This is a genomic window from Leptospiraceae bacterium, assembly GCA_024233835.1.
Taxonomy (GTDB): domain Bacteria; phylum Spirochaetota; class Leptospiria; order Leptospirales; family Leptospiraceae; genus JACKPC01.
Genome location: JACKPC010000002.1, coordinates 431,028 through 892,400 on the forward strand (window position 1 = coordinate 431,028; position 461,373 = coordinate 892,400).

The 461,373-nt window shown below is 36.2% G+C and carries 397 protein-coding genes, 3 tRNA genes, 1 rRNA gene and 1 pseudogene (2 of these 402 running past the window's edge); 167 read left to right on the top strand and 235 right to left on the bottom strand.

Annotated elements, in window-relative coordinates; translation table 11 throughout:
• The 13 genes from H7A25_11210 to H7A25_11270 all read right to left on the bottom strand — a co-directional run.
• Positions 1-933, bottom strand: partial view of an ATP-binding protein gene (locus tag H7A25_11210; GenBank protein ID MCP5500464.1) — the 5' portion only. Its footprint begins 201 nt before the window's first position; only the first 933 of its 1,134 coding nucleotides appear in the window; its start codon is at positions 931-933; its stop codon lies off the left edge, out of view.
• Between the two features lie 142 nt (positions 934-1,075).
• Positions 1,076-2,620, bottom strand: coding sequence for an ATP-binding protein (locus H7A25_11215; GenBank protein ID MCP5500465.1), 1,545 nt, complete (start codon positions 2,618-2,620; stop codon positions 1,076-1,078).
• Positions 2,621-3,167: 547 nt separating this feature from the next.
• Positions 3,168-4,298 (bottom strand): hypothetical protein, encoded by a 1,131-nt coding sequence (locus H7A25_11220; protein MCP5500466.1) that lies wholly within the window; start codon positions 4,296-4,298, stop codon positions 3,168-3,170.
• A gap of 37 nt (positions 4,299-4,335) precedes the next feature.
• Entirely contained in the window at positions 4,336-4,590 is a 255-nt protein-coding gene (locus tag H7A25_11225; protein MCP5500467.1) for a hypothetical protein, read from the bottom strand.
• The gene (locus H7A25_11230) at positions 4,590-6,023 is read right to left on the bottom strand and encodes an RHS repeat-associated core domain-containing protein (GenBank protein ID MCP5500468.1); all 1,434 of its coding nucleotides are present in this window, start codon (positions 6,021-6,023) and stop codon (positions 4,590-4,592) included. Before H7A25_11230 ends, H7A25_11225 begins: the two co-directional genes overlap by 1 nt.
• The gene (locus H7A25_11235) at positions 6,020-6,652 is read right to left on the bottom strand and encodes a hypothetical protein (GenBank protein ID MCP5500469.1); all 633 of its coding nucleotides are present in this window, start codon (positions 6,650-6,652) and stop codon (positions 6,020-6,022) included. Before H7A25_11235 ends, H7A25_11230 begins: the two co-directional genes overlap by 4 nt.
• Positions 6,642-6,998, bottom strand: coding sequence for a hypothetical protein (locus tag H7A25_11240; GenBank protein MCP5500470.1), 357 nt, complete (start codon positions 6,996-6,998; stop codon positions 6,642-6,644). Before H7A25_11240 ends, H7A25_11235 begins: the two co-directional genes overlap by 11 nt.
• A gap of 129 nt (positions 6,999-7,127) precedes the next feature.
• Positions 7,128-8,275 (bottom strand): IS3 family transposase gene (locus H7A25_11245; protein ID MCP5500471.1). Its coding sequence is split into 2 segments (ribosomal slippage): positions 7,128-8,023 and positions 8,023-8,275, totalling 1,149 coding nucleotides; the frame shifts between segments, so codons are not numbered across the junction.
• Positions 8,276-8,435: 160 nt separating this feature from the next.
• Positions 8,436-8,717 (bottom strand): hypothetical protein, encoded by a 282-nt coding sequence (locus tag H7A25_11250; GenBank protein ID MCP5500472.1) that lies wholly within the window; start codon positions 8,715-8,717, stop codon positions 8,436-8,438.
• The gene (locus tag H7A25_11255; protein ID MCP5500473.1) at positions 8,714-10,165 is read right to left on the bottom strand and encodes an RHS repeat-associated core domain-containing protein; all 1,452 of its coding nucleotides are present in this window, start codon (positions 10,163-10,165) and stop codon (positions 8,714-8,716) included. The genes H7A25_11250 and H7A25_11255 overlap by 4 nt, the downstream gene beginning before the upstream one ends.
• Before the next feature lie 7 nt (positions 10,166-10,172).
• Positions 10,173-10,730, bottom strand: a complete 558-nt coding sequence (locus H7A25_11260) for a hypothetical protein (protein ID MCP5500474.1) — start codon at positions 10,728-10,730, stop codon at positions 10,173-10,175.
• Positions 10,731-10,733: 3 nt separating this feature from the next.
• Positions 10,734-12,194, bottom strand: a complete 1,461-nt coding sequence (locus tag H7A25_11265; GenBank protein MCP5500475.1) for a hypothetical protein — start codon at positions 12,192-12,194, stop codon at positions 10,734-10,736.
• 8 nt (positions 12,195-12,202) lie between these two features.
• The gene (locus H7A25_11270) at positions 12,203-13,090 is read right to left on the bottom strand and encodes a hypothetical protein (protein ID MCP5500476.1); all 888 of its coding nucleotides are present in this window, start codon (positions 13,088-13,090) and stop codon (positions 12,203-12,205) included.
• 189 nt (positions 13,091-13,279) lie between these two features.
• On the opposite strand from H7A25_11270, the gene H7A25_11275 reads away from it, so the two are divergent.
• Together H7A25_11275 and H7A25_11280 are read left to right on the top strand one after the other, a co-directional pair.
• Positions 13,280-13,738 carry a hypothetical protein gene (locus H7A25_11275; protein MCP5500477.1) on the top strand — a complete coding sequence of 153 codons (459 nt, stop codon included), beginning with the start codon at positions 13,280-13,282 and terminating at the stop codon, positions 13,736-13,738.
• A gap of 1,070 nt (positions 13,739-14,808) precedes the next feature.
• On the top strand, positions 14,809-15,606 hold the full coding sequence (locus H7A25_11280; protein ID MCP5500478.1) for a KilA-N domain-containing protein: 798 nt from the start codon (positions 14,809-14,811) through the stop codon (positions 15,604-15,606).
• A gap of 334 nt (positions 15,607-15,940) precedes the next feature.
• Here the strand turns inward: H7A25_11280 and H7A25_11285 are convergent, their stop codons facing one another.
• Positions 15,941-16,948: a virulence RhuM family protein gene (locus H7A25_11285; GenBank protein MCP5500479.1), complete on the bottom strand. Its 1,008-nt coding sequence runs from the start codon at positions 16,946-16,948 to the stop codon at positions 15,941-15,943.
• A 377-nt stretch (positions 16,949-17,325) separates the two neighbouring features.
• Between H7A25_11285 and H7A25_11290 the strand changes: the two genes are divergently transcribed.
• Positions 17,326-17,964 (top strand): hypothetical protein, encoded by a 639-nt coding sequence (locus H7A25_11290; GenBank protein MCP5500480.1) that lies wholly within the window; start codon positions 17,326-17,328, stop codon positions 17,962-17,964.
• A gap of 12 nt (positions 17,965-17,976) precedes the next feature.
• Positions 17,977-18,186, top strand: a complete 210-nt coding sequence (locus tag H7A25_11295; protein MCP5500481.1) for a hypothetical protein — start codon at positions 17,977-17,979, stop codon at positions 18,184-18,186.
• Positions 18,187-18,336: 150 nt separating this feature from the next.
• Here the strand turns inward: H7A25_11295 and H7A25_11300 are convergent, their stop codons facing one another.
• Complete coding sequence (locus tag H7A25_11300) at positions 18,337-18,633, bottom strand: hypothetical protein (protein ID MCP5500482.1); 297 nt, start codon at positions 18,631-18,633, stop codon at positions 18,337-18,339.
• 67 nt (positions 18,634-18,700) lie between these two features.
• Complete coding sequence (locus H7A25_11305; GenBank protein MCP5500483.1) at positions 18,701-18,925, bottom strand: hypothetical protein; 225 nt, start codon at positions 18,923-18,925, stop codon at positions 18,701-18,703.
• 317 nt (positions 18,926-19,242) lie between these two features.
• Between H7A25_11305 and H7A25_11310 the strand changes: the two genes are divergently transcribed.
• From H7A25_11310 to H7A25_11360, 11 genes are all read left to right on the top strand, one after another.
• A complete protein-coding gene (locus H7A25_11310; protein MCP5500484.1) occupies positions 19,243-19,578 on the top strand; it encodes a hypothetical protein in 336 nt (111 codons plus the stop codon).
• 57 nt (positions 19,579-19,635) lie between these two features.
• Positions 19,636-20,154 (top strand): type II secretion system protein GspG, encoded by a 519-nt coding sequence (locus H7A25_11315; GenBank protein MCP5500485.1) that lies wholly within the window; start codon positions 19,636-19,638, stop codon positions 20,152-20,154.
• 705 nt (positions 20,155-20,859) lie between these two features.
• A complete protein-coding gene (locus tag H7A25_11320) occupies positions 20,860-22,524 on the top strand; it encodes a hypothetical protein (protein ID MCP5500486.1) in 1,665 nt (554 codons plus the stop codon).
• 122 nt (positions 22,525-22,646) lie between these two features.
• Complete coding sequence (locus H7A25_11325; protein MCP5500487.1) at positions 22,647-24,197, top strand: TolC family protein; 1,551 nt, start codon at positions 22,647-22,649, stop codon at positions 24,195-24,197.
• A complete protein-coding gene (locus tag H7A25_11330) occupies positions 24,194-27,859 on the top strand; it encodes an Ig-like domain-containing protein (GenBank protein ID MCP5500488.1) in 3,666 nt (1,221 codons plus the stop codon). Before H7A25_11325 ends, H7A25_11330 begins: the two co-directional genes overlap by 4 nt.
• Position 27,860: 1 nt before the next feature.
• Entirely contained in the window at positions 27,861-28,367 is a 507-nt protein-coding gene (locus H7A25_11335) for a hypothetical protein (protein MCP5500489.1), read from the top strand.
• Complete coding sequence (locus H7A25_11340; protein MCP5500490.1) at positions 28,364-28,987, top strand: tetratricopeptide repeat protein; 624 nt, start codon at positions 28,364-28,366, stop codon at positions 28,985-28,987. The genes H7A25_11335 and H7A25_11340 overlap by 4 nt, the downstream gene beginning before the upstream one ends.
• The gene (locus H7A25_11345) at positions 28,984-30,453 is read left to right on the top strand and encodes an efflux RND transporter periplasmic adaptor subunit (protein ID MCP5500491.1); all 1,470 of its coding nucleotides are present in this window, start codon (positions 28,984-28,986) and stop codon (positions 30,451-30,453) included. Before H7A25_11340 ends, H7A25_11345 begins: the two co-directional genes overlap by 4 nt.
• A gap of 1 nt (position 30,454) precedes the next feature.
• On the top strand, positions 30,455-33,472 hold the full coding sequence (locus H7A25_11350; protein ID MCP5500492.1) for an efflux RND transporter permease subunit: 3,018 nt from the start codon (positions 30,455-30,457) through the stop codon (positions 33,470-33,472).
• On the top strand, positions 33,469-35,997 hold the full coding sequence (locus H7A25_11355) for an efflux RND transporter permease subunit (protein ID MCP5500493.1): 2,529 nt from the start codon (positions 33,469-33,471) through the stop codon (positions 35,995-35,997). The genes H7A25_11350 and H7A25_11355 overlap by 4 nt, the downstream gene beginning before the upstream one ends.
• An 11-nt stretch (positions 35,998-36,008) precedes the next feature.
• Complete coding sequence (locus tag H7A25_11360; protein ID MCP5500494.1) at positions 36,009-36,332, top strand: hypothetical protein; 324 nt, start codon at positions 36,009-36,011, stop codon at positions 36,330-36,332.
• A gap of 26 nt (positions 36,333-36,358) precedes the next feature.
• Here the strand turns inward: H7A25_11360 and H7A25_11365 are convergent, their stop codons facing one another.
• From H7A25_11365 to H7A25_11405, 9 genes are all read right to left on the bottom strand, one after another.
• Positions 36,359-37,408, bottom strand: coding sequence for a hypothetical protein (locus tag H7A25_11365; protein MCP5500495.1), 1,050 nt, complete (start codon positions 37,406-37,408; stop codon positions 36,359-36,361).
• Positions 37,409-37,441: 33 nt separating this feature from the next.
• The gene (locus H7A25_11370; GenBank protein ID MCP5500496.1) at positions 37,442-37,891 is read right to left on the bottom strand and encodes a hypothetical protein; all 450 of its coding nucleotides are present in this window, start codon (positions 37,889-37,891) and stop codon (positions 37,442-37,444) included.
• Positions 37,892-37,964: 73 nt separating this feature from the next.
• Positions 37,965-38,489, bottom strand: a complete 525-nt coding sequence (locus tag H7A25_11375) for a TIR domain-containing protein (protein ID MCP5500497.1) — start codon at positions 38,487-38,489, stop codon at positions 37,965-37,967.
• A 164-nt stretch (positions 38,490-38,653) separates the two neighbouring features.
• Complete coding sequence (locus H7A25_11380; protein ID MCP5500498.1) at positions 38,654-40,801, bottom strand: hypothetical protein; 2,148 nt, start codon at positions 40,799-40,801, stop codon at positions 38,654-38,656.
• A 53-nt stretch (positions 40,802-40,854) separates the two neighbouring features.
• Entirely contained in the window at positions 40,855-44,589 is a 3,735-nt protein-coding gene (locus H7A25_11385) for a DUF1566 domain-containing protein (protein MCP5500499.1), read from the bottom strand.
• Positions 44,590-44,642: 53 nt separating this feature from the next.
• Positions 44,643-46,856 (bottom strand): DUF1566 domain-containing protein, encoded by a 2,214-nt coding sequence (locus H7A25_11390; protein MCP5500500.1) that lies wholly within the window; start codon positions 46,854-46,856, stop codon positions 44,643-44,645.
• A 130-nt stretch (positions 46,857-46,986) separates the two neighbouring features.
• The gene (locus H7A25_11395; GenBank protein ID MCP5500501.1) at positions 46,987-48,705 is read right to left on the bottom strand and encodes a caspase family protein; all 1,719 of its coding nucleotides are present in this window, start codon (positions 48,703-48,705) and stop codon (positions 46,987-46,989) included.
• Between the two features lie 43 nt (positions 48,706-48,748).
• On the bottom strand, positions 48,749-53,905 hold the full coding sequence (locus H7A25_11400; protein ID MCP5500502.1) for a TIR domain-containing protein: 5,157 nt from the start codon (positions 53,903-53,905) through the stop codon (positions 48,749-48,751).
• Positions 53,906-54,073: 168 nt separating this feature from the next.
• Entirely contained in the window at positions 54,074-55,579 is a 1,506-nt protein-coding gene (locus H7A25_11405; protein ID MCP5500503.1) for a hypothetical protein, read from the bottom strand.
• A gap of 261 nt (positions 55,580-55,840) precedes the next feature.
• Between H7A25_11405 and H7A25_11410 the strand changes: the two genes are divergently transcribed.
• From H7A25_11410 to H7A25_11420, 3 genes are all read left to right on the top strand, one after another.
• Positions 55,841-56,413 (top strand): hypothetical protein, encoded by a 573-nt coding sequence (locus H7A25_11410; protein ID MCP5500504.1) that lies wholly within the window; start codon positions 55,841-55,843, stop codon positions 56,411-56,413.
• Positions 56,414-56,491: 78 nt separating this feature from the next.
• A complete protein-coding gene (locus tag H7A25_11415) occupies positions 56,492-57,523 on the top strand; it encodes a D-alanine--D-alanine ligase (GenBank protein ID MCP5500505.1) in 1,032 nt (343 codons plus the stop codon).
• A gap of 71 nt (positions 57,524-57,594) precedes the next feature.
• Positions 57,595-59,202 carry an FAD-dependent oxidoreductase gene (locus H7A25_11420; protein ID MCP5500506.1) on the top strand — a complete coding sequence of 536 codons (1,608 nt, stop codon included), beginning with the start codon at positions 57,595-57,597 and terminating at the stop codon, positions 59,200-59,202.
• Between the two features lie 56 nt (positions 59,203-59,258).
• On the opposite strand, the gene gmk is transcribed toward H7A25_11420, so the two are convergent.
• The 5 genes from gmk to H7A25_11445 form a co-directional block, all read right to left on the bottom strand.
• Entirely contained in the window at positions 59,259-59,837 is a 579-nt protein-coding gene (gene gmk, locus H7A25_11425) for a guanylate kinase (GenBank protein MCP5500507.1), read from the bottom strand.
• The gene (locus H7A25_11430; GenBank protein MCP5500508.1) at positions 59,830-60,114 is read right to left on the bottom strand and encodes a DUF370 domain-containing protein; all 285 of its coding nucleotides are present in this window, start codon (positions 60,112-60,114) and stop codon (positions 59,830-59,832) included. The genes gmk and H7A25_11430 overlap by 8 nt, the downstream gene beginning before the upstream one ends.
• A gap of 5 nt (positions 60,115-60,119) precedes the next feature.
• Complete coding sequence (locus tag H7A25_11435) at positions 60,120-60,998, bottom strand: hypothetical protein (protein MCP5500509.1); 879 nt, start codon at positions 60,996-60,998, stop codon at positions 60,120-60,122.
• 15 nt (positions 60,999-61,013) lie between these two features.
• Positions 61,014-63,023, bottom strand: a complete 2,010-nt coding sequence (locus H7A25_11440) for a FapA family protein (GenBank protein ID MCP5500510.1) — start codon at positions 63,021-63,023, stop codon at positions 61,014-61,016.
• A gap of 121 nt (positions 63,024-63,144) precedes the next feature.
• A tRNA-Arg gene (locus H7A25_11445) sits at positions 63,145-63,217 on the bottom strand.
• 243 nt (positions 63,218-63,460) lie between these two features.
• Here H7A25_11445 and H7A25_11450 point away from each other — a divergent pair.
• Complete coding sequence (locus tag H7A25_11450; protein MCP5500511.1) at positions 63,461-64,756, top strand: HDOD domain-containing protein; 1,296 nt, start codon at positions 63,461-63,463, stop codon at positions 64,754-64,756.
• Here H7A25_11450 and H7A25_11455 read toward each other — a convergent pair.
• From H7A25_11455 to H7A25_11490, 8 genes are all read right to left on the bottom strand, one after another.
• Positions 64,743-68,357, bottom strand: coding sequence for a hydantoinase B/oxoprolinase family protein (locus H7A25_11455; protein ID MCP5500512.1), 3,615 nt, complete (start codon positions 68,355-68,357; stop codon positions 64,743-64,745). The genes H7A25_11450 and H7A25_11455 overlap by 14 nt on opposite strands.
• Positions 68,358-68,366: 9 nt before the next feature.
• Complete coding sequence (locus H7A25_11460; GenBank protein ID MCP5500513.1) at positions 68,367-68,666, bottom strand: thioredoxin family protein; 300 nt, start codon at positions 68,664-68,666, stop codon at positions 68,367-68,369.
• A gap of 30 nt (positions 68,667-68,696) precedes the next feature.
• Positions 68,697-71,030 (bottom strand): CHASE3 domain-containing protein, encoded by a 2,334-nt coding sequence (locus H7A25_11465; protein ID MCP5500514.1) that lies wholly within the window; start codon positions 71,028-71,030, stop codon positions 68,697-68,699.
• A 95-nt stretch (positions 71,031-71,125) separates the two neighbouring features.
• Positions 71,126-71,521: a YccF domain-containing protein gene (locus H7A25_11470; protein MCP5500515.1), complete on the bottom strand. Its 396-nt coding sequence runs from the start codon at positions 71,519-71,521 to the stop codon at positions 71,126-71,128.
• A gap of 120 nt (positions 71,522-71,641) precedes the next feature.
• The gene (locus tag H7A25_11475) at positions 71,642-72,022 is read right to left on the bottom strand and encodes a cupin domain-containing protein (GenBank protein ID MCP5500516.1); all 381 of its coding nucleotides are present in this window, start codon (positions 72,020-72,022) and stop codon (positions 71,642-71,644) included.
• 6 nt (positions 72,023-72,028) lie between these two features.
• On the bottom strand, positions 72,029-72,229 hold the full coding sequence (locus tag H7A25_11480) for a hypothetical protein (GenBank protein MCP5500517.1): 201 nt from the start codon (positions 72,227-72,229) through the stop codon (positions 72,029-72,031).
• Between the two features lie 33 nt (positions 72,230-72,262).
• Positions 72,263-72,463: a hypothetical protein gene (locus tag H7A25_11485; GenBank protein ID MCP5500518.1), complete on the bottom strand. Its 201-nt coding sequence runs from the start codon at positions 72,461-72,463 to the stop codon at positions 72,263-72,265.
• Between the two features lie 232 nt (positions 72,464-72,695).
• Positions 72,696-73,349: a TetR/AcrR family transcriptional regulator gene (locus tag H7A25_11490; protein MCP5500519.1), complete on the bottom strand. Its 654-nt coding sequence runs from the start codon at positions 73,347-73,349 to the stop codon at positions 72,696-72,698.
• 117 nt (positions 73,350-73,466) lie between these two features.
• On the opposite strand from H7A25_11490, the gene H7A25_11495 reads away from it, so the two are divergent.
• A complete protein-coding gene (locus H7A25_11495; protein ID MCP5500520.1) occupies positions 73,467-75,470 on the top strand; it encodes an FAD-dependent oxidoreductase in 2,004 nt (667 codons plus the stop codon).
• A gap of 248 nt (positions 75,471-75,718) precedes the next feature.
• Here H7A25_11495 and H7A25_11500 read toward each other — a convergent pair whose 3' ends face one another.
• Positions 75,719-77,101, bottom strand: coding sequence for a dihydrolipoyl dehydrogenase (locus H7A25_11500; GenBank protein MCP5500521.1), 1,383 nt, complete (start codon positions 77,099-77,101; stop codon positions 75,719-75,721).
• Positions 77,102-77,137: 36 nt separating this feature from the next.
• Positions 77,138-78,724, bottom strand: a complete 1,587-nt coding sequence (locus H7A25_11505) for an NAD(P)/FAD-dependent oxidoreductase (protein ID MCP5500522.1) — start codon at positions 78,722-78,724, stop codon at positions 77,138-77,140.
• 129 nt (positions 78,725-78,853) lie between these two features.
• Between H7A25_11505 and H7A25_11510 the strand changes: the two genes are divergently transcribed.
• Complete coding sequence (locus H7A25_11510; GenBank protein ID MCP5500523.1) at positions 78,854-79,501, top strand: TetR/AcrR family transcriptional regulator; 648 nt, start codon at positions 78,854-78,856, stop codon at positions 79,499-79,501.
• Here H7A25_11510 and H7A25_11515 read toward each other — a convergent pair.
• The 3 genes from H7A25_11515 to H7A25_11525 are packed head-to-tail and all read right to left on the bottom strand — an operon-like array spanning position 79,498 to position 82,217.
• Positions 79,498-80,250: a sulfite exporter TauE/SafE family protein gene (locus tag H7A25_11515; protein ID MCP5500524.1), complete on the bottom strand. Its 753-nt coding sequence runs from the start codon at positions 80,248-80,250 to the stop codon at positions 79,498-79,500. The genes H7A25_11510 and H7A25_11515 overlap by 4 nt on opposite strands.
• Positions 80,243-81,055 carry an SDR family oxidoreductase gene (locus H7A25_11520; protein MCP5500525.1) on the bottom strand — a complete coding sequence of 271 codons (813 nt, stop codon included), beginning with the start codon at positions 81,053-81,055 and terminating at the stop codon, positions 80,243-80,245. The genes H7A25_11515 and H7A25_11520 overlap by 8 nt, the downstream gene beginning before the upstream one ends.
• Positions 81,045-82,217: an iron-containing alcohol dehydrogenase gene (locus tag H7A25_11525; protein ID MCP5500526.1), complete on the bottom strand. Its 1,173-nt coding sequence runs from the start codon at positions 82,215-82,217 to the stop codon at positions 81,045-81,047. Before H7A25_11525 ends, H7A25_11520 begins: the two co-directional genes overlap by 11 nt.
• Before the next feature lie 174 nt (positions 82,218-82,391).
• Here H7A25_11525 and H7A25_11530 point away from each other — a divergent pair, with 174 nt between their 5' ends.
• The 4 genes from H7A25_11530 to H7A25_11545 are packed head-to-tail and all read left to right on the top strand — an operon-like array spanning position 82,392 to position 86,753.
• Positions 82,392-84,143 carry a thiamine pyrophosphate-binding protein gene (locus tag H7A25_11530; GenBank protein MCP5500527.1) on the top strand — a complete coding sequence of 584 codons (1,752 nt, stop codon included), beginning with the start codon at positions 82,392-82,394 and terminating at the stop codon, positions 84,141-84,143.
• A 2-nt stretch (positions 84,144-84,145) separates the two neighbouring features.
• Positions 84,146-85,051 (top strand): bile acid:sodium symporter family protein, encoded by a 906-nt coding sequence (locus tag H7A25_11535; protein ID MCP5500528.1) that lies wholly within the window; start codon positions 84,146-84,148, stop codon positions 85,049-85,051.
• A gap of 2 nt (positions 85,052-85,053) precedes the next feature.
• Entirely contained in the window at positions 85,054-86,022 is a 969-nt protein-coding gene (locus H7A25_11540) for an NAD-dependent epimerase/dehydratase family protein (protein MCP5500529.1), read from the top strand.
• 41 nt (positions 86,023-86,063) lie between these two features.
• Positions 86,064-86,753, top strand: a complete 690-nt coding sequence (locus H7A25_11545; protein MCP5500530.1) for an esterase — start codon at positions 86,064-86,066, stop codon at positions 86,751-86,753.
• 80 nt (positions 86,754-86,833) lie between these two features.
• On the opposite strand, the gene H7A25_11550 is transcribed toward H7A25_11545, so the two are convergent.
• Positions 86,834-87,139, bottom strand: coding sequence for a hypothetical protein (locus H7A25_11550; GenBank protein ID MCP5500531.1), 306 nt, complete (start codon positions 87,137-87,139; stop codon positions 86,834-86,836).
• Positions 87,140-87,246: 107 nt separating this feature from the next.
• Between H7A25_11550 and H7A25_11555 the strand changes: the two genes are divergently transcribed.
• The 3 genes from H7A25_11555 to H7A25_11565 are packed head-to-tail and all read left to right on the top strand — an operon-like array spanning position 87,247 to position 89,989.
• A complete protein-coding gene (locus H7A25_11555) occupies positions 87,247-88,035 on the top strand; it encodes an enoyl-CoA hydratase/isomerase family protein (protein ID MCP5500532.1) in 789 nt (262 codons plus the stop codon).
• A gap of 1 nt (position 88,036) precedes the next feature.
• Entirely contained in the window at positions 88,037-88,507 is a 471-nt protein-coding gene (gene bcp, locus H7A25_11560) for a thioredoxin-dependent thiol peroxidase (protein MCP5500533.1), read from the top strand.
• Between the two features lie 3 nt (positions 88,508-88,510).
• Positions 88,511-89,989, top strand: a complete 1,479-nt coding sequence (locus tag H7A25_11565; protein ID MCP5500534.1) for a leucyl aminopeptidase — start codon at positions 88,511-88,513, stop codon at positions 89,987-89,989.
• Between the two features lie 46 nt (positions 89,990-90,035).
• Here H7A25_11565 and H7A25_11570 read toward each other — a convergent pair whose 3' ends face one another.
• Both H7A25_11570 and H7A25_11575 read right to left on the bottom strand, forming a co-directional pair.
• Complete coding sequence (locus tag H7A25_11570) at positions 90,036-91,592, bottom strand: Ppx/GppA family phosphatase (protein ID MCP5500535.1); 1,557 nt, start codon at positions 91,590-91,592, stop codon at positions 90,036-90,038.
• 48 nt (positions 91,593-91,640) lie between these two features.
• Positions 91,641-92,255, bottom strand: a complete 615-nt coding sequence (locus H7A25_11575) for a TetR/AcrR family transcriptional regulator (protein MCP5500536.1) — start codon at positions 92,253-92,255, stop codon at positions 91,641-91,643.
• Between the two features lie 126 nt (positions 92,256-92,381).
• Here H7A25_11575 and H7A25_11580 point away from each other — a divergent pair, with 126 nt between their 5' ends.
• The gene (locus tag H7A25_11580) at positions 92,382-93,218 is read left to right on the top strand and encodes an alpha/beta hydrolase (GenBank protein MCP5500537.1); all 837 of its coding nucleotides are present in this window, start codon (positions 92,382-92,384) and stop codon (positions 93,216-93,218) included.
• A gap of 97 nt (positions 93,219-93,315) precedes the next feature.
• Positions 93,316-95,340, top strand: a complete 2,025-nt coding sequence (locus H7A25_11585) for a cache domain-containing protein (GenBank protein MCP5500538.1) — start codon at positions 93,316-93,318, stop codon at positions 95,338-95,340.
• A gap of 14 nt (positions 95,341-95,354) precedes the next feature.
• Here the strand turns inward: H7A25_11585 and H7A25_11590 are convergent, their stop codons facing one another.
• Positions 95,355-96,116 (bottom strand): indole-3-glycerol-phosphate synthase, encoded by a 762-nt coding sequence (locus tag H7A25_11590; protein MCP5500539.1) that lies wholly within the window; start codon positions 96,114-96,116, stop codon positions 95,355-95,357.
• The gene (locus tag H7A25_11595) at positions 96,106-96,438 is read right to left on the bottom strand and encodes an STAS domain-containing protein (GenBank protein ID MCP5500540.1); all 333 of its coding nucleotides are present in this window, start codon (positions 96,436-96,438) and stop codon (positions 96,106-96,108) included. The genes H7A25_11590 and H7A25_11595 overlap by 11 nt, the downstream gene beginning before the upstream one ends.
• A 111-nt stretch (positions 96,439-96,549) precedes the next feature.
• Here H7A25_11595 and murD point away from each other — a divergent pair, with 111 nt between their 5' ends.
• A complete protein-coding gene (gene murD / locus H7A25_11600) occupies positions 96,550-97,899 on the top strand; it encodes a UDP-N-acetylmuramoyl-L-alanine--D-glutamate ligase (GenBank protein MCP5500541.1) in 1,350 nt (449 codons plus the stop codon).
• A gap of 32 nt (positions 97,900-97,931) precedes the next feature.
• Entirely contained in the window at positions 97,932-98,513 is a 582-nt protein-coding gene (locus H7A25_11605; protein ID MCP5500542.1) for an LON peptidase substrate-binding domain-containing protein, read from the top strand.
• A 64-nt stretch (positions 98,514-98,577) separates the two neighbouring features.
• On the opposite strand, the gene rssA is transcribed toward H7A25_11605, so the two are convergent.
• Positions 98,578-99,504 carry a patatin-like phospholipase RssA gene (gene rssA / locus H7A25_11610; protein MCP5500543.1) on the bottom strand — a complete coding sequence of 309 codons (927 nt, stop codon included), beginning with the start codon at positions 99,502-99,504 and terminating at the stop codon, positions 98,578-98,580.
• A 171-nt stretch (positions 99,505-99,675) separates the two neighbouring features.
• On the opposite strand from rssA, the gene H7A25_11615 reads away from it, so the two are divergent.
• Together H7A25_11615 and H7A25_11620 are read left to right on the top strand one after the other, a co-directional pair.
• Positions 99,676-100,791 carry a GAF domain-containing sensor histidine kinase gene (locus H7A25_11615; protein MCP5500544.1) on the top strand — a complete coding sequence of 372 codons (1,116 nt, stop codon included), beginning with the start codon at positions 99,676-99,678 and terminating at the stop codon, positions 100,789-100,791.
• Entirely contained in the window at positions 100,788-101,183 is a 396-nt protein-coding gene (locus H7A25_11620; protein MCP5500545.1) for a response regulator, read from the top strand. Before H7A25_11615 ends, H7A25_11620 begins: the two co-directional genes overlap by 4 nt.
• Here H7A25_11620 and H7A25_11625 read toward each other — a convergent pair.
• The gene (locus H7A25_11625) at positions 101,180-102,043 is read right to left on the bottom strand and encodes an alpha/beta hydrolase (protein ID MCP5500546.1); all 864 of its coding nucleotides are present in this window, start codon (positions 102,041-102,043) and stop codon (positions 101,180-101,182) included. The two genes, H7A25_11620 and H7A25_11625, sit on opposite strands and share 4 nt — an antisense overlap.
• Before the next feature lie 289 nt (positions 102,044-102,332).
• On the opposite strand from H7A25_11625, the gene ispG reads away from it, so the two are divergent.
• Together ispG and H7A25_11635 are read left to right on the top strand one after the other, a co-directional pair.
• Positions 102,333-104,303, top strand: coding sequence for a (E)-4-hydroxy-3-methylbut-2-enyl-diphosphate synthase (gene ispG / locus H7A25_11630; GenBank protein ID MCP5500547.1), 1,971 nt, complete (start codon positions 102,333-102,335; stop codon positions 104,301-104,303).
• Positions 104,300-105,550, top strand: a complete 1,251-nt coding sequence (locus H7A25_11635; protein MCP5500548.1) for a hypothetical protein — start codon at positions 104,300-104,302, stop codon at positions 105,548-105,550. The genes ispG and H7A25_11635 overlap by 4 nt, the downstream gene beginning before the upstream one ends.
• Here H7A25_11635 and H7A25_11640 read toward each other — a convergent pair.
• Both H7A25_11640 and H7A25_11645 read right to left on the bottom strand, forming a co-directional pair.
• Positions 105,547-106,317 carry a Uma2 family endonuclease gene (locus H7A25_11640; protein ID MCP5500549.1) on the bottom strand — a complete coding sequence of 257 codons (771 nt, stop codon included), beginning with the start codon at positions 106,315-106,317 and terminating at the stop codon, positions 105,547-105,549. The genes H7A25_11635 and H7A25_11640 overlap by 4 nt on opposite strands.
• Before the next feature lie 45 nt (positions 106,318-106,362).
• Entirely contained in the window at positions 106,363-106,938 is a 576-nt protein-coding gene (locus H7A25_11645; GenBank protein MCP5500550.1) for a hypothetical protein, read from the bottom strand.
• Between the two features lie 144 nt (positions 106,939-107,082).
• On the opposite strand from H7A25_11645, the gene H7A25_11650 reads away from it, so the two are divergent.
• Positions 107,083-107,982, top strand: a complete 900-nt coding sequence (locus tag H7A25_11650) for a hypothetical protein (protein ID MCP5500551.1) — start codon at positions 107,083-107,085, stop codon at positions 107,980-107,982.
• Between the two features lies 1 nt (position 107,983).
• Here H7A25_11650 and H7A25_11655 read toward each other — a convergent pair whose 3' ends face one another.
• The 5 genes from H7A25_11655 to H7A25_11675 form a co-directional block, all read right to left on the bottom strand.
• The gene (locus tag H7A25_11655; protein ID MCP5500552.1) at positions 107,984-109,018 is read right to left on the bottom strand and encodes a DUF1574 family protein; all 1,035 of its coding nucleotides are present in this window, start codon (positions 109,016-109,018) and stop codon (positions 107,984-107,986) included.
• Between the two features lie 9 nt (positions 109,019-109,027).
• Positions 109,028-110,446, bottom strand: a complete 1,419-nt coding sequence (locus H7A25_11660) for an MBOAT family protein (GenBank protein MCP5500553.1) — start codon at positions 110,444-110,446, stop codon at positions 109,028-109,030.
• Between the two features lie 59 nt (positions 110,447-110,505).
• Positions 110,506-111,204: an rRNA pseudouridine synthase gene (locus tag H7A25_11665; protein ID MCP5500554.1), complete on the bottom strand. Its 699-nt coding sequence runs from the start codon at positions 111,202-111,204 to the stop codon at positions 110,506-110,508.
• A 131-nt stretch (positions 111,205-111,335) separates the two neighbouring features.
• On the bottom strand, positions 111,336-112,214 hold the full coding sequence (locus H7A25_11670) for a hypothetical protein (GenBank protein ID MCP5500555.1): 879 nt from the start codon (positions 112,212-112,214) through the stop codon (positions 111,336-111,338).
• Positions 112,215-112,382: 168 nt separating this feature from the next.
• A complete protein-coding gene (locus H7A25_11675; GenBank protein ID MCP5500556.1) occupies positions 112,383-113,030 on the bottom strand; it encodes a metallophosphoesterase family protein in 648 nt (215 codons plus the stop codon).
• Between the two features lie 75 nt (positions 113,031-113,105).
• Between H7A25_11675 and H7A25_11680 the strand changes: the two genes are divergently transcribed.
• Together H7A25_11680 and H7A25_11685 are read left to right on the top strand one after the other, a co-directional pair.
• Positions 113,106-113,585 (top strand): flavin reductase family protein, encoded by a 480-nt coding sequence (locus H7A25_11680; protein ID MCP5500557.1) that lies wholly within the window; start codon positions 113,106-113,108, stop codon positions 113,583-113,585.
• A gap of 44 nt (positions 113,586-113,629) precedes the next feature.
• Positions 113,630-114,145: a hypothetical protein gene (locus tag H7A25_11685; protein MCP5500558.1), complete on the top strand. Its 516-nt coding sequence runs from the start codon at positions 113,630-113,632 to the stop codon at positions 114,143-114,145.
• Between the two features lie 59 nt (positions 114,146-114,204).
• On the opposite strand, the gene H7A25_11690 is transcribed toward H7A25_11685, so the two are convergent.
• Genes H7A25_11690 through H7A25_11705 form a run of 4 tightly spaced genes read right to left on the bottom strand, consistent with a single transcriptional unit; the run spans position 114,205 to position 118,568 of the window.
• Positions 114,205-115,185 carry a DUF4340 domain-containing protein gene (locus H7A25_11690; GenBank protein MCP5500559.1) on the bottom strand — a complete coding sequence of 327 codons (981 nt, stop codon included), beginning with the start codon at positions 115,183-115,185 and terminating at the stop codon, positions 114,205-114,207.
• An 11-nt stretch (positions 115,186-115,196) separates the two neighbouring features.
• Positions 115,197-116,879: a GldG family protein gene (locus H7A25_11695; GenBank protein ID MCP5500560.1), complete on the bottom strand. Its 1,683-nt coding sequence runs from the start codon at positions 116,877-116,879 to the stop codon at positions 115,197-115,199.
• On the bottom strand, positions 116,880-117,614 hold the full coding sequence (locus H7A25_11700) for an ABC transporter permease subunit (protein MCP5500561.1): 735 nt from the start codon (positions 117,612-117,614) through the stop codon (positions 116,880-116,882).
• 21 nt (positions 117,615-117,635) lie between these two features.
• Positions 117,636-118,568, bottom strand: coding sequence for an ATP-binding cassette domain-containing protein (locus H7A25_11705; protein MCP5500562.1), 933 nt, complete (start codon positions 118,566-118,568; stop codon positions 117,636-117,638).
• A gap of 199 nt (positions 118,569-118,767) precedes the next feature.
• Between H7A25_11705 and H7A25_11710 the strand changes: the two genes are divergently transcribed.
• From H7A25_11710 to H7A25_11725, 4 genes are all read left to right on the top strand, one after another.
• Positions 118,768-120,294, top strand: coding sequence for a hypothetical protein (locus tag H7A25_11710; protein MCP5500563.1), 1,527 nt, complete (start codon positions 118,768-118,770; stop codon positions 120,292-120,294).
• Positions 120,295-120,360: 66 nt separating this feature from the next.
• Entirely contained in the window at positions 120,361-121,365 is a 1,005-nt protein-coding gene (locus H7A25_11715; GenBank protein MCP5500564.1) for an NAD(P)-dependent alcohol dehydrogenase, read from the top strand.
• Between the two features lie 29 nt (positions 121,366-121,394).
• Positions 121,395-122,165, top strand: a complete 771-nt coding sequence (locus tag H7A25_11720; GenBank protein MCP5500565.1) for a slipin family protein — start codon at positions 121,395-121,397, stop codon at positions 122,163-122,165.
• 62 nt (positions 122,166-122,227) lie between these two features.
• A complete protein-coding gene (locus H7A25_11725; protein MCP5500566.1) occupies positions 122,228-123,007 on the top strand; it encodes a glycosyltransferase family 2 protein in 780 nt (259 codons plus the stop codon).
• A 27-nt stretch (positions 123,008-123,034) separates the two neighbouring features.
• On the opposite strand, the gene H7A25_11730 is transcribed toward H7A25_11725, so the two are convergent.
• Positions 123,035-124,384 (bottom strand): O-antigen ligase family protein, encoded by a 1,350-nt coding sequence (locus H7A25_11730; GenBank protein MCP5500567.1) that lies wholly within the window; start codon positions 124,382-124,384, stop codon positions 123,035-123,037.
• Positions 124,385-124,393: 9 nt separating this feature from the next.
• Positions 124,394-125,614, bottom strand: coding sequence for a phosphoglycerate dehydrogenase (gene serA / locus H7A25_11735; GenBank protein ID MCP5500568.1), 1,221 nt, complete (start codon positions 125,612-125,614; stop codon positions 124,394-124,396).
• Between the two features lie 134 nt (positions 125,615-125,748).
• Between serA and H7A25_11740 the strand changes: the two genes are divergently transcribed.
• From H7A25_11740 to H7A25_11760, 5 genes are all read left to right on the top strand, one after another.
• Positions 125,749-127,116 (top strand): TrpB-like pyridoxal phosphate-dependent enzyme, encoded by a 1,368-nt coding sequence (locus tag H7A25_11740; GenBank protein MCP5500569.1) that lies wholly within the window; start codon positions 125,749-125,751, stop codon positions 127,114-127,116.
• 98 nt (positions 127,117-127,214) lie between these two features.
• Positions 127,215-128,474 (top strand): inner membrane CreD family protein, encoded by a 1,260-nt coding sequence (locus H7A25_11745; protein ID MCP5500570.1) that lies wholly within the window; start codon positions 127,215-127,217, stop codon positions 128,472-128,474.
• The gene (locus H7A25_11750) at positions 128,475-129,584 is read left to right on the top strand and encodes a hypothetical protein (protein MCP5500571.1); all 1,110 of its coding nucleotides are present in this window, start codon (positions 128,475-128,477) and stop codon (positions 129,582-129,584) included.
• A complete protein-coding gene (locus H7A25_11755; GenBank protein ID MCP5500572.1) occupies positions 129,575-131,065 on the top strand; it encodes an NAD(P)H-hydrate epimerase in 1,491 nt (496 codons plus the stop codon). Before H7A25_11750 ends, H7A25_11755 begins: the two co-directional genes overlap by 10 nt.
• Positions 131,058-131,672: a hypothetical protein gene (locus H7A25_11760; GenBank protein ID MCP5500573.1), complete on the top strand. Its 615-nt coding sequence runs from the start codon at positions 131,058-131,060 to the stop codon at positions 131,670-131,672. Before H7A25_11755 ends, H7A25_11760 begins: the two co-directional genes overlap by 8 nt.
• Before the next feature lie 16 nt (positions 131,673-131,688).
• On the opposite strand, the gene H7A25_11765 is transcribed toward H7A25_11760, so the two are convergent.
• The 3 genes from H7A25_11765 to H7A25_11775 form a co-directional block, all read right to left on the bottom strand.
• Positions 131,689-132,516 (bottom strand): sulfotransferase, encoded by an 828-nt coding sequence (locus H7A25_11765; protein ID MCP5500574.1) that lies wholly within the window; start codon positions 132,514-132,516, stop codon positions 131,689-131,691.
• A gap of 150 nt (positions 132,517-132,666) precedes the next feature.
• Positions 132,667-133,182 carry a DUF3828 domain-containing protein gene (locus H7A25_11770; GenBank protein ID MCP5500575.1) on the bottom strand — a complete coding sequence of 172 codons (516 nt, stop codon included), beginning with the start codon at positions 133,180-133,182 and terminating at the stop codon, positions 132,667-132,669.
• Positions 133,179-134,039, bottom strand: a complete 861-nt coding sequence (locus H7A25_11775) for a cation transporter (GenBank protein ID MCP5500576.1) — start codon at positions 134,037-134,039, stop codon at positions 133,179-133,181. Before H7A25_11775 ends, H7A25_11770 begins: the two co-directional genes overlap by 4 nt.
• Positions 134,040-134,141: 102 nt before the next feature.
• Between H7A25_11775 and serC the strand changes: the two genes are divergently transcribed.
• The 3 genes from serC (at position 134,142) to H7A25_11790 (ending at position 138,838) form a co-directional block, all read left to right on the top strand.
• Positions 134,142-135,224 carry a 3-phosphoserine/phosphohydroxythreonine transaminase gene (serC, locus tag H7A25_11780; GenBank protein MCP5500577.1) on the top strand — a complete coding sequence of 361 codons (1,083 nt, stop codon included), beginning with the start codon at positions 134,142-134,144 and terminating at the stop codon, positions 135,222-135,224.
• 3 nt (positions 135,225-135,227) lie between these two features.
• A complete protein-coding gene (locus H7A25_11785) occupies positions 135,228-136,388 on the top strand; it encodes a phosphoglycerate dehydrogenase (protein ID MCP5500578.1) in 1,161 nt (386 codons plus the stop codon).
• 95 nt (positions 136,389-136,483) lie between these two features.
• Positions 136,484-138,838 carry a GAF domain-containing protein gene (locus H7A25_11790; GenBank protein ID MCP5500579.1) on the top strand — a complete coding sequence of 785 codons (2,355 nt, stop codon included), beginning with the start codon at positions 136,484-136,486 and terminating at the stop codon, positions 138,836-138,838.
• 52 nt (positions 138,839-138,890) lie between these two features.
• On the opposite strand, the gene H7A25_11795 is transcribed toward H7A25_11790, so the two are convergent.
• From H7A25_11795 to H7A25_11820, 6 genes are all read right to left on the bottom strand, one after another.
• Positions 138,891-139,328, bottom strand: coding sequence for an OsmC family protein (locus H7A25_11795; GenBank protein ID MCP5500580.1), 438 nt, complete (start codon positions 139,326-139,328; stop codon positions 138,891-138,893).
• Between the two features lie 55 nt (positions 139,329-139,383).
• Entirely contained in the window at positions 139,384-140,067 is a 684-nt protein-coding gene (locus H7A25_11800) for a hypothetical protein (GenBank protein ID MCP5500581.1), read from the bottom strand.
• A gap of 99 nt (positions 140,068-140,166) precedes the next feature.
• On the bottom strand, positions 140,167-140,388 hold the full coding sequence (locus H7A25_11805; protein MCP5500582.1) for a hypothetical protein: 222 nt from the start codon (positions 140,386-140,388) through the stop codon (positions 140,167-140,169).
• Positions 140,389-140,436: 48 nt separating this feature from the next.
• Entirely contained in the window at positions 140,437-141,468 is a 1,032-nt protein-coding gene (locus H7A25_11810; GenBank protein MCP5500583.1) for a hypothetical protein, read from the bottom strand.
• 60 nt (positions 141,469-141,528) lie between these two features.
• Positions 141,529-141,690: a hypothetical protein gene (locus H7A25_11815; protein ID MCP5500584.1), complete on the bottom strand. Its 162-nt coding sequence runs from the start codon at positions 141,688-141,690 to the stop codon at positions 141,529-141,531.
• On the bottom strand, positions 141,674-143,284 hold the full coding sequence (locus H7A25_11820; protein ID MCP5500585.1) for a sodium-dependent transporter: 1,611 nt from the start codon (positions 143,282-143,284) through the stop codon (positions 141,674-141,676). Before H7A25_11820 ends, H7A25_11815 begins: the two co-directional genes overlap by 17 nt.
• A 156-nt stretch (positions 143,285-143,440) precedes the next feature.
• Between H7A25_11820 and H7A25_11825 the strand changes: the two genes are divergently transcribed.
• Complete coding sequence (locus tag H7A25_11825; protein ID MCP5500586.1) at positions 143,441-143,803, top strand: hypothetical protein; 363 nt, start codon at positions 143,441-143,443, stop codon at positions 143,801-143,803.
• An 11-nt stretch (positions 143,804-143,814) separates the two neighbouring features.
• Here H7A25_11825 and murF read toward each other — a convergent pair whose 3' ends face one another.
• The 17 genes from murF to H7A25_11910 all read right to left on the bottom strand — a co-directional run bounded on the left by murF (position 143,815) and on the right by H7A25_11910 (position 161,170).
• Positions 143,815-145,224: a UDP-N-acetylmuramoyl-tripeptide--D-alanyl-D-alanine ligase gene (murF, locus tag H7A25_11830; protein ID MCP5500587.1), complete on the bottom strand. Its 1,410-nt coding sequence runs from the start codon at positions 145,222-145,224 to the stop codon at positions 143,815-143,817.
• 2 nt (positions 145,225-145,226) lie between these two features.
• Complete coding sequence (locus tag H7A25_11835; GenBank protein MCP5500588.1) at positions 145,227-146,057, bottom strand: M28 family peptidase; 831 nt, start codon at positions 146,055-146,057, stop codon at positions 145,227-145,229.
• Between the two features lie 104 nt (positions 146,058-146,161).
• Positions 146,162-146,611, bottom strand: coding sequence for a thioredoxin family protein (locus H7A25_11840; protein ID MCP5500589.1), 450 nt, complete (start codon positions 146,609-146,611; stop codon positions 146,162-146,164).
• A 17-nt stretch (positions 146,612-146,628) separates the two neighbouring features.
• Positions 146,629-148,068 carry an adenylate/guanylate cyclase domain-containing protein gene (locus H7A25_11845; GenBank protein MCP5500590.1) on the bottom strand — a complete coding sequence of 480 codons (1,440 nt, stop codon included), beginning with the start codon at positions 148,066-148,068 and terminating at the stop codon, positions 146,629-146,631.
• An 18-nt stretch (positions 148,069-148,086) separates the two neighbouring features.
• The gene (locus H7A25_11850) at positions 148,087-149,271 is read right to left on the bottom strand and encodes a hypothetical protein (GenBank protein ID MCP5500591.1); all 1,185 of its coding nucleotides are present in this window, start codon (positions 149,269-149,271) and stop codon (positions 148,087-148,089) included.
• Complete coding sequence (locus H7A25_11855) at positions 149,271-150,116, bottom strand: MoxR family ATPase (protein ID MCP5500592.1); 846 nt, start codon at positions 150,114-150,116, stop codon at positions 149,271-149,273. Before H7A25_11855 ends, H7A25_11850 begins: the two co-directional genes overlap by 1 nt.
• Before the next feature lie 122 nt (positions 150,117-150,238).
• Complete coding sequence (locus H7A25_11860) at positions 150,239-150,679, bottom strand: hypothetical protein (GenBank protein ID MCP5500593.1); 441 nt, start codon at positions 150,677-150,679, stop codon at positions 150,239-150,241.
• Between the two features lie 10 nt (positions 150,680-150,689).
• A complete protein-coding gene (locus H7A25_11865; GenBank protein MCP5500594.1) occupies positions 150,690-151,913 on the bottom strand; it encodes a hypothetical protein in 1,224 nt (407 codons plus the stop codon).
• A 6-nt stretch (positions 151,914-151,919) separates the two neighbouring features.
• Positions 151,920-152,513 (bottom strand): cytochrome c, encoded by a 594-nt coding sequence (locus H7A25_11870; GenBank protein ID MCP5500595.1) that lies wholly within the window; start codon positions 152,511-152,513, stop codon positions 151,920-151,922.
• A 15-nt stretch (positions 152,514-152,528) separates the two neighbouring features.
• Positions 152,529-153,089: a DUF3341 domain-containing protein gene (locus H7A25_11875; GenBank protein ID MCP5500596.1), complete on the bottom strand. Its 561-nt coding sequence runs from the start codon at positions 153,087-153,089 to the stop codon at positions 152,529-152,531.
• Entirely contained in the window at positions 153,089-154,453 is a 1,365-nt protein-coding gene (gene nrfD, locus H7A25_11880) for a polysulfide reductase NrfD (GenBank protein ID MCP5500597.1), read from the bottom strand. The genes H7A25_11875 and nrfD overlap by 1 nt, the downstream gene beginning before the upstream one ends.
• A 21-nt stretch (positions 154,454-154,474) precedes the next feature.
• Positions 154,475-157,567 carry a 4Fe-4S dicluster domain-containing protein gene (locus H7A25_11885; protein ID MCP5500598.1) on the bottom strand — a complete coding sequence of 1,031 codons (3,093 nt, stop codon included), beginning with the start codon at positions 157,565-157,567 and terminating at the stop codon, positions 154,475-154,477.
• A 20-nt stretch (positions 157,568-157,587) separates the two neighbouring features.
• Positions 157,588-158,094 (bottom strand): cytochrome c3 family protein, encoded by a 507-nt coding sequence (locus H7A25_11890; protein ID MCP5500599.1) that lies wholly within the window; start codon positions 158,092-158,094, stop codon positions 157,588-157,590.
• 413 nt (positions 158,095-158,507) lie between these two features.
• Positions 158,508-159,473, bottom strand: a complete 966-nt coding sequence (locus H7A25_11895) for an Rpn family recombination-promoting nuclease/putative transposase (GenBank protein ID MCP5500600.1) — start codon at positions 159,471-159,473, stop codon at positions 158,508-158,510.
• Between the two features lie 172 nt (positions 159,474-159,645).
• Entirely contained in the window at positions 159,646-160,593 is a 948-nt protein-coding gene (locus H7A25_11900; GenBank protein MCP5500601.1) for an Rpn family recombination-promoting nuclease/putative transposase, read from the bottom strand.
• A gap of 124 nt (positions 160,594-160,717) precedes the next feature.
• A complete protein-coding gene (locus H7A25_11905) occupies positions 160,718-160,924 on the bottom strand; it encodes a hypothetical protein (protein ID MCP5500602.1) in 207 nt (68 codons plus the stop codon).
• A 39-nt stretch (positions 160,925-160,963) separates the two neighbouring features.
• Positions 160,964-161,170 (bottom strand): transposase, encoded by a 207-nt coding sequence (locus H7A25_11910; protein ID MCP5500603.1) that lies wholly within the window; start codon positions 161,168-161,170, stop codon positions 160,964-160,966.
• A gap of 104 nt (positions 161,171-161,274) precedes the next feature.
• Here H7A25_11910 and H7A25_11915 point away from each other — a divergent pair, with 104 nt between their 5' ends.
• Both H7A25_11915 and H7A25_11920 read left to right on the top strand, forming a co-directional pair.
• Positions 161,275-163,977 carry a putative Ig domain-containing protein gene (locus H7A25_11915; protein ID MCP5500604.1) on the top strand — a complete coding sequence of 901 codons (2,703 nt, stop codon included), beginning with the start codon at positions 161,275-161,277 and terminating at the stop codon, positions 163,975-163,977.
• A gap of 10 nt (positions 163,978-163,987) precedes the next feature.
• Positions 163,988-164,428 (top strand): AgmX/PglI C-terminal domain-containing protein, encoded by a 441-nt coding sequence (locus H7A25_11920; GenBank protein ID MCP5500605.1) that lies wholly within the window; start codon positions 163,988-163,990, stop codon positions 164,426-164,428.
• A gap of 211 nt (positions 164,429-164,639) precedes the next feature.
• On the opposite strand, the gene H7A25_11925 is transcribed toward H7A25_11920, so the two are convergent.
• Positions 164,640-164,870, bottom strand: a complete 231-nt coding sequence (locus H7A25_11925; GenBank protein MCP5500606.1) for a hypothetical protein — start codon at positions 164,868-164,870, stop codon at positions 164,640-164,642.
• 500 nt (positions 164,871-165,370) lie between these two features.
• On the opposite strand from H7A25_11925, the gene H7A25_11930 reads away from it, so the two are divergent.
• Both H7A25_11930 and H7A25_11935 read left to right on the top strand, forming a co-directional pair.
• Complete coding sequence (locus H7A25_11930; GenBank protein MCP5500607.1) at positions 165,371-165,592, top strand: hypothetical protein; 222 nt, start codon at positions 165,371-165,373, stop codon at positions 165,590-165,592.
• A gap of 334 nt (positions 165,593-165,926) precedes the next feature.
• Positions 165,927-167,525 carry a hypothetical protein gene (locus H7A25_11935; GenBank protein MCP5500608.1) on the top strand — a complete coding sequence of 533 codons (1,599 nt, stop codon included), beginning with the start codon at positions 165,927-165,929 and terminating at the stop codon, positions 167,523-167,525.
• A gap of 200 nt (positions 167,526-167,725) precedes the next feature.
• Here H7A25_11935 and H7A25_11940 read toward each other — a convergent pair whose 3' ends face one another.
• Entirely contained in the window at positions 167,726-167,896 is a 171-nt protein-coding gene (locus H7A25_11940) for a hypothetical protein (GenBank protein ID MCP5500609.1), read from the bottom strand.
• A gap of 185 nt (positions 167,897-168,081) precedes the next feature.
• Positions 168,082-170,334 (bottom strand): PAS domain S-box protein, encoded by a 2,253-nt coding sequence (locus tag H7A25_11945; GenBank protein ID MCP5500610.1) that lies wholly within the window; start codon positions 170,332-170,334, stop codon positions 168,082-168,084.
• A 167-nt stretch (positions 170,335-170,501) separates the two neighbouring features.
• On the opposite strand from H7A25_11945, the gene H7A25_11950 reads away from it, so the two are divergent.
• Complete coding sequence (locus tag H7A25_11950; protein MCP5500611.1) at positions 170,502-172,136, top strand: GNAT family N-acetyltransferase; 1,635 nt, start codon at positions 170,502-170,504, stop codon at positions 172,134-172,136.
• Between the two features lie 105 nt (positions 172,137-172,241).
• Here H7A25_11950 and H7A25_11955 read toward each other — a convergent pair whose 3' ends face one another.
• From H7A25_11955 to H7A25_11965, 3 genes are all read right to left on the bottom strand, one after another.
• Positions 172,242-173,381, bottom strand: coding sequence for a fused response regulator/phosphatase (locus tag H7A25_11955; protein MCP5500612.1), 1,140 nt, complete (start codon positions 173,379-173,381; stop codon positions 172,242-172,244).
• Between the two features lie 92 nt (positions 173,382-173,473).
• Positions 173,474-175,033 carry an NAD(P)/FAD-dependent oxidoreductase gene (locus H7A25_11960; protein ID MCP5500613.1) on the bottom strand — a complete coding sequence of 520 codons (1,560 nt, stop codon included), beginning with the start codon at positions 175,031-175,033 and terminating at the stop codon, positions 173,474-173,476.
• Positions 175,034-175,046: 13 nt separating this feature from the next.
• Positions 175,047-175,910 (bottom strand): metal-dependent hydrolase, encoded by an 864-nt coding sequence (locus tag H7A25_11965; GenBank protein MCP5500614.1) that lies wholly within the window; start codon positions 175,908-175,910, stop codon positions 175,047-175,049.
• A gap of 124 nt (positions 175,911-176,034) precedes the next feature.
• On the opposite strand from H7A25_11965, the gene H7A25_11970 reads away from it, so the two are divergent.
• From H7A25_11970 to H7A25_11985, 4 genes are all read left to right on the top strand, one after another.
• Positions 176,035-176,553, top strand: coding sequence for a PAS domain S-box protein (locus H7A25_11970; protein ID MCP5500615.1), 519 nt, complete (start codon positions 176,035-176,037; stop codon positions 176,551-176,553).
• An 81-nt stretch (positions 176,554-176,634) separates the two neighbouring features.
• Positions 176,635-177,870, top strand: coding sequence for an IS256 family transposase (locus H7A25_11975; GenBank protein MCP5500616.1), 1,236 nt, complete (start codon positions 176,635-176,637; stop codon positions 177,868-177,870).
• Between the two features lie 10 nt (positions 177,871-177,880).
• Positions 177,881-178,939, top strand: a complete 1,059-nt coding sequence (locus H7A25_11980) for a hypothetical protein (GenBank protein MCP5500617.1) — start codon at positions 177,881-177,883, stop codon at positions 178,937-178,939.
• Between the two features lie 12 nt (positions 178,940-178,951).
• On the top strand, positions 178,952-180,082 hold the full coding sequence (locus tag H7A25_11985; GenBank protein MCP5500618.1) for a hybrid sensor histidine kinase/response regulator: 1,131 nt from the start codon (positions 178,952-178,954) through the stop codon (positions 180,080-180,082).
• Here the strand turns inward: H7A25_11985 and H7A25_11990 are convergent.
• Positions 180,064-180,969, bottom strand: a complete 906-nt coding sequence (locus tag H7A25_11990; protein ID MCP5500619.1) for an alpha/beta hydrolase — start codon at positions 180,967-180,969, stop codon at positions 180,064-180,066. The two genes, H7A25_11985 and H7A25_11990, sit on opposite strands and share 19 nt — an antisense overlap.
• Before the next feature lie 163 nt (positions 180,970-181,132).
• Between H7A25_11990 and H7A25_11995 the strand changes: the two genes are divergently transcribed.
• Complete coding sequence (locus H7A25_11995; protein ID MCP5500620.1) at positions 181,133-181,507, top strand: zf-TFIIB domain-containing protein; 375 nt, start codon at positions 181,133-181,135, stop codon at positions 181,505-181,507.
• A gap of 75 nt (positions 181,508-181,582) precedes the next feature.
• Positions 181,583-182,848 carry a PAS domain-containing sensor histidine kinase gene (locus tag H7A25_12000; protein MCP5500621.1) on the top strand — a complete coding sequence of 422 codons (1,266 nt, stop codon included), beginning with the start codon at positions 181,583-181,585 and terminating at the stop codon, positions 182,846-182,848.
• A gap of 1 nt (position 182,849) precedes the next feature.
• Here the strand turns inward: H7A25_12000 and H7A25_12005 are convergent, their stop codons facing one another.
• The 3 genes from H7A25_12005 to H7A25_12015 are packed head-to-tail and all read right to left on the bottom strand — an operon-like array spanning position 182,850 to position 186,391.
• Positions 182,850-183,179, bottom strand: a complete 330-nt coding sequence (locus H7A25_12005; protein MCP5500622.1) for a hypothetical protein — start codon at positions 183,177-183,179, stop codon at positions 182,850-182,852.
• 12 nt (positions 183,180-183,191) lie between these two features.
• Positions 183,192-184,763 (bottom strand): tetratricopeptide repeat protein, encoded by a 1,572-nt coding sequence (locus H7A25_12010; GenBank protein ID MCP5500623.1) that lies wholly within the window; start codon positions 184,761-184,763, stop codon positions 183,192-183,194.
• Positions 184,760-186,391, bottom strand: a complete 1,632-nt coding sequence (locus H7A25_12015) for a S49 family peptidase (protein MCP5500624.1) — start codon at positions 186,389-186,391, stop codon at positions 184,760-184,762. Before H7A25_12015 ends, H7A25_12010 begins: the two co-directional genes overlap by 4 nt.
• Before the next feature lie 213 nt (positions 186,392-186,604).
• Here H7A25_12015 and H7A25_12020 point away from each other — a divergent pair, with 213 nt between their 5' ends.
• A complete protein-coding gene (locus tag H7A25_12020; protein MCP5500625.1) occupies positions 186,605-187,399 on the top strand; it encodes a hypothetical protein in 795 nt (264 codons plus the stop codon).
• Here H7A25_12020 and H7A25_12025 read toward each other — a convergent pair.
• Positions 187,362-188,135 carry a hypothetical protein gene (locus tag H7A25_12025; GenBank protein ID MCP5500626.1) on the bottom strand — a complete coding sequence of 258 codons (774 nt, stop codon included), beginning with the start codon at positions 188,133-188,135 and terminating at the stop codon, positions 187,362-187,364. The two genes, H7A25_12020 and H7A25_12025, sit on opposite strands and share 38 nt — an antisense overlap.
• A complete protein-coding gene (locus tag H7A25_12030) occupies positions 188,068-188,682 on the bottom strand; it encodes a hypothetical protein (GenBank protein MCP5500627.1) in 615 nt (204 codons plus the stop codon). Before H7A25_12030 ends, H7A25_12025 begins: the two co-directional genes overlap by 68 nt.
• A gap of 339 nt (positions 188,683-189,021) precedes the next feature.
• Here H7A25_12030 and maf point away from each other — a divergent pair, with 339 nt between their 5' ends.
• Together maf and H7A25_12040 are read left to right on the top strand one after the other, a co-directional pair.
• Positions 189,022-189,582, top strand: coding sequence for a septum formation protein Maf (maf, locus tag H7A25_12035; protein MCP5500628.1), 561 nt, complete (start codon positions 189,022-189,024; stop codon positions 189,580-189,582).
• Between the two features lie 167 nt (positions 189,583-189,749).
• Positions 189,750-190,835, top strand: a complete 1,086-nt coding sequence (locus H7A25_12040; protein ID MCP5500629.1) for a DNA polymerase III subunit delta — start codon at positions 189,750-189,752, stop codon at positions 190,833-190,835.
• A gap of 37 nt (positions 190,836-190,872) precedes the next feature.
• Here the strand turns inward: H7A25_12040 and H7A25_12045 are convergent, their stop codons facing one another.
• The 4 genes from H7A25_12045 to H7A25_12060 all read right to left on the bottom strand — a co-directional run bounded on the left by H7A25_12045 (position 190,873) and on the right by H7A25_12060 (position 198,683).
• A complete protein-coding gene (locus H7A25_12045; protein MCP5500630.1) occupies positions 190,873-192,732 on the bottom strand; it encodes a glycoside hydrolase family 15 protein in 1,860 nt (619 codons plus the stop codon).
• The gene (locus tag H7A25_12050) at positions 192,732-194,954 is read right to left on the bottom strand and encodes a bifunctional alpha,alpha-trehalose-phosphate synthase (UDP-forming)/trehalose-phosphatase (GenBank protein ID MCP5500631.1); all 2,223 of its coding nucleotides are present in this window, start codon (positions 194,952-194,954) and stop codon (positions 192,732-192,734) included. Before H7A25_12050 ends, H7A25_12045 begins: the two co-directional genes overlap by 1 nt.
• A gap of 152 nt (positions 194,955-195,106) precedes the next feature.
• Positions 195,107-195,607: a peptide-methionine (R)-S-oxide reductase MsrB gene (gene msrB / locus H7A25_12055; protein ID MCP5500632.1), complete on the bottom strand. Its 501-nt coding sequence runs from the start codon at positions 195,605-195,607 to the stop codon at positions 195,107-195,109.
• Between the two features lie 13 nt (positions 195,608-195,620).
• Positions 195,621-198,683, bottom strand: coding sequence for a SpoIIE family protein phosphatase (locus H7A25_12060; protein ID MCP5500633.1), 3,063 nt, complete (start codon positions 198,681-198,683; stop codon positions 195,621-195,623).
• Between the two features lie 222 nt (positions 198,684-198,905).
• On the opposite strand from H7A25_12060, the gene H7A25_12065 reads away from it, so the two are divergent.
• The 3 genes from H7A25_12065 to H7A25_12075 all read left to right on the top strand — a co-directional run bounded on the left by H7A25_12065 (position 198,906) and on the right by H7A25_12075 (position 200,936).
• The gene (locus tag H7A25_12065; GenBank protein MCP5500634.1) at positions 198,906-199,172 is read left to right on the top strand and encodes a hypothetical protein; all 267 of its coding nucleotides are present in this window, start codon (positions 198,906-198,908) and stop codon (positions 199,170-199,172) included.
• A gap of 76 nt (positions 199,173-199,248) precedes the next feature.
• Positions 199,249-199,599, top strand: a complete 351-nt coding sequence (locus tag H7A25_12070) for an STAS domain-containing protein (protein MCP5500635.1) — start codon at positions 199,249-199,251, stop codon at positions 199,597-199,599.
• Positions 199,596-200,936, top strand: a complete 1,341-nt coding sequence (locus H7A25_12075; GenBank protein MCP5500636.1) for a hypothetical protein — start codon at positions 199,596-199,598, stop codon at positions 200,934-200,936. The genes H7A25_12070 and H7A25_12075 overlap by 4 nt, the downstream gene beginning before the upstream one ends.
• 46 nt (positions 200,937-200,982) lie before the next feature.
• Here H7A25_12075 and H7A25_12080 read toward each other — a convergent pair whose 3' ends face one another.
• Complete coding sequence (locus H7A25_12080; GenBank protein ID MCP5500637.1) at positions 200,983-202,278, bottom strand: HDOD domain-containing protein; 1,296 nt, start codon at positions 202,276-202,278, stop codon at positions 200,983-200,985.
• A gap of 140 nt (positions 202,279-202,418) precedes the next feature.
• On the opposite strand from H7A25_12080, the gene H7A25_12085 reads away from it, so the two are divergent.
• The 3 genes from H7A25_12085 (at position 202,419) to H7A25_12095 (ending at position 206,589) form a co-directional block, all read left to right on the top strand.
• Positions 202,419-203,261, top strand: a complete 843-nt coding sequence (locus H7A25_12085; GenBank protein ID MCP5500638.1) for a serine/threonine-protein phosphatase — start codon at positions 202,419-202,421, stop codon at positions 203,259-203,261.
• 819 nt (positions 203,262-204,080) lie between these two features.
• A complete protein-coding gene (locus H7A25_12090; GenBank protein MCP5500639.1) occupies positions 204,081-206,039 on the top strand; it encodes a hypothetical protein in 1,959 nt (652 codons plus the stop codon).
• Positions 206,040-206,145: 106 nt separating this feature from the next.
• Entirely contained in the window at positions 206,146-206,589 is a 444-nt protein-coding gene (locus tag H7A25_12095; GenBank protein ID MCP5500640.1) for an AgmX/PglI C-terminal domain-containing protein, read from the top strand.
• Positions 206,590-206,602: 13 nt separating this feature from the next.
• Here the strand turns inward: H7A25_12095 and H7A25_12100 are convergent, their stop codons facing one another.
• Both H7A25_12100 and H7A25_12105 read right to left on the bottom strand, forming a co-directional pair.
• Positions 206,603-207,007, bottom strand: coding sequence for a transposase (locus H7A25_12100; protein MCP5500641.1), 405 nt, complete (start codon positions 207,005-207,007; stop codon positions 206,603-206,605).
• Positions 206,955-207,332, bottom strand: coding sequence for a transposase (locus tag H7A25_12105; protein ID MCP5500642.1), 378 nt, complete (start codon positions 207,330-207,332; stop codon positions 206,955-206,957). Before H7A25_12105 ends, H7A25_12100 begins: the two co-directional genes overlap by 53 nt.
• Before the next feature lie 818 nt (positions 207,333-208,150).
• Between H7A25_12105 and H7A25_12110 the strand changes: the two genes are divergently transcribed.
• The 3 genes from H7A25_12110 to H7A25_12120 all read left to right on the top strand — a co-directional run bounded on the left by H7A25_12110 (position 208,151) and on the right by H7A25_12120 (position 212,722).
• Positions 208,151-210,061 (top strand): hypothetical protein, encoded by a 1,911-nt coding sequence (locus tag H7A25_12110; GenBank protein MCP5500643.1) that lies wholly within the window; start codon positions 208,151-208,153, stop codon positions 210,059-210,061.
• A gap of 95 nt (positions 210,062-210,156) precedes the next feature.
• A complete protein-coding gene (locus H7A25_12115) occupies positions 210,157-210,627 on the top strand; it encodes an AgmX/PglI C-terminal domain-containing protein (GenBank protein ID MCP5500644.1) in 471 nt (156 codons plus the stop codon).
• Complete coding sequence (locus H7A25_12120) at positions 210,614-212,722, top strand: DUF2723 domain-containing protein (GenBank protein ID MCP5500645.1); 2,109 nt, start codon at positions 210,614-210,616, stop codon at positions 212,720-212,722. The genes H7A25_12115 and H7A25_12120 overlap by 14 nt, the downstream gene beginning before the upstream one ends.
• 62 nt (positions 212,723-212,784) lie before the next feature.
• Here H7A25_12120 and H7A25_12125 read toward each other — a convergent pair whose 3' ends face one another.
• Positions 212,785-213,486 carry a hemolysin III family protein gene (locus H7A25_12125; protein MCP5500646.1) on the bottom strand — a complete coding sequence of 234 codons (702 nt, stop codon included), beginning with the start codon at positions 213,484-213,486 and terminating at the stop codon, positions 212,785-212,787.
• Between the two features lie 258 nt (positions 213,487-213,744).
• On the opposite strand from H7A25_12125, the gene H7A25_12130 reads away from it, so the two are divergent.
• From H7A25_12130 to H7A25_12190, 13 genes are all read left to right on the top strand, one after another.
• Complete coding sequence (locus H7A25_12130) at positions 213,745-214,791, top strand: hypothetical protein (protein MCP5500647.1); 1,047 nt, start codon at positions 213,745-213,747, stop codon at positions 214,789-214,791.
• A 76-nt stretch (positions 214,792-214,867) separates the two neighbouring features.
• Positions 214,868-215,899, top strand: a complete 1,032-nt coding sequence (locus H7A25_12135) for a putative peptidyl-prolyl cis-trans isomerase (GenBank protein MCP5500648.1) — start codon at positions 214,868-214,870, stop codon at positions 215,897-215,899.
• On the top strand, positions 215,892-217,424 hold the full coding sequence (locus tag H7A25_12140) for a spiro-SPASM protein (GenBank protein MCP5500649.1): 1,533 nt from the start codon (positions 215,892-215,894) through the stop codon (positions 217,422-217,424). Before H7A25_12135 ends, H7A25_12140 begins: the two co-directional genes overlap by 8 nt.
• The gene (locus tag H7A25_12145) at positions 217,417-218,967 is read left to right on the top strand and encodes a spore coat biosynthesis protein F (protein ID MCP5500650.1); all 1,551 of its coding nucleotides are present in this window, start codon (positions 217,417-217,419) and stop codon (positions 218,965-218,967) included. Before H7A25_12140 ends, H7A25_12145 begins: the two co-directional genes overlap by 8 nt.
• Entirely contained in the window at positions 218,940-220,013 is a 1,074-nt protein-coding gene (locus H7A25_12150; protein ID MCP5500651.1) for a hypothetical protein, read from the top strand. The genes H7A25_12145 and H7A25_12150 overlap by 28 nt, the downstream gene beginning before the upstream one ends.
• 54 nt (positions 220,014-220,067) lie before the next feature.
• Positions 220,068-221,012 carry a 4-hydroxy-3-methylbut-2-enyl diphosphate reductase gene (gene ispH / locus H7A25_12155; protein ID MCP5500652.1) on the top strand — a complete coding sequence of 315 codons (945 nt, stop codon included), beginning with the start codon at positions 220,068-220,070 and terminating at the stop codon, positions 221,010-221,012.
• A gap of 2 nt (positions 221,013-221,014) precedes the next feature.
• Complete coding sequence (locus tag H7A25_12160) at positions 221,015-222,730, top strand: radical SAM protein (protein ID MCP5500653.1); 1,716 nt, start codon at positions 221,015-221,017, stop codon at positions 222,728-222,730.
• Positions 222,730-223,470, top strand: coding sequence for an EI24 domain-containing protein (locus H7A25_12165; GenBank protein MCP5500654.1), 741 nt, complete (start codon positions 222,730-222,732; stop codon positions 223,468-223,470). The genes H7A25_12160 and H7A25_12165 overlap by 1 nt, the downstream gene beginning before the upstream one ends.
• Positions 223,460-224,350, top strand: coding sequence for an alpha/beta hydrolase (locus H7A25_12170; protein MCP5500655.1), 891 nt, complete (start codon positions 223,460-223,462; stop codon positions 224,348-224,350). Before H7A25_12165 ends, H7A25_12170 begins: the two co-directional genes overlap by 11 nt.
• Before the next feature lie 5 nt (positions 224,351-224,355).
• Positions 224,356-225,264, top strand: a complete 909-nt coding sequence (locus H7A25_12175; protein MCP5500656.1) for a hypothetical protein — start codon at positions 224,356-224,358, stop codon at positions 225,262-225,264.
• 7 nt (positions 225,265-225,271) lie between these two features.
• Entirely contained in the window at positions 225,272-226,519 is a 1,248-nt protein-coding gene (tilS, locus tag H7A25_12180) for a tRNA lysidine(34) synthetase TilS (GenBank protein ID MCP5500657.1), read from the top strand.
• A gap of 60 nt (positions 226,520-226,579) precedes the next feature.
• Positions 226,580-227,206: an ABC transporter ATP-binding protein gene (locus H7A25_12185; GenBank protein ID MCP5500658.1), complete on the top strand. Its 627-nt coding sequence runs from the start codon at positions 226,580-226,582 to the stop codon at positions 227,204-227,206.
• On the top strand, positions 227,196-227,858 hold the full coding sequence (locus tag H7A25_12190; protein MCP5500659.1) for a heme exporter protein CcmB: 663 nt from the start codon (positions 227,196-227,198) through the stop codon (positions 227,856-227,858). The genes H7A25_12185 and H7A25_12190 overlap by 11 nt, the downstream gene beginning before the upstream one ends.
• A 1-nt stretch (position 227,859) precedes the next feature.
• Here H7A25_12190 and H7A25_12195 read toward each other — a convergent pair whose 3' ends face one another.
• The 8 genes from H7A25_12195 to H7A25_12230 all read right to left on the bottom strand — a co-directional run bounded on the left by H7A25_12195 (position 227,860) and on the right by H7A25_12230 (position 237,457).
• Entirely contained in the window at positions 227,860-229,131 is a 1,272-nt protein-coding gene (locus tag H7A25_12195; protein ID MCP5500660.1) for a hypothetical protein, read from the bottom strand.
• Between the two features lie 21 nt (positions 229,132-229,152).
• A complete protein-coding gene (locus H7A25_12200) occupies positions 229,153-231,237 on the bottom strand; it encodes a thioredoxin domain-containing protein (protein ID MCP5500661.1) in 2,085 nt (694 codons plus the stop codon).
• 98 nt (positions 231,238-231,335) lie between these two features.
• Positions 231,336-232,775 (bottom strand): ATP-dependent protease ATPase subunit HslU, encoded by a 1,440-nt coding sequence (gene hslU, locus H7A25_12205; GenBank protein MCP5500662.1) that lies wholly within the window; start codon positions 232,773-232,775, stop codon positions 231,336-231,338.
• Positions 232,772-233,332: an ATP-dependent protease subunit HslV gene (gene hslV, locus H7A25_12210; protein ID MCP5500663.1), complete on the bottom strand. Its 561-nt coding sequence runs from the start codon at positions 233,330-233,332 to the stop codon at positions 232,772-232,774. Before hslV ends, hslU begins: the two co-directional genes overlap by 4 nt.
• Positions 233,319-234,227, bottom strand: coding sequence for a tyrosine-type recombinase/integrase (locus H7A25_12215; GenBank protein MCP5500664.1), 909 nt, complete (start codon positions 234,225-234,227; stop codon positions 233,319-233,321). Before H7A25_12215 ends, hslV begins: the two co-directional genes overlap by 14 nt.
• 65 nt (positions 234,228-234,292) lie before the next feature.
• The gene (locus H7A25_12220; protein ID MCP5500665.1) at positions 234,293-235,804 is read right to left on the bottom strand and encodes a BCCT family transporter; all 1,512 of its coding nucleotides are present in this window, start codon (positions 235,802-235,804) and stop codon (positions 234,293-234,295) included.
• Entirely contained in the window at positions 235,801-236,640 is an 840-nt protein-coding gene (locus H7A25_12225; GenBank protein MCP5500666.1) for a methyltransferase domain-containing protein, read from the bottom strand. Before H7A25_12225 ends, H7A25_12220 begins: the two co-directional genes overlap by 4 nt.
• Before the next feature lie 4 nt (positions 236,641-236,644).
• Positions 236,645-237,457 (bottom strand): class I SAM-dependent methyltransferase, encoded by an 813-nt coding sequence (locus H7A25_12230; GenBank protein MCP5500667.1) that lies wholly within the window; start codon positions 237,455-237,457, stop codon positions 236,645-236,647.
• A gap of 485 nt (positions 237,458-237,942) precedes the next feature.
• Between H7A25_12230 and H7A25_12235 the strand changes: the two genes are divergently transcribed.
• From H7A25_12235 to H7A25_12245, 3 genes are all read left to right on the top strand, one after another.
• Entirely contained in the window at positions 237,943-238,767 is an 825-nt protein-coding gene (locus tag H7A25_12235) for a sterol desaturase family protein (protein MCP5500668.1), read from the top strand.
• A 156-nt stretch (positions 238,768-238,923) separates the two neighbouring features.
• On the top strand, positions 238,924-241,044 hold the full coding sequence (locus tag H7A25_12240) for an adenylate cyclase (GenBank protein ID MCP5500669.1): 2,121 nt from the start codon (positions 238,924-238,926) through the stop codon (positions 241,042-241,044).
• A gap of 91 nt (positions 241,045-241,135) precedes the next feature.
• On the top strand, positions 241,136-241,582 hold the full coding sequence (locus H7A25_12245; GenBank protein ID MCP5500670.1) for a hypothetical protein: 447 nt from the start codon (positions 241,136-241,138) through the stop codon (positions 241,580-241,582).
• Between the two features lie 17 nt (positions 241,583-241,599).
• Here H7A25_12245 and H7A25_12250 read toward each other — a convergent pair whose 3' ends face one another.
• The 6 genes from H7A25_12250 to H7A25_12275 all read right to left on the bottom strand — a co-directional run bounded on the left by H7A25_12250 (position 241,600) and on the right by H7A25_12275 (position 244,196).
• A complete protein-coding gene (locus tag H7A25_12250) occupies positions 241,600-241,758 on the bottom strand; it encodes a DUF29 family protein (protein ID MCP5500671.1) in 159 nt (52 codons plus the stop codon).
• A 147-nt stretch (positions 241,759-241,905) separates the two neighbouring features.
• Complete coding sequence (locus H7A25_12255) at positions 241,906-242,214, bottom strand: barstar family protein (GenBank protein ID MCP5500672.1); 309 nt, start codon at positions 242,212-242,214, stop codon at positions 241,906-241,908.
• Between the two features lie 150 nt (positions 242,215-242,364).
• On the bottom strand, positions 242,365-242,865 hold the full coding sequence (locus H7A25_12260; protein MCP5500673.1) for an alpha/beta hydrolase: 501 nt from the start codon (positions 242,863-242,865) through the stop codon (positions 242,365-242,367).
• 38 nt (positions 242,866-242,903) lie between these two features.
• A complete protein-coding gene (locus H7A25_12265) occupies positions 242,904-243,101 on the bottom strand; it encodes a hypothetical protein (GenBank protein ID MCP5500674.1) in 198 nt (65 codons plus the stop codon).
• A 15-nt stretch (positions 243,102-243,116) separates the two neighbouring features.
• A complete protein-coding gene (locus H7A25_12270; GenBank protein ID MCP5500675.1) occupies positions 243,117-243,509 on the bottom strand; it encodes a hypothetical protein in 393 nt (130 codons plus the stop codon).
• 78 nt (positions 243,510-243,587) lie between these two features.
• Entirely contained in the window at positions 243,588-244,196 is a 609-nt protein-coding gene (locus tag H7A25_12275) for a hypothetical protein (GenBank protein ID MCP5500676.1), read from the bottom strand.
• A 98-nt stretch (positions 244,197-244,294) separates the two neighbouring features.
• Between H7A25_12275 and H7A25_12280 the strand changes: the two genes are divergently transcribed.
• The 3 genes from H7A25_12280 (at position 244,295) to H7A25_12290 (ending at position 246,583) form a co-directional block, all read left to right on the top strand.
• Positions 244,295-245,023, top strand: coding sequence for a ParA family protein (locus H7A25_12280; protein ID MCP5500677.1), 729 nt, complete (start codon positions 244,295-244,297; stop codon positions 245,021-245,023).
• Positions 245,010-245,489, top strand: a complete 480-nt coding sequence (locus H7A25_12285; protein ID MCP5500678.1) for a hypothetical protein — start codon at positions 245,010-245,012, stop codon at positions 245,487-245,489. Before H7A25_12280 ends, H7A25_12285 begins: the two co-directional genes overlap by 14 nt.
• 86 nt (positions 245,490-245,575) lie before the next feature.
• Positions 245,576-246,583: a hypothetical protein gene (locus tag H7A25_12290; protein MCP5500679.1), complete on the top strand. Its 1,008-nt coding sequence runs from the start codon at positions 245,576-245,578 to the stop codon at positions 246,581-246,583.
• Here the strand turns inward: H7A25_12290 and H7A25_12295 are convergent.
• A complete protein-coding gene (locus H7A25_12295; GenBank protein ID MCP5500680.1) occupies positions 246,575-247,117 on the bottom strand; it encodes a hypothetical protein in 543 nt (180 codons plus the stop codon). The genes H7A25_12290 and H7A25_12295 overlap by 9 nt on opposite strands.
• Positions 247,118-247,152: 35 nt before the next feature.
• Between H7A25_12295 and H7A25_12300 the strand changes: the two genes are divergently transcribed.
• Both H7A25_12300 and H7A25_12305 read left to right on the top strand, forming a co-directional pair.
• The gene (locus H7A25_12300) at positions 247,153-247,962 is read left to right on the top strand and encodes a tetratricopeptide repeat protein (GenBank protein ID MCP5500681.1); all 810 of its coding nucleotides are present in this window, start codon (positions 247,153-247,155) and stop codon (positions 247,960-247,962) included.
• A 180-nt stretch (positions 247,963-248,142) separates the two neighbouring features.
• Positions 248,143-249,108, top strand: coding sequence for a hypothetical protein (locus H7A25_12305; GenBank protein MCP5500682.1), 966 nt, complete (start codon positions 248,143-248,145; stop codon positions 249,106-249,108).
• 3 nt (positions 249,109-249,111) lie between these two features.
• Here the strand turns inward: H7A25_12305 and H7A25_12310 are convergent, their stop codons facing one another.
• On the bottom strand, positions 249,112-249,291 hold the full coding sequence (locus H7A25_12310; GenBank protein MCP5500683.1) for a hypothetical protein: 180 nt from the start codon (positions 249,289-249,291) through the stop codon (positions 249,112-249,114).
• 413 nt (positions 249,292-249,704) lie between these two features.
• On the opposite strand from H7A25_12310, the gene H7A25_12315 reads away from it, so the two are divergent.
• The 3 genes from H7A25_12315 to H7A25_12325 are packed head-to-tail and all read left to right on the top strand — an operon-like array spanning position 249,705 to position 254,910.
• On the top strand, positions 249,705-251,597 hold the full coding sequence (locus tag H7A25_12315) for an adenylate/guanylate cyclase domain-containing protein (GenBank protein ID MCP5500684.1): 1,893 nt from the start codon (positions 249,705-249,707) through the stop codon (positions 251,595-251,597).
• Positions 251,598-251,619: 22 nt separating this feature from the next.
• A complete protein-coding gene (locus tag H7A25_12320) occupies positions 251,620-253,776 on the top strand; it encodes a FecR domain-containing protein (GenBank protein ID MCP5500685.1) in 2,157 nt (718 codons plus the stop codon).
• A 9-nt stretch (positions 253,777-253,785) separates the two neighbouring features.
• The gene (locus H7A25_12325) at positions 253,786-254,910 is read left to right on the top strand and encodes a hypothetical protein (protein ID MCP5500686.1); all 1,125 of its coding nucleotides are present in this window, start codon (positions 253,786-253,788) and stop codon (positions 254,908-254,910) included.
• Here H7A25_12325 and H7A25_12330 read toward each other — a convergent pair.
• Positions 254,900-255,850 (bottom strand): SH3 domain-containing protein, encoded by a 951-nt coding sequence (locus H7A25_12330; GenBank protein MCP5500687.1) that lies wholly within the window; start codon positions 255,848-255,850, stop codon positions 254,900-254,902. The two genes, H7A25_12325 and H7A25_12330, sit on opposite strands and share 11 nt — an antisense overlap.
• A 135-nt stretch (positions 255,851-255,985) precedes the next feature.
• Here H7A25_12330 and H7A25_12335 point away from each other — a divergent pair, with 135 nt between their 5' ends.
• On the top strand, positions 255,986-258,376 hold the full coding sequence (locus tag H7A25_12335) for a SpoIIE family protein phosphatase (GenBank protein MCP5500688.1): 2,391 nt from the start codon (positions 255,986-255,988) through the stop codon (positions 258,374-258,376).
• Positions 258,377-258,500: 124 nt separating this feature from the next.
• Here the strand turns inward: H7A25_12335 and H7A25_12340 are convergent, their stop codons facing one another.
• The gene (locus tag H7A25_12340) at positions 258,501-259,640 is read right to left on the bottom strand and encodes a thioredoxin family protein (protein ID MCP5500689.1); all 1,140 of its coding nucleotides are present in this window, start codon (positions 259,638-259,640) and stop codon (positions 258,501-258,503) included.
• Between the two features lie 257 nt (positions 259,641-259,897).
• On the opposite strand from H7A25_12340, the gene H7A25_12345 reads away from it, so the two are divergent.
• The 5 genes and pseudogenes from H7A25_12345 (at position 259,898) to H7A25_12365 (ending at position 265,274) form a co-directional block, all read left to right on the top strand.
• Entirely contained in the window at positions 259,898-260,869 is a 972-nt protein-coding gene (locus tag H7A25_12345) for an ABC transporter substrate-binding protein (GenBank protein ID MCP5500690.1), read from the top strand.
• Positions 260,866-262,941 (top strand): GGDEF domain-containing protein, encoded by a 2,076-nt coding sequence (locus tag H7A25_12350; GenBank protein ID MCP5500691.1) that lies wholly within the window; start codon positions 260,866-260,868, stop codon positions 262,939-262,941. The genes H7A25_12345 and H7A25_12350 overlap by 4 nt, the downstream gene beginning before the upstream one ends.
• 51 nt (positions 262,942-262,992) lie before the next feature.
• Positions 262,993-263,199, top strand: coding sequence for a hypothetical protein (locus H7A25_12355; protein ID MCP5500692.1), 207 nt, complete (start codon positions 262,993-262,995; stop codon positions 263,197-263,199).
• Between the two features lie 5 nt (positions 263,200-263,204).
• A pseudogene (locus H7A25_12360) lies at positions 263,205-264,462 on the top strand (valine--pyruvate transaminase).
• A 2-nt stretch (positions 264,463-264,464) separates the two neighbouring features.
• Positions 264,465-265,274, top strand: coding sequence for an ADP-ribosylglycohydrolase family protein (locus tag H7A25_12365; protein MCP5500693.1), 810 nt, complete (start codon positions 264,465-264,467; stop codon positions 265,272-265,274).
• A gap of 2 nt (positions 265,275-265,276) precedes the next feature.
• Here H7A25_12365 and H7A25_12370 read toward each other — a convergent pair whose 3' ends face one another.
• The 3 genes from H7A25_12370 to H7A25_12380 are packed head-to-tail and all read right to left on the bottom strand — an operon-like array spanning position 265,277 to position 268,093.
• On the bottom strand, positions 265,277-265,885 hold the full coding sequence (locus H7A25_12370) for a hypothetical protein (protein ID MCP5500694.1): 609 nt from the start codon (positions 265,883-265,885) through the stop codon (positions 265,277-265,279).
• 11 nt (positions 265,886-265,896) lie between these two features.
• Positions 265,897-267,291, bottom strand: a complete 1,395-nt coding sequence (mgtE, locus tag H7A25_12375) for a magnesium transporter (protein MCP5500695.1) — start codon at positions 267,289-267,291, stop codon at positions 265,897-265,899.
• A gap of 13 nt (positions 267,292-267,304) precedes the next feature.
• Positions 267,305-268,093 carry a hypothetical protein gene (locus H7A25_12380; GenBank protein ID MCP5500696.1) on the bottom strand — a complete coding sequence of 263 codons (789 nt, stop codon included), beginning with the start codon at positions 268,091-268,093 and terminating at the stop codon, positions 267,305-267,307.
• 129 nt (positions 268,094-268,222) lie between these two features.
• Between H7A25_12380 and H7A25_12385 the strand changes: the two genes are divergently transcribed.
• On the top strand, positions 268,223-268,915 hold the full coding sequence (locus H7A25_12385; GenBank protein ID MCP5500697.1) for a hypothetical protein: 693 nt from the start codon (positions 268,223-268,225) through the stop codon (positions 268,913-268,915).
• A 69-nt stretch (positions 268,916-268,984) separates the two neighbouring features.
• Here the strand turns inward: H7A25_12385 and H7A25_12390 are convergent, their stop codons facing one another.
• Positions 268,985-270,721 (bottom strand): methyl-accepting chemotaxis protein, encoded by a 1,737-nt coding sequence (locus tag H7A25_12390; GenBank protein ID MCP5500698.1) that lies wholly within the window; start codon positions 270,719-270,721, stop codon positions 268,985-268,987.
• A gap of 174 nt (positions 270,722-270,895) precedes the next feature.
• Here H7A25_12390 and H7A25_12395 point away from each other — a divergent pair, with 174 nt between their 5' ends.
• The 6 genes from H7A25_12395 (at position 270,896) to pyk (ending at position 282,044) form a co-directional block, all read left to right on the top strand.
• Complete coding sequence (locus H7A25_12395; GenBank protein ID MCP5500699.1) at positions 270,896-272,935, top strand: formylglycine-generating enzyme family protein; 2,040 nt, start codon at positions 270,896-270,898, stop codon at positions 272,933-272,935.
• Positions 272,936-273,077: 142 nt separating this feature from the next.
• On the top strand, positions 273,078-273,677 hold the full coding sequence (locus tag H7A25_12400) for a TetR/AcrR family transcriptional regulator (protein MCP5500700.1): 600 nt from the start codon (positions 273,078-273,080) through the stop codon (positions 273,675-273,677).
• 102 nt (positions 273,678-273,779) lie between these two features.
• The gene (locus H7A25_12405) at positions 273,780-276,998 is read left to right on the top strand and encodes an efflux RND transporter permease subunit (protein MCP5500701.1); all 3,219 of its coding nucleotides are present in this window, start codon (positions 273,780-273,782) and stop codon (positions 276,996-276,998) included.
• Between the two features lie 241 nt (positions 276,999-277,239).
• The gene (locus H7A25_12410) at positions 277,240-279,030 is read left to right on the top strand and encodes a phosphoenolpyruvate carboxykinase (GTP) (protein MCP5500702.1); all 1,791 of its coding nucleotides are present in this window, start codon (positions 277,240-277,242) and stop codon (positions 279,028-279,030) included.
• 130 nt (positions 279,031-279,160) lie between these two features.
• Complete coding sequence (locus H7A25_12415) at positions 279,161-280,552, top strand: PAS domain-containing protein (GenBank protein MCP5500703.1); 1,392 nt, start codon at positions 279,161-279,163, stop codon at positions 280,550-280,552.
• A 70-nt stretch (positions 280,553-280,622) separates the two neighbouring features.
• Entirely contained in the window at positions 280,623-282,044 is a 1,422-nt protein-coding gene (pyk, locus tag H7A25_12420; GenBank protein MCP5500704.1) for a pyruvate kinase, read from the top strand.
• Here the strand turns inward: pyk and H7A25_12425 are convergent.
• Positions 282,034-282,915, bottom strand: a complete 882-nt coding sequence (locus tag H7A25_12425) for a mechanosensitive ion channel (protein ID MCP5500705.1) — start codon at positions 282,913-282,915, stop codon at positions 282,034-282,036. The genes pyk and H7A25_12425 overlap by 11 nt on opposite strands.
• Positions 282,916-283,162: 247 nt before the next feature.
• Here H7A25_12425 and H7A25_12430 point away from each other — a divergent pair, with 247 nt between their 5' ends.
• On the top strand, positions 283,163-284,881 hold the full coding sequence (locus H7A25_12430) for a response regulator (GenBank protein MCP5500706.1): 1,719 nt from the start codon (positions 283,163-283,165) through the stop codon (positions 284,879-284,881).
• A 204-nt stretch (positions 284,882-285,085) separates the two neighbouring features.
• Positions 285,086-285,934, top strand: coding sequence for a hypothetical protein (locus H7A25_12435; protein MCP5500707.1), 849 nt, complete (start codon positions 285,086-285,088; stop codon positions 285,932-285,934).
• Positions 285,935-286,007: 73 nt separating this feature from the next.
• On the opposite strand, the gene H7A25_12440 is transcribed toward H7A25_12435, so the two are convergent.
• The 7 genes from H7A25_12440 to rplM all read right to left on the bottom strand — a co-directional run bounded on the left by H7A25_12440 (position 286,008) and on the right by rplM (position 295,980).
• Positions 286,008-287,891 (bottom strand): long-chain fatty acid--CoA ligase, encoded by a 1,884-nt coding sequence (locus H7A25_12440; GenBank protein ID MCP5500708.1) that lies wholly within the window; start codon positions 287,889-287,891, stop codon positions 286,008-286,010.
• 176 nt (positions 287,892-288,067) lie between these two features.
• A 23S ribosomal RNA gene (locus H7A25_12445) occupies positions 288,068-291,036 on the bottom strand.
• A 327-nt stretch (positions 291,037-291,363) separates the two neighbouring features.
• Positions 291,364-291,855: a YajQ family cyclic di-GMP-binding protein gene (locus H7A25_12450; GenBank protein ID MCP5500709.1), complete on the bottom strand. Its 492-nt coding sequence runs from the start codon at positions 291,853-291,855 to the stop codon at positions 291,364-291,366.
• A 9-nt stretch (positions 291,856-291,864) separates the two neighbouring features.
• Positions 291,865-294,612 (bottom strand): alanine--tRNA ligase, encoded by a 2,748-nt coding sequence (alaS, locus tag H7A25_12455; protein MCP5500710.1) that lies wholly within the window; start codon positions 294,610-294,612, stop codon positions 291,865-291,867.
• A gap of 4 nt (positions 294,613-294,616) precedes the next feature.
• Complete coding sequence (locus H7A25_12460; GenBank protein MCP5500711.1) at positions 294,617-295,093, bottom strand: regulatory protein RecX; 477 nt, start codon at positions 295,091-295,093, stop codon at positions 294,617-294,619.
• A gap of 29 nt (positions 295,094-295,122) precedes the next feature.
• Positions 295,123-295,521 (bottom strand): 30S ribosomal protein S9, encoded by a 399-nt coding sequence (rpsI, locus tag H7A25_12465; GenBank protein ID MCP5500712.1) that lies wholly within the window; start codon positions 295,519-295,521, stop codon positions 295,123-295,125.
• A gap of 9 nt (positions 295,522-295,530) precedes the next feature.
• On the bottom strand, positions 295,531-295,980 hold the full coding sequence (rplM, locus tag H7A25_12470) for a 50S ribosomal protein L13 (protein MCP5500713.1): 450 nt from the start codon (positions 295,978-295,980) through the stop codon (positions 295,531-295,533).
• 66 nt (positions 295,981-296,046) lie between these two features.
• Here rplM and thiL point away from each other — a divergent pair, with 66 nt between their 5' ends.
• Positions 296,047-296,961 carry a thiamine-phosphate kinase gene (gene thiL, locus H7A25_12475; GenBank protein MCP5500714.1) on the top strand — a complete coding sequence of 305 codons (915 nt, stop codon included), beginning with the start codon at positions 296,047-296,049 and terminating at the stop codon, positions 296,959-296,961.
• A 10-nt stretch (positions 296,962-296,971) separates the two neighbouring features.
• Positions 296,972-298,051, top strand: coding sequence for an alpha/beta hydrolase (locus tag H7A25_12480; GenBank protein MCP5500715.1), 1,080 nt, complete (start codon positions 296,972-296,974; stop codon positions 298,049-298,051).
• Positions 298,052-298,785: 734 nt separating this feature from the next.
• On the opposite strand, the gene H7A25_12485 is transcribed toward H7A25_12480, so the two are convergent.
• From H7A25_12485 to H7A25_12510, 6 genes are all read right to left on the bottom strand, one after another.
• Complete coding sequence (locus H7A25_12485; protein MCP5500716.1) at positions 298,786-299,829, bottom strand: hypothetical protein; 1,044 nt, start codon at positions 299,827-299,829, stop codon at positions 298,786-298,788.
• A complete protein-coding gene (locus H7A25_12490; protein ID MCP5500717.1) occupies positions 299,826-301,532 on the bottom strand; it encodes a DEAD/DEAH box helicase family protein in 1,707 nt (568 codons plus the stop codon). Before H7A25_12490 ends, H7A25_12485 begins: the two co-directional genes overlap by 4 nt.
• A gap of 784 nt (positions 301,533-302,316) precedes the next feature.
• On the bottom strand, positions 302,317-303,333 hold the full coding sequence (locus H7A25_12495) for a hypothetical protein (protein ID MCP5500718.1): 1,017 nt from the start codon (positions 303,331-303,333) through the stop codon (positions 302,317-302,319).
• Between the two features lie 3 nt (positions 303,334-303,336).
• Entirely contained in the window at positions 303,337-304,848 is a 1,512-nt protein-coding gene (locus tag H7A25_12500; GenBank protein ID MCP5500719.1) for a DUF1501 domain-containing protein, read from the bottom strand.
• Between the two features lies 1 nt (position 304,849).
• The gene (locus H7A25_12505) at positions 304,850-306,913 is read right to left on the bottom strand and encodes a hypothetical protein (GenBank protein ID MCP5500720.1); all 2,064 of its coding nucleotides are present in this window, start codon (positions 306,911-306,913) and stop codon (positions 304,850-304,852) included.
• Between the two features lie 324 nt (positions 306,914-307,237).
• Positions 307,238-307,375 (bottom strand): hypothetical protein, encoded by a 138-nt coding sequence (locus tag H7A25_12510; protein ID MCP5500721.1) that lies wholly within the window; start codon positions 307,373-307,375, stop codon positions 307,238-307,240.
• 241 nt (positions 307,376-307,616) lie between these two features.
• Here H7A25_12510 and lenA point away from each other — a divergent pair, with 241 nt between their 5' ends.
• From lenA to ilvN, 3 genes are read left to right on the top strand one after another with little or no spacing between them, the layout of a single operon-like run.
• Positions 307,617-308,453 (top strand): lipoprotein LenA, encoded by an 837-nt coding sequence (gene lenA / locus H7A25_12515; GenBank protein MCP5500722.1) that lies wholly within the window; start codon positions 307,617-307,619, stop codon positions 308,451-308,453.
• 9 nt (positions 308,454-308,462) lie between these two features.
• Entirely contained in the window at positions 308,463-310,175 is a 1,713-nt protein-coding gene (ilvB, locus tag H7A25_12520) for a biosynthetic-type acetolactate synthase large subunit (protein ID MCP5500723.1), read from the top strand.
• Entirely contained in the window at positions 310,172-310,657 is a 486-nt protein-coding gene (gene ilvN / locus H7A25_12525) for an acetolactate synthase small subunit (GenBank protein ID MCP5500724.1), read from the top strand. The genes ilvB and ilvN overlap by 4 nt, the downstream gene beginning before the upstream one ends.
• 13 nt (positions 310,658-310,670) lie before the next feature.
• On the opposite strand, the gene H7A25_12530 is transcribed toward ilvN, so the two are convergent.
• The gene (locus tag H7A25_12530; protein ID MCP5500725.1) at positions 310,671-310,820 is read right to left on the bottom strand and encodes a hypothetical protein; all 150 of its coding nucleotides are present in this window, start codon (positions 310,818-310,820) and stop codon (positions 310,671-310,673) included.
• Positions 310,821-310,887: 67 nt separating this feature from the next.
• On the opposite strand from H7A25_12530, the gene H7A25_12535 reads away from it, so the two are divergent.
• Positions 310,888-311,475 (top strand): DnaJ domain-containing protein, encoded by a 588-nt coding sequence (locus tag H7A25_12535; protein ID MCP5500726.1) that lies wholly within the window; start codon positions 310,888-310,890, stop codon positions 311,473-311,475.
• A 74-nt stretch (positions 311,476-311,549) separates the two neighbouring features.
• Here H7A25_12535 and H7A25_12540 read toward each other — a convergent pair whose 3' ends face one another.
• From H7A25_12540 to H7A25_12555, 4 genes are all read right to left on the bottom strand, one after another.
• Entirely contained in the window at positions 311,550-313,121 is a 1,572-nt protein-coding gene (locus tag H7A25_12540; protein ID MCP5500727.1) for an FAD-dependent thymidylate synthase, read from the bottom strand.
• 1 nt (position 313,122) lies between these two features.
• Complete coding sequence (locus H7A25_12545; protein ID MCP5500728.1) at positions 313,123-314,070, bottom strand: NAD(P)H-binding protein; 948 nt, start codon at positions 314,068-314,070, stop codon at positions 313,123-313,125.
• An 82-nt stretch (positions 314,071-314,152) separates the two neighbouring features.
• Entirely contained in the window at positions 314,153-314,902 is a 750-nt protein-coding gene (locus H7A25_12550; GenBank protein MCP5500729.1) for a radical SAM protein, read from the bottom strand.
• An 8-nt stretch (positions 314,903-314,910) separates the two neighbouring features.
• The gene (locus tag H7A25_12555; GenBank protein ID MCP5500730.1) at positions 314,911-316,314 is read right to left on the bottom strand and encodes a radical SAM protein; all 1,404 of its coding nucleotides are present in this window, start codon (positions 316,312-316,314) and stop codon (positions 314,911-314,913) included.
• A gap of 114 nt (positions 316,315-316,428) precedes the next feature.
• On the opposite strand from H7A25_12555, the gene H7A25_12560 reads away from it, so the two are divergent.
• Together H7A25_12560 and H7A25_12565 are read left to right on the top strand one after the other, a co-directional pair.
• Positions 316,429-317,130: an NUDIX hydrolase gene (locus H7A25_12560; protein MCP5500731.1), complete on the top strand. Its 702-nt coding sequence runs from the start codon at positions 316,429-316,431 to the stop codon at positions 317,128-317,130.
• Between the two features lie 202 nt (positions 317,131-317,332).
• On the top strand, positions 317,333-318,775 hold the full coding sequence (locus tag H7A25_12565; GenBank protein MCP5500732.1) for a hypothetical protein: 1,443 nt from the start codon (positions 317,333-317,335) through the stop codon (positions 318,773-318,775).
• Positions 318,776-318,847: 72 nt separating this feature from the next.
• Here H7A25_12565 and H7A25_12570 read toward each other — a convergent pair whose 3' ends face one another.
• On the bottom strand, positions 318,848-321,253 hold the full coding sequence (locus H7A25_12570) for a response regulator (GenBank protein ID MCP5500733.1): 2,406 nt from the start codon (positions 321,251-321,253) through the stop codon (positions 318,848-318,850).
• A gap of 294 nt (positions 321,254-321,547) precedes the next feature.
• On the opposite strand from H7A25_12570, the gene H7A25_12575 reads away from it, so the two are divergent.
• The 4 genes from H7A25_12575 (at position 321,548) to H7A25_12590 (ending at position 325,224) form a co-directional block, all read left to right on the top strand.
• A complete protein-coding gene (locus H7A25_12575) occupies positions 321,548-322,453 on the top strand; it encodes an alpha/beta hydrolase (protein MCP5500734.1) in 906 nt (301 codons plus the stop codon).
• Positions 322,450-323,097 carry a hypothetical protein gene (locus H7A25_12580; GenBank protein ID MCP5500735.1) on the top strand — a complete coding sequence of 216 codons (648 nt, stop codon included), beginning with the start codon at positions 322,450-322,452 and terminating at the stop codon, positions 323,095-323,097. The genes H7A25_12575 and H7A25_12580 overlap by 4 nt, the downstream gene beginning before the upstream one ends.
• Before the next feature lie 64 nt (positions 323,098-323,161).
• Positions 323,162-323,590 carry a ribose 5-phosphate isomerase B gene (gene rpiB / locus H7A25_12585; GenBank protein MCP5500736.1) on the top strand — a complete coding sequence of 143 codons (429 nt, stop codon included), beginning with the start codon at positions 323,162-323,164 and terminating at the stop codon, positions 323,588-323,590.
• Positions 323,590-325,224 carry a hypothetical protein gene (locus H7A25_12590; GenBank protein ID MCP5500737.1) on the top strand — a complete coding sequence of 545 codons (1,635 nt, stop codon included), beginning with the start codon at positions 323,590-323,592 and terminating at the stop codon, positions 325,222-325,224. Before rpiB ends, H7A25_12590 begins: the two co-directional genes overlap by 1 nt.
• Here the strand turns inward: H7A25_12590 and H7A25_12595 are convergent.
• From H7A25_12595 to H7A25_12615, 5 genes are all read right to left on the bottom strand, one after another.
• Positions 325,206-325,610 carry a hypothetical protein gene (locus tag H7A25_12595; GenBank protein ID MCP5500738.1) on the bottom strand — a complete coding sequence of 135 codons (405 nt, stop codon included), beginning with the start codon at positions 325,608-325,610 and terminating at the stop codon, positions 325,206-325,208. The two genes, H7A25_12590 and H7A25_12595, sit on opposite strands and share 19 nt — an antisense overlap.
• A complete protein-coding gene (locus H7A25_12600) occupies positions 325,607-325,801 on the bottom strand; it encodes a CopG family transcriptional regulator (protein MCP5500739.1) in 195 nt (64 codons plus the stop codon). Before H7A25_12600 ends, H7A25_12595 begins: the two co-directional genes overlap by 4 nt.
• Positions 325,798-326,409, bottom strand: coding sequence for a tetratricopeptide repeat protein (locus H7A25_12605; protein MCP5500740.1), 612 nt, complete (start codon positions 326,407-326,409; stop codon positions 325,798-325,800). Before H7A25_12605 ends, H7A25_12600 begins: the two co-directional genes overlap by 4 nt.
• 1 nt (position 326,410) lies before the next feature.
• Positions 326,411-327,604, bottom strand: coding sequence for a hypothetical protein (locus H7A25_12610; GenBank protein MCP5500741.1), 1,194 nt, complete (start codon positions 327,602-327,604; stop codon positions 326,411-326,413).
• 62 nt (positions 327,605-327,666) lie between these two features.
• Positions 327,667-330,942, bottom strand: coding sequence for a tetratricopeptide repeat protein (locus H7A25_12615; GenBank protein ID MCP5500742.1), 3,276 nt, complete (start codon positions 330,940-330,942; stop codon positions 327,667-327,669).
• A gap of 679 nt (positions 330,943-331,621) precedes the next feature.
• Between H7A25_12615 and H7A25_12620 the strand changes: the two genes are divergently transcribed.
• The 3 genes from H7A25_12620 to H7A25_12630 are packed head-to-tail and all read left to right on the top strand — an operon-like array spanning position 331,622 to position 334,333.
• Positions 331,622-332,401 (top strand): hypothetical protein, encoded by a 780-nt coding sequence (locus H7A25_12620; GenBank protein MCP5500743.1) that lies wholly within the window; start codon positions 331,622-331,624, stop codon positions 332,399-332,401.
• Positions 332,373-332,825 carry a hypothetical protein gene (locus H7A25_12625; GenBank protein MCP5500744.1) on the top strand — a complete coding sequence of 151 codons (453 nt, stop codon included), beginning with the start codon at positions 332,373-332,375 and terminating at the stop codon, positions 332,823-332,825. Before H7A25_12620 ends, H7A25_12625 begins: the two co-directional genes overlap by 29 nt.
• Complete coding sequence (locus H7A25_12630; protein MCP5500745.1) at positions 332,825-334,333, top strand: hypothetical protein; 1,509 nt, start codon at positions 332,825-332,827, stop codon at positions 334,331-334,333. Before H7A25_12625 ends, H7A25_12630 begins: the two co-directional genes overlap by 1 nt.
• 120 nt (positions 334,334-334,453) lie before the next feature.
• Here the strand turns inward: H7A25_12630 and H7A25_12635 are convergent, their stop codons facing one another.
• The 7 genes from H7A25_12635 to H7A25_12665 form a co-directional block, all read right to left on the bottom strand.
• Complete coding sequence (locus H7A25_12635; protein MCP5500746.1) at positions 334,454-336,193, bottom strand: AAA family ATPase; 1,740 nt, start codon at positions 336,191-336,193, stop codon at positions 334,454-334,456.
• 212 nt (positions 336,194-336,405) lie between these two features.
• Positions 336,406-337,485 (bottom strand): histidinol-phosphate transaminase, encoded by a 1,080-nt coding sequence (gene hisC / locus H7A25_12640; GenBank protein ID MCP5500747.1) that lies wholly within the window; start codon positions 337,483-337,485, stop codon positions 336,406-336,408.
• Positions 337,482-339,005: a 2-isopropylmalate synthase gene (locus tag H7A25_12645; GenBank protein MCP5500748.1), complete on the bottom strand. Its 1,524-nt coding sequence runs from the start codon at positions 339,003-339,005 to the stop codon at positions 337,482-337,484. Before H7A25_12645 ends, hisC begins: the two co-directional genes overlap by 4 nt.
• 107 nt (positions 339,006-339,112) lie before the next feature.
• Positions 339,113-339,838 carry a hypothetical protein gene (locus H7A25_12650; GenBank protein ID MCP5500749.1) on the bottom strand — a complete coding sequence of 242 codons (726 nt, stop codon included), beginning with the start codon at positions 339,836-339,838 and terminating at the stop codon, positions 339,113-339,115.
• Positions 339,825-340,760: an HNH endonuclease gene (locus H7A25_12655; GenBank protein ID MCP5500750.1), complete on the bottom strand. Its 936-nt coding sequence runs from the start codon at positions 340,758-340,760 to the stop codon at positions 339,825-339,827. The genes H7A25_12650 and H7A25_12655 overlap by 14 nt, the downstream gene beginning before the upstream one ends.
• Positions 340,761-340,766: 6 nt before the next feature.
• Positions 340,767-342,527 (bottom strand): AAA family ATPase, encoded by a 1,761-nt coding sequence (locus H7A25_12660; protein ID MCP5500751.1) that lies wholly within the window; start codon positions 342,525-342,527, stop codon positions 340,767-340,769.
• 118 nt (positions 342,528-342,645) lie between these two features.
• On the bottom strand, positions 342,646-343,065 hold the full coding sequence (locus H7A25_12665; GenBank protein ID MCP5500752.1) for a hypothetical protein: 420 nt from the start codon (positions 343,063-343,065) through the stop codon (positions 342,646-342,648).
• A gap of 146 nt (positions 343,066-343,211) precedes the next feature.
• Here H7A25_12665 and H7A25_12670 point away from each other — a divergent pair, with 146 nt between their 5' ends.
• The 4 genes from H7A25_12670 (at position 343,212) to H7A25_12685 (ending at position 347,102) form a co-directional block, all read left to right on the top strand.
• Positions 343,212-344,132: a VOC family protein gene (locus tag H7A25_12670; GenBank protein ID MCP5500753.1), complete on the top strand. Its 921-nt coding sequence runs from the start codon at positions 343,212-343,214 to the stop codon at positions 344,130-344,132.
• 90 nt (positions 344,133-344,222) lie between these two features.
• Positions 344,223-345,476, top strand: coding sequence for a hypothetical protein (locus tag H7A25_12675; protein MCP5500754.1), 1,254 nt, complete (start codon positions 344,223-344,225; stop codon positions 345,474-345,476).
• Between the two features lie 2 nt (positions 345,477-345,478).
• Complete coding sequence (locus H7A25_12680) at positions 345,479-346,597, top strand: aminotransferase class V-fold PLP-dependent enzyme (GenBank protein ID MCP5500755.1); 1,119 nt, start codon at positions 345,479-345,481, stop codon at positions 346,595-346,597.
• 61 nt (positions 346,598-346,658) lie between these two features.
• Entirely contained in the window at positions 346,659-347,102 is a 444-nt protein-coding gene (locus H7A25_12685) for a hypothetical protein (GenBank protein ID MCP5500756.1), read from the top strand.
• A 3-nt stretch (positions 347,103-347,105) separates the two neighbouring features.
• Here the strand turns inward: H7A25_12685 and H7A25_12690 are convergent.
• Both H7A25_12690 and H7A25_12695 read right to left on the bottom strand, forming a co-directional pair.
• Positions 347,106-347,187 (bottom strand) — tRNA-Leu (locus tag H7A25_12690).
• A 48-nt stretch (positions 347,188-347,235) separates the two neighbouring features.
• The gene (locus tag H7A25_12695; GenBank protein MCP5500757.1) at positions 347,236-348,351 is read right to left on the bottom strand and encodes a septal ring lytic transglycosylase RlpA family protein; all 1,116 of its coding nucleotides are present in this window, start codon (positions 348,349-348,351) and stop codon (positions 347,236-347,238) included.
• 227 nt (positions 348,352-348,578) lie between these two features.
• On the opposite strand from H7A25_12695, the gene H7A25_12700 reads away from it, so the two are divergent.
• Positions 348,579-350,699, top strand: coding sequence for a diguanylate cyclase (locus tag H7A25_12700; GenBank protein ID MCP5500758.1), 2,121 nt, complete (start codon positions 348,579-348,581; stop codon positions 350,697-350,699).
• Between the two features lie 34 nt (positions 350,700-350,733).
• Here H7A25_12700 and H7A25_12705 read toward each other — a convergent pair whose 3' ends face one another.
• A complete protein-coding gene (locus H7A25_12705) occupies positions 350,734-352,461 on the bottom strand; it encodes a VWA domain-containing protein (protein ID MCP5500759.1) in 1,728 nt (575 codons plus the stop codon).
• A gap of 128 nt (positions 352,462-352,589) precedes the next feature.
• Between H7A25_12705 and H7A25_12710 the strand changes: the two genes are divergently transcribed.
• Entirely contained in the window at positions 352,590-353,348 is a 759-nt protein-coding gene (locus H7A25_12710; protein ID MCP5500760.1) for a hypothetical protein, read from the top strand.
• Positions 353,349-354,164 carry a mechanosensitive ion channel family protein gene (locus H7A25_12715; GenBank protein MCP5500761.1) on the top strand — a complete coding sequence of 272 codons (816 nt, stop codon included), beginning with the start codon at positions 353,349-353,351 and terminating at the stop codon, positions 354,162-354,164.
• A 75-nt stretch (positions 354,165-354,239) separates the two neighbouring features.
• On the opposite strand, the gene H7A25_12720 is transcribed toward H7A25_12715, so the two are convergent.
• Positions 354,240-355,694 carry a hypothetical protein gene (locus tag H7A25_12720; GenBank protein ID MCP5500762.1) on the bottom strand — a complete coding sequence of 485 codons (1,455 nt, stop codon included), beginning with the start codon at positions 355,692-355,694 and terminating at the stop codon, positions 354,240-354,242.
• A gap of 140 nt (positions 355,695-355,834) precedes the next feature.
• Between H7A25_12720 and tpx the strand changes: the two genes are divergently transcribed.
• Together tpx and H7A25_12730 are read left to right on the top strand one after the other, a co-directional pair.
• Positions 355,835-356,332, top strand: coding sequence for a thiol peroxidase (tpx, locus tag H7A25_12725; protein MCP5500763.1), 498 nt, complete (start codon positions 355,835-355,837; stop codon positions 356,330-356,332).
• A 238-nt stretch (positions 356,333-356,570) separates the two neighbouring features.
• The gene (locus H7A25_12730; protein MCP5500764.1) at positions 356,571-365,981 is read left to right on the top strand and encodes a putative Ig domain-containing protein; all 9,411 of its coding nucleotides are present in this window, start codon (positions 356,571-356,573) and stop codon (positions 365,979-365,981) included.
• A 203-nt stretch (positions 365,982-366,184) separates the two neighbouring features.
• Here the strand turns inward: H7A25_12730 and H7A25_12735 are convergent, their stop codons facing one another.
• The 3 genes from H7A25_12735 to H7A25_12745 all read right to left on the bottom strand — a co-directional run bounded on the left by H7A25_12735 (position 366,185) and on the right by H7A25_12745 (position 367,453).
• Entirely contained in the window at positions 366,185-366,493 is a 309-nt protein-coding gene (locus tag H7A25_12735; GenBank protein ID MCP5500765.1) for a hypothetical protein, read from the bottom strand.
• Position 366,494: 1 nt separating this feature from the next.
• The gene (locus H7A25_12740; GenBank protein ID MCP5500766.1) at positions 366,495-367,091 is read right to left on the bottom strand and encodes a DUF4240 domain-containing protein; all 597 of its coding nucleotides are present in this window, start codon (positions 367,089-367,091) and stop codon (positions 366,495-366,497) included.
• Positions 367,092-367,210: 119 nt separating this feature from the next.
• Entirely contained in the window at positions 367,211-367,453 is a 243-nt protein-coding gene (locus H7A25_12745; GenBank protein MCP5500767.1) for a hypothetical protein, read from the bottom strand.
• 528 nt (positions 367,454-367,981) lie between these two features.
• Between H7A25_12745 and H7A25_12750 the strand changes: the two genes are divergently transcribed.
• Genes H7A25_12750 through H7A25_12770 form a run of 5 tightly spaced genes read left to right on the top strand, consistent with a single transcriptional unit; the run spans position 367,982 to position 371,851 of the window.
• Positions 367,982-368,923 (top strand): DUF1566 domain-containing protein, encoded by a 942-nt coding sequence (locus H7A25_12750; GenBank protein ID MCP5500768.1) that lies wholly within the window; start codon positions 367,982-367,984, stop codon positions 368,921-368,923.
• The gene (locus tag H7A25_12755; GenBank protein ID MCP5500769.1) at positions 368,920-369,618 is read left to right on the top strand and encodes a 2-C-methyl-D-erythritol 4-phosphate cytidylyltransferase; all 699 of its coding nucleotides are present in this window, start codon (positions 368,920-368,922) and stop codon (positions 369,616-369,618) included. The genes H7A25_12750 and H7A25_12755 overlap by 4 nt, the downstream gene beginning before the upstream one ends.
• Before the next feature lie 3 nt (positions 369,619-369,621).
• A complete protein-coding gene (locus H7A25_12760; protein MCP5500770.1) occupies positions 369,622-370,077 on the top strand; it encodes a heme-binding domain-containing protein in 456 nt (151 codons plus the stop codon).
• Positions 370,074-371,063, top strand: coding sequence for an ATP-binding cassette domain-containing protein (locus H7A25_12765; GenBank protein MCP5500771.1), 990 nt, complete (start codon positions 370,074-370,076; stop codon positions 371,061-371,063). The genes H7A25_12760 and H7A25_12765 overlap by 4 nt, the downstream gene beginning before the upstream one ends.
• Complete coding sequence (locus tag H7A25_12770) at positions 371,060-371,851, top strand: ABC-2 family transporter protein (protein ID MCP5500772.1); 792 nt, start codon at positions 371,060-371,062, stop codon at positions 371,849-371,851. Before H7A25_12765 ends, H7A25_12770 begins: the two co-directional genes overlap by 4 nt.
• Before the next feature lie 63 nt (positions 371,852-371,914).
• Here H7A25_12770 and H7A25_12775 read toward each other — a convergent pair whose 3' ends face one another.
• The 5 genes from H7A25_12775 to H7A25_12795 all read right to left on the bottom strand — a co-directional run bounded on the left by H7A25_12775 (position 371,915) and on the right by H7A25_12795 (position 374,674).
• The gene (locus tag H7A25_12775) at positions 371,915-372,319 is read right to left on the bottom strand and encodes a hypothetical protein (protein MCP5500773.1); all 405 of its coding nucleotides are present in this window, start codon (positions 372,317-372,319) and stop codon (positions 371,915-371,917) included.
• A 115-nt stretch (positions 372,320-372,434) separates the two neighbouring features.
• Positions 372,435-373,613 (bottom strand): amidohydrolase, encoded by a 1,179-nt coding sequence (locus H7A25_12780; protein ID MCP5500774.1) that lies wholly within the window; start codon positions 373,611-373,613, stop codon positions 372,435-372,437.
• A gap of 3 nt (positions 373,614-373,616) precedes the next feature.
• Entirely contained in the window at positions 373,617-373,997 is a 381-nt protein-coding gene (gene crcB / locus H7A25_12785; GenBank protein MCP5500775.1) for a fluoride efflux transporter CrcB, read from the bottom strand.
• Positions 373,998-374,321: a hypothetical protein gene (locus H7A25_12790; protein ID MCP5500776.1), complete on the bottom strand. Its 324-nt coding sequence runs from the start codon at positions 374,319-374,321 to the stop codon at positions 373,998-374,000.
• A 2-nt stretch (positions 374,322-374,323) separates the two neighbouring features.
• Positions 374,324-374,674, bottom strand: a complete 351-nt coding sequence (locus tag H7A25_12795) for a hypothetical protein (protein ID MCP5500777.1) — start codon at positions 374,672-374,674, stop codon at positions 374,324-374,326.
• A gap of 155 nt (positions 374,675-374,829) precedes the next feature.
• Here H7A25_12795 and H7A25_12800 point away from each other — a divergent pair, with 155 nt between their 5' ends.
• The 4 genes from H7A25_12800 (at position 374,830) to lpxB (ending at position 378,131) form a co-directional block, all read left to right on the top strand.
• A complete protein-coding gene (locus tag H7A25_12800; GenBank protein ID MCP5500778.1) occupies positions 374,830-375,738 on the top strand; it encodes a cation transporter in 909 nt (302 codons plus the stop codon).
• 111 nt (positions 375,739-375,849) lie between these two features.
• Positions 375,850-376,116 (top strand): zinc ribbon domain-containing protein, encoded by a 267-nt coding sequence (locus H7A25_12805; protein MCP5500779.1) that lies wholly within the window; start codon positions 375,850-375,852, stop codon positions 376,114-376,116.
• A 3-nt stretch (positions 376,117-376,119) separates the two neighbouring features.
• Positions 376,120-376,968, top strand: a complete 849-nt coding sequence (lpxI, locus tag H7A25_12810; protein ID MCP5500780.1) for a UDP-2,3-diacylglucosamine diphosphatase LpxI — start codon at positions 376,120-376,122, stop codon at positions 376,966-376,968.
• Positions 376,965-378,131 carry a lipid-A-disaccharide synthase gene (gene lpxB / locus H7A25_12815; GenBank protein ID MCP5500781.1) on the top strand — a complete coding sequence of 389 codons (1,167 nt, stop codon included), beginning with the start codon at positions 376,965-376,967 and terminating at the stop codon, positions 378,129-378,131. Before lpxI ends, lpxB begins: the two co-directional genes overlap by 4 nt.
• On the opposite strand, the gene H7A25_12820 is transcribed toward lpxB, so the two are convergent.
• The 10 genes from H7A25_12820 to H7A25_12865 form a co-directional block, all read right to left on the bottom strand.
• Positions 378,103-378,513 carry a hypothetical protein gene (locus H7A25_12820; GenBank protein MCP5500782.1) on the bottom strand — a complete coding sequence of 137 codons (411 nt, stop codon included), beginning with the start codon at positions 378,511-378,513 and terminating at the stop codon, positions 378,103-378,105. The two genes, lpxB and H7A25_12820, sit on opposite strands and share 29 nt — an antisense overlap.
• A 14-nt stretch (positions 378,514-378,527) precedes the next feature.
• Positions 378,528-380,756, bottom strand: a complete 2,229-nt coding sequence (locus H7A25_12825) for a hypothetical protein (protein MCP5500783.1) — start codon at positions 380,754-380,756, stop codon at positions 378,528-378,530.
• 2 nt (positions 380,757-380,758) lie between these two features.
• Positions 380,759-381,421 (bottom strand): hypothetical protein, encoded by a 663-nt coding sequence (locus H7A25_12830; protein ID MCP5500784.1) that lies wholly within the window; start codon positions 381,419-381,421, stop codon positions 380,759-380,761.
• A gap of 1 nt (position 381,422) precedes the next feature.
• Entirely contained in the window at positions 381,423-383,441 is a 2,019-nt protein-coding gene (locus H7A25_12835) for a UvrD-helicase domain-containing protein (protein ID MCP5500785.1), read from the bottom strand.
• Between the two features lie 258 nt (positions 383,442-383,699).
• Positions 383,700-385,622 carry an AMP-binding protein gene (locus H7A25_12840; protein ID MCP5500786.1) on the bottom strand — a complete coding sequence of 641 codons (1,923 nt, stop codon included), beginning with the start codon at positions 385,620-385,622 and terminating at the stop codon, positions 383,700-383,702.
• A gap of 158 nt (positions 385,623-385,780) precedes the next feature.
• On the bottom strand, positions 385,781-387,160 hold the full coding sequence (locus H7A25_12845) for a hypothetical protein (protein MCP5500787.1): 1,380 nt from the start codon (positions 387,158-387,160) through the stop codon (positions 385,781-385,783).
• Positions 387,161-387,164: 4 nt separating this feature from the next.
• On the bottom strand, positions 387,165-388,094 hold the full coding sequence (locus tag H7A25_12850; GenBank protein MCP5500788.1) for a fibronectin type III domain-containing protein: 930 nt from the start codon (positions 388,092-388,094) through the stop codon (positions 387,165-387,167).
• Positions 388,095-388,098: 4 nt separating this feature from the next.
• Positions 388,099-390,000, bottom strand: a complete 1,902-nt coding sequence (locus tag H7A25_12855) for a FecR domain-containing protein (protein ID MCP5500789.1) — start codon at positions 389,998-390,000, stop codon at positions 388,099-388,101.
• Positions 389,984-391,876, bottom strand: a complete 1,893-nt coding sequence (locus H7A25_12860; GenBank protein ID MCP5500790.1) for a HAMP domain-containing protein — start codon at positions 391,874-391,876, stop codon at positions 389,984-389,986. The genes H7A25_12855 and H7A25_12860 overlap by 17 nt, the downstream gene beginning before the upstream one ends.
• Before the next feature lie 56 nt (positions 391,877-391,932).
• Positions 391,933-393,540, bottom strand: a complete 1,608-nt coding sequence (locus tag H7A25_12865) for a TolC family protein (GenBank protein ID MCP5500791.1) — start codon at positions 393,538-393,540, stop codon at positions 391,933-391,935.
• 174 nt (positions 393,541-393,714) lie between these two features.
• On the opposite strand from H7A25_12865, the gene H7A25_12870 reads away from it, so the two are divergent.
• On the top strand, positions 393,715-395,256 hold the full coding sequence (locus H7A25_12870) for a PP2C family protein-serine/threonine phosphatase (protein MCP5500792.1): 1,542 nt from the start codon (positions 393,715-393,717) through the stop codon (positions 395,254-395,256).
• A gap of 69 nt (positions 395,257-395,325) precedes the next feature.
• Here the strand turns inward: H7A25_12870 and H7A25_12875 are convergent, their stop codons facing one another.
• The 15 genes from H7A25_12875 to H7A25_12945 form a co-directional block, all read right to left on the bottom strand.
• Positions 395,326-396,252 carry a M48 family metalloprotease gene (locus H7A25_12875; GenBank protein ID MCP5500793.1) on the bottom strand — a complete coding sequence of 309 codons (927 nt, stop codon included), beginning with the start codon at positions 396,250-396,252 and terminating at the stop codon, positions 395,326-395,328.
• A 492-nt stretch (positions 396,253-396,744) separates the two neighbouring features.
• On the bottom strand, positions 396,745-397,140 hold the full coding sequence (locus H7A25_12880; GenBank protein MCP5500794.1) for a hypothetical protein: 396 nt from the start codon (positions 397,138-397,140) through the stop codon (positions 396,745-396,747).
• 10 nt (positions 397,141-397,150) lie between these two features.
• On the bottom strand, positions 397,151-398,950 hold the full coding sequence (locus H7A25_12885; GenBank protein MCP5500795.1) for a hypothetical protein: 1,800 nt from the start codon (positions 398,948-398,950) through the stop codon (positions 397,151-397,153).
• Positions 398,951-399,053: 103 nt separating this feature from the next.
• Positions 399,054-401,192, bottom strand: coding sequence for a guanylate cyclase (locus H7A25_12890; protein ID MCP5500796.1), 2,139 nt, complete (start codon positions 401,190-401,192; stop codon positions 399,054-399,056).
• A gap of 79 nt (positions 401,193-401,271) precedes the next feature.
• Positions 401,272-402,855: a hypothetical protein gene (locus tag H7A25_12895; protein ID MCP5500797.1), complete on the bottom strand. Its 1,584-nt coding sequence runs from the start codon at positions 402,853-402,855 to the stop codon at positions 401,272-401,274.
• 735 nt (positions 402,856-403,590) lie between these two features.
• Positions 403,591-404,094: a hypothetical protein gene (locus H7A25_12900; protein ID MCP5500798.1), complete on the bottom strand. Its 504-nt coding sequence runs from the start codon at positions 404,092-404,094 to the stop codon at positions 403,591-403,593.
• Positions 404,095-404,503: 409 nt separating this feature from the next.
• Positions 404,504-404,890: a hypothetical protein gene (locus H7A25_12905; protein MCP5500799.1), complete on the bottom strand. Its 387-nt coding sequence runs from the start codon at positions 404,888-404,890 to the stop codon at positions 404,504-404,506.
• Between the two features lies 1 nt (position 404,891).
• On the bottom strand, positions 404,892-405,092 hold the full coding sequence (locus tag H7A25_12910; protein ID MCP5500800.1) for a hypothetical protein: 201 nt from the start codon (positions 405,090-405,092) through the stop codon (positions 404,892-404,894).
• 1 nt (position 405,093) lies between these two features.
• Positions 405,094-405,315, bottom strand: coding sequence for a hypothetical protein (locus H7A25_12915; protein MCP5500801.1), 222 nt, complete (start codon positions 405,313-405,315; stop codon positions 405,094-405,096).
• Positions 405,316-405,689: 374 nt separating this feature from the next.
• A complete protein-coding gene (locus H7A25_12920) occupies positions 405,690-406,121 on the bottom strand; it encodes a hypothetical protein (GenBank protein MCP5500802.1) in 432 nt (143 codons plus the stop codon).
• Position 406,122: 1 nt separating this feature from the next.
• Positions 406,123-406,509, bottom strand: a complete 387-nt coding sequence (locus tag H7A25_12925; GenBank protein MCP5500803.1) for a hypothetical protein — start codon at positions 406,507-406,509, stop codon at positions 406,123-406,125.
• 218 nt (positions 406,510-406,727) lie between these two features.
• Positions 406,728-407,924 (bottom strand): caspase family protein, encoded by a 1,197-nt coding sequence (locus H7A25_12930; protein MCP5500804.1) that lies wholly within the window; start codon positions 407,922-407,924, stop codon positions 406,728-406,730.
• A 21-nt stretch (positions 407,925-407,945) separates the two neighbouring features.
• On the bottom strand, positions 407,946-408,269 hold the full coding sequence (locus H7A25_12935; GenBank protein MCP5500805.1) for a nucleotidyltransferase domain-containing protein: 324 nt from the start codon (positions 408,267-408,269) through the stop codon (positions 407,946-407,948).
• Positions 408,262-408,708: a PIN domain-containing protein gene (locus H7A25_12940; GenBank protein ID MCP5500806.1), complete on the bottom strand. Its 447-nt coding sequence runs from the start codon at positions 408,706-408,708 to the stop codon at positions 408,262-408,264. The genes H7A25_12935 and H7A25_12940 overlap by 8 nt, the downstream gene beginning before the upstream one ends.
• Positions 408,686-408,919, bottom strand: a complete 234-nt coding sequence (locus tag H7A25_12945; GenBank protein MCP5500807.1) for a hypothetical protein — start codon at positions 408,917-408,919, stop codon at positions 408,686-408,688. Before H7A25_12945 ends, H7A25_12940 begins: the two co-directional genes overlap by 23 nt.
• Positions 408,920-409,192: 273 nt before the next feature.
• Here H7A25_12945 and H7A25_12950 point away from each other — a divergent pair, with 273 nt between their 5' ends.
• The gene (locus H7A25_12950; GenBank protein MCP5500808.1) at positions 409,193-409,723 is read left to right on the top strand and encodes a hypothetical protein; all 531 of its coding nucleotides are present in this window, start codon (positions 409,193-409,195) and stop codon (positions 409,721-409,723) included.
• A 522-nt stretch (positions 409,724-410,245) separates the two neighbouring features.
• Here H7A25_12950 and H7A25_12955 read toward each other — a convergent pair.
• From H7A25_12955 to H7A25_13040, 18 genes are all read right to left on the bottom strand, one after another.
• Positions 410,246-411,097 (bottom strand): serine/threonine-protein phosphatase, encoded by an 852-nt coding sequence (locus tag H7A25_12955; protein ID MCP5500809.1) that lies wholly within the window; start codon positions 411,095-411,097, stop codon positions 410,246-410,248.
• 170 nt (positions 411,098-411,267) lie between these two features.
• Complete coding sequence (locus H7A25_12960; protein MCP5500810.1) at positions 411,268-412,581, bottom strand: transposase; 1,314 nt, start codon at positions 412,579-412,581, stop codon at positions 411,268-411,270.
• Between the two features lie 93 nt (positions 412,582-412,674).
• A complete protein-coding gene (locus H7A25_12965) occupies positions 412,675-413,556 on the bottom strand; it encodes a hypothetical protein (protein MCP5500811.1) in 882 nt (293 codons plus the stop codon).
• Positions 413,557-413,627: 71 nt separating this feature from the next.
• Complete coding sequence (locus H7A25_12970) at positions 413,628-413,948, bottom strand: hypothetical protein (protein MCP5500812.1); 321 nt, start codon at positions 413,946-413,948, stop codon at positions 413,628-413,630.
• A gap of 74 nt (positions 413,949-414,022) precedes the next feature.
• The gene (locus tag H7A25_12975; protein ID MCP5500813.1) at positions 414,023-415,717 is read right to left on the bottom strand and encodes a site-2 protease family protein; all 1,695 of its coding nucleotides are present in this window, start codon (positions 415,715-415,717) and stop codon (positions 414,023-414,025) included.
• Positions 415,717-416,871: a 1-deoxy-D-xylulose-5-phosphate reductoisomerase gene (locus H7A25_12980; GenBank protein MCP5500814.1), complete on the bottom strand. Its 1,155-nt coding sequence runs from the start codon at positions 416,869-416,871 to the stop codon at positions 415,717-415,719. Before H7A25_12980 ends, H7A25_12975 begins: the two co-directional genes overlap by 1 nt.
• A 1-nt stretch (position 416,872) precedes the next feature.
• Positions 416,873-417,373, bottom strand: coding sequence for a hypothetical protein (locus H7A25_12985; GenBank protein MCP5500815.1), 501 nt, complete (start codon positions 417,371-417,373; stop codon positions 416,873-416,875).
• Positions 417,374-417,386: 13 nt separating this feature from the next.
• Positions 417,387-418,301: a phosphatidate cytidylyltransferase gene (locus H7A25_12990; protein ID MCP5500816.1), complete on the bottom strand. Its 915-nt coding sequence runs from the start codon at positions 418,299-418,301 to the stop codon at positions 417,387-417,389.
• Positions 418,298-419,017: an isoprenyl transferase gene (locus H7A25_12995; protein MCP5500817.1), complete on the bottom strand. Its 720-nt coding sequence runs from the start codon at positions 419,015-419,017 to the stop codon at positions 418,298-418,300. The genes H7A25_12990 and H7A25_12995 overlap by 4 nt, the downstream gene beginning before the upstream one ends.
• Before the next feature lie 4 nt (positions 419,018-419,021).
• Complete coding sequence (frr, locus tag H7A25_13000) at positions 419,022-419,570, bottom strand: ribosome recycling factor (GenBank protein ID MCP5500818.1); 549 nt, start codon at positions 419,568-419,570, stop codon at positions 419,022-419,024.
• Entirely contained in the window at positions 419,563-420,312 is a 750-nt protein-coding gene (locus H7A25_13005) for a UMP kinase (GenBank protein MCP5500819.1), read from the bottom strand. The genes frr and H7A25_13005 overlap by 8 nt, the downstream gene beginning before the upstream one ends.
• A 3-nt stretch (positions 420,313-420,315) precedes the next feature.
• Positions 420,316-420,906 (bottom strand): translation elongation factor Ts, encoded by a 591-nt coding sequence (gene tsf, locus H7A25_13010; protein ID MCP5500820.1) that lies wholly within the window; start codon positions 420,904-420,906, stop codon positions 420,316-420,318.
• A 17-nt stretch (positions 420,907-420,923) separates the two neighbouring features.
• Entirely contained in the window at positions 420,924-421,880 is a 957-nt protein-coding gene (gene rpsB / locus H7A25_13015) for a 30S ribosomal protein S2 (GenBank protein ID MCP5500821.1), read from the bottom strand.
• Positions 421,881-422,114 (bottom strand): hypothetical protein, encoded by a 234-nt coding sequence (locus H7A25_13020; protein MCP5500822.1) that lies wholly within the window; start codon positions 422,112-422,114, stop codon positions 421,881-421,883.
• 67 nt (positions 422,115-422,181) lie between these two features.
• Positions 422,182-422,538: a polymer-forming cytoskeletal protein gene (locus H7A25_13025; GenBank protein MCP5500823.1), complete on the bottom strand. Its 357-nt coding sequence runs from the start codon at positions 422,536-422,538 to the stop codon at positions 422,182-422,184.
• Between the two features lie 2 nt (positions 422,539-422,540).
• Positions 422,541-422,762: a tetratricopeptide repeat protein gene (locus tag H7A25_13030; protein MCP5500824.1), complete on the bottom strand. Its 222-nt coding sequence runs from the start codon at positions 422,760-422,762 to the stop codon at positions 422,541-422,543.
• 144 nt (positions 422,763-422,906) lie between these two features.
• A complete protein-coding gene (locus tag H7A25_13035; protein MCP5500825.1) occupies positions 422,907-424,073 on the bottom strand; it encodes a DUF445 family protein in 1,167 nt (388 codons plus the stop codon).
• A gap of 3 nt (positions 424,074-424,076) precedes the next feature.
• Positions 424,077-424,649, bottom strand: a complete 573-nt coding sequence (locus tag H7A25_13040) for a hypothetical protein (GenBank protein MCP5500826.1) — start codon at positions 424,647-424,649, stop codon at positions 424,077-424,079.
• Positions 424,650-424,750: 101 nt separating this feature from the next.
• On the opposite strand from H7A25_13040, the gene H7A25_13045 reads away from it, so the two are divergent.
• The 3 genes from H7A25_13045 to H7A25_13055 are packed head-to-tail and all read left to right on the top strand — an operon-like array spanning position 424,751 to position 430,757.
• On the top strand, positions 424,751-427,702 hold the full coding sequence (locus H7A25_13045) for a hypothetical protein (protein ID MCP5500827.1): 2,952 nt from the start codon (positions 424,751-424,753) through the stop codon (positions 427,700-427,702).
• On the top strand, positions 427,699-429,024 hold the full coding sequence (locus tag H7A25_13050; protein MCP5500828.1) for a hypothetical protein: 1,326 nt from the start codon (positions 427,699-427,701) through the stop codon (positions 429,022-429,024). Before H7A25_13045 ends, H7A25_13050 begins: the two co-directional genes overlap by 4 nt.
• Positions 429,024-430,757 (top strand): hypothetical protein, encoded by a 1,734-nt coding sequence (locus H7A25_13055; GenBank protein MCP5500829.1) that lies wholly within the window; start codon positions 429,024-429,026, stop codon positions 430,755-430,757. Before H7A25_13050 ends, H7A25_13055 begins: the two co-directional genes overlap by 1 nt.
• Positions 430,758-431,075: 318 nt before the next feature.
• Here H7A25_13055 and H7A25_13060 read toward each other — a convergent pair whose 3' ends face one another.
• The 7 genes from H7A25_13060 to H7A25_13090 form a co-directional block, all read right to left on the bottom strand.
• Entirely contained in the window at positions 431,076-432,155 is a 1,080-nt protein-coding gene (locus tag H7A25_13060; GenBank protein ID MCP5500830.1) for an FAD-dependent oxidoreductase, read from the bottom strand.
• A 24-nt stretch (positions 432,156-432,179) separates the two neighbouring features.
• On the bottom strand, positions 432,180-433,094 hold the full coding sequence (locus H7A25_13065; GenBank protein MCP5500831.1) for a PD-(D/E)XK nuclease family transposase: 915 nt from the start codon (positions 433,092-433,094) through the stop codon (positions 432,180-432,182).
• Between the two features lie 160 nt (positions 433,095-433,254).
• Positions 433,255-435,036, bottom strand: a complete 1,782-nt coding sequence (gene rpoD, locus H7A25_13070) for an RNA polymerase sigma factor RpoD (protein MCP5500832.1) — start codon at positions 435,034-435,036, stop codon at positions 433,255-433,257.
• A 7-nt stretch (positions 435,037-435,043) separates the two neighbouring features.
• On the bottom strand, positions 435,044-436,864 hold the full coding sequence (gene dnaG, locus H7A25_13075; protein ID MCP5500833.1) for a DNA primase: 1,821 nt from the start codon (positions 436,862-436,864) through the stop codon (positions 435,044-435,046).
• A gap of 6 nt (positions 436,865-436,870) precedes the next feature.
• Complete coding sequence (locus tag H7A25_13080; GenBank protein MCP5500834.1) at positions 436,871-437,329, bottom strand: GatB/YqeY domain-containing protein; 459 nt, start codon at positions 437,327-437,329, stop codon at positions 436,871-436,873.
• 25 nt (positions 437,330-437,354) lie between these two features.
• On the bottom strand, positions 437,355-437,585 hold the full coding sequence (locus H7A25_13085) for a 30S ribosomal protein S21 (GenBank protein MCP5500835.1): 231 nt from the start codon (positions 437,583-437,585) through the stop codon (positions 437,355-437,357).
• 83 nt (positions 437,586-437,668) lie between these two features.
• Complete coding sequence (locus H7A25_13090) at positions 437,669-437,893, bottom strand: hypothetical protein (GenBank protein MCP5500836.1); 225 nt, start codon at positions 437,891-437,893, stop codon at positions 437,669-437,671.
• A gap of 197 nt (positions 437,894-438,090) precedes the next feature.
• Between H7A25_13090 and H7A25_13095 the strand changes: the two genes are divergently transcribed.
• Positions 438,091-438,558: a CYTH domain-containing protein gene (locus H7A25_13095; protein ID MCP5500837.1), complete on the top strand. Its 468-nt coding sequence runs from the start codon at positions 438,091-438,093 to the stop codon at positions 438,556-438,558.
• Between the two features lie 5 nt (positions 438,559-438,563).
• On the opposite strand, the gene H7A25_13100 is transcribed toward H7A25_13095, so the two are convergent.
• The 6 genes from H7A25_13100 to pyrB all read right to left on the bottom strand — a co-directional run bounded on the left by H7A25_13100 (position 438,564) and on the right by pyrB (position 444,859).
• A complete protein-coding gene (locus tag H7A25_13100) occupies positions 438,564-439,346 on the bottom strand; it encodes an enoyl-CoA hydratase/isomerase family protein (protein ID MCP5500838.1) in 783 nt (260 codons plus the stop codon).
• A 71-nt stretch (positions 439,347-439,417) separates the two neighbouring features.
• Complete coding sequence (locus tag H7A25_13105) at positions 439,418-440,527, bottom strand: PilZ domain-containing protein (GenBank protein ID MCP5500839.1); 1,110 nt, start codon at positions 440,525-440,527, stop codon at positions 439,418-439,420.
• A 70-nt stretch (positions 440,528-440,597) separates the two neighbouring features.
• Entirely contained in the window at positions 440,598-441,551 is a 954-nt protein-coding gene (locus H7A25_13110) for a hypothetical protein (GenBank protein ID MCP5500840.1), read from the bottom strand.
• Between the two features lie 84 nt (positions 441,552-441,635).
• Positions 441,636-442,502 (bottom strand): class I SAM-dependent methyltransferase, encoded by an 867-nt coding sequence (locus H7A25_13115; protein MCP5500841.1) that lies wholly within the window; start codon positions 442,500-442,502, stop codon positions 441,636-441,638.
• A 98-nt stretch (positions 442,503-442,600) separates the two neighbouring features.
• On the bottom strand, positions 442,601-443,833 hold the full coding sequence (locus tag H7A25_13120) for an LL-diaminopimelate aminotransferase (protein MCP5500842.1): 1,233 nt from the start codon (positions 443,831-443,833) through the stop codon (positions 442,601-442,603).
• Positions 443,834-443,914: 81 nt separating this feature from the next.
• Positions 443,915-444,859, bottom strand: a complete 945-nt coding sequence (pyrB, locus tag H7A25_13125; GenBank protein MCP5500843.1) for an aspartate carbamoyltransferase — start codon at positions 444,857-444,859, stop codon at positions 443,915-443,917.
• Here pyrB and H7A25_13130 point away from each other — a divergent pair.
• Positions 444,842-445,075 carry a hypothetical protein gene (locus H7A25_13130; GenBank protein ID MCP5500844.1) on the top strand — a complete coding sequence of 78 codons (234 nt, stop codon included), beginning with the start codon at positions 444,842-444,844 and terminating at the stop codon, positions 445,073-445,075. The genes pyrB and H7A25_13130 overlap by 18 nt on opposite strands.
• Before the next feature lie 72 nt (positions 445,076-445,147).
• Here the strand turns inward: H7A25_13130 and H7A25_13135 are convergent, their stop codons facing one another.
• Positions 445,148-446,224: a FecR domain-containing protein gene (locus H7A25_13135; GenBank protein ID MCP5500845.1), complete on the bottom strand. Its 1,077-nt coding sequence runs from the start codon at positions 446,222-446,224 to the stop codon at positions 445,148-445,150.
• 121 nt (positions 446,225-446,345) lie between these two features.
• On the opposite strand from H7A25_13135, the gene H7A25_13140 reads away from it, so the two are divergent.
• The 4 genes from H7A25_13140 to H7A25_13155 are packed head-to-tail and all read left to right on the top strand — an operon-like array spanning position 446,346 to position 450,285.
• Complete coding sequence (locus H7A25_13140) at positions 446,346-447,677, top strand: ankyrin repeat domain-containing protein (GenBank protein ID MCP5500846.1); 1,332 nt, start codon at positions 446,346-446,348, stop codon at positions 447,675-447,677.
• Positions 447,678-447,695: 18 nt separating this feature from the next.
• Positions 447,696-448,130 carry a hypothetical protein gene (locus H7A25_13145; GenBank protein MCP5500847.1) on the top strand — a complete coding sequence of 145 codons (435 nt, stop codon included), beginning with the start codon at positions 447,696-447,698 and terminating at the stop codon, positions 448,128-448,130.
• A gap of 59 nt (positions 448,131-448,189) precedes the next feature.
• Positions 448,190-449,125, top strand: coding sequence for a methionyl-tRNA formyltransferase (locus H7A25_13150; GenBank protein MCP5500848.1), 936 nt, complete (start codon positions 448,190-448,192; stop codon positions 449,123-449,125).
• Positions 449,122-450,285, top strand: a complete 1,164-nt coding sequence (locus H7A25_13155; protein MCP5500849.1) for a PASTA domain-containing protein — start codon at positions 449,122-449,124, stop codon at positions 450,283-450,285. The genes H7A25_13150 and H7A25_13155 overlap by 4 nt, the downstream gene beginning before the upstream one ends.
• Before the next feature lie 3 nt (positions 450,286-450,288).
• On the opposite strand, the gene H7A25_13160 is transcribed toward H7A25_13155, so the two are convergent.
• Positions 450,289-450,375, bottom strand: a tRNA-Leu gene (locus H7A25_13160).
• 226 nt (positions 450,376-450,601) lie between these two features.
• On the opposite strand from H7A25_13160, the gene H7A25_13165 reads away from it, so the two are divergent.
• Genes H7A25_13165 through lysS form a run of 3 tightly spaced genes read left to right on the top strand, consistent with a single transcriptional unit; the run spans position 450,602 to position 455,147 of the window.
• Positions 450,602-452,899, top strand: a complete 2,298-nt coding sequence (locus H7A25_13165) for a response regulator (GenBank protein MCP5500850.1) — start codon at positions 450,602-450,604, stop codon at positions 452,897-452,899.
• Between the two features lie 10 nt (positions 452,900-452,909).
• Positions 452,910-453,587, top strand: coding sequence for a hypothetical protein (locus H7A25_13170; GenBank protein ID MCP5500851.1), 678 nt, complete (start codon positions 452,910-452,912; stop codon positions 453,585-453,587).
• Positions 453,588-453,608: 21 nt separating this feature from the next.
• Entirely contained in the window at positions 453,609-455,147 is a 1,539-nt protein-coding gene (gene lysS, locus H7A25_13175; GenBank protein MCP5500852.1) for a lysine--tRNA ligase, read from the top strand.
• A gap of 98 nt (positions 455,148-455,245) precedes the next feature.
• Here the strand turns inward: lysS and H7A25_13180 are convergent, their stop codons facing one another.
• On the bottom strand, positions 455,246-455,812 hold the full coding sequence (locus H7A25_13180; GenBank protein MCP5500853.1) for a hypothetical protein: 567 nt from the start codon (positions 455,810-455,812) through the stop codon (positions 455,246-455,248).
• A 121-nt stretch (positions 455,813-455,933) separates the two neighbouring features.
• Between H7A25_13180 and H7A25_13185 the strand changes: the two genes are divergently transcribed.
• Together H7A25_13185 and lepB are read left to right on the top strand one after the other, a co-directional pair.
• Entirely contained in the window at positions 455,934-456,374 is a 441-nt protein-coding gene (locus H7A25_13185) for a tetratricopeptide repeat protein (GenBank protein ID MCP5500854.1), read from the top strand.
• A gap of 143 nt (positions 456,375-456,517) precedes the next feature.
• Positions 456,518-457,069 (top strand): signal peptidase I, encoded by a 552-nt coding sequence (gene lepB, locus H7A25_13190; protein MCP5500855.1) that lies wholly within the window; start codon positions 456,518-456,520, stop codon positions 457,067-457,069.
• Here lepB and H7A25_13195 read toward each other — a convergent pair.
• Positions 457,022-458,191, bottom strand: coding sequence for a response regulator (locus H7A25_13195; protein ID MCP5500856.1), 1,170 nt, complete (start codon positions 458,189-458,191; stop codon positions 457,022-457,024). The two genes, lepB and H7A25_13195, sit on opposite strands and share 48 nt — an antisense overlap.
• 95 nt (positions 458,192-458,286) lie before the next feature.
• Here H7A25_13195 and H7A25_13200 point away from each other — a divergent pair, with 95 nt between their 5' ends.
• The 4 genes from H7A25_13200 to H7A25_13215 form a co-directional block, all read left to right on the top strand.
• Positions 458,287-458,892 (top strand): DUF4254 domain-containing protein, encoded by a 606-nt coding sequence (locus H7A25_13200; protein ID MCP5500857.1) that lies wholly within the window; start codon positions 458,287-458,289, stop codon positions 458,890-458,892.
• Entirely contained in the window at positions 458,889-459,974 is a 1,086-nt protein-coding gene (locus tag H7A25_13205) for a glycosyltransferase family 9 protein (GenBank protein MCP5500858.1), read from the top strand. The genes H7A25_13200 and H7A25_13205 overlap by 4 nt, the downstream gene beginning before the upstream one ends.
• A complete protein-coding gene (locus tag H7A25_13210; GenBank protein ID MCP5500859.1) occupies positions 459,975-460,859 on the top strand; it encodes a hypothetical protein in 885 nt (294 codons plus the stop codon).
• 485 nt (positions 460,860-461,344) lie between these two features.
• Positions 461,345-461,373: the beginning of a hydrolase gene (locus tag H7A25_13215; protein ID MCP5500860.1), read on the top strand. It continues 1,171 nt past the right edge of the window; only the first 29 of its 1,200 coding nucleotides appear in the window; the start codon lies at positions 461,345-461,347; the stop codon falls past the right edge of the window.

The following is a 461,373-nucleotide window of genomic DNA, read 5'->3' on the forward strand; positions in this document are numbered from 1 at the left end:
TTTTGTATACTCCAATTTTTTCATTCTCTCTGTAAATAAAAAATTTTCCCAGAGCATTCCGATATCGTCCCGATTTTCTAATGAATTAAAATTCGAAATAATGGAATTGCGAATTCCATTATCTAAAAAATAATACCGACAGGTTTTGGTTATTTCATTTCTTAAATTTCTGGAGAATCCCCTGACCTTTTTAATCACAAAAGATTTTTCAAGTAAATCTAAATACTTTTCGACTGTTTGTTTCGAAATCCCTATCATCGAACCTAATTCGCTTAATGAAACTTCTTTTCCTATTTGAAATGCAAGCAGTCTTAAAAGGTCAGACAACTTGTCTGCATTTTTCAAATTTTCCATTTCTAATATGTCTTTGAATAAATAGGAGTTCCTCAGAGAAAAAAGATATTCCCTTTTATCCTGGATGTTTTCCATCTTCAAACATTCAGGATAAGAACCGTAAATCAATAAATTTTCTAAATTTTGAATCACATACATTCCACCAAATTGCTCCTTTAATTCCAAAACAGAAATAGGATACAGTAGTAATTTCGTATGACGTCCTGTAAGTGGTTCTCCTACTTGAGATGATAACTCAAAGGAAGAGGAACCGCTGGCAATAATTTTTGTAGAAGGAAAATGATCAGCAAGAATTTTTAAAACAATACCCACGTTCGGAAGTCTCTGAGCTTCATCGAAGAAAAGCAAATCGTAACCGCTAAATGCTGACTTTAATCCGGCGACTGTCTGCTTTGAAAAAATCAGAGATAAGTCCGCATCTTCTCCAACTCCAGAAAAAAACTTTCCTGAAAACTTTTTTAATGAATTTGCTACCAACGAAGTCTTTCCGGTTCGCCTTGCTCCGTAGATTAATAGCACCTTACCCGGCGGGAGTTTTTCTAAAAAATCTTTCTCATAATACCGTTCTAACCAGTTCATATCGTATATTTTTCCATATAATATAGAATTTGGCAACTAATATTTCTATATTATATAGAATTTGAGAACTAAGAAATGAGTATCTTTTATAATTTGGTAATTTTAGCCTAAAGGGAAAATTACACGTTCCGAGAGGAAATCATCATTTTCCCCATATATCCCCGAACTCTTTCTCTTCGTCATAACGTACAAGAAAAACTTTGATTGCCACTCCGTCAATGGTCTCCACGCCTTCCTTCGCCCTTTCCGGATAGAGAATATTGTTCGGAACAAAAACCAGATACACTCCTTCGCTGAGACCGAGTGACTTGCAGTAGTAAGGTAATTGTTTCTTACCATCCTGAAATTGCTTATCGTAGCGATAGACTTTCACTTCAATCAAATATTCTTTGCCGTAGAGGTTGATAAGTATATCCGTATTTCCTAAAGAAGCCTGAGCCTCCCTGTAGCTTTTGGCGTGGATCATCTGTAAGAAAGATTGAATATACGTTTCAAAACTATAGACCATCACCGCTTCGGGGATAGACTTGTATTCTTTGGTAATTTCGTCTTTTTCTCGAAAGGGTCGAAAGCTTCTGCGGGCAATGTATTCTTTGTAATTCTCAATCAACTTATCGAGATGGAACTCCCGCTTTTCATCCAATACAATGTCGTATAACGGAATATTACCTGCAATGCGGTCTCCTTCTCCGTTAGAATAGGGAAAGAATGCATTATATAATCGTTTCTTATATAAAGGAACCCAGAACTCAATGTTACCCTTAGAATCTTTTTTTATAAGTCCATTGATATGAAGGTCACGAATGGCCGGCCTATCTATGGAAAACGGAATGCTTTTTTCAACAAACAGTAACTCTTCTATAAACTTACGATGTTTACCCGCCTTGTTTATAATATTGGCTACATTTTTATCAATCGCTTCGGTAAGATACCAGTCTTCAACTTTTAGATAATCGCTTAATGTTATCTCTTTCTTGTCAGAACAAATTTCCACTAGCTTACGGGCAAAGCCATTGACAAGACCCGGCTGGTTGGCTGTGATTTCAATTATCTTTCGCTTAACGTCGGATGCAAAGAGTTGTCCGGTTTCCTTTTCGTGTTGCTCTAATAGCTCAACAGTTTCTTCATCGGTAAAGTAAGGAACGTCTAATTCATCGGCTATGTTGAATGGACTTGCGTTATCCTGAATGATACCCGTTATATTAGCAACTCCGACAAGGATAACGGATTTCAATGAATGGCTGGTTCGGGAATGGTAGATGTTGCGGATTGTATGTAAAAATTGATTGAGAAAGTCGGAATTCAAACCTTCAATTTCATCACAGATAAAGACAAGTTTCTTATCTTTCTTTAACAAAATTTTATTTGTGAAGTCTACAAAAGATGTAATCTCAAGATTCTCCTGCCAGAATTCAACAAAATGAATATTTAAAAATTCAAAAAACTCATCTTGACGGGAACCTTTAAAATTCTCCAGATTGACATAACAAACTCTGTATCCATCCTTTTTTAGTTCGTCAGCCAGCAAGCGAAAATAGGTGCTTTTGCCGGTCTGTCTCGGTGCCCAAATTGTAAAATACCGGCTTTTATAAACAAGGTCTTTTCCTTTGGCAATCAAGTCAGGACGCATCAGGGTATAATGCTCCCAGGGGTGGTTTGGACCGGATGTATTAAAATAGCGATTCATGACTTTCAGTTTCAGGATAATTTTTGAAAGGAATCTGTAAATCAGAAATTGTAGTTGTTTTTTCCTGAATGAAGGTTTTTTCAGCTAAATATTCTTTCCAAAAAGATATACAATTTTTTTATAACCCAAAGAATCTCTTGCTTTCATTATTTCCAAGACCATCCTAAGTTTTATGAGTAATAAAAATGAGTGTCTATTTCCTTACAGCGTGTCTTAAAACAGGCTTATCTATTAAAGAAAAGCAAGCTGCAATAGCCTGTAGCTTCATTTTCAGACAGGCTCTTATAAGATCAACTATAGTCCTTACCACTGGATATACCGACATGACTTTGTGACATTTAATATTGCAGTCCCTATGCCATTTACAACAGTACTGATTCAGCTTTAGTGGATTTTTAAATCGCTTACGCCTTTCTTCAGTGAGTATCATATTGTTCCTGTATTGTTCTTTTATTAATATTTAATACTTCAAGTTAACTTTAAAAAACATATAATCCAAGTTTTCAATGGAACTCATAGACTTATTCCTATCTAACAGAGCTGCTATTTAATACCCTTCCGAGTATGGAACATATAACTCCTTTGATTTTGAAAAATTGAACTTTAATCGAGAATAGTCATATTCCATTTCCAAATTTATCCATTTGTAGATATTAAATAAAAATCTAATCTTTGCTTTTACCCCATAAATAGTTGTTTTCCTGTTTTCTTCTGCAAAAGAACGTTCAGTAGAATTTCGAAATCCCGCTGTTATTATACGTTTATATAGAGAATTCGCACTACTTGAGGACTTCATATTTCCCTGAATATACACAGGGTATATTTCAAAAATACTATTAAACCAGGATGTCATAAGGTATGAATACCTGAATAAAAATTCAGGACCTACTCGATTAAATTCCTCCGTTTTCCTTGCATCGTAAGAAAGAGTAATCCCCAACAATGAGCTAAAATCCATATATGGTAGATAGCTATAATAACCATCCCATGAGTAATATAACTTATAAGCTCCTATTCCAAAATCATAATAGGACTTTTGGTTCAAAACCTTTCTTTTATAAATATCAAAATGGGATTCTCTTCGTAAAAAATATGTAGCCTCATAAAAATGAAAGAATCGAGGTGGATCAAAGGTTCCACTCGTTCTTTCATTCGCACCTCTAATACCAACGTATTCAAACTGGACTCCTATTTGCGGCTTAATCAGAAACAAGTTCAGGTAAAGTCCGGATACACTTGGCCCATCGCCTGCACGTCGGTTGGCTTCGTTCTCGTAGCGCAGGGTATTCTGGTTCCCAATACCCATATTCGCAAGTGGACTTCGACCGAGATAGGCAAGGTAGTTATTTGTTCCCATCTCGTTATACTGCTGAATATGCGCTGACTCGTGACGGAATGTTTCGCTATCATGCCCACCAGCTACAGCGAAGTTTCCAAGTGCAATTCCATTGCCTTTTGGAACTAAGCCTCCTCCACGCACAACCACACCACCTCTGACAAAGTTCAAAGATGGTTTCTTTCTGCCTATCTGCCCGGTAATATAGTTCAGTCCGGCAAAACTATATCCTATCACACTGCTAAATGGATTTATCATATTTACCCCTCTTTCTAAATCATTCCTGATTCCCTTATGTTTTACTTTCATGCGTGATAAATGTTTCTGTTCCCAGGTATTCAAAAGAAACGCACCAACCGTGCTTGTTTATATTCGAAATTTATGGAAAAAGAAATCCACCTTTGTTCATTTTATTTTCATAATCCTTAACTCTCTCCAAGCATCTTATATATAAAAGTAAATTAACTAAATCAGTTTGTTCTCCAAAAATATAATCTTTTTTATCCTCATGAACTGAATTTGTAAAGTTAAACTCAAGGACACCTTTTCTGCATTTACTTCTTGTTGGTCTTGGTTGCATGCAACACATGAGGAAAAATAGAAAGAAATATGCGATTATAAGAAGTTGCTTCATTATAGTTCTCCATATAAATAGTTAAAAAATAAATATAACAATGCCGGCTCGATAGTTTTCCCTTTACTATTACTATAATCAATAAAAGATTTATACATATAATAATTTCTTACGTGATTATAATTAGCAGACATGCTTCTATAATCTGCATTATTTTCAGCCCAGTAGTTTGATTTACTCGGATACATTACATCTTCAAAGGGTCGTTTTGCATGAGCAGCAAAATACTTATGATCTCCCCAATCCCTGTACTGGTCGAGATGACCGTATTCATGCAATCTTGTTGCTTGAGTAATTCCGTTTGGGAGCATTGCAAATGGTCCCCAAACAGATGCTCTGTGTGGTAAGTTCATATTTTCCATACCATATCCTCCGTTGTGATAGGTTATATAAGGCATTTTTTTTCCTCGCAGTCCGTTTGTGGCAGCAGACTGAATAAACATTCCAGAGGAGTAATAAAACCCCGCAGTAAACATTGGTTGAACCAATAGCGATAAGCCGGGATTCATAACTGCTAGTGCAAATTGAGCACCCCTGCCTGCACTCTTTATAAAAGCATTGCCATGTGTGAGTGCTTTTGCATTATGATGTCTTCCGAATATAAATCTGTTTATGGGTCGTGATATATTTCTTGCCCATTTTCCTTTTGTTATGTGACTTAGCTTCCAATGCCCCGTCGGGTCGGTATACATGACCGGGTTGCCTTCGACATACATGTAGAGGTTCATGCCGAAGGTAGATTCGGGGTTGATGACTGTGTCCGGCTGGATGAAGCGACCGATAGCGGGGTCGTAATAGCGAGACTTATAGTAGTAGAGTCCTGTTTCCGGGTCTTCTTCCTGTCCTGTGTATTTGTAACGGAAGATATCCGGGCCGCTGGAGTTTGTGCGATTGACTTCACCGTAGGGCTTGTAGGTGATATAGCTTTTCCCGGTGTCTATGTCCACACCACTCACCATGTTTCCACTGGCATCTGTTACCATGCTCACAGAACCGAGATGGTCGGGATGGAAAAAATACATCCCCATTGCCGGTGTACCGGGAGCTGGACCACTATTTCCTCCTCCACCGGTATTTGTCGGCGGGTTTGTTTGATTCCCTGTTGGAGGCAGAGGAGAAGTTGTGTTTGTATTTGTGGAAGTTCCGGAGGGTTTCTGTCCACAGCCCTCAAAAGTTATCTGGTATAGGGTGCAATCTTCTTTGGTTTCTCCTGTATTACCATTCACTGGAGTCGATGGACTTGATGGGCTTGCCGGGTTATTGTTATTCGGTTCCGAGACAGAAGGAGTATCTTCTGAGATTACATTATCCTGCTTATTGGTATAAGATGCAAGTAACCAGAAGGGAGGAGCTTTCTTTCCCGTCAATGCCTGCGGAAGGCAATTGGCGAATACAAGGAAAAAGATACAACATATAAAACGATAACTATTCATGGGTTTTCTACTTTTATACTATCGCAAAACTCATTTTTTGTTTTTAAAAAAAAGCAATCATATAAAATCCGTTTTACGATATCCTCACGAATCAGTTCTCCAAAAAACTGGAACAGCACATACTGATGTGTCCTGTATGTTAGATTATCTAAATACAAGTAAAAATCGAATATTGAAGTTTTATAATAACTCACATATTTTATATATTTTTTTGATAACAATACTTTACCTTTATTTAAAAGTATATATTCAAACTCTATTTTATTTTGTATGTGCAAGGAATGTAATCCTAAAGTTAAACCTGAAAATATTGCATCCAATATCCCTCTCCCAATGTTCGTATCTACTATATTTGCATTTATTTTAATGGAAAGGTTTTGTAGCACAATACGTTTGCCTTTTTTATCCTCATTCTTTTTTAAACCCTTTTCTGTGAAAAATGACAACCATTTTCTATGTTCATCATTTATGAAAATTGTAATATCATTCTTTACTTGCATTGTTAATGGGATATCAATATACAGGTTATCTACTTTGGTTGGATATTTGGTTTCTTCTACAGATACTAATTGACAAGAAAATAAAATTATGCTAAAAATAAAAATCGATAATTTAATTTTAAGGTCCACCGAATACTCCCATCATACAGGCACCGTCGATAAGCTTATCTTCTTCTTTATAATTCGAGATAGTATGTTGATAAAATGATAATGCACAAATCTGTCTTGTAAAACCATAACCAAAGATCGGTGGTTTCAGACTTTCATTTACTTGATTTACCGCATAGGAAACTCCCAAATCAACTATTGCGTCCATTAAGTTACCAGCGGTGCCAAGTGCAAATATTGTTCCAAACGCAGCAATACCTGTTCCCACATCCTTAACCCTATTTATTTTCCTATCGTAAAATTTCTTTTTATCCGCCAAGAAACCATAGATAAAACCATATCTTGCACCTTCTTCTCCATTGGCCATGTAACCAATGATTGTGCTCTTTATTGTGCTATCTAATTTGTTTCTATCATTTGTTCCCCTTAGATACTTTGAACCACTATCCCAGACTTTTGCACCAGGCTAGCCTAGTTACGTTTTAGTGGACACATACTACGCAGCCATTTCCTCATATTCTGTGGGAGTTTTATATCCTAAAAAAGAATGCGTTCTTTGTCGATTATAAAATATTTCAATATAATCAAAAAACTCTTTTTTTGCATCTTCCAGATCGTAAAACACATTTACTTCCATTTCTCTTTTTAAGGTACTGAAGTATGATTCAGCCACTGCATTATCCCAGCAGTTTCCTTTTCTACTATTACTTCTTATTATTTTATTTTCAATTAACTTGATTCTTGTCTTTCGCGAGCAATAATTAGATCCACGATCCGTATGGAAAATAAGCCCACGTCCTGGTCGACGAGACCGTATTGCCTTATCAAGAGTTGTTGTTATCAGTTCCGAATCATTCTTCTCTGATAGACTCCAACCCACTACCTTTCTCGAATACAAATCTATGATCACACAGAGATATAACCAACTTTCCTTTTGCTTTATATAAGTTACATCTGATACCCAGATTTTATCCTTCTTCTCTGGGGAAAAATTCCTTTTAACAAGGTCTCTTGCTATACGTTCGTTGTGTTGTGAATCAGTTGTTGAAATCTTGAACTTTTTCTCCTGTTTGCCCCTTATCCCCAATAATTTCATCATTTTACGCACTCTACGAGCACCATAAGATTCATCTTTTTTCTTTACTGCTTCTAACAAACGAATAAGCCCATATGTCTTTCTGCTTTTCTTCCATATTTCCTTTAAATGCTCTATCATTTCTGGACAATATTTCAATAGCTCGTCTTTACACACTTTAAGATAATTGTAATATCCTGATTTAGATACATCTAATACTATTGCCATTCTCACAATGGAAAACTCTCTATTGTGAGTCTCCATAAATTTGTATCTGTCTACTGGTCTTTTGAGAGAATGGCTGCAAACTTTTTTAAAATCGCAACCTCTTCCTTTAACTTCATATTTTCCTTGCGAAGGTTCTTCAATTCTTCTCGATCTTTTATCTGCTTATCCGTCATCGGTATCTCACTTTCCTGATTTTGAAGATAGTCTTTTCTCCAGGTCTGTAAAGTATGATAATTTATACCCAGTGATTCCGCTACTTCTTTTATTGTAAATGAACCACTCAATGTCCTTTTTACCGCCTGTTCCTTGAACTCTTCAGAGTATTTTCCTTTCTTTTTCATCTTTTTATTACCTCGTTTTTTGTTAAAAAAGGTGTCTACTATACCGTAACTAGCTCAGCATAAGGGTGTGTTTCTTTTTCTTTTCTTCTTTCACACAGCATGAAAGAAGAGTTGTTATTAGTATTATAATATATATCTGTATTCTCATTAAGATATCCGTTCAGTCCTTATTATTTACATAACCCCTATAGTATCGAGTTAGAATATCATCGCTTGGTGCAAAATAACAGTCGTAATGTTGGAATAATACAAACATTAGCAATAATCTTTCTGCTTCCATTTTTTCTTTTGCATCCATAAATACCATTTTTTCATAATCGTTATAACTCAATACAATTTGTAATTTACCATCTCCACAAATTCGTTTCTTCCTATCTTCAGCAGGTCCTCTGGTACAAAAACTCAAAATGCAGACAATAATGAATAATATTGTATTTTTCATCTACAACCTCCAAATGCACTTCTTAATGTTGATATGGGCGCGTCGATTCCCCCTAAAAGAAAGCTACCTCCCAAACCTACCAGGCTATCGATAGGTTGCTGAAACGCCTTTCCGGTAGAAACCCCATTTAAAAATCCAACGGCATAGTTCATGTCTGCTCGAAAATGTTGACACGAACTTCCGGAAAACATTTTTGCAGGTACTTCTCTATCATGCCCGATAGCCAAACTATCTGAAAATGACTTTGCTCTTGGAGCCAACAATTTAGTAATAGAAATAAAACCTAAAAATTGTTCATCTGTTATAGGATCATCTTTGAAGATGGATTGATTTAATAATTTAATTCCAAAATAAAATGGTATAATGTTCTTAATTCTTTTTGCGTTATTCCTTATATTAAATTTTGCAAAGTTATCTCTGTTTCCATCACCAGTATAATTGTGACCAAATAATACCCCTTTTGGACCTTGACCCATGTATTTCCCAAGAAAATACATGGCTAAGAACTTCTGAGCCGTTATATTCGAATTAGATAGGAGGTAAAGACCGGTATATGCTTCCATTTGCTCAAAGCGTTTTCTATTCCTCTCTGCTTTTCTATAACCAAAAATCGCTTTTGTTCCTAAGCCAATTGGAATCAAAAATCTATTCAAATTACCTAATGTTTTAATAGACAACTTCCAATGCCCATCCGGATCCGTATACATAACCGGGTTTCCTTCTACATACATGTAGAGGTTCATGCCAAAGGTTGATTCGGGTTGCATTACGGTATCCGGTTGGATGAAGCGACCGATGGCGGGGTCGTAGTAACGGGACTTATAATAGTAGAGTCCTGTTTCCGGGTCTTCTTCCTGTCCCGTGTATTTGTAGCGGAAAATGTCCGGGCCGCTGGAGTTTGTGCGATTGACTTCACCGTAGGGCTTGTAGGTGATATAGCTTTTCCCGGTGTCTATGTCCACACCGCTCACCATGTTCCCACTGGCATCTGTTACCATGCTCACAGAACCAAGGTGGTCGGGGTGGAAAAAATACATCCCCATTGCCGGTGTGCCGGGAGCTGAACCACTATTTCCTCCTCCACCGGTATTTGTCGGCGGGTTTGTTTGATTCCCTGTTGGAGGCAGAGGAGAAGTTGTGTTTGTATTTGTGGAAGTTCCGGAGGGTTTCTGTCCACAGCCCTCAAAAGTTATCTGGTATAGGGTGCAATCTTCTTTGGTTTCTCCTGTATTACCATTCACTGGAGTCGATGGACTTGATGGGCTTGCCGGGTTATTGTTATTCGGTTCCGAGACAGAAGGAGTATCTTCTGAGATTACATTATCCTGCTTATTGGTATAAGATGCAAGTAACCAGAAGGGAGGAGCTTTCTTTCCTGTCAAAGCCTGCGGCAAGCAGTTTATAAAACCAACGCAAAAAACTAAGCAGATAATGTGTATTCTATTCATGGATTCTCTACTTTATCTTCTTGTAAATCAGGCCTAAAAGAACGACCATACTCAATTGCAAAAAAACAAGAGCACTTAAAAGGCTCATAGTAATCTTACTGTTTTTATATGAAGACTCACTTTTTTTAAGTTCATCCTCTGTTTTGTTTAAGGTTAAATTTTCTTCAGGGAGCTTTAAATCATCAGGATTATTGACATTCAATGCAACTGGTTTACTACTACCCTTCCCCTGAAGTTTTTTTTTAATTTCAATATATTTTGCCTGCACAATACTATTTTGTGGGAAGCTCTTTATAATTTTCTCGTAAAGAGATAGAGCCTTTTCATATTTTCCTTCCTGGTAATATTTTTCAGCTTCAGCTACATTCAATTCCGTCTGGTAATAAATCAAAGTAGGATTAGTTTTATCTACCTTTAAAGCTAAATCTAATTCCTGTTTTGCCTTACCAATCTGTCCCGAGTTAAGCAAGTCCTTGATGTATCTGTATTTACTCGTATCCTGTGCATATAAGAACAAAGTGCTAAAAACAAAAAATATACTGAATTCTTGTATTATCTTTTTCATAAATTATCTATCTATAATCACAGCCTTATGTCCAAACCTGGGAGCTGGCATTGTCCCCACTAAAACCCAGCTTGTATTGGAAGGGTCTGATAAACTAAGTGAGTAAACTTCCGAATTCGGGACATTAACCGGGTTTGCCCCACCGAAAAAATACAGATTTCTTTGTAGATATGAAATTTCCATTGCGGAAGCAAATCTTGCGACAGGCAAGGATTGACCGGAGTTCACCACATTTGTAGAAGGTGGAGTATAATAAAACTCAAAACTATTAGAAGCAAGAATACTGCCGGGAGGCTGAGCTGTATTACCCAGAGTGCTTCCACCCGCAACAAACATAGCCGGCAAATCAGAAGGATATGGGTCTGTTTTATAGGGCCTGTAACAGGCAGAAGCTGCACCAAATCTGGGCTGATTGAAATTTGCTTCTGAAACCTGACTTGTAGAATTGGATGCAGGATTATATGCCTCGCTTGTAAATTGCGGATTTCCACTTGCATCTCTTCCAAGGTTAAAGAATAGGCTTCCATTAGAAGAACAGCCGGAAAGATCAATTCTTGAAGGAATTGTATTCTGAGAAGTCAGACTAAACCAGGTTCCACTACTTCCTATATCTGGATCTAATTTATATACAACATTGGGAATTGCGGAAGCACTCGATGCGGTTACGCTCCCACCTAAAACATAAATGCCGCTATCAGAAGCAAAAGCCAAAGCTCCCTGAATAGCGGAAGGCATAGATGCAAGGGTTCTCCATGTTCCATTCACAGGGTCATATTCTTCACTAAGGCCGGTAGTATTTCCCCCAACAAGACCTCCCAGAACATATATTTTTCCATTATAAGATGTAATAGCCGAGTGTGTTCTTGCTGTTGGAATACTGGTTATATTCGAATACCAGGTATTGGAATTTGGATCAAATACATCAACCTGAGACATTGGAACTAAGCCATTTCCAATACCACCTAATATCCAGATAGAACGCTTTAAGGTGCTTTCAGAAATTAGGGTTGATATTGTATCAATTGAAAAAACAGGAATTTTTATTGTAGGTACAGGTAAAATTGCAGAAGATAAAATACTACCAATACTCGGTATACCTGGCATAGATGGTGGAGGACTATTTTCTGTTTTCAAGGTAACAAAACTTTGTTTATAAGAGGTTTGCAGGGATATATTTCTACAAAAAGCAATAAAGCTATATCTCTGCCCTGAATCGAGATTGCTTAGTATCAACTCATGGTGTTTTGATTTAACAGGAAGATAATGGATTTCGTTACAATCATCTCCTTTTCCATATAATAAAATTCCTTCTGATTCAGAACTACATCCCCAAATTATTTTAGAACTATTATAACCAATATTATCCGTGTAAACATAGGTCATTTCCAATTGACTGGCTGCATTTCCCTTTTGTAGCGGAGACTTGCTACAATATAGAATAGAAATAATATGTATAAAAAACATCAGTCTTTTCATATCCGATAAGCTATCAAAAACTCAAGGCCTCCATTTGCGAAATGAAGTGAGTTTTCATGGATATAAGTTACTTTCAATCCAAGTCGGAGTAATACATTATCAAAAAATGTTGACTGTAAACCGGATGATGCATATACAAGAGGGTTTAAGCCTTCAATATCATTATTTTCCTTTTTATACTTAACATAAGAGCCTCCCCCTCCAAGATTTATATACACATTATAATCTTTATAGAGGTTAAATAGTTTATTCACATATAAAACTGTTTCAAAAAATTGAAAACCTTTCGGTGCACTTGTGTTATATACCAAAAAAAATCCGGGTCTTAAAGAGTAGAACGCAAAAGCCGGCTCAAATAAAATTCCTGCTCCATAACGAATTGGAAATTTTTTACTTACGGGAGATGTGTTGTAACCGGATTCTGAAAAAAAACCAAGGTTGTTTTTTAGATTTTCACCAGGGTTATCAAGATATTCATCAGGTAATTCAGGTTTGTCTGTTGAGTTTAATAATTCTTTTATTTTTTTCTTTTCAATAGAAAGGTATCCAAGGCTCGAAAGAATAGTAACTTTATCGGGTGCGTTCTCTACTATAGTCCCTTGTATTTCAGAGCCATCATCTAATAAAAGTTTAGAAAGTTTTCTCGAATCATGAATTCCTGACTTAGCCCTATCAATAGTCAGAATATGTTTTTTGGGAATACTATAAAGTTTTCCCTTCCATCTGATGTGTATTTCTTCAGCTTCTTCTGAAATGACATCTACAACATACATTTCACCCTGCTTCAGTAGTATTTCAGCAGGATACAGGGTTGAAATACAAAGGAAGAACAATAATAAAATATAATATCTGTATTTATCTACATATAGTTCAATTCCAAGCATTATAACCCCAGTGATAATGAATATAAAAAGGATATAATCTTAATGGATAAAGACCTAATACCCTGCTACAATGAAGTACAAATATTAAGTGACACAAATAGTGCAAGTTATTTATTTTTTTTGAATAAAGTATAAATAAGTAGACATCTTTTGTATACATTTTCAGTTATTGAGATTAAGGAGATTACAATGAAGAAAATATTAAATTTCTTACTGCTAATAGTTTTGTTCATTTCATTAATGGGCAATTGTAAAAAGGATGATAACAAAGACGATGAAAACATGGTTCTATTACTTCTTTTACTGGCTCAACAGCAGTCTGCTGCCGCTGCTGCTACAAATTCTTTAGTAGCCACACAGCCTGCTGCCGGTTCTACCGCATATGGAACCTGTGAGATTACAAGTGGTGGTACACCTGCATGTGTTTATAACTACCTGGAAGGCTCATGTTACCTTCTAAAATCAAATGCAGGTTATTCTGTAAACTGGTATGCTGGTAAAACTGATTCAAGTGCCTGTACTACATTAGGTTATACAAACACTTGTAAATCCACTACTCTTAGCGGAATTACTTATACGCAGTGCTTTAAAAATGTGAAAGAATCCAAGCAAGAAGAAGTTTCTCGTGCTATTCGGAGTGTAAATTGATCTTAGAAACTTTCGCATTTTTATAGAGATGTTAGCGAACCAACGTTGGTTCGCTAAAAAAAAACTATTTTCACCACATATTTGTAAACAGTTTACATACAAACCCAGTAAACTTTCAACTTCATTCAAACTGTTTTTTCAATTCGTTAAAAATCGCAAACATCTAATATTGTTTTTTGCAAGAATCGCAAAACTAAAAGTTAGATTTTACCGAAAATCGCAAAGTTCTAATGTTTTTTTTTGCAAAAATCGCAAATTAATTTATCCGTTTTCGCAAAATTCGCAAAATTTTAAATCCATATCGCAAACATCTAATATTCTGTTGTTAAGTGAAAACTTTTAAAATTCATGTTCCAAAGCGGCATTAGGAGAAAATTTTTTCATCTCCAAAAAGGAAACTTTGCATGAATTTTACATCGAAACAGGCTATAGGAGCATTTTAACTGTTTTTGTTCCCAAATACTTTCATTCGCAAATTATTCGCAAAAGTTTTAGGTGAAAAAAAGGGGTGTTTTACCCTTCACCGGACATTTGCACGCAAATATTTCGCAAATTATTCGTAAAATGGATGCAAAATCTTCGCAAATTTGCGTGTAAACTTGCAAAATTTTTGCATCCTGCGATTGCTGAAGTTTTTTCTTCTTTAACTTCCGGACCTCAGCTTATGGATTTTTATCCTTCAGCTCGGTCTATATCACTTTTAAAATATTTCAATTCCCGGATAAATCCCATTCAATAGACTTCAAACATCTACAAACCCCGAAAAAATGCCTCTCAAAACCGACAGGAAGCCCGTAGAGGCAATGTATAATTGAATTAATGCACCACAATCAATTTCAAACGCAATACAGATGATTTTTAAATTCATGGATGCTCTTATTACGGATTACTCAAAAAAACAGATTAGCGGTTTCACGGAGGAAGAAAAAACTCAATTTTACTCATGGGTGCTGAATTTTACTCCCGTTTACTGGAATCAGGAAAGTTCTTATCCCGAAAACAAGCTATCATAAAATCTCATTTATAGAAATCCGCAAGTTCCAAGTATTGTATCCAGGAGAGGTTAAAGAATGCCAAAAGTAAATGTCCAGGGAAACCAGATTTCAATCATATCCATCGACAAGCAGGATTATATTTCAATCACAGACATGCTGAAAGCCAAGGATGGTGATTTCTTCATCTCCGATTGGCTTAGAAATAGAAATACTGTAGAATTCTTAGGAATATGGGAGAAGGTTTTTAACCCGAACTTTAATTACGGCGAATACGCCATAATTAGAAGTCAGGCTGGTTTGAATAATTATAAAATCAGCGTGAAAGAATGGACAAAGAAAACAAATGCAATAGGACTCGTCGCCAAAACGGGTAGATATGGTGGAACTTATGCTCATAAAGACATTGCTTTTGAATTTGGAATGTGGATAAGTCCTGAATTCAAAATTTATCTTATCAAAGAATTTCAAAGGCTTAAAGAAGCAGAAAAAGAAAAGCTGGGATGGGACATTAAAAGAAACCTTGCTGCTATCAATTACCATATACATACCGATGCTATTAAAAATAACCTGATACCCAAAAAACTTTCCGGAAAGGAAATTAGCTTTGTATACGCAAACGAAGCGGACCTTCTAAATATGGCTCTTTTCGGAACCACTGCAAAAGAATGGAGGGAAAGAAACCCGGATAAAACCGGGAATATCAGAGACTTTGCAAATGCCTCACAGCTCGTCTGTTTATCTAACCTCGAAAACCTGAATGCTCTCTTTATTAAAGATGGAATCTCTCAGAATGAACGGCTGAAGAAATTAAATGACATTGCTATTGAACAAATGCGAATCCTGATGAATGTGAAGTTCAAAGAACTGGAATAATTTATCTCACCTATTTTCCAATTTTACTGATTCCTTGCTGAATTTTACTCCCGTTTACTGGAATCTTACTGCCACTTTACCAGTATCTTACCAGTAAAATGCCAGTAAGATACTACCCTTTTACTCGGTAAATCCCGGTTTTACTGGTAAATTTACCGAAATTTTACCGGTGAGTTTACCAAAATTTTACCGGTAAAATGGAAAGCAAAGGAGAATTCTTATCCCGAAAACAAGATTATATATCAATTACGGATATTGCAAAAGTTAAGATAGAAATAGAACCCTAACTTTAATTCCATCGAATTCGATGGGTTGCGAACATTTTTCATGACCTTTATTTTCCATTCTCCAACTTCTTTATCTTTTCTACAGATTTTTCAAAATCGATTTCAACCCTGGACTTGTAAGATATCTCTTTCTTTCTATATTTCTCATACTCAGAAAACGCTTTTTTAAGAGCCATATCATGAGACACTTTTCCTGCATGAGTCAAAATTTCTCTGTCGCTAATCTTTAAGAAATCATCTAACTTTTGTAGCCAGTCTTTCATATACATTACTCTTCTATTCTTCGCCTGCAATTCAGCAAAATCTAAGAACAGAGACACAATCAAATTTAGGGCTTCGATTTCTTCTTTTTTTAAATAGTTCTTGGCTACTCCCACGTCAGACTTTCTAATTTTTTTCCCTTCCCAGGAAGTTAGTCCCATGAATGCTTTATCTGAATCTGCTCTTGATTCTATTATTTCTGCTGCTGTGTGCTGGTGACTTGCCCAATGCATTTTGTTCTGTATCGTAGAAAAGAACTTTTGTGAAATTTCTTCACTTGAACTATAGTCTACGCTCGTAGCATAAATATCTAAAACCTTTCTCCAAAAAACTTTTTCGGAAGAACGAATATCCCGAATCCGAGAAATTAGCTCGTCGAAATAATTTCCTCCTCCACCACGTTTAAGCCTTTCATCATCCATTGCAAAACCTTTGATGATATACTCTTTTAAACGATTAGTAGCCCAAATTCGGAATTGAGTTCCCCTATGAGATTTTACCCGATAGCCTACAGAAATAATTACATCAAGATTGTAATAATCAATAGTTCTCTCAACATCACGCTCGCCTTCTTTTTGAACTGTTGCTAAATTTGCAACAGTTGCACTTTTTTCAAGCTCACCTTCTGTAAATATATTTTTTATATGCCTTGAGATTACAGACTTGTCTCTTCCAAAAAGCTCAACCATCTGAGCAATAGATAGCCAGGCTGTTTCTTCAGAAAATTGAACTTCTACTTTTGTTTCTCCGTCTTCAGTCTGATATATAATTATCTCGGAATTATTTGCTTCCATTCAACCCTACTCTTTTCTTTCATTTTTAAAAGTCAATCGGGAGTTTTTCTTAAATTGAAAGCACATAAGCGTTTTTTACTTATATTTTATACTCACGGCATAGTGGTTTTCGGATTGAGTAATAATAGAAGCTCACTATAGGTTATATAAATGAAGAATTCAGACCTTTTACCATATATTCATCCGAAATGCACTTTTCCTTTAGTATAGAAATAAGGATAGTCTACGAAAAAAAAGCAATATTTTTTAAAAAAATAACTTGACATATTCGTTATTTATGTCTATTGTATCTATAACTCATTTGAATACATCTATTTAGATATTTATGCGTAATTTCAAAGCATAATATAAAACCTAACAATGTATTTAATTGAAATATGAAAAATTTAATTTCAAAAAAGGAAAACAAGACCATGTTAAAAAAAAATATATCAATATTAATCTTTGTGCTTCTTTCTATAGGTTTATCGTTTTGTAGCAACATAGAAAAAGAAAAGAATGATAAAATGTTAGCTATTGAAAGCATTATAGCAGTGGAAAATGTCAACACAGAAGATAACACTGAGTTCCAGAAACAAGCCTCTTTATCTGCTTCTGAAGAACTAAAGTTAGTTATCAAGAAAAGTCAGGATCGACTTACTTCTAACGAACTATACAGAGATCAAAATATCACCTTAACCGATACAGACATTAATAATGTAACTAATATTATGGTGGATATGAACCAATTAAATGATATTTCTGTAAATACTAACGACATTGTTCAGCCATTTGAATTAACAAAAGATGACCTCAGTGCTTTGAAAATTGCTTCGACAATGAGCTTAAAGCAGATAAATACTTTAGCGACAACAGCTTGTGTTGTTTCTGAAAATACTCAAACTAGGAGCACTATATCTATGTATTCAGATTGCTATAATCACTACCAAAATGCTGTAGCAGCTGCAAATAGAGGTGATGTATGGAGTTGGTTATATAATGTTATTTATTTGATAACACACTGTGCAGGTTTATGATAGGATTACTATATGAAAATATTAAAATATACAATTCCTTTCATACTTTTGTTTCTGATGCAGTGTTATAATGGTAAGCAAGTTGATGATACTCTGAAGTATTTTTGTTCAGCTAATTTTTTGAATGCACAGACACAGAAAGACAAAGATTTTATACTTCTTTCATGTGTAAACTATTTTTTGGACAGGCAAAGATTAAATGATTCAAAAAAAATAAAGTAAAAAGCACTGGTATTCCCAAGATCTTGTGATTCCACTTCCAAACAAGCTCTTGGGTAGTAATTTAACCATTACATCGTAGCTGGTACCTAAAGACACAGCTCACCCGCAGTTTTTTTCGTTCTGTTCTTGTTGTAAGAAAAACCCCGGTTTCTATTCTCTGTAAGGGTAGAAAAGATTCTCCTGTTCTGGAATTTCTTCCTTTATTTCTTCAGAATGTAAAAAACTGTCACCGTGAACGTTTTCTTTATAAGGATTTTTCTTGTACTCACGGTTACACATATTTACAATGCTTACCGGAAGAAGATTTTTAATTCTTGAAAAATCAATCCTATAGAGTTTTCCGCTACTTCTTGTCTGCCCTACCCTTTCCAGTTTAATCCCGTATCTTGCGAGAAAATCAGAAAGCAGTGTAGTCCATGCCGGTGTAAAGGACTGCTTGATTTTCATTACCCATGAGTGAATGAGTGTTTTAATTTCAGTTTCTAATTTCCTGTAAGAACGCAGGGCGATTTCTTCAGGAGATGTAGATAGGATTTGTAATTTCAGTTTCTCTGCATAGAGCAGGAGTTTCTCCTGGTATTCGCATTTTTAAGTCCTCACATTTTTTCTTTGCCTTTTCCCAACCCATTGCACCCTGATAGTCGCTTAAACTAACTTTCTTAGTATCTTTGCGGTTATCGCTACTACACCCGACAATAGTAAATATAATTGTCAATAAGATAAAATTCAGTATTTTCATAACATCCTCTATTGCTAATAATATAAAATACAAGCTATCTTGTCAATAAAAATTGAATAAATACATTTAGAATTCCGGATGAATTGACATGCTAAAGTTTTGAGTATAACTAAAAGATAGTTTAAGAAATAGTTATAAAACAAGCAGGATTACTCCGGTAAAAATGAAACCTATACCTGCTTAAATCGGTTATAGGAAAACTCAGGAGCTATCTTTATTCAATATATAAATAAGAACCGGTGGGGTATATTAAGTTCTGTTTATTCTTTACCAAAAGGGGTTTTATATAGAAGATGTATTTGAGGAGATGATCGAGAATGTCTATTCCAAAGAAAGGTTCCAGAAAAATTATAGTAAACAATATAGAGTTCAGGTGGCGAGTTAGACATAAACCTACTTACCTTCAAGGAGCTTTTGGGCATATTGCGACCGCTGCTATTGAGTTATTTGAACATCCGGTTTCAGTATTGTTAGTAAAATTTCCATTCGCTCGCTGTGACAATTGGCTGGGAATAAGTTCTTTGGCAATTACTCCTGCTCTGCTTGAAAGGGTAATCAATAAAGCTATAGAAGAAGGATGGAAATCTACTTCCTCGGAAAAATATTTCTTGAATATTATGGATGATTTTATTGAAAATAAAGATAAGCATTAGTATCATTTTTCATATTGATGGAGATATGGAATTTTAAAATAATGCTGGATAATGAATATGAAAGATATATTTTTACTTTTTATAAAGTTGTATATATTCATTAATATATTTCTTATTTTATCTGATGAAATCTTACTAAAAGACTATGTTCCTCCTTGCAACTTGGATACTGTAGCTTTAAAACTCAAAAAAGACTCTTTAGAGTTATCTATGCATTTAGAAAGATATCATGCTGCTTATGGACATTACCCTTCTGAAAAGCAGGGCTTAAGAGCCCTCATCGAAATACCAAAATTCGACAAAATTCCTGAGAATTATAAACCCATGATTAAAAATCGATCTGCTATCCTTGATCCCTGGGGAACACCTTACATTCTAAAATTTAAAACTAATTCAGATGATTTTATGATAGTAACATTAGGAAAAAATAAAATTCCAGGAGGAAAAGGGAAAAATATGGATTTTAATATTTTAAAAGGTATTCCAAAAGCCTACTATACTCTTGAGAGGTCAAAACAGTTTTTTAATATTGTATTTTTTCCTTTTCTATTACTTTCCAAGATACAGGATGATTAATTAAATTATTACTCATCCATACATTATCGTTCTTTAAAATACTAATCAGTGGTTTGATTTCGACTATCAAATCCAGAACCTTTGAGGCTATACTGGAAGAAATTTTTCCAAGTTCAAAAAGTTTCACTATAGCTACTTTCCGTATTTCATATTCAAATTATTCCTCGCTTAATTTCAGATTCTCAGCAAGGGAAAAAGGAAAACTTACTTATAGGGTTTGCATATCCACAATCCTCAGGTAAATTATCTGACCCTTTTACTAAAATTACAAGCACTTTTCTTCCGGGAATTGCCCTCTCCTTTACCGGCTTAATTGCCACCGGTAAAATTGAAACCTATATCCGCTTAAACCGGTTACAGGAAAACTCAGGAGCTATCTTTATTCATTATATAGGGCTTAACATATATTTTCGCTGCATTATTCCAAACTTTAGTTTATATTTTTTCCAGAAAAATTTATTACATTAAGTGTATATTACTTTTATGGAGCATTAGGTTTTCAGTATAATGAATTTGGAAAAGAAGTTAAGGCTTTCTTATTTAGTATTATAGAGACAAAATAAACAAAGCTATTGAGATTACCAGGGCAATCAAGACTATAACTGTTTTTTTTGTTTTAGATAATTTGGCCATAATTCTATCCATCCTATATTTCTTCTTTCCTGCTTGACAGAAAAGTATAAGTGCAAGAATATTTTTCTTGAGATGAGCTACCAGACAATCGCAATAGAAATCACAGCTAAATGTAGGAATTGTAATAATCCGATTGCTTTAAATGCCTGTGTGAATGAGTTTCACTGTTCTCATTGCAGAGGGGTTTTTACCATTACTGAAAAACAATGGATGCTTATCATAGACGAAATGAAAGATGCAGGGTTTAAACTTGTGCCAAATGCAGAGTTACGAACTACAGTTCATAATGATTCAACAGGCACTTTACGAATTATCATTAAAAAAATAAACCCTATTTGCCCCGGATGTAAAAAACCTATTCGCATAAACAATATAGATACTGAAATTCCAAAGATTCGCTGTACAAATTGTTCAGAAGAAATTTCACAGAGAAAGGCAGATGCCTATTTTCAGAAAGCAGAACTCGTAAACTTTATTGCTGAAGACAATCTCCAGATAAGGGAATCTATAAACTCCTATTTTTCAGAAACTCCAAACTTATCCTGTGTGAATTGCGGAGTTAATATAAAAGTAGATGGTAAGGAAAGACTTTGTATCTGCCAATATTGTAATACACAAAATATTATCCCGGATACTATTTGGTACAAGCTACATCCCTCAGAAAAAGTCAATACCTGGTATGCAAGTTTTACTACAAATTTCAACAGGGAAAAAAGAGAGTTCACCTTTGGTGGCACCTATGCCCTTACAGTTGATGAGGAGGACATACTCTATTGTGTGGGCTCTCCTCCTGATAACGATATTGCACTATGGGCGATGACACCCAAATGTGAACTTAAATGGATGAAACTCTTACCTGATAATTACGATTGCAAGGGTGTAGAATTAACTTCAGAAGGAAATCTTCTCGTGTGGAGTGACAATGAGCATTCAGCTATGCTATTTAATAAAAATACAGGAGAGTTTATAAAGCATTTAGGAGGTAAAGAACCGGAGGGAAGCAAAATTCATATGCTCGATCTGGAAAGATGCGAATCCCTGGCAACAGATCCGGCAGGCTCTATTGTGGCATTTTTATACGGAAGAATTTTACGTTTTTCTAATTATGGAAAAGGAATTGCTACCTGGCCACCTCATGGCTTTTTTTTCCGAAAAGAAAGACTTAGCTCCATCTATAAAGAGGGAGAAGATAAAAATAAGTCTAATCTGGTTTATTATGCACGCCAGGCCTCTTTTGTATATCCACAGAAATTATCTAATTACTCCAGGGTATATTCCAGCTTTGTACAACACACTTCCATTCACATTTCCCGTGACAGTTCTTTAATTGTATATGCACCTCATCTTTTAGATTCCAGGAGATGTTTTATCGGTGGAGCCCATATTACAAAGTTTAACAAAGAAGGCCGAATCGTTTTTAAGTTAGAATTGAAAGCTAAAACTTTAGAAACCTTTGCTCCCCGTACAGATGCAGAAGAAAATATTTATATAGCTATTGATGATATTGATGAAACAGAAAATAGACGCCATAAACTTTTTAGAATAAAAGCCGATGGCAGCGAAATCCAAATGATAAAATCCGGAAGAATGGGAATTTCTTCTATTGGAAAAATGGCAGTTAATGCTATGGGAACTATATATATGCTTTCCGAAGACGGAGGCCTTAGAATTTTCTCTAAAAGTGGTGATTTAATATGGAGAAATAAACAGGCCCAATATGAAGATAATCTCGAATAACATTCTTATACATGGATATTTCACCTAATAATCATTAAAAAACTTTTCTGATTCAAATAAAATCCCGTAAATACTGACACTTTCTCTTATTTCATTTACCTTTATATACAGAGGTAATTGAAATGAGAAAGCTCCTTTTACTTCTCTTTCTCTTCTCGTTTATTTGGGCTGAAGAAAAATTTCATAATGTCCTTATTTTAGAGCCGGATAATGCTTTAGAGTTGGCATTGAGAAGACAAATGTATTTGAAATTCATTCGGGAAAAGAAAGAGATTAACCAACAATATATCAAAGAAAAATGGATGGACTATCTTCCCAGTCTGGGTATTTCCTATAGCCGACAGAAGTATATCCTGAAAGAAAATGAAGACATTATTTATAATGAATTGCGTTTGAATGCAGAACAACTTATTTACGATGGTGGAAGAAGAAATACTGAACTTGAACTGGCCAAATTAAATTTATCCTTAAGTAAAGAAGAATATAGAAATGAGCTGAATAGGAGCACCTATGAATTTAAAAATGCTTATCAAACTGTACTGGCTTCTCAAATTAAAACAAGACTCTACTATAAATCTTATATTCGATCTCTAAAAGAACTCAAATGGATTGAAAAAGAACTTGGGGAGGGATTTCTAACCGAAAGTGACAAACTCTATTCAGAAAGCCGTTTAAAAGAAGTAGAGCTTTACCTCCAAAAGGCAAAAAACGAATACAGCTCATCCCTGAGGGAATTAAAAAGACAACTTGGTATAATTGCAAAAGAAAAAGTATTACTGTCTGATAACTTACTAATAGACTATATCCTTCGAAAACCTCCTTTAAGCTATCAGGATTTTAAATCTACAATTACTCAAAATGCCGGCTTAAAAGCAAAAAAAGAATTACTCCAGGCCCGCATCGCTCAAAGGGAGAAGTCAATGCAGGATAAATTTTATCTTCCCAATATAAGTTTAGGAGCTTACCTCGGAAAAACTTCTGAAACTTTTCCCTTAAACAAAACAAACTGGGGTGTTTACTTCAAACTGGCCTTTCCATTCGGAGGTAATCCCGGATTTAGTTCTAATTCTTCACTGAATAGTCGTTCTAATAATAGCCCTGATACAGGAGTGAATGTAAAGAGTCGGAATATCAATTCTTTACAGCAATCAGATCTACAAGTACCCAATCATTACTCGATTAGAAGAAAACAAATGGAGAGCCATTTGAATTTTAGAAAAAGCGTTTATTCTTACAATTCTAAACTTTTGAATATTGAACAGGGGATAGAAGAAAACCTTGGCCTTTTAAATGAACACTGGAATTCAATCCGACTATCTATGAAAACTATTGAAGTAAAACATAAACTCTTAGGAATACAGCAATTAGCCTTGCAGGTAGGTTCCGGTAAGCGTCTCGATGTTTTAAATTCAGAGCTTGATCTGATAAAAGCAGAAGACTTTCTTTTTGAAAGTTTACTTTCTTACTTCCGTGTTGCCAATCATTTAATTTTTATTACAGGTGATAATACTTTATCGACTACATTTTACTCTTATGAAAAAGGAAAAGGAAGCATGAAAGATTTTTTATCAGGACTTGAAGATACAAGGACTAATCACTCTGAAAAAGAAGAAAGGAATACTATTTTAGATAATACAGACAAACTAATATTGGATGAGGTTACAATCGAATGAAAAATAGGTTAATTCTTTTCTTAGTTTTCTTATCTTCCTGTAATATTCTGGAAAATAAGTTAAAAGATTTAAGTGGAAATATGTTGAATCTTCTGGGCTACGGAGACAAAGAGAAGTTTCAGGTTCTTACAAGTTATCCTTCAGAATCGGGTTATGTAAATAGACAGGATACTATAAGTTTACAATTTAACAGGGAAATTAGTCCCCGTTCCTGCATGTCTGCATTTAACCTGCAACCGGCACTACCAGGCAACTTCACAGTGCAGCTAAATTCTCTTACTTTTAAGCCTTTTACTGAATTTGTTCCCGGACTTACTTATGTTTTAAGCCTTGGAAAATCCTGCGAAGATAAATCAGGGAATGATCTAAACGAAACATTTGTTCTAACTTTTCAGGTTGCAGGAGATACGAGTCTTCCGGAATTACTCACCATATCCACAAAAAGAGAACCTGAGTGCAATGATAATTCAGTTTATACACAGGTTTATCCAACAGAGGATAATAACATTCGAAAAGGACTCTGTAAAAATACTTCGTTTCGTTTTGCATTTAGCAAGAGCATGAATCCGGATAGTGTAGAACTCAGCTTGCAATTCCAACCGGCACTTACAGGTTCCTACGCCTGGTCAGAAAACAACCGAATGCTTGAATTTCAACCAGCTTTCGAATTACGAAATGCTATGAACTATTTCTTAGCTATTTCTAAAGAAGCGATGGACTCTATTAAAAATCCTTTAAAAGATAATATTCGATTTTCATTTCAGGTGGGAAGAGATATAAATCCTCCCGAAATTATCCTTCTTGATGGATACAAGAAAGATGGGCAATCCTGTAAGCCGGGCAAGTTATACTCGGAAACCGAAGCCCTCGGTCTATCTGATAAAATCGGTTTATGTTCTTCTCTTTATCCGAACTCAGATAATTCTCCAATCTATATTCACTTCAGCGAAAATATAGACAGCTCTTCTCTTGAATCTGCTTTTCAGATCCAACCCTTCATCAACGGAATCAAGCACTGGAAGAATTCACATCATCCTTCCTGTGGGAAAAGTGGAGACTGTTCGGAGAAAAGTTTACTCGTTTTTACTCCCTCCGTTCCCTGGGAACACGGCAAAACCTATGTCATTAGCCTGGATACTTCCTTGCAAGATACGGTCGGTAACTTTCTAAAAGATTCTTATACTACCCATTTCACTATAGGAACTGATTTTAAAAAGCCCAGGCTTCTAAGATGGGGAATGAGACTTAATTTGGGAAGCGGAGACTGTGAAAACTCGGATATAACATTTTTTGAACCCGATACAGAAGGAAAGATAATTCGCTTTATTCCCTGCAAAGGAAAATCAGCGCTTATCTTAGAATTTTCTGAAGATATAAATCCTTTACACTTCATTAAAAACTTAAAAATAAGTCCTGCTTTTTCCTTTCAGCATGAGTGGGGAAAAGCTTCACATTCAGACTGTGGCAGCACAGGTCATTGCGGAAACTATAGTCGAATACAAATAACTCCTCATGAAAATTATAGTAATGAAGAAATACAGATCCAGCTTTCAAATGCTTTATTAGACCCCGAAACAAACCCTGCCGAAACCGATTATAGTATTTATTTTGCTACAAGTCCGGACACGGAATCTCCCTTCCTTGATCTTGACAGAGGAGCCGTTTTTGCTGACTACGATACGGAATGTAAAGGATTAGCATTTACGAATATTTCAAACAACGAAAAAGGAATTTGTTCGCTTGCCGGAGGAATCAAATTTAAGTTCGTATTTACAGAAGCGATGGAAGAAAGCTCTGTCCTCAGAAGTTTTTCCATCCAACCGGCTGTTAAAGGAATTTTCAAAAAAGAAAGTGCCGATACTTTTAGCTTTTTTCCTACGGAATCTCTAGTTACATTTCAACAGTATAAATTGCAATTTTCTACAGAAGCAAAGGATTTATCCGGTAAAAATTTACGAGAGAATTTCAGCTTCAGTTTCATTACAGGAGATGGTACAGGCTCTATGGACGTTACAAATCCGAGTTTGATTTCTGTCAGAGCTGATGCAGAAAGAGACCCCGGAAGCTGTGATGGTAAAGCAGAAATGGACTTGCTATCTAATGATGCAGCAGATGATATATGCAGTTTTAATTTAAATGAGGTATTAAAAGGACCTATAATTACATTTCAATTCAGTGAAGAGATGAATAAAGACTCGGTTTTACAGGCTCTACACATTTCTCCTTCTGTATCCGGAAATATAAACTGGTTAAGTTCGAGTTCATTGGAGTATAGAATAGATAAACCTTTGCAACAGGGAATTGGCTATGAAATCGAACTTACGAAAGATGCAAAAGATATAAAAGGGAATCCGTTAAATCAGGATTTTTATAAACTTTTTCGAGTTTCTGAATACAAACTTTCTCCAAAAGTTATTTCTATTACCGGCAAAACCGCTTCTCTTTCTGACTGCAATAAGGATCTGTATACTTTAAAAACCCTTAATACTACTACACCTGTTTCCGGTTTCTGCACAAAGGAGAATCGTTCTTTTCTTTTTGACTTTTCTGAAGATATGGATAAGCTTTCTCTGGAATCCTATTTAAAACTTTCTCCATTCATTCCATTGAATTTTACCTGGATTTCAGCCCAAGAACTTGAAATAAAACCCGCAACGGAATTACAATACGGACAAATTTATTCCTTTCGTCTCTCTTCTGAAATTAAAGATATTCAGGGACAGTACATGAATCCTGCTGAATATTCTTTCATTGCGGGAGAATTAGACAGTACAAAACCCAATTTATCTTGTTCTAATTGCGGCTTATTTCTGGAACTGAATGAAGATGCAGACGGATGCTCCAACAGTGAAGCAGATGACATACAGGTAAAGGATAGTGCAATTGTAAATAAAGTATGCAGGACTCAAACCCTAAAACTGAATTTTAGCGAAGAAATTGATTTAAATTCCTTTACTTCTTCTTTCAGTGTTTCTCCCTATTTCTCCTTTTCAACTTATCAGGAAGGTACTTCTGTGTACATACGAGCCTTAAACCCTCTTGAAGAAAATACACAATTTGAGATACAGTTACAAAACTCTCTCAGGGATCTAAGCGGAAATACCCTGGATAAAGCCTACAGGTTTACATTTCAGACAGAACAAACTTCACCGGAAGTAATCGGTATCGGACTGGAAAGTCAAAGTAACTGCTCTGATATAAACTCTGAAGGAAGTCCTATCGGTGGAGACTGGTTTATGACAAATTGTTTTTGGAAAAGACCTTCCCCTATTCTCTCAGGTTCAAGCTATCTTTTTCACGGGGGAAATGCGGTATGTGGCACAGATAGTAAAAGTGATAATATTCGAATAATTTTTTCTAAGCCTATGAATATCCACAGCAGTATTAGTTCTATCAGCCTGAAACGTATTTCACCTCCTCAATCTTTTATCCAAAAAGCCAGTTGGAAATGGACAGATTCCAATCGTGTATTAACACTCAAATTTTCGGAAGATCTTGCAAGCTGTTCCGGAAATCAACCGGGTTCTTTTGATCTTTCTTTTAATCCTCAGGATAGTTTAACCGAATATCCATTTTATCTCCTTGAGATTGATAAAAGTGCTGAAGATGAAGAAGGAAACCGTCTCTATAAAACATTTTATTTTACAATGGAAGGAAATTAACATGAAGTTAGTATTTTCTACTATTCTTATTATCTTAAGTAATTGCAATTCTATAAATCCGTTTTATTCACCAGGAACTTTAAAGTCAAGTTATACCGGATCTAAAAAACCTCTACTTTTCATTTCTGAGTTTGAAAAAAGAAAAGAAGAAATTATATCAGGAGCAAGTCGCGATTTTCGAGACGGATTAGAATATCATCTGATTGAGAAGGGCTACCCTCTTTCTGAATATAAGGAAAGAAAAATACTCTTTCGGGAAGATGAAGTGAAAACTCCTCCTTACGAATACCTTCTAAGGGGTTCAATTTCTGAAAATAAGGAAGATTTACTCCTCGAAACAGAAGGAAGTGTAATCGTTTATTTAAAACTATATAATAAGAAAAATATGTTGGTAGGAGCCTTTCACTTCCATGCTTCTGAAGAAAGTCTTTTGGATGCAAGGTTCTTAAATACCGTTTGTGAACGCTTTGCTATAGAAATTGATGAATATATAGAAGGTCTAAAATGAAAATATTATATATCGTATTACTGTTTCTCTTATCGTTTTGTGGTACAGCTACTGTTGATTTGCATTCTAAAATGGAATTAGCAAAATCCTATATTACTGAGCATAAGTTAGAAGAAGCTATAAAAGTCTACAATTCCATTTTAATAGTGAATTCCCAATTTCGTCCGGCTTTAATTCATAAAGGTAAAGCTTTATTTTATCTGGGTAAATACGAAGAATCTAAAAGCACATTCTCTAAAGCCTACAAGTTAAATATTGCAGATTTATATGCTGCTTTTTGGATGTATAAAGCTGAATTTGCAGATGGTAAAGGAGATAAGGATCTCAAGAAGCATTTATATGCTTTAAGTGAATTAAATATATCTAATCTTGAACTACTTTATCAAAGAGCCAAGCTATCTGAAGAAGATGGTGGTGTTCAAGAAGCACTGGAAATGTATCAGAAAGCCCTTGATGAAGAACCACAATTAATCTTAATCTATCTTCGATTATATTCCCACTACAAGAAAGCAGGAATGAATATGAAAGCTTTAGAATTTTATGAGAAAGCAGTTCTTCTTTCAAAGAATTATCCATCTCTTTATAATAAAATAGTAGAGGTTAAAAATAAATTAAAATGAAGCTAATTGAACTAAGCATAAATAAATTGAATGAACTTCCTCTTCGAAAAAGAAGAATGGCTAAAGTATTTTATCTAAAAAGTCTTAAAAAGATAAAAAGAATAAATGTGAAAAGTATAATCCTTCTTGGAATTATATATATTCTATATACTAGCACTAGTAGTATGCCCTTTTATAAGAAGTATATCAACTCTTTTTTTTATAAAAATACAAGTACAAAAGATATAAGAAAAGTCAAGGTGAAGACTGAAGAAATAAATGCCAAAGAGCTTCGATATGAAGTTCAAACATACGGTAAAATACTACCCACAGAGAAAGTTGATATAAGTTCAAGGATCAGATCGTATATTACAAAAATATATGTAAAGGAAGGGGATGTTGTAAAAAAAGGACAAATCCTTGTAAGCCTCAATCCGAGTAGTCTTCAACTCGATTTAAAGAAAATGCAGGCCAAAAAAGAAAGCATGAAAGCCTCTCTGGCCTTATCTACAGCAAAATACGAAAAAGCTAAAAAACTGGCAGAAATCAAGTTATTGGAAATTGATAACAAGCTTGTTCACTTAAAAGAAGTTAAAGTCGAGTTGGATAAAACGAAAGGTACCTACCTGGCTAAAACAAGATTATTAAATGCCGGAGGAGTAAGCCGGGAAGAACATGCTACAGTGAAACTCCTCTTAGCTTCAATCGAAGCCAAATATATTCTTGCTAAGAACGATTTGGAAATGGCAAAAATTGGATACAGAAAGAAAGATCTACAGACAGAGAATAAAAATATAGAGGACTTTATCAGACTCAACACAGAAAGCGAAAAAGCTGAAGTTGAGTTAGCAAAAGCAAATCTTAAAATGACAGAAATTGAATGTCTGGCAATTATAGATTTACTGAAGGATGCGGAAATTTTATCTCCAATAGAAGCTGTAGTGGAGTCTATAAATAAAAATGTGGGTGAATTGCATGAGGGTTCCGGTAATGCCGGTAGGTCTGCTATTTTAAATCTTCTGGGTATACAGGAAGTTTATGCCTCAGTACCGGTAAGGGAAGCTGATCTCAAAGAATTCGGAAAGGAAGCTGAGCTGGTATTTAGTTTAGATGCTTATCCCGGTAAAACTTTCTCTTCGGATTTATCGATTATTAATCCGGTTGTAGATCCAAAAAATCATAGCTATGAAGTCAAGGCTCTAATTAAAAACTCAAAGCTTGAACTTCGCCCGGGGATGTTTCTCAGGGCCAGGCTCATTAGCAAACAAAAGTCAGCAAAAATTCTAATTCCTCAATCTGCATTAATTCCTTCTTCAGACAAAAGATTTTATGTTTATCTTATAAAGCATAAAACCGCATATAAACAATTTGTAACTAAAGGTAAGGAATATGGAAATTCTATTGAAATCATAGAGGGCTTAAAACCTAAAGATCTAATCGCTATAGATAATCTTAGCGAATTATCAGAAGGAATAGAAATAGAATAAAATGAGATTATTCCAGAAGTTTTTAATAAAGAGACCGATCAGTACCTCCGCATTATTTTTAAGTTTTGTAATACTCGGATTGATTTCTCTTACAAAGCTTGAAATTAGATTATTACCTGCATTAGATTTACCTTCTATAACGGTTGTAACAGGTATGCCGGGATATGCAGCAGATGAAGTAGAAAGCCTTGTGAGTAAACCTATTATTGAAACCTTAAGCTCTGTTCCAGGAATAAAAAATATATATTCAGAAACTATCGAAGGTTTATCCCTGATCCGAATTCAACTCAACTGGGGACAAAAACCTGAAATTGTATCCTTAGACCTCAGAGAAAGATTGGATAAACTTAGATCTTTTTTACCTGAGAATAGTCTCCGCTCTATTATTTCTCGATTGAGTTCTAATGATAGACCAGTTCTGGAGCTAATCATAGTTCCAAATCAAGAATTCAAGGAACTACGTTACTTGATAGAAAGCAACTGGAAGCCCGGCTTAGAACGCATTGATGGAGTAGCTCTTGTGGATATTAAAGGAGGACATAAAAAAGAAATTCAAATTAAAATAGATCCAAGGCTGATGTCGTCTTATGGTTTAAACCCGGAGGATATACAGGAATCTATACTTAAAGAAAACCAATCTGTTCCGGCAGGCTATCTGGAACAGGGCGAAAGAAGTATCTTAGTTCGAACGGGTTCTTCTTTTACAAAAATAGATGATCTGGAAAATGTACTTATATCGAGAAGAAATGAAGAAAGGGGAGTAAGTTTAAAAGAGTTTTCTGCAATAACAGATTCCTATAAAAAAAACGATTTGGCTATATTATACTCAAAGAAAAATGTAATTTCTCTTTCTATCTATAAAGAAGCTGAAAGCAATACAATAGAAACTGTTACTCATGTTTTAGATTATATCAACTCGCTGAAGCAAAAGAATAATGAGTATAAAATAATATATTTATATAATGAAGCCGAAGAAATACAAAATAGCTTCATAAACCTGAGCCTTGAACTGGGTATTGGTTCCTGTTTAGCTTTTATATCTCTGCTTTTTTTCTTAAAAAACATCAGAGCCTCCTTTCTACTCATTTCGATGATTCCTTTAAGTATCTTCTCTACATTCTTTTTCATGAAAGTGTTTGGCCTCAGCCTTAATGTAATGAGTCTCGGAGGATTATCCTTAGGGATAGGTATGTTAATCGATTCCGGAAATGTAGTATTAAATTCTATGGAAACATTTAAGAAAGAAGGAAAAAGCTATTTACAGTCTGCCTTTCTTGGCACAGAAGCAGTCAATTCTTCTGTTATTTCCGCAGTATCCAGTACCCTGATAGTATTCATCCCTATTTTATTTTTAGATGGAATCACAGGAATCGTATTCAAAGAAACAGCAATTACGGTTAGCATTTCACTTACATTTAGTCTGTTTATTGCCTTAAGTCTTTTACCGGCCCTTTATGGTATCCTGAAAGAAAAAGATTTAGAAGTTCAAATCCAGAGAAATCCGAAATATGAAATTATATATTTAAGAATATATGAATATTTCTATCAGCATAAAACTCTATTTTTCATAGGAAATCTATTAATTCTCTTTATAAGCTTCCTATTACTCTTTCGAATTCCTCTTTCATTATTACCGGAAAGTTCAAGCGGAAGAATCATTATTGAAGTAAGCAATTTTAAAGGAAAAAGCTTAGAATCAAGCATAAACTTATCACTTAAAATTAGCAAAGAACTTGAAAAGATTGAAGGTCTCAAACATATCGTTGCATTCGTTGGTAAAGAAGAAAGTCTCATTTCAAATATCAGGGGAGAAGTAAACAGAGGTCCCGAAAATATTCAGTTTCTAATTTTGCCGGAAAATAATATGAATCTCCTTAATAAAATAAAGGAGATTAAAGAAAAATTAAAATTTTTCCCGGAAATAGCAGTAAAAGTAAAAAAGGAAGTAGATACATTTTCCCGTCTCTTAAGTTCAGATGATAAGCGTATTTGCCTTGAACTTTATGGTGAAAATCGTAATAGACTTATTGAATATTCTAATACTTTACATATAGCTCTATTAGAATTACAATCTATTGAAAATATTGAAATTCCCTCACTTGAAAAAAAAGAGGAACATCATATCATTTTTGATTTAGAAAAGATGTCATCTTACGGACTGAGTGCAGATAAATTGGCTTCTTTTTTTAAAACCGGAGTTGAAGGTATTTTAGCAGGTAAAATGAAACAGGAAGAAGAAAGTAGAGATATTCGCCTTATCATAAATAACCATAATCTGGAGGATCTCCTTTCACGATCTATAATCAATACAGAGGGAAAGTTGATTCCTATCTCCGGATTTACTAAAATACAAAATTCAGATTCTTTTAAATCTTTGGAAAGAAAAGGAAATCGTCCACTTTTGAAAATATTTATTGAGATACATAAAAGTTCATTAGATGAGCTAAAAAGTTTAATTAAAAACTTTCCTTTAGAAAATACTTATTCACTTAAAATTTCAGGTGAAAAAGAAAGTATGGATGAATCATTTCAGGAATTGAGTATTGCCCTGATCCTTTCCTGCATTTTTATTCTCTTTCTTCTAAGTTCACAATTTGAATCCCTACGTCTCGGAATATTATTGTTTTCATTAATACCTTTTGTCTTACCCGGAATAGTCTTTGCTCTTCTAATGAGCGGTAAAAGTTTAAATATATCTTCTTTTACAGGTATTATTCTTTTACTTGGTATAGTTGTGGATAATTCTGTTTTATTTTATGAATACTATTCTCATGAATTAAAAGCAAGTAATACTACTCATGCTGAAGGAGCAAGAAAAGCAGGGATCAATATTCTTCGACCCATTCTTATGAATTATTCAAGCACAATTGCAGCTTTACTTCCCCTTGCCTTAGAATTGGGAAAGGGAACGGAATTTCAATCTCCCCTGGCTATTACCGTAATAGGAGGATTGTTTGCCTGCGGAAGTCTATCTCTATTATTTTTACCTTTGCTCTTCAGTTCAAAGAGAATACAATGAAGAATAAACTTGGTTTTAAGTTACTATGTCTTTCCTGTATACTCTGCGGATTATTCGTCTTACCCAGGATAAGATTTAAACTCGAACACGGAAAAGAAAATAGAAATATTGAAATAGAAACCAGGTATAGATCAGCAGGACCCGAACGTGTAGAGGAAGAAATTAGTATCCCCTTAGAGAGAGAATTATCGAAACTTGCGGGTATTCAAGAAATATATAGTATTTCAGAAGGAGACAAATCGAGAATCTATATAAATTTGAATCCGAATATAAACCTTCAAACTTTCAAAATTCAAGCCGGAGATGCGATTGAAAAAGTTTCCGCTTTTTTTCCTAAAGAGATATCCAGGCCTTCTATCAATGGTGGAAAAAAGGATCGTGAACCTTTTTTGATATTTACTCTTCCGGAACAGGAAAAAGAAAGAGCACAGAAACTAAAGAAGAAGCTTGAAGAACTAGATGGAATTACAGAAATCATTCTTGCTGGAAATGAAAAAGAAGAATTTCGTATAGAATGTGATGTTTCCCTTATGCATTCTTATGGATATTCCTACTCTGATATATTTCAACAATTCCAAAAAGAACACAGTCGCAGTATAGCCGGAAAGCTTAAAGTAGGAGATACAATAAAAACAGTTTTATTGAATAATCGTTTTGAAAATATAAAGGATTTGCAGAACATATTTTTATTACCCAAAAACAGTACGGCCATAAATAGCATAAATAATATTTCTAATATTTTAAAAGTAGAGCGACGTGCTGAAAGCTATGCTAAAACAAATGGAAAAGAAAGCCTTTCTTTTTATATTTATTCAACAGAAGAAGAGAATCCTTATTTCTTGTCTCAAAAGATTTTTAATATATTGCATTACCATTCCATCAAATATCATGTATTTTATGACAAAGGAGAATTATATTATGTATCTTATATACGCATCATATCCCTAATAACTCTCTGCTATTTTATACAATTCTTTTATTCGATTAAAAATAATAATTTTAAAAGATTTTTAAGCAGAACTTTTTATGAAAGCACAGCTTTAAGTCTTATTGTTATATTCTTATATTTATTTAAAATAGCATTCGAATTATACACTATAATTAATATTTCTTGTAGTTTAATTATATTCCAATTCATATCTTTTTCTATAGACAGGAAATCTCGTATACTTTTTATATCACAGGCCTTAAATCTATTTATTTTTTTATATATGGATTGTGGAGATAATTCTGCCTATACTTTCTTAGTTCCTTCATTTCTTTTTAATCTGTTATTGTATTCTTTCTCTCAGTCAAAGGAAAAAAAAATAGGAATATTAAAGAAACATAATTATTTTTATTCTTTCAAAACACTCTCTTTAGTTTTTAGTATACTTTTTCTTTTTTCCTACTCTAATAGAACTGCTTTTACTCTTCCGGAAATGGAAGAGGACAAAATATACTTTACTTTTGAATTTCCTTCAGGTACTTCCCTTCTGGAAACTCGCAAGAAAGCAGAAATATTAGAGAATCGAATCATGACTATGTATCATAGCTCCAACATAACACTTCGTATAGAAAAAGGAAAAGCTCATTTTTATATAGATATACTTAATATTTCGAATAGATCAACTTTTGAAACGACTGTTCATGAACTATCAAAAGATCTACAACCAGCATTTGCTTATTTTCCGGGTAAAGATGGTGCACAAAGAGAGAATGAAATATATCTGGATCTATACGGTCAGAATATACAAATCTTGAGAAAACTTTCAAAAAATATTAGCCTTCTTTTAAAAGCTGATTCTAATATTACTAATATTTTATTTCATTTTGGAAAACCGGCTCCGGAATATAAGGTTGAAAAGGAAATAGAAAAATTAAAGTATTCTTCAAACGCTTTAGACATCGGAAATTTCCTGCGTTTCGCAAAAGAGGGAATTATTATAGGTAAAATAATTTCGAATGAAGAAGAACACGATCTTCGGCTGGTTTCTTCGAGGCAATCCCTTCCTGAGAAAAAAGATTTGTTAGAAGAAAATCTTCTATTAAACGAAAAGGAAATAAATCTTGCAGATATAGCCAGTATAGAAGAGTTGTATACAGAAACAAGCATTAGCCGGAGAAATAAAAAAAGAAGTCTAAGAATGAGTCTCTATTTAAAAAACAGGAACGATAATACAGTGAACTTAAAAAATAAATTACAGGCTTATATAAAACTTCCCCATGATTATGAGATAAAAATAAAATCTAAGAACTCGGTAAATTTGGACAATAGATACCTTTTTGTTTTATATCCCTTATTTACATTTATCTTATTTCTCATATATACCAATAATCTAAAGAGAGCCTTAAGTTATAGTCTATTTAGTTTATGTATTTTTTATTTACTTTTTAATTTACTTATTTTATTAAAATTGAACTTCCATCCGGGATATTACCCTATCTTCAGCTTCTTTTGCAATCCGGGTGCTTTTATTATTTTTTTAGGAATAAAATCTCTAAAAGAGTTGATTTTTTTTGGAAGTAAATATATGAGAATATAAGGAGATATTTTATGAAGAAATTTAAACTACTTTTACTTATAGCCTCAATATCCTTATTCATTTCCTGTGCAATGACAGGCGTTCAATCAAAAACCTCACCAGGTTCCTTGTTTACTATGGTTACTGAGCCGGTTTCAAATAGTGGAGCTGTTGCCGGTCCTAAAAGAGGAGAGGCATGCACTACCAATATTTTAGGTATTGCTGCAATTGGTGACGCTTCCATTTCTACAGCAAGGCAATCTGGTGGTATAACTAAAGTAGCAACAGTAGACAATAAATACTTCAATGTACTTTTTCTTTTCGGTCAGTACTGCACAATAGTAACCGGAGAATAATTTTTCAAGACTCAAATGAAGAATTTCTACAATTCTTTATTTGAGTTTTTTATTATATACTTAAGAAACTTTGAAATTTTCTCAGCCGGAATAGGAACTCTAAAGTAATGATCATTTCTCCATAACGGGAAGTTAATTGAATTTTTAATTATAGTATCACCAAGAAGATTCATTCCCTCATTAGGTCCGTATTTACTTAATAAATTATAATAAGGTCGAGCCCTTGAGCTTATCATTGTATTAGTTGGAACTCCAATAATATTGATTACTTTTATTTTCTTGGGGATTACAATACTATTAAAGTACTCAGGATTGTATTTTATAGATAAAAGTCCATTCCAATTGTATGCATTCATTAAGAAATATAACTTTGCTTTAAAATTTGCTAAATAATTATTAGATAATTCATCCACTATCAAAGTTCCCTTATTTATTCCTCCGATATTTATCCATCCAATAATTTTTTGCATATTTTCCTTACACATATTAATAGATTCTAAAAAATCAGTACTTCCTTTACTTGCGGATACTATTATTAATTTAGAATATTCATTGGGTCTCTTTAAGAAATTACAAAGTATAGAAGCATTTTCATATATTGTTCCGGTTTGCTGTGTATTCAACACATTGCTATCTATACCCAGTTTTAAAGCTATATTTCTGATACCTTTCGCCGTGCTATCGACAGAATCATGATCCTGATAAAACATTCCGGGAAGGACCAATAGTAATACTTTCTGAGTTTTAATATTTTCAGCTTCATGATTGCTCTGCTTTTCTTTTAAATATTCAAACAAAAATTTAGTTTCAAGGACAGCTCGGTGATAAAACACAGCACTTGCTTTATCAATCCCCTCTTCGCGCATAATTCTAAATAGGGCTTTATTATCTAAACTATTTAAATTAGTAAAAGATTTATACTTCTCCGCCCATTGTAATAAATTCCTCTCATCATCACAAATGGACTCTATATAAAACTCTTCACCCGAACATTTTATTTTCTGATGAGTTTCTGAAATAACACTTGTTTTACAATTAATAAAAATTAAGAAAAATATAAAAAGTATAAATTTCAAATGAAATATCATTTTACTCCATCAAAATAATATTTAAATTTTTACTTTTAATAGTAATAACAAAGCATAGATTATAATTAGCAAAAATGTAATTCCGTAAAAAACAAAAAGAGTTTCCGAAAACATAATCCGAATCACACCCGGAACATCTTTTATAAATCTGCCGACGTTCATATCAAACATGAGCTTATTCGATCTGGGCCTTTCATCTATAACCCAGTTATAAAGTTTTCTAAATAACCTTTCCTGCTTCAAAAAATATGCATCTAATATCCAAAATATTAATAGAGGTATAATACTTAATACAAGCTTAGGAATATCCATTTCTCCGCCTCTGCCGAGAACTACAGTTCCCATAACCAGGGTAATCATCCAACCCTTTACCAGAAAAGAATTCGCTGCCATCCTTTTTATTATATCCTGAATTAGATCAATTTCTTTCTTGAACAAATCATTGTCCATTTTATATTCAGAATCTTCCATCCTAAAACCCCCCTTTATTAACTTTGCGCCTTCCCATACCCATAAATAAAGGAAGGCACAATAAAGCCATAGATCATTTTTTCTTTGGTAGGATAACTTTTTTGCCAAGTTGCTTCTTTTCAACTTCCGGCTGTTGGGTAATATGTCGGTAGCATCTTTCAAACCCGGTACCACCAAACTCAAATTTATCCAGAACGTAGAAAGTATTGGAACCTAAAAATATAGGGATATATTTTTGATCATCCGGATTAAAAAGCACGGGGATAAATTTATTGTTCCTGGTATTGCTGTTGTAGATAATATTTGTTATTACCGCTCCTTCCCAGGTAACACCTTTTCCCTTTCCGGCTTCTTCGTGTCCCATGGCTCTTCTGTGGTAGGTTTCGGTACAAACCATAAGAACATAGTCAGCCTGCTCTACCTGATTGATCATCCACTTCGCCCAACCTTCTTCCGGAGAAGTTTCAAACTGATCCAGAGCACAATCCACACCCGAATCCCTGAGTGTCTGGGCTAATTCCAGCATCTTCTCCTTGTGTTCTTCACTGTCCCAGCTATAGCTGATAAACGTCTTGGGTATTTTTTCTTCTTCTGCCATTCTTCAGATTCCTTTATGAGACTTCGATTAAAAGTCCGTATTCATAGTATTGCCTATTGACATTAGCAATTTAATTCTAGAAAATGTCAAGAGCTAAATTTTCACCTATTTTTTGATTTCAGGAGTCTTTTGAAAAAATGAATCAAAACTCCAGCAATATAAATTTATTGTATTTTTCGAATTGTGTGATTTGCTCTATCGGCTATATAGATAATTCCTCCATTGATTACAATTCCAGACGGAGAATTAAAAGTGGCATCTGTGTTGATTCCATCACCACTTCCGGGAGTACCGGCACTTCCAGCAAGGGTAGTAACCTCTTCTGTGGATAAATCAATTACTCGTATTAAATGGTTATCCGTATCAGCCACATAAAGATTGGTTCCATCTGTTGTTATTCCAAATGGAAAATTAAAAGTGGCAGCGGTGCCGGTTCCATCATCAATTCCGGGAGTACCAGCACTTCCGGCAAAAGTTGTAACTTCTCCTGTGGATAAAACTATTTTTCTTATTGTATGGTTACTCGTATCGGCCACATAAAGATTGGTTCCATCTGTCGTTATTCCAGATGGAGAATTAAAAGTGGCAGCTGTGCCGATTCCATCATCAATTCCGGGAGTGTTAATAGATCCCAAAATACTCTGGTTTGATCCAAATTTATCAATTACAAGTATTATATGATTACCCGCAATTGCTACATAAAGATTGGTTCCATCTGTTGTTATCCCTCGAGGATCGTTTAGGCCTGTGAATATTGTACTTACTTCCATATTGGAGAGCTTAATTTTTCTTATATTACCAGAACCTGCATCGGTTACATAAAGATTACTTCCATCTGTTGTTATCCCAAAAGGATAAACAAATTTTGCAGCTGTGCCGATTCCATCATCAATTCCGGGATTACCAGCACTTCCGGCAATAGTGGTAACTTCTCCTGTAGATAAAACCATTTTTCTTATTATATTGTTATCCGTATCGGCCACATAAAGATTGGTTCCATCTGTTGTTATTCCAAATGGAAAATTAAAAGTGGCAGCGGTGCCGGTTCCATCATCAATTCCGGGATTACCAGCACTTCCAGCTACTGTGCTTACCATAGGGTAAGTCTCAGTAGGAGGAATATCTGTGGGAGGAATATCTGCGGGAAGAGTATCTGAAACACAATAAAGTACAGCGATATTTTCTTTTAAATAGTTTTCAATTCCCTTTGCTGGATTTTTTATTTTCACACTATATTTATCATTTACACTGGTAGTACTTGACCAATACTCATTATCTGCATCAGCTTCAGAAATCGCATCTTGAGCATATAATATTCCAACTATATAATTTATTTCTTCAATCGTTGGTATTCTCCATTTTCTATCATTTAAAGTCATTTTGTTACAGTGCTGAATTCCTTCCATCCAGGAGATAAATTGTATTTTAGTACAATTAGGTCCACCGGTATCAGCATTATAAGGACACAAATGAAGCACTATCCCATTAGTATAATCTGTAATAATCTTATCATCGTCATTCCTAGTATACAGGACATTAGGAGGTTGTTTTAATTCAGGTCGACCAAGATCTGCATATACCGTTTTATCTACAGCCCTTGTGGACGTTTTAAGACTTAGAATAATCTTTGATGTATCTTCAAGATGGTAAAGATTTACATCATATAGAATTTGGCTATCTATTACCGCTCCTATTTGCTCCTGGTTATAATTTTCGCGCGTAAAAGTCAGAGGGCCTTTTAAGCTTAGTCCGCTAGTAATCGTGCTACTTAAGGTAACCTGCATATCTTCTACCGGTTTCATATTTAGCTTAACCATAATATTACCGGGAAAATTTTTACGATATATAGTTGCAGGTGTAATGCTAATCCAGTCTCCTTGAGCTTCCTTATGAGTAATTTTTAGAGTTTTAGAAACATAACCATAATCTGCACTAATAGTAATATTCCCTGTTTCATCTTCCGCATTATCGTCAATCAAAGCCGCTATGGTAAAAGTCTGGTCGGAAGAATAGTTTCCGGGAGTAAAGGTTAAGGTAAGCGAATTACTACCGTTCAGTTCGAGGTAGGGAGTATCACTAGTAATAGTTATAACTGCATCCGTCTCGGGAGCTTTGGCCAGATGGATTTTTATTTCTTTTGTGGTTCCCTCATCGATACTCGTAGGTTCCTCGCTCAAAGTATAGCTGGAATCAGAAGGTTTCGCTCCAAGGAAGATACCCAGCAATTTATCAGTACCTGTAGACCCCAGCTTCTGAGGTATACAGGAAGTGACAATAAGAATAGCCATTACAAGTAAAATTATTTTTTTCATATTTCTCTCCTAAAGATAAATCCTATTCGGCCCTATAGTAAAAGCTATTCTTCTCATAAATCTTTTACACAATAAAAGGTGCCGGCTAATGTTTTAGAATTATAAGTATAAGTATAAGATCCATTAGAATTTACAATATAATAATATGCTTTATTTTTTTCATCCCAATTTGAATTAAGTGTCCATATTCCATTATCATAAATAGGAGCAGGAAGTACTGGCTCATTCAGTAATGAGTATATATGGGTTCCCAATTCTTGTATAGTCGGTAATCGCCATTTATTTCCTGCTGTAGTTATATTAGTGCAAGTATTAATTGCAGCTTGCCATGTAGCCGTTTGCCCTGAGATACAGGTATTATTTACATCATTGTAAGTACTACCATAGATACATCTCATCCACTCTAATTTATTATTTATGTCCCTGTAAGTATCATTATATTGGCCACCGGTTAAATTTGTAGATTCCAGAGAATTATCTGTAGAAAGATATATTTTTTCAGTTTTTGAAAATGCACCTGCCTGTGCTGTAATAGAAACATTTTGAAAATCATCGAGATGATATAATTCAGGATTCGATAAAACGAGTTTACTTATCGCTAATGCTGTTTGAGGTTGATTATAGTTAGAAGGCGTAAAAATTATTGTACCCGGAATTGTTATTCCCGTAGTAAAGGGGATCTGCATAGTAATCTCGATGTTCTCTAGCGGTTTCTTGTTTAAACTTACTTGCAAATTAACAGGAGTTAAATCGTCTAGTTGCAAGCTCGTCGGAGTTATTGCTATCCAATCTCCTGTTGCTTCCCCGTGAGTAATATTAATTGTTTTTGATGGATAACCATTGTCGGAAGTTATGGATAAGCTAATATTTGTTTCATCTGCTGAATTATTATCTAATAATCCACTTATAGAAATACTCTGGGTTTCATTATAATTATTCGAAGTAAATACCAGACTTGCAGAACTCGATCCATTTACTTCTATGGCAGGATTGTTGCTATAAATGGTTAAAGTGGTATCAGAACCTGGCTTATGAAGAAATTGAAAACCTACTAATTTCTCAGATCCCTCATCTATAATTAAAGGACTTGCTAAAGAATTTCCATCCTGGTCAAATATAATGTAGGGTGCAAGTTTATCCTTATGGGTAACGCTCAATGTTTTATCAGGAAGACCATTATCTGCACTGATGGTAATCGTACTAATTTTATCAACTTCATCTTCATCTATACCAGCCCAAACAGAAAAACCCTGTTCTATGCTAAAATTTGCCTGAGTAAAGGTAAGAGACAATGAATTTACCCAACCTGTTGCTGAAGATCCAAAAAAAATATTTTCATTATCACTGGTAATCGTAATTACAACATCTGAAGATGGCTCAGTTCTTAACTTTATAAATCCAGATTTTTGAATTCCACCTTCATCAACAATTGAGTCTATACTTATTTCATAATCAGAAGTATATATGATACTTCCAGAATCATTCACACAATAATAAGCACCGGTAGCTATTTTAGGATTGTTTATGTTCTTCATATTTAGGCTATCATATCCATTTGCATCTTGCAGATTATTATTAACTGTCGTTGAAGACCAGATTACCGGCTTTTGTTGAAGTCTGTCCTTAAAGCGTAAATGAATAATATGATTCATTAATTCGGAGTAGGTTGGTAACCTGGCTCCAATGTTATAGCACTGTGTTATAGCATCCTGCCAGGAAACAACATCTATTGTTCCCAGCTCACAATTTGAGCCATAGGAGCCATGAAGACAATACGGCCAATAGAGTTTATTGGCATCATCTGTGTATGCATCCCCACTATCCTGTATATCAGGAATAGAAAGATTCTGCTCATGATCTATATATATTTTCTTTTCTAATGCACCACTTATAGTAAATAAACGAAAGGTCATATATGATTTATCATTGCTATGATAGATTTCTTTATTTTTTAAGATATCTTTATTTACAATAAAAGCCTTTTGGTATATAGGATAATTCTCTGATATAAAATTTATATATTTTCCATTATAATTATCGCCGGAGCCTAATATTTCAATACCCTGTAAATTTTGTTGTGGTAATTTTTCTACTCCGTAAAATTGGGCAAATTCACCCTGTGCTAATATTACCATACCTTTATCCCTTGGATCAAAATTCATTTTGACATATAAATACTCTGGAAGATCTTTCAAAAAAACTGTATTGGGATAAAGAACCACTGAATCTATACCATTGTCTTTAAACGTAACATTAAAAATTTTAGTTGCATAACCATTATTTGCACTAATAGTTATTTGTCCTGTTTCATTTATATAATCTGCATCAGAATAAAGCATCATGATGTCCTGTGGTTTATCATAATTATCAGGAGTAAAAATTAGCTCTTGATCAAAAATAATAAGACCTTCATTCTCACTGGAAATGCTAAGCTCTACATCTGATTCCGGTTTGGTCGCAAGGTTTATTTGTAAAGTTAAAGGCATACCTTCCTCTATTACGGAAAGCTCCTGACTCAGTATATATCCCGGTTCTTTTGTGATAAGTTGATTACTATCTATATCAGCTACACAATAAAATGTTGCATTATTTTCTTTTAAATAGTTGATGGAATTATAATTTTTAGTATCATAGACTTTCGCACTTAATGGATCGCTCGTATCAGTTGTTGAAGACCATACGAGTGCACCGGGTAAAAATTCCTTATTAACTATATAATACATTGTAGTTATATGGTTTTTTAACTCAATATTAGTAGGTAGTCTCCAGCGAAATCCATTACGACTCAGGCTATTACAATAAGAAATTGCATTCTTCCATGAAAGGGAGCTTAATCGTCCATCTTTACAATCATCGCTACTCTGGTCGTAGGCACATTTCTGCCAGATTAAATTGTTTTTCTTATCTATGTAGTCTTCCTGATATGTATCAGAATCGATCAATTCATTTACATAGATTTCATAGGTATCTAGATCAATTATATCATCATAATAATCTTTTTCAATAGCAATAAATAAACCATATATATCAATAAGGGTTTTATCATCATTAATATATACTTTTTTATCAGTTGAAAAAGTATGACTTATCGAGTTGATTGAAATATAAGCTTTATCATCTATATGATAAAGCTCTGTATCAAATAATATATCCTTACTTACAGAAAAAGCAATCTGTTCTTGAGAATAATTTGATGGTGTAAATGTTAAAGAACCTTTATTTTCTATTCCCAGAGTTAATTTGGATGTCAATGCTAAAGTTATATCCTCTAATGGTTTTACATTAAGTTTTACTGTAATATTTCCGGGTAGATTTTTCAAAAAAAGGTTATCAGGAGAGACAGTAATCCATGCACCATCGCCCTCTTTATGAAGGATACTCAAATTTTTTGTACCATATCCATAGTCAGCATTGATAGTGATGCTACCCAATTCATCAACACTATTATTATCTATGAGTGAGGTAATCGTAAAACTTTGATCCGATGAATAATTATCAGGAGTAAATTTGAGAGAAATAACATTGGAATTGTTTAGTTCAAAATATTTGGAGTTACTGCTTATTGTAACTAAAGTATCTGATTCCGGTTGTCTTATAAGATGAATTTTAATTTCTTTAATAGAACCTTCATCAATAAAAGAAGGTTCCTCACTCAGACTATAATTTGAATCGGAGGGCTTCAAACCAATCAGAAAAGCAAGAAGTTTATCAGCTTGAGTAGAACCAAGATCTTTTAAACCAACACAGGAAACGGGAATAAAAGTAAATAGGATAATTAAAAGCTTCATAATATTCCTTTTCAACCCCATTTGTATTGTATTTATTTCCAGCTTCTTCACTTTTATAAGTCCCTTACACAATAAAAAATTCCTTTTTCAGTTTTGGGATGTGATACAATTCCGGTAGGTGGTAAAAACCCTTTGATATTTCCCGTATTATCTAAGTCCGTTGTTGAAGACCAAACCTTTACATTATTTAATAATAAATTTAATGTATCTAAATAGAGAAGGTGTTGTGTTAATTCCTGGTAAGTAGGTAATCGTGTATTTTGACTGTTACAAACGTTTAATGCATCTTTCCATGGAATATATTGAACTGTTGGTTCTACACAAGGTTGATTATTGTTATAGATAGGACAACTAAAAAACCACTCTAAGTTATTTGCACTATCTCTAATTATCCTATTGCTGTCATGGCCATCAATTGAACCACTATAAGTTATATTCGGAGTTAAAAAAGTTTGTTCATCATTTACATATATGTTTTTATTAATTGTAACAGAAGAACTAGTATCAGAAACTACAACAGAAATGGAAAGATAAGGCCTATCATTATCCTGATAAATATTAGTATTATTTAATACCTTTTTATTTACTGTAAATGCAGCCTGATATGTTCCATAATTAGAAGGAAGAAAGGTTAAAGGACCTTTGTTTTCAATTCCCTGTGATTGACCGGAGCTTAAAACCATTAACATTAAAGTTTCCGGTTTTATATTTGATTTAATATAAATGTTTGCCGGTAATTCTTTTAATGAAATAGTATTAGAATAAATGCTTATTATGTCCTTACCGGTATCTTGATTTGTTATACTAAAAGTTTCATTCGCATAACCATTATTTGTACTAATCATAATATTTGCTGTTTCATTTACTGTATTCGCATCCATTAATGCTGAAAAAGTAATTTCTTTTTGATAGTAATAATTATTAGGTGTAAATGTAAGGGTTGTAGGATTTACTTTTATAGCATCATTATCACTGGTAATTGTAACTACAGTATCCGATTCCGGTTTCGTGAATAAAGATATCTCAATTGTTTTAGAAGAACCTTCGTTTATTATAGAAGGCTCTTCGCTTAGCTTGAGACCCGGAGAAGTTGTTGCTAAAACTTGCTCATCTTCTGTATCTGCAACACAAAAAAAGGTTGAAGCATTATCCTTTATAAAATTAATAGCTCCACTGGAACTGTTATATAGCTTTACACTGAAAGGATCATTATCACTGGTTGTTGATGTAAAAATTTCTACACCAAGATCTATTACAACATTATAACCTATAGCCTTTAAATAAGGATACATTGAATACATAAGTTCTTCATAAGTAGCCAATCGCCAGTTATAGCCTTTTAGAGTTAAACTATGACAATAAGATATCGCGTCTTTCCAAAATAAATAGCTGATTTTCCCTGAAGCACAATTTACTCCACTAAGCTTGTGAGGACAATAATTCCAGATTAATTGATTTGCTTTATCGGTAAAAGTTCCATCATAATGAAAAACAGGATTCACGGTAGCAAATGTCTTTACCTGGTTAACATAAATTTTTTTTCCAACAGATATTGATTGAGTTGAGGCTGTAACTAAAAAATTTGAATAATCATCTACATGATAAAGATTTATATTGTTTAAAATCTTTTTATTAACCGTAAAAGCAATTTGCTCTATATTATAGTTTTCTGTAGTAAAAGTCAAAGTCTCTTTACCAACAACTCCTGTCGAAATATTAGATAATATAGTTATACTAATATCCTCAACAGGTTTTGTATTTAATTTTACTTTAATATCACTTGCTATATTTGTTAAATAGACTGTATCAGGTGTAATGCTAATCCAATCTCCTTGAGCTTCCTTATGAGTAATTTTTAGAGTTTTAGAAACATAACCATAATCTGCACTAATTTTAATATTCCCGGTTTCATCTTCCGCATTATCGTCAATCAAAGCCGCTATGGTAAAAGTCTGGTCGGAAGAATAGTTTTCGGGGGTAAAGGTTAAGGTAAGCGAATTACTACCGTTCACTTCGAGGTAGGGAGTATCACTAGTAATAGTTATAACTGCATCTGTCTCCGGGATCTTAGCAAGGTGAAATTTTATCTCTTTTTTGGTTCCCTCATCGATACTCGTAGGTTCTTCGCTCAAAGTATAGGCGGAATCAGAAGGTTTGGTTCCAAGGAGAATACCCAGTAATTTATCAGTACCTGTAGATCCCAGCTTCTGAGGGATACAGGAAGTGACAATAAGAATCAGTATTACAAATAAAATTGCTTTTTTCATAACTCTCTCCTGAAAACAAATCTCATTAGCAAATATAACAATTCAAAACTTAAAATTTATCATTAAAAGTATCCGCTCATCCTACTGACTACCGGTTTAAATCGGTAGTCAGTAGGATGAGCGGATATCATTAAAATCGATAAGTTAATTGAAACCCTCCGTATGATTCCAATTGGAAATTTTGTTTTCGAGTTCCATAATCCATTCCAACAGAAATCTCATCTATTTTTTTATATTTAAAAAAGTAATAAGAATCAAATACATTCCAGGCCCAGAAGCCAACAAGTGCTCCCAGAATAATATTAGTTTTTTTGAATTGAGAATTATACGAAGACTCCGCAGATTGTTTCATAAAAAAATTGAATGCTGATGTCTCTCCCACATTTCTAGAATAAGGAATTAGAGGAACACTGCTATAGGCAGCTCTCAGATTTTGAAGCTGATGATAATTCGAATAATAGTATCCCAGACCCAGAAGGCCTATCGCAAAATAAGGGTAACCAACCGACATTCCAAGTTTTTTTCTTTGATTCACATGCTGGCCCCAACCCGGAACAAGAGCAGAACGCAGGGCGATTTCGTACTCAGTATAAATCTTTGGAAGAGGAATATCGGCGAGACTATGCTCGGGATCTCCGGCAGCTGCCGTAAGGGCGAGATCTCCAAATTGTTCACCATAAATTTTAGTAAAAGGTAATTGCTCATTCGGATAGTTTTTAATCGACCATTGCCTCATCTGGTCTTCAAGATAGCGTTTTATCTCAGAAAATGTAACCACTCCATCCCGATTGCCATATTTTCCTTTATCTGCTTCCCCTTCCATTCCCCTGATAAGAAACTCAGTAAATATTCCGTTGTTTTTCCCTTCGAAACTGGGCTTTCCGGCTTTTGTGGAAAAAACAGTAGCACCTACTTCCGATGCAGCAAATTCCTGGTTTTTTAAACGATTACTCACAGTTGATTTTGTTTTACTTTTCACAAGACGGCAGGCATCAAGCATGAGTAAGGATTTTTTTACTTTATATTCTTTTAATTTATCAACAATGTCCTGGATTTTTACTCCGGAAGAAATCTGGTCACTCTCCCTGGCATCTGTTGGCAGGAGATATCCATTTTCAAAATTATCCGAAACTCCGTGACCGGAAAAGAAGAATAGGAAAAAATCTTCCTTCTTTAAGCTTTTTATGATACCGTTTAATTTGGTCTCAATTTTATTTTTTGTTGGATAATGAAGGTCTGTATGGTCAATTGCATCTGTCATCAGATAGACTTCGAAATCACCATAGGTTTTTAAAATATCTCTAATCCGGATGGCATCGTTCCGAGCTTTCTCAAGATTAGCTATATTAGCATCTTCATATCTATTTACACCCACAATAACCGCTATTCGACGACCGGCATTCCCATCCAGATTCGAAAGTCCGTATCCTTCTCCTTCCTTTCCACTTCCTTTCGTAGCGAGTGTATATTTGGGTTCTTCCGTCATCTTCGATTCAGTGGTTTCTATTTCACTTCCAGTTCCTACCGGCACATCTACTTTCTTTTCTTCTCCAGTATTTTTTTCAGGAACTGTAGCTTCTGTTCCTTCCGGATCCCCTGATTTGTCTGTACCATCAGTTTTCTTTCCATTTTCTAAAGGTGAATTATTTTTACTGGATGCCTGAGCTCGGTTTTTCATATTTTGTTTATTCGAGTTTTGGGTTTTTTGTTTTGCCTTTCCTTCATTTTCTATAAATTCATAAAGAGTCGTTTTCTTCTCGGAATATAGAACAAACGGAAATAAAAATAAAACAATAGCCCAATAGATTACCAGAAAAGTACTTCCGTTTTTTAGTTTCAAATCTTTCATCTTATATGCCTGATACATTTAATTAGAGACCTGCATATTTTTCCTAATTAAATTTCCTTTCTTTAATCTGTTGTATCAATTTTCTATCTCCTCTTTCTTCTGCCAGCCTTTCTGCTTTTATGTTGATAGTTTTTGCTTTTAGTAAATTTCTATTTCTCAGATATACCTCTGCCAGCAGGTTAAGAATATATGGATCTTCCTTAGAAATTTCTAAACCTTTAAGACAGGCCTGTAGAGCTAATTGTAAATCGATCCTACCCCCCCCACCCCTGTTTAATTCATTGTATGCGATTGCATAGTAATATAGTGCAGTATTGGGAGTGGGATTCTCATCAGGCTTAATTTCTGAAATTTCTTTTCTTTCCAGTATATCAAATAACTCGGTGACCTGCCTTTTTCTTTCTGTGAACTGGTTTTTCTTTCCAAAGAATAACAAATCCTCCCTGCTGAGAATATTTTTCATATAAGAGGATACTCTTTTTTCATGAAAAGAATCAACAAATTTATTCTCTTCTCGACTCTTCTTGTTTGCTTTCTCTTCTTTTAAAACCAGTTCCTTTAATTCATTATTATACTTAATTGCATTTAACTTATCATTCATAAGAATATAAATCCAACTAAGAGTTTCCAAATTTTCCCAAAACTTTGGTTGAAGCTCATAACTTCTTAAAGAGAATTTTAAAGCTAGTTGTAGATCGTTTTCATCGGGATTATCCCTGAAAGCAAGATATCTGGCTGCCGAATGACAGAGGGTATAATTGTCTTCTATCAGGGGAAAGGCTTTTTGATAGTCCCTGTTTTTTAAGTAGAGCATCCCCAGTTCAATTTTCGCCGGTTGTAGTTTCGGGTTTATCTCCAGTGCTTTTTTATAATCTGAAATTGCTTCTTCTAATTTTTCTTTACTTAATTCGGTATCATTCGTATTTTTTTCAAAATAGTGTCTGGCCTGGTTCAAGTATAAATATTCTTTCTGTTTTTCAAAAGTAAGAACCGGGTTTTCCGGTTTATCATTTATCTCCGGTTTATGATTCATTGCTACTTTACAATTTTCTTGTATTTCTGAAAGCTCATTTGCCGGATATAAATTTTTCTGATTACTTGACCAGTGCTGCATCTGCAAATTCAACTGTTCACAGGCATAAGGAAGTAAAAAAGGAATGCTGAAATCCCAGAGCTTTACAGTACTGTCATCTGATGAGGAAATCAGCTTTTTTCCATCCGGGTTAAAATGCACAGCAGTAACAGCGTATTGATGCCCTGTAAGACTACGAATTTCCTTTCCGATTTCAAGATCCCAGATCCTTATGGTTCTGTCTCCCGAACCGGTAACCAGAAGTTCTCCATTCGGACTAAAATCCAAAGAATAAATATAACTACTATGCCCTATAAGGGTATTTAATTCTTTACCTGTATTTGAATTCCATAATTTTATAGACATATCTTTTGAAACAGACGCCAAAATTTTTCCATCAGGACTGAATAAGACGCCCATCACGTAATCCTTGTGACCGAACAGAGTCTGTTTTTCTTTTCCGGATTTCACATCCCAGAGTTTGATAGTTTTATCATCAGAAGCTGAAGCAAGAGTTTGTCCATCCGGACTAAAAGCTATACTCCAAACATCTCCTGCATGTCCTTTTAAAGTTTTTATTTCTTTACCGGAACTTACATCCCATAATTTTATAGTATTGTCCAGGGAAGCAGAAGCAATGATTTCATCGTTCGGACTGAAGCTTACACTTTTTATATAACTCCTGTGACCGATGAGTGTTCGTATTTCTATGCCGGAAGCCAGATCCCAGAGCTTAATACTTTTATCAGCGGAACCGGAAGCCAGGATTTTTCCATCTTTGCTAATACTAATACTCATCACTGCATGGGTATGACCTTTTAAAGTGAGGTATTCTTTATTAGAATTAGTTTTCCATATTTTTATGGTTCTATCCGCAGAAGCTGTCGCAAATGTCTTTCCATCAGGGCTAAATTTCACAGCGAATACACTGTCATAATGGGAAGAAAACGAACGCTCTTTCTGTTTTGGCTGAATATCCCAAATCTTCACTGTTTCATCATCGGATGCTGATACTATCAGTTTAGCATCTGTGGTAAAAAATAAGCTATTCACAAAACTACTGTGTCCGATTAAGGAATGCAGCTCATCCCCGGTATTACTATTCCAGAGTTTTATACTCAGATCAGCGGAACCGGAAGCTATATTCTTTCCATCGGGGCTATAAGCTACTGTAAAAACACCTTCCTTATGACCTTTCAGAGTCCGAAGATTTCGAGCAGTTTTAATATCCCATATCTTCACTGTCATATCCCAGGAAGAAGAAACCAGGCTTTTTCCATCCGGGCTAAGATCAATATCACTGATAGCGGCTGAATGCCCTTTTAAAATTACAGGTTTAACTCTAGAATTTAATTTCCATATTCTTATAGTCTTATCATAAGAAGAAGATATTACTGTATTTGGTTCATTCGGAATGAGTAATATATCACTTATCCCTCCTTCATGTCCTGTAAGAATTTTAGTTTCAAGTCCCGTTTTTAAATCCCAGAATCGAATAGTTTTATCGAGAGAGCCACTAACAAGAGAAGCATCCGGATTAAGGTTTAAAACGGTAACTGCCTCTGTATGGCCTTTGATCGTTTTCAGTTCTTTTCCGGTTTTCAAGTCCCAAATCTTTATTGTTTTATCATAAGAACCACTTATTAAAATATCTTCACTCGGGCTAAAAACAAGTGCTACTACAGGCTTTGTATGGCCCTCTAAAATAAACAGTTCTTTAGCTGATTTTATATCCCAGAGAATGATGCGGTTATCATCAGAGGCGGAAGCGAAACGTTTTCCATCCGGAGAAAGGAGGACTTTTTTAACTCCTTTTTTATGAGTACTCAAACTTAAAATCTCAAGTGCTGTTCCAAAGGGATACATTTCAGGTTTTGAATATACTTCCGGTTTTTGCATGTTATAGACGTAACTATATAAAGTAGAAAGAATATTCACTTTTATTTTAGCATATTTATCTGAAATATTAACTCCCTTAAAACCGGCCTTTAATAATTCATAATAATTATGCATATAGTCTTTTTTGGTTTTATAAGAAGACTCTAAAAATAATGCATCTGAATTTAATTTATTGGCCTGGGCATCTTTCATTTTATTCCAGGAAAACCAGCTCAAACCTGATGCGATGATTAAACCGATAAGAGAAGCAAGCATGATACGAAATTGTAGCCTTCGTTTTCTTTCACTTTCCTCACGTTCTCTCTGAATTTCTCGATTCCTCGCTTCTTCTTTTTCCCGGATTTCCCTTTCTCGATTTTCTACAGATGTATGAATAAAATCTTTTTGTTCAGGGCTGATGTCGTCGGATTTTTTAGATAACCATTCTTCTGCTTCTAAAAGCTTATTCCCCTTCATCAGGTTCCCATCGATTTTCTCTTCCTTCCAGACTTTTAAAATCCCATTGAGACTTTCCTGCCAGAGACGGAAGGCTCTATTACTATCCATCCAGGTCCTTAACAGACCCCATTCTCGTATCAGGGCTTCGTGAACAACTTCTGCGGTAATCTCTCCGGTAGTAGTTCTATTTGTAACGATTAACCTTTCATCAGCTAATTTCTTAATAAGTTTGAAGTTTTCCTCACCGATTTCGGCCATAGTAGCAATTTTCCGGGTATCACCGGTACCTGAACCCGGTTGCACTAATTGAACAAAAATCTTCTTTACTTTTTCCTTATCTGAAGGATTTAATTCTTCATACACATCATCTGCATGTTTTACAAGAGCTCCTTTCACTCCACCAAGTTTTTCATAATCGGAGATAGTCATAATCCCCCGATCTTCGATTTCCTGTTTCTTCCAGAGTTCTAAAAGACAGAACTCTAATAGTGGTAAATTACCCGGCTCTTCTCCGATAGCCTGTATAATCAACTCAGATAGGCCGTTTTCTAGATTAAGTCCGGTTTCAATTGCAGGCTTTTCAATCGAAGCTGTCAATTCTTCTGAATTCATCGGTCCGATAATCAGTTTTTTTATATAGGCCTCAGTGTCTGCATTGTCGGTGAATATCGGAGCTGTATTTGGATTTCCCAGGGCTCGACCCAAAAAGTCAATCCGCATGGTTAATAAAAGTTTGCAACCCGGATCCTTTTCCTCATGTAATAATTTGGCTAAATCTAAAAAATTATTCAAAAATAATTTAGTTTTATCCTCTTCGTAAGAGAGAGTCAAAAGTTCCTCAAACTGGTCGACAAAGATTAATACATTTTTCTTGGTTTTGATTCTAAATTGTTTTATAAGACCGGTAAGGCTCACTTTCTCAGCCAGGAAACTACCGATAACTTCTGATGCTTTTGCATCTCTATCTTCGTTAGATATTTTTTTTCCCTTGACTGTAAAGAATGAATCTACAATCGAGTAAGCCATAGAGTTAATAGGGTTTAAACCCGGTCTCATTTTTAAAACAATAGTATTATCATTTTTTTTATAATGAGGTATTAAGCCCGCATAAATGACCGAAGACTTTCCACTTCCTGAAGGACCGATGACAGCTACCAGGGATTTGCTTTCTACTTCCTGGATTAACTTTTCAGTAAAACTTTCCCTGCCATAAAAATACTGGGAATCTTCCTCTCTAAAAGGAGCCAGACCTCGATAAGGACAAATTTTCGTATACGCTTTTTTAGTTTTAAGTTTTACCTGAGGTTTATCAGATTCCTGAAGGATATGCCTGTATAGTTTTTCAAAACCCTCCGGATTTTCCTTCTCATTCATATTATAAGAAGTATACTGCTTGAGTTGGACCGGAATACATTCCTTGTCCTTCTCCATATAAACGATGGGAATGAATTTTCCTCCTTCGTTTCTATTGCCCAGTTGGTAGAGAATATTTGTAACCAGATCAGCCTGCCAGATAAAATCTCGATTGGCAATAGAACTTATTTTTTTATCAGCCAGATTCTTATAATTTTCTGTATAAACAACTAAAACATAATCAGACTCTTCTACTTGATTTATTGCCCAATGTGTCCAGCCCTCAGGGGGAGAAATTTCATACTGATCAATATTACAATCTATACCATATTCTCTTAATAAATCCGAGAAATTTCGTATCCGTTCCTTATGTTCCTCACTGTCCCAGGTGTAACTAATAAAGGCCCGGGGGGGTAATTCTTCGATCTCTTCTGCCATTGTATTCCTTAAAAGAGCATAGGCTAAATTTTTATATAAATGTAAAATAAGGGGATTGTAAGAGATAGTTTCCAATTCTTACAACACATTTTTTCAGTTATTAAAAGAATTAAGAAAAGAGCAGTACCCACCTGTACTACTCTTTTTTATTGCAAACTTTTTTATTTATTACGCTTCTTTTTCTTCATTCTCTCCGTCTTTTTCTGCCACTTTTTCTTCAGTTACATTCTCTTTCTCTTCTTTTTTCTTGTTCTTCTCTTTTTTCTTCAAAGGAGAGTTATTGGGGTTACTAATTGCCTTTCCACCAATATAACCACCCTGACTGGTTAAAAGCAGAGTATGGAGAGTACTGGGAAGATCAGGAAGACCACCCAGAACGTTACTTTGAAGCAGGTTAAAAATGTAAATAAGGATGGCAATTGCCGTAAAGCCTAGGAGTTGCAATTTGGGTAATTCAATTTCCCCTTCCGGGTTTCGGATAAGGTCAATCAACATAGGCTTTTCATTACGTTTTATCTCTTCATCTTTATTATCCAGGTAGTTAGAAGTAAGTAAACCTCCAACCGAAATTCCCATCAAACCGATAAGGGAATAGTTAAAATCCGGTATTTTACCATTTTGCAGGATAATCCCCGAACAAATCGCCACATAGAAATAACTTCCGAGTAAAACTACGAGCCATGCAAAAGCCTGTGCCTTGGATAAACTGTACATATTCGTCTTTGTGTCCAGAACTATCAAAGCATAAAATTGTTTTTGATGAATAATTAAAGCCAGAGTTCCAATAAATACAATCGTAATCAAAAGACTCATAAAAATGATAATAGCTCTCCAATTATCATTTAAGATTGTAAATTTCTCCAGGGTAGCAGGTCTATTATTCACTAACACTCGAATATAAACCCTTTTACCAAATAGCCATTCCATTATACTAAAGGTATTTAATTTTGGATGACCGGGAATAGAAAAGCGGACAACCTCAGTAATTTTTTTATCATTTTTTGGATCTTCTTCCTTACTTAAAGTGTAAGGAACCGAATCAGCAAGTATTTCTTCCTTCCAGTAATTTAGATTTTCACCTTTTTTTGTTAAAAATTCGATTCTGATTTTATCGATACTTTTACCGAAGTATTCTCCGTAAACCATAATCGTATCCCCGGCAACTCCACCGGAGGGATGTAACTTTTTAATAATAGGTTGATTTGACGGTGCCTCCATTCGTTCAGGAGAATAGAAAGGAAGCTCCGCAAGAACTGTCTTTTTATCATGAGAAGTAATCCTTGCACAGTGCCAGCCTTCCGATACCTGATTTAAAGAAAAAATATTAAGTTTTAACCGTATTTTATCATGTATAGCCTGGGAACTGGCAATTCTTGTACTAACCCCATCAATTTCAATATTCACTTTAGCATCCTGAATATTGTAACCTTCCCCAACTACATATTTACTGCGTTCCTGAGGATCATGAAAATTAATCATAACCTCATATTGCTCTCGAGAAAGGTTTATTAACTGAAATACTTCAATAAATGCAAGTGGCTTACCCTGTATGCTGTGGCAGGCAGAAGATTTCTGGGTCGGATTTTCCCTGACTTCCTTTTTTTCTTCAACTACCTGCGAATATACCAAAAAAGATGGTAACAACAACAGAATAGATAGTATAAGTTTATGCATATATATTCCTATTTATTTTATTAATGAAAATGTGCTTTTACAGTCCCAAATCTCTTTTTTGAAGAAAAGGATAGTGAATATGAAATCAGCATTTCAAAACTGATATTTGGAATCGTGAATAAATTTGTCCACTAAAAATTCATAGTGCTTAAAAATAAACCGTTTCTCTTGTCGCAAAACAACCAAAGCGTCAAAAAATAATCTATTAGCCTATAATAAAAAACTTGACAATTTTTATTTCAGCATTGAATATTCGAGCGTATGACTACAATCGATGAAATGAAATCTTTTTTTTCAAAACGCATGGGTTTACATATAAGCCTGATTCAAAAGTACCTGGATCGCTTGCAGAAACATTCGGATGAGCTCGGACTCGATAAGACTATTATCCAGGAAAATTACAATAATCACGACGCTTCTAAATATCAGGAGCCGGAATACACTCCCTATCTCTACATTACCTGGGGATACAAATGTAAGGCTGAGGGGGTGCTTTTCGAAATTCCTAAGGAAATACAGGAACAAATGAATACTGCAACTATCCATCATATACTGAGCAATAACCATCACCCCGAATACTGGCTGCCAAATAAAGAAAATTTGCAGAATATAATAAACACCGGGAATAGGGACGGCATTCCTGATGAAATGATCGATGGAACCCATATGCCTCTCAACTATATCGCCTTGATGTGCGTGGACTGGTGTGCCATTTCCGAAGAAAGAAAGACAAGCCCTTTCGATTGGGCTAAAAAAACAGTAAACATTCGTTGGAAATTTACAAAAGAGCAGGAAGAGTTTTTATATCGGACACTGAATACAATTTGGCCATAATAGCTATAATCTGTAACACAATAAAGTTCTAAAATTATCATTTTCTTCCAGAACTACCTGCAAAAGATTGTATTTACTATGGAAATCAATCTCTTATTTGGTGGCAGTTCCACCGAACATGAAATTTCAATTTTATCGGCTAATTATATCTATTCTGTTCTTCAAAAAAAATATCATGTAAAACTGGTATATATAGATAAAAATGGCAACTGGCTGGTTGCTGAAGGTCTTAACCCGGGTTTTCCCGAAATCGAAAGAGAAGGAAACTTTTACGAAACCTTTCAGCAAAAGTTTCAGCAAAAAAAACTGGCATCAAACAAAGGTATTGGTATCCAGCATCTGGCAAAAGCACCGGTTTTTTTAGGCTTACACGGAGGTCAGGGAGAAGATGGAACCCTACAGGGACTCCTGACTTCCTATGGCTTTTCCTACACAGGTTCAAAAGTACTGGGCTCAGCTCTCGCTATGGACAAAGAAAAGTCGAATCACATTTTTTCTGCCCTCGGTATCCCGGTTCCCGCTTTCACTACCTGTTTCTCCCGTGCTTATCGTAAGAATCCATCTCTTGACCTTTCAGGTTTACATTTTCCACTTTTCGTGAAACCCTTAAACGGGGGTTCTAGTGTCGGAACCGGTATTGTTCATACTGAGGCAGAGCTTCATAACAGTCTTCTTTCTCTCAGTATTTCCTGTGAGGCAATTATGATCCAGACTCTGATTCAGGGAACCGAGGTATCCTGCGGAGTACTCGAAAAACCCGGAGAAGAGCTTTTTGCCCTGCCTCCTACCGAAATAGTTCCTAAGAATACCTTTTTTGATTATGAAGCAAAATACACACCGGGTAGCACAGAAGAAATCACACCGGCCAGAATTAGTCCCGAACTTACTCGGAAAGTTCAGGATTTTGCCCTTCTCGCCCATAAGGGTCTCGGATGCAGTGCCTATTCCAGAACAGATTTTATAATTCGGGATAAAACCCCCTATATACTCGAAACCAACACCCTTCCCGGTATGACAGGAACAAGTCTAATCCCCCAGCAGGCCAGGGCTGCCGGTATTCAAATGGAAGATGTTTTTGACTGGCTCGTTGAACTGGCAAAAGAGGGATAGATACTTATTTTTTAAGTTTTTGATAGATTAATTTACTTATCTTCTAAAGACTGTCTTTCATAGGAATAGATATGTTAGAAACAGGCATTAAAAGAGAAAGACAGATAGAAAAGTTAAAGAAGACAAATTTTGACTGTCTCATTATAGGAGGGGGAGCTACCGGAGCCGGTGCAGCTCATGATGCTGCCCTGAGAGGTCTAACCGTTGCCATTATCGAGATGAATGATTTTTCCGCCGGAACCTCAAGCCGTTCCACAAAGCTTATCCATGGCGGAATACGATACCTCGGTCAATTCCGGTTTAAACTGATTCGAGAAGCCCTGAGGGAAAGAAAGAAACTTCTAAATAATGCCCCTCATCTCGTTAAGCCTTTAAAATTTGTACTCCCTACCTATAAGTGTTATGAAAAACCTTATTATTCGATAGGGCTTACTCTGTATGATTATCTTTCTGGAGATAGTGGTTTACCTTACCATAAGAGAATCAGTAAAGACGAGGCAATAAAAAATATCCCATCAATAGAACAGGAGAAATTAAGAGGGGGGATTGTCTACTACGACGGACAATTCAATGATTCCCGCTTAAATGTTTACCTGGCCCGTGCCGCCGAACAGGCCGGGGCTACTGTTTGTAACCGCGTCAGCTTTGAGAGCTTTGTAAAGGAAAATGGTAAAATAACCAGGGCAGTTGTAAAGGATCTTTTAAGCGGAGAAACTTTCGAGGTGAAAGCCAATGTATTCGTAAATACAGCCGGTGTGTTCATCGATGAAGTCAGGAAAAAAGATGATCCTTCAGTTGGTAAGGTTTTGGCTCCGAGTCAGGGTATACATCTTACTTTTTCCAAAGAAAGAATAAAATGTAATACGGCTATGATTATTCCAAAGACTTCTGATGGTAGGGTCGTATTTATGATTCCCTGGGAAGACCACGTCATTATGGGAACTACCGATACACCACTCAATTCTGTTTCGGCGGAACCTTTGCCGGTGGGTAATGAAATTGACTTCCTGTTAGAAACCGGTAACCGATTTTTAAACTCTAAATTAAATAAAGAAGATATTCTCTCAGTCTTTATCGGGATTCGCCCTCTTATTGCAGCAGGTGGAGAAGGAGAAACCAAAAAGATTTCAAGAGAAGAAGCTATTCTTGTTTCAGATTCCGGTTTGATTACTATGGGAGGAGGTAAATGGTCTACTTACAGACAAATGGCTGAAGACCTGGTAGATAGAATCATTAAAGAAGGAAATCTACCCCAGATAAAGCCCTGCTCTACACATGACTTTAAGTTCCATGGTACCAAAGACTACAGTGAAAATATATATCTTAAGATTATGGATATATATGGCGTTTCTATAGAAACAGCTCAAAGGCTCAGAAATTTCTACGGAGGAGAGGTTTTTGATATTCTCGGTTCTAAACCGGAAGAACTACTTCCCGATTCAGGTTATTTCAAAGAAGAAGTAATTCATTTTATAAAGAATGAATTTGCCCTGTCCCTTATGGATGTAGTAGCCAGACGTTTCAGAATTTTATTCTTAAACTTGAAAACAACTGAAGCACTTCTGGAACCTATAGCTAAAATTATGAAACAGGAATTAAATTGGACAAAAGAGCAAAACGAAGCTGCAATCAAGGAAGTAAAGACTTTATTGGAAGCTTTAACTAAATCAATTAGTTAACCAAAGGATAAAATACCATCGGGACTTCGGTATACTTTAGCCGGTTTCCGATGGTGCTAACTTTTTAGCTCCTCTTTTCGAAGACCCATAATACGCTTTAAATCAGAGTAAGCCTTTTCTAAGGAATCATTAATAATAGTATAATCAAATTCTCCGGCATATTCTAATTCTTTTTTTCCATTAGCAAGACGAATTTGTAGAGACTCTGCGCTTTCCGTTCCTCTCTTAACCAATCTGTCTCTCCAGATCTCTTCACTTGGTGGTAATATAAATACAGAACAGGAGTCAGCCACTTTAGACCGCACCGTTCTTGCTCCTTTAATGTCAATGTCCAGGATGATTTTTTGTCCGGAAGAGATGGCGTCCAAAATAGGAGAGCTGGGAGTTCCATAATAATTATTATGAACCAGGGCCCATTCAAAAAAGAAATCCTCCTGAATTAGTCGAAAAAACTCCTCTCTGTCTACAAAAAAATAATCTTTGCTATGTACTTCGGCATTTCGTTTCGGTCTTGAGGTATAGGAGATAGAATATTGCAAATCAGGGAATTCATTTAATAACTTATTGATTAAAGTAGTCTTACCTCCCCCTGCAACCGAAGAAATAATGTATAATTTCCCTTTCCTGTTATTCACCACTATCCCTTACTTCCTCCTCTTCTGAGGCAAATGTATTATCTTCACTTTCGATTCTTTTATAGATAGACTCTAATCTAAGACTTGATAATACGACATGACCGGAATCCATAAGAATTATGGATCGATTTTTTCTACCCATGGTTGCATCAACTAATTTCCCGGCTGTTTTCGCTTCCTGTTTCAGCCTTTTTCCACCGGCAGATTCTGAATGTATTATAGAAATAATCCTGGATAGCATCACTATATTAGAAAAACCTATATTTAGAATTTTCATATATTTTACTTTCTTCGACTTTTTTCCATCTTAATGGTTTCAATCAGATTTATTTCAGATAGAGATAATTCCAACTCACGAGAAATTTCTTCCCGGCTATATCCCTTTTTTAATAAATAAATCACTCTGTCAACCTTACCCATATCCTCATTCATCTCTTCAAGAGCAGCTTTAATAGAAATATTTGCCCTATCCTGCTGTCCTGTTTTTTTATGATAATCATTTTTTGAAGAATGGAAGGTAGTGGCAAAACTCTTATCTTCTTTTGTGTTATCTTTTACTTTCGGTTTCTCCTCCTCCTGAAAGGGGTTACCTCCAACTGTAAAATCTAATGAATTTGTTTTGATAGGATTCTCTGTTACCTTATTACTAAATTCTTTTTTTTCTTCAATCCCCATCACCGATTTGAAAGCTTTCCCGGTTCCGGAAAATAAGTTTCCTAAAATTGATTCGGAAGTTTCTGAAGAAGAAGATCGATTTTCCTTCGGAAAGGGTTTTGTTTCTTTCTTTGGAGGCGAATCCGGCACACTTTCTACCAATTGAATATCTTCTTCTGGTTTATCTTCTACAGTTTTTTCTATTAATTTCTGAATTACATTTTTCTTTCTCTGGAGTTCATTTTCTTTTGTGTTCTCCAATTTATCAAAATCTATTCCCATAGACTCAGCTTTGGTAATTAGATTTTTTAAAATTGCTATTTTAGAATCCATTAGAGCGAGATAATTCTCTGACTCCCTGTAAAAGTCCAGAGTATGAGCCTGAATTTCCTTTTTTAACTTCTGGTTCTGGTAATCTCTGACACTGTGAGTAACCCGTATGGACACAAGGAAATATAAAATCACCCCGAAAACTATATTAAAAAGAACCAGGGCCAATAAATCCACTTTCTCCCCCTTATTTTAACCAGATATAGAAACCTTAGTTTTTTGTCTCTGTTTCTTTTCTATATCTTCTTTATGATCTCCTTCCGGATCAATATATTTGGTAGACCGAATTCGTTCTCCATCCAGATAAAGTGTACAGGCGGATAGATCCTGTAGAGAAAGTTCATTATCTTCCACATGTTTAATGCGAATACTAACTCCCCTAAACTTGGCTTTTTCAATATAAACCCTGCCCTGCCCTCCGGTTTTTTCCATATAGGCCTGTAAAGTTGCAATCTCCTTATCATAATCCACCATACGACGCTCCAACTTTTTTATACCGGCTTCAAGCCTTGCATTATAGGCCTGGTTTTCTTCGGAAAACTGAAGTGGATCGGCTTCTTTTCTTGCCTTCAGGGTATTTAAACGCTTTTGAAGCTCATCCATTTTTTCACGGGTTTCCCGCTTTTTTACCTGGTAATCTTCAATTTGCTTGAGAACTTTCGGATTAACCCCTACTATGATGTTCGTAGTCGGGTTGGCTGAAGAACCCAGAACTTTTGCAGCAACGTATTGATTCGCAATCAAATGTCCACCTACTATCTGAGCTCTTCTTCCCTTGCAAATAATCCTTCCACCTGCCTGTACATTGGAGTGCATTAAGCCCTCCTGTACAATTACGTCTTTCTCTGTAATGACATTTGCATTCTGAATAAACCGTGCTACTACGTTTCCACCTGTAGTCTCCACTCTCGCTTCGTCTCTTCCCGTAATTCCCTGACGAATCACAATATCACCATCGGCTTCAATAATAGCTTTTTGAACGGTTCCGTAGACTTCCACGTTTCCGGAAGCCTTAATCTGATAATTGTCTTCTACGTTCCCGGTAACAATCACAGAACCGAGGAAAGTTACATTTCCGGTTTTAATTCCAACATCCCCGCTTATCTTATAAACGGTTTCAACCGAGATTCGTCCTTCCACGAAAAGAACCTGTCCGTTGACTTCAGCTGTTAAACGCTTCTTATCTTCGGAGAGTATAGTTCCCTTACCCTGATTTAGTTGTATATCCACTCCATCCCTGGCCTCAATAATTTCATTAATCAGGTTTCTTCCATATTTACCTTTTTCAGCCGGAACTTTCTCTGCTAAAAGTTGACCGACAACAACATTCTCTATCAGATCCAGATCTCGATAATCTACCCGTCCAAAATTATCTTCTTTAAGCTTGATTTGTTTTTCCGTACGAACGTGATAAACTACATGAGCATTTTTTCCATGAGCCGGAGGATCTCCTTCCGCAGCTATAAACGGCTCATTATATCGATCTTCATCAATATACTTCTTTATAACATCTTCTTTTATTCCATATTCGACTTTCTCTTTCTTTAATTCATAAATCACATCGGAGGCTTCAACATCACGACCGCCGGGTTTAGGTGGAATCAGGGTACAATGGGCCTTCATCCAATCTGTGCCAATGTCTACTTTTATCTGGGCTTCCATAAAAGCTTTTAGTCTGGAATTACCAAGGCGAATCAATTCTCCTCTTTCTTCGGAAACTATTTCTTGAACTTTTTTCTTATCCGGAGCGGTAACTCCTTTGATAACAAATTTTTTCATCACATCTTCCACATTAACATGTTTGCCATGTCCGACAGGTGGATGAGCGGATAAATAAACACCTGAACGATAATTTTTAATGACAAAAAAACCATCCTTATCTTTAGCTTCCAGATGCTCTTTTAAGGTACTATCAATTAGTCTTCCCCCGGTTCCAAGTGCTTCATCTACACCTTTCAGGATATCAAGATCCTCATCTAATTCCGCAGGAAAAACCCGAATTCGAAATGGTTCGCTAAAGAGTAGAGATTTTTTCCCTCTTTGCAGCACTTCATAATCTAACTCATGTATATCTTTCCCGAGATGTTTGGCTGCCAGTAAAAGGCATTCGTTCACAGAATCCCCTAAAACTTCGACCTGCTCCCTTTCAACTTTATCCAGTTCGATTTCCTGCTCGAGAAGAAAAGCTTTGACTCTATTCATAAATTAATCCCAGTAAGTGCTTAATGTAGTACTATATAATCGTTAAAAAGTCTACTATTCTTTCTTTTCGGCAGAATTAATTAAATGCAAAAGATGGATTTCTTTTTAGAAGGGAATTTCATGGGTAGAGGGGGACTTGAACCCCCGACCTACAGTTCCGGAGACTGTCGCTCTATCCACTGAGCTACCTACCCTGAAAGTAAAACCAGAATGCAAAAAGAAACCAATTCGTCAATTGAAAAACGCCTCTTCCGATCCTTACTTTAACATTCCCTTTAAATAGTATCCGAATTTCACCTAAATTTCTCCTGTTTTTACGATTCCCATTACCTGTAAGTTAAAAAAAAATCTTTATAAAATAAAATTCACTTGATTTTATTTGCAAACTCAATAATTTATTGACTGTTTTGTAGACAGACTTAGTATCTTAGAGCAATATGATCCTCGAAAAAACAATACCTCTCGGCATAAACCTAAAAAATTCTGAACCCTATAGAGTCATGCTGGCAGACAATTCAAGATTGGAACGTTTACTTCTTAGAAAGTTTTTACTGCACGAGAAATTTAAAATTGTAGCGGAAACAGAGGGTGGTCAGGAAACCGTAGATGTATTTCAAAAACTAACAATGAAACCTGATATTCTTTGTCTGGATTTTGAATTTCCGGATAAAAACGGTGTAAAAGTCATAGAAGAAATCAGAAGAACCCATCCTCACCTGGTAATTATCATGGTAACTAAAAATACCCACAGGGTGCTAATTCAGAAAATATCTGAGTTAAGGATTAATGCATTTTTAGTAAAACCGGTGAGTCGCCTTCAAATCCTTGAAAAACTCAGTTATATTCTTGGTCGTTCCGAACTTTCTAAAACTAAAAAAGTAATGGAGAACAAGGGGAATTTAAACTTAAATGAAATTGTCATTCCTCCTTTAAAAACTGTAGCTGCAAAAGTTCTTCTTTTTGATTCTCAAGCAACAGCCGGAAGTGCTGAATTAGATAAAATCATTGCACCGGATAAGGGACTCAGTTCTGATATTTTAAGAATTGCTAATTCATCTTTTTATGGAAGGAAAGGGAATATAAACACACTTAAAGATGCCATTACCTTAATGGGAGTTAAAATGGTAAAAAGTCTGGTTTTTCTACGCACGAGAAACGGTTTACATTCCAATCTTAAGAATGAAGTCTATCAAAAACATCTACAGGAACTTCCTGTTTTAACCGCATTAATCTCATACGACCTCGCAACTCCCCTGGGTTATAAAAAACTCAGGGATGAACTTTTTTTAGCCTCCCTACTATATAAAATAGGTATGACCATCCTTGCAATCAATAATGAAAAAAAATATGCAGAAGTTCTAAAACTTTCTCAAATCGGAGTTAAAGATCTTTATGAAATAGAAAAAGAGGAGCTAAATCTTTCTTCTCTTGAAATTAGTATAAAAGCTTTTCGTCTCTGGTCTATGCCAAAACTATATCAGGATGTAACCACAAATCAGAATTTTAAAATATCTGATATTCCTTATGTTACAGATACCGATAAAATTATCCGTCTATCTGATATTCTTTCCAAGAAAATGATACAACTCTATGTGAGTGAAAATGAAGAGAACATTCTAAATCGACTATACAGCCATTATAAAATGGGGGAAGAAACTCAAAAACTATTCGGAGAAGACTATTATATAATGATAAAAGAACACCCCTTTTACGAGATGGCTATGTCGGTTTAATATTATTTTTGCCGTATCCGCCTCCACCGGGGGTTTCAATTCTTAATCTTTCATTGGGTTTTGCCTTTACCGAGTTCTTAGGTCCGAGATTTAAGCAATCTTTCCTTTGATTAATAAATAGATTTATTCCGCGTTTTCCTTCTCCTCCTCCTTTTAATCCCTTTGGGGAATGACTTCTACGTTCGGTCAATACATTCAATTCCACTTCTTCCAAAAACTCATATTCTCGAATTAAACCATCACCTCCCCTCCACTTTCCTTCTGCCCCGGATCCTTTTCGTATAGAAAATTCATGCAAGATTACAGGGTATCTTGTTTCTATGATTTCCGGATCCGTAATCCTAGTATTCGTCATATGGGTATGAACTCCGCTGGCTCCGGAAAAGCCCTTCCCTGCCCCGGAACCAACTCCTATTGTTTCATAATAACCAAATTTATCATTACCAAAACTTACATTATTCATACAACCACCACTACAGGCAAGTAAACCAAAAGCCTGCAAAACTACATCTACAATACGTTGAGAGGTACTTACATTTCCTCCGACTATAGCTCGATTTTTAGACGGAGAAAGAATCGTATTACTAGCGGTAATTACACGAATAGGTTTTATAAATCCTTCATTCAGGGGAAGTTCTTCGTTAATAATACAGCGTAACACATAAACCAGTGCTGAATAGGTTACGGCAAGAGGAGTATTTTGATTTCCAAATTGCTCAGGACCGGAATTAGAAAAATCGAATACAGCTTCTCCTATAACTCTGTCAATCTTAATGTTTAAATCAATCAAAGTTCCATCATCGAGAAAATCACTTGCTGCATATTCATTTTTATCAAGATGCTTAAAAAATTCTCTTAACTTATTTTCACTAATATTTTGAATATGTAAAGCATAAGCTCTTAAAACAGCCGGGCCATACTTATGAATCATTTCTTTTAGCAGACTCTCTCCTGCTTTTATAGATGCCACCTGTGCTTTGACATCGGCAATGTTTTCCTTAATTTTTCTTGCCCCTGCCTGCTGTAAAATACTGATAAGAATACCTTCATGATAATTACCTTTTTCTAATATTTTAAAAGCTCGAATCCTTGCTCCTTCCTCTTTTAGCTTTTTGGAAAATGGAGGCATGGAACCGGGATAAATTCCACCAATATCCGCATGATGCCCTCTGCTTGCCAGGAAAAATGCAACCTTTCCACTTGAAAAATAAGGGCTAATCAGGGTAATATCCGGAAGATGCGAACCTCCCTCATCCGGTACATTTGTTATAAATACATCTCCCTCGCTTATATCCGAAAATTTTTGAATAATACTTTTCACACAAAAACTCATAGATCCCAGATGAACAGGAACGTGGGGAGCATTTGCAACAAGGTTTCCTTCCGAGTCAAATAAAGCACAGGAATAATCCAGTCGCTCTTTTATATTAGTTGATACAGCGGTTTTCTGTAAAACTTTTCCCATCTGTGAAGCAATAGAAGAAAATAGATTATGAAAGATGGTCAGATGAACAGGATGGTAGGCTTCTGTAATTTCAAGTTCTTCTTCTCTATCAAGCACTATGTGTATATCTCCATATTCATTTACAGAAGCTGTAGACCCGGGCTCTATAAGTACGGTAGTATTTTTATCTACAAGTAATACCGGGCCACTTATCACGGAACCTACAGAAAGTTCTTGAACCATATAAATGGAGGTTTGTATGTAGGAATTCTTAAAATATATCAGGCTATTTCCTTTGGGCTCGAGTTCCCTATAGGGCATCTGTAATTTTTCCCTTTCCGGCTTATCCAGTTTTATACGAAGAATTAAGCGAATTTCATTAATAAATAAATTTTTCTCTTCCGATCTATAACCATAAGTTCTTTCATGTTCTTTATGATAATTTTCTATAAGAGTTTCATAATTCATATAGGGAAGTAGAAAAGCAGATTCGGTTCCTTCATACTGCAAAGATACATAGCGTTCTCTTAATATTCTAATATTTCCATACATTCTGAGTTCTTTTTCTTCTCTTTTTTCTAATAGTTCAAATTCCTTATTCAATACCGGATAAATACAGGGGCCGAACAGTCTATATTTTGGCCTGGAAGATGTTTTAACAATATCAGCCTGACTCAAACCGATAGCTGAAAGAATACCGGCGTAGCGATGAATAAAAATTTCTTTCATGCCAAGATTTCTGGCAATAGCTACCGCATGTTGGGAAGCCGCACCTCCAAAACAACAAAGAACATGTTCTTTAATATTATAACCTCTAAGAGTTGATATCTCCTGTATAGGTTTTATCATATTATAATTTGCTACATTAATAAATCCGAGAGCAATCTCCTCTATACTCAAGTCCGGATTTCCCTGCTTTCTTTGTTCAAGGTTTATTTCTTTTGCCAACTCTTCGAATGCTTTATAGCTAAGTTCATACGAAAGAGCCTCTTTACCGGATGGTCCAAATATTTTCGGAAAAAACTCAGGGATAATGCGTCTGAGAATTAAATTTGCATCTGTAACACTCAGATAACCTCCTTTTCCGTAGCAAACAGGCCCGGGATTTGCACCCGAACTTTCCGGACCAACTAAAAACATGGAATTTTTATAAAATAGCCTGGAACCTCCACCGGCTGCTACCGTCTGTATATCTACAGAAGGAAAATTCACCCGAACACCGGATATATTAATTTCATCGCTCAACTCAATTTGTCCAGCATAGCGAGATACATCTGTGCTCGTTCCTCCCATATCAAAACCTATCAGGGCTTTATTTTGAAAAATGTGGCTATATCCTATGTAACCTCCGGCAGGTCCGGATAAAATACTATTGTAGCCCCGGAAAAATCGCTCGTCAATTAAACCTCCGTTAGATTGCATAAAAAGTAAAGGAATATGCTTTAAACCATTAGAAAATCCTTTTTTAAAATTCTCAATATATGTTTTTATAATCGGACTTAAATATACATCTATACAGGTAATGTCCGCTCTTTCCACAATCTTAATATTAGGAGAAATTTCTGAAGATAAAGAAATCTGCTCAAACCCTAAACTTTCGGCCAGTCTATAAACCAGTTTTTCGTGTTCATTGTATTCATAAGAATGCATAAAACTTACTGCTAATTTATGAATTCCTTCCTTTTTTAAAGAAATTAATTCGGTCTTTAATGGTTCTAACTGCAAGGGAATCAGGACTTCCGCTTTTCCATTTTTTATAAGGACTCTTTCTTCTACTTCTATAACTCTTTTGTAGAGTACAGGTATTTTTTCAATATGGAGCTTGAATAAATTTTTTCGGTTTTGATAACGAATTTCTAATAAATCCCGAAAACCTCCGGTAACTAAAAAAGCAAAATTAGAACCCTTCTTTTCCAGAAAAGCATTTGTGGCAACGGTTGTTCCCATTCGAATAGAAGAGATATATGTTTCAGGAATGTTTTTTCGATCGATTTGTGTTTCGGTATATTGTTCAATAATACGACAAATACCTTCTCTTGGTGCATCTTCATACTGCTCCGGGTTTTCTGATAAGAGTTTTAAAGTGTAGTAGCGTTTTCCATCCTCTGCGTAAATATCTGTGAAAGTTCCGCCCCTATCTATAGAAAAATTTAACATTTCGATATATTAACTATCTAAGATATTCAAAAGTCTTTGAAGAGTATTTTCAACTTCCTGCATCGAGAATATTCTAACAAACCTTGCAGCTTCCTTATCATCTACAAATACGATAAGAGCGGGAATTGTAAATATTGATAATTCAGCGGAAAATGCCGGATCATCCTTGATATTCACCTCTTTCAGAGGAATTTGAGAAAACTTCTCTATAAAGAGGTGGTTTAGTTTGGGTTTAATTGCCGTACAAACAGAGCAATTTTCACCTGTGAAAAAATAAGCTTTCAGTATAAACTGTTTTGTAGCAGTCATTCCTTAATTTTTTTTTCACCTGTCCACAAGTCAAGCTGTTTGAATCGTAAAATAAGAGATTATCTTGCTCAAATCTACCGATTGTTTCTTTAAAAGCTCCGAAGTAGCTGCTAAATTCTCAGCTTCTTCAGAATTCGTCTGGGTAACACTACTGAGTTGACTCATAGCAGAATTAATTTGTTCTATGCCGGCTTTTTGCTCTTCTGAGGCAGCAGATATTTCTTGAACCAGATCCGCTGTTTTTTTAATATCAGGAATAATATCCTGAATAAGCGTTCCGGCCTCTTCTGCTACCGATAAACTTTCGGCTGCTAATTCAGAGATCTCTTTAGCAGCAAGTTTACTTCCTTCCGCTAACTTACGAACTTCTGTTGCCACTACCGAAAAGCCGAGTCCGTGTTCTCCTGCCCTGGCGGCTTCTATAGAAGCATTTACAGCAAGTAAATTTGTTTGAGAAGCTATTTCTTCTATAATGTGGATTTTCTTTACAATCGATTTCATAGCTTCGAGTGTATTTAAAACCGCTTTTCCCCCGTCTTCCGCTTTCATCGAAGCTTTTGTGGAGATTGTATTTGTAATTTTTGCATTATCATTATTCTGAGCAATTGTAGCGGTTATTTCTTCCATGGAAGCAGAAGATTCTTCTACACTCGCAGCCTGTTCGGTTGAACCCGAACTCAGTTTATGTGCCACTTCATTTAGCTTCATCGAGTTATGGTTCAGCTCTTTAGAAGCTGTATTTAAATTAAGGACTATTTCGCTCATCTTGTTTATTGTACTGTTTACAGAATCTTTTAACTTGAGATAATCCCCTTTGTATTTTCCGTTTATTTTCTTACTGAGATTCCCGGCAGCCATTGAGTTCACTACCGTTACAGTTTCATTAATAGGGATAAGTACTGAATCAAGAAGGACATTCACACTATTTATCATATTGCTATAAAATTCATAATCGAAAATTTTCGTATTTCCTCTAAAGTCAAGTTGCCCTTCGGAAGCTGCCCGGTAGATCTTTTGCATTTCTTCATGCAGAGTTTTCATATTATTCCTGAGAGCATCAAGAGCATTGTTGATAAATATTTTCTTACCCGGAAGCTTCTCCATTACATTAGAAAAATCACCTTTAGAATAAGTAGATACATATTCCACGATCTTTCGTTTTAAAATTATATGAGAAAAAGCGAGTTGATTTACCCTTTGCACCATATCTTTATAAAAACCACTATATTTTTCTTCCGGAACTCCATAATCAATATCACCGGAATCATGGATTTCTTGCATCTTCTGGATATCATCAATGAAATTGTTCAGATTCTCGATCATATTATTTAAGTTATTCTTAATTTTATTAAAATCTCCATTATAAGTGCCCGTAATCTTTGGAGGCATAGTTCCGATAGACATTTTATCTACGTAATCAGCTGCAACATTTAAAGGATTGATAACAGCATCAAGGGTTTGATTCACCCCTTCTACAATTTTACGGAAATCGCCCGGATATTTATCAGCATTAGCCCGAACCGAAAGCTCACCATTCACACCGCTTTTAACCAGTACTGAAACCTCAGACAACATTTCCCTGAATAGGTTCATCATAGACATGATAGCTTCGCTTACCTTACCGACCTCATCTTTACTATCTACCTCAATTTTAGTAGAAAAATCTCCTTTTTTTTCAATATTTGTAACAGCTAATACTATAGTGGATAAGGGTTTGGTGATTTGTCTGGTATTATATACTGCAATAAAAACTCCCAGAAGAATAGCAATTATCGTAACCAGGATGGTAATAAACTCCGTATTAGATATTACCGAAGCAGTATCCTTTTCTCTTTGAGACATCAATTGAACTTCCATTTCTGAGAACTCATCAAATTGCTTCCTTATCGTATCCATTAAAGCTTTTCCATTTGTATTCTGACTTAAAATAACAGTAAACTCTTTCCAATCCATTTTACCATCTATAACTTTTCGGCGTACAAGGATTAAAGGTTCGATGATAGTGTCTTTCCATATATTAAAATTTTTCTCTATTTCATCTAAGCGTTTTACCTGTACCGGATTATCAGAAACCAGTTTTTTTTGGGCTACCAGTAGCATTTGAAATTCCTGGTAACCCTTTACATAAGGTTCAAGGTAAGCTTCCTTTCCCATCAGTAAGAAGCCTCTTTCTCCGGTTTCCATGTCTATGATAGATTTTTTTAACTTCTCTGTATTTCTGAGAACCTCATCTGTATGAATGACCCATTTAAAACTTCCCTGTATGGTTCTTAAATTATAAATAACCAAAGAACCTGTGAAAAACATGACCCCAAGAACAACAGCATAACCGATAAGCAGTCTGGTACCAATTTTAAGCTTCATAATTTACTATTCCCCAATCAATTCTTTAAGGACTGAGAATATTTAAAAATACTAATTTTGTAAAGCTTTTTCAAAAAAACTTTGCTTCTTCTTCTTTATTTTGTAATAACGGTTTTTCCGATAGGAGCAAGAGAAAGTTTAGCCAGTTTAAAATGCTGAATTCCAAAAGGAATCCCAATTATGCTAATAAAGTAAGCCAGCATTAAACTAATATGGCCTATACCCATCCAGATACCGCCAAAAATAAACCAGATGATATTGCCGAGTAAACCTAAAAAACCGGTGCCTATATCATCTTTTCCGGAGATATCCCTTCTGGAGACAACTTCTTTACCAAAGGGCCAGAGACAGAGCAGGCCGATAACAAAACAGGAACGTCCCCAGGGAATACCTACTATTGAGATAAACATAATCAAACCGGCTATCCACCAGGCAACAGCCATTTCAAAGCCACCTAAGACTACCCAGATAATATTTGCTATAAACTTCATATACCGAGTCTAAAACAGGACAGTACAAATACAATTCTTTTCGGCTACATTCGGCAAATGAGCCAGCACTAGCTCATGGAACATTCCCTGGCGGAACATATCCGGAAAATAGTAAATGTCTCATCTTGCTTCATGGATCAATAAAAGTGCGGAAGAAGTAGTGGTTTGCAATTGGAAGCTGGCACCGGAGGGTACATATACGATTTCCCCTTCCTTCAGCTCAAGGCTATTGTTATCATTTTGCCAGAAACGAACATTTCCGGAAATCACATAGTAACTGGTATCTGAACTCTGAGATATTGGATAGGATTCTTCCCCGATTCTGAGTAGTTTGGTTGTAAAACCAGAGGCTCGGAAAAGGGAAAGTGTTCCTCTGCCGTTTTCGGGATAAAAACTCTTCGGTTGCCGAATTGTCTTTATAGCCTTATCCCCCTCTTCTGTATATTTACAGTTTTGAGAAGCTAAAAGAAAAAAGAATGCGAAGGCAGAGAAACGACTCAAGAAAACCTAGGGGTTATCGGGCATGGCTACACAGTTCATAGAAGAACCATCGGGAGTGCATTCATATACATTTTTAAAAAGTCCGGAGGGGCAATTTCCGGTCATGTATATTTTTCCATTTTTGGTATTATACGTAGCACTATTAGTAGCGCAATTCATAGCTATCAAACTGAAAAGAACGGTCAATAGGATGCTTATTTTCTTCATATTATCTCCTTTTTTCAAAATCAAGCAATCATTTTACTTAGAAAACGATAATGGCTTACAATTAAGTTTACCACCTTCCGGGGTACACTCGTAAGATTGGGTTACAATTCCCATCATTATGTTTTTAGTAATATAAACCTTTCCTTCCGGTGTTGAAGTTATAGTGGAATAACGACAGGCTCCGGAAAAGGAACCCAGTATCAATAAAGAGATTAAAATTAAAAGCTTCTTCACTTAGAAAACTCCTTAATTCATTTTTCCTTCAAATAAATGCAAGCTTCTGAGTCTGTCAAGTGGAAAAGATACGGGCATTCGTGCTTGCCACAAGGATTGGATTATTTTATCCGAGAATCATTAAATTTGACTTTATAAAAACTCGGGTTATAATAGTATTATTTGTTTAGGTTTTTACCCACCTTATTTCGGGATTAAAAAAAGGCCGATTTTAACTGAACCAAGACAATATCTACAACTTCATTCCGAGGTAAACATATTTCGTTATAGAACGCACAAACTCCTTTACCTCTTTTCGGTTTCTGCCGGGCTTTATGCGACCTTCGAGAAATAGCATAGCTACACCGTGAATAACAGACCAGGCAGCCAGAGTTTTTTCCCTCGATTCTCCCCTGGTTATTCTTGATAGATCCTGACCGAGATGAATCAACTGTCGAAGCTGCCGATACGTTCTTCTGGATACAACTCTTAGTTCCGGATATTTTTCAAAGTTCAGGGAACTTCCTCCAAACATGATACGGGCATACTGTGGATTTTTAAGCGTAAATTGGATATAGGTCCAGCCGAGTGAAAAAAACCTTCCCTCGAAATCATCTCCTGTAAGCTCCAATTCTTTTTCGTAGCTCAAGAAAAATTCTTCGAACCCCTTTTCCGCAATCGCAGCTAAAAGTGCATTCTTACTTTCAAAATGGTGATAAGTAGCCACATGGCTTACCCCGGCCAGAGAAGCAACTTTTCGCAAAGACAGGGTTTCTAAAGACTGCTTCTTTAAAAGCTCGGCCCCGGCAAAAATCAGGTTTTCCCTTACAGAAACCCCCTCTTCTTTTTTCGGTCTACCTATTTTCGGCTTTGCCTTTGTAGCTATCTTTTTCTTCTTTACTGCCATGTTTCTCTTTTAAAGTTTATCGAACTTCTGTCACTCATTTTATTTACCACTGGTAATTTTTTACTTGCTCTCTTTCTTTTAGATATTACCATTGGTAAATTATGGAGGCATTTTAATATGATAGACGCATTTCAACCTATTCCTCTTGGAAACATTTCTCTGCCCAACCGTTTTATTATGGGTTCTATGCACCTTGGCATGGAAGGTTCCGAAAACTCAGGCAATAAAATGGCAAGCTTTTATGCCAAGCGATTCGAAGGTGGAGTCGGACTCATTGTCACCGGTGGAATTGGTGTGAACGAAGAAGGTAGGGGTTCTAATGGCTTCTTTAACATACAGAAAGAAGAGCATTTTCAGGAACTAAAAGCTATGAACGATAGTCTGAAAGGAAAAGGGGTCATGTGTGCCCAACTTTTCCATGCCGGTCGCTATGCCTATTTCAGAGAATGCGTTGCACCTTCCGCGATTCGTGCTCCGATAAATCGTTTTGTTCCAAGAGCCCTAACAGAAGAAGAATGTTGGTCTACTATCAAAGATTTCGGTAAGTCAGCCATCCTCGCTAAAGAGTGCGGATTTGGAGCCGTAGAAATAATGGGAAGCGAAGGTTATCTACTGAACCAGTTCTTCTCACCCGTTACAAATAAACGAGAGGACTTCTTCGGTGGAAATCATGAAAAGCGTATGAACTTTTCAATAGAAACTCTCAAAGAAGTAAAACGCAACCTGCCGGAAGGTTTTCCTATTATTTTCAGAATGTCGGGTATCGATTTAATTCCGGGAAATCCAAATTTCGAAGAAGTCTGTCAACTGGCCGAAGCTCTGAGAGACAATGGGGTGACTGCCCTAAACATTGGTATAGGCTGGCATGAATCCAGAATTCCAACTATCAGTCAATTAGTCCCGAGAGGAGCCTGGGCGAAGATTGCAGCGAAAATTAAAAATAAAGTGAAAGGTGTTCCCATTATAGCTTCAAACAGGGTCAATAGCCCCGAGACAATCGAAGCTATCTTTCAAAACGAAGAAGCGGATATTATATCCATGGCGAGGCCTTTCTTAGCCGACGCTTCTATTATTAATAAAATAAAAGAAGGTAAGCAAAATAGAGTCAATACCTGCATTGCCTGTAATCAAGCCTGCCTGGATCATGCCTTCATCGATGAAACCGTATCCTGTATTGTAAACCCAGAAGCCGGTCATGAGCTTAGTTACGCGAAGTTTTTTGAAGAAAAAACTCCTATAAGAAATGTGGTGGTAGTTGGTTCCGGTCCCGGAGGCTTAGAAGCTGCCAGAGCTGCTTCCAAAAAAGGTCATAAAGTTACCCTCATAGAAAAAGACTCCCGTCTGGGTGGTCAGTTAAATATGGCGGCGAATATTCCGGGCAAATCGGAGTTTTACGAAACAATACGCTACTTTGAAAACGAACTACCGGCTATAGGAGTAGAAATTCGTCTCAACACAAACTGCACGGAAGAACTTTTAAATTCCCTCAACCCGGATGCGGTTATCTTTGCTACAGGAGTAAAACCCAGAGACTTCACACTTCCCGGAATAGAACAGCTTAAATGTGGAACCTATGTGGATTACTTAAAAGGAAACTTTACACCCGGAGAAAAGGTGGCTGTTATTGGTGGTGGAGGAATCGGAGTCGATGTAGCCCATAAACTTACCGAAGAAAAAGAAGCGAGTATCGATAACTATTTTCACAGATACAATGTTCTCTCTTATACAGAAGCCGGAATCCAGAAGGAAACTCCTAAGAAGAAAGTAGCCGTTTTTAAACGTTCCGGTAAACCGGGAGCCGGTCTGGGTCCAACAACCTTCTGGGCATTACGACAGGAATTGGAATCAAATGGAGTAGAATTTCATTTCGGTTTACAATACAAAGACGTTCAAAAAGACGGCTTACGTGTAGTCACGAATAAAAAAGATGAATACACTTTCGAGTGTGATTCTATCATTTTATGTGTAGGACAGGAAAAAGAATGCAGTCTTGCAGAAAGCTACCAGGCAAAATATCCCGAAAAGCAAATCTTTATTGTTGGAGGAGCGAAAGATGCGAAAGGTATCGACGCAAAACGCGCGTTTCGAGAAGGTTCTCTTGCTGCGATGAACATAAAATAGATTTTACAACCAATTGCTGCCCAATTTTGCGGCTGTGTTATCCCCTATTTTTGCCGGAAGTAGCTATAGAACTCCAAATCGTCCCCCTTTAGAGGGGGATTATTCTTGAAATACAGTTCTTCAACTTCTGAAAAAAAGGGGTTTGGGTTACTTAGCAGGCTGAGATAAATTGATCGGTTCTTTGCATTTTGAATATTTTAAAAAGACTATACAACGTGCACCTTTTCCCGATCACTATGTTTGAATTCCTAATTCTTGGATAACTTTTCTCTCAGTTTACGAAGAGCGTTTCGGGCAATTTCATTTATCGCAGGATGTATGTAAATCATTCTTAATAAATCATCTAAACTCGCTCCTATTGTCATCGCTAAAATAAATTGATGCAACATATTCGCTGCTTCTTCACCAAGGATGTGAACACCTAGAAGCTTTTGGCTGTCTTTATCTATAATGACTTTCACCATACCCTCGGAAGGAAGTCTTGCCATTCCGGTGGCACTTGAAGAATACGAATGAGTTGCCGCCAAATAGTTTAAACCTTTTTCTTTACAAGCCTCCTCTGTTAAACCAACAGAAGCAACCTGTGGATTTGTAAATACTGCGTGAGGCATAGGTGGATATTGTATTGGATCTTTTTTCTTTCTTATATAAAGAGTATCAAACAGGTATTCCCCTTCAAAGTTTGTCGAGTGTCGAAAATAATAGTTTCCTACTACATCTCCAAAAGCATAAACACCCGGTACAGTAGTTTCCAAATATTCATTCACATGAATCGAACCATCTTCTTTTCTTTGTATATCCGTATTTTCCAGGCCGAGGGAATCTGAATTATGCATAACTCCGGTTGCTACTAACAGAGCTTCTGAACGAACAAGGAATTCACCTTTTTCAAGAGAAGCACAACGCAGGATAAACTCTTTATCTTTATATTCTATAGAGCGTATCGTTGTATGCTCATACACATTATTATGTTTCATAATACTCTTACGAAATTCAGCCTGAATTTCGTAATCTTCCTTACGCAAAATTTCCGAGCGAGCAATCAAGTTAAGATTCGTACCAAAGGCAGAATAAGCAAGTCCCAATTCTAAAGCAATGTAGCCACCCCCAATGACAGTCAAAGATGAAGGTAGATGTGTATTACGCAAAGCTTCCCGGCTTGTCCAAAACGGAGTTTGTTCAAGACCCGGTATATGCGGAATAAAAGGTCTTGCTCCCGTAACAATAAATATTCTATCTGCTGTAAGTTTTTGTCCATTTACTTCTACAACTTGATTAGAAACAAATCGTCCTTCATAAGGATATAGATCTACATTTGGATTTTTTTCATAAATAGGAACAATACTATCTGATTCTTCATCCACTGTATTCGAAATTCTTTTGATTAAATTAGAAAAAAGAACTTCCGGTTTTTGTTGCAAGTGAATCTGCACTCTTTCAACTTCTTTTAAAGAGTGCATAATATCAGCAGGATATACCAGCATCTTCGAAGGAATACAACCCCGGTTTAAACAGGTCCCCCCCGGTTTTTCTTTTTCCAGAACAGCCACCTTATAACCTATATTAGAAGGAGGAGTTACAAGCTTGGTCCCTCCTCCGGCTCCGATAACCAGAATGTCATAATGTTTCACCGAATCCATGTTCTTAATATCTTCCTTGTATCTACCTTAATTCTTTTCTCTTAAACGTGAAGCCTCTTTCACTATTCCCATCACTCCCGAAAAACCCATCAGACTACCGGCTGTAGCATACCCTCCCATCATGGAACCAACTATCCCTGGTGAACAGGCATCCGCTCCAGTAAGATATAAATTTTGAACCGGAGTGCGAATTCCAAGCCAGTCCATTTTAAAACGTTCCGGAGTACAAGGAATGCCATATATTGTACCGTTCTTATGGGCTGTAAAATACTCATTACTCAAAGGAGTAGAAAGTTCTTTATATTCAATTAGTTCTTTAAAACCTGGGAACTTCTCTTCTATGAAATTTAAAAGACCTTCTGTAATTTTTTCTTTCAAAGCCATATAATCTTCCCCCCGATTTTTCCATTCACCTGCTTTCCACTTATTAAAAGGCTCATAATCTACAAAGGCTATAATTTCAGCCGTATGTGCTTCTGCTTTAGGATCCTTCAAAGAAGGAAATGAAAGATAGCAACCGGGAGGATTTCCTTCGAGAGTCATATTACGATTTTCATATATCTTATCATGGTCGTAGGAATTATAAATCCAGTAGTTTTCTCCTTTAAAACCAAGTTTAGTTGGATTTTCTTTAAATCCGATATAGAGTGTAACATTGCTGACTCCAGGATCTATTGCATTTAGTTCATTCCTAAAGGATATTGGGTATGAATTTGGAATAAGTTTATTATAAGTTGTAAAGGCACCGGCATCCGATACAATTTCCGGAGCATAATACTCGGATTCAATCTTTTCATTTCCTTTTGCTTCAAAAACCTTTACTCCTATAGCTTTTCCATCCTGAATAATAATTTCCTGTACTTCAGTTGAAAGTTTAATTTCTCCTCCTGCCTTTTCCAAAATGGGTTTTATTGTAGAAGCAACGGAAATCGAACTTCCTTTCGGGTAATAACCTCCTTTTAGATAATGATTAGCAATTAGAGAATGAATTACAAAAGAACTTTTAGAGGGTGGAAGTCCGTAATCTCCCCATTGAGAAACAAGCAGAGCTTTAAGCTTTTCATCCTTGAAGTTTTTATCCAAATAATCTTTTGTTTTAATTAAAGCATTATCAGCACCTAACAAATTTAGAAAAGAAGTTACCTTTTCAAAAACCGGAGGTAATGCTTTTAGAGTAAAACGTCTGCTGAACCAAAAAGCCATAGCTTCTATATCATGAAAGTATTTTTCAATGCCGGATTTTTCCCCAGGAAAACGTTCAATTAGATCTTCCTTATATAATTCTTTATTCCCGTAGAGGTCGAAAGTAAAATCAGGGTAAATAAACTTTTCAAATGGTTCGGACATCTTAATCCACTCCAATTTTCCCTCGGTGATAATATGAAAAAGTCTATCGGACATGGAACCATTCCCCACATCTCCGATATAGTGTACGCCTACATCCCATAAGAATTTACCTTCTCTTTTGAAAACATGGGTGAAACCCCCGGCTTTAAAATGCCTTTCGAGAATTAAAACCCGCTTATTTTTTAGTTTAGATAAAAGACTACCGCAGGTTAAGCCTCCAATTCCGGAACCTATAATAATAACATCATAACTGTTTTCTGCACTCATAAGTGCAATTATCAAAAAAACTAAAATCCAGTAAACTAAAAGATTTTTCCTTCTTTTAATAGATATAAAATTATTGACAACAAGTAGATAAAACATATATATGAATATAATTCATTTAGGATTTTTAATATGAAAAACACAACAAAAAAAAGAGCCTTCACAGAAGACGATAAAAGACTAAAACAAGAAAGAATTTTAAATTCATCCCGAAGTCTCTTCTTTCAAAATGGGTATCAGAATACCACAATCAGTATGATAATGAAAGATGTTCAAATGAGTATAGGCACATTTTATATTTATTTTAACAATAAAATAGAAATCTATAAATTTTTGATGGATGAGGGAATTCAAATTTTACAGCAGAAGTTTGAAGATGCTGTCTCCTGGCCCGATATGACAGCCAAAGAGAAGCTGGAACAAATTACCCGGGCGTACTACCAGTTTTACTCAGAACATCCAAAATATTTTGAAATTATTGCTTTTGTAACCCTTACAGAAGAAGAATTACGGGAAAGAGAAAGTCCTATCAGCCACACTATTGACGAGCGAAACTTAAAAATACTCACCATCGTCCGTGACATACTGGAAGAAGGCAATCAAAGCGGTGAATTTCAGGTGAAAGATCCCTGGATAACAGCCAATATACTCTGGGGTTGGTTAGACGGAATGTTTGCACTCGAAAGAAGAAACAACCTGCATACTACTAAATTATCTCTTAGAGACCTTATTCAACAGTCCCTTCATCTGATTCTCTCAGGTATAGAAAATAAATCTTAAAGGATTATCATAAAACCTACTACAATCAATAAAACATAAATTACTAAATAAAATATTTTTTCTGAAATTACTTGATGAAATCGATTGCCGAAATAGTAGGCCAGAGGTATAATGAAAAGTAAAATACCTATCTTATAGAGATGTTCCAGGTGTATCATATTTCTACTGATATAATAAACTGTCATAAGAATATTCAAACTCAACCAGACCATAGAAAGAGTAGCTCTAAACTCACTCTTTTTTAAACCAAATGCTCCTAACACATAAACTAAAAGCGGACCGCCCGAGGCAAATAATCCATGTATCACTCCGGCCAGAATAATTCCTATATTACTCAAATAAGTTTTCATAGGTTTTTTATTTTCGTATAAACCCATTACCTCAGGAAGTTTTAAAGAACTCAGGATGATAATAAAAATAGCAAACTGCATCTTTAGCACATCAGCGGAAATAAAATAAAAGCAAAGCATCCCGATTAATAGGCCGATAAAGAGTAAAGGTAATAGTTTTCTCTTTAAAAGTTTTATCTGAATATCCCTCCGATTCTTATAAGAGATACCTGTACTCAAAACCAGGCTCATAGGAACAATCACAGGAAGAATTTCCTGTAAGGAATAAACTGTAGATAAAAGACTTACAGCAATCACCGTACTTCCAAATCCTGTTATCGCTTCAATGGTATAAGAAAAAAAAAGTATCAAAGCATAAAACAATAACTCTGGATCTAAAGTGAGAAGGATTTCATTCATTTTCTAATTCACTATGCAAAGATCTGTACATCATAATGTCGTAAAGTCCGGGGAATATCTTTCGCAAAAAGAGACTCAGTTTTCCGACAGAGGTTAGAACCGTAAATTTCTTCCCCTTTTCGACAGCAGAAAGGATTTGTCCGGCTACATTTTCAGGAGTATCATATTTCCCTACACTGGTTCTTTCTCGCTTTAATAGATTTCCATCTGTTCCGAGGGCTGCTTTTTCAAAACCGGTCTTTGTAAAACCTGGACTCACGATACATACATCCACCCCGTAATCTTTTAATTCGCTTCGAATGCTTTCAAAAGCCCCGTGTAAGGCAAATTTACTCGCACAATAAAAGCTGCGACCATAAAGGGGAGCAAAGCCGGCTACACTCGAGGTAATCGCAATAGCTCCCTTAGTCTGAATCAAATCCGGAAGAAAAATCTGGCTCATATATACAGAACCCCATAAATTTACGTTCATAACCCTGTGAAAAACCGAGACATCTGTTTTTAAAAAAGAACTTCTGTGTACAGCACCGGCATTATTAAACAAAAAATCGATAGTCCTGTGTTCTTCTTTTATTTTCTCATACGTTTTCTTTACATCTTCATAAGAAGTAATATCCAGCTTATAGGTAAAAATCTTTTCTTTAGAAGTTCCTGCTCCTTCTTTTAAAACTTTTAAACCCTCTTCATCTCTATCGAGAGCAAGTACGGTTCCTTCTCTTTTGGTAATACCATAGCAAAGTTCTTTACCGATTCCACCGGCAGCTCCTGTTACTACAGCTACTCTTTTTTTATAACTATGCTTCATTTAATTTGCTCCTTAAAAGTTTCTGTAATTTTCCATCATCAAAAGATATTGGGTTATTAGACATTTTAGGATCAGTTAATACAGCCTGAAATAAAGGAAAATCCTCTTTTTCATTGTAAGCAATTTTCAAATCCTCAAAATAAAAAGGAAGTTTCATCTGTTTTTTTATCTCAATAATATAAGAATATAAGTTCTCAACACTCCTGTCTTCTTTTTCTTTGTCTACGAACACACTTTCTGCCAGTTCTTTCAATTTAAGATATACTTCTTTACTCTTTACATTTTCATTCCATACATCTTCAAAGAAAAAAGAACAGGCGACTCCATGCGGAACATGCCACTTCTCAGACAGGGGAAAAGAAAGAGCGTGTATAGCCGCTGTTCCGGTTATATTAAAAGCAATCCCGGCTTTTGTTGCTGCCTGCATCATACCTTCCCTATACTCAGTTTGATTTAAAATCGAAGATTCATAAGCTCCTTTCATGTTTTGTAATATCTCTTTTGCAGCATTTAAAGCAATTTTATCAGAGTAAGGATTTGCATTCTTATTCCATAAGGTTTCTAAAGCATGACTTAGTGCATCAAAGGAAGTAGCTGCTGTCTGAACCGGAGGTAAGGAATATGTAAGTTCCGGAATTAAAATAGCTAAATCCGGCTGTAATAATTCAGATACTAAAGTTATCTTACGATTACCCAATGTAGTATAAACTCCAAACCTTGTTACTTCTGCTCCGGTACCGGCTGTAGTCGGAATACAGACAAGACTGAGTCCTTTTTCTATTATTTTTCTTTTATTCACCAAATAGTCTTCTAAAGAACCTCCATTTTTCATCACTACAGATACAGCCTTTGCAGTATCCATTACACTTCCCCCACCAATGCCTAAAATTAAATCAAGAGATTCTCCTTTCATGATATGAACAATTCTATCCACTGTTTTCACATCAGGATTCGGCTGAATTTCCCTGTATACTTTACAGGGAAATTTTTCACATAATTGCATTTCCAGTAAATCCACACCGGGTATAGAAAACGGATCTCGTAATATGAGAATTCCTGATTTTTCTTTTCCTGAAAGAAAGTATAAAGTGTCCTGAATATCTTTCATTTTTCTGAGATTCATTTGTATAATTCTGGTTTTACTGGCAATTTCTTTTATCATTTTCTTCTCCAAATATATATAATTGAATTATATTCATTTTGTCAATCAGTTTTTATATTCGTTTAATATCAATATAAAACAATATTTAACTTTTTTTAAGTTCAAAGTAAAAAAGTAATTTACAATTGAACATCATTCATTTACTGTGTATTTCATACTTATCATAGGGAGAAACTGGCAATGATACACGGTGGAGAAGTTGTAGCTAAAATGTTAAAAGAAGAGGGAGTAGAAAAAGTTTTCGGAATTATCGATGGAACTTATTTTGGATTCTACTCAAATTTAAGGAAATACGGAATAGAAATTATCACTCCGAGACATGAAACTTCAGCCGTTCACATGGCAGGCACTTATGCCAGGATGACCGGAAAGTTAGGAGTTTGCATGGCCTCAAACGGTCCGGGTGTTGCCAATGCCTTACCGGGTGTTGCCGTAGAAAATGCTGAGGGTAACCGAGTTTTACTAATTACCAGTAAAAGAAGATTACAAATTTCTCAACCCGATAGAGGAGGCACTTATCAGTGGTTTGACCAGGTAGGTGTAATTCAAAAAATGTCCAAGTGGAGTGAAGCGGTTACAAGTCCCGACAGAATCAGTGAATTAATAAGAATGGCTTTACGAGAAAGCTACAAGGGTCGTCCCGGAGTTGTCCACATCGACATTCCTGAAAATATCATGAATACAAAAATAGAACCTCCCGCTCTCTGGAAAAAAAATCAGTATCGCAGACAACACGATATTTATCCGGATCCGGACTTAGTGAAGGAAGCAGCAGAAATTTTAGTTCAGGCTCGGATGCCTATGATTCACGCCGGAAGCGGCATAATCCATGCCTTAGCTTTTAATGAATTAGAAAAACTAGCAGAAGTTCTTTCTGCACCGGTCACAACCAGCTGGGCAGCCAGAAGTGTTCTAAGAGAGTCCAGTGAATACTCCTTCCCTATGCCCTATGTAAAAATTAATAATAAAATCAGGAATGATGCGGATGTAGTTTTAGTCTTGGGTTCAAGAATCGGTGAAACTGACTGGTGGGGAAAAGCTCCATACTGGAAAAATGCAGCAGAGCAAAAAATGATACAGGTAGATATTGATGACTCTATCCTGGGTATGAATAAACCGGCTGATTTAGCGATATTAGCTGATCTTAAAAAGTTCATCCCGGCTCTAATTAAGGAACTGGAAAATCAAAAAAGCAAAATGAACCTTGATGTTCGTAAAAGTAATCTCCGCTTTTATCAGGATCTAAAACGAAGCCTCCGAAAAGACTATGACAAAAAACTTCAGGATAAAGAGGAACCTATGATCACCGCTCATGTTCCCCATATTTGCAGAGAGGTATTTCCTGATGATGCTATCTGTGTAATGGATGGTGGAAACACAGCAGTCTGGGCCAACTTTTACCAGGAATTTCCGGTTCCGAATACAGTTGTCTCCACATTTAAGTTTGGGATGTTAGGTGCCGGCATTTCCCAGGCTCTGGGTGCAGCTGTAGCTTTTCCTGAAAGACAGGTTTACTGCATCATCGGTGATGGAGCAATGGGTTTCCATCCGCAGGAAATTGAAACAGCTATCCGAAATAATTTAAAACCCATTTATATTGTCATCTCTGACAGACAATGGGGAATGGTGAAATTGACCCAGGAAATTGCATTGAAACCCATACAAACCATGGTATTTAAAAAGTTACCGGAGACTGAGGTAATCAATACTGATTTAGGGGAAATTGAATTCCATACACTTGCAGAAAGTATGGGGGCTTTTGGTGCAAGGGTAAAAAAACCGGAAGATTTTAGAACCGCCTTAAAGGCAGCCATTGCGAATAATAAATGTGCTGTAATACATGTAGATGTAGACCCGGTAAAACATAAGTGGGTACCCGGTTTAATGGATTTCAAAGATATGCATAACGAACCTAAAGGTAAATAGAAGTGAAAGAAGTTGACCAAATTCTTTTAAACTTTAATCCTGAGAGTTTATTCCTGCTCAATATTATTCTGAGTATAGTGATGTATGGAGTAGCTCTCGATATAAAATTAGCTGATTTTAAAGAAGTTCTAAAATCACCAAAAGGTCCCATAGTAGGTCTTGTCGCCCAGTTTCTACTCCTACCGGCTGCCACCTATTTACTGACTATGTGGATAAAACCCATGCCAAGTATTGCACTCGGTATGATGCTTGTAGCAGCCTGTCCGGGAGGCAATGTATCAAACTTCATTACCCATCTCGCAAAAGGAAACACAGCTTTATCTATCACCATGACCGCCATATCAACTTCAGTTGCCATTATCATGACACCTTTTAATATATGGTTTTGGAGTTCTTTGAATCCTTCCGTCGCACCTATCTACAAAAAGGTTCAGTTAGATCCCGGAGAAATGTTTTTAACCATATTTATCCTTCTGGGCATTCCTCTTGTGCTGGGTCTTTTAACACAGAAGTTTTTACCTAATCTAGCTTCTAAGATGGCGAAGTATTTCAAGTTCTTCTCCATTATCATCTTTGCATTCTTTGTTATAGCGGCATTATACGCTAATTTTGATTACTTTATCAAATACATCGGTATCGTTGCTGTAGTTGTTATGATTCACAACGCAACAGCTATAGGTCTCGGATATGTATCAGGTAAACTCATGCGTTTAAATTTTAAAGATACCAGGGCAATTGCAATTGAAGTAGGTATACAAAATTCAGCCCTCGCCTTAATCCTTATATTCAATTTTTTTAATGGCTTGGGCGGAATGGCACTTATCGCTGCCTGGTGGGGAGTCTGGCACCTTATTGTAGGTTTAAGTCTGGCTACTATCTGGTCACGATACGATAATAAAAAGGAGTGAAAATGGAAACAGCAAACTCAGTACTTATCACCGGTGGAGGAGGCTTCATCGGTTCTAAAACAATAGAAGTTCTTTTAAAGTCAGAAAAGAAACCACAAAAGATCATATCTGTAGATGTAAGAGAAGTACCTATTGAAAAGAAATTTCCGGGTGTTGAATACTTAATCGGAGATATACGTTCCCAAACATTCTTTGATATATTAAAAGAGCATTCTGTGGATACAATAGTGCATCTTGCTTCTATAGTTACGCCGGGAAAAAATAGTAATCGAGAATTTGAATATTCAGTAGATGTAAAAGGAACCGAAAATGTTTTACAGGCTTCCGTGAAAGCCGGTGTGGAGCAATTTATTGTTACAAGCAGTGGTGCAGCTTATGGTTACTACGAAGATAATCCCCACTGGATAAAGGAAACAGATGAAATTCGAGGTAATGAAGAGTTTGCTTACTCACATCACAAACGACTCGTAGAAGAAATATTGAAAGATTACCGAGAAAAATATCCTCAACTCAAACAACTCATCTTTCGTCCCGGGACTATTTTAGGAAAAGGTGTAAAAAATCAGATTACCGATCTATTTGAAATGCCTTTCATTTTAGATATAAAAGATTCCGATTCGCGCTTTGTAATTATATGGGATGAAGATGTAGCCAATTGCATCTTAAAAGGAATACAGGAAAGAAAATCCGGAATTTATAATCTGGCCGGTTCCGGAACCCTGAACATGAAACAAATTGCAGATATATTAAATAAACCATATATTGTCATTCCGGCAGACTTTTTGCGAGGAATACTATACTGGCTAAAACTATTTAACCTTTCTCAATACGGACCGGAGCAGGTAAAATTTCTGCAATATAGACCGGTATTAGCAAACAATAAACTTATAGAAGAATTTGGGTATACACCTCAAAAAACAACAGAGGAAGTGTTCAATTTTTATCTCAAGGAAAAAGGTATACATAAATAAAAAATAAATGAATTTTTAGCTTCTCTTTTAAAATTGGTTATATGAAGTTCCTTTCCAAGAAAATTGGAAATCTAAATTGTCGATTATTCGAAGGAGATCCCAAAGCTCCTCTTCTTGTATTTTTCCATGGTTATGGTGCCAATATGGATGATTTAGCACCTATAGCCCGAGAAATGATAAACCTCCCCTCCTCTTTAAACTGGATTTTCCCGGATGGAATTCATAAATTAGATTTCATGCCGGGTTTTGAAGGAAGAGCCTGGTTCCCCTTAAGTCTTTCCGGGAATATCAATACCTTTGATTTATCTGAAATGTCAGAAGCCTATCCAGACGGAATGGAAGAAGCCAGAAATGAATTACAAATTTTTTTTGACTCTATAGACAGACCCTTTTCAAAAATTATCATTGCCGGTTTTAGTCAGGGAGCCATGATGAGTCTGGATTATATTCTACATAGAGAGGATAATCCGCTTTCCCTTATGATGTTTTCCGGAACACTCATAAAAAGAAAAGAATGGGAATTGTTAAGCCAAACAAAGAAACTCGATTACTTTCAAAGTCATGGTATATACGATGAACTTCTGAGCCATAATATAGCATTAGAATTACACAACATTCTGAAACACTCAGGTTGGAATGGAGACTTTGTTAATTTTCCGGGCGGTCATACGATTCCCCCTATAGTCATCCGTCTCGCAGAAAAATTTATTCAAAAGAAGATAAAATATTAGGATGTCTTTAATTTTCCCGAGGAGAAAGTAAGCCAGTGGCCTGTATAGGAGTATAGGAAAAAGGGATACAAACACCAGGCCTAAAACGGCAAATAAAAGGCAAGTATGGCAGATAGGAGACTCAAACTTCCCAGCCAGCGATGAGCTTTACCTCCCGGTTTAAATCGTGTAAGTAAAAACATAAGGATAAGTAAAAATACATAGTTCCAAAAAACAAAAGATCTCAAGCTGAAAAAAAAATATATAGCAAAAAGATTGGATAATACCAGAATAAAAAAAAGAATGTGATGAAGGATTTTAATTTTTCGAATCCATTCCGGTTTATAAAGAGCCAAAAAACCAAATGAATTTGCAGTTAAAACTGCCAGGAATACAATGAATTTCATACTTTTAGTAAGCTCAATCAAACCGGGATTTTTTAAAAGATTTTTTAGTTGATCCTTACTTGAAATAAACAAAATAGTAAAGAATGAATAGTAAAGGTGGTTTTTAAATGGCTCTTGTAGATATAGAAACAGTTGAGGTATATAACGATAAAATCCTTATCTTAAGGTTAAATAATCCCGGAACCCGGAACTCAATGACCTGGGAGATGGGAGAAGCCTTTCATGAAGCAATCGAAAATATACGAAATGCAGAACTTCCTCGTTGCCTGATTATAACCGGAGCCAATAATGTTTTTTCCTCCGGAGGGGATATGAAGTTATTACGTTCCTTTCAGGAAAAGACCCTGGAAGAAAATAGAGAAACCATGTTCAAGTTTTACAATTTCTTTTTAGGAATCAGAAACCTTCCCTGCCCTGTCATCGGAGCTATCAACGGTCATGCCATTGGAGCTGCATTTTCTCTGGCACTTGCCTGTGATTTTAGAATCTTTGCAGAAGATGCAAAATATGCCTTTAACTTTGTAAAATTAGGAATTCATCCCGGTATGGGTGCTTCTTATTTTACAAAAGAATTATTCGGTTCAAGCCGTGCAGCATACCTCTTAATGCTCGGAGAAATGATCTCCGGTAAAGAAGCTTTCAAGCATTCTATTTGTCTCGATGCAGTACCTTCAAATGAAGTTTTAAAAAGATCGATGGAGTTAGCCATAGAGATTTCCGAAAATGCCCCTCTTGCTATGCAAGAGCTTAAAAAAAACCTGTATGATTGGGATACACTTCAAAATGCTTTAAAAAAGGAAGCAGAATCACAGGCCAAAAACTATCTTTCTCTGGACTTCGCAGAAGCTTTAAAATCTATAGAAGAAAAAAGAAAAGCTGTATTTAAAGGAAAGTAGTATGAAAGAACTAAAAGAAGGTCAAAAAGCTCCTGATTTCAGCGGAGTCGAAACCACCGGCAAAAAACTCAAACTCAAAGATCTTCTAGGAGAAAAAGGCCTTGTTTTATACTTTTATCCACGAGATAGTACTCCGGGTTGTACCACAGAAGCCTGTGATTTTAGGGACAATCTCCAGAGCCTGGAAAACACAGGCTATAAAGTTGTAGGTGTTTCCAGAGATAGCTTAAAATCCCATGATAAATTTGTTCAGAAGCAAAACCTAAATTTCCCTCTTTTATCCGATGAGGATGGAAAAATAACCGAAAAATACGGAGTATTCGGTGAAAAAAAATTCATGGGTAAGCTTACTATGGGAATACACAGGACAACTTTTCTTATCGGGGCTGATCTTAAAATTCAGAAGATCTACCGCAGCGTAAAAGTAAAAGGTCATGTCGACCAAATTTTAGAAGATATAAAAGGTTTATAAAAGATGAAACTTGAGAAGTTAAAATTCACCTACTCTATCGGGAAAAGCAATTCAGAAAAAGTCTATAAGATTTTTCATGTATTTAAAGAAGGCATAAAAGAATTAGAAAAATCTTACAGAGATGAAGTTACACATTCTATTTTTAATGCAGAAGCCGGACAACAGTTTTTAGATCATAAAAAAAAGACTCTTTATATAGGTCTCGGCTCCAAAGAGGGTTTTACAATAAGAAAACTGGCTAAGATCTATATCAAATTAGGAAACCAACTTTCAAAATGGACAAAACCTGTTATCGAGATCAATGCCGATAAAGAATTAAGTAAATTAGTTTCCAATGTTGATTTCCTTTATCATCTTTGCACTTCTCTTGAAATTGGAGCAACCGAAATTGATTCTCTTAGCAAGGCCTACAAAGACAGAAAAGCTTCCGGGGCTAAAATATTCTTCAACCTTAAATCGAAAAAACCGGAAACTCTCGAAGAAGCCTTAGAAAAAGCTAAAGTAGCTTCTATCTATACTAATACTACAAGATATATCCAACACCTACCGGCTAACCATTTCTCACCGGAAGAATTCGTAGCTATATCCAAAGAAATAGCTAAAGAAAACAAACTTAAAATCACAGTTTTCGATGAAGACAGACTTAAAAAAGAAAACTTCAATGGAATTTTATCTGTATGTCAGGGCTCCGACAAGAAAGCTAAAATGATTATATTAGAATATAATCCGGCAGGAACAAAATCTAAAGAAAAGATAGCCCTGGTGGGAAAGGGACTAACCTTTGATGCAGGTGGAATCAGCTTAAAACCTTCCGGCGAAATGCATGAGATGAAATATGATATGAGTGGTGCAGCTACTGTAATTAATGCTATAGGTGCTATTGCGAGTCTGGGTTTAAAAGTTCCTGTAATAGCCGCTATAGGAGTAGCTGAAAATATGCCGGATGCTTCTGCCATTAAGCCGGGAGATGTTTACACTGCCTATAATGGTGTTACCGTAGAAGTTCAAAATACCGATGCGGAAGGAAGGCTGGTTTTAGGAGATGTACTGGCCTATGTCTGTGAAAAATATAAGCCCGATTATCTTTTGGATTTTGCCACTCTGACCGGAGCTGTAATTATTGCTTTAGGTCATGAAGCTGCCGGTGTTATGTGTAATGATGAAATTCTAATGGACAAACTCGAAAAAGCTTCTGCCAAGTCCGAAGATAGAATCTGGAGATTGCCCCTCTGGGAAGAATATGGAGAAGATTTAAAAAGTGATATAGCCGATGTTCGGAATATTACCGGAGGTCGTGCAGCAGGAACTATTTCGGCAGCTCGCTTTTTAGCCAAATTTGTATCAAAAGATGTAAAATGGGCTCATGTAGACATTGCCGGAACCGCATGGAGAAGCAAAGCTTCCGGAACCCAGTGCTCAGGTCCTACAGGTTATGGAATCAGGTTACTACTGGAGCTGGTATCAGAATTCGAAAAGAAATGATTTACTAGAAAGCGACCCTCAGGAGGGTCGCCTATGTCGCTTACTTTTATTTTGAATCCATAATCTCAAACTCAACTTTCAAATTAAAAACATTCGCAAACAAATCCTTTTTCTGATTAGCCGACCAGGTTTCTATAGACACATCATAGTCCGGCTTAACATCCAACTGAAATATTAGATTATCCTTTTCAAACTTACACTTAAGATCTTGAACGGAACCCTGCCTACCCCTATCCAGACCATCTGCAATTCGAAGAATACCGGCTAATTTGCGAACTAAAACCTGTTGCTGAAAATTTAATTTATTAAATTCCTGATGTTTGGGTTTGGGCATACTTTTACGGTGATATCGAGCAATAAGAGCAATTATCTCAATTTCTTCATAGTTAAACCCGACCATTAATTCTGAGTTCTTGATAATATAATAGCTGTGTTTATGATGAGAAGTGTGGGAGATACCAAAACCTACTTCATGAAGCATGGCCGCTGCTTGCAAATACTCTCTGGCTGAGTAATTACACTTATGTAAACTCTGCAATTCATCAAACATGATTGTGCATAATTTCGTAGTATGATATACATGTTCTTTCTCATAAGGAAAAGCATCAAAAAGATTATTCACAGCCTGTAATCGAATATTAGAAAGATCATGAATAACTTCATCCCCTTTCCACTTTTGAATACTATCAAAGATTATCCCTTCTCTCAGTGCGTATTCAGAAACGATCATTTCTTTTATAGAAAACTTATTAAATATTTCCTCTAAAATTATACTTCCAGCAACAATAATATCGGCACGTTTGGCTTCTAAACCGGGAATCCTGGTTCTTTTCTTTAAAGTGTTGGCTTCATTAAGAAGGTTTCTTATCTTTTTTAATTCAGAATTTGTAAAAGAATAATTATTTAACGAACGTGGTGGTTCGTCTTTCTTATTCGCAATTACCATCTGGGCTATCGATTGAATCGTTCCCGAAGAACCAATAATTATGTCCGGCTTCAAAGATTCGATTGCTTTTTTAAGAGGGGAAAGCATACTCTGTACATACATCTTGCACTGGGATATATCAGAAGGTTCATCCGGATCTCCGTTAAAAAACTTATCAGTCAGACGAATAGCACCCATTTTCAGACTGTGAGCAAAAAGCACTTTTCCTTTCTCTCCAATTAAGATTTCGGTACTCCCCCCGCCAATATCAACCATCATTACCCGTCTATCAAAAACCTGCAAACCCTGCAAGATTCCAAAATAGATTAACCTTGCTTCCTCATAGCCACTGATTATCTCAACATGGATACCGAGTTCATCCTCTACTCTTTTTAAAAAATCCTCTTTATTCCTGGCTTCTCTAACCGCACTGGTCGCAACTGCCCGAATTTCAGCTTTGTCCATATCAGCCAATTTCTTGAAACGATCAAGACAAACCATTCCTCTCTCCATGGCATCGGGAGTAATAATTTCGGCAGGCCCGGAACCACTTCCCAGCCTTACGGACTCCTTTTCTTTTCCGAGAGATTCAAAGGAACCATTTTCTTTAACTTTTACGATAATAATATGGAAAGAATTGGTTCCCATATCAATAGCTGCGAGGTTTCTTTCATGCATATAGATAGCTTAAATAGGAGATTAGATTATGTCAATGAATATGGAGAATCAGGCTTCACCCTGTTTGAGCAATTTTAAAAAAAAATAGACTCCTTCTTCAACAGGATCGCTATTTTTATTTCTCCTCTGTAACAATCCTGTAAGCTCAAGGACAAGAAGACCGTAAATCCAGGCCCACATAGTACGGGCGATAGCATGGTAACCGGCCTTTGAAAACTTAATCTTCCCGGTCTGAGTACCATGCTTTAAAGTTTCCAAAAAGAGTTTATAGCTTTTCGGGTAATAACGAAAAACCTTCCCGGTAGAAGGGCCGAGAGTATTAAACATCAATTTATGGAGTTCCCTATTCGCGACAGCAAAATTCCAATACGTGTGGGCAATAGCAGTTAACTGTTCAAATACATCCTGAGAAGATTTTTGTGCTTTTTTCAAATCACGGGTTAAAATCTCTTCACCATTTGATATAAGTTCTTTGATGATATCATCACGATTTTGAAAATATGCATAAGGACTTGCCACACTACAATTCAGTTTTCTGGCAATTGTCCTCATACTGAGACTTTCAATACCAGATTCCTGTATAATGCTTAGGGCAGCCTGCAAGATTTCAGCACGACTTAAACTATTTCTGCTTCTACGTTTTTTAGGCTTTGACTCTGCCAACTCAATTCCTTTTTCTTATCTTAGGTTCGGTGTATAGAGTCTATTTTTAAGATCAAGAATAAAAAAATATTTACCTTTCATATAATCATCTGTGATTTGACAGTAAAGCTAAGAGGTAAATTAACGGTGTTTAAAATAAATTTAGAATTCCCTGAAAAGATAGAAAAAATAATCCAAATCCCCACTGTATTCATTCACGGAATAGTCGGAACTCATCGCGATTGGAGTCCTTTTATTTTACAAACCTGCGGAAATCAATTCCACAAAGTTTCTCTTGATTATGAATTTAAGAGTAATTTAAAAATTATTCATAAAAAACCGAATCTTTCTTCTTCTGTATGGATAGTAAGTTACTATGTGAACAATAGAATCCGTGAATTAGTAGAGGGAAATTTGCGAAACTATGCCATACGTCTTAGACAATTAATACAGTATATTATTATTTTCTCAAATACTCAAAAGATCAATCTGGTAGGTCATAGTATGGGAGGTATACTCGCCAGATATTATATGTGTATGGGTGAACAGGAATGGAATTCTGTTCATAAGATTTTATGCCTCGGAAGCCCCCATGAAGGAATCCCCATTCCTCATCCAACCTTTATGCCGCAGGTAGAAGATCTAAAGAAGGGAAGCCACTTTTTAATGAAAATGAATCGAAAATGGAATTACTATAACTCAATACAAAAATCCAGATGGGGAGTTATTGGTTCTATAAACCCTTATTCCATCACCAATTTATTTCGATCCATGGCATACAAAACCGATTCAGGGGGAATGGGTTCTGTAGTTCTTTCTTCCTGCATACCTTTTGGAGAGTGGAAAGAAGCCATCCAAATGCCCGGCCTTCCGGCCTACAATACTAAAAATTTTTCTTATCGTTTATTTTTGGAAGAACATCATAATCACTTATTAAATTCAAAGGCAACCCATCTAGGTATAAATTGGTTAGTAGAGGAATAAAAAGTTTTTTTTATTGCAATGCAAAGAAGAACAGTTTAAGATAAAAACTGTTTTAGTTGTATTGTGTCTTTTTGTTTATATCAATCGAGGGTGTCAAATGAAAATCAAGCATAAACTTATACTGGCTAATGCAATCTTTATCTTTGTAATTATCATGGGAGGTTTAGTTCTTGACTTTCTCGTCAAAAGATCTATAGAAAAAAATATAGAAGAGCATCTTCAAAAAATCAGTATGGGTTCTATGATTGCTGTAAAAACCGCAATGAATGCTTCTATAAAAAACCACCTCCAAACCATTGCAATAAAAAGTAAAGACATTGTAAAATATCACTATGAACTTTATAAATCAGGAAAACTAAGTGAAAAAGAAGCTTTCCAAAGAGTAAAAAGTATTTTTTTAGATAAGGCTCACGGTAAAGTTGGAACAACCGGTTACCTCGCCGGAGTTAATGGAAAAGGAGTTATTGTTATTCACCCCAAAGCAGAAGGCGTCGATGTCAGCAGTAAAGCTTTCATGCAAAAAGCTATGTCCATGAAAGTTGGCTACCTTGAATATCCCTGGAAAAATCCGGGTGAAACGAAAGAAAGACTAAAAGCAGCCGGTCTGGAATATTTTGAACCCTGGGATCTGATTATATGGGTATCTTCCTATAAGGATGAGTTTAATACCCTTGTAAACCCGGATAACTTTAGAGACGAGATTCTCTCAATTCGGATAGGTAAAAATGGTTATGTATATGTAATTGATGGAACCGGAAATTTAATTATACATCCAAAACTTAGCAATATAAACCTCTCAAATTCAGGAGATTCCAATAGTACTTTATTTATAAAGAATATTCTAAAATTAAAAAATGGTAGCATTACTTATGAATGGAAAAATCCGGATGAAATCAAAACCCAAAAAAAAATAGCCTACTTTCGACATGTTCCTGAGTTAGACTGGTATATCATAGCCAACTCCTATTATAGTGAAGCTTATAGCGGCTTAAAAGTTATACGCAGTACCATCCTGCTTATTATTTTAACTGTAGTTAGCCTTCTAATCCTCGTGTCTTTAAAAGCTATTTCTCTTATTATGCAACCCATTTCTCTTTTAAAAAGTGGTTCAACCGAAATAGCAAATGGAAATCTTGAATATAGAATTCGCATAAATGGAAAAGATGAAATAGCAGAACTGGCTAAAAATTTCAATCTGATGACCCGAAAACTTCGATACTCTTTTAAAAAAATAAAAAATCAAAACGAACAATTAGAAGAAAAAGTAATCCTAAGAACGAGAGAACTCAGTGATACCCTGGATAAGGTTCAGAAATTAAAATATCAACAGGATGGTGACTACTTCCTAACAGCCTTACTCACTACTCCTCTGATGCAAAACAATAATTCATCTAAAACCATACAAACAGAATTCATTATCGACCAGAAGAAAAAATTTGCTTTCAAAAATAGAGAATATAGTCTCGGTGGAGATGTGTGCATGGCCGACAACCTCAGCATAGGAAACAAGAACTATGTAGTATTTTTCAATGCTGATGCAATGGGGAAATCTATGCAGGGAGCCGGAGGTGCTCTGGTTATTGCTTCTGTAATCAAAGCAATAGTAGATAGAACTAAAAATGAAGAAGAAGTTCATAAAATACAAGCCGAAATATGGCTGGAAGAAACTTATGAAGAGATACAAAAAATTATGCTATCCTTTGATGGTTCCATGATGGCTTCCTGTATTTTAGGTTTAATAGAGGAAGAAACAGGTTTTACCCAATATTTTAATGCAGAACATCCATTCTGTATTCTTTATAGAGATGGAAAAGCCAGCTTTTTAGAAAAAGAAATTAATACCTTCAAAATAGGTATGCCAATTGAATTAAATTTTTCTATCAATAAGGTTCTACTCGAAGACGGAGATATACTCATTTGCGGTTCAGATGGCAGGGATGATATTATCCTGAATGAAAATGGGATCTTGAATGAAAATGAATTCCAAATCTTAAGATTTATCGAAGAATGCAATGCAAACCTCATTAAAATCAGAGAAAAACTTGTAACATCAGGAACTCTAACTGATGATCTATCCTTATTAAAAATTAGCTTTCATAAAGATAAAAACAACAATAGATGAGTCTGAAATAGGTTTTAAGAAAAAAGAACCCGAAAAGATTCTGTGATATTTTTAGACTTCATAAAATAAGTCCCGATAAGAGCACTATTTACATGCTTCATCATTTCATCAAAACTTTCTTTTCCGGTAACACCGGACTCTGCCACAGCATGGATATGAGAAGGAAGAACTCTGACAACCCTTTCAATTAATTCAGGATGAATAGTAAAGGTATCCAGATCTCTCGTATTAATTCCAATAATTTCCGCTCCTGCTTCAAGAGCAAGCCCTGCTTCTTCCTCTGAATGAACTTCCACCAGTGATTCCATACCAAACTCTTTAGCAAAAGCCAGTAAGTCTTGAAGCTGAGTCAGACTTAATATACGAACAATCAATAAAATAGCAGAGGCACCAAAATGCCTGGCCTCAGAAATCTGCTTATCAGAAAGTATAAAATCCTTTCGAAGCACAGGAAGCGGGACACGATTCGATATAGATTCCAAATCCTCCAGAGACCCTTGAAAATACTGAGTATCTGTCAAAACCGAAATGGCAGCAGCCCCTACCCGGTAATATTCTTCAGCGATTATAACCGGGTTATACTCCTCCCGAATTACGCCCATAGAAGGGCTGGCTTTTTTACATTCTGCTATAATGCTCTTTTCTTTTTTTTCTAATGAAGCTTTTAAAGAAAAGGGTGCCGGTTCCATAAGCCCGTATTCCGGAATTCTGGAAATCTCCTCTTTTTTTGTTTCTATTATTCGTCTGAGTATTGGTGCAATAGGTTTAGAATGCATTTAGAGCACTTTCTTCAGATTCAAAAATATCAAAAAGAGAAGTTAATTCAATTACATCAAATATCCTTTTCACAGCAGGTTTTATATTACAAATTTTTAAAACCCCTTCCCTCGCATTCAGTTTACGCAGGGTAGAAATACAAGCACGAAAACCGGAAGATGACATATACTCAATTCCTTCCATATTTAATAGAACTTTATCATGGTTTCCACTATCAATTAACTCGGCTAATTTCTCTTCTACTTCATTTGCAACGGAAACATCCAGACGTCCTTCAAGGTATACCACCAGAACATCGCCTTTTACTGTATGATTTAACAAAGCTTTCCCCTTAGTCTGTAAATTAGATTAACTTATAATAATCAGATTTCTACCTGTCAATAAATACTTTTTATCCTATGAAGTTTTTACCCCTACTTTTTTTGTATCTTTATGAAACGGGATGAAAAAAACGAATACCTCAAGAACCTCAAAGGAAGAAAATTTCTCATTTTAGGGGGAGGCCTAAGTGGTAGAGCAGCGACAAAGCTCTTAGAAAATCTTTCCCAAAAGCTGCTACTCTGTGATAAAACTCCCCAGATGGGTCTGAATTGCCCGCAGGAAACCGATGAATTAAAGAATTTCCGATATTTTAAACCCGATCTCATTATCAAAAGTCCCGGAATTTCACCAGACCACCCGATTCTTCAATCAGCAAAACAAACCCAAACCCCGATTTGGAGTGAGATTGATCTTGCTTATCTCTTTTTTAAGGGAAAAATCATCGCCATCACCGGTACCGATGGTAAATCCACCAGTACAGCTCTAACAGGTCATTTATTACAGGCAAGTGGTTTCAAAACAAAAACTGGTGGGAATATAGGGCTTCCCTTCTCTGAGATCTGTCTCGATGATATCGATCTGGCAGTTTTAGAGTTAAGTAGTTACCAGTTGGATGACAGCCAATTTTTTCGAGCTGAAACCGGCTGTATTTTAAATATAGCCCCGGACCATTTAGAAAGACACAAAACCATGGAAAATTATGCCGAAGCAAAAAAGAAAATATTTCTTGAAAATACAAACTCTATTTTAAACGAAAAATTGAAAAATCTCTACGAGCTCAATAAAGAAACTTTCCCAAACTTAATTTTTTTCGGAAGGAAAAAGGAAGCCGAGGCAAAAATCTGGAGCGAAAAAAAACAAATTTCAAGCTCCCAAAAAAGCTATGATTACTCCCAATTTCCTTTACAGGGAGCCCATAACGAAGAAAACCTGGCCGCAAGTCTTCTTATTTCTGAACCTTATTTTACTGATTTGCAGGCTTTGGAAAAAGCTATCGGAAGTTTTAAGGGCCTCGAACACCGCTTTGAAGACCTCGGCTTTTATAAAAATTGTCGATTTATCAATGATTCAAAAGCTACAAACCTTCACAGTCTCCTCTCCGGACTAAAAGGAATTTCCCAAAAAACAGAAACCATTTTAATTCTTGGTGGAGAGCCCAAGAATGAAAGTTTAACACCTCTTTTTTCAGAGCTACAGGGACGAAATATTAACCTTTTTTTATTTGGAAAAGCTGCTGAAATATGGGAAAAAGAATTTTTTCATCTTTCAACAGTTCACACCCTGCGTTTTAAAAAAAATTTAAAAGAAGTAATGGCAGAAATTCCGGAACTCATTTTAGAAAAAGAAGTAAAAATCTGCCTTTTTTCACCCGCCTGTGCCAGCTTCGATCAATATAAAAACTTCGAAGAAAGAGGAAAGCATTTCAAAAGCCTGTTTGAGAATTTCAGCAAAAGCTATTGACATGCCTCTTCCTGCTATAAAACTGAAATCAGATGCTGAGTATTCTTGCCATATTTCCACTTCCAGGTCTGATATTATTTCCGGGAACCTATCTACCTCTCCATATCTTTGAGCCAAGATACAGGTTAATGCTTGATTACTGCACCGAATCAGACTATGAAATTGGCATCACAGCTCTACACCCCGGTGGTGATATAGAAACCATATTTGGTTGGGGAAAGATTATTGATATTGAAACTCTTCCTGATGGACGATCAAATATTCTCGTAGAGGGTCTGGGTATTGCAAATATAGAAAATTATGATTCCAAAGATCCTTTTATTATTGCGAATGTAAAAAAACAGGAAAATGAACTCTCCCACTTAAACTCAGAAGATTTCCAAATCCTCTTAAATAAACTTATAAATCAATGCCGGCAGTATCTTCATAAAGTTGGTATAGAAACTATTTTTATTGATGAATTATTAAAATTAAAACTTCACTCTTTCCCTATAGAGTTTATGACTTCCATTTTAAATATTAATTTTGATGTAAAAAATGATATTTTTCTTACTAAAGATGGTATGGAAAAAGCCTATAAATTGGAAAAAGTGATAGAAACACTTCTAAAATAATATTTCTTTACCGGTTAATTAGGACATTCTCATCCTATTTACCAACCTCTTTCTGCTAATAGTCCTAATCCTCTATGATTGATAATAACGATTCCTTTGCTAATTCAACAACTCTCCGTCCCTCCATAAAACATTCTTTAAACCGATGAAATTCCATCATTCCAATATCCGTTAATTTGGGTGTAAGTAATATATCAGGAGGATCTCCGGCCATGCGACTACGAGTAATTCGAACTTCCATAATATTAATGCTGGTATTAATAACTTCCATTAAGGAAGGCCTTCCATCAGGATTTTCGTCTTCATCCTGTTGAACTTTTAATTTATTATAAAATTCTTTAGGACTTCTCCACCAGGATTTTTTTTCCGGATCTGTTTCTGACTCGGAAGATTGTTCCTTGTTTTTCTTCTTTGTAAAAGTATTCTTGGCCATTAGATGTGCGTTTAAATCGACAGCAATAATATATTCAGCTCCTAAAGCACGGCAAACAGAAACCGGAACAGGGTTTACAACTCCCCCATCAATTAACCATTTTCCCTTGTAGTAAACCGGTGTAATCACTCCGGGAAGTGCAATAGAAGATCGAACCGCTGGTAAAACCTCTCCCGAACGAAGCCATATTTCCTGTCCTGTCTCCAGTTCACAGGCTACAGCGGCAAAAGGTAGATTTAAGTCCTCAATTTTCTTTTCTCCAAAATAATTCTTAAAATAATTGAACAATTTATTTCCTTTAATCAAACCTCCGCTAAGGGTAAAATCAAAAAAACTCACCACATCTTTCCATTCCAGGCCTTTTAACCAATCTTCGAGTTCATTTAAGCGACCGGCAGAATAAGCAGCTCCAACCAGGGAACCGGAAGAAGTTCCGGCGACAACTTCCGGATAGATTCCCAGATCCTCCAGAGCTCTCAAGACACCTATATGAGAAAGTCCTCTTGCGGCTCCACTTCCTAGAGCTACACCCACTTTATATTTTGTTTTCTTTTTCATATCTTTCTCCAATTTGCTCTCTATACATCATTTCTACTATACCAGAAAAAACCCGATAAATAAAAGAAAGATTTTTTAAACTCTTCCCTTTATGTTCATCTTTATAAATTATTCAATAAATCTTGACTTTTTAAGAATTAATTAAAAAGATACTTTTAAGGAACATCAAGGATGATCTCAAAAGAGCAATACCTCTGGCAGGTTTTTTCGAATGTCAAAAACTCCTCTCCTGAACATTTAATATCCTCCATAACCCAATCCATCGGGCTCATTACAGGCCTCGATTACGTATTTATCGGAAAATTAGATTCCATTGATTCCAGTCTTGTTCGAACACATGGTCTATGGGCCAGGGGAAATTATGCTGACAATTTCTGTTATGCGCTTACCGGAACTCCCTGTGCGCAGGTATGGGAAGGAGAAACCTGCTTCTTTGGAGAAGACGTCTCGAATCTTTTCCCTGATGATATTCTTCTTGATGAAATGAAAATAAAATCCTATATAGGAGTTCCTTTAAAAACCAGGAATCATGCTGTATATGGTCTTCTGGTTGTTCTCCATTCCAGTTTAATTGAAAATGCAAGTACGATACAGGAGTTTTTGGATTTATTCGGGCAGTGGGTTTCAAGTGAGCTGGAGTATATTGATACAAGTTTTCAAAATAAGAAACAGCTTCAAGAGTTAAATGAATTTAACCACATTATTAGCCATAGCTTAAGAGCTCCTCTTGCCAATCTATTAGGATTTATTGAACTTGCTGGAGAAATGAAAACTATAGGTGAAGATAGCATTCATTTCTTAGAATCAAATCTTAGTATTTTGCATAAGGTTTCCCTGAATCTGAATAAAATAACGGAATTGCACAAACGAACCAGAGAACATTTTTCAGAAGTAGAATTAATTGAAATCTTTAAGCAAATTTCCGTAAAGTATATAAACACAATTCTTAATAAATTTACCGAATCCATTTTTATAAAAACAGATAAAGAAGTGTTCGAATCCATGCTGGATAATCTTTTATTACTTATAAGCAATAAAAATCCTTTAACCAAAATCTCTATCCGATGTGAAAAGAAACATGAATTGAATATAAATTTCCAATCTCCATGCGAACTGGATAAGCTTGAAAAACCCGATATCAATGGTCTTTATCGATTAAAAGGAAATAGTCCGGATAACGAAAATATTATTATCTGTTTATTACAATTTCAATTAGAATATCTAAATATTCATTTTTCCTTAAAAACCAATCCTGGATCCGGAACATTGGCGAGGTTAACTATATGATTTTTTTATTAATTGATGACGACCATCTAACCCGAAACCTTTTAAAACAACAAATCTATTACATTTTTCCGGATTGCGAAATTATTGAAGCTGAAAATGGAAAAGATGGAATAGAGGAATTAAATCATTTAATTATTAGAGAAAAAAATAAAGAAAAAGTTGTATTTTTAGATCTAAATATGCCTGTTATAAATGGTTTTGAATTTTTAGATTTGATACAAAATAAGGGTTTTATTAATATTCCAAAATTAAACTATTTTATTTTAACTTCCAGCAATAGTAATATAGATATGGAGAAAGCAAAAGAATATATATTTGTACAAAAATATCTGGTAAAACCCTTAAATCTTAATTTTCTAAGAGAACTGAAAGCCTCAATTAGATCTACTTAAAGAGAATTAAAATAGTTTACGATTTTTTCCGCTATATATTCATTTGTTTCCGGGGAAATAATGTTTCCTGCAAGAATATGGTTTTTGCAGGGTTTACATTCAAATAACTCTTTCTTCTTGCCACCATATCGTTTGTACGCAGTTTTTACTTCCTCTACATCAATTACTTCATCCTTTTCTGTGTATATAAAAATGGCAGGGGTCGATTGCTCTTCGTATTTATAGTTTTTAAGTGATTCAACCAGTACAACCATAGGACGAATTCCTTCAAGAGCATAATCATAAGTCCAATACTTTTTCATCATCTCATTATAAGGTTTCCAGGTACGTCTTTTTCCTGACACAAGCTTTGCAAACTCCAGGCCTGCCGGGTATAATAGCAATTTGACTGTTTTATTTTTTGGATAAATATTTGGTGAAAGTAAAGCCATACCGGCAATCTTCCTTTCAGGCTGAAGCCTATCATGCTCAGCCAACCATAAGCTCAAAGGAACCCCGGTGGAAACAGCGATAATAAAAATCTTATTCCCAATTTTCTTTCCAATCTCGTATGCTTCCATAGCATCATAGATCCACTCAGAAGCATCAGTTTTGCCAAAAGCTTCTCCACCTCTTCCATGACCTCTCAAACGAGTATAGAACACATTTGCATTGATTTTCTGAGAGATAAGTTCTGTGACAGGACTGGTTTCCTGTCGCGATGCAGAAAAACCATGGATATAAACAATGGCATATTCGGTTTTTTTTCCTTTTTCTCGCATTACAAGTTTTTTTTCAGCACCGGGAGTTATATCCAAAAATTTTGCTTCTTTTTCATTTATATAGGATTCATAATCATCCGGAATCTTAATAGTTGGCATTTTGGTATCAACCGAATATCCTGTAAATGGAATATATAAGAAAAAAACGATACACATGAATAGAAAGAAAAGAAAAGAATATTTAATCCCTTGTTTCATAACAAACCTCAGAAAAGTTATCTAAAAGAGTATATTTTTCAGAAAACTATAGTCAAGAAAAAATTATCTGAGATTTTCAATCATCCATTTCTAAAAAACTGAATTTTTAATATTTTTAAACGATTTATACTTCCCCTAATTTCTTTTTTTTTCTTTACAGCTTATTGGAATCTTAGGCCTATGTAAAGCTATGGAACTGAAATATAACCTTTCTCCCTTTTACTATAATCGTTTAAAAACAAAGGAGGTAAAGGTGGGTGACCTGGGTATCGGCGGGGAAAATCCGATTCGAATTCAGTCTATGGTAAACACCGATACCACAGATATCAAATCAAGCTGCAATCAGATAATAGCCTTAGAAGAAGCAGGCTGTGAAATTGTCCGACTTACCGTTCCCTCAATAAAGGATGCAGAGGCCCTTCCCTTAATTCGTAAAGAACTAAAGAATCAGAATTGCAAAATTCCACTCGTTGCAGATATACATTTTACACCCAGTGTAGCTATGAAAGTAGTAGAACATGTAGAAAAGGTACGAATTAACCCCGGAAACTTTGCCGATAAAAAGAAATTCCTCGTTCAAGAATACAATGACAAAGATTACATGTTGGAATTAGAACGTATAGCAGATGTTTTCTTGCCTCTGGTAAAACGTTGCAAAGAGCTGGGTGTAGCAATGAGAATAGGTACCAATCACGGCTCTCTTTCTGATAGAATCATGAATCGTTACGGAGATACTCCACTCGGTATGTGTGAATCAGCTTTAGAATTTATTCGTATCGCAGAGAGTGAGGCTTATTACGACATTATAGTTTCCATGAAATCTTCCAACCCAACCATTATGATTCAAGCATACCGTCTATTATCAGCAAAATTTTTAGAAGAAAATAGAAACTATCCATTCCACCTCGGAGTAACAGAAGCCGGAGATGGCACTGATGGAAGAATCAAATCAGCCCTGGGAATAGGTTCTCTTCTGGCAGAAGGTATTGGTGATACAATACGAGTTTCATTAACGGAAGATCCGGTATTAGAAATACCGGCTGCAAAAAAAATATTAGCACCTTTATTAGAAAAAATAACAGAAGAAGTAAAGGAAGATTTTAAAGAGTTTCGCGATCCATTCAATAGTCATAAAATAGAAACCCAACTTTTTACTGTTAGAAATTTTCAAATGGGTGGAAGAAACATTCCGCGAATAGAAACCACTATTGACTCATCTCTATATCGAGATGGAAATCATTTCCATCAGTTTATTGTAGAAAATTCAGAACGGAGTGATGATAGAAATTTAGAAATAATGCACTTCCTCATTTCAGAAGAAAAGGATCTGCAATTAGTACAGTGGTATAAAAAGAAATACAACTTTCCTTTTTCTGTTGAACTTTCCGGTAAATTGGAAAATAAAGTAAATGACTATCTACCTCTATTATTCTTTGCTGATAAAGTAAAAGTCACAATTACTAACCGTGATAATCTTCCATATATTTTAGGAATGCTTTCGGGTAAACATCTTCCATTTGAATTATCCTTTATTGATTTCACATATTACTTAATCAAAGATTCCCTACAACTTTTAAATGTATATGGAATGAAAAACTGTATTCTTTCATTAAATTCATCTGATCCCTTAATGGATTATCGAAAATTAGGTTCTTTAAATGGAGCTTATGGATATCCAATACTTCTAAATGCAACTTATAATACTTACGATGACGCTTTATTCTATGCTTCATCTTCCCTTGGCTCAATGTTCATTGATGGACTGGGAGATAGTCTACGCTTAATGGTTCCAAAAGAATCTCCTCATAAACTCCTTTCTCTTTCCTACGATCTTTTGCAGGCAGTAAGGTTAAGAACCACAAAAACGGAATACATTTCCTGTCCTTCCTGCGGTCGAACCCTGTTTGATTTACAAAATACAACTGCCAGAATAAAAGCCAAAACGTCTCATCTGAAGGGAGTAAAAATTGCTGTTATGGGTTGTATAGTAAATGGACCGGGAGAAATGGCAGATGCAGATTTTGGTTATGTTGGTGCAGGACCAGGTAAAGTCCATCTGTATAGAAATAAAACTATAGTAAAAAAATCTATTCCTTCAGAAATAGCAGATGACGAGTTAATTAAATTAATACAGTCAGAAGGGATGTGGATTGATTTATGATCCCTTTCTTTCTTGTCGGATGTATTCTTGGTTTATCATATTTACTCACAGAAAAAATTCCTTTTATAAAAAAATATAAGATTCCCCCTGCCCTTTCATCCTCCTTGCTTCTTCTTTTCTTATTTTCAATATTTCCCTTTTTTAAAGAAGCTCACTTTTATCAAGAATGGAAAAAATGGCCATCCGATTTTATTGCTCTTGTATTTGCAGCTTTATTTCTTCAAAGAGCGCCCGGAAAAGTAAACTCAGATATTTATGAAGTAACCTCACAAACACTTGTTGTCTGGATAACTATATTAGGCCAAATTTTGATCGGAATACTTCTTACTTATTTCTATTTTCAACCCTACTTCAATCTACCTATAGCTTTTTCTTCCGTTCTAGAAGCTGGCTTTGCAGGTGGACACGGAACAGCAGTTGCCATGAAATCAATTTTCTTATCTCATGGATTAAAAAATGGCTCAGAATACAGTCTATTTAGTGCAACAATAGGAATTATTTTAGGAATCATCGGTGGGGTATTTCTTGTTAATGCAGACAAAAAAAATAAAATAATTGAAAAAGTCACTTTCAGTTATGTAGAATTAAACCCATTACTATTCCTATTAAGTCTCGGATTGATTTTTGCATCTTATATATTAGGAAATATATTTAAACTATCCCTGGAAAATATTTTCCCCACTCTTCCCTCTTTTCCCCTATTTGTATATGCTATTTTTGCAAGTATCCTAATGCGCCTTTTCATTAAGTTGAATCGTTTAACAATTTTCTTAAATAATAATATATTAGTATTTTATTCAAATCTATTTATGGATATTTTAATATTCACAGGAATCGCGACTATAGACATTCAACTTATTGCAGATACAATATTTCCACTTTTTATTCTTTTCACATCCGGCTTTCTCTGGAATCTTTTCAGCTATTATTATATTAACCAGAAATTACTTAAAGATGAATACTACAAAGAAATGGCTATATTAAATTTCGGAATGTTCAATGGTACAACAGCAATCGGACTCATGCTTTTAAGAATGATTAATCCGGAACTCAAAACTAAAGCCGTCAGAATCTACGCAGAAAGTACTCCTTTCACCTCAGCTTTTTTAGGAGGAGGAATCATCACCTTATCAATGCCTTATCTTTTGAATAAAATCTCTCCCCTTTTTATCATGCTTATCTTAATTATAGGAATGTCTATTTTATTTTTAATAGGAAGGAAAATAAAACAAACAAAGTTAATTTAAGAAGAAGCCATTTTCGTTTTTAGCTCTTCTAATTCTTTTTCCAAACGATCAGCTCTTGCTTTCTCTGCTTCAGCTCTTGCTTTCTCTGCTTCAGCTCTTGCTTTCTCTTCTTCGGCTTGTGTAAAAACAATTTCTCCACTTGGATAAAAAAAACGAAGATACAAATCTTCATCAAGATAAGTTCCTCTCCAGGAACCTAACTTGTAGCCAAGTACCTTACTTTCCATTCTTCCATCTTCATCCGGAGATATCTCTTCATAACCAGATCCGGTTAATTTCCATCCATATAACTTATTCTCATCGTGATCAAAACAGAAGTATTCTCCTGTTTTAAAAATCTTTTCGTAAATCTTCTTTTTTCTACCCAGATCCTCTTTTTTTGTACTCGGAGATAAAAGTTCTATGATAACATCAGGGTATTTTCCATCTTCCACCCATGCTACCCATTTACCACGATTAGGATCAATCCTCGCACCCTCAACATAAAAGAAATCCGGACCCTTATAGTCCCTATTCTTTACCTGCTGTAGACTATAGTAGACGAACATATTCCCACCTACAAAATAGTCCTCCTTCTTTCCCTTCTCGGTTTTCACCATATCAATTAAAAAATTAATCTGGACTCGATGCCATACATCTTCCAAGGGTTCTCCATCCTCCTCAGGTAAATCCAGGCTCAAAAGCTCTTCCACCAACTCTTCATCAGTCTTTTCCCAATATTCGCGGGAATCAAAAGCCTCAGATTTCTTTGCAGCAGCAGTTGACATAATAATGTAGTGTAAAAGAGAAAAAAAGACCTGTCAATCTATTTATTAAAGGTAATAGGGATTAATGAACTTGTTTACAATTAAATCCAGTTCTTCTTCGAGTCTAAATATATCCAATTCATTTTTTTTAAGGGATGTTTTGACATTTTCAATATCTTTTTTATCGGTACGATCGGAATTTTCCAGAGCATGGAGCTTTTTTCGTTTTCCAATTTTCGCATGAAGCAAATGCTTTAATTCATCCCACTTCTTATTCAACTGTTCGATAAATTCTTCTGTAGGTTTGTATAAAGCGGGAGACATCCTTTCACCATATTTTGAAATAATTACCGGATCAATTTTTTCTTGAAAAAACTCAGTCTGGGCAAAGCGCTCGATTTGAAGAGTATGAACGATAGCTACCTGAAAGCCAGCTTTATAGATATTATTTGCAATAACAGCACTATAAATCCCTTTATTCTCCAGAATACATATCCAATTATTAGAAAGAGATTTTACGAATTGTTTAATCTCGACTTCATTATGATTATATCTTTTAATATCATATTTCTGGCTGTAGTCTCTTGGAAACGCAGCTACAAAATGTTCTTTAGACAGTTCTATACCAATAAACTTTTTCATACCTTCCGTTATAAGCAGTTTTAAAATTAGAAGTATTGACAATACTACAGAGTCGATTATTTTTTGCTATGCCTTTTTTATTTAGAAGGTAAGATAGTATAAAATAAATGAAATTAATTAACCAATAAATCCGAGAATAGAACTATGAAACTGAAACTATTACCTGCACTAAGTATCCTATTTGCCATCAGCCTCTACGCTCAGGACAACTCAAAGGGCGTTCTCACCGGTGTGGGAGATGCCAATTGGGGCATGAGTTACGAGAAGCTTCGGGAACAAATCATATCCATCGCTACCGATCCTAAAAGTACAGAAAATGTTAGCATCGTTTTCGAAGAAAAGGATAAGCTCTTACATGTTAAACGTAACGGGATCGACTATTTTTATCGATTTTATGAAACTCCCCAATTGGTGAAAGATCTCAATAAAAAAGAAGAAGGGAAACCGGAAGAAGCCTCCCTTAAAGAAAGTATTGAGGGGGCCAGCCTGTATTCCGTTGGAGTTCTGTTTTATCCGGTAGAAAGTGACCTGATGAAATATAGACTGGAACAAAAGTTTGGAAAATCAACGAAAGAGCTTAAAGATGAAAAATCGAACCCGGTTGCTACAGTCTGGGATTTAAGTTCCGGAAGCACAAACGAAGATGAAGAGCTTAAAAATCGTATCAAAGAGCGCTACGGAAAGACAACTAAAGCAGATTTAGACCTGAGTAAGGTTTCCGGGGCTAAAGAATACGATCTAAAAGATGGAAAGTCACTCGGAAAATCCAATCTTGATGGTGGATTCCTTCTACAATGGAATGAACCCTATCAACAAAAGACTTTTACCCGTAGGCTGGATTATATGAGTGCAAAACTCATCAATTCAATCAGCCGCGATCATAAATACTATTATTCAGCAAAAGAAATCGATACACTTCTGAAATTACAGGATCTGTTCGGAAGAACAGGATTGGGAGCAAGTAGTTCCGGAACCAGTTCAAACCCGGGAACTACGACTACGAATCCAGCAGAACCTGAACCAACCGGACCAACAAATCCCTAAGCTAAGGTTTTCTTTTATTTTCATATTTCTCGAGCAGGTAAGAAGCCTGTTCGGGGAAACACAGGCTGGATTGATGGGAAGCATCATAAAATATGTCGCAGTTAGATTCCCGGTTTAAATTCACATAAACCATTTTATATTTCTCCGTCAGGGCAATTAAACGTTTTTCCCAGGTATCTACTGTTTTGCGATTATTATATTCCTTTCTGTATTCCATGTGTACTCTTGGCCAGACTAACACAACCTTCACTTCATTTTCTCTGGCTAACTTTAAAATTTCTTCAGTAAAGAAGAACTGAGTATCGTGGACCTGGAAATTATAAAAATATATTCCGGCCATTCTTCTGGCATCCTGTTTTAACTTCTTTTCATCATTTTTTATGTTTGTATAAGCTACCTGTTCTCCCCTATGTAAATTCAATATGGTAATATTAGGATTTTTATCAGAATCATACTGATATAAGGTTTTTCCTCGAAAACGTTCAAGCAACAATTTGTAATCCAGATCTAATTTACGTATAGCAAAAAATTTATCCAGTAAAAATTCATATCTATCCTCTAAGGGAATCTGTTTCCAGTATTTTATTATGAAATCATCATCGGCCACCATCCTTAAAAAAGGATTATGTATAAGCCTTTTATTATCATCAAAACCTTCCGGACTAACAATGAAGATAAGAAGCTCCGGTTTCAATTTGGCTTGAATTATCTTCTCAAACCAGAACAGGGTATAAGCCGGAACAGACTGAGGTCCGGAAAAGTTATAGAATATCCAGTCTGTTTTATAAGGTTCTTTCAACAACTGGTCTGAGTACGCATAAGCTCTTGAATCTCCTGAAATAATCGCGAGTCTTTTATTAATATGCTCATATTCCTTCTGCAATTTAGGAAACAGGTATTGTCTTCTATGTATAAAATATACGATATTTCCTTCCTGAACAAATTCTTTAAAAAAAGGAAGTGTAAATACTTTATCGAAAGCGAAAAAGAGTAAAAGAATCAGGATTGGATAATAAATATAGATCTTATTCTTCATGATGAAACCTTAAAACTTGGAGTAAAAAAAATCCATATTTCCACTCTGATTGGAAATTAGAATTAAAATGATAATGAGTGATAAAATAGGTAATACAAAGATTTCTTTCTTTCTAAATTTCTGAAACCAGGCCGGCCATTCCTGAATAGCATGAAAGAAAAATGTAAAAAGCATTATGTATAAAATAGTTTCTACGTTAAGTAGATTCCGACCCTGAGAAAAAGTAAATATATTTCGAAGAACTGCAAAAGCTGTTTTCAGATCCCGGGTAAAAAACATAACCCAGGTCACCATATAGGCATTCAAAAAAAATAGATAAGAAACTATAGGTTTTACATACGGAATAGATGGAAATAAACGAAATCCTTTATCGTTAAAAAACCGTTCAATGCTAATAAGTATACCAGTTAAAAGTCCCCAGAATACATAATTCACATTAGCACCGTGCCAGAGTCCTCCCAGAGTAAAAGTCACTACGAGATTATATACATTTCTCCATTCAGAACATCGTGAACCACCCAGAGGAATATAAATATAATCACGAATCCAAAAAGAAAAAGTAAGATGCCATCTACGCCAAAAATCTCCAAAACCGGTCATAAAAAATGGGGCTTTAAAGTTTTCAGGCAAATTGAAGCCCAATAACTTAGCCATACCCCTTGCCATATCAGTAAGACCCGAAAAATCCAGGTATAGATGAACAGCAAATGCATAGGAAGTTAGAAGTAAAGCTATTCCTGAATATTCATTGGGTTTTGCAAAAACAGGATAAATAATGGAAGCCACCGTCCCTGAAAGAATGATTTTCTTTAATATACCGGAAAGGACAAGCCAGATTCCATTAAACATATTTTCCTTGATAAATACAGGTTCATCCAATTGCTTACGAATTTCAGTATAACGCAAAATCGGTCCGGCTATCATAATAGGGAAAAAGAGAATATAACTAAAATATTCATATAGTCCGGGTCTCTCTTCGATTTTACCTTTTTTAAGATCAACTGCAAGAGAAATTAATTGAAACGAATAATAACTAATAGTAAGGGGAAGAATAATTTCAAAAGATTTTATATGTAATAAACTGGAAAAATACTGGTTAAGGGATGTTTTCTGGCTTAATATTTCAATTCCACTTACAGTCCCTATCAGTTCCATAAAAAAATAAAAATATTTAAAAAGCCCAAGATTAACCAGGTTAAAACCAACACTATACAAGAGAAAGTTTTTTGAATTATAAAACTTTTTTTGCAGGTAATAGTTTATAAGAATAACGAAATATAAGTGAAATAAGAAGTTAACACTAAATGAAGCATAAAAAAAACTCGATCCTATAAATAATAAATGCCTTCGAAATCGAATCGGAGTATTCCAATAAACCAAATAGAATAAGAGAAAAAAAAGAACAAACGAGAAATTTACAAAACTCAAATCAAATCCTTTTCACGTGGTAAACAAAAGATTCTGTCACCACGTGAGTTAACCACTATCTAATAAGAAAGGATCTCTTCCTTGGATACTTCTTTATATTCTCCCTCTTTCAGGTCAAGGTCTTCTAATTTCAAATTTCCAATTCGAATCCTCTGGAGATCCAAAACATCAGAACCAATTACTTCAAACATTCTGTGTAATTGCCTTTTTTTTCCTTCCTGAAGAGTAACAAGAACTATCCCTTCTTCAACATTCTCAATTACCACCTTTTTAGCCCTTAAAAAGTCTCCCCCCTCTTCAACGCCTCTCAAAAAGGTTGAAACCAGGAAAGATTCTTCCGGACAGGGAGAAATTTTTAAACGATACTCTTTCTCAACATGGTAAGAAGGATGGGTAAGTTTATAGATAAAATCACCATCAGAGGAGAAGATCATCAGACCTCTTGAATTCAGATCTAACCTTCCGGCAATATTCAACCTGCGAAAATGTTCAGGAAGTAAATTCAAAACTGTTTTCTCGTGGTGAACATCCATATGTGAACAAAGATAACCTACAGGCTTATTTAGAATTAGCACCTGATCTTTAAGGATGGGTTTTACTAGCATGTCATCAAACTTAACCTCATCTTCCGGGTTTATACGTGTGGAGAAATCTGTAACTACCTGTCCGTTCACACTAATGCGTCCGGAAGTAATAAATTCTTCAACATTTCTTCTCGCTCCATATCCACAACGAGCCAAATACCGATTAATTCTCATGGGCTTTAACTCATCATCACCCTCTTCCGTAGACCGGGATTCGGCTAACAGTCCGTTTCGTTCTCCTTCCAGTTCATTTAACAGCTTCCAGCGTCCTTCTTTTTCCTGATTTTTATTTTCTTCAAACTCATCTAAAGGCTTGATGCGAATTTTTTTCTTTTCTGTGGACTTCTTAGGACCTGCTGGTTCATCCTTAAAATTACTTTTGAAGTTTTCGATGGCATTCTTATAAACTTTAAAATTCTTTTCTTCCCTATCGCGATTTCGATAACCGCCTTCTCGGCTACCTCCATCTTCTCTTCTGCCACGGAAACCACCTTCTCGACGACCTCCATCTTCTCTTCTGCCACGGAAACCACCTTCTCGGTTACCTCCATCTTCTCTTCTGCCACGGAAACCACCTTCTCGACGACCTCCATCTTCTCTTCTGCCACGGAAACCACCTTCCCGGCTACCTCCATCTTCTCTTCTGCCACGGAAACCACCTTCCCGGCTACCTCCGTCTTCTCTTCTGCCACGGAAACCACCTTCTCGGTTACCTCCATCTTCTCTTCTGCCACGGAAACCACCTTCCCGACGACCTCCCTCTTCTCTTCTGCCACGGAAACCACCTTCCCGACGACCTCCGTCTTCTCTTCTGCCACGGAAACCACCTTCCCGGCTACCTCCATCTTCTCTTCTTCCACGGAAACCACCTTCCCGGCTACCTCCATCTTCTCTTCTGCCACGGAAACCGCCTTCTCGACGACCTCCGTCTTCTCTTCTGCCACGGAAACCACCTTCCCGGCTACCTCCGTCTTCTCTTCTTCCACGAAAACCGCCTTCTCGGCGAGAATCATTGTTCTTCTTAAATCCTGCTTCTTTTCTGAATTCACCATCCCGGTGGAATTCATCTTTTTTATGAAAACCTTCTTCATCTCGAGAAGATTTCTCTTTCCAATTCTTGTTTTCAGAGAAATCCCTCTTAAAATTTTTTTTTCCGAAAGCTGGTTTTCTACTTCTGTGTTCACCCATAAATATTAATATTGTCCCCTCACGGGGATATTCCTTATTATTGTTTTGGTCAGCCTTTTTTGCATAGATCTATATTACAATAGAAAAATGCTTCTCCAAAATAAAAAACCCACCTGAGAAAAGTATTTTATCATTTCTAATACTATAAAAAGGGCATTCCTGAATTATAAAATTTCAGATTTTTCTTCATTTACTACATTCCCTAAACTATCTAACAAATAAAAGGTGATAACATTCTTTTTTAAATCCACCTCGACAAAACAGGGATTATGGTTTCTATATAAAGTTCCGGAATTTATAATCACAATTTGATTTATTTTTCTCACCATTCTTTTATGTGAATGTCCGTTAATAACAATAGAATACTCATTTTTCTGTATTAAATCCTGTAAATCGGAATTGGCTTCAAGGGCATAACCATAATCATCCGGATTAATTTTTACCATATCGTTCTGATTTATACCATGACATAACAATATTCTTCCAAAATTCGAACTGTATTCCCTTGTTTTAGGTAATGATTTTAGATATTCCATGGAATCAAGACTCAGATCTCTTGTAGTTTCAGGCAAGGAACGCATTTCCTGTTCTAAAGCCCAGCGATCATGGTTGCCTGAAACTGTATCTACCCTTCTCCTTTTTAAAATATCGCAACAAAGATTTGCATCTCCCGAACCGTCACAAATATCTCCTGTGCAAAGTATAGTTCTAACATTTTGAGAAAATAATCTATCTAAAGCAATTTGTAAAAATTTATCTTCTGCGTGAACATCACCAATAATTCCAAAATGATTTAGTACATCCTTTTTCATCACAACCTCTGGCATCAAATCTCGATCATTAAAAAAAAGACTCGAATTTAAAACTTGGACTATGATATTGGATATATGTCAATAAGTAACGAAGATTTCAAAAAAGCTCTATCAGCTTTCGCTTCCGGTGTAACCGTGATTACCTATAAGGCAGGTGAAGAAATGGGTGGACTTACTGTAAGTAGTTTTGCTTCTCTTTCCTTAGAGCCTCCCCTGATTCTTTTCAATTTAAACAAATCTGCCATCAGTCATGAAAAAATTTTAGAAACAAAATCCTTCGCTGTAAATATTCTTTCAGCAGATGGTGAAGATGTGTCTAATAAATTTGCAAGTTCTAAAGAAAACAAACATGAGTTGGTTAAAAAAGTAGGGTATACAGTAAAAGAAACCGGTTCTCCTTTACTCAGGTCCTGCCTGGCTATCATGGACTGTTCACTCGAATCTGTATATGATGGTGGAGACCATTCTATAATAGTCGGCCGTGCACTGTATACAGATACCGATCCAACCAAAAGACCCCTCCTTTATTATAATCGGGCTTATTATAAAATCTAATTTTTTCTGATTGAATTAATTTACCTGTATAATATTTTTTAAATATGTACAGGTTTATACTTTTATTAATCGCATTTTTCTTGAGCATTCCTCTTTTTTCCGAGGAAAATAAACTTGATTTAACTTTTATATCGATTCAGTCTGAATCTGTGAATATTTCAGGGATTTCTTATCCTATTTTTATTTATACAGATCCGCAAAAACAATACAAGACTATTGATAAAGTAATATACGATAAAGAAGATGGAGAAATTTCTTACAGTTTCCATTCCAGAACAACTTCAGAAACTTTTAAAAAATTATTTCAATTCTATAAAGGAAACCCAATCCTCGGTGTTAATATATTCGAAAATGTTAAAAAATACAAAAAGAATGAAGAATCCACAGATAAAAAACCTATCATAATGTATTCTTCAAAAAATTGTACAAACAACAAAAAAAAGCAAATCATCATGAATACCAGTGTTACCGCAATTTACAACGATAAGAAAAAATTAATTCCTTACAAATGGCTTGGAAATATTTCAGTGAATATTAGAGTTCAAGAAGGTTGTAAATAACAAACATTTATCCACAAAAAAGCGAACCCCTAATGGTTCGCTTTCGCAAGATATATAGCTTATTTTTTAATCTTCTCTTCGGGTTGCAATTCGTAAAAGTACTTACATTTGAATTCGCTCAGCCGGTATACTGTATCCGAACCTTCTTTTTGAACGTAAAAATGATTTTCTTTTTTGTGCTTTCCTAATATAGAGAAAGAAAGCATCATAGAACCTGTTTTTTCCTTCTTTATAGAATATTGTAAACTTGCTTTAAAGGTTTCATCCAAATTAGCTTTATAATCATCATTTAATTCAATAGAATCTGCTTCCAGACCGGAAATACGGCTTAAGATAGCAGTCATTTCTGATGAAGGAATCTCTCCTGTTTTTGGGAGAAGTAATTTCCAATTTTTATCTGAAAGTTCAAGTTTATAGGAAACACCTTTCTTCCCTTCCTGTCGAAAAATAATTTTATTGATTTCTTCATTTTTAGTACCGGCAGGAGAAAGATTCTTATCCAAGAAAAAATCAAACTTTCCTCGACCTGCAATCGATTTTAGATTATCCTCAACAAGAAAAATTCTATCACTTTCATTCTGCTTTACATGGGTAAAATTCGAACCTGTTTTAACAGAGCCCAAATGTAGGGTATTGTTCGTATTTACTGTAATTTTTATAGAACCGGAATTAAAACCATATTCAGATGCTTTTTCTTTAGAAGAGCTCACTTCAGTAAATTTTCTGGCTTTCAGAAGCGAATCTACAAGCGCTTCTGCTCTCGTTCCATTAGCCAGTAAAGTTTTTGAATTTACCTCAACAAGCCAGGTAGATCCTTTCTTCTGTAGGGTAAACAATTTTATCTCTTCATCAGCTTTTTCAATTTTAATACTTTCTATGGACGCAGCCTTTACTTTAAAAAAGGGTTCTGCTTTTTCATAAGTTTGTACAAAAAGAGAAAACGGATCATTCACAAAAAAAATAAAAAGAACCAGCACGAGATTTAAAAGACTCAGGCTAAAGGCTCGATTCTCGAAAAGAAATGTTTTTAGTTTATCCATCCTACTACCTCTTATACACTCCTATTTCTTTTTTTAATTCTAAAAAATGCGTATACACTCAATATAATAGGTACTAAAAATACATTCAAGATACTAAATAAAATCTCAACATTCTTAGGAAAAGGCTTTAATTTTAGTATACCTGACTGTTTGGTTCTCGCAGCTAAGAGATCGGTATCTCCTGAAAGGACATCGATAACATTTAAAAAAAATGGAACATTATTATCACTAAACACTTCTGCAGTTTCTCTATTCATAGCAAGCACGTCTGAGATTATATAAGGAGAACCAAAAACAAGAATCTTTGTTTTCTTTCCTGTAGGTGTTTTTTCTAAGAAACTGTTGTCTTTATATTTTGTCGGTATGCTATCTTTTGTAAAGGAAGATTGAAGTTCTCCTTCCAGCAGTAAGCTAAGCGTAAATTTGGTTCCTTTAGGCTTAATCTCTTGTGAAAAAACCTGCTTTTCTCCAACCATTACAAAATCCTTACGTATATCTGCTTTGACTGTACTTTCCATAAGACTGGTAAACTTCATTCCTTTTTGTTTTGTCTCAAACTTCTCTATAGTAGAAGTCCAGGGAACGAGTAAACCTTTGGTTTCTTTTGTGAGAATATGCTCCGAATTAATTCCTTCATTATTATCCACAATTAACCACAATGGATAATGATAACGACCGATAACACCGGGTTCTACCTGGACAAGAGGACCTAGGGGCATAGAATTTTCCGGTTCCATTACCATATCTGTATTTATTTTAAATCCATACTTTTCAAAAAAAGTATTAAGCTTTGCTGCTTCAGGAGATGTCCTTGCCAGTCCCGGTTGTTGCCTTTGCATCATAGCTGCATAAGGGTTTTGTCTGTCTTCAAGAGTAAAATCCATCATTTTTGGAAAAATAATAAGATTCCCTCCCCTTAAAAGGAACTGATCAATCGCAAATTTACCTTCCTCAGATAGACCGGGATCTCCGGAAAGTATCAGGGTTGTAATCTCCTCAGGAACAACATCCTCATTAATCTTCACTTCTGTAACTTTTCCATTTTCCGGCTCATAAGCTCTTTGGAAAAATAAGCTAAAAGTATCTTTGTTTATAGCTCCCTGCTGTATAGGAGGACTTGTCATAGCACCCGGTGCTTTAATAATCGCTACTGCCGAATTATTCGTCTTCCGGAACATTTTTTTCAGAGTCGATAAGATCTGATACTCTACTTTCTCTGCTTCCGGAACTACAGGTAAGGTTTCCGTTTTAGAACCCACCGTAAGAGTTAGACCGAAAAAAGAATCATTCTTCAACTGGGCAGAGCCTCTTTCTATTTTCTGTATAGTTAATGGGCGAATACCGGCTTCTTTTGCTTTTTTCCTGTCTTCCTCCCCGCTATCCGGATCATAGAAACGAAGCTCTACTTTTTTTCTATTCACATCTGCGATTTCTTTAATGATTTCCTTTACAAGGTTAATCCGGGGTTTATACTCACTCGGTATATCCGAAGAAAAATAAGCGTTGATATACAATTTCTCCGGAAGATTCTTGAGTATACTTTCTGTGCTTCGAGTTAATTCAAAGCGATTAAAACGAGACATGTCTTTACGACAATTGAGGTTTGAAAATAAATAATTCAATAGAAGAAATAAGAGTAATACCTGGGAAAGAATGTATACCCTATTTTTATTGAGCCGTTTAAAAAGTTCCATTTATCTTTTCCCCCTTATTACAAAAACATTCAAGTATAACATTGAGAATATAAAGCTAAAGAAAAATAGAAAATTTCTCGGATCAAATATACCCAGACGAAAAGCTTCAAAATGATGAGAAAGGGCTAAAAATGCCAAGAAGCTACCGATAGTTTTACCAAAAAATTGCAGTATAGGTTGATAACCCATTAAAAATATAAGCAAACTGGCAAGTAAGGTTAATACAAAAGCTGTGATCTGATCTCTTGTAAGACTGGATATAAGCAAACCCATACTTACATAAGCTCCACCTAATAAAATAGTTCCCACATATCCCGAAAACACGAGACCGAAATCAATATCTCCAATAAACCATATAGTTATAGGAACGAGAAGGCTTCCGGAAATCGTGAAAATGAGAAATGCCCAGGCGGATAGAAATTTGCCAATAATGATTTCGTAATCGTTTACCGGTAATGTCATCAAAACTTCAATCGTTCCGGATCTTACTTCTTCCGACCAGAGCCGCATAGTAATTGCCGGAATAAAAATAATAAACATAATGGGTATCCAGAGAAAATACTGCTCCATACTGGCAATTTTCATATCCCAGAAAGAGTTTCCTCCCAGACCGTAAAAAAATAAAAAGCTGATAAGAAGCAAGAAAAATGCACTAAAAATGTAGCCAATAGGTGTATTAAAATAGGTTCCTGTTTCTTTTTTGAATATAATTTTTATATTTTCAAACATAAGCATGCCTCGCGAGTTCTGCTTGATTTAGTTTCTTGTGAGATCGGAAAAAATCGATTCCAGAGAACGCTTAAATAGCCGAATTTCTTTTACCATGAAATTTGCTTTACTCAATTGATAAAAGACTAATTCCGGTTTATCATCCTTCAAACTTATCAAGAATGATTTATAGGTGTCATCTGAATGCTCATAACCACTATAAAATTCGATGTCAATAAACTCATCACCCGTAAAGTGTTTGCGAAGATTATCTATACCCGTATTTACAGTAACGAGAACTTTGGTTTCTCCATATAGACTTTTAACACTTGAATTCGCGACTATTTTTCCGTTATTAATAATAATCACTTCATCACAAACATCTTCAACTTCTTTTAAAATATGTGTAGATAGAATCAGAGTCTTGGATTTCCCTAATTTTTTAATTAAATTCCGGATTTGTGAAATCTGGTTCGGATCGAGCCCTGTAGTCGGCTCATCTAAAATAATTACTTCCGGATCATGTACCAGGGTACCGGCCAGTGCAAGCCTTTGTTTAAAACCTTTGGATAAAAAAGAGACAGGTGAATCAATTTTTGACTCCAGTTCACAAACTGAAACCATTTCTTCAATTTGTCCTTTTCTTTTTTCTTTAGGAACGGCTCGTATTGCTGCCATATACTCGAGATATTCCGATACTTTCATCTCCGGATAAAGTGGCGCAGATTCCGGAAGATAACCCAGCTTTTTTTGAATTGCATTCATATCATCGGAAAGAAGGTTTCCGCCGAAATAAACAAAACCGGAACTCGGTTCGAGATAACCGGTAATTAGACGCATGGTTGTAGTTTTTCCGGCACCATTTGGGCCTAAAAGGCCGGTAATTACACCGGGACGAACAGAAAATGATATATTATCGACGGCTTTTTTCTCTCCGAAAGACCGGCTCAAATTTTCTACCTTGAGCATAATTTCTTTCATCCTCCCTTTAATTTTTGACCAAATAATATTTTAAGGACATTTTGTCGAATAGAAAAAGTAAAAAAACAATTAAAACTGATAGGTTTCTACTTTACATTAAACAAGCTTATTCAAAAGATACATTTGATCAGTAGGAAATTTTCATTTCGAAACCGGACTTTTAAATTCATAGTCTGATTACTCCCTTTTAGGATACTACATGAAATTAAAGATATTTATTATATTCATTTATTCTACATTACTTCTATTTTTTACTTTCAAATTAGATCCGGAGAATATGTTTGTTTCAGATACCTTTATAAAACTCATCCAGGCAAATTCTATCATTGAGAATAATTTTCTATCTGAGGTGATTCACTGTAAAAATTTAAGTGTTTTTAACCATTGTCAATTTTTAACTCCCGGTTCTTTTTTTATTTCAGATAAATTACTGGGCCCATTTCCTATTTTTCAAACATTCTTAATGGCTGCAATCATAAAACTTTCATTCCCGGAAATGATACAATGGGTTTCTACATTTTTATTTATAATCTCTCTAACCTACCTTTATATTAAGTGGAACCTTCATCCCATACTTGTGTCTTTTATGATTCTATGCACTCCTGCATTTATACATTCAATCAGTTTTTTTGGTTATGCTATATCCTTTTTTTTTCTTGCCTTTGGTTTAAGTTTTTTATTTACTCAAGAGAAGAACTTTATGAAAAATGTATATGCATTTTTATTGGGACTTCCAATTTTTTTCCGTCCCGAATTTATTCTTATCTCAGGTCCTATTCTGTTCTTTTATACACTATATAATTCGAATAAGCTAAAGCTTGTATCTACTTCTATTTTTTTTCTTCTCCCGGTATTCAGTTTTCTAACAATTAACTATCTACTATATAATAATATTCTTGGAACCCGTATTATTTCTAATAAATCCGGAATTTTTAATACAACTTCTTTGATTGAGCGATGGAACATTATACAATCTTTATTATTTTATGGAAATATGCGAGTAGGCTTATTCATGTATACACCAATTTTCTTGTTGATTCTTGTAATCCCACCTTTTATTTTTTTTAGAAAAGATATAAAGTTACCTGACAATTCTCTTAAAATTCTTTTTTTTAGTATCATAACATCTCTTATATCAATTTCCCTTTTCTCTCCTAATGATTCCAATATAGATTGGGGCTCTCGATATGTATCAGGCCTCATATTGCTCTTCATATTGTATATAAAGAAACTTTATGATCTCCAGTTCCCCCTTAATAAAAAATTTGCTTTTATAATTGTAATCCTCTTAAGTCTTTATTCAGTAACAATATCTAAGAAATATCTAAATATGAATATTACCTTATCCCAGAAAAATAAAGAAATAAAGACTTTCTATCTTAGTACACATAGTCCGGTCTGGATATTTACAAGCGATAAACTGCTACACCCCTCCGGTCTGGAATTTTTAAAAAGACCCATACTTTACATTAAGAAGGAAGAAGATATCAATTCCCTAATAACTTTACTAAAGCAAAATAAATATAAACAGATCACTTTTTTTCAATTAAATAGCCTGTTTTCGAGCTTTTCTATAAACAATAATAAAACCTTATCATTCTCTTCTCCTGAACTGGAAAAGAAGATTGTAGAGACTTTTACAAAAGAATTTTCGATTCCGAAAAAGTCTTTTCAAACCCTGATAAATGCCTATACATTTAGTCTGGAAAAAGTAATTAGTAAGTAGAATAATTAATCGACAGTATTTTTTTTAAATATTCAAAATAAAACGTTTAAATATTATGGAAAACTTATGAAAGTAAAAGCCTATGCAGCACACAATGCAAAATCAGAATTAGTACCCTTCGAATACGAAGCGGGTCTTCTAAGCTCTGACGAAGTGGACATTAAAGTTGAGTCCTGTGGTATCTGTCACAGCGATTTAAGTATGCTTGATAATGACTGGGGAATGACACAATACCCATTCGTTCCGGGACACGAAGTGATAGGAACTATTTTAGAAATCGGGAACAATGTGCAGGATTTAAAAGTCGGCGATAAAGTCGGTCTCGGTTGGATGTCCGGTTCCTGCATGAGTTGCGATTCCTGCATGTCGGGAGATCATAACCTCTGTAATAAGGCTGAACAAACGATAGTAGGCAGACACGGAGGTTTCGCTGATAGAGTGCGTTCTCGTGCAGAGTGGTTAGTTAAAATACCGGAAGGTTTAAACCCGAATGCAACGGGTCCCTTATTCTGCGGAGGAATCACCGTATTTGCCCCGATACTTCAGAACAATATAAAGCCTATTGATAGGGTTGGAGTTATCGGAATGGGAGGGCTCGGTCACCTTGCCATTCTGTTTTTAAAAGCCTGGGGTTGTGAAGTAACTGTCTTTTCCAGTAGTCCTGAAAAAGAAATCGAAGCCAAAAAACTGGGAGCACACAGATTTGTAAATTCCACAGATCCAAATGCTTTACAAAAGCATTCCTCATCTTTAGATTTCATAATCTCAACTGTGAATGTCAGCCTCGACTGGTCCTTATATCTTTCCTGTCTAAAACCCAAAGGAAAACTTCACGTTGTGGGTGCCGTATTAACACCTTTAAGTATTCCCGCATTCTCTTTAATTTCAGGCTCTAAGTCTGTTTCGGGAAGCCCGGTAGGTTCTCCTTATATGATTCGAAAAATGCTAGAGTTTTGTGCCAGGCATAAAATAGAAGCAATTACAGAAGAATATAAATTTTCAGAAGTTAATAAGGCTTTAGAAAGATTACGCTCCGGAAAGGCTCGTTATCGAATCGTATTAACACATTAATATACTCTTATATATCTTAAAGGTTTTATATGGAATATACAATACTTTTAATCATTATACTTTTTCTAATTTCCGGGTTTCGAATCGATTCTGAATACGAAAGAGGAGTAATCTTTAGACTCGGTAGATATCTCAGGGTAAAAGGTCCGGGGCTTTACTGGATTATCCCTCTTATTGATAGAAAAGAAAAAGTAGATATCAGAACCAATACGGTAGATATTGAATCCCAAGAAACAGTAACCAAAGACAGCGTTACAATCAAAGTTAATGCAGTTTTGTATTATAGAATTATAGAACCTGAAAAAGCCATCATAACGGTGGCTAATTATCGAGATGCTTCTTATCAGGCTGCCCTTACAGCCCTTCGGAATATAATAGGGCAGCACCTTCTTGATGAGGTTTTAAAAGATAGAACAAAAATTAATAATTCTATCCGAGAAATTGTAGACCAGATAACAGAACCCTGGGGTTTACGAATTGAACTGGTTGAGATGAAAGATGTAGAAATCCCTATCAATATGCAAAGAGCTATGGCCAAGGAAGCTGAAGCCGTAAGAGAAAAGAGAGCCAGAATTATAAAAGCAGAAGGCGAATTAGAAGCCTCTCTAAAACTCTCCGAAGCAGCAAGAGAAATTCAACAAAACCCGGTTTCTCTTGAACTTCGTCGTATGCAGATGGTCACAGAAGTAGGAGCCGAACAAAATACCACTACCATTCTAATGATGCCTTCTGAATTTATCTCTATGGCTAAAAGCATAAGTGAAAGTTTAAATACGAAAAAAGAAGTAAAAAACAAATAAGAAGCAAGTTTCTTCTTTACAGAAAATAGATTGTTAAAATAATCTTTAAAGAACCTTTATATATGAATGAAACATTAAATCAAGATAATTTAGTTTCTCTTGTGATTCCCATTTATAACGAGGAAACACATTTACAGGAGTTTCTTACAAGGATAGATGCCCTTAAACTTCCTATAGAAAAAGAATTGGTATTTATTGACGATTGTTCTAAGGATTCTTCTTTTCAAATTTTAAGTCAGTTTTCCTTTCAATCAAAGTACAAAATTCTACAGCAAGAAAGGAATCAGGGCAAAGGTGCAGCCCTACGGCGGGGAATTCAGGAAGCACAGGGAAGTATCATCGGAATACAGGATGCTGATTTTGAATACGACATGGATGAGATTCCCCTACTCTTAGAACCTTTTATTAAAGGTAAGGCTGATGTAGTATTCGGCTCCCGGTTCCGAAAAGAAAACAGGCAGGTTCATAGAACCTTTCATTATCTTGTGAATAGACTATTGACCATCTTAAGTAATCTATCCTCAGGCTTATATTTAAGCGATATGGAAACCTGTTATAAATTCTTTAAGTCAGACATCATTCAGAACATCAACCTTGAGTCCAATCGTTTCGGTTTTGAACCGGAAATTACTGCCAAGATAGCAAGACTTAAGATTAAGATGACGGAAGTTCCGATTTCCTACTATCCCAGGAACTATATGGAAGGGAAGAAGATTACCTGGAAAGACGGTGTGGCTGCCCTCAGACATATCATCGTATATAATTTTTTCAAAAGCAAAAAGAAGTTTTTCAAGAAAGAATTACCGGAAAAATACATTCCGAGATATGGAAACTGGCTATAAGCAGAACCCATTTTTTATCCTAACTACTCACATATTATAAAGTTTGGGTTTTCTTGCTTCCACAAATAGCCTGGAAAGAAAACCCATAAGCATCCAGAATAATATGACCACTTCATCATCCTGAAAATAACACTGAAAAAGTCCCGAAAGAAAAAACCCTAAAAGACCATAAAAGTATATAGAATATTCCTTGAATTCTTTTAAAGAATATATTGCATGAGAAGAAAAGCCTATAAAAATCAGATAAGCCAAAAAACCCATAAATCCGGAAATAGCGCTTATATGCAAATAATCATTGTGAGCATGACCTCTCTGGGTAACTTCATAAAAGTATAAAAGTTCTCGGTTGTTTTCAGAGAGCAGCTTTCTTTCCTTTTCGATTTCCTCAAGATAACGCCCCGGCCCAATACCCAGAACCGGATTTTTCTGAATCATGGGAAAGGTGGAATTCCAGATAAAAGTCCTTCCTGAATCTGTATGTTTTTCTGCACCTAAAAGAGGTCGAATCACTTTTGCGGTTGTTGGATTTAAAAGTAAAATAGAAAATACAAGACCCAGAGTCACAAGAGGACTTAACATCCAGAGAAAAAACTTTCGTTTCGGAATTTTATTTTGAATAAAGGTTATATCTAAAAACCCCAAGAATATAGCAAGTCCAATTCCAATAATCGCAGAACGAGCATTGTTCAAAAGGATTACAATAACAAACAAGACTAAAAGAAGAAGAGTTTGCAGACTGGCCTTATCCAATAGTTTCCGATTCGCTTCATTAAAAAATCGAAAAAATATATAAGGAAAATATAATAAAAGCAAACCACCATAGGTAAGGTGTGTATTCATAAGACCTATAGGTTGATAAATACTAATCTGAAAAACATCTCCATAGTGATGGGCATAAGGCCAGGTATGTACAATTTTAAATAAAGCGGTAATCAAACGAGAAATTCGATAGGTAGAAAAAATAGAGATAAAACCACTTATAACCAGCACAAGGATAGAAATAAAAATAGCAGATTCAATTCTTTTAAACTCTTCCTTTTTCAGTACTGACATACATAAAAAACCACTAAAAAGAAAAAAATCTTTTAACTCAGTTTTTGCCGGGTTTAAATGAGGTAGTTTAAATTCATGAATAATGTAAGAAAATAAATAGGCTATAAAAACTCCCAGGCCTGCATAGAAGAGAGGAGATCTTAAAACCTCTTTCTTCCCCTTCTGAAAGAAATAAAATAATAGGGAAAGACTTAAAAAAGCCTGACTTATTGAAACTGAAACCGGTATGGTTATAATCGTTGCTTGCAAGCAAAATAAAAAAGCGGGAGAAGAACCCCCACCCTCTACACTTCGAAAAAATTGAATTATTTTTTGTAAATACATTCGTCTGGTCTAATATAAGATCCTGGTTTTAATGCTAAAAGAGTGCTGGCTTATAGCCTCTTTTACCTTATCACCCAAATCTTTGTTAACATCCATAATCAGATAGCCGATTTCTCCGAGAGTACTCAAATACTGGGCATTGATGTTAGCACCTACATCAGACACAACATGGTTTATATCACGTAGGAAACCGGGCTGGTTCTTATGTACATTCAGCACACGGTAATTATCCCGTAAGAGCGGAAGTTCTACATTTGGAAAATTTACAGAAGTAGAAGTGGAACCATTATTTACAAACTTTATAAGCTTATCCGCAACCTCAGTCCCTATATTCGCCTGGGCTTCTTCTGTGCTTCCTCCGATATGAGGAGTTAGAATCACATTGGGAAGGTTTTGTAGAGGAGTTTCAAATAAATCTCCATTGTTTTTTGGTTCCTCCGGGAAAACATCAACAGCAGCACCAGCGATATGGCCTGAACGAAGGGCTTCCTTGAGAGCATCTAAGTCCACTACCCTACCCCTCGATAGATTCAAAAGATAAGAACCCTGTTTCATAGTGTCCAATTCTTTTTTTGTCACCATATTAAGGGTGTCAGGATTTTCCGGAACATGCAGAGTAACAAAATTGGATTTCTCTAATAATTCCTCAAAACTCTGGCAAACACCTGCATTTCCCAGAGGCAATTTTGACAGGATATCATAATAAATCACTTTCATCCCAAGGGCCTCTGCCATAATTGAAACCTGGGAACCAATATGGCCGTAGCCAACTATACCCAGAACCTTTCCCCTGATCTCATGGCATCCGCTGGAAATCTTACTCCATCTTTTTCCGTGACACTCCATTGACAGATCACCGGCTTTTCTGGACAGCATAATGATTTCTGCAATTACCAGTTCTGCAACACTCCGGGTATTACTATAAGGAGCATTAAATACCGGAATTCCCCTTAGTTGCGCTTCCGATAATTCTACCTGGTTCGTCCCAATACAAAAACAACCAATAGATAAAAGTTTCCCGGCTTTTTCCAGAACTTTCTTGCTTATCTGAGTCTTACTTCGAATGCCGAGGATATGTATGTCTTCAATTACAGCTAAAAGATCTTCTTCGCTATAGGCTCCCTTTTGCGTTTCAACGGAAAAACCATCATTTGCAAAAAGTGAAATCGCATTGCTGTGTACATTTTCTAAAAGCAGCACCTTAATTTTATGTTTTGGGAATGAAACCATAATATTCCAGTAATTCTCAGCTAATTCTTTCTTAAACTCTTTTTTACATCCTTCAGCGAGGAAGATACAGGAAAAAAAATCATTCTCTCTTTTTTTGGTTTTACAGATTTGCGACCTTTACAGAAGAAAACCTTATGCAAGATTCAAACAAAATATTACTCACAGAAAAAGAAATCCCTGAAAAATGGTATAATATTCAGGCTGACATGCCCAACAAGATGCTACCTCCTCTGCACCCGGGAACTAAACAGCCCATAGGACCTGAGGATCTGGCTCCTATTTTTCCAATGGAATTGATTAAGCAGGAAGTATCCCAGGAGAGGTGGATAGCCATTCCGGAAGAAGTCCGAGATTATTACAAGATTTGGAGACCCACTCCCCTGTATCGTGCCAGAAAGTTAGAAAAAGCCCTCGATACACCTGCAAAAATTTACTATAAATACGAGGGAACAAGCCCGGCAGGTTCCCATAAACCCAATACAGCCATACCCCAGGCTTATTATAATAAACAGGAAGGAGTCAAGAGGATTACAACAGAAACAGGTGCCGGACAATGGGGAAGTGCTTTGAGCTTTGCCTGTCAGCTTTTCGGAATTGAACTGGAAGTCTACATGGTGAAAATTAGCTATCAGCAGAAACCCTATCGAAAAACCCTCATGAACACCTGGAAAGCCAGAGTAATTCCCTCTCCGAGTGATTTAACAGATTCCGGAAGAAAAATTTTAGCTCAGGATCCGAATTCCCCGGGAAGTCTCGGAATTGCTATTTCTGAAGCGGTGGAAAGAGCTGTGGCCGATGAGAATACAAAATATGCACTCGGAAGTGTTTTAAACCATGTACTTCTACACCAGACCATAGTCGGTCAGGAAGCTCTTTTGCAAATGGAAAAGGCCGGTGATTATCCGGATGTAGTAATTGCTCCTTTTGGTGGAGGCTCTAACTTTGCCGGCTTAAGCTTTCCTTTCTTACGCTTAAACCTGAGCGAAGGTAAGAAAACCCGCTTTATTGCCAGTGAACCCGCCTCCTGTCCGAAACTTACGAAAGGAGAGTTCCGTTACGATTTTGGTGATACAGTAGGTTTGACTCCTTTAATTCCGATGTTCACCCTCGGACATTCCTTTGTTCCGGCAGCTATTCACGCGGGAGGACTGCGTTATCACGGAGCCGGTCCAATAGTAAGTCAGCTTCTAAAAGATAAGCTCATTGAAGCAGAAGCTCTACAACAATTGGAGTGCTTTAAAGCCGGTGTACTCTTTGCTCAGACAGAAGGAATCCTACCCGCTCCGGAAGCCACACATGGCATTGCATCAGCATTTCGTCAGGCAGAAGAAGCAAAAAGAGAAGGAAAAAGTCGCACGATTCTTTTTAATCTCTGTGGCCACGGGCATTTCGACTTGAGTTCTTATGAAGACTATTTTGCAGGTAAACTTAGTGATCACCACCTTGATGACACAAGTTTGAAGAAATACCTCAAAGAATTAGACGACTACCCTTCTACTTAAGTACCCACCTCATCTACTCCCCTTTCCTCACAGGAAAGGGGTTGGGGGATAGGTAATTTATTTCTTGTAAAAGCAGATAGAACTGAAACAATGCGATTATGAGATCCCTTTACCCTAAGATTGTAATTATTTCGATAATGATGCTCTGCTTGCTTATACCGGTTTTAATGGTTAAATCTCTCGCCGGAGAAAGAAAAGAAAGAAAAAATGAAGTTTTAAAAACCCTGGAGCGAATCTGGGGAAAGCCTCTCTATTTATCCGATCCCTATTTACAAATAAGTCCGGCCAAAAAAGAGGAACAGGTAAAACGCATTATTGCAGAAAATACCGAGACAAATCTTGATTTGCGGGCAGAAATACGAAGTAAAGGAATTTATAAATTAACCGTATTTCAGGGTATAATTAAAATAAACGGGACTTTCCGTATCAATCCTGCTATGCTCCCTTTATTACAAAGCAAGGCCAAAGAAGGACAGGCAAACCTTGACTTGATTATTCCCATCTCAAACAAAACTTCCAGTAGGTTAGAAAATGTGCTGCTTAATTCTGAAAAATTGGAATTGGTAGATGTATCCGCCATTTACTCAGAGATTGCTCTACCCCTGAAGCTTAAGAACCTCGACAAACCCATTTCCTTTTCTATCCAATTTCAAATCAAAGGAATCGAAGACGTGCAGTTTCTTTCTTTATCCAAAAAGAGTACCTTGCATATAAAAAGTAATTGGGCAGATCCAAATTTCATGGGGGCTTACTTGCCCCTGGAACGGAATATTGGCAAAACAGGTTTTGAAGCAAACTGGGAAGTCAATGGTTCAGAAGAAGAACTTCTATACCCTCCTTCCCTGAATAAGCATCCTTCCCTCTATGGTGTAAATTTCTTTTTACCTGTAGATGTCTATCAGCAGACCGAACGCTCGATGAAATATGCTCTGCTTTTTATTTTTCTTACCTTTTTAACCTTCTTCTTATTTGAAATCTTAAACAATCAGAAAATCCACCCGATGCAATACCTGCTGGTTGGTTTTGCTCTAACCCTATTTTACCTGCTCTTACTTTCTTTATCCGAACATTCAGATTTTCTTCTGGCGTATATCATTGCTACTCTGGCTACTGTCAGTCTCATTACCCTGTATAGTTCGGTAGTATTAAAAACCAAAAAAAGAGCCGGTTTTATGGGAGGACTATTAGTACTTCTATATTCCTTCCTCTTCGTGCTTTTACAACTGGAAGAATATTCCTTACTCATAGGTTCCGCCGGTTTATTTTTTATCTTAGCCCTCGTAATGTATCTAACCCGAAATGTTGACTGGTATGCTCTCTCTTCACCAACAGACTTGAAACGAAATGATAATCTATAGATGAAACACATCATATACGCTTTTTTATTACTGAATGTTTCCTGTTTTCGTTTTCGAATCCAGGAACTTTCACCTTCTTTAGTTACACAAATCCCTCTTGGTACGGGTCTACAAGAAGTTCAGGCGAAAAAAGTTAATAAAGCTTTTGCAAACCTGCCACTCTCGACTCCTATTATCTCGGATAAGATCTACATCCCGGATTATGAAAGCTCTTTAATAAAAGTTTTCAATACCAATTCTGATATGGAATATATAATCGGAAACCCCGAGTTACAGGAAGTGAACGCGAAGAAATATAGAATTTTATTTCATAGGTTTTCTGCTATAGGTAATATCACGGTTGATGAGTCCGATGATTTGTATATTCAAAATATCTTAAGTGATAAAAAAATGGATCCCGTTGAAGAGGAGGACCTCTATTCGAAAAAAACCGGAGAATTTAAAATTAAGGAAGTAGATATAGCTCCCTCTTATATTCTTCATATAGATAAACAGGGAAAAATGAAAAACATAATCGGACTAAAAGGTGCAAACACTGAACCTTTCCGTTATATAGAATCGATTTACTCTTCCCGAAATTCTCGTTTATTTGTTCACCACAGATATGCTGCCCAGATGTATTTAAGCTTTTTCCATGATGGAAAATTGATAGGTGAAATCAGCGAAAATAGTCTTTCTATTTACCATTCCAAAGAAAAAGAAGAATTTAAAATCAAGTTAGATACCATGATTCCTCATAGAAGTGGCAAGTATGCACTCATCAGTGCTTCCTATTATTCTCTAAAACAAAACCGCTTTAAATTTAAACGTATTTATAAAGTCCAATTAGACAATAAAGAAACAGATAAACTATTAATCGAAATTAAAAACCCCGGAGAAATACTATTTTCTGTAAACAATGATGAATCCTTTTTTATCTGGGAGACAGAAGACAGCGGTGAATCTATAAAATTACAGGTTCATGATAAACAGGGAAACCACCTCAGTAACAAAAGACTAAGATTTCCTCCACCCATACGAAACTGGAGAGAAACATTCCTGGATAACAAAGACCAAATTTATTCATTAAAACTCAATACCGGATACCTGGAGTTATATAAATGGAATTAAACAAAATGCAAAGAGTTTTTTCAGACAGGGAAAGCAAAGAAATAGATAAATATGCCATACAGGAACATAAGCTTTCTCCTATATTATTAATGGGAATGGCTGCTGTTTCCATTTTCCAGGAATATAAATCTTTTTTTGAAGGAAAAGAAATTGTCATTCTTTGCGGAAGCGGTAACAACGGAGGTGATGGTCTGGCATTAGCCCACCTATTGTATAATGATTCTCATGATGTGAAAGTTTTTCGAAAAATAGGAGAACACACGAGAGAATACAATTATTATCTGGAACTCCTTGAACAAACCGAAGTGAAAATAAGTCAACTGGAAGATTTCCTTGATTATGCAAATCATAAGAATCAATTCGATGGAATTATTATTGATTGCTTACTCGGAATAGGTTTTAAGCCTCCTCTATCTGAATTTTATTCTAAGCTAATCAATGCCATAAACACCTTTAAAGCCCTGAATCCTTCCTGTGAGATTATCAGTGTAGATTCAGTTTCAGGCTTTAGCCTTTCTCAAAATACAGACTTTATCGATGCGGATATTTTAGCCGAAATTGGTGTAAAGAAATTAAATGGAATATTTCTTCTTGAAAAATTAAAAAGATACAGCTTTCATTCTATCGGTTTTCCGGTGGAAAAATATCTGAAAGAATATCCAGTTTCCCATAACAATTTCTCCATATCATCCTTAAGTATCAATACCTTAAAAAATGAAGCGAAACGTAGTCTTTACTCGCACAAATTTAGTAACGGTTCAGTTAGTTTTATCGGTGGTTCTACCGGAATGCTGGGTGCTATTCTCAGTAGCGTTTATGCCTTTCATGGTTTAGGAGGTGGAATTTCAAAAATATTTAGCCCTTCTAAAGATTGTATAAATTCTATTTTAAAAAAAGATGAATCCTTAATGCCTGATCTTCTCACAGAAGAAAGCATACAGGATGCTTTTTTGCATAAGTGCGATGTTATTGCTATAGGCCCGGGCTTAAAACCGGATGAGCAAAAACTCAATGTACAATCACTTATTTCCATGAACAAACGCATCATTATTGACTCCGGAGGATTGGAAAGTGTAAAACAGATAAGTCTCAACGAAAATGTTATTTTAACACCTCATCCCGGAGAATTTAAACGCTTAATAGATGCTACCCATTCCACTACAATGGATCTATTGGAACAAATCAGGCAATATTGCCTGAGCTGCAATGTGAACCTGATCTACAGAGGGAGTTTTACGATTCTTTGTAATCCGAGAGGAGATCTATACATTTGGAATTATCCGAATCCTAAATTAGCGGTTATGGGTACGGGAGATGTATTTGTTGGAATTCTTAGTTATTTTGCAGCTAAGAAGGATAGTATACTCGATGCATTTCATTTGACCATGTCTGCAATGGAAATCTCCAGAATGATGAAAGGAACCTACCCGAGTGCCACTGAAATTAATACCTTTATTAATGAGGTAATTCATAATGGCTAAAGGTTACCATTCTCGCTCACCGGAGGAATTCCGTTCTTATCTGGATGAAATTCGCAAACGAAACAAGAAAAGAAACTGGAAAAACATAGTACTATTAATTGATGTAATTATTCTTGCCTTCGTTTTTTACCTTGCGAACAGGGCACTCAATCCTTCGTTTGAGTTAAGTGCAAAGAAATCGAATAAGGTTCAGCACGATTCCGGCTTTGAGATTTATTTTACTCGCTCCACTGAAACCTCACAGAAACAGGTATCGTATTTCCTTATGTCAACGAACCAAACCTTTCAAGAAAAAACATTTCCCGATGATAATTTGGAAATAGATTTTACAGTCCTGAGTAGGGAGGGGAGCGTTTGTTTAAAAGAACCGATAAAACTTGAACCCAAAAAAGTGAAACCGGGGATGACTGAAATTTTCATCCTAACTTTTTATAAAGAACAATTCCTCACAGCTGAGGAATCCTGTCGTGTAATACTGAAGGCAAATCTTAAAGAGTCCCGCTGGAGAAGAATATTCCAAACAGGTTATAAAACAGGAATCGCCAGAATACAGCTTAAAAACAAGGGAAAATTAGATACGCTCAGTATTCAAAATGAAACCTGGTAAAGTATAGAGCAATATATTATTCTTCTCTAAAACTTTCATTTAGCTCAGAAGCTAATTTTGCAAATACAAGTCTTGCTTCTTCCGGTAATTCTAATTTCCAGCGATTATCATGCTTTACTTTTTGCGGATGGGATGCAAAATAAGCCTTCTTCATTCCAACCTTATGAGGAAGGGCTTCTTTCTCACGAACTCGATTCAGAAGAAATTGGGTTCCATTGTTTCCTCCAAGAGGATGATGTTCTTCTTCATAAAAATGCAGCATTCGATCTTCATACCCGATATTCAGCACATTACAGAGCTCTCGCAATACCCTTTCCGGTTCCTTTGTTAGTTTATGGTAAGGAACAATGGTTTTAAATCCATCGAACTCATTATAAATACGATTCGTATCCTGAACCTGCATTATCCACTGTTGAACAATATCAGTATAAGATGAATCCGTTTGTTTTCTTAACCTGGAATTAATGACTGCTCTACCATCTCTTTTCAAATATATAAGATATATTTCTCTATCTTTTCTACTACTTAAAAAATTTATCTTACCTCTTAACCAGTTTAACTCTTTAGAGGAATCAATAACCACTTCGTTTTCAATTATCTTCTCAAGACCGGTATAAATATCATACTCATTATCATTCTTCTGGCTATATTCCTTCCATACCTTACATTCTGCTCCACAAACTTTACAATATCTTCTTTTTTCCGGCTGATCCGTATTATAAAGATATTGAACCTTGTTTGCTTCCCCCAGGTAAAAACATTTGCTGTGACTTCCCAATAGAAGACCTAAAAGAGTTGAGCCTGAATGTCCTGCTCCACAAATAAAAACTACTTTCTTTATCATATATGCATTTTTAAACTAATGAATTTAAACTTTGAAATTATCGAGTATCCATTTTATTAAATGAGTAAAAAGGGCAAGATAAATTATAGTTATATCACCAAATCGCATTTCTATTTTTTATGATATTCCTCAGGTATTATTAAATTATAACTAGGGCTTATGGAAAATCCTATATTTTTCCTCGACTAATATTTTCTTTAAACTATTCTCTTTAGAATACTCAATATCAACTATTTTCCATTTATCTTTTACTCTTATTAAATGATAATTTATATTCATCTTCTTCTCAAAGTTATAAAACTCAACCGGGACTATATATACATCTTTTTTTTGAAAACTCTTCTTTACATGGAAATCATGGATTTCGAACTCCTGTGCCTGATATAGTATATCGAATTTGATGCTACCTTCTTCTCCTGAAAAACGTACATCGTCCCATAGTAAATCGCCGAGCTCTTTCTCAAAATATCTATCAAGTTCTTCCCTGCTATTTCCCTGGATAATTCCATCAAGACCAATTTGTATTCTATGATTATGAGTTTTATATAATTCATAAATAAATATACCGGCAGGATCCTTCGGAGCAGGTTCGATACCATCCTTCTTTAGTGGTGCAGGCTTACAAAAAAAGCTCCATAAAATAAAAAAGAAAAAAAAGTATTTCATATCGGATCCATGTGAATTGTGGATTCCATATTTAATTGTGTTTTCAATTGTTTTTCCAATGTATCCGCTACATCATGAGCCTGGCGCAAACTCCAATCAGCAGGTAACTCGATATGGATTATCACTTCCGAGTATGAACCATAATTATGAACATGCACCTTGTGAATTGACACAGGAAAACCCGCTATCCCGTTTACCATAGCCTGGATTTTCTGTATCAATTCTTCTTCGGGAGCCTCTCCCAGAATTGTTCCTGCTGCTTCCATAATAATTTCATAAGCTGTATAGGCAATAAATATCGCTACAAGAATTCCAAGAAGGGAATCTATCCACCAGAAGTATTTTCCTAAAAATATTCCCAGTAAAATAATTACAGATGATATGGCATCACTTCTATGGTGCCAGCCATCAGCTTTCAAAGAGCTAATATTCTCTCTCTTTCCTGCCAGAATGGAAACCCTTGCCAGAAGCTCTTTGAGTATAATGGATATAAGTGTAACAAAAATAGCCCAATAACCATATTTAGCTTCTTTTTTAATTTTTAGATTATGGATGCTTTCTATTAAGAATTCATAGGCAATAATTCCCAAAAAAACTCCTATAATAATAGTGGCAATAAATTCAGCCCTACCATGTCCGTACGGATGTTCTTTATCTGCGGGTTTACTGGCAATTTTAATACCAACTATCATAACAATAGAAGTTAAAGAGTCGGAAAGTGTGTGCCAGGCATCCGCCATTAAAGCTATAGAAGCTGAGTATATTCCGGCTATATATTTTATGATAAAAAGCAGGATATTAATAATTACCGATATCCAGCCCAACTTATAAGCAACTTGATCCTTATTTTTCTTCATTTCTCTTCCTTTATTCAAATCTGAAGCAACTATAAATTGAGGCAAGTATTTTGATTGAAACACCTTAGCCTGAATATTCCATGGAAAGTGGAGGCTATAATCTTGAAAAAAGTTTATAATTTTAGTGCCGGACCTGCAACTTTACCGGCTGAAGTATTAAAAAAAGCTCAAAACGAACTTTTAGATTGGAACGGCAGTGGAATGTCGGTAATGGAAATGAGTCACAGGGGTAAAGAATTCCTTTCCATCGCAGTAAAAGCAGAATCTGATCTACGTGAACTATTATCCATTCCATCTGATTATAAAGTTTTATTTTTACAGGGCGGAGCCAGTCAACAATTTGCAGCTATTCCCCTGAATCTTTTAGGAGATAAAACGAAAGCTGATTATATTAACACCGGTGCCTGGTCCAAAAAAGCAATTTCCGAAGCTAAGAAATATTGCGAGGTAAATGTCGCAGCCAGCTCCGAAAAAGAGAACTTTACTACGGTTCCTTCTGTAAGTAATTGGAAACTAAACCCGGAAGCTGCCTATCTTCATTATACAGCAAATGAGACAATTGGTGGAGTAGAATTTGATTTTATTCCCGAATCCGGCTCCGTTCCTCTTGTATGCGACTTGTCCTCAACGATTCTTTCACGTCCCTTAGATGTAAGTAAATTTGGAATGATTTATGCCGGGGCTCAAAAGAATATCGGACCGGCAGGACTCACCATTGTAATAATAAAAGAAAGTTTATTAGGAAAAACAAAAGCTATAACACCAACCATGTTAGATTATAAAATACAGGTTGAAAATGAGTCTATGTATAATACTCCACCCTGTTATTCCTGGTATATAGCCGGTCTTGTTTTTGATTGGTTGAAGAGCAACGGGGGCCTAAAAGCTATGGCCGATAAAAATAAAAAGAAAGCCGATAAGCTATATAAAAAAATCAATAGTACCGACTTCTACAAGAATCCGGTAGAACCCAAATATCGTTCCTGGATGAATATACCTTTTACCTTAGTCAATCCGGAACTGGATAATGAATTCCTTGATGGTGCAAAAAAAGCAGGTCTTGTAAGTTTAAAAGGACATCGTTCTGTCGGAGGAATGAGAGCCAGTATTTATAACGCTATGCCGGAAGAAGGAGTTGATGCTCTAATCGCCTATATGGATGAGTTTGAAAAGAAAAGAGGTTAAAGAATGTATAAATTATTAACTTTAAATAATATATCGCTTAAGGGTTTAAATGTATTTCCAAGAGATACTTATGAAATCGCTTCAGAAATGTTAAACCCGGATGCAATTCTCTTACGTTCTTTTAATCTTCACGACTACTCCATTCCGAGCAGTGTAAAAGCTGTAGGTCGTGCCGGAGCAGGTGTAAATAATATCCCGATTGATAAATTGAGCGCTATTGGAGTTCCGGTTTTCAATACTCCCGGTGCCAACGCTAATGCGGTAGCCGAATTAGTTTTAGCTTCCATTCTTATGGCCTCAAGGAATATTATCCAGGGCTGGGACTTTACAAAGAAACTAAGTGGAGATGATAAAGAGATTTCTAAAGCTATCGAAACTGGCAAAAAGAATTTTAGTGGATTTGAATTACCCGGAAAAACTCTGGGAGTTATCGGTCTTGGAGCGATAGGTGTTAAAGTAGCAAACTTGGCCCATGCACTCGGTATGAATGTAATTGGTTATGATCCCGTTTTAACAGTTGATAGAGCCTGGGAACTCTCATCCCATGTTCAAAAAGCCATCAGTCTGGATGATTTAATCTCCAGGGTAGACTATATTACGTTTCATGTTCCATTTAATGATCATACAAAAGATCTGCTAAACGAAAACAGGATAAAATTACTGAAAAATAAAGCGGTAATTCTAAATTTTGCTCGTGGTGGTATCGTAAATGATAAAGCTGTGGTGGAGGCAATTCGAGCCGGTAAAGTATATGCTTATTTCACTGATTTCCCGAACAATCTTTTAAAAGATCAGGATAAAGTGATTTGCCTTCCTCACTTAGGAGCCTCTACTGCCGAAGCAGAAGAAAATTGTGCCTACATGATAGCTGAGCAAATAAAAGACTTTTTAGAAAATGGAAATATTAAAAACTCTGTAAATTTTCCTGAAATTTTTATGCCTAAAGATGGACCCAGAATGGCTATAGCGAATTCGAATGTACCTAAAATGGTAGCACAGATTTCTACCTGCCTTGCCGGTCATGAACTGAATATTAAAGATATGCTAAATAAGTCTCGTGGTGATCTGGCTTATACTCTTGTTGATGTAGATAAACCGATTCCATCTGAAGCAATTGAAGAAATTAAAAAAATTAATGGAGTACTGTCTATAAGAACTTTATAATTTTCTTTTTCTGAGGATTATGCACTACTTGTAATAGTCCTCAGAATTTAGTTCATACACTATAATTTTTAGATCATCTATTCGAGTATATCAAAATGAAATATTACAATCTACAAACCCTCTTAGACGAATGCAGTAAAGAGTCAATTCATATACCGGGGAAAATTCAATCTCATGGTTTTCTGCTTGCCTTTAATACTGAAAACTGGACTATCACTCATATATCAGGTAATGTTCATGAATACTGTGACTTCAAACCAAGTGACCTTTTAGGAAAACACCTTGATGAAATTTTAGGCAGCATACAATTTCGCTTTATAAAGAATATAATTTCATTAGATAAACCGGAGTCTGTTAATCCTTTACAAATTACCCTGCTACTCTCAGGATCAAAAAAACAATATAATGGTATTATAAAACCTTCTTCTAATGGATTATTTCTGATTGAATTTGAAAACAATGAATCAGAAAAACATTTCAAAGTCTCACATATCAATAGACTATTTGACGAAACCTTAAGTAAATTTCTGGAAGCCGAAAACTTATATGGACTATGCAATAGTGCTGCATTTCTCATTAAACGCATTACTTCCTATGATCGAGTAATGATATACCAATTTGATAAAGATTGGCATGGCGAAGTTATTGCTGAAGCCAGTGAAAAACATCTAAGCCCTTACCTGGGTTTGCACTTTCCTTCTTCAGATATACCGGTTCAAGCAAGAAAGCTATACTCCATAAATTGGACTCGAATTATACCGGACATTAATTATAAGTCTGTTGAAATTCATGCTATTGATGAGTACAAAGATATAGATCTGGATCTCACACACTCAGTGCTAAGAAGTGTTTCTCCTTTTCATATCGAATACTTGAATAACATGTTAGTACAGGCCTCTTTAAGTATTTCTATACTGGTAAAAGGTAAACTCTGGGGACTAATCGCCTGTCACAACTACAATCCAAAATTTGTCAGTTATCAATTCCGGAATACCTGTGAGTTTATAGGTAAAATCTTTTCCTATCATTTAAATCTACTCGAACAAAAGCTAGTCCAATCCAAAGCTTCTTTTTTTAATAGTATAAAAAGTAAACTACTCAATCAATTTTATAAAGAGCAGGATTTGAGTGAAGCTCTCCTAAACGGTCGTGTTAATCTCCTTAGCTTCCTATTATCAGAAGGGGCTGCAATATATTATAATAGTAAGATTACAACAATTGGAGATGCACCAAATGAAGAATCAATTCGCAAAATTATTGAATATTTTAATACTACCGATAACTCAGATTACCTGTTCACCAACTTTACTGCTTCCTTAATTCCGGAACTCAGAGAAGACAAGAATGTTGCATCCGGACTTGCCATATTACGTTTATCTAAAAAGTTAAATATATTTATACTTCTATTCCGTCCTGAAAAAATTAAAACTATCCAATGGGGTTCTGATCCAAATAAAAAACTTTCCTATCATGATGGAAAGATCATATTATCTCCAAGTAATTCTTTTAATGTTTGGAAAGAAAATGTATATATGCAGTCTGAAGAATGGACTTCTGCTGATACTCAACTTCTTCAAGTATTCAGAAAAGAGTTAGTATTAGCAATTCATGAATTAGATTACCGTAAAGAAACGTTTCTAGCTCCGGATGAAACACTTGAGTTGTATAAAGAACGTAATGAGTTATTGGAAGAAAAAACTCGTTCATTGCAAAATAAAATAACAGAATTACAAAATAAGCAATTTACATTTTTAAACCAACTAACTGTTAAAGACGAAATAAGCAGATTGAAAGCCAGTTTTCTCACCAATATTAGTAAACGAGTTTTTTTTCAAATCAATGAATTGAGTGAATCTCTAAATTTTCTTAATCTTTATGAATATAATCAGGATCTGGCAGAAATAGTCAATAAGCTAACAAACAATGTATTGGAAGAATCATCCAGGATACAGGAATTCGCAAAATTAGAGTACCAGTTTTTACTCCAAAAAACTAAGACTGTCAATCTCTTTACTTATGTACTTGAAACTTATAATGATTTCAAAAAGAAGAGTAATTATAATATTCCGAATTGCATAAACTTCATAGAACCTGATGATGATTATTTTATCCAGATCGATGAGAAAATCTTTTCGAAATTTCTCTTTATTGTATTTTTATATTTTTCCAGATACCCGGATCATTTATCAAAAATTAACATTAAACCGGGACATGGCGGAGTGAAAGATCTTGAGATAGTGATTAGTACATCAGCACCGGTTATCAAAATTCAAGAATCACAACCAAATGAATTTCTAAATATAGTCTTTAACGAAATAGAAACAGAAGAAAAACTTTTGGACTATGATCTAAACCTTATCTTTATGCACAAACTAATCAATTTGCATAATGGAATATTAAATGTTTATAATAATTATCCTGACGAATCTATGATTAAATTATCATTTTAAGATATATTAACTTATGAAAACCCTATCCAAATAATTGAATAGGGTATATGAGTTAAACTACTTTAATAACCGGCTTTAAATGAACTTCTGTTTTCATGGAATTGGAAATCAAACAGGCTGCTTCTGACTTTTCCAGAACCCGCAAAGCCTTTTTCTCGTCTTTCTCATCGGAAATTTCTACTATTGCTTCCAGGTCAATTTTAGATATCATAAACTTTCCATCTACTTTTTCCAGAGTTCCGGTGCCTTTACAAGAAAAAGATTTATATTCCAATTTAGAATTTTCTGCAATAGCTAAAAATGTAGTCATCAGGCAGGAGTTCGCACTGGCTACATATAAATGTTCGGGAGACCAGATGCCGGGATGACCCTTGGGAAACTCCGGTGGAGTAGCAACTTCCAGATCCTGAAGTCCTCCCGGAGAACTCATCATACCCTTTCTCTCTGTTTTCCATTCAACGTTTACTTCATATATATGCTTTTCTTCCATATACTATACCCAATACCCTATGTTGTAAATTGCAAGAAATTTTTCTTAGAACTTACTATTTTTCTTTCATCAAGTAATAAATTCCAAGGGGCCAGAAAAACATGAAAAGAAAGATCAAAAGAGGTTTATTCAGATTAGATTTACCGGACATTTCAATCCTGTATTTCTCCAAGTTATTCTTTGATATACTATCCATAACCTGATGCTTTAAATTATTCCAGTAGTCTAAAGAAAATGGATTTCCACAGTAATGACAGGTAGGAATTCCTTCCATAATTAATGAAAACTCCTTACCAAGTTTACCTCCACAACTCGGACAGCTATCTACGAAAACATATTTACTTTTTAACCTTCTATCATAGACGCGAAACAAATTTTCATCCCAAACATAAAAAGCTTCCCCTGTATTCTCAATTCTTTGAATGCCTTCCAGGATTTTTTTCTTGTTCATTCCGCTTACTTTTATTAACTCACCCGCATCAATATCCAGAACTGTCTCTAAAAGATTGGCAAATTGGTTTAGCTTCTTTTCTTTTGAACGAAAATACAGACCGAGACCTATCATAATAAATGGAGAAAAACCTATAAAACAAAGTACAAGAATCAGAAAAAAGCCACCTTTTCCCCTCCTTCCCAGAGCCCCGATTAAAGCTATCATAAAAGGAAGGAATAAAGTAATTAGGATGGAACCGGTAATAATTAAATAATCATCTATTTTATAAAAATTTCTTTCTCTCATTCTTTTTTAAATATCTTTTTCCCTTTTATGTGTTCAAGTATTTTTTCTTTTTCAAAAGAAAGCACAGCCTTCTAGTTCTAAATAATTTATACTCTACTCTTAGTTCTTGTTGTTTTCCAAATCTTCATTCATTCGTTTTTCTGAATATTCCATGAATAATTTATATTCTTCCTCATCTGTTTCTTTTAATTCGAGACATTTTGCAAGGATAACATCATGCTCTCTTTGTACTTTTACTTTTTTTCTATCTTTTCTGTAGAAGAAAAAAAGCACCCCCAACAGGTAAATGAGTGAAAGGATAAGAATAAATATAATTTCCATAATTGATACCTCTTAATTCTATTAGACGTTCAATAATTAATTTCCACTTCAAACAAAACCGCCTTTTCGAATCGCATAGACAATGGCAGCAGGAAAAAAGAGAATACTAAGAAGGAAAAAAATGATCAGAGAAAACTCTGACTGTTTTTTTTCGGATACTGTCTGTTTATTTTTCCAATCTTCTTTTTTCATTTTTTCGATTCTTTCCAGTTTTAACTCATTTAAATAGTGAACCGGAAAAGGATTATTACAATAGCTGCAAATATTTCCAAAATTTAAATCGAGAGAAACTTTTTGATTTACATAATTCCCACAACTCGGACAACGCTCTACAAATATCAGTTGTGTTTTTAGCCGAGAGTCTACTATTCTTTCTGCCTGACTATCCCAGATAAGGGAGGTAAGCCCCCGACTATTCAGTACCTGTATAACCCTGGAAAGACCTTTTTCATCAAGACCTGTACTATAAAGTATATCTTTAATGGGAGCCTCAAAAGATTTCTCGAGGATATGATAAACAGAGAGAGCTTTTTCTTCTATTTTACGTATATACAGACCGACAATGAGAAAGGCTATACCGGCCCCTCCTCCGATTAAGAAAATAATACCAAACTTTTTTAAGGCCGCATTTTCAATTTTGGCTCTTTCTTCGTCTGTTAATTCCCTTATAGCCACTAACTTGGGATATTTGCTTTTAATTAAATCATGCTTAATTTTGGGAAGAAACTGTTCATTCAGCTCACGATACTCAATTTTTCCATTTTTATCATCAATAGCAATTTGTTTTGTCTTCTCGTCGTAGGAGACTTCCTTCTTGGGATATTCTTTTCTTAAGTACTTTATATTTTCCTGAATTAGAGTTCCTTTCACACTGAGATCGGAAATCTGCTCCCTGATAAACTCCCTCTTACCATCCTTTTTTATTTCGACCATAAAGGAGGTTCCGGGCTGATTATCCAGGCAAGAACCGCAGTATCCCCCAAAACTAAAAATGCCGAACAGGATTAAAAACCATTTTCCGGTTTTTATTAAAATATCATCAATTTTGTAAATATTCTCTCTCATATCTTCAGGATTCAAAGCCTATCACAGACTCTTAAGCCTGACAAGAAAAAATAAATTTTTTAAGCTATAATATTCCTATTCTTCCGGTGTCTTACTGCTTAACATTTTCACAACACAATAAAGCATAAGACCGGAAACCATAAATACTGAAGAAAGCATGATAAACCAGCCCCAGGTATTCAAGCCTTCTGTTTGGATGACCTGCTCTGCAAGGTATATACTACTTGACCACTTCATCGTGTTTCTCCATATTTTTGAGTCCTCTATGAATTAGATAAAAAATCAGTCCGAAAAGACTGAGAATCATAATAAATACTCCTCTTGCTGTATAAGCTTTCTCTATGGCTTCAGAAACCGGGGTTCCTTCTTTTAGAGCTAAGGCTTTCATATAATCCACACTCATCTTGCCGAAATAGTCCGGCAAACTCTGAATAGCAAATACAACAAAAATAATTATCAACACAGTCGGTGTGATATACTTGATCACGAAATCAAAAATTCTCGGTATAGGAATTAAAGCTCCCTCCTCTCCGGATTCTCTACCTTTTTGGGGTCCAATTTTCCATCCGTAAAGAATTACCTGTATAGTAGCCAGAATATAAATTAAGAAAGTACCGATCCAGAAGTCCGTTAGATCCAGAGCAATAAAACCTTTATTATAATAAGCAATAAGAAGTGTAAAAAATAAAGTGAAAGGAAACAGATAAGAAACAGAATACCTCCTTTTTAGATGAAACCCTTCTTCTAAAAAACTGATACCGGGTTGAATCATGGAAATTGAAGAAGTAAGAGCTGCAATGAAGAGAATCGTAAACCAGATAGCACCAAATAATTGTCCGGCAGGCATCAATGAAAACACGGCCGGTAAGGCTATAAAGCCCATTCCAAAAGTTCCAAAACTGGCTACAGTAGCTCCTAAGAATAAAAACCCAACCGGAATGGTAATCATTCCACCGAGGGCAACTTCAACAAATTCATTCACCGAAGAAGCAGAAATCCCGGAAAGGATAACATCATCTTTCTTTCCCAGATAGCTGGAAAAGCTTAAAATAATCCCAAAACCTACAGATAAAGAAAAGAAGATCTGTCCGGCAGCCGCAATCCAAACCTCACCCTTTAAAAGAGAAGACCAATCCGGATTCCACATTTTCCCTAAACCTTTTTCGATCCCATCGAGACTTAATACTCTTCCAAGAACGATAAAAGAACTTAAGAGTAATATAGGAACTGCCTTTTTTGCGAGTGATTCCAGGCCGCGAGATATTCCCAGATAAACAAGGGAAAAGTTAATTACATAGCAGATAAGCACATAATATAAAATATTTCCTTTAAAAGAAAGGCCTGTTTCCGAAGCACCGGTAGTTGCCATAAACGTTTTACTCGCATTATCAACAATAGTCCTGGTATAGGCTTCTGTTCCTTTTTGTATGCCTTCCGGAGCAAGCTGTATAGCGCCTGTAATAAAATCTATAGCATAAGATAAACACCAGGCTTCAATAAATACATAATAAATATAAATTACTACCGGAACAATAATAGCAATTGTACTGGCAAAGCGCAGGGGAAATCCGGATAAAAAATTTCGTAAAATATTGGGAGTACTATGTCCATGACGATTTCCCATTCTACCAAGAATCCATTCGGAAAGGCATACGGGAACCCCAAGTAGTAAAAAGCTAATGATATAGGGTACCATAAAGGCACCTCCTCCATTTTTTACCGCCTGCCCCGGAAACCTCAGGTAATTCCCAAGTCCGATTGCACTACTGGCAACAACGAGAATTACTCCTATTTTACTCCCCCACTTCTCTTTTGGGTTTGGATTAGCCATTCATTCTCCCTTCGTAATAATCTGTAGTCAATTTTATAGGTATTGCTGATTTAGAAAGCAAATATTTCAAAAAGAAAATTCTGATATTAGATGAATTAATTTAAAAAAAGGGTTTGTGATTTTTCTAGTAGGAAATATATTGAGACCATCATCATTATGAATGAAGACCTCCATAGCCATCATGGTAGCTTTCTTGTTTGTCCGGTTCCTCATCAACTAATAGAGGAAGCGAGAATCGTTACCAAAAGACTTAGAGAAGAAAAAAAGAACAAGGATCTTTCCAAAGCTACTCTCAGCATTATTGTAAAGGTAACCGAAAACAGTCTTCATTATTATTTCCTTCGTCCTATAGAGCTAATGAAACTAAATTTCATTGCAAAAGGAATTGTTACAATGGGTGTAAACGCAGGGGTAGAAGTATTGAAGACTTTCGGAGGACAACTCATCGGCCACTTAAATGAAGAGCAGATGAAAACTCTGGCCGATGTCATTGAAGACATATTTGAAGAAATTCCCTGAATATATCCTGCTTATTCTATATTTTTTAATCCTTCCACAATACGCTCCATTTTCATAGAACGACTTCCTTTCACCAGAATCGCCGATGAAGTTGCTACATTTTTCCTTATATAGTGTATTAACTTCTGAATTTCCTCTTCTGTATCCCGAAAATGTGTACTCAGAGTATCTCCCTTTTTCAACTGGAAAGATTTGGATATATACTCAGCATCTTTTCCGAAAGAGAAAATTGCATCAATACCCAGATGATAGGCATATTTTCCTAACTCTTTGTGCATTTTTTTTGAATATTCACCTAACTCTTTCATATCACCCAATATTGCATAAGTCTTAGCCTTCCCTGAGACTTGTTTTAGTGCTTCGAGAGAAGACTTTATTGAGTCCGGATTTGCATTATAGCAATCATCTAATATTTTATATTTCTTATCTATAATATTCAAGCGCTTTGCAGTATTCTCGTAAGTAAAAAAATTTGTAAGTATTCTCTCCGGATCCTGTTTCAGTTTTGTAGCAAGTAGATAAACACCGGACAAATTATATAAGATCTTTTTCCCTATAAAATTCCAGCGGAAAGAACCTGAAGAAAATTTTAATAGGAAGCCTTTCTCATCTTCTTCAAGGATATCTAATACTTTATCTTTTCCGATTCCATAAAGGTGAAGTTGAATTCCTTTCTTTTTAGCCTGCTTTGATATAATATTCAAGTGTGCTATATCTTCCGGAACGAAAAGATGAGTATTTCTTTCCATTCCTTCCATAATTTCAGCTTTTGCTCTGGCAATTTCTTTCGTAGAACCGAGATATTCAATATGGGCTGTTCCCACATTGGTAATCATCGCAAAAGATGGCTTTGCCATAATAGAAAGCCTTGCAATCTCTCCTCTATGATTCATACCCAGTTCACAAATAACTAACTTTGTCTTTTCTCCGATTCGAAACAGGGTAAAAGGTAAACCAATTTCGTTGTTATAATTTTTCTCGGTTACTACCAGCTCTTCTTTTTTAATATGCTTAAAAGCTGTATGCAATAGTTCTTTCGTAGTAGTCTTACCGCTGGACCCAGTTACTGCAATAATGACTGCTTGAAATCGCTTGCGGTGAAACTCAGCCAATTTTCCAAGAGCAATCAATGTATTATCCACAAATATTGCTCCTTCTCTTTCCTTTTCTGAGAGAGATTCCAGTATTATATGGTTCCTTTCACACAAAAAGAATCTGACTCCCCTCTTTATAGCATCCGGAATAAACTCATGACCATCCCGATTTCCCCTCAGAGGAACAAATAAAGTCGAAGTATCACATTCAATGGAGGAAATACTAATATACTGAAATTCAGCCTCTTCTAAAAAATCCATTCCCTGAAAAGAGTTGGAAAGAATACGCTTTATTGCAAATATAGAATAGTTAAAATTCTCTCTCATATTCAAATCTTCCCTGATAATATAAAATAGGAAAGGCCCTTAACGACTTCCGTCATTTTAGGTATATCCAGAGTATCAATTGTATCGGTAGGTAAATGATAATTCTTATTTCTATAGAAAGCTGTATCGGTTATCATTATGGCAGGGTATTCAAATTTCCAGTAGTTACGGTGATCGGAAAAATCAATACCTGTCAATATTCTTGGAGCAGCCAGAACTTCACAGGGAAGTGTTGTATATTCTTTCATAGTGTCTTTAAATAATTTAATATACTCCGAAGAACGTAGATTGCTAACAGCCGCTATAAAATTTCCTTTTCTGGGATACAATAAATTCATTCCGGGAAATGGATAATCCTGAGAGTTTTCCTCATCAGAAAAATAGGCTATCATCTCAAGACAAATCATGAGTTTTATTTTTTCTCCCTTCTCAAATAGAGAACGTGCATGAATGTAGCTTCCCATAGACTGAGTAGAAAAAAATGGTGGTTCTTCAAGGCTGTAAGCTACGAACTCTATTCTATATTTAAGTTGAGATTCTCCTTGCTTCAAAACCCTTGCAAGCTCGATTAAACCGGAAATTCCGGAAGCATTATCATCAGCTCCATCCTGTTCACCGCAAACATCATAATGAGCACCAATTACAATTTTAGGATTCCCTTCTTGACCTATGACAGCCACAATATTCTTATACGTTTCGTTATCAACAATAAACACTTGTTCCTGTGCAACAAGACCTATACTTTCAAATTGCTTTTTTATATAAGCAGCTGATTGATTTAATCCCTCAAGATTATCATAAGACCTATTGGGAAATGAGATCAAGGTTTCCATATGCTCTTTTAACCTGAATGATTCAACTTTTACTTCTTTCATAACTACTTTCCGGGAAATAGAACACTGAATTAGCAGTGTTATAATTATTATTTTAACTAATTTCAATGGTATTGCAATAAAAACTCAAGTACAGATTCTGATTTCATTTTCCTGGCTTTTGAAAATTTCCCATTATTAGTAGAAACAAGGATAGAACCGGCCTCATCGATAATTACAAAAGAGGGAATCCCTTTTTCAATAGGGTTACCGAAACGCCTGACAAAGTCCAAATTTTTATCAAAATGTCCAATATCAACTTTCATTAATAAGTAGCTTTCGGCTAAAACATTCTGTATTTCTTTTTCTCCCAAAATTCTATCCATAGCCATACAATCCCCGCACCAATTAGCTCCAAAAATTAAAAGTAACCTCTTTTTCCCTTCCTGTTTTGCTTTTTCTTTCATAGCTTCGAATTCAGAAACCACATCTAAATTTGGATCATATCCAAGAGATTTCTTATCGGTACTACAGGAATAAATAAAAAAACAGATTATAATAATATATTTAAGCATCTTATAAATATCCTTTATTAATTTACATAAACTCTGTATACTGTTGCTTTTCCACCAACTCCTTTTAGACTTGCCTCCTGCCTTTCCAGTAGATAATGATTCTCTAAAATTTTTTCAGCTACACCGGGAAAAGAATAAATAGAATCTGATATCCATATCTCCCCTGCTTTGGCCAATCCCTGAACCCTCGCTGCTATATTTACAGCCTGTCCAAAATAATCAATCCTTTCATCATTATTGACAGCCAGAGCAGAGCCTTCATTTAAACCGACTTTTAAGCCGAGTTCATATCCCTTTTTCTTCCAGGATTCATTCATTTCCTGAATACGCTTCATCATTTCTCTTGCAGCTAAAAAACCATCAATGGGATTGGAAAAAGTAGCCATAATAGCATCCCCCATAGTTTTAATAATGGCTCCGGAATGAAGTTTTACAACACGCATTAGAATTTCGAAATGTTCCTGAACTAACTTATAAGCCATGTGATCCCCGGCTTTATCATACATCTCCGTAGAACCCCTTAAATCTGTAAACATGATAGTTAAACTTTTTACATTTAAATTAAACCCATCAGAAAGTTGAACGCGAAATAATTCTCTAAATGACTGGTTATTAAATAAATCTTTGGCGGTTAAAAACTTTTTCCTTTGTATCGGATTCTTTATAAACAATTCCATGATACGTTTTTTTTCCGGCCTATAAAGAATTATACTGATAGGTTTCTTACTCAAATTCTTTATTGTCAGGTTTAATTTGTGAGCTCTGAGTTCTATAAGAGAAGGAGAAAAGCTACCGGCAACAAACTGAGCTTCTTGAGTCTCTTCTCCCTTCAATAAATTAGAGGAATAAACGATTTCAATTGCTGCATTATTTTCTATACTGATAAACCTACAAATATCAGTTTCTGACTTTTCGATGGAAAACTCTTTTGTAGAATCGGCTTCAATCACTCCATAAGCTGCAATGCTTTCCATAATATATGAATTTATCTGCGATGCTTTTACAAAGTTCAAACTAAAAAAAGATCGATAGTATTGTTCAAACTTCTGTAAGGATACAGGCTTTAATTTCTTTATCCCGGGGTGAATGGAAAAATCCACTTCTATTTGGTCATCCAAAGAAAAGGTGGTGTCCAGATTACAGGCAGCACAGTGAAATTTATCGTCCTGTATAGTCTGAAAATCTTTCCGAGAAGAAACAATTCCTCCGCAGGCAGGACAGACCAAATTATAACTAAAATCTAAAAGACCTACCTTAGCTGCATGTATAAATAACTCTATACATTGTTCTTCTGAAAAATTATTTTCTTTGGAAAAAGTATAGGGATTTAAATGTCGAAGTTTGTCCTCTTCCAGCTTTGAAAGTATATTACCAAATTGTTCCACTTCTTCTATTGTAAAACTTTTATAGGTTTTTATTGCGTCTAACTTTGAGTTCAGCGCCTGTTCCTGGATCATCTATACTTCCTTATATTTTTAGTTTAATAAACGTTTGACACCAGCTTCGATACCCTGAACACTCAAGAAAAACATGGGAATTATTCCTTCTATGGCGTCGGCTGTAGGCTCAGACCAGTAGACTTCCCTTTCCGGATTCAACCAGATCGAATATCGAAAATGATTCTTTATATCCCGCAGCCTATCGATTCCGGTTTTTTTTCCTTTAGCCAAATCATAACCTGTAAAATCAAGACTTCCTGTTTGCATAAAAAGCTCAAAGGGATGCATAAGTGCATCTCCAACAAAAATTACTCTTGTATCCTCACGAAAGTGTTTCATTAGTTTTTCTACTTCCACAGGTTTTTCTAATCTCTGGTCTGCATACACATAGTCATAAATAATATTATGAAAAAAATAATAATGAAACTCTTTGAAGTGGTTTAACTGGTGCCCGGCAGAGAAAAGTCGGTTAACTCTTCTGGTATGGGGACTCATACTTCCACCAATATCCATTAAGAGAATCAGCTTTAAATTGTTCTTGCGATTTCTATCATATACCAGTTCTAAATCTCCACAGTTCTCACAGGTTTTACGAATCGTCAAATCCATAGACAATTCCAGAGGACCCTGTTTTTTTAATATTCGCAATTTTTTAAGAGCTAATTTTATCTGGCGAATATTTAAGGTTTCATCTGTTCTATAATCTTTATAAATTCTATCCCTGGCTGAATTAATGGCAGAACGATTTTTAGATTCTCCTCCAATTCGTAAGCCCTGGGGATTATAGCCACTGTTTCCAAAAGGAGAAGTTCCCCCGGTTCCTATCCAGTAATTTCCACCATCATGTCTTTCTTTTTGCTCCTGAAGTCTCTTTTCCAATTCATTTAACAATTCTTCATAAGACATATTGGGAGCATCCTGTTTTTGTTTTTCACTTAACTCTTTTTTAATGGCTTTATTCAACCATTCCATTAGTTTATTACGAAATACTTCATCAGTTACTTCTAAACTTTTAAAGGTCTCCGCAAATGCGAGATCAAAATGATCATAATATTTCAAATCCTTAATTAAGCAGGAACGAGAAATATAATAAAATTCTTCCAGACTTAAAGGACCTCTTTCTTCGGTGATTCCTCTTATAGCCTTTAGTAAATCTAAAAGTTCTCCCGTGCTAACCGGAACTTTTCTTTTTCTAATTTTGAAAAAGAAATCAGTAAACATCAATTCCTCTCATTAGCTACTACATGAAAAAGACTTGCAAAATTCATTAAATCTTCTTCATTCTTTATAAGTGTTCCTATATAAGGAATTCTTTGCATACCCCTGAGGTCTGCTCCCTGATATAGTAACACATGAATCCAATCTAGCAATTCACTGGTTGAAGGCTTCTTTCTCAGATCGCTTATCTGCCTTAGTTTGTAAAACGTAGAAATGCAGGTATTTAATAAGCTATGTTGAATATCCGGAAAATGGGCCAGGATGATTTCTTCCATCATTTTCTTATCCGGGAATTCAATGAAATGAAAGATACATCTTCTTAAAAAAGCATCGGGTAATTCTTTTTCATTATTCGAAGTAATAATAAAGAGAGGCCGAATTTTTGCTTCAACTACCTTACCGGTTTCTGTAATTACAAAGCGCATTCGATCCAATTCTAAAAGTAAATCATTCGGAAACTCAATATCAGCCTTGTCAATTTCATCAATTAAAACAATACAGGTCTTTTCTAGTGTAAAAGCTTCCCCTAATGGACCGAGGCGAATATAATCCTCGATATTATGAACATTTCTTCCTGTTTCTTCATCAGGAAAACGAGAGTCGTTCAAACGTGAAACTGCATCATAAAAATACAAACCTTCTTTTGCGAGACTTGTAGATTTGACATGCCATTGAAATAGAGGGCGCTTCTTTTTTAGGGATATATGTTCAGCAAGCAAAGTTTTCCCTGTTCCGGGCTCTCCTTTTACCAGCAGGGGACGACCTGTAATCTCCGCTGTCAAAACCGCTTCCTCTAATTCTCGTGATAGTACATAACCATCCTGTATGTTCAAAGGTTCCTGGCTCATAGATCTACCTTTTAAAAGCTTCTTTACAACATTGAATAAAAAGTTAAAAAAACTCTCAACAAATAAAAAAGGCGGCTTTTTTAGGGCCGCCAGTATGGAAGTCTACCAAAAAGTATCGATATTTACTTATCCAGTTGAGTACCTTCCAGGAGTTTTTCGAGGGGGATTTTATCTTTTGGGAGTTTTGCAAGATTGGAAAATTCCTTTCCTTTGCCATTATACCTTGAATCCTTGGGGTCATAAAAGGGTTTATAATCACCTCTCCAACCCCAGGTAAAAACAGACTTTGCCGGGTCTTGCCCGATAACCAGCTTACGGGAAGAGATATAGCCCACCTGGCTGTTTAATTTCACCTGAACATAAGGTCTTGGAGCCCAGGAGGTGTTATGGTTACGATAGTTAATAGCGGTTACTACAGTTCCTTTTTTAACATCAGCTATTTTATTCTTCATTTCTTTATCAGAATAAAGAGCTGTATCAAAAGTCACTTCTGCTTTACTACTACAATTATAAGCAAAAAGTCCAATCAGGATTATGCTGAGTATTTTTATCATATTCTTCATTTTATCCTCCTTACTGGTGATGGTGTAAAGACTGTTCCAGTCTCGGATCCCCTACGGGAATTAACTTTGCACCTTCCAGAACCTTAAAGATAATAAATCCAAAAAGTCCTGCCATACCAATAGTCACACCAAAGGATACCAGAAGACCGAAAAAAGTGAAGGTTTCAAAATTACTCGGAAATACAATCCAGTATAACTCTATAAACTGAGTTATAACGATATATATAGCTACTTTTGTAAGGTATCCTAAATCTCTCTTGCTCGGTCTATTCAGAAGAAGCAGGAAAGGCACAATGAACTTGATAATAGGCAATAGAATTGTAAGAGGCATCCATCCGCCCACCATTCTCTGCTCATACCAGAAAGTTTCTTCAGGAATATTGGCATACCAGATTAACATGAACTGGCTGAAACCTATATAAGCCCAGAATACACAGAAAGAAAGCATAAACTTACCGATATCATGGATATGGTTTTCGTTTACTGTATCACCGAGGTAACCTGATTTTTTTAATACGGCAATTACCACGATGAAGGAAGAAAGTCCCGCCTGATACATTCCGGCGAAGCTATAAATTCCAAACATGGTGCTAAACCAGTGCGGAGTTAAGGACATGAGTAAGTCAAAAGAAGCCACACAAAAAGTCAGAGCAAAAATTATCAGGTAAGCCGCTGAAAGCTTCACATTTGCATGTGTATGTTTCAAGTCTTTACCTGAATCCTGTTTTACCGAGTTCTTATAGAAAAGCCATCCAAAAAGGGACCAGATCAGGGTAAAAAACACCAATCTACCTACAAAGAAACCGGAGTTTAACCAGGCACTCTTATGTTTTATCAGGTGGTCTTTCGCTACTACTTCCGGATGTGACCATTCAAAAAGATCGTGAATACCGAAGGCCAGAGCTCCTACTAAAAGTATAGTAACCGGTAAAAAAAGACCGTAGGATTCTGTAATCCTTCTTACGGTAACCGACCAATAGGAACCTGTTATATGGCTTATAGCCGTAAAAAAAGTTCCAGCAAGTGCAATTCCAATAATAAAAAAGGTAGCGACAAGCAGAGCAGACCAGGCCGGGTTACTGTGCCCACCATCATGGCGGGAAGCAGTATGTCCCATAGTGATGAAGGCGACTACAAAGCTTACTATCCCGATAACCATCATTCCGATGAGTTTGAATTTCAAATCGGAAGGCATCTTAAAATTGAGTTCATTTTCGTTTATCTTTGCTGCCATTGTCTCCTACCTATTTGCAACCTTTTTATTATGAGCTTCTTGAAGCTTTCTAATATAAAGTATAATTTTCCACCTGTCTTCCGAAGGAATTTGAGGCGCATATTTTCCCATTAAACCTCTACCATTGGTTATGATATGATAAATCTGTCCATCTGACCAGCCCTGAATTTTTTCAGAAACCAGAGGTGGCACTGCATAAGCAAAACGAGGTTTGGGACCTACAACTGTTCCATTTCCTTCTCCCCTTACTCCATGGCAGGGTGTACAGTAAATCTGGTATCTTTCCTCACCTCTTTTGTAAACTGCCAGTGTCTTTTTCGTAACGGGATTGCTTAGCCCTTTTTCCGGATTGGTTAAAGTCTCCGGAGTGGGGTATTTATCTGCCGGATACGGATAAGGATAAAATCCTCTCGGAACCGTTCCTTCAGGAGGAATTCTCGCTCCTGAACTATTTTTTGCAAAGTAATCCGCTTCCTGAGATTCAACTGCATAGGAATCCGCCATATCCGGAAAATATTCCATGGCCGGAACCTTGCGATTACAGCCTGCAGAAAGAAGCGAAATAGCGATTAGAAATAATATTAAGTGTTTTATTTTCATGTATTTCCTCTGACCTTATTTCACAACCGTAACTTCTTTGGCTCCGAGTCCGGTAATAAATGTCTTGACCTCTTCTTCTTTATAACCTGTTGCATCTGCCGGAATCCAGAGCGCAAACTTATGACTGGTTATATCTTTGTGCAAAGGTTTCCTTAAGGGGTTTGAAAAACAGCCGCTCAGATAGAGAAACGCTACCCCGGAGGAGATTGCAGCAAAGAACACAGTGACCTCAAAAATCACCGGCACATAAGCCGGCCAGGCATTTAAGTCCTTACCTGAAAAATTAATAGGCCAGTCAACCGAGTGAACCAGATACGGGAAAAGATAACCCATGAAGCATCCAAAAATTCCCATAAAAAATGTAATCCAGGGAATCCCGGAACGAGCAATACCGGTGGCATCGTCCAATCCGTGAACAGGGTAAGGAGTATAACATTCAAAACCCCTGTATCCCTTTTCTTTGGTTTTCTCTGCTGCCTCGAGGATTTCATCGGGCCCATCGAAAAGCCCGAATACTCCTTTTTCAGCTTCTTTATAAGTATGAAATTGTTCCGGTAAAATCTTTGGAATAGGCATCAGTGATGTCCTCCTTTAGTAGGCATAACAGATTTCACTTCGGCAGCCGCAATCACAGGAAGCACTCTACAGAAAAGCAAGAAGAGTGTAAAAAATAGTCCAAAGGAACCAATCAAGAGAAGCACATCAAATTTTGTTGGAACATAAAGTGCCCAGCTCGAAGGTTGGAAGTCGCGGTGCAGAGTCATTACAATCACAAAACGTTCAAACCACATTCCAATGTTTACAAAGATAGAAGCTGCAAACATAACAGGAATACTGGTTCTCAATTTTTTAAACCAGAAAATCTGGGGTGAAATTACGTTACAGGATATCATAATCCAGTAGGCCCAGGCGTAAGGACCGAAAGCACGGTTTACGAAAGCAAAACCTTCATATTCGTTACCGGAATACCAGGCAATGAAAAACTCAGTTCCGTAGGCCAGACCCACCATTAAACCTGTTACCATGATCACCTTGTTCATATTTTCAAGGTGTTTCAATGTAATATATTCTTTCAGGTTAAATACTTGTCTGGCAATTACCATCAGGGTTACTACCATCGCAAAACCGGAGAAAATCGCACCGGCAACGAAGTAAGGAGGAAAGATAGTAGTGTGCCATCCGGGAAGAATTGAAACCGCAAAGTCAAAGCTCACTATCGTGTGAACCGAAAGAACGAGAGGAGTCGAAAGGGCTGAAAGTATCAAAGATACCATCTCAAGATGAGACCAGCTTCTATTTGAACCTACCCAACCAAAAGATAGAGCGCTATACACCATTTTCTTGAGTTTGTGTTCCGTTCTATCACGTATAGTAGCAATATCCGGGATTAAACCTATATACCAGAATACCACCGATACTGCAAAGTAAGTAGAAACCGCAAAAGTATCCCAGATCAAAGGAGAGCGGAAGTTCACCCAGAGAGGTCCTCTTTCGTTCGGATAGGGGAAAAGCCAGAACCCAAACCAGGGACGTCCGATGTGAATAATCAACTGACTGGCAGCCGTTAAAACTGCAAAGATGGTCATCGCTTCTGCGGCACGGTTAATACCGGTTCTCCACTTCTGCCGGAACAGGAATAGAACCGCGGAAATTAGAGTTCCCGCGTGACCGATACCGACCCAGAAAACGAAGTTTACAATGAAGAATCCCCAACCTACAGGATTATTAACCCCGAGGATATAAAGACCTTCATACATGAGGTAACCGATGATTCCGAGGAACATCAGGAGAATACTCAGAGAAAGGGTAAAAGCCCCCCACCAGAGTTTAGTGGGAAAGCTCTCGACCGGCCTTGAGATATCGTCCGAAACGTCCTTATAATTTTTTCCGCCCTCAACCAGCGGAGTAATTCCCAATTCTTGTTTTACTGCTTCTGACATTGACATAATTACTTATCCGCCTTATACCGAATTTCTAACTCTGCTTAGGTAAGTCACAGAGGGGATCGTGTTGATGAATTCCAGGATCTTGTAACTTCTCTTATCATTAAAGCTACCCGATACTATGGATTTCGGATCATTAATATTACCAAAAGTAATCGCATCAGCAGGACAGGACTCCTGACAGGCTGTCTTTAAGTCACCATCTTTTACCGTATCACGACCGGCATTCTTTGCAGCGATTCTCTTTTCAGCAATTCGACTATTACAGAAAGTACATTTTTCCATAACCCCGCGGGAACGAACTGTAACATCCGGGTTAAAACCAAGATACCTCGGTGCTTTCACAGTATCTTTTCCATTCCAGTGGTTCATCCAGTTAAAACGTCTTACTTTATACGGACAGTTATTGGAACAATAACGAGTTCCCACGCAACGGTTATATACCATGTCGTTGGTTCCTTCGTTACCATGTACTGTAGCTGCCACAGGGCAAACGGTTTCACAGGGAGCATTCTCACAGTGCTGGCACATTACCGGTTGATGAGCAATCGCCATAGTTTCCGGTTCTTCCGGGTTTCCTATGTAATATCTGTCAATCCGTAACCAGTGCATTTCCCGTCCGACACGAACTTCATCCCGTCCTACAACCGGAATGTTGTTTTCAACCTGGCAGGCTACTACACAGGCAGAACATCCGGTACAGAGGGTCAGGTCAATAGATAAGCCCCATCTCTGCGGTCCGTAGATAAACGCGTCGTTCATTCCTTTGGATTTTACTATATTTCCCTTACCGTCTTTAATGTTCGGTATTTCTACATCGGGAGTCTTAGGCTGCTTTTTCCAGTCTGCAAAACTCTGAGAGTAGATAAGCGGTCTTTCATGGGCATAAGGTTTTAGAAGAGAACCGGCGATACCTGTTCTGGGTTTTTGTCCCGGAACTGCGGTCGGGTTCATCATGTGGTGATCCTGAGTGGAAGCCAGTTTATAGGTTTTCCCGGTTTTTTCCAGACTTACGCTTAAACCGGAATACTGTAAAAGTCCACCATTCAGTTTTGCCAGCTCATAGGTATTTACACCTATGCCATTTCCAACGCTACCGGCTGCGGTTCTGCCATATCCAATAGCAATTCCCACGGCCTCTTTATGCATTCCCGGTTGGATTTGAACGGGCAAATCAATCTTTTTCCCATTAACACTGACGGCAACTACATCGTTTGATTTTAAACCCTTTTCTGTAGCCAGGGTAGGTGAAATAGCTACATAGTTGTCCCAGGTAATTTTTGAAATTGGATCCGGAAGTTCCTGACGCAAAGAGTTATTCGCTCCGGAACCATCTCCCAGACCTACTGTTTCATAAAGCGATAAGCTCAGGCCTTTAGTACTATTTCCAAGAGAACTTACCGAAGCTCCGTTAAACCCACGACTTCCGGCTGTACCGGCTGTTTGAGTTCCCGGAATTATACCCAGTCGAAGAAAATCTTCCCAGGCACGATTACCACCCAGACGCGCAGTATATTTAGATTTTAATAATTCGTAGTAGGAACTTTCGATTCCTGTCCACTTCATAAAAGATTCTTCAACGGAACGAGTATCGAAAAGAGGGCGGATAGCAGGCTGTTGAATACTGACTACTCCCTTAACTGCCTCAACGTCTCCCCAGGATTCAAGGAAATGGCTTGTTGGAGCAAGCCAGTTAGAAAGACCGGCAGTCTCGTCGACTCTGTCACTCAAAGAAACAGTTAAAGCTGCTCCTCCGAGAAGTTCCTTCCATTTCAGGTTAGGAAGTTGATAGGCCGGGTTCAGATTGGTAATAAATAGAACCCCTACCGACTTACTTTTTAATTCTGAAACTAATTTTTTAAGATTACCTGTATAATTTACACCCTCAGCACGAGGACTTGCATGATTAACCGTAATTCCGTCATTACCCAGGATAGAGTTCAACATATTTACGGCGACCTGTAGCTCCACTGCATCTTCTGTTGAAGCAGATACTCCACCTGCAACAATCAGAGAAGCTCCTTTCGCTGCCCAGAGTTCTTTTGCAACTTTTTGAAAAGAAGCCTTTGGAACTCCCAGCTCAGAACAAAGCGTATCCAGTTTATAAGCCGAAACAGCAGCCGGAACTCCTGCACCTAATTCAGCTAAGGCCAGAGCCAGAGCGAATGCAGCTTTTCTTTGATCTCCAGGTTTAATAGCTAACCTGGCATCTGCATTTGAGCCGGTAACTGTAGGAACAGATTCTATAGCATAATAGGTATTGATTTCACCTGTATCGGATTTAATCTTTCTTCTTCCGGCAAATTGCTTGGTAAATTCCACCGGTGAAATCCAGGTTCCGAGGAAATCTGCATCGATAGAAACCACAACCCTCGCCCTATCAAAATGGTAATTCGGAACTACCGAACGTCCATAGGATTTTTCTGAAGCCAGAGCAATCGCTTCTTCAGCTCCGGTAGCTGAAAATTCTACAATTTCCCCTCCCCCATTTGCAGCTAAGAACTTTTCGAGAACTTCGCGGGCTGTAGGAGAATTGATAGGAGAAGTCAATATCCTCGTTTTACCGGGATTCGCAGTTAAAGCTTTCTTTACTGCTTCATCGAGTGATTTCCAATCAGACTTCTTCGCGTCTCCCTTACTCAGCATCATGGGTTCACGGGTTCTTTCCGGGTCGTACAGGTCAAAGATACTAACCTGACCGGAAGCGCAGAGACCTCCGCGACTTCCGATATGGTCGGGATTACCTTCTAACTTTAAAGGCCTTCCATCCTTAGACCGTACCAAAACTCCACAACCGGCTGAACAGGTTCTACAGGTAGAGGAGTAGAATAAAGAATGACCATGTTTCACTTCTTCCGGTGCATTTACGTAGGGAATTATTTTCTCAACCGGCTTACGTACACAATTCAGGGTGGTCATCGCCATGGAAGCACCCATGAGTTTTAGAAAGGTGCTGCGGTCAAATTTACCCGTTTTCATCCTTTCTATCAGGGAATCAGGAGAAGTATAAAACTCCTGATTTTGCAGATCTGTTAGGTCTTCCCTACTCTTTGTTTCGTAAGATTGCCAGTGTAACTTCTTTTCGTTTTGAAAATTTCGTAATTCGGACATTTAGTATAAACTCCTAATTCTTACCTGTGACACGTTGAACAGTCATTCGGCGCGTTGTTTTCTCTATGGCAATTCACACAATAACCCATGTTTAAAGATTCCACTTGCTTCACCTTTTCCATCTCGGCTACGTTTCCGTGGCATTTCGAACAATCTACCCCCCGGGAAATATGCCTTGAATGGTTGAAAAACACGAAATCGGGCTGGTCATGAACCTTTATCCACTCGATTGGCCTGTCATTCTTGTGCATTTCTTTCAACCACTTGATGTTCGGATTATCCTGAGCTGCCAGGATATGGCAGTTCATACAGGTTCCGGTCGGTGGCACACTGGCATGAGCTGAAGTTTCTACCGTTGTATGGCAGTACCGACAGTCCATCTTGTTGTCACCTGCGTGAAGTTTATGGTTAAAGGGAATCGGTTGGTCGGGAGCATACCCTTCATGTTTGGAAGGGGAAAAGATGAGAATGGCTAATGCTGCAAAGACGATCAGCGGAGCCGTTATCTTTATTGCTTGTTTGTTCATTCCGAGATGTTCCTTTTATTTAGCAAGTTTCCAATTATTCTCATGTGAACCAATACAGGATTGGTAATACCCTGCAAGTATATTTGGATAGATAAATGCAGGATAAGAAAGCTGTAAGTGATTTGCACCTCACATTCACAGTTTTTCCTATAACATACCACTTTTTTGGGTATAGGGGAAATTGAATAGTAATTTTATACTATGGAGTTTAGATCCTTATGTCTCAGGGATATGTTTTTTATCAGGTTGTTTTTTCCCGTCCGGCTACTTTAATATCCGACTTGAGAAAGCGTAGCCCATCGGGACTTCGATACGCTTCGCTACTCAGTCTCCGATTCCCGCTAACTGAGCCAGGCTGAAGTGAAGCGTCCGGTTTGGAGATTATGTGTATAAAGAATACGTTTCGGATCTTATTAGAACTCTTCACCAAGTCGACAAAAAAAGCGATTCAGGTAAACTTCATCAAATTCGGTGATTTTTGCGATAAATGCAAGTTCTGCCCCTGCTTTCTTTAGGTTTATAGCAGTACGAAGTTTTCCCTTCCTTTCTGCTCGCTTTGTTTGCAGATCTGCCAACCGCTTAGCTTCAGCAATCCCTTTTTCATAGCCTTCTTTAATGAGTGTCTCTGCGATTGTTGGCATTGTATTCTTACTTACTCCTTCCAGATTGATATTTTCAGCTACTTTTTTCAGGCTGTCAAGTGTTATTTCGGTGCTACTCCTTACCAGGTAGCGCATGGTTATTTCTATCCATCTCAAGGCCCTGCTTTCATCCTGTAGCTTCTCGAATAGTTTGAATATTCTGGGTAGTCTCTCTTCCAGTTCCGAGGAAAAGATGTTTTTCAGCAGGTGAAAAGCCGTTTGTAAGATCACATTCCCTTTGATTTCTTCATCTGAATATTTGGATAGGTCATAAAGTCTATACTGAAAATCCGGTATATAGCTTTCATAGGCCGGTAGATGTTCGATTATCGGTTTCAGACTGGTGCCGCTTCTCCAGCGGCTTTTACCGTGGTAAAGGACTATCGGGAGAACGATGGGCAGCTTACCCCTATTTTTGTTTAGCTTCAAATGTCTTTCCCAGATAGATAAAATATATTTCAAAAGTTGCAATGCGGTATACTTTCCGGGTCTACTTTTATGGTCAAAGAGTGTGTATAAATACCCGTTTTTCTGGTGAATCTTTACCCGGTAGAGAACATCCGAAAAGCCTTCTTTTAGCTTATCATCTACAAAGCTTTCCTTTTCTAATTCGAGAGTTTCAAGGTCGATTTCCTTTAGTAGTTCGGGTGGTAGATAGTTTTGGAAGAAGTCGATTGCATTTTCCTTCTCTGTCATCAGGGACTTGAAAAACTTATCATGGATGTTTTCAGAATTCATGAGAATGTCAGGAAATTATATTGGGGGAAAACTGTCCAGAAGATTTACTATACGTTTATTAGCTATTTATGGAATCACTGTTTGGAGAAAGCTAAATTTTAATACTTTATTCTCCGTTTTTAAATGATGAAAGATTTATTTTGATATGACTGAATTTAGTAATTTCGCAAGTTTAAAGTTTCGCTTTTTTGAAAAAGCGATCCAGGTAAACTTCTTCAAGTTCGGTGATTTTTGCGATAAAGGCAAGTTCTGCCCCTGCTTTCTTTAGGTTCATAGCAGTACGAAGCTTTTCTTTGCGCTTTTCCCGCTTTGCACGCAGATCCGCTTTAGCAATCCCTTTTTCATAGCCTTCTTTAATGAGTGTCTCTGCGATTGTTGGCATTGTATTCTTACTTACTCCTTCCAGATTGATATTTTCAGCTACTTTTTTCAGGCTGTCAAGTGTTATTTCGGTGCTACTCCTTACCAGGTAGCGCATGGTTATTTCTATCCATCTCAAGGCCCTGCTTTCATCCTGTAGCTTCTCGAATAGTTTGAATATTCTGGGTAGTCTCTCTTCCAGTTCCGAGGAAAAGATGTTTTTCAGCAGGTGAAAAGCCGTTTGTAAGATCACATTCCCTTTGATTTCTTCATCTGAATATTTGGATAGGTCATAAAGTCTATACTGAAAATCCGGTATATAGCTTTCATAGGCCGGTAGATGTTCGATTATCGGTTTGAGACTGGTGCCGCTTCTCCAGCGGCTTTTACCGTGGTAAAGAACTATCGGGAGAACGATGGGCAGCTTACCCCTATTTTTGTTTAACTTCAGATGTCTTTCCCAGATAGATAAAATATATTTCAAAAGTTGCAATGCGGTATACTTTCCGGGTCTACTTTTATGGTCAAAGAGTGTGTATAAATACCCGGTTTTTTGGTGAATCTTTACCCGGTAGAGAACATCCGAAAAGCCTTCTTTTAGCTTATCATCTACAAAGCTTTCCTTTTCTAATTCGAGAGTTTCAAGGTCGATTTCCTTTAGTAGTTCGGGTGGTAGATAGTTTTGGAAGAAGTCGATTGCATTTTCCTTCTCTGTCATCAGGGACTTAAAAAACTTATCATGGATGTTTTCGGAATTCATGAGAATGTCAGGAAATTATATTGGGGGAAAACTGTCCAGAATATTTACTATACATTTATTGGCTATTTATGGAATCACTGACTACCTGTATATGAAAAAAAAAATCGCTCTGTATTTTTCCCTACTATTCAAACTCTATAGCTTTATCCAATTCGATTATACTTCCCGTCTGCGGAACTATTGTTATCTTTTTCAGACCGGGTTTGGGTAGTTCCTTCAATTCAACTTTTATTTCATTCGGTGATATCCATTCCGCGATAAAAGGGTTTAATCCTTCGATAATAACTTTAGAGCCTTCCATAAAACCATTTCCAAAAATCTGGATTGACATGCCCCACCACTACCAATCGTAATGGTGTAAATCTCCCTATCAAGCAATTTTTTTCAAATATTCAAATGGAGAAATTCCTCCAAGAGCACTATGTGGTCTTGAGCTATTATAGTGTTCTCTCCATTCTGAAATGATTTGTTTTGCTTCCTTTAAGTCTTTAAACCCATTTTCATTCAAACATTCATTCCGAAACTTGCCATTAAAACTTTCTACAAATGCATTTTGAGTTGGTTTCCCTTTCTGGATAAGAGGAAAAGAACAATCAGAAACAAATTTAGGAGATTCAAAATTTAATTTCTTGCTATAATATTACTATATTCATAGGTTTAGTTTTAGGAAGGAAAGTAATAATGAAAAGCAACAAATTATTCTTATTTTTATTCATTCTAAATTTTGTTTTGTCATACTGCTCCAGAGTTCCTTTTTTCAGCGGTAAGGATACATCTATTACAAATAATCTTATCCGGTTCTTTCAGATCAGTTCCGGGACAAAGCTTTACCTTTCAGTCAAAGGCCAGCTCAAAGATGGCAATGGCAAACCGATGGCTTATGCTGTTATGAGCCAGAATACAACCGGCATAAGCACCGCCACATCTATTCGGGCCGGTTCGGCAGTGGAAAAGATTCGATGTGCGGACTATAGTCTTGCGTCAAGCTCTATTCAGTGTATAAAAATCATCAAACCGGATAATTTCAGTAAAAAGTCTTCTGATGGCTGCTATGTACTATATTTGGGTACAACTAACAATCCGCAGGCAAGGCAGATTGCGAAAGTAAGGAACATTCAGTCCGGCCAGCTCATCCGGTATTTTTATACAAAAAAATTGGAAGCAGGCATATCCCGTTATACAGCCTATTCCTGCTCCGGTGAATACCTTGCTGAAGAAGCCATTACAGACACGACCTCCGGAACCATTACCGATGCTAGTGGCAACTATACCATAAAAGCCGAGGCCGGAAAACTAAATATCTTCACTGTCAAAACACCAGCAGAGGACAAAGGCGATATTAAAATCGACCTGACAGGTTATTCCACAAAAGAAACTCTTACAGAACTGAGTCAGAACCCGGCCAACCTGCCTGTAACAGTGCCGACTACTCTACAAACCAGTCCGGTGTCAGCAGGAGTTATTATTGAAACAATACCAACTGCCAGCAATACTCCGGCGACAGAAACAACTCCAGCAGTAAGCATAGATCCAGCGACTTTAATTCAGATAGCAGAAGCCGAGACTACAACAATATCACTGCCTACAGTAACCTACAGCGGTAGCCCATTTACATTTACACAAAATTTATCGATTACAACCCAGACACCCACTGTGACAGGAACTGTTACGAGTTGTACAGCAAGTCCTACTCTACCTGCCGGACTAAGCATTGCTGCTACTACCTGTGTCATTAGTGGAACACCAACCACAGTTCAGTCAGCTACCTCTTATACAATTACCGCTACCAATAGTGCTGGAAATACCACAGCCACTATCAGCATTAAAGTTCTTGGTACCTGGGTTCAGGATGCCTATCTCAAGGCTTCCAATGCTGGAGCTGGTGATAATTTTGGTAGATCCGTATCTACTGTCAGTGGTGATTATTTAGTTGTAGGTGCTAATGGAGAGAGCAATAGTTCTACAGGTATCGATAACACAGATAATGCCAGCATTACAGATACAGGAACTGCCGCTTCTTCCGGTGCAGTCTATATCTTCAAAAGGAATAGTTCTACCGGGGATTGGTCTCAGGATGCCTATCTAAAGGCCTCCAATACAGGAGCATCTGATTATTTTGGTAATTCTGTATCTATCAGTGGTGATTATATAGTTGTAGGGGCTTATGGAGAGGGTAATAGTTCTACAAGTATCAATAACACAGATAACGCTTCTATTACAGATGCAGGAACAGTCGTTAATACCGGTGCGGCTTATATCTTTAAAAGGGATAGTTCAACTGGTAATTGGTCTCAGGATGCATATCTCAAGACCTCCAATGCTGGATCTGGTGATAAATTTGGTATTACTGCATCTATCAGCGGTGATTATGTTGTTGTAGGAGCTAATGTAGAGGGTAATAGTTCTACAAGTATCAATAACACAGATAATGCCAGCATTACAGATGCCGGAACTGCCGCTTCTTCCGGTGCTGTCTATATTTTTAAAAGGAACAGTTCTACCGGGGATTGGTCACAGGATGCCTACCTCAAAGCTTCCAATGCAGAGGCATCTGATCAATTTGGTATTTCTGTATCTATCAGCGGTGATTATGCAGTTGTAGGTGCTTATAACGAGGGTAATACTTCAACAAGTATCAATAATACAGATAATGCCAGCATTACAGATGCCGGAACTGTCACTAACGTAGGTGCGGCTTATATCTTTAAAAGGGATAGTTCTACCGGGGATTGGATTCAGGATGCCTATTTAAAGGCCTCCAATGCAGAAGCAGCTGATCAATTTGGTAATTCTGTATCCATCAGCGGTGATTATGCTATTGTAGGGGCTCATCAAGAGGATAATAGTTCTACAAGTATCAATAATACAGATAATGTCAGCATAACAGATGTAGGAACTGCCACTCAATCCGGTGCAGCGTATATCTTTAAAAGGAATAGTTCCACAGGGGATTGGTCTCAGGATGCATATCTCAAAGCTTCCAATGCAGCGGCATCTAGTTATTTTGGCATTTCTGTATCTATTAACGGTGATTTTGCCGTTGTAGGGGCTTATCAAGAGGGTAATACTTCTACTAGTATCAATAACACAGATAATGCCAGTATTACAGATACTGGAACTACCAGTTTTATAGGTGCGGCTTATATCTTTAAAAGGGATAGTTCTACCGGGGATTGGATTCTGGATGCATATCTCAAAGCTTCCAATGCAGGCGCAAGTGATGCTTTTGGTCTTTCTGTATCTGTCAGCGGTGGTTATGTTGTTGTAGGGGCCAATTTAGAGGATAATGGTTCTACAAGTATCAATAACACAGATAATGCCAGCATTACGGACGCAGGAGCGGCATCTAATTCCGGTGCTGTTTATATCTTTAAATTAAAATAAAGTGAATTTTATGAAACAACATTCAACGAGTATCACAATAGGAATTACTGCTGTTTTAATCATCGCTTATCTACTTCATCGTGATAGTATGCGAGAAAAGCAAATGGCACTTCTTCTTAGCCAGAGCCAGCAGCAAAAAACAAAGGACGGTGGAAAAACAATCGACCCTTATTTACAAAACCAGGTGAAAAATCGAATTATCAAAGGATATGATGAGCTTCAGGACTGCTATAAGGAGTATCTAAAACAAAATCCAAAAATAACAGATGGTGAAGTAAAAATGGACTGGCAAATCGACACCGATGGTAAGGTTATCAAACCGGCTGTAATTTTAAGCCCATTGGAAAAAAGCTTTCACTCCTGCCTTGGGCAGAAGATTTCTGGCTGGACGTTTCCACCGCCGCTGGTGCAAAAATATGTAGTGCATACTTTCAAGTTTAGTAAGAAGTAGTGACACTTCCATATATAAACTCTCAGTGTATATAGTATTTTTGTTAATAACTGTGTACTAATATACTGAATGTAAATATTATTGCATTCCCTACTTCTTTTTGTTTACAGACTTTACATTTAAGACTGTAATGATACAGGAGAGCTAGTAAAAGCAGGATGGATAATTAAAGCTGGAATTAACTATAACAATTTTTTTAAAATAGCGACACTCAATTTTTAAAGGAAGTTAATTCCATAAGATTCTCATATTCTATTTCACTAAGGTTTTCATCTCTCTTCTTTCCCATAAGAACATCGTATTGTTTTTGAATGAGCTCCGGTGCTGTCCGGTTGATTTTTTTTAGTAATCGGCTTTCCCTTTCAGAAAGTACAGCTGTATCGTTCTCTCTCTGCAATTTCATGCCAGGTTCACTTTCCAGTTCACTGACAATGTCTTGCATGGTATATCCGGGATGCGGATTTCTAAAAAATCGTATAACTCCTGTTTGCCTCTTCCGGTAGCTTTTTAACTGTTTCTAATAATACCTGTGTTTCCATCGGATAACAAGAAAAGCACTAAACAGAATTTTGGTCTAGAAATAAATTTGACAGGCCAATTTCGGATAATATAATTCAGCTATGATAACTCTGGACAAGAATTCGATCATCCAATAGCCATTGCTTGATTTTTTTATAAAGAAATTCGGGAGAAAATCATTGAGCTTGGAAACGGAAATATCTCTTAACCTCCTATTTCAATTTGAGGTAGAGATAGGAGATGGACAGTATGGACTTAAGAGACGCTCCCCTTTCCTCGCAGGCATCTCTTTACCCATAAGTTTTTTACCTATCCCCCTCAGTCCCCCTTTCCTAATTCGCTTTGCTTCGGCTCAGGCTAACACCTCGCTCAGCACAAGTCGCAGGAAAGGGGGAGATTTTATCATTTTAAGGTATCCTTGCGATGTTTGATAACCAGGAAAAAATAGAGCATCTTCGCGAAGCGGCTCCTTCCCCGGTCATTGAGCCTGTCGAAATGGGGAAGGCGGGGGTTAGGTTAATTGTGGGTAAGGATATGGCCGGAGGTGATTCAAGAACCACGCAAAACACCAAACAGAGCTATAATTTTAAGAAAAACTTAAATCGCAGTATATATACGGTAAAAAAGATTTTTTTATTTCTTTGAGCTCGGCATCCCGAATGCTAAGAACAATACAGGTTTGCTACAATATGGGTTTTTACACTTTCCCAAGCCGGAGATTAACCCTCCGGTTTGGGAAATTCACAATTCACTCCTGTCTTATCCTGCTTTTCTTGTACAGGTCTTTTTTTCGCTGAGTAATTACTTTTTTTTATAATATTCAAAAAACCAAATATAGATATTGACCGATTTTTTATCCAAAACCAGTATGGAGAACTTTCTATTTATTTCATTAATCCAACATAATTAGGTGGTATGAATCGATTTAGTTGAATTGTAAGAAAATGGAAGAAAGAACTTTACATAGGGGTAATTTCAGATGAAATTTTTATTACTGTTGTTAATGAATATTTTTTTATTTATTAATTGTAGTCAAATAACAGAACCTTTAGGTTTAACCAAAAAAAATGATGACTCCGCCAAAAATACAAACATAGCAATTGCTCTTGCAGCAGCAGGCAGTGGTGGTAGCTACACATTCAATTGCAGTTCAGAGCCTTTCCAAATTATCTATTCAGTACCAAGTGGTTCTACAGAATCATATCGTCAAAAAAATGGTATTAATCCTGACTACATTACAGGTAGTGGGATTCAAATGTCTTCGATTGGAGGTTCAAAAGTATTTTTTAATATGGGAACTTGTCGAAAACTGGTTTTAGCAGGAAATAAGGAAGGAACTAAACCTATTGGTTGGGATAACCTGCTGGTAGTAGAATACCGTGTAACACCTTCAAGCCCCGTATCTAAACGCTGGTATTATGGTTCTTATGATGATACTTCTCTTAAGCTTATTTCAACAGGAGAGTCGATAACTCAGGCAAGGATACCTACTGTACCGGGTTCAGATATAGGTATACCTAATGGTGCCCCTTTTGGTCATGAACCCAAAGCCATTGATTTGATGACACAAATACCTGAGGGGAGTACTAGTTTCGAACTGACTTTCATAGTTCTTGATTATGGTACAGTTGGTAGCACCACCGACGTTTTTGTTATGGGTCAAGAGGGTGAAAACTTGGATTTTATAGGGGGTACCAAATACTCAGGTAATCAACCAACGTGCATTAATAATACTACGTCTGCACCAAAATTAGCTAACTTAGTAATAGCTGAATCTACACCCGGACAGGCTCTCAGCGGTTCTTTTGAATTTTCAGATTCGGAAGGAGATGTAAAAGATCTTTTCGTTCAGGTTTATAACAATAGTAATTACTATTACTATCCAATTACAGATTCTGAAAAGACAAACAAAAAAATTTCATTAGAACGTATCGTGTTAGGGTCCGGGTTTTCTACAAGTAATAGACCCATCCACTTTATACTACGAGATGCTCAAGGTAATTGTGGTTACGTTGATGGGTATTTAAAATTTAGTGCTCAAACAGCAGTTAACGTTTGTGGCAATCAACCAATTCAAATTATCAGTTATGTTCCAATGGACTCCACCCAATTTTTCACCGACAAGAATGGAGTTAATCCTGATTATAGTTTTGTTCCCAATGGCAATAACCTGGCTAGTATTGGAGGAACAAGATTGTATATGAATGTAGGCAAATGCACTAAATTATATTTATCCGGAAATCTGGCTGGTACAGCTCGAGTTGGGTGGGACAATCTACTCCTTGTGGAATACCGTAAAACACCATCAAGCCCAATATCAAAACGCTGGGTCTACGCAGCACAGGGTTCTTCAGCCAGGTTAAAATCTACTGGTGATATTATAGACATTCCCCAACCGGCTACTGTTGCTGGAACAGTTTTTAATATACCCAATAGTGCTCCTTTTGGTTATGAAACAAAAGCGATCAACCTGATGGATCAGATACCGGCTGGTGAGACATCTTTTGATTTGAACTTAATTATTCTTGATGAAGGGTACGTCGGTACTACCACAGACGTTTTTGTTCATCCGGAATAAGTGATTATGAGTTTTTTAAATAAATAAAAATCTGTCATTGATGAATGTTTTTCTAAGTATATAGAGTGGAAAGCTTATGAGCATTTTTATAAAGAAATTCGGGAGAAAATAATTGAACTTAGAAACGTAAATATCTCTTAACCCTATACTTAAGTATGGGGTTAAGAGACACTCCCATTTGCTGTGTTTTGCGTGCTTCTTTAATATTTTTCAATACTTGGATTTGTTTTGTCCGGAAGAAGAAGTAATTTTGAACCCTCTTGCTTCTTTTTATTCGGTCTGCTGGGGAGAAGTACAGATATTCCAAACATAAGCAGTGATAAACCAGATACAATAATCATTGATAAAATAATAATAAAATAAATATCCATATCCTTACTCTTTATATCATTTGACTCTATTAAAGTGCAATATATTTACTAAATAATTTATTTTTTATTTCCTGTATAATTTTTTAGTAAGCTTCCTGCCAGGCCTTTATTCTATCCTGTTAAAAATTGACACTTGAGTCTGATATACAGATTTATCTGCCACAGTTCCTCCGATCCGGAGAACTCTACAAATACTTTTCAATATACTGTATAAGCTCAGTTTTCTGTACGGGTTTTTTTAAGTAGGCATCAAAGCCGCAATCAAGGGCCTTTTTCTCTTCTTCTTCGAAGGCTGCTGCGGTTAAGGCAATTATTGGAATTGAGGAAAGATCAGCATCATTACGAAAACATAATAAAGCTTGAAACCCATCCATCACCGGCATTTGTAAATCCATAATAACCAGATCGGGTTTGTCTTTGAGAGCTTTTTTATAAGCATCTTCCCCATTAACTGCTTCATCAAATATAATTCTATGCCCTCTCAACATAGCTCTCACCAGCATTCGATTACTTTGATTATCATCCACGACCAGTATTTTAGCTCCCGGTAAAATTAGATTTATATCATCTCTTTTTTCTATTTTTCTCTCTTCGACTTTACTTACTTTTAATACAGGAAGAACAACAGTAAAAGTGCTTCCTTTTCCGAGTACACTTTCTACTTCTATTGTACCGTGCATTTTTTCTACAATACGCTTGGTGATGGCAAGGCCTAAACCGGTTCCTCCATACTTTTTTGTATCCAAATTGCCTTCCTGATAAAAGGAAGTAAATAGACGTTTTAGCTCAGTATCTTTTATTCCTATTCCTGTATCTTGAATTTCAATAATTAACTTTGAGAGATTTTTCTTAATATCAGTAGAAACAACATTTATTCGAACCTCTCCATTCTCCGTAAACTTAATCGCATTGCCTATTAGATTTAAAAGGATTTGTCGCAAACGAAAGCCATCTAAATGGAAGGTATCCCCTCCGCTTAAAGTTATGTTTTCTATGTAAGATATACCTTTTTGAGATACAGGAAGAGAAAAAATCTGGTTCATTTCAAGAAAAACATCTGACAGGTTAATTCTTTCATGCTTTAAGTGCAGTTTTCCGGCCTCTATTTTAGATATATCTAATATATCATTTATAATATTTAATAGGCTTTTTCCACTGGTTAAAATGATTTCAAGAAATTCTTTCTTCTGTTCATCCTCAATTTCCTCATGCAAAATTTCTGCAAAGCCGAGTATAGAATTCAGAGGAGTGCGAATTTCATGAGACATGTTCGCCAAAAAAGTACTTTTTGCTTGATTGGCAGTCTCTGCCTCTTCTTTTGCCTTCTTTAATTTTTCTTCAATTTCTTTTCGCTCTGTAATATCCAGGGCGAGACCTTCAACAATAATTTCGTGTTCATTAATAATAAAGTTTGTAGATCTATCATAAAACCAGTGCCAGTTTCCTTCCCTGTCCTGAATTCTATATTCAAGAGCAAAATGCTCTCCCGTCTCAAAACTAGAAATAATTTGATTAACTCTTATCTTATCTTCCGGATGAATTAAAGAATTCCATAATAAAGGATCTTCCTTAAGCTCTTCAACGGTATAACCAAGAATAGACTCAACACGTTTTGAATGAAAAATGCCTCCTCTTTTATTAGAAAAACTATATATAATATCCGGAGAATTCTCAACAATGCTTCGATACCGTTTTTCACTTTCTTTTAATTTTATTTCGATCTTCTTTAATTCACTAATATCTCTTCCGATTCCCAGAATACCTGTAATTTCTCCATTTTCTACAATTGGAGAAAGAGACGTTTGATAATAGGTAATATTACCATTTAAAATAGATTGCCATTCGTATATAACTTCTTCTCCATTCAGGACCCTTTCATTCGCCTGGATATGAACCTCAGCTAATTCTCTACCAAACAATTCCTCGGCTTTCTTTCCAATAAAGAAGCTTTCTTTCAATCCGGACTTTGTTACCCAGTTCCCATAAATGGCACTGTGCCTCTGTTCTTTATCCAGAGTAAATACCACATCATTAATAGAATTTAAAACAAGCTTTAATTTTTTTTGTTCATACTTGGATTCATTATCTAAGTTTTGAATCATTTTACTTATTCTATAGATTACTTCTTCATGAGTACAGGGAAAAAAAAGAAAATCACAATAATGAACTGAGTTGGAAAATTCCAGAAAATTTAAGGGTGGAGTATCCGTATAAATAAGAAGGGAAATTAATGAATTTTTTTTTAAATTTTCAATAACTTCCTTAGAAAGATATTTTAAGCCACAAATAAGTCCTATGGGTACTCCGCTTCTATAAGGAAATTCACCTAAATCCTGATAAATCCTTACATTAATATTTTTATCCCATTCAGAAAGAATACTCTGGATTTCAGTATAATGTGGATCACCCTTATGGTGAATTAAAAATAAATCCTTCATTTTATTATATTCTCTGGGCTTTTATAACTCTGGGTTCGTTAATTTTTTATCGTCAAGAATAAATTCCGTTTATAGATCTCTTTTATATTGTAATATCTCATAAATAAAAATGCTGATAGACTAAAATAAGCTATTTCAATAGTATTGACTCATCAGATTGGTAACTTATGACTGCAAAAAAGAAAACAGCTTCAAACTCTCAAAAAATAGCTTCTAAAAAGAAATCCGGTAAATCTAAGAAGAAATCCAGCAAAAAAGTTAATATTCCGCAGGAAGTTTCTCACAAAATTAACCTTCGAAATATTCTCGTTACGGATTTTTCTCGAATCCAGGAAATCATGAATCTGGTATACTCCAATGCCGGAGGTTCCTGGACGGAAGAGCAGTTTTCCTCTCAGCTTTCTCGTTTCCCGGAAGGGCAAATTTGTATTGAAGATAATGGTCTGATTGTTGCAGCAGCTTTAAGTATTGTTGTTACGTATGATAAATACGGTGATAAACACACTTATGACCAGATTACCGCCAAGGGATACCTTACGAATCACGAAGAAGAAGGAGATACCCTTTACGGGGTCGATATTTTTATCCACCCGGACTATCAGGGCCTAAGACTTGGAAGAAGGCTTTACGATGCCAGAAAAGAACTCTGCGAAAGGCTAAATCTGAAGCGTATTATTGTTGGAGGACGTATCCCCGGCTACAAAAACCACCACGGGAAAATGACCCCACAAAAATATATCCAGCAAATAGCGGCCAAGGAGTTATTTGACCCGGTTCTTAGCTTCCAGTTAGCCAATGATTTTCACGTGATAAAGGTGTTAACGGGTTATTTCCCTGAAGATACAGAATCCAAATCCTTTGCAGTTCTTTTGGAATGGATTAATATTTATTACGAGGAACCCAGCCAGAAACTCATCGGCGGCGCAAAGAGTATAGTGCGGGTAGGTGTAGTTCAATGGCAAATGCGATCCGTCACTTCTTATACCGAGTTACTCCAACAAATGGAATTCTTTGTGGATGCTGTTTCCGGCTACAAGGCTGATTTTGTTTTATTTCCTGAATTTTTTAATTTTCCCCTGATGGCCCACTACAACCAGCACAGCCCTTCTGATTCCATCCGTGCCCTCGCACAGCATACCGACACCATGAGAAAATCTATCAGTAACCTGGCGGTTTCTTACAATATCAATATAATTGCCGGTAGTATGCCCGTTTACACCGAGGCCGGCCTCTACAACGTTTCCTATCTTTGCAAACGAGATGGGACCATCGATGAGCAATACAAAATTCATGTCACTCCGGATGAATCCAGCTACTGGGGAACGAAAGGGGGAGATAAGATTAAAGTATTTGAAACCGATGTTGGAAATATCGGGATTTTAATATGTTATGACGTAGAGTTTCCGGAGCTGGCAAGAATCCTTGCAGAAAGAGGTATGGATATTCTCTTTGTCCCTTTCTCTACTGATACAAAAAATGCTTACCTTCGTGTAAGGCATTGCTCCCAGGCCAGGGCTATCGAAAATGAGTGTTACGTGGTAATTTCCGGAAGCGTGGGTAATCTTCCCGCTGTAGAGAACATGGATATACAGTACGCTCAATCGGCTGTTTTCACTCCTTCCGACTTTTCCTTTCCACATGATGCCATTGCAGCCCAGGCAACTCCAAATACCGAAATGACACTTATCGTAGACCTGGATTTAGACCTATTAAAAGAACTTCATATGCAGGGAAGTGTGAGAAACTTACAAAGTCGCAGGCCGGAACTCTACAGAATTGACTGGTACGGAAACTCTATTTAAAAAATCCTTTCAGTCTCCGATAATACCATCTGACCCTGAACGATGAACTGAGAGTAAGCCGAAGTGTAGGGCATGGAAGGGCGATGGCACTAAAGCGACCTCTTTTTAAACAGTCCCTCTTAGTTTATCTTTTGTTATTTCAAGGCTAATAACAGTTATATCATCATGCTCCTGTATTTTATTATCCGGACCGATGAATTCCTGAATATCCTTAAAAATCACCTCCAGCAATTCAGAAGTACGGAGACGTCTTTTTTCCTGAATGAGCTGAAGTAAAGTAATAAGACCGTATTCCATTTTATCAGGATTAAATTGTTCATAAAGACCATCGGTGAATAATAAAAATTTATCCCCTATTTGTAATTCAAATTCTCTTTCCTGATAGATGTTGTTTTTGTACACTCCGATTATTTTTCCGGTATGTTCCAGAAAACCTTCAAAACAGTTCAGAAGTGCAATTTGAGCAGAATGTCCGGCAGACGCATAACAGGCTTTCATAGTATTCAAGTCTATATCAAGGATAAATGCAGGAAATATTTCGTTTAAATTTATATAGTTTTGGATAAATCTTGTATTCAGTTCCATAAGAGTCTTTGCAGGACTTGCAAAACTGGATTTTATTGTCTCGTATTCGCTTTTTATAAGCATAGTAACCAGGGCAGCACTAATTCCATGACCGGTAGCATCCGCTAAAAAAATTCTAATATAGCCAGGAAAGATCTCCGCAATATCATAAATATCTCCGGAAAGCTCTCCGTATGGTAAATATTTTACACTAAACTGTAGGCCTTTTATCTCTTCAAGATTGATAGGAAGAAGTTTTTCTTGAATTTGTCTTGCCAGGCGAATTTCTCGTTTTTGCCCTTCCCGCTTCTCTTTTAATTCAAGGTGATTATGAATTCTCGCAATTAATTCACTGGGATTAAAAGGTTTTGTTAGATAATCAGAACCCCCAATTTTAAAACCTTTTGAAATAGATTGTGGCTCATTAGTAGCTGTTAAGAAAATTACAGGTATACCTGAAAACCTGGAATCGGCTTTGAGTATCTTACAAACAGTAAATCCATCCATTTCCGGCATTTGTAGATCTAAAAGTATTAAGTCAAACTTTTCCTTATGAACCATATCAAGAGCCAGAGCAGCAGAATTTGCTGTTTTAACGTAGTACCCCTCCTTTTTCAGGATACGTTCTACAATATAAATGTTCTCCCAAACGTCATCTACTACTAATATTTTATGGTCCACCGGGCTCTTTCCAGATTGCCCGGTTTTTTAAATAAGCCGAGCTATCTTTTCTCCATAAAACTCCTTAGCTTTTTTTTCCATAACTTTTTATTCTAAATGGTTAAAGGTTCCCTCATAACCTGTTTTAGTATATTCCGTCCCTGCTGAAAAAAGGAAGAAATCATGTCCGGTTTTAATAGCTTGCCTTCTTCACCCATTATTTCATACTCCTGGGGGTTAAAAAGTAAGGTCTTCAAGCGAAAATCAAAAGTAAATCCCGGCCAGAGAGTTGTATTTTTACCATTACGAGTTCGATACCAACTTACACAATCCGAAGCCCAAATTGTTTTATCCAGTTTAAGCTGTAATTTTCGATTATAATTATCCTGAATTTCCTGTCTGACATCTATAAATTTCCACGAATTTTTTCTGGAACTCATTATTGCCTGCAAAGCATATTGCACCTGGGATTCTATCATGAATATCATGGAACTATGACCGAGACCTGTATTCGGTCCTACAATCATAAAAAAATTAGGAAAACCTGAAATGGTTGTACCAAGATACGCTTCCGCTCCATTTTTCCAGGCTTCATTCAAATCTTTCTGTCCTTTGCCCAGAATCTTATACGGAGCTATAGCTTCAGCACCCTGAAAACCCGTTGCCATTATTACCGCATCCAGTTCAATTTCCTCCCCCGAACCGGTAAGAATTCCTTTGTTTGTAAACTTTTCAATACCTGAAGTTTCAACCTTCACATTTTTTCTGTTTATCGCAGGATAATATTCATTCGACATTAATACACGCTTACAACCAATCGTATAATCCGGTGTCATTGTCTTTCTTAGTTCTTCATCTTCTATGCTTTTTTCAATATGCTTCTTTGCCAGGCTTTCCACTACCTTCATAATCTCCGGATATACGACAAGGCCTAAAACTCTAAGTTCTAAAGACCAATAGATATACTCACGATATAAAGTTTGAGAAATGGGTAAAAATTTAAACAGTCCTCTTTCGATAGACAGAATATCCCTATCAGGCTTGGGCAAAACCCAGGCAGCACTTCGCTGGAAAAGATACAGCTTTTCCACTTCCGGAGCAATAGTAGGAACAATTTGTATGGCACTGGCCCCGGTTCCTACCACAGCTATTTTTTTATTTTTAACTTTATAGTTATGATCCCAACGGGCTGAATGAAACATCTTTCCCTGGTAATCTTCCATTCCATTATATTTTGGAATTATAGGCTGGCTTAAACCTCCTGTTGCTGAAACAAAAAATTTAGATTCGTATTTACTTCCTCCTGATGTTTCCAAATCCCAGCGCCCTTCATTCTCTCGAAAAACAGCAGAAGTAACCGCTTCATTTAAGCGAATATGCTTCTCTAATCCATATTTTTCTACACAAAAATTTACATAATCTAAAATTTCATCCCTCGGTCCAAACATCTTTGTCCAATAAGGATAGGGTTCAAAGGAATAGGAGTATAAATGTGATTGAACATCACAGGCTGCTCCCGGATAATTATTCAATCTCCAAGTTCCACCATATTCACTTTCTTTCTCCAATATGATAAACGAATCAATCCCATTTCTCTTTAATTGTATCGCCATACACAAACCGGCAAAACCGGTTCCTGCAATGATCACTTCCGAAGTTTCTCTCTTTTGCATATATCCTCCAAGTTTAAGCAGCTATTGTCTTTTTTATATACGGAATTTCTGTTTCAAAATATTCTTTAGCCAGATAAGCATTGTCTATATCATCCGGGTGAAAATCGATTCGGAAATAATCAAAGAAGTTCTTTACATAACCAGCACCAATTTTTTGTATAAAATTTCCAACTCCTAATATATCACTGAATAAGTTTGATAATTTTATTTCCCTATCCTGACTAATAAAATAAGCCTGACCCAGCAATACAAATAAAGCAAGATAAGCTGTACCTATTATCATTCCAGCAATCCTTAAAAAATAAGAGTCATCTATTTCTTTTAGTACATCAAAAGCTACTGCTTTATGTTCAATTTCTTCAGCGGCATGCCAGAGAAGCATTTTTCTCATTTCATCCGGAAGCTCATGCAACTCATCTGAAGAAAAGGCAGCTTCAGCTAAAATAGCTGTATGATGTTCAAGTGCTACAGTCACTGATAATGACATTTTTTCTGATAAAATAGTATTGGTAATCTTTTCTATAGTTCCATAAGCCATTTGTTCATAAAAATTCAAATATACTTCGGGTTTATAACCTTTCTCTTCCAGGACACGATAGAATTTTTCGTGTTCTCTTCCGTGATTTACTTCCTGAGCAATAAAGGCTTTCACCCTTTTTTTTAGACCTTCGTCCTTTAATTGCTCACTAAAGGCTTTTACACTACGAATAAAAAAACGTTCCCCCGGTGGAAAAACCATGTGAAAGCTATTTAAGAAATGAGTAATAATCATATTATCTCTAAACCAATGATTTGTCACTTCAAGTTTATCCAGTCCAAAATCTACATGTCTGATTTTTGGAAATTGCTTCATTCGTTCAACTTTGTTTGAATCCATAAATCCTCCGTTTTTTTCATTCTCGCATATTTTCAGGATGATTTCGTCCAGACTTGTAAGGTTTGTCAAAAAAAATGGTTTAGACTTGTAAGTTTTTACTCTATTGAAATACTGGATAGACAGTATGAAACGAAGTGAAGAATTTGAAAACACCCTTTCTTCCGATTTTTCAAAAAATAAAAAAAGTCAAACGGGGAAAATGATTGAAAACTCTCCTATTATGGACAAAGATCAACTTCTGGAAATTATAGAAAACGTGCCTGTCGGAATTGTGATTGCTAAGAAAAGTGGAGAACCTGTCTTTTTTAATCGACAATGGCCGGAAATGCTCGGATATAAAAAAGAAGAATTTAAACACAACTTTCATGTACTAACCCATCCGGACGACCTTAACGATTCTTTAAGAGTTCAACAGTCTTTTATTGAAAATCCAAATCAATATCCTATTATTGTAGAAAAAAGATACCTTCGAAAAAATGGTACTTATTTTTGGGCAGAAACAAGAGTAACAGCTACTAAAAATTCTAATGGAGATTTCCAGTATTTTTATTTAATTGTTTTAGATATTGATAAGAGAAAGAATGCTGAGATTAACTTAACCAAAGCAAAAGAAGAGGCAGAATTAGCAAATAAAACGAGTTAGTCCCCTGAATCGTTAGGGTTTACAAAAACGGAACTCGCCAGAAAATAGTTTTGGCAAAAAAAATCAACAGGAGAGTTCCGCATGAAGAAGAATAAAACCAGCCATCATTCCAGTCAAGAGGAAATTTTACCTCTGGAAGCCTTTCGTAAAATAGCCCATAATGAGCTTTTAAGCCTGCTTCAGAAAGCCAGTATAGAAATCATTCAACAGTTTATTCAATTGGAAGTGGAAGAGTTATGTGGGAAAGTTTTTTCTCATAAGAAGAATGATTTATGCCACAGAGGCGGAAGCGAAAATGGTAGTATCTATATCCAGGGACAGAAAGTTCCTTTACGAAAACCACGAGTTCGCAAAGGAAATGAAGAGCTTCCATTAAAGAGTTATAAAAATCTCAGAAAGATGGATAATATTTCAGATAGAATATTAAATGTCTTATCAGCAGGTGTTAGTTCTCGGAAGTATGAAGAGGTAATTGAGAAGTTATCAGAAGATGCTGGTTTATCCAAAAGCTCTGTTTCGAGACAATTCATTTTAGAATCGAGAAAAAAGCTTGATGAGTTTAAGAACAGAAAATTTGAAAATCATAAATTCTTTGCAGTATTCATAGACGGAACTAATGTGGGAGGTCAATCTATAGTAACAGCTCTTGGAGTTGATATTGAAGGAAACAAGCATTTCCTTGGATTTTCAGAGGGTTCTACGGAGAACTATGAAATTACAAAAGAACTTTTAGTGTCTTTCCGGGAGAGGGGTCTGAAATTTACAGATAAAGTGATTTTTATTTTGGATGGTTCAGGCTCTTTAAAGAAAGCCATAAAAGAACAATTTGGAGATAGTGCAGTTATCCAGAGATGTACCAATCACAAGCTCTGGAACTTACTCGCAAAGCTTCCAGAGAAACACCATGAGGAATGTAAGCTTCGTTATCGAAGAATCTTTTCTTGCAATGAATATAGTGATGCTAAAGAAGAATACCTGGGTTTTGAAACCTGGCTAAGTCGAATAAGTTATTCTGCTTCAAACAGTTTAAAAGAAGCAGAATATGATCTATTAACTATTCATAAAATACGAATGCCTGTGGAAATGCGTAAAACATTTTTAACAACGAATACAATTGAATCTGGTTTCAGTGGCCCCAAATCGTTAATGAAAAGAGTCAAGAAATGGAATCTGGGAACAGATATGATTTCAAGATGGGTATCTGTTAATTTGCTTTATCAAGAGAAAAGGTTTCGCAAGATAAATGGAGTTAATAAAATTAATATATTTTTAGCTGACTTTTTAGAACAACAGCTTGACAAAAAAGTAGCTGCATAATATCTTATATATGTTCCGTTTGAACTCTAACGGTATGTGGGACAAGCTCAATAAAACAAAAAGTATATTTCTAGCTAATATATCACATGAGTTTCGTACTCCGTTAAACTCTATATTAGGTTTTTCAGACATTCTTTCTTCAAAAATAACTGATGAGACCTTACTAAATCAGCTTTCCTTAATCCGAAGCAATGGGAATAGCCTATTAAACCTGATAAATGATATTTTAGATCTCTCGAAAATAGAAGCCGGAAAAATAGAACTCAATTATGAATCTTTTAGTATACGTAAGCTTCTCAAAGAAATGCATAATATCTTTCTTTTAAAAACTGAAGAAAAAAACATCGATTTTAAAATTATAATAGAAGACAATCTACCTGATATCATTATATTAGATGAATTGCGACTTCGACAGATTCTTTTTAACCTGATAGGAAATGCAGTTAAATATACACAAAATGGATTTGTAAACATTCGCGTTTTATTTAAAACTAATAAAGATGCTTCTATTCATCTCAGTTTTATTATCAAAGATTCCGGTAGGGGCATCCCCTCTAATAAATTGCAGGAGATATTTATAATGTTTCAAAAAATATCAAAGCAAATGGATAAAAATATTGAAAGTACAGGTTTGGGACTATCCATCTCGAAAAATCTTGCTATAATTATGAATGGAAATATTCGTGTTAAAAGTAAACTCGGTAAAGGAAGTACTTTCTTTCTAGTGTTTCCTAAAGTACAAACAAATAATAACAGTTTCCATTCAGAATTAAAAGAAGCTTCTATGGATTCCAATTATATCCATAGCTCAAATCTGAACCCAGGTAATTTATTTCTCATTCCCCAGGAAATCAAAAATTATTTTTCTAAAGAGCTTTCTGAAGCCAGTATAACCTCTTCTTTTGAAGAAATCGAAAATTTTGCATTATACTTACAAAAACTTGGTAAAACATACCAGATCCAGGATTTCTCCAAATTTGGCCAAGAACTTGAAGAATATACGAAGACATTTGATCTGGATAGAATTAAATCTATTCTTTATAAACTCAAGCAATATTCAAATTTATAATCCAGCACATTTATGAATCAGGAACGCAATGAAAAAATTCTTATCGTAGATGATATTACTAAAAATATTCAATTAGTAGCAAATATTCTAAAACGTGAAGGTTACAAGGTATACTTCGCAACAAATGGAGAAATGGCTATTGAAAATAGTAAATCTATTAACTTTGATTTGATCTTATTAGATATAATGATGCCGGGTAAGGATGGATTTGAAGTTTGTAAAGAATTGAAATTACATGAAACTACCAGAGAAATTCCTATTATTTTTTTAACAGCTAAAAATGATCAAGAAAATATTAAAAAAGGTTTTGCTGCAGGAGGTGTTGATTACATAACAAAACCCTTCTCTAAAGAAGAACTTGTCGCAAGAATTCAAACACATCTGGATCTTAAAGAATCCAGAGATCTTCTGAAGAAAAAAAACCTTGAATTGCAAAAAGCTATACAAACAAAGAATTTATTCTTTTCGATTATTGCTCATGATTTAAAAGATCCTTTTGCCGGGATAATAAATGCCAGTAACCTAATTCTTAAAAATAGGGAAAAGATAGGTTTTGAACGTTGCATTCATTACATGAAGCTCATATATAAATCATCGATAGAAGCACAGAAATTACTTTTAAACCTTCTTGATTGGTCAAGAATTCAAACCGGAGATATACATTTTACACCCACTTCTTTCTCTTTAAATTTTCTCATAGATGAAACCTACGCTTTTTTCGAAACTATCTTTTTAAATAAAAACTTAAGCTTTCAAAAATTCCTTGATGATGACTTTAATGTTCACGCTGATCTGAATATGATTTCTATAGTTTTAAGAAACATCATTTCAAATGCAATAAAATTTAGCTTTAGGGGAAGTGAAATTCGGGCACACATTTATTGTGAAAAAGACTTTGGATGCATAAAGATAATAGATAGTGGAATTGGCATCCCTGAAGATATTTTAAATAATCTATTTGATCCCTCTATCAAAAAAAACAGGGAAGGAACTGAAACTGAAAGTGGTAGCGGCATAGGTCTTGTTCTAAGCCATGAATTTATAAAAATAAATCATGGTGAAATTATTGCTGAAAGTAAGGTTAATCAAGGGACTTCCTTTACCATCAAATTACCTCTTCAAGATCAACCGATTAATTCTTGAGAAAATTCTAATATAAGTTGTAGAACTTCTTTTTCCCTTTCAAGAGGTAAAAAATGTCCAGCCCCTTCCAGCCTGGCATGTCTGAAGTCTGCATGGAAAGCAAATTCCAGTCCATTAAATAATTCTTGCCCGATGCACCCATCTTCCGTTCCATTAATCACAAGTGAAGTTATAGTAATAGGATCCATGACCAATTCCAAACTTTTCTTCCATAAAATCAATTCATCCAGTCTGGGTTGAAACATTCCTCTGTAATAGGCAAGTGCTGATTTTAAATGCGATTTATTGCGTATAGCAGCTTTAACATCAGACATATAATTTATTTTCCCGTTTAATCTCGGACTCCAGGACTTCCATAAATTATCAACAAACGCAAAATTATTTAAACGAACCAGGGATTCTGGAATTTCAAAAGGAAGTTGAAAAAAAAGCATATACCAACTTTTTAAAAATTGTCCCGGGTTTATTAGTAAATTCTTAAAAAATACCGGTATGGGTGGAACCGCCATTGTTATAAGACCAGCAAATAATTTGGGAGAATAATTTGCTGCCGCATAAGCAGCCACACTTCCCCAATCATGTCCGATAAGAATACAATCCTTATGTGAAATTTGTTTTGTAATTTCACAGAGATCTCTTGCCAGCTCGATTACCTGAATGGTAGCATCCGGATTTTGTTTCTGTCTCGGAGGAATCTCTGTAGGATGATAACCTCTCATAAATGGTGCCAGACAATGGTATCCATTTATGGCAAGCTTTTCTATAAGTTCAGAATAAGAATATGGAGTATCGGGAAACCCATGAGCAAAAAGAAGTAACCTATCTCCTTCTCCGGCTTCAAGGCAGCTAAATTGAAGTCCATTGACTTGTAAAATAATTTCTTTCATTCCGGACAATACCTTTATAATACAAAATTTCTATTCAGCTAAAAAAAATCTTCTTTTTTTTATTTTAATTAATAGTTTCCTTTGTTTTCAGCTGCTTAATAATAAAATTTTTTATTTACATAAAATAAAATTAATAAATAATCTTTTTCATAAGGAGAAAAGTATGGAATGCCCAAAATGTAAGTCCCCAATGGAAACTGTAACATATGCAGATATTGAGGTGGATAGATGTACCAATTGCTTTGGTATTTGGTTTGATATGCAAGAACATGAAGACCTAAAAAAAATAAGAGGTTCTGAAGCAATTGATATTGGAGATCCAAAAATTGGTAAAAAATATAATAATATTGATGATGTAAATTGTCCACGCTGTCATGTAAAGATGATCCCAATGGTGGATGTAGGACAACACCATATCTGGTATGAATCCTGTTCAAGGTGCAATGGATTATTTTTTGATGCCGGAGAGTTTAAGGATTTCAAAAATGAAAATATACTCGATAAAATAAGAGATATGTTTACGAAAGAAAGAGATTAAAGAAATACTCTTTATCGATTGACATCACCTGGTGTTGTCTGAAAATTTGTTAGGCAACTCCAGGGTATAAACTATATGGATATTATTAATCAATTTCATAAACTGCGGGAATATCTGAATCTTACAGATAGTAATTTAAAGTCAGAGGAGTTATATGAACTACAAAAATTCGAAGAAAGTATGAAAGAACTCCAAAACTTAAATTCTATATTAGAAAAAGGTATATCAGAGCAAATTAACCGTTTCAAAGCATTAACCGATAGCTTGCCGGGTTACGTTGCATTCGTAAATGCAAATTCTCTTAAATATGAATTTGTAAATAAAGCATTTGAAGATTCTTTTAAAATTCCGGTAGATAAAATAGTAGGTACGCATATTCGAGAAGTCATCGGAGAAAAGAATTACCAATTTGCATTGCCATACATTAAAGTGGTTCTTTCCGGCAATCCCGTCTCTTATGAAAATACTTTCAATCTTGCTAACGGAAAACGCTGGATAAAAGTAAATTATGTGCCTTTTTTCAATGAAGATAAAAATGTTAGTTCTATAGTAGTCCTTTCGTATGATATAACAGATACAAAACAGGCAGAATTAAATTTAAAAGAAAGTGAATCTAAATTAAAAACACTAAACCAGGATAAAGACAAATTTTTCTCAATTATCTCTCACGATTTAAAAAATCCAATCAGTACAATTATAGGATTTCTAAAATTAATACAATCATCTTATAATGAGATAAACTCAGATGAAGTCAAAACAGAATTAGACTTAATCCATCAATTAGCTTCTGAGGCTTATTCACTTCTTGACAATCTATTAATCTGGTCTAAATCTCAATCGGGAAATCTTCCTTTTCATCCACAAAAAATAAAACTTAAGCTCCTTCTTTCTGAAATTTTTTCTTATTTTAAAGGAAATTCAAAAGCTAAAAACATTCAACTTACTCACACCATAGATGAAGATTTCTATCTATACGCAGATTATAATATGCTAAGTACCATTCTTCGTAATTTACTTTCAAATGCTATAAAATTCACAGAGATAAATGGGAAAATCCTTGTGATAGCGGAAAAAACAGATACATATACCCAAATCACAGTTTCAGACAACGGAATCGGATTCCCGGAAGATAAACTTAAAGATATATGGAAATTTCCATATACAATCTCAACAAAAGGAACGGCCGAAGAGTCAGGTCATGGATTTGGTCTATCCCTGTGTAAAGACTTTATAGATAAACACGGAGGAAATATATATATTAATAATAATATCGATAAAAAAGGTACAAGTATAAATTTCACAGTCCCCAATACTTATCCTGAACTCGAGATAATAAACTAAATCAAACTGCTTTTTTATCCATAAACTCCCTGGCCAGGTCGTTAGGAAGGCTATAAAAATTTATACTAAAACCTCCGGCAAAAATTTTATCAAGAAAAGTTTCGCGTAATACTTTTATATCATCGGGAGTCCAGATAAAAATTAGAGTTAAACGTCTATCACTTACCCGTGTAGCAACGAGACAGAGAGTTTTATTTTTATATTCTTCGCTACTTTTAAACTCATAAGGACTCGGTCTTTTTAAAAGTCTCTGCCCTCTTTCGCATAAAGTTCCTATAAAATCTAAAATTTCTTCCTGGGTAGAATTTTCCCCTTCGATAAATTTATCCATATAACCTCTGTCTTATTTTATTGCCGTTTTTAAGGCTTCACAATCCTTTCTTACTTTTGTATAATACTCTAAATCCTGACGCGCATAAGGGTGGTTGAGGCTGGATTCAATTCCGGCTGCCTTTCCGAGCCAGGGCATACTTTCACAGGGCTCAGACATTTTCCGATAATAAATATCTCCGAGATTATAAGCTGCAACAGCATAAGCTAGAGTTCTTTGCTGCTTCAGTTCCTCTCTCAGTGCCAGACCTTTTTTAAAATAGAATATTGCATTTTCATAATCTGCTTTATTCATTAAAGAAACCCCGATATCATTTAAGTTAGAAGCATACAGGTTTACTTTTTGTTTTCCAATTTTATCTAAAATCATATTCGAATTTTGAAACATTTCAATGGAAGTATCATAATCTTTCTTTTTATTATATACCAGACCGGAGTGGTTATATGCCCTTGCTGTATTAAATGTATGATAGATTTCATTTTTCTTCCTATGTTCTACCGCTTCTTCATAGGTTTTTATTGCCGGATCAAATCTACCCTTTTTACTTAAAACATCTGCTATTTGAATCAAAGTATCCGAATACAAATAACTATCTTTATAGTCTATCTTTGCTCTTAAGGTATTGCTTAATTCATAAAAGGAAAGGGCTTCATCATTTTTTTTCTGTTTTTCAAAAACAGAAGCCATTAATTCATTCGAGTTACTAAATTGAAGAGAATCTTCAAAAGCATAATCCCTTTGTTGCATTAAAGAAAACTTAACGGTTCGTTCCGCATCTTTATAATTTCTTAATAAAAGCTGTAATTCAGCAATTCTATCTAAATTAGAAACATAGGCCCAGCTTTTTTTATTATTTCGTTTTTCCAGACCGTTCTTATACTCCTCACAATAATATAGTGCTTTTTTATAATCCTTTTGTTTTCGATAGGCGTAAGCCAGTAATTCATACAACTCTGTATAAGAAGAATCTTCCTTTTTTAATTCTTCCCAGGTCTGAATGGCTTCTGAATATTTTTTATTATACATAGAGATAAGCCCTTTCGAAAATTTCTTGAATGAACTATAGAAATATATATGTCCTTTGCTTATACTCTTCTTCTCATCAGAATCATACTTAATATTTAAGTTATTCACTACATTTGCAATTAACTGATCCTGTATGTCTAATATATTATCTTTTCTTCCATCCACATGAAGCTTCTTATAAATACTATAATCCGGGCTTTTCCGTATGTGAATCGTGAAAATGAGCACTTTTCCATCATTTTTTAGAATTGCATCATATATGTAATCTACTTTTAGAATGGAGGGAAGAGTTTTAAAACGATCAATGCTATCATTCGCATTTCTCTTTTCTTCAAGCATTTTTTTAACATATGCTTCCTCATCCTGCTTTACAATTTCGATATTTTTTAATCGATTCAAATTATGAATCAATGTTTCCCGAAAACCCTCACTCAGCCAGGCTTCATTTTCTTCTCCATAATATTCAAAATGATTAATATACCATCTGGGACGAGGTGAATTAGAAAACAGTAAAGTAGGAATCAAAAAAAATAAAACGGTAACTAATTTAAATATCAAAAGCTACCCTCCTTAATCGAATTTACTATGTGTTCTGAAATATAGGATTTATACTCAAACCCCTTATCCTGATAATTAAAAATCTCTTCGGATACTTTTAACAGGGATTTAGGGATTCTTTGTTTCATTAAATTCATATCATTTATAAAGGTCTGAATATCATATACAGGTGAAAGATATTCTACTACAAGTTTTTTAAAACCGAGTTTTTCTTTTATATTGCTAATTAAATCCTGTAAAGGTAAAATTCCATCTAACATACCCTTCTCGTGAAAATCCTTACCTGTAAATACCCTTCCTTCAGCCAATTCAAAAAGTTCTTCTTTTGTCTTAGACCTTGATCGCATCACCCTGCTATAAAAAATATTTTTATTTCTCTCAATTTCATCAATTACGAATTTTTTACTTTTAGGGCTAAGCTTACCATATTCTGAAAATACATCTCTCAGTGGATAAAATCCGAGCCTGTCTTTACTGATTCCTAATTTCTGATATAAACCTTTGAAGTTCGGTCTAACCATTACTGTCCCGATAGAACCGGTAATACAAAATGGATTGGAATAGATCTGATTACAGGCTGCTGCTATATAGTAGCCCCCGGACGCAGAAGCATTTTGAAAATAGGCACAGGTAAGTTTTGTGGCTGCCAGCTTAGCAATCTCTCTATAAATTAATTCTGAGGCAAAAGCGGAACCACCTCCGGAATCGATTTCAACAATAACAGCCTTAACCGAATCATCCTCCCTGATTTCTCTGATTAAACGTCTGAGTGAGTAAGCCTGGATCGAACCTGCTTTTATATTTCCTTCTTCTTTCTTTCCCGTAACAATGTTTCCTTTCAAAGGAAGTACGAGCAGCTTTTCCTTTTTGGGTGGAAAAACAGAAAAAGATTGAAATTTTTTTAATCGCTTTAGTTGCTTCATGCTTAAATTTCTATACTGAGGTTCATCATCCTCTTCGTCACTTCCATACTCAGGAAAAAGATAGTTGAATACATACATTTCATCATCAAATAATCTCTGAAAGAAACCCAGTTTTTTCAATTTTTCCGAACTGAGTATAGGTGTTTTTAATATTTCAGGATCGATTTGGGTATTTTGATAAAATGTCTGCTCTATCTGCAAGCGCAGAGAAGAAATTAAGTTATTCAGATTTTCTTTGGATTCTTTAGAAAAACCTTTTCGTGTAAAAATTTCTGCAAAGGATTTATATTTACCGGAAGCATAATTTTCCACTTCCATTTCTAATTTTTCGGATATGAGTCCACCAAAAAAGAAGGGTTCCATAGAAGGAAGCAAAACATGAAACTCTCCGGAATCCAAACTATATCGTTCCTGGCAAAAGGATAATAAATAAAGACTTTTTAGATCTCCCTGTATGGCATAGGCCGAAAGGGTAATTCCAGTTTCCTTTAGTGTCTTTAGAACTTCGGTCACAGAATATAGCTCAGCAAAACCCATATCCAACCTATCAACAAAAATAGAAACTTTTTTAAGAGATTTCACACTTTTCAGTGATTCTAAAAGCTGCAAATATTCTAATAAGGTATAGCTTTTATCTTTCCCCTCGATTAATTGTAGGGCTGTAGTTTTTCTCACCGAACTAAACGAAGAGGGAAAAAATAGCAAAATATGCTCTCCTCTTTTTGCTTTCAAAAGAAAAATCGTTTTCCAGAAATATACCAGGCTACGAAACGGAAATAATATAAAATTCAGAAAATAGCGCAAAAAAAGCCCCTTTTTTCAGCCAGAATTTCCCGGTACCGCATTTCTAAAAGATATTTTTAATAAAAAAATTGACAAACTAAGAATAGGAATATAGAAATTTTTGATAAACATACTATGGATAATGCAATGGAATCTTACTCAGAAGATGAAATCAAACAGGGAATACAAGAAGGAAAAGCACTCGAATTTCGATGCTATACCATTACGGAGGCTGTTAGTAAAAATCTTGAGACCAGTATGAAAATTCTTCTGGATTTCTACAAACATGAAGATTTATTTCCCTCCATTTATGGTGTTATCCAGGAATTGATGAAATGGTCGATTGTAGCGAACATGCGATACCTGTATTTTAAAAAGCACGGACTGGATCTGGAACATGCCAGGGAAGTTATGGATAATGAATCCCGCTTTCAAAAAACCATTCATATCGAAAATATAGATGAATACAGACAGGAACTGAAGGCCAACGAAATGTTCGTCCGTTGTAAAATCAGTCATAATGATAATGGTTTGAACGCTGAGGTTTTCAACCATGCCGAAGCCGGAGTTAGCCAGGAGCGCTATCTAAGAGATTACCTGAAAAAAGCCATGAAATACAGTGATATAATGGAATATTTCCATGATCACCCGGAAGATACGGATGGAATGGGTATGGGTCTTGCTTTTTCTATCATTCTTTTAAAAGAATCGGGTCTCAGACCGGAGCTCATGAGGCTCGGACAGGCCGATGGAGGTGGGGGCTATTCGAGAATCGAAATTCCTTTCAATGAACAATATATCAGTATTCGAGATAGAATTTTAAAAGGTGAATCCGTAGTTCCATTTGAAAAGAAAACGCTGGTTCCACCCGAATATGAAGAAGAATTGAAAATCAGGCTCCTCGAGATTCAAAAGGAACAGAGTGTTTAAGTTCAAACAAAAGATAAATCCATAAAAACAAAAATTCAATAGCTACCATGAAACCCAGTAGTTCATTGAAAAAAGAACGTTCAAATACGATAAAGAGAAAAAGAACAAAAGAAAAAACTCCATTCCACTTTAGCACAAGAATCGGGATGGATTTTTTTTTGTACTGATCAAAAAAAAGAAATGAAAAGGCTGCAAAGAGTAAGGTAAGGCTCCCCCACTTCAGATGAGTAAAAATTTTTAAATATTCAAGTGCAGGTTTCATGTCTCCCTGCTTTCGGAAGGCAGAACTCAAACCCAAAAGCTGAAGATTTTCTAAAAAATCAAAGATAAGAGTAAAAAAGGGTAAAATGCCTAAAAAAATCACTTTCCTGGCTGCTCCCAGCTTCAACCTATAGTAAATAATGAAAAACAAAAAGGAATTGTAAACCAGCATAAATAGAAAATCAAGCTGGTTTCCTCTATCCATATCAGAAATGAATGGATCTCCATTTTCAAAAAACAGTTTTACTTCTTTTTCTGTATGGATAAACTCGAAGTAAAGAATAGGCGTTTTAAAACCCGAAGCCATATTCTTTGCTTTTTGAGGGAATATAAACAAAAGGGCTACGCTTAAAAGAACTAAGAATAGCCCATTTACAACGGAAAGTTTAAGAATGAAATTCCGGTTCTTATGCACGATGAGGGGAATAGACTCTCCTGACTTTCTCAAATTCACAGAGGCTATGAATATCTTCAAAGAAAACATCCTTATCACGAACCATCACTATGTATTCTCCACCTATCTGCTCAATCTTTAAAAAACCCGCTTCTTTCGCATCGCGAATAAAATCTATAAATTCAGAATAACTCACAAGTGCATCGTCTGAATTCAAAAATTCATTAAACAACATACGTATGGGTTCCATTTTCTTTCTTGGATTTACAATAGGGTATCGACTGAGTATCATAAAACCTTCTTCAAGAGATTTTAAATCGATTACCCTGGGGAATATACCGGTTGCTAAATAATGTTCTTTCATACTTAAGGATAGAAACCACTTTTTCAGACTATCGTTATCTGATACAGAAGGAAAAAGATTGCTCGCATGTATTTTTACTTCATAGGACCACTCATTATGATCCGGTTGGAAAATATCATAGACCTCCATGGTCTGTAACTCACCTTTCGAATTTTTATATATATACAATTCTGAAAGTCTCATGTTTTTTCCGTAATCGAGGTATTTACTATACCTTTTTATAATTTCATGATAAACAGGAACCAAATCGATATTATCAAACATTTTGCAAAACTCCCCTATTGTAGTTAGCATTTTTAGAATCATTATAAAATGCTAAACTTTGGCACTTTTTCCAAATATATTAATTTTTCCTAAAAGCGGCAAGAAAAAAATTGTTAAATATTATTTTTTTTATGTTACTTTTCCAATTCCTATCCGTTTCCTCTCCTATGTATAGGACGATTTCAAAACGCGTTTTCTTTCAATTTTATTGACATATCTATCAAGAGATGTTTATAAAACCTCTTTTTTCTAAAAGAAAAGTGGGTAATGATATAGCTTTCCTGCGCCGGCACTATCTAAACAATAAAGCCTGGACGGATATATCCCGAAAATCCGTATATGCTTATCTTAAAATCTAAGTCACCAAGAAGAATGGAAATTCTCAAGAGCCTGGGCTTTCAATTCCTGGTTGAACCTTCCCTCTACCCGGAAGAACAATTACGAGGAGAAGCCGTTTTTGATTATTTAAAACGGGTTACTCTGGGTAAATTAGAAATGAAATCCAACAAACCGGGAAACACATACCTTTCTTCAGATACTATCGTTGTCTACAATCAACAAATACTACAGAAACCTCTCGGTCCGGAAGAAGCCTTCCAGATGCTAAAGCTACTTTCCGGTAATATTCATTCCGTTTATTCGGGTCTGGGAATTCGAACGGAGGAAGATGAAATTTTTTATGAATATGATAAAACAGATGTTTATTTTAAACCCTGGACTAACGAAGAAATCAATTACTATGTAGAAAATTACAGGCCTTTTGACAAAGCAGGTGCTTATGGAATACAGGACAGGGAATCACCTGTAGGAAAATATGAGGGTTCTTACATGAATGTTGTAGGCTTTCCTCTAAGAAAGTTTTTTTTGTTTATAGAAAAATTATCCAAATATATTGATTAAACTATTATATCCAGAATTACGCCCTTCTTAAAAGCCGGGAGTATTTCTTTAATCGCCGGCTCCCCGAAAAAAATGAGGGCCTATCCTACCCTTTTGATATTTTTTGAACACCAACAGAAATTCTCATACAATTTTTCCCGGCATTTTTTATTTTGGATAAAAGAATCATGGCACAGAAGATTGAAATCAGCCAATACAAAAATTACCTTGAATTCAGAGAAAAGGCAAAAACAGACTTACCTAACCTGATGATTTATTGCTCACTTGATTCCTATGAGTTTGATATTCTCGCAGACCATTACAGGGAGATTTTAAAAAGCAAGGGAGAAGCCTTTGAGGTAGCCATTTTTGTTTCAGAACCCGGGGATTTGGAAAAGATGTTTTCTGAAGTTTTTAATCTGAGTATGTTTAGCAGTTTGAAATTAATCATTATTAAATCGGGTTCAGACTTCTTTAAGCCCCTACTTCTTGCAAAAGGTAAAGCCCTGTATGATAATTTCAAACGAAGTATCCCCGAACTTTCTGAGAAAGTCTATCTTCTCATTCACTATGACGATAAAGATATTCCTTCCAAATTATTATCTATGTTTCAACACAAATTGGGCCTTCTTAAAAACAGGAACTTTTATCCGAATGAAAAAAAAGCAGCCTTAGAAAGTATTTTAAAGTTTGAGAAAATCACTTTAGATCCGGCAGCCAGCGATGAGTTTATCCACCGCATTCCTCCCAACACCGGTTCTTACTTAAAAAATATTCAAAAATTAAAACTCTTATTAAATAAAAAAGAATACACACTAGAAGATATAGAAGAAGCTCTATTTGGAAACGTTGATTTTAATCCTTTTCATATCACTGACTTATTTTTTTCAGGTGATAAAAGAGAATTTTTTCGGGAGTTAGCTAAATTGAAAAAAAGTGAAGAGAGTATGATGAACACTCTTTCTCTTCTAAATGCTTTACTTCATCGGGCAGATGAATTAAGAAAATCTAAAATTGCTTTTACAAGGATTAAAGACAATGATGATAAGCTTTTTGAAGTTCTGGGTATGTCCTCATACTCCGATAAACGAAAATACTTTATGAAAAATAAATTAAGAAAAGAATTATCTATGTTTAATGATTTCATACTCTCCTTCATTTATGATAGCCTGATAGAGTTAAATATACGGGTGAAAAGTAGTTCCAATAAAGCTGATACCCAAATTCTTATGCAAGAAAAATTTCAGAAGTTTTTCTTACTGCTACGATCCTGAAGCAAGGGGCTTTTTTAGAAAACCCCTATATTACATTTCATTTTACAGTCAGTCGTGAATTATTATTCCTGAAAGAAGCAGAATCTATTTTCCAGGCTGCATTCACAAGACCGAGATGACTAAATCCCTGAGGATAATTTCCCAGCATTTCCTGGGTTTCAGGATGAATTTCCTCTCCCAATAAACCCATAGGACTTGCCATACCAATTAAGGATTCAAAAAGTTTTCTTGCATTTTGCAGATCATCGGACATCGCATATAGATCTACCAACCAAAAGGAAGGTAAGAGAAAGGCTCCTTCTTTGCCACCAACCCCATCATCACTGAGATAACGATAAAGTAAGGGAAGTTCTCCGGAAACCAGATGTTTTATTATCGCATCTAAACTGGATTGAAACTGGGAATCTTTTACATCAATAAATCCTACTTCAGGCATTACTAATATAGATGCATCTAAATCAGAAGAACCATAGTAAGAGGTAAAAGCTTTTAACCAGGGGTTCCAGGCTCTTGCCAGTACCTCTTTTTGAATTTCATTCCTTACCTCTTCCCATTTTTCAATAGGTGCCGGAATTCGCAGCTTCTTAGCTATTTTAATTCCCCTATCCATAGCCACCCAGGCCCATACTTTGGAATAGGTGTGATGCTTGGGTTCAGAGCGGACTTCCCAGATACCCGAATCCGGCTTCTGCCAATTTTTCCTGACAAACTCTACCAGGTATTGTAGCTTTTCCCATTCGGTTATAGTTATAATTCCTCCCATTTCATTATATAAATGAGCAGCATCTAATAGACTTCCATAAATATCCAACTGCAATTGCTCAACAGCTCCATTTCCGATTCGAACCGGTCTTGAATCCATATACCCCCTGAGAGGGAGCTCTGTTTCGGGTAAGCTTTTTTCACCTCGAATTCCATACATCACTTTAAGAAGACCATCTTTTTCATCTATATCAGATTCTACAAATTGTTGCAGAATCCAATCAAAATAATTTATCCCCTCTTCCATAAACCCGCTTCGAAATAAAGCTCGCAAGATAAATGCAGAGTCTCTGACCCAGGAATACCGGTAATCCCAATTTCTGGAATGACCTATCCATTCCGGTAAAGAAGTAGTGGGTGCTGCCACAATAGCTCCGGTAGGCTCATATATTAGCAGTTTCAAAATAAGTAAACTTCTCTCTACCTGCTCCTGGTATCGACCGTAATACTTTAAATTCCCTATCCAATCCTGCCAGAATTTTCTCACTCTCCTGAGCTGACGTAAGGTTTCGTAACTGGCTACCGGATGCGTAGTCCTTGCTCCCCAATCTGCAACAAAAGGAGTTTCTTCTCCGGCTGATATAGTAAACCTGGCAGTCGCTGAATTTTCTTTAACTTGCATTTTAATCTCAGTTAATAGGGTGATTGAATACTCTTCATCCTTATCATAGGCTCTAAGCCCCCAATCACTTAACTCAAATTCCGGAAGCTTACGCCCGTAATCAAACCTCGGTGCAAATAGTAATTCAAGTTCTACTTTTCCACTTATGCATTCTACATACCTATGAATTTCTGCTGTTGGTACTTTACGATTTGGAATATAGGGCATAAAGTTACGGATTCTTACTACACCCGTTTTAGTTCTAAATTCTGTAACAATAATATTGGTTCGTGTTTCATATTTTTGCAAAGCCTTATATTCCAATACAGGACGAATGTAATATCTACCAGCTTTCGGATCTAAAATGGAAGCAAATACCGAGGGGCTATCAAAATCCGGTAAACAGGCCCAATCTATAGAACCATCCGAGCCTACCAGAATAGCAGTTCTTTTATCCCCTATTAAACCATAAGCTTCTAAAGGTTTATAATCTTTCTCATTATTCGGATCGTAATCTACACTTGTTTCTTTCATTATATATCTTCCTTTTTTAAAAGTTTCTCCAAAATGTTTCTTACATCTCTATAATCATATACACTATATCGTGCATGTGTAGATTTTAAACCAACTTTAACCGAATAGGAGGGTTCATATTGAACCTTGAACATATCCTCATCTGTTACATCATCACCAATTACCAGAACAAAATCATAATCATTTTTTCTTAAATAGTAGTTTAAAGCAGTACCTTTGTTCAAAGCAGAATTTTTAATTTCAATAACCTTATTTCCTCTTAATATTTGTAATTCCATTCTTGCTGTTAAATTCTGTAAGCTATCAATCAGGTTCTGTGCATAGACAGGACCGGATTCTACATCAGCTTTCCTAAAATGCCAGGCCAGGGAATACTCTTTTTCTTCGACAAAGGAACCGGGCACCCTATCTGAGTACAATTCAAGGATAGGTAAAATAGTAGACATCCAATCTACGGAAATATTATTCATGAGTTCCCAGTTATATTGCTTTTCCTTTTTCCAGATCCCGTGTTCAGCTACAAAATTCAACTCTCGAAGAGAACCAAACCATTTTTCTAAGAATTCCTTATCTCTTCCGCTTATAATAAAAATATCAGTTCCCGGTATATTAGAAATCTCTTCCAAAAGCTTTAGTAAGTCATGACCCGGAACTGCCTTCTCCGGAGTACTGGCAAGCGGGACAAGTGTACCATCGTAATCAAAAAAGAGTGCTTTTTTATTGGAAGAATGAAAGTCCTGTATTATTTGGTTTTCTATATCATTAGACAAATGACTGGCAAGCAGGCCTTTTTGTTCTTTCTTGACTTCTTCTATAGAGTCAATAAAATCAGTTGCCCATTTTGTAATATTATATCGTTTTAATCTTTTCTGCATAATGGTATTTCGTTTTACCTGCTCTTCTACAGGCATTTCCAACGATTGCTGTATAGCTAATGCAATAGAACTTATATCATTCGGATTTACCTGAACCGACTCACCCAATTCACTGGCAGCACCTGCCATCTCACTTAAGATCAAAACTCCTTTTTTATCTACCTTGGATGCAATATACTCTTTTGCCACCAAATTCATTCCGTCTCGGAGTGGAGTTACCAGCATAGCATCACTCATAGAATACAAAGCAACTAATTGGTTTAGAACAAAAGAACGGTATTGATAAATAATAGGTTGCCATTCCAGAGTACCGTAATGACCGTTTATTTTTCCAACCAACTCATCAATCTGTTTTTTCATACTCTGGTAATGCTCCACACCTTCCCTCGAAGGTACAACAATTAATAACAAGTTTACCTTACCAATCCAGTTTGGATTATCTTTCAAAAATGATTCATAACCTTTCAAGCGATTGATAAGACCCTTGGTATAATCGAGTCGATCTATTGATAAAATCAACTTATTTGTTTTAAACTTCAATCTGTAGTTTTGAATTTCTTTTTCAACGTCTTCACTCTTTGCAGTTTCACTAAATTTTTTAAAATCAATTCCCATCGGATAGGTTTCAGCTAAAACAACCCTGTCATTTAAGAGTATTTTTCCCATGTTATGCTCATAGCCTAAAATTCTAAGAACACTGGTCATAAAGTATTTGGTATAATCATGAGTATGGAAACCTATAATATCGGAACCTAATAAACCATTTAATATTTCTTTTGCCCATTCTCTGGGTAATAGTCGAAATAATTCATAAGCCGGAAAGGGTATATGCAAAAAATAACCAATTTTTGTTTCCAGAGAAGTAGATTTTCTTATTAACTCAGGAAGCAACATTAAATGGTAATCATGAACCCAAATAATATCTCCTTCCTGTATAATTTCCATTACTGCTTTTTTAAATTCTTCATTAACAAGTTTATATTGATTCCAAAACTCATCATCGTAAACTGTTAACATAGTAAAATAGTGGAACAAGGGCCATATAGTTTTGTTGCAAAAACCGTTATAAAACTTATCCTTCGCCTTTTCCGGGAAGAAAACAGGGAAACAATTATAATCTTCTAATAAGGTTTTCTTTAATTCTTTTTTCTTACTTTCTGTTTTGGGGCTTAAACCGGGCCATCCTAGCCAGACATACTCTACTTTTTCACTTGAATTTTCTCTGAGTTTATCAAGGTATGACATAATACCTGTAGCCAGCCCTCCTACACTCTGCTTATATTCATATTTTCCATTTTTTTCAGTTAATGTTAGCGGTAATCGATTTGATATAACAATTAATCTCATCTTTCCTCCTAATTTGTTGTTGCTAAATATAAAAATATATAGATAATTTGTATATTATTATATACTAATATATTTTATGATCTTCGGCAATTAACTGTCAAGGAGTTTTTTTTAGCTCTCATTTCCTATATCAATGCACAATAAAGGTTTATCTATTCTTCAACAAACTTTAAAGAAAGAGAGTTTATACAATACCTGAGTCCTGTTGGATCCGGTCCGTCTTCAAAAACATGACCTAAATGACCTCCACAGCGAGCACAATGAATTTCTGTTCTTGTCACAAATAGACTTTTATCTACCTCGGTTTCTATATTTTGATTATCCACAGGTTTGTAAAAACTTGGCCATCCACTTCCTGAATCATATTTTGTTTTTGATTCAAACAGAAGATTTCCGCAGGCACGGCAATAGTATTTTCCCTTCTTTTTGAGATCATAATACTCCCCTGTAAAAGCCCTCTCTGTTCCCTTTTCTCTTAAAACCTTATACTCTTCCGGTTTCAAGATTGCTTTCCATTCTTCTTCTGTCTTTATTACCTTATTTTCCAAGTTCTTCGTATCCTTTATTCCTTCTTTTATACTTTCATTTTTATTTTTTAGAGAATCTGTACAATAAAAAATAAAAACACTTATTATAATTAATATCCAATTCATTTGGTTTATTAGACTATCCTTTTTTCTTTAATTTCTCTATGGTTGTTAGAATTTTTTGAATCGCTTGATTATCAGGCTCTAGTTTTACGGCTTTTTGGATCATCTTATTTGCCTTTTCATAAATTCCTATATAAGCATACATATCAGCAAGATGAATCAAATTCCTTAAATTATAAGGCTCTCGAAGCCGTATTCTTTCTGCTATTTCAATCGCTTCTTCCAATTCTTTATTCATCTTTAAGCAATAGGATGCTTTTAAAAGAACCGATGTATCAGCTTCATTTCTATTAAGATAGATATGGCTAATTTTGGCAGCGGACTTATAGTCTTTTTTTCTCATATATAACTTAATGAGTCTGGAAGCGATATACAAATTATTAGGAATCTCGATAAATAATTTTTCTATTTCTTGAATTGTATAATTTAAGTTCTCACTTTTTTCTATTTCTCTCGCCTTCTCCTCATACTTGTAGTCTTCAAATGAATCATTATTCCTATCTAAATACTGAATAGACAAAACAGAAAAATCATCCATTAACTCATATTTTTCACTTATGAAGGAATACATTTTTTTAACATCTCCCTTGACCTGTTCAACATTTCTCAAGAACAAATTTTCATCTTCATTAATTATCCGGGAGTCTTCCGTTTTTTCCATTACAAGATCATCTTTACCATCAGAACCAATAATCAACATATCCCCCCTTTGCAATTGAAAAGTGGAGATAAACAATTCAGTATTTAAACCCGGTGTACCCAACTTCCTAAAATATAATTCTTTTTCTATAAATTCTGCTACACTATCTCTATATAAGATTATCCAGGGATGTTCAGCATTAATGTAGTAAAGAAAACCGGAACTTACATCGATTAATCCAAATATGATAGAAATGAGCATAGAGCCATCAAAACCCTCGAATACTTTATGCATTTCTTTAAAACCGGATTTTAACCATTTCTCAGGACTTAAATCTCTCATATAAGAATAGGTTTGAGTTCTTTGTATAATCGATTGAAAAACAGAACCCAGTACCAAAATTCCTCCTGCTCCCTGTATGGATTTTCCCATAGCATCTGCATTTAAGAATACCAGATATTCTTTGCCTTTTAGAGAAATTTTATAAGCTACACATATATCTCCTCCGATTTCATAATTTCTTCCGCGAAATTGAAATTCTTTTTTTTGCTTTACATAGGAATCAACAATAAAGTCTCCGGCAGAAATGTAATTTGAGTCAAAAGGTTTCAATAATAAACTTGTAAGAAAGTAATCTCCATCCTGTTGAACTTTTAATTTTTGAACCTCACTTAAAGACACTAATAACTCTTTTGTTCTTTCCTCAACTTTTTCTTCCAACTGATTAGAATACTCTTCTAATTTTACTTTGGATTCCCGGATTGATTTCACCATGGAATTAAAAGAGGTACTTAAAAATCCTATTTCATCCTGCACATGAACAGCAACTTCCACGTTCAAATTTCCCTTCTTAACTCTTCTCAAACCATTTAATAATTCTTGAAGCGGAAGAAGCAATGCCCTTGATAGGAAAATAGGCGTTCCTCCAAAAATTAAAATTAAAGCAAATATTAGTAAATACACAAATATTCTGGCCTGCTCATGAATATATTTTCTGTAATATCGATATTGAAAACCCACTTCATAGTAAGTTTCTTTTTTCACATCATACTTTATAAACGCAATGAAGTGTTTGCCTGTCTTTTTACACTCTCTAAAAATTTTATCTCCCTCTTTCGGGAATGGTTTATAAAATTGTAATATTACAGTTTTTAGTATATCTCCCTCTAAACCGACATGGTCTTTAAGGAAAATGATTATTGCCTTACGAAAAGAAGCAGATTTTGGATTTTTATCCTCTAAAAGTTTTTCAATATACTTCTTAAATTTTGCCGCAGGAACCTGGCTCATACTGCTATAATTTTTCATTAATAGGTTCTGTATTTCGAAATTCACTTTTTTAACATTTTCAGAACTAAAATCTTCATTCAATTGTCTCAGCAAGAGTTCATGGAAAGGTTGTATAAAACTCCTCTCCTGCTTGAAGGGTCTCGATAAAATAAAAGCATTCCAGAAATTTTCAATGTCCTTTTGCTCTTTCACTTTCTGAAATAAAAAGTTTAAGTAATAGGCTTTTTGTAAATCAATATTATCAACAAATTCTCGTTCAAACTCCTCCTTTATAGTATTCAACTTCAAAGCCCCGGACTCAGACCTATACGAAATCACATAACTCAGATCCTCCAGATCCTGTATATCTTCAATAGCCAGACTAACATCGTGCTTTTTAAGAATTTGGTATGACCTTTCTCTTTCTTCTAAAATAAAGAAAGCTAAAAAATTATATATCACCATAAAAACAAGAAAACTGACACCCAGGATCTTCACCATAAATGTTGTTTTATCCTGTGTATGATTAATAAATGCAACAAGTAGCATAAACATGCCGGTAAGTGTAAAAAGGCTTACCGTAACGAGATAGACTTCTCTCGGCACCAGTCCCAATTTATTAGCAACGTTCGCGAGCCCCGGAATCAAAAGTGCAATAATGAGAGATACTAATATTAGTATATGATAATATCTGTCTCGATCTTTTAAAGTAAAAACTCTCCATAATGATACAAATAGGGAAATGAAAATAAATGAAAGGGTCACGAGGCCATAAACTTTTAGAAAATCAGGATAATCAAATTCATAGTATTCTCCATCAAAATTAAATGAATAGGGACGCTGAAAAACAAGTACAGCCCCATAAACCAAAACCACAAATGTAATAAGTAACTCCAACCATAAAAGAAATCTGGCAAGACCCGGATTAGTTAATTTAGGGAAATGTAAACTAAACTGCGGATATAATAAGAAGTGGATCGGGATGGCAAATAATGTCATCAATCGGAAGGCAGCCGAATTTGCATAAATGCCCTGTGTCATGGCATAACCAAAACTAACAAAAACACCAAAGAAATTAATCAAGGAAAGGTAATAAGTAGCAGTAGTTTTTTTGGGAATTCTAAATAAAAAATAACTACAGGCAAAGAAGAGAAAAAAGTTCTCCAGCATAGATATTACAGGGTAATTAAAATAAAAATTATTGAAATTCATCTCTTATTCTTTTATAAACTTAGATAACTTTGCTTATATATTTAAATCCGATTCTAGCAAGTTTTTTTCCCGATCTAATCCTAAAAATTAAGCTTGAGAAAAATCCATACTTCGATATAAAGATTTTTTTATCAGTAGACTTTTTTCATGAAATTAAATATAAGTGTTTGGAGTGTAAGTATGGAAAGAATTTTTCTTATTGTCAATTTTGTCAATATCATTCTGGGTTTTTCAACAGCCCTTTACATGATCATAAGCTACTATTTTAGAAAAAAATATCCAAAAAACCTGGGGCTTATTTTGCTTCTTTCAATATCCGCAACTTCTCTGTCTTTACTGGCTACTTTTGGAGTTCAAGATCGAGATTATAGTTGGATGATACTATTCGTTTCCATCCTTATCCTATTTTTTTGCTTTCGAATCGGTTTAAATCATGAAGGCTCTTAAGCTTTTCATAAAATGTCCCGATGAATTAGATAAATAATTGCTTTACATTTTTTATTTAAAAAAGTAAAAGTCATACATGGAAATACTAAAAGAAGAACTTGAGAAAGGTATTATCCTTATTACCATAACCAAAAATATTGAAATTTACACAGCTCCACGCCTAAAAAAAGTGTTAGATGAACTATTTGAGGAAGAAAAGCATTTAATTATAATTAATATGGAGCATATTGATTATCTGGATTCTTCCGGCCTTGCTGTTTTCATGCGAGAACACGCCAGGCTACAAAAAGTGGGCTATAACCTTAATTTTATTAATATTAATAACAGGATATACGAAGTTTTTCAGTATACCAGTCTGCACCAATACATTAAACTTTTCAACAGTATAGAAGAAGCCAGGTCAGCCATCATTCCCAAAGAAGAATGAGGATATTTTATAAATATCTTATTTATCTTATACTTTTTAGTCTCCTTGTAGTCATTTCCTTTCATTTTTATTTTAGTAAGCACTATGAGCATTTCCGTTTTACAGAAATTGAACTTAAAGAAACAGACGCAATTTCGTTCCAGGCTAAGAGTCCTTATCCATTAAGCTCTCAATTTGGAAATTATAATGGTAGGAAATTACTCCTCTACCATCGCCATGAAAGTCTATTTGATCTGGTAATTGTTCCGAATCAAAAGCATGTTTCAAAAATCATTTTAAGTGAAATTGATCTTTCTTATTGGATACCTATCTACCCTTCCTGGGTAAAAAAACATAAATTTTTAAAAGAAATCACCGTCTATTCCAAAGAAAAAAGCCGTTTGCAGGTACAATTTAAACCGGATTACTCTAAATTTTCCCTGGAAGGAGGAGATGGATATGAAAAAAAAAGAGTCTACTCTCTCGAGCTTTCCTGCAATAGCCTGCTTGCTTTTAACTGGGAATTGCAAATTTTTGTGAATGAAGATAATTCTAAAAAACTTCTCTATCAATCCTGGTTTCAGTTTCCTCCCGGATGGTATAAAAAAATATACGAAAGCAAAACTGCCGATTCCTATATCGATATAGCAGCACTGGTAGAATATGGATGGTTTAAGCCGGAGAAAAAGGTAATTCCCCTCGACAAAATTCGGAAAGTAAATAGTGTAAAAAAATTAAACTTCCAGGACCATCTGGATGAAAGGATATTCTTCCGGTCAGAACAGAAGCGAAAACGAAAATTTATTTTCTTAAAAAACCTATTTTACTGGAAAGACTTTTATGAAAAGAATATTAAGTTTTCCAGTTTTATACAACCGGGATATTATGATATAACAAAAAAGAAATCCATAGAATATAACCGAATTAGAAATATAGAAGAAGTAGCTCTAAGAACAATTGATACTCCTGCAAGTCCTAACATTCTTTTAGAGTTAGAAGTTTTTTTTCGTGATCCGGTATTGAAAGAAGTAAATCGATTGATAATAACAGGCTTCTCTTCTTCCGACATTCCTCCCGGCAATCTGCGCAACTACCACAGGGGCATATATCGACCTTTGGGTATAAATTCGCATCCTTTTTTTATAAAATATGAAGATTTACTCAAAAACAAACCAGTAGCTCTACCTCTGAGTATCCTATTATTAGACGAAGAGAATAAGTGGATTGATAGCAATACCTTAGGTATCGGAGGAATTGTTTTATTCCGAGATAAACAAAACAACATTCATCTTCTAATTTTATCCTATGAGAATATTAGCATCATAAGACATATTAGCTTTAAACCATCAGTTCATTAATTTCCTTTGTCAGAAAAAATTTACTACTAACAAAGGAAATTTTATGTTAAGATTTACTCATTTCTAAGAATGGGTGGTCTTTTAAGTTATCGTAATAATCTTCATCGAGGAATAATTCTTTTAGCTCAGGAGGAGCTTCGTAGTGAGCAAAAATCAGATCCTCTAACTCTACCTTGTCTTCTGTTAAAGGTGTCAGGAGATGCCTATCCGCAATGATTTCTGCCAGACGAATTACCCTATCCAGATCACTTACCTGTTTTATTTCCTTGGGATGGAAATTTTGATTTTCTACCACATGAGTATAGACTTCCGGCATTTTCCATATTTTAAAAACCTGTTTTCCTACTTCAATAGAGTTCGCAGTAAAAACTTCGGATTCTAATTCAAATACAGTCTTTATGCCTACACTGGCGAGTTTTAAAACATCTTTATAAGACTTGGTAAAATTTAAAGCCAGAACAATCATCCCAACTTTACGAAGAAGAGTCAGGGTAAATATGTTTTCTTTTAAATGATCCAGTTTTAAAGGACCCAATAAATCAAGTGTTATAAGGGAAGTAAGGATCGGCTGCAAATGTAATTGTTTTTGGAAAGACTCATGTTGCAGAAGACTATTGGAGAAGCTCTTTTGAAAACCTACAAGGACAATGTTTTTGATCATCTTCATACCCATCAGGGTAATGGCATCCTTCAGAGAGGTTATTTTCCCCGATCGACCGTAAAAAGCAGAATTGGCGATTCGAATAATGTTAGCACTGATGGCCTTATCCGGAGAAATAATTTTTTCCAGTTCCTGACTCCCTCCACTTTTCTGAGAGTCAAAATTAAGCACCTTCATTACAACAGTAGGCATAGGAGGAATCTTAATTTCACTCAAATTAACCGTATATCTGCTATGACCGGCTATACTTTTATCTAAAAAGTCATTTCGGCCCAGCATCCTGGCTAATTTCTCCTCAATTTGAACTTTAGAAAATGGTTTTACAATAAATGCTCCAATTTTTAATTGATGGAGCTCCTGTAGCATTTCTTTATTAGCATGAGCCGTAATTACTACAGTTTTTATTTCCGGCATCTCTTGCTTAATTTCTTTAATTGCGTCTACACCATTTTTCACCGGCATATCATAATCAACACAAATAATATCCGGTTTTTCCTCCATATTGAGTACGGTGCTGACCAGAGCCTGCCCATTTTCGACTTCAGCTACAATTTGAAAGGCTTCATATAGGAGAAATCTTCTTACGAGCATTCTATCCATGAATGAGTCTTCTGCAATTACAACCTTATATGGCTGCTCCGTAATGGGTTTTAAGCCGAGTGCACGTGCTGATCTTGACATATTTTTTACTCTCTATTTCCTTGAACTTTATATACTGTTAAGCGAATAAATCAAGCACTTTTATTAATAATTTATTTACAATTTTACAGTATTGAAAAAAATATCTTATGTCACCTAAAAAAAATCGATAAAAACAGGGTATGAATAAAAATACTATTGAAGAAAATAGGACATTCAGATTATATTCTTTAGTTAATAATTTATTGAAAATGAAAATACAGGTATCGTATTTAAGTCACTTCGGAAAAGTTAGAAAAAACAATGAAGATAGCCTCCTTGTGCAGGATGAGCTTATTTCTGAAGCAAATATGGAAGAGCCTATCACCAAAGTCCTGGAAAGTGATAAACTCCTCCTCGCTGTTGCTGATGGGATGGGAGGTCACACAAAAGGAGAGGTTGCCAGTCGAAAAGTTTTAGAAATATTAAAAGATAATTCCGGGAAGCTGGACCAAAAAAAGCAGGTACAGAAAACTTTTAACGATGCCAGAATGGTCCTGAATGATATCGTAAAAGAAGATAAGAAATCTCTGGGTCTGGGCACTACCGTTTCCGGCATGTTTATTAGTCCTGAGAAAGCTACTATTTTCAGTTGTGGGGATAGTCGTGTTTACAGGTTAAATGGAAATCACCTGGAAAAACTTACCATCGACCATTCTCTCGTCCAGGGACTATACGAATCCGGGATAATTGCCGAGGAAGAAATGCGTACCCATCCACAAAAAAATATCATCACCTCTTCTATCAGCGGCGATATGACGAATAATAAACCCCTACTCTCTTATAGGGAAATCATCCCCCAGAAGGGAAATGTGTTTCTCATCTGTACAGACGGACTCTGGGAAAGCATGACGGCCCTGGAGCTCTATGATTGTGTTACAAAAGAAGGAATTTCGGAGAAAATATCTTCTCTTAAAAATAAAAGTCTGCGCAATTACGGAAGAGATAATATTAGTATTATCTATGTAGAGATATTAGAGATATAAGCCTTTTGGTTCACATGTAGTTTTTTTTCATCGCAGTCGAACGAATCCCTGCAAAGCTCGTTAGTTTCGAGTGATATAGAATAATATTTTCCTTGCATGAAATATCGCAATATTAGAAATTTGCTAATAAGTGCCATTCCTTATTCTGACTTAAGGGAACCTCTATTAACTTCAAATTTTATCCACCTCAATAAAGCCAACTCTTCAATGCTTTTCAAATACTCAAAGTTTTCACCCTATTTTTTCTCTTGAATCGGTGAAATAGGGTAATTTTCACCGATTTTCCAGCTTTTTTTCGTGATTGGGATTCAAATATGTTCCATATTGCTCATAAAACAAATATTTACTGACTACCTTTTTTAGAGGTTCCCATATACTATCTCGAAAAAACTAGGTAAAATACCTAGTTTTTTTTGCTCTTATCATTTTTTTTAAAATTGACGCTCCTTAATTAAAAACAGACGCTTAAATAAAACCTTTTAAAATCAATACAAATGGTATATAAGATTTATGATTAATATGCTAAAGGAAAATAATATGAGGATAACCTATAATTTTATCACTCTAATGATTTGTACAATATCTTTTTCTAATATTTTAAGTCATGATATCAAGGGTGCAGATCCAAAATCCACTCCGGTAGATATCACAAAATTAAACTTACTGTAAATGGCCGCCACAAAGTCTTTAAAGCCTTAAATATTACAGAATTCTAAAATTCAAAAAGTATTAATTTGCCTAATCGAAAAAGTGAGAACAGTATGTTTAAAATTAAATTTTTTATTTTATTTTCTTTATTCTAAAAAAAAGGACATTGTTATGAAAAGTAAAGTATTAACTACTATTATAATGTTAGTATTTCTTGTTAGTTGTAATAAGAAAAAGAAGGATGATTTAATACTTCTTTTGGGTTTGGCAGCAGCATCTCAGTCACAAGCTGCTTCGACACCGACCGGCACAGGAACAACTACAGGCACAGGTACAGGAACAACCACAGGCACAGGTACAGGAACAACCACAGGCACAGGTACAGGAACAACCACAGGTACAACCGCTCCATCCGGTTTGAGTTATAGTGGTAGCCCGTTTACATTCACTAAAAACACAGCTATCACAACCCAGACTCCAACTGTCATAGGAACAGTCACTTCCTGTACATCGAGTCCGTCATTACCGGCGGGACTGAGTATTGACAGTATCTCCTGTGCTCTCAGTGGAACTCCCACTGCTTCACAGGCGGCCACAAGCTATACCATAACAGCAACGAATAGCGGAGGTAGCACAACAGCCAGTATTAGCATTACAATAGAGGGTGTCTGGGCACAGGAAGCCTACCTCAAGGCAGCCAATGCCGAAGCAAATGACAATTTTGGTAGTTCTGTATCTATCTCCTCAGATACTCTTGCTGTGGGAGCTTACAAGGAGGCTAGCAACCAGACAACCATAACCAATGGCACAACTGCCAGTGCGGATAATTCTGCTGCTAACTCCGGTGCGGTGTATGTGTTTAAGCGAAGTGGCACAACCTGGGCACAGGAAGCCTATCTCAAGGCAGCCAATGCCGAAGCAAATGACAATTTTGGTATTTCCGTTTCTGTGAATGCGGATACAGTCGCTGTGGCAGCTCATCTGGAAGACAGCAACCAGACAACCATAACCAACGGCACAACTGCCAGTGCGGATAATTCTGCATCAGGCTCCGGAGCTGTGTATGTGTTCAAACGAAGTGGCACAACCTGGGCACAGGAAGCCTATCTCAAGGCAGCCAATGCCGAAACAGGTGACAGTTTTGGTATTTCCGTTTCTGTGAATGCGGATACAGTCGCTGTGGGAGCTTACAAGGAGGCTAGCAACCAGACAACCATAACCAATGGCACAACTGCCAGTGCGGATAATTCTGCTGCTAACTCCGGTGCGGTGTATGTGTTTAAGCGAAGTGGCACAACCTGGGCACAGGAAGCCTATCTCAAGGCAGCCAATGCCGAAGCAAATGACAATTTTGGTATTTCCGTTTCTGTGAATGCGGATACAGTCGCTGTGGGAGCTCAGCAGGAAGATAGCAACCAGACGACCATAACCAATGGCACAACTGCCAGTGCGGATAATTCTGCTGCTAACTCCGGTGCGGTGTATGTGTTTAAGCGAAGTGGCACAAGCTGGGCACAGGAAGCCTATCTCAAGGCACCCAATGCCGAAGCAAGTGACTTTTTTGGTCGATATGTTTCCATATCCTCAGATACCCTTGCTGTGGGAGCTTTCGGGGAAGACAGCAACCAGACAACCATAACTAATGGCACAACTGCCAGTGCGGTTAATACTGCTTCAAGTGTTGGAGCGGTGTATGTGTTTAAGCGAAGCGGCACAAGCTGGACACAGGAAGCCTATCTCAAGGCAGCCAATGCCGAAGCAAGTGACTATTTTGGTTCTCCTGTATCTATCTCCTCAGATACCCTTGCTGTGGGAGCTTATCAGGAAGACTCAAACCAGACAACCATAACCAATGGCACAACTGCCAGTGCGGATAATTCTGCATCAGGCTCCGGAGCTGTGTATGTGTTCAAACGAAGTGGCACAACCTGGGCACAGGAAGCCTATCTCAAGGCAGCCAATGCCGAAACAGGTGACAGTTTTGGTATTTCCGTTTCTGTGAATGCGGATACAGTCGCTGTGGCAGCTCATCTGGAAGACAGCAACCAGACAACCATAACCAACGGCACAACTGCCAGTGCGGATAATTCTGCTTCACAAGCTGGAGCGGTTTATGTGTTTCGCAAGTAGTGATGCTTTACTTCATTAAGCTTTAGAAGTCGAATTTATCTTAGCCCGGGATTGGGATCAGCCGAATCATAATCGCGGGCTAAGATAATAAACAAAGGAAAAATCTATGGACAAGAAAAATCTAATAATAGGAGCATTAGCTTTCTCTTTATTAGCTATCACAGTATTATTTTTTTACAACTCGCAAAAGCAAAAAGAGATCTATTTGAAAACAATGAAAAGTCTGCAATATAGTTTAAACAGGGGTGAGGGAAAAGGGAAAGACAAAGACCCGTATAAAGAAATTGCAGTAAATAACTCCCTACGAAAAAAGGTGCGAGTAGTTCAGGATTGCTATAACCGTTTTATTGCAACGAATCCCAAACAAACCGATGGGTTTGTAGAAATCGACTGGATTATCAATGAAAATGGTGTGGTAAAAAGAGCAGAACTTATCAGCAGTGATTTGAATGATAATACATTAAATACATGTATATTAGAAATCATTAAAAATATTAAATTTCCCCCTCCGCCCACAGGAGCAGAAACCTACATGACCTATAAGTATTAGACATATTGGTAATTTAAGTCTTTAGGTGCAAGTGAACATTCCAAAGACCACATGCTATCCAGAAAATTTTATCAACAAAACCCTCTTTTTTGTTCCTGAAAATATCCCAAGTTATTTTTAAACGCTTTACAGCAGCAAACGCATTTTCAATGACAATTCTTTTTTTGCTGATCTTTTTATTTTTCTTTTTTACCATTTTTTGCAATTCCTTTTGCCCTCTTTTCTTTTTTTTAGGCTTGCAAATTTTTACCATATCTGGACAATCTTTCTCTAACCCTTCAAAAGCCGAATCAAAGTATTTTCTTACTTCATCAGGCAATATTTCATACAACTTTTCATTCAAAAATATTGTTTTATCATGTTCTTTACCTGGATAGGTTTTTGATACAAACAAATTTTTTTTGTTTGTATCTCCCATGCAAAGGTTTTTTACCGAATGGAATTTTTTTTCCAGAATAATATTCCTTTTGTTCTTTACTATCCTTTGGTCTTCTTCTACGCCTTTCAGTTCCATCAAGTACAACCAATCTTATTTCAGGAAAATAATTTAAAAATTCTTGTTTATCTTTAAATTTTCTTCGTGGAAGCAAATCCATTTCTTGCAATGCTTCCAATAATACTTCTGTATATCTATGAACCCATTTGCAGGCAGTTCCACGATCCATTCCAAATGCTCCACCAAGAACATCGAAAGTCGGATATGTTTTAAAATAGTATAAAACAAAGAATAATCTTTTTTTCATGGTATCAAGTTTGAAAGTTCTACCTGCATTTCTTTTTTTTATAAGATAGGTAAGCAGTTTCAAAATATGATAATATTTCTACAAATTCTTTATACTCCATACCGATATGTGCAAGACAACTTCTCTTATCAGAAATAATTTTTTCTATGTCCATAAGGACAATATTATTTTTATTGAATTTTGTACAAGTTTAATTTGCCAACATGTCTATTTATTAATTCTGAAAGTTTTTTCAATGGATCACCTATCTTTTCCAGCTTTTTTTCGTGATTGGGATTCAAATATGTTCCATATTGCTCATAAAACAAATATTTACTGACTACCTTTTTTAGAGGTTCCCATATACTATCTCGAAAAAACTAGGTAAAATACCTAGTTTTTTTTGCTCTTATCATTTTTTTTAAAATTGACGCTCCTTAATTAAAAACAGACGCTTAAATAAAACCTTTTAAAATCAATACAAATGGTATATAAGATTTATGATTAATATGCTAAAGGAAAATAATATGAGGATAACCTATAATTTTATCACTTTAATGATTTGTACAATATCTTTTTCTAATATTTTAAGTCATGATATCAAGGGTGCAGATCCAAAATCCACTCCGGTAGATATCACAAAATTAAACTTACTGTAAATGGCCGCCACAAAGTCTTTAAAGCCTTAAATATTACAGAATTCTAAAATTCAAAAAGTATTAATTTACCTAATCGAAAAAGTGAGAACAGTATGTTTAAAATTAATTTTTTTATTTTATTTTCTTTATTCTAAAAAAAAGGACATTGTTATGAAAAGTAAAGTATTAACTACTATTATAATGTTAGTATTTCTTGTTAGTTGTAATAAGAAAAAGAAGGATGATTTAATACTTCTTTTGGGTTTGGCAGCAGCATCTCAGTCACAAGCTGCTTCGACATCGACCAGCACAGGAACAACTACAGGCACAGGTACAGGAACAACCACAGGCACAGGTACAGGAACAGCCACAGGCACAGGTACAGGAACAACCTCTCCATCCGGTTTGAGTTATAGTGGTAGCCCGTTTACATTCACTAAAAACACAGCTATCACAACCCAGACTCCAACTGTCACAGGAACAGTCACTTCCTGTACATCGAGTCCGTCATTACCGGCGGGACTGAGTATTGACAGTACCTCCTGTGCTCTCAGTGGAACTCCCACTGCTTCACAGGCGGCCACAAGCTATACCATAACAGCAACGAATAGCGGTGGTAGCACTACAACTACTATTAGCATAACTGTAAATGGATTATTCGGTAATGAGGGTTATATAAAAGCAGCCAATGCAAATGCAAGTGATGGTTTTGGTAGAAGGGTAGCAATAGACTCTGATACTTTAGTTGTAGGAGCTCAGAATGAAGCCAGCAACCAGACCACTATCACCAATGGAACAACTGCCAGCACGGATAATTCTCTTACGTCTGCTGGTGCAGTTTATGTATATAAAAGAAGTGGAACTACCTGGGCGCAGGAAGCCTATTTAAAAGCACCTAATGCAAAAGCATCTTATTTATTTGGCTGTTCTGTTGCTATATCTTCAGATACAATTGTTGTAGGCTCTGAAGGAGAAAAAAGTAATCAGACTACCATTACCAATGGTACTACAGCCAGCACAAATGAAACTGCTGTTAATTATGGTGCTGCTTATGTATTCAAAAGAAGTGGAACTATCTGGGCGCAAGAAGCATACCTAAAAGCACCCAACTCAGAATCTAATGACTATTTTGGTAATGCTGTAGCGATCTCTTCTGATACAATAGCTGTAGCAGCTCATAGAGAAGCCAGTAATCAGACAACTATAACAAATGGGACTACAGCAAGTGCAGATAATTCCATTTCCAGAGCCGGCGCGGTATATGTATTTAAAAGAAGTGGAACCACCTGGACTCAGGAAGCCTATCTGAAGCCTCCCGTTGTAGCCAGTAGTAGTGAATACTTTGGAGAATCTGTTGCAATATCTTCTGATACTATAGTAGTAGGTGCTCATTATGAAGACAGCAACCAGACCACCATTACCAATGGAACAACTGCCAGTACGGATAATTCGGCATCAAACGCCGGTGCTGCCTATGTATTCAAAAGAAATGGAACTACCTGGGCGCAGGAAGCCTACCTGAAAGCATCCAATGCAGGAGCAGGTGATATGTTTGGACGCACTGTCTCTATTTATTCAGACACTATAGCAGTTGGTGCTGATGGAGAACAAAGTAATCAGACGACTATTACCAATGGAACAACTGCCAGTAGTAATAATGATACTTACTCAGGAGCGGTTTATGTTTTCAAGAGAAGTGGAACTACCTGGATTCAGGAAGCCTATCTCAAAGCTCCTAACAACGGTAACGAGGATGCTTTTGGTGGATCTATATCTATAGATACTGATACAATTGTGGTTGGTGCTTATCAGGAAGATAGTAACCAGACTACTATCACAAACGGTACTACAGCCAGTGCAGATAACTCAGCCAGTGACTCAGGTGCTGTCTATGTATTTAAGAGAAATGGAACCATCTGGTCTCAAGATTCCTATCTAAAAGCACCAAATGCACAGGCAGATGATACGTTTGGTGAATCTGTTTCCATCTCTTCTGATACAATCGTGGTAGGTGCTTCTCAGGAAGATAGCAATCAGACTACTATTAGTACCACAGCCAGTGCAGATAACTCAGCCATTGACTCGGGTGCAGTGTATGTGTTTAAGAGATAGTAAAGCTTAAAAGTAATAGGGATAAAAGTCCGGGGAATTGTATTTCCCCGGCATGTTTTCATGAAAAAACCAATTCTCTCAGAGGTAAAAAATCTATGGACAAGAAAAATCTAATAATAGGAGTATTAACTTTCTCTTTATTAGCTATCACAGTATTATTTTTTTACAACTCGCAAAAGCAAAAAGAGATGTATTTGAAAACAATGAAAAGTCTGCAATATAGTTTAAACAGGGGTGAAGGAAAAGGGAAAGACAAAGACCCGTATAAAGAAATTGCAGTAAATAACTCCCTACGAAAAAAGGTGCGAGTAGTTCAGGATTGCTATAACCGTTTTATTGCAACGAATCCCAAACAAACCGATGGGTTTGTAGAAATCGACTGGATTATCAATGAAAATGGTGTGGTAAAAAGAGCAGAACTTATCAGCAGTGATTTGAATGATAATACATTAAATACATGTATATTAGAAATCATTAAAAATATTAAATTTCCCCCTCCGCCCACAGGAGCAGAAACCTACATGACCTATAAGTATTATTTCAAAAAGGATAATGAGAAAAAATAACTCAAACAAATTTTCTCTTCCATTTATAAGCTTTATTTTATCTCTATTATTGTACATAAGTACAATGCCGGATACGGTAACAATGGAAGATTCGGCTTCCTTTTTGATTTCGGCTAATTATTTTGGTGTAGCCCATCCTCCGGGCTATCCGCTTTATACTTTACTCGGAGGGCTTTTTGCCAGATGGCCCTTCTTTACTGTTGCCTTCCGCATTCACCTTTTAAACGCCCTTCTGGGTGCAATAGGTACAGTTCTGTTCTATTTTATCTCCCTTCGCATTTGTTCCCTTCGACTACGTTCAGGGAGCATCAGTCGTTCTATAAGCAAAGGAAGTGCCTTTTTCGCCTCTCTTATTCTCACTTCATCCTATAGCTATTGGTTCCAGTCAATTACCGCAGAAGTTTATATGATGAACCAATTTTTCTTCTTACTTTTGCTTTATCTTGCTTTGCTGCTCTATGAATCTTTTAACAAAAAAATATGGTTTTTATTTTCCTTTATCTATGGCTTATCTTTAAGCAATCACTGGCCTCTGATCATACTCTGTTCATCCGGGTTTGTAGTTCTACTCTGGCATAGAAGGCGGGAGCTTTTACAAAATAGCCTGCCCGCTGTAGGACTTTTGCTCTTAGGTTTAACTCCTTACTTGCATTTATATCTGTCCGGCTATTATTCTGAATTTTTCTTCTACGGCAAACTAAAAACAGTCCAACTTGTCTGGGAACACATTATTCGAAAAGAACAATGGGCAATGGATAGCCTCCAAACAGCGGGCATAAAACAGGCCCTTCTTTTTCTCAGAGAATTTTTCCTCTTTCCTATAAAAGAAGAAAATATTCTCTTTTTTCCATTCGTATATAGTGGAATTTACTTCTCTTACAAATTACTAAACAGACAATTATTTTTGAGTCTTTTTATTTTTTTTATAATAACACCCGTATTATTACTCTTTAGCTTTCGCACCGAGTTCAACCAGTTCACAGCAGAGCTATTTGGCTACTGGTTACTCACGTCCTATTCTGTCGGTATTCTATATATTAGTATAGCTGTATATTCCATAAAAGAATTATTAGCTAAAACTAAATATTCTAATCTGGTATATGCTCTGCTGATTTTTCTGCTTGCTTTCCAGTTTATTACAAATTTCACAAAAAATAATCTTCGAAAAGATACCTTTGCACAGGATTATAGTCAGATTATTCTTAAAAGTTTACCGCAAAATGCCGTACTGTTTACCAATACAGACACAGATTTAGGCGGGCAGATAGGCTATGTTCATTTTGTGGAAGGTTTCCGACCGGATATTAAGATAGTTTCACAGGTTTCGTCTCTATTTCCGCTTCGTTATTTCGAGAGAAAAGATGAAAAGGATATACAAAGAAAACAGGTGCTTTTTTTGAATTTTGTCTCTTCTTACCTGGATAGGGGAATCCGAGTTTTCACAACAAGAGAAATAACTGCTTTCAACAAGAACTATAGGTTTCCTTTAAAGTATATTGATTATGGCTTATATAAGGAAATCCTATACCCTGAAAATAATACGTTTCAAGTTATGCAAAAACCTGTTCCGGAAATCAAGACCTTTCTTGATAAAGTAGAAAAGAATCAGTATAAGAACCACTGGCAGTATTACAGGAATTTTTCCATCCAAACCTTCTGTCACGTTTTGCTTTTAAATCAAATAGAGCATCCTATTTTTCAAAAAAACAGGTGGTGTAAATTAGTAAAAGCACAACTCACAAACCTGAGAGATAAAAACTATAGAGAAGCAGATAGTCTATTCTTACAAATTATTCAAGATCCATTAGATGATATTTATCTTTTTGAAAAGGGGGAGATATACCGGCAATTTTTCTTAAACCGCTATCAAATGGTAAATCGACCGGATATTCCTTTGCAGAAGAAAAAAGAAGAACTACAGAAAGCAGCAGATCTTTCCTTTCCTGTCCTAAAAGATTTTGCCTTCTGTAATAATAAATTATATCATTATATGATTGAATTACACCATAAGAAAATGATACAAATTGACATTGATTATTTGGATAAAACTTTCAAGAACTGTCGCACTGAGAAAGAGATAAACCAAAGAGAATAAATTCCAACAATGATTTGTAATGAAAATCGATAACTATAACCGTTAAAGACATATTATCTTTCCTAATGAATGGTTTGTATATATTCACAGGCTCTTTGAATCATATCTACCGGAATCAAATAAAAAAGAACCGCAAAATAATGACAGACACTTCCCATTAAAACAAAGACATGCCAGATCGCATGATGATACGGAAGCTTATGCCAGACATAAAAAATAACTCCCAGAGTATAAAAAAGGCCTCCGGCTAATAACCAATAAAAACCACCTCTGGGTATTTTAGCGAGCATTTCCGGTAGGGCAAGAATACAAAGCCATCCCATAAGAATATAAATAGCAAGTCCAACTTTCTTATATTTATGAATAAAAGCTATTTTAAAAAAGATGCCAAGTAAGGCCAGACCCCATATCACAAAAAAGAAAGTCCATCCCAGGGTTCCTTTTATACTGAGAATAGTAAAAGGAGTATAGGTTCCTGCGATTAATATAAATATAGCTGAATGATCAATAATCTTAAACACTCTTTTGGTTGGAGGATGTTGAAAGCTATGATACAAAGTAGAAGCCAGATATAATAAAATTAGAGAAACTCCATATACGATAAAGCTTACCAAGTGTATAGGTTCCCCAAAAAAAACAGCTAACACGACTAATACGGTTAAACCGGCGATGCTAACCCCTGTTCCGATTCCATGGATTATACCATTTGCTATTTCTTCTTTAATTGTATATATCTTGTGATTTTCAGAAACTTTTGAACTCATATACATACTAAGATACTTTTATCCCAATAAAGTTGCAAAATATGGTTCTCCTCAGGAGAAGCACATCCGCTCAAATAAACAGGGAGATATTTCCTTGACTACCGGTAGTCAGTAGGAGTTTCCCGGAAAAATTGAGCGAAAACAGATGAACCAGGAGCTTAGCCGGTTAGGAATACTCCCGAACCATTTATGAAGATTTTTTTCTTCATAAAACCTTTTCAATCCCGAAGTCTTTAAAAATCTGACAGGATAATGCGAGTGCTATTTTTCATCTGTATTTTCTATTTATTTTTAACTGGAAACCTGCTTTCCCAGTATGCTTCCTATGAACCGGAGATAAATTCTGCTTCGGCGGCTGGAATGGCTTCTTCCGGGTTAGGAAACAGTGACATGTCTATTGCTCTTTATGAAAATCAGGGTTTTTTACTTTATAAAAATCAGCACCATATCGGAGGAGGGTTTGTTTTCCCAAAACAGGCACGTTTTGCAGCAGCCGAGCCCTTATCAGCAGCTTTTTTTATACGCTCCTCTCAATTTTTCGGCTGGGGAATCAGCGGGAAAAGCACATTTTCAAGACACTTCCCTCACGAAGAAAGAAACCTCGGTTACGCGGTTCCCCTTCATTTAAGCTTTGGAAACCCTGCATTTGGCTTCTTTACCCTGAGTGCCGGCCCCTCATTCTATTTCAGAGAGAATATTCTCTCTTCCTACTCCGTTTATTTACGAGCTGCCTATGCTCTGAGTCTGGGTGACTTTTCTATAGGACTGGCTGCTAGCTCACCCGGAAAATTTCGACTGGATGAGTATCGAAATGCAGACAAACTCAGAGAAAGACAGGCGGAAAGTATTGATTTTGGCATAAAATACAATTTTTCACAAAACTTTGCTTATTATACCGAACTCAGAAAAATTTTATGGGAAAAATCGGCTTTTGAGCTAAATGGCATGGAAGAAAAACCGGATTTTGAAAGAGGTATAGGAGCTGAAGCTAAAATCAGCCAGGGACTCAGCTATTCATTCACAAAAAGAAATACCTATATTCTCAAAACAGGACTGGAATTTGGTGGATACTACAACGAAAAAGGAGAAAATGTGCGTCGTCTCGGCCTGGCTCTGGGACTCGGAATTCAATTTGCCAATAAAAACCGGGACGAAACGGATGCACTATCTTTCCATCTATCCGTTTTGGATTATAGCCTTATCCGAAGCCAAAAAGAAAAACGTGCCGAAACGAGATTTTATGCTTCCCTTCATTATTCTTTCGGAGATTATTCTTACACTCAATTGGATAACTTCGAACCCTGAAGGCTTTTTTCAAAGCTAAAATTTTTAGAGGAAAAAAGAAGTTTTCAGTAAGAATAATAAGAAAATCCTGTACCTGATGCAAAAAAAACTTTTCTATTTCCTTCTCCTATTCCTGTTGATTCCATCCGGGAAAAATGTTTATCCGGGTGATTCTCTAAATAGTATCCTGGCCATCGTAGGTTCTGTTTCTATTACTAAATTTGATTACGAAGATGGGCTGGAAAAATATGAAAAACTAAAAAAGTTTATGCCGGACCTGGAGAAGAAGAAAGAAGGCTCTATCAAATCCAGAGTTTTGGATTTTTTAATAATGAGAGCTATTGTAGACTTAACTGCTGATGAAGAAACCATACAGGTCAATAAATCTCGTATAGAAGGCGAAATCCAAAAACGTATGGAACTCATGCAGATTGACGATCCTAAAAAATTTGAACAGGTGATTGAATCCCAGACCGGTCTACCTTATGATCTCTGGGTAGGAGAGATTCCCTTTCAAATTAAAAAAGCTCAGCTTATGCAAATTCGTATTCCTACCCAGTTACCAAATGAGGAAGAGATTCAAGACTGGTATAACAAGAATAAAACCAAAGTTGGCTTTGAGATGCGGTATAGAGAAATTGCTCTTGTTCCCAATGGTTCATCCATTAAAGAAGAACAAAGAATATTTAAAGATATTTCTAATATTTACAAAAAGGTAAGGGGAAACCGCTCTGCGTTTATTAGCCTTGCCTCAAGTTCTCAAAACGAATCCAAATTATATCACGGACTTATGGACTGGTCACCGGCTTTTGAAATTTTTAATAAAAGTAAAGTTATAGCTTCAGTTGCTGCCAGAATGGGCATTGGTACAATCTCAGAAGTATTTCGGGATGAAAAAAAACGTTACTGCATCCTCCTCCTCGAAGGAAAACGTCCAACTCCCCTTGAACACATTCGAACCGGCATTCAAAACATTCTTTACCGTGAGAAAGAAGACATGACCTTTGCCCGATGGATTGAACAAAGAAGAAAAGAAATCAATATCCAGATTTTTGATTCAGAATATTTGAATGAGCACGGTCTTCCCCTTCCCAGCCAGGAATTTGTTATAAAGGACTCAGATGAATAAACAGGTTTACACAGCTTCAGCGGTTGCAGTTTTTATCCCTACTTCGCATTATGCTACTTTAGATAATTCGAATCATCTAAATTTCTTATTTTCTATTTTTTTAGATAAGTTAAACCTTGCCTTTCCGGGTTTACCGATATACTGTACGAAACTACCCTCTTCAATTTCTTTTCCAAAAGCTCAAATCCTCCCTCATACAGAAGAAAAAGATTTTTTATTAGAGGTAGTTAAGGATTTACCCGAATCCAGGTTTCCGGAACCCGATATCGATGAAGTTCACCTGGCCTACTTTTACGGTATATCTCCTCTTTTCGACCTCGAACTTTATAAAGAAATGCAAGAAAGCCACAGCAAGTATCTTGCTCAGTATTCCTACAGTGAAAACCTTCCTCCGGGAATCGTTCCCTATATTCTTTCAAGAGAATTCATTCATTCCTTACCCCCTATCTTAAGCGGAACCGTTCATGAGTATTTACTAAAAAACCTGAACCAATTTGATGTAGAGATTTTTTATAAAGAACCCGATCTCAGACAATACCGTCTGGAATTTCATCTACCCAATCCTCGTTCTATTCAACTTTGTTATTCCCTTCTTCAGTTGAATAAGGATATAACATACTCAGATATCTTTACCTGTTTATTAGATAATTCGCATCTTTTTCGTTCTTATCCTTCTTATCTTGAATTAGAGATATACCGATCCTGTAAAGCCTCCTGTTCTTTTTGTCCGAGACAAAGTATAGACAAAACAAAAGACGGAAGTCAATTAAATATAGAGAATATTCGTGTTTTAATGGATACTGTAGAGTCCGGAAATTCCGAACTTACCGTTTGTCTCGGCGGCATGGGAGAACCCCTACTTCACCCGGAATTGACCAGTATCTGCAAAGAAATTGTAACTTCACATAAACTTAAAGAGCTCATCATAGAAACAGCATTTTACAAAAATGTTGAGAATCTGAGCGACCTTCTTTCCTCCTTAGATGAGAACCAGAAAAAAAAATGTTCTATTATTATAAACCTCAATACTCTTTCGGAGGATAAATTTATAGAACTACATAAAGCCCCGACCACGGTAAATAAAATATTAGAAAAACTGCAAAGTTTAAAAACTCAATTTCCTACTGTTTCTTTTCATGTACAAATGCTTCGAATGCAGGAAAATGATTCTGAGATCAATGAATATTTTACTTATTTTGAAAAACTTAAAATACCTGTTATATTACAAAAATTTAACCGATTTCTAAATCACCTTGAAGAAAAACGTGTGACAGATCTAACACCGGTAAAGCGGGAATTTTGCTGGCATCTGGCAAGGGAACTTTACGTACAGGCAAACGGAGATGTTTCTGCCTGTAGACAATTAATAGAAAAAGAAGTTATTCTCGGCAATATAAATAAGGAGAGTATTATGGAAATTTGGAATCGAAACTCCAATACATTCCGACATTCTTTAAAATTAGAACACGAACTTACCGGTCTTCCCTGTCTGAGTTGTGATGAATGGTATACCTTCAATGCCTAAAACATTTGCATTTATTCAAGCCCGAACCGGCTCGAGCCGCCTTCCCGGCAAAGTTTTATATCCTCTCCCGGAAAATTCAAACACCAGTCTTCTCTGCCACATTTTTTATAGATTACAGAAAGTCCTCCCTTTAGCACAGATTGTTCTGCTCATCCCGGAAGGAGACAGTCAATTAAAGGAATACGCAAAAAGCAAAGGCTATCTTTACTTTGAAGGTTCTGAAAATAATGTACGGGAACGTTATCTTCAGGCAGCTTTACATTTTCATGCAGAATTAATCCTCCGACTTACCGGAGATAATCCCTTTATCGATATTGAACACATTTCTTTGTTGCTGGAAGCCTTTCAAAATTCTGAAGTAGAAATTGCTTCTTTTGAAGGACTTCCACTGGGAATCGGTATAGAAGCCTTTACTCTTTCTGGCCTTCAAAGAGAACCTTCCGGTGGTTTTTTAGATAGACATAATGAACACGTTTCTCTTCATATGAAAGAAAAAGAAGGGGAATACAACTTTTTGAAATTGCAGGCCCTATTAACAGAAGAGGAAATTGAAATTTCAAATAAACTTCGCCTTACTATAGATGAAAAAAAGGACTACGAATTTTCTTCACAACTCCTTTCCAAATTTGATGATATATTTAGCTTTTCTCTTCAGGATATTTTTTCCCTATATCGCTCAAATCCCAATTTCTTTACCTATAATCAAACTGTTCAACAGATAAGCTTTTCGGTTAATTCAAAAAAAGCATATACAGGATCCATATTTTTACTCTATGCAGATCCAAAATTATACGGTTCCGGGCATTATGAACGCTGTAAGTTACTATTAATACAATTACAATCCAGGTTTTACAGGGTTCAAATGAGTCATACTCTCCCCGATAAACAAGATTATGATTTACTGATTGTTGATCACAGAGATTACATTATTCCTGATAAGTTTCGAAATTTAAAAATTTTGTTGCTTGATAACTTCGGCCCGGATAGAAAATATTATAACCATTTTGATATACTCCCTCATCCGCAGGTTTCTTTTGAAGAAAGTTTACAGAACCTCTTACTACCCGCCTGTGCTACTTTATTTGAAAGAAAAGACAAAGGCCGTAATAACATATTCTGCTATAGCGGCAATATGGGAGAAGAAGTTATTCGCCTGGATGAATGGATCTTACAAAATTTTTCGGCATTTTCCTATACTCGAATCGGTGATTTTCCCCCAAAATCTGATACTGTCCTTTATTGTAAGAGAATTAGTAAATTAGAGTATTTTAATAATCTTTCTAACTGTTCTTTTTTCATTTCCTACTTCGGTCAGAGTGCTCTTGAAGCCTTATATTACGGAAAAAAACCCATGCTTTTTAGTATTTCTGAATATCATAAAGAACTTACTCTTTTTTTAGAGTCTAATAATGCCTGTATTTATATTGGTGATATTCATCGAACTTTATCAATACCAATTATTTCAAATTCATCCCATCCCATTCCTTCCGGTGAAGGGTTTACGAGGTTACTAACATGTATAGACAAGATTTTAAAAGTTTAATTATTTTCATTTCCCTCTGGCTTTTTCCTACTTTTTCACCAAAAGCCGAAGAAATTTTAAAAACAAAAGAAACTGTTGAAATTTCATCACCTGAAAAACCCTCTAATAAAGAGAATGAGCCTGAAGAAGATCCAGAAAAAGTGAAAATGAATCTTGAAATCCGTCAGATGGCCAATGAAGCTTACAGAGCCCTGCGATTCAGGAATTTAAAAGAAGCGACTTCTCTTCTAAAAGATATTGGAAGATTAAACAAGAAGTCGGTAGATTACTACTATATAGAAGGAGCTATCTATTACAGCAAAAATAAATTTCATCAATCTATTCTTTCCTTAGAAAGTGCTATAAAAATTAATCCATCACATGATCGTTCTCAGTTTCTCTTAGGCATGAACTATATCCATCTCCATATTTGGAAAGAAGCGATTCCATATTTCCAGCAGGCTGTACAAAGCGATCCCTACGATCCATTTTACAGATTAAATTTGTCATTAGCTAATTATTTTACACAAAGGTTTAATGATTCAGCTCTTGAAGCCAAAAAAGCTGTAGATTTAAAGAACAACTATTCAGATGCGAAACTATTACATCTCTTGAGTCTCTGGAAATTAGATAAGAAATCGGATTTCTTAAAATTCTATGATGCCTATTCCGAAAAATTGAACCAATCCGAGTTGGCTCATATTAAGCTATATTATTTGGCAAGGGTAAAGAAAGATTACAAAACTGCTATAAAGCTTTACGAAAGAAACAGAGGACTTTCTTATGATGAATTAAGACTCTTAGCAGAAGCAGAACTCCGTTACGGAAATTCCAGAAAAGCGATTGAAGTTTATAAAAAAGTTTTTAATGAAAAAGTATACGATAAGAGAGATGTTGAACGTTATATATACCTACTGGCATATTATAAAAAAGAAAAAGAGTTATTGAAATTTTTAAATTCTGATGATTGGTCGTATCATAAAAATAACCGGAATTTTCATAAACTACGGGTTCATTTGGAAGAAAGCCGTTATCTCGAAAAGATTCTCTATGACCCATTTAAGTAATTATTATTATAATGTTATTGAATATGCTGTTTACATAAGGAAGGACTGATGAGTATACTTAAAAAAGTTTATCTTGCTAATCCGAAAGGTTTTTGTGCGGGAGTGAAATATGCAATTAGTTATGTTGAAAATGTCCATGAAATGTATCAGGATGAAACAATTTATGTTCGTAAAGAAATCGTTCATAATCGCAGAGTAGTTGAAGATATGCAAAAAAAAGGAATCCATTTTGTAAATGAGTTAAATGAAGTTCCGGATAATTCTATAGTAATTTTTAGTGCTCATGGTGTTTCACCTGAAATTCACAAAATGGCCAAAGAAAAAAAACTTCGCATTGGAGATGCCACCTGCCCCCTGGTTAACAGGGTTCACAGAAAAGCCAGACGTATTAAAGATACCCATCAAATTATCTATATCGGCCATAAAGGGCATGATGAAGCGGTAGGAACAATGGGTGAGGCTGATATGTTTCTGGTTGAAACCATAGAAGATGTAGAAAAGCTTAAAGATAAGATAGATCCAAAGAAACCTCTGACCTACTTAATGCAAACCACATTATCTGTGGCAGATACGAAAGAAGTAGTTAAAAAAATTATTGAACTATTTCCATTTGTCGAGCAACCGGATAAAGATGATATCTGTTATGCTACAACCGAGAGGCAGGAAGCCGTAGTTCAAATGGTAGACCACATAGATGCTATACTGGTTATTGGTGCATCGAATAGCTCCAATTCCTTACGCCTGGTTCAACTGGCACAAAAAAATAAACCAAATTCTTTTCGCTTGAGTTCCGCAGATGATTTAAAAAAAGAAGATATACTTTCTAAGAATATTTCGGTTCTTGGAATTACTGCGGGTGCATCTACTCCCCAGGTTCTTATTGATGAAATTATTGATAAGCTTCGTTCTTTCTTTCCCGATGCTGAAGTAGGTTTCTTTCCGGGTTCAAGAGAAGATGGTATGAGTTTTCGGCTTCCCCGTGAATTATTAAAGGAATAAACTTGAAAGTTCTTATTCTTGATTTTTATGTAGATGAACCTGCCTGCTTCGGAGTTCCACCTTATATATCTCCCTATGTTCGGTATACAGCAGGAGCCCTCGTTTGCGGAGGATTACAGGAAGAAAATATTGATTATCTTTCTGTTGATGCATTACGAGAAAATGCATTCCAATTAGAAGAAGAATATGGATCTATTTTCTTAATCATGGGCTCAACGGTTCCCGGCAAATATTTGGGAGGGAGAATAGGAACGGTAGCAGACTTATATAAATTTTTAGAAAATTTATATAAACAAAACAAACATGCAGTTTGTATCATTGGAGGACCAATTCGCTATGCTTCTTCTGAAATTAAAGAAGAGATAAAGAAGAGAAGAGGTATTTTAGTACGAGGCGATATTGAGCACTATGCAGAAATATATCCTTCCCTTAAAAAGGAACAATTCAAAGAGAAGTTCATAGACAATCCACTAAAACAAAAAAGAACCTACGATGATGTAAACCGTTATGCAAAAAGTGGTGCTTTTATCACTTTAAAACATCCAAATTATCCTTATTTAATCTTAGAATTAGAAACTTATAGAGGTTGTACTCGAGATATATACTGCTCCTTTTGTACAGAGGCTTTTTACGGAAGGCCCAGCTTTCGTGATATAGCAGGGATACTTCAAGAGGTTAAAGAACTATATAATTTGGGAAACAGCTATTTTCGACTTGGAAGGCAAGCTGATATCATGACTTATCTTCCTAATATGCAGGATTTCTCAAATTCTTTTCCGAGGCCCAATCCGGAAAACTTATTAAAACTTTATAGGGGAATTCGAGAGACCGCACCTAATTTAAAGCTATTACATTTAGACAATATAAATCCCGGTTTAATCGCCACCTTCCCCAAAGAGTCAGCTGAAATACTCGATATTATCAGTGAATACAATACTGAAGGGGATACGGCAGCAATGGGTTTAGAATCCATGGATCCTCTAGTTATTCAAAAAAATGACCTGAAGTGTTCACCAGAAGAAGCCAAATTAGCAATCCGGTTGGTAAATAAATATGGTGCAAAAAGAAAAAATGGAATTCCCAAACTACTTCCAGGGTTAAATTTTATCGGAGGACTCCCCGGAGAAGATAAAAATACATTTAAAAAAAATTACGAGTTTCTAAAAGACCTATTAGAAGAAGGCCTTCTTTTGAGAAGAATTAATATTAGACAGGTGATCTTATACGACAAGACAAAGGCAGCCCGTATGGGAAATAAGGTAAATACTATATTAGAAAATCGCTTTGCATACTATCGAGATAAAATTCGCAAAGAAATTGACGAGCCCATGCTGAAGATAACTTACCCTTCCGGTTCTATTCTGGAAAATGTAATCCTCGAACAAAAAAACAATGGCTATTATCTGGGAAGGCAGCTCGGAAGTTATCCAATAACGGTAAAAATACCGGCTCCGAAAAATGAACTTCCATTAAAAAATAAACCTGTAAATATTCTAATTACGGGTCATGCAGAACGATCGATCAAAGGGCTTTCCTATCCCATAAACCCAAACTCTCTTACAGATCTTTGTTATCGAGAAATCCCCGGTATCAGCAAAACTCTCGCTTCTAAAACGATTTTGTCCTCTCCTTTTTCAAATGAAAAAGAGTTCGCAGAAAAAGCTCCGGAAGCCTATCATCATACAATAAAACTTACTAAGGAGATAATATTTCACTAATGTTTCTTTCAAAATATGCTACCGGATTCTATTCCTTTTTTCGAGGTTTTAAAGCACTGAATAAAAACAAGCTCTGGGCTTATGTTTTATTACCTTCTTTTTTGAGTTTTCTAATCGGAACAGGAATTTTATATTTCTCCTATCAGTATTTTTCATCTTACCTCTCAGAAAACTTCATCAAACTAAATTCGTATCTACCCTCTTTGTTACAATTCGGAAATACGAAAACAACGCTTATTCTGGCTAAAGTTTTCGCCCTGCTCTTTTCATTTTTTATTTATGTAATCCTCTATTCTCATCTTGCATCTTTAATGATTATTCCGTTCATAGGACCTCTTCTAACTCGCCTGGAAAACATTTACCTCGGAAAGTCCATCGAGATTCCTCTCTCGAAAGATATTAAAAATGCTTTCTTAGGAATCCTGAGTAGTTTAAAATATTTACCCTTAAGCATTTTAGGTCTACTTTTTAGTTTATTCTTAGGTCCTTTTCAAATTGTGTTCATGATTTTCTGGGAAGGTTATTTCTTAGGTAAAGGAAGTTTTGAATATATGTTAGAAAAAGATACTGAAACTTTAAAAGAGCGAAGTGAAAAAAGAAAAGGTCATAGAACCCAGATGTGGGGACTTGGTTCTGCTCAATTTATCTTCTTAATGATTCCCGTTATTGGCATTGTCCTATCTCCCTGCACAGCGATGGCAGGAGCTTTTTTACTCTATCACGATATTCATGAATCCTGAATATACTAAATTTCAATCAAATGGTTTCAATTTGAGTGTGAAGAAAGTTTATTCATCTGATTCCAAACCAAGCCTTTTGCTCTTGCATGGATTTAATGATAACAAAGAAACCTTTTATTTTATTGAAAAGTTTTTGTCCGAATACTTCAACCTCATCAGTTTTGATTTTAGAGGACACGGAGATTCTGATTGGAAAAAAGAAGGAATTTATCATTATGCAGAATCTTTTTTAGATGTTCATAATATAGCTGAAGAATATTGCAAAGAACCATTTTATCTTCTCGGTCATTCTATGGGAGCGAGTATCGCAGCCCGTTATAGTGGCTTGTTTCCTGAAAGAATTCTCGGTCTTATCTGTCTCGAAGGTTTTATTGGAATTTTACCAAAGGAATATGAGAAAAAAAGGATACAGGATTGGCTTTCCAAAATGCATAGAAAAGGCAATCGCTCTGTGGGACTGCGTTATATGTCTTCTATCGAAGAAGTAAGCAATCGACTCAGTACTGCTTTTCCCTATGTAGCAGGAGAAAAAATTAGTATTATTGCCCAAAATCTTACCCGGAAAACGGATGAGGGAAAATATACCTGGAAAAGTGACCCCATGCTTAAACTGGCAAATCCAATTCCATTTCCTACCGACCTATCAAGAGAAATATGGAAAAATATACAGGCAAAAGTCATCATTCTTTTCGGAAAGAATACACATCTAAAAGCAGATAATATAGAAGAAGTCTTGAGCCATTTTTCCGATCTATATTATATCGAGATTGAAAATGCCGGCCATAATATACATCAGGACCAACCCAAAAAACTTTGCATTGAATTAGAAAAGTTTTTTACAAATAAACTCGGGCTATCAAAGTCGAAAAAAGCTTGGTGACAGAAATGATTTATACACTAAATTCTTCTATTATCCGGAAATACATAGACAAATTTCCCAAAGATTCAGAATACTATCCGGCATTTCAAAACTTACTGGAACTATTCCCTTCTCTAGAGTCCGATAAGAGTTACGAACTCATCTTATCCAAAACCATTTTTGGATATTTTTTATTAACTGGCAGTTTTCAGGCCTATATTTTTTTAAATGGAAAAATGCAATATCGATATGGTTTAAATCTCGTTCAGGATGAGTATATAATCAATGAGCTCCAGGAAAAAAAATATCACGAAAATCTGGTTACAGGTCTAAATAGTGAAATTTTACAAAAATGGAAAGTCCTTTCCTTGCAACCGAACTACCAACTCTACAGACTTGATTTCCTCGAAGGAAAATACTTAGCCACACTTATTTTTGTAAATCCGATCCATGCAACTCTTTCAACTTATGATATAACTCCTATAAAAAACCTGGTTGAAAATTATTTTTGTTACAAAGCAGCTTATTCAATACATGAGTACTCCAATATTTTTTCATCTCTGAAACAACAAATTATCTATGATATAAATAAATCTTTTAATGATGGTTGTAATTTCTGTGTCTTTACAAGGTTTCAAATACAGGATCTTTTAACTTATTATCCGGTTATGGGAGAAGATAGTGCACGAGAAGTACTGGATAAGATAATGGATATAATAAAAAATAAGTTGGAAGACAATGATATTTTATACCGGGTGGGACAAAGGAACTTTTTCGTGCTGAGCAAGGAAGAATCAGAAAGTTCAGTGAAGAAAAAATTTGGAGATTTATTTTTTCAACATAAATACATTATCATAAACTTCCGAGCTCATTTTTTTAAAATACCAAATAAAATTACAGAAAACAGTGATTTCTGGCCTGAACTTTTTAAATAATTAATTAATGAATATATCATCCCAAACATTGCAGTTATTTCAAAAGCTCTATGAGAGTTTAAAACCCTATCACTCATTTATTTCAAGCAATACTGCTATTCTTGCATATTCCGGCGGAAAAGACTCCCGCCTTTTATTAGAATTTTATAATTATCTATATATTTCGAATCTATCCCCTCCTCCTATCCTTTTCCATTTAAATCATAATATACGAGATACCCGTGATGAAGTAAAAGAGATTCATACCTACCTGAAGGCAAATTTTCCTAATTTTATGTTTATTTATAAGAGTTCTAATATACTAAAGTTATCAAAAAGAATAAAAAAAAGTCTGGAAGAAACGGGGAGACTCGTACGCTATAAACATTTAAACCAACTATCTAAAAAGTGTTCCGGTTATATTCTTACTGCTCATCATATTGAAGACTATCTGGAAACAGTCTTGATAAATTTAATTCGTGGTTCCGGAGAAGCAGGTTTACGTTCTTTACCTGTTTATTCAAATAATATATTTCGACCTTTCATGCTATTACCAAGAGAAGAAATGCGGCAAATTTTAGAAATGGAGAAGTGGCAGGTTTTCGAAGATGAAACCAATTATTCTCAGAACTATTTACGAAACCGACTTAGAATTACACTCACTCCCCTATTGTACAGAGAAGGCTTAAACCCATCCAAATTATATAAAAATTTCCACAACTCGGAAGAACCCTTTTTTTCTCATCAAAGAATAGAAATACCCACTTACATAAAAGTTTTTTTAGAACCTATAGAATGTATTCAAACCAATACACTAAAAAAGATTCTGGATAACTATCTTTCCATCCTGAATCTCCATCCAATCAGAAGGGAAATTTTACTGGAACTGCAAACATTACTACAGAATCATCAATCTTTTACAAAAGAAAATGTAGAAACCTACTTCTGGAAAAGTGAGAAATCACCTCTTTATATTATCCCAAAAAAATCCGGAGTCTTTCAAAATCCAAGACTAAACGTTCAGAAAGATAAAATAGAAATAGAATGGAACAATTCCAGCAAGAACTATCCTTCTTATCTAACACTTAATGTTTTCTCCAAAGGACTCAAAATAAAATCGGGAAAAATTCATAAAGAAATTTCTGAAATCCTGAGAACTGCTGAAATTCCTTTCCCGGTCAGGCCCTATATTCCTATTTTATTTAATTCAAATGAACCAGAAGTCATTCTTTTATCCCTGTGGAATCGGGATTTAAAAGATTTTTTTTCCCGATAGTTTCCACTCTTCCAAAAAACCAATTGAAAAATTTTTCAGTTTTTTTTTTCCTATTTTCTAATGCCACAAGAACTACTTTCCTGTAACAATCTATCTTACCATATAGGCTTTAAGAAGATATTGAAAAATGTCTCTTTTCGACTGTATGAGAATGAATTAATATCTCTGGTTGGAGACAACGGTAGTGGCAAATCCAGCCTCTTGAAACTAATTCTTTCCCATAAAAAATATACCGACACGTTCCAATGGAAAGTAAGCTCCCCCAAAAGACAACTCATATCTTATCTCGGACATGAACCGGGTCTGTATTCTTCCTTGAGTCTCAAGGAAAATTTGAGCTATTTTAATGGTATCCAAAAGATAATCTGTCCCGAAGAAACCATTCAATATTATCTTCAGCAATTTAACTTACAAAAACGCTATCTGGATCCGATTCATGAATTTTCGAGAGGAATGAAACAAAAAGCCGGTCTAATTCGCTCCTTTATCTCCAAGCCTTTACTACTCCTTCTAGACGAGCCATTCAGCGGCCTGGATAGGAAATCCGTCCAGCACCTTGTGGAAATTTTAAAAGAAGTAAAAAAAGAAAGTACGGTTATCCTGGTAACCCATCATGTAGACTTAATTGAATCGATTTCAAATCGAACATTTTATATGAAGTCAGGAGAGTTAACACTTGGCTCTTAAAGAACTAATTTTAAAAGAATTCAGGCTAATCGGAAGAGCAAAGAATGGGATCCTTTCCATGTTCGTTCTTATGCTTTCACTTATTTTCATTTTTCACTTCTCCCTCGAAAGGACAAATCCCTTAAGTCAGGAAAGTCTCATTGGTTTAAAATGGTCTATTGTTTTTATTCTATCTTTCGTGTTTATCGGTCAGTCGAATTGGGAAGAAAGAGAAAGTGGTGCCTTCTGGATAAACCAGATTTACCTTCCATCTCATTATCCATTTCTGGTTAAATCATTCGTGATCTGGCTTATTCTTCTGGTTATAGAAATTGCTTTACTTTTCTTATTCTCAGTATTTTTCCAAAGCTTCCAATTAAGTTCCAAATCTATTTTCCATCAGCTTATCTATCTGACCCCGGGAACTTTATCCCTTTCTTTTCTTGGTAATATGTTGAGTAAGATGAGCCATGCGACTCGTTTAAAAGAAATAGTCTTACCTTTACTTCTCATTCCTCTTTCCATGCCGGTTTTAATTTTCGGTATGGAAGCTGAACAAAAAATTCTACACCAGGATACATATAATGTTTCAACTTTTCTGATTATGCTTTTCTTTACCGTTTTTTACGGTTCCCTGGGTTCTATCTTTGTAGAAATTTTCCAGGAAGAGTAAATCAATGTTTTAGCATATTGGAAATTCCATCCAGATCTTTTACTGCTAAATCCATATCAACGATAGCCTGAGAAATTTTTTCAGAATCTTTAGATACCTGTTGAATGGTTTCAGAAATATATATAACAGCAGTATAAATATCTTCATGGGCTCCTTTTTGCTCCTGTAAAGCATAATTGATACCTGCTGTTTTATCATTCACAAGCCCCGATTGTTCTAGCAAAGCATCCCGAATATTTACCAGATCTTTCAATAAAGATGATACGGTATAAATCTTACCGATAACACCTTCTATTTGTTTTACAATTTTCTGAAACACTTCGTTGGTTTTTTCAATTCTATGCCGACTTAAAGAAATATCATGATTATTTTTCTTTACATTATCCTCGATCTCTTTAATACTACTCGCAGTTTGATCTGCTAATTTAGAAACTTCCTGAGCGACTACTGCAAAACCCTTACCGTATTCTCCCGCTCTGGCTGCTTCAATAGAAGCATTCAGCGATAATAAATTAACTCTGTCCGAGATTTCTTTTATAATAGTCACAATCTGGGTGATTTTTTTAGAGCTCTCCGTAATATTATTAATCCCGGCATTCATATCCCTAAGAGCATGTTCTCCTTCCTCTACCATCACCGAGATTCCTTCTGAAATCTGTATGGTTTCAATGGTGTTATCATTGATTTCTTCAATTTGTGTTGATAAATTTTGAATTTTATCAATTAATTCTGTAAGTACTTTTAAATTTTCTTCGGATGATGCAAATATATGCACCATATTTTCATTAATTTCATCGAGAGCTGCCGAGATTTCTTCCGTAGAAGCTACCTGTGACTGTACCTTCTGAGTATAGTCTTTATTTCGAATATTTGCCTGTTCATAAGTATACGACATTTTATTTGAGGTATCTTTTAAAACCGTAATCATACTTTTTTGAAAAGAAAGCATTTTGAAAAAATTCAATAAAATTTTATCCAGTTCTTCCTTTTCATTCAAGGTAGTAATATCCAACTCAACACTCATATCTCCTCTCGAAGACTTATCCAAAAGGTAGTATAAAATATCAAGCTTATCCTGCCTCTTCTTTTGCCAATTATAAGTAAGGATATAAAAGAGAAATATACAAATAAGAATAATCAGATGAATTCCATGGCCAACAATTGAAAGAGAACTTTCTGTTCGAAATAACCATAGAACTTCTGATAAAAAAACTAAAACTATAATAGATAAAGCCAAAACTTTTAAGAAAATAAAACTCTTCAGAACACTCATCTTATTTGTTCTCCTTTTATTTTATAAATGCACACCTTCATCCATGCTAAACTGTGCATTTAAAACTTGCAAAGCATCAGACATTGAAAAAATAGGAAGCTTACAGGAATTATTTTCGCAAATATACAACACAAAATCTTTTTCAGTTTCTCTTCCTTTTAATAATGGAATTAACTCGGAATTTATAGACAGTTCATCTTTAGTTGAAACAGCAAAACTAAGTCCCGGAACAAAATGAGTATAATATACGTTTAAAATTTTTTGCAGTTCTTCATTCTCTTTCTCCCCGATAATGATAATTTCTCTGGAAGGACCACCGGTATATAGTAAATAAACTTTTAATAAAAAGGCATGACTCATACCATATTTTTCCAGATCTTCTTTAAAATAGGAAAAGAGACTTTTTAAGTATCCATAATACTTTTTATGACCGTAGCGACAGAGTTCCAATAATACCATGGCCATTGTGCTATTACCGGAAGGCTCAACTCCATCATAGGATTGAATGCTACGCCTGATAAGTACCTCCGCATCTGAGCCGGTTTCAAAGAAAGGTCCAAAACCCGAATAAAATAAACGAATAGATTCATCTGTTAAAAATACAGCCCGTTTCATATAATCAATATTAAAGCTTATCTTATATAGTAAAATAGAAACATAGGCTAGTTCAGCATAATCAACCAGGTAAGCCGGGATAGCAGATTCTCCTTCCCTGTATCTTCTGAGCAACCTTCCTTCTGAATTAAAGAGATGTGTGTTAATAAACTCATAATGATTCTTTGCTTTTTGAATCAGGCTTTCATCAGAAAAGGACATACCGGACTCAATTAAAGCCCGAATATAAAGACAATTCCAGGAAGTTAAAACCTTGTCATCCCTTTGTGGTCGAATCCGTTTATTTCTTTCTTCTAATAAACTCTTTCTTACTTTTTCTTTTCTTGCAGACAAAGAAGAGTCTTCTTCCTCCGGAAGAGGATATATTCGAAAATTCTCATTCAGTATATTCTTTCCTTCAAAGTTACCTTCTTCTGATAAATGCCAGTATGCAGAAAAAAATTCTGCATCAGTTCCCAGAATTTCTTGAAAATGAGATAAGTCCCAGAGATAAAACTTCCCCTCTTCTCCTTCGCTATCTGCATCCTCAGCCGAAGCGATTCCACCCTCATCCAGAACCAAATCACGTTCTACATAATTGATTACATCTAAAGCTGCCTGTTTAAAAATTTCTCTTTTTTCTAACCTATAAGTTTCAGCTAATATAGAGATAAAAAGAGCATTGTCATACAACATTTTTTCAAAATGAGGAACAAGCCACATACTATCAGTAGAATAACGACAAAGCCCTCCTCCTACTTGATCATAAATTCCTCCTTTCTTCATAGCCAGTAAAGTCTTCTCAACCATCTCCTTAGCTTTACTATTTTTTGTTTTTATAAAATAGGAAATTAAAAAAGAAAGTCCCATACTGGGAGGAAACTTGTTACTGGCATTCGTCTTGAATCCAAAATAAGTTTCATCATAAAAATGATTATAAGTTTCATAAGTTTTCTGAATGCAGGACTCCGAAGGAAGCTCTTCTGATTGTTGTTCTCGAACTGAAGATTGAAGAAATCGAAGCATTTCTTCTGAAGCTTTTATTATATCTCCTCGCTTTTCTTTCCAGGTAACATGCAAAATTCCTAATACATCTAAAAAGCTCTTTCTACCATATCTTGGTTCTGAAGGAAAATATGTTCCTCCAATGACAGGAATTTTCTCAGGGGTCAAAAACATATTTAAAGGCCAGCCACCCTGACCTTCCATCGCCTGCAAGGCATCCATATAAATGGAATCTATATCCGGCCTTTCCTCCCTATCTACCTTGATAGATACAAAATGCTCATTCAAAAAATCCGCAGTTTTCTTATCTTCAAAAGATTCCTTTTCCATCACATGACACCAATGGCAGGTTGCATAACCTATAGAAAGAAACACCAGGCAATCTTTTTCTCGGGCTAAGTTAAAAGCTTCCTCCGACCAGGGAAACCAGTCTACAGGATTATAGGCATGTTGTAAAAGGTAGGGGCTTTTTTCGTGAATCAGACGATTCGGAATTTTACGTTCCATTCGCACAATGTAAAACGGCTTTTTAAAAAGTCATTTAATATTTTACATATAGAAGAACCTTTTAAAGAAAGTAAGGCTCTTACAGGAGCCTTTACATTTTAAAGTATATACTTGCTTAAATCTCTATCTTCTGCAATTCCTTTGAGTCGATTCAATACAAACTCTGCATCAATCACCTGGTGCTTTTTATCTTCCGGAAGTTCCGGTGCTTCAAAGCTTAAATCTTCTAATAGTTTTTCTAAAATTGTATTTAAACGTCTGGCTCCGATATTCTCCGTCTTTTCATTGACATCAAAAGCAATTCTCGCGATTTCCCGGATAGCCTCATCTTTAAATTCAAGAGTAACTCCTTCTGTCGCCAGAAGAGCTTCATACTGCTTAGTCAAAGAAGATCTGGGAGTACTTAAGATATTAACAAAGTCTTCCATAGAAAGCTTATCTAATTCCACACGTATAGGAAATCTTCCCTGAAGTTCAGGAATCATATCAGAAGGCTTGGAAATATGAAAGGCCCCGGCTGCAATAAAAAGAATGTGATCTGTTCTGACAGGCCCGATTCGAGTACTGACAGTGGCTCCTTCCACAATAGGAAGAAGATCTCTCTGTACTCCTTCTCTCGAAACATCAGCTCCGGAACGAGATTCTTTACCGGCAATTTTATCAATCTCATCCAAAAAGATAATTCCCATTTCTTCCGCGCGACGCACCGCTTCTCTTTGCATCTTTTCCTGATCCAGTAGCTTCTCTGCTTCCTGATCAGCAATAATTTCTCTTGCTTCTGAAATAGGAAGTTTTCTCTTCTTGCTCTTCTTGTTCATCAGATCACCGAGCATATTCTGAAGTTGATTATCCATATCTTCGAAATTGCCGGCACCAAAAACCTGGAACATCGGCATCCCACCACCGGCACCCTGAGGCTCAATTTCGATTTCGATTTCTCTTTCATCAAGCTTACCACTTTGAAGCTTCTTTCTCATTAAGTCTCGAGTTTCTAAATAACGCTGCTTTCTTTCTTCATCAAGGGTATTATTTTCCGGATCGAAACTACCCGGACTGGAAACAGGTGCATCGGGAATCAAAATATCTACAATAATTTCTTCTGCTCTCTTTCTTGCTTCTTCTACCACTCGTTTTCTAAATTCAGCTTTTACCAGGTTTAAAGAAACCATAGCCAGATCACGGATCATAGATTCCACATCTCGTCCGACATAGCCAATCTCGGTATATTTAGTTGCCTCGACTTTTAAAAAAGGTGCATGATACAACTTGGATAATCGTCTTGCTATCTCAGTCTTTCCTACACCGGTAGGACCTATCATGATAATATTTTTTGGATAAATTTCTTCTCTGAGACTTGAATCCAGTTTACGTCTGCGTATCCGATTTCGAATTGCAATTGCCACAGACTTCTTCGCATTCTTCTGTCCTACGATGTGCTGATCCAGTTCTTCAACAATTTGTCTCGGAGTTAAATCGGGTTCTGGTAATTCGTAACTTATAGCCAGTGGCTTATTTTCATTTTCCAATAATTCTGTCATTTCAGTTCTTCTATCAATATATTATGATTTGTATATATACATATATCAGCAGCAATGTTCATTGCTTCTTTTACAATTTCCATAGGTTCCAATTCGGTATGTTTATACAAGGCTCTGGCTGCTGATAAAGCATAGTTACCACCCGAACCAATAGCTAAAATTCCATCATCAGGTGAAATTACATCTCCCGTTCCGGAAATGAGGAAAGACTCTTCTCTGTCAGCCACAATTAATAAAGCTTCCAAACGCCGGAGCATCCTGTCTGTTCTCCATTCCCTGGCCATTTCAACCGCACTACGAGAAAGACTCCCATTATATTGACTTACCTTTTTCTCAAAAATCTCAAAAAGAGTAAAAGCATCAGCAGCAGAACCTGCAAACCCGGATAAAATCTTTCCTTCGTGGAGAAGGCGAATTTTTTTCGCACTATGTTTCATGACGGTATGTCCCATAGACACCTGGCCATCACCTGCAATGGCAACCTTACCATTTTTCCGAACACAGAGTATAGTAGTAGAACGTATGCGTCTTTCTTCTTTTGAATTATTTCCTGGCATGTGGATGAGCATTCCTATAAATTTCTTTTAGCCTTTCATTGCTTACATGGTGGTACATCCGCTCGTTGCTGGTAGACTGTCCGAGCATTTTTTGAACTTCTCGAATGTCCTCTCCTGCATCCAGTAAATCCCTGGCGAAAGTATTCCGAAACCTGTGAGGGGTAACCTTTTTATCCATACCCATCAGGTTTTTCCTTTCATTCAAAATATAGCGAATGCCCCTTGTTGTAAGCCTATTGCCTTTCTGATTCAAAAATATAAATTCTCTATCAGTGTATTCAACTTTTCTGAGAGTAAGATATTCATCAAGCACCTTTCTGGCATTTTCTCCCAGAGAAATAAAATGACTTTTCTCCTTTTTTCCGAAAACACGTAAAATTTTATTATCTTCAGACAGATCCTCAAGCCGGGCATTCACCAGCTCAAATACCCGAATCCCACTGGAATACAATATTTCTAAAATGGCCCTGTCTCTTTTTTCTAATAAGAAGGCTGAAGAAGAACGATAGTCATTCTTCTCCTTTCTTCCTGATTCTTTTTTGGGGCCTTCATTTTTGTATAAAAACTCAATTATAGAGGTATTTTCTCCATAAACCCGGTTCAGATAAGAATAAAAAACTTTGAAGGAAGAAAACTTTCGACTTCTTGTTTTTTTCTCCATTCCGGAATTCTCCAGGTGCTGAAAATAGGATATGATTTGCTCCGGAGAAGGCGAAAAAAAAGAAATTCTTCTTTCCTGACAGTATTCAAGGAAAAATTTTATGTCTCTCTGGTAGGCAATTAGCGTATTTTTTGAATAGTTTTTTTCTTTTTCTAAAAAGGTTTTAAAGGTTTCGATTGGTTCAAGAATATCTAAACCCATCTTATCCGGAAACTGTATCTGTTTTTCCTTCAAGTAGCTTTCTCCCGGTACAAAGATCGGTCAAATGCAGGATTTTCTATGAAATATTTCCACAAAATTTAGGTTCTATTCTTTCGGGATGCTAAGTCTTCCTTTAGAATCTTCAACAAAGAAAACACGATAGCCAATAGGATAAAGGAGAATGGTAGGGCAATTACAATAGCGGCTGTTTTTAGAGCCTTTAAACCACCCGTGAGTAATAAGGTAATAGCGATAGAGGCCTGCAAAACTCCCCAGGTAAATTTAACCGAGTTTTTGGGATTCATATCTCCCTTAGAAGATAGCATTCCCAAAACAAATGTAGCAGAATCCGCAGAGGTAACAAAAAATACAATGATTAAGGAAGTAGCAATAAATCCCAGAAAAGAACCCAACGGAAGCTGAGCCAGAGAAAGAAATATAGCTGTTGTTTCATTTTGCAAAACTGCTTTTACAATTCCGGCATTATGAAACATTTCATAAAACAGAGAAGAACCTCCAAGAGCCGAAAACCATAAACAACCCAGCAAAGTAGGAGCCAGCATTACTCCTACTACAAACTCCCGAATCGTTCTTCCCCTAGAAACCCTTGCGATAAATGTTCCTACAAAAGGTGCCCAGGCAATCCACCAGGCCCAATAGAAAAGAGTATTTCCAGCCAACCACTTTCCTCCGGTGAAAGGATTCATACGAAAACTCATGGGTATAAAGTTTTGAATATACGAACCTACCGTGGTTGTAAAAAGCTCGATAATAAAGTTTGTAGGACCAACAAAAAAAATAAATAAAAAAAGCAGTGCTGCAATAGTTAAATTAGTATTACTTAATATTTTGATTCCTTTATCAAGCCCGGTCATAGCCGAAATTAAAAATAGCACAGTTGTAATAATGATTATAAATATGGTTATCGATTTTCCTTCCGGCAAACCAAATAGATAATGTAGACCCGCATGAATTTGCAAACTACCAAGGCCCAAAGAAGTAGCTACTCCAAAAGCCGTAGCGATGATAGAAATAATATCAATCCATTTACCGGAAACTTTATCCACATTATCACCCATTAAAGGTCTCAGGGTAACACTGATTAGACCGGGTTCATTTTTGCGAAATTGAAAAAAAGCAATAGCAAGAGCAATAGTAGAATAGATAGCCCAGGGGTGCAGGCCCCAATGAAAAAACGAATATCGAAAGGCAAGTCTCGCTGCATCATTTGTGTATGGATCCGCCATTCCCATCGGAGGTCTCGCATAGTGTATCATTGGCTCAGCAACACCATAAAAAACCAGACCGATGCCCATTCCGGCTGAAAATAGCATGGCAAGCCAGGTAAAGTAAGAATAAGCAGGTCTATCTTCATCTTTACCGAGCCGAATTTCAGCATAGGGTCCAAAAATAAGATATATACAAAAAATCAACATAATAAATGTCGAGATAAGATAAAACCATCCAAATTTATCTATAGAAAAATTCAGAGCCAGTCCGGCCCATTTTTCCAAATCCTCAGGAAGGAATAGACCGAAAAGCACGAATATACCGATAAGAAAAACCGAAACAGAAAAAACGTATTTATCAACACCCGAATCGTCTTTCATACTTTTTTAAAATGCAAGATACCCCAGTTTAAGTTTCCACTTTCCCCGGCTTTTATCCAGGCATTTAAACCTTGTTTCATTCTATCCATATAATCCTTAGAGCATATTCCGTTTGTCAATTCCTCATAACGCTTTGTAACTTCTTCCAGAATACGAGTATAATGTCTGATTAGATTTTCAGTTAAATCAACTTTTTGAATTAAAGATAGACCATATTTTCGTCCGAGGTCTTCATAGTATTCAAAATAGCCCATAGACTCCAGATGGATACGCTCTAAGACAGGTTTTAATTCTTCTTTTTTAGCGTCTTTTGACTGCATGGGATCTGTGAAAATAAATTCAGCTCCCGGTTTTAAAACCCTTGATACCTCTTGAAAAACTTTTTCTTTCTTTCCACTATGCAGGATAGCATCCTGTGACCAAACAATATCATAACAGGCATCCTCAGATGGAATTTCTTCAAAGCTTCCATCGATTACCTTTACCAGTCCATCCAGTTTTCTTTCCTTATTAAGGTTACGATTTCTTGCATTTTGCTCTTCACTGATATTCAGACAATCAACTTTACAGGAGAACTTTTCTGATAAAAACCTTGCAGAACCACCATAGCCGGCACCTATATCAAGAATCTGTTTGGTAGGATCTACATTTTCCAAGTAGGATGACATTTTCTCAACCGTCCTCCTACTTGCTGAAAATATGGATTCCTCTGAATGCTGATAAATCCCTACATGAATATCTTCTCCGCCCCAGACATGGAAATAAAAGGCATCTGCATCACCGGAATTGTAATAGGTTCTGGCTGTACTTTCAACTTCTGTATAAGAATTCGCCATATTCTTACTCCTCGTCATATTCATCCGAATATCTTTTTTCAGCTACATGTATAAAGAAATCAGGGTCTTCCTGATGATAGGTTTCCTGGAAGTCTCCATAGGTTTTGATGGTTTGGAAGCCTACTTCATGTAGAAGTTTTCTTGTATAGTTTTTTCTGAGTGGAAACATGTTTAAATTATATACGGAGCCATCGGGAAATTCATACTTAAATCTTGCAAGACCTTCATCCACATGTTCTGGCTCTGCTTTTACATTTTCCCCGGCATAGTAATAGGTATGTTTGGAGGAAAAACCTTTATCGACTATCATATCGTAGTTTCTTTGATCCAGAATAAGCACACCATCATGTCGTAAAGCAGCATAAAATTCTGCCAGAGCTTTTCTTCTATCCCTCTCCTCGAATAAATGAGTAAAAGAATTTCCGAGACAGATCACAGCATCATATTTTCCGTGTATATCCCGATTTAACCATCGCCAATCAGCCTGAACCGTTCGAAGAATCTTTCCCCTCTTACGTGCATTTTCAAAAGCGCGAGACAACATCACAGGACTTCCATCTGCACTGGTTACCTCAAAACCGGCTTCTAAGAGGCGTATAGAATGAAATCCCGTTCCTGTCGCAACATCCAGAATCTTTTCTTTACCTCGTTTCTTTAATTCATCAATAAAGAATTGTCCTTCACTGGCTGCTCTTGCATCCCAATCTATAAGTTCGTCCCATTTCTCAACAAAAGTTTGTACATACTCTTTTTTATAATGATCTGTTTCTCTCTTTTCTATCGGATTATCTCCGTAGTCCTGGTACTTTACGTTCATATAAACACCTTCCCTTGAAAAGTAGCAGGTACAGTCTTTGTAGAAAGACTCTAGTTCATCAGGTATTAAAGTATTGTCATCTTACAAATGCCACCAGAGACAATCTGGCTACTGACATGATAGCATTCGGGTAAAACCGAAAGTCGATGAATAACCTGCGTTATTCTTTTGTATGTTGTTTTGACCACTAGTCTAAAAATAGCTGTTTTTTGCAAGAAAAAAAGTTCAAGATAGATGATAAATTATAGTATTCATTCATGGATAAAAGAAGTATTTTATTTTATTTATATATTACTTACCTTATATTTAAATTTTTTTCTTCAATATATCGAATTAAAAAGCAAAGGGAAAACTAAAAAAAACCTTGCTGATTTTGAAATCTAGAACCTTTATTCAAAATCCGGTAGAATAGGATTAAAAACTATGATACATTGTTTATTGAAGTATTGTAAAAATTAGTCAAACTATAAATAGGAGAAAAATCTATGCCCCTTCCCGAAAACTTTGGTACTGTAAAAGTATACTTTACCGCTTATTTGTTAATGTCGTTACGTTACGTTCTATTTGCAGGACTTGCCAGTTTCATCGTTTGGAAATTGCTGGGAAAAAAACTACAGCACAGACTTATCCAACAACAAAAACCCGAAATGAAAAAGATTCTTTTCGAAGTACGTTATTCTTTCTTAACTTTTTTAATATTCGCTCTTTCTGCTGTCGGAATCTACTACGCCAGAATCAATGGTTATACTCTTATGTATTTGGATATTTCCCAATACGGTATTCCTTATTTAATTTTCAGTACGGTAGTATTGATCCTGGTTCATGATATGTATTTTTATTTCGGTCACAGGCTTATGCATACGAAGCTTCTTTATAAAAAAGTACATCTTGTACATCACAAATCAACCAATCCTTCTCCCTGGGCTTCCTTTTCTTTTCATCCGTATGAAGCTGTTATCGAAGCGGGCATTATACCGATCATGGTTTTTGTGCTTCCCTTGCATCCTATTGCCATTTTAAGTTTCATTTTATTTATGACCGGGATGAATGTGTTGGGACATCTGGCTTATGAATTATTTCCTTCCGGGTTTACAACGCACCCCTTCTTTAAGTGGCTCAATACAAGTACCCATCATAATATGCACCATAAACATTTTAACTGCAACTACGGTCTTTATTTCAACTGGTGGGATAGAATTTTTAATACAAACCACGAGAAATACCATGAAAGATTTGAAGAAGTGGCCAATCGCCCCAAAGTTGAAGAAGAAAAACTTAAATTAAACCGCATAGCTTCCGAACCAATTTAAGACAAGTCTACGACAATAACATTTCTATAAAAGTGCGACTCATCATCGGGTCGCAGTCAAGAACCAAAAATGACTTTTTTATTTACTCTAAATTTTTCTTTTACAAAAAGTTTTATCCTGAGAAGAATGTAAAAAAATACTCTTCAGGGATTTTCAATGTCCAAACTTCGGTTATTTATCTTTATCACATTTGTTTCTATTTTCGCCTGCATTCCAGTACAGGCCACAGGAAGCATTGTTGTAGACTCCCAGTTTCAGAAACTGGTGTTGGGTAAATATTTAGAATACTATGAAGATAAGACAGGAAAGCTTACGATTGAAGAAGTGAGCAATCCCGAATTTGCAAAGAAATTTATAAGAAGTAGAGTTGACAAACCAAATTTCGGTTTTACAAACTCTACTTTTTGGGTAAAGTTTCAACTCACTTTTAATATATCAAAAGAAAAAGAATTCTTACTAGAACACAGTTACCCAAATTTAGACAATATCCAGTTTTACTCGTACGAAAAGAATACATGGCGAAAGAGACAGACAGGAGACCATTTCATTTTTCAACAGAGAGATTTAAAAAATAAAAATTTTATTTTTAAGATTAAGGCCATTCCGCGAGAAAAAGCTTTATATCTCATGAGATTACAATCGACCGGATCCATGCAAATCCCATTAACTCTATATGATAACACGATATTTATAGAAAATCTTAATAATGAAAGGTTTGCATTAGGATTCTATTATGGAATTATCTTTGTTATGCTGGTTTATAACCTGAGCTTATTTTTTTCATTAAAAGACTCTACTTTTATCTATTATGTACTATACTTATTTAGCTTTTTGTTGGTTCAGATGGGATATAACGGAATTTCATTTGAATATCTCTGGAATAATTCTCCTATTATGAATTCTTTTTTACTCCTTTTTATATCTTTTACCGAAATATTTTTATTTTTATTTACAAAAAAAATTCTAAATATCAATTCAAATTTTCCAAAACTAAATTTTCTCTTTTATGGATTTCTTTCAGCATTTAGCATCCTCGGGTTTTGTAGTTTAAACACTTCAATTTATTTCTTTACCTCTCTGGGTCTTGCTACTTTGACCATTACCGGCCTTATGTTACTATTTATATCCGGTTTGCATATTTTTTTAATAGGATACAAGCCGGCTCGTTTTTATATTCTCGCTTTTTCGACACTCATCCTCGGAACCGTATCCTTCGGATTAACTCTTTTAGGAATTCTTCCAACCAATATATTTACAGAAAATGCTATGCAAATTGGTTCTGCCTTAGAGTCCATACTTCTATCTCTCGCCGTTGGAGACAAAATTATGTTCATGCGAAAAGAAAAGGATCTGGCTAAAAATGAACTCATTCGAACCCAACATGAATCTATAAAAAATAAGAAAAAACTCATTCAATCTTATGCTCGCTTTGTTCCTGAAGAATTGCTTCGTTTTTTAAATAAAGATATCATAACTAAGGTTAATTTGGGGGATGCCGTTGAAAAGAAGATGACTGTTCTTTTTTCGGATATCCGATCATTTACTACAATCTCTGAACTCATGACACCCGAAGAAAGCTTCCATTTCATAAACTCTTACTTAAATAAAATTGCACCCTGTATTCGTAAATACAACGGCTATATAGATAAGTTTATAGGAGATGGAATCATGGCTCTGTTTCCTCTAAGTCCAAAAGATGCAATTCAAGCCGCGATTGAAATGTTAGAAGAGTTACATCTCTTTAACCAGGAAAGAATGAACAAAGGACTGGAGAAGATTTCTATAGGAATTGGAATTCATACCGGAAAACAAATGGTAGGAATAATCGGAGAAAAAGAACGTCTCGAAGGAACTGTGATTTCTGATGTAGTAAATACTTCCTCAAGATTAGAAGGACTGACCAAGGCCTACTCCTGTTCTTTAATTATTAGCAAAGATGTATTAGAATATTCTAAAGATATTACAGAACTATCCTATCGCCTTTTAGATACGGTTAAAGTAAAAGGCAAGAATCAATCCGTAAAAATTTATGAAGTCCTGAATGGAAATTCGAATAGGATAATTGAATTAAAACTCAAAACCAAAAATGACTTTGAAACAGGAATAGAAAACTATCAACAAAAGAATTTTGAAATCGCAGTAGAATATTTTCAAAAAGTAAAACGATTGGACCCGAAAGACAAAGCCTCCGAACTCTATCTTACACGCTGTGAATTTTATTTAAAAAATGGAGTCTCACCTGATTGGGACGGAGTAGAAAAACTGGATTTTAAATAAATTTTAATGTTACGAATATATCTATCTTATCTTTTATTCGCATTCAGTCGAATTCTCTATTAGCTTACTCTAAATAAATAGGATAGTCTAAATGACAGATGACATTGAAAGAAAGAATGAAATTATATACGACCGAATGGTCAAAAAATTAAATTGCAAGCACCTTATCTATGGAATGTACGACTATGATGAAAACGAACTGATTATAGATAATCTGGATAAGGTCGCAATAGAAGGAAAAGTCTTTTTCTATCAGGAGTATAACAGCATCTGGGATAAAAATGAAGAAGAATCACCGGGCTTAGAACCCATAAAAATAAAAACTGGCAAAGCGGAAATAGAAATTCCCATGCCTATAGCAAAAGGAAAAACCTTTACTAGTCCCGTTGTGGAAAACCCCAACTGGCTAACCATAGCCAAACTGGCAGATGAGATGATCCAGACAACCGGGGATTTTCATCACGTTTTCTTAGAAGGGATAGAAATCTTAGAAGAAAAAAACTCCATTAAAAAAGCAAGATTCCGCATGGGTTCTTAGAAAGTTATAGCCATTGTTTACTCTGGTAGATAACTTTCATCCATTACCTGTTCAAAGGTAAAGGGTGCTTGTTCCGGAAAAGTTTCAGGAGGCAGGCCGGTTTCATCAGCAGCTATTTCCTTTGCATCTTGATAAGACTTTAGAAAATTTTCCTTGCCATGGGACTGTATCGGCATGAGAGAAACTATATAGCGTCGATATACAGTCCCTACAACGTCGATGTTTAGCTTTTTATAGAAAGGTTATATAGTAAGAAAAACTTTTTGAAACAAGATAATCGAGCAGCCATTCAGGATAGGTTCTGAAAGAACTTATAAAGCTCTTTAATCATTTCTTGAAAACTCTTCCGTTATGAACGTGACATTTTCCGCTTCTGATAGGATTTCCAGAACTGCTTTTTTGCCCTCAAATTTTTTGCTTAAATGAAAGTTAGACCAGACGATGGTTATTTTTTCCATGAATTCATGAGCTCCAAATCCGCCCCGCAAAACATCAATCAGTGCATTTAAATTCCGACTGGAAGCTCCTTTTCCGGTTAAAGAACCCAGCAGGCGACTAACTTCATCATAAAAGTCATCCAGGGTTTTAATTTTTTCCCCCTGAATAATAAATGTTTTTTCTTTCTTCTTCATTCCGGATACCGAACTCAAAGCCAATTAAAAAATCCATTACTATTTTCTTTATACAGAAAATACTTCACCATGCGACAGTCAGCAGGTTCCGGAGGGTGTGGGTTTTGTTAAAGGAAAGTAGTTTAGATTATTCTGTTTTTCAAATATTTCTTAAAACTTTTTTAGAAAATTTTTGAATATCTCTGCAATGTCTTCTACGCAATCACTCAGACGATGATTCGAATCCAACATATGAAGTTTTATTCCGAACTGCTCAGCATAATGAAAAATATTTTTTGGAGAAATCAAATCGTCTTTCCATCCATGAACGATCTCAATCTGTCTCGCTTCCGGTTCAGGTATTTTTTCCGGATAAGAATCTATATAAAAAGCCGGTGCTAAAAGAAAAAGTCCATCCGGTTTTATATGTCTGGAGGCTACTGTGGAAACATAGGCCCCCATGCTGGAACCAACTAAAATGATTGTATCTCTCGGTTCATAAAGGTTTAATAGTTTTTTTATTCTTTCCTCAGGTTCATTCATGCCTTCATAAGAAGGACTTTCCGTCTCAAAACCCATTTTTTTTGCTACCTCTGAAAGTCTGAGAATCTTCCTACCCTGAGGGCCGCTTTCCTTTCCGTGAGCAAAATATATCTTTTTTGTTTGAGTCATAAAATAAAAAGGGCACTATAAAGTGCCCTGGGAAAAAATCAGATATCGTCTAATTCTTTAATAAGTTTATCAGCTTCATCTAAAGCGTTATCTTCTGTTATTTCAGTCTTACTTTCAGAAGCCTTATTTTCTGTTGTTTTAACTTCGTCTGTTTTGGTTTCCTGTGGCTTTTCGGAGCACGCGATGCTTAAGAAACTGATTCCGATTATTGCTAAAAATATTATTATTTTTTTCATTCATTTCTCCTTATTTTATTTTTTTTTGCCTTTACCTTTGCCTTTGTCATCCGGCTTTCCACCCTTGTCGTCCGACTTTCCGTCTTTACCCTTATCTTCAGGTTTACCGCCTTTGTCGTCCGACTTTCCGTCCTTACCCTTGTCTTCAGGTTTACCGCCCTTGTCATCACCTTCTTCGTCTTTGACTTTCGCCTTTTTCTTCTCTAACTTTTCTTTAAGTTGAGCAATTTTTCCTCTAAGTTTATCAGCCTGTTCTTTTTTTCCCTTTTCGTCAAGTTTGGTAGCCGCTGCTTCTAACTTCTGAATAGCGTTCTCGATACCTTTCAACTTATCTGACTTGGGTCCTGCCAGAAGACCTGTACTTAAAAGAAATGCTACTGCAACTACAATAGAAAGTATTTTATTCATTCACCTGTACTCCTAATTTTAGATAGGGCTAGATTGAAAGGTAAAGGGATTCCTGCAAGGAAAATAAACAGAAAAATTTCAGTAAACCTTTCGGATAAAAAACATCTCCGGTTCTACTTTTGCAGCTTCATAAGCAAAGGCTTTATGGTGTCCATCCAAAATAAACTTGGCTCCATGTTCCATGGTTCCCAGGGTGTAAATTACCGGTCTCGCTCCGTTTTTTATAGCCTTTACAAAATAGTCTATACGACTTTTATCCATATTTTCCCGTTTTTGCAAAGACAGTAGGGTTAATGCCCTGGAAAGAAAAGAAATCTCTTTATTGGGTTCAAAATCAATGATCTCAAGACCTTCTTCCCAGGTATAAAAAGGGTAGTACAGTTCGTATTCTCCGGCAGATAAAAGCTCAAGGGCAGGAAAGGAAGCGTCTATCAGGGATAAGTGTTGAGGAATTCCATTTGTAGTAAAATAGTTTACCGGTTTCATTCCCTGGTAAATATCCTCAATTCCCTCACCTTTATATTGGATGTATTTCTTTCTGGGAGTTTCTTCATCCTCCCATTTAGTTGCGATTATGTTCTTCTTGTAATGCAGAATACATTCGTTTTCTTTCTCTATTATAAAAATATCTTTTCCTTTATTCAGTCTGAATATCTCTTTCCTGGTCTTTTTCTGAGTTCTTTTCATCGCCTGCCAAGTATAAATAATATAGCCTTTTCGGTAAATATTTTTATGGAAATTTATGAGATATTTTATAAGCTGGAAAAAGGGACATAATCAAAAGTATGATAATCAGCTTTATTCAAACAAAAGGTGGGACCGGAAAAAGCACTCTGGCCTTAAATACAGCTTTTTCGAAAGTCATGAGAGAGAATTTCAGCTCCGTAGCTCTGGTTGAACTGGATCCGCAGGGAACCCTTGAATCCTGGTGGAAAGAGAGAGAAGAGAACGGCTTTTCCATAGAAGGGATTTCCTTTCATCATATTTCCAGTACACAAAAGGAAGTCATTCAGGAAGGCATTAAATCTATATCCGTTCACAATCAACTCGTTATACTCGATACACCGGGGGAAAGTGTTAGCAAGCTTCATACCCGTTTTGCCTGTGCCTTTTCCGATATGGTTATCATCCCGATGAGGACATCTACTAACGATGAAGCAGCTTTTGCTGACAACCTTCTTCCGATTATTAAAGAAATTATCAAGAATCATCCGGAAAAGAGAAACAGTTTTTTTGTTCTCCCTTCCTTCACCTATTCTCAAACCAGTAAGAAAAAAGTTCTCGATTATTTTTCAGATATTCTCCCCGATTACATCCATTGCCTGGATGCGGTTTATCCTTCAAGGGGAATCTATGAAAACTTTAACCGAGATGGAATGAATCTCTACGATTACTTCAACTCGGTTCAGTCTAATAAAAAGTTAACAACCCAGGCAGAAAAAGCTCTTCAGGATGTTGAAGAAATAGCAAAAACTATAGTTCAAGAAGTGGAGTACCCTCATGGCGATACCTAAAAAACGGAAAAAATTAGATGAAAGTACAGTACAGGTAAAGGCAGAAGAAAGCCCGGTCCAGGATCAAAAACCGGAAATTCCCGAACCCAATCCTCAGTCTGAGACAAAAAAGAGAGCTACAAGAGTAAAGAAAAAGCATAGCGAATCAGATGTAGAAAAAGCCTTCGAGGTAATGGAAAAGCTTGAAGAAACCATTAAACCCTCTATCGAAGTCGAACCCTCAGCAAAACAATTACAGGTAGTCAGGAAAGTTTACACAAAAGATCAGTCAGGTCTTCACGTCTGCTTTACAATTGATGCGATACAGTTGGGAGATTTTTTAAAGAATATGGATAATTCCAAAGAAGAAGTAAAAGATTATCTTGAATTTGATATTACCATACCCTACCCCTGGAACTGGCCGGTTCTAAATGATATCACAAAGATTGTAATTTCCAACCTGAAAGAAATGAAAATTATTAAATAATTCAGAAGTAAGCGAGCCACCGGTGGTTCGCCTGCGATTTAGGGAAATACCGGAAATTAATTCAACAGACGGAAAAGGAAAGAACCTTGCTCATTTCAGAATTATTAATCTGGCCCCAATATGGATGGCTGGATTTCTTTTATGGATTCCTGATTCTACTGTGCATTTATGCCTTTCTTCGAATCTCCACTCTGTTCTACGAGCAGGCCCGAAGGAAAAATCAGATCTGGAATTTTCTGCATGAAGAAGCTGTAAAACGTGGCCTCACCCATAAGGAAATCCAAATCCTCAGGTTCTTTTTTAAAAACCTTAAGAAAAAAGACAAAGAGCAGCTCTTTCAGGAAGACTCAAGAGAAACCGTAAAAAAGAATCTCTTCAGTCTCTTTGCCGGAAACACAGAGTATCCGGTTCAATCCCTGGTGAAAATATTCGAAAAGTTATTTTCCAAACCCAATCTTGGACTAATCAACTCTCTTTCAGGTCTTTATGAGGGAGAAAGTTGCGGTATTGAAATTTCCTCCCAACACTTTCTCGGAACTATTTTAAAAATCGATAAAGAAAACCTGACCCTCAGCACACCGGGAATACCGATGTCTCCTGAATGGAATGAAAGGAAAGCTTTTATTTACGTTTATAGACCCAATTCCGGAAGCTATCTTTTAGAAATGAAAGTGCAGGCAACTTTTCCCGGTGTTCTAAAGGTATACCAGTTACAAAACATCCAGATGAAAGGAGATGAGCATTTAATGGTCGAAATACACAGTCCCATTCTTCTGAAATCCTGGAAAGGAGAAAAAAACTCTTATGAAACCGGTTTTGTTTTTCCGGGAAATACCTTTAAAATTTCCGATAGGGGAATTTTATTCTGGCCGCAAGAAAATGCTCTCGATAGCTATCTTGCCAAAAATGGCATCTGGGAATTAGAAATGAGTTTTGGAGAAATTGATTCTCTTCATTGTCTCGGTAAGATACAAAAATCGGAACGCCTCGAATCTGTGTATATTTTTCGCTTTATTAACTTGAATGAAGAAATGAGACAAAAGCTTTTTCAGGAAATCTTAAAACATTCCCCAATTCGAGAAAACTTAGCCTGAGGCTTTATAAACAATATTCCTGGCATTTCGAAGTAAACCATCGATTTGATTCCCCGTACATTCTACATATTCGCTCAGGTGATTTACTATTGAATCGGTCCGAAAGATCCTGGCCCAGGTTAGCCTGGCAGTATTTTTATACTCCAGATAAATAGTAAGGGCCTCGCATTTTTCAAATAAACCCGGAAAATCCTTTTGCAGATTTTTTAGTTCCTGAAGGTTATCTATTGGAAAACCCAAATTGTCCAGTTCTTCAGAATTTACAACAGTTAATAGTGACTCAGAAATTGATACAAAACCCGGAAGATTGGCCTCTCTACGCTTTTGAAAAGCTTCTAAATAAGTTTCAAAACGCCTGTCCGGATCACTCCAATCTTTCTCAGGAATGAAATCTACCAGATCTTGCAAATATACAGAATTTTCTCGACGGTATTCAAAACCCTGCAATAAAGGAGGATAATGTCCGTTCATCAGGATAAAATTCTCTGCATTTTTCCAAAAAAAGTCTAATAGATCGCCAATAAAATCTTGCATTCGAACTGTACTCAGTATTTCATAGAGGTAGAATAATGCAGCAAAAAAAGAAAGGACTTATTTTTTTAATTTTTATTTTTCTATTTCCCCTCTTTTCTGAAGGTATTGAGAAAGTAGAAAAACTAAGAAATCAGGGCAGGTTTAAAGAAGCTGTTCACCTTCTGGAAAAAGGAGGCTTAATTTCTAAACCTGAAGATGAGCTTCTACAGGCACGCCTTTATCTCGATTTAGGAGATTCAAAAAAGGCAGAAAAAATCTATGAAAAATTATGCTCCGGTATGAAATCACATGATTGTTGGAATGAATACGGCGTGGTGTTACTCACAGAGAAAAAATATAAAGAAGCCAGGGCCTGCTTTCAAAATGCTCTAATGATACAGAAGGATTCCCAAATCGTTCTTTCCAATCTTGCTTTAAGTCACTTCATGATGGGAGAAATGAAGGAAGCGGAAGAATTTTACAAATTACTAATCAAAGCTTCCCCCTATAATCCGGTTTATCAAACTAATTATGCAATATTTTTATCCAAACAAAATAATGAGTATAAAGCTAAAGAAATTCTTCTAACAGTCGTGAAAGAAAATCCGAATATGTTTTTCCCGAGGATGTGTCTCGGGATGATTCATTATAAAAAGCGTGAATATAATAGCGCTTTGCAACAATTGAATATTGCAATTCGATTGAATCCCGATTACTATGATAGTTATTACCATAGAGCGGTGGTTTATTATAAACGGGGTGACTACCTGAGTGCTTTAGATGATCTGAATCGGGTAGATGAACTTTATCCGGACTACCCCAAAACAAGTGAACTTCGAAAAATTATCCAAAAAAATGTCAGGTAAAAAATGATTCTTCATACTATTAGATTTTACATATATTTTTTATTATTAATATTCTATCCTTTCATATTATACTCCTTTCCAGGTATCAATTATAAATTCACCGAATATGGAATCTTAAGCTATCCACCGGGTGCAAAACCTCTTAAAATCCATAAGGGCCCTATACAGAGAATGGACAACGTGAAACTTATAAATTTTTTCCGAGATGCCTTACTCACAGAAGAAAAATATGAAATCGATGGAACCGTCCCTTCTGAAATCAAAGGAAAGCAGGGAACGATATTAAAAATCCCGGCAAAAGCTTTTATCGATGATAAAGGAAATGATTACTCAGGAAAAGTTGTAATTACCTTAATGGAAGCTGTAGACGATATTGATCTGCTATATTCGGGTTTAGGTTTAAAATACTATGACGTAATCGGTCGAGAATACTTTTTGGAAGCAAAAGGAATATTGAAATTATTTTTTAAAAGTCCGGATGGAAGTAAACTGGAATTAAAAAAGCCTCATCAAATTGAACTTGTATTTCCCGGAGATTACCCCGGTAATTATTTCAAACTGTACTATATGAACGAAACCGGAAGATGGATGGAGTCCACTTCATCTTTGAATCATAAGTACAGGCACAGAAGACTTTTTGCACATCAATCTGGAACTTATACCCGGGCAAAAGTTATTCGAGAAATAGCCTGCTTAAAGGGAAATATCAAAATGCCAAATCTCACACCTAATAAACAGTTCCAGGTGTTTTCGCTGGGTTTAGATTATAGCTCTTATTTTACAGTATGGGTAAATAAACCTTATTTTGAAATTAACGTCTACCGAGATAAATCTGCAAAGATTCTAATATTAGATGAAGAAGGAAATATCGGAGTTTCCAAACTGATTAAAACTCCTGACAAATACGGAACAGCCAGAAAAAAAGAAGGCCCCGGTAATTTTAAAATGGCTATCGAAGATATTGAGATGAAACTGGCACCTAAAGGTCTATTAACAGATAGAAAGAAGTTGGTAGAATTTTTAGAAATAAAACAGAAGCAGGAAGAAAAAAAGGAAGTAAAGCCGGAAACTTCTAAAGAATCTGCTCCCAAAGATTTGAAAAAATCAGGTACTGATGAGAAAGAATTACCAAAAACAAATAATTAAAACTCAAATTAATATATGACTTGAGCTCATTTCTACTTTTTCTGTATTATCCCCCACATCTATATCTACAACCGAGCTTTTATCTAATAATTCCAGAAAACGTGTGGGTACAAATCGATAAAAAGCATCTTTCTGCCTTGCGAGTTCAATATTCAAACGCTCTGACTCGCGGTGAACTCTCAAAAATTACAAAAAACTTCCCAGTTCTCTCCAATAAAAGCAAGATACATGGCAAGTGGATGTTGATTTTCCAGAAGCTGAGAGCTTTCCGATCTCAGAGGAAAATAAGCTATAGAGAAAAAACATAATACAACAAACAGCAATTTACTCTTTTTAAATTCAATATATAGACATTGCAGCCTTTTTTTTACCCTGTATACATTATTTTTACATTTTAAAAACATCTTTTTTTCTACCCGCTTGCTTTTATAGGGCACATCGAATCATCTTCTTTTTTCATTCTCGGTATTATAGAATCAAAAATCAGGGTACTTTTTAATTAAAAATTTATTGACAAGGTTTCTGAATCGTATTTAGTTTTTATGCTCGAATCTACTCCCTATTATTAGGTGACGTTTTTTGGCAAGGCTATATAAATGAAAGAACAGGATAAGACAGTTTTCATACCTTCCCGATGGACAATTAAACTCAAGCTAATTTTTATAAACTCATCCACAATCTTTTTGGCCCTATCCGCTATGATTGTTATTGCAACGATTTTCTTCAAAGAAGATAGTGAAACAAGAGTTAAAGAAAATGGATTACATATAACAGATATAGTCGGTAGCCATATACGTAATCAATTCTTGTTTATTGCAGAAAAAATTAATCTCATGCAAACTACACTTCAACAAGAATTCAAAAATGAATCTCAGAAAGAAAATTTTATCTCCCTGTTTTTTCAAAACGATAAAAACTTCATTATGCTTTCAAAATATAAGTTAGAAAAGGATAAATTAGTCCTTGAAAAGATGGTTTTTAATTCAGAAGCCATGGAAGAAAATAGAATTAAAGAAAATGATTTTCTAAAAGTTATCAGCACTCATGAAGCCATTTTCAAGAAAGCTATAGAAGGAAAGGCCGTATTAAAAAATGTTAGCCCTATATTAAAAATCCCTGTTTTTGCTATAGCAATTCCTTTTGATAAGAATAAAAAAACTCTCTCCCTGGCCATCTTACATGTGGCTGCCATTAATAAAGCTTTCGAAAATAAGGGAGCCATCGGTGTAAACTACCTGGTAAATGAAGAAGGAGAAATTATTGCTCATCCGATAGAGGCTTTTATTCTTTCTGCTAAAAACTTATACTCTTCTCCGGTGGTTAAGCAAAGTCTTAGTGAAACCAAAGGTACTTATGAAACCGGTCAAATTCGATATCTGGATACAGAACAAACAGGATATTTCATTGGTTCTTATAACAAAACTGGTTTTGCTTCTTCTGTTGTTGTCTCGGATATTTCCGAAAACAAGGCTTTTGAAGAAGTTTATAATATTCAAAGACGTAATATTTTTATCATGGTAATTACACTGGGAGTAGCCTTTTCTATTATATATAATTTTGCTAATAATCTGATAAAGCCCCTATTAGCCCTGGTAAAAGCTACCAAAAGAATTCAAAAAGGAGAGTTTGAAATTTCTCTTACACCCACAACAAGAGATGAATTGGGCTTACTTACCAATTCCTTTACAGAGATGGGTAAGGGCTTAAGCGAGAGAGAAAAAGTCAAAGATGCCCTCACCCGTTTTGTAAACCGAGAAGTAGCAGAAATGGCTCTGCACGGAGAAATTAAGCTCGGAGGAGAAAGAAAAAATTGTGTAATCTTCTTCTCTGATATACGAAGTTTTACAGCCATCTCCGAAAAAATGGAACCGGAAGCGGTAATTGAATTTCTAAATGAATATATGACCGCTATGGTTTCCTGTATCAATGAAACCGGTGGAACCGTAGATAAGTATATAGGTGATGCAATTATGGCTACCTGGGGGGTTCCCATCTCAAAAGGAAATGATGTGGAGAATGCCTTAACCGGAACCTTGATGATGAGAAAAGCCCTTATAAAATTTAATCGTGGTAGAGGCTCTGAAGACAAACCCATTATCCGAATAGGTTGCGGTTTAAACTACGGACCTGTGGTTGCCGGACAAATGGGTTCCAGTGAAAAACTCCAATATACGGTTATCGGGGATGCAGTTAACCTCGCATCCAGAGTGGAACCTCTAAATAAACCCTTCGGAACGGATATTTTAATAACAGAAGATTTATATAATATAGTGAAAGACATTTACCGTGTCGAAAAAATGAGTTCTATTAAGGTAAAAGGGAAATCAGAACCTCAATCCGTCTATGCCCTACTGGGAAGATTTGACGATCCTTCCGATCCCAAAACGATTGATGAGCTCAGAGAGCTGGTCGGCATTCAGTATGATAAAAAGAAAGCAGAAAATGTTAATGTAGAGGCAGAAGAAGTGAAATATGAGATTTTGGAATAAAACAGTATTTTAGGATATACAAATGGAGGATAAAAATATAATAACCATTAGCTATTCCTTTAAAAGACTCCAAAGGGAAGCTCTACGTGTTAATATAGCTGTAGGAATCATTATCATTCTTTTCACAATTATCTTAATCATTGATTTTAATCGTCGACTGGATGTAGGAGATAGAGAAGTAATTGGAAAAGTTACCTATATTCAAAAAGATAATTACAGAAGAATGGGTGGAAGGGTTGTCTGGGAAGAAATAGAGAAAACTGCTAATATTTATAATTATGATGTAATCAAAACCTCTGATTATTCGAGTGTAACCGTTATCATGAATGATAAATCCGAAATCAATATCGGAGAAAATTCCATGATTGTTTTTAAAAAAGGCAGTGGAGAAATCAACCTTGATTTTGTGCAGGGTAACTTTAACGTAAATACAAAAAAAGCAGATCAATCTGCCAAGAACAAAATCCGGGTTAAATCCGGTAATGTTGAACTAAATGTAGATGATGCCAATATCAGTCTTGATAAGTCCAAGACTGCTGATGTTCGCTTCGATGTAAAAGAAGGAAAGGTGGAACTTTCCAAAGACGGGAATAAACAAATTATCAATCAAAATGAACTATTAACGGTTAAGGGAGAAAAGCTTTTCAAGATTAAGAAAAATGTAAAATATCAAAATCCCAAGAATTTAAGTGTCTTTTATACTTCGGAAGAAACAAAGTCCATTCCATTTAACTGGGAGACAAATGAAGAAAGTAAACAAACTTATATATTAGAGATAAAAAACACAGAAAGTATTAAAGAAAAAGATTACAAGATTCAAGTTAATTCTTCCAACTATTCGGTTTCTCTAAAACCCGGAAAATATGTATGGAAAGTATATTCCGAAGATGACCCCAATAAAGCCTTCGCACCGGCTCAATCTTTCCATATTATACAAAATAGTGCCAGTGAAATATATATTCCGGAGGATAAGAGAGAATTCACTTATACAAGGAATCTTCCGGAAATTCTTTTTTCCTGGAAGAAAATTGACTTTATTGATTACTATAAGCTGGAGGTCAGTAAAGATGCAAATTTTAGCTCTATCTTACGTTCCATTAAAACAAAAAATACAAGTACAATTTTAAATAATCTTGAAACCGGAACCTACTACTACCGCCTTATAAGCAAACTTGAACTCGATGGGGCCACAGAGAAAATTTCAGGGCTTAAAAGTTTTTCTATTAAAAAAATCTTCAGTATCTCTCCCCCCCTACTCGTCAGTCCGGAAAATAATTACACCTATTACTACAATGAATTTAAATTCGCCCTGGTTCTTATATGGAAGTACAACTCTGAATATAGTTCCTACAGGGTACTGGTATCAAAAGATAAAAACTTTCAGAACATCGTCTTTCAAACCAAAACAAGTTCTGAATCTATTGATATAAGAGATGAATTAAAAGATGGAGTATACTACTGGAAGGTAATCGGTTCCTGGAAAGAAGAAGATAAAAATACAGATTCAGAAATTCGAAGCATACAGATTCAAAAAATATTACCGGGTAGTATTAAGCTAACAAGTCCTGTTAATGGAAGTACTTTTAACCCCGGAAATCTTACATTCAAATGGGAAGAGATCAGTGAAGATAGTTTAAAATATATCCTTGAATTGGGAAGAGAGAAAAACTTTAAAAATATTGTCTATTCCAGAGAGTGTATCCAAACATCCTGTTCTGTTGATATGAAAAGTGGAAACTACTTTTGGAGGGTAAAAGGTCTCACAAAATCAGGAAAAACTTTCATTACACAACAGCCCTTCTCCTTACAAATAAAAGCTTTAAAACTCCCGGAAATAATCTTTCCTCAAAATAAGGGTAAAGTTGATATGCTAAATCGCGATTCTCTTAGTATTTCCTGGAAAAATGAAAAAGAATACTCTGCCTATTCTATTAGTTTAATACGTTTGAGTGATAACAGTAGTATTTATGAGAATTCTAATTTCCGGGGAAACACCCTGACAATAAGTGACATTACACGTTTAAAAACAGGAGATTATATTTTTAAAATTCAGGGCAAGCTTACTGAAACAAATACATATTCTGATACGTCTAATACAACATTCAGAATCTATCTTTCAAAAACAATAGAAAAGGATAAAATTGAATTCATAACGCCGGAAGACGTATATCTTGAATAGAATAAGACAATGCATCTTTACCAGGGTATTTTATTAATTATTTTGTTTATTGTATCTATATCTACTTATGCCCAGACTATAGATTTTAAATGGAAACCACTAAAGGAAGCAAGTCATTACCGCTTTCAAATTAGAAATAGTGAAGGCGCAATACTTCTGGATAAAGAAACGGAAAAAGATCATTTCCCTGTTGAGCTAAAACCGGGAACTTATGAGAAGCGATTAATTGTTTATAATAAACTGGGTGAAGAAATTACTTCTAATTGGATGTCATTTAACGTTTTATCTAAGAAGCCTCATAAAAAAGCTAGATTAAAATGGAAGAAGATTGATTTAGCTTCAAGTTATAAAATTGAAGTAATTGACGAAAAAGGAAAAGCAGTTTATTCAAAAGAACTAAAAAATAACGAACTTATGCTTCCTCTACTACCGGGTAAGTATAAGAAAAGGTTGTCTGTTTATAATAAGCTGGGTGAGCTATCTGCTAAAACAGATTGGACCCCTCTAAATATTCAAGATAGCACAAATCCGGAACTGAGTCCTGAAGAACAACAAGTCCTGAAAAAAGAAGAAAAAAAATTACAGCGTAAAGAAATGGAAGCTTATTCGGACAATTATCAGTATGAAATCCTAAAGCGTTCTGCTGTATTTCCCGGCTGGGGACAGGTATATGCCGGTTCCATGTATAATTCTACCTCCCAGCGCATACGTGGTTATTTCTATATGGGCGCATTTGTTCTTTCCGGATTGGGTTATGCCTATGCTCTGAATCAATTTCAAAAAAATAGTCAATTAAGCGCAAAACTTATGCCCGATCTCATTCTCACCTATTCTATACCTTCTAGTGATACAAGTACCAGAAAACTTATGGCTCTAAGAGGAATTTCTAATGTACAATCAGAATTCTCCAATCTGAGTTCTGTTGCCAATGCCGGAAATATCAGTCTCGGGATTATGGGAGGCATCTATTTGATTCAGCTTATAGACGCGTTATATTTAAATATTTTTTATAACGGCATAGAAGCCCTTCCCGTACCCGCTGTAAGGGAAGGGTTCAAAATTGATTTTTTAAAAACTTCTTATCCGGGTAATATAAAAAACGGATTTTTTATGTATTATAATTTTAATTTTTAGTTTTTATACCAGCATTATATAGATTCATTAATTCCCGAAGCCCTTCATAAAATTCCGAAGCAGTTCCATCCAAATTTCTCCTTAACCAAAATGCCACACAGGTTTTAACTACATTCCCATCGTAAACATTTGCATATTTTGTTTTAGACAGAAAATAATAATATTTCTCATAGTCAAAATTAGCACCGGGACTGGTTTGTAAATGAGAGGTATAGGCATCTAACTCGCCTTTCTTATAACTTGGATTCGATTCTAAAACCTTATAGGTGACTTCAAAAGTTTCCGCTAATTTTTTTATATATTGGTTATATATACTTGTACTCATCCTTAGAAAAAAAGGATTTTTTAAGGCAGGAAGAAAGAGCTTTCGAATATGCAAAACAAATTCAGGATTATAATGTCCGAAATCATGGGTAGCATTTAGATTAAGAGCAAACCTGGAGTGAGGACCACTTTTAAAAATAGGAATAGTAAGATATCTACTTAAAAATTCATAATCCATAAACTCTTTTATATGACAATAAAATATCCTCATTCCTCCATCCGGAAAATAATCAAATGTATCCGAACAATGATTTTTAGACTCCCCTAATTTTAACCAGGCCGAATATAGTCTGATTCGAAAATCCTCTTCAAGGGAACTTTTTTGATTGGGAAATGTGGTGATGTAGTATCCAAAAGCCCAACCTTCCTTCCCCTGATAAGAAAGTTTAAACCAGGGGGACTTTTTCCCTTTGATAATTTCTATCGGACCGGATGTATCCAGCACTTCGACCTGTGCATCCCAGGGAATGATTGAAACTTTGGGATACTCTTTTCCCGGCCTTTCTCGTAATGTTAACCCGGAATTTGCCGTAATCCTTCCGGAAAGAGATTCTGACATTAACCGAACAAAACCAAGCATAAATAGGCTGAATACTATAATTACTTTTATTCTCATAAGAGATTTTTATCAGGAACTCTGATTCAAATCAAGAAAAAATTTGAAATTTTTAAGAAACAAGTGGACGAAGAAATTCCATTCCATATAATAAAATTTACTCGTATAGTCTTTTTAAGGAGCTAATAAACATTAATGAGAAATATCTTTCATCTATCCATTCTCTTTTTAGTATCCTTCACTTTTACTAATTGTTCTGAATCCAATAAAAATTTACATTGGATAGAAGCAAATTGGGAGTACCGCATTGATAATCAAGAATATAAGAAAGTTGAAAATCCCTCTTCATTATCCGTTTATTTTCCAGAAAGAAAAGGAGAGATCTGGCTGCGTTCTAAATTTCGCATAGATACAAAATCATATAAACTTTTATCAATAGGCTTGGGTAAAATAATGTGGGCAGATGAAGTTTATATAAATGGGAATTTTGTAGGAAATACAGGTAAATTTCCTCCTCAACCCTGGAATGCCTGGAACACGAATCGAATTTATCCACTGGATAAGTCTATGTTCAATGAAGAAGAAAACATCTTACTTATCAGGATGTACGTAGAAAGTGATGGAATGATAGATAAGCAATTTGTCATCGGTGAACGAAGTGAAGTAGAAAATGAATTCTATTTTAATAGTTTTCTTAGAAAAGATGTGAATCTATACATAGCACTATTGTTTACCCTATTATCGGCATATCACCTGGTTATCTATTTGAAGCGTAAAAAAGAAGTTCCAAGTTTGTATTATGCACTTTTTTCTTTTACCTATGCACTATATTCCAGCAATTTCTTTTCTGATTCTTTACATGTTCTGGGTATTTCCTATGTAAATTACCAGAAATTTATTTTAATGGTAACCTTTATCTCTGCCTTTACTTTAACAAAATTTTTAACTACTTTTTTTGAAAAAGAAAATAGTAAAGGTCTAAAACGAATCTTTATTTTCGGAATGCTTTTACCTATTGTCCTGGGTTTAGTTCAACCCAATTATGTCTGGCTTCGAAAGGTGTATTCTATCAGTCTCTTCTTTCTATTCCCTGTTATTGCTTATATAATTTATCTCATCATCTGGGCTGTAAAAAATAAAAGGAAAGGAGCAGTCCCCATTCTCTATGGTTTTATACCCACCATCATCTTTATTATTCATGACAACATATTAGCCGTATTCTTCCCTTTAAATATTAAATATTATTTAACCGGTCTTGGCTTTCCTGCATTTATCAGTAGCATTATGTTTATCCTGGCTTCCCGTACAGCAGAAACGCAGAATATTACAGAAGATTTAAATGCTAAATTAGAAGAATGGAATGCAACCCTCGAAGAGAAGGTAAAAGAAAGAACTCTTGAAGTAACAAAAAAAATGCAGGAAATAGAAGAACTTAAAATTCAACAGGATGGAGATTATTTTTTAACTTCTCTAATAGAAAAACCACTGGCTACCAATTACAACAAATCAAAGCAGGTTCGTTCTGAATTTCTAATCCAACAAAAAAAGAAGTTTGTATTTAGAAACCGACAGTCCGAAATCGGAGGTGATATTTGTATTACAGGTAATCTGCGTTTCTTCACAGAAAAAAACCGCTATATTATGTTTTTCAATGGGGATGCAATGGGAAAATCTATGCAGGGTGCCGGCGGAGCCATAGTTCTCGGTACCTCTTTAAATAATATTATGAGGCGCTCAGCCAAAGATAATCGTATTTTAAAAATTAGTCCCGAAAAATGGATAGAGAATACTTATTACGAATTGAATGCTATGTTTTCTACTTTTAATGGCTCAATGATGATATCAGGAGTTTTAGGTTTAATTAATGAATTTACAGGAGAAATGTATTATTTCAATGCAGAGCATCCCTGGACAGTACTTTATCGGGATGGAAAAGCTGATTTTATCGAAACCGAATTATCACTAAGAAAATTAGGTTCTGAATCTGAATTTTCCTTTGCTGTTAAAAAGTTTCAACTTCAGGCAGGCGATATTTTAATTGCTGCTTCCGATGGTAGAGACGATTTAGATATAGGTATTGAACATAAAGAAATAAATGAAGATGAATCACTCTTCTTAAGCATTGTGGAGGAAGCTAAAACAGATCTAAATGAAATCGTAAGACATTTAAAATCAAAAGGCAAGCTCACCGATGATTTATCTATATTAAAGATAGAATACAAAGAAAATGACTCAGAGCCATTAAGCCAGGAATTTCTCTGGATGAAGATTCTGGACTATATGAAAAATAAAAATTATGGTGATGCTATCTACTACCTCGAAAAGTATCTTTCTCTTGATAAAAAGAATTCGCTGGCTTTTTTCTACCTTTCTGTTTGTATAAAGGTCTATGATCAATATGAAAAAGCTATTGAATATGGAAAAATAGCTTATGAGCTTGATGAGTATCTATTTAAAAACCTAATCAACCTTTCCGATGCCTACCGATTAAAAGGATATATAGAAGAAGCAAGATTTTTCTATGAAAAAGCAAGAAACCTGGATCCAACACACATACAGGTAATAAAGCTTTCAAAGTTTTTTTAAGTGTAGGCGAGCCACCGACGACTCGCCTATGATATAAGGCCTGTCTAAAAATGAAACTACAGGCTCTTGCAGCTTGCTTTTCTTTAATAGATAAGCCTATTTTAAGATACGCTGTAAACAAATCTTATTTAGAGAAATCTAAATAAGGTTTCCATTTTCCATTTTCATAAATGAAACCTTTTGAAGAACGAACAGGTAAAGCCAGAAATGTTTTTGTGCTTACATTCTGAATTACTATGTAGTTTGAGTCTCTTCGAACTTCTTTATAAGAAACTTTTTCCCCTGTAGTTTCTTTTGTTTCTATCCATTGGCCGTCTGCTGTGCGTTTAAAAGTTCCATTTACCTTGATAGAATAATTATAGGATTCACCAGAAAGAGGTTTGTTATCTTCGGATCCTCCGTTCCCTCCACCGGAAGTCTCATATTTTTTCAAAGCTGTCAGAAAACTATCTTCTCTACGAGGAATACTCTGAGTGAGTATTTGGCCACTCGAATTGGCTACCATCATGGTTGGATATCCACGAAAATTGAATTTACTTTTATCCGGATTAGAATCTAATATTCTTAAAGCTACAAATTTACTATTTAAAACCGAGTGAACTGAGTCTTTGGCAAATACATCTCTTTCCAGCATTTTACAGTATCCGCACCAGGTTGGAGCTGTAATTACCACAAACACATTTTGACCGGACTGCTTCGCCTGTTGAAAAGCAGAATTGTAGGAGGTTACCCAATTAATACCACTTCTTTCAGCACTAGCTCCGAATCGCATAGCCGTATCTTTAGATCCGGTAATTTTAGCACTGAGCTTTTTAACAATTTTGTTAGGTCGAAAACAAACATTGGTTTTGCTATCACACCATTGGGTCTTTATCTCCAACTTAAGGGCATAAGTCTTAGAACCGGCAGCCTTTCCCTCCGTTTCAAAAATTTTTAAAGTATAAGTACCGGCTTTAGTACTTCCTCTGCCTTTCAGGACAAAATCGTCTTCCTTTTTTTCACCATTCGGATACTCTACTACCTCAACGGCAAATCCCTGATCTTTAATTTTAAAAGAAGTGGGGATATTAAAACTCATAGAGCTGGCTGGTTTAATATATAGGTGCTGGTTCTTGGGAAGATATACATCCAGCTTTAATTCAACTTCCCCACCGGGTTTAATGGTAATATTATCCTGACTCAAGCGAAACGCATCATCTGAATAGGCCATCACAGGCAAAGTCGATACGAAAAGAAATACTAAAAGGGTTCGCAAAAATTTCATTTATTTATCCTTGACTTATTTTTAGTTTAGATTAAGGCCATAATCTTATGATGTCAAGCTGTTAAAAAGTTATTTACACAAATTAAGACTTTGAATATTCATAAAATTGTTTTTCCAATTTTCTGGTTAATGCAGTTCCTCATTTTTTCCGGAAAGCAAACGAGCCATAGTTAGCTCGCCTTTGATGGAAAAAACAATCCCGCCCTTTTTTAAGGGATACAAATAAAAGCGAACCTGAATTATAAGGATGGTTGATCATGTTCTTTAATTATCACAAGCGTCACTATTTTTTTAATTATATATTATTTTTATTCCTCTGTATAAACATTTTTTGCAATCCCAGTCCTTCTGTATTAAAAATGGGAGCTCATTTCTGGATTGGCTATGAACCCATCTTTTTATCTGAAAATAATGGCTCACTTAAAAAAAACTATATTCACCTGATTGAATATACCTCCGCTTCTAAATCGATGAGAGCCTTCCGAAATGGAACCGTAGATCTTATCGCGATTACCCTCGATGAAGCCCTTTACTTAAAACAATTTATCGATCAGGTAAAAGTTATACATATAGCCGATTATTCGAATGGAGCGGATTGCCTCCTGGCCAGACCGGGAATTCAATCCATTGCTGATCTGAAAGGAAAGGTAATTGGAGTCGAAAACACAGCTTTAGGTGCTTTTTTCCTCTCCAGAATCCTGGAATTACATTCTATTCAACTTAAAGATATAAAGATTCTATCGATGGAAATCAATGAGCATGAGTTTTTTTATAAGAAAAAAAAAGTAGATGCTTTAATCACATATGAACCAGTGAAAAGTAAGTTGCTAAAAGAAGGCGCTGTAGAATTATTTAATAGTTCGAGTATTCCTTACGAAATTGTAGATGTACTGGTCGTTAGAGATGATTTAAGTTATGAACAAAGGAAAAGAGTTGTGGCCTTATTGAGAGAATGGGAAATCCAAAGAAAAAAAATTATACACTTAGATCCAGAAACAATACAGGCTATACAAAAGAGAGACAATTTAAGTGAGCAGCAAGTGAAGTCAAGTCTTTTTGCAATAGTTTTTCCATCATCTAAAGAAGTTTTGCATTCATTTAAAGATAAATCCTTTACGGGTAAAATAGAAAAATTATATTATCATATGAAGCAGAATAAACTGTTATCAAAAAGTATAAATTTACAAAGTATTTTGGATCCAGGCTATCTCGAAGAATCTTTAAAATGAATGTTTACCGTTTTTTTATAAAATATCCATTTCGGGTATTATTTCCTTTAATACTCATTTTTTTTACAATATCAATCGAGCTAATAAAAACTATATATAATGTAAACAAAGAGTTTAATTCTTTAGAATATACTAAAGTTCAATCCATACGAACCAGTATGGATATTCTTCAATATAGCTATAATTCATCGCTTAAAAATGAAGATAATTATAACATCCTGCGGGATATTATTGCCAGCCTTTCGACTGATAATTATATAAAACTTCTCTTACTATCTGATGAAAAAGAATATATTTTTCTTTCATCAAAAAGAAAATACGAAGGCTATCATTTAAAAGAGTTAATACACAAATATAAGTTTGACTTCTTATCCAGGTATCATGATAATTTTAATAAGGTTCGAACAACTAAAGTTCCATTCATAAAAATAGAAAAAGATTTTATTCTCTTTGTCTATCCCATAAACATACCGGAAAGAAAGATTTCTTCCCTAAGACCCTTAAATTCAGATTTAATCCTGATGCACTATGATCTGGTAGAATTGAAGAAAGAAACATTATACTCTACCCTCATGGAATCACTGGGCTCCGGTACTATCAACATCATTGCTGTTATGATGATTATATCTTTCTTCTATTTCCTTTACGGAAGGAGAATAAAAGAACTGATCCATGCTACAGAAACTTTAGGAACCGGTAATTTTGATATTGGAAGTTATTTCCGCCTCGAAGGACAGGATGAGCTTACATCCATTGGTAAAGCTTTTAAAGAAATGGCCATTAAAATTAAAAGTCTGGCTTATTATGATTTTTTAACCGGTGCAATTAATCGTTTTTCATTTGAAAAAGAAGTCGATCAATTTATTGAATATACATCCATCCCCTTTGCACTTTTTTATATTGATCTGGATGGATTCAAAGATGTCAATGATTCTCTGGGACATGCCATTGGAGATAAACTATTACTGGAAGTAGCCATTCGTATACGTTTATTAATTAAACGTAATGCCCTCATTTCTAGAATCGGAGGAGACGAATTTTGCATATTGATAAAAAGAGAAATGTCGGAAAGTGAAATAACAAACTTCTGTAAAGATTTGATTTCAGAAATTTCAGAACCTTTTTCTATCGAAAACAACCGAATTTATTTAGAGGCGAGTGTCGGAGTTGCTTGCTTTCCTGCTCATGGAAAAAATTTTGATACTCTATTAAGAAATGCTGATACAGCTATGTATCAGGCAAAAAAAGATAGAAAAATACCTTATGTCATATTTACCAGCACTCTATATGAGAAGGCAGAAAGACGATTTCATATGCTGAATGCTCTCCGAAAGGCGATTATTGCTGAAGAGTTTCAACTGGTTTACCAACCGGTTATTGATTTGACTACTAAAAAAATGATAGCTGTAGAAGCTTTAATACGCTGGAAAAGCGAAATTTTCGGTGATGTAAGCCCTATGGAGTTCATTCCTTTATTAGAAGAAAGCTTTTCAATGAAAAAAGTAGGAGAATGGGTACTATATGAAGCAAGCTCTCAGGCTAAAATTTGGGAAAACATAGGGAAACCTTTACATGTTAATGTAAATGTATCAGTGCAACAGTTATTAGATAGAGACTTTTATGATTCCTTACTCAGCATACTCGGAAAAGTTTCTTTGCATCCTTCCAGATTAACTCTTGAAATAACAGAAAGCGAAGCGATGGCAGAACCACAAAAAATTATTAAAGTTTTAAAAAGAATTGGCTCTCTCGGAATTAGCATTGCTATCGATGATTTTGGAACCGGCTATTCTTCTTTAAGCTATCTTAGAAATATGCCCATTAATTTTTTAAAAATCGACAAATCCTTTGTGATGTATTTGGAAGACAATAGTAAAGATCTGGCAATTGTAAAAATGATTATCGGTCTGGCTAAAAACCTTAATCTCCAAATAGTCGCAGAAGGAGTAGAAACGATTCAAATTGTAAATACCCTGAACTCCCTTGATTGCAATCTGGGTCAGGGATTTTATTTTAGCAAACCTATAAAGCCGGATAAAATCATGGAATTGTATGATGTTTCCCATTTTTAAAGGTTTATGATATTTTAATATATTAGATTATTTAATTAGGTAACAATTCTTATGAAACGTCTTTTAGAAGAATGTAAACTCTGGTTAGAATCCAACTCATACGATTTTTCCCAAAATCCGGAAATGGTATTAAAAATGGCTATAGAAGAGTTTTATAAATTTTTCTATGATATAAATAAGCCTGAAATCGAAAAAGAATTACTTCAATTGATTTTAAAAGATGAGGAATATTATAAAACATTAAAGGAACGTAAATAAACAAATTGGAATTTTCAAAATTTGGTAAAAAATTTACCGCTGAAGCCGGTATTCTATCCTTAATGGATGACTTAGGAAAAGCTCTTTCCGGGGATAGTAGTATGATCATGATGGGAGGAGGAAATCCCGCTCATATACCGGAAGTGCAAGAAATATTCAGAGAAAGACTTTCTAATCTAATTCAGTCTAAAGAAGAATTTAAGAAACTTATCGGGATTTACACTCCCCCGGAGGGAGAACATGAATTCCTAAATAATTTGGCTTCTTTTTTTTCAAAGAGAATACTCTATGAATATTAGTAGAGAAAATATTTGTCTAACGAATGGAAGTCAATTTTCTTTTTTTCTACTATTCAACCTCTTCGCCGGAGAATATACCAATGGCAAAAAGAAAAAAATCTTATTCCCCCTGGCCCCGGAATATATTGGCTATACAGATCTTGGCTTAGGCGATGGCCTTTTTCAATCTTATCGTTCTAAGATTGAATTTTTAGACAATCATCTTTTTAAATACCATATTGATTTTGAAGCACTTAATATCACAGATGAGATAGCTGCTATCTGCGTTTCAAGACCTACGAACCCTTCTTCGAATGTATTAACTGATGAGGAAATTCATAAACTTCATGAGATAGCCATAAAGCATGAGATTCCTCTTATAATTGATAATGCTTACGGAAATCCCTTTCCGGGTCTAATATATACACAGGCAAAATTATTTTATTCTCCGAATACAATTCTATGTATGAGTCTATCCAAATTAGGATTACCGGGAACAAGAACCGGTATTGTTATAGCAGAATCGAAAATTATTAAAGCCCTTGCGTCTCTCAATGCTATTCTAAATCTGTCTCCGAACAATTTAGGTTTTCTTCTAACTTCAGAACTACTTTCCAACTCAGAAATCATTCGAATCAGTAAGGATCTTGTACGGCCGTATTATGAAAAGAAAGTCAAACTTGCTTTAGAAACCTTTCATCAAGCCCTGAAAGGTTTACCCTATTATATTCATAAACCGGAAGGAGCTATGTTTTTATGGCTATATTTTCCCGATTTACCGGGTGGAAGTAAGCTTTTATATGAAAAACTCAAAGCAAGAGGAGTTCTCGTTGTTTCCGGACATTATTTCTTTCCCGGCCTCGAAGAAGATGAGTGGAAGCATAAGCAGGAATGTATCAGGGTAAGTTATGCACAGGACGATAATATGGTACAAAAAGGTATACAAATTATTGCCGAAGAAGTTAGTAAAATATATAGGAGTTAATTATGATAGGAGCCATACTCGGAGACATATTAGGTTCTACTTATGAGTGGAGAAACACAAAAACGGAAACCTTTCCGCTATTCCCTCCTGAAACCAGGTTCACTGATGATACGGTCATGACTATTGCTACATCTTATGCCCTACTACAACAGAAATCTTACAGGGAAACGTATCAAAATTTTTATCATAGATATCCGAATGCCGGTTACGGAAGCCGGTTCTCAGAATGGGCACAAAATAAAGAAGCCAATGCCTATGGAAGCTATGGAAATGGTTCTGCGATGCGAGTAAGCCCCGTAGCCTATGCTTTCCGGACAGAAACCGAAGTTTTATCCGAAGCTGAACGTTCTGCCGGTGTAAGCCATAATCACCCGGAAGGTATTAAGGGAGCAAAAGCTATTGCTTTAGCCACTTTTTATGCCAGAAATGGAAAATCTAAAGACTTCATTCAAAAGGAAATAGAAAAAAGATTTGGATATAATTTACAGGATAGTATTTCTAATATACGAAAAACTTACCATTTCGATGTAAGCTGTCAGGGCTCGGTGCCGGAAGCCATTATTAGTTTTTTAGAAAGTACGGATTACGAATCTGCCATCAGAAAGGCGATTTCCCTCGGAGGCGACAGCGACACAATTGCTTGCATGTGTGGTTCTATAGCCTCGGCCTATTACGGAGAAATACCCGATTTGATCCTCAGTAAGGGAATCTCTTATCTGGATTCTTATTTAAAAGAACAGGTCAAACAATTTGCAAAGCAATACCCTGTTCTTAAAAATAATTCGGATTTAATTAAATTATTATCGAAATAAATTTATTTCTTCTTTTTCAGAAGATCTATGACCTCTTCGCGGCTGGCATTTTTTTGAAGTTTTATCTGGTAGAATATCTTATATTCCAGAATAGAAGGTTCATCTTCATTTTTATGGATGAGCTTCCAGCGAGTTGCATCGTTTTGCACAATTTTAGCCAGTTCATTAATTCGAGGAACACGGGTATCAAAATTCAGGTTTTGAATCTTACCCGTATAAGGACTCAATTCAATAGCAACCACTCCATCATCCACGTAATCTACCTTATTATAGGGCTTTAGCTCTTCCATGGTAAGCTTGTCTCCTCCTTCATCAGGAGCTCGCTTTATCCATTCAGATTTGCGTATTTGCCTTACCTGATAACCCTCACTGGAAATAATTACACGGAAAAGTTCTCTCCAATCCTTCGATGTTTTTTGGAAAAACTCCGGATCTTCATTGCTTATCTGAACGACCTCTCCCTTTTCATTCAGAATAGTTTCCTCCTTACCACCGGGATAAAAATACTGTTTGTCTTTATCCGGTTTTATATCAGTTGTCTTATCTGTAGTAGTACAGGAATAGGAAAAAAACAGAAAAGTGAAATATAAACCCATGTAAATGTATTTCATAAATAAGTCTCCTACACAAGATATGTAATAAATAAAGAAGCGAGTCCTAAAAAGCAAAAGAACCCGAATATATCCGTAAACGTTGTTACAAAGATAGAAGAGGCTATTGCGGGATCAATATCAAAATATTTTAAAATAATCGGGATACTTGAACCCACAAGCCCTGCAATCAGAAGATTGATAAGCATAGCGAGTCCAATTACAATAGCAAGAGCCAGATTATGTTTAAAAAAATATACAAAAAAAGCAGTGACAAAACCCAGAATAATACCATTAAATAGGCCAATCAAAAGTTCTCGGAATATGGCCTGTTTCCAGTTTCTATCCCCTAATTCCCCTGTTGCAATACTTCTTACAACTACCGTAATAGACTGCGTTCCGGCATTTCCACCCATCCCGGCTACAATCGGCATTAAAGAAGCGAGAGCCACTACTCTACCTATCGTAGATTCAAAGAAAGTAACAACAGAAGAAGCAAGTACCGCAGTCAAAAGATTCAGATGTAGCCAGGGAATTCGGGTTTTCACAGTATCCCAGACAGGTGCATAGATTCTTTCATCCTCACTCAAACCCGCCATTTTATAGATATCCTCGGAAGCTTCTTGCTGCATCACGTCCAGAACATCATCTACCGTAATTCTTCCGATCATGCGTTCTTCATCATCCACAACAGCCGCAGATACATAGTCATATTTTTGGAAAAAGCGGGCTACCTCTTCCTGTTTCATACTGTAGTGCACTGTCTTGATGCTGGTCTTCATGATTTCTTGAATTTTAGCCCTCGGATTGGAAAAAAAAAGGTCTTTCAAGCCCACATAACCCCGAACGACTCCCTCCTGATCGGTTACAAAGAGGAGAAAGATATCATGGTCGTTCTTGGCCACCCTTCTCAAGCTCAGAATTCCCTTACGCACAGTATCAGTTTCTCTTGCAGTAGCAAATTCATTGGACATTAAACGACCGGCGGTATATTCTTCGTATTTTAACTGTTTTCTGAGTCGAAAAGCTTCCCGGGTCGAAATAGTATTGAGAGCCTGCTCCCCTTTTTCAGAAGGAAGCTGGGAAACGAGGTAAATAATATCATCCGATTCCAGAAACTGAAAAATCTCTGCCAGTTCCTTCAGATTCAGATTTTCAAGGATAGAAGAAAGAAGATCCTCGTTTAGTTCGATTAAAACATGAGCCTGGTCTTCATAAGAGCAAAGCCTGAGAAGATAAAGAGCCGCATCATCATCGTCAAGAGCTGTCATGGTTTCGGCAGTATCGGCCGGGTGAGTGCTGGAAAGATAAGACAGAAGTTCTTCGTCGTTTCCATTATCGATAAAGGTTTTTATTTGCTCAATAAAATCTTCACCTTCCTCCTCCTCCAGAAATTCTTCCTGCCGTTTATCTTCAAATTCTTCCATAATAACCTACTCTCTATCGCCAATTATCACGAATTTCAGAACCCGGATAATTCATATACGCTTTATCTAAAAGCACGGAAAACTGATCCAGATAAATAAAGAATGCACCTTTCTTCTGTTGCTTTCCCGGTTTTAGTAAAAACCCCTTCACCTCAGGGTAAAGTCCTTTTCTCTCAATAAGCAGCTTACTTTTTTTATCGAGTTGAACGACTGTTTCTATCCGCTTCCAACCTTTAAAGGAAAGTTTTCCGAGAGAAATATGGATATTCTGATGAAATTTCTGGCTCAAAACCAGTTCCAGGCTTATATCATACTCATTTGAAAAAACCCAGCCAAAAATTTTCACCGGTAAGCCCTTTTCAAATCGTATGGCAGATTCTGGTTTAAAAAAAATGGATTCTCGGGAAGGAACTTCAAAATAGGAATGGAGCATAAACGAAGATCGATAGGAATAGCCCGTATTCTTTTTAAAAATCTCAGACTCCAGTTGAAAAGCTTTTGATTCAGGAATTTTTGAAATAAAATTCATTTTTCTTAAAAATGCAATATTTCTATGAAAAGACCAGAGTCTCTCCCCCTCAAAGGCCTCCAAAAGTTGCAAAGAATACTTACTTCCCTTTTCAGATAAAACCGCAGAAAGAATCTGAACTCTGTCTTCTTCAGGAGTTTTCAACTCTATCTGGCTGGAAAGAAAGTCATTTTCCCCGCCGGTAAAATTTTTTGGTGGAGCAAATAAATTTATTGAATACAGTATAAAAGAGATAAAAATGATTCGATAGTAAAAATAAAGCATTCCCGGCATGATAAAGTTCCTTCTGGTTCATGGCTGGTTTTTCAGTTTTTGTATTTATCGGAAGATATTCAAAACTTGGAAAGCAGGACGCAGTCTTTTCTTGAAAGCCGGGAAAAATCCAAAAATAAAAGGGATGCTATGGGTTTTAAACACACACTAAAAGTTATTGTTTCCACACTTATCGTGGTTGTTCTTATCTTAATGGGTATTTATGCTTTTATTTATCGTAATGAAATATCCAAGAAAATCCTTTCAATAGGACAAAAATCTAAGAGTGAAGAAAAGTATGAAAAAGTAACCACTGTAAATCCGGAAAAAATGAAAAGTCCGGAAAGCACTTCGAATTCTTCAGAAGCTAAGGACAAAAAAAACAATTCTCCGAATTCCGAAAAAGCTGAAGACACAAAAAAAGAGAATAAACAGACCAATAAAAAACTACTGGGTGAAGACATTCCTTTTTTAGATTATGAAACCAAAGAAAACCGGAAAGAACCCAAAACTGTAGAAAAAAAGAAAGTAGATTATAGCCAAAATCTACCTCCTGAGGCTGAGAATACCGAAACAACTGTTAAAACCAAACAAGCCAAAAAAACCAAGTATTCCACAGTCCATAAATCCCGCAAAAAGGCGTATAAAAAATATAAAAAGAAAAACCGTAAACACAAAAGAACTCGAAGCCGGCGAGTAAGCAGAAGCAAGACAGCTAAGCTGGAAAAAAGAGTTCAATTCTTAGAAAAACAACTCGGTCTTAAACCCTCAAAAAAAATGAATCTGGATGAAAGAATCCTGCGGCTCGAAAAAATGTATCTCCAGAAACAAAAGAAAAGATAAAAAATATATTGAAGTAAGCGAGTCCTATGGCTCGCTTAAAAAAAGTAAAACTTCCTGACTTTTTAGAGCCTAAATCTTAAATTGAGAAGAACTGATTTCTAATTGATTACCTACCTGCACGATATTATCAGATATACTTTTTACTTCATGAAGTTTAGAATCATTCGTTTGAGAAATCCTATTCAAATTAGAAATTTCTTCAGAAATCAATCGGATAGACTCTCTATTACTTACCGTCTCCCTTTCTAAACTATTCGAAAGATTTTTCACTATATTAACTTTCTCAGTTATCCTCTTTGTTTCTTCAAATTGTTCTGATGTACAGGCTTGAATGATTTTTATACTTTCCGTAATATCAGAAATCTCTTTTATAGTATTCATAAAAAATTCAATGGTCGTATTTACGTTACTTAACTCATCATTTAATTCTTTATTATTCTTTTTGATTAATGTTTCTATTTCTTTTAAGCTAGCGGAGGTTCTATCAGCTAATTTCGATACCTCCGAAGCCACTACAGAAAAACCTTTCCCTTCATCCCCTGCTCTCGCTGCTTCTATAGACGCATTTAACGATAATAAATTAATTTGTTCTGAAATATCATGTATAATTCCAATGATGCTTTCTATCTTCTTAGAATTATCAGTCATGTTTTTCATGGTTTCTTTTATCATGATGAGAGTTTTATTTTTTTCTGAAATACGCGCACTAAGGGATTCCGAATGTTTGCTGCTATTCTCAACTTTCTCTTCCGATTCGCTCAGTGATAAAGAAAGAGAATCTATACTCTCAAATAGTCCTGATAGAGCCAGTAATTGCTTTTCTAAAGCCTGACTATTTTCTTCACTTTTAAGGTTTACCTCATTCGAACGGAGTTGTATTTGCAAAGTTGAATTTGACTGAATTTTAAAGTTCTCTGAGATAACCCCGGTAACTTCTTTCAATTTTTGAATAGATTCATTTATAACTCTTGAGAAATGAATATTTTCCGTAATTATATTTTTCAGTTTAATGAGAAATGCATTAAAGTTATTACCTAGCGTTGCGATTTCATCATTACCTGTCATAATAATTTTTACATTTAAACTGACTTCCCCGCTGGCAATTTCCTCCATTTGTAATCCAATTTTTTTAATGGGTCTGTGAATACTTCTACTCAATGCTATGAGGAAAAAGAGAATCATTACAAATATAATAAAAGATACCGAGACTACTAAAAGTAAGTATATTTCAATTATCTTATAAGTTTCCTCTTTTGCTGTTTGAGCAATCGTATCTACTAATTTTCCTATTTTCTCTGTGGGTTCTCTATCAATCCCTTCAACGGCTTTATCCACATCTTTGATAGAATTTAGGTTTTTTGGATTATAATATTTTTCTAAATTCGATAGATAAATCTTCTCCAAATTTTGCATAATTTTTTCTAATGAGTTCACCCTATTTTCTATTTCGGAACCGGGTATTACTGTTTTTTCTATATATTGTAAATCTTTTTGAATTTTTTCGCTTTTTTGCAAGAACTGGGTTTTGTACTTATGAAATTTATTAACATCGCTACCCCTGAGTAAAATATTTTTCCATTCCTGTACCTGTATTTTAAAGTCCACCTGTATAATTCTACTTCTATCTATTAAATGGGTGTAGTATATATTCTTTTCATGGATCTTGAAAACAAAAGGAATAAATAATAATAAAAGCATGATAAAAAAACCGGAAAAAGTTAGGATAAGAATTATAATCTTCCATTTTATTGTAATATTATTAAGTATCCTAATAATTTTTTCCATCAGGCTCATCTCTAATTTCATATAAATCTTCCTTGTATCATTTTATTTTTTACGAATATAAACCGGCATTTCTTGATACCTTTTAAATAAAAAAAGATCAAGCATTCCCCCTGATGAAAACAATACAACAAAAAATAATACTTTGATTTTTCTCCCCTTTCGCTACACAGGTAAAAAAAATAAAAGGCATCACACTTGAAACACTTACTCACAATTTTTTCTCTATTACTTCTACTGATTTCCTGCGAATCTACCAAAAAAGAACCGCAGAACACGAAAGGTATTCCTTCGAGACTTATAGAAGGAGATTGCGAAAATCCACCGGAGGGCATGGTTTGCATCCCCGGAGGAAATGCTATTATTGGTTCCACACGAGAAGAAGCCGACAGAGCTATTGAACAGGCTAAAAAAGACCTCGAAGACCGCCTGGGCCGTCTCAAAGAACAAAAGCTCAGCCGCTCCCAAATAGCTGACTTAAAAGAAGAAATTGAACTGATTAAAAAACAGCCTTCCTTTATCGAAAGCGAAGTTCCGAGACAGACTGTCTATGTTAAAACCTTTTATATCGACAAATACGAGGCTAGCAACGCAGAATACCGGGAATGTATAAAAGCAGGAGAATGCAAGGTCTACAAAAACATAAAATCCGGCCTCTACAGCCGTTCCCTGGACGACAAGCAGCCCGCAGTTCCTATCACCTGGGAAATTGCCAATCAGTATTGCCGGTTTCGCGGAAAGCGCCTGCCCACTGAAGCCGAGTGGGAAAAGGTCGCACGCGGAGGAGAAAAAGGTACCATCTACCCCTGGGGCAATGAAGAACCCGATTGTAAACGTTCTAACTATAAATACTGCACCGATGATGTTACCTTACCGGTCGGAAGCTTTCCTCCGGGTCATTACGAAGTCTATGACATGGCCGGCAATGGCTACGAATGGGTTAACGACTGGGCAAGTGAATGCAGAACCGGAGGAAACTGCAAAGAACCCTGTAAAGACTGTGTTGGAAATAACCCTCAGGGTCCCTGCGGTGGAGTCACTCCCTGCGAAACCCAGAAACTAAAAATCCTGAAAGGGGGAAGCTGGTGGTGGTCTTCCGTACACAACCGGGGGGCTTCGAGAAGACCGGAGGTCATTCAAACCGGCGGACACAGGCTTTCTGTTCGCTGTGCCTCCGATACCCCCGTACTTACGAATTCACCAGCCTGGATGATAAAAAACCCTCCTCCGGAACCGGCCAAACTCACAAAACCTACAGCCGAACAATTAAAAACCCTGCATGAACTGGAGGCTTACGACACACTCAATAAGCCCCTCTGTAAAACTCTGTACCAGTCTCCGGCCCATTGTAAAGACCCGGTTTCCTACGTAAAAACCAACGAACCGAGAAACTGGCATTTTGTACCTTATGTTAGAAACCTCGGAGGAGGCTATGCCGGTGTGGCCGCTGATTCCAACTACTCCTATATGGCACTGGCGAGAACAGAATGGGCCTGGCTTTTTGACTTCGACATAAATATTGTCAACCTGCACAGGATGCTAAAAGCGTTTATTATTAAAGCCGAAACGCCGGAACAACTTGTAGATTTTTTCCAGACTTCCCATTCTTCAAAAGCTTTAAAGCTCTTAAAAGAGGTTTATGCAAACCACCCAGATCTGCCTATCATGGAGAAGGTATACAAGAAATACAGAGGAGACCTGTATGAGCACTACAAACTCTCTCTCCGAAAAAACCCCAAGGAACCCGAATTTGGTTGGCTCAGTAATCCGGAGGCCTATAAACACATACGAGAACTTTACAGTCTGGATAGAATTTCGATTTCACCGGGAGATATGCTCAAAGATAAAACCATCCGTTCTATAGCGAAATCAGCAAAGAAATTGGGAGTAAACATAAGAATCTACTACCCCAGCAATGCAGAAGAATTCTGGAAATACTCCGAGGAACACAAGAAAAATATCCTGAGCTTACCCTTTGATGAATCCAGTATTATCATCAGTACGGTAGAACCCAAGTTACATAAAAAACATGACTGGCATCCGAGGCATAAATCCGGTTTTGCAGGCTTCTGGCACTATCTCATCCGCGGAGGTTTAAATCACCAGCGTAACCTTTTGAATCCTTATATATTAGGAATTAATGATATTCTGAGTCAAAGAACACAACCCACAGAGTTTAAGGATTTCAGTACGATTCGGGTTCCGGGAAGCCTTCCCGTAAGTAAACCTTCTGAATAAAAGATTTTGTTAATATATCAAAGAACTATTATCTTAAATAAGATGAAGCTGGTTTTTCCAGTTTCATCGCTATTCGATTCCTTATAAACCTTTAAAAAAATATTGAATGACAACCCATCAAAATCTCTCAGTCTAAATTTATATGAGTTTACATCTTGAACCGGATCCGGGAAATCGAATTCATGAAGCCGCCAAACACCTTTTTTTAAAGCATGGATATTCCAGGGTAAGTATGGATGATATTGCTACTTCTGTAGGAATGAGCAAGAAAACCCTTTATAAACATTACTCATCCAAACTCGACCTGCTCTTTTCCGTTATCCAGCAACAGGAAGAATCCTATGAAGCTTTTCTGGATAATATTCTCCAGGATAAACAAATTCCTTTTTTAGAAAAACTTAAAAAATTAGTTCAGAGTCAAACCGAAGAAAACAATCTCATGTTTTCCTTGCAGCTGGATTTATCAAAATCAGCTCCTGATATATACAATACGATACAGGAAAATAAAAAAAAGAACCTACCCAAATTAATTAAAAAAATCCTCGACCAGGGAATTAAAGAAAAACAAATAAAAAAAACGGCTAATGCAGATATTATTTCGCAAATGTTTATAGGAACTTTTAATACCGTTTTCAACCCGGAATACTATCAATCTCAAAGCAAATCTTTGACGGAACTCATAGATGAAGTTGTAAATATTATTTTTTTCGGTATTTTAATCCGTGATAAACAAAAAAATTAAATAAATTCAGATAATTAGTTGTCTAAAATAATGTAACCATAGGAAACTAATATAGTTTCTTTAGTTTCCATCAAGATTTAAATAAAATTCGAGGAAGATAGAATGCTAAAATTAGTAAGAGTTCTCATGTCTCAAAAACTCCTAATGAATCTTTTGGTCTTTTTGGTCTTTATTATCGGCTATCGTACACTTATCCATTTAAACCGAGAATCTTTCCCGGAAGTCAATTTCGATATGGTTTCGATTACCACGATTTATCCGGGTGGCTCGCCGGATGAAATGGAACAACTGGTTTCGATTCCTATAGAAAAAAAACTCAGAGAAGTGGATGGACTGGATAAAGTTAGAAGCTACAATATTGAAAATGTTTCGGTCATTGCTATTTATCTCGAAGACAGGATTAAAAATAAAAAAGCTGTAATCCAAGACATTAAAGACAAAGTAGAAGCTGTTACAAATCTTCCCGAAAAAGCCGAAAAACCTGTTGTCGAGGAAATTAAACTGGATAAAACGGAAGTTATTTATGCAGCCATTTACAGTAAAGATAATAATAAAGCGACTTACAAAGAACTCAGACAGGTTGCAGATGAATTGGAAGACTATATCTATGATATCGATGGTGTAGCCGAAGTTCAACCTTTTGGTTTTTTAGAAAGAGAATATCTTATCGAAGCCAACCCTTTTGCATTAAAAAATTATCATCTGGATTTAAATACGCTTATCTACACAGTTTCAAATCGTAATTATGATATGCCGGGAGGTTCCTTAAAAATTGATAAAAATGAATATGTCTTGAGAACTAAAGGCTTATATCAAAATACAAAAGAAATTCAGGATACAGTAATACGGGCTAATGATCTGGCATTTACCACAAGGATAAAAGATCTGGCAAGAGTAAGTGACACTTTTGAAGAAAGGAAAATCTATGAGCGATTCAAGGGAAAGGAAGCTATTATTTTTAGTATCTGGAAGAAAAAAAGTGCAGATGAGATTAGCACATCTGAACGCATTAAAGAAAAAGTTTCGAAATTTAATTATAATTTAAATTCCTGCAAAGACTGTGTGGCTATAGAACTATTTGATGATAGAAGCGAAAACACCAAAAATGATATTAGCTCGGTTATTTCAAACGCTATCAGCGGCTTTTTTCTTCTATTTTTAGTTCTCCTTGTAAGCATGGGTTTTCGGATGTCTGTTCTTGTAACTCTTTGTATTCCCCTGTCCTTTATGATTGCTTTCTGGGGCATGGATCTCGCATCTCTTACTTTAAATGTAGTAAGCCTATTTGGACTGATTATGGTTTTAGGAATGATAGTTGACTTCGGAATTGTCGTTTCTGAAAACACGCATAGATACCTGGGAATGGGTTTCAAGAAACAGGATGCTATCGAAAAAGGAGTTTCAGAAGTAGTCTGGCCTGTAACCGTTACGTTACTTTGTATCTGTGCAGCCTTTGCCCCTCTTCTTATGGTAAGCGGTATCATCGGAAAATTTGTAAAAGCAATTCCCATTGTTCTTATGGTATGCCTTGGTGCCTCCTGGATAATTGCAATTTTTGTATTGCCCACTTATTTAAGTATATTTTCTAAATCGAATATTAAAAATTCCGAAACCGGTGATAAACCTTCAGAAGAAATAGAGTTTGAAAAAGGTTGGTTTGGTAAACTACAATTTATCTACAAAATTAGTCTTGAACTATCTTTAAAGTTCCGTTATTTAACCTTCGGTGGACTTGTAGCCCTTTTTGTGGCGGCTCTGTCTCTAACACCACTTATCGGTTTTGTTTTTATTTCCGGTGGGGGAGAAAAAGGAATTGTAATCAAAACCAAATTACCCCAGCAAAGGAATCTCGAAGAAAATTTAAAGCAGGTAAAGGAATTAGAAAAAATTATCCTGCGTTTACCCAAAGAAGAATTGGTTTCCTTACGGTCTCGAGTCGGGATAGAAGCCAACTCCGTATTAGATCCCAAACCGGGAGAAGGAACTCATAAATCAACGCTAAACATCCTCCTCAGTCCGGAAAGTAAAAGAAAGAGATTAGCTACCGAAATTCGGGATGCTCTTCGAAAAGAAATTCAAATAGCCACCGAAAAGGGTATATTAGCCAAAGAATTTAATGTAAATGTAGAACTACAGGCAGGAGGTCCTCCTGTGGGAAAGCCCATCAATATTGAACTCCGGGGAAAAGATTTTTCTACCTTAGAAAAAATTGCAAAAGAATACATGGATTATTTAAAAACTCTAAAAGGAGTCATCAATGTTGAAATGGATTTTGAACCGGGTAAACAGGAATACAGGTATCATATAAATGAAGTAGAATCTGCCAGAGCCAATTTGTCTGTTGTAGATGTTGCGAGAAGTTTATACGCAGCCTTTAAAGGAGCTGAAGCAACAACCATCTGGCAGGGAGAGGATGAAATTAAAGTTAGAGTCCGCTTTCCGGAAGACCATCTGAAACAAAAGAATAGTCTGAATGAAGTATTGATAGCCAATCGAAACGGAGGACTCGTTCCTCTAAGCACAGTAACCTATATTCAAGAAAGAGATGGATATTCACAAATTAATCGCTTGAATTATAAAAGAATCATACAGGTTCAGGCAGATGTAAAAATAGATATAACCAATTCCATGAAAGTAAATTCACTCTTAAAAGAAAAATTTAAAGACATTCATAAACGCTATCCCGGATATTTCATTGCCTATGGTGGAGAAAATGAAGATACCAATAAAACCATGAGCGAACTTGGTATCTTATTTATATATGCACTGATAATAATATTTATTATTCTGGCAGTATTTTTTGATTCTCTTATATTACCGCTTGTTGTAATGGGAGCGATCCCATTCTCCCTGGTAGGGGTTATTTTTGCACTTTATACACACTCCCAACCACTTTCTTTCATGAGCGTCCTCGGTCTATTCAGCCTCGCCGGAGTTATTGTAAGTAATACACTTGTGCTCGTACAATTTATCAACAATATTCGAGAAGAAACTCCGGACTTACGCCGAGCACTTATCAGGGGAGGTGTCATCCGACTAAAACCCGTCTTTTTAACTACCGGTACTACTGTTCTGGGTTTAATTCCAACCATTTACGCTATTGGTGGAAATAAAAACTATTTTGTAGCCCCCCTGGCCCTGGCATTTGGTTATGGTTTAATTTTTGCCAGTTTTATTACTCTCATCCTGATTCCCTGTCTTTACTATATGGCCGAGGATATGAAATTCTTAAGTTCCCGCGTTTTAGAGAAAATAGGTATCCGGATGGATCCAAGGATATACATCCCTCAAAAAGAGAAAAATAAACAGGCGGATTTATAAAAACTTACGTTTTTACTCCAGTCTGATAAAAAACAGTCGGCAAGCTTGATTTTTTAGCTTGTATATAATATCCTTTTTTTTAATTTATGAGATAAATAGTTATCAGATAAGAGCTTTGTCGCTTACAGCGTGTCTTAAAGTGAGCTTATCTATTAAAGGAAAGCAAGCTGCAAGAGCCTGTAGCTCCATTTTTAAACAGGCTCTTATATATGTAACAAATTAAAATGAGGAAGGAGGCTTAATGGCACCTACGAATCATAAGAAACTTCTCGAGTGGGTAGACGAAATTGCTAAGATGACCAAACCGGACAAGGTAGAATGGTGTGATGGCTCTAAAGCAGAATACGACCGCATGATTAAAATAATGGTCGATGAAGGAATCGCAACACCCCTGAAACGTGAAAATAGCTATCTATTTCGCTCTGACCCTTCTGATGTAGCTCGAGTTGAAAACCGCACGTATATTGCATCAAAAAAAGAAGATGATGCAGGTCCAACAAACAACTGGATAAATCCTGATGAATTAAAGAATACAATGAGAGGACTTTATGATGGTTGCATGAAAGGTAGAACTATGTATGTAATTCCTTTCTCAATGGGACCTGTAGGCTCGAACATTGCAAAAATCGGCGTAGAAATCACTGATTCTCCTTATGTAGTAGTTAATATGCATATCATGACCCGTGTGGGTAATAAGGTACTGGATGTTCTGGGAAATGAGGGAGAATTTATTCCCTGCTTACATTCCGTAGGAAAACCTTTAGGACCGGGAGAAAAAGATAATGGAGAATGGCCCTGTGCTCCTCTCGACAAAAAATACATTTCTCACTTTCCGGAAGAAAGAACTATCTGGTCTTATGGTTCCGGTTATGGTGGAAATGCTCTTTTAGGAAAAAAATGTCTGGCTCTCCGAATTGCTTCTGTGGCAGCCAGAGATGAAGGTTGGCTCGCAGAACACATGCTTATTTTGAGCATTACCAATCCTGCCGGCAAGAAAAAATACATTGCGGCAGCCTTCCCATCTGCCTGCGGAAAAACAAACCTCGCTATGTTAATTCCTACTATCCCCGGTTGGAAAGTAGAGACCGTGGGTGATGACATTGCCTGGATGAAATTTGGAGAAGGTGGAAAATTATACGCTATCAATCCTGAAGCAGGCTTTTTCGGAGTGGCTCCTGGAACTTCTATGGATTCAAACCCCAATGCAATGAAGTCCATTGAAAAAAATACAATCTTTACTAACGTCGCTCTAACAGAAGATAAAGATGTATGGTGGGAACAAATCGGTTATCCGGCTCCGGGAAAACTTATCGACTGGAATGGTAACGAGTGGGAAGCTGCTAAAGCTGATAAACCGGCAGCTCATCCAAACGCACGTTTCACAGCACCGGCATCTCAATGTCCTGCTGTTGCACCAGAATGGGAAGACCCGAAAGGTGTTCCTATCGATGCGATTCTTTTTGGAGGACGTCGCCCCAGCACAATTCCACTGGTTCATCAGGCAAAAGACTGGAACCATGGGGTATTTATGGGTTCAATTGTAGGTTCTGAGATCACAGCAGCTGCACTTGACCTGAAAGTTGGCTCCATCCGTAGAGATCCATTTGCCATGCTACCTTTCTGCGGTTACAACATGGGAGATTACTTCCAGCACTGGATAAATATAGGTAAAAAACCAAATGCGCAACTTCCTAAAATATTCTTTGTGAACTGGTTCCGTAAGAAAGACGGAAAATTTGTATGGCCCGGTTACGGAGAAAATAGCCGTGTGTTAAAATGGATTTTCGAACAAACCGAAGGTACCGGAAAAGCACAGGAAACTCCAATTGGTCTGATGCCTACAACTGATGCAATTGATCTTCCTGCAGGAGTGAGTGCAGAAGATATGAAAGAATTGATAGCAGTAGACAAAGAAGGCTGGTTAAAAGAGTTAGAAGATGTAAAAACTAACCACTATCCAAAATTTGGAAACAAGCTTCCGAAAGAGTTGAAAGAACAACTGGATTCTTTGGAAGCCCGCTTAAAAGCTTAAAAACTACGGCGAGGTCGGAAGGCCTCGCTTTCCCTTAAATCATCTTTGTAAAAACCAACTTTTCTATAAATTAAGCTTTACTTTTATTTCCCTATACTTATGCTCTAAATCATCTAAAAATAATTTATCTATGACAAAGAATAAAACGATACTTCTTGTTGAAGATGATTTTCTCATTGCTTCAGTAGAGTCAAAGCAAATTGAAAAATTGGGATACTCTGTAATCATTGCGAATTCTGGTGAGGACGCAATAACAAAATTCAATAATAATAAACAAATTTCTTTAATCCTGATGGATATAGATCTGGGAAAAGGAATTGATGGGACGGAAACAGCTGAACGAATCCTAATATTAAAGGAAATTCCAATTGTATTCTTATCCAGTCATACAGATCCTGAAATAGTTGCCCGAACAGAAAAAATCACCTCATACGGATATGTAGTGAAAAACTCAGGAATTACAGTATTAGATGCAAGTATTAAAATGGCTTTTAAATTATTTGAAGCTAAAAATAGGGCAGAAATAAATGAAGAACGCTTACAATTTGTATTAGAAGGAAGTAAACTAGGTTTTTGGGATTGGAATATAGAAACAAATGAAGTACAAAGAAATGAGCGCTGGGCAGAAATGCTCGGCTATACACTGGAGGAGATTCAATTCACAGTAAATCAGTGGACAGATTTAATTCATCCTGAAGATAGAGAAAGGGCTGTAGCCTCTATAGAAAATCATTTATCAGGAAAAACGCAAAATCATCAAATTGAATATAGAATGAAAACAAAAAACGGAGATTGGAAATGGATCTTCGATAGTGCCAAGGTAGTTAAAAAAGATAAATATGGTAGACCCTTGAGAATGTCCGGAACCCATACAGATATTACTGAGAGAAAATTAACAGAAGAAAAAATAAAATCGCTACTGACAGAAAAAGAAATTATACTAAAAGAAGTGAATCATCGAATTAAAAATAATATGCTGGCAATACAGAGCATTATTGAATTCCAAATTTCCACCCTAAATGATTCAAAAACAATTTCCATCTTAAAAGATATTCAATCAAACATTATTTGCATGAGCTTATTATACGACAAACTTTATAAATCTCAAAATTTTATTGAAACATCTGCAAAAGATTATCTTACCACATTAGTTGATGAAATCCTTAATACATTTCCAATCAGAGTTCAAATACAGGTTATTAAAGAAATTGATGAATTTATTCTGGATGGAAAAAAGCTTTTTAATCTCGGTATTATTATTAATGAAGTCATAACAAATTCAATGAAATATGCATTTATCCATCAAGATAAAGGTACAATCCAAATTGTCATTAAAAAAGATTTCAACAAACTAAAAATACATATTCAAGATGATGGAATCGGTATTCCGGAAAATTTAAAATTAAACAATTCCAACCAGTTCGGCCTTTCTTTAATTTCACTTCTTACCAAACAATTGAAAGGAACTTTTTCCATTACAAATAATCAGGGTACTCGTGTCGAAATTGAACTAAACATTTAAGCTTTCAAAGTATATCCTTTAAATTCAGATCCAGCTTGAATAAAAACCTACCTTGATTTATACTAACCTTATGAACTTACTTTCAAAAAGAACCAAGATTATATGCACAATAGGACCCAGTTCATCCAATGAAAAAATGATTACTGAATTGATTCAAAATGGGATGGATATTGCTCGATTAAATTTTTCCCATTCCTCCCATGAAGAACACAAGCGTGTTTTTGATCTTATTCGAATATGTGAACAACGTTCCGGTCGTTCTATCGCTATTTTAGCAGATCTACAGGGACCGAAAATTCGTACCGGAAAAATTGAAAATGGTATGATACAGTTGAAAAATGGAGATAACTTACTGGTTAATACGGATGCAGATTTTTTAGGAACAAAAGTAGAAATCGGTTGTACCTACCCCGGACTGGTTGAGGATCTGGAAGTGGGGCACAAAGTATTAGTTGATGATGGAAAACTTATTTTTAAAGTCATCTCAAAAGAAAAGGAGAAAGCTCTACTAGAAGTTATTGTTGGAGGAGATTTAAAAAGTAATAAAGGAATCAACCTTCCCGGAACACCAGTAAGCGCTCCTGCTCTTACTGAAAAAGATATTGAAGATCTAAAGTTCGCTATGCAGTTGGGTGTTGATTATATAGCTTTAAGTTTTGTAAGAAGAGCATCCGACATTGAGCTTGCGAGACAATATTTGAAAGGAACATTTATAGGCCTGATAGCAAAAATAGAAAGACCGGAAGCCGTAAAAAATATCGATGAAATAATTAAAGTATCTGATGCCATTATGATTGCCAGAGGCGATATGGGGGTAGAATTAGATACAGAAAAAGTTCCTATTATCCAAAAAGAATTAATCCGGAAACTAAACCTTGCCGGTAAGCCTGTAATCACAGCCACACAGATGTTAGAATCCATGATAGAAAACCCCAGTCCGACAAGGGCTGAAGCCAGTGATGTAGCCAATGCAGTTTTAGATGGAACAGATGCAGTCATGCTTTCCGCAGAATCAGCCAGTGGGAAATATCCTATAGACTCTGTTCGAATTATGACAAAAATTATAACAGAAGCTGAAAGTATATATAAACATTTTGAATCCGGAAAAGGTATTACCCGACATTTTGAAGAAAACGAAATCGCCCTGGGTACAGCTGCTAAACAAATAGCAGAATCCATAAATGCGAAAGCAATTATAAATTTCACACGAAGTGGTTACTCGGCAAATCTGGCTTCTCGTTTTCGTCCAAAGCCCCCCATCTATTCGTTCACCCCATTTTTATTAACCTCTCGAAAGATGAATTTGATGCGAGGTGTTTATCCTTTTGTTTTACCTATGATGGATAAATTTACAGATATGATTAACTTCATGAACGAAATATTGAAATCTGAAGGAATCTTAAAAGAAGGAGAAAAAGTCGTGATCCTCGCCGGTGCACCGGGAGGAGAAGCCTACTCTGTAGATTTTCTCCAAATTTATACTATGAAATAATTTTTATCTTCTTCTCTTTTTTTAAGGCATGAATCACCGCTCTACTTAACTGGCTGCGATTCTGCCTTTTTTGTTTTATACGGGTTAAATACCTGAGTGAAATCATGACCTTTCCTTCTTCAAGGGTCGTATAAACAATAGGAGTAGAAACTCCTAATTTCATCAGATAGCGTTTCGAGACTTCCCTTAGCTGCCTTTCTATTTCATCAACCTCCGCAAAGTAAGCTTTTTTTAATATTTCCTGAAGTAATAATTCTACCCTATCTATATCAGAGTCTATTGAAATATAGAAATGAATTTCATCCCATACATAGTCCATTTTTTGAGATACGATAAATATCTTATATAAGATTACAAAGTTATTCGGAAAACTCACAATTCGATTGGTAGACTGGTCAATCGAACGCTCTTTGTTTACCTCTATTAGAGAAAACTTTAATAACGTAATATCAATTACATCTCCTTTAACCCCATCTACTTCTATTCTATCCCCCACTTCAAATCCGTGACTGGAGCGAATGATGAACCAGGCAACTATACTTAAAGTGACCTCTTTTAAGGAAATTGTGATAGCTGCTGCAATTATCCCTAAAAAAGTAGGTAGATAATCAAGACGATGGTAAAATATTGGAAAAGCAAATATAACCGCAAATAGTAGAAAAAAGCGTCTGGCAATTTTTCTATGATTATAAATGGTTTGTATATCTACTGTACTTAACTTCTTTTCCATCCAGTAAGTAATGAAATGTAATATAAAATAAAGAATTATTAGAAAATACACATATAATATAAAGTCTTGATACCAGCTTCTTTTTGGTTCTAATAACAGGTAGAATGGATTTAGATCTTTTATCAGTTTTAAATTCCCCATAAATTTATCCTTTTGCATTATCAACTTCATTTTATTTAAATAGCAAGTTATTTTTCCCTTCTTTTTCTTTCTTATATTGACTCATTTCTTATCAAAAAACTGCTTGCAGTATGTCAGGCTACAGTTACTTTAGCTTCTTTATTTTCATATAAAAAATAATAGAAAATTTTACCTTGACGATAATTCTTACTCTTTTTATTCTTAATCATATTGAAGCTATAATTTTAAATCTTCAAAAAATAGACCTATGGATCTTACATACTACACACAAACAAAATTACGTTTCATACTTACTTTTAATGTAATCGGATTCTTTTCTTCCCTTGGAATGTTAACTTTGTTTGCCTTAACAAAAGAAATAAACCCATTTGTAAGTACCATTACCACAGTGGTTCTTCCTATTTTCCTTGCAGGTATTTATTTCTGTTATTCGAAAAAAGTTATCCATGCCTCTTATAGTTCCTTTTTGACTATAGTCTGTGCCTGTAGCATATCACCATTTCTAAATATAGCAGTATTTATATCCTTTATCACCATCTTTATTTTTTCCTACGGACTCTTATCTATTCGAAAAATTCAATTTTACGGTTATATATTTCTAATAACTGTAGCATGTATATTCAAACTTCTATTAGAAATTGATTCATTTTCCCTCAAGTTTTTTTCTCCTTCCTCACTATCTGTCTCCAACCTGAGTTTATTAAGCATATTCATATTCTCTATTTTTTCTTATTCCTTATTTATATATTATTTAGTTGAAAAAGGTTTACGAAATTCGGAGGAATTGTTACTCGCCAAACTTGCCCTTGAAAAGCAAAATAGAGAAACTGAAGAAGCATCGAATTCCAAATCAATCTTTCTTGCACGTGTGAATCACGAATTACGCACTCCCATGCAAGCAGCCCTTTCTGCCAGTGAGCTACTGCCTCAATCACCTGAAAACTTGCCTATTCTAAGAGCTGCCATTTCACAATCTTTACTCATTATTGAAGACATCCTGGATTTTACAAGAATTGCAAAAAACAATATGAAACTTCAATCTAAAAAATTTTCACTACTCCTGGGAATGCATGAACTCATACAGGTCTATCAAAGTAAAACCCCGGATTCAGTAGAAATACAGACTGAGTTTGCAGCAGATATCCCCAGTCATTTTATAGGAGATCCTACCAGATTTTTTGATATAATCAGAAACCTTTTATCCAATGCAGTTAAGTGGACAAACTCCGGTATTATTAAAGTGAAATTATATTGGGAAGATCAAAGTTATTCAAGACTGGGTTTTACAATAACTGACAATGGCCCGGGAATCCCTGATGACCTTATAAAAAATATTTTTGAACCTTTTATCCAGGGAAAATTACGTCATACAAGTGAACAGGGAGTCGGACTTGGATTGTATATTGCCAGGAAAGCTGTAGAAGCTATGAATGGAAGTATAAAAGTCCAAAACAGAAAAGAAGGTGGAGCCATATTTTCTTTCTCTATTGCTTTGCAGCCCTGCAAAGAATGGCTAAATGCAAATGAAAAAGAAAATCATTGTTATCAATGTCCCAATAACCCTAAAATTCTACAGCATACAATAGCTAATAATAAGACTATCAATTATAAACTTAAAATACTTATTGTAGAAGACGTAGAAGTAAATGCAAATCTTCTAAAGAAACTCTTACACAGAGAGGGTTTTCAAGAACTTGAGTTGGCTTTTACCGGACAGGAAGCAATTAAGAAAATTACAGAGCTAAGACCTGATATAGTTTTTTTAGACCTGAACCTTCCTGATATGGACGGTTTTAATATAGTAAGAACTTTAAGAGAACGAAATATTGAACCCAAATATATTGTTTTAACCGGGGATGCAACGACAGATGTATTTGAACATTGCCGAGAAATTGGTTTAAATAATATTTTACCTAAACCGGCTAAAATAAATAAGATTATGGAAGCTTTACATCAAGCTCAATAAAACACATATTATCCTAAATACAATCCGAATGGATAAATTCAAATATTTTATTATTTACTTTTTTCGAAGTCTATAATAAAGAAATTTATGACATCTAAAACTAAAGCTTTCCTGGCTTACTTTACGGGCTTTATTGCCTCCATCATATACGGTTTGAGTTGCCAGTATGCTGTAAAAAATACAGAAACTTCTTCTCTCGTTGTTATGACCTGGGGCTTCGTATTTATTCTTCCTTTTTCTTTGGGAGTAATAACAGTATACTTTGCTTCGGAAAAGCGTCAAAATTCTCTCGCTTTCCGAATTTTAATGCCCTGGGTATCTGCAACAGTCAGCTTGTTATTGACAATCGTTACCGGTCTTGAAGGAACTATTTGCATGATTATGGCTCTCCCCATATATCTTTTCATGTCCAGCATTGGTGGAGTATTGACCGGTATATACCTGAATCATAATTCGAATCGTCCGAATCGACTTGTTTTTCTTTCTATTTTTCTATTTCTTCCATTTACCGAGGCAAGAATTGAAAATAATTTTCCTCTGATAACTGAAATCCGCACAGTACATAGCACAATTGATATAAAAGCTAACTCTAAAACTGTCTGGTCTCATATTACTCGTATCCCAAAAATAACAGAAAAACAAAGCGGACTTTTTTACACAATGGGCTTTCCTAAACCGGTAGAAGCTACACTTTCACATGATGGTGTCGGGGGAATCAGAGAAGCCAAATTTGAGAGAGGTTTAATGTTTCTGGAGACCATTACAGTCTGGGAAGAAAATAAAAGATTGATTTTTACCATAAAATCAGATCCGGAAAAAACTCCTTTAACAACCCTTGATCCGCATGTTGTGGTTGGAGGGGATTACTTTGATACATTATTAGGAAAATATGAAATTGAAATATTAGATAATAACACTATCCGACTTCACTTAGAAAGTAAATTCAGGATATCCACCCGCTTCAATTTCTACGCACATCTATGGAGTGACTTTCTGATGAGAGACATTCAGGAGAATATCTTACGTGTTATAAAAGAGAGATGTGAAAAATAAAACAAGATAAAAGGGGCTATAGTCGCTTAAGTATTACGACTTTTTAAACAGCCCCCTTACAAAAACTTAATTCCTAAACATACATCTCTTTAATTAAGGATGCATATTTATCACTAATTACATTTCTTTTCATCTTATAGAGATTGGTTAACTCATCACCAACTTCCATAGCTTTTGGTAGGAAACGGAAGTCACTTAACTTCTCAAAAGACTTGAATCCGTTTTCAGATGAAACCATACTCTTAACAATCTTAGCAAAATGCGCTTTTACTTCTTTATTGTTATTTAAGTTTTCATCCTTAGAAAATTTAAGACCGGCTTCGGCCATCTTCTCATAATCAGGCCAGATAAGCGCCGTTAGAGATTTCTGATCCTGACCTACAACGATTACCTGATTGACCAGATTATGTTCTAATAGTAGGTTTTCAATAGGAACCGGCTCCACATTTTCTCCACCTAAAAGAACGATTGTATCCTTCATCCTTCCACGAATAGAAAGGGTGCCATTCAGGCTAATAAAACCTAAATCTCCGGTATTCAACCAGCCATTGTTTAGAGCCTTGGAAGTAGCCTCTTCGTTTTTATAATAACCCTTCATGACCTGAGGGCCTTTTACATGTATAACTCCCAATTCGCCGGTAGGAACTTCTTCACCCTTGTCATTCAATATTTTAACACTGGTTCCGGGAGGTCTAAAACCTACGCTTCCCTGAACGATTTTTCCAACTGTACGAACAGAGATAATTGGGGCACACTCAGTCATTCCGTAACCTTCATAAACAGGAATGCCTATAACATTAAAAAATTCATCTACATGAGGAGGAAGTGCTCCACCACCGGATATCGTTCCGCGAAGTTTACCACCTAAAACCGCACGAATTTTTTCAAATACAATTCCATCCATAATTTTTGCCGGAATCATCAGGTTTACAGAGGTAAATAGAGAAAGTGCGGTGTTTTGTGCCTTTTCTATAGGATCTTCTTCCTTCAGCATTAACTTATTGCCTTCGAGATAATCGACCGCATTTCTATAGTTTTTGCAAATATCATAAGCTGCATCGAAAAGCATTTTTTGTATAGGAGAAGCTTTATCGACTTTTGCTTTAATCCCCATATAAAGGTTTTCCCAGAGTCTCGGAGCAGACGCCATAAATGTGGGTTTAACTCTTGCAAAATCATCTCGTAAATCACGAACATTCGTATAATAATATCCAACTCCCTGAGAGATGATAGCATAATACATGGCTCTTTCAAATATATGCCATACAGGTAGTATAGTCAAAGATCTATCTTCTTTCGCGATTCCAACCATAGGAGGCACTGTCACCACATTGTATATCATATTCCTGTGGGTTAACATAACACCTTTTGGAAGACCTGTGGTCCCGGAAGTATAAATGATTGTAAACAGATCGTCTTCTTTAACTTCCTTTTCCCGCTTTTTAAGTTCTTCGAGGTGCTTCTCACGTAGAGCTTCACCCTCTTTTATTGCATCTTCTAAGGAAATAACCATAGGGTTATCTTCTTTCAGCTTAAATTTTGAGTCCAATACGATAATTTTCTGAACCTGAGTTTTTGGTATTTCAGGCAAAACACTTGTTAAAAGCTTTTCATGCTCAATAAAACAAACCTTACTACCACTATGTTCAAGAATGTATTCAATCTCCTGAGGAGTTGAATCAGAACCTCTGGGTACGTTTGATGAGCCAATAATTAATGCAGTAATATCTGCTATTGCCCATTCTACACGATTATCAGACATTAGTCCGACTCTATCTCCAGATTCTACACCCAGCTCAATTAAGTAGCAACCTAAACTCTGTGCTTTATTATAAATTTCTTTCAAGGAAACCCCTTGAAAGTTTTTCTTTGCATCTTTAGTGAAATACAATGGCTTATCATTATATTTCTGCAATGCTACCTGGAACAGTTCATTGATGGTTTTAAATTGACTCATTTCTTCGTATTATCCTTACGCCTATTTTTCAGCAATTCCCAGAAAACGCAATCTGATTACTTCTATGGTTAGTTCATTTTTGAATTTATATTTGGCAAGTAGAATTTTTCCAAAACCAATTAGTTATGAAATGAAGTGGAGAGAATAAAAAACCCCATCGAGTTGATGGGGTTTTTGGTAATATGGTCAAGTCTCACGGCCTATTAGTACTACTTGGCTGAATGTGTTACCACACTTACACCTGTAGCCTATCAACCGGGTCATCTTCCCGGGGCCTTTAGCCTTGCGGAGGGAGATCTTATCTTTGGAGAGGCTTCCCGCTTATATGCTTTCAGCGGTTATCCCGTCCGGATATAGCTACTCAGCAATGCCACTGGCGTGACAACTGATACACCATGGATCCGTTCACCCCGGTCCTCTCGTACTAGGGGCAACTTCCTTCAAATCTCCTTCGCCTGCGATGGATAGGGACCGAACTGTCTCACGACGTTCTGAACCCAGCTCGCGTACCGCTTTAAATGGCGAACAGCCATACCCTTGGGACCTGCTTCAGCCCCAGGATGCGACGAGCCGACATCGAGGTGCCAAACCGCGTCGTCGATATGAACTCTTGGACGCGATCAGCCTGTTATCCCCGGAGTACCTTTTATCCGTTGAGCGATGGCCCTTCCACTCAGAACCACCGGATCACTAAGCCCTGCTTTCGCATCTGCTCGACTTGTTGGTCTCGCAGTCAAGCTCCCTTCTGCCTTTACACTCTTTGCGCGATTTCCGTCCGCGCTGAGGGAACCTTTGGGCGCCTCCGTTACACTTTGGGAGGCGACCGCCCCAGTCAAACCGCCCGCCTGACAATGTCTTGTGTAATTCACACAGTTAGAACTCGAGTTCACTAAGGGTGGTATTTCAACGATGACTCAACACAAACTAGCGTCCATGTCTCTCAGTCTCCCACCTATCCTACACATAATAAACCAAAGTTCAATGCCAGGTTACAGTAAAGGTTCACGGGGTCTTTCCGTCCTATCGCAGGTAGCCCGCATCTTCACGGGCATTACAATTTCGCCGAGACTCTCGTTGAGACAGTAGGGAGGTCGTTACACCATTCGTGCAGGTCGGAACTTACCCGACAAGGAATTTCGCTACCTTAGGACCGTCATAGTTACGGCCGCCGTTTACCGGGGCTTCGATTCGAAGCTTCGCTTGCGCTAACATCTCCTCTTAACCTTCCGGCACCGGGCAGGTGTCAGTCCCTATACGTCATCTTACGATTTCGCAGAGACCTGTGTTTTTGGTAAACAGTCGCCACCCTCTTTTCACTGCGTCCGACTCGAGCTTCACCGCGGGGCTTCACTCAATTCGGATCCCTTTCTCCCGAAGTTACAGGGACATTTTGCCGAGTTCCTTAACGAAAGTTATCTCGAACACCTTGGAATTCTCTTCCCACCCACCTGTGTCGGTTTGCGGTACGGACATTATGACCTAAACTTAGAAGCTATTTCTTGGCAGCTTGGAATCTTTAGCTTATTCTCATCTCTGAGACTTCCCGATATACCTCCGCTCAAGATGCGGATTTTCCTGCATCTCTCATAGCCTACATATACCAACAGGGTCTACCAACGCCCCGCTCTAAATATCCTTCTGCGTCACTCCTTCGCACAATCATAACGGTGCAGGAATATTAACCTGCTTGCCATCGACTACGCCTCTCGGCCTCGCCTTAGGACCCGACTAACCCCCGGCGGATTTGCCTTCCCGGGGAATCCTTGGGTTTTCGGTGAAGGGGACTCTCACCCCTTTTTACGCTACTCATGCCGGCATTCTCACTTCTTACTCCTCCAATACGCCTCTCGGTATATCTTCATCGGATGAAAGAACGCTCCCCTACCGCGTGCATCACTGCACACCCGTGTCTTCGGTATCATGCTTAGTCCCATACATTTTCGGCGCAGAAACACTCGACCAGTGAGCTATTACGCACTCTTTCAAGGGTGGCTGCTTCTAAGCCAACCTCCTGGTTGTCTCCGTATCTCCACATCCTTTCACACTTAGCATGAATTTTGGGACCTTAGACGACGGTCCGGGCTGTTTCCCTTTTGACCACGAAGCTTATCCCCCGTAGTCTGACTGCCATACTTCAAGTCACAGTATTCGGAGTTTGATAGGGTTTGGTAAGCTTGTGGGCCCCCTAGCCCTGTCAGTAGCTCTACCCCTGTGACTAAACATATGACGCTAGCCCTAAAGCTATTTCGGGGAGAACCAGCTATTGCCAGATTTGGTTGGCCTTTCACCCCTATCCACAGGTCATCCCAAGACTTTTCAACGTCAACGGGTTCGGCCCTCCACTGAGTTTTACCTCACTTTCAGCCTGCCCATGGATAGCTCATCTGGCTTCGGGCTTACTCCATGCTACTTTTCTCGCGCTATTAACACTCGCTTTCGCTTCGCCTCCGACATCTCACTGTCTTAAGCTCGCAACATAGAGTAACTCGCCGGCTCATTCTACAAAAGGCACACCATCACACATCTCAAGTGCTTTGATACCTTGTAAGCATACGGTTTCAGGTTCTATTTCACTCCGGTCCCCCGGTTCTTTTCACCTTTCCCTCACGGTACTCGTCCACTATCGGTCACTGAGGAGTATTTAGCCTTGGAGAGTGGTCCCTCCAGATTCCCACAAAATTACACGTGTTCCGTGGTACTCAGGAATTCCACTAAGAGAGTTGATTATTTCGAATACAGGACTTTCACCTTCTCTGGTCGGCTTTTCCAATACCGTTCCTCTATACTCAACCTTTTTTACTCTTCGTGAGATCATGAACTCTCACTTGTGGCTCCTTCAACACCTCTGCTACAGCGGTCCATGCCTGTAACATAGACAGAGGTTTGGGCTCTTTCGCTTTCGCTCACCGCTACTCACAAAATCGAACTTTCTTTCTTCTCCTCCGGGTACTAAGATGTTTCAATTCCCCGGGTATCGCCCCCACTCGCATGGGTGACAGGCTATCGCCTGCCGGGTTCCCCCATTCGGAAATCAACGGATCAACGCTTGTTTACAACTCCCCGTCGCTTATCGCAGCAAACCACGTCCTTCTTCGCCTCTCAGTGCCCTGGCATCCCCCGTATGCCCTTACTTACTTGACCATATTACTTATCACATAACTTACGTCATGCAATCCTAACGTCTCGCAAGAATGAGCCTGGTTCTTCTTTTCTTCTACTAATTCCAGGTGTCTTCACTAAAATTGTAATTATTAATTAATTTCTTTCTTTTATTGTTTTTGTTCTCAATAAAATAACTTTTTACTATACGACTTGATTCAGTTAATAATGAACTTGCGACTCGCATCATTCTCCAGAACCTTTACCTCGTCCCGAACTACTGCCCCTCGCGTGAAAAACAACTTCCCATACACTCTCCACTACGTCAACACTTTTTTGTATTTATTACTAAGAAAAATTAAAAATTTTTATTTTACTTATAGTTTGTAAACTGAACATCAAACTTCAATTCAGCACTTTTTAAGAGTTTTTGAATTTCTTGCAAATCGTCTTTCTTTTTACTGCTGACACGCACACAGTCTCCCATGTTAACCACCTGGACTTTTATTTTCGAGTCTTTGATGAGTTTGGTGATTTCTTTTGTGTGGTCTTTTTCCAGTCCATCCTGAACTTTTACCTTCATACGACAGGTTTGTCCGCTGGAAGCTTCAATCTTTCCTTCGAAGTTAAAAGCTTTTAAACCGATGCCGCGTTTAATCAGTTTGTTTTGAAAGACATCAATTACCTGTTTGAGTTTAATATCATTATCTGAGATAATTGTAATATCTTTTTCATCCAGTTTTACTTCTGATTTTGAACCCTTGAAATCAAAACGGGTGTTTAATTCCGTATTGGCAAGGGCAACTGCGTTACTTAGTTCCGATCTATCTATTTTTGAAACAATATCGAATGATGAATCAGCCATTCTTTTCCCTCACTTTTTTAATATATTAAGTACTTCTTGAAATACATCCTGAATTTTATCCGCATCTTTTGCACTACCCTGGGCCATTTCCGGCTTACCACCACCTCGGCCACTCGCTATGGGAGCTGTGTCTTTGAGTAGTTGATTACACTGCACTCCTTCTTTTGTGGCTTCTTTATTGCACATATAGAGTAGGGTAAGATTGGAAGACGTTTTTAAAGCAAATAAAATCAGGGTAGGTTTTCCTGTATTTTTAATCTTATCTGCCAGTTGCTTTAATGCGTCTAAAGGAATTTCTCCTTCAAATATTTCTTGAATGACTCTGACTTTTTTAACTTCAATCGCTTTTTGATTCAACTCATCGGAACGGGAAAGAAGGTCCCTGTTTTCAAGGTTTTGCTGTTTTTTCTTTTCCTTAAATAGGGCCTGCTTATTTGTTTCTAATTGTTCCGATAAATGTGCCTTCAGGATCCTGAGTTCTTTTACAGCTCCGGCACCTTTACTTAGGAAAAGTTTTTCTACTTCCTCCGGTCCGGGTGCGTTTTTTCGAATCATGAGTTCGGAAACAGGAGTCTTCAGTTCATTTACCTGCATATTCAGAGCCTGAATTTCTTCTTCTAAGGCCTGGAAAGCTTCCTGGAAGTAAGAAATAACCGGTGGGCCACATACGGCTTCAATCCTGCGATTCCCGGCACCCGGACTGGATTCTTTAGTAATTAAAAAATACTGAATATCTCTTGTATTTTTCACATGACAGCCACCACAAAGTTCTAAGGAAAATGTATCCATCTCTACAACACGAACTTTATCACCATATTTTTCATCAAAAGCAGCCACGGCTCCTTTGGCCTTTGCTTCGGCTATCGGTAGTACAGTAGTTACTACTTCAACTCCTGTTTGAATGGCTTCGTTTACTTTTTCTTCGATTTGTTCGAGTTCTTTGGTGCTCAAAGCATTGGGGTGTGAAAAGTCAAATCGAAGGTGTTCACTGGATACCAGAGAGGCTTTTTGCATTACATGGGTACCGAGAATAGAACGTAAAGCTCCATTTAAGAGATGAGTTCCGGAATGGTGATAAGCCAAAAGGTTTCTTCTATTGGAGTCAATTTCCAGTTCCACTTCTGTTCCGGGTGTAAATTCGCCTTTCAAAACTTCTCCGATATGCAGAAAGGTGTCGTTTTCTTTCTGGGTATCTGTTACTTTGAAAAGGGCAGTGTTTGTTTTTATATAACCTGTATCTCCAACCTGACCACCCCCTTCTGCATAGAAAGGTGTTTCTTTTGTAACCAGAACTCCCTGTTCTCCTGCTTGTAAAGAGTTTACTAAATTTGAATCTTTGAATATAAGATTAATCTCAGATGTCCCGGAGAAGGAATGGTAACCTGTAAATACAGTGATAGAAGGGCTTTCTATCCCGGTGAGTAAAGACTCTTTCTTTCCTTTCCAGGAATCTCTGGCAATAGCTCTATCTTTCTCTAATTCTTCTTGAAAGCTTTTTTCATCGAAAACCATTCCTCTTTCTTCTAAAAGCTCTTTTGTCATTTCGGGAGGAAACCCGAAGGTACTATAGAGCCGAAAAGAATCTACTCCTTTAAAGACGGTTTCTTTCTTTGCAAGATAGGTTTGGAGAATATTTTCTAACTGATCCAATCCGAGTTCGAGTGTATTCAAAAAGAGCTTTTCTTCTGCCAGGACAATTGAACAAACCTGAGCTTCTTTTACTTTCAATTCGGGATAGGAATTTTGGTATATTTCTGCAATGACAGGAATTAACTTATAAAAGAAAGTTTCTTTTAAACCAATTTTTCTTGCATAAAGGCTGGCTCTACGGATAAGTCTTCGAATTACATAACCTCTACCGGTTCTATCCGGATAAATTCCATCGGATATCGCAAAACAAACAGCCCTTGCATGATCGGTCAGAACCCGAAAAGAAGCTGCATTATTTTTGGTATAGGAAACACCGCTCAAAGTTTCAATAGATTGTATAATTTTTTTTAGTTCATCGGTATCATAAACGGAATCCACATTTTGAATGAGAAGAGCAATGCGTTCGAGACCGGAACCTGTGTCTATTCCTGTTTGTTTGAGAGGATTCAGTTTCCCGGTTTTATCCTGATCGAACTGATTGAATACAAGATTCCAGTATTCCAGGAATCTATCACAGTCACAACCCGGCTTACAACTCGCCTTATTTCCACAGCCTTCAAAACCTTTTTCTATTCCCCTATCAAAATATAGTTCCGAACAGGGGCCGCAGGCACCGGTTTCTCCTGCAGGTCCCCAGAAGTTATCCGCTTTTCCCAGACGAACAATTCGCTCCCTGGGAATTCCTGCTTTAACCCAGAGTTCAATCGCCTCATCATCATCTTCATAAACCGATATCCAAATTTTATCTACCGGAAAACCAAGATGATTTACAGAGAAATCCAGAGCATATTCTATAGCTTCTTTTTTGAAATAATCTCCAAAGCTAAAATTACCGAGCATTTCAAAAAAAGTACAGTGCCTTTCTGTTTTTCCTACCCGTTCAAGATCCGTGGTTCTCAGGCACTTCTGAGAAGAGGTTGCACGGGTATAAGGAAGTTCAACTGCTCCGGTAAAAAGAGGCTTGAATTGAACCATGCCTGCTGTAGTAAAAAGAAGGCTGGGATCTCCCGCCGGAATAAGGCTTGAGGAAGAAACGTGAACGTGATTCTTGGACTTAAAATAACTTAGATACGCATTACGAATTTCAGCGACAGTTTTTGGGTACATAATTTTACTCGGCTTCTAAAGAAGAATGTAGATTTTTAAGACAGTTTTTAATTTCGGTATCAAGATAACCATAAGAACGAAGTTGTCTGTGCAATTTCGGTAAAGCTTCCTTACTCAAAGGAAATTTTACTTTCTTTTGGATTAGTTTATTACAATTTGAAAGCCAGGCTTCTTTTGTAATTTTAGATAATTCGGATTTTATAATTTCTTTATGAATTCCAAAAATTAGCAGTTCACTTGTGATTCGATTGATACCCCAGAGCTTATGTGTCATTCGGAAATAAATACGATTGGAAGCAAAACGCCCATCATCCAACAATCTTTCATCCTGTAGCTTACGTATCACTTCCTGAATAAACTCAGGATCTGCACCTTTTTTGGTTAAGAATTCTTTGATTTCTTGAGAAGAGCGGTCTCTTGTGCTGATGAAACGAAGCACAAGAGAATAATAACCGCTTTTTGAATTGAGGTCTTTTTTCAATTAAGCTATCCCTAAAGGAATAGAGGAAATTAACGTTTGGAGAACTGGGTACCTCTTCTCGCTTTGTGTAAACCGTATTTCTTTCTTTCCACCATCCGGGAATCCCTGGTAAGAAAGCCTTCGACTTTTAAATCTTTGCGAGTATCCGGTTGAGCTTTGATAAGAGCCCTGGCGATAGCATGCTTGATAGCTCCAATCTGACCATTGATCCCACCACCTTTTACATTGAGAATCAGGTCGTATTTTTCTTTGGCATTTATTTTTAAAAGAGGTCTAATAGCTTCGTCAACACGGCTACTTCCACCCTGAATGTATTCATTTACATCTTTATTATTAATGGTAATTTTACCTTTTCCCTCGGTCAACTTTACCCTGGCTATAGATGTTTTTCTCCTTCCTACAGCCCAGATTCCTTTTTTATCTGACATGATTACTCCTTAAAAGTCCAATTCTACAGGTTTCTGAGCCTGCATGTTATGATTTGAGCCGGAAAAAATTCGAATATTAGTCATCATTTGACTTCCAAGTCTATTCTTAGGAAGCATACCCTTTACTCCGATTTCAATAATCTTTCTGGGATCTTTTGCTTTTAACTCGGTAAAGGTCTGTGTGGTTAAACCGCCCGGATAATTGGAGTGTCTGTGATATTTTTTTTGGGCAGCTTTGTTACCGGTAACTTTTACCTTATCAGCATTGATGACGATAATGTTGTCTCCACAATCCTGATTGGGAGTAAACGCCGGTTTATGTTTTCCTCTGAGTCTCGATGCAACAAAAGCGCAAAGACGGCCCAGGGTTTTACCTTCCGCATCGACTACATACCAATTTTTCTCTATTTCTTCTTTTTTTAATACAGGTGTTTTATGTATTGGAGCTACTGTTGTCATGAATATACAAATTTCCTCTAGGGAACCATCATTAAAAGGTAATAAATATAGTCAAGAGAAATCAAGATGAAAGAAGAAAATATAATCAAAAACTTCTTTCCTGAGGGACAATTTCCGCAGGATGATTGTTTTTTCTGGAAGAATCAATTCTTAATCACAACGGATACAATGGCTGAAGGAACCCATTTTTTACATGAATGGAGTTCACCGGAACAATTAGCTATTAAATTAATCGAGGTAAATATCTCGGATATTGCCGCGAGCGGTGGAAGTCCGGAACTGGCATTTTTAAACCTCGGCCTTTCCAAAATTTCTGCTCGTTCGAACTGGATAAATGCTTTTTCAGAAGTCTTAAAAAGCGAGTTGAATCGGTATGAAATTCAACTGGCCGGTGGAGATACATTTTTTTCCCAAAAAACCTGCATCGGAATGACTCTAATTGGTAAGACCGAAAAACCAATTAATAGAGATGGAGGAAAAGAGGGGGATTTTTTATATTTGAGTGGAAAAACGGGCCTCTCCCTTCTCGGATACAGGATTTTGAAAGGAGAGATTTTTCCGATTTCCTCTGAACTCCGGAAACAAGCTGTAGAAAGGCACCTTTCTCCCAGAAGCAGACTAAGCTTATCAAAAGAGTTGCTTCGAGAAATACCGATTCACGCCATGATGGATGTTACAGATGGAATCATACAGGATGCGAGCAGGCTGGCACTGGCTTCCGGGCTTCAAATTGAAATTCAAATCGAAAATCTACCTTTTGAACAGGAACTTCAAAGAGTTTTGACTTATGATGATCTTCTCTCTTCCGGGGAGGAGTTGGAATTGCTTTTTTTGTCTCCTGCGGAAATATCAAAGGAGGAATTTCCTGAGATTCAAAAAATTGGATATGCAAAAAGTGGAAAAATCGGTCTAAGTTTTTATTTGAATGAAAAAGAATACAGGCCCAAGCAGCATGGGTTTTTGCATTTTTCTGTGGAATGAAGGAGCTTTAATGAAAATACTTTTAAAACTATTTATGTTCAGTCTTTTGTGGACACTTACTTTCTGTGCAAAAAAAGATAATAAAACGGATGAAGAAAAGTTGCTGGCTTATTTTGTATCTAGCATAAGTCAGGAAGTAAATCATAAACTTTTTAAATACCAGGCCGGAACACCCGGTGTATCGGCTGAAAGTCAATTTTTACTGGCAGGTACTCAAAATAAAACCTCAAAGCTAAAAGTGATTTTTATTCATGGCTGGGACTTTACTGAGAAATCATCTGATCCACCTACTTCCGATTCAAAAAAAATTCAGAATATTAAGGATACCTGGGGAATCGCTTTTAAGATTTACGATGAAACGATTCTCAATCTGGCAAATCAGGGACAAGAATCAAGTTATGATGTATATGCTTTTACTTATAGAACAGCTGATTCTATTTTAGACAATGGAAAACGTCTCATAGATACTCTCAATGCCAATTTTGTGGCTTCTGATAAGGTGGTGATTGTGGCCCATTCTATGGGAGGATTGATTTCCAGGATAGCTTTATATCACGAAAATAATACTTCTGATGTGATAGATTATATTGTGAGTCTCGGAACGCCCTATTATGGTTCACCCTTTGCCAGTTCTGCCTATCAGAATAGTTCGGGAGTGTTAGGTGACTTATCCAGTTTTGCAACGAATTCACAGGGCGGAAAGGAACTGGGACATACCAATACAGGAAATGATACTTTTATTACAGATGCGGTGAATTTAAGCCTCGATTTGAGTAATGAAAAAACAGCTAAGGATAATCGCATTTATCCTTACGCCGGAAATTTGGGGCCACCTTTATCCTGTTCTATCGCAGAAGGAGGAGATATTTATGTAAATGGTTGCAAGGCTTTACAGTCGGGAAGTCCAACCTTTTTATTTTCCGATGGAATTGTGCCCATGTTTAGTGCCAGAATGGGAAATAAAGTTAGTTCTAACTATACTATCAAAGCGGGCTTTGATCATAAAATGTTATCTTTCAGACCGGAAAGTATTACCACAAGAGCTTTTTTTACTGAGGTAATTACAAAGGTGCTGGCCTTTACATTTTGAGGTTTGGCTGAAGGATTTATGTAACCAAATATGTCTTATCTGTTTTCTTAAATTCTTCCACTATCCCTGCACATTGAAGGCGACCCTCCGGAGGATCTCCTACGCTTTGCTATGGTTGTTGAGTCTGTCGAACCACACCAACCGCTGTGATTACCGGATATGAAAAACACTTGCCTTTTTTTAAGCAGGGATAGTCTAATAGAAAAGGGAAAAAAATGAGTATATATATTTTGATTGTTGGTTTAATTGGAATTGCCTGCTGGTTATTGGTGGGTATAAAAGTTGCTTCACGTTTGTTTGCAAGGGAATTTCGCAAAGAAATTAAAAATGAACGATGAGTTTTTGGATTCCTTATTATTCATTCTTGTAGTTTCAGCGGTGGGATTGATTCTATACTTATTTATTAATTTTTCAAATTATAAAGAATATGCAGAAATACTTATTTATCTAATTTCGTTTATAGGCTCTGTTTTGACAATTTATGAATATCTTTTTAAAAAGAAAAAATAATCTTATTGAATCTTTCAATGAATAATAAGCTCTGGCACTTAAACTTAAAATTTCCAAAGTAATAATTGACGAAAAATTTGGAAGAGAATATTTACGTCCGCTGTGTTTGCTCTCAATAAAGAATCATAAAATGAAAAACACTTGTTTTTTGCTTTGAGCTATGGTTAATTCTTCATATCAAAAAGTCTTTATACCTGATGAGTTTTGAAAAACCAAAAGCCCGATTATGAAATACAGCAAATACCTTTGAGTTTTAAAGTATTATCTTCTATTTCAAAGGTATTTGTAATCTTTCCACAGAATTCACAGTGTATGGAATCCGGCTTGCGTATTAGAGAATTATAATCTACAAAAATTTTTCTGGAATTTTTTCTTCTCTGAAGTAATATTTCAATACGGTAGACCGGGATTCTGGTTCTTAACCATTGTATCACCTCATATTCAAGTGAAATCTTGTATTTTCTTTTTATATCAGTCACTTTTGATAAGTATTCTTTTTCTATCGAACTTATCCTTTGTTTTTCCAGACCGCAATCATAGGAAAGATCCTTTTTTAGTTTCCCGGCTACTTTTTCTATAATTTGATTTTGCATATCTGTATAATAACTATAAATCCTTTCATAATCTCTATTCATTCTTCTGTCCATTCCATGAATAAAAGAAGAAAAAGTTTCATAACAGGAGGCCCGGATAAGAAATTCGACAGGTTCCAAAATTTCTGAAATGTTTCTTGCTTCCTTCTTAAAATTTGAATAGGGTAATGATTCTACAGTATTAATAGGATCTAATACAGCTTTACCTAGTTCGGGAGATAGCAATAAATTAGATTCATTTATGCTTAAAGGAAAAATAGCTTCCCGTTTTTCATCGGAACTTGCAATTGCTTTGATAATGAAAGTGGAATATATACTAAATTGTTGTTCTATATTCTTAATTTTATATATAGAATTATGCAAAATAAGTTCTTTTGCGATTATTTTTTCTGCATCAGGTGCTTTAGGAGATACCTGAAGTTCAGGTATATAAAAACCGTGTGTACCTTCCGTATGCAGGAAATTTAAAAATTTTTCCGGCCACTCAGAATCAATATGAATATTTATTTGTTTATCTGAAAACTTTTCTGAAAAATTTAAAGAAACAAACTCAGGAACCTCCCACTCAAGTTGCAGTTCTCTCGGTAAGAGGGCTTCTATGGAATCTTCACTCTTTTCATATTCAATATTTTTATATTGAAATAATTTTTCTGTAATCTCTTTTAGGTTGCTCATATCAGTACTTCAAATTCATCTCCAAATAAGCTTTCATCGAGAGTTTTGGAATTAATATATTCTTCTTTAGCTTTTAATAATCCTTCCCCTAATTGAGTGAAAGGTTCAGATTGATTGTTATTTGAAGAGTCAAGCCAGGATTTATAGACCAAAGAATTAAAATCGTCTTCCGAATCCATTTCACCAAGTATTGACTGTATTTCTCCGACTACAAGCTCGAACATATTAATTTTCTCATCTAATATTTTTAACAGATAATCTTCAAGTGTATTTTTGGATGTCAGGTTAAACACAAAGACTTCTCTTTCCTGTCCGATTCTATGAATACGACCAATTCGTTGTTCTATAACCTGTGGGTTCCAGGGAAGATCAAAATTAATCAGTGTATTACAAAATTGTAAATTACGTCCTTCGCCACCTGACTCAGTACTGAGAAGAATAGGATAAAGTTCCTTAAAGTTTTCGACAGCCTCGTCCTTTTCTCTGGCTGAAATACTACCTGAAAATATAACATGCTCTAGTTTATTCTTCTCTAACTCTTTTGATAGATAGTTTAAAGTTTCTGTATGTCTTACGAAAATTATTTTTTTCTCATTAGGATTTTTCTTTAGTAGTTCTATAAGAGTTTCTACTTTCGTACTCTTATCTATGTGTTTGTATATTTTTAATAATTCCATCCACTCAGAACTTAAATTCTCTTTATGATTTTCTATAAACTTATTAAGGGAATTATAAATTGTAAAATGTGTGGAACCTGCAGCCTGCAGGAGATGTTGAAATTGTAATTTCTGGGTGGATGAAGTTTTATCATAAGAATCTATAATTAGTTTATTAATTTTTTTATATGCGTTTAATTCTTCGGTACTAAAATCTTTACGTATTGTTAATACAGTTCGTGGAGGTAGTTTTATATCAACTAAAGAACGTGTATTTCTTATCATGATATCTCTCATCAAATCCTGTAACTTTCCTCTATTTAATGGAATGCGGGGGTTTTGTGGCGATACATACGCTTCTTTGAAATCTTTTTCTGTTTTAAAAATTCCGGGCTTTAAGAGAGTTAGTAGATTATATAATTCTATCAGATTATTCTGTACGGGTGTAGCTGATAGAAGGAGAATAAACTTTTTTTGTAATAGGTTAATTGTTTGCCAATTTTTTGATTTTCTATTTTTTAAGTGATGAGCTTCATCAACAATAATCAAATCATAATTTAGTTTAGAAACAATCCTCGTGTGTTTATCTCTTCGAACAGTTGCAATGGATGCAATTACCAGATTTTCTTTCCAAAAATTATCCGGATCTTCTTTGAGGTTCGGATTTTGGGTCGTAGTAAATTCAATACCAAATTTAGTAAGTAATTCTTCTTGCCATTGACTGACTAAGCTGGCCGGAGTAATAATTAATACTTTTTTAACAAGTCCCCTTGTTAGATATTCTTTTAAGACGAGACCGGCTTCGATAGTTTTTCCGAGTCCTACTTCGTCGGAAAGGAGAACTCTTCCACGAAATTGTTTAAGAACTTTTTTTGCTGTTTCTAACTGATAGGGAAATGGGCTAATCGTAATAAAAGGAATACATAATAGACTTTCAAAAGACTTAAATAATTTTAAATTTTCTAGTTGATTACGAAGAAAAAAAACATCAAGACTATTAGAGGATACTTTAAAAGCTTTTAGTACTTTGGAATTTTTAGGTTTCATGAAAAACTCAATTCCACGAAAAGCTTTTTCCAATGGCTTAAAATGTAAACGATCTTTAACTTTATCTAATAAGTCCTTGTGAGCTCTTTCTTCCTCTTCGAGTTTTTGTTTTCTTTTTTCTTCCAGTGCCTTTTCTTTTTTTATCTTCTTTAACTTTTCTAATTTTTCTTTTTGTTTGGTTTGGAGAAGTTTTTCTTCTTCTTTAATTCTTTCTTTTATTTTTTCAGCCTCATCTCGTTGCCATTTTTTTAATAATGATATATAAGCTTCAGCCCAGTCTTTATTTATAAATGGAGGATATACCATGGGGTCCTTTTTTTTCCACTTAAGAAAAAGCTTATAGTTCTTTAGGGCAGAGGGATAAACTTCATTAATAATTTGCATTATCATAATAGGTAAAACAATATATTCCTCTAAAACTTTATCATAAATCGATTCATAATAGATTGAAAAACTTTCATATTCTTCTGCGACTAAGCAAGCGTAAAGTGCATAGATTTTCATAACAAGATCATCCGGATAAGCACTAATAGCTTCCCTGGCCAAAGTATAGGCTTCTTTTGATAACGCGGAAATTAAGTTTTCCAGTTTATTATAATATTCCAATGGTTCTAACTTTGGTTTAGCTTGTTTTTTAGTCTTTGAAGATTTATTATTTGATTCTTTTTTTTCTTCATCGTTATTATTAACTTCATCAGAAACTTTAGGTTGTTCAAATAAAAAAAGTTGTTCCTGCTTGTGATTATTCATAATTATTAAAGTATTTAGTATTCCTAATATAATTTCAAAACCTGGTTACAACCCCTATATTCACCCCGTAAAAACCCAGATAATTACGACTGCTGGCTGAAGTGATTTTTGTAGAAGATTTGGCTTCTGTCCATTTACCGGATTCGAAGTAATAACCCGATGGTGTTCCAATAGATAAAATACTCGCCTGGTAATAAGCCCCAACTTTCAGACCGATAGAATCAAGAAGTTTAACAATCAGTCCCATTTCCACAAGACCCATAAATCCACTGAATGAGTTAATTTTTAAAATAGCCAGCTGTAATTTAGTTTTATCTAAATTATTTAAATCCGGTAGAGTCATGCCACTTGCATTATAGGCTATCGAATTTAATTTTGACTTGCCTCCCAAAAATTGGAATTCAATATTCGTATAAAATCCGAATAGACTTCCTGTCATACTCGTGCCGAAAGAAAAGGTAAAAGCTCCTGTTCTAAATTGGAAGTCGCCTTCCCCAAAAAGATAATCCGCCGGTGTAAGGGTTTTGTTCTCATATTTGGGAGAGCGATATCCATAAGTAACAAAAGGTCCGGACTGACGAATTCTTTCATAACCAAATGCTACTTCGTAGGATTGAGGACTTAAATAATCCATCATCCCGGCCATTAATTTGAAACCTAAAAGATGTTGAGAGCTATCTGCATCATCATAAATGTAGGTCGATTTATCACCGAAGCTATCCCTGTGATAATAGATTTTACCACTGGAAGCATAATGAATCGCATAAGCAAAACTATCAGATAGCTTATGTCCAAATTTCACCTTTGAGTTTGTAGTGGACTCATTACTTCTCTTTATATCCCGAAATAGTTCGCTGGAATTGGAGGTTAAACTGTTGGCAAACCTCATGCTACTTAATAGGGAACCTACTGACTCAGGGCCTCTATTTCCGAGCTGGGTAGAGCCTACAGCCACTTCTAAAAGTCTAGTTAGTGCAGAAGATTCTTCTGCAAATAAACTGGAATAAAAAAGGATAGAACTAAACAAAAAGAGAAATATTAATCTAATCATATATTATAAAAAACTCAGGCTTACTCCACTTTCAATGCCTGTGCTACTGATAATAGATCCTGTATCATCTTTCATGGTTGGTAAAGGATATATTGTTTCATTAAATACGGTAGAAGAAGAACCCGGATTTACCCAGTCACAAACTTTTCCGAAAACTTTATGGAAGGCGGTTCTTCCCTGTATATCCCGGTTGAACATATCTAAAGGTGCTTTTCCGCTTGCGTCTTCCGTGCTCTCCCTTGTTGGAAACATTTCTCCGTATATACCACCCACAACCTGCCCGCCGATAACTAATACCGTATTTCCCCTGCCATGATCCGTTCCGAGATCTCCATTGGATTTTAGCTGCCTGCCAAACTCTCCACTGATTACTATAACTGAGCTATTAAAAATAGCCGGATTATTCTTGAAGACGGCATGAAAGCCCCGGTTATAACCAAAAATATCGTTAAGCTGGGGTTCTATATCGCTCTGTTGATTTTTATGGCTGTCCCAGTAATTATAATTCAAAGAGAAAATTCTTGGTTTTAGTAAATCGGAAACCACAAAGGCGTCATAAAGAGATAAAATTTGGGTTCTAAAATTACTGGTTTTGAAACCTGTTTGTCCGTTAGCATCGGTTTGAAAAAAACCGGAATCCATACCCAGAGCAGAGTACGTTTCAGCCAGACTACTACCACTGCTTAAACGAGCCCTGATCTGGGTGCTCAAGCTTTGCAGTTTTATCTGCTGGTTAAAGAATTTCTCATATACGGTTCCGGAGTATTGAGAAGCTCTCTGGCTATAGTAAGCATTTAAAGCTCGAATACCCCTATCGTTGGTGCTGATTCTTCCATTTGTATCTACAGAAGCCTGGCTTAAACCAAAATTTCTCGAATTGGTAAATGATAAAAGTTTACTTTTCTGACTTGTATTGCAAAAAGCGCGGGGTTGGTTACTTAAAGAAAGTAGCCTTCCATCACTCAGAGTTTCAATAAGCCTTCCCCCCCATCCGCTTTGACCGCTCTGACCGGCTTTTGTTTCATAGATTCCGCTTTGTAAAACGAGAAGAGAATGGGGATGGTCACGGCTAATAGAGTGATAAACGTTATTGATAATCGCCACTTTACCGGCTTTGATTTGTTCGATAAGCCAGGTATTTGCACCTTCTGCACTATTATTGGTTTTTAATATACCGAATTCTATAGTATTACCGGAGCTGTCTTTTAGACTAACTGCTTCATAGTTATTGGCAAATGCCGTATTCCAACTTGCAGGATCGGATACAGCCGTTCCCTTACCTATGGCTGTGGTTCGATTATTCCAGAATTTATAACCATAACTTTTTGTGTCACTCGAAGGTTTGGGAACAAAAAGGTGGCGGAAATCCGGCCCTCCTTCTAAAAGAAGATTTATGAGTGTATTACCATAAGTCGATTGACCCAATAGTTCCTGGAATGGAAGTCCGGAAGTGGCCAGGGCTCCAAAGGAAGCTCCCATTAATTTTAAAAATTGTTTTCTACTTAAACTCTTCATCTTATAGTCCTTCCTGAACAAACATAAACGGGGTAGATATAATAAAATCAATCGCATAACCGATTCGGGCGTTATCATCCTGGTTATTCGTTGTGGATTCACCCGTTTTATACATCAAATCAGAGGCGAAAGAACGATACAGGTTTCCGATGGCACTGGTTGAATCATTTAGCTGGGCTTCGGTAATGACCATGGAGTTAATGCTTGTATTCTTACAATCCCAGGTGGAGGTTTTACAGGTTTCATCTGTCTGGAACATGAAATCGGTTCCGGTGGCTAAAAGAGCGTAAATATGTGCTTTCTCTAAAATACCGAAATGCTTCAGGTTTGCATCTCCCGTAAAACGTATCCATAAAAATTCCGCCACATCACTAACAGGAAAATTTTCTGTTTTGGAGGAAAGCTTGGAACTCTGGGAAAAAAGCTTTCGAAAGTCTTTTGATTCTACATTCGTAGAACCATTCCAGTAAGAACTCGTACCGTAACGGTTGGAGCGTGCCGAATTATATTGCAGGGTAAATACATCATCACTCTCCGCTGCTTCTATACCGGTTTGTCCACCGAATACATCGTGTTCCGGTCGAAAGGGAATTACCGTTTCATTACGAAGTCGGCTAAAAGGAGATAAGAGTTCGGTGCTCGCTTCCGTATTAGATGTAGTTACAAGATTGACTATAGTCAGGATTCTATCAATAGAAGTTCTGTATTTAACTCGAGTAGAATTATGAAAGGCTGTCGATACAGCGTATTTGCGAAGAAACTCTATGAGGTTTTTATTACTCATATCTTTCCATAAGGCTCGAATCGTCGCTAACTTGGCATGAATCTCATCAGTAGTTCCAACAATCGGATTGGAAGGATCCAGGTTTTCATCGGCATAAAAACGAACCAGGATTACCGGTAGATTCTGTAGACTTTCCGGATGTGAAATCGAATTTGGAGAAATGGCTGTAAAGCGCTCTCTGGCATTGTTTCCACTTATGTTCTGATTATAAATGGAAAGTTCTCCTGTTTGATGATAAGTGCTTCCGTATACAGCTACCGTATCCTTAAACTGTCCCTTATCCAGAACCTGAATATCGGTCAGGGCTTCTGCGGTTTGACGGATGGTTTTTAACTCATGGTTATAAAAATTTTCCGGGTTACCGCTACAGGTATCGGTGCTGAGTTTTCCGCAGTCCCCGTTTACTCCTGTTCCCAGAATTCCGAAATAGAGCTGGTGGTATTCTCTCGCAAAATCTTCGTTGCCTCTAAAGGTTGCATTTTGAATTACATTTTTCCTGTGATTATACTGAGTAGCTACAGCTGCCGAAAGGGCTGCATTACGAAGAACTACGTGATATTCGTATCCACCGGCTATATCGTTTACAATATCATCGAAATACTGTAACATCTGGGGAGAGTCTACATTTTTATCGAGATTGATCGACATGTGATAGTTGGTTTCTATCATTCCTACCTTAAAGCGGAAGGGATTTAGACCCCTAAGTCGGACCGCTCCTAAAAAACTATAACCCGGTGCATTACCATAGCGAATCATCTGGTTGTAGTTTGAAGGACTATTTGTATACCTGCCCGCAGTAAAAATTTTGGATAAGCCGGACAGGGATCGTTCTGAGTAGGATATTTCAGTTGGATTGTTCCCATCTAAAGCCCGTGCGAGCTTTGTATTGTCTACAGTCATAGAAAGCATTTCAATAATAGCTGCCGAAGGACTCATATCGGCCCAGGTGGTAATTTGCGCATCACTGGCCGGACCTCCGTAAGCGAAAGTAAGCAGGACTTTCCGAACGGCAGTTTCATCCCAGGCAGTATCACTGAGTGTATAGGCAGTTTGATAGGTTGCTGCGTCATCACTGGCACCTGAGGCGTTGACCGCAGGGATAAAAACACCTTCAATGTAAGGTTGTGCTGTTAGAATGGAAAAAAGAGCGGTCTTCGCAGCTTTTTCATCGCAGTTGCTGAGTCTTCCGCATTCGATTACATTTTTTATCCGACACTGACTGAGAAATGAAAGAATGAGAAGAGAAAGAACGTATAAACTAAAAATTCTGGAATTCTTCATCAAAGGAGAACCTCTTACAGGCTACCATAAATCCTCAATTCGTTTTAAGACAATAGCTTTTTTAAAAATCTTGCAGGTAATCAAGAATTTAGATTTTTCCACTTATCACTGTAAAACCAGGGGCTTAGGTAAGCCCAATTTTCAAACGCAACATAATCTTAATTCTTTCTAAAAAATTCATAGATAGCTATTACCGAACCGGTAAAAGATACTATGTAAATAATAAGTTCTGAGTAAATCTTAAATTCTTTATAAGTTGATAATAAATATAATAGAAAGCCGCACCATGCAACTCCTAAAATAAAAAGAATTGAATCCGTTTTATCATTTACTTCTTTCTAATTTATAAATTTCTTTTTTGACTTCTCGGGCAATTATCCTTGAAGCTGCACGCAAAGCAATATACGACCACGATGCAATTCCAATAATTCCGATAATTATAGTCAAGTTATATGGTTCCATATTACACTTCCTTGATACATCTTATTATATTGAAATTTGAGCATTAGTCAATCAATTATTTGTCCACCAAGGTGCTTCGAACTCTATCGCTACTTAACAGCCTGGTTACATTTTAGTGGACAGTTTGACTGGAACTGCCCGGAGTTTTCGAACGGATAACCAGAACTCAATCATTTTTAGCCTGTCTTTCCAAAAAACTTGCTTTACGTTTTAATAATTGTTTTATTTTTGCTTATGTATTATGAAAAAAATACTCCTCCTGTTTATTTCATTACTTATAGTGGTTTCTTCCTGTAAGAAAAAGGAAGAAGAGAATAAGGTTGATAATACCCAGATTTTAGGTAAACGCTATCCCGATGGAAATGTCTTTATCACTTCAGTTCCGGGTTCTACAAAAAAACAAGACAGAGTCGCCCTGGTTTATGATTTAGAAGAGGTAACCGGTCTTGAAATCAAGAGTGAAGGGAATAAAGAATACCTCAAATTAAAGACCGTAACCGGTAAAGAAGGGTATGCTCCTCTGGATCGTTTTGTGGAAGTAGTTTATTTTGCAGTGGGAGATGGAATAACTGCCTTTTTAAAACCAACCCTGACCGCTCCGACCAAGGGGAAAATGGACAAGGGAGCTTTATGTTATATTAAGGAAACCCTGAGTGAATGGGGAAGAGCAACCTGCTACAGTGCAAAACTTACCTTTGGTGAAGTGCCCGAAACGTATTATAATGTATGGATACAACTAAGCGATCCGGGTTTATCTAAAGATCCTATGCTCGGTCAAACAGCTTTAACTATTCGTAACGCCACAAAAGTTATTGCCAAGGCGATGAAAACAGAAAACCCCGAAGAAGCAGCTAAATTGCGGAAAGAAGCTAAAGAAACACTGAATAAAGCCATAGAAAAAGAGGATGTTTTTAAGGCCTATGCCCAGGAGCTTTTAGCCAAACTCGAGCCCTTAGAAGGCGGACAGAAAAAAGAAGAAACAAATAATCCAGCACCGGGTTCAGAAGGAAAAGAAACTCCGCCGGAAACAAAAACCAGGGATATGGATACACCAGTGGAAACAAAACCGGAAGGTTAAGAGGAATTCATGACAGATAAAAAGGAAAAACCTATGACAGGGGCAGCCCTGTTAATACAGCTTTTAGAAGAAAAAGGGATTGAAGTATGTTTTGGTTATCCGGGGGGAGCCATCCTTCCCTTTTATGACGAAATGTACTACCAGAGTAAAATTAAACATTACCTGGTTCGACACGAACAGGGGGCCATTCACATGGCAGAGGGTTATGCCAGGGCCAGTGGTAAAATCGGTCTCTGCATTGCGACTTCCGGTCCCGGGGCTACGAACCTGATAACCGGTCTAACAGATGCAAAACTAGATTCTATTCCGGTTATGGCTATTACCGGACAGGTTGCCACCAACAGCATAGGAACTGATGCCTTTCAGGAAGCCGATATTTTTGGGATTACCATTCCTATAACCAAGTATAATGCCCTGATGAAAAGTGCGGACGATATTGCCAGACACTTCGAAGAAGCCTACAAGATTGCTACAGGAGGAAGGCCGGGTCCGGTTCTTTTGGATTTCCCAAAAGATGTTCAGACCCAACTCACAAGCGTAAGTAAGGCAGACAAACTAAAAATTGCTCCTCACCATTACGAAAAACCTCCAATAAAAGGAGACATCGAGGCTTTTGCCGAAGCTCTGAATAAAGCAAAGAGACCTCTTCTATATGTGGGTGGAGGGGCTATTAGTTCCGGAGCTTATCGTGAAATCCTGCAACTGGCAGAACTGGGAAACATTCCCGTCACTATGACTTTAATGGGAATCGGGGCCTTCCCCGGAACTCATGAGCTTTCTCTGGGAATGCTCGGAATGCACGGAACCGCTTATGCAAATAAAGCCGTTATTGAATGCGATTACATTCTAAACCTCGGAGCCAGGTTCGATGATAGGGTAGCTAAAATCGGTGAATTTGCTGAGAATGCCGTAAAAGCCCATATCGATATCGATAGCTCGGAGTTTAATAAAAGAGTAGCGGTAGACCAAATTCTACACGGAGATCTCAGGGATGTACTACACGCTCTTTTACCTTTTATTAAAAAAGTAGATAGAAAAGAATGGATTCAAAGGCTTAAAACTTTGAAAGAAAATCATCCTCTGGATTTTGACAATTCCGGTACGGAGATAAAGCCTCAACATTTCCTGAGTGAGCTGTATAAAGCGACTTCCGGCAGTGCTATTATTGTTACGGATGTAGGCCAGCACCAGATGTGGGCAGCCCAATACTACCTCTTTGACGAACCGAATTGCTGGCTAACTTCTGGAGGTCTCGGAACTATGGGCTATGGTTTGCCGGCAGCCATAGGTGCAAAAATAGCAAGACCGGAAAAACAGGTGATCTGCGTAAGTGGAGATGGATCCATACAGATGAACATTCAGGAGCTCGGAACGATAGCTATGTATGAAGTGGGTGTAAAGATTCTTATTTTCAACAATAGCTTTCTCGGAATGGTTCGTCAGTGGCAGGAGCTTTTCTACGAAGAGCGTTATTCTCAGACTCAGTGGAAATATAATCCAAGTTTTGTGAAAATAGCAGAAGCGTATGGAATTCCGGCTATGTCAATTTCCAAAAAAGAAGAAATACCTAAAGCTCTGGAATTTTTCCTGAAAGATGATAAATCAGCTCTTTTAGAAGTAATAGTTCCTTCTGAAGAAAAAGTATTTCCTATGATTCCGGCAGGACTATCACAAAAAGATATTATTGAATTCAAGGACCTGAAGGAGTATAAAAAGAAATGAATCATACATTGAGAATACTTGTTAACAACCATGCCGGTGTCATGAGTCATGTTTCCGGTCTTTTTACTCGCAGGGCCTATAATATAGATTCAATTGCTGTAGGTGTAACCCAGGATCCGGAGATTTCCTGTATGACAATTGTTATCCGGGGAGATGAACAAAACATTACCCAGGTAAAAAATCAACTGAAGAAATTGCCGGATGTGCTGGAAATTACCGATGTTTCTTATCCGGGTTCTATCCATAGAGAATTACTCCTGGTGATCGTAGAAGCGAAAGACGAGCACCGCCAGGAAGTAATTTCTATCTGTGATGTTTTCCAGGCTAAGATCATCGATATGACTTCTACGGAAGTGATGGCGGAGTATTCCGGAAATTCGAGAGAAGTAAATGCCTTTCTTCGAATGATGAATAAATTTGGCATTAAACAAATCTCCAGGACAGGTCAAATCGCACTTACCTGCCCGAGTACCTTAGAATAAGCCCCCTACGGGCTTATTTTCCTTCTTTCTTCTTCGTTTCTGTATCTGCTTCTTTATCCTCAATTTTTCCATCCATTTCCTTTACCTCGGAACTTTTGCAGGAATAAAACCCGGCCCATAAAAGATTCATTAAAAAAATTAAAAGAATCGCCTTTTTTATCATACTCTCTCCTTTCCCTTTTTTTATAAATGGCTATACAAAAACCTGCAAGTATTTTACTTTCCTGTTAGTGGAAGCATTTACAGTCAGTCTTGAGGAACCTTATGTTCAAAACATTTTAGAAATTTTAGAAAATTTCCCGGAAGGACTCAGCGAATTTGAACTTTTGAAGTCCTTAGAAAATAAAAACTCCTTATTTTCCGGTTATTCCTTGCAGGATGAGCTGGAATTATTCCAGTCACATTTTCTTTTATTCCACATTCTGTATCATCTCGATGAAATTTTAAAAGAAAAGAAAGGCCTCGGAATCGAAATTCATTGCTTAAAGATAAAACTATATACTATCCGGCAACAACAAAGGGATTCTTCAGAATTGGAAAAACACGACCCTTTACGGGAATATTACAAAGATCTAAATCACTTACGAAACACGGGTCGAAAGGAAGTAAACGAACTTCTCAACTCTTTCTGGAAAAAATATTTAGCTTTTCAAAAGAAGGAAGAAGCCCTCGAAGTTTTAGATCTCCATCCTGCTGCCAGTGAAGAAGAAATCAAAAATCGCTACAGAAAACTGGTAAAGGAGCATCATCCCGATAAGGGAGGAGATTCGGAAAGAATCATCGAGATAAATAAGGCTATGGAAATATTAAAATCGTAATCACCCTTTCCCAAACGGAGGGTTAACCATCCGGTTTGGGAAAGGGTGAGTGATTTGGCAAACATGTGATGATTCTACAGTATCCTATCATACTCCGACAAATTTAATTTCCAGACTTTTACACCACAGTATCTATCTCCTTCCGGGCAAACAGGTTTTACCGAACCCATAGAACGAAGCTTGCAAGGGGCTCCAAGGTTCTTTGCAATTTGAGGATGGACTTTCTCTATGTCTTTTACTTCATTCAAAGAAGCGTAGAATATTTCTTCCTGGGCATTGTAACAAAGTCTCGCTTTCCACTTATGATGCAGATTGAGTAAATCACCCGATTCATAAAAGCGCACCGGAAAAGCATTGGGTAAAAGGTAAGAAGTGTCTTCTATAGCTCCTCCTTCTGCTATAAACTCTTCGATATGTCGAAAAAGTTGGTGCATTCTTTCTGTATACACATCTTCTAATTCTGCATACTTCTTGATGATTTCAGGAACGATATAATCGGGACTTCCGGTATACTGAGAAAAGAGTATCGGTCGGGATGCAGGAACCATTCGGTGTCTCTGATCCTGAGAATCGGCTGTATGAGAAATCTTTTTTTGGAAGGTATAATGCACATTAAACATAGCCCGGCTAATTGCGTTCAGGCTGGTTTCATTCAGAGTAGAAGCCAATGAAACATTTCTTTCGGGAGACATACAAAGAAGAAGGGCTTCGGTATCGTTCAAGGAAGAAGAGGATAAGCCGAGGGTAGTCCTTACAGAGGCCGCTAAAATTTTCTCAGCTGAGTTTGAATAGGAAACCAACTTTGCATAAACATTTCCGAGAGAAGAATCAAATTCTTCTACGAACAATTTAGCTTCCGTATAATCTCGAACCTGTTTTGAAGTATGATATTCTTGAAATATCTTATATTCTAGGGTATTAGCAAGGGGAATCGGGTCTTCCATTTCTTCTACAAACAAAGGATCGATACGTTTCACTTCCTTTACCATTTCTTCGATAACCAGCTTCTGTTCCTCAGGAACCTGAAAGCTAGTCATCAGGCGATAATACCGATGCAGGGTTAAACCATTGATGGTATGGAAAAGGTATGTATGCGTAGCAAGGGGTAAAATGTAGCGAGCAATTTCAAGGCATTTCTTTTTAATCTCTGTCTGCCACTTTTCCGGCTGCTTCGCTCTTGAAGAAAAACGCAGGAAGAATTCTTTTTCCACAAAGGGTTTCAACTCTTCTATCATGGAGAAATATACCGAATTAGCGTAACGAATGGCCTGTAAATAAGAGTTTCTTAATTTCGAATTTAAGTGAAAAGGAATATAATAACTTTCCTCTTTTACCTCTACATATCTCTGGCTAACCTGCTCAGAATTATAATACGGATGAGAGTGCAAAAAGGCCCAGACAAATTGCCTCGAAACCCGGTTCAGTGTAAAGATAAACTGGGGGTGCTGTCTTGTTGTTAAATGACCGGCTTTCTTAGTAGACTTAGCGACTCTATCCCGGATTTCTCTTGCTTTTTCTGTGCTATCCATATCTTCCGGATAGAGAATACCTTTAGAGGAATAACAGGTTCTCGCACTGGCAATGGATAGATTAAAAGGATTTTTTGTATAATCAATTAACTTTACTTCCGGGCCTTTTAGTTCCATATTAATTCCCTTTATAACCAGATTTTCTGTCTTTTCGCCTTGCCAGCTCACTCGTGTAATTTTTACCGAGACTGTCTTTATGTTCTTCAATCCACTTTTTCAGGCTGGTCTTACCGGCAGGAGCTGCATCAACATAGAGCAAATCATCCATGAGTCCTTTAATTTCTTCTCTGGTTACAAAGGTATCTTTCACAAAAAAACCAATAAACTTACTGGCAAGGTATCCGAGACCGGGAGAAACCGAGATAATAGGACGCTTTTTACCGATAGTCTTTCCTATAAATTCGGCCAGTTCCTTATAGGAAAATGTGTCCGGGCCAATAGCATTGATAATGCAGTTTTCCGTTTTTGTTGCCTGTTCGATTGCAAGTTCTGCCAGGTCTTCTACATAAATGGGCTGAAGACGATACTTACCGTCTCCAAAAACTCCGAATACGGGCAGGTGACGTAAGGCCCAGGCAATATTATTAATGAGAATATCTTCTTTTCCAAATATTACAGTCGGACGGAGAATGGCATAGGAAAGTCCGGAATCCATCAAAGCTTTTTCTAAATCTGCCTTTCCGCTAAAATACTCCAAATCAGAATCAAGGCTCGGATTGGTAATGCTTACATGCACAACTCTCTTTACACCCGCTTTTGCTGCTGCCTGAAAAAGAACTTTTGTATTTCGAACTGCATCTGCATGAGTAAAAAGTTTGTGGTTGAATCTCACCCAGTAGGTATTGTATAAAACAGAAACTCCCCGCAGAGTCTCTTCTAACTTCTCCGGTTCATCGAAGTGAAAGGGATAGGCTTTTACCTTATCACCAAATATATTTTCTCGATTAAAAGAATTCGTAAGAGTGATGACTTCTTTACCTAAAGCTAAGAGCTTCTCTGTAATATACTTACCCGAGTATCCAAAAGCCCCGGTAACCGCGTGTTTATTTTTTACTTCCTCATTCATCTACAGGTTCATCCTTAATTGGCTAAGCGATTTAAAATCCACTTTTCTACTTAAGATTATACCGTAAATGAATAAATCTCTCTCAGGCAATCTGCTTTAGTACACTTACTTCCTGTAAATTATACTCCTGAGAAAGACGGCCATCTGCAAACAAATTCAAACAGGAAAGACTACTTTTCTCAAAATCCCACCAGCTAAGCTCCATACCTCTGAATTCATAAACCGGATTATTTCCAAAATAACGCAGGGGAACCTGGTTTTGAAACGGATTATCCGGCCCCTCAAAACCTGAAACCTTCCGTAAGACCAGCCTTCGAACTCCCATTTCCAAAAAGCAATCCAGCATTTCTTCTAATTCAAACTGGTTTTCTTTTGTATATAATATAGAAACTTTCAAAGGAATACTCAGCTTGTTTATAAGGGTTTTTATATCCGGCATCTTCTTAGTTCCGGTCATAAGAAAACGAGTATCCTCCCGGAAAGAATAAAAAGAAAGAGAGAGACGATCAAATAGTTCTACCAGACTCTTCTTTCTTAAAATGAGAAACCCGTTTGTATGCAGAGAAAGTTTCACAGACGGAATCTCCTTTCGAAGACGCTCTATTAGCTTATCCAAATAAACATACAGAAGAGGTTCGGTATTGGTGCCGGAAAAAGAAATTTCTCTGACACCGAGCTTATGACATTCCCGGATAAAAGATTCCAAACCCGGCAGAGGAAATGTTGTAAGATTGGAAGTCGGATTCTTTCTTAATTGGCCGATACAGTATTTACAACTAAGATTACACTTACCGGAAAATAAAATATTTGCAAACTGTATTTGATTATTCATATATTCTACTATAAGCTAATAAGATGTTCTTTCACCCTGTCCGAATAAAAGAGAGCAATTACTCCATTAAAATAATTCGCTCCTTTTTTTGTAAGACTAAAATAATCCCCTTCTTTTTTCATAAGCCCCTCCTCTCTTATAAAATCTAATTCAGGAGCAAACCTTTTTTCAAACGAAACACCAAATTTATCAATAAAAGCTTTTGTATTAATTTCACCGAAATAAAAAGAAACCGCTATCATCTTCGCCATACCTTCCCCCGGCGGAAGAAGATATAAATCCTGAATGGGAGCTTTCTTCTCCTGTATGGATTCTATATAGCGATTCATCTTCTTAGAAGCCGCTCCCTGGTTATACGCTAATAAGTTACAGGTAAAAGTCTGTGCTCCGAGACCGGTTCCGAGATAAGGAGTAGCCTTTGATACTCTTTCGGTCAAATAAGCACTGGTACCGATTTCTGTGTATACCCGGCTAAAGGTATTCTTACCCGGATTGGCAAGGTAGCCGTGTTTTGCCATAAGTTCTCGTCCCTTATTGTACATATCATTCACCCTATCGAGTTCAACCTCCGCCGCTTCCTTAGAAACAAGGGTTCCCTTATAGCGCATCCGGTACAGGGTAATGTATTCCGGCTCTAAGCGTATCGCGTGTTCTACCGTCTGTAAAAAATCTTCCGGGCTCTGTTTTGCAAAGCCATACATGAGATCTACATTAAACCTGTTAAATCCAGCTTTTCGAATATTCCGAACAGCTAAAGTATTGTAATCCACCCGGTTTAACTCACGTCCGTACCGCCTGAGCATATCGGGGTTAACGGTTTGTAGGCCCATACTAATCCTGTCAATACCGGCTTCACGAAAATCTTTTATTCTATCGGGAAGCTCCGCTGCCAATTTGGGTGTAGTTTCAATGCTTATACTAAAACCCTCCTTTCGGATAAAGTTCGCATCCATGGCTTTAATAAGTTTCACTACATCTTCTGTTTCTAATAGAGAAGGCGTGCCCCCTCCTATATCCAGGCCTACGAGCTCCTTAGGTCCCAAAAGATTTCCATAGAAATATAACTCCTCCTGCAGGGCCTCAAGGTAAGAAAGCCTTCCCTCTCTCTGAGTCCCGGTCACTACAGTATATTCACAGTAGCGACATTTTGCTTCACAAAAGGGAATGTGCATATAAAGACCGATTTCCTCAAAAGCCCGGAAAGAAGAAGACAAAAGCTCTTCGTACCGCTCTTCACTGACTTTATAGTCCCAGATCGTTTTTCGGTGGGCTATCGGGTAAGCCGTATTGGCAAGGTTATGATTCCGAATTCCGGCCGCAAACACCTCCACTGGATCTTGCGGATTTCTCTCTTCGTCTGCCCAGGTAAGAGCGGAAGCATTCTTCTCTAAAAGGTTTGTCTGCGGTTTCATTTTCTTTCTCCTATGTTTGGTTATTATATAACCAAACTAAAATAAAAGCAAGTATTTTTTCTATTATTTTTATAGTTGCAGCAAATTAAGTTTTATTTTATTTTAACATTAATCATGAAATTAAGCGATTCAAAGCCTTCTTCTTTCTTAGAAAAACCGACCCTGGCGGTGGATGTCGTTTTACTTTCTCCCAGGGACACTGAACTTTGCGTACTTTTACAGAAAAGAGCGGAGGCTCCCTTTCCGAATGCTCTCGCTCTTCCCGGCGTAGCTCTAAAGACCAATGAGTTTTTAAAAGAAGCAGCCCTGAGAGCTTTAAAGTCCAAAACCGGACTTTCTAAGAACCTCCTATCCGGGATATACATGGAACAATTGGCCACCTTCGACGCACTCTACCGGGATCCGAGGGGAAGAACTATCAGCGTTGCCTACTTAGCCCTTACAAACCAGAACATCCCCGGAAATGAGAATACAAGCTGGAAAAAGATTTCCGGACTTGAACCCAAAGAACTACCCTTTGACCACTATGAAATTATACAGACAGCACAACAGCGCTTGAAAGGAAAGCTACGCTATACCAATATTGCTTCCTACCTGATGCCGGAAGAATTTAAAGTAGACGAACTTCGGTCTTTGTACGAATCTATCCTCGGAAAAGAATTGAATCGTTCCAACTTTCGAAGTAAGCTCGTCAAAATTGGACTCATAGAAAAAGCTGAAGAAAAAGGAGGAATGGTAACAGAAAAAGGGGGAAGACCGGCTGACCTCTACCAGTTTACAGAAAAAGAACTCAAAGAAATGGAAGACTTCATATAATTCTCCCTCCTGCATATCACTGAAATACAGAGCATATCATTACTATAATACAGAGCATATCATTACTATGATACGGGGTGTATTATTACGCTGTGGTAAACAGTTTTCCATTTAATACTCCTTTTCCGAAATAAATTTCGCTTTTCTTCTAAATGACCTTCATGTATATGTTGGGATTAACATTCAAGCTTCAGAGGAAAAAATGGCAGAAGAAAAGTTTGTAATCACCCGGGCCGATGGAAGTGAAATAGTTGTAACTGGCTATGTTCCCGAATATGCTTCAGATAACTATAAGGTTTACGAACCCGGAAAAATAAAAGGCGGCAAGCTTCCCAAAAAAGTAGACCTGCGGAAATACATGACCGATGTAGAAGATCAGTCCAAAGCGAGTAGCTGCACAGCAAACGGTGTCGCCGGAGCGTATGAGTACCTCGCCAAGAGGTATCTCGGAGAAGACTCCTTCAATGTTAGCCGTTTATTCATTTACTATAATGCACGAAAAAGAAGAGTCGGAGAGAATGAGGAAATAAAAGATACCGGCTCATCCATTTTCAATTCCATAAAAAGTCTCGAGGAACTTGGTGCTTGCTCGGAAGACACCTGGCCTTATGAGCTTAGTAATGTCAACGAAGAACCTTCTGAAGCAGCCTATGAAGAAGCTTCCAAATTTTTAGTGGAAGATTTTTCTTATGTTCCTACTAACCTCGACATCTGGAAGAATTGTCTGGCAGAAGGAAACCCCATCATCTTTGGAACTTTAACCTATCAGTCCTTTAGCTCACATAAAGCAAAAGGTCTGGTTCCCATGCCTACTCCGAAAGAAGCACAGGCCAGTCAACATGGTCGACACATCATGCTCTGTGTGGGTTATTCAGATAATGAAGAAGTATTTATCATTCGAAATTCCTGGGGTACAAAATGGGGAGATAATGGATATTGCTATATTCCCTATAAATATCTGATGGATAAAGAAAGAAATTTTAATGATAGCTGGATAATTAACCGTATCGAAGATATTCCTATAGATGAAGAACTATGGTTCGACGAAGATGATGCATCCGTTCTGGGCGATTATGACACAGAGCTTGCAAATATGAGTGATGAAGATTATGCAGAAATGCTGGATGCTATGGGAGACTACCCTCTCGAATACCGTATCGGTCTAATTATCCTGCAGGCCGCCAAAGCAGACGGAGAACTCAGTGAAGAAGAATACGATGCTCTTTCTGAGTATATGGACGAAATCCTGGAACTCTTAGGCAGTGATTATGATGCTAAGAAAATTCTAAAATTCTGTAAAAAGCATAAGAAAGATGAAGACTTGTTAGAAGAATCTGTTGAACTTTTAGGTGATTATCTCAGTAACTCCTTACTGGCCAAAATTACCCAGGATATAGAAACAATAATTGGTGTTGATGACCTATCCGAGGAAGAAGAAGATTTCCTGGACTATCTCGTCACCGAATGGCAGCTTGATGATGATGAAGATGATGAAGATGATGAAGATGATGATGATGATGAAGATGATGAAGATGATGATGATGATGAAGATGATGAAGATGATGAAGATGATGATGACGATGACGATGATGATGATGACGACGAAGATGTAAAGAAGAAGAAAAAAAAGAAAAAGAAAAAATAAATTCAATTACAAGCACAAACAGTTTTGCAGGCGAGCCAGTAATGGTTCGCTTGCCTTCACCAAATCTTCTTTTTAAGAACTCTGTTTAATGAACCAATACGCCTCCGAAAGAATATTCAATTGTGCTTTTAAACGGTCAATGGCAATACCATAAACAGCTTCCTGAAGTTCAAAACAGAAGCGAATAAATGACTTCTGTCCTGTTTGTTTAGATTCTTCTAATAATTCTTTTACTGGCCCTCTCAAGCCTCCTATACTTACTTTTTTTATAGCAAAGGTATGACTCTCATACCAGCTTATAAAAAAGTTCTTAAAGCTTATATCCCAGGCATTCAAACATAAATTCTCAAATGCATTATTCTTAATCTCGGCTTTCAGGCTTAAAGCACCATCTTTTTTAAAATAAGGAAGAAATTTTACAATTTCTAAAATCAAATTGGGTTTATTAATTGGTTTTCGCAAATAGCTTTCATATAAACCATGAATTCCTTTTGAAAGAGCATCTTTAGAATAAGCAGTAAGAATAATAATCGGAATATGCTGAAACCTTGCATCGGTTCGGATCTTTAAAATCGCTTCATCTCCCCTCATTACCGGCATCATTAAATCCATAATAATCAAATCAAATGTTTGTTGCTCCAAACACTGCAAAGCTTCCTTTCCATTTTCAGCTTCTGTAATACTTATTTTATAAGAATTCAAATACTTTTTAATAATTTCTCGATTTGTTTCTACATCTTCCACTAAAAGAATTTTGCTTTCCTGTATATCTATAGATTCAATTTTTGGGCTCAGGCTAATTTCCTTTTCAGTTTCTGCGATTTTTAGATTATTCAAATATATAGAAAATTTAGAACCCCGTGTTTTATCACTTTGAACTTCAATTTCTCCGTGCATCATATCTAAAAGCCTTTTCGTAATCGATAGACCAAGACCGGTTCCTCCGTAAATAGGAGATTGATCTTTTTGCTGACGAAAAGGTTCAAAAATTTGGTTTAACTCCAATGGTTCAATTCCTATACCGCTATCCTCTATCTCTATAGACAAATCCAGGTCAAACCTGCGAATAATAGCCTTGATTCTAAGATTCACAAAACCTTTTTCTGTGAATTTAATAGCATTACCTATTAAATTAAATAGAATCTGGCGAATACGGATTTCATCCAGATAGATATATTCAGGTAAATTTTGATCAATATATACATTAAAGCTTAGCTTTTTTTGCTCTATTGAAATTTGAAAGATTCTTTTAATATCTTCCACAATAACTCGAATGCTTGCCGGTTTATAGAGCAATTCCATTTTACCGGATTCAATTTTAGACATATCCAGTATATCATTAATTAATAATATTAGATTTTCACCACTTTTTTGAATTCCCATTAAAAAAGAGTAATATAAGTCCTCCCCTTCTAACTTTTCTTTTAATATTTCAGTAAAACCTAAAATAGCATTCATAGGAGTTCGAATTTCATGACTCATGTTTGCCAGAAATTCTCCCTTTAATCGGTTTGCTGCTTCAGCTTCTTCCTTTGCTTTCTTTAGCTGCATCTCATATTCTTTTCGTTCTGTTATATCCCTTAAAATAACAGCTACCTGCTTTCCTTGAGTTGCATACAAATGAACTTCAAGATACTTTTTTGTATGTTCGTAATAAAACTCAAAATTTACATAATCAGTTTCACTCAGCTTCTGAGAAATTTCCTTAAAAATGTTTAAATCTAAATCCTGAAATATTTCCCTGGAGTTTTGACCTATCAGTTCTGCATTACTCTTTCCTGTTAGAACTTCAAATACCTGATTGGCTTCAATAAAAATAGAAGAACCTTGCTGATTCCTTTCTACAATGGCAAAACCATCTGACATTTTTTCAAAAATAATTCGGTATTTTTTTTCAGCTTCCTTAAGGTCGGTAATATCAAAAAAAGAAGTAACAAAATGATCCTGATAAAAAGGAGACGTGGCAATAAAGAATGTTCTTCCTTTAAGAGGACTTGTATATTCAGAGAAGATAGTTTCTTCCTGATGCTTATGACTCATCCAAAATTTTCGAATTTCCTCTTCGGACATCCCATAAAGCTTAGTAGCCACATTCCCTACTACCTGAGATGAGACAAAATCGGCAGTTAAATAAAAAGCCCGATTTACTTCGAGTATCCGGTAATCAATCATTTCTCCTTTATCATTATAAATACATTCATTTAAAGCAACTCCCTCGGTCAATGTGTCAAAAATTGTCCTCAGTTTATACTCACTTTCAATGATAAGAGCTCCCATACTTCTCTGTATTTCAGTAAGTAATTTATCTTTCTTTGAATGCTTAATTCCTTTTATATGCTGAAGCAATTTTCCTAAAAATGGCTTACGACTCTCTTTTAATTCGATTAATTGTGCTTCCAGATCCTTAATAATAGAAGCCTGTTGCTTGATTAATTCGTCCTTATCTATTAGTTTATTCTTAATTTCTTGTTCATCCATTCAGAAAAATTACCTTTTCATAAAACAAAATAGACTGCATGAATCAAAGGGCAAGAATTAATTCAACAATCCGAGTAATTAAGAAAATTATTCTCTGTAATAAATAATATCCGAATTCTCATTCCGAGTTTCTATAACATTTATCAGTCTTTTTTTTTAAAAATTTCATTTACATCTTTTTACTCAGAAGCAAAAAATCGGAAAAAGGGTATCTATAAAAAAACCGGGAAGCTTTTTAACTCTAAGCGAACCAGCAGTGTTCGCTTACTTCCCTAAAAAAGGAATTGCTGGCGAATGAGTTTAATGAGTTTTGCTTTAAAAAATGCTTTAAGTCTATCCAGAGTAATATTTGCAAGAGATATAATCCCGAGAAAAGTCGGAAAAGAAGTTCTCGACAGCTATGCTCGATTTGTCCCGGTTCCGGAAACTCTCCGTATGCAGGAAGACACTCTTGCTGGAGAAATACCGGCTTTATGGGTCTGGGACAGGCTCATTGATGGAACGAAAGTACTATACTACCTGCATGGTGGAGGCTACCATCTTGGTTCACCTATTACACATAGAAATCTTGCCTATAGAATTGCTTCTACTATAAAAGCCAGGGCTATAATTCCGGATTATCGAAAAGCTCCCCTTCATACCTTTCCAGCTCCCATTGAAGATGCAGTAAGAGGCTATGAAGCCCTGTTGAATCGCGGGATTCGGCCGGAAGATATAGTAATAGGAGGAGATTCTGCCGGTGGAGGTTTAGCCATAGCCACCCTTATCAGCCTGAGAGACAGAAAGCTCCCCCTGCCTGCATCTTCTTTTGTTTTATCTCCCTGGGTAGACCTTGAATGCAAAGGGGAATCTACAGATTATAACGCTTCTCTGGACCCCTGGCTAAACCTTTACGCCATAAAGGAATTTTCTCGCAGCTACTTGAATGGTACCGATCCCGCTCACCCTTTAGCTTCTCCTATAAATGCCGACCTGAGTGGACTTCCTCCTCTTCTTATCCAGGTTGGGAGCCATGAAATTCTTCTCGACGATTCAAAACGGCTTCATGCTCGTGCAAAAGAATGCGGACTTGAGTCTAAAATTACCATCTGGGACGAAATGATACATGTATTTCAGGCTTTTCAGGCTGTTTTTCCGGAAGCCAAGCTTGCTGTAGCTGAAATCGGAGAATTTGTAGAACAAATGGTACCCGTATCGTGAGAAGAGCGTTTCTTTGCACGGGAGTTTTTCTCTTCCCCTTTTTTTATCTGAACTCCTCTCCTTTATTCTTCCTTTTTCAAAAGCCGGGTGACTTATCCAAAAAAATTGAGGTCTGCTATCTGGATTCCCGGGCTTCTAAATTTAAATTTCAAGAAAATCATTTTTTAAGAAAAAATCTGAAAAAAAGTCTCGAAGAAATACAAAAAGTTTCTCTTATGAATGGAAAGAATAGGATGAATTTTCATGACTGCCTGCACTCTCTGAAATTAAGCGAAAAAGAAAGTATGCACCTAAAGAGAGCCTTCACTGCGTATAAGGAACTCTTTTTCGAAACCCTCGAAAATTACAATCGCTGGCTCTTCTCGATTCAGAAAGAAATTCCTGTGACAAAAGATGATTTGCAAAAATTTTCCGATTTTTATAGGAGCAAATATAGAATCTATAAACTCTTATTTCTCAATTCGGAATCCCTGCTGGAAAATGAATCTTCTTCCTCAAACCCTAAACTTAGCGATTTTCAAAACCTCTATCATTCCCTGTACCGTCTTCATTTCTCTTTCTATTCTTCTTTAAAACCCGAGATTCGAAATAGAATCCTGAATAAACTTAGCAATTCTCCCAAATCGTCCGATGGTATAAACTAAAAGCCCTGATATGGGCTTGACGAAATGCTTTTATTATATTTGAATCATTTCAGGAAAAAGAATTATGAAAAAAATAGGTTTCGTTTCCGATCATGGTGGGTTTGAACTCAAAGAATATCTGAAATCAAGTCTCTCACAGGAATATGAGGTACTTGATTATGGCACAAATAATACTGATTCAGTGGATTATCCAACAATCACCCGCAAAGCTTGTCTTAAGCTTTTAGAGGGTGAAGTAGAGGGCCTTGTATCTCTTTGTGGAACCGGGATTGGAGCTTCGATGGCAGCCAACAAAGTAAAAGGCATCAGGGCAGCCCTCTGTCATGATGAATATACCGCAGAAATGTCCCGCAGGCATAACAATGCTAATGTTTTGGTTTTAGGTGGAAGGATTTTAGGAAAAGATCTTGCCCTGAGAATTGTTCAAACCTGGATAAAGTCCCCTTTTGAAGGGGGAAGACACCAGAGAAGAATCGACTTACTGGATATATGATGAGAATTCTACTTCTTTTTTGTTATTTCCTCTTGATTAGTTCTGTATTCGGTGGAGAATTTAGTTTTGGCTCCCTTACAAAACACGGCTTTGATGGTATTTATTTAAAAGGCCTGAAAACGTTTCGAGTCAATTCCAAAGAATACAGGCTGGAACTAAAGAAAAGTGATTTTACTCCCTCTGAATTGTTTTTGGACTTTGAAAATAATAATCCTTCCGACTTGCAGGATAAAAATGGAAAGTATAAAGTCCTTGAATCAAACTATTCGGTCGTAGAATCAGAAAACCGAATGGGAAAACGTTACGCTTCCTTTTCAGCGAAAAATAGTTTCATTTCGATAGACCCAAATCATCACCTATTAGGCTCATCTTCGATAACAGAGACTTTCTATATTTCTTTTTTTCTGATTCCCGGAGTCCTGGAAAAAAATTCAAACCTGATTTCAAAGTCCTATATCACAATGGGGAAGAAATTTGGTCTGGAATGTAATGTAATTAACAATCATATAGAAGTTTATTTCCAAAATCTTTTTCATTTTGGAAAAGGATTTAGTAAAAGCTTTCTACTAAAAAGTTCCGACAAATTACCCTCCGGAGAATGGACACATGTGGTCATAACCATAAACCCTACAGACGGTAAGGTTGAACTTTTTGAAAACGGGATACGAAAAGATTCTTTCCTGGCGGTGAAAAGCACTTATGACTCAACCGTATTATCTTTCGGTTTTCATTCGAATGACACAAGTCCTTTTTATATAGGTAAGAACTTTTATGGAAAAATGGATAACTTCTTTGTTGGTGAAGGAGAACCCGATTTTGAGTTTCTAACCATTCCCTATAAAAAAGTTAAGTATGATCCTATTGCCGCGACAGCCAGCCAGTATTTGGGAGAGGCCCTATCCCCGGTTCTAAGAACGAAGTATTCGAATGCTTTACCTATACATTTACAATACTCGGTAGAACAACCGGAAGGAACCCATTACGAAATTCTGTACAGATTTTCCGATACCATCTTCGCAGAAGATTCCAAAGAACCGGTATGGAAAAAGGCAGAACGTTTTGAAGAGGAAGAACGACCCCGCTTTCAATACTATCAATGGAAAGCAATATTACGTTCTGATTATAGTGGAAGATTCACACCTTCTTTAAAAAGTGTACAATTAAAGTATCTTGAATCCAAGCCACCGGATCCTCCCACTGGCCTGCGTATTACCCGGAAAAAAACTTACAGAGATGAATTAAAAGTTTGTCTTGCCTGGAATTCAAACCACGAAGACGAGGTTAAAGAAGGGGGTGGTTATGTCATCCACTATGGTATAAACCCCGATCGCATGGTTGCGAGTATTTATATGGATGCCGGTGGAAATAAAATTACAGGTTTACAGGAAGGAAGAAACTTGGATAATGAATATACTGCCCTGACTTTTTGTATTGATAATGATACCATCTATAGAAATGCAGAACTACAGGCGGACAGAAATCTTCTTACATTTAAAAGAGGGATCAGTTATTATTTCAAGGTGAGTTCCTATAACCGCTTCTTTAATTTTCAAAGAAAACTGGGTCAGGATCAAAAAAGTAAACCTTCCAAACCCGTAATTTATACTTTTCCATCTTATGTATCAGAAGAATAAACTTTCTCTACACGAATAAGACCCTGCTTTTCGAGGCGGGGTCCCGTATCTATTATCTTATCAATTCCATTTGCATGGCTAACAATAAGTTCCAGTGCTTCTCTATCATTAATACCATATTTTTCTTTATACGAAGGAATAAACATTAGATCTTCCGGATTCAGGGGAAAAATCTTTTCCAGAATTGTATGGAAATAGTTCAGAACCTGTTTTTTTTCCGAAGGTACCTCAATTTCCTTTGCTAATTCCATGAGAGAATATGCAGATGCAAAAAGTTTTTGATTTTGTTGTATACTTTTCTCAAGAAAAAGCTTCAGTTCCTGTTTCTCCTGTCTATTCTTCTCAATGCAAAGTCTTAAAACCGGGTACGTTAAGAGGTATTTCATAAGATCTCTAATTCAAACAGGCCTCTCAAAGCCATTAACCTGTCATAGGAAGAGTGAAGCTGAAGCTCATTTTGCAAACTGTAACGGATAAGCTCCGCACTGGATATATTTCTTTTTTCTGCTTCTTTACGTAAAACTTCAAACTCCAGTTCAGAAAAAAGAATTTGGAAACGCCTGCTCTTTTCTTTCACCTGCTTACCTCTTCATATTTTTGAAAATAAATCCGGGCCTCTGAGTATTTTCCCATTTCCTCATATAAGGAAGCTATATTATAATAAGCTTCTTTATGTATATAATGACGAATACTCTTCTGAAATAACTGAATTGCGAAATCATATTTTTGAAGATAAACATTTGAAAGAGCATGATAAAAATAGTATTTTGCAATCTCTTCCTGTTTTTTTTGGAGGAATTGTTTTTTTTGTTCGTTCAAGTTAGCATCCGGTGGAGGATATAATTTAAGCAGTAGGGAAATATTTTTTGCAAAAAGAAAAGAGGCTTTTTGATAGTTTGAATGTAAAACCTGCCTTTTCTCCTCCTTATCATACACATTATCTTCAGCATGAATTACGGGTAAATCACTTCGAAACAAAAGAGATGTTGCATAAATCAATTGAAGGCTAATATTCTCTTTTTGTAAACTAAGATATTTTTGAATGTATGGAAGACTCTCAGTATACTTTTTTTCCTGTTGAAGGTCTTGAATTTTTCTATATAGAAGACTTAACTTTTCATGTTTCCCCTCTGCAAAAAGTATATGAGAAAATAAAAAAATACTTAAAAGTAAAACTTGTCTCATATTAAAAGTACATATACAGATTCCTTCCTTCTTCCGGATACTTATGGGATTGTAAAATAAAATTTAAGCGATTTCCATATCTCCTATTAAGGAATTCTTCGATTTCTAATTTACGGTTTTCTACTGCCATGAATATAAACGAATGAGCAGAAAATTCCAAAACCACTTCTTTCTCCCTGAGAAGAACACTTACATCCTCTAATAACTTCCTACGCTCCTCTTCTTTAAAAATGTCCTTTTCGGATAGCAGGGAAAATTTTACTTTTATTATAAAAAAAGATAAGGCTCCATCACGGGTATGATGTTTCAAACTCAGCATTAGTTTATTGAGGGCATCCCGTCTGGAACTTTCAAGATGAAAATTCTGCTCTTCTTCTTTATTAATTACCGGAATAATTAGCTCTTTTGCCTGCAAGACTTCTTCGTATAAAGGCTCCAAATCCATAGTTTTTGGCTCAGAACTATAAAATAAGGTAAGCGTAAATTCTACAGGAGGAAAATGAAAATATAATTGCTGTAAATAGTTAAATTCTTCCAGACTTCTTTTAGAGAACTTCTTTTGAAAGTAAGGATCTGCTTTCATTTTATCATCTATACTGATAATCTGAATTTTGACTTCCTCAGGTTTGAAAACTTTATCATTCTTATCAAACATGAAATTCAATTTCATATCCTGATCAAAGCCTGAAGAAACAAAAGGAATAAAACAGGATGTAAAAGCTGAAAAATAATTAAGAGAAAAAACCTCAGAAGAATAACGTTTTATAAGTTTCTCAAAAAACTGTTGAAGCCCTTCCTTCTGTTTTCCGAGGACATGTACCTTGTAGAAAATAGATAATTCCTCTTCTTCCCGGGAAGAAAAATAAACCTTTCCCTCAGGCTCCTCTTTCTCTTCTTCCGGAAGTTCTTCCCTTTTTTCTGAATCTGTTTCCGTTTCAGACGCTGTTACCTTTCCGATTAAAGATTTAAGTTCCGGATTAAAAATTCGGTTTCTTTTACTTTCTATCTGAGGAGGTAATTGGTTTTCTTCTTCACTTTTTTTCCTGGCTTTACGTATTATGGAAGGAGTTATAAATGTATTCTTCAAATCCTTCGCTTTTAGATCAAAGGGTAAAAGAAAAATTTTTCTCGTCTTTGCATTACCTTCAAAATTTTCCTGTAAACCGGTATTTATATCCAGGTCTTTTCCTTTCAAAATTCACCTCTTTCCCCCTTCAGATTGGAGAAACTCGGATAAATTTCAAGTCTATTTTTTGTCTATTCCGGATTTACAATGTCCCATTCCAAAAGTTCTTTCAGGTGATTCAAGCGTTCCTGGATATGCCCGTATTCATCGGCTTCCACAGCATTCTGACAATGAAACTCGGCAAGAGGGGTAAAAGCGGGGTTCCCATTCTTTACCTTTAAATAATAAGCAAAAGCAAGGTGGTATTCCGAATAAAAATCAAACTCAAGACTTCTTGCCTTCTTAATCTCATCAATTCCCTCATCGAGAAGGCCCTTGACTCGAATGAAATACCAGCCTTTCACATCATAAAAAAGTGCCTGATCGCTTTTCTTTTTAGAAGTAAAGGCTGTTTCGAGTTTATGAAAGATTTTGGATTCATTCTTTAAAGGAATTTCTCTTTCAGAGTGATAGATAAGATAATATAAAAGAGATCGAAAGTAAATTTCCATACTTTCCGGATCGGAGGACTTATCTTTCATTTCATCCAGTAAGGCTGATAAAATTTCCTCAGCTTCATTATATTTATGATTCAGAGTAAAAAGCAAGCCAAGAAAACTTCTTGACTCATGCGGATAAGCACCCAGATTCACTGCTATTTTTAAGTGACTTATCGCCTGATCGGTTCGATTACTTTTCATATATAAAAAACCCAACCAGTAGTGAAGTTTCCCCCGTTCGAGAAGTAATGCAATACTATCACCGGAAATAAGCGAGTCACTTTCTAAAATATCCAGGGCATAATGGTTGAATTCAATCCCCTTTTCTATAGCTTTTCGTCTTTCAGATTTATCTAATAAAGTTTCACTACGTATATAATAAATTCTTCCTATATAGGTAAGACTATCCGCATTAGGTTTGTGATTGAAAGCTCTTTCAAACTCGGCTTCAGCCTTATCCAAATTATCCATCGCCAAAAAGACCCGACCCATTAATAAATGAACTTTATCTGAATCAGGAAAAAGAGATAAAGCATGTTCGAGATACAGCATAGCTGAGGAAAAATCTTTCAAATAAAATGAGAAGAGAGCAAGGTCTCTATAATATAAGAGTTCTCTTGTTTCCTTTTTATGTTTCTCTGCTAATAAAACTATCGCTTCTTCTGCCAGACTTTTTGCCTTTTCATATTGACCCAGGCGAAACAGGGCCCTGGAAAGTTGAAACTGTAGCCTGGCAAAAGCCCATTGTAGGGCGAGGGAACGGTTTCCTTTTTGAATTTCATCAGCTAATTCATGACGTTTATGATTTAGTGTTTTATAATATATTTTTAAAGGTTCGACTTTCTCATTTTCGATGCAGGCATTTGCAGTCCGAATATAAGAAAGACTCTTTTTCTTTTCGGGTTCCTCGATTAAAGCATAAACCTGGGATAGCTTTTCAAGTTGCTTTTCGTTCAGCCTGGAAGGAAATTGTAAGCTTATCTCACAACAATAAAGAGCTGCCTTCTTATTTTCCAGTTTTAACATTTCCTTCTTCTGTTTTCGATATAAAGCAGCATAAATAAGAGCAAGTTCAATTCTATAATCTTCCTTGTCTTCAATGCCAATAGCGGTATGCAAGGCTTCCCTGGCCCTATCCAGATCAGAGCTTTCTTTTAAGCATATCGCATAATCATAATATACCGAAGACTCTACAGGATTAAAAGAAACCGCCTGTTGCAGGGTATAAATGGCTTTCTTATAACTTAGAAGTTTTTGAGTAAGTCCTAAGTTACGCAAACAGGAAATGGCAGTCTCCACATACACTCTATCTTTCTGGTTCCGAAAACGAGCCCTACAAAGATACTTCCAGGCAATATAAACAGAAACTCTGCGAATATATAAGCAATCTCTTAATTTAGATTTATCAGCTATTGCCAGATCTGTTTCCAGGCTATCCATAGCCAGAGCCAATAAATCCCATACTTTAGCATCTTCTAATTTAATTTTTAAAATTTGTTTACAGTATAAAATAACATCATCGTATTTTTTCTTCTGTCGGTATAACAGAGCCAGGGCATAAAAGGAATCGGTATGGCTCGGGTTTGCTGCGATTGCTTTTCGAAACGAAATTTCAGCTGCCTCAATTTTTCCCAGGTCTCTATACACAATACCGAGATTATAATGACAGGCAAAAAAAGCCTGATCTTCTCTCAGAGCATTTAAGAAATTCTTTTCGGCTTCATATAAAAGAATTTTCTTCTGTCGATTCATCTGAAGAGTATCCCTGTACTTTCGCAGGCCTTTCGTATAGTCCCGGACGGCTCTCCAACGTTTCGTTCCTATATTTACGAGATCAGTAAAAACTCGGTAAGAGAGTTCTTCGGTCATGCTATATAATGCCTGGGATAGAGACTCCGAATTTGAAGGATAAGGACTTTCTACTTTCCAGGAACCTTTCATCCCTCCTCCGCTAATATTCGCAATCATGCAAAGTTTGGCTCCTTCCCGTAAAACCAGACCGTGCAGGCGAGGCCCCTGAACCAATTTTGCAATAATCCCCAGAATAGAAGCGAGAGGAATTTTAATGGGACCGAAACTAATTTCAACACTGGTTCCACCGGTTACTTCTTTCAGGGCTTTTCCTATATCTTCAATACTCAAACCGGCTTCAATTACATTGCCCCTGATACGAGACGAAGCAGCCTCATCAATAATACGGTATAAAGTAGTAAGAAAAGAAAACTCTCCCATCAGACTCGGAGCCAGGCCATTCAAATAGAGACTAACTGATTCATCTCCACTTAAATTTTCAAAGGGGCTTACATGAATACGTTTTCTGGCCTGTATCGCTTGATAAATAAAAAGTAAGATCACCGACATAGCCAGAATTTTCAAAAAGGTTCCTGCTTGAAGAATGTCACTGAGTTGAATCAAACGTATCGTTCGAATGGTATCTAATAGCTGGTTTTGAACCTTTTCACTGTATATCTGTTGTAAATCAATTTCCCGAATAAATTGAGAGCTGGATAATTTAAGCAGGTAATCATGTAACATTAATAAAAGACCGGACAAAATAAAGACAAGAAAAAAAGGACGGCTTCCACTCTTCATCCAGCGTAAAAAGCGTCCGAAGAACGAAGCTGAATAAAAATATAACCTTTGAAGGGAATAGTTATAATAAGAAAAAAAATATAACCAGATAAGAAAAAATAAGAAGAAAAAAATAGGGAAAGGAATAGAAATTAAGTCAAGATAGGGAATCATCTTCCCTGAAATAAGCTCCGGGAAAAAAGGCCGAAACAAAAAATAGGACTGAATCAAACCCAAGAAAAAAAGTAAGGAAGTAAAAAGGGAATAATACCTTGCTGTAAACAAAACAAGCTTCATAAACAGGTTTACTTTGTCCCGGTATCAAAAAGAATCAAGTCTTTTTACGATTGGCCGGATTATAAAATTTTTCCTCTGTGAGTAAAATCAAGCGCTTCATATTCCCCAGAGGTAAATTGTTTTACCAGTATATTCCATCTCCCGCATAAAAAGCTTTTCTTCCCAGGGCTTATCTTTTGTCCTGTCAAAGATAATTAGGTGAGCTTCTTCTGCATTGCATTTGTCGCGATAGATACTTACCTGTTCGAACTCCCTCTGCCTTCGGTTGCTGAGTGAAATTTATTACTTTTATAATAAATTTAGTATCGAAGTATCAAAACTATCGAAGGCTTCAATTTAGATGTAGGGAATATGTTTTAGTTTTTTATAAGAGCCTGTCTGAAAATGAAGCTACAGGCTCTTGCAGCTTGCTTTTCTTTAATAGATAAGCCTGTTTTAAGACACGCTGTAAGCATAGAAGCAGGATATATCCAGTGTTTACCTATCTTCGTAATCCCACTTTTCGAGATGGTTTGTATACAGGCTTTATCCACTCCAAACTCTCCGAATTACACGTCAACTTTGCTTCCATTCAGAAAAAGACAAAATGCTTTTAAGACTTTACAAAACCACGGGTCTTTTCTATTCTTGTCACGATTAGGCGAAACCGGCCAAACTGTTTGAGCTTCGAAAAGATATTATGAAAAAATTAAATATCTATAAAGTTTTTATTTTTATACTCATTTTCCTTATATTCCAATGCCATGCCAATTTGCCGGGGCGTCAGGCCTGCTACGAAAGAAATTATTGTGATTCTTCTGAATCCGATTGTGTTATTGGTTTTTATATTTTAGATGAAATAAGAAATAGCAACACTCCAAAATCTCAGCTACTCTATAGTATAAATGATAATTCTACAAAAACTTATATACAAGAAGAGCCAGCCGAAGAAAGTTCTATCGCAGGTGATACTTTCCAAAATGCGATTTACTCTCCTCTCCCATTCCAGTATTTTAACTCAGCAGAAAATATAACCAATCTGATCAATATCAGAAGAACAGGAAGTATAAACTCGCCAACTGACATTGATATTTACTATTTTTCTTTAACACCTTTCAATCCCGATTTCTTCTCTTTAGATATCTCTCTTTCAAGTACAGGTGCCATCTGCAATGCTTATATTACGACTCAGAGACTATCTCTGAAAACTGCGATTACAAGTTCCTCTTATATTTCTAATTATCCATTGTCCTCGAATTCACAAAATATAATTTTGAATAAAAATAATGGTAACCATTTATACATTAAATGCTACGGAACAGATGTAGCATCCTATCAATTGGATATTCTCCATAATTTTTCTGAGATTAATTCAACTCCTGGCAATACTTTTAATAATTTCCTCCTGGCAAGTTGCATCGGACTTAATGATTATTGTAGAAGAAGCTGTAATGAAACTTATAAATTTTATTTCTTTTAACTTATACCTTTCTTTTTTATTTTTTTCCTGTTCGGTAACTATAGATGGTCCAGATACAATAAAAAAGTACGAGGCCGAAAAAAAAATTAAAAGAACTGTTTTTATTAAAGCCATACAATGTGGCTACAATACAGGTCGAGCTTATATTATTTCAGATCTTGGTAATGATGAATATAGCAGTATTTCAAGCCAAAATCGTTCTAAATATATTGTATACCTGACAGCCTCTGTAGATTTATGCCTTGAAGCATTGGCCGCTGCTCCATGTCCAATTCCTCAACAAACCCCTACAGGAAATATTTACTGGGAAGAATATGATCCCAAATTTATCTCTACAATTGTCTTGACCCGTATTGTAGCCTGTACTCTACAACCGGTATCTTTTTGGAATTTTTCAGAGCCATTAGAAGGAAGGGTATATTGATGAATATCATCTACCATTATTTTTATACTCCTATTTATATATTATCCGTTTTAATCTGGATAGCTAACGATTTATATCTTAAAAACTTTTATGCTAATTGGCTTACCGGAAAATTAAGTGATTTTACAAGTCTATTTGTTTTTCCAATTTTTTTAGCTATCCTAATTAAGAGTTTGGACATTTTCAACTATTGGCGAATAAAAGCGCTCTTCCTTTTTTCTCTTGGATTCACTATAATTTTGTTTATATCGATTAATGTAAATCAGGCGTTTAATACGGCTTTTACAAAGTTTTTTTGGGGAGAAAGGGCAAAGGGTTATGCAGATTTCTCTGACCTTATCTGTCTGATTTCAATTCCACTTTCCTATTTATATTTTAATAAACAATATAAGAATTTCAATGAACGTTTAATTTCAAAACAAGCATTGATAAAATTCAAAGCCATTTTTATGACTTTATTACTGGGCTTTGCCTGTTTAAATACTTCGAGACCCCAGCAACCTTTCAGATCCGACCTGGAAACTCTCATAATATTTGATTTGTCAAGATACGGTGAATCTGCTGATACCATTTTTTTTTCAGAACCATCCCCTCAATTTAGTTCGGCCAGTGGACTAAAAACTTTTTTTCAATGGAAGTATATGGGTTACTATCTGGGAGACAATCCAAATTTAGCTAATAGTGCGGATAAGTGTGCAGAGTCTTATTATGAAAAAGATTTTCTATGGAAATATGGTGGAACATTTAAAGGCTACAAATTATACATATATAAAAAAAATGATAAGACAAAAAACCAATATAAAAATGCAATTTTCCTGTATTCTATGTTTTCACCGGAAACCATACAGGAGCTATTTTTAGATCTGCCATCCGGTGATTTCTTATGGTTAGTTACACTTGTTTTTGAAAACAAATCTGCTTGTAAAGAAACTGAAGTAGAATTTTTTCCCGAAAACGAAGTTGCAATAAAAGTAAACGGACAAATACAATCCCGTAAACAACAATCAAGAAATCTTGAGAATGTGGATACAATTCTGGGACTTGCAGCTTCAGCTAAAGATTATACTTTTAATACATATTTTAAAATAGAAAATAATTTAAACCAGGTTGATTTTAAACAACCATTACATAACTCTATTTTTCCTGCTAATGAAGATGTAACATTTTCCTGGGATTACCAATACCATTCAATCGCCCGAAGCAATGTATCTACTATTTGTGAAACAAATACACCGGAAGAAAGAAAGAGTTTACCCGGAAAATTTTTAGGTTATAATTTAGAAATATCTAAAAATGTAAATTTTTCAAATATCATAAAGGAAGAAGAGACTTCAGAGCAAAACCTGAGAACTACACTGAATTTTGAACCGGGTAATTATTATTGGCGAATATCACTTGTCTTTGAAAAGCTCTATTCTTGTAATGGAGAAAAAATAAAAATTCCATTGGATACTACTCAAAATAAGACTTATCCCCAATTTATCATTAGTTCAAATATCCTACAATGAAGAGTATTGTTTTGCTAAAATCTAATAAACGTATCCTGCACTAAAACAAATTCCTTTATCTTCTACGTTTAAAAAATCAATTATATAATAAGCACTGTATTCTCAAACTATGATTTTCTATTATGCAGATTTCACCTTTACGGACTTACCCTCGAAGCCAATTCCGTACTTATAAATCTCCTGCACTCCTAAGTCGCGAAGTTCAGTTTCATACTGCTTTTTTTCGATTTGTAAAAGAGCTGCGTCACAGGCAGTGTCAAGGGTCTCATCATCCTCTTCTTCAACTTTTTTAAACTCCATCACTACTCCCGCATCTTTTAAGTCAAGCGGTATTAGCATGATGTCATAACGACCAAATCCACTCTCACGATTCGATTTTACTCTATGAGTTTTCATGTTCACAAGTAGTCCCAATACAAAGGCATGGTAAACCTTTTCCGGTTCACTACCTGTTGGATCAAAAAAGCTCATGGCTCCTAAAACATATTTTTGTAGAGCCTGCCTTACCGTTTTATAATCACCGCTTAACAATGCACGAAATAGAACTGTAATTTCACCATCTGCTAAATAATTTGTGAACCATTCTTCTATAAAAGTCTCAAAAACATATTCCACCTCAAGATTAGGAATCATTAATTCATACTGAATATTTTTTCCGTCCTGAATTATTTTTGTGGTTTTTAAATAACCGGAAAACAAGAGAAAGCTCCATAAAGCTTCACTATTCCTTTCTATATCTGAAAAAATAATATGGCTATTGATTCTTTTAGTAATGGAATTGTTGGCTATCAATTGTTCTAATTCATTTTTAACGTCTTTATTAGAATGGGCTAATAAATGGTTGATAAGGGTATTTCTTGAGGTATTCACCCAGTAGGGCTTGAAGCCTTCCTCGTGCTTGTCAACAAAATTAAGAATTGACCAGGGGTTGTAAATGTCACTGACCTTTCCTATCACATAACCATCATACCACTTCTTTACATTTTCCATTTCGTATTCAAGCTGATAGTCGTTTAAAAATTTTACGACCTCAGCTTCTGTGAATCCAAATTTATCTGCATATTTATCATTCAATAGGGTAATGATGTCCGGGTTGTTCAAATCCGAAAATATATTTTCCTTGGTTACGCGCAAAATACCCGTGATAACAGCTCTTTCTAAATTTTTATTGTCTTTCAAGGCCCCACCTAAAAACGAAAGTAAGAACTCTATTATCTCCTGATAAAAGCCGTGTTCATAAGCTTCATGCACCGGTGAGTCATATTCGTCTATCAACACGATAACTTTCTGATTATGATAATGATAAAGGTGTTTGATGAGAGATTTTAAAGAATCTCCAAGTATAAATTCACTTGCTTCCCGTGTAAGAATTCTTTGAAAATCATTCTTCTCTGTTTGGTCCAGATAATCCGATTCTAATAAATACTTATGCTTCTTATACTCATCAGCAATAATTTGCTTTAGGAGCTGATAAGAAAGCGACCAGGTATTTTTTTTGGAATCCTTCAGACTTAAAAAAATAACAGGATATTTGCCCTGATGAGAGGTGTATTCTTCTCCCTGCTGCCAGATGGCGAGTTTATGAAATAGCTTTTCTTTCGGATGCTGCCGGGAGCTTGTTTGCAAGGAAGAAAGCTTTCTATCTCTGAAGTCTTGCATGTCCAATTCAAAAAAAGCTTTTAGCATCATCAGGTTGATCGTTTTTCCAAAACGTCGGGGACGGGTAATCAAACTGACTTTTGAGCCTGAATCCAATATTTCCTGGATAAACAGGCTTTTATCTACATAATAAAATCCCTCTTCTATAATTTCTTCGAAGTTGCTATTCCCAATAGGAATTTTTTTGAATTTTCTCGCCATGCTACTTCATTTTTGGGAAATAAATGTATTTGTCCAGTTATTTTTAATTCAAGAAACTACTTAATAACAGGATCTCAATATCCTTCCAAAACTGGGAAATGGGAATCATCAATCAAGCATAAAATACCCACATTGTTTTTTAATATCATTTTACAAATTCGGGAAAGTATCTTTCTGAAAAAATCCTTCCCTTCTACTTTCCTAAAATTTCTCTAATGCCGCTTCAAGTATTCCTTTAATTTCTCATGTAGCACTTGCATCTCTTCCTGGATACCTATGGAAATTCTTAAATATTTGGAAGTAGTTCCCTCACTAAAATAGCGAATTAGAATATTCTGTTCCTTTAAATAAAGAAATAGCTCTTCCGCCGTAAAACCTTTAGGTGGCATTACAAAAAGAAAATTCGCATCACTCGGAATAACTGTAAAACCCAGGTCTTCCAGACATTTTCTTGAAGTTTCACGGGTCTTTAAAACTTTTCTTCGGCAAAGAAAAAAATACTCCCTGTCCCTTACTGCTTCGCAGGCTATCGCCTGTTCCAGCATCCCGAGATTATAAGAATCCTTTATCTTCTTCAAAAGTGTTATATTCTCTTTGGTAGAAACAAGGTAGCCCACCCGAAGACCCGCAAGAGAATAGGACTTAGAGAAAGTTCTGGATACAACGAGATTCTCTAAGTGTGTAGCTTCGCGAATCAGACTGGAATCTTCCGGTGCAAAGTCAATATAAGCTTCATCGCAAAGAACCATACCCGGAAAACTTTTCACCAGTTCTATAAGTTCTTCTTTCTTTTCTAATATACCAGTAGGAGCATTGGGACTGGCAAAGGTCATAAATTTGCCCTTACGTTTTTTAAGTTCAGAAAAGGGAAGATGCAAATTTTCTAAAAGAGGAACTTTTTCTATTTCAATTTTATTCATCTGTATATCCGCCAGTACAGGATACAGAGAATATGTAGGGTATGGCATAATCAGCTTATCTTTTTTTTCTAATATAGCTTTAAATAATATAGCAAGTCCCTCATCCGAACCATTGGTAACAAGTATATTTTCAGGAGAAATTTCTTCCACCTCAGCAATACTTTCTCTTAATAGTTTTCCATCGGGCGAAGGATATTTCCGCAAATGACCTTCCCATAGGATATTCTCTCCGGCCTCCAGTATCCAGGGAGAAGGAGGATAAGGGTTTTCATTCGTATTTAATTTAATTACCTGTGATTCACCGGAGGGTTGCTCCCCCGGCACATAGGCTTTCAAATCATATAAGGCTTTATTAAATAAGAAATTACTCATAGACGATTTAGAGCATCAATATAAGAGTTAGCGGTTGCCTGTATTATATCCGTAGAACTCCCCTTCCCTACAACCCGCACATCTCCTTCGATAACCGTAACGGAAGCTTCTGAAAGTGCGTCGGTTCCTTCTGTTACCGGAGAAATCACAAGCTTGGCTAAGACAGGTCTTTTGCCGGTGGCTTTCTCAATCGCTCTAAAAACAGCATCTACAGGTCCATTTCCGGTGGAAGACTCTTCTAATAATTCTTCATTTTCACCGATCCTGAGTTTAATCGTAGCCGTGGGAACCGTATTACTTCCGGTGCTTACATGATAGTATTCCAAGGAAAACTTGCTCTTAGATGATTTAGTTGACTGCATGGTAAATAAGGCTATCAGGTCTTCATCGAAGACTTCTTTCTTCTTGTCAGCTATTTCTAAAAACCTCTGATAGGCACGGTCGAGTTCTTCCTGACCCGGATTAAAACCAAGACGAACAATTCTATCTTTAAAACCTGCTCTGCCGGAATGTCTTCCGAGTACCATACGATTGGATTCAAGTCCTATAGACTGAGGTGTCATGATTTCATAGGTTTCCCTATTTTTGATTACTCCATCCTGATGAATCCCCGACTCATGGGCAAAAGCATTCGCTCCCACAATAGCCTTATTGGGTTGCACTACCATACCGGTAATAGTTCTAACCAGATAGGAACCGCGATAAATCTGGCTTGTGTCTATATTCGTAGAAATTCCATAAAAATCTTTACGGGTGCGAAGAGCCATTACAACTTCTTCCATTGCTGTATTCCCGGCTCTCTCTCCGATCCCGTTAATTGTGCACTCAATTTGTCTTGCTCCGTTCTTCACAGCTGAAATCGAGTTAGCTGTAGCCAGACCAAGGTCATTATGACAATGAGCAGAAAAGATAACTCTATCGGCTCCTCTCACATTCTTAATCAGGTAATCAAACATAGCTCCGTAATTCTCTGGAGTAGAATAACCTACAGTATCCGGAACATTGATGGTGGTGGCACCGGCATCAATCACCGCTTCACAAACCTCACGTAAAAATTCCCATTCGGAGCGGGTTCCATCTTCCGGGGAAAACTCCACATCCTCTACGTATTCTCTGGCCATTTTTACAGCTTCGACAGCCATTTTGATTACTTCTTTAGGTTCTTTCCCCAGTTTGAACTTCATGTGGATAGGAGATGTAGCCAGAAAAGTATGGATACGCTTATATTTCGCCGGTTTTAAAGCTTCATAGGCAGCCTGAATATCTTCTCGCTTCGCCCTGGCAAGAGCTGCAATAATGGGGCCTTCCACCTCCCTCGCAACACGATTTACAGCCTTGAATTGTACCGGTGAGGAAATCGGAAAGCCGGCTTCGATTACATCCACTTTTAGTCTGACAAGATGATGGGCTACTTCGAGCTTTTCGTCTTCGCTCATCGCTGCCCCCGGGCATTGCTCACCGTCTCTCAGTGTCGTATCAAAAATTCGAACATGGCTTATTTCCTTGTTTGTAGAATCCATTTATCCTTCCTTAATCGTAAACCTGCATCTTACAGGGAGTATATTTTTCAGGATTCAGAAGTAGGTGCAGGAATCAATCAGTTTTTAGGAAGAAAAAATACTTCCTTTTAATTCATGGATTCGCGAAGCTTGACTAAATACTCAGAACTCCCCTCCTCTATTCCTACTGTACTGAGTGTATACTGTCCGTAACTTCCTCCATCACAGGAAACTTTTTGTAATACCGGAATTTTTCCTTTGAGAATAAGCTTCCAATATGAATCGTTTCGAATATACATTTCTTCTAATTTTTGACAGGAGTCTACTTCAATTATTTCCGCTACACATTCCAGAAAATCTTCATCCACGGAATATTCAAATACTTTCAAATTTGATTTTACACCGATACATAAACGTCCAAGGGAATTGTGTTCTTCGTCACACCAATTGCAATCATAAATATACAGCCTTTCGAGTGCTGAGTCTAAATCCACTCCTATTTGAACTTTCGCTTTACCTGCAATCCATAGTTCATTCAGAGTCAATTCACTTAATTTAGGATGAGCAAAAATAGAATCGTTAATATCACATCTCTTTAATTCTAAGTTTTTTAAATTAGGACAATATTCTAAAAAGTTAAAGTTTTTTAAATCATGGTTATAAGGATGAGAAGGAAATAATAATTCAAGTTTTAAACTATGTAAAGACGCCCCATAAGTTTTTAAAGCTTCGCAAATTATCCTAATCAGGTCATGAGATACTTTGACAGCAGAAAGCTGAATACTCCCTGCCTCTACTGTTTTTAAAAGTTCCAATTCTTTGAGATTGTCTTCACGAATTTCAAGCACTTGCATAATTTTTCTTTTCTTTATTGTATAAACCTAGTACATATTCTAATAACTTACAAATATCCTCATTCTCCAAAGTGTTTGCTATTGGTCGAAACAAAATATCTTTAATATTTCTCCATATACATAAGCTGGTCAAAGTAAACTCCTCGCTTTCCTGAAATTGCGCTTCTAAAAACTCGAAGAATACAAAAAAAGATAATCTTAAACTTGAGTCCAAATTTTCAAAATATTTTTCTTCTTTCAAATATCTTAGCACCTGTTTTTTTAATTGTAATTCTAATTTTTCTATAATTTTTCTTCTTCGATATATAAGCATATCTCGATTTAATTGAATCAGTTCAATCGTCTGATTTGCTCTTTGATAATAATATTCATTTTCATCTATTTTTACCTGAGGAATCATTTTACCGGTATTCGTGATACATAAAAAATTCTCAGGATCATCAATTTCCGGATGAAGAAAATATGGTTTTTCATCCAATAAATAAGGATGATCTGCTTTCATTGTATCCATGTCCAGGTCTCCATCAGGTAAGAATATGGGTTCTCTTACTCTACATTTTTGCTTCTCAGAAGTTAATGTTCGTTCAGGAACTCCTATAGGAAATCTTTCACCTTTGGCATTATTACACTTCAAACAAACAGGTATAAGATTACTCCATTCATAACCCAACCAATAGTAACTATAGCCTCCACTTTTAGGCCGATAGTGTTCAACAGTAAAACTATAGTCACTCAAAAAGCACTCACAATAAGCACATTTACTTTGATATAAATCTTTTAGTTTTGATTTGGTAGCAGTATTATATATTCTTCCATCGAATTGATGTTGACTTTTTTTTTCCAATAAGTTTATTTTTCTTTCTTTAAACCCTCTACTTAAAGCCTCCGGTGGAGAATGAAAATCTTTATAAATTCTTCTCATTTTTCTTTATTCATTAGAAAATTTAAAATGCTTGGCCAGTGTACGAAGCTCTTCATCAATTTTCTTTTTTTCTGTGATACTCGAATATGAATCGGAAGTTTCTATTGGAAAATTTGGTTCATGTGTAATTGGAAATAAATTTTCCAAATCAAAAATTGGTGATGTTAAAATGGAGTTTGGTAAAAGATTTTTAATTTCCTTTTCAATTTCTTCCAATCGATTGACCACAATTCCTTTTTCTGTTGTTCTATCTACACTTAATATAACAGAACCCTCAGGAGCTCCCAATAAAGGTATTGGACTATGTGTAGATGCTATGAATTGAACATTCGGAAAAACATGTGATAATAATCCGGGAAGTTCTTTCTGCCATTTAGGATGAAGGTGTAAATCAAATTCATCAATAATGACAATACCAAATAATTTTTTGGCTGAGACCGTTGATGTATAACTCCCTTCATCAGATGCACTGCTTTCGTATGAATTATGAATTTTTAGTAAAGCATCAGATAACCTTAAATAAATATCTCCAGCAATAGCGATAATACTTTTGATACCGGAAGCTAAATCATTAAATTCAACAGGAGTAAAAGTAGTATTTCCATTTTTTTGTGTCTTCGCTTTTTCGTAATATAATATTTTTCTCTGTTTTTTATCTAACTCAATTTTCTCTAAAGAAGGAATTAGCTTTATCAACATATTGCAGAGTTCCATAAACTTTGCAGGAGAATCATAATAAGATATAAGCAGTTCTGATTCTATATTCTTTAAGACGCCATCTGTATGAAATAGATTATAAGTAGCTGTACTATTTTCAGCTTGTTTCTTGTGACTATCCCTTGCCTGTATTTCTAAGCGAGAAGGACCGTATGCAGCATGAGAAATTATAGATCGAAAAAACAAAGGAAACTTGTAATTATTCTTTATTCTAATTTTCAAATGATTACTAAATTCTTTAGTATAGTCTATTATAATCTCCGGTTCTTTATCTCTAGGAGTAATGATGTCTTCTTCATCTCCGTAGAGTCCAATAGATAAAGCTTTCAGAAAACATGTTTTACCATATCCATTCTCACCCGTTATGAAAATCCAAGAAGGACTTCCCGGAAGCTTTGTTAAGTTTGTTTCTCGAATACCTTGATACTTCTTTATTTGAAAACTATTTAAATAAATTTTTTCTGTTTTCTGAGTATTTTTAATTACACTTATATACTTTAATGAGTCTTGAAACTTTCCTTCCGGAATAATTGTTATAGGTAAAGAAGAATCATTCGTTTCTGATATATAATAATTTTCTTGTTTTAAAAACTGCAAAAATACTTCAATAGCCTCAGGAAGTCCCTTCTTATAATCTTTTTCAATAGGATATAAAGTAATCCATTTTGAGGGCTGCATCTTAAAATATTTATCATTTACACGTTCCAGTATATTAGAAAAACTTCGAATGGCACGATTCCAGAATTCTAAATCACTTGTTTCCTGACAAATACTAATCTGCCATTTTCCTGAAATATTAATATCAAATTTTAAATTATTCGAATCAAAACCTGATTGGGCATTTTTAGTAAAATATAGATTTACCCAACCCCATTCAGGATGATCATAAAACCATCTCCCTTCTTTCAGTGCAGCATCACCTTGCGGTCGAAATAAGAATCCAGGTTTTTCTTGATTTTTATATTGGCTTCTAAAGCTTATTAAGAAAGATAAGAGTTCTTCATGAAGGCTTATTAATTCTAAATACCGTTTTTCTTCTTCTATATACACAATCAATAACGTAAAAGTAAAAGTTTTTTCTATAAATAAAAAATATTCCTTAAGTTCGTCGATCTTTTTTTATTTTTCAAGCTTTTATTTATTGGCACTTGCATAATTTTTCTTTTCTTTATAGAAACTCAGCTTCGATATTTTTCTCTCGAAATTTTTCTAAAATGGACTCATCTTCATCATAAAAAACCGTTACCCTTTTTAAATTCGGAACAAGCTTACAATCCTCAACAGACTTAATATTAAATACATCGTCCTCGCCATCCCAGTAAGGAATAATATTCATATAAACATCATCACCGCCATCCTGACTTAAACGTTCAATCTTTTGCAGAAGCTCAGCCGAGAGCTGTAGATTTTTGAAGTATTCCAGAGCTTCAGGAATTATATCATAGCCTTCTTCATCTGTATCAATTTTTCTCTTTTTGTAGGACTCTGCAAATTCAAAAATATCAAATTTAGGTTCTAAAAGTTCCTGCACATACATAAGTTCATTAATAACAGCGAGTTTAAAATTTATATCCTTAAAATCTTCCATTATACACTCCGTTTGCTGTCATCGCCCCAGTGAAAAAATCAGGCAATCATTTTTTACAGCTCCCAAATAAGTTTGGACTATTTTCCTTTATAAAAAAGGTATATCCCTACCCGATAGAAAAACGACTGTTATTTTAAGGACAAACCATGAATCCTACTCATAAAATCATACCTCACCTGTGGTTCGATAAAGAAGCTATTGAGGCTGCCAGGTTTTATATTTCTTTATTTCCAAATTCAGGAATTAAGAACATAACTAGCCTGCAAGAAATTCCAAGCCCTTCCGGAAATTCAGATATAGTTTCCTTTGAACTCAATGCCTCCCCGTTTATGGCGATAAACGCCGGTCCCATTTTTCAGTTTAATCCCCTAATTTCGTTTATCGTAAACTATGATCCTTCTATAGACCCCGATGCAAAAGAGAATCTCAAAAAAACCTGGGAAAAACTTTTTCCAGATGGTAAAGTCATGATGCCGCTGCAACAGTATCCATTTAGCGAGCTCTACGGATGGATACAGGACAAATACGGAATCTCCTGGCAATTCATTTTATCCAGGCCGGATGGGGAAAAACGCCCCTTTATTACCCCCTCTCTTCTATTTACAGAAAAAGTTTGCGGAAAAGCAGAAGAAGCTGTAGATTTCTACCTCTCCCTTTTTTCGAACTCTTCTCGAGGAATTACCGCTCGCTACCCCAAAGACTCCCTACCCGACCAAGAAGGAGACATTATGTTCAGTGATTTCAAAATCAACGATACTTTTCTCGCTGCGGCAGATAGTGCACAGGTACATGGCTTTACTTTTAGTGAAGCCATCTCTTTTATCATCAAATGCGATACTCAGGAAGAAATCGACTATTTCTGGGATAAACTTTCTGCAGTTCCGGAAGCTGAACAATGCGGCTGGTTAAAGGATAAATATGGAATCTCCTGGCAAATCACCCCTTCGGTTATGAGCGAGATGATGAAAACCGGCTCCAGAGAGCAGATAAACCGGGTCACAAAAGCTTTTCTGCCTATGAAAAAGTTTGAGATAAAAAAATTAGAGGATGCTTTCCGAGCTGACTAATGAGAATTTTTAGAGACTCAGTTCGAAAGCCTTAGTCTTTTCCTGAAATAAACCGATATATGGAGTAATCTTTACATTTGGGAACTGGCATTGTTAACCATTATTCGACAAAGAAAGTTTTATATTCTTGCACTTTTGCTTTTTTGGCTTATCACCCTACCCTGGGTCTATTTCCATAGAAATAATATCTACCACTGGTATACAAATCTCGTCTCCAGCCCGAGTTACTCCCCTTATACCATGAGAAATTTTGTAGAAAAGGGGGATAAGTTCTTACTTTCCTCCCTTGAAGATAATTTTTTAGAAGAAAACTGCAAGAATCCCGATTCAGAGAAAGAAAAAAACTGTATAATCGAAAATCATTACCAAATCATGACAAGAGCCTGTGCTTATTACCAGACTGTAACAAAGGAAAAAAGACCTTTTGAGGATTTAAGCTGGCACGAAAAAACAGAGCACTGGTCCAAGGAAAAAAAATCCGAACAGAATTCTATCCGTTTAGAAAGAACTCCCCTCGCTATCGGCATTCAACCCCGAACATACTGGAGAAAGCACATCAATGGAGTGCTAAAAGCCCTGGACTATTATAAACGGGCGATGAACTATTCCGGACCCAGCTCCATGCCTATTTCCCGAATTGAACAGAGTTCAAGAGCTGCCTGTAGGGAGGCTGAAGGGCTTAAAGCGAGAATATTTTTTATATTCAATACAGAAGAATACGTAAAGAAAACTATTACAGATAAGGAAGAACTACCGACCGGTCTTACCGAACTACAAACCAATCTGATTACCTGGAACGCCATCAAAAGCAATGATTCTATTCGAAAAGACCTCGAGGTTAATGAATATTTAAAAAGTCTTCAGTATCTTATTGCCGGCAGTAATTTTCGTCATGCCTCTCCCTATGAATCCAATAAGTTTTTCCAGAGGATGGTTTTCTTTTCCAGAGGGGATGAATGGTTAGAATCCGGTATCCGCTTCAAATGGGGGGATAATCTGCTCTCTTTAGCCAAACAGGACCCATCTTATTTTCAAACTGCTATTTTACAATTCAAAGCTTCTGCGTCTTTTAGTAAAAATTTTATCCAGCAAAATAGCCTGAATAAAAATCTGCTCATTAAAGGAAGAATTTTTGAATCCAATTTAAAAATTGCCAGGGCATATTTACAGTTAAAAGAAGGACGGAAAGCCCTGAAGGAGCTTTTTAAAGCCCAAAGATTACTAGAAACAGTAGATGGAAGGAGTCAGGGTTTTGCAGATAAAAATTTACTGGATGAATTTTATAATTTGCGAAAAGAAGCTTATATTCAGATTGGGAAACCGGAGTTAGCAAACCAACCCTGAGAATGAATAGGTCTTATTTTGATTATAATGCCAGCCATCCTCCTTTTCCGGATATTCTTCAAAATAAGCTCAAAGAATACCTATCCAATTATTGCAACCCATCCGGACCGAGTCGCTATTCCCTCGAAAGACAAAATGTTATCGAAAAAACAAGAGCTGTGCTGGCCCATTTATGCAAAAAAGAAGCGAGCGGTTTTGTTTTTTCTTCGAGCGGAACTGAGGCCAATTACTTTTTAGTTCATTGCTTAAAACATAGCCCCTGCTTTACAAATAAACTCATTGTATCTCCTTTCGAGCATCCGTCCGTTTATGCAGCCCTTGAAAGCTATAATATCGAAGCCATTATTCCACCCGCCTATAAGGACGGCAGCTTTTCTCTCGATTTTATAGAAGATACCTTAAAACAATCCAGAGTCCCCCTTTTTCTGATTTATGCTTCGAATGAAACAGGCTTCATTCCGGATTGGAATTCCATTTATCAATTAGCCAGTAGATACGAAGTTCCGATTTTTTCCGATACCGCACAGGCTTTTGCCAAGCTTCCGGTAGCCTACGAGTCTTTGAGTGGATTTTCCTTCAGCGGTCATAAAATAGGTGCAGGGATGGGAGTCAGCGGGACCTATTTATCTGCTTCCTTTTTAAAAGAAGGTCTGGCCATTTTTTCCGGTGGAAACCAGGAGAATAGACACAGAGCCGGGACAGAAAACTCTTTTGCCATCCACTGCTTGCAGGAAGTAGCTCTAAAATATGAGTCGGAAAGAGATCTAATATTAAAGCGTTTAGAGAAATACCAGCAACAAATTGAAACAAAACTTACCCGGTTGGGAGGAATAGTCATAGGAAAGGGCAAAGATAGACTTGCATCCACAAGCCTCTGTATTCTTCCCATAGAGGATATTGATTTTTTTATGATGGGCCTGGAAGCCAAAGGAATCATCATCTCCAATGGCTCTTCTTGCAAGTCTCGCTCCCGGGAAGCCTCTCCGGCTCTTTTACGAATGGGTTTCAAAAAAGAAGAAGCCCTGAGAGCCATTCGAATTTCTACCGGCTATTTTACAAACCAGGAAGAGGTAGAACTACTTTTAGAGGAGAGCGAGAATTTAATTCAAAAGCTTAACTGAAATAAAAATTACTTGAGTCTATTTTTTTATAAATCAGCCTATAGGAAAGGATAAAAAACCTATGAATTATAAAGTATTTTTTTTCATTTTTATTTTCACTTATCTTAATTTATATCCTGAAACAATTTTTATGAAAGATGGCACCTACTTTCAGGGTCAGATTATTGACCATGATGCAAGAATCATAAAACTTCGAAGCGGCGGAGAAACCCTGACTCTTGAAAAGAAGAATGTTAGAAAAATGGTGTATTCAACAGATCCAAAGGTTATCAATCGTATGGCAAAATTATACGCCAGGGAAAAAACTGTAAATAAAAGTGAAAACACCAAGAAAACCATTCGCAAGAAAAGCTCTGATGATGCTTATAAATCCAAAAAAGTAACAGACAAACGCATTATTAAGATGAATTCTCGCATTTTGAAGCTGGAAAAGAAAATTCAATTATTGCAAAAGAGAATCAAACACTTGCAGGATATTAGGGAAAGTAAAGGAAAGAAAAAGTGAAAATGCGAGTGGAGGGACTTGAACCCCCACACCGTATGGCACCAGAACCTAAATCTGGCGTGTCTACCAATTTCACCACACTCGCGTATTCACCATGATTTAAAGGAAATTAAAAAAGTCAAGTTTTTAATACTTATTTACAGATAAACTGGTAGCGTTTTACAACCGGTTTCAGTCCTTTTGTCCGCAATTTCTTCAAGTCTACCCGGGCTTCTCGAATAGTGGGATATTGCAATATATGAATTCTGTAATAATCTGTATTCTCAATAATTACTTTTTGAATATAGACCGGCTTATATCCCCAGGAACGTAATTCATCAGCGTATTTCTCTGCCTTTTCCCTGTCGGTATAAACAAGAACCTGGATTAAAAAAGCTGTAATAGATGTATTTTTCCTCATATCTTCTGAACTAATTTTATTGTCTTTTTTTGTTTCATCAGATTTATTTTCAACCGGTGGTTCTTTTTTTTCTGTAGACTTCTCTTCTACAACTGTAGTTTTCTTCTCATTCTTAACAGGCTCGCTCTCCTTCACGACTTTTTTCTCTTCTTTTTTTGTATTTTCCACTTCTTCTACCGAATCGGCAACTGAACCCGGATTTCCAATATCCACTCCCTTTTCATCAAAAATGGACTTAGAATTTACAGTTGAAGACTGAGAAGAATTAGAAGTCTTATCGGAAGTCGATTTTTTTTCTACCTTAACTGCTTTTTCTTTTTTACCTGTTTCCAGACCCAGACTTTCTTCAAATTCCTTAAAAGGATCAACCTCTGTGTCTGAAAATTCAGAGAACTCGTCTCCCGAACTTTTCTTTTTCCCTGTGGAAGGTTTTTTGTCTTTTTCTGCCTGGGGTTTTACAGTTTCACTTTTTGGAGAAGTAGAAGTTGCTTCTTCTTTACTTACAACCTCGATTCGCACCTTTATCTTTCCGGCTCGAATCATATCCAGCTCTTCGGCAGCTTTTTTTGACACATCGACAATTCTGGATTTATGAAAAGGACCCCTATCGTTGATTCGAACTATGGTGGACATTCCATTGCTTATGTTTGTGACTTTCAGGAAAGTTCCAAAGGGTAAGGTTAAATGAGCTCCTGTTCTATCATTTTTATTATAGGGTTCACCACTTGAGGTAGGTCTTCCATGCAACTTATCATTATAGTAACTGGCATAGCCCTCTTTTATTTTCAGTTCATTAGAAAACAATGATATTGGCAATAACAGAAAAATTAAATATTTTATAACTTTCATAATATATCCTTCACAAAAGAGTATACTCTCCTACTATAAAAAAAGCTAGTGAATAACAAACAACCGAAAAATATATTTAATAATACTCTTTATGCTATTTTATAATGTATTTTATCTAATCACTATTAAAAATAATTTCATTTTACTCAATTAATGATTGGATTTTTTTACTGTGCTTGATGTCTTTACTGTAGGATGATTTTTCAGTTCAAAGAAAGGATCTTTAAATGAAAAGCCTTGAATTACTTTCTGAAATAGCTTTGTTAGCTACAAATTTGAATGACATTTATTTTCAGGTAGACTCTATTCTTAACTTACTTTGTATTCACACTCAAATGTCCGGAGCCTATATTTATATTGATAATCCGGACGATACACCAAGCTATACGCATATTTCCTGGAATTCCCCTAATATAGACTCAAAAATTCGACCTCTCTCTTACAGTGATATTTGTTCCATAAAAGAACTATTACATACCAATATTCACATCATCTCTGATAATTTCCAAAATCTACCTAAAAATTTATACAAGACTTTTCAATATAGAGATATAACATCTATTATAATTTATCCTTTACATTCAAATCAAGAAATTAATGGATTTATTTTCTTTGAAGAAAGCAAGACTAATCAGAAATGGGATCAAGATAAGCTATTTTTATTATCTTCTACTTCCAAAATTTTTTCTAATATATTTTCTAAACATAATATTCAAAAAAAGCTTGAAGAGCAAAATTTGAATTTCGAAAACTACTATAATACTATCGAAGATATGGTTATCATTGGAAATTCAGAAGGAAATATCATCTCTGTAAATAGTGCCGTTATAAAAAAGCTGGAATACTCCATTGAAGAACTATTACAAATGAAAATCATTGAGTTGCATCCGGTGCATAAACGAGAAGAAGCTGTTAAAATTCTACAAGCAATGTTTGAAAAACAGCTTGATTATTGCCCTCTTGAAGTTCAGAGTAAAAAGGGTCGTATTATCCCGGTCGAAACCCGTGTTTGGATGGGTAAATGGAATAATAAAGACTGTATATTTGGTTTATCTAAAGATTTGTCCAGGGAGCAAGAAGCACTTCAAAAGTTCACAAAGCTTTTTGAGAATAACCCGGCCCTTATGGCTGTCAGCAATGTTCCTGATGAAAAGTTTTTGGATGTAAATAAAAGTTTTATCGAAAAACTCGGGTACAGCAAAGATGAAATTATTGGAGAAACCAGTACTAACCTGGGATTATTTGTCCAGTCAGAAAAAAGACAAAAGCTTGCAGATGAACTGGCGAAATTCGGCTCAATATATAATCAAGAGATACAGGTTAAATGTAAAGATAATCAAATACTTGAAGGTTTATTTTCCGGAGAAATCATAGAAAGTCAGGGAAAAAAATACTTTCTAACTGTAATGGTAGATATCACCCATCAAAAATATCTTCAAAATTTATCCAATAAACAAAAAATGAGACTACTAAGTATCATTGAAGGAGCAAGACTCGGTACCTGGGAATGGAACATTAAAACAGGTGAAGTTACCTTCAATGAACGCTGGGCGAAAATTATTGGATATACCTTACAAGAATTAAAACCCACAACTATTGATACCTGGTATAAATTTGTTCACCCTGAAGACTTAAAGATCTCCCGTACTACATTAGAAAAACATTTTCAAGGGCTTAGTGAATATTATGATCTCGAATGTAGAATGAAACATAAAAACGGAAATTGGATCTGGATTCATGATCGGGGAAAAGTTATTGAATGGGATGAAAATGGAAATCCTCTCATGATGTATGGAATCCATTCAGATATTACTCAAAAAAAAGAAATGGAAAACATTATAAAAGAATCATCTATTCGAGATCCCTTAACCAACATTTACAACAGAAGACACATCTATGAAAGATTGGAAAAAGAAATAGAAAAATTTAAACGTGATAAAATTCCTTTTTCAATATCAATCCTGGATATCGACTTCTTCAAGTATATAAATGATACCTACGGTCATTTGGCGGGAGACTATATACTCAAGCAATTCACCACCATCCTTTCTGAAAATATTCGTGTATATGATCTATTAGGTAGATATGGTGGAGAAGAATTCATTATTATTACATTTAATAGTTTAAAAAAAGATACAGCCGGGAGAATAGAAGGTATTTTAAAAAAAGTTCGTTCTAGCATTTTTTCCTATAATGGTAATAATATCAAGTTTACTTTCAGTTGCGGAATCTGTGATACTATAGATCCCGATATTCAGCATATTTCAATTGAAAGCCTGATTGATTTATCCGACAGGAGGTTATATATGGCAAAAAACAAGGGTAGAAACCAAATTGTGTTTTACTAATACATTCCTCCGAAAGATCGCTTACTATATCACTTTAGAGTCCCAATTTTTGATCTAAAACCAAACGAGTTACAGATAGAATTTCTCCGGTTTCAGTTCTTATAAATCTAAGAAAAACTTCATACTCTTTCTTTTTCTTATATACCTTTCCGAGTAAAAGGACGTCCGCACCTAATAATTTCCCTATCTTGGCCCCGGTTGACTCATCTATCACTCCACTCAAAGAAAGCTTTTGCTCGTTTAAAATCTGGATTAATTGAGAGCGTTCTATTATTTGCATTTTTCCTGAATTTCGCATACTCAATAAAATTCTTTCCGTGAAATATTCTGAATTTTTATCGGCAGAAGGATGCAGTGGTAGTATAGCCACTTTTGTTTCTTTGGGAATAGCTACAGAAGAATAATCAATCAACTGGTTAATTCCCTTAGAGAAAACTTCTTCGAGCACATCTTCTTTCTTATCATTTTCCTGAAGAACTGCACTATAATACTCTCCCGTATCATCACTCTTACCACTTAAGTTTTTCAACTCTTCTCTGGCAAAGGCCATAATAATACTTTCTAACTTATCGGTTTTATAATTAGCCCCGGTATGATGACTGACGCTACCGACCTGCCCACCTTCACTCTCTCCCTTTTCCCCATAAGTAAGAAAAATGTAGCGTCCCTGTGTATACTGAGAAATCTGTCTCAACACAAATTCACCGCTTAATGGCAAGCCTCCGGTACCAATACTGTGATATTTTATGGCTTTTTTCTTAGCATCTTTTATAGCTTGAATATATGTATAATCGGTTTTATAACGAAGTTGAAGAGGAGCATCGGTTATAATAAAAGATAGTTTTATAGCCGAATCATCCCAGTTTACTTTACGTATGCTATCATCCATTGCCTGCTGCAAATCTTCCGGGATATCTCCTCCTCCATCGGCTGTAACCTTATCCAGTTCGTGTTGAAATTTTCTGAGTTCAGAAGTTAAAGGAATCACCTTTGTCCTGTAGGAATCATTCACATCTTTATATAAAACCATTCCAAAGCGAAGTTTTCCCAATTGCTTGGAAGCACTTAAGTTTAGATAGATAATCTCAATCGTATTTTTTAGCCGCTCGATTTCTTCTCCCATACTTCCTGTAGTATCAAATATAAATAATATATCCATAGCCGGATTCATATCGGATACAGAAGATGTATTTAGCTTCATCTCAATCTCTCGCTTTCCATCCCTGGAAAAATCTAAGCGATCTTCTGTTTGTTGATAAGATACACTTACAGTATACGACTTATAGGAACGAGAATACAGAGATGGATAAAAATTAAAGCTACCATCTGTGTGGGTTTTACCTTCTTCCAGTAAAGTTTCACCGGCATAAACTTTAAGTCTTGCTCCGAAAACAGACCTATCATTTTTATTTTTTATGATAAAATGAATTCTTTCTGAGGTATTTAAAGGTAGGTGTTGGATATAATTTTTATTCTTATTCACAAAGTCCTGATAATAAGAAAATTGTTTATTATCATCTGCAAAACCTGCTTTTAAACCGGATGCGTTTCCACCGGGCTTTTTAGCAGATTCTTTTTTTTTAGAAGGTTCAAGTGACTTTGACTCAGAATCAGAGACTCCGGAAGCAGCTTCTTCCGGCATTGGCTTCATTTCTTCCACATCTTTTCTGTAAGAATCTTCAGCACCGTTTTTTTCCAGCTTCATCCCGGCAGCACATTGCAGAAATAAACCTATAAAGATAGCTATAAAAATAACTTTCATATTTCCTCTCATGTCCATAGACTATTATATAAATTAATAGAGAGCAAGAAAAAATTATTTTCGTAAAAAAAATTTAAAATTGTAAAGAATTAAAACATTGAAGAACTGGTATAAAAGGTATTTATGCTATGAACCGTTTAGAATGGAACCATAAGTATGTTCTCTCTCGAAACCCTCTGTATCTTTCTTTTGGGAAAACTAACATTTTCTTACAGGAAATGGAGGGAACTATTCGAGTTTATAATACATTTAATGAAGGCTTAGAAAAAGAAGATTCAGAAAGCATAGCCTACCAATCGTTTGCTTTCGTTGAAAAAGTAAACTCTATCATCTGTAAACCCGATTTTCCGATGTATCCCTTTGTTATAAAATTTAATTCAGCCTTACGTCTAAAGAAAGGAGCGAAACTTAAGCTCTTTCTGAATCTACCTCCCTTTTGTAAGATCTTAACAACAAATCAGCAGGAAAGTAAACTCTGTGAGATCCCAGACAGGCAAATGTCACATACCTGGTTCGGGAATGAACAAAAAGGAGAACTTTGCTATTGGCTACCCTCCAACATTGCCTTTCAGGAACATGAAGTAGAAGTCGGTCACGAAATTCTTTGTGAATTGGATATATTCATAGAAGAAATCCAGAACTCAGATGAAGTAATCTTAGAAAGAGTTAAGTTAGAAACAACTAATATAGAAATCTATGAAAAAGATGGAAAGCTTCGCTCCAGTAAAGTTTTAATCACTTATAGTCAGGGTGTTGATTTTAAACAAAATTATAACTACAGCATTAGTAAGCCCGATATTCAAGGCTATTCACTCCTCACAACAGCACGCTCTTCCCGCGGTAAATGGGATATTAGTAAATTGAATGAGTTTATAAAGGTAATATAAATGGATTTTCTTATAAAGTATTTGTCTAATATAAAAATTACTTCTTTCATCCGAACCTTTGCCCTTATTGTACTGGGTTTCCCTTTTATTGTATTTTTTGGTAACTGGCTCAGAAGATACTTAACAGGAAAGTTTAATGCACAGAGAGGGATGATAGGTGGCAAAATCGTACACTACCTTGGCTCCGTCATCCTTATCATTAGCGTACTAAAAGAACTGGGTTTTGAATTAAGTCCTCTCTTAGGTGCCGCCGGCATCATTGGAATTGCTGTAGGTTTTGCTTCTCAGACCAGTGTTTCTAATATCATTAGCGGACTCTTTTTAATTATCGAGAAACCTTTTGAAGTAAATGATGTAATTCGAATTAAAGATATAGAAGGTCAGGTTTTATCAGTTGATACGCTTTCTGTTAAACTAAAAACCTATGATAATCGTTTTGTTCGAATCCCCAATGAAACCATTATTAAAAGCGAAGTGATTAACTTAACCTATTTTCCAATTCGTCGACTTGACATAGAGGTTATGATCGCGTTTAAAGAAAATTTAGATAATATTAAGAAAATCTTATTGTCGATACCTGACAGAAATCCTCTTTGCTTGAAAGAACCCAAAGCAACAGTAATTGTTCGTGATTTCACTCCAACAACCGTTACCGTTTCCTTATGTATCTGGACGACCAGCGAAAATTTTCGTCCTGTTCGAGAGTTTATCAGAGAGGAAGTTAAGAAAACTCTATTTGAAGCAGGAATTGGAATTCCCAATCAATACGTAACCATTCATCATGCAGATGAATCAGGTAAAACTATTTTGGAATAAAGTGATTCCCGAGTTAAACATTATTTTTTGGGGAAGCGGGCGAGCTAGCAGTAACTCGCCTGTCGGAGAATAAAGTTATTGGCGTGTACTGGCTACCAGGTAAAAAGAAGAACTATAGTATTTCAAAACTCCCGGAAGCTGGCTGGTATTGATCTGGCTTCCTCCCTGTCCTCTTTCTAAAACATAAGTAAAAGTAATAGATGATTTAGCTGAAGCCCAGGTCAAACCGAGGGTAAGCCCCCTATTATCTGTATGCTCAAACCTTGAAGGAGGATTTAGATTGTATGGTAAATAAAATACCTGCGGAGAGTTATAGGATATAACAGCTGCATTTGCTTTATTTTCTGCTGCATACATCTGTGCTGCCGCTCTCAACCAATCAATCTTTTTATGGTTGGATTTATTTGTATAATATCCCAGACGAAAGGCAATCGTATCGATTAAGAAATATTCAATTCCGAAAGAATAGTTTAAGGTTGCTTTTCTCTCGAGATCATGATTTTCATTTTCAGTAAGAAAAATATAAGGTTGAGTAATTTCTATCTGAGTTCTATCCTGTTTTTTACTATAGCCTGTAGTATAAATCATGTCATAAGCAACAATTAAATTTTGACTGATGAAGTGTGCACTTCCTAATCGAATATCTGTTGTTTCCGGTATTCCACCGCTTTCACCCGGTTTCACAAAAACGAGTCCACCCTGCCATTGTCCACCCATAGTATCAGTAACATTCGAAATACTTGTGTTATCTACCGTTGTAGAAGCTGAACTGGAAGTCTGGCCCACCACACTCCTTTCCTTACCGGTAACTTTCGTAAACTTCATACTCATCCCCAGTGACCACTTGTCGGTAACCATATACTGGGTTCCTATAATCGGAACAAAACCCGTAGTTCTTCTTCTATCTCGAACGCTAATATTACTGAAAGATTTATTATATCCTTCTACAAATTGTGTGCTGGAAATTTTGGCTGTATCATACATATAATAAAGAGTTGCACCCAGAGAGAATCGGGTGGTAAAGGGATAAGCAACACTGGGACCCACCAGATAAGAACTGTTTTCTTCAGAATAATCAATTCTATATCTACTTAAATTAGGTAAAGATAAGGGCATAAAGATTTCATTGGATTGATCAAAGCTTTCATTGTTCGGGCTTACTATCGACAAAGCTACCTTTAACTTATCAATAGCTTTAATAGAACCAAAAAAGTTGGGAGAAAAAGTATTTGAGTTCCGAGTATAGCTCTGACCGGGACCAAATACATTCTCATAGGTTTTAGAAGTTCGTTTATAAGTATTTGCTGAAATGGATACATAGTTCTCATACGCAAAAGCAAGTCCGGCAGGATTATAATATGTACCTGAAGGATCATCTGATATCGCAGTAAAAGCTCCCCCCAAACCGGAAGCCCTCTCACCAATGAAAACGTTTAGATTATGATAAGAATCTGCATATATTGCAAATTGCAAATGAAAAAGCAAGATAAAAATACTCAAAAATTTAAAAAAGAGCTTTGATACAGACATATACTTTCTCCTAAACGGTTATAGAAATTTCTATCACACTATTTCACTCAAGTCTTTTTTCAAGCACAAAAGTATTTTACTAGCTATAGCTTGACTTTAGATAAAATCACAAAAATATTGAAAACTAAAGGAGTTTTTAAATGGCTGAAATTAAACTTAAAGGAAATCCGATACAAACCTCAGGAAACTTACCTGCTATTGGCACAAAAGCACCTGATTTTCTTTTAACAAAAGTAAATCTGAGTGATGTTTCATTAAAAGATTATGAAGGAAAGAAGTTAATTCTGAATATTTTCCCGAGTGTAGACACAGCAGTTTGCGCAACTTCCGTCCGTAAATTCAATGAAAAAGCAAGTTCTTTAGATAATGTAGCCGTTTTATGCATTTCTACTGATATGCCTTTTGCCCATAGTCGTTTCTGTGGAGCGGAAGGAATTAAAAATGTAGATAGTCTGAGTGAATTACGCAATCGTAATTTCGGAAATGACTATGGTCTACGCATTTCAACAGGCCCCCTTGCCGGCGTTCTATCCCGTTGTATCATCGTTTTAGACGAAAAGGGAATTGTCAAGTACACCGAACAGGTTCCGGAAATTACTCAAGAACCCGACTACGAAAAAGCCTTACAGGCTATTTAAGATCATATATTATTTGGCGGGATTTTTCCCGTCATTTCTTCAACTAAAGCTCCATTCATTATTTCTACATAAAAAATCCCAACAAAAAAGCAGATACTGAAAAATTACCTGTAGTTGTTTGTTGTGATTTATAAGATTTTTTTCTTATTCCAGTCCTATCCTATAAGATAGGACGACAGGAATTTTTAATTATGATACATTTAATGTATTCATCAGTATGTTTTAGCAAGGAGTTGATATGCTAATTAAACACATTTTATTTCTGTTAATAAGTTCAATGACCCTAACGTCATGTTCTTCCGGTAAAAAAGATTTAAGAACTATGTTTCTTAGTTTATTGGGCATCACTGCCGGTGATCCGGTTCAAATTAGCGGGAAAGCTCTCATGACAGGTCCTGTCAAAAATGCAAAAGTTAAGGCCCTTGTCATTTCCGATGATGGAACCTGTAGTAAGTCTTCCGATGCCAAAACCCTTGATGAAACAACTACCGATTCCGATGGAAAATATACTCTCAATTTCAGTCGTCAAAATAAACCGATTTGTATTGTAGTTAGTCCCTCAAATGATTCAAGTTCTACTATCTACAGTGTTAAAGCAAAACGAGATATAGCCTGGATAGGAACTAATGCCTATATAGAATCCGTTGTTCGGGAACCTGAAAAGGTCCAACCCGATGCCTCAGATTTAACAAGTGCAAAGAACATAAACACTTCCCTTCCCAATGCCAATGTTAGTCCCCTTACCCACATTGCTGCAAGAAGAATTCAGACACTTACAAAATCCAACTCTGACCTGAACTCAGCTGCTAAACAGGCAAATGGAGAAGTGACCCTTCGTTTTAATCTATTCAATAATTCCAGCACAATAAGTACCGGACTTCCCTCCGGAACTCCCGCACCCAATTTTGCTATCAGGCAAAATTCTTCTTCTGATGGAAAGATTTCTATAAGCTCCGATGTTCCAGATATTTCCCGTTATAATATTGATACTACAGACCTAAACAACGAACAAACACAAAAGCTTCTCCTTATATTAGGAGGATTGGAACAACTGGCTACTGATTCCGGCAGTACAACCGATTTAAACCCCGAAGCTATTGAGAAAATCATGGATTCCCTAGCTGAATCTATGGCTACAGGTGAGTTCAAAAGTACCAAAGAAGATGGGGAAGCTATTTCCATAGGTAGCGGAGAAAATGAGAAGAACATGGGAGAGAATCCTTTAAATAACCTTCTCGCCAAAGCTATTAAACAATATGCTTACGAAGGTGGAGCTACATCCCTGGGTCTGAGCGTAGATAAGATCAAAAACTCTATTAGTTTTTATGATAAGAGCGAGCCTTCTTTTAAACCGGCGCCGGGAAGTTATTCAGGTGCCCAGTCCATTGAACTGACAGCCGTTGAATCCTCCCAGGAAATACGTTATACACTAAACGGAGAAGCACCCACCTGTACCTCAGGAACCGTTTATTCGACTCCAATTTCTTTAAACCAGGTAGGAACCTACAACATCAAGGCTGTGGCCTGTAAGAATAGTGTTTCTTCCAGACTCGTAGCCGGAGAATTCAAGGTTTTAAAAAAGCTTCTCTCCGAGCCGGTCTTCAGCTCTGATGCAGGGGAATACAACAATAGCCACACGGTTTCTCTTTCCCATGCAGAGGGAGCAAAGCTGTACTATACACTCGATGGAAGTATTCCTGATTGTGAAGGAAAAAATGGAACCCTGTATAGCTCCGATGTTACGATGAATGTTTCATTTCGACTCGGAGTCATCGCCTGTAATGGAAGCCTCGAAGAATCCAATCCAGTGATTAAAAAATATGTAATACTCAATGCTCCCTACGGTTTAAGCTACAAATACATGGATGCAGTCTATACTAAAAACGGAAACATATTACCCAATTATGCCTCGGTTACAGGAGAACGCATCACTTACAGCATAAGCCCGACTCTACCGGAAGGACTTATCTTTAACACCTTAACCGGTAGCATCAAGGGAATACCCACAGCCGAATCAGCACTAACAAAATATACAGTAACCGCCACCAATGCAGCAGGTTCGATTAGCACGGATATCCAGATTACAGTAAATGAAAGTGCTCCGACCTTCATGAGCTATTCCGAGACTTCCGTGACCTACACTCAGGGAGCACTCATCAAGCCCAATACGGTGCTTATTAATGGTTCCGGCATGACCTACTCCATAAGTCCGGATTTACCTTCCGGCCTGGTGATAAGTTCTAAAAGCGGTACGATAAGCGGAATACCCGATACAGTCAGTGCTGCAACAAATTATACAGTGACAGCCAAGAATAGCGGGGGCTCTCTAAGCTATGTGCTTTCTATTGCGGTAAATGATGCTCCACCGGCTTCTCTCAGCTACAACGGTTCACCCTTTGTTCTCACGAAAGATACCGAAATCAATTCAGTTTTCCCTGCTGTCAATGGAACTGTATCTTCTTATTCTGTAAGCCCGAATCTTCCTTCTCTTTTACAGCTGGATCCCGATACCGGTAGGCTTTACGGAACCGCTTCGATGCTCCAACTGACTCCTACTAAATATACCGTGACTGCGAGTAATATAAGCGGCTCGACGACTTTTGATTTATATATCACGATTGAAGATACTCCCCCGAGAGGACTCAACTACGAAGCTTCTCCATTCCGTTTTACGAAAGGAGTTACAATCAGTCCCCAAAAGCCCGTGGTAAGTGGAACAGTTACGGGTTTTTCTATCAGTCCTTCTCTACCCACAGGACTTGTGATGAATCCGAGTACAGGAGAAATTTCGGGAACTCCCTCTACAGTTCAATCGGCTACGGATTATACCGTTACAGCAAGTAACACCAAAGGTTCTGTAAGTTTTGCTCTATCTATCACCATAGAAGATACCCCTCCTTCGGCCCTATCTTATCCTCTTGCCTCGTATATTTTCACAAAGGGAGTAAAAATTCAGGAACAAATTCCTTCTGTAAATGGAACGGCTACATCGTATTCTATCAGTCCTTCCCTTCCCGCGGGGCTTGCCATCAATCAATCCAACGGAATTATTTCCGGAACTCCTGAGTCTGTCTACAGCAACACAAGTCACACGGTAACAGCTTCTAATGCGAAAGGTTCCACCACGTTTAACTTTCAATTAAGCGTGATAGATGCAGCGCCGAAAGGACTTTTCTATGCAAAAGCACCCTATGTCTACACCCTGAATGAACCTATCAACACAGTAAAGCCTTCTGTAACGGGAACGGCCACATCGTATACGGTAAATCCGAGTCTACCTTCCGGGCTTCAGATAAATCAGGTAACGGGTGAGCTCAGCGGAACTCCCAAAGCCACGGTCGCTGCCACAGATTATACGGTGACAGCCAGTAATGCTTCCGGATCTACCACATTTATCTTAAATATTACGGTCAACAATGCTCCACCTTCAGCCTTAAGTTATGAACTGGCTTCTTACAGCTTCACTAAAGACGTGGAAATTCCCGTCCTGAAACCTTCGCTAAGCGGAACGGTGAGTTCTTTTACTATCAGTCCGGCTTTACCTTCCGGTTTAAGTATTAATACAAAAACCGGGGAAATCAGCGGAGCTCCGAATACTACCTCAACTTCCACTCTATATACAGTGACGGCTGCAAACAGTTCCGGTTCTACAACTACTGCTATCTTAATCTCGGTCACAGGAACTGCCCCCTCTTCCTTTTCTTACACAGTTGCAACGGCTATATACACTAAGGGAGAAACTATTACAACGCTCGTGCCAACAATTACTGGTTCTGTGAGTTCTTACTCTATAAATCCGGCTCTACCCTCCGGTTTAAGCCTGAATACAATTACAGGGGAAATTGGGGGAACACCTCTCGTCGCTTCATCTACAGCAAACTACATCATTACGGCAAGTAATACTTACGGAAATGTAAGTACCGCTATCAACATTACAGTAAGCGATGCCGCTCCCTCAGCTCTTGCCTACGGGGGGCCCTACAACTTTGCACAAAATGTGGCTATAACCAGTTTAGTCCCGACCCTTTCGGGGACAGCCAGTTCGTATTCTATAAGCCCGACTTTACCTGCCGGACTCAGCATTAATTCCACCACAGGAGTCATAAGCGGGGTACCGACTGTTCTTTCTGCAAACACAGCCTATACGGTAACTGCTTCTAATCTTGCAGGTTCGACAACAGCCGCTTTCAACCTTGCGGTTGTTACCACACCGACTTTGAGTATCGACAGCCCGACCATAGCTGAAAATGCAGGTACCTCTACATTTACTGTGACTCTATCTACCGCACTCAGTAATACTGTTCGCGTGGGCTACTCAAGTGCCAATGGAACAGCCATTGCCGGTGCGGACTATAGTTCCACTTCAGGTATCTTGACCATTGCACCCAATACCGGTTCCGGAACTGTAGTTATGACAGTTTTAGATGATACGATAGATGAGTTTGATGAAACTTTTACGTTAAATTTATCTTCTCCTACCAATGCTACATTGAGTAACTCTTCCGGAACTACAACCATCACCGATGATGACAATCCTCCGACGGTTTCGATTGCCGGTGCAGCAACAGCAGTAGAAGGATCAACATTTTCACTAACTATTTCTCTTTCTGCTGCCAGCGAAAAAACAATTACAGTAGATTACGGTAGTTCCCCGGGAACAGCTACCCCCGGTTCAGACTATACGGCTATCAGCGGAACTCTGAGCTTTGCTCCGGGGGAAACATCGAAAACCATAAGTCTCGCAAGTATCGATGATGCCGTATATGAAGGGGGAAATGAAATTCTCGACGTAATGATAAGTAACCCGGTCAATGCTACAGTCGGAACAGGTTCTGCCACACTGACTCTGACAGACAATGAACCGACACCCACTTTGAGTATCAATGACGTGACGGTTACAGAAGGAAATATTATTACTTTTACTGTGACTCAGTCTGTACTAACTGCGAGCGATGTGACAGTGGACTTTATCACAGCGGATGGAACCGCAACAACTGCAAATTCTGACTATAGCCCGGCTTCGGGAGTAGCCACCATAACAGCGGGTAACCTTAGCACAACATTCTCACTGAATACTACTGCAGATTTTGTAGATGAGTTAGACGAAACATTTGTAGTAAATCTCTCGAATCCTGTAGGAAACTCAGCAACTATCTCAGATGCGCAGGGAGTAGGAACTATAATCGATGATGATACGGTGGGTGTTAGTATTACACAGAGCGGAGGGAATACGACTGTAGCAGAAGGTGGAGCTACAGATACTATTGATGTGGTTCTTACATCACAGCCCTTATCCAATGTGGTGCTTACCCTTTCTTACGGTAGCCAGATTACAGCAAGCCCTACTCCTTTGACTTTTACTTCTGCTAACTGGAACAGTCCGCAGACGATTACAGTTACAGCTGTAAACGATGTGAACTATGAAGGTGCACATTCTGATGCTGTGGGCTATTCCACAAGCAGCGGTGATACGGCTTACAATACCATGCTCCTTAGCAGCACATCTGTAAGTATAGCCGATGACGAAATCCCCGGAACCTATTCCATAGATAGTCCGAGCCTTACAGAAACAAATTCAGGAACCCAGACTCTTACATTTACTGTGACTCTGTCTTCTTCCTTTGCAAGCCCGGTAAGTGTGGACTATGCAACAGCAGATGGGACAGCGACAACCACAGATAGTGACTATGTGGCTACCTCCGGAACTCTCACTTTCGCTGCCGGTGTAACATCTCAAACTATTTCAGTAACGGTTAACGGAGACACAAGAAACGAAGTGGATGAAACCTTTACGGTAGTTCTTTCCAACCCTACAGGCCTATCCACTATTGCCTCCGGAACCGGAACAGGTACTATTACTAATGACGACCCTCTTCCAACCCTTTCCATTGATAGTCCTTCCATTTCAGAATCAGGTGCTAATCTGACATTCACTGTTACCCTTTCCGCTGTAAGCGGTCAGACGGTTACTGTAGACTATGCCACGGCAGATGGTACGGCGGTTTCTACCGGTGACTATACTACAACATTGGGAACTTTGACTTTTAGTCCGGGAACCATATCTCAATCGATTATCGTTCCTATTTCCAATGATACAACAGCCGAAACAAACGAAACCCTGACAGGTACTTTATCCAATGCTTCGGCTACAGCTACTATCGCTACAGGAGTGGGAACCGGAACCATAATCAACGATGATATGAATATATCCCTGGTGCAAACTATGGATTTCAATGGAGATGGTCAAATTGACCATTACAAAATCCAGTTTACCCATTCAGTCACTGATTCCAGTTTTCCGGGTTATATTGCAAATAGCGCAGGTTCTGCTCAAACCGATTGGCTGGTTGCGGGTTATTCCGGTGTAGTTTTAGCCCACGGAAGTGCAGCACCTGAAGCTGATACAGTGAATGATAATGTCATTTATCTCAAATTTACCCAGAGTGGTTCTGCGGATACAGGAGCTAAACCCGACCTGACAACAACAGCCACCCCGGGACTTACTGGAACTACATCAGAAGTTTTACCACAAATTTTTACCGCAACAGTTACGGAAGCGGATAATGCAATGCCTGTGATAGTTTCTGCCAATTCAACAGGTACAACAGCAGCAGTTCTTACGTTTTCGGAAGCTATGGATACAGTAACAGCACAGACTGCGCTTAACTATAGTATTACAGGTGGTGCGGGTCTTACAGTTGTCAGTGCGAATCTTGCGACAAATGTTGTAACACTGACTACTTCGGTGCAATCAGGAATTACTTATACTGTAACAGCAGCAGGAGTCAATGCCTTATCCCCCCCTCATAATGTTTCCTATAATGCTTCTTTCACCGGAGCTACGCCTCCGGCTGTAAGTTCTGTTTCACCAAATGGCACTCTTGCCTGGAATTATGTAAACTCAGAGTTTAGCATCACCTTCAATATGGCGATGGACCCGGCAAGTATCACGACCAATACAGCCAATACAAGTTGCTCGGGGACAGTGCAACTCTCAAATGACAGTTTTTCCACCTGTGTCCAAATGGCAGCTGCGCCTACTACTTCAGATAATATTACGTTTACAGTAAAATCGGCGACCTATCTTGCTTATAATTCAACCTACCAGCTTCGAGTTACCACCGGAGCTTATGCTTCTACCGGATCAGCTTACCCCATGGCGGCTACATATACAGGTCCTAATATTAACACTGAATGGCGTTATATGCCTCCTGATTTTGGAGGTGGCGCAGATGGAAATACAGGAACCGATGCAGATGATGGGTTTGTGACAAGAAATGATACAGGAGGTGATAGTGGATATGGCATTGCCCGTGGTCTGGATGGAAGTATCTATGTAACTGGAAAAGCCACTGGAACAGGAAGTGACATGGCAATCTGGAAGTTTGATGCAAACGGAAACTATCTATGGCACAGAACTCGAGGTGAAGATGCCGGTGGTGGTAATGATAATATTGATCAGGGTTCAAAAGTCCTGGTCAACAAAGAAGGGAAAGTTTTTGTTGTCGGACACGGTAGAAATTCAGCTTCCAGTTTCGCTGCTATTGTTTGGAAATATGATACAAGTGGAAATCTGGACACTACTTTTGGTTCCAGTGGCATTAGTATTCAAACTATCAATACTGCATACCACCAGGTAGATGCTGCAGTTCTTGCCAAAGACGGTGGTATCTACATTGCCGGTGCTTATGCTGCCGGTACAGGAAACCGAGATCCCTTTATCATAAAACTGCTTCCTTCCGGTGCTTTAGATACATCTTTTAATGGAACCGGTAAATTGGCGATTACATCAACAGTTGGAAATCATGATTACATTTTCGGTCTGGCATTAGATGAATCCGGTAATATCTACGCCAGTGGTATTGAAAGTGGTTGGAGAACAGCATGGAAATTCAAACCGGATGGAACTCAAGTATGGAAGTATTCTCCGGCGACCTCAAGTAGCAGGGGGAATGCAATCGCAGTTGATACGAATGGAAATGTTTTTATGACAGGTTTTCATACCAACGGAACTAACCTGGACCTTGCTGTGTGGAAAATTCTTCCCGACGGTACCGGTTTAGATGGAACTTTTGGAACTTCTGGTGAACAAACATATGATAATATTAAAGGACTTACAGCTGCGGATGAAGAAGGAAATAGTATACTAATTCAGAATGGAAAACTTGTAATTGGTGGATATACGAATGATGGCACCAGTAATGAACCCTTTATGGTAAGACTCAATGCCAATGGATCTTTGGATTCAACGTTTCACAACGATGGAAAATGGATTCATCAAAACCTCTCCGGTATGTCTACGATTAATGAGCAAGTTACATCGATCGTTCCAGATGGTTTTGGAAATTATCTGGCTACCGGTTTTAGTGGTGGTAACATTGTTGTCTGGAAAGTGCTACACACAGATGAGCCTACTTATAATAGCAAACCAACAGCGGGAAGTTATGATACGGTGTTTGGAAACGGTGGTGCTCGAAATCATCACATAGCAGCTGACACTATTAACAAAACAAAAGTAGACTCTGATGGCAATGTCTTTTCAGTCGGATATACCGTAGGAGCCAATAAAGATGGTGTGATCTGGAAAACAAATATAGATGGAACAGATTTTACTGCATACGGCACTTCCGGAATAGTGCAATTTCATAACGGAACAACGATGAATGAAGAGTTCAATGATTTTGTATTCGATGGTCAGGGAAATATTTATGTAGTGGGCTCTGTTTCTCCTGATGGTTCACTACCAGCTACTGATCTAGCTGTATGGAAGTTTGACAAAATGGGCGTTCTTGATACTACAAACTTTGGTAATCCGAATGGTTATGTAACCTTCGATTTTCCCGGTGCTGGTGGTGAAGACAGGGGTAAAGCTATTGAATTGGATGCCCATGGAAATATCATTGTAGCCGGGGAAGGTGTTAATGCGGGTGGTTACAAAGTTCATTATGTAGTTTCATTTAGAAAAGATGGAGTTCTAAATAGTGGTTTATTCGGTGCCGATCAATTCCCAGTTGATTCTGTTCTGGATGGTTTTATTACAGAAAATGTTGGAGGAACTGTAAATTGCACAACAACAGGTATGCTCATCGGGCCTAAAGGCAATATTTATATCACCGGTTATACGGATACAAATTTAGCAACAATAACCGCATTTGAGCCGAATGGTTCTGCTAAAGTATGGGGTTATACGGGAGCGGCTGCAAATATGAAAAAGTATAACTCTATAGCTCTTACAGTCAATGGGGAATTGGCTGTGACTGGACTGGCAACAGACACAAATGGGATGAAAGTTAAGATTTATTCTCTTACTGGTGGATTAAGTGGTGGAACGGTTGCGAGTAAACCGAGTACCGGACTTGCAGAAGGTTTATCGATTTTACGAGATCCATTAGGAAACCTTTATGTAGCCGGTAATTCGAATAATGGAAGCGATGATGATATGGTTACCTGGAAAGTTAACTCTATAGCCACTGCCCTAGACACAGGTTTTAATGGAAGTGGATACAGGGTATTTCATGACACTCTTCCCGGTAACGGATTAAATGATAGAGGACAAACGATTACTCTGGATGCTTTTGGAAAACTAATCATCGGTGGTATGAGTGAAGGAGCCGATGCGGACTTCTTCCTCTGGAAGCTCTGGTGGTAGATGGAAAGAACAAGTGCATAAGTTTATTATGCACTTGTTTTTATTTAAGGATCGGAGACACAACGTAAGGGCATTTCAACGCCCTTACCGAAGAAGCAAAAGGTTTTGAATCTCGTAGAAAAAGGAGACGGCCAAAACACACCATCCTCAAATTAGAAAACATATAGACCGCAAAACCATTTTCAATTCTGCATTACTATTTCTCAATCCACCAAGTTACCATCCGGTCTTTTTCCATTTTTCTCTATGTATTTTTGAATATATTCTTTTTCAATTCTCTTTGCTTCTAACCTTCCGGGTATTCCAAATAATAGAATATTAGAGAAAAACTTTAACCAACCGGCGGCTATATTGAATTGCTTTAGCTGTTCGTTTGCTCTTGGTGAGGAACCATCAGAATTCAATAGTTTTCCGGAAATCCCATATTTGAGTAGTTCGTTTGTCTCTGAATTGACGATTTCATAAAGATGATGCTCTTTAGCACTTTGTTTAGAATTGCCATGAAATTTCATTCTATGATTTTGCGATTTCTAATATACTCCTGGAAAGATTCCAACCTTCTTTATTGCTAAAGGTCTCGTAACAGTATTTAGTTAGAGTTGAAAAATCAGTTTGGTTCGTTTTTAAAAAATAGGCTTCCCTTGCAACATATAATAGTGGTTCAAAATCTACATCTTTTGGCATTTTATCCGGTGATTTTAATACTTCTTCAAAGCATTCTTTTCCATTAGCAACAACACAGGCACGGGCATACAGAAATAAGTCAGAGGAAAAAAATTCATTTTCTTTATAGGAGTCTTCTCCTATATTTTCAGCGTGAGATTTTGTATCTAAGAGATATAACTTTTCGGAAAGAATTTCTTGAAATAGATAAATATCGGATTCACTCATCAGATGCAACATTGCGACTAAGGGTGCAACAATCTCTTCATTACTCAAATTCTCTTTCCAATTTAAATGTGCAATCAAATCCCAAAATACTTCTTCATTCATTTGGGGAAAAGGATTATCTTCAATAAACGTAATGATAACGGAAGTGCCTTTAGATATTGGTGAACTACCAAGTATCTGAACTTCACCATTGGAATAATAACCTTTCACTGACTTCATCTTTATTAGTTTAGATTAAATCAAAATATTGTAAAGTAAAAAAGGGCACTTACGTTGGCTGCCCCTACAAAATCATCACCTCTGTTAAAGAAAGCAGAATCATTACTAATTCTGCATTCTTAATTATCACCCGCACTTCCCGCTCCCTGACAATTGTTTGCTGAGGAGTTATAGGTCTGGCCATGAGTGCATTTTGCAAAATACAGGGTTTTAGCAGTATAACTATTACCACCAAATGTACCGGTTACTCCCTCAAATTTGATTGTTCCATCAAACTGGTCAGTGAATGTTCCCCAGCTATAGGTGTCCTTTCCTTCTGTTGTAAAACTCCAGCTGTAATTAGAAGCCAGGGTATTGCACACAGGTAGAGAAACAGCAGTAAGGACTATCTGAAAATTTTTTTTATAAAATAGAGTTCTTTAGTAGGTTTGATGAGAAAATAATTAAATAAGATTTAGAATCATAATATTTATTTAAGAGGAAAAGCTCCTGTAATCTTTACTTCAGCTTACAGCGTGTCTTAAAATAGACTTACCTATTAAGCTGCAAAAACCTGTAGCTTCATTTTCAGACAGGCTCTTATAAATTAAAAGTTTCAAGCTGATAAAAATGGCAAGGAAATATTTTCAGCCCTTTCTAAGAGAAGTTTCCTTGAGGAGCTGTATAAAAAGTCGCTTCGATACAACATCGGACACTGAGTTTAGCCTTTAGGACAAGTATCGAAGTCTCAGATGGTACTCAGCGATAGCTTTTTAGACAGTCCCCTAGTGGAAGTTTCCCAGAAAAATTGAGTGGATACTAAAATAAGATTCTTTTTTTATTTGACGAGTCTATTCCCCGGTATTTAAGCTAATTTAATATCTTTCATTATTAAAATTCGAGGAAATAGCATGAAAACAATGCGAACATACGGTAGAATCAGGCTTCTAAAGAAGTTGAGTCTTGCTTTATTTGCATTTATCTTCTTTACAGGCATTTTATACTCCCAGGATAAAACCCCCAGCAAGGACTCCAAACCAACTGATACTGGCAATTCAGCTGATGATTCCAATTCTTCCCCTCCTGAGACCAATAAACCCTATCCAAAGTCTAATCTGGATTGGGACAGTTCAGAAGCCCAGGAAATGGATTGGTCCGGAGCCTCCAAGTTTTGCAAGGATAAAGAAATGAGACTTCCGAACCGTGAAGAGCTAAAATTTGGATATTCTTCAAAAAATGAAAACCTTCAAAAGAAAAGTGGCAATTACTGGACTTCTGAGTACGTTTTAAATAAAAGAGCCAATACCTGGTTTGTAAATTCATCCAACGGAAGAAGTTATTATGCACCAAGAAGTTCCAAAAAACTGGTAATCTGCGTAAAAGGCTCCCTTGCCGGCCCCAAAGAGGAAAACAATAAAACCAAATTCAAAGAAGCAGAAATGGATGGAGAATTTGTGAAAGTAGGCCCCTATCGCTTCAGTACAGAAGTAACGGAAAATCTGGATTACTTTGAAGCCAAAAAACATTGTGAAGGGAAAGACCAGGTTCTACCGGGTCGTTCAGAACTTCGCGCTGCTTTCCATAGTCGGGTAGATAAACTTCGGGAAACAGGCGGTCAGTTTGTTTCATCCTCTCGATCCTTTTCAAATAGTGGTAAAATCTGGTATGTTGATTTTGATTCGGGTTATTCGAGAGCAAGCTATCCTTATACCAAGTTCAAAGTACGCTGCATGAAAAAACAGGAACCTAAAGAATTAGATAATGGTAAAAGACCGGCAAAAGAAGGCACATCTGAAACTCCTTCTGATTCCACCACTCAACCTTCTACCAAAGAAAGTTCTTCAAAAAAATGAACCAGTTTTATGCCATTCTCTTAAGCGGGGGAACAGGCTCCCGCTTAGACTCCGAAACCCCCAAGCAATTTTTGAAAATCAAAGGAAAGTCTCTTTTACAAAGAAGTGTTTTACTTTTTAAGGTATGGGGACTGGCAAAGAGACTTACCATTGTTTCTCATCCGGATTTTATCGAAGAAACAGAACTGGACTTGAAAGAACTTCTGGACGAAGGAGACCAGATTGTTACAGGTGGAAAAAGTCGCCATGAATCCTCTCTGAATGCTTTTAAAAATATTCCTTATGATGAAAGTGATATTTTAATCATACATGATGTGGCAAGACCTTTTGTAAAACCTTATGAACTGGATATGATTTGTAATGCAGCTATTCAGCACGGCTTGTCGAGTCTTGCCTTTCCCCTGCATGAAACATTAGTTTTAAAAAATATAGAAGACAAAGCAGAAACCCTTATTAAACGAGAAGATGCTATGCTAATTAAAACCCCTCAGGCCATCCATGCTCAAAGACTGAAACATTTATTATATTTGGATCCAAAAGAAGAACCTACCGATCTTTCAAGCTGGGGTATTCAAGGAGGTTTGACAACCAAACTGGTGGAAAGTAATCCTTATAATATAAAAATTACACGGAAAGAAGATTTGCTACTGGCAGAGTTCTATTACGAACCTTTTAAAAATTTCAAAGCACAATAAACAATGAAAAAATTTACTATTCTACTGAGCTTAATTATAATCATTTTGGGTCTATTACAATTCATCCCTTTAAAAAGGCCCGGTGGGAAAAATGCCCATGAACTTCAAGCCTCAAAAGAAGTTAAGGATATTCTAAAACGTTCCTGTTATGATTGTCATTCCGATCTGACCCGCTGGCCCTGGTATTCAAAAGTGTTCCCCATTTCCTTACTTGTGATTCACGATGTAAAAGAAGGAAAAGAATTTTTAAATTTCTCAGAATGGGAATCTCTAAGTTTAAAACAAAAAAGCAATAGCTCCTTTGAAATCATTGAAGAAATCGAATCCAAAGAAATGCCTTTAAAAATATATCTTCCTTTACATCCGGAAGCTAAATTATCTTCGAAAGACATAGACCTATTAAAAAAATGGGCAGATGAAATTGATTTACAATATGCAGAAAGCAAAAAAAATCGATGATAGATGTACAAAATCTTTATAAGACTTTTATAATACGAAAACGCAAATCCGGCTTCTTAGGTTCCCTAAGTTCTCTGATTCACACAGAAAAAGAAAAAATAAATGCTGTAGACAATGTTTCCTTTCAAATCGAAAAGGGAGAATTTGTGGGATATATAGGCCCCAATGGAGCCGGCAAGTCAACCACGATAAAAATGCTTACAGGAATCTTGACTCCCAGTTCCGGTTTTATTCGTATAAAAGGTCTGGATCCACTAAAACAAAGAAGAGAAAATGCAAAGCAAATAGGAGTAGTATTCGGACAAAGAACCCAACTCTGGTGGGATCTTCCGGTTGAAGAATCATTTGATCTATTGAAAACCATATATAAAATCCCGGAAAAACAATATAAAGAAAAACTGGATGAGTTTCAGGAATTGCTCGGTATTCAAACTTTCTTCAAACAACAAACTCGAAAGCTTTCCCTTGGACAAAGAATGAAAGCCGATTTGGCTGCAAGCCTTCTTCATTCTCCTTCGATTTTATTCCTTGATGAACCTACCATTGGTTTAGATATAATTACTAAGGAAAAAGTAAGAGAGTTCATACGCAGGATAAACCAGGAACAAAAGACTACCGTATTATTAACAACTCATGATGTTCAGGATATAGAATTTTTAGCGAGACGTATTATCGTTATTGATAGAGGAAAAATTGGTTATGATGGAAATATAAACGAATTTAATAGTCTTTTATCCGATATGTCTCAGGTAAATGTTCACTTCTCATCTCCTTTAAAAGAAGAACTTATTCTTAAAGAACCTTTTGTTCTCAAAAAAAAAATATCCGAAGTTCATTATCAGATAAACATGCCCAAAGAAGAATCACTTTCTGCTCTAATCGATATACTACAATCTTATAATATAGAAATACAGGAAATAAATAGAGAAAAGCAGGATCTTGAATTTGCCATAAAAAAAATGTATTCCAGACTTTCTGAATTATGAAAACCTATATAAAATTTATCTCCAAATCTTTTCAGCGCTCATTAGCATATCGACTCGAATATTATGTAGGTCTCGCAAATGCTTTCTTATATATCTTTATATTTACTTCCGTCTGGAAAACAGTTGCAAAGGAAAGCCCGGAACAACTCGGAAGCTGGGAGAGTGAAAGTCTTGTTCGTTATGCAATTCTTTCTACTCTTTTAAAAGTCTCTTTCGGAAAGAATGATAACCTTCTTAGCAATAAGATAAAGAGTGGAGATATAGTTTATGACTTTTTAAAACCCTATAATATCGTGTTTATGTATTTTGCAGATAGTATAGGGGTTAGTTTATTTCAGGCACTCGCAAGAGCCCTTCCTCTTTTCGTTTTTTCTATCTTCTTCTTTAATATCTCATTAAACCTTAACTTCTCTACTTTTCTTCAATTTATACCTATTTATCTTTTTGCTTTCTCTACATTTCTTTTAATAGGATTTGCAATTTCCTCTTTATCTTTTTACTTCACAGAAATCTTCAGTTTTCAAATATTATACTATGCAATGATTACTCTTTTCTCCGGGGCCATCATTCCTTTAAATCTCTTTCCGGCTTCGATTCATAAACTGGTAGATTATACACCCTTTCCCTATCTTTATTATTATCCAGGACTCTGGCTGGTTCGTGCCGGTCAGGGCTTAAATTATTATTCTCTTATAAGTAAATATTTATATATTCTATTCTTCTTAAGTATTATCTCTTACTTTCTTTATACTTATGGAAAAAAGAAAATGGAAATTGCCGGAGGTTAAGAGTACATAAAAAAAGCTGGCCTTTTAAAAGCCAGCTTTCTAAAGCATCCATCCTTTTAGATCTTACATATCCTCATCTAAAGGATCAAGGTTATCAGGTTTTTTGTCTTCTTTCTTTTCAACAGGTTTTTCTTCTTTCTTTTCTTCTTTTTTCTCTACGTCTTTTGCAGGTGCCGGGTCTTTTTTAGGAGCTACTTTTTTGCCTTTATTCTTGCGAACTTTTTTGCCTTTTTGAGCGCCCTTCTTTTTGCCTTTGCCTACTTTTTTCTTGTTTTTCTTTCCGGATTTCTTCCTGTTAACCTTTTTTTTATTACCGCTTTTCTTTTTTCCTTTTTTTACGTTCTTCTTTTTATCAGAAGAAACTTTCGTTTTTCCTCCGCCTTTGTTTCCGGCATCATCACCTGCAAATACAGGTGCAATAGCGAAGAAAGAAGCGATAATAAGTGATGCGATTATCTTCTTTAACATCATTAACTCCAAATATTATCTTTACCACTTAGGTAATAAATTTACCCAAGGATATATTAGGATATAAACTTGTAAACAATTTATAGAAAAACCCAAGTCATTATCGGAAAAAAAATTATTCTTCTGAGAGAAAAATACGCACCACTTCCTTCATAACGAGGAATCCATTCTTCAAAGCCTCTTCATCAAAATCAAAAAACGAACTATGATGAGGATGGATTAGACCTTTCTCAGGATTTCTTGAACCTACAAAAAAATAGCAGCCGGGCACTTCCAGTAAAAAAGCAGAAAAATCTTCTCCCCCCATAGTTCTGGCCTCTTCTTCAGTCACGGAATCCTCACCCAGTATGTTTCGGGCAGCCCTTCGAACAATATTGGCCATCTCAGGAGTATTAATCGTGGGCTTATCCACTCTCTCATATTTAATTTCTACTTCTGCACCCAGAGCCCTGGCTGTATTTTCCACCAGTCTATGGAACTTTTCCGGAATCACATCGTACAATTTTTTAGAAAAAGTTCGAACAGTTCCTTTCATTTCAGCTACTTCCGGGATAACATTAAAAGCATCTCCTGCATGAATACTTCCTACCGTCACGACACAGGAATCAAGGGGGTCTACATTCCGAGAAACCAGAGTCTGTAAAGCTGTGACTATATAAGAGGAAACCACTACAGGGTCAACTGTATGCTGGGGCATAGCTCCATGACCGCTAATTCCCTTTACCCGGATGTAAAACTCATCCACAGAAGCCATCATGGTACCATCTACCAATCCAATCTTTCCTATATCAATATGGTTCCATACGTGAAGGGCAAAAGCGGCATCTACCTTATACTTCTTTAAAAGCCCCTCCTCTATCATTTTATCAGCCCCACAGCCCCCTTCTTCAGCCGGCTGAAAAATCAGAAGTATTTTTCCCTGAGGAATCATATCTTTATAATTTTTTGCAATTTCCGTTGCAAAGCCCATAAGAATGGCTGTATGGCCGTCATGACCGCAGGCGTGCATAATTCCGGTCTTTTTTGAACAATATTCTACCTGGTTCTCTTCCTGTATAGGTAAGGCATCCATATCAGCTCGAACCAGTATCGTTTTTCCGGGTTTTCCTGAATTTAAAAGGCAGGCAATACCGGTTCCTGCGAGGCCTTCTTCAAATTGAAAACCTAATTTTTTAAGATGAGAGGCAACATAAGCAGCCGTTTCCTTTTCCTGGTACTGCAACTCCGGAAATGAATGTATATGCCTTCTGTATGAAACAATTTCTTGAAACCTTTCTTCCTGAATATAGGACATAATTTAGCTCCGAAAAAAGCCTGGTGAAATAGAATACGCTAAAAAAACAAAAAAGAGAGATAAGCTAAGACTTAGCAAAATATACAGAAAAGCCGGGAAAAAACCGGAAGTCTTAAAGAGTTTCAGGACCTCCACTGAAAAAGTAGAAAAAGTAGTAAAACCCCCACAAAACCCCGTACCTAAAAATAGCTTCATCTCAGAACTAAGATTCTGCTTTTCTGTTAAATAATATAGGATAAAACCCAGAAAAAAACTACCTAAAACATTCACAGACAGAGTTCCCAGCGGAAAACCATCCCAAAACTTCTCATTTAAACGAATCGAAATGGCATACCGCAAAGAGCCGCCCAGAGCAGCTCCCAGCGAGATATAGAGGTATTCCATTCAGGTAAGTTTCCTGTTTTCCAGAGCATTCAACAAAAGCTCCTTACCGGCTTTGGCAACCTGCTCTTTTGCTTCTGTAGTTACAACATTTAGCCTTGAAAGGGCAAGGGTAGATAAATGCTCCACCAGACCTTCCAGTCTTTCTTTGTAAAATTCCCTATCTTCCTCGGTTTCTGACAGACCTGCTTTAAGTTTTAATGAAGCAATTTTTTCGGTTATATTCTTAACCGTTTCTTTATCCTCTTCAGAAAACATATCTTCTTTTGCAACTGATAAGATTTGCTTGACTTTACCCTGTAGTTCTTCCTTTGGATCAGCAGCCATCTTTATTCCTTCGTCTTTTCTGCACTGAATGAGTCAGCCCAGGCCTTACACTTACTTTCTGTTTCCTCTTTGGTTTTTGCCCTTGCACAGGCACAGGCGGAGGATAACTGATCTTTGGAGCTAAGTTTGGTATCCTCATCAATCAGGCACTGTAAACCGGAAATAGCCATATAATCTGTAGCCCTGTCAGCATCATTCTCATACCGATTATCTTTTTGGAGATATTTCACATACCTTTTTGTATGAACGAGTGACCAACCCTGAACTGCTTTTTTATAAGCAACATCACTTGCACAGGACATTAGAGTTCCCAAAATAACAGGAAGTATAAGTTTTATTTTATTTAGTTTCATCCAACATTCCTTCTTTGTATCCGGCTTCCCGGAACTGAAAGCCGGTACAATAGAAGCATACCTTATAGAAAGAGAAAGCTTTTTTTCAAAAAGAAATTTATTTCTGATTCTCCTTTCTACTTGCCCGTATACCCCTAATCCTTTCTTTTTGAACTATGGGGCATAATCATTCTCACGAGCATGAACACTCAAATGACAGTATTAAAAATCTAAAAATTGCATTCTTTTTGAACTTCAGTTTCACTATTTTTGAAATCTTTGGTGGACTTTATACGAATAGTATAGCGATTCTCTCAGACGCTCTACACGACTTCGGAGATAGCCTTTCTCTTGGATTATCAATACTTTTAGAAAAAAAATCCAAAAAAGCAGGCAACTTTCGCTTTTCCTTCGGCTACCAGAGATTTTCCCTATTAGGTGCTCTCATTAATAGTATAATTTTACTGATAGGTTCTGTTCTAATCATAAGCGAAGCCATTCCAAGGATCTTGAGTCCGGAAAAAAGTAATGCCAGGGGAATGCTGGGTTTTGCTATAGCCGGTATTCTGATTAATGGATTAGCCGTATTGCGTTTGAGTTCCTCCCATTCCATAAATCAGAGAGTTGCTATGTGGCATCTTTTAGAAGATGTACTGGGCTGGATAGCCGTTTTAATTGTAAGCATCGTTTTATTATTCAAGGATATACCCATCCTTGACCCGGTTTTATCCATCCTGATTACTATCTACGTACTTTATAATGTTCTCAAGAATCTAAAAGAAACCCTGCATATTTTTTTACAGGGGGTTCCGGAAGAAATTGATCTGGAAAACCTCGAAGATGAATTAAAGAAATTAGACAGAATAAAGTCCGTGCATAGCTTAAACCTCTGGTCTTTAGATGGAGTAAAACACGTTTTTTCTGTACATCTTCTGGTCGAAAAGTTAGAAGGTATATCAGATATCATTCTAATAAAAAAACAGGTTAAAGACTTACTTCTCAAGAGCAGTATTCACCATGCCACTATCGAAATTGAGTTTTTAGATGAAGCCTGCTATATGCAAGAAGTAAAGAAAAAGGATTAGAAAACTCATTTTTCACTTTCAATCCATAGCAGAAAATTAAAACTGGTAATGACTTGACGAAAAATGTATCATTTTGCGTATGTCTAATTACACAATCAATAGGAGGATTTCATGCCAACATACGAATATAAGTGCCTTAGCTGCGACACTATTTTTGAACACTTTCAATCCATGAAAGATGAGCCTCTGAGTACCTGCCTCTGTGAGAAAAAGGGAGAGGTAAAACGTTTAATTTCAAACGGTGGTGGAATTATCTTCAAAGGTAGTGGTTTTTATGTAAATGATTATAAACCCAAGTCACCGGAGAGTTCCCAGTCCGAAACCAAATCTGAATCCAAGACCGGTAGCACAGGTTCCGGTACTGAATCCAAACCTTAGATCTTGGGACGATTAGCAATACTGGCCGGGGGTGGAGAGCTTCCTCATATAGCCATGAAGGAAGCTCTTTTACAGGGAGAAGATCCCATTTTTTTAGGAATACTTGAATCCGAATTTGAAGCCGGCGAATATAAAGATAGAGTTCTACCGGTCTACATTAGTAAAATTGGAGATGTACTGAAAAAATGCAAGAAGAATAATGTGTCTAAACTTTTACTTTTAGGTAAGGTAAAAAAAGACATGATTCTTCGGGGTTATAAATTTGATCTGAAAGCCCTGCTGCTTCTGGCCAGAATGGTAAATCGAAACGATACCTCCTTTTTTCATACAGCAGCCGGAGAATTTATCAAGCTAAATATAGAGATCATTTCCCAGAAAACTTACCTGAGTTCTTTGCTTTTAGGGGAAGGAAGATATACCAAAAAAAAGCTTCCACACCATAAACTGGAAGATATTGATTACGGAATGAATATGGCTTCTAAAATGGCTGAATTAGATATAGGTCAGACCGTTGTAGTCACAAAAAAAATGATACTTGCCATTGAAGCCATCGAAGGTACCGATGAAACCATCCGTCGGGGAGGAGAACTTTCCCGAAAGAAAGGAGCTATCGTCTGTAAGAGTTCTCGTGTTGGACAGGATGAACGCTTTGACCTTCCTACAGTTGGTACACAAACCCTGGATTCTATGCATACATCCGGTTGTGATACCCTCGTTATCCGCTCCGGGGAAACTCTTGTAGTATCACCCAAAAGTTTTATTGAGTATGCTGAAAAACTAAAAATTTCTGTTATCTCTATGAAAAATTCTCCGGCAAAATCTATTAATAAGAATTATATAAAACTATCATGAAAGAAGATGTGAAGAAAATACTATTAGTAGCCGGTGAACATTCCGGAGATTTACTCGGTGGAGATTTATTGAAATACTTGAAGAAAGAAATACCCAATCTTTCTTTTGAAGGAATCGGTGGGGACGAAATGTTGAAAGAGGGTTTACACTCTATCACCGATATAGAATCCATGAATGTAGTAGGCTTATCCGGAATTGTTTCTAAATACAAATATTTAAAATCTCTGGCCAGACAGCTTGTTGAAATATGCAAAAAAGAGAATATTAGATATGCTATATTAATTGATTATCCGGGTTTTAATCTCAGGCTTACAAAAATGCTGAGAGCTGAAGGAATCGAGGTAGCTTTTTTCGTATCTCCACAAATTTGGGCATGGAGGTTTAAAAGAGTTTTTTTTATTCGAGATAATATCAGTCTGATGCTAACTCTTTTCGAATTTGAAAAGGATATATACCTGAAATATGGTGTAAACGCAGAGTTTGTAGGACACCCTTTAGTTCAAAGATTAGAAGATAAATTAAAAGAATATCCACCTTTAAACATAGAAAAAAACAAGCGTTACATTACTCTAATGCCCGGCTCCAGAACTACAGAGATAAAAAAACACCTTCCCATTCTTTTAGAAACAGCCCAAAAAATACAGGAACATTTTTCTTCTGATACATTCGTTTTCTTAATTCCGGGTATCAGTCACAAAAATGATGCTTTTATTACTGCTTCTTTAAAAAAATATAAAGAAGAAAATCCAAACGCTCCGGAAGTTCAATATCATTTTGACAGGTCTCCACATTGCATTTCTATTTCAGAATTAGTGATTCTTTCTTCCGGTACGGCCACATTAGAAGTCACTTACTTCTGCAAACCCATGATCATTATGTATAAAGCCAGTTTTTTTTCTTATATTGTAGCCAGCAACGTAAAACAAGTAACTCATATCGGAATGGTGAATATTCTAAATAATGATAAAGAAGTATGCAAGGAGTTTCTGCAATATAATGCGACAATGAAAAAGATACTCCCGGAAGCTATTCAACTTCTAAGCAATGCTAACTACCGGGATCAAATGATTCAAAAACTCAAAGAAATAAAAGATAAACTGGGAAAAGGAAATCCTTCAGAAGTTGCAGCCAAAGCTATTCTAAAATGGATTCGCGGGAATTAACCGGCATAATTTTTTGTAAACGAACCATTTCGTCTTTCCAAATTCCATACCAGGAATCTTTTTTTTGTTCAGAGAAAAGAAAATATCCTTCAGGTTGTAAAGCCTCTTTACTTTCCTGAATTCTTGCTCCTAAAGAATCTATTTTTAAAAAAAATTCTTTTCGATTGCTTTTCTTAACAAGATAAACTTTTCCATCCGGTTCAAAAATCAAAATAAGTCCTTCCGAAGGTATCATCTTCCAGGAACCAATAATACTAGCATATTTAAAATCTTTATTAGGTTCATCAGCTTTACTTGTTTTATTCTTTTTACAGTTAATACCAAACATACCAAAATAAAGAACAATAAATAGAAGAATACCCTTGCGAATAAATTTCTTCATTTTCATTTCCTCCATTAATTTTTATTGCAGGAATACTTTGATTCTATAAAGGAAAGCTTCACCGGTTTTTGAGCCATATTTCCATAGAAAACATAATTCACTTTACGATTTTTAGAATTAGCATAACCTTTGAAATAATAATCCTGTCCTTTAACTTCAATATTTCTATAAAATAATTCTCGAGAATAAATTTGCAAATCTAAAGCTAAATTAAATTTTGAATTTTCATTGATATATTCACCCAGAGAAAACAAATCTTCGTTATCAAATTGCTTGGCTCTTACATTATAGAGGTTCGCATCGGCTCGCAAACTTCTATAGGTCAAGAATTCAGATAAATTATTACCATTACTCACCATAGCTAAATTGATATCTAACTTTTCCGGATAAAGTTCCATATCACAAATAGAAAAAGCTTTTCCTCCCCAGGTAAAATCTTTAAGATTGATGGAAAAATCCATATAAGGAATTTTTCTTCCATAATCAATACGGTAAGATATTTCATTCTCTTTATTTTTTTCTTCTTCTCCCGCAACCTTAAGCAACAGAGAACTACGAAGATTATCAAGATTCATAGAAAAAGGCCCTAAAGAGGGAGAATTTTTGTCTTTTTTTATATTAGATATTTTCAAATTTATTTTAGCCTGTAACTCCTCAAGAAAAGTTTTATATTCAGGTAAAGTAATAAAATATTCTTCTTCTAATAATTTTGCCTGTCTTTCTCGAATTGAATCTTGAATATATTTCTCAATACTTAAATAAATACTTTCATAATCCTCTAAAAGAACCTGTTGTATTTTTCCATCTATAGTAACATTAGAAGTAAGATATAAAAATTTTGGCTTTCCCCAGGGCTCTGCGCGATTGAAAGAAAGATTACCCGACAAACCCAGGTTAAATGGAGAACCAAAAAGATTCCCCTTTAAATTTCCAATAAGCTCTTGTTTATTATTCAGTTTAATCAATAATTCATCTACTTTAAATTTTACATTTGGAGCTTTAAAAGTAAAAATGGAATTAACAAGAGATAAGTTTTCCGTAACTATAAACCAATTCTTCTTTTCTTTTGTTTCGTTAAGATTCAGTTCAAAATTTAAATTTCCATTTATTTTCCAACCGGATGGTAAATAAATTTTTTCCCAGAGTCCTTTTGAATCCTGTAAGGAAATTGAAATATTATATTGTTTTAAATCATTAATACTTCTACCAATGGTCTCATTAATTGTTAAAGTATCTACCTGAAGTTTCCTTTTAAATTTTTCAGCATAACCTTGAATTTTATTTTTCTTTTCTTCAATCTCGCCATATTTAGATTGATAGGAAAAATTGGCATTAATAAAAAGACTGTTATAAATAATATCTTTATAATACAGGAAATAGCCTTTTAGACTGTGTATTTTTAAATCGGCATTTGCTTCAAAATCTCCGCCTTCGTCTCCCTTGAAACTTGCAAAACCATATAAAAATCCTTTTTCTACTTTTGTATTTAAAACATACTGATTAAACAGCTCTAACTCCTGATGATTAAATTTATTTAACTCAATCTGTGAGTAATATTTTTTTTCTTTCAGATAATACGAACCCACGCCACTTATAGTAGAAGTAGCCGGAATATATAAAAAGTTATCATTAAAGGAAAAGGATAATTTTCCTACATCTCTCTTTATTAATAAGTCGATAGGTCTATTTGTATGAAAAACAATATTGCCATGATTCAAAGCTTTAAACTGTAAATCTATAAACTCCACTTCCTTTATAAGAATGGAGTTTAATAAGGGGTACATTACTTTTGAAGTTCCCTTATCAATATCAAAATTTAAATTTGCATTGTGTATAGTGATTTTTTTGAAAACTATTTCTTTGGAAAAATATCCACCAATTCCTATATCAATTCTTTTAGAATAGAAAAGAATCTTATTACTCGAAAAATCCTCCTCAGCTGAAACTTTTACATCTTCAATAATGATACCGGAGAAAATGGAAAAATCAACCACTCCGAACTCTACAGATTTATGTAATTTTTGCTGCAAAAGATTTATAGCTAATCTCTTCACTGCCGGTAAATCAAGGTATTTACTCTTAATATAGGAATTTGTTAAATGAAAAGATGTATAGAGTAAAAAGATTACTACAGGAAGCCCTATAAGCACTGAGTATAAGAATCGAGATTTTAGATAAACAGGGACATAGGCTGTATAGATCCCTGTTTTTAAAATCTTCTTATATTCTCGTATTCGTTTCAATTTTACTGAACTCCAACTTCACATTCCTTCTTTATCTTTAGAAGTGAAGAATTCTCAGGAAACTTTACAAGACCTTCAGAGGCTATTTTTATACTTCTTTTACATAAATTTATTTCTTTAAAACCTCTTGAAACCATTTCATAATATTCTAAATCTTTATTAAATGAATCATCTTTGGCAGCAGAAGCCAGAGCTTTTATACCGGGTCCATATTTTTCCATTTGAAAGTATGATCTGGCGATAATCCTGTAGCGCTCATTCTGTTTATAACCTTTATCAAAAACTTTTGAATGATTCATTGCAACTACAGCATCACTATACTTTCCAAGTTTATAATTAGAATAGCCAATGTTATAGTAATAGCCTTTGACTTTATAGGCATCTGACATTCCACCAAGCTCCTTCAAGGTAAGCAAAGCATCTTCATATTTTTCTAATTTAATTAATAAGTCTGATTTTTCAAAAAGTAAGTTCTTCTTTTTATCATTAGTTAGTTTTACATCAGCTAGTTGAGCATCAATAGCTTGAATTTTCTTTTGCTCTTCTGCCTGCTTATTAATTATTTCCTTTGTAGCTGTATTTTTTGTTTCCGAAATAGTATTTGTCCCGGAACTGCTACATCCAATAAAACTCATTAGAATCATAATAAATAGTTGTTTCTTCATTTTATACTAATTTTAGTTTTTCGAGATCATCCAAAAATGAACCCGAAGAACTTTCGTCTCCTTCTGAAATTTGATAGATTTCCAAATATTCTTTATTAATTTCCTCTAAAAACCTGGAAGTTTGTGTTGGTATTGACTCACCAAATTTTTTTCTTTCTCTCGCAGCGGTCATCACTAACTTCTCTTTTGCTCTAGTTATCCCTACATATAAAAGTCTACGTTCTTCATCAATATCACCTACAGTATCAATCATCCTTGAGTTAGGTATTATTCCGTCTTCCAGGCCGACCAGATATACAACTGAAAATTCCAGGCCTTTTGATAAATGCATAGTCATTAGTTGAACTTTCTTATCATTTGAATTATCTTCAGAATTTGAATCATCCATAAGCAAAGATAACTTCATAATAAAATCAAATAATCCGGGTTTGCCTTCATCGTTCCAATCGCTTTCAAAGTAAGCCATCATGTTTACCAATTCAGATAGGTTCATCATCCTGGCTTTAACTACTTTTGGGTCCTGTGAATCATTGCTAAATTCTTTTTCAAACCCCAATTCTTTAATTAAATTACTTAATACCGGCACCATTTTAGAAGAGTGAAAAAATTCTTTTCTATACTTTTGTAGTAAGTTAATGAATTCATATATAGTATGAACCGTTTTATTCTTGATACCGGGTACATATCCCTCTTCTTCTGTTATCTTCTGTAAAACTTCTAATAGTCCAAGTTCTTCTTCTGTTGCTTTTTCATATAACTTGGAAATAGTGCCATCTCCGAGCCCTCGCTTCGGATAATTTAATATACGCATTAAAGAAACTTCATCTTTAGGATTAGCAATTACTTTCAGATAAGAAATTAAATCTCTAACTTCCTTTCTATCAAAGAAGTTATAACCTCCCACCAGATTATAAGGAATCGATCTCCTTCTCAGTTCTTCTTCAAAGGGTCTTGACTGATAATTTGTTCTAAACAATATTGCAATATCGTTACCTTTTCTTTTATGGCGTATTATATCCTTTTCAATTTCATCGATTACATATATAGCTTCATCTTTCTCATCAGCTCGTTCCACAAATTTGGGCTTATCCCCAAATGTCTTGTCTGACCAGAGTTCTTTTTCTCTCCTGTTCTTATTATTCTTAATCAAAGAATTTGCCGCATTCAGTACATGCGTTGAAGAACGATAATTTTGTAATAGCTTTACTACTCTTGCATCTTTAAAATCTTTTTCAAAATTTAATATTAAACTGACATCCGAGCCTCGAAAAGCATAAATGCTTTGATCATCATCACCTACTACACATAAATTTTTATTAGGCCCCATTAAAAGTTTAATAAAATCATATTGTATTTTATTAGTATCCTGGAATTCATCTATCATAAAAAACCGATAGCGGTTGTGATAGTATTCCTGAACATCTTTATATTCTCTTAACAGTTTCATAGGTAATAGAATCAAATCATCAAAATCTATGGAATTTAGATTTTTTAAAACTTTTTCATACTTTTCAAATACTCGAATTCCTATCAATTCGGCTTCATCCCCATTTTCTTCGACTCTTTTAATATAAGAAGTTCCCGTATTTTTTATCCGACTTAAAACAGGGATAATTAGTCTGGGAGGAAGTTTTTTTGGATCAACCTTTATTTCTTTAAGAAGTTCTCCTACTATACTCTCCAAATCATTGGGAGTTTGTAAATTAAAAGGACTCTTATATGAAAGCTTTTCGATATATTTCTTTAGAATTTTCAAACCCAGAGCATGAAAGGTTGAAAGCTCTATTCCCTTTAATCGACCTCTCGGAACCATTTTCCTTACACGTTCTGCCATTTCCCTGGCACTTTTATTGGTAAAGGATAGCGCTACTATTTCGCTTCCTTTTGCATGGCTCTTCTCTATTAAATTAGCGATACGATTCGTAATCACACGAGTCTTCCCAGAACCCGCTCCTGCAAAAATCAGCAGGGGACCGTGAACATGGTGAACTGCTTCCCTCTGTTCTCTATTCAGTATCAATATCTCCTCCGAAAAGTCAGTGGTAGGAATAGAACTTGAATTTCTTCACAGAGAGAACAAACCGTTGATAAATGAACTATGCGATGTAAATTTAATAATTTATTTACTGACCTGTCAAGCACTTTATTTTGAAGAAATTAAGTTAGCTGTATTTCGTTATTAATAAAAAGGCTAGGATGGAAGGAACCTGAAAAAAATCAAACCCTTTTCAATAGAGAAAAAGGAAAATCAGGGGGAAGCCCCCCTGAGGAATTGTTATTATTTGTACATTTCTTTTATTTTATCAGCATACTTTTCTGTAATAATATGCCTTTTGAACTTTCCAAGATTGGTTAACTCATCTCCTACTTCAAAAGGTTTCTTTATCAGGGCAAAAGGAGTTACCTGCTCAAAAGATTTAAAGCCTGTTTTAGCACTGTTGTATTCACGAATTTCTTTCTTATACTTATCCAGTACTTTAGAATTGGCAATCAGGGCATCTGGTTCGGTATCAGAAACACCATTTTCTGAAGCCCAGACTTTCAGTTTATCGAAGTCCGGAACAATCAGAGCTCCCAGAGCTTTTTGATCCTGACCTACAACCATGCACTGCCCGATTAGGGGTGATTCTGTCAGTTTGTTCTCAATAGGAACCGGCTCTACGTTCTCACCACCCAGTAACACGATTGTTTCTTTCGCACGACCGGTAATCGTAAGGGTATCTTTGAAGTTTATCATCCCCATATCTCCGGTATCCATCCAACCATCTTTAATGGCTTTGTTTGTAGCTTCTTCATTTTTATAGTAGCCTTTCATAACCTGAGGCCCACGAAGATAGATAACTCCCTTTTCACCTCTCTTACCTTCAATCGAACCATCGGGTTTTACATGAGTCAGAACATTTCCGGCAAAATCACGGATTTGCAAATCTGTTTTGGAAACTACTTTTCCTACAGAACCCATCACAAGATGCTCAAAAGTTCTCATAGCGATAACCGGTGAGGTTTCAGTCATTCCGTATCCTTCAATTACATCGATTCCTATATCGTTAAAGAAAGCATCCACATGTCTCTGTAAAGCTCCCCCCCCGGAACAGGTAGCACGAAACTCTCCACCCAGACCATCACGAATTTTCTTTAGCACAATCTGGTCGAATAAAAGATTCATTAAAGCAGTAGGAAGTAAAATAATAAGTGCCCATATTCCACGAAAAAGCGATTCCAGAGCGGTTCTGCCTACATAATCTACTTCATTTCCTTTTAAAAAGCGAACCGCTCCATGATAATGCTTGGAAAAGAAATAAGCGAGGTCAAAAAGAGCTTTTTTGAAAGGAGGAGTAAGCTTTGGATCATTCATACGGTTATAGATACCTAAGTACAGGTTTTCCCACAACCTCGGAGCTGAAGCCATAAAAGTAGGTTTGGATTTTTTCAGGTCATCCCGCAAATCCCTCACGTTTGTGAAATAGGTTGACATTCCTTTATGTATAGCAGCATATAAAAACACTCTTTCAAAAATATGCCAGACAGGTAGAATAGATAGAGCCCTGTCTTTAGATGAAACTTTAATACCGGGTACTACATCCAGCATTTGATGTAACATATTGGAATGCATGAGCATTACCCCTTTAGGCAAGCCAGTAGTTCCGGAAGTATAAATTAGAGTAAATAAATCCTCAGGTTTTATCCCGCTCAACCTTTCTTCAGCTTTTTTCGAACCACCTTCCCGAAGTTTCTTTCCTTTTTCAATTAAATCATACATGTTTTCAGCCCCATCTGCCTTCAGGTCTTTTTCCATGATAATGATTTTCTTTAAATTCGGGATATCTTTACTAACTTTTTGAAGCTTCTTCAGCATTTTGTCGTGTTCAACAAAAACAACCTTCGCTTCAGAATGTGTCAGAATATATACAAGTTCACTTTCAGTAACATCAGTTCCACGAGGAACATCCGCAGCTCCTGCATGTAGTATGGCACAGTCTACAATCGTCCATTCCAGACGGTGATCTGCCATAAGACCGACATGCTCTCTTGCGGCTACTCCTAAATCGATCAGGGCCTCTGATAAACAAACTCCCATTTCATATAAATCTTTAAAATTTGTCTGTTGGAAATTTTTTTTTGAGTCCTTAGAGTAAAATCCCCCTTCCCTGGGGTATTTCTCTGCTGCTATTTTATATAATTCGGCCACATTATTTGCCATTAACCAATCTCCTTTTCTTTTAACCAGTCATGCTGAACATACAAATATTTCCACGTATATGTTTCAATGAGTATTATGCAAGTAATTAAAATTATTCTAACTTCGATTCGACCGTACAAAACTACGGGAATCTCTTCTTTATTACAACCAGGAAATACTTATTTACACTTTCCCATAAACTCTATTGTAATTTCTACTAAATTTTTCTCCAAGGAATCAAATTTTTTTTCCTTTTTGCTTTCCTGTAGATACTCAGCAGTAGCTCTCATCCTATGTTTACAATTCGAAGAAAAATAGTTATAGGCTTCCTGTCGGGTAAAGTAATTAGAACTTCTCAGGCGTAGAAAGTTATACATATTCCTTCTTTCTAAATTATTCAGATTGAGTAATACGTGGTTTTTCGCACAACGACTTAACAGATAATCAGGTAAAGCTCCTGAACCACAATTACTGCCTAATTTCTTTATCATACTTAGATAAGCTTCTAAACCCAAACCATTATACCTTGAATAATCTATCACCGGATCGGTAGATGGATTTCTTTCAACTTCTCGAATTCCTTCTGCTTTTTTCTTCTTCACAGGTCTTTCTTTTGCAACCGGGACAGGCTCCTTTTTCTGTATTGGTTCCGTTGGCTTTACAATGTCTTTTTTAGGCTCAAGCTCAGGCTCTTTCTTTTTCTGTGTTACAACCGTAACACTCTTTACCGGCTCTGTTTCTTTTTTCGGTTCTTCTTTTTTTTCTACCACTGCCAGTGTTTCTTTCTTCGGTTCTTTTTTCTTTTCAAAGGGTTTTACTATTTCTTCCTTCCTATCTGAACTCTGCGGATTATTATTTTTTATCGGCTCAGGTGTGTTGGATTCTTTTTTCTTATTAACTTCTTCTTCATATTCCGAAAGTTGCTTCGATTGATTTTCCTTTTTAGCAATCCTCTTTTCATTCAAGACTACTGTATCCTGTTTTTCTTCTATAGTCAGAAATCCTTTTTTCTTTATGCTCTTATTATAGGGATTCTTGACATTCAGGTCATAAACACCGGGCTGAATATTTTCTGTATTAATTACAATATCAATTTCTTTGGAACTCTTAACATTTACCTTTGATGGACGAAATGAGTGATCTTTAGATTGAAAGTCAAGTTTTGAAGCCTTAGAAAGATTCTCTCCTTTAATAGAAAGAGTATCTGAATTATTTCCTTTTTTGATTTTTACATTTTCAGCCCGCTCAAGACCCGGTTGTTTGGAAACCCTGATTTCTAACTGATTCCAATTTGACCATACAATTGGTTTTCCAAGTACATTAAGAGGTGCTAATCGAAATTCATAAAAACCTTTTTTCATGGACTTTACTGAATAATAGGGTTTGGAACATTCTTCTTCCTGTAAAATAGTTTCTGAACCTTTTTTTCTCAGTTGAATTTTATAACCTTCAACATCTTTAACAGGTTCCCATTGAATATAGGCATATTTTTCCGGGGCAGAAAAAATTCCGTAAATAAGTAGAGAGAAAATACTTGCAAAGATAAAAACTTTTCTCATCGGTTTATTCCTTCACATATAATACATCCGGAGAAATGACTTTAATATCATCCGGTTTTATATTTTTCTTTTTCAGTTGAATTTCAAATTCACTTTGAGAAGCTTTTCCGGGCCTACCTTTTTTGTCAAAAGGCTTAACTTCCCATACCAGGTTTCCCTCTTTTAATTTCTTTAAATTTTTTACATGATACTTATTGTCTTCAACTTTATCTTTTAGTAATTCCTTTTTTCGAGAATTTTTCTTCCCTTGTAATATACGAAACTCATAATATTTTGCATCCTTATCTTTCTTCCAAACAAAATATAATGGCTCTCCTTTTTTCAATACCACTCTTTCATTTTCTTTGGGACTCAAAGTTTCCAAAGGCGGGGCTTCTTTCTTAATGGTAAGAAAACGTTTGTGATAAACTTCTTTAGAATATTGTGATTTGATTTTTAAGCCATATACACCGGGCTTTAGTGTATCAGTATTTAACTCTGCTTGAATCTTTGACTCTTGCACCTGTTTTATATTTAAGGCATACTCTTTTTTTTTCTTTACCAGTAAAACCCTGCTATCTTTCTGAAATCCTTTTCCATGTATAGTAATTTCCTGTTTTCCCTTCCCCTGCTCCAAATTTACTATTGATTGATTAGATATTTCAGGTGTATTTTTCCGGATCAACTCCACATTTTTCCAGTTCGACCATACCAGGGGTTTATGCAATATATCTAAAGGAGCTATCCGAACCCTATAATTACCGGGTTTTAAATTGTGAATGGGGAAGGAATTCGTTTTAACTTGCTTATTTATAATTACTTTGTGTGTTTGACGATTCTCTATAATTATCTGATAGCCATTAACTCCACTTACAGGCTTCCACTCCAGCTCTCCGGCAAGAATAAGGTTACTAAAAAATAATAAAACTGTTAAGGACATCCAAATTTCTTTCATACTATTAATCCAAATATATCTTCTCCGGAGATGTAATCTTTATATCTTCGGATTTTAATCGACGCAATTTAGTTGCTATCTGAAACTTGAATCGACTATTAGATTCTTCTCCGATTTCCTTCCCGGATTTCATTGCCTGAATTTTCCATATAAATGTTCCCAGACCCAGAGTTTGAAATTTAGAAAAATCATGATAAGGAGTTTTTACTTTTTTTCTATATAAGACTTGCTTATCGGAATCCTTAAAAATAGAGAACAGATAAGCATCCGCACTTTGTACCCTCCTCCACTTAAACCTGATTTTGTTTTGATTGGATAACTGGATAGTCTCATTTAGAGGATAAATAGGGAGTGGATTCTCTATAGATTCTTTTTCCTTTTCTTTCTCTTTTAAAGCGGCATCCGATTCTTTTTCTTCTTTCAATTCATCAAACCCGGTATCAATTCCAAAACTATATGCTTCGGAAAAAGGAGTTACAAGCTCTCCTTTCCTTCCTTTTACCCTCCAGTAATAAATTCCAGGATCCGATACACCACTTACAATAATGGCGTTATCTTTTATCTCTTTGGAAAAAATGATATTTGAAAAATTCTCTCTATTGCTTATTTGTACATTGTATGACTCAAGTTCTCGACTGGCTCTCCAGTTAAACAGGAGTTTAAAACCTTTGGATTTTTTTAAAACCTGTTTATTTCTTGGATTTAAGAGTACAGGCTTTGAATAATCGTCTATTTTCTGGATTCTAAAAGAGCCAATTTTACTTTGCTGAAAATAATTATTAGACGCAATCGAATTTATCCTGACTCTCCAGTAATAGGTTCCTTCCGATAAGTTGTTATACTCAAATTTGTTAGTAAATACCTTTTTATTAAAAACGATACTGTTTCCAAATAGACGACTCTTCGCTATTTCTATAAGGTAATTAGAAGTGAATCCGGAATCCGACCAGGAGAATAACACATGAGGATTTTCTTTTGTATAATAGACAACCTGTTTTGCGTTAGGAGTATGAAGAAATATAGGCATCTGTTTAAAAGTGATTAACTTTCGAATTTCGCTTAACTCCTCAGACCCTGTTTTTTGATTGCTGCAGGATATTCTCCAATAGTATGTATCATCCTGCAAGGGTACATCTTTTGAACTAAGCCCCTGAACCGGAAATGAATTAAAACGATAAAAATTGGGAGTTTTACTAAGTTGCAAAACTGTATTATCTACATTTCCTATAATAGACCAGGAAAAATGTATGAGATTGGAATCTGACTCATAAACACCGGTATAATGATTTGAAGGAGAAAGAAGTTTTATAGAAACATCGGAAATTTTAACATCTTTTGATATGACAGCTTTCTCCGTCTCTTTTAATAAGATTTCTTTTCCTTTCTCATAAATTTTAACAAGACCTCTACTAACATACACATTTAAAGACTCTTTATTTTTCTCTAAATGAGACTCACTGTTTCCGAGCTCAATTTTTTTATCACCATATACAACCTGTACCTTATTTTCACTTTCTACAGGTGAATTCACATGAATAGAACCCTTTTCAAAAGAGATAGAAGATGACTTACCTTTTATATCAAGGATGATCATGCTATTTTCATCCAAATGAATCTTAGTATGATTATCCAGATGAATTAAGGCATCCGATTCCTCAAAACTTCGAATAGTATCCCGGTTCGCAATTTCAGAACTGGTCTGGATATAAGACCAGACAGTGCTACCTTCAAATTTTCTTTGGATACTATTGAGTTTAAATGTTAATACTCCTACCTTTTCTCTGTCCCCAAGAGATAAACTTCGGGTAATATCGTAATAAAATAGAAAAGAAAATACTACGACATTTACAAGCAAAAGGCCCGGTAAAATCCACTGAAAAAGTTTTTCCTTATTCAAGGATTTCATACTTAACTTCTTCACCTTCTGTATTTTTATCTTGTTTCTTTTCTTCGAGTATAATCCCTATTGCCTCACGAAGCTCTGCAAGACTATTATAACCATTCGGATCATCAAAGCGACTAATGACAGCATAAATTTGTTGAGGCTTTTCTTTTCCTTTTACTTTTATAGCCTGCATTTTCTCGACCCTATAAAGTCCCTTTACCTTGGAATAAGATTCTTCGGTTATCAATATATCCGTTCCAAAAGGCTTATTTAATGCCTCGACCCTCGAAGCCAAATTAACAGCATCTCCGATTACGGTATATTCTAATCTTTCGTGAGAGCCAATTTGTCCGGAGATAACATAGCCGGAATTAATTCCGCATCCAATCTTTATAATTGGTTTTTTATCCCCCCCTCTACCTTTATTAAAACGGATAAGGGCTTTTCTCATCATCAAAGCAGCATTAATTGCATTTTCAGTTTCATTGTCTAAATGGTGAAGCGCACCCCAGGTCGCCATTATAGCATCCCCTATAAATTTATCAACAATCCCTGATGTCTGATTTACGCAGGTCACCATTTCAGTCATATACTGATTTAAAAACTCTACAACTTCTTCAGGTTCCAGCTTTTCGGAAATTGAAGTAAAACTACGAATATCAGAAAAGAATATGGCACAATACTTCCTTTCTCCTCCGAGTTTAATGTCTCCTTTCATCGCCAACTCAGCCAGTTCTTTATTAACAAATTTACCAAAGGCATCTTTCATTTTTTCCCTTTCGTCAAGTCCCTTACTCATTGAGTTAAAGGAATGGGTTAAAAGGCCCAGCTCATCTTTTGTTTTGGGCTGTAAAAAATGAGTATAATTTCCCCTTTCAATTTCCCTTGCAAAAGTAGCCAGTTTTAAAATAGGACTCGTAATCCCGAGAGAATAAATATATATAAATATAAGGGTTAGACTTAAAACTATGATGGTTAAGTATAAGTTTCTTCTCTGAATATTTTTAACTTCTTCTAAAGCCACATCTTTCTCAGTAAGAGAATAAACACCTATTCCCGCGACTGAAAGCTTGAGTGCTGAACCAAAAAACTCCTTGCCTTCAAGATCTATAATGCGCTGGGAACTAATTCCCTCTTTTAACTTTAGAAGTACATTTATTATTGGATGTGCCTGTAAATCTTTAGCTTTTAAGACAAGCTCTTCGTCCGGATGGGCCAGCACTTTACCGCTTGAATCAACCAGACCGGCCATGCTGATTCCTCCACCCCGGAAAGCCTTTAAAATAGACTCAGAACGGATGTAGGCAATGAGAATAACATTTTCACCTCGAATATTTTTAAAGGGAAAGCTGATGGCCATAACCGGAAGTTTAAATGCCGGACTGGCATTCATCAAAATAAAAGCACTTTTAAAGGATTGCAAGAAAGACATAGAATGCTGAAGGTTTATGTCCTCCATGTCCCTATCCGTAAGGTTGTGGGAATTAAAAAAAGGCCGGTTATAAAGCCTATCAATAACCACCAGACTATCCTCTTTTTTCTTAGCAAGACCCAGATACAAAAACTCGGATTTCTTGGAAAAGTAAAGCGAACTTAAACCCTCCTTCTTTTCTTCGGTTTCCGAATTTTCCAGAGCTTCAGCAACCAGGCTAAGAGTCTTCTGTATGGAAGATAGATCACTTTCTACTTTCTGGCCGAGGATTCGAATAAGAACCAAATTATTTTCCTGAACCCTCGCCTGGGTATCTTTGCTAAAAAAGAAAGTACCTAACGAACTAACGGCATAAACGGATATTAGAAGTATAAGGGATATTACTCCCATTAACTTTGTTCGGATACTGATTCCTATAGGTTTGCCCGAATTAAGGGCGATTTGTTGCTTTTCTTCTCTTTCCATACCCTGTTATAAATACTTTTTTTTTACATAGCAGGGTTGTCTAATTTATTTTTATATTATTTCATAAATTCATCGTTTTTACTTAAAAGTTGATTCATTACTTTTCTCACATCTACTCCAAAGCGTTCAAATAAATAGTTTTTACTCAGATCATATAATAACATATTTATATTAAAATTCACCCTGGCCTGAATTGTCCCGAGTTGAGATTCTACATAATTATCCAGAGCTTTTTTGACCGAAAGGGCATTATAGCTTCCCTGAGAAAATCTGCGATAAATACCATTATAAAATCTCTCGGCCTCTAATTCTGTTCGCTTGGAATTTTGTAAGATTACATAAGATTTTTGAATATTATCATGACGGATATGTAATTCATCTTTGATCTGCTTTCTTAGGTCTTCCTCGAGAACTCGAAGCCTCGAGACTTCGATATTTGAGTCTCGAATAGCCGATTTAATTCCTTTATCCCAGAGGGGGTAGGAAAGGGCTATCTGGGCCGATAAATTATTATATTTTGTAGAAGGAATTCCCCTGTCCATAGAAGTAAAATTGTCTGAAGGAGACTCAATCGACTGGCCCAATGACTTGTAGGTTCCGGAAATTTTTAAAGAAGGTACGTCTTCCGCTTCTGCATTTGACAAACCGTATTTTGTAACCATCATTTGACGGCGAAGATTTTGTAAATCAATACGGTGTTCATAAGCATAATCAATATCTTTTTCCAGCTGATATCCGCCGGGCAATTCTTCTGTAAGCTGGGTAACTCCCTGGATTTCAGAGCGAGGATCTACATTCAACACACGAATTAAATTCCGTTTTGCTTCATCCCTTCGATTTTTTGCTGTCTCAAGCATACTGCGTATCTGGGACACTACCGAATTCCACTGGTGAATCTCATAAGTTTCAGCAAGACCAATTCTCTGCTTTCGAACGGTTAAATTTCTTATATTTATAGTACTTTTTAATAATTTCTCGTATGTTGTAACCGCAGACTCTGCAATCGAAAGGCTCCAATAATCCACCAGGGTTTTAGCAACCAGTCCTGTTAGTTGATTGAGCAGTTCTTCTCTTTTAATGACTGCCTCTAATTGAAGCATCTTCCTGGTATTCTCTTCCGTCTTTCCAAAAGAGTTTTTTAGAAGCTCCTGACTTATCGTCAAACTTAAGGCTCCCGTATACATAGGCGGAACAGCTAAAAATGAAAACTGAGAACTACTCGAACCTTCAAAAGCATTGGAGTCATATCGAACATTACTGACTTCGGCTTTAAAATAAGTTCCTGTTTTGAACTGCTTTTCTATTCCAACTTTTACTGCATCCTGAGTAAAACGGTTTCCGGAGAAGACGTTATTTCGGTTACTCGGAGCTTTCGATTTTACCACTTCGACACCACCCACTACCCTCCAGGAAAACTGGGATTCATTCTTATAATAAGGTGTATCGGATTTGAGTATTTCAAATTTTGCTGTTTGAATGGTTGGGTTATTCTCTAAAACATATTTAACTGCTTCCTCCACACTCAGCTTTATAACTTTCTTCTCCTCAGACGCCGGCTGCGCCAAAAGAGTAAGGAAACCAAACCCCAGCCAAAAAAGATAAAATTGGATTTTACAAAAATATATAATAATTTGCTTCAATGAATAGATATGATTCGGATACATGAGTATTACCTGTAATTACTAGGTTTTTATGGCCGGATTTTTTGTAAATATGTTTTATCGTTAAAATCCGGAGATCGGATTTTAACTTAAAAAGAATCCAAATTTTTTTCTTGCTCATTATTGCTTTTCTTATTTAATAGGGTTTACCTATTGCGTAAACAGGAGAATGGATTTATGCAGTTATCCCTCAGAAAAAAAATGATCATTGGCTTTTTCAGTATTTTATTACCCGCTTTTTTTATAAATTCCTATTTCACTTACCAATCCTCTCAAAATATGAAAAGAGCAAGCTATTTAAAAGAAAAATCCCTGCCCAACTACGTACTCCTGGGAAAGTTAAAAAGTTCGGTTAATGAAATTACAAACTGGTTAACGAATGTAGCAGCTACCCGTTTTGCAGAAGGCTATGATGAGGGCTATAAACATGCTGAAGGAAATCTAAAAATAGCCAAATCCGTTCTGGATAAGTTGATCGAAAATTATATTAAGCAGAAAAAAGATACCACTCAACTAAAGAAAATTAATAAGCAAATTGATACTTTCTATGAAGTTGGAAAAGAAATGGCTTTCGCTTACAGAGATGGCGGAACCGATGCCGGTAATGAAATGATGAGTGTTTTCTTTGGAGTTTCCAAAGAATTTCGTCTGAGCATACAAAACCTCGAAAAAGAGATAGAATCCTCTCACGAAGAAACAGTGGATTCGATGGAGAATGATCTAACAACTACGAGGATTATTACCATTGTTTTTAGTACAATTTTTGCTATTCTCGGAATAGTGCTGTCTATTATCATTTCCAATTACCTGGTCGGTCCGATCCGTAAACTTATTCATGTCATTCGCGTAATACAAGAAAAAAAAGACTTATCCCAGAAAGTTGAGGTGAAAGGGAAAGACGAAATGGCAGCTCTTTCGGAAGAGTTTAACTATATGATGGACAAGCTTTTTGAAAATGATAAAGAACTTCGAGCTACCCGGGATGCTCTCTGGGGAGAAATGGAACTCGCAAAGAAAATTCAAACCTGTCTGGTTCCGGAAAATCCAAAAATAGAGGGATGTGAAGTATTAGGTTTTATGCAAACAGCTGATGAAGTGGGGGGAGATTATTATGATGTTATCAATCCATTTAAAGCAGGACAAAAGAATTGGTTTGTCATAGGAGATGTATCCGGACACGGAGTTCCGGCAGGCCTGGTTATGATGATGGTACAAAGCCTGGTTAACTCGATTATTCATACAGGCTATTTTAATTCTCCGGCAGAAGTTTTAATAGAAGTAAATAAAACTTTAACAGAGAATATCCGTAAACTCTCAGAAAACAAGTATATGACCATTACCTTATTTGCTATGGATGAAAAAGGGAATATAGAATTTGCAGGAGCCCATCAGGATATTGTGACCTACCGAAAAAAAACAAAATCCATTGAGTTTATTGAAACAACAGGTTTCTGGATCGGAATCGAAGATGATATAGAACCCTTCATTAATAATGAAAAAACAAAAATTAATAAGGGTGATGTGATGGTTTTATATACGGATGGTGTTACCGAGTCTGTAAATAGAGAACAACAAATGTTTGAGAAAAGAGGTATTAAAGCTGTATTAGAAAAATATCACGATGAATCTCTTGAAGTAATTCGAGATAATCTTCTCTCTTCTCTGAAAGAATATAAAAATAATGATGATATTACTTTTATGTTATTAAGGAAGTCCTGATAGAATTTTTCCGCTTAAGAACTTTCTAAGGGTGGTGCTCAAAGCCTATCGCCCTTAGAGGGATTTAGTTTATTTTCCCAGTTTTCTCTTCATCTTTTTAAAAGCATCTGAAGATACTTCCTTACCTGTTGTTTTAACTTCCTTTAAAGCTTTTTCCAGTTCCTGAATCCTCGGTTCGTTTATATCATGGGTATAATAGATGTCCATCAAGTTTGAGGGAACTCCTTCTTTCCCGTCCTTCATAGCCTGAAGACGAATTTCATATAATCGTTTAAAAAAATTCCCAGCATATTCTTTTTTGTAAGTAGTCTTAGCAAAAAGTTCCACAGCCAACTTATCTGCATACAACTCATCTTCCGGAGAATTTACAATATAATCATGTTTCGCTTTTATCTCTCCGTATCTATTTCCATCTACTGTTACCGGTTGATTTAAACTCTTTCCAAGTTTTTTACATGGACTATATGGCTGAGTTTTCTTACAGGCAGAATATGCCACCATTTTTACCTTCCCACTAAATACAGTCCCTACCGAAGTTCCCAATTTCGTTAAAATGCTCATATTAGAATGCTTATCAAAAATACGTCTGGAAACATCTCTTCTTTGTCCGTGAGCAATTTCATGACTGATAAGAAATACCAGCTCTGCTTCGGTTTGAACCATTGTTAGTAGGGGCTTTGTAATAAAAATAGAACCGGAAGGCAAAGAAAATAAATTCACATTCTCTGTTCCTACAACTATAAATTCATACGAATATGAACGATTCTCCACACCCATAGCTTTAACAAGCCCTTTTCCCAGCTCTGAAATATAGACTTGAAGTTCATTGTCCCTTACAGGTGGATAATCTTCTAATATTTGAGGAAGGTATTCCTGGCTCATAGCTTTTTCATCTTCCGGGGTAATTTCTTCTATTTTTACCGGTGCTGAAGAACAACGAAGGAAAAATATATACAACAAAGAAAGTAAAATAGTTTTTAATCTGATTTTTTTCATTATGATCCAGAATTTTAATAAAAGTTAATATCGTAAACCTCAATTTTTCCGCTTACTAACGAAGTCCCAAAAGCCTGTCTGACTTCATTGAAAACTCCTATCTTCGACTTTTCTTCCCCGGAGTCGGAATAGGATTATTTATGGTGAGAGAATCCTAAAGTCCGACTTCTCACCGCTTGCCTTTTCCTGCTTCTTGCCTGTATCTATTTCCTACTAAAAAATCCTTTCCTTTCTTAGCTCTACCCGTCTAAGTGGTACTTATGCCCGGTGGTAAATATCTAAACCCCTATACTGACTTCGGTTTTAAAAAGCTCTTCGCTGAAGGATGAGGATGAAGAGAAAAGAAAGTTTATGCGCGAGATTCCCCCGGTTCCACGAACGGGGGAAATAAGATTGATTTTTAAGTTATAGAAAACTACACCTTAAGAAGTCCACTTAACAAAGCCCTACCCTTTTCTTCGAGAAAGTCTGATGTATAGAAGTTAAGTTCTCTCACTTTACTCCTATAATATTATCTCCTTTTGCCAATTCAGAAGGAACGACTCCGATAAAGTTTTTTGACTTTGAAACTAAAGCCAGGATAACACGTGTAGAAACCTTTCTGGGATAAGCCTTACCGGAACGGATATTATTCTGCACCTGTAATCCCTGGAATTCCTTATAGGACATACCCATAAAGCTCTTGCAAAAGTCCTCCATAATTTTATCATCTTTATTGAGAAGAACAATAGCTTTTCCTCCGCTCGGCCAATTTTCCCGTGTTCCTTTCATTATCAATTTTAACTGTCCTTTTGAGACACCCTTTTGTTGTGTATTAACTACAGCAAAACTATCATCCGCCATCAATGATATACTAAAAAAGAATATTATAATAAATAACTTAATCATTATCTTACCCTCAAAATGCCGCACTGAGTGAAATTGCATGTAACCGGGCAGCTCCACCAACTCCCGACACGGCTCTTCCCTTTAATAAAGACGTTTCTATTTTCATTACTAATTTGGGATCAATTTTCCAATTAAATCCAAACGTTTCCGCTTCAAAGTATTTTCCGGAATTTACAGTTCTCATATTATCGGTCAAACTATCATATCGTGTATAAGGAGTATATTTTCCAAAAAATTGGTATTCCATCTGTACATAATAGGTATTGACCGTATAATTCTCCGGTTTAATTAATCTTAGATTCTTAACATTCGGATCGGGACTTGAATAAGTTCGACCCGCATCATAATAGTGTGGATAATTAACCGTGAACTGTCTCCAACCTTCAGCCTGTAAAACAAAAATCCCTTCATAGGGTAAATTTCTCATGCTCAACTTTATATGGCCGGCACCATATACGTCATTTTGTTTTCTAAAATACGAAGTTTTATCTCTATCATAAAAGAAAGAGCCTGAAGTAGGTGTATTAATAATTATACTATTTTGTTGTGCTGCAGCTATTTGTTGCTCCAGTGTAGCAGCTACTGTATTAAAATCCACTGCCGGTCTTAGATTTCTGTAAGGATAATAATCCACTATAGTTCTGTCTCCATTATAGCCGGAGCCACCAATGTCCAGATCCGTATCTTCAAGAATATTAGAGATTTTAAAATTACCAAAAGCTCCAAAAGCCTTGTTTCTATCGTCATCTACCCTATCACAATCATTGCACTGTCCGTTTCCAACAAATGCAATGTAATCAAAAACAACTTCATCTCCTAAAAAAAACTTTCCAAATACTTCTCCACCCGTATTCCAGAGAGGAGGACTGGCAGCAAGAGATAAAGGATTTGTTACAGTTAAGGGTAAGCGAATAGATGTTAGAATAGGTGCTCCATGATCCTGATTCCAGAGTCCCATAGGAGTAAAAAACTTTCCGATTCTTAAACCCAGAGCTTCATACTTATTCCACTCCAAATAGGCTCTCTCAATAAAAATTCCTCCCTGGGTTCCAAGCCTGATCCCGTTACCATCATACCCTCCACTTCCGCTGATGGGTTCACCGTTAGTCAAATTATAACCCTGGGGTGTTACCGTTCCATAATTGACCTGATCTCTATTGTTAATCGGAGTCATTAGCCTGAACTCTGTGAAGAACTTCCAACTGTCCGTTACCTGAAAAGTAGTATATAAATTAATATTAGCCAATCGAAAACTGGCATTAGCCGGATACATGGGATAAAACAAACCTTCATTGATAATCGATGCATCCGAGAACTGCTTATATAAAAGATCATCACTACCTTTAACCGGTATAGCCTTCAAGGCTTGAAAATCCACAAAACCACCGATAGTAAATTTTGGTTTAAATTCTTCTCCGGTTATAGTAGATAGAGCAGAACCGGAAATATCCTCCTCTGAAGAATACTTTTCTAAAAGTGCATCCGGATCTTTATCTTCTTTTTTAGTTTCTGGTTTCTCAGATGATTTTTGTTCCTTCTTTTCTGAAGACTCAGACTTCAGAGAAGGCTTATCTTTCTCTTCTTCTTTTTTAATTGGAGGTTTTTCATCTTCAAAAAATGTTTCAGGTTCATTAGAGGCTTTTTTTTTCTCTTCCGACTTTTTGGTTTCTTTTTCAGGATTTGTATCAGCTTTTTTAGAAGTTACAATTTCATTCTTTTTTTCTTCTACTGCTTCATCCTGAGAGTAAATTCGAGTCAAAGGGCTCGATAAAAAACAAAATACAAGGATAAAAAATATTGGATTCTTCATAAGTTCAAGACTATTCCTATTTTTGGGAAAGTAAATAATTTTTTTATTCAAAGTATAAAATACTAAGGTTTCTATCGTTGTAGGACTTCCAAGATTTCCTTCTCTACTCTTTCTGCAAATATCTTCCTCTTCCCTGCTCTTCTTTTGGGGAATGCTTTTTAAGTTCCTTCTTTTCGAGACAGATTTGTAGAAAAGCTTTTGAGATAGAATCTTCCGGATTTTGTTGGATTATTTTTTCAAAAAGGTGAATCGCTTCAGAAAAGTTTTCTTCTTTATAGAGCTGAAGAGCCTTATCAAAATTGTTTTTAGTTTGTAAGAATAATGTAAATATATCCTCTTCATAGCAATCTAATATTTCGGCTATCTTAACCGGCTTTTCCTTGCCTTTTACTTTTACCTCATCCAAAAAACGATAATGAAAGTTTTGAGGTTCTTTTAGTTTTTGTATCACCGCTTCACTTACAAGAATTTTAGTTCCATAAATTTTTGTAAGTCCTTCGAGTCGGGATGCAAGATTCACCGCATCAGAAATGACCGTCCCTTCCATTCTTTGGTTCTCACCAATAGTCCCTAACATGAGAGCACCAATGTGAATTCCAATTCCAACTTTGACTTCTGCATATCCCGAATTACTTCTATGCTGATTGTAGTGAACCAGTTCTTTTTGAATTTCAATAGCAGATTGAATTGCGTCATCTACGGAACGAGGAAATAGGGCCATAATTGCATCACCTATATACTTATCAATAAATCCGTGTTGATTTCGAATAATAGGACCCACTCGCTTTAAATAAGAGTTCAGGAAATTAAAGTTCTCTTCTGGAGTCATATTTTCTGATAAATTGGTGAATTGGCGGATATCCGAAAATAGAATACTCATATCTTTTAGAACTTGATCTCCGAGACTGACGTGGAGAATACTTTCTTTTCCGAGTAAATTTAAAAATTCGAGGGGCACAAAGCGGCTATAGGCTTGCAGGTAGGCTTCTTTAATACGAGCCGTTTCTTCCATTGCTTCCAGGCTTTTTTGTTGAGCAATTTCTTTTTCCTTTTTTAATAAATTAATTCTATCAGCTATTGCGAAGGAAAAAAGAACTACTTCTAAGACAGAACCAATTTGCATCCCATTTGTGCTTAAAAAAGATTCAGGGAAAATATTAAATATCCTTAAAACAAAAATTAAGATTCCTATTAAAAAAAATGACCAGGCAAGTAAATAAAATCGAGCAGGAGTATAACCTTTTTTAAATATAATAATTCCACTTACTATTAAAGTAATAGAAACAAATAAAACATTTGCCAGGGCTAATTTCAAAGCGAGTGAGTATTTTAAAAAACTTAATCCGGATATAAAGATAATAGCGTAAATACTTAAGAGAATTAGAATTAACTTATTTGCTATAATAGAGTTGTTCTTTGTATCTAAAAATTCTTTAGAGAAGATCAAAACTGCGGATTGGGCTAAAATGATAAATATAAAAATTGAATACGAGTTAAAATTTATAGAAGCAGGCCAGAGATATTGAAAGGCAAATCCATTCATTGATAATTGTAGAAGCCCGAAACCGGTGACATAAAAAATATAATAAAGGTAAACCGTATTTCTAAGGGAAAGAAATAAGAAGAAATTATACAAACACATAACTATAAAGATTCCGTAATACCCTCCATAGAGAAAAAGCTCTTTATAGTTTGTTTCAGCCAGATGCATGGGAGAATGGATTTGAATCGGTATGATGAGTGAACCATCTGTATTTACTCTAATGAATAGAGGACTCTCTTTCTGGTATTTAAGGGGAATCTTAAATAAAAAGTTTCTGTGTTGAATTTCTCTACGATGAAAGGGCAGATGATCGCCTGCCTGTTTTTTTTGATAGGAGTTGTTGTTGTCCGGGTAATAAAACTCAATACTATCAAGTGGAGGAAAACTAACTTCAAAAATCCAGAAAGGAATATCTTCTATATTATTTAATACATTTAATTTAAACCAGAGTGCAGAACTTACAATTCCAAAATTTGTATTATTTTTTCCGCAGGGTTTAAATTGACTTTGTGTATAGGCTCTAAGAATCTCTTCTATCTTCATCCCTTGAGTTTTGTCTTCAAAACAATCAAGATAGAGGTTTCCCTTGTATAGCTCCAGACCCGGCTGAAGTATGAGTGTTTTTGAGAAAATAGTACCGGTGAAAAAAAGGAAAAAAGCACAGAGAAACATGAAACTTAAGCTCAAAATACGATTCATGGCCGAATAAATTATCGGACTTGGATAGAAAAGCAAGCTTTTTCTGTCTTATCAAGAGTAATATTTTATAAAATTTCTGTTATTCTTTTAGTTTATAGGTCTCGTAGGAATAAGTTCCTTTTTCATTCTTTTTCAGATTTGTAAAATTTTCCTTTAAGAAAGCCTGCATCTTTCTTACTTCTGGGCTATTCCCACCAATTTTTCGAACATACTCTTTTTCCAGTTCATTCATAGTATCTAATTTACTTTCAGATGCTTTGATTGAGTCGAGAAATGTATCAGAGAATTTATAAAAAGCTAAGTTCCTGGATGGATATTCCTTTTGAAGTTTAGGAAGAATTTCTTCAAAACTTTTTTGATCCTTAATACAGAGTGTAGGTTGGGAAAAGAAATGTATTCCCACTGAATCACAGAGTGGCTGGGCTGAGAGAATCCAGATATCTGCTTTACTATCTAAAAAAAGCTCCTGAGTCGAATTCAGTTGCTTTGTAATACGTTTATGTAGATGTATGTGTTCATACAGAGCCAGTAGTGAAAATAGTATACAGGCGAAAGCCAGACTTTTCCAGATATGATAAATTTTTCTCTCCTTGTCAAGGAGACTTTCAACAAAGTTTTTACTCAGAAGTAAAAGAGGAAAAATGGCAAGAGTCAGATAACGAGCTCCTGTATTTCCTCCATCATTAGGAGCTACGAAGGAAGCTAACAACATGAAAATTAAAGAACCGAGAAAAAATATTTTTTCACTTTTATTCAGTTCTTTGAAGTGTCCGGGTATCGCGTAGTATAATTGCACTAATAGAAATAGTGGAGTAAATACATAAAATCCGGGTTTGGAGAACTTCCCTAAAAAAAGAATTTCAAAGATTCTCATGAATGTCCCACCACCTCGTTGTTCAGGATCCGAGTAATTGAAGAAAAAACGTGGTCCTAAAAAATGACCGTAGTGGATGTGGTTAAACAGGAGAAAAACAATTACAGGAAGCAGAAATCCTATACCAGGAAATAGAGATTTTCTTATTCCCTGTTGCTTATAAATGAGTAAAACAGCAAGCCCGATAGAAGGAAAAAATAGAATCGGTTCGAGTCGAAAAAAAACAGAAAAGCCGATGAGAAAGCCGGCTATAAATTCGAGCACTTTATTTTCTTTGGATAAAAACCAGAGTGTTAAACCTGTAGCATTCAAAAGAACAAAAAGAGAATTTTCTGAAACATCGAGAGCGGGGATTAATGTAAAAGTACAGAACAGGACAAATGTAATATGCCAGGGACTAAAATTCCAGTATCTAAATAAAAGAAATAGATAGGGAATAACCAACATATAGGAAAGCAGAGGAAAATAAGGGAGTATAGATTTATACGCAAAAGGGCTTAAAAAAATAGAGTAAGCCAGAGGGAATACACCGATTACTTTCCCTTTTACTTCCCCGATAAAGGGTTGCTGCATAATAAAATGCTTATATGTTGGATCGATATTTTTTGCTTCATAAAATAAGGATTCATCGGAGTATCCGGAAATTTTAAGAGAATAGGCCTGAATGGTTTTCAGAAGGGTATCTGCGATAAAAAGCCTGCGAAAATCTAACTTTAGGGGAATATAAACAAATAGGAGCAGGCAGAGTAAAATAGGAATAATAAACTTGGTTTTATTTACTTGATTCATTCTAAAACACCGGATCTTCTTCTCCAGCTTTTTTTATCCTAAAAGAATTACAATTTTTTTTAAAAGGTAGTAAAACTTTTTACGAAATTAATCGTCAAATTCGGTATCCACCCGGAAATAAGTATTTATTGTTCATGATCACGGAGGATTTAATGAACTTGCTAATACAATTCTTCAGTTGCTTTAGAGACGCAGTTCCCATCGTATATGAGCGTCATAGTATGGACTAAGACATAATTTTTGTCCTATTATTTTCCTAAAATATTCCCTGTATAGCTTCAATCGGTATAAGTTTTATACCTGAAAAAGAGGAGGAAAGAAAATTCCTTATTGTAATGAGAATTACGCAGCTACATTATGACTATTTCGAATAAGGTTAGCTTTTAACCGGGATAAAAGTTTTCCTTAAAATGGCTGTATTCTCAAAATGTCTGAAAAGATATAACAAAAGCAAGATAGATTTGTTTATTCATCGAAGAATGGACTTTATAAGGAGTAAAGATAGAGTTAGTAGAGTTATTGAAAGTATAGGTTCGATATAAGAATTTTTATCCGGGTTATGCAGTCAGGCCTTTTCTATAGGTTGCAGGGCAAATAGAATAGGCTTGTATTCAAGCCCAATCTTTGCTCACCATTTTGAGTCCTCTTTCTTCTTATTTTTTCGTTGAGAACCCACCTTATTTTAAGCTTTTAAAAATCCGGTTTCATCTGAAGCTTGGAAATGAATTTCTGAGTTTATGAAAAAGCTTTCGCAAGTTTTACTATATGAGAGAAGTCCTTATCATCAAAAACGGAATCTTTAAAAGCATTCAACAAATCAATAATATTCTTTTCAGTTCCTGTTTCATTTCGCACTTGAAAATCTCCGATTAAAATTTCAACCAAGTAATCTCTTAGTATCTTTTTTGCTATGGAAAAAAAGTATTCAGCCTTATCTTCGTTTTCTAAAACGCTATGATAGAAATATCCTAGCTCAATATAAGGTTGAAGATACTTCCCGTCGATTTCTATGGCTTTCAGAAGTAGCCTTTCCACATCTTCTAAAGTATATTTTGTATTTTCAGATAATTGAATACAGGTAGCTTTTACCGTGCAATGATACGGACTCATGTTTGTTTCATTATCTAAAAGTCTTATTACTTCATCATAATTTTTTGAATCGATGTTCTTTTTAATTTCAGAATCTAAATTCTTCATCAACTTATTTTTCCTGTGATCTTCTATTTTTGTAACTTTCATATAATTCTCATGCAATAGGGATTTAAAATTCTTTATTCCGAGATTCATGCTATTCAAAAGCATAAGGAATATATCTATTTCTTTAGTTTACTATACTCATCTTGAAAACGGAACCATTGCTGATAGGGAATTAATACAGCAGTGGTTTCGTTAGAACTGGATTTTACATATTGGATTTCAAACTCTTCTATATTCATAATAGTATCCTTTTACATTATTTTTCCATGGCTCAAGTAAAAAGTCAAATCATTTTACTTCCGAGCTCACGTTATTGCCATTAATTCAATTTAAGAATCAAGAATAAATCAGTATCTTCCCATTGTGAGAATAGGATGCTTCGGCTTGTATTGAGTTTATCGAAATATAAGGCTTTATTCTACTCAGCAGTAAAAGTGTTTACAAAAATAAATTATAAATACTCCATATAAATATTCTCTTTTTTAGACAAATAAGATATAGCTTCATAACTTTTTTTTATTTTATAAACTATGTTTTCCATACTATTTTGATTGGAGCTTGCTTTCAGTAAATTTGTTTTGCTCTTTTCTTCCAATTTTAGAATTAAAGGATATGTATTTTCAAGAATGGTAGTTTGGAAAAAGGAAATATACTTTTCTCTTATACCATTTTCCAACCTGACAGCTTCTATATTTATTTCTTCGACTTCAGTTTTTATTTCAATCCCAGTAGACTTTTGTATTTTTGAAAAATCAGAAAGGGCAAGCCATTTATAAAAATCTTCCGATATTTCAAGGATTGTTTCATCTCCATTTTCTTTGTAAAATATTATTTCCATTTTAAGATTCTTCCTTTATATTGCTAAATTCACTTTCTGGAATATTTTCAACCCACTCAATATTATTTTCTTCAAAAATCCTTTTAGCTGTATCTGATATCTTTCCGGTTGTTAATACAACTTTAATAGTCCCTTTTGAAGCTATAGATTTAGCCAGTCCTTTATAAATATTTCCTATTGTCTTTACTTCAATGTATGGCATATTATTTATACTTGTCTTTTAATTCCCTTGCTAACTTTTGAACTTTTTCAGTATCCTTTTCATTATAATAAAGTATATCCCCTTTTGGATCATTTCCAACTGTTCGTTCTGCTTTAATCTTTGCCTTTTTTAATTTCTCTAAAAACCATGTTACAATGTTCTTATGGTCTTTATAGTGCTTTATCATTTTATCTTCATCTGTTTCTATATTTTCGCGTTCCATTTTCAATAATAATAATTTTTTCTATTCCAATGTCAATCTAATAATCTAACACTTTTTTATCCGGAAATTGTATCGAACCACCGGTGTCCCTCTCATTGTGAGAATAGGATGCTTCAGCTTGTATTGGATTTATCTGCATAAGAACCAAATAGTATAATTTTTTGTGGATAAAAATTAGCTCCAATTTTTTGGACAAATTTTATTCCTTCGTCCCTTTTACTTTAATATTGAAAAAGTGGGATTTCCTTTTGAAAAAAATACTGTCTGAAAGTTTCATCCTGAAAGGAACTTTCAATCCAATCCTTAATTTCCTTTTCATATATCAAAACCTTTGTAGTTCCTAATCTCTGAAAGGAGGATGGATCTTTTCTGTATTATCTCTTTTTTAAGGATTCAGTAAATAATCTTTCCTGCTCTTTATAATAATCTTCAGAGACAATATAAGGCATGATAGTTCCGGTTTTTAGGTACAAGGAACTACCAAAGACAATGTCACTATAATAGAAATAGAAGAGGGAATCATAATCCTTTTCTGCTTTTAAAAACTTTTTTGTATCGGGATTTGTTGTATAACCCACCATCATCATAAATTTGTTCTTAATATCTTCGCATAACTCTTCGTAGAGTTGAAGGTTTATACTATTTTCATCTATATCGTCTACCAGGTTCTTAAAAAAATACCTAAAAGAATCTAAACAAATTTCCTCCGGGCACTCCTGGTTTCTTAAATGAATCAGTGGAATTTTCTGTATTTTTTTAAATTTGAGTATGATATAACCGCCGACAGGTTCAATGTAAGGTTTCATTTTATCTGAGCTTCCTTAATTTCAAAACAAACTCACAGGCCTTTTCCAATTTTGTCTCCAAACTAAACTTACTTAAAAAACCTTGATATTTTCTTAAATCTTCCAGATGAACCTTTTCTACATGAGCGACGATTACCTGCTCCATGTAAGAAAGTAGTCGTTTCTTCTTATTTCGGCTGAATTTAGATGATATAACAGTTACCTGATCCGTATTAAACAACATCATATATTCTCTTGCTGTTAGATAGGAGCATAATATTTCAAAGTCCTTACCATTTTCACTGCTAAGTTCATTCCATCTTTGCACTAATTTCTTTCTATTGGAACTTCTGCCAAGAAAAAGCTCCATATCCAAATCTGCTAAAGGTAATAATAATTGCTCGTCCATAGATTTTCTATTTACAACTAAACATCTAATAGTGTCAAATTATTTTTTATTATTCGAGTCTCTGCATCATCGTACCAACCCCAACCGCCGCCTGAGCGACTGCAAAGCAGGAGCCGAAGGCAAGGTCGGCGAAACGGCAACGTTTCGCCGGAAATAACCAAATCACCCAATTACCAACCGTAAGGAACGGTCGCGACCGTTCCTTACGGGGCACACAATCAGCGGAAACAGCGAACGTGTAGAACATCGTCCTTACCACTGACATAGCTATTGCCATCGTAGATATTGAAACCGTACGCTCTTAAGGAACCTATCTCTACCTCGCAGGTCCAATAATACACAGGCAGCGATATTATTACTTTATTATCCTTCGCCTCCGGCCAGGTTTTCCATTCGCCGGAATCATACATGGCTTTAAACTCTGTCCTGGTTGGCAGGCGTTCCTTTACCTTTTGCATGACTTCATTCCAAGTCATCCTGCCAAGGTAGACAGTTTTTTCTGTGGAAGGTAGGTTGAAGGATACAGTATACTCCGGTTTTGAATCGCTCAAATACCTTGTATACAATTCAGGATTAATATGTCCGGTAAGTCCTGCTGTAGTAGAAGGAAAAATTTGTCCCGGCTTCTTTCTCCATCCGGGTAAATATTTTTGCAGAACATTATAGGAAAGATCATCATCCTCTTTTTCAAGCTTAAGAGTTACCGTTTTTGTCTCTTGCTCTTTTGGAGGCACAAAGTAAAAATCATGTCTCAAATTATGAGACATTTCTGGCCCCTGTTGTCCATTGGTATCAAAATATACTTCGCTTCCTACTTTCTTAAACAGATCTTCGATTTTCAAACCCGGTTCCGGCAAATATTTCAATAGTCTACTCAGATAAATACTATTCTTTCCGTCTTCACCGTCCCCGGCTTCTGCACCGGCACCAGTTGCAAAAGATATGATGCTGCTTTTTGGAATTTCTACTCTCTCTGAAAATCCGCCTGAGAGGGTTCCACGGCGATTGGAAAAAAAGGGATTATTTCTACAGGCATCCAGAATGATAATATTGGTTTCACTTTTACCTTCTTTGATAAAGTTAAAAATCTTGGATAAAGGTATCGCAACATTATCCAGCCATTCTACATTTGTATTCTCTGTATCTACAGGAATAAGAAAGTTCTCTCCTCCTATCTGCACGCCATGTCCGGAATAATAAAGTAAAGCCACTTCCCTTCTATCCTTAATTCTATTAGAAAATTCATTTATAAGGTTGATAAGATTTGGCTTCAAATCATCGATGGAGCATAGAACATCAAAGCCCACTTTTCGCAGAGCCTCTTCTATCGCATAAGCATCATTCACAGGGTTTTTCAACTTAGTCAAATGCTTATAATCCGAACAACCTATTACCAGTGCGTTTCTCTCAGCCATTTTTACTCACCCTATTTTCTTTCATAATAGAACCATTCCTTCCCTTTCAATATTCTTTCCTATAGGCAGGCTTTTGTGGAATTCATAATCTTCTTCATCCCAGATCAGGCAGGAGGCTAAAACATTATATTTATCTAAAATTGCATATCCGGCGTCATAAATAATTTCTAAAATGGACTCTTCTTTTTCAGTAAGCAAAACCATGAAATCATAGTCGGAATACTTATGATTGTCTTTCCTGGCTCGTGAGCCAAACAAAGTAACCCTTTTTAACTTTTCAGGAATTTCTCTTTTTAGCTCTTCGAGAAAGCTGCTTATCACAGGATCTTGCAATTCGTTATTCAACTTTTCCTCCTTGCTTCTGAGAAAGAAATGGATTTATTATTTTAAGCCTATTTTCTACCTTTAAATTATCTTGCATATCTTCAGTATATAAATATGAGCATTTACCCAGTAATGCTGAGGAAACAATCAGACTATCCCAATATGAAAAATTATAATTATCCCTCAAATTCCAGGCAAATCTTACTGTTTCTAATTCTATAGGCATTACTTCACAATCTGCAATAATAGAATCTAAAGCTTTCCGAGCATTAGATTTTGCAATTCGATTTTTTAATAGATTTACAAATATTTCATTTATAACCTGAGTGCTTATTAGAATATCATTACCATCTAAAGAATCAAACAGTTCAATAGCTCCCTGACATTTTTTGTTTTCTTCTTTTTCATTCAGCAAAGCATAAAGAAAGATATTTGAATCAATAAATACTTTTTCTTTCATAAATCTCTTCTCTATTCATTATCTGAATCTTATCTACCGGGAAAGGCTGACGGAATAATTCTTTCAGATTTTTGTGTGTAGTTCTTTCAGCTATATTATCACTGGCATGAATGAGTATATCCAGTATAGGTTTCTGAATCTCAATGAATATTTCTTCAGGTAAACTATCGATTCTTCTAAATAAATCTAATTTTAATTCGGCTGCATTCATCGCTTTTCTCCTCCTGCTAAGGGAGTTCAGAATTTTCTCTCGCTCATTTTATATTTTTCTTTGAAAAATTCTGTAGTCAATTACATTTGTATTTATTATGAGTAAAAAAATCCTCTTTCAGAGCTGGCTTCAAACATTCCGGAGAAAATTAACTCTTCTGCCGAGAAGTTTGAACGTTTCATTATCTGGCTCTGGGGAGCCTATACTGCCCTGATTGGTTTTAGTAGCGGTGGTCTGACTCTTCTTTCTCTTCCCCTGCCCTCAGCCTTTGTGATGCTACTTCTCGTTCTGCCCTGTTTTTCGCTTCTTTTCGCTTACTGGCTTTCCATTCGAGCCCAGTCTACTGCTTTTGTAGAATTTATCCCCGATTCTCCCACTGACATTGAGCATAAGTACCGCTTAGTTATTTATGAGAAAGGAAAGAACCTCAAGCTGGCTCAACTTGTCTCCCTGATTTCCTGCGCTCTCATTCCTTTTGCAATTCTAACCCAGTATACGGAAAGAAGTTTAAACCAGAAACCCGAACTGGCGATTATCTACGAAAAGAATTCGGCTAAGGTCGACATACATTTTTTCGGAAACTATAAATTAGATAAATCGAATAAAGGAATTGAACTAAAAGTTTATGCTGATGGAACGCAAGTGCCCCTCTCGAACTCTGTTTTTCTTCCACCGGGGAAAGGAAGCATTCATAAAGTCACAGTTCCCTTACCGGAAAAAACCAAAATTCTAAAAGCAGAGCTTATCTGGCAGGATACAGAGGAACATTCCCATATTCTAAAGAAAGAACGAAAATTGCTCTGAAGACTTTGAGCATCGACGTTGTAGGAGTCGTACATCGACATTGTAGAGGGAGTACATCGTCGTTGTAGGGGGTCATACATCGTCGTTGTAGGGAGTCGTACATCGACGTTGTAGGGAGTCGTACATCGACGTTGTAGGGAGTCGTACATCGGCGTTGTAGGGGTCGTACATCGACGTTGTAGGGAGTCGTACATCGTCGTTGTAGGGGGAGTACATCGGCGTTGTAGGGAGAGTACATCGGCGTTGCAGGGGGTCGTACATCGGCGTTGCAGGAGTCGTACATCGACGTTGTAGGGGGCTCCTTACATCTTGACTCCGGTCGATGTTCGGAAGTCCGGTCGGGGCTTAGCCTGATATCGGGGGAATAGTATCACCGATGTAGTTCAAGAAACTTTTGGAAGGTGTGCCTATACTTAGCTCATAAGGTGGTATACGAACCGGAAGCTAAAGATTCCATTTTCTTTAACGCTGATGTTCCTCATGAATATTCCAATCCCGGAGTAAAAGAAGTGGGTGAGTAGTTTAGCTATTTCGTATATTCCTATTTTTTGTTTTAGTTTTCACAGGCTTCTTATATTCAATTCGTATCAAGGACACATCATCAATAAAGTTTCCCCTTTCAGAAATGGATCTGATTATCTTTCGTAAGTTCCCTTTTCCTTTTTCTACCGATTTTAAAAAACAAACGGGATCGCTATTTATAGATGATTCCAGACCGAAGGATTCATCTATATCATCCCTACCATCAGAACCCAGCAGAATAACATCCGAGTTTTTAAATTTGAATTTCCTGACGTAAAATGGATTCTCCGACATAAATGTATTGGGGAAACCAATTTTCATTGCCATAGTCTCTTCATTCTCTATGTAACTGGCTTTTCCGTCCCTATATAAAACAGCCCAGGGATGTTCTGCATTCAGATAAAACATAAGCCCGGTATTCTCTTCCACCAAACCCATAGCAACAGAAATTAACATGGAACAATCAAAGCTTTCAAAAATTGCCTGCATTTTTTTTACTGTATCCACCAACCAGAATTTGGGTTGCACCGTATCCGTGTTCATTTCCCGAGTTTGAGTCAGGATAGATTGAAACACCGAACCGAATACCAGACTCCCACCGGCTCCCTGTAGAGACTTACCCATCGCATCACCATTTACAAAAACAATGTATTTTTTCCCCGCAAGGATAATTTCATCCGAAATGGAAATATCTCCTCCTATTCTATGTTTTCGGTTTTTAAACTCAAATTCTTTTTTTTGCATGGTAAAGAAATCCACCCGTACAATAGAGCTATAGGAGTTCTGCTTTGCTAAAGGTTTCACCAGAAGAGATGTTAAGAAATAATCAGCAATTCCCGCTTTAGAGTACAAGGCTTCTTAAAGCCTGTTTTTTAACCCATAACTTACGGGTTTTCTTCGTGGAAAAGAATCTAAAATACTTAGCTTGAATAAAAATTGGTATAAAATCATAGTAAGATTAGTACAAGAAAAAATGACTAAAAGCTCCTTCAGAAAATCTTTCACTGTTTTTTAAAATTGCACTATGATGAATTTTGTCCTATAGAAATATTTGCTTTAAATCCATAAGCAATAGCCTGGAATAGTTGCTCCATAGATGAAAATTCAAATATTTCAAACAAGTTTCTTATCTTTTGCCAGAACAATCTTTTTGCATGAAAAGTTCCAAGTGCTTTTCGAAATAATGCACAGCTTGATTGTTGGATCTGATCTACAAGAAAAGCAAGTATCATAAGAGTTGCAAAGTTATTAGACAAATTCTTACTGCCATGTCCATAATTGTGTTCAAAGTGATAACCCTGATTTTTCAGAGTATTGAAGGTTTCATTTTCTATCTTCCATCGTGCTCTCGCGATTCGCATCAATTCATAAGCATTTTCTTTTGTAATTTCAATATCTGTAACCCAGCTAAAAGCAATCATATGCTCTTTTTTATCAACCTGCTTATACTCAAGAACATTGACTTTGAGTTCTGAAGTCTCATTTAAAGAAATTTGGTTTGTAAAAGAAAAGTAATGAGAAAATCTATCTTTCTCTATACAGAATTGCTCTGTCTTTTTTAATTCCTGTAGCTTATCAAGTTGATTGTAAAGGTGTTTGTGATTTTTTTCTTTTGCACCTATGATAAAGGATAGATTCTTCTCTTTCAGTAATTCAATGTGGGGAGCATTTGAAAACAGAGAATCCTCTACAAATATTGTTTTTAAATGAGGATGCTCTCTTCTAAAATCTTCAATAAATCGTTTAGAGGCGTTTAACTCACAGTCATTTTTTGTTTTCCCATCTTCGTTTGTAATAGGTTCAAACATAAGAGGGATAACTTCTTTCTTATCCGGATGCACAATACAGGCACCATACATCATATGCTGGTAGAGAGTTTCACTTTTCTTATTCTTTACAAGACAGGATTTACAATGAATTTTTCCTGAAGAGAAGAATCCGGTTCCGTCCCCGGAAAGAATATAATAATCATCAAGGACACGATAAGATTCGAGAACCTTGCCACGCTGAAGTTTTGAAAAAAGGTTTTTATATATTTTCCTGAAAGCTCCTGTTGAAACTTCATCAACAATTTCTCTCATTTGAGTGTCAGAGGGTATCTCTTGAATCTTGTATATACTTTGAAGATTTTTATTCTTCACTTTTTCTCTTTCAAACTCAAGAAGTGATGCGTTCTTTTGAGAAAAGATAGCAAAGGCTGACATTAAAGCATCTGTTAGAGAAATCGAAGGATTGACTCTGTGGTCCGGGATTTTAGAAAATTCTTCCCGAATTGTTTGATAAAGTCCATCTGCTGATAAATCTACCCGTGCGTGTAACTCGTTTTTGCCTGACATATAGTCAAAAAGACTATATCCCTGTACAGGTACAAGCGATTTTTGATGAAAAAGTTTACGAAAGCTTTCCCTGCAAACCCAAAAATCTTAGCCTTATCTGTCTATTCCCTGCAAAGCGGGAATTGCTGAGAAATAATCACCATCCTGAGCATACTTTAAGGTTTGAACTTTTCGAAGACTCTTTTTTAATTCTCTGGTTCTTTCCTCTACCTTTTCTTCCAATTTATCCTTTGCCAGTTCTAAGTCTCTTGAATACAGTTCTAATTTCTTATGGATTTCGGAAAATCGTCTTTCAAGGATATAAACTATGCTCATAATAAGAATGAAAAAAGCCCTCGGTCCCAGAAGTATATCATAGGGTAATAAGGAAAAATTTCTCAAGATATCATGTATAGCTGCTAACAGGTTTATTGTAATTGAAAATATAATTATTCTTGCTTCACGATTTCCTTTTAAAGATTCATAGATAAGCATTACGATTCCGAATAGTAAAGATACAAAAGATATAGGGTAAAAGAATAGCATACTTATATAGATAGGTAAGAAGAAAAACATAAGAAGTACAGATATAAAATAGATAATATGTATCCGGAGCAATAAAAGAATAATACGTTTTGTTTTTATAAGCAAATGATAAAGTAGCCAAAAAATCCCTACAGGAATCAGGCTTAAACTACTTATTGCAAGGTATAACCAAAAAGTATCTGAATAAAAAAGCAAATGCTGAATTCCTGTTACCCGACTTGATATATAAAAAAAGCCAGTACTCAATGATAAAATACCGAAAGCAAGATACTCATTCAACTTCCTTCTAAAATACAGGACACTTGAAAAAAGTCCGATAAAAATGTACAGAATACCGAAAAGAAATCTCTCGATATCTCTTTTAATAATCCATTGATTGATATCTTTACCATTGCCAAAAACAATTTCCTCCTTTATTCCAATATAAGAATAACTGGAAGATATTCTCATAAATAAATAATGGTTCGGCATGTTTCTTGGAATAGTAATTTGGTGTATTGGTGAACCTATGTACTCTCCATCTATAGTGCCCTAGTTGTATATTTTTTTTCAACTGTATACACTTCAAAGTTTTGATACACAGTTTGCAGATAAAGTGTGGGATCTCTAAATTTCGCTTTAGGAAGTTTGATTCGAAGGAGGAGATGATAGTTGTCTTTACTTGAAAAAAATTTTTGCTTTTTACCCTTTGCCTTTTTCCATGAAATATTTTCAAAATTCGAAAAACTTATTTCTTTGGGAATCCAGGCATGTTCAATTTCATATTGTAGATCATAAACTGCCACTTCAGAAAAAATAGAAATAAATGGAAATAAAATAAGACATAGTAATAATAATCTCACATGACAGATTTAAGTGATAAATTTAAATCTGTCAATAATTTTAGTATCGAAGCAGTTATAGCTCGCTCAGACTATTACATAAAGCGGGTTATATCATAATAAGATACTAATATACCCAGACCTAATAAGAAAAAGAAACCCAAACGAAAAATAGCATTAATCACTCCGGGGGGTGCAGGTCTTCCGGCAATCGCTTCATAAAGATATAAAACCAGATGTCCTCCATCTGCTACCGGTATAGGTAAAAGATTCATGAACATTAAAGCTATGGATATTTTCGCTACAAAATCAAGATAGGTTTGCCAGCCATACTCAAGGCTCATACCGGCAACCTGAACTATTCCGATTGGTCCGGATAAATTGTCTTTGGGAGAGAGTAAACCGGTTAAGAGCATCTTAATTCCGATAAAAGAAGTGTTTACAATTTTATATACTTTTTCAGTAGAAATTTTGATAGCCTGGAAAACTCCCACATCTTGTTGATTCACTTCCGGTTCAAACTTCATACCGGGTCGAAAGCCCAAAAGCCCTATAGGTTTTATTTTCACAGAAGCTGTATATTCCAGATCTCCAACTTTCATTTTCAAAACGGATTCGGATTCTTTCTCCTTTATAAATTCAGTTAACTCATCAAAGGTTTTAAAAGACTTACCTTCTATCTTTAAGTTTAGAAGAGTCTTCTTAATAGAAGGATCATAACTCGGAATAGAAAAAGAAGGAACCGAAAGAGAGGAATATTTTGCATCGGTTATTTCTGAAAACTCTAATATAGTAGCTTTTCGAACCGGCACTTTCACTTCCACAAGCTCAGTAGACCAGGGTGTAAGAAGAGGGTAAAGCTTTCTTTCAACTTTTATCTTGACCTCCTGATTCTGGTATTTGCCTAAAACTTTTTGTAATTCACCTACTGTCTGAATAGGTTCACCTTCAACTTCTAATATAACATCCCCATCATTCAGATAAGCTATCGCCATTGTTCTTTGTTTGGGTTTCTTTTTACTCCTATGAGTAGGAACCGTTTTGTTTTGGATTTCCAACAGCTTTTTATCTGCTTTTAATTGTTCTTCCCTCGGTTTAAAAGTATTCTTTAGCCAGTATTGAAATTGTTCAGAATACTTAAAAGTAACCACCACATTTCTTTTTCCAGCCGGTTGGATACCGATAGTAGGCCTTCCTCCTGCCGAATAAACATCCGGATTAACCTTGAGTTCCTTTACTTCCATCCCCCTGCGGTATTTTATGAGTAAAGGCTCTCCAGCAGAAAGACCTATGTGAGTAAAGATTTCCTCAAAGTCTTTTGTTTCATTTCCATTAACCGATAATATAACATCTCCGCTGCGAAGACCTGCTTTATAAGCTCTCGAGTAATCATGATCAGAAGGATCGATAAATATTTTATTTCCGGCCGAATTATCTCCGGTTAAGGCCAGCACAAAAAAGATAAGAAAGCCCATAATCAAATTAAAAAGAGGACCTCCGATAACCGGAACCATTCTTTTCAGGGGAGGAGTAGATAAAAGTTCGCCCTTCTGTCCTTTTAAACGCCTCGAATAATTATCCCCTTTAAACATGACATATCCACCAATAGGAATACCGGTTATTTGGTAGATAGTTCCCCCTACCCTTTTTTTCCAGATCCCTTTTCCATAACCAATTGAAAATATTCTTGCTTTTACACCTACGAGCATTCCGCAAAGAAGGTGTCCGAGTTCATGTATAAAAATACAGACCCCTAACATCAAAACTGAACCTAAAATAATTAGAAGCATTATAATACTCCCTTTATGAACTTTCTCACAATTTGCCTTGCCTTTTTATCGGCTTCGATATAAGACTCCAAATCTTCCGGGAAGTTTACCGGAATCGTTTCCAGAGCCCTTTCAATAAGTTTTGGAATCATAGTAAAAGAAATTTGTTTTTCAATAAACCACTGCACGGCTTCTTCGTTAGCAGCATTGAATATAGCCGGAGCTGTTCCCCCATTTTTCCCTGCCTGGTAGGCTAACTTTAGTCCCGGATACCTTTCGGATTCAGGAGCCCAGAAGCGTAAATTCTTCCAGCTAAAGGCTTTACTTTCTATTAGACGCTTCGGAGTTTCGGATGGATAAAAAAGTGCATGGGCTACAGGGAATATCATATCCGGATAGGAAGCATATAAGATGGAAGCTCCATCTTTTGTTTCGATTAAACCATGCACAATGCTTTCCGGATGAACGACTACTTCAATTTTATCATAATCTAAATCGAATAAATAATGGGCTTCAATAACTTCCAAACCCTTGTTAATCATTCCCGCCGAATCAATCGTGATTTTCGGGCCCATCTTCCAGGTAGGATGTTGTAAAGCATCTTCTAATGTAATTGATGAAAACTTGTCGAGGGCTAATTCACGGAATGGGCCACCGGAAGCCGTAAGTGTAATAGAATGAATAAAATCAGGACTTCGACCTTCTAAAAGTTGAAACAGGGCATTATGTTCAGAATCAACGGGAATCAAAGAACTCTTCGAGGTTTTTAGAAGCTTTTTTATGTAAGGACCGGAGGTTACCAGAGTTTCCTTATTGGCTATTGCAATTTTCTTTCCGGCACGAATCGCTGCTACTGTAGGTAATAGGCCTGCACTTCCCACAATGGCAGTCAGAACCACATCCACATCGGGCTCCGATACAATAGTCTCTAAAAAGGAACTTCCGTAGAGTATTTCAGTTTTTCCTAATTTACTACCCAGAATAGTTCTATCAACAGAATCTGAGGAAACAACCAAAAATCTGGGAGAAAATTCTTCAATGATACTTTTTGCAGTATCAATACCTGAATGCACACTGAAAGAATGAAGTTCAAAGAATTCCGAAAATTTTCGAATAATTTTCAGACTGGAACTTCCGACAGAACCGGAAGCTCCGAGTAAACATATCTTTTTCATCCTAATTGGAAATGCCTTTACCTTCCGGATCTTTTTCCTTTAAAAAAGAAAGAACCTCTTTAGAGGCCATACTTCCACCTATACTGGCTTCCTGGTAAGCATTTACCGAATAATGTTTGAGCTTATCTTTTAATATTCCGAGTAAACCTGTATCCATCTCTACAGCATGGTTCTCCCCTTCCTTATAGGTAAAGGCAAGCCGCTTTTCATATAAAGATTGTTTTTCCAGTAAAAGAGAGGGTTTATTCACAGAAACGGTAAATTCAACTGAATAGACCCCGTCTTTTTTCTCTTTCTTGTAGTTTTTCAGCCATACTGCATAATCCTCATCTACACTAAAGAGGGTATGTCCGGCTGCTTTCAAGAAAAAGGCAGTTCCTATTTTTAAAGGTAAAAGATCGGTCTTCTCTCCTATATGCGTTTTCATATCAAACACATAGGCATTGAGAGGAAAATAAAGAATCGGGAATATAAGAAAAATAGTAAAAAGAAATTTTAGCACAAGCTCATCCTCCTTAAATGGGATTTCCGAGAACTTCTTTCAGTTTTAGATAGAAGTAAAAAATGGGTATCGTAAAGAGCATGGCATCAATCACATCCAGAGAACCACCATGACCCGGAATAACGGAAGAAGAGTCTTTCACTTTCGCATCTCTTTTCATAGCAGACTCAGATAAATCTCCCATTACGGAAATAAAAGCAAAAATTGGAGCCAGAATGGCTGATTCTACATATCCTACAGGAGCTTCTACACCGGTAATCGCTAACCAGATATATTTCAAAGCCAGAACATAAAGAACCGCTGAAATCACTCCCATTACATAACCTTCCCAGGTTTTCTTGGGAGATACTTTCAAACCGGCAGGATGCTTACCGAGCCAGCGTCCTCCGAAGTAAGCACCTGTATCGGTAATCATAGTTAAACCGGCAATAAACCAGATATAAAAAATCCCATTCTTCAAACTAAGAGTTAGCATAAAATGGCCAAGAGGAACCGCAAGGTATAATACACCTAAAACACTTGAGGCCACTGTAAAAATGGCACCCTCGAGAGGTCTGAGAATCACCTGCATAGAAAAAACAACCACGAAAAATAAGAAAATAGCCGGAACCACTAAGTCATAACCGGCACCAAAATAGCCGGCGATAGTTTTTAAAAAACCGGAAACTTCCACAAAGGGTTGCTGATTTAAAAAACGTAAATAATACAAAGTAAAGATAAGAAAAGCGAAGAAATACCCGGTTAAACGAAAAGGTTTCCCCTCAAGCCCTCTATCCGAAAAGCCATAAAACTCTGAAACACCCAAAAAAAGTGTAATGAGACCTAAAGCGTACAGAGGTAAATAATCCATACCCTTATAGGTGATACAAAAGACTAAAATAGGTAATAATATTACCGCCGAAAGGATTCTATTAAATGTTTCTTTCATACAAGCCCACCATATTTTCTTACTCTACCCGAATACCAGTTCAGGGCATCCAATAGATTTTCCTTATTAAAATCCGGCCAGAGCGTTTCTGTAAAATACAATTCAGCATAAGCAGATTGCCACAACAAAAAATTTGAAAGTCTTCTTTCTCCGGCGGTACGAATTAAAAGATCTACAGGTGGGAGCGGATAAGTATATAAATGCTTTTCCAAATCAGAAGGCTTTACCTTAGAATCGAGGGTTTTACCTTTCTTTTTTCGTTCATCTAAAAGTCGATTAAAGGCGGTACAGATTTCATCCATAGAACCATAATTCAAACAAAAGTTCAGGTGTAAGGCAGTATTATGGGATGTCTTCTCAATCGCGGTGTCAATTCGTTTCAGGCTTATGGAAGGAACTCTTTTTCGAGAGCCTGAGTGATGCACCCGGACATTTTTCTCAATGAGTCGATCAAGCTTCTTATCCACAAACTCATCTAATAATTTAAAAATTGAAGTAATTTCAGAAGGTGGCCTTCTCCAATTTTCAGTAGAAAAAGCGTATAAAGAAATATTTCTCAGGCCCAGCTCTAAGGAAACATCCAGAAGACGATCTATTGCGTTAGAACCTTCTCTATGCCCATCTTTTCGTTCCAGCCCCCTCTGCTTAGCCCAGCGGCCATTTCCATCCATGATAATGGCCACATGGCCAGGTAGTTTATCCGGACTAAAACTCAAAGCTTTATACGGTGGTAATTTCTTTTTCTTTTTCTTCGGTTAAAGAAGCAATTTGAGCGATATAAGAATCGGTTATTTTCTGAATCCTATCAGAAACATTTTTAGACTCATCCTGAGACATATCCGTTTGTTTCTTCAAAGCATCCATCATTTCCCTTCTAATATTACGAACTGCTACTTTTTTTTCTTCCGACTTTTGTTTTACAATCTTCGCCAATTCTTTACGTCTATCTCCTGTTAATTCAGGTAAGATAATACGAATCGCTACACCATCATTGGTTGGAGTCAAACCGAGGCTGGAAGCAAGGATAGCTTTTTCAACATTTTTCATAGAAGATTTATCGAAAGGACTGATCATAATCATCCGGGGTTCAGGTGCAGAAATTGTAGCTAATTGCATCAGGGGAGTCATAGCTCCATAATAATCCACCCTTATATCTTCAACCATAGCCGGATTGGCTTTTCCGGTACGAATTTGAATAAAATCCTTCTTCAGTACCTCAATGGTCTTTTCCATTTTTTGTTCAAAGGGAGAAATAAATTCGTCACTCATCGATTACTACCTCAACAGAATTTGATATTAAAGTACCAACTTCCTTTCCTTCTATAAGATTGTTTAAGTTACCCTGCTTAAAGATATCAAACACAATGACAGGGAGGTTATTTTCCATACAAAGACTCAAAGCAGTTTGATCCATAACTTTAAGTCTTCGGGTAATGGATTCCTGAAAAGAAAGTGTAGAATAGCGTCTGGCATCAGGAACCTTTTTCGGATCATCCGTATAAACTCCATCAACCTTGGTGGCTTTCAAAATCACTTCACAGCCAACTTCAATTGCCCTGAGGCTGGCTGAAGTATCAGTTGTAAAATAAGGGCTGCCGATTCCACCTGCAAAAATGACAACCCTCTTTTTCTCAAGGTGTCTTACAGCTCTTCGTCGAATATACGGCTCGGCAGTAGAATTAACTTCAATGGCCGATTGAACCCTTGTATAAAGACCTAATTTTTCACAGGCGTCCTGTAAAGCAAGGGCATTAATAATAGTAGCCAGCATACCCATGTAGTCTGCTGTAGCTCTTTCAATACCCTTTGTTACTCCTGTAGTTCCACGAAAAATATTTCCACCACCTACTACAATGGCGATTTCTTTTCCTTTTCCGTGAATATTCTGAATTTCTTTTGCAAGGGCGAGAACTTTTTCTCCATCTATCCCAAACTCCCCTTCCGCCGGAGCAAGAGCTTCGCCCGATAGCTTAATCAGAATTCTATTATATGTCTTTCTCTCTTTCGACAAGGTTTATGCACCAATCTGGTAGCGGCAAAACTTTCCTATTGTAATATTTTCTCCGAATTTTGCAATAGCTTCTTTCAGAACATCAGTAATAGTTTTTTTATTATCTTTGATATATTGTTGCTCGAGAAGACAAACTTCAGAATAAAGCTTTTCAAGTTTTCCCGGAATAATTTTATCCAGAACGGCTTCCGGTTTTCCCTCTTCCACTAATTGAGCTCTTAATATCTGAGATTCCTTATCCAGAACTTCCTTTGGAACGTCTTCTTTTGCCAGGTATTCAGGGGAAGCAGCAGCTATCTGCATACAGAGGTCCTTTCCAAGAGCCTCAAATTCCTCATTCTTTGCTACGAAGTCGGTTTCACAGTTAAGTTCGAGCAAAACTCCGATCTTACCATTCATATGGATGTAGGCGATAACTTTGCCTTCTTTCGTAGCTCTGTCAGCTTTCTTTGCTGCTTTTGCCAGGCCTTTTTCTCTTAAAAAGGTTATCGCCTTTTCAATGTCACCATCGTTATCTAACAGAGCTTTTTTACAGTCCAGTAAGCCTGCACCCGTTCTTTCCCTTAGAGCCTTTATCTGGTCAGTAGATACCAAATCATTCCCTCGCTAAATTATTCTTGTTTTGCAGCTTCTTCTGGTTTTACTTCTTCTTCAGAATCAGCTTTCTTTGCAGATAAATTATCTGCCGTACTGGTACTAATCAGTATTTTCTCACCTTTTTCATTAGTTTCCCCCACATCAGATGATGTATACTCATCACTATATGTGGTGTCTTCATCCATAATGAAACGGCCTTCTTCGTCGTATTCTCCCCTGTAGTCCATACTATTGGTAAGAGCATCCACATCAAATTCATCGCTGAATTTAGGTTGAACTACCTGACCACCGGTTCCTTCGATAATGGCATTAGCCATTGTTTCCAGAAAAAGACTGATAGCACGAATGGCATCATCATTTCCGGGTATAGCATAATCAATTAGCTCAGGGTCACAGTTTGTATCGATCACTGCAAATACGGTTAATCCCAGAGTTTTGGCTTCCTTGACAGCTATTTCTTCTTTTTTAGGGTCTATTACAAAGAGAATGTCCGGCAAACTATTCATATCTTTAATTCCGCCGAGGTTCTTTCTGAGTTTATCAAGTTCTCTTTGCAAACCTAATTGCTCTTTCTTTGTACGGGCCTCAGTTTCAAAAGTATTGTTTTGCTCCATAGACTCTAATTTCTTAAGTCTGGCAATACTCTTTTTAACCGTATTCCAGTTTGTAAGGGTTCCACCCAACCAGCGGTTTGATACGTAGAACATGTTGCATCTCTGGGCCTCTCTCTCGATAGCTCCCCTTGCCTGTTTCTTAGTTCCGACAAAGAGAACCTTCTTACCCTGAGAAGTCAGGTGTTTTAGCGCATCATACGCTTCTTTTGTTTTCTGTACAGTTTTCTGCAAGTCTATAATATGTATTCCGTTTCTTGCGGTGAATACATAAGGGGACATCTTTGGATTCCACCTGCGAGTTTGGTGTCCAAAGTGAACTCCGGCTTCCAGTAAACTTTTCATCGAAATTACAGACATTCAATACCTCTTTTTGAATGTGATATAACTGACTAACAGTAGGCCAATGATGCTTCCTGCATTCAATTGTATCTCTAGTTTTATAATATATAACTCTAAATAAACCGGTTCAGGTAGAAGGTTTACTGAAAAAAACGATTTTCCGAGGAACCTGTCCAGAAGAATACCCAACACTGCACCGATTAAAAGTCCCATAAAGAGAATAAACAGGGTCTCCCCTATAGAACGCTTCACAGAACAAGTTTCAAATACCTGAAAATAACCAGTAAATAAATAAAATACCTCAAGTCAATATTTTTATTCAGGTGTCGTAAATCATCTCACAATTCCCATCAAAAACAACTCCATCAGCAATTTGTAATTTTGCTGTCTTGATATTTCCGATGACTTTTCCGGTAGATAACATTTCCAGTCTTTCGGTAGCAATCACATTTCCGGTTACATGCCCCCCCACAATTACAGTATGGGCTTTGATATTGGCCCGTACTACAGCACCTTCACTGATTAATAAATAACCATCAGAAATAATTTCTCCCGAAAATTCTCCCGAAATCTGAAGAGGTTTTTTAAAGGTTAAAACACCGTTAAAACTGGTGTGTTTCCCTAAAGTTGTGGAGATAGTTCCGTGTTCTGTTACGATATTTGCTTTTTTACTCATAATTACTTCGTTTTCATTACGTAAACTCCATCCCAGTCTTCCGGGGGAGGTTCCTGTATATATTCCTTACATCGTTCTATGTAAACTTTAGAAGGCCCATCATCCGGGCGAATGGAAGCAGCTTTTTGAAATGCTTGCAGAGCTTTGTCAAAATTCCTCATTTTATACTGAGTAAGACCCTCATTATAAGCTTCCAATACCTGCTTCATTTCATTTGATATCATATAATTACCTGTAAACAGTTAAATTTTGACGATTTTTTGTTTCACCGTTTTTTTCAAGAAATATTTCTTTAGCCTTTATCTGCCTGTTCTATAAGCCCTCATTTTTTCCGAGAGCCGCGACCCTCCAGAGTTTTTTTACGAAATTCAAGAAAAATATAACATATAGACAGCCTGTAAGCCACCTGTAACGGCCCCCAGGACCGAACCAATAAGAATTAGAATGTATTCATCTTCCTGGAAAGCAGAGCGAAGGATAGGCTCGAATTCTTCCGGGGGCAAGGCTTTCATCCGAGAAAACATATTTTTCTCGATAGACATAGCCCTCTCCATGTATTTTTCCAGTTGGTTTGAAGCTTTTTTTAGAGACTCTACTACTTCCTCCTGGAGTTCTTTAAATTCCCTACCCTCTGCCGGAGTTTCTTTTAAAATTTCTCCACTTACTTTGAGGATTGTTTCTATCAATTTCCTGGCAACTCGTTTATATAAAACTTCTTCCATTACATTGGAACCGGTTAGAATCTTTGTAGCAAAAAGCTGGGAATATTTCTTCGAGACTTCTTCCTGTCTCTTTAAGAATAAACCCTGGTAAGCAAAAAAACCAAATCTCTTTTCATTAAGAGGACGAAAAATCATAGTAAGAGCCAGCCAGTTCGTTATAAAGCCCACAAAGACACCCTGAAGAGGTAAAGTCCACCACTGAGGATAAACCAACCACAGAAGTGCCTGCATACCACCCAGTATAGCTCCGAATACAAATCCACTTTTTTCGATAAAAGAAAACTCTTTAGAACCCACTTCTTCAAAGATCTCAACAATCTGCTCGACATTGGGGCCGGTTAGCTTACGAAGAACCAGAGAACGAAAATTGAATACACCGGAAGGGTTTTCCTTTATTTTCTGGCTAATTTCTTTTACCGCATGAGAGGAACGAAGCTTCACTTCCGCAATAATCAGATCTTCCTGTTCTTTTAAAGTATCCATCTGAGAAGGAAAAACTTCATGTAATAATTCATCACATATTTGTGGAATCATCGCATCTACTATGGGCTGAAAGTCCTTTTCCATAAGCTCCGGATCTACCTTTGCAAAAAACTCCTCAAGACGAATCAGCTTTTCGGTCATTATCTTTATCGATTTTAGTGCAAGATTCGGAGCCTTCCTGGGAACAATTCCCTGCCAGCCCAGATAAGGTGGAATACCCACAAATTTGAGAGGATAAAAGGTCATGCGAAGCGCTAAGACATTGGTTACCCAACCGATGAAGCCATAGGTAAAAGGCATTAAGAGAATTCCGAGGGTATCAGCGTTCATAAATCACAAAATGTTGAGAAGCCGCTTCAATGAATGCTCACGACTGGAAGAATGGATACTTAAAGCATTATATATATTTAAATTTATTTTTCCTAATAACCGGGAAAGTTTATTATCCGGTAAAAAAACACAGATATCGAGGATTTTTAAGGGCTTCTTTTCAAAAACATAATACAGAATATCAGCAGCCTTTCTGTCTTCCATAGCCAGCAAGGTCTTTGCGGCTAATTCATCCTGCATGTAAATGAGGGTCTCTCCTAAATAATCCAGAGAAAGACCTGAAGCAATGCGCAGCACTTCTTTGATTTCCAATACCCTGGTGATTCTTGCAGCAACAGATGGTTCTATGTAGGACTTTATCAGGGAATAGAGTAAAAAGCCGGGTATAAATTTTATCGTGACACCTGTCATTTCAAAAGCCTTATCAACCCCTGCCGTCTGCAAGTAAATAATCTGGTCAACGAGCTTCCGAATTTCTCCAAGAGTATCTTCCGAAAGACCGGTAAGAGTCTCCGGCAGATTGTCTCCTAATAGAGACTCAAGATATGCGATGCTGGTATCCTTTTCCGTTTCCATCTTCTCAAAGTAATATGGAGATAAGAGGATTTTTTGTATAGAAAAAATCATTTTTTTTGAAAACTTTTGTTCCAAAGTGCAAATTTCAAACCCTTTATTATATGAGGTACTTAATTTTTCTTTTGTTCCTGACTGCTGTCTGTGCTCCCGGCTCCAGGAAAAAGTCTGTTTTCTCTTTCGATTCCCTCGAAGAAAACACAGCAGAAGGTTTGTCCTTCTATTACGCGACTCCTCCCTTCCGTCCGGAGGAGGAATACTCACAGGAAGCGGAAAATTTAGCGGGTCCGACTCTGTATAAAAATGAAAAAGTCGTCTGCTTATTTTCCTGGCCTTCGTTTCTCTGGGAAAAGGAATGGGGACCACGTTTTCGCTTATGTTTTCCCCTCTCGGAAGGAGAGAATCTTTCTTATTTGCTTTCCCAGTTTTACAGGCAAAAAGAAGGAAAACAGAGATCAACTGGAGAACTAAATAGTCGATACGGTAAAATTTTTTACTCTTATTTCAGTTCTTCAGAGCTTCTGAACTTATTCCGGGAAGAAGAAGGACAAAAGGCCTTACTGGGAGATATATTTTTAAAAGAGAAGTTTAAAAAAGAAAATATTACAGGAGGAATTTATTTCAACCAGGAAAATTCTTCCCATATAGAAACAAGTTTTGCTTCTGACTACTTCAGTCTATTTCTCCTGAAAGAAAAAGCTTATCTCATTTTATTTGCAAGAGAAGCCGAATTTAGCTCCTATAAGCGACACTACCTTGCTTTTCGATTCTTGAAAGATTCGGAATTATATCAGAATATAAGTATATTTTTGGAAAGCATAAAATCAAAAAATCAAAAATTGCAAGAAGAATGTATTCCGGATTTACCAGTATTAACAGAAGTTTCTATTTCATCCTCATCGGCTTTCTCAAAATTTATAGAAATTCAAAATCCCTTTCCTGACAAAAGCATTTGCTTAAATCCGCTTTCTATAAAACTAAATGATAGCACTGTATTCTCCCAAACTTCAGGCTTTATGCTTCCCTCCGCAGTAAAGCTTTTTAGCGATGAAGATTCAAAACTTAACTCGATTCATACTCAATCTGAAAACTGGAAGGAGTTAAAAACCGGTGTTACTATTACATTAGCTAACGACTATGCGATACAAGAATATCCAATTCCTCCTGAATTTCAGGATAGTTGGGAAGATGAATATTTCTCCTACCATGTAAACTCAAAGGACAATTCTAAGCACAATCCATTATACCCCGACCTTAGCGACTGTATGAATCCTGGTATAAACCTGATGGAAAGTTATGATAATGTATGTAAGCCGGAAGATTTTCAATTAAGTGAGATAAATTACAGTGGTTTCTACACAGGAAAAGGACTTTCCTATCACGATAAATTTTTAGAATTAGAATACAGAGGAGAAAAAGACTGTTCAGCAACACAAATTTACCTACAAATTGATACTCATAAAGTTCCCTTTAGCTGTAGAACTCAAACAATCAGCAAGGGGTTCTATACTTTCGGTAGAAAAAAATATCTTTATTCCGTTCCACAATTAATAGAAAGAAATCTTATCTTTTTAAAAACCTCTTCCAGAATTTCTCTACAATCTAAAGAAGAAGAGAGACTACTATTTCCCGGTTTTTCCGAAAACGAATTTCTATTAAATAAAGATCAAAAAGGACACTTTCATTCTATAATATTTGATAATACTAAATATGCTTTTCATAATGCTTATATTTCTCCTCTACTCAGCCCCGGTACCTTAGCTGTTCATTCCATGAGTCCCGGTGAAAAAAATCCCGTTTCCTCTTCTATCCACTCTATTCAGATTAACGAAGTAGCCTGGATGGGTAGCTATTCTTTGGAAGGAGAGTCCTTACCGGAAGAAGAATTCCTCGAATTAAAAGGCAAGGGCCCGGGTTCTATTCAAATAAATATAGATTATTCAGATAATCGAAAAACTTATTTTTTAGTCCTGAATGAGGAAGTTTTTCACACAATCCAGAGAAGTGAAAATACTTGCTTTTCAATACCGAACTCCATTAGAGATTCCGATTTCACCTTACCAAATCAAAAAACAAGTATTAGTATTATTGATATGAACACCGGAGTCTTACTGGATTCACTTGATTACAATCCATCTAAAAATGAAGGCTTAAATGATACTTCCAATAAAATTCGAGCCTCTTTTAGTCGAACCCCAATGGATAATTTTCATTTAAGTTCTCAGAACCCGGAAAATATTGGAAACTGCGGAGAGCACTTTTTAGCCAGTCCGGGAAATGATAATTATTTTAGTTCTTTTTTATATACGATAAACCATATGCAGGGACTGGTATCACCTTATTCTTTACACGGACAAAAGCTTAACCTGTCTGTCAAAGAATATTCGATAGCTCCTGCTACGGACAATAAATATTTGATTCCCTTGCAACATTCTGAATTCTCCCCTATTCTATTTCCTATATTTTCTTATTCCAACAGTCTGTATTACCGGGAAATAGATGGTATAGATTCGATAAGCTACGCATATTCTCCCAATATTTTTATTGATGCGATATCACCCATTCCTCTCAACAGTCAGAATGAATGGGTAAGGATATGCAACTTACAGGAAAGAACGGTTTTTGCAAATCAGCTTATAATCGAAGACACATCTTCACCCGATAGACTAAGAGATTTTTTTTCTGTATATCCTGATATAAATCCTTTGTCTACCCAAGAAGGATTTAACTTACAGAAGGAAAGTTTAGGTAAAGGAGACTGTGCTTATGTATTAGATCCCGATGCAAGAGATGTAAAGCTTCCGCTAAAAGGAAATCTTCCGCTCGCAGTCTGGACTGTAGAAAGCTCTAAAACTATTGGTAATGGGCTTTCCGCTTCAGAAAATATAGATCTCTATGAAGAAAAAGATGGCATACTCTATCACCTACATTCCTATGGAAATCGTCATTCCGCTTATCCCTTTAAGCTGAACCTATCCACAGGAAAACGTGCCATTCTTATAGAAGGAAAACAGGGTGAGAATCTAAATGACTATATGATAGAGGAAGACTTATGATTATTCTTATATTCCTAATATTTACATTTCCCATTCTTTCTAAGCCAGAATACTCCCTGGAAACAATCCTTCTCAGGCAGGAAGGCAGTTTTTCCGGGAAAACAGAAAAAGAAACAGAATATGTATCTGAGTCAGATATTCTTCTGGTACCAAATTTTTACTATTCAGAAGAGGACAAAGAACGAAGTTTTGATTTAAGTTTCCAACTGGTAAAAAGAGGAAAACAATCGGATGCAAACCAATTTTTTTGGGCAGGCAAAAATCTTTACTATTCAAGAAATTTTTCCACATTCTCCGTGTTTTTGGGAAGAAAGCAGGATTCTATTTATGATACGATCTTTAATTCTTATTACGATGGCCTGGAAGGTCTTGGAATTCAAATTAATTTTTCTTCAAGAACCAGACTCTTTCTTTCTTTATTGGATTATTACAGAGCATTTCCATTATTAGAAAAGAATCTATTCCTGAATAAGAAATCTGAGTCCCAAAAAGGAGCGATGTGGAGACATGGTTTAAAACTGGAATATGATAAGGATAGCTTGAGAAGTCTTTTTTATCTGAATTATACAAACACCGGAAGCGCAGGTAAATACAGCAATGAGGACCCGCTGAAAAAAGGCAGGGGAGATAGAGATTTTCTGATACACTCAGGTATATTACTTCAATATAAGCGGTTTACTAATTTCGGTACAATAGATTCAGCTCTTTTATTCTGTGTGTCCAGAGGAATAGATAAAACTCTTTTTCATCCCGTACGCAAAGATAGTAGTCTTCCGGTAAGCGGGGAAATGTTATCAGGGAAAATAGAGTGGAGAAATCCCTTATTTCGCATATCATCCTCCTTCTATCTACCGGATGCAGATAAAACAAATGCGGAAAAAGAAATCTTAGAATTAGGATATACAGGATTGGGAACGAATCCATTATCTTCTCAACTCTTAGTGAATCTCCTCGATTTCTACCCCTCGGCCTGGATCACAGAAAATGCGTGGGAAAAAAGTTTTTCGACTAAATCTGCAAGAAGAAACTCTTTTTTTACCCAACTGGGTTTTCAAGTTCAAATAGAAGAATATGAATTAGGAGTATCTTATGAACATATTGTCCCTCAAAAAGAAATAGCTTCGTACGGAGGAGGACTTGTATGGAACAAGGCCCACTATGAACGATACTTTCTCGGAGAATTTACACTCAGTATAGGCTTTAGAGAAAAAAAAGAAGAAAACTTTTACTTCACAATTTCCTACTCCGACCTAAAGCAAACAGGTGGAGAAGCACCCATAAAAGCAAAAGGCCTTGGTATAAAGGCCGGAATGAGGTTCTAATGTATCAATCACTATATAAATTATGTTTTATCATCCTTTTTTATTTTATAAGTTGCTCTAAGGATAAAAATGTTTCGAGAGCTTATCTGGAGCAAATGGTTGGTGATGCAAATCTTCCTTCTGAAGGTATCTATTTTTCTTATCCGGGAAAATATAGTCCGGAAGATAAAAAAAATCTGGTTACAGAAATAATTCTGAATTTACTCAATCAAGCCAAGACTTCTATAGAGATCTATGCCTACTCTTTCGATAATCCTAAACTCATAGAAAGCCTGCAAGAGGCAAGACAAAGAGGGGTAAAAATCAAAATCGTAGGAGATACAGAAAAAGACTATTCTCTTCTTATAAAAAGCGGATTTCAAATTGAGTTATGGAAAGCTTCCGGCTTACACCATATAAAAGCTATCTTAGTTGATAGAAGTTCTTTTTTATTCGGAACAGGAAATTTTTCAAAATACGGTTTGCGCTCTAATTATAATGCGTATTTTCTAAAATATCTAAGCCCTGAAGAGGGGGATCAAGTTTTTCAATTTTTAGAAGAAAAATATCCGGAAAGTTTTTTAGTTTTAGGTGAGCATATCCTGATCAATTCTCCATCTAAAGGAAAGCTAATTCAGGATACACTTATACAACAAATTCAATCAGCAACAAAAGAAATACACTATCTCATTTTTGATCACTTTGATCCTATTGTAAGTTATGCTCTGAAAGAAGCCGCTCAAAGAGGTGTACTCATAAAAGCTATTTATGATTCTCCCGTAGATCCGGAAGGTGAATATTTAAGTTCCTTATCCCCTTTTATAGAAGTATACAGAGATGGAAACGAGGATAAATATAAAGAAGATGGAATCTATCATGGAGGTCTTTTACACCATAAAAGTATGTTGATTGATAATAAAGTTCTGCTCAGTGGCTCTTATAATTATTCCAGGAGTGCAAGGGACGATAACCGCGAAATGTTTATAATTTCCTATAAACCATCAGATATCGAAGATTTTTTAGAAGAATATAAAAGAGTGGAAGAACATGCCTATCGTGTTTATCCGGAAGTTAAAGATTTTTTAAACCCAGAGTCAATACAAAACCTAAGTCTATCGGCTACAAATAGTCTCTGTATACAAAAAAAAATAGATTTCTTTCCAAAAGAAGAAGCACTCATTTTGGATATTCAAAAAGGACTTTTTTCTTCGATAATTTATATCCCGATAAAAGATAAAAAAAGTTGCTATCCTTTATCGGATAGAGAAAGCATTTCCTCAGGACTTGCTGCCTTTACAAAAACAGTGTGGTTTTATGACTCGGAGTATTTTTCCGGTATGAACTTTTCGTTTCGACATTCGCTTCAAAAGGAAATTTACAGGGAAAACATTACATTAGATATAGAAAATATTAATAAATACATATATCCTATAAAAGTTCAAAAAACTCCCGACGCTTCCTTTATAATTCAATTCAAAGATTTTCCAATTTCTACTATATCTCTTTTAGAAGCAGGTAAAAAAATAAAAACTTTATCCTTCGAGAAAACTACAGACCCGTATAGCTATAAAGTTTTTTCTGAATTATCCAATTCGGGTTCGATTTTACTCATAAACCAAAATTTCTTTAGCTGCCTTAAGAAAAAAGAAGAAAACCTTTCTGATGTATTAGAATTCATTTTAGATCGTTATTACTTAAAATCCTATATGAGCGACAGAAAATTGGAAAAAGCAAATTGTTATGATGTGAATTGAACTTGACTTCTAATACTCTTCCTTAAGTCTATAAAAAAAACCAAAGAGAGGTGTTGCAAATGAACGACATGCACGTAGTAGGAAGCCTTGCAGGTGTAGTATTTATGGTGGGAATGGTAGTCTATATTTTTTTCCTTTTGAAAAAAAATCTTCGTTAGGATAGGAAGAAAAGGCTCATCACCCTAAAAAATTAAATGCAATCCCAAAAAAATCTATATAGCAAATTTTCAGTTTATCCGAATTTTATATTAGGATAAATTGTGATTAATGGGATTGCCTTCATGAAGTTTATTTACTGATTCTGCGGTAGATTCGACTTTATGGTAGTCCCTTTTTTTTTATTTCTTTTGCGAGTTCAATACCGCCTAACACGCAGCGACTCACATCCCCTCCCCACAACCAGTCCCCAATAGGCCAAATATTTGTTTTATAACACATATCAAGATAAGCCCTATACTTTTCAGAAGAAAAATCAAGCTCTAATTCTCTTTCAAAAAGAGAAGAATCCGGGAAAGCATATCTCCATTTACGTGGATAAAATTCATCCGGTACTTTATCTTCCAACTCCTGTAAGCCTAATAGAGCAAGCGCTCTTGGAAGAAAATATTCTGCGGCTGCAAAACTGGCAGGAAGGGGTTTGTAATTCTCATCCACCCAGCGTTCAAGATTACGGGAACTAAAAGAAGCGGAAAATTGAATCGATAAAATCAGGGTGTTGGTTTCTGGAGGATACTTTTTGCTTTCAAGAGTAATAAGTTCCATCTCTGTCCCTCGTTCTCCCTGAATAGTGGAAAGAGAGTGAATCTTAGATAATAAATCATTTGAAAGATTCCTCCAGAGTCCGGTAATAATCAAAATCGAGGTATATTCAGAATAATCCCGAGTAAAGTTATCCCATTCCGTCATAATACCGGAGTTTTTCAAACTTGAAATAATGCCCGGTAAATGTTGCGCCAGAATAACCGTATCAAAAGAAGCTTCTTTTCCATTCGTAAAGCTTAAAGTCCAGGATTCCATTTCCGGATTACGGCTAATTTTTTCTAACTCATGCTGCAAGAAAATATTCTTAGTATCCAGTAAGGCCGTTGACACGCACTTCATTCCCGTCTTTGGAAAAAAAAGATCGATATCCTCTCCAGCAGAAAGAAAGCCCGAGTCCATACAGTGAAAAGATAAGTAATTCCTGAGAGAAAAATTTGCAACCTGTCTCCCTCCATCTAAATACGAAATCGGATCTCGAAAAAAGGTCGCTCCTACATCAAACTTCTCATTGGTAGCTAATTGAACCGTATACAAACGCCCGGAAGTAGTCTTTGACTTTTCAAAAACAACTGAACCGGGTAGTTCTTTCTGCAGGACAGAACCACTAATTCCACTTCCTATTATAGCAATACTCATTTTAGATTACCTTATGCTAACATATCAAACAGAAGAAGAGTTTAATAAAGACTCAACTTCAGCTAGCGTTAAACCTGTAGTTTCTGCAATTTCTGTAAAACTTTGTCCTCTGGCAAAAAGCCGATTGACCATAGTCTTATAAAGCAAACTTTTATCCTCCTCTGCTTTTTTAATTGCTTCTTCTTTTTCCTGCTCCGCCTTCTGTTTTTCTTCCTCTGCCTTCTGTTTTTCGGCTTCGGCTCTCTTCACACGTGTATCATACATGGATAGAACGACTTTCCTGCCTTCTTCTTCCTTCATTTCACGAATCTGTAAAGGAGATAATCTGTCATAGTCTATCAGTTGAACCGCTTTCCTTATGCCTTCGTTTTTTAAATTTACCCTATAGTTTTCCTGGTTATAAATAGACTCATAGATAAGATCTAACCAATCGCGATAATTTGCAGGCATACTATCTGTTCTATTGTGTGGATTTAACAAAATAAATTTATGACCAAATATAGGCACAAGTTTATCCATAAGGTTTCTCGGATCTGCACTGGAGATAAGAACCTCATCTTTAATAGGATTTCCATTTATATCCAGACCATCATAGGGACTGGATATAATAACTATGGTATAAACTACCTGATTGGTTTTGTAATCTTTTGAACTTTTCTGTTGTTCTGAAATTGCCATATTATGGTAATGCAAAAAGCGATCAAAGTGGTAATCATATTCCACGTTCTGGATTTCGATGATAAATCGCTCGTCTTCGGTTTCAGCAAAAATATCATAGGCAAAATCGATATTACCAATCTTAGGTGAGAACCTTTTTTCTGTTTCAATATTCCCAAGAATAACATCAAGGCCAAGAATATCTCTAACAAAGCAAGTCAGGACTTCTCTGTCAGTAAAGGCAATTTTAAAAATAACTTCATTGCTTAAAGGTGCCAGCATAATACCAGATATTTGATAAGTTTATAAAGAAAGTCAAGAGGAAAACACTGTTATGAAATGAAAGAGGCTATCTAAAAAATCGCTTCGTATCGTAGTTGCCAGACCCTGGATAGGTAGTAATACCATATCGAAGGGCGGCAGCTACAGTTTAAATATCTGTTTAATCCAGAATATAATCTTTCAGTTTTTTAGATCGGGTTGGATGCCTGAGTCTTCGAAGGGCCTTGGCTTCAATCTGTCGAATTCTTTCCCTTGTTACCTTGAATTGATAGCCAACCTCTTCCAGAGTTTGCGCATAACCATCATCCAGACCAAAACGCATACGAATTACTTTCTGTTCCCTTGCAGGCAAGGTTTGAAGTACCTGCCGAATTTGCTCGGCCAAAATACTACCGGCAGCTGCATTTATGGGAGATTCAACTTCTTTGTCCTCAATAAAATCTCCGAGTTCCGAGTCCTCTTCCGAACCGACCGGAATTTCCAGAGAAATAGGCTCCCTTCCCACATTTTTTACAGCTTTTACTTTTTGAACCGGCCAACCCAGACGTTCGGCAATTTCCTCATTAGTAGGATCACGTCCAAACTCCTGTACAAAGAGTCTTGCTTCTCGAATGACCTTATTCACCTGCTCGATCATATGAACCGGCACCCGGATGGTTCTTGCCTGATCCGAAATAGCTCGTGTAATAGCCTGACGGATCCACCAGGTAGCATAAGTAGAAAACTTATAACCTTTCTTGTATTCAAACTTATCGACAGCCTTGATTAAACCAATATTTCCTTCCTGGATCAGGTCAAAGAAATGCATTCCACGATTAGCATAGCGTTTGGCAATAGATACAACAAGCCTTAGGTTAGCTTTAACCAATTCCTTTTTTGCCTGGGAGATTTCTCTTTCTCCCTTTATAATTTTTTCTCCCCATTCTTTGATTATATCTGTAGGAGAACCGGCTTCCTGTTCCATCCGGCGGAGTTTTCTTTCATTATTACGGATATCCTTAATCACTTCCCGAACTTCATCAATCGGGACACCCATCATTTTTTCAATGTCTTCTATATTTTCATTTTTCTCAATAAAACGGTTAAAAGTTTTAATTTCTTTTACATCATGACCGTATCTGGCTTTAATCTTTAAGAAATGACGATCGATTTCTTTGATACGAAAAACCATGGATTTTATTTTTTGGGAAAGCTTCTGAATCTCTCTTTGTGATACACCGATTTGCCGTACGCATACATCGATCCTTGCAGTAGCCTGTTCAATTTTATCTTTTAGCTCCCGGAATTTCTTGCTATTTTCAGAATACTTGCGTATTTTATTTATAGCCTCATTCAGAACTTTTTCTTCTCCCTGGATCAAATCCATATTATCAAAAAACAGTTTTTCCAGTTTGTCAGCTTCTATCTGGTTCAGAGCATACATCTTGTCAACATGAACCAATTCATAAACCTTAATTTTACGGCTTTTAATTTTAGGAATTAACTTTAGGAAATTAGCACGCAGAATACTGGAAGAAAGGATGGTTTCTTCAATAATTTTTTCTCCCTTTTCTATCCTTTTGGCCAAAAAGACTTCTGTTTCACCGGAAATTAAGCTTACCTTTCCAATCTCTTTCAGATAAAGGCGAATCGGATCCTCAGAAGAAGCACTCACTACATTAGTTTCTTTTTTCTTACGACTGGGCTTTTCTTCCTTCCCGGCTGGTGCTGCAGGAGTTGGAGGAGCCGCAGCAGCCTGTTGATTTTCGAGGGCTTTTTTGGAATATTCCTCGACAACCTCGATTCCCATCTCATGCAATAAAGTAAATACATCGTCTATCTTTTCAGAATTCAGAATCTTATCAGGAAGAATATCATTGATTTCATCATATGACACTTCACTGTTGGTCTTGCCTATAGAAATAATTCTCTGAACCTCCGGAAGGCTCTGCAAATTTTCCATATTCTCGTTAACCTCTTTCTGGACCTGGTGTGCGTTCTCGTAATTTGTTTCTAAGTTCTTCACGTTTAATGCTTAATTCCATTAGCCTTTTAATAGTTTCTGCTTTCTCAGTTTCCACCATATTAGGTTCAAAAACAGAGAGGCGCTTTATCTTTTCTTCCAGACTTAAAAGTTCGTGCCTGTCTAAAAGTTCCAAAAAAATTTCTACTACATTTTCCCTTTGCTCTGTTTCTTCTATCAGGTAACCAGCAATAAAATCAATACTGATTCCCTGAACATCTGAAGACAAAAGTCCTTCCGGTGAAATCTGTTCTTCGTTAAGAAATAGAGTATAAATATAATCCCAGAGAAACGAAGCGTCGTCGTCGACAAAATCCACTTCAGAGAGTCGGTTTGCATATTCGAAAAGCTCATTATGCATAATAAGCATAGCAATCAAGCGCTTTTCACAAATAGCAAGAGGGCTCTGAGTTTTTTTAACTTTTTTTTCAGTATCGGGATTATTTGTTTTGACTTGAAAATTATTATTTTGTTTGCTGCCGCTGAAAAAATCTTCAGAAAGTGCAGAGGCTTCGATACCGAGTTTCTCCGCTGACAATTTCAGATACATGTCCTGATCCGTTTTCAAGTTTAGGTTTCGAATAAATTGGAAAAGACCTTCGAGGGCCCTGCGTTTTTTTTCCGGACTCGAACCCGAAGAAACTCCGCTTAAAATTTCAGATAAAATAAACGCTGAAAGTTCGAGAGATTTATCTTCTATCAACCTATCGATTTCAAGTTTATTCTTTTCCCTGGACAAATCAAAGGGATCTTTCCCATCTTCCAGAAGAAAAATTTTGACAGGCATTTTTTCGTTCAGACAAAGCTGGCTCGCTCGAAACGCAGCCCGCTTACCAGCGCTATCTCCATCATACATTAAAAGAAGTTCATCTGCATAACTTCTTAAAGTACGAATCTGAACCTCACTGAGTCCTGTTCCAAGTGGAGCCACTACGTAATCAATTTCTCTGGCAAATAGACCGATTACATCCAAATAACCCTCAACAAGAATGGCTTTACGATTCTTTCGAATAGAAGGTCCTGCCTGGTAAAGATTATAAAAAGAACTACCCTTATCATAAACAATCGAAGCCGGACTATTTATATATTTTGCTTCATTTGATTCTCCGATTACTCTTCCACCAAAGGCTGCAATATTTCCATTCCTATCTTTAATAGGAAAAATCAATCTGGAACGAAAAAAATCGTAATATTCTCCTGTCTTACCGGCTCGCTCTTTTAATAGACCAAGAGATAAGGCCTGCTTTTTTTCTCTATCAGTTTTACATACTGCCTGTAAAAGATTCTGGTAACCGGGAGGGGCATAGCCCAGCTCAAAATATTCCGCTTCCTTTTCTGAAATTTTACGAGAAGCAAGATAATCCCTCGCTTCTTTCCCTATTCCAGAATAAAGGGACGCCTTAAAGAAACTTAAAGCCTTACGATTCAGGGAAAAAAGTTCAATTTTCTCATCCTGTTTATCTTTGTCCCGGTCAGAAATCTGTAGAGGAATACCGGAATAGTCAGCCAGAATTTCCCTGGCTCGATTAAAATCTACCTTCTCGAACTCCTGGACAAAAGTAAAAATATCTCCTGATTTTCCACAGCCAAAACAATGAAAAAAACCCAGATCAGGTGAAACGGTAAATGAAGGAGTCTTTTCATTATGAAAAGGACATAATCCAAGGTAACGCCTACCCTGTTTCTTGAGTTGAATATGTCTGGAAATATAAGATTCAAGACGGACTTCCCTCTTGACTCGTTCAACAAATTCTTTAAAGGTTTGCAATCTAAGTTAGAATAACTTCTGAATCTCTTCTTTTACAAGAAGAGCAACAAGGGCACCATCTATGTTCTTTCCCTTTAATTCTTGCATGGCTTTACCAACATACTTCCCTGAATCAGCCGCTTTTGTAGGTGGGTTTTCTTTTATAAGTTTTGCGATAAGCTCCAGAATCTCTTCTCTGGATAAAGGAGGAGGAAGATAGGAAGAAAGAATTTCCGCTTCATGCTCTTCCCTTTGTTTTAGGTCTTCACGTCCAGCTCTTTCATATTCTCCGGCAGACTCCTCTCTCTGTTTCATAGCCTTTTTTATAATAGAAAGGACTTTTTCATCATCCAGAGAGGAGGCCCCTGTCTTCGCGAGCTCATATTGAATATCAGATTTCAACATCCTGAGTACAGGAAGCGTATTCTGATCCTTTCTCTTAATGGCCGCTTTTAAATCTTCGTTAATCTTTGCCTGTAAAGACATCAGTTTAAACTTACTCTAAATTAAATTATAACTTATCTTTTTTCGCGAAGATACGTTTTTTTTTGTCTCTCTTTCTTTTGGCAGCTTCAACAGCTTTTTTACGGATTACGCTGGGTTTTTCGAAGTGTTCTCTTTTTTTTATTTCACTGAGGATTCCTGCATTTGCACAATCTCTTTTGAATCTTCTGAGGGCTCCTTCAATGGATTCCCCTTCTTTAATAACGATCCCGACTTCTCTCGGAGAATTACCTACCATCTAAACTCCTTGGACTTTTATTTCAATTTAACAGCATATTATAAATGGTAATTTTTGTCAAGTGCCCTTCAGATATTGATTGCTCAGGCTGCAAAAAATTCAGCTTTTTGTATTGTTGAAAACTCTATTCGGAAAACATTTCCGTCTTTTTCATTTTTAATTACCGCATCTCCATCAATCTTCCGATTTTTATCTAATTCGACGATGCTTCCATCTTTCAAATAAAGAACTATATCTATACCCCTGTAATTTACGTATCTGGATAAAACTTTTTTGAATGTATTTCTCTTTTGTGCGAGTTCGTCCATCACCTAACCCTTATGTCCTATTATATTATGTCAGTTTTATATACGGTACGTTTCCGAAGGAGCTTAACATAATTTTTTTGCACATTAGAAAAAAATAAGATTTTTAAATACGAGACATAAACAAATTTTTCTACTTCAAAATAAACCTCAATATAAATTTCCTTGCAGAATAATCAAATTCAAAATAATCCATCATTATGGGATTAGAGATCGAACGCAAATTCTTAGTGAAAATAGATAAACTCCCCGAACTTTCAGAGGGAAAAGAAATTCAGCAGGGCTACATTTCTTCCGAAGGAGCTGCTGTTATCAGAATACGGATTATGGCAGAAAAAGCCTTCCTTACTATCAAGTCAAACTCCCCCGGCTTAAGTCGCTTAGAATTTGAGTATGCAATTCCTATGAATGATGCGAAAGATATGATCCAGCAACTCTGCAAAGGTAAATACATCAAAAAAAAGCGTTATACTTTACAGGTAGCAAAGCATACCTGGGAAATAGATGTATTCGAAGATGAGAATAAAGGCTTGATAATAGCAGAAATTGAGTTGGAAACTGAATCGGAAAGCTTTGAACTCCCCGATTGGATTGAAAAGGAAGTTACATCTGAAAAAAAATATTATAATGCAAACCTGATGAAATCACCATATCTTCAGTGGAAATAATAAATTCACTTCCCCTTAAATACCGGTTTACGTTTTTCTAAAAAAGCTGTATAACCTTCCCTGTAATCCTCACTATCATAGCAGGCATTCATTGCTTCCATAATTTTTTCAAAATGCCTGTCCTCCGGTGCCTTTATATGCTCGTTTATAGCTACCTTCACAGCATGAACACTCAAAGGTGCATTTTCTGCTATCTTCATCGCATACTTTTTTGTAAATTCTACCAATTCCAATACAGGCACAACCTGATGAACAAGCCCCATATTCTTTGCTTCAAGAGCATTATAAAGCTTGGCAGTATACAACATTTCTCTTGCATAAGAAGCACCTACGACATTGATAACCTGCTGAACATTTTCATAACCATAGGCCAAACCTAATTTGGCTGGAGGCAAGGCAAAACTGGAATTATCTGCTGATATCCTGAGATCAGAATTTAATGCAATCGCACACCCCCCCCCAATACAAAATCCATGAATCATAGAAATTACCGGTTTATAAGAATTACGTATAGAACGAAAGGCCACCTGCGTTGCTTCATTATAAAACTCAGCTGTTTCGAGATTATTGCGAAGTTCTTTAAACTCCGAAATATCTGCTCCGGCAATAAAGGCTTCCTCACCGGCTCCCCGAAATAAAATAACCCGAATCTCTTCATCCCGATTCAATTCTTCGATTAATTTGGGAATAGATTGCCACATAAGCAAATTTAGTGCGTTTCGTTTTTCCGGACGGTTAAAAATTATCCAGCCAAGCTTTCCATCTTTTTCTAATACAATATGTTCCATCTCGTTTTATTTCTTAGTATGCCGCCCTTCGATATGAAACATCTGCTATCGAAGGGGTAAGCCATTAAAGATTATCTTTCTCTTTCGTCCTGCTTATAAAAGAGTCTGTGGACCAGAAGCAGAAAGTTATAAATAGACTCTCGTTTTAAATTTTCAAAGGAAACTCCAAAACCAACGGGTTTATCGTATTTTTTTTCCGTATTAATCCAACTGACAAAAGCATCTCCGGAAAAAGAAATTCCCATCATAGAGAAATTAAATTGAACTTTTTCTCCCTTTTGTACGGAAGCGGAATCAGAAACAAAGAAAAATCCTCCTTCCGAAATGTTCAGAATATACCCATCTATCTTCTTATTATTCTGATATACATCTGCAAAAATCTTTTTATAATATCTAGGAAGAAGTTTTCCCTGTAAATATTCACTGAGTTTCTTCTGGCTTCCATATTGGCTATTTGAATAACTGAACTGAAGACCCAGTAAATCGCCTTCTCTTCTAACCGGCACAGCTTCGACCACCCAGTTTTCATCCAGTTCTAATACTAATTTACATTCCTGTCCGAGCTCTATATTTCCATCAATCTTAGCAAGACAGCCACCCGGACTAATGTCGATAGTCGTAAAAGGATACTTCTCACCGGGAATCGTAATGAGAGTCCCTTTAACCGGAATTTCAATCCTCCACTTACGGCGAAAACTTCTCGGCACAAGTGTAAGATAGGGAGTAGATATATCTTTACTTAAAAAATATTGTAAAATGATGAAATAAAATAAAGTAAGGAGAAGATTATAAACAATCCTCGGACTTAAACCCGTATTAAAAACCCTGTAAATACTGTCAATGATGAGGATAAAATTAAAAGTCAAAAACAAAAAATATGCCCAGCGCTTTACCCCCAAAAGACCAACTCCAATCACAAAGGCCATCAGGTTCAACATGATTTTATAATAACGAATTCCAACTTCAACTACATAAAACTTCTGACTAATAGGAAAACGTTTGTGTATAATGCTTGTGGGTGGAGCCAAACTTGTAAAAATAGACTTATAATCATAGATAGGCTTCTCAATTTCTCTGGCAGTAGCCAGGTAGCTGATAAGCGGAATCATTACAAACAAAAAGCCTATTAATATAAGCCTTTTTGGAAGTTTAGAAAAGGAAATTGGAAAAATTGCACTCATTATCACCTCTAAAAAGAGAATGTATAACCTTTTAATAATTGTCAATCAATACAAGTATGAAAAATAAAGATTATTTCATTTTTATTGAATTCTTTATAGATTCTTCTATCTCTTTCGCCTTTTCCCTGAGATTTTCCGGATAATTCAGAAACACAACAAGCCCGTTTTGTCCTGTCAAAAAATAAAACTCATGGGTATAAAAAGATTCTACCTTCCCATCATTTCCTCTTACTGAATAGGAATAAAGAAACTCATTTTGAGCGACTACAGTCTCCCTAAACAAGCGATTTTTCAATGACTGACTTATACCTCTTTTTCTATCCCAGAATCTCTTTAGGGATTTCATATTTAGACGGTAAGAAGAAAGAGAACGAAAATTTCCTATACTTACATACAGGCCTGCTTTCAAATCTTCTCCTTCTGTTAAACGCTTATATTCAGAATAAAAATCCGGCTTCAAATTCTCTTTCCTTTCCGGTAGTAGACGAAAACGGGAATAAGAATAAAAATATTCTTTATGAGTAAATACGTTTTTTTTCTCGGGAAAAAGATACTCCAATGTAGCAGGAAGCTCAAAACTATATCTCCAGATTTTACTCTCAAGATGCAGCCTTCTCTTATTTTTTTTATTCTGAATACAACCATAAGGTTCTGACTCATAACCTAATTCGCCTATGCCAAGTCCTTCAATCTCATTTATTTTTTTTTGCACATCCCGGTTTGACACAGGAGTCTGTTTCAAAAGGTTACAGAGTTTTAAACCCTTAAGGAGCAGTAGAGATTTTCCAAATTCTTTTTTCCCATATAATCCTTCCGCTTCCTCCCAAAAAAAAGGATAATGTGTATCTTCCGGAAAAAGTCGTTTGTAAGAAGAAGAGCTAAAAAGATACTGAATTTTTCCCTGTCGGCTTACGAGAATTTCCCTACCGTAAGGATCGTTAAGACGGGTATAAGCCTTTAGAGAATCTGCATGGTTCAATGTAAGAGAATAAAGCCTCTTTTCTTTTTTTTGGATAGCTTTCATCCATTCTCCCCGAAGAAGCTCTTCTTCTGCAAAAAGGGAAAAGGATAAAATAAAAATTAGAATACATCGAAAAAACAACAAAACCTATTCATCTTTCAGGAAAGATACTGCTATCATATCTCCCTGACCTGTTACTTTAACCAGATTATCGGCAACTGTTTTAAAAAACTGATACAGAAGACCTGCTTCCTTATTCGTAGTAAGACCGCTTCCATAGCTTATCCAGGCATTTTTTTTAAAACCAATAGTTCGACATTGAGAAATAAGGCCTTCGAGAGAATAATAGTACAAATGTTCCGGAACATTCATAAACCTCCAATTAACTCCCTGAAAAAAAGCCAAAAAACCATATCTACAGGTAGAAAGTATCATCCTCCCTCCCGGTTTTAAATGCCGATAAATCTTTTGTAAGGTTTCCTTTGGCTTATGTAAATGCTCAATAGAAGCCCAGAGAGTAATCAGGTCAAATTTTTCTTCAGTCTGTAAATCCCAATCCAAAAAATCCGCTCGATAAACTTCCAGTCCAAGTTTTTCTCTGGCAAATGCCACAGGTGCTTCAGCTATGTCTATACCTTTTGCTTTCCAGCCCCTGTCTTTCATGAAATCAACAAAATATCCAGCAGCACAACCAATATCCAGACTGGTTTTAATAGCAAGGCTTTCTTCCCATTCAAAGAACTTCAGGTCTTTTAGATTTAAGTTAAAAACACGGCTAATCTCGTTCTTTATCTTCTCCGAATAATAGTTGTCATAACCCCTGTCGGTTCTTTTTGTAAAATATTCATTAGAATAGTATTTTGCAACCTCTTCTTCTGAGGGCTGAGGGTTTACCTGCACTAAGCCACAAGATTTACACTTAACTACAGTAAATTCTTCTCCCTGTGAACTTTTTTTACGAAAAAGAGGAGAAAACTCATGATGATTACAGTTATTACAGGGAATTAATTCCATAGACCTGTCCTTTCAAATGGGATTTGTTCCCTTTTCTTTTTCGCGAGCCATCGGAGGCTCGCTTGCTCAACAGAAAAAAACGAGGGCTTAGGAAAAACTTAGAATTTGGCCTGTTTGAATCTCTCAACAGCTTCCTCAACCTGCTCTCTTTTTCCGAAAGCAGAAAGACGGAAATAACCCTCTCCAGAAGGTCCGAAGCCGGAACCCGGTGTTCCCACAACATTTGCTGATTCTAAAACTCTATCAAAAAATTCCCAGGATGTAGTTTTATTAGGTGTTTTTAACCAGATATAAGGAGCATTCAAGCCTCCGTACACCTCAAAACCAATATCCTCCATACCCTGGCGAATAATAGATGCATTTTCCATATAATATTCGATATTCCTGCGAATTTCCCCTTTTCCGGTCAGGGTATAGCAGGAAGCTGCTGCTTTCTGTATTATATACGGTACTCCGTTAAATTTAGTCGTATGTCTTCGATTCCAGAGGGAATTAATGCTCGTTCTCTGGCCATTGCTGGTGTAGCCCATCAAAAGCTTGGGAATAACTGTGTAGGCACAACGGGTGCCTGTAAAACCTGCGGATTTGGAAAAAGAACGGAATTCAATGGCAACTTCCTTGGCTCCATCGATTTCAAAAATAGAATGAGGTAGAGTATCATCCTGGATAAAGGCTTCATAAGCTGCATCATATAAAATAATAGATTTATGCTGTCTTGCATATTCCACCCATTCAGCCAGTCTGTCACGGCTTATGGTAGTTCCGGTCGGGTTATTGGGATAACATAAATAAATCAGGTCGACTTTTTCCTTGGGAAATTCCGGTTCAAAGTTATTCTCCCTTGTGCAGGGCATATAAACTAAATTGGAATAGCGTCCATCCGGTAAAGGTTCTCCTCCCCTACCCGCCATTACATTTGTATCGACATAAACCGGATAAACCGGGTCTGTAATAGCAACTTTCGCATTTACAGGAAAAAGTTCCTGGATGTTTCCTGTATCACATTTAGAACCATCTGAAACAAAAACCTCGTCCTCTTCCAGTTTTACGCCAAGGCTGTTAAAATCATTTTTAATAATTTCTTGAATTAAAAAGCTATAGCCCTGCTCCGGGCCGTAACCATGAAAACCTTCGGTTGTTCCCATTTCTTCCGATGCTTCAACTAGAGCTTTTACAACAGTTCTGGGAAGGGGAAGAGTCACGTCTCCGATTCCGAGACGGATAATTTTTTTATCCGGATGCTTATCTGTAAAGCGTTTCACCCTTCGGTTGATTTCCGGGAATAAATACCCGGCTTTTAATTTTAGGAAATTTTCATTGATATTTGCCATGTTCGTCCCTTTCTTTTAATTTTCTTCCTGTTATGCCTGCTTCAAAGTTTTCTAATGCCTCTTTGTGTGTCCAGATTTTATTCAAAATGCTTCTCCGGGAATTTCGACTCCGAGACAGAGACAGAGTAAGACCATCCTCATATAAACTCCGTATTCAGCCTGCCGAAAATAAGCTGCTCCCGGCATCTCATCCACATCAGTAGATAATTCATCCACCCTCGGAAGCGGATGCAGGACAGTTGTTTCTTTTCTTGATGCCAGCAGGAGCTCTTTGTTTATTTTATAGGTTTGCTTCAGTTTACTGAATTCTTTGTGGTCAGAAAAGCGTTCTTCCTGAATTCGGGTCACATAAATCACATCGCAGTCCCAAATAGCCTTTATATCCGAAGTTTCTTCGTAGCGAATCGGATAACCTTCCAGCCCCTTCAGATAAGATTCAGGAAGCTTTAACTCCTCGGGTGAAATCAGGTACAGATAAATATTATAATTCCTGAGTAGATTAATCAAAGAGTGGATGGTTCTTCCGTATTTCAGATCTCCTACAAAACCAACACTCAGGCCCTCAAGAGTATTTTTCTCACTAATGATTGTATACAAATCCAGAAGTGCCTGGGTCGGATGCTGACCGGCTCCATCACCGGCATTAATGACCGGCATATTTACTGCACCGGCGGCAATCCGGGAAGATCCTTCTATAGGATGGCGGATTACAGCAATATCGGCGTAGGCCTCTATCATTTTCATAGTATCATAAAGAGTTTCCCCCTTGGAAATGGAAGAAAACTGAAAACCCACCGTAGAAATAACACGGCCCCCCAGCCTATGCATAGCGGCTTCAAAAGAAAGACGTGTGCGGGTAGAAGCTTCAAAAAAAAGAGAAGCTAAGAGTTTTCCATTAAGGATACCAAAAGCTTTTTTAGTCTCATGTAAACGCCTCATCTGACCGGTTTTTTTAATAAGGAAATCCAGATCCGCCTTGCTGAACTGTTCTGTATCGAGGATATTTTTATGCCCGAAAGTAGTCATATTCCTTACAACTTCTTACAGGTAGAAATTATTTACAACCTCTTTACCGGATGGATGAAATTTATCTTTTCCGGTCTTCATGAAAAAACTCCGATAGGATCCGGGATTAAGGGTTGGAGCTTAGAAATTATCGAGCTGAACACGGACCTGGAAGGGGAATTTTTGCAGATATTTTCTCCAATAAAGGAATGCCAGGCATCCATCTGCAGGCGATAAATCCTGGCTAAGGAACGCTAAGAAGAGTTAATTAGGCGTTCCTTATGATTTTTCATATTTCAAGAAACATATTTAATTCTTATCAATATTTTTCTTTACTTCTTCTAAAGACTTCTCTAATTTCTTTAATTTCTTAGAAAATTCCTGTAGGCTATCTTTTATCTTTCTGCCATTTTCATCAGATGCTTTTACTGTTTCTCTTTTTCTTTTAAGGGTATCTATTTCAGAATTCAATAGTTCTAGTTTTTTACCGGTTTCAGTCCTTTCTTTCACAAGGGTACTTTCTATCCTGTCATATCTTTGTTCTGCCTGCTTATTTTTTTCCCGTTCCTCCCTTAACTCTCTTTTCAGACTATTAATCAGACCGAGATGCTTTCTCTCTTTATTCCTTTCTGTCAGGATCGATTGAAACCTTTCTAAATCTTTTATAAAATTTAAGTTTATAGGAATAAGTTCATCATATATTTCGTGTTTCTTTATATAGACACGATCATCCAGTTTATTTACTTGTAAGGCCTTTTGGCTGGATGAAGACGCATCTTCTTCTTTATAATATTCCTGACTTGTCTTTTTGGATACATCCAAATAGCCCCCCTTCTTTACCGATACTTTATTTCTTTCTAATGAATCAATTATACCCTTTAGCTTCGGATCTTGAGAAGCTGGATTCGTATCAGGATTTTCAATTTCTTGAACTCGAAGCCTCGAACTCACCTCTCCTTCCAGAGTCACTATTTTATTATCTCCATTACTCGGTGCCTCCACTTCAAATTTGGTACCCCGAACACCCGCAACACTGGTTGGGGAAATCACTTCTAAACTACCGGCTTTTAATTTATCCACATTGAACATTGCTCTTCCCGATTTGACTTCCACACGGTATTTACCGGAGTTCTCGTTCAATTTAAAACTGGTATTTTCCTTTAACCTCACTACAACCGGAGATTCGGAGTTTAAAAACTGTAATTCGCAGGAAGAACGAATTTGAGTTGTAAGAATATCTCTATCCGAAATCTTATCTCCAATACGAACTCTCCGAGTTTCGTTTACATAAACCTTTCCTTTTGCAAATAAAATTACAGCTACGTCTTTCGCCCAAAGAGTAGAAAAACCGAAAAAAAACAGGAATAAAAACATTTTTCTCAGCATACCGTTTATACCTCCGTATATTTATCATCCTAAGAAAATAAACATATAGAGAAAGTTCTTTTTTCATTTTTATATTTTTTTGTACTTGTCGAAATCTTTTGAAGTCCTACAGAATCATCTTATGACACTCACTAAAATGATCAGTATTTCTGTCCTTCTTCTGGGTATTCAAAATCTTCATTCACAATCCGTAACAGAAGAGCTTTTACAGGCTTCAAAGAATGGGGGAATAGACGGAATAGTTAATGCTTTAAAAAAAGGGGCCGATATTAACGCAAAAGACCCGGATATCCGTTCAGGACTTCATTACGCATCTAAAGCTGGAAATGAAAAGTTAGTTCATTTTTTCCTGGAAAAAAATGCAGACATTCATGCAAAAGATATCTTCGACAGAACTCCTGCTCATGAAGCCGCTTCCAAAGGATATTCTAAAATTCTACAACTTTTATCCGATAAGGGTGCCGATCTAAATGCAAAAGACTTATACGGTAAAACTCCTATATTACTGGCTGCTGAATTAGCTCCTACAAATAAACTATCTGAAACCCTACAATTACTGATTCAAAAAAAAGCAGAACTCAATACTACGGATAGAGACGGGGTTTCAAGCATACACGCACTGACAGCAAGGGCAGATAAGCCCGCCCTCTCTCTTATGATTCAATCTAAAGCAGATTTGGATCTCCAGGATAAAGATGGAAAAACAGCACTTTTCTATGCGATCGAAAAACTGGACGGTAATCAATCTACAGAAATTGCGGAACTTCTCATAAAAGCAGGATCTAAAATACAAGTAGAAGATAGGGAAAGCTTAAGTCCACTCCATGTTGCCGTACAAAAAGATAACGAAGCACTGGTGAAGCTTCTTATAGAAAACAAGGCAGATGTAAATGCTGAAGACTTTTCAGGTCAAACCCCTATTTTTCTCGTCAAAAGCGAAAAAATAGCTGCATTCCTTTTAAGTAAAGGTGCAAAGGTAAATATATCAGATAAAGACAGTTCGACTCCTCTTCATCTCACGAATCATGTAGAAATTGCAAAACTCATGTTAGAAAAAGGAGCCAAAGTGAATGAAAAGGATAGTACAGGCGTATACCCCATACACTATGCGGCTATTAAAGGAAATATATCTTTACTCAACTTCCTCATTAATCAAAAAGCAGATATCAATGTAAAAGACAGTGACGGAAGAACTCCTCTGCATGGAGCAGCTAAATACGGTCATTTACAAGCCGTAAAGATTTTACTCGAAGCAGGTGCGAATATAAATTCAACAGATATTGAGAATAAAACGGCTCTATACGAAGCCGCAGCCTTCAAACATGCGGATATTGTAAAATTCTTATTATCGAAAAAAGCAAATCCTGCACTAAAAGATGAGTATGGAAAAACAGCTTACGAAACTGCCCTTAGATTGGGACATCAGGAAGTAATTCAAGCTTTTAAAGAATAATATAAAAACGAGGTATTTATGAAAAAACTAATTTTATTTATTTTAACTTTTTTAATTTTTATAGGATGCAGCAGTTCGGATAAAAAAGGAAGTTCCGGCTGTGAAGGTGAACCTTCTCGAAAAGAAGAAGATAAACTGATCAAACAGGTATTTCCCTGTAGTATCGGAAATGGACTTAACGAGTTAATTTGTGAGATTCCCGGTGAAGATATTAATTTATTAGATAATAAGAATACATTAAATATCTTAAATACTTCCGGGCAAGCAGGTAAATTAGAAGAGAAAGTAAAGAAACTCACAAACTTGAGGCCGAGCAAAGAAAGTTTAAGTGCAGCCAAATACAGGAATTGCATGTTGATGGGAAGAAAGGTAATAGAAGAAAAAGTATATATAGAAACAGATACAGTTATAAATCAAGCAATAAGTGAACTATACGAAAAGAAAGAAAAATAACTTTCAATTTGAAAGTAACAAACTTGAAGATTTCTCGGAAATAGAAATTCTGGTAAAATATGAAGATAGCTTATTTCGGAACCCCGGAGCATTCTGCGTATCTCCTGCAAAAAATCTTAGATGAAGGAATAGAAGTCGTTTTTGTAGTAACCAATCCGGATAAACCGAGAGGAAGAAAGAAAATCCCCTCTCCTTCACCGGTAAAAGAAGTTGCCCTAAAGGCAAACTTACCTGTTCTACAATTTCCATCAATGAAACTTCCGCAAGCCATTCAGGCAGTTCAAAACTACCAGGCAGATCTCTTTGTAGTTTTTGCCTTTGGGGGCATCTTACCGGAAGATATTTTTGAGTATCCTTCCGGTGGTTCAATTAATCTACACGGAAGCCTCTTACCTGAATACAGAGGAGCCTCACCGGTTCAAGCCGCTCTTCTTGATGGCAAAACAGAAACCGGTTACAGCATTCAATATCTTGCCAGAGATGTTGACTCAGGAGATGTAATTACTTCAGAAGTCATACCCATATTGGACAATGACAATTCTGAAACTCTTTTAAAGCGCATCACAGAAAAAGGAAGTGAAGCAATTCTAAAGCTTTTAAAAAACCCGGTAAATGGAAGGTATCCAGCAAAACCCCAGGATCACGAAAAGGCCAGCCATTGCAAAAAAATTAAACCGGAAGACCGAAAGCTGGATTTTTCAGGCTCGGCGTTAAGCCTTCATAACCGAATCCGAGCCTTTGCTCCGGAAAAGACCTGCTATTTTTTATTCCGCAATAAAAGAATCAATATTTATGAATCAATGCTTCTTTCGGAAAAGCCAGAAGGTCTGAAAACAGGTGAACTATTTTGTCCGGACAAAAAAACACTTGCCATTACATGCGGAGACGGAAATCTTCTTTCTTTGATTAAAATTCAACCGGAAAACAAGAACCCCATGCAAACCCTTGATTTTATCAATGGTTTTAAACCACAGACAGGAGAAAAAGCCCTTTGAGTTCCAAACCTTTTATTGAAAAATTGAAACCTTTTTTAGGTCCTTTTGTTTTTATCAGTGCCAGCTTACTGGTCTTCTTTTTTGCAGCCTTCACAATCGTTCTTTTCCGAACAAAAGGTTCCAATAAAATTACCATGCCCAAACTAATTGGTCGGTCTTATTTAGAGGTTCATAACGAATTAAGCCGCTTAAGACTTAAAATCAAATTAGAAAATGAATGGTATCCCGACAAAATGCATGGAACCATTCTTTCACAGTCTATTCCTCCGGGTAAACCCGTTGAAGTAGGAAGTAAGCTTTTTTTAAAAGTTAATATATCAGAGAATCAGATAAACATTCCTAAACTGGTCGGCCAGCACCTCGACAATGCAAAAGCGATTTTAAAAAATGTAGTTTCTACATCCGGAGGACCACCGGTAAGTCTCGAAATTGGAGGGATTACCTATATACCGGCAGATGCGAATCACCAGGCGGATAAGGTTATCAGCCAGATTCCGGAACCGGGAAAAATAAGCTCAACAAAGGAAAAAGTTTTTTTACTGGTTACAGAGCCAGCCGTAAAGAAGAAGGGAGAGGCAGAAAATCAATCCTACAACGGTCAAGTTTTTCCTGTAGTAGCGAAAGCCTTAAACCTTCGTGCTAAAAAATGGAAATTAAGAACAGTTGTAAAAACTGAGAATATAGATGAAAATGCGAAAATTAAAGCCTATGAGGAAAAAGATGGAATCTACTATTTTGATGTTTTCTTCTATACTTCTTCCAAAAAAACCGAGAGCGGATTTGAGCTTTTAAGTATAAAATCTCCTGAAACCGGCAAGCTAAATGTAGAACTTGAAACTCTTTCTTTAGAGAAAAAATACGAAAAAAACATACTCGAAAAAATGTCAGATTCTCTTAGTAATTTATTCTCAAAGAAAAAAGAGAAACCGGAAGGAGAAGAAGTTCCGGAAATTATCGAACCCAAAGCAGATGAAGATAAAAATAGCAAAGAAGAACCGGAAATAGTCAATAAAAACATAGATGAATTACTCAGTCAGACCGATTTCAACAAAGATGAAAGTCTTAACCTTATTTTTTATAGAGTAGGAGAAGTTGAATTAAGAGTGCTAAACCAGGATAAGAAAGTTCTTTTTAAGGAAGCATTCAAGAGTGATATTTAATAATGCTCGAGGGGGGACTTGAACCCCCACACCAGTTATATTGGCACAAGCACCTCAAGCTTGCGTGTCTACCAATTCCACCACCCGAGCGGTTTTCAATAAAGCAAACATTTCATCTATACCACTTTCTGTCAAATTATTTTCCAAACTGCTGAGATGAATAAACTTAGTAAAAGTTCTATTACAAATAAAGAAATCTTGATTTTTCCCCAAATTCAAATAAAACTTATTTTATTAATAATGAGCTTTTTATAGTATAGTTATAGTAGAAAACCGATTAAAAAAGCAAGAAATAAGGAACCTCTACAATAATTCAATGGAACCAGAAAAAAAATCAGAAAACTTGCCTGATAATAGTATTGCAGACTTACAAATGGATATGATATGCCGCTGCGATCTGAAAACCCGGCTGAGTTTTGTAAATCTCGCATTTTGTGAGGAATTTAATGGTTCTAAAGAGGACTTTCTCGGTAAAAAATTAAGTCACTTTTTTCTTAAAGAAGAAAGAATGGAAATATTGAGTGATCTGGAATTTGTTAAAGAAGCAAAAAGAAGCATCCGCAAACTCTTCAGAAGAACCAGTCCTCAGGGAGATTTAATCTGGCAGGAATGGAGTATTACACCTGTGATTAAGACTCCAAAAGAAGTAAATGAATTCCAAATTGTTATCCGTGATATGACTGAATTACAATTCGGTATGCAAATCATGCAGGAATCTGAATTTAAACTGAAAAAAATCCTCCATTCTATACCCATTATAATTTTTATTTTAAATAAAGAAGGAATTTTTCAATTTATAGATGGACGAGGTTTAAAAACCCTAAAGCTTAAACCTGAATTCCTTCTCAACCAATCTATATTTGAAATATATAAGGATAATCCTACCATTCTCTCCTATGCAAAACGAGCTCTCACCGGGGAAGAATTTACCGGAACAATTGATTTGAAACATAAGCACTTTGAAGTCAGATATTCCAGTGTATTTAATCAACAGAAACTATCTTTTGTGATTGGTTTATTATTAGATGTAACCGAGAGAACCAAATTCGAGAAAGCTCTACAAAAAGCCCGAAAAGATGCGGAAAACGCCAATTCTTCTAAGAGTGAATTTTTAGCCAATATGAGTCATGAAATCCGAACACCCATGAATGGTATTATCGGAATGACCAGTTTACTCTTCGAAACCGATTTAAGCCCGGAACAAAAAGAATATATTGAAATCATTCGCATCAGTGGTGACAATCTTCTAACTATCATCAATGATATATTAGATTTTTCTAAAATTGAATCGGGAAAAATGGACTTAGAACTTCAACCTTTTCAAATTAGAACCTGCATAGAAGAAGCGATTAGCTTATTTCCACTTCGCAAAGATAATAAAAATCTGGAACTTATTTACCACATATCCCCTGATGTACCGGAATGGGTACGGGGTGATTTAACCCGCCTGAGACAAATTTTGGTAAACCTTATTGGTAATGCAGTGAAATTTACCGCTAAGGGTGAGATTTTGATTAAGGTGCTTTTGCTTGATGAATCTGAAACTTCCCTACAACTTGAATTTTCCGTTTCTGATACCGGTGTAGGTATTCCGGAAGACAAGCAGAAAAAAATTTTTGAAGCTTTCTCCCAGGTAGATTCGTCCACTACAAGAAAATATGGTGGAACGGGTCTCGGACTTGCTATCTGTAAAAAACTATCTGAACTTATGGGGGGGGAAATCAGGGTAGAAAGTCAGATAGATTCTGGTTCGACTTTTTACTTTACCATCAGGGTAAAAAAAACAGAAATTCCCCAAAGAACCGAAGCGTATCCAGCTTTAAAGGAAAAACGAATTTTCTTTTTCGGTCATAATAAAAATTTTTTAAAAATGTTGGGAGAATTCATTTCAGGATTTGAAATCGAATACCGGCTCTTTCTAAACGTGGAAGAATTTCTTCATGAGCTAAATACTCGTTCAAGTCCGAATATTATAGTGCTGGATCTTTCCGAAATTTCAGAACTCAAGATTCTAGAAAAATCCCTGAAACAGGCAAAAACTCCCATTTTATTAATATCTAAAATCCTTTCTTTGAAAACCCAAAATCCTGAGCTTTACAAACAATTTCAGCTTCATCTGAGTAAACCCATTTTCAAAGATAAGTTTTTATCTAATCTAAATAACCTTATTCAGGAATCAAAAGTAAAAATAGCAACTCCTCAAAAATCAGGAACCATTGATCCGGAACTGGGTAAAAAAATTCCTCTTCGAATCCTGATTGCCGAAGATAATCCGATAAACCAAAAAATAGCCCAAAGAGTCTTTCATAAACTCGGATACACAGCAGACATAGTGGCCAATGGAATGGAAGCTTTAAATTCCTTAAAACGTCAGGATTATGATATTATTTTTATGGATGTTCAAATGCCGGTATTAAACGGTCATGAGACAACGGCTATTATACGATCTGAGTTTAATTTTCAGACGCCTCCCAGGATTATTGCGATGACCGCCAGTGCTATGCAGGGAGATAAAGAAAAGTGCTTTACTGTCGGTATGGATGATTATATCTCCAAGCCCATAAACATCATTGATATACAGAAAGTCCTACAGAAATGGAGAAAAAAAGAGTAAAGTACTTGTCTTGAAGGCTTTCCAGATTTCTCTAGTTTCTCTAATGGAGAACACCGGTGGACAGGGCTTTAGCTTTCAAAACATGAAAGACAATTGGCCGGTTTTCCTTTCCGGATTTTCTTTTTCATTTGTTTTTTTTCTACTTCTCATCATTTTTTCTCCAACTTTACTGATTACACAGTATTCTCCGGAGCAGGTGGACGGTATTCTTCTCGAAATCCCGGAAATTCCGAGCCAAAAAAAATTACTCAGCCTTTATAATCTATTCCGTAAGAAAAAAGCCAGGAAAGTCTTTCTTTTATTCCATGAATCCTTTGAAGTAGAAAATAAAGTTGGCTTGCAGGAAAACTACCAGGAAGCCTTTTTGCGCTACTTTCTAAGGCGGGGAATTTTACCGGAATACATAGATCTTATGACTGTCCCCAAACAAAAAGAGTTTAGCCCGGCTTCCAATGCCAGACACATGGCACGACTTCTGGTGGCTCGCAATATCAAATCTATTATACTTTTGACCGAAACCTTCGATAGCAGGCTTCACCTGAATGCTTACACAGAAGTGCTTTCACCTCTAAAAATACTGGTGTATGTTTCTATATATCCGGAACCTTTTAATTCCTCGAATTGGTTCCAAACCAGCCGGGGCTTCAGCCATGTTTTTGGAAAATTTTTGCAATACATTTTTTCGTAAAAAATACAGGAACAATTAACAATGAATATAGACGAAAAAGAACAGAATGAATTAATCCAACAGAGGATTAAGAAAGTTAAGGAACTTCAGGAAAAAGGTATTAACCCTTATCCTATTCGCTTCTTCCCCAACTCCTTAAGTGCTGATTTAATTAAAAATTTTGATGCCCTTCAGGCAGAATCTGAATCCTTAAAATCTTCGGATCCCGGTAAGTATCCGAACGGAAAATTATTCAAGCTTTCCGGAAGGCTCTCTGCAAAACGGGTGATGGGAAAAGCCAGTTTTGCTCATTTAAAAGATAAATCAGGGACCATCCAACTTTATATCGCCAGAGATGATATAGGTACAGATTCTTATACCCTGTTCAAATCCTTTGATCTCGGAGACATTATTGGTATTGAAGGCTACCTGTTTAAAACCCAGAAAGGAGAAATTACCCTACACCTGAGTTCTGTTCAACTTCTTGCCAAGTGTATTCGCCCACTTCCGGTGGTTAAAGAGAAAGATGGGGTTATATACGACGCGTTTGCCGATAAGGAACAGCGTTATCGGATGAGATACGTAGATCTCGTGGTAAATGAGGGGGTAAAAAATGTATTTATCCAGAGAAGCCGGATCATTTCCGAAATCAGGAAATTTATGACTGATGAGGGCTTTCTTGAAGTAGAAACTCCTATGATGCAACCTATTGCAGGTGGAGCAGCAGCCAAACCCTTTGTAACCCATCATAATGCCCTCAATATGCAATTATTCCTGCGAATTGCACCGGAACTCTATTTAAAGCGTTTAATCGTAGGAGGCATGGACAGAGTTTTCGAACTAAACCGAAATTTTCGAAATGAGGGAATTTCTTTAAAACACAACCCGGAATTCACTATGATGGAAGCCTATATGGCCTATGGAGACATGGAAGCCATGCTGCAATTAACCCAGAAGTTAATCGTTCATCTGGCAGAGACAGTAGGTCCCGGTTTAAAATTTAAATACGATGATCATGAATTAGATCTGAGCCCCCCCTGGAGACGTGTTTCCTATGTAGATATCATAAAAGAGTACTCTGGCATTGATTTTTCAACGATTACGACCCTTGATGAAGCTATAAAAAGAGCAAAAGAAGCAGGTGTTGATGCAGACGAGTGCACTTCGATCTGGAAAGTAGCTGATGAAGTTTTTTCTGTAAGAGCAGAACCTAAACTTATTCAACCCGTTTTTGTAACGGATTATCCCAAAGAGCTTTCTCCTCTCGCTAAATCCAGAGAAGATAATCCGAATTATGTAGAACGTTTTGAGCCTTATGTAGCAGGTAGAGAGTTGGGAAATGCCTTCTCAGAACTAAATGATCCCTTTGATCAGAGAGAAAGATTTGAAGAGCAGGTAAAAATGAGAGAAGCCGGAGATGACGAAGCTTTCATGATGGATCATGACTTTATCAGGGCTTTAGAATACGGTATGCCTCCAACAGGCGGACTCGGAATTGGTATAGACCGGCTGGTTATGCTTCTTACCAATAGCCATTCTATTCGAGATACCATCTTTTTTCCTTTAATGAGACCGGAATAAACTTATCTGTTTAGAAATCATGCAGGAAAAAATCCTGCATGATACTCTGCTTATTTTTTAATCAAATAATTCAAACAAACTGCTCATTTTTTACACAGTCAATCTTTCTTTTGCTTTTCTGGAAGGTTCACTTTCATCTTTTTTTGTTTATGAATAGTTTCCAGAACATAACGTACCCTGCTTTTAAACTCTTCTTTTTCCGTCTGTTTAAACTCATAATTCGCTGAATTACTGCGATTGGAGTAACTAAATCCCAGAACTTCGGCTTTTTCGATCTCTTTTAATACACTTTCATTTACTTCTGAACTAATCTTAATGCTGTCCACAAAGTCAATAGCTGCCCTATCCAGCTTGTAATAGGCTTCTCCAATCCGAATAGAAACTCCTACAGGAAGTTCTTTCTCATATTCATCTAAATAATAATCGAGGTAAAAGTGCTTTTCCTCTTTTCGATTGTCCATTACGGCTCTTAAACGCAGGCTCTGAGGCTTTTCTTCATAACAAAAATAGGTAAATGGATTGTACCAGGCAAAATCCAAACAAAAAGTTTCAGATTTTACCGTTATCTGTTCGAGGCTCGGTTCCAACATTACCCTTCTATCCGAACTACAGGCTCCCAAAAATAAAGATAATACTAAAATCAGGAAAATCTTTCGATTATTCATAAACCATCCTTTCCTTTCAAACTCTAAACTCTCTTTTTTCTTACAACTAAAAACTAAAGAAAATTATTACAATTTTAAACTGGCACGCATATTGCAAATAAGTTAAGCATAGGAGAAAAAAATGTTCAAACTTATATCAAACATGCTGCTTATTACTCTTCCCTGTGTATTACTTGCAATTCCGGACACTACCGACGTTGAAAAATCATTCAAGGAAAGAAAGTCTTCCAGTAAAACTGAAGAAGCTTTACGCTTAAGTGCCCTGGGAAGTTTAAAGCATCAGCATGGAAACTATGAAGAAGCATTAGAATATTATCAAAACTCCTTAAAAATACGCAAAGAGCTCGGGCTCAAACATACAAACAGTTATGCCAATACTTTATTCCTGACTTCTATTGCTCATCATAAAGTTGGAAAATCCTGCCTTGCTTATACTGAAATTAAAGAAGTAATTCATATTTATAATCACATTGGAAACGAAATCGATGGAAAAGTAGCAGAAGAAGAAGCCAAAAAAACCTTTCTTCCGGCCTGCAACGAAGGGAAAATCGCCCTAAACTAATTGTTTAATAACCTCTATTCTGGAAAACGTTTTCGTAAAAACATTTTCCATATACCTTACCAAAACCGGGAGACCCTCCCGGTTTTTTTTTAGAGTAATCTTAAAAAGCTTTTCTGAGATCCACTTATCAAAATTCTGTATTTATGTTGTATCCGGTTGATTCCTACGATCCCTCCCAGAAAAATAAGAAAGGGCTCAAACCTTACCTGGTTCGAAGTTTTCTCAGCATTCCCATTGCTTTCCTTTTATCATTTTTGGTAAAAACTTTTTTACTGTACCCGCTTACTGTAAAAACCAATACCATGGCACCCGGTATCCTTCCGGGAAAGACCGCCTACATCAAGTCCTGGTTTTCGGTTCAAAACCTACAATATGGAGATATTATTCTATTTAAAAATCCGCAAAACGATGCCTTGCTTCTCGCCCGTGTGATTGCTTCATCCGGTGATAAAATCCAGATAAGAAATAAAACCATCCTGAAAAATGGCAGGATCCTGCAAGAAACCTATAAAATACTACAATCCGATAAGAGGAAACCTTTTCGAAGCACTTTTTCGAGAAGAGATAACCTCGATACAATCCAGATCAAGAAAGGCTACTACTGGTTAATGGTAGACAACCGGGATGAAGGACTTGACTCCAGAGAATTAGGTCCCATCCCCGAAAATGCTATTGTGGGAAAGCTCCTCTTTTAGCTCTAAAACCTTATATATCTGTACCGTTCCATGTCGACCCCGAACAAAGTTTATTGGCACCTGTTCTACTACAACTGATTCACCAATAGTTTTTACCGTTTCTCCATCGATTAAAATGTCTGTAGAAACTTCTTTTGTCAGGCTTTGAAGACGGCTGGCCGTATTCACCGGGTCCCCCATCACAGTATACTCCATTCTCCGGAATGAACCTACATTTCCGGCAAAAACAGTTCCGGTACAAATTCCTATCCCTAATTGGACATGTGAGGTAATGAAATCCGGTTTTACCATGTTAAAGGATTCCACCCATTCCCTGATTTTCATAGCACAACGAACACTGTTTAATGCATCATCCTTACTTGCCCTGGGACAGCCAAAAGTAGCAAGGATTCCATCCCCTAGAAGTTTATTAACCGAACCTTTAAAAGAAAAAATTAAATCCATCAGATCGGAAAATACCATACTGATAAAGCCGGCAAAGTCCTTCGGATCGTTCCTTTCGGCAAGTAGAGTAGAATTTCGAATATCAACAAATAAAATGCTGGCAGTTAAAAGACTCCCACCCAGCTCCGAATACCCATCATCTGTTAATAAGGCTTCCACCACATCCTCAGAAAAAAACTTCAAAAGACGCTTCTTCTCGATTTTCAGTTTTTCATTCAACTCGATAAGAGACTTCTTATAATGAATAAGATCCAGCTCCTTTTGAATCCTGGAGGAAAGTTCGGCAATTTTTAAGGGTTTGGAAAGAAAATCATTAGCTCCACTCGAAAGTGCAATGATTGATGTTTCCTCCGAGGTGTCAGCTGACATTAAGATGGTTGGAGTCTGTTCGGTTTTTGGATTATCCCGTAACTCTTGAAGAAGCACGATACCACTGGTATCGGGCAAAAAAATGTCTAATAGAATTAAATCAGGTTCCCATTCTTCTATAAGCTTTCTGGCTTTCGCCCCATCTTCAGCTACCTGACAAATATAGCCCCACCTATTGATAAAGCTTTCTAAAAATTCAGCTTGGAGAGAATCATCTTCAACCAGTAAAATTCGGTTAACATGCTTTTTCGCGGGTTTTGTCATGGAGAAAATTTCGCTTACTATACTATAAGCTTTCCCTTCTGACAAGTAATAATTTTTATGAAGGATAATTTCTTATAGAATATTTTCCAATACATGAAAATTGGGCTTACAAAAGCAGCCTATTATTTTATCTTAGCCGTATGGAACTAAGAGCAGAACCTATTATTTCAATATTTCAACAATCTATCATAGACTGGCATAAAATAGACACGTTTTCAAAAAATCCATTTACAGATAACTCGATAGAAAATCGATTGTACCACAAAAACCAAATTGATACAGAGCAGTGGCATACTGAAGATATTATACGAAAACCTGATTTGCCCGTGGATGAGTTCATTGCAGCTAAACGGAAAATAGATGATTTAAACCAAAAGAGAGTAGATACTGTGGAATGGATAGATGATTATATTACACAACAATTTGTCTCCATTTCCACGCAGGCAAATGCAAGGATGAACTCAGAAACTCCTGCCTGGTTAATTGACAGAATGAGCATTCTCGAATTAAAAATATACCACATGGAAGAGCAAACCAGGAGAACTGATGTAGGGAATGAGCATTTAAAAAATTGCCAGATAAAATTAAATATTCTTTTAGAACAGAGGAAAGATCTGGCTATTTGTCTTGATGAACTAATGGAAGACCTCGGAAAAGGGATTAAATATGTCAAAGTTTACAGGCAAATGAAGATGTACAATGATAAAACCTTAAATCCGGCTTTATATAATACTGAAAAAAAATGAACCTACTTGTAATGCGATTTTCTGCCATGGGAGATGTGGCATTGTTAACACCTGCTATTGTTGCAATCGCTGCGGAATATCCCAGTGTTAAAATTACACTGGTGACAAGAGGAAATTATGCTCCCTTTTTCTATAACATCCCAAACGTAGATGTTGTAGGTTTTAATATTAGAAGATTTAAAGGCCTAAGGGGAATCTGGAATTTCTATAAAGAAATAAGTCTGCTTGGACCTTTTTATAAAGTAATAGATTTACACTCAAGCCTGAGAAGTAGACTTCTAAGTTTCCTGTTTCGTTTAAAGGGAGTTCCTACATTTCGTATTATAAAAGGTCGAAAAGAAAAACAGGCCCAAATAAGACGCAAGAATAAAATCCTGACACATCTCCCTCACACGGTAGATAGGTATATGAATGTTTTTTCGAGGGCCGGCTTTGAAGCAAAAATTCGGCAGGGACCCTGGATCAATGTGGATCCAGATTCAAAATTTTTTGCACTTGACTATCCCAGAACCCTGAATGTTTCGAGGACTCCGAATAAGTTATGGATTGGTTTTGCACCCTTTGCCGGTCATGCACTTAAGATTTGGCCATTTCATAAATCGATTGCACTGATAAAACTCATCCAAAGAGAATTTAATGCTACTATTTTCCTTTTTGGTTCAAATTCAGAAATGACCAAATTGAAAATTTTAAAAGAAGGAATCGAAGATTGCCATATTGTAAATGCGGGACAAATGGGTATCAAGGGAGAACTGGGAATGATGGAAAAACTTCATGTTCTTATCGGTATGGATTCTTCGAATGTACACATAGCTGCCTTACTAAAGGTTCCGGTAGTAGGCATATATGGTACAACTCATCCTTACTCCGGCTTTGGCCCGTATGGGCAGGACGAACTTGGCGTTTTGCAAGTAGAAACATTAAGTTGCAGACCCTGTAGTATCTATGGAAATACAGCCTGCTACAGAAAAGATTTTGCTTGCATGGAACTCATTGATCCAATGGATGTTATTAACCGGGTAAAATTAGTTTTAAAAGATAAATTAAGACCGAATCATTTAAAAGGAAAAGAAGAAGTCTGAATGCAAGAACCCAAAAAGAATGAGAAAAAAATAGGTTTTCAGGAAGAGTTTAAAAATAGTAAAGGAATATTAGATAGTTTACATATTCTAATTAAATATTTCCCCGGAACTAAAAGAGATTTACGACTTTTAGTACTTTTAGCATTTGACTTACTTTTTCTTCTGCTACGAAATTCTTATTCCTGGCTATTTCCAAATTATTTTTCCTATTCGGTCGTTGTTATCGATATATTCACCTGTTTATTCTGGGGGTATGACTTCTATAAAAGGTGGAAGCCCCATGAAGACAAAGCAAAACTCCTTCAATCTGACTGGTATGAAATCATCGGTCTTCTTCCTTTTCATATCTTTCGCCCCCTCTTGCTTTTAAGAGCCTTAAAGCTATGGATTTCTTTTTATAAACTGGGAGGAAGTCGTGAAGTATCGAGGATGATTACCAGTGAATTCACGTTTCGCTTTCGAGATGTGATTGTAGATACGATAGCCGATGCAGTTTTTATTAAATCTGTAGAAAGAGTTAATGAACTCAGTAATCAAATTGATTATAAATCAATAGTAAAAAGCATTTTTGAAAAACATAAAGAGGAACTAAAAGACTCTCTGGAAAAAGCCTTACAGTCCAGAGACATAATAAAAGCTCTTTCCAGCCTTCCTCTAATGGAATCTTTACCGGCCCGGTTAAGTGAAGATTCTATTGAAATCATGGGAGAAATGATGGATGAAGAAGCTTCTCTTGCATTTTTAAAAGACTTTTCCTATGACATAAATTTGAAAATGATAGAGCGGGTAAAGGAATTAGATATTGAGAAACTTACTCGGAATCGTTTTTCACTTGACAAATTAAAAAGCGAACCATATACGTATTCCAGCAACTCAGAAAAGTAATTATTCCACTCTTATCCCACCCGTTTTCATAAAAGTTTGTATAAAGGAAGGTTCACAATTTGGATACAGAAAACTCTAATAAAGCAAAGAATAATTTTAAACTAAGTCTCATAGTTTTATTATGGTCTGTTATATCTATCTTAATTTTTTATATAGGAGTATCTCTTGTACAAATAGGTACCGGCAATTCTCCTAAATCAAATCCTAAACCTGTTGGACAGGTAGAAGAAAAAAAGAATAAAGATAACCAAACCGTCAAGATTGATGAAAAGAAAGAAGTCCATCCAAAGGAAACTTCAAAACAACCAGGCTTCTTAAAACAACTGCCGCTTGGAGAAAAGCTTTATAATTTCTTCATCGCTATTTTTAAACCAGAAAAGAAGAAAGTTGAAGAAGTCGTAAAAGTAGAAAAGAAAATTGTTCCAAAGAAGATCGCAGAAGATACAGATTTTGTTGCCTCAACCTGGTTTTCAGATTATTCAGCCATGAAAGACAATGTGCAATACTATAATGA

What these genes read in the sequence shown, in the direction of transcription:
- H7A25_11355 (MCP5500493.1), top strand. Translation starts at nt 33,469, where the DNA reads ATGAAGAATAAACTTGGTTTTAAGTTACTATGTCTTTCCTGTATACTC.
- H7A25_12005 (MCP5500622.1), bottom strand. Translation starts at nt 183,179, where the DNA reads ATGGATAAATTTATCGAAGGGGAAAATTCTACCCAGGAAGAAATTTTA.
- H7A25_13080 (MCP5500834.1), bottom strand. Translation starts at nt 437,329, where the DNA reads ATGTCTTTACAGGCAAAGATTAACGAAGATTTAAAAGCGGCCATTAAG.
- H7A25_12095 (MCP5500640.1), top strand. Translation starts at nt 206,146, where the DNA reads ATGGACAAGAAAAATCTAATAATAGGAGCATTAGCTTTCTCTTTATTA.
- H7A25_11480 (MCP5500517.1), bottom strand. Translation starts at nt 72,229, where the DNA reads ATGAAGAAAATAAGCATCCTATTGACCGTTCTTTTCAGTTTGATAGCT.
- H7A25_13090 (MCP5500836.1), bottom strand. Translation starts at nt 437,893, where the DNA reads ATGGACGAACTCGCACAAAAGAGAAATACATTCAAAAAAGTTTTATCC.
- H7A25_12225 (MCP5500666.1), bottom strand. Translation starts at nt 236,640, where the DNA reads ATGGCGAATTCTTATACAGAAGTTGAAAGTACAGCCAGAACCTATTAC.
- crcB (MCP5500775.1), bottom strand. Translation starts at nt 373,997, where the DNA reads ATGGAATACCTCTATATCTCGCTGGGAGCTGCTCTGGGCGGCTCTTTG.
- H7A25_11260 (MCP5500474.1), bottom strand. Translation starts at nt 10,730, where the DNA reads ATGAAAAAGATAATACAAGAATTCAGTATATTTTTTGTTTTTAGCACT.
- H7A25_11840 (MCP5500589.1), bottom strand. Translation starts at nt 146,611, where the DNA reads ATGCTTAAATATATTATTATAATCTGTTTTTTTATTTATTCCTGTAGT.
- pyk (MCP5500704.1), top strand. Translation starts at nt 280,623, where the DNA reads ATGAACTTACTTTCAAAAAGAACCAAGATTATATGCACAATAGGACCC.
- H7A25_11320 (MCP5500486.1), top strand. Translation starts at nt 20,860, where the DNA reads ATGAGCTACCAGACAATCGCAATAGAAATCACAGCTAAATGTAGGAAT.
- H7A25_11875 (MCP5500596.1), bottom strand. Translation starts at nt 153,089, where the DNA reads ATGCCTATTCCAAAGATTTTACCGGAACAATTTCATACTTATAAAGAA.
- H7A25_12530 (MCP5500725.1), bottom strand. Translation starts at nt 310,820, where the DNA reads ATGATAAAAAAGGCGATTCTTTTAATTTTTTTAATGAATCTTTTATGG.
- H7A25_11855 (MCP5500592.1), bottom strand. Translation starts at nt 150,116, where the DNA reads ATGAGCCAGGAACCTTTGAACATACAGGATGGTTATGTACTATCACGA.
- H7A25_12870 (MCP5500792.1), top strand. Translation starts at nt 393,715, where the DNA reads ATGCAGTTATCCCTCAGAAAAAAAATGATCATTGGCTTTTTCAGTATT.
- H7A25_11345 (MCP5500491.1), top strand. Translation starts at nt 28,984, where the DNA reads ATGAAGCTAATTGAACTAAGCATAAATAAATTGAATGAACTTCCTCTT.
- H7A25_12710 (MCP5500760.1), top strand. Translation starts at nt 352,590, where the DNA reads ATGAACCGTTTAGAATGGAACCATAAGTATGTTCTCTCTCGAAACCCT.
- H7A25_11215 (MCP5500465.1), bottom strand. Translation starts at nt 2,620, where the DNA reads ATGAATCGCTATTTTAATACATCCGGTCCAAACCACCCCTGGGAGCAT.
- H7A25_12540 (MCP5500727.1), bottom strand. Translation starts at nt 313,121, where the DNA reads ATGGAACTAAAAGGCCCGGAAGTAAAGTTAATTGATTATACAAAAAAT.
- H7A25_12105 (MCP5500642.1), bottom strand. Translation starts at nt 207,332, where the DNA reads ATGAAAAAAAGATTATTCTTTGTTTTATACTATTTTAAAACATATCCG.
- H7A25_12355 (MCP5500692.1), top strand. Translation starts at nt 262,993, where the DNA reads ATGAAACGTCTTTTAGAAGAATGTAAACTCTGGTTAGAATCCAACTCA.
- H7A25_13200 (MCP5500857.1), top strand. Translation starts at nt 458,287, where the DNA reads ATGGAACTAAGAGCAGAACCTATTATTTCAATATTTCAACAATCTATC.
- H7A25_13180 (MCP5500853.1), bottom strand. Translation starts at nt 455,812, where the DNA reads ATGAATAATCGAAAGATTTTCCTGATTTTAGTATTATCTTTATTTTTG.
- ilvN (MCP5500724.1), top strand. Translation starts at nt 310,172, where the DNA reads ATGAATCATACATTGAGAATACTTGTTAACAACCATGCCGGTGTCATG.
- H7A25_12770 (MCP5500772.1), top strand. Translation starts at nt 371,060, where the DNA reads ATGAAAACCTATATAAAATTTATCTCCAAATCTTTTCAGCGCTCATTA.
- H7A25_12510 (MCP5500721.1), bottom strand. Translation starts at nt 307,375, where the DNA reads ATGGAACCATATAACTTGACTATAATTATCGGAATTATTGGAATTGCA.
- H7A25_12635 (MCP5500746.1), bottom strand. Translation starts at nt 336,193, where the DNA reads ATGGCGAGAAAATTCAAAAAAATTCCTATTGGGAATAGCAACTTCGAA.
- H7A25_11795 (MCP5500580.1), bottom strand. Translation starts at nt 139,328, where the DNA reads ATGGAAGAAAAGCATATATATGAAGTAAACGTTGAATGGAAAACAGAG.
- H7A25_12885 (MCP5500795.1), bottom strand. Translation starts at nt 398,950, where the DNA reads ATGAAGAATCCAATATTTTTTATCCTTGTATTTTGTTTTTTATCGAGC.
- rpiB (MCP5500736.1), top strand. Translation starts at nt 323,162, where the DNA reads ATGAAAAAAATAGGTTTCGTTTCCGATCATGGTGGGTTTGAACTCAAA.
- H7A25_11915 (MCP5500604.1), top strand. Translation starts at nt 161,275, where the DNA reads ATGAAAAGCAACAAATTATTCTTATTTTTATTCATTCTAAATTTTGTT.
- H7A25_12070 (MCP5500635.1), top strand. Translation starts at nt 199,249, where the DNA reads ATGGAAATACTAAAAGAAGAACTTGAGAAAGGTATTATCCTTATTACC.
- H7A25_12590 (MCP5500737.1), top strand. Translation starts at nt 323,590, where the DNA reads ATGAGAATTCTACTTCTTTTTTGTTATTTCCTCTTGATTAGTTCTGTA.
- H7A25_11755 (MCP5500572.1), top strand. Translation starts at nt 129,575, where the DNA reads ATGGAATTAAACAAAATGCAAAGAGTTTTTTCAGACAGGGAAAGCAAA.
- H7A25_12075 (MCP5500636.1), top strand. Translation starts at nt 199,596, where the DNA reads ATGAGGATATTTTATAAATATCTTATTTATCTTATACTTTTTAGTCTC.
- H7A25_12435 (MCP5500707.1), top strand. Translation starts at nt 285,086, where the DNA reads ATGACCTGGGGCTTCGTATTTATTCTTCCTTTTTCTTTGGGAGTAATA.
- H7A25_11940 (MCP5500609.1), bottom strand. Translation starts at nt 167,896, where the DNA reads ATGGATATTTATTTTATTATTATTTTATCAATGATTATTGTATCTGGT.
- H7A25_12425 (MCP5500705.1), bottom strand. Translation starts at nt 282,915, where the DNA reads ATGGGGAATTTAAAACTGATAAAAGATCTAAATCCATTCTACCTGTTA.
- H7A25_11295 (MCP5500481.1), top strand. Translation starts at nt 17,977, where the DNA reads ATGAAAATATTAAAATATACAATTCCTTTCATACTTTTGTTTCTGATG.
- H7A25_12410 (MCP5500702.1), top strand. Translation starts at nt 277,240, where the DNA reads ATGGCACCTACGAATCATAAGAAACTTCTCGAGTGGGTAGACGAAATT.
- H7A25_12345 (MCP5500690.1), top strand. Translation starts at nt 259,898, where the DNA reads ATGTTCTTTAATTATCACAAGCGTCACTATTTTTTTAATTATATATTA.
- H7A25_11715 (MCP5500564.1), top strand. Translation starts at nt 120,361, where the DNA reads ATGAAAGTAAAAGCCTATGCAGCACACAATGCAAAATCAGAATTAGTA.
- H7A25_11760 (MCP5500573.1), top strand. Translation starts at nt 131,058, where the DNA reads ATGGCTAAAGGTTACCATTCTCGCTCACCGGAGGAATTCCGTTCTTAT.
- H7A25_12845 (MCP5500787.1), bottom strand. Translation starts at nt 387,160, where the DNA reads ATGAGAAAAGTTTTTATCTTTGCAAGTATTTTCTCTCTACTTATTTAC.
- H7A25_11625 (MCP5500546.1), bottom strand. Translation starts at nt 102,043, where the DNA reads ATGCCAACTATTAAGATTCCGGATGATTATGAATCCTATATAAATGAA.
- H7A25_12545 (MCP5500728.1), bottom strand. Translation starts at nt 314,070, where the DNA reads ATGAATGAGGAAGTAAAAAATAAACACGCGGTTACCGGGGCTTTTGGA.
- H7A25_11710 (MCP5500563.1), top strand. Translation starts at nt 118,768, where the DNA reads ATGAAATTAAAGATATTTATTATATTCATTTATTCTACATTACTTCTA.
- H7A25_12965 (MCP5500811.1), bottom strand. Translation starts at nt 413,556, where the DNA reads ATGAGAATATCTTCCAGTTATTCTTATATTGGAATAAAGGAGGAAATT.
- H7A25_12990 (MCP5500816.1), bottom strand. Translation starts at nt 418,301, where the DNA reads ATGAAAGAAACATTTAATAGAATCCTTTCGGCGGTAATATTATTACCT.
- H7A25_12400 (MCP5500700.1), top strand. Translation starts at nt 273,078, where the DNA reads ATGAGTTTACATCTTGAACCGGATCCGGGAAATCGAATTCATGAAGCC.
- H7A25_11225 (MCP5500467.1), bottom strand. Translation starts at nt 4,590, where the DNA reads ATGAAGCAACTTCTTATAATCGCATATTTCTTTCTATTTTTCCTCATG.
- H7A25_12945 (MCP5500807.1), bottom strand. Translation starts at nt 408,919, where the DNA reads ATGAATGCAGCCGAATTAAAATTAGATTTATTTAGAAGAATCGATAGT.
- hslU (MCP5500662.1), bottom strand. Translation starts at nt 232,775, where the DNA reads ATGACAGAATTATTGGAAAATGAAAATAAGCCACTGGCTATAAGTTAC.
- H7A25_12920 (MCP5500802.1), bottom strand. Translation starts at nt 406,121, where the DNA reads ATGAAACCTTACATTGAACCTGTCGGCGGTTATATCATACTCAAATTT.
- H7A25_11300 (MCP5500482.1), bottom strand. Translation starts at nt 18,633, where the DNA reads ATGAAAATCAAGCAGTCCTTTACACCGGCATGGACTACACTGCTTTCT.
- H7A25_12240 (MCP5500669.1), top strand. Translation starts at nt 238,924, where the DNA reads ATGTCCAAACTTCGGTTATTTATCTTTATCACATTTGTTTCTATTTTC.
- H7A25_11975 (MCP5500616.1), top strand. Translation starts at nt 176,635, where the DNA reads ATGAAGAAGAATAAAACCAGCCATCATTCCAGTCAAGAGGAAATTTTA.
- H7A25_11380 (MCP5500498.1), bottom strand. Translation starts at nt 40,801, where the DNA reads ATGAAAAAAATAATTTTACTTGTAATGGCTATTCTTATTGTCACTTCC.
- H7A25_12325 (MCP5500686.1), top strand. Translation starts at nt 253,786, where the DNA reads ATGCATCTTTACCAGGGTATTTTATTAATTATTTTGTTTATTGTATCT.
- H7A25_11800 (MCP5500581.1), bottom strand. Translation starts at nt 140,067, where the DNA reads ATGAGAGAAAGAAATTTTTATAAAATAGATGATTATTTAATTATTACC.
- H7A25_12505 (MCP5500720.1), bottom strand. Translation starts at nt 306,913, where the DNA reads ATGAAGAATTCCAGAATTTTTAGTTTATACGTTCTTTCTCTTCTCATT.
- H7A25_12560 (MCP5500731.1), top strand. Translation starts at nt 316,429, where the DNA reads ATGAAATTAAGCGATTCAAAGCCTTCTTCTTTCTTAGAAAAACCGACC.
- H7A25_12620 (MCP5500743.1), top strand. Translation starts at nt 331,622, where the DNA reads ATGAAAAAATTAAATATCTATAAAGTTTTTATTTTTATACTCATTTTC.
- H7A25_11405 (MCP5500503.1), bottom strand. Translation starts at nt 55,579, where the DNA reads ATGCATAAACTTATACTATCTATTCTGTTGTTGTTACCATCTTTTTTG.
- H7A25_12220 (MCP5500665.1), bottom strand. Translation starts at nt 235,804, where the DNA reads ATGAAAGACGATTCGGGTGTTGATAAATACGTTTTTTCTGTTTCGGTT.
- H7A25_13210 (MCP5500859.1), top strand. Translation starts at nt 459,975, where the DNA reads ATGCAAGAACCCAAAAAGAATGAGAAAAAAATAGGTTTTCAGGAAGAG.
- rssA (MCP5500543.1), bottom strand. Translation starts at nt 99,504, where the DNA reads ATGAAAAAGAAAACAAAATATAAAGTGGGTGTAGCTCTAGGAAGTGGA.
- H7A25_12490 (MCP5500717.1), bottom strand. Translation starts at nt 301,532, where the DNA reads ATGAAACCTAAAAATTCCAAAGTACTAAAAGCTTTTAAAGTATCCTCT.
- H7A25_12830 (MCP5500784.1), bottom strand. Translation starts at nt 381,421, where the DNA reads ATGAAGAAACAACTATTTATTATGATTCTAATGAGTTTTATTGGATGT.
- murD (MCP5500541.1), top strand. Translation starts at nt 96,550, where the DNA reads ATGAAACGGGATGAAAAAAACGAATACCTCAAGAACCTCAAAGGAAGA.
- H7A25_12365 (MCP5500693.1), top strand. Translation starts at nt 264,465, where the DNA reads ATGATAGGAGCCATACTCGGAGACATATTAGGTTCTACTTATGAGTGG.
- ilvB (MCP5500723.1), top strand. Translation starts at nt 308,463, where the DNA reads ATGACAGATAAAAAGGAAAAACCTATGACAGGGGCAGCCCTGTTAATA.
- H7A25_12850 (MCP5500788.1), bottom strand. Translation starts at nt 388,094, where the DNA reads ATGAAAGAAATTTGGATGTCCTTAACAGTTTTATTATTTTTTAGTAAC.
- H7A25_12550 (MCP5500729.1), bottom strand. Translation starts at nt 314,902, where the DNA reads ATGAATAATCAAATACAGTTTGCAAATATTTTATTTTCCGGTAAGTGT.
- H7A25_12080 (MCP5500637.1), bottom strand. Translation starts at nt 202,278, where the DNA reads ATGTCAAGATCAGCACGTGCACTCGGCTTAAAACCCATTACGGAGCAG.
- H7A25_11280 (MCP5500478.1), top strand. Translation starts at nt 14,809, where the DNA reads ATGCCAAAAGTAAATGTCCAGGGAAACCAGATTTCAATCATATCCATC.
- H7A25_11375 (MCP5500497.1), bottom strand. Translation starts at nt 38,489, where the DNA reads ATGGCAGAAGAAGAAAAAATACCCAAGACGTTTATCAGCTATAGCTGG.
- H7A25_11330 (MCP5500488.1), top strand. Translation starts at nt 24,194, where the DNA reads ATGAAAAATAGGTTAATTCTTTTCTTAGTTTTCTTATCTTCCTGTAAT.
- H7A25_12020 (MCP5500625.1), top strand. Translation starts at nt 186,605, where the DNA reads ATGGATAATGCAATGGAATCTTACTCAGAAGATGAAATCAAACAGGGA.
- H7A25_13030 (MCP5500824.1), bottom strand. Translation starts at nt 422,762, where the DNA reads ATGATATCAAATGAAATGAAGCAGGTATTGGAAGCTTATAATGAGGGT.
- H7A25_11430 (MCP5500508.1), bottom strand. Translation starts at nt 60,114, where the DNA reads ATGAAAATTCTAAATATAGGTTTTTCTAATATAGTGATGCTATCCAGG.
- H7A25_11775 (MCP5500576.1), bottom strand. Translation starts at nt 134,039, where the DNA reads ATGAAGAAAAATAAGGATCAAGTTGCTTATAAGTTGGGCTGGATATCG.
- H7A25_11790 (MCP5500579.1), top strand. Translation starts at nt 136,484, where the DNA reads ATGAAATATTACAATCTACAAACCCTCTTAGACGAATGCAGTAAAGAG.
- lepB (MCP5500855.1), top strand. Translation starts at nt 456,518, where the DNA reads ATGTTGTATCCGGTTGATTCCTACGATCCCTCCCAGAAAAATAAGAAA.
- H7A25_12795 (MCP5500777.1), bottom strand. Translation starts at nt 374,674, where the DNA reads ATGAAACTAAATAAAATAAAACTTATACTTCCTGTTATTTTGGGAACT.
- H7A25_13100 (MCP5500838.1), bottom strand. Translation starts at nt 439,346, where the DNA reads ATGGAACATATTGTATTAGAAAAAGATGGAAAGCTTGGCTGGATAATT.
- H7A25_11765 (MCP5500574.1), bottom strand. Translation starts at nt 132,516, where the DNA reads ATGATAAAGAAAGTAGTTTTTATTTGTGGAGCAGGACATTCAGGCTCA.
- H7A25_13110 (MCP5500840.1), bottom strand. Translation starts at nt 441,551, where the DNA reads ATGAAAGCTATCCAAAAAAAAGAAAAGAGGCTTTATTCTCTTACATTG.
- H7A25_11970 (MCP5500615.1), top strand. Translation starts at nt 176,035, where the DNA reads ATGAAACGAAGTGAAGAATTTGAAAACACCCTTTCTTCCGATTTTTCA.
- H7A25_12285 (MCP5500678.1), top strand. Translation starts at nt 245,010, where the DNA reads ATGGCGATACCTAAAAAACGGAAAAAATTAGATGAAAGTACAGTACAG.
- H7A25_11385 (MCP5500499.1), bottom strand. Translation starts at nt 44,589, where the DNA reads ATGAAGCTTTTAATTATCCTATTTACTTTTATTCCCGTTTCCTGTGTT.
- H7A25_12235 (MCP5500668.1), top strand. Translation starts at nt 237,943, where the DNA reads ATGCCCCTTCCCGAAAACTTTGGTACTGTAAAAGTATACTTTACCGCT.
- nrfD (MCP5500597.1), bottom strand. Translation starts at nt 154,453, where the DNA reads ATGTCAGAAGCAGTAAAACAAGAATTGGGAATTACTCCGCTGGTTGAG.
- lpxB (MCP5500781.1), top strand. Translation starts at nt 376,965, where the DNA reads ATGAAAGAAGATGTGAAGAAAATACTATTAGTAGCCGGTGAACATTCC.
- H7A25_11420 (MCP5500506.1), top strand. Translation starts at nt 57,595, where the DNA reads ATGTTAGAAACAGGCATTAAAAGAGAAAGACAGATAGAAAAGTTAAAG.
- H7A25_11885 (MCP5500598.1), bottom strand. Translation starts at nt 157,567, where the DNA reads ATGTCCGAATTACGAAATTTTCAAAACGAAAAGAAGTTACACTGGCAA.
- H7A25_12040 (MCP5500629.1), top strand. Translation starts at nt 189,750, where the DNA reads ATGGCACAGAAGATTGAAATCAGCCAATACAAAAATTACCTTGAATTC.
- H7A25_11565 (MCP5500534.1), top strand. Translation starts at nt 88,511, where the DNA reads ATGAAACTTGAGAAGTTAAAATTCACCTACTCTATCGGGAAAAGCAAT.
- H7A25_12720 (MCP5500762.1), bottom strand. Translation starts at nt 355,694, where the DNA reads ATGTCTGTATCAAAGCTCTTTTTTAAATTTTTGAGTATTTTTATCTTG.
- H7A25_11230 (MCP5500468.1), bottom strand. Translation starts at nt 6,023, where the DNA reads ATGAATAGTTATCGTTTTATATGTTGTATCTTTTTCCTTGTATTCGCC.
- H7A25_12930 (MCP5500804.1), bottom strand. Translation starts at nt 407,924, where the DNA reads ATGGCTGAGAGAAACGCACTGGTAATAGGTTGTTCGGATTATAAGCAT.
- H7A25_12230 (MCP5500667.1), bottom strand. Translation starts at nt 237,457, where the DNA reads ATGAACGTAAAGTACCAGGACTACGGAGATAATCCGATAGAAAAGAGA.
- H7A25_12555 (MCP5500730.1), bottom strand. Translation starts at nt 316,314, where the DNA reads ATGAAACCGCAGACAAACCTTTTAGAGAAGAATGCTTCCGCTCTTACC.
- H7A25_12950 (MCP5500808.1), top strand. Translation starts at nt 409,193, where the DNA reads ATGCTACTTCTCGTTCTGCCCTGTTTTTCGCTTCTTTTCGCTTACTGG.
- H7A25_12100 (MCP5500641.1), bottom strand. Translation starts at nt 207,007, where the DNA reads ATGGGAGATACAAACAAAAAAAATTTGTTTGTATCAAAAACCTATCCA.
- H7A25_12380 (MCP5500696.1), bottom strand. Translation starts at nt 268,093, where the DNA reads ATGCCGGGAATGCTTTATTTTTACTATCGAATCATTTTTATCTCTTTT.
- H7A25_11590 (MCP5500539.1), bottom strand. Translation starts at nt 96,116, where the DNA reads ATGCATTCTAAACCTATTGCACCAATACTCAGACGAATAATAGAAACA.
- H7A25_12880 (MCP5500794.1), bottom strand. Translation starts at nt 397,140, where the DNA reads ATGATTAAGTTATTTATTATAATATTCTTTTTTAGTATATCATTGATG.
- H7A25_13055 (MCP5500829.1), top strand. Translation starts at nt 429,024, where the DNA reads ATGTATCAATCACTATATAAATTATGTTTTATCATCCTTTTTTATTTT.
- H7A25_12150 (MCP5500651.1), top strand. Translation starts at nt 218,940, where the DNA reads ATGTATAGACAAGATTTTAAAAGTTTAATTATTTTCATTTCCCTCTGG.
- H7A25_11925 (MCP5500606.1), bottom strand. Translation starts at nt 164,870, where the DNA reads ATGCAAGACATTGTCAGTGAACTGGAAAGTGAACCTGGCATGAAATTG.
- H7A25_12820 (MCP5500782.1), bottom strand. Translation starts at nt 378,513, where the DNA reads ATGAAGAAATTTATTCGCAAGGGTATTCTTCTATTTATTGTTCTTTAT.
- H7A25_13095 (MCP5500837.1), top strand. Translation starts at nt 438,091, where the DNA reads ATGGGATTAGAGATCGAACGCAAATTCTTAGTGAAAATAGATAAACTC.
- H7A25_12805 (MCP5500779.1), top strand. Translation starts at nt 375,850, where the DNA reads ATGCCAACATACGAATATAAGTGCCTTAGCTGCGACACTATTTTTGAA.
- lysS (MCP5500852.1), top strand. Translation starts at nt 453,609, where the DNA reads ATGAATATAGACGAAAAAGAACAGAATGAATTAATCCAACAGAGGATT.
- H7A25_11980 (MCP5500617.1), top strand. Translation starts at nt 177,881, where the DNA reads ATGTTCCGTTTGAACTCTAACGGTATGTGGGACAAGCTCAATAAAACA.
- mgtE (MCP5500695.1), bottom strand. Translation starts at nt 267,291, where the DNA reads ATGGAAGAATTTGAAGATAAACGGCAGGAAGAATTTCTGGAGGAGGAG.
- ispG (MCP5500547.1), top strand. Translation starts at nt 102,333, where the DNA reads ATGGAACTGAAATATAACCTTTCTCCCTTTTACTATAATCGTTTAAAA.
- maf (MCP5500628.1), top strand. Translation starts at nt 189,022, where the DNA reads ATGCTTATCTTAAAATCTAAGTCACCAAGAAGAATGGAAATTCTCAAG.
- H7A25_12605 (MCP5500740.1), bottom strand. Translation starts at nt 326,409, where the DNA reads ATGAGACAAGTTTTACTTTTAAGTATTTTTTTATTTTCTCATATACTT.
- murF (MCP5500587.1), bottom strand. Translation starts at nt 145,224, where the DNA reads ATGAGAGAGAATTTTAACTATTCTATATTTGCAATAAAGCGTATTCTT.
- H7A25_12700 (MCP5500758.1), top strand. Translation starts at nt 348,579, where the DNA reads ATGAAAAGCCTTGAATTACTTTCTGAAATAGCTTTGTTAGCTACAAAT.
- H7A25_11570 (MCP5500535.1), bottom strand. Translation starts at nt 91,592, where the DNA reads ATGCATGAAAGAAACCTCGCAGCTATTGATATGGGAACCAATTCTTTC.
- H7A25_11305 (MCP5500483.1), bottom strand. Translation starts at nt 18,925, where the DNA reads ATGAAAATACTGAATTTTATCTTATTGACAATTATATTTACTATTGTC.
- H7A25_12500 (MCP5500719.1), bottom strand. Translation starts at nt 304,848, where the DNA reads ATGAAGAGTTTAAGTAGAAAACAATTTTTAAAATTAATGGGAGCTTCC.
- H7A25_12335 (MCP5500688.1), top strand. Translation starts at nt 255,986, where the DNA reads ATGAGAAATATCTTTCATCTATCCATTCTCTTTTTAGTATCCTTCACT.
- H7A25_13205 (MCP5500858.1), top strand. Translation starts at nt 458,889, where the DNA reads ATGAACCTACTTGTAATGCGATTTTCTGCCATGGGAGATGTGGCATTG.
- H7A25_12975 (MCP5500813.1), bottom strand. Translation starts at nt 415,717, where the DNA reads ATGCTTCTAATTATTTTAGGTTCAGTTTTGATGTTAGGGGTCTGTATT.
- H7A25_11695 (MCP5500560.1), bottom strand. Translation starts at nt 116,879, where the DNA reads ATGGAACTTTTTAAACGGCTCAATAAAAATAGGGTATACATTCTTTCC.
- H7A25_12705 (MCP5500759.1), bottom strand. Translation starts at nt 352,461, where the DNA reads ATGAAAGTTATTTTTATAGCTATCTTTATAGGTTTATTTCTGCAATGT.
- H7A25_12370 (MCP5500694.1), bottom strand. Translation starts at nt 265,885, where the DNA reads ATGAAATACATTTACATGGGTTTATATTTCACTTTTCTGTTTTTTTCC.
- H7A25_13140 (MCP5500846.1), top strand. Translation starts at nt 446,346, where the DNA reads ATGACACTCACTAAAATGATCAGTATTTCTGTCCTTCTTCTGGGTATT.
- H7A25_12760 (MCP5500770.1), top strand. Translation starts at nt 369,622, where the DNA reads ATGAAAAAATTTACTATTCTACTGAGCTTAATTATAATCATTTTGGGT.
- H7A25_11645 (MCP5500550.1), bottom strand. Translation starts at nt 106,938, where the DNA reads ATGAAAAAGTTTATTGGTATAGAACTGTCTAAAGAACATTTTGTAGCT.
- H7A25_11740 (MCP5500569.1), top strand. Translation starts at nt 125,749, where the DNA reads ATGCAAGATTCAAACAAAATATTACTCACAGAAAAAGAAATCCCTGAA.
- H7A25_11310 (MCP5500484.1), top strand. Translation starts at nt 19,243, where the DNA reads ATGTCTATTCCAAAGAAAGGTTCCAGAAAAATTATAGTAAACAATATA.
- H7A25_11835 (MCP5500588.1), bottom strand. Translation starts at nt 146,057, where the DNA reads ATGGAAACCTTGATCTCATTTCCCAATAGGTCTTATGATAATCTTGAG.
- H7A25_12685 (MCP5500756.1), top strand. Translation starts at nt 346,659, where the DNA reads ATGAATTATAAAGTATTTTTTTTCATTTTTATTTTCACTTATCTTAAT.
- H7A25_12090 (MCP5500639.1), top strand. Translation starts at nt 204,081, where the DNA reads ATGAAAAGTAAAGTATTAACTACTATTATAATGTTAGTATTTCTTGTT.
- H7A25_12800 (MCP5500778.1), top strand. Translation starts at nt 374,830, where the DNA reads ATGGGGCATAATCATTCTCACGAGCATGAACACTCAAATGACAGTATT.
- H7A25_12895 (MCP5500797.1), bottom strand. Translation starts at nt 402,855, where the DNA reads ATGAATCAAGTAAATAAAACCAAGTTTATTATTCCTATTTTACTCTGC.
- H7A25_11685 (MCP5500558.1), top strand. Translation starts at nt 113,630, where the DNA reads ATGTACAGGTTTATACTTTTATTAATCGCATTTTTCTTGAGCATTCCT.
- H7A25_12045 (MCP5500630.1), bottom strand. Translation starts at nt 192,732, where the DNA reads ATGAAAGAAACAAGTGTAGATTACGATCCGAATAATGAGAAAGATTAT.
- H7A25_12195 (MCP5500660.1), bottom strand. Translation starts at nt 229,131, where the DNA reads ATGAGTGTTCTGAAGAGTTTTATTTTCTTAAAAGTTTTGGCTTTATCT.
- H7A25_12295 (MCP5500680.1), bottom strand. Translation starts at nt 247,117, where the DNA reads ATGCAAGATTTTATTGGCGATCTATTAGACTTTTTTTGGAAAAATGCA.
- H7A25_11730 (MCP5500567.1), bottom strand. Translation starts at nt 124,384, where the DNA reads ATGTATTTACAAAAAATAATTCAATTTTTTCGAAGTGTAGAGGGTGGG.
- H7A25_11505 (MCP5500522.1), bottom strand. Translation starts at nt 78,724, where the DNA reads ATGAGTGCAGAAAACAGTTATGATGTTATTATTATAGGTTCCGGAATT.
- H7A25_13185 (MCP5500854.1), top strand. Translation starts at nt 455,934, where the DNA reads ATGTTCAAACTTATATCAAACATGCTGCTTATTACTCTTCCCTGTGTA.
- H7A25_12115 (MCP5500644.1), top strand. Translation starts at nt 210,157, where the DNA reads ATGGACAAGAAAAATCTAATAATAGGAGTATTAACTTTCTCTTTATTA.
- H7A25_11270 (MCP5500476.1), bottom strand. Translation starts at nt 13,090, where the DNA reads ATGCTTGGAATTGAACTATATGTAGATAAATACAGATATTATATTTTA.
- H7A25_11935 (MCP5500608.1), top strand. Translation starts at nt 165,927, where the DNA reads ATGAAATTTTTATTACTGTTGTTAATGAATATTTTTTTATTTATTAAT.
- H7A25_12415 (MCP5500703.1), top strand. Translation starts at nt 279,161, where the DNA reads ATGACAAAGAATAAAACGATACTTCTTGTTGAAGATGATTTTCTCATT.
- alaS (MCP5500710.1), bottom strand. Translation starts at nt 294,612, where the DNA reads ATGTACCCAAAAACTGTCGCTGAAATTCGTAATGCGTATCTAAGTTAT.
- H7A25_12060 (MCP5500633.1), bottom strand. Translation starts at nt 198,683, where the DNA reads ATGCTGGAGAACTTTTTTCTCTTCTTTGCCTGTAGTTATTTTTTATTT.
- H7A25_11890 (MCP5500599.1), bottom strand. Translation starts at nt 158,094, where the DNA reads ATGAACAAACAAGCAATAAAGATAACGGCTCCGCTGATCGTCTTTGCA.
- H7A25_12030 (MCP5500627.1), bottom strand. Translation starts at nt 188,682, where the DNA reads ATGTTTGATAATATCGATTTGGTTCCTGTTTATCATGAAATTATAAAA.
- H7A25_12330 (MCP5500687.1), bottom strand. Translation starts at nt 255,850, where the DNA reads ATGAGAATAAAAGTAATTATAGTATTCAGCCTATTTATGCTTGGTTTT.
- H7A25_11680 (MCP5500557.1), top strand. Translation starts at nt 113,106, where the DNA reads ATGTCAATAAGTAACGAAGATTTCAAAAAAGCTCTATCAGCTTTCGCT.
- tpx (MCP5500763.1), top strand. Translation starts at nt 355,835, where the DNA reads ATGGCTGAAATTAAACTTAAAGGAAATCCGATACAAACCTCAGGAAAC.
- H7A25_11920 (MCP5500605.1), top strand. Translation starts at nt 163,988, where the DNA reads ATGAAACAACATTCAACGAGTATCACAATAGGAATTACTGCTGTTTTA.
- H7A25_13045 (MCP5500827.1), top strand. Translation starts at nt 424,751, where the DNA reads ATGAGGTACTTAATTTTTCTTTTGTTCCTGACTGCTGTCTGTGCTCCC.
- H7A25_13085 (MCP5500835.1), bottom strand. Translation starts at nt 437,585, where the DNA reads ATGGTAGGTAATTCTCCGAGAGAAGTCGGGATCGTTATTAAAGAAGGG.
- H7A25_11315 (MCP5500485.1), top strand. Translation starts at nt 19,636, where the DNA reads ATGAAAGATATATTTTTACTTTTTATAAAGTTGTATATATTCATTAAT.
- frr (MCP5500818.1), bottom strand. Translation starts at nt 419,570, where the DNA reads ATGAGTGACGAATTTATTTCTCCCTTTGAACAAAAAATGGAAAAGACC.
- H7A25_12050 (MCP5500631.1), bottom strand. Translation starts at nt 194,954, where the DNA reads ATGAGATTAATTGTTATATCAAATCGATTACCGCTAACATTAACTGAA.
- H7A25_12135 (MCP5500648.1), top strand. Translation starts at nt 214,868, where the DNA reads ATGCAAAAAAAACTTTTCTATTTCCTTCTCCTATTCCTGTTGATTCCA.
- H7A25_11360 (MCP5500494.1), top strand. Translation starts at nt 36,009, where the DNA reads ATGAAGAAATTTAAACTACTTTTACTTATAGCCTCAATATCCTTATTC.
- H7A25_12495 (MCP5500718.1), bottom strand. Translation starts at nt 303,333, where the DNA reads ATGATTAGATTAATATTTCTCTTTTTGTTTAGTTCTATCCTTTTTTAT.
- H7A25_12980 (MCP5500814.1), bottom strand. Translation starts at nt 416,871, where the DNA reads ATGAAAAAGATATGTTTACTCGGAGCTTCCGGTTCTGTCGGAAGTTCC.
- H7A25_12735 (MCP5500765.1), bottom strand. Translation starts at nt 366,493, where the DNA reads ATGAAATTTCATGGCAATTCTAAACAAAGTGCTAAAGAGCATCATCTT.
- H7A25_11870 (MCP5500595.1), bottom strand. Translation starts at nt 152,513, where the DNA reads ATGAAAATAAAACACTTAATATTATTTCTAATCGCTATTTCGCTTCTT.
- H7A25_12270 (MCP5500675.1), bottom strand. Translation starts at nt 243,509, where the DNA reads ATGAATAAAATACTTTCTATTGTAGTTGCAGTAGCATTTCTTTTAAGT.
- H7A25_13025 (MCP5500823.1), bottom strand. Translation starts at nt 422,538, where the DNA reads ATGAGTAAAAAAGCAAATATCGTAACAGAACACGGAACTATCTCCACA.
- H7A25_12730 (MCP5500764.1), top strand. Translation starts at nt 356,571, where the DNA reads ATGCTAATTAAACACATTTTATTTCTGTTAATAAGTTCAATGACCCTA.
- H7A25_12340 (MCP5500689.1), bottom strand. Translation starts at nt 259,640, where the DNA reads ATGAAATTTTTGCGAACCCTTTTAGTATTTCTTTTCGTATCGACTTTG.
- H7A25_11240 (MCP5500470.1), bottom strand. Translation starts at nt 6,998, where the DNA reads ATGGCCAATGGAGAAGAAGGTGCAAGATATGGTTTTATCTATGGTTTC.
- H7A25_12775 (MCP5500773.1), bottom strand. Translation starts at nt 372,319, where the DNA reads ATGTTAAAGAAGATAATCGCATCACTTATTATCGCTTCTTTCTTCGCT.
- H7A25_12255 (MCP5500672.1), bottom strand. Translation starts at nt 242,214, where the DNA reads ATGAAGAAGAAAGAAAAAACATTTATTATTCAGGGGGAAAAAATTAAA.
- H7A25_13145 (MCP5500847.1), top strand. Translation starts at nt 447,696, where the DNA reads ATGAAAAAACTAATTTTATTTATTTTAACTTTTTTAATTTTTATAGGA.
- H7A25_11520 (MCP5500525.1), bottom strand. Translation starts at nt 81,055, where the DNA reads ATGAAGCATAGTTATAAAAAAAGAGTAGCTGTAGTAACAGGAGCTGCC.
- H7A25_12300 (MCP5500681.1), top strand. Translation starts at nt 247,153, where the DNA reads ATGCAGCAAAAAAAGAAAGGACTTATTTTTTTAATTTTTATTTTTCTA.
- H7A25_11615 (MCP5500544.1), top strand. Translation starts at nt 99,676, where the DNA reads ATGATCTCAAAAGAGCAATACCTCTGGCAGGTTTTTTCGAATGTCAAA.
- H7A25_12175 (MCP5500656.1), top strand. Translation starts at nt 224,356, where the DNA reads ATGATTTATACACTAAATTCTTCTATTATCCGGAAATACATAGACAAA.
- H7A25_11965 (MCP5500614.1), bottom strand. Translation starts at nt 175,910, where the DNA reads ATGGATTCAAACAAAGTTGAACGAATGAAGCAATTTCCAAAAATCAGA.
- H7A25_13115 (MCP5500841.1), bottom strand. Translation starts at nt 442,502, where the DNA reads ATGGAATTAATTCCCTGTAATAACTGTAATCATCATGAGTTTTCTCCT.
- H7A25_12905 (MCP5500799.1), bottom strand. Translation starts at nt 404,890, where the DNA reads ATGGAAATAATATTTTACAAAGAAAATGGAGATGAAACAATCCTTGAA.
- H7A25_11700 (MCP5500561.1), bottom strand. Translation starts at nt 117,614, where the DNA reads ATGCTTATGTTTGAAAATATAAAAATTATATTCAAAAAAGAAACAGGA.
- H7A25_12200 (MCP5500661.1), bottom strand. Translation starts at nt 231,237, where the DNA reads ATGGAACGTAAAATTCCGAATCGTCTGATTCACGAAAAAAGCCCCTAC.
- H7A25_12260 (MCP5500673.1), bottom strand. Translation starts at nt 242,865, where the DNA reads ATGACTCAAACAAAAAAGATATATTTTGCTCACGGAAAGGAAAGCGGC.
- H7A25_11335 (MCP5500489.1), top strand. Translation starts at nt 27,861, where the DNA reads ATGAAGTTAGTATTTTCTACTATTCTTATTATCTTAAGTAATTGCAAT.
- H7A25_12715 (MCP5500761.1), top strand. Translation starts at nt 353,349, where the DNA reads ATGGATTTTCTTATAAAGTATTTGTCTAATATAAAAATTACTTCTTTC.
- H7A25_13060 (MCP5500830.1), bottom strand. Translation starts at nt 432,155, where the DNA reads ATGAGTATTGCTATAATAGGAAGTGGAATTAGTGGTTCTGTCCTGCAG.
- H7A25_12900 (MCP5500798.1), bottom strand. Translation starts at nt 404,094, where the DNA reads ATGAAAGTTACAAAAATAGAAGATCACAGGAAAAATAAGTTGATGAAG.
- H7A25_12450 (MCP5500709.1), bottom strand. Translation starts at nt 291,855, where the DNA reads ATGGCTGATTCATCATTCGATATTGTTTCAAAAATAGATAGATCGGAA.
- H7A25_11455 (MCP5500512.1), bottom strand. Translation starts at nt 68,357, where the DNA reads ATGTTAAATTTTTCTATAGATAGGGGCGGAACTTTCACAGATATTTAC.
- H7A25_12615 (MCP5500742.1), bottom strand. Translation starts at nt 330,942, where the DNA reads ATGAAGCTTGTTTTGTTTACAGCAAGGTATTATTCCCTTTTTACTTCC.
- H7A25_12165 (MCP5500654.1), top strand. Translation starts at nt 222,730, where the DNA reads ATGTTTCTTTCAAAATATGCTACCGGATTCTATTCCTTTTTTCGAGGT.
- H7A25_11350 (MCP5500492.1), top strand. Translation starts at nt 30,455, where the DNA reads ATGAGATTATTCCAGAAGTTTTTAATAAAGAGACCGATCAGTACCTCC.
- H7A25_11515 (MCP5500524.1), bottom strand. Translation starts at nt 80,250, where the DNA reads ATGAATGAAATCCTTCTCACTTTAGATCCAGAGTTATTGTTTTATGCT.
- H7A25_11655 (MCP5500552.1), bottom strand. Translation starts at nt 109,018, where the DNA reads ATGAAGAATAAGATCTATATTTATTATCCAATCCTGATTCTTTTACTC.
- H7A25_11470 (MCP5500515.1), bottom strand. Translation starts at nt 71,521, where the DNA reads ATGAAGTTTATAGCAAATATTATCTGGGTAGTCTTAGGTGGCTTTGAA.
- H7A25_12790 (MCP5500776.1), bottom strand. Translation starts at nt 374,321, where the DNA reads ATGGCTGCTGATCCAAAGGAAGAACTACAGGGTAAAGTCAAGCAAATC.
- pyrB (MCP5500843.1), bottom strand. Translation starts at nt 444,859, where the DNA reads ATGACTACTTTCGGGCATAAAAATATCCTCGATACAGAACAGTTCAGC.
- H7A25_13035 (MCP5500825.1), bottom strand. Translation starts at nt 424,073, where the DNA reads ATGAACGCTGATACCCTCGGAATTCTCTTAATGCCTTTTACCTATGGC.
- H7A25_11825 (MCP5500586.1), top strand. Translation starts at nt 143,441, where the DNA reads ATGAATGAAGACCTCCATAGCCATCATGGTAGCTTTCTTGTTTGTCCG.
- H7A25_11865 (MCP5500594.1), bottom strand. Translation starts at nt 151,913, where the DNA reads ATGGCAGCAAAGATAAACGAAAATGAACTCAATTTTAAGATGCCTTCC.
- H7A25_11460 (MCP5500513.1), bottom strand. Translation starts at nt 68,666, where the DNA reads ATGACTGCTACAAAACAGTTTATACTGAAAGCTTATTTTTTCACAGGT.
- H7A25_12755 (MCP5500769.1), top strand. Translation starts at nt 368,920, where the DNA reads ATGAACCAGTTTTATGCCATTCTCTTAAGCGGGGGAACAGGCTCCCGC.
- H7A25_12940 (MCP5500806.1), bottom strand. Translation starts at nt 408,708, where the DNA reads ATGAAAGAAAAAGTATTTATTGATTCAAATATCTTTCTTTATGCTTTG.
- H7A25_13040 (MCP5500826.1), bottom strand. Translation starts at nt 424,649, where the DNA reads ATGGAAACGGAAAAGGATACCAGCATCGCATATCTTGAGTCTCTATTA.
- H7A25_11650 (MCP5500551.1), top strand. Translation starts at nt 107,083, where the DNA reads ATGAAACTGAAACTATTACCTGCACTAAGTATCCTATTTGCCATCAGC.
- H7A25_11820 (MCP5500585.1), bottom strand. Translation starts at nt 143,284, where the DNA reads ATGGCTAATCCAAACCCAAAAGAGAAGTGGGGGAGTAAAATAGGAGTA.
- H7A25_11895 (MCP5500600.1), bottom strand. Translation starts at nt 159,473, where the DNA reads ATGAATTCTGAAAACATCCATGATAAGTTTTTCAAGTCCCTGATGACA.
- H7A25_13065 (MCP5500831.1), bottom strand. Translation starts at nt 433,094, where the DNA reads ATGCTGGCACCTTTAAGCAATGAAGTTATTTTTAAAATTGCCTTTACT.
- tilS (MCP5500657.1), top strand. Translation starts at nt 225,272, where the DNA reads ATGAATATATCATCCCAAACATTGCAGTTATTTCAAAAGCTCTATGAG.
- H7A25_11845 (MCP5500590.1), bottom strand. Translation starts at nt 148,068, where the DNA reads ATGATCCAGGAACAGGCGCTGAACTCAAAGTTAGACGCAATAAAAACC.
- H7A25_12085 (MCP5500638.1), top strand. Translation starts at nt 202,419, where the DNA reads ATGAATAAAAATACTATTGAAGAAAATAGGACATTCAGATTATATTCT.
- H7A25_12430 (MCP5500706.1), top strand. Translation starts at nt 283,163, where the DNA reads ATGGATCTTACATACTACACACAAACAAAATTACGTTTCATACTTACT.
- H7A25_11265 (MCP5500475.1), bottom strand. Translation starts at nt 12,194, where the DNA reads ATGTTTTTTATACATATTATTTCTATTCTATATTGTAGCAAGTCTCCG.
- H7A25_11550 (MCP5500531.1), bottom strand. Translation starts at nt 87,139, where the DNA reads ATGAAATTCATTGTATTCCTGGCAGTTTTAACTGCAAATTCATTTGGT.
- serA (MCP5500568.1), bottom strand. Translation starts at nt 125,614, where the DNA reads ATGGTTTCATTCCCAAAACATAAAATTAAGGTGCTGCTTTTAGAAAAT.
- H7A25_12595 (MCP5500738.1), bottom strand. Translation starts at nt 325,610, where the DNA reads ATGAAATACCTCTTAACGTACCCGGTTTTAAGACTTTGCATTGAGAAG.
- H7A25_12125 (MCP5500646.1), bottom strand. Translation starts at nt 213,486, where the DNA reads ATGAGTTCAAAAGTTTCTGAAAATCACAAGATATATACAATTAAAGAA.
- H7A25_11805 (MCP5500582.1), bottom strand. Translation starts at nt 140,388, where the DNA reads ATGGAAATTATATTTATTCTTATCCTTTCACTCATTTACCTGTTGGGG.
- H7A25_11750 (MCP5500571.1), top strand. Translation starts at nt 128,475, where the DNA reads ATGAAACACATCATATACGCTTTTTTATTACTGAATGTTTCCTGTTTT.
- H7A25_12645 (MCP5500748.1), bottom strand. Translation starts at nt 339,005, where the DNA reads ATGGATTCTACAAACAAGGAAATAAGCCATGTTCGAATTTTTGATACG.
- H7A25_11395 (MCP5500501.1), bottom strand. Translation starts at nt 48,705, where the DNA reads ATGAAAGATTTGAAACTAAAAAACGGAAGTACTTTTCTGGTAATCTAT.
- H7A25_12840 (MCP5500786.1), bottom strand. Translation starts at nt 385,622, where the DNA reads ATGGCAAATAATGTGGCCGAATTATATAAAATAGCAGCAGAGAAATAC.
- H7A25_11390 (MCP5500500.1), bottom strand. Translation starts at nt 46,856, where the DNA reads ATGAAAAAAGCAATTTTATTTGTAATACTGATTCTTATTGTCACTTCC.
- H7A25_11905 (MCP5500602.1), bottom strand. Translation starts at nt 160,924, where the DNA reads ATGTCAATCCAGATTTTTGGAAATGGTTTTATGGAAGGCTCTAAAGTT.
- H7A25_12315 (MCP5500684.1), top strand. Translation starts at nt 249,705, where the DNA reads ATGAAAGAACAGGATAAGACAGTTTTCATACCTTCCCGATGGACAATT.
- H7A25_11605 (MCP5500542.1), top strand. Translation starts at nt 97,932, where the DNA reads ATGCTGAGTATTCTTGCCATATTTCCACTTCCAGGTCTGATATTATTT.
- H7A25_11745 (MCP5500570.1), top strand. Translation starts at nt 127,215, where the DNA reads ATGAGATCCCTTTACCCTAAGATTGTAATTATTTCGATAATGATGCTC.
- H7A25_12265 (MCP5500674.1), bottom strand. Translation starts at nt 243,101, where the DNA reads ATGAAAAAAATAATAATATTTTTAGCAATAATCGGAATCAGTTTCTTA.
- H7A25_12385 (MCP5500697.1), top strand. Translation starts at nt 268,223, where the DNA reads ATGGGTTTTAAACACACACTAAAAGTTATTGTTTCCACACTTATCGTG.
- H7A25_12480 (MCP5500715.1), top strand. Translation starts at nt 296,972, where the DNA reads ATGAAAATACTTTTAAAACTATTTATGTTCAGTCTTTTGTGGACACTT.
- rpoD (MCP5500832.1), bottom strand. Translation starts at nt 435,036, where the DNA reads ATGGAAAATTTGCAGAGCCTTCCGGAGGTTCAGAGAATTATTTCTATA.
- H7A25_12145 (MCP5500650.1), top strand. Translation starts at nt 217,417, where the DNA reads ATGCCTAAAACATTTGCATTTATTCAAGCCCGAACCGGCTCGAGCCGC.
- H7A25_11370 (MCP5500496.1), bottom strand. Translation starts at nt 37,891, where the DNA reads ATGGAAGATTCTGAATATAAAATGGACAATGATTTGTTCAAGAAAGAA.
- H7A25_12670 (MCP5500753.1), top strand. Translation starts at nt 343,212, where the DNA reads ATGAATCCTACTCATAAAATCATACCTCACCTGTGGTTCGATAAAGAA.
- H7A25_12245 (MCP5500670.1), top strand. Translation starts at nt 241,136, where the DNA reads ATGACAGATGACATTGAAAGAAAGAATGAAATTATATACGACCGAATG.
- H7A25_11640 (MCP5500549.1), bottom strand. Translation starts at nt 106,317, where the DNA reads ATGTCAACTGCTGCTGCAAAGAAATCTGAGGCTTTTGATTCCCGCGAA.
- H7A25_12065 (MCP5500634.1), top strand. Translation starts at nt 198,906, where the DNA reads ATGGAAAGAATTTTTCTTATTGTCAATTTTGTCAATATCATTCTGGGT.
- H7A25_12780 (MCP5500774.1), bottom strand. Translation starts at nt 373,613, where the DNA reads ATGTCCTATATTCAGGAAGAAAGGTTTCAAGAAATTGTTTCATACAGA.
- hslV (MCP5500663.1), bottom strand. Translation starts at nt 233,332, where the DNA reads ATGCCAGGAAATAATTCAAAAGAAGAAAGACGCATACGTTCTACTACT.
- H7A25_11290 (MCP5500480.1), top strand. Translation starts at nt 17,326, where the DNA reads ATGAAAAATTTAATTTCAAAAAAGGAAAACAAGACCATGTTAAAAAAA.
- H7A25_11620 (MCP5500545.1), top strand. Translation starts at nt 100,788, where the DNA reads ATGATTTTTTTATTAATTGATGACGACCATCTAACCCGAAACCTTTTA.
- H7A25_12110 (MCP5500643.1), top strand. Translation starts at nt 208,151, where the DNA reads ATGTTAGTATTTCTTGTTAGTTGTAATAAGAAAAAGAAGGATGATTTA.
- H7A25_12750 (MCP5500768.1), top strand. Translation starts at nt 367,982, where the DNA reads ATGAAAACAATGCGAACATACGGTAGAATCAGGCTTCTAAAGAAGTTG.
- H7A25_11410 (MCP5500504.1), top strand. Translation starts at nt 55,841, where the DNA reads ATGACTACAATCGATGAAATGAAATCTTTTTTTTCAAAACGCATGGGT.
- H7A25_11525 (MCP5500526.1), bottom strand. Translation starts at nt 82,217, where the DNA reads ATGATAAAAGAAATTGCCAGTAAAACCAGAATTATACAAATGAATCTC.
- H7A25_11770 (MCP5500575.1), bottom strand. Translation starts at nt 133,182, where the DNA reads ATGAAATACTTTTTTTTCTTTTTTATTTTATGGAGCTTTTTTTGTAAG.
- H7A25_12275 (MCP5500676.1), bottom strand. Translation starts at nt 244,196, where the DNA reads ATGAAAAGAACTCAGAAAAAGACCAGGAAAGAGATATTCAGACTGAAT.
- H7A25_11985 (MCP5500618.1), top strand. Translation starts at nt 178,952, where the DNA reads ATGAATCAGGAACGCAATGAAAAAATTCTTATCGTAGATGATATTACT.
- H7A25_12855 (MCP5500789.1), bottom strand. Translation starts at nt 390,000, where the DNA reads ATGAAATCCTTGAATAAGGAAAAACTTTTTCAGTGGATTTTACCGGGC.
- H7A25_11785 (MCP5500578.1), top strand. Translation starts at nt 135,228, where the DNA reads ATGTATAAATTATTAACTTTAAATAATATATCGCTTAAGGGTTTAAAT.
- H7A25_12485 (MCP5500716.1), bottom strand. Translation starts at nt 299,829, where the DNA reads ATGAGCAACCTAAAAGAGATTACAGAAAAATTATTTCAATATAAAAAT.
- H7A25_11465 (MCP5500514.1), bottom strand. Translation starts at nt 71,030, where the DNA reads ATGAAGCTTAAAATTGGTACCAGACTGCTTATCGGTTATGCTGTTGTT.
- H7A25_12280 (MCP5500677.1), top strand. Translation starts at nt 244,295, where the DNA reads ATGATAATCAGCTTTATTCAAACAAAAGGTGGGACCGGAAAAAGCACT.
- bcp (MCP5500533.1), top strand. Translation starts at nt 88,037, where the DNA reads ATGAAAGAACTAAAAGAAGGTCAAAAAGCTCCTGATTTCAGCGGAGTC.
- H7A25_12695 (MCP5500757.1), bottom strand. Translation starts at nt 348,351, where the DNA reads ATGAAAGTTATAAAATATTTAATTTTTCTGTTATTGCCAATATCATTG.
- H7A25_12915 (MCP5500801.1), bottom strand. Translation starts at nt 405,315, where the DNA reads ATGGAACGCGAAAATATAGAAACAGATGAAGATAAAATGATAAAGCAC.
- H7A25_12910 (MCP5500800.1), bottom strand. Translation starts at nt 405,092, where the DNA reads ATGCCATACATTGAAGTAAAGACAATAGGAAATATTTATAAAGGACTG.
- H7A25_11545 (MCP5500530.1), top strand. Translation starts at nt 86,064, where the DNA reads ATGAAGTTCCTTTCCAAGAAAATTGGAAATCTAAATTGTCGATTATTC.
- H7A25_12665 (MCP5500752.1), bottom strand. Translation starts at nt 343,065, where the DNA reads ATGGAAGATTTTAAGGATATAAATTTTAAACTCGCTGTTATTAATGAA.
- H7A25_11415 (MCP5500505.1), top strand. Translation starts at nt 56,492, where the DNA reads ATGGAAATCAATCTCTTATTTGGTGGCAGTTCCACCGAACATGAAATT.
- H7A25_12570 (MCP5500733.1), bottom strand. Translation starts at nt 321,253, where the DNA reads ATGGATGAACAAGAAATTAAGAATAAACTAATAGATAAGGACGAATTA.
- H7A25_11250 (MCP5500472.1), bottom strand. Translation starts at nt 8,717, where the DNA reads ATGAAAAATACAATATTATTCATTATTGTCTGCATTTTGAGTTTTTGT.
- H7A25_11995 (MCP5500620.1), top strand. Translation starts at nt 181,133, where the DNA reads ATGGAATGCCCAAAATGTAAGTCCCCAATGGAAACTGTAACATATGCA.
- H7A25_12405 (MCP5500701.1), top strand. Translation starts at nt 273,780, where the DNA reads ATGCTAAAATTAGTAAGAGTTCTCATGTCTCAAAAACTCCTAATGAAT.
- H7A25_11930 (MCP5500607.1), top strand. Translation starts at nt 165,371, where the DNA reads ATGTTTGATAACCAGGAAAAAATAGAGCATCTTCGCGAAGCGGCTCCT.
- H7A25_12630 (MCP5500745.1), top strand. Translation starts at nt 332,825, where the DNA reads ATGAATATCATCTACCATTATTTTTATACTCCTATTTATATATTATCC.
- H7A25_11860 (MCP5500593.1), bottom strand. Translation starts at nt 150,679, where the DNA reads ATGAAGAATATGATAAAAATACTCAGCATAATCCTGATTGGACTTTTT.
- H7A25_11665 (MCP5500554.1), bottom strand. Translation starts at nt 111,204, where the DNA reads ATGAGAATTAATCGGTATTTGGCTCGTTGTGGATATGGAGCGAGAAGA.
- H7A25_12860 (MCP5500790.1), bottom strand. Translation starts at nt 391,876, where the DNA reads ATGGAAAGAGAAGAAAAGCAACAAATCGCCCTTAATTCGGGCAAACCT.
- H7A25_12440 (MCP5500708.1), bottom strand. Translation starts at nt 287,891, where the DNA reads ATGAGTCAATTTAAAACCATCAATGAACTGTTCCAGGTAGCATTGCAG.
- msrB (MCP5500632.1), bottom strand. Translation starts at nt 195,607, where the DNA reads ATGAATTGGATATTAATTATAATAAGTGTTTTTATTTTTTATTGTACA.
- H7A25_11900 (MCP5500601.1), bottom strand. Translation starts at nt 160,593, where the DNA reads ATGAATTCCGAAAACATCCATGATAAGTTTTTTAAGTCCCTGATGACA.
- H7A25_11675 (MCP5500556.1), bottom strand. Translation starts at nt 113,030, where the DNA reads ATGAAAAAGGATGTACTAAATCATTTTGGAATTATTGGTGATGTTCAC.
- H7A25_12170 (MCP5500655.1), top strand. Translation starts at nt 223,460, where the DNA reads ATGAATCCTGAATATACTAAATTTCAATCAAATGGTTTCAATTTGAGT.
- H7A25_11340 (MCP5500490.1), top strand. Translation starts at nt 28,364, where the DNA reads ATGAAAATATTATATATCGTATTACTGTTTCTCTTATCGTTTTGTGGT.
- H7A25_11705 (MCP5500562.1), bottom strand. Translation starts at nt 118,568, where the DNA reads ATGAAAGAAATTATGCTCAAGGTAGAAAATTTGAGCCGGTCTTTCGGA.
- H7A25_11255 (MCP5500473.1), bottom strand. Translation starts at nt 10,165, where the DNA reads ATGAATAGAATACACATTATCTGCTTAGTTTTTTGCGTTGGTTTTATA.
- rplM (MCP5500713.1), bottom strand. Translation starts at nt 295,980, where the DNA reads ATGACAACAGTAGCTCCAATACATAAAACACCTGTATTAAAAAAAGAA.
- H7A25_13150 (MCP5500848.1), top strand. Translation starts at nt 448,190, where the DNA reads ATGAAGATAGCTTATTTCGGAACCCCGGAGCATTCTGCGTATCTCCTG.
- H7A25_11450 (MCP5500511.1), top strand. Translation starts at nt 63,461, where the DNA reads ATGATCCTCGAAAAAACAATACCTCTCGGCATAAACCTAAAAAATTCT.
- H7A25_13120 (MCP5500842.1), bottom strand. Translation starts at nt 443,833, where the DNA reads ATGGCAAATATCAATGAAAATTTCCTAAAATTAAAAGCCGGGTATTTA.
- H7A25_13165 (MCP5500850.1), top strand. Translation starts at nt 450,602, where the DNA reads ATGGAACCAGAAAAAAAATCAGAAAACTTGCCTGATAATAGTATTGCA.
- H7A25_12120 (MCP5500645.1), top strand. Translation starts at nt 210,614, where the DNA reads ATGAGAAAAAATAACTCAAACAAATTTTCTCTTCCATTTATAAGCTTT.
- lenA (MCP5500722.1), top strand. Translation starts at nt 307,617, where the DNA reads ATGAAAAAAATACTCCTCCTGTTTATTTCATTACTTATAGTGGTTTCT.
- H7A25_12320 (MCP5500685.1), top strand. Translation starts at nt 251,620, where the DNA reads ATGGAGGATAAAAATATAATAACCATTAGCTATTCCTTTAAAAGACTC.
- H7A25_11990 (MCP5500619.1), bottom strand. Translation starts at nt 180,969, where the DNA reads ATGAAAGAAATTATTTTACAAGTCAATGGACTTCAATTTAGCTGCCTT.
- H7A25_13130 (MCP5500844.1), top strand. Translation starts at nt 444,842, where the DNA reads ATGCCCGAAAGTAGTCATATTCCTTACAACTTCTTACAGGTAGAAATT.
- H7A25_12140 (MCP5500649.1), top strand. Translation starts at nt 215,892, where the DNA reads ATGAATAAACAGGTTTACACAGCTTCAGCGGTTGCAGTTTTTATCCCT.
- hisC (MCP5500747.1), bottom strand. Translation starts at nt 337,485, where the DNA reads ATGAGTAATTTCTTATTTAATAAAGCCTTATATGATTTGAAAGCCTAT.
- H7A25_12765 (MCP5500771.1), top strand. Translation starts at nt 370,074, where the DNA reads ATGATAGATGTACAAAATCTTTATAAGACTTTTATAATACGAAAACGC.
- H7A25_11950 (MCP5500611.1), top strand. Translation starts at nt 170,502, where the DNA reads ATGACTGCAAAAAAGAAAACAGCTTCAAACTCTCAAAAAATAGCTTCT.
- H7A25_11635 (MCP5500548.1), top strand. Translation starts at nt 104,300, where the DNA reads ATGATCCCTTTCTTTCTTGTCGGATGTATTCTTGGTTTATCATATTTA.
- H7A25_12390 (MCP5500698.1), bottom strand. Translation starts at nt 270,721, where the DNA reads ATGAAATTAGAGATGAGCCTGATGGAAAAAATTATTAGGATACTTAAT.
- H7A25_11945 (MCP5500610.1), bottom strand. Translation starts at nt 170,334, where the DNA reads ATGAAGGATTTATTTTTAATTCACCATAAGGGTGATCCACATTATACT.
- H7A25_13105 (MCP5500839.1), bottom strand. Translation starts at nt 440,527, where the DNA reads ATGAGTGCAATTTTTCCAATTTCCTTTTCTAAACTTCCAAAAAGGCTT.
- H7A25_12960 (MCP5500810.1), bottom strand. Translation starts at nt 412,581, where the DNA reads ATGTCAGGCAAAAACGAGTTACACGCACGGGTAGATTTATCAGCAGAT.
- thiL (MCP5500714.1), top strand. Translation starts at nt 296,047, where the DNA reads ATGAAAGAAGAAAATATAATCAAAAACTTCTTTCCTGAGGGACAATTT.
- H7A25_12875 (MCP5500793.1), bottom strand. Translation starts at nt 396,252, where the DNA reads ATGAAAAAAATCAGATTAAAAACTATTTTACTTTCTTTGTTGTATATA.
- H7A25_11490 (MCP5500519.1), bottom strand. Translation starts at nt 73,349, where the DNA reads ATGGCAGTAAAGAAGAAAAAGATAGCTACAAAGGCAAAGCCGAAAATA.
- H7A25_12000 (MCP5500621.1), top strand. Translation starts at nt 181,583, where the DNA reads ATGGATATTATTAATCAATTTCATAAACTGCGGGAATATCTGAATCTT.
- H7A25_12565 (MCP5500732.1), top strand. Translation starts at nt 317,333, where the DNA reads ATGGCAGAAGAAAAGTTTGTAATCACCCGGGCCGATGGAAGTGAAATA.
- H7A25_11555 (MCP5500532.1), top strand. Translation starts at nt 87,247, where the DNA reads ATGGCTCTTGTAGATATAGAAACAGTTGAGGTATATAACGATAAAATC.
- H7A25_12625 (MCP5500744.1), top strand. Translation starts at nt 332,373, where the DNA reads ATGAAACTTATAAATTTTATTTCTTTTAACTTATACCTTTCTTTTTTA.
- H7A25_11585 (MCP5500538.1), top strand. Translation starts at nt 93,316, where the DNA reads ATGAAAATCAAGCATAAACTTATACTGGCTAATGCAATCTTTATCTTT.
- H7A25_12185 (MCP5500658.1), top strand. Translation starts at nt 226,580, where the DNA reads ATGCCACAAGAACTACTTTCCTGTAACAATCTATCTTACCATATAGGC.
- H7A25_13050 (MCP5500828.1), top strand. Translation starts at nt 427,699, where the DNA reads ATGATTATTCTTATATTCCTAATATTTACATTTCCCATTCTTTCTAAG.
- H7A25_11510 (MCP5500523.1), top strand. Translation starts at nt 78,854, where the DNA reads ATGAAAAACACAACAAAAAAAAGAGCCTTCACAGAAGACGATAAAAGA.
- H7A25_11815 (MCP5500584.1), bottom strand. Translation starts at nt 141,690, where the DNA reads ATGAAGTGGTCAAGTAGTATATACCTTGCAGAGCAGGTCATCCAAACA.
- H7A25_11725 (MCP5500566.1), top strand. Translation starts at nt 122,228, where the DNA reads ATGAATGAAACATTAAATCAAGATAATTTAGTTTCTCTTGTGATTCCC.
- H7A25_11540 (MCP5500529.1), top strand. Translation starts at nt 85,054, where the DNA reads ATGGAAACAGCAAACTCAGTACTTATCACCGGTGGAGGAGGCTTCATC.
- H7A25_11850 (MCP5500591.1), bottom strand. Translation starts at nt 149,271, where the DNA reads ATGTTTACTGATTTCTTTTTCAAAATTAGAAAAAGAAAAGTTCCGGTT.
- H7A25_12350 (MCP5500691.1), top strand. Translation starts at nt 260,866, where the DNA reads ATGAATGTTTACCGTTTTTTTATAAAATATCCATTTCGGGTATTATTT.
- rpsI (MCP5500712.1), bottom strand. Translation starts at nt 295,521, where the DNA reads ATGTCAGATAAAAAAGGAATCTGGGCTGTAGGAAGGAGAAAAACATCT.
- H7A25_12890 (MCP5500796.1), bottom strand. Translation starts at nt 401,192, where the DNA reads ATGAATCGTATTTTGAGCTTAAGTTTCATGTTTCTCTGTGCTTTTTTC.
- H7A25_12250 (MCP5500671.1), bottom strand. Translation starts at nt 241,758, where the DNA reads ATGCCGATACAGTCCCATGGCAAGGAAAATTTTCTAAAGTCTTATCAA.
- H7A25_12655 (MCP5500750.1), bottom strand. Translation starts at nt 340,760, where the DNA reads ATGAGAAGAATTTATAAAGATTTTCATTCTCCACCGGAGGCTTTAAGT.
- H7A25_12575 (MCP5500734.1), top strand. Translation starts at nt 321,548, where the DNA reads ATGAGTTTAATGAGTTTTGCTTTAAAAAATGCTTTAAGTCTATCCAGA.
- H7A25_11275 (MCP5500477.1), top strand. Translation starts at nt 13,280, where the DNA reads ATGAAGAAAATATTAAATTTCTTACTGCTAATAGTTTTGTTCATTTCA.
- H7A25_12650 (MCP5500749.1), bottom strand. Translation starts at nt 339,838, where the DNA reads ATGCAAGTGCTTGAAATTCGTGAAGACAATCTCAAAGAATTGGAACTT.
- H7A25_12925 (MCP5500803.1), bottom strand. Translation starts at nt 406,509, where the DNA reads ATGGACGAGCAATTATTATTACCTTTAGCAGATTTGGATATGGAGCTT.
- H7A25_12680 (MCP5500755.1), top strand. Translation starts at nt 345,479, where the DNA reads ATGAATAGGTCTTATTTTGATTATAATGCCAGCCATCCTCCTTTTCCG.
- H7A25_11400 (MCP5500502.1), bottom strand. Translation starts at nt 53,905, where the DNA reads ATGGCAGAAGAGATCGAAGAATTACCCCCCCGGGCCTTTATTAGTTAC.
- H7A25_11440 (MCP5500510.1), bottom strand. Translation starts at nt 63,023, where the DNA reads ATGAATAGAGTCAAAGCTTTTCTTCTCGAGCAGGAAATCGAACTGGAT.
- H7A25_12865 (MCP5500791.1), bottom strand. Translation starts at nt 393,540, where the DNA reads ATGTATCCGAATCATATCTATTCATTGAAGCAAATTATTATATATTTT.
- H7A25_11690 (MCP5500559.1), bottom strand. Translation starts at nt 115,185, where the DNA reads ATGGATAAACTAAAAACATTTCTTTTCGAGAATCGAGCCTTTAGCCTG.
- H7A25_11720 (MCP5500565.1), top strand. Translation starts at nt 121,395, where the DNA reads ATGGAATATACAATACTTTTAATCATTATACTTTTTCTAATTTCCGGG.
- H7A25_11285 (MCP5500479.1), bottom strand. Translation starts at nt 16,948, where the DNA reads ATGGAAGCAAATAATTCCGAGATAATTATATATCAGACTGAAGACGGA.
- H7A25_11960 (MCP5500613.1), bottom strand. Translation starts at nt 175,033, where the DNA reads ATGCAAAAGAGAGAAACTTCGGAAGTGATCATTGCAGGAACCGGTTTT.
- H7A25_11495 (MCP5500520.1), top strand. Translation starts at nt 73,467, where the DNA reads ATGATAGACGCATTTCAACCTATTCCTCTTGGAAACATTTCTCTGCCC.
- H7A25_11325 (MCP5500487.1), top strand. Translation starts at nt 22,647, where the DNA reads ATGAGAAAGCTCCTTTTACTTCTCTTTCTCTTCTCGTTTATTTGGGCT.
- H7A25_13135 (MCP5500845.1), bottom strand. Translation starts at nt 446,224, where the DNA reads ATGCTGAGAAAAATGTTTTTATTCCTGTTTTTTTTCGGTTTTTCTACT.
- rpsB (MCP5500821.1), bottom strand. Translation starts at nt 421,880, where the DNA reads ATGTCTGTAATTTCGATGAAAAGTTTACTGGAAGCCGGAGTTCACTTT.
- H7A25_12740 (MCP5500766.1), bottom strand. Translation starts at nt 367,091, where the DNA reads ATGAAGTCAGTGAAAGGTTATTATTCCAATGGTGAAGTTCAGATACTT.